General features: G+C 70.1%; 334 protein-coding genes, 4 tRNA genes, 6 pseudogenes and 3 riboswitches (1 of these 347 cut by a window edge). Of the genes and pseudogenes, 114 read left to right on the top strand and 230 right to left on the bottom strand.

Annotated features, from left to right (window positions below; genetic code table 11):
• Positions 1-131: 131 nt before the first annotated feature.
• Positions 132-2,456 carry a glycosyltransferase gene (locus tag ACFYXB_RS02320; protein WP_389576903.1) on the bottom strand — a complete coding sequence of 775 codons (2,325 nt, stop codon included), beginning with the start codon at positions 2,454-2,456 and terminating at the stop codon, positions 132-134.
• Positions 2,453-3,847 carry a glycosyltransferase family 29 protein gene (locus ACFYXB_RS02315; protein WP_389576902.1) on the bottom strand — a complete coding sequence of 465 codons (1,395 nt, stop codon included), beginning with the start codon at positions 3,845-3,847 and terminating at the stop codon, positions 2,453-2,455. Before ACFYXB_RS02315 ends, ACFYXB_RS02320 begins: the two co-directional genes overlap by 4 nt.
• 334 nt (positions 3,848-4,181) lie before the next feature.
• Between ACFYXB_RS02315 and ACFYXB_RS02310 the strand changes: the two genes are divergently transcribed.
• From ACFYXB_RS02310 to ACFYXB_RS02300, 3 genes are all read left to right on the top strand, one after another.
• Positions 4,182-5,348, top strand: a complete 1,167-nt coding sequence (locus ACFYXB_RS02310) for an acyltransferase family protein (protein ID WP_389576900.1) — start codon at positions 4,182-4,184, stop codon at positions 5,346-5,348.
• Positions 5,349-5,446: 98 nt separating this feature from the next.
• Entirely contained in the window at positions 5,447-6,409 is a 963-nt protein-coding gene (locus ACFYXB_RS02305; RefSeq protein ID WP_389576899.1) for a class I SAM-dependent methyltransferase, read from the top strand.
• A 162-nt stretch (positions 6,410-6,571) separates the two neighbouring features.
• Complete coding sequence (locus tag ACFYXB_RS02300) at positions 6,572-7,090, top strand: RNA polymerase sigma factor (RefSeq protein WP_389576897.1); 519 nt, start codon at positions 6,572-6,574, stop codon at positions 7,088-7,090.
• A gap of 96 nt (positions 7,091-7,186) precedes the next feature.
• On the opposite strand, the gene leuE is transcribed toward ACFYXB_RS02300, so the two are convergent.
• Positions 7,187-7,837, bottom strand: a complete 651-nt coding sequence (leuE, locus tag ACFYXB_RS02295) for a leucine efflux protein LeuE (RefSeq protein WP_389576895.1) — start codon at positions 7,835-7,837, stop codon at positions 7,187-7,189.
• Between the two features lie 78 nt (positions 7,838-7,915).
• Positions 7,916-9,496 carry a methylmalonyl-CoA mutase gene (locus ACFYXB_RS02290; protein ID WP_389576894.1) on the bottom strand — a complete coding sequence of 527 codons (1,581 nt, stop codon included), beginning with the start codon at positions 9,494-9,496 and terminating at the stop codon, positions 7,916-7,918.
• 82 nt (positions 9,497-9,578) lie between these two features.
• On the opposite strand from ACFYXB_RS02290, the gene ACFYXB_RS02285 reads away from it, so the two are divergent.
• Entirely contained in the window at positions 9,579-10,451 is an 873-nt protein-coding gene (locus ACFYXB_RS02285; RefSeq protein WP_389576892.1) for a L,D-transpeptidase family protein, read from the top strand.
• Between the two features lie 227 nt (positions 10,452-10,678).
• On the opposite strand, the gene ACFYXB_RS02280 is transcribed toward ACFYXB_RS02285, so the two are convergent.
• The 5 genes from ACFYXB_RS02280 to ACFYXB_RS02260 form a co-directional block, all read right to left on the bottom strand.
• Positions 10,679-11,755 carry a hypothetical protein gene (locus ACFYXB_RS02280; protein ID WP_389576890.1) on the bottom strand — a complete coding sequence of 359 codons (1,077 nt, stop codon included), beginning with the start codon at positions 11,753-11,755 and terminating at the stop codon, positions 10,679-10,681.
• Positions 11,755-12,417, bottom strand: a complete 663-nt coding sequence (locus ACFYXB_RS02275; protein ID WP_351346352.1) for an RNA polymerase sigma factor — start codon at positions 12,415-12,417, stop codon at positions 11,755-11,757. Before ACFYXB_RS02275 ends, ACFYXB_RS02280 begins: the two co-directional genes overlap by 1 nt.
• Before the next feature lie 307 nt (positions 12,418-12,724).
• Positions 12,725-13,498 carry a hypothetical protein gene (locus tag ACFYXB_RS02270; RefSeq protein WP_389576888.1) on the bottom strand — a complete coding sequence of 258 codons (774 nt, stop codon included), beginning with the start codon at positions 13,496-13,498 and terminating at the stop codon, positions 12,725-12,727.
• A 117-nt stretch (positions 13,499-13,615) separates the two neighbouring features.
• Positions 13,616-14,248, bottom strand: coding sequence for an RNA polymerase sigma factor (locus ACFYXB_RS02265; RefSeq protein ID WP_389576886.1), 633 nt, complete (start codon positions 14,246-14,248; stop codon positions 13,616-13,618).
• A 520-nt stretch (positions 14,249-14,768) separates the two neighbouring features.
• Positions 14,769-15,158, bottom strand: a complete 390-nt coding sequence (locus tag ACFYXB_RS02260) for a hypothetical protein (protein ID WP_351346346.1) — start codon at positions 15,156-15,158, stop codon at positions 14,769-14,771.
• A 186-nt stretch (positions 15,159-15,344) separates the two neighbouring features.
• Between ACFYXB_RS02260 and ACFYXB_RS02255 the strand changes: the two genes are divergently transcribed.
• Positions 15,345-15,839: a DUF1877 family protein gene (locus ACFYXB_RS02255; protein WP_389576884.1), complete on the top strand. Its 495-nt coding sequence runs from the start codon at positions 15,345-15,347 to the stop codon at positions 15,837-15,839.
• Positions 15,840-15,873: 34 nt separating this feature from the next.
• Here ACFYXB_RS02255 and ACFYXB_RS02250 read toward each other — a convergent pair whose 3' ends face one another.
• The 3 genes from ACFYXB_RS02250 to ACFYXB_RS02240 form a co-directional block, all read right to left on the bottom strand.
• On the bottom strand, positions 15,874-16,446 hold the full coding sequence (locus tag ACFYXB_RS02250) for a hypothetical protein (protein WP_389576883.1): 573 nt from the start codon (positions 16,444-16,446) through the stop codon (positions 15,874-15,876).
• A gap of 222 nt (positions 16,447-16,668) precedes the next feature.
• On the bottom strand, positions 16,669-17,451 hold the full coding sequence (locus ACFYXB_RS02245) for a DUF4328 domain-containing protein (protein WP_389576881.1): 783 nt from the start codon (positions 17,449-17,451) through the stop codon (positions 16,669-16,671).
• A 123-nt stretch (positions 17,452-17,574) separates the two neighbouring features.
• On the bottom strand, positions 17,575-19,134 hold the full coding sequence (locus ACFYXB_RS02240) for a glycoside hydrolase family 20 protein (RefSeq protein ID WP_389576879.1): 1,560 nt from the start codon (positions 19,132-19,134) through the stop codon (positions 17,575-17,577).
• A 208-nt stretch (positions 19,135-19,342) separates the two neighbouring features.
• On the opposite strand from ACFYXB_RS02240, the gene ACFYXB_RS02235 reads away from it, so the two are divergent.
• The 9 genes from ACFYXB_RS02235 (at position 19,343) to ACFYXB_RS02195 (ending at position 25,956) form a co-directional block, all read left to right on the top strand.
• Complete coding sequence (locus ACFYXB_RS02235) at positions 19,343-19,975, top strand: 2-oxo-4-hydroxy-4-carboxy-5-ureidoimidazoline decarboxylase (RefSeq protein WP_389576877.1); 633 nt, start codon at positions 19,343-19,345, stop codon at positions 19,973-19,975.
• A gap of 171 nt (positions 19,976-20,146) precedes the next feature.
• Entirely contained in the window at positions 20,147-20,527 is a 381-nt protein-coding gene (gene sdhC / locus ACFYXB_RS02230) for a succinate dehydrogenase, cytochrome b556 subunit (protein WP_043406142.1), read from the top strand.
• A 5-nt stretch (positions 20,528-20,532) separates the two neighbouring features.
• Positions 20,533-21,015 (top strand): succinate dehydrogenase hydrophobic membrane anchor subunit, encoded by a 483-nt coding sequence (locus tag ACFYXB_RS02225; protein ID WP_351346337.1) that lies wholly within the window; start codon positions 20,533-20,535, stop codon positions 21,013-21,015.
• Between the two features lie 24 nt (positions 21,016-21,039).
• Positions 21,040-22,794, top strand: a complete 1,755-nt coding sequence (gene sdhA / locus ACFYXB_RS02220; protein ID WP_389576875.1) for a succinate dehydrogenase flavoprotein subunit — start codon at positions 21,040-21,042, stop codon at positions 22,792-22,794.
• Positions 22,794-23,555, top strand: a complete 762-nt coding sequence (locus ACFYXB_RS02215) for a succinate dehydrogenase iron-sulfur subunit (RefSeq protein ID WP_351346334.1) — start codon at positions 22,794-22,796, stop codon at positions 23,553-23,555. Before sdhA ends, ACFYXB_RS02215 begins: the two co-directional genes overlap by 1 nt.
• A 68-nt stretch (positions 23,556-23,623) precedes the next feature.
• Positions 23,624-24,040 (top strand): hypothetical protein, encoded by a 417-nt coding sequence (locus tag ACFYXB_RS02210; protein ID WP_389576873.1) that lies wholly within the window; start codon positions 23,624-23,626, stop codon positions 24,038-24,040.
• 186 nt (positions 24,041-24,226) lie between these two features.
• The gene (locus ACFYXB_RS02205; RefSeq protein ID WP_389576871.1) at positions 24,227-24,805 is read left to right on the top strand and encodes a hypothetical protein; all 579 of its coding nucleotides are present in this window, start codon (positions 24,227-24,229) and stop codon (positions 24,803-24,805) included.
• Positions 24,806-24,826: 21 nt separating this feature from the next.
• Positions 24,827-25,186, top strand: a complete 360-nt coding sequence (locus ACFYXB_RS02200; protein WP_389576869.1) for a hypothetical protein — start codon at positions 24,827-24,829, stop codon at positions 25,184-25,186.
• Positions 25,187-25,272: 86 nt separating this feature from the next.
• Positions 25,273-25,956, top strand: a complete 684-nt coding sequence (locus ACFYXB_RS02195; RefSeq protein WP_389576868.1) for a hypothetical protein — start codon at positions 25,273-25,275, stop codon at positions 25,954-25,956.
• Here ACFYXB_RS02195 and ACFYXB_RS02190 read toward each other — a convergent pair.
• Positions 25,918-26,838 (bottom strand): hypothetical protein, encoded by a 921-nt coding sequence (locus tag ACFYXB_RS02190; protein WP_389576866.1) that lies wholly within the window; start codon positions 26,836-26,838, stop codon positions 25,918-25,920. The two genes, ACFYXB_RS02195 and ACFYXB_RS02190, sit on opposite strands and share 39 nt — an antisense overlap.
• Positions 26,839-27,029: 191 nt before the next feature.
• On the opposite strand from ACFYXB_RS02190, the gene ACFYXB_RS02185 reads away from it, so the two are divergent.
• The 4 genes from ACFYXB_RS02185 (at position 27,030) to ACFYXB_RS02170 (ending at position 29,202) form a co-directional block, all read left to right on the top strand.
• Positions 27,030-27,440 (top strand): VOC family protein, encoded by a 411-nt coding sequence (locus ACFYXB_RS02185; protein WP_389576864.1) that lies wholly within the window; start codon positions 27,030-27,032, stop codon positions 27,438-27,440.
• A gap of 95 nt (positions 27,441-27,535) precedes the next feature.
• Positions 27,536-27,943 (top strand): hypothetical protein, encoded by a 408-nt coding sequence (locus ACFYXB_RS02180; RefSeq protein ID WP_351346416.1) that lies wholly within the window; start codon positions 27,536-27,538, stop codon positions 27,941-27,943.
• Between the two features lie 5 nt (positions 27,944-27,948).
• Positions 27,949-28,434: a DCC1-like thiol-disulfide oxidoreductase family protein gene (locus tag ACFYXB_RS02175; protein WP_351346322.1), complete on the top strand. Its 486-nt coding sequence runs from the start codon at positions 27,949-27,951 to the stop codon at positions 28,432-28,434.
• A gap of 9 nt (positions 28,435-28,443) precedes the next feature.
• Positions 28,444-29,202 (top strand): TetR family transcriptional regulator, encoded by a 759-nt coding sequence (locus ACFYXB_RS02170; RefSeq protein WP_351346320.1) that lies wholly within the window; start codon positions 28,444-28,446, stop codon positions 29,200-29,202.
• Positions 29,203-29,277: 75 nt separating this feature from the next.
• On the opposite strand, the gene ACFYXB_RS02165 is transcribed toward ACFYXB_RS02170, so the two are convergent.
• Positions 29,278-31,680 (bottom strand): MMPL family transporter, encoded by a 2,403-nt coding sequence (locus tag ACFYXB_RS02165; protein ID WP_389577426.1) that lies wholly within the window; start codon positions 31,678-31,680, stop codon positions 29,278-29,280.
• Between the two features lie 168 nt (positions 31,681-31,848).
• Here ACFYXB_RS02165 and ACFYXB_RS02160 point away from each other — a divergent pair, with 168 nt between their 5' ends.
• Together ACFYXB_RS02160 and ACFYXB_RS02155 are read left to right on the top strand one after the other, a co-directional pair.
• The gene (locus ACFYXB_RS02160; protein WP_389576861.1) at positions 31,849-32,538 is read left to right on the top strand and encodes a response regulator transcription factor; all 690 of its coding nucleotides are present in this window, start codon (positions 31,849-31,851) and stop codon (positions 32,536-32,538) included.
• On the top strand, positions 32,535-33,980 hold the full coding sequence (locus tag ACFYXB_RS02155; RefSeq protein ID WP_389576859.1) for a sensor histidine kinase: 1,446 nt from the start codon (positions 32,535-32,537) through the stop codon (positions 33,978-33,980). Before ACFYXB_RS02160 ends, ACFYXB_RS02155 begins: the two co-directional genes overlap by 4 nt.
• Positions 33,981-34,281: 301 nt before the next feature.
• Here the strand turns inward: ACFYXB_RS02155 and ACFYXB_RS02150 are convergent, their stop codons facing one another.
• From ACFYXB_RS02150 to ACFYXB_RS02135, 4 genes are all read right to left on the bottom strand, one after another.
• The gene (locus ACFYXB_RS02150) at positions 34,282-34,686 is read right to left on the bottom strand and encodes an ATP-binding protein (protein WP_389576857.1); all 405 of its coding nucleotides are present in this window, start codon (positions 34,684-34,686) and stop codon (positions 34,282-34,284) included.
• A 113-nt stretch (positions 34,687-34,799) separates the two neighbouring features.
• Positions 34,800-36,359, bottom strand: coding sequence for an ABC transporter substrate-binding protein (locus ACFYXB_RS02145; protein WP_389576855.1), 1,560 nt, complete (start codon positions 36,357-36,359; stop codon positions 34,800-34,802).
• Between the two features lie 205 nt (positions 36,360-36,564).
• Positions 36,565-37,842 carry a metallophosphoesterase gene (locus ACFYXB_RS02140; protein ID WP_389576853.1) on the bottom strand — a complete coding sequence of 426 codons (1,278 nt, stop codon included), beginning with the start codon at positions 37,840-37,842 and terminating at the stop codon, positions 36,565-36,567.
• 18 nt (positions 37,843-37,860) lie between these two features.
• A complete protein-coding gene (locus ACFYXB_RS02135; protein ID WP_351346309.1) occupies positions 37,861-38,100 on the bottom strand; it encodes an SCO4848 family membrane protein in 240 nt (79 codons plus the stop codon).
• A 91-nt stretch (positions 38,101-38,191) separates the two neighbouring features.
• Between ACFYXB_RS02135 and ACFYXB_RS02130 the strand changes: the two genes are divergently transcribed.
• Complete coding sequence (locus tag ACFYXB_RS02130) at positions 38,192-39,484, top strand: D-alanyl-D-alanine carboxypeptidase family protein (protein ID WP_389576851.1); 1,293 nt, start codon at positions 38,192-38,194, stop codon at positions 39,482-39,484.
• Here ACFYXB_RS02130 and ACFYXB_RS02125 read toward each other — a convergent pair.
• The 4 genes from ACFYXB_RS02125 to ACFYXB_RS02110 all read right to left on the bottom strand — a co-directional run bounded on the left by ACFYXB_RS02125 (position 39,429) and on the right by ACFYXB_RS02110 (position 42,824).
• Positions 39,429-40,331: a YihY/virulence factor BrkB family protein gene (locus ACFYXB_RS02125; protein ID WP_389576849.1), complete on the bottom strand. Its 903-nt coding sequence runs from the start codon at positions 40,329-40,331 to the stop codon at positions 39,429-39,431. The genes ACFYXB_RS02130 and ACFYXB_RS02125 overlap by 56 nt on opposite strands.
• Entirely contained in the window at positions 40,319-40,738 is a 420-nt protein-coding gene (locus tag ACFYXB_RS02120; protein ID WP_389576848.1) for a GtrA family protein, read from the bottom strand. Before ACFYXB_RS02120 ends, ACFYXB_RS02125 begins: the two co-directional genes overlap by 13 nt.
• A gap of 542 nt (positions 40,739-41,280) precedes the next feature.
• The gene (locus ACFYXB_RS02115) at positions 41,281-42,273 is read right to left on the bottom strand and encodes a decaprenyl-phosphate phosphoribosyltransferase (protein WP_389576846.1); all 993 of its coding nucleotides are present in this window, start codon (positions 42,271-42,273) and stop codon (positions 41,281-41,283) included.
• On the bottom strand, positions 42,270-42,824 hold the full coding sequence (locus ACFYXB_RS02110; RefSeq protein WP_388498837.1) for a phosphatase PAP2 family protein: 555 nt from the start codon (positions 42,822-42,824) through the stop codon (positions 42,270-42,272). The genes ACFYXB_RS02115 and ACFYXB_RS02110 overlap by 4 nt, the downstream gene beginning before the upstream one ends.
• 133 nt (positions 42,825-42,957) lie before the next feature.
• On the opposite strand from ACFYXB_RS02110, the gene ACFYXB_RS02105 reads away from it, so the two are divergent.
• Both ACFYXB_RS02105 and ACFYXB_RS02100 read left to right on the top strand, forming a co-directional pair.
• On the top strand, positions 42,958-44,313 hold the full coding sequence (locus ACFYXB_RS02105; protein WP_389576844.1) for an FAD-binding protein: 1,356 nt from the start codon (positions 42,958-42,960) through the stop codon (positions 44,311-44,313).
• Between the two features lie 28 nt (positions 44,314-44,341).
• The gene (locus tag ACFYXB_RS02100; protein WP_389576842.1) at positions 44,342-45,097 is read left to right on the top strand and encodes a decaprenylphospho-beta-D-erythro-pentofuranosid-2-ulose 2-reductase; all 756 of its coding nucleotides are present in this window, start codon (positions 44,342-44,344) and stop codon (positions 45,095-45,097) included.
• Between the two features lie 24 nt (positions 45,098-45,121).
• On the opposite strand, the gene ACFYXB_RS02095 is transcribed toward ACFYXB_RS02100, so the two are convergent.
• Both ACFYXB_RS02095 and trpS read right to left on the bottom strand, forming a co-directional pair.
• Entirely contained in the window at positions 45,122-45,700 is a 579-nt protein-coding gene (locus tag ACFYXB_RS02095; RefSeq protein WP_389576840.1) for a 2'-5' RNA ligase family protein, read from the bottom strand.
• Positions 45,701-45,850: 150 nt separating this feature from the next.
• Complete coding sequence (trpS, locus tag ACFYXB_RS02090) at positions 45,851-46,864, bottom strand: tryptophan--tRNA ligase (RefSeq protein ID WP_389576838.1); 1,014 nt, start codon at positions 46,862-46,864, stop codon at positions 45,851-45,853.
• Between the two features lie 131 nt (positions 46,865-46,995).
• On the opposite strand from trpS, the gene ACFYXB_RS02085 reads away from it, so the two are divergent.
• The 4 genes from ACFYXB_RS02085 to ACFYXB_RS02070 all read left to right on the top strand — a co-directional run bounded on the left by ACFYXB_RS02085 (position 46,996) and on the right by ACFYXB_RS02070 (position 49,999).
• Positions 46,996-47,556, top strand: coding sequence for an RNA polymerase sigma factor (locus tag ACFYXB_RS02085; protein WP_389576836.1), 561 nt, complete (start codon positions 46,996-46,998; stop codon positions 47,554-47,556).
• Positions 47,543-48,529: a hypothetical protein gene (locus ACFYXB_RS02080; RefSeq protein ID WP_389576834.1), complete on the top strand. Its 987-nt coding sequence runs from the start codon at positions 47,543-47,545 to the stop codon at positions 48,527-48,529. The genes ACFYXB_RS02085 and ACFYXB_RS02080 overlap by 14 nt, the downstream gene beginning before the upstream one ends.
• A 133-nt stretch (positions 48,530-48,662) precedes the next feature.
• The gene (locus ACFYXB_RS02075) at positions 48,663-49,316 is read left to right on the top strand and encodes a hypothetical protein (RefSeq protein WP_389576832.1); all 654 of its coding nucleotides are present in this window, start codon (positions 48,663-48,665) and stop codon (positions 49,314-49,316) included.
• Entirely contained in the window at positions 49,313-49,999 is a 687-nt protein-coding gene (locus ACFYXB_RS02070) for a hypothetical protein (RefSeq protein ID WP_389576830.1), read from the top strand. The genes ACFYXB_RS02075 and ACFYXB_RS02070 overlap by 4 nt, the downstream gene beginning before the upstream one ends.
• Before the next feature lie 38 nt (positions 50,000-50,037).
• Here the strand turns inward: ACFYXB_RS02070 and ACFYXB_RS02065 are convergent, their stop codons facing one another.
• On the bottom strand, positions 50,038-51,492 hold the full coding sequence (locus ACFYXB_RS02065) for a glycine hydroxymethyltransferase (protein WP_351346285.1): 1,455 nt from the start codon (positions 51,490-51,492) through the stop codon (positions 50,038-50,040).
• Positions 51,493-51,525: 33 nt separating this feature from the next.
• A riboswitch (ZMP/ZTP riboswitch) is annotated at positions 51,526-51,615 on the bottom strand.
• 103 nt (positions 51,616-51,718) lie between these two features.
• Between ACFYXB_RS02065 and rocD the strand changes: the two genes are divergently transcribed.
• On the top strand, positions 51,719-52,924 hold the full coding sequence (gene rocD, locus ACFYXB_RS02060) for an ornithine--oxo-acid transaminase (RefSeq protein WP_389576828.1): 1,206 nt from the start codon (positions 51,719-51,721) through the stop codon (positions 52,922-52,924).
• On the opposite strand, the gene ACFYXB_RS02055 is transcribed toward rocD, so the two are convergent.
• Together ACFYXB_RS02055 and ACFYXB_RS02050 are read right to left on the bottom strand one after the other, a co-directional pair.
• On the bottom strand, positions 52,921-54,105 hold the full coding sequence (locus ACFYXB_RS02055) for a glutathionylspermidine synthase family protein (protein ID WP_389576826.1): 1,185 nt from the start codon (positions 54,103-54,105) through the stop codon (positions 52,921-52,923). The two genes, rocD and ACFYXB_RS02055, sit on opposite strands and share 4 nt — an antisense overlap.
• A gap of 14 nt (positions 54,106-54,119) precedes the next feature.
• On the bottom strand, positions 54,120-54,476 hold the full coding sequence (locus tag ACFYXB_RS02050; RefSeq protein ID WP_389576824.1) for a hypothetical protein: 357 nt from the start codon (positions 54,474-54,476) through the stop codon (positions 54,120-54,122).
• Between the two features lie 123 nt (positions 54,477-54,599).
• On the opposite strand from ACFYXB_RS02050, the gene ACFYXB_RS02045 reads away from it, so the two are divergent.
• Positions 54,600-55,436: a hypothetical protein gene (locus ACFYXB_RS02045; RefSeq protein ID WP_389577424.1), complete on the top strand. Its 837-nt coding sequence runs from the start codon at positions 54,600-54,602 to the stop codon at positions 55,434-55,436.
• Positions 55,437-55,878: 442 nt separating this feature from the next.
• Here ACFYXB_RS02045 and ACFYXB_RS02040 read toward each other — a convergent pair whose 3' ends face one another.
• Positions 55,879-57,285: a PLP-dependent aminotransferase family protein gene (locus ACFYXB_RS02040; RefSeq protein WP_389576822.1), complete on the bottom strand. Its 1,407-nt coding sequence runs from the start codon at positions 57,283-57,285 to the stop codon at positions 55,879-55,881.
• 47 nt (positions 57,286-57,332) lie between these two features.
• On the opposite strand from ACFYXB_RS02040, the gene ACFYXB_RS02035 reads away from it, so the two are divergent.
• The 3 genes and pseudogenes from ACFYXB_RS02035 to ACFYXB_RS02025 all read left to right on the top strand — a co-directional run.
• A complete protein-coding gene (locus ACFYXB_RS02035) occupies positions 57,333-57,830 on the top strand; it encodes a carboxymuconolactone decarboxylase family protein (RefSeq protein ID WP_389576820.1) in 498 nt (165 codons plus the stop codon).
• Complete coding sequence (locus ACFYXB_RS02030; protein WP_389577464.1) at positions 57,827-57,961, top strand: hypothetical protein; 135 nt, start codon at positions 57,827-57,829, stop codon at positions 57,959-57,961. Before ACFYXB_RS02035 ends, ACFYXB_RS02030 begins: the two co-directional genes overlap by 4 nt.
• Positions 57,945-58,051: pseudogene (locus ACFYXB_RS02025) on the top strand (isocitrate lyase/phosphoenolpyruvate mutase family protein); the annotation flags it as partial. The gene ACFYXB_RS02030 and the pseudogene ACFYXB_RS02025, both read left to right, overlap by 17 nt.
• Before the next feature lie 6 nt (positions 58,052-58,057).
• Here the strand turns inward: ACFYXB_RS02025 and ACFYXB_RS02020 are convergent.
• From ACFYXB_RS02020 to ACFYXB_RS01965, 12 genes are all read right to left on the bottom strand, one after another.
• Positions 58,058-59,014, bottom strand: a complete 957-nt coding sequence (locus tag ACFYXB_RS02020; RefSeq protein ID WP_389576818.1) for an ABC transporter substrate-binding protein — start codon at positions 59,012-59,014, stop codon at positions 58,058-58,060.
• Between the two features lies 1 nt (position 59,015).
• Positions 59,016-60,953, bottom strand: coding sequence for an ABC transporter permease (locus ACFYXB_RS02015; RefSeq protein WP_389576816.1), 1,938 nt, complete (start codon positions 60,951-60,953; stop codon positions 59,016-59,018).
• Positions 60,953-62,095 (bottom strand): glycine betaine/L-proline ABC transporter ATP-binding protein, encoded by a 1,143-nt coding sequence (locus ACFYXB_RS02010; protein WP_389576814.1) that lies wholly within the window; start codon positions 62,093-62,095, stop codon positions 60,953-60,955. Before ACFYXB_RS02010 ends, ACFYXB_RS02015 begins: the two co-directional genes overlap by 1 nt.
• On the bottom strand, positions 62,092-63,624 hold the full coding sequence (locus ACFYXB_RS02005; RefSeq protein ID WP_389576812.1) for a GMC family oxidoreductase: 1,533 nt from the start codon (positions 63,622-63,624) through the stop codon (positions 62,092-62,094). Before ACFYXB_RS02005 ends, ACFYXB_RS02010 begins: the two co-directional genes overlap by 4 nt.
• Positions 63,625-63,666: 42 nt before the next feature.
• The gene (locus tag ACFYXB_RS02000) at positions 63,667-65,199 is read right to left on the bottom strand and encodes an aldehyde dehydrogenase family protein (RefSeq protein WP_389576810.1); all 1,533 of its coding nucleotides are present in this window, start codon (positions 65,197-65,199) and stop codon (positions 63,667-63,669) included.
• Positions 65,200-65,439: 240 nt separating this feature from the next.
• Positions 65,440-66,432: a hypothetical protein gene (locus ACFYXB_RS01995; RefSeq protein ID WP_389576808.1), complete on the bottom strand. Its 993-nt coding sequence runs from the start codon at positions 66,430-66,432 to the stop codon at positions 65,440-65,442.
• A gap of 10 nt (positions 66,433-66,442) precedes the next feature.
• Entirely contained in the window at positions 66,443-66,805 is a 363-nt protein-coding gene (locus ACFYXB_RS01990) for a hypothetical protein (RefSeq protein WP_389576806.1), read from the bottom strand.
• A complete protein-coding gene (locus ACFYXB_RS01985; protein WP_389576804.1) occupies positions 66,795-68,537 on the bottom strand; it encodes a hypothetical protein in 1,743 nt (580 codons plus the stop codon). Before ACFYXB_RS01985 ends, ACFYXB_RS01990 begins: the two co-directional genes overlap by 11 nt.
• Positions 68,538-68,760: 223 nt before the next feature.
• Positions 68,761-69,750 (bottom strand): malate dehydrogenase, encoded by a 990-nt coding sequence (locus ACFYXB_RS01980; RefSeq protein ID WP_351346258.1) that lies wholly within the window; start codon positions 69,748-69,750, stop codon positions 68,761-68,763.
• 377 nt (positions 69,751-70,127) lie between these two features.
• Entirely contained in the window at positions 70,128-71,333 is a 1,206-nt protein-coding gene (locus ACFYXB_RS01975) for a DUF2690 domain-containing protein (protein WP_389576802.1), read from the bottom strand.
• 565 nt (positions 71,334-71,898) lie between these two features.
• Entirely contained in the window at positions 71,899-72,321 is a 423-nt protein-coding gene (locus ACFYXB_RS01970; protein ID WP_389577422.1) for a DUF3017 domain-containing protein, read from the bottom strand.
• Between the two features lie 43 nt (positions 72,322-72,364).
• Entirely contained in the window at positions 72,365-73,219 is an 855-nt protein-coding gene (locus tag ACFYXB_RS01965) for a bifunctional methylenetetrahydrofolate dehydrogenase/methenyltetrahydrofolate cyclohydrolase (protein WP_389576800.1), read from the bottom strand.
• 249 nt (positions 73,220-73,468) lie between these two features.
• Here ACFYXB_RS01965 and ACFYXB_RS01960 point away from each other — a divergent pair, with 249 nt between their 5' ends.
• Positions 73,469-74,062, top strand: a complete 594-nt coding sequence (locus tag ACFYXB_RS01960) for an RDD family protein (RefSeq protein ID WP_389576798.1) — start codon at positions 73,469-73,471, stop codon at positions 74,060-74,062.
• Between the two features lie 95 nt (positions 74,063-74,157).
• Here the strand turns inward: ACFYXB_RS01960 and purH are convergent, their stop codons facing one another.
• Together purH and purN are read right to left on the bottom strand one after the other, a co-directional pair.
• Positions 74,158-75,723 carry a bifunctional phosphoribosylaminoimidazolecarboxamide formyltransferase/IMP cyclohydrolase gene (purH, locus tag ACFYXB_RS01955; protein WP_389576796.1) on the bottom strand — a complete coding sequence of 522 codons (1,566 nt, stop codon included), beginning with the start codon at positions 75,721-75,723 and terminating at the stop codon, positions 74,158-74,160.
• The gene (gene purN, locus ACFYXB_RS01950; RefSeq protein WP_351346249.1) at positions 75,720-76,349 is read right to left on the bottom strand and encodes a phosphoribosylglycinamide formyltransferase; all 630 of its coding nucleotides are present in this window, start codon (positions 76,347-76,349) and stop codon (positions 75,720-75,722) included. Before purN ends, purH begins: the two co-directional genes overlap by 4 nt.
• Before the next feature lie 293 nt (positions 76,350-76,642).
• Between purN and ACFYXB_RS01945 the strand changes: the two genes are divergently transcribed.
• Positions 76,643-77,440 (top strand): hypothetical protein, encoded by a 798-nt coding sequence (locus ACFYXB_RS01945; protein WP_351346247.1) that lies wholly within the window; start codon positions 76,643-76,645, stop codon positions 77,438-77,440.
• A 17-nt stretch (positions 77,441-77,457) separates the two neighbouring features.
• On the opposite strand, the gene ACFYXB_RS01940 is transcribed toward ACFYXB_RS01945, so the two are convergent.
• Complete coding sequence (locus tag ACFYXB_RS01940; RefSeq protein ID WP_389576793.1) at positions 77,458-79,005, bottom strand: DUF6350 family protein; 1,548 nt, start codon at positions 79,003-79,005, stop codon at positions 77,458-77,460.
• A 98-nt stretch (positions 79,006-79,103) separates the two neighbouring features.
• On the opposite strand from ACFYXB_RS01940, the gene ACFYXB_RS01935 reads away from it, so the two are divergent.
• Positions 79,104-80,213, top strand: coding sequence for a helix-turn-helix domain-containing protein (locus tag ACFYXB_RS01935; protein ID WP_389576791.1), 1,110 nt, complete (start codon positions 79,104-79,106; stop codon positions 80,211-80,213).
• 84 nt (positions 80,214-80,297) lie between these two features.
• Here the strand turns inward: ACFYXB_RS01935 and sucD are convergent, their stop codons facing one another.
• The 7 genes from sucD to ACFYXB_RS01900 all read right to left on the bottom strand — a co-directional run bounded on the left by sucD (position 80,298) and on the right by ACFYXB_RS01900 (position 91,093).
• Positions 80,298-81,182: a succinate--CoA ligase subunit alpha gene (gene sucD / locus ACFYXB_RS01930; RefSeq protein WP_351346241.1), complete on the bottom strand. Its 885-nt coding sequence runs from the start codon at positions 81,180-81,182 to the stop codon at positions 80,298-80,300.
• A gap of 28 nt (positions 81,183-81,210) precedes the next feature.
• Entirely contained in the window at positions 81,211-82,389 is a 1,179-nt protein-coding gene (gene sucC / locus ACFYXB_RS01925; protein WP_351346239.1) for an ADP-forming succinate--CoA ligase subunit beta, read from the bottom strand.
• A gap of 438 nt (positions 82,390-82,827) precedes the next feature.
• Entirely contained in the window at positions 82,828-84,735 is a 1,908-nt protein-coding gene (locus ACFYXB_RS01920; RefSeq protein ID WP_389576789.1) for a hypothetical protein, read from the bottom strand.
• A gap of 178 nt (positions 84,736-84,913) precedes the next feature.
• Entirely contained in the window at positions 84,914-86,029 is a 1,116-nt protein-coding gene (locus ACFYXB_RS01915; protein WP_389576788.1) for a hypothetical protein, read from the bottom strand.
• A gap of 179 nt (positions 86,030-86,208) precedes the next feature.
• Positions 86,209-87,396 (bottom strand): VWA domain-containing protein, encoded by a 1,188-nt coding sequence (locus ACFYXB_RS01910; protein WP_351346234.1) that lies wholly within the window; start codon positions 87,394-87,396, stop codon positions 86,209-86,211.
• Positions 87,393-89,966 (bottom strand): DUF5682 family protein, encoded by a 2,574-nt coding sequence (locus ACFYXB_RS01905; protein ID WP_389576786.1) that lies wholly within the window; start codon positions 89,964-89,966, stop codon positions 87,393-87,395. The genes ACFYXB_RS01910 and ACFYXB_RS01905 overlap by 4 nt, the downstream gene beginning before the upstream one ends.
• Positions 89,963-91,093: an AAA family ATPase gene (locus tag ACFYXB_RS01900; RefSeq protein ID WP_351346230.1), complete on the bottom strand. Its 1,131-nt coding sequence runs from the start codon at positions 91,091-91,093 to the stop codon at positions 89,963-89,965. The genes ACFYXB_RS01905 and ACFYXB_RS01900 overlap by 4 nt, the downstream gene beginning before the upstream one ends.
• Before the next feature lie 133 nt (positions 91,094-91,226).
• Between ACFYXB_RS01900 and ACFYXB_RS01895 the strand changes: the two genes are divergently transcribed.
• Together ACFYXB_RS01895 and ACFYXB_RS01890 are read left to right on the top strand one after the other, a co-directional pair.
• The gene (locus tag ACFYXB_RS01895; RefSeq protein ID WP_389576784.1) at positions 91,227-92,582 is read left to right on the top strand and encodes an SWIM zinc finger family protein; all 1,356 of its coding nucleotides are present in this window, start codon (positions 91,227-91,229) and stop codon (positions 92,580-92,582) included.
• A gap of 41 nt (positions 92,583-92,623) precedes the next feature.
• Positions 92,624-94,258 carry a DUF5691 domain-containing protein gene (locus ACFYXB_RS01890; RefSeq protein ID WP_389576782.1) on the top strand — a complete coding sequence of 545 codons (1,635 nt, stop codon included), beginning with the start codon at positions 92,624-92,626 and terminating at the stop codon, positions 94,256-94,258.
• Positions 94,259-94,269: 11 nt separating this feature from the next.
• On the opposite strand, the gene ACFYXB_RS01885 is transcribed toward ACFYXB_RS01890, so the two are convergent.
• A complete protein-coding gene (locus ACFYXB_RS01885) occupies positions 94,270-94,686 on the bottom strand; it encodes a cobalamin B12-binding domain-containing protein (RefSeq protein ID WP_351346224.1) in 417 nt (138 codons plus the stop codon).
• A gap of 338 nt (positions 94,687-95,024) precedes the next feature.
• On the opposite strand from ACFYXB_RS01885, the gene ACFYXB_RS01880 reads away from it, so the two are divergent.
• Positions 95,025-95,891: an esterase/lipase family protein gene (locus ACFYXB_RS01880; RefSeq protein WP_389576780.1), complete on the top strand. Its 867-nt coding sequence runs from the start codon at positions 95,025-95,027 to the stop codon at positions 95,889-95,891.
• 267 nt (positions 95,892-96,158) lie between these two features.
• On the top strand, positions 96,159-97,733 hold the full coding sequence (locus ACFYXB_RS01875) for a peptidoglycan DD-metalloendopeptidase family protein (RefSeq protein ID WP_389576778.1): 1,575 nt from the start codon (positions 96,159-96,161) through the stop codon (positions 97,731-97,733).
• 49 nt (positions 97,734-97,782) lie between these two features.
• Here the strand turns inward: ACFYXB_RS01875 and pcrA are convergent, their stop codons facing one another.
• Positions 97,783-100,293, bottom strand: a complete 2,511-nt coding sequence (gene pcrA, locus ACFYXB_RS01870; RefSeq protein ID WP_389576776.1) for a DNA helicase PcrA — start codon at positions 100,291-100,293, stop codon at positions 97,783-97,785.
• Between the two features lie 345 nt (positions 100,294-100,638).
• A riboswitch (cyclic di-AMP (ydaO/yuaA leader) is annotated at positions 100,639-100,811 on the top strand.
• An 8-nt stretch (positions 100,812-100,819) separates the two neighbouring features.
• Between pcrA and ACFYXB_RS01865 the strand changes: the two genes are divergently transcribed.
• Together ACFYXB_RS01865 and ACFYXB_RS01860 are read left to right on the top strand one after the other, a co-directional pair.
• Positions 100,820-102,019, top strand: coding sequence for an NlpC/P60 family protein (locus tag ACFYXB_RS01865; protein ID WP_389576774.1), 1,200 nt, complete (start codon positions 100,820-100,822; stop codon positions 102,017-102,019).
• A 455-nt stretch (positions 102,020-102,474) separates the two neighbouring features.
• The gene (locus tag ACFYXB_RS01860) at positions 102,475-103,443 is read left to right on the top strand and encodes a tellurite resistance/C4-dicarboxylate transporter family protein (protein WP_389576772.1); all 969 of its coding nucleotides are present in this window, start codon (positions 102,475-102,477) and stop codon (positions 103,441-103,443) included.
• A gap of 64 nt (positions 103,444-103,507) precedes the next feature.
• On the opposite strand, the gene ACFYXB_RS01855 is transcribed toward ACFYXB_RS01860, so the two are convergent.
• Positions 103,508-103,861 (bottom strand): hypothetical protein, encoded by a 354-nt coding sequence (locus tag ACFYXB_RS01855; RefSeq protein ID WP_389576770.1) that lies wholly within the window; start codon positions 103,859-103,861, stop codon positions 103,508-103,510.
• 460 nt (positions 103,862-104,321) lie between these two features.
• On the opposite strand from ACFYXB_RS01855, the gene ACFYXB_RS01850 reads away from it, so the two are divergent.
• Entirely contained in the window at positions 104,322-105,383 is a 1,062-nt protein-coding gene (locus tag ACFYXB_RS01850; RefSeq protein WP_351346406.1) for an NlpC/P60 family protein, read from the top strand.
• 10 nt (positions 105,384-105,393) lie between these two features.
• Here the strand turns inward: ACFYXB_RS01850 and ACFYXB_RS01845 are convergent, their stop codons facing one another.
• Both ACFYXB_RS01845 and ACFYXB_RS01840 read right to left on the bottom strand, forming a co-directional pair.
• Positions 105,394-106,119: a response regulator transcription factor gene (locus ACFYXB_RS01845; RefSeq protein ID WP_351346210.1), complete on the bottom strand. Its 726-nt coding sequence runs from the start codon at positions 106,117-106,119 to the stop codon at positions 105,394-105,396.
• Positions 106,116-107,408: a PspC domain-containing protein gene (locus ACFYXB_RS01840; RefSeq protein WP_389576768.1), complete on the bottom strand. Its 1,293-nt coding sequence runs from the start codon at positions 107,406-107,408 to the stop codon at positions 106,116-106,118. The genes ACFYXB_RS01845 and ACFYXB_RS01840 overlap by 4 nt, the downstream gene beginning before the upstream one ends.
• Positions 107,409-107,587: 179 nt before the next feature.
• Between ACFYXB_RS01840 and ACFYXB_RS01835 the strand changes: the two genes are divergently transcribed.
• Positions 107,588-109,003: a PspC domain-containing protein gene (locus ACFYXB_RS01835; protein WP_389576766.1), complete on the top strand. Its 1,416-nt coding sequence runs from the start codon at positions 107,588-107,590 to the stop codon at positions 109,001-109,003.
• On the top strand, positions 108,990-109,235 hold the full coding sequence (locus ACFYXB_RS01830; RefSeq protein ID WP_389576764.1) for a hypothetical protein: 246 nt from the start codon (positions 108,990-108,992) through the stop codon (positions 109,233-109,235). The genes ACFYXB_RS01835 and ACFYXB_RS01830 overlap by 14 nt, the downstream gene beginning before the upstream one ends.
• A 33-nt stretch (positions 109,236-109,268) precedes the next feature.
• On the opposite strand, the gene ACFYXB_RS01825 is transcribed toward ACFYXB_RS01830, so the two are convergent.
• From ACFYXB_RS01825 to ACFYXB_RS01810, 4 genes are all read right to left on the bottom strand, one after another.
• Complete coding sequence (locus tag ACFYXB_RS01825; RefSeq protein ID WP_389576762.1) at positions 109,269-109,802, bottom strand: DoxX family protein; 534 nt, start codon at positions 109,800-109,802, stop codon at positions 109,269-109,271.
• A gap of 109 nt (positions 109,803-109,911) precedes the next feature.
• Positions 109,912-110,376 (bottom strand): hypothetical protein, encoded by a 465-nt coding sequence (locus tag ACFYXB_RS01820; protein WP_389576760.1) that lies wholly within the window; start codon positions 110,374-110,376, stop codon positions 109,912-109,914.
• A gap of 7 nt (positions 110,377-110,383) precedes the next feature.
• Positions 110,384-111,661, bottom strand: coding sequence for a hypothetical protein (locus ACFYXB_RS01815; RefSeq protein WP_389576758.1), 1,278 nt, complete (start codon positions 111,659-111,661; stop codon positions 110,384-110,386).
• Positions 111,662-111,941: 280 nt separating this feature from the next.
• Positions 111,942-112,736 carry a class II aldolase/adducin family protein gene (locus ACFYXB_RS01810; protein WP_351352708.1) on the bottom strand — a complete coding sequence of 265 codons (795 nt, stop codon included), beginning with the start codon at positions 112,734-112,736 and terminating at the stop codon, positions 111,942-111,944.
• 139 nt (positions 112,737-112,875) lie between these two features.
• On the opposite strand from ACFYXB_RS01810, the gene ACFYXB_RS01805 reads away from it, so the two are divergent.
• Positions 112,876-113,355 carry a pyridoxamine 5'-phosphate oxidase family protein gene (locus tag ACFYXB_RS01805; protein WP_389576756.1) on the top strand — a complete coding sequence of 160 codons (480 nt, stop codon included), beginning with the start codon at positions 112,876-112,878 and terminating at the stop codon, positions 113,353-113,355.
• A 7-nt stretch (positions 113,356-113,362) separates the two neighbouring features.
• On the opposite strand, the gene guaA is transcribed toward ACFYXB_RS01805, so the two are convergent.
• Positions 113,363-114,943, bottom strand: a complete 1,581-nt coding sequence (gene guaA / locus ACFYXB_RS01800) for a glutamine-hydrolyzing GMP synthase (RefSeq protein ID WP_351352699.1) — start codon at positions 114,941-114,943, stop codon at positions 113,363-113,365.
• 278 nt (positions 114,944-115,221) lie between these two features.
• On the opposite strand from guaA, the gene ACFYXB_RS01795 reads away from it, so the two are divergent.
• Positions 115,222-115,509, top strand: a complete 288-nt coding sequence (locus tag ACFYXB_RS01795; protein WP_351352696.1) for a chorismate mutase — start codon at positions 115,222-115,224, stop codon at positions 115,507-115,509.
• 746 nt (positions 115,510-116,255) lie between these two features.
• Positions 116,256-117,251 (top strand): LPXTG cell wall anchor domain-containing protein, encoded by a 996-nt coding sequence (locus ACFYXB_RS01790; protein ID WP_389576754.1) that lies wholly within the window; start codon positions 116,256-116,258, stop codon positions 117,249-117,251.
• Between the two features lie 86 nt (positions 117,252-117,337).
• Here the strand turns inward: ACFYXB_RS01790 and ACFYXB_RS01785 are convergent, their stop codons facing one another.
• Together ACFYXB_RS01785 and ACFYXB_RS01780 are read right to left on the bottom strand one after the other, a co-directional pair.
• Positions 117,338-119,143: a GMC family oxidoreductase N-terminal domain-containing protein gene (locus ACFYXB_RS01785; RefSeq protein ID WP_389576752.1), complete on the bottom strand. Its 1,806-nt coding sequence runs from the start codon at positions 119,141-119,143 to the stop codon at positions 117,338-117,340.
• Positions 119,144-119,214: 71 nt separating this feature from the next.
• On the bottom strand, positions 119,215-120,843 hold the full coding sequence (locus tag ACFYXB_RS01780; protein ID WP_389576750.1) for a succinic semialdehyde dehydrogenase: 1,629 nt from the start codon (positions 120,841-120,843) through the stop codon (positions 119,215-119,217).
• 123 nt (positions 120,844-120,966) lie between these two features.
• Here ACFYXB_RS01780 and ACFYXB_RS01775 point away from each other — a divergent pair.
• A pseudogene (locus ACFYXB_RS01775) lies at positions 120,967-121,662 on the top strand (AraC family transcriptional regulator); the annotation flags it as partial.
• A 12-nt stretch (positions 121,663-121,674) separates the two neighbouring features.
• Here the strand turns inward: ACFYXB_RS01775 and ACFYXB_RS01770 are convergent.
• The 5 genes from ACFYXB_RS01770 to ACFYXB_RS01750 all read right to left on the bottom strand — a co-directional run bounded on the left by ACFYXB_RS01770 (position 121,675) and on the right by ACFYXB_RS01750 (position 131,582).
• On the bottom strand, positions 121,675-123,279 hold the full coding sequence (locus tag ACFYXB_RS01770; protein WP_389576748.1) for a serine/threonine-protein kinase: 1,605 nt from the start codon (positions 123,277-123,279) through the stop codon (positions 121,675-121,677).
• Between the two features lie 92 nt (positions 123,280-123,371).
• Positions 123,372-125,015, bottom strand: coding sequence for a protein kinase (locus ACFYXB_RS01765; RefSeq protein WP_389576746.1), 1,644 nt, complete (start codon positions 125,013-125,015; stop codon positions 123,372-123,374).
• 107 nt (positions 125,016-125,122) lie between these two features.
• The gene (locus ACFYXB_RS01760) at positions 125,123-126,787 is read right to left on the bottom strand and encodes a serine/threonine-protein kinase (protein WP_389576744.1); all 1,665 of its coding nucleotides are present in this window, start codon (positions 126,785-126,787) and stop codon (positions 125,123-125,125) included.
• Between the two features lie 178 nt (positions 126,788-126,965).
• Complete coding sequence (locus ACFYXB_RS01755) at positions 126,966-129,458, bottom strand: protein kinase (RefSeq protein ID WP_389576742.1); 2,493 nt, start codon at positions 129,456-129,458, stop codon at positions 126,966-126,968.
• 165 nt (positions 129,459-129,623) lie between these two features.
• The gene (locus ACFYXB_RS01750) at positions 129,624-131,582 is read right to left on the bottom strand and encodes a serine/threonine-protein kinase (RefSeq protein ID WP_389576740.1); all 1,959 of its coding nucleotides are present in this window, start codon (positions 131,580-131,582) and stop codon (positions 129,624-129,626) included.
• A gap of 137 nt (positions 131,583-131,719) precedes the next feature.
• Between ACFYXB_RS01750 and ACFYXB_RS01745 the strand changes: the two genes are divergently transcribed.
• Positions 131,720-131,980: a hypothetical protein gene (locus tag ACFYXB_RS01745; protein WP_389576738.1), complete on the top strand. Its 261-nt coding sequence runs from the start codon at positions 131,720-131,722 to the stop codon at positions 131,978-131,980.
• 183 nt (positions 131,981-132,163) lie between these two features.
• On the opposite strand, the gene ACFYXB_RS01740 is transcribed toward ACFYXB_RS01745, so the two are convergent.
• Complete coding sequence (locus ACFYXB_RS01740; RefSeq protein ID WP_388504504.1) at positions 132,164-133,870, bottom strand: glycerol-3-phosphate dehydrogenase/oxidase; 1,707 nt, start codon at positions 133,868-133,870, stop codon at positions 132,164-132,166.
• A 293-nt stretch (positions 133,871-134,163) separates the two neighbouring features.
• On the opposite strand from ACFYXB_RS01740, the gene ACFYXB_RS01735 reads away from it, so the two are divergent.
• A complete protein-coding gene (locus tag ACFYXB_RS01735; protein WP_389576736.1) occupies positions 134,164-135,372 on the top strand; it encodes a nucleotide sugar dehydrogenase in 1,209 nt (402 codons plus the stop codon).
• Between the two features lie 119 nt (positions 135,373-135,491).
• Here the strand turns inward: ACFYXB_RS01735 and ACFYXB_RS01730 are convergent, their stop codons facing one another.
• From ACFYXB_RS01730 to ACFYXB_RS01715, 4 genes are all read right to left on the bottom strand, one after another.
• Positions 135,492-136,616 carry a GuaB3 family IMP dehydrogenase-related protein gene (locus ACFYXB_RS01730; protein ID WP_351352661.1) on the bottom strand — a complete coding sequence of 375 codons (1,125 nt, stop codon included), beginning with the start codon at positions 136,614-136,616 and terminating at the stop codon, positions 135,492-135,494.
• 105 nt (positions 136,617-136,721) lie between these two features.
• Positions 136,722-138,230 carry an IMP dehydrogenase gene (gene guaB, locus ACFYXB_RS01725; RefSeq protein WP_389576734.1) on the bottom strand — a complete coding sequence of 503 codons (1,509 nt, stop codon included), beginning with the start codon at positions 138,228-138,230 and terminating at the stop codon, positions 136,722-136,724.
• 166 nt (positions 138,231-138,396) lie between these two features.
• On the bottom strand, positions 138,397-138,984 hold the full coding sequence (locus ACFYXB_RS01720; RefSeq protein ID WP_351352655.1) for a sigma-70 family RNA polymerase sigma factor: 588 nt from the start codon (positions 138,982-138,984) through the stop codon (positions 138,397-138,399).
• A gap of 269 nt (positions 138,985-139,253) precedes the next feature.
• Positions 139,254-139,865: a response regulator transcription factor gene (locus ACFYXB_RS01715; protein WP_003948568.1), complete on the bottom strand. Its 612-nt coding sequence runs from the start codon at positions 139,863-139,865 to the stop codon at positions 139,254-139,256.
• Positions 139,866-140,246: 381 nt separating this feature from the next.
• On the opposite strand from ACFYXB_RS01715, the gene ACFYXB_RS01710 reads away from it, so the two are divergent.
• On the top strand, positions 140,247-140,573 hold the full coding sequence (locus ACFYXB_RS01710) for a WhiB family transcriptional regulator (protein WP_351352652.1): 327 nt from the start codon (positions 140,247-140,249) through the stop codon (positions 140,571-140,573).
• 85 nt (positions 140,574-140,658) lie between these two features.
• Here ACFYXB_RS01710 and ACFYXB_RS01705 read toward each other — a convergent pair whose 3' ends face one another.
• Positions 140,659-141,564: a LysR family transcriptional regulator gene (locus tag ACFYXB_RS01705; protein ID WP_389576732.1), complete on the bottom strand. Its 906-nt coding sequence runs from the start codon at positions 141,562-141,564 to the stop codon at positions 140,659-140,661.
• A gap of 80 nt (positions 141,565-141,644) precedes the next feature.
• Here ACFYXB_RS01705 and ACFYXB_RS01700 point away from each other — a divergent pair, with 80 nt between their 5' ends.
• The 3 genes from ACFYXB_RS01700 (at position 141,645) to ACFYXB_RS01690 (ending at position 143,976) form a co-directional block, all read left to right on the top strand.
• Positions 141,645-142,337, top strand: coding sequence for an MOSC domain-containing protein (locus ACFYXB_RS01700; RefSeq protein WP_389576730.1), 693 nt, complete (start codon positions 141,645-141,647; stop codon positions 142,335-142,337).
• A 97-nt stretch (positions 142,338-142,434) separates the two neighbouring features.
• Entirely contained in the window at positions 142,435-143,208 is a 774-nt protein-coding gene (locus tag ACFYXB_RS01695) for an SDR family NAD(P)-dependent oxidoreductase (protein WP_389576728.1), read from the top strand.
• A gap of 60 nt (positions 143,209-143,268) precedes the next feature.
• Positions 143,269-143,976: an ester cyclase gene (locus ACFYXB_RS01690; protein ID WP_389576726.1), complete on the top strand. Its 708-nt coding sequence runs from the start codon at positions 143,269-143,271 to the stop codon at positions 143,974-143,976.
• 87 nt (positions 143,977-144,063) lie between these two features.
• Here ACFYXB_RS01690 and groL read toward each other — a convergent pair whose 3' ends face one another.
• From groL to ACFYXB_RS01670, 4 genes are all read right to left on the bottom strand, one after another.
• A complete protein-coding gene (groL, locus tag ACFYXB_RS01685; protein ID WP_351352637.1) occupies positions 144,064-145,683 on the bottom strand; it encodes a chaperonin GroEL in 1,620 nt (539 codons plus the stop codon).
• Positions 145,684-145,802: 119 nt separating this feature from the next.
• Positions 145,803-146,111, bottom strand: coding sequence for a co-chaperone GroES (gene groES / locus ACFYXB_RS01680; RefSeq protein WP_003998759.1), 309 nt, complete (start codon positions 146,109-146,111; stop codon positions 145,803-145,805).
• A 226-nt stretch (positions 146,112-146,337) separates the two neighbouring features.
• On the bottom strand, positions 146,338-147,168 hold the full coding sequence (locus tag ACFYXB_RS01675; RefSeq protein WP_389576724.1) for a polysaccharide deacetylase family protein: 831 nt from the start codon (positions 147,166-147,168) through the stop codon (positions 146,338-146,340).
• Positions 147,165-148,097 carry a polysaccharide deacetylase family protein gene (locus ACFYXB_RS01670; protein ID WP_389576722.1) on the bottom strand — a complete coding sequence of 311 codons (933 nt, stop codon included), beginning with the start codon at positions 148,095-148,097 and terminating at the stop codon, positions 147,165-147,167. Before ACFYXB_RS01670 ends, ACFYXB_RS01675 begins: the two co-directional genes overlap by 4 nt.
• On the opposite strand from ACFYXB_RS01670, the gene ACFYXB_RS01665 reads away from it, so the two are divergent.
• The gene (locus ACFYXB_RS01665) at positions 148,080-149,393 is read left to right on the top strand and encodes a methyltransferase domain-containing protein (RefSeq protein WP_389576721.1); all 1,314 of its coding nucleotides are present in this window, start codon (positions 148,080-148,082) and stop codon (positions 149,391-149,393) included. The genes ACFYXB_RS01670 and ACFYXB_RS01665 overlap by 18 nt on opposite strands.
• Here the strand turns inward: ACFYXB_RS01665 and ACFYXB_RS01660 are convergent.
• From ACFYXB_RS01660 to ACFYXB_RS01640, 5 genes are all read right to left on the bottom strand, one after another.
• The gene (locus ACFYXB_RS01660) at positions 149,371-151,416 is read right to left on the bottom strand and encodes a cell wall-binding repeat-containing protein (RefSeq protein ID WP_389576719.1); all 2,046 of its coding nucleotides are present in this window, start codon (positions 151,414-151,416) and stop codon (positions 149,371-149,373) included. The genes ACFYXB_RS01665 and ACFYXB_RS01660 overlap by 23 nt on opposite strands.
• Positions 151,417-151,585: 169 nt before the next feature.
• Positions 151,586-152,842, bottom strand: coding sequence for an RNA polymerase sigma factor (locus ACFYXB_RS01655; protein WP_389576717.1), 1,257 nt, complete (start codon positions 152,840-152,842; stop codon positions 151,586-151,588).
• Between the two features lie 43 nt (positions 152,843-152,885).
• Positions 152,886-153,242 (bottom strand): YciI family protein, encoded by a 357-nt coding sequence (locus ACFYXB_RS01650; RefSeq protein ID WP_351352622.1) that lies wholly within the window; start codon positions 153,240-153,242, stop codon positions 152,886-152,888.
• A 129-nt stretch (positions 153,243-153,371) separates the two neighbouring features.
• On the bottom strand, positions 153,372-154,427 hold the full coding sequence (locus ACFYXB_RS01645; protein WP_389576715.1) for an LCP family protein: 1,056 nt from the start codon (positions 154,425-154,427) through the stop codon (positions 153,372-153,374).
• A gap of 296 nt (positions 154,428-154,723) precedes the next feature.
• Positions 154,724-155,752 carry a LacI family DNA-binding transcriptional regulator gene (locus ACFYXB_RS01640; protein WP_351352616.1) on the bottom strand — a complete coding sequence of 343 codons (1,029 nt, stop codon included), beginning with the start codon at positions 155,750-155,752 and terminating at the stop codon, positions 154,724-154,726.
• 106 nt (positions 155,753-155,858) lie between these two features.
• Here ACFYXB_RS01640 and ACFYXB_RS01635 point away from each other — a divergent pair, with 106 nt between their 5' ends.
• The 4 genes from ACFYXB_RS01635 to ACFYXB_RS01620 are packed head-to-tail and all read left to right on the top strand — an operon-like array spanning position 155,859 to position 161,347.
• The gene (locus tag ACFYXB_RS01635; protein ID WP_389576713.1) at positions 155,859-157,187 is read left to right on the top strand and encodes an ABC transporter substrate-binding protein; all 1,329 of its coding nucleotides are present in this window, start codon (positions 155,859-155,861) and stop codon (positions 157,185-157,187) included.
• Between the two features lie 11 nt (positions 157,188-157,198).
• The gene (locus ACFYXB_RS01630) at positions 157,199-158,098 is read left to right on the top strand and encodes a carbohydrate ABC transporter permease (protein WP_389577419.1); all 900 of its coding nucleotides are present in this window, start codon (positions 157,199-157,201) and stop codon (positions 158,096-158,098) included.
• A 4-nt stretch (positions 158,099-158,102) separates the two neighbouring features.
• Positions 158,103-158,999, top strand: a complete 897-nt coding sequence (locus tag ACFYXB_RS01625; protein ID WP_389576711.1) for a carbohydrate ABC transporter permease — start codon at positions 158,103-158,105, stop codon at positions 158,997-158,999.
• A 50-nt stretch (positions 159,000-159,049) separates the two neighbouring features.
• A complete protein-coding gene (locus ACFYXB_RS01620; protein ID WP_389576709.1) occupies positions 159,050-161,347 on the top strand; it encodes a glycoside hydrolase family 3 N-terminal domain-containing protein in 2,298 nt (765 codons plus the stop codon).
• Positions 161,348-161,510: 163 nt separating this feature from the next.
• On the opposite strand, the gene ACFYXB_RS01615 is transcribed toward ACFYXB_RS01620, so the two are convergent.
• Genes ACFYXB_RS01615 through tsaB form a run of 4 tightly spaced genes read right to left on the bottom strand, consistent with a single transcriptional unit; the run spans position 161,511 to position 164,023 of the window.
• Complete coding sequence (locus ACFYXB_RS01615; RefSeq protein ID WP_389576708.1) at positions 161,511-161,768, bottom strand: hypothetical protein; 258 nt, start codon at positions 161,766-161,768, stop codon at positions 161,511-161,513.
• A complete protein-coding gene (tsaD, locus tag ACFYXB_RS01610; protein ID WP_389576706.1) occupies positions 161,765-162,862 on the bottom strand; it encodes a tRNA (adenosine(37)-N6)-threonylcarbamoyltransferase complex transferase subunit TsaD in 1,098 nt (365 codons plus the stop codon). Before tsaD ends, ACFYXB_RS01615 begins: the two co-directional genes overlap by 4 nt.
• On the bottom strand, positions 162,855-163,370 hold the full coding sequence (rimI, locus tag ACFYXB_RS01605; RefSeq protein ID WP_389576704.1) for a ribosomal protein S18-alanine N-acetyltransferase: 516 nt from the start codon (positions 163,368-163,370) through the stop codon (positions 162,855-162,857). Before rimI ends, tsaD begins: the two co-directional genes overlap by 8 nt.
• Entirely contained in the window at positions 163,367-164,023 is a 657-nt protein-coding gene (gene tsaB, locus ACFYXB_RS01600; RefSeq protein WP_351354241.1) for a tRNA (adenosine(37)-N6)-threonylcarbamoyltransferase complex dimerization subunit type 1 TsaB, read from the bottom strand. Before tsaB ends, rimI begins: the two co-directional genes overlap by 4 nt.
• 143 nt (positions 164,024-164,166) lie before the next feature.
• On the opposite strand from tsaB, the gene ACFYXB_RS01595 reads away from it, so the two are divergent.
• Entirely contained in the window at positions 164,167-164,730 is a 564-nt protein-coding gene (locus ACFYXB_RS01595; RefSeq protein ID WP_389576702.1) for a hypothetical protein, read from the top strand.
• 15 nt (positions 164,731-164,745) lie between these two features.
• Here ACFYXB_RS01595 and ACFYXB_RS01590 read toward each other — a convergent pair whose 3' ends face one another.
• The 7 genes from ACFYXB_RS01590 to ACFYXB_RS01560 all read right to left on the bottom strand — a co-directional run bounded on the left by ACFYXB_RS01590 (position 164,746) and on the right by ACFYXB_RS01560 (position 170,464).
• Positions 164,746-164,925 (bottom strand): hypothetical protein, encoded by a 180-nt coding sequence (locus tag ACFYXB_RS01590; RefSeq protein WP_351354235.1) that lies wholly within the window; start codon positions 164,923-164,925, stop codon positions 164,746-164,748.
• Between the two features lie 151 nt (positions 164,926-165,076).
• A complete protein-coding gene (tsaE, locus tag ACFYXB_RS01585; protein WP_389576700.1) occupies positions 165,077-165,622 on the bottom strand; it encodes a tRNA (adenosine(37)-N6)-threonylcarbamoyltransferase complex ATPase subunit type 1 TsaE in 546 nt (181 codons plus the stop codon).
• The gene (locus ACFYXB_RS01580) at positions 165,588-166,838 is read right to left on the bottom strand and encodes an alpha/beta fold hydrolase (RefSeq protein WP_389576698.1); all 1,251 of its coding nucleotides are present in this window, start codon (positions 166,836-166,838) and stop codon (positions 165,588-165,590) included. The genes tsaE and ACFYXB_RS01580 overlap by 35 nt, the downstream gene beginning before the upstream one ends.
• A 167-nt stretch (positions 166,839-167,005) precedes the next feature.
• Positions 167,006-168,175, bottom strand: a complete 1,170-nt coding sequence (gene alr, locus ACFYXB_RS01575) for an alanine racemase (protein ID WP_389576697.1) — start codon at positions 168,173-168,175, stop codon at positions 167,006-167,008.
• A gap of 32 nt (positions 168,176-168,207) precedes the next feature.
• Positions 168,208-169,653, bottom strand: a complete 1,446-nt coding sequence (locus ACFYXB_RS01570; protein WP_389576695.1) for an NAD(P)H-hydrate dehydratase — start codon at positions 169,651-169,653, stop codon at positions 168,208-168,210.
• Positions 169,654-169,668: 15 nt separating this feature from the next.
• On the bottom strand, positions 169,669-170,040 hold the full coding sequence (locus ACFYXB_RS01565) for a holo-ACP synthase (protein WP_351354220.1): 372 nt from the start codon (positions 170,038-170,040) through the stop codon (positions 169,669-169,671).
• 10 nt (positions 170,041-170,050) lie between these two features.
• On the bottom strand, positions 170,051-170,464 hold the full coding sequence (locus ACFYXB_RS01560) for an ATP-binding protein (RefSeq protein ID WP_389576693.1): 414 nt from the start codon (positions 170,462-170,464) through the stop codon (positions 170,051-170,053).
• A gap of 133 nt (positions 170,465-170,597) precedes the next feature.
• Between ACFYXB_RS01560 and ACFYXB_RS01555 the strand changes: the two genes are divergently transcribed.
• The 3 genes from ACFYXB_RS01555 to ACFYXB_RS01545 are packed head-to-tail and all read left to right on the top strand — an operon-like array spanning position 170,598 to position 171,852.
• Positions 170,598-171,443 (top strand): helix-turn-helix transcriptional regulator, encoded by an 846-nt coding sequence (locus tag ACFYXB_RS01555; protein WP_389576691.1) that lies wholly within the window; start codon positions 170,598-170,600, stop codon positions 171,441-171,443.
• 8 nt (positions 171,444-171,451) lie between these two features.
• A complete protein-coding gene (locus ACFYXB_RS01550) occupies positions 171,452-171,634 on the top strand; it encodes a DUF397 domain-containing protein (RefSeq protein ID WP_389576689.1) in 183 nt (60 codons plus the stop codon).
• Entirely contained in the window at positions 171,631-171,852 is a 222-nt protein-coding gene (locus ACFYXB_RS01545) for a DUF397 domain-containing protein (protein WP_389576688.1), read from the top strand. Before ACFYXB_RS01550 ends, ACFYXB_RS01545 begins: the two co-directional genes overlap by 4 nt.
• On the opposite strand, the gene glmS is transcribed toward ACFYXB_RS01545, so the two are convergent.
• A complete protein-coding gene (gene glmS / locus ACFYXB_RS01540) occupies positions 171,813-173,660 on the bottom strand; it encodes a glutamine--fructose-6-phosphate transaminase (isomerizing) (protein WP_389576686.1) in 1,848 nt (615 codons plus the stop codon). The two genes, ACFYXB_RS01545 and glmS, sit on opposite strands and share 40 nt — an antisense overlap.
• 211 nt (positions 173,661-173,871) lie before the next feature.
• On the opposite strand from glmS, the gene coaA reads away from it, so the two are divergent.
• Entirely contained in the window at positions 173,872-174,840 is a 969-nt protein-coding gene (coaA, locus tag ACFYXB_RS01535) for a type I pantothenate kinase (protein WP_389576684.1), read from the top strand.
• A gap of 56 nt (positions 174,841-174,896) precedes the next feature.
• On the opposite strand, the gene glmM is transcribed toward coaA, so the two are convergent.
• From glmM to rplM, 3 genes are all read right to left on the bottom strand, one after another.
• A complete protein-coding gene (gene glmM, locus ACFYXB_RS01530) occupies positions 174,897-176,255 on the bottom strand; it encodes a phosphoglucosamine mutase (protein WP_389576682.1) in 1,359 nt (452 codons plus the stop codon).
• Positions 176,256-176,437: 182 nt separating this feature from the next.
• Positions 176,438-176,959, bottom strand: coding sequence for a 30S ribosomal protein S9 (rpsI, locus tag ACFYXB_RS01525; protein ID WP_351354196.1), 522 nt, complete (start codon positions 176,957-176,959; stop codon positions 176,438-176,440).
• Positions 176,960-177,001: 42 nt separating this feature from the next.
• Complete coding sequence (gene rplM, locus ACFYXB_RS01520) at positions 177,002-177,445, bottom strand: 50S ribosomal protein L13 (RefSeq protein ID WP_351354194.1); 444 nt, start codon at positions 177,443-177,445, stop codon at positions 177,002-177,004.
• Between the two features lie 353 nt (positions 177,446-177,798).
• Here rplM and ACFYXB_RS01515 point away from each other — a divergent pair, with 353 nt between their 5' ends.
• From ACFYXB_RS01515 to ACFYXB_RS01490, 6 genes are all read left to right on the top strand, one after another.
• Positions 177,799-178,680, top strand: coding sequence for a hypothetical protein (locus ACFYXB_RS01515; RefSeq protein WP_388504180.1), 882 nt, complete (start codon positions 177,799-177,801; stop codon positions 178,678-178,680).
• An 84-nt stretch (positions 178,681-178,764) separates the two neighbouring features.
• A complete protein-coding gene (locus ACFYXB_RS01510) occupies positions 178,765-180,135 on the top strand; it encodes a glycoside hydrolase family 26 protein (protein WP_389576679.1) in 1,371 nt (456 codons plus the stop codon).
• A gap of 241 nt (positions 180,136-180,376) precedes the next feature.
• Positions 180,377-181,828, top strand: a complete 1,452-nt coding sequence (locus tag ACFYXB_RS01505) for a glycosyltransferase family 2 protein (RefSeq protein ID WP_389576677.1) — start codon at positions 180,377-180,379, stop codon at positions 181,826-181,828.
• A 19-nt stretch (positions 181,829-181,847) separates the two neighbouring features.
• The gene (locus tag ACFYXB_RS01500) at positions 181,848-183,080 is read left to right on the top strand and encodes a glycoside hydrolase family 113 (RefSeq protein ID WP_389576675.1); all 1,233 of its coding nucleotides are present in this window, start codon (positions 181,848-181,850) and stop codon (positions 183,078-183,080) included.
• A gap of 16 nt (positions 183,081-183,096) precedes the next feature.
• Entirely contained in the window at positions 183,097-184,197 is a 1,101-nt protein-coding gene (locus ACFYXB_RS01495) for a sugar phosphate nucleotidyltransferase (protein ID WP_389576673.1), read from the top strand.
• A 35-nt stretch (positions 184,198-184,232) separates the two neighbouring features.
• On the top strand, positions 184,233-186,317 hold the full coding sequence (locus ACFYXB_RS01490; RefSeq protein WP_389576671.1) for an acyltransferase family protein: 2,085 nt from the start codon (positions 184,233-184,235) through the stop codon (positions 186,315-186,317).
• A gap of 87 nt (positions 186,318-186,404) precedes the next feature.
• On the opposite strand, the gene truA is transcribed toward ACFYXB_RS01490, so the two are convergent.
• From truA to ACFYXB_RS01320, 34 genes are all read right to left on the bottom strand, one after another.
• Complete coding sequence (truA, locus tag ACFYXB_RS01485) at positions 186,405-187,268, bottom strand: tRNA pseudouridine(38-40) synthase TruA (protein ID WP_389576669.1); 864 nt, start codon at positions 187,266-187,268, stop codon at positions 186,405-186,407.
• An 89-nt stretch (positions 187,269-187,357) separates the two neighbouring features.
• Positions 187,358-187,867, bottom strand: a complete 510-nt coding sequence (gene rplQ, locus ACFYXB_RS01480; RefSeq protein WP_388504163.1) for a 50S ribosomal protein L17 — start codon at positions 187,865-187,867, stop codon at positions 187,358-187,360.
• 116 nt (positions 187,868-187,983) lie between these two features.
• Positions 187,984-189,006 carry a DNA-directed RNA polymerase subunit alpha gene (locus ACFYXB_RS01475; protein WP_062640332.1) on the bottom strand — a complete coding sequence of 341 codons (1,023 nt, stop codon included), beginning with the start codon at positions 189,004-189,006 and terminating at the stop codon, positions 187,984-187,986.
• A gap of 153 nt (positions 189,007-189,159) precedes the next feature.
• A complete protein-coding gene (gene rpsK / locus ACFYXB_RS01470; RefSeq protein ID WP_003956432.1) occupies positions 189,160-189,564 on the bottom strand; it encodes a 30S ribosomal protein S11 in 405 nt (134 codons plus the stop codon).
• Between the two features lie 65 nt (positions 189,565-189,629).
• Positions 189,630-190,010, bottom strand: a complete 381-nt coding sequence (gene rpsM / locus ACFYXB_RS01465) for a 30S ribosomal protein S13 (RefSeq protein WP_351354165.1) — start codon at positions 190,008-190,010, stop codon at positions 189,630-189,632.
• A 190-nt stretch (positions 190,011-190,200) separates the two neighbouring features.
• Positions 190,201-190,314: a 50S ribosomal protein L36 gene (rpmJ, locus tag ACFYXB_RS01460; RefSeq protein WP_003998809.1), complete on the bottom strand. Its 114-nt coding sequence runs from the start codon at positions 190,312-190,314 to the stop codon at positions 190,201-190,203.
• A 62-nt stretch (positions 190,315-190,376) separates the two neighbouring features.
• Positions 190,377-190,598 (bottom strand): translation initiation factor IF-1, encoded by a 222-nt coding sequence (infA, locus tag ACFYXB_RS01455; RefSeq protein WP_003948620.1) that lies wholly within the window; start codon positions 190,596-190,598, stop codon positions 190,377-190,379.
• A 326-nt stretch (positions 190,599-190,924) separates the two neighbouring features.
• Entirely contained in the window at positions 190,925-191,761 is an 837-nt protein-coding gene (map, locus tag ACFYXB_RS01450) for a type I methionyl aminopeptidase (protein ID WP_389576666.1), read from the bottom strand.
• Between the two features lie 99 nt (positions 191,762-191,860).
• Entirely contained in the window at positions 191,861-192,526 is a 666-nt protein-coding gene (locus ACFYXB_RS01445) for an adenylate kinase (protein WP_389576664.1), read from the bottom strand.
• Complete coding sequence (gene secY, locus ACFYXB_RS01440; RefSeq protein WP_389576662.1) at positions 192,526-193,839, bottom strand: preprotein translocase subunit SecY; 1,314 nt, start codon at positions 193,837-193,839, stop codon at positions 192,526-192,528. Before secY ends, ACFYXB_RS01445 begins: the two co-directional genes overlap by 1 nt.
• 189 nt (positions 193,840-194,028) lie before the next feature.
• Complete coding sequence (gene rplO, locus ACFYXB_RS01435; protein ID WP_389576660.1) at positions 194,029-194,484, bottom strand: 50S ribosomal protein L15; 456 nt, start codon at positions 194,482-194,484, stop codon at positions 194,029-194,031.
• 2 nt (positions 194,485-194,486) lie between these two features.
• Positions 194,487-194,669, bottom strand: coding sequence for a 50S ribosomal protein L30 (gene rpmD, locus ACFYXB_RS01430; RefSeq protein WP_388504156.1), 183 nt, complete (start codon positions 194,667-194,669; stop codon positions 194,487-194,489).
• The gene (gene rpsE, locus ACFYXB_RS01425; RefSeq protein WP_007494753.1) at positions 194,669-195,274 is read right to left on the bottom strand and encodes a 30S ribosomal protein S5; all 606 of its coding nucleotides are present in this window, start codon (positions 195,272-195,274) and stop codon (positions 194,669-194,671) included. The genes rpmD and rpsE overlap by 1 nt, the downstream gene beginning before the upstream one ends.
• Positions 195,275-195,310: 36 nt before the next feature.
• Positions 195,311-195,694: a 50S ribosomal protein L18 gene (gene rplR / locus ACFYXB_RS01420; protein WP_051813144.1), complete on the bottom strand. Its 384-nt coding sequence runs from the start codon at positions 195,692-195,694 to the stop codon at positions 195,311-195,313.
• A gap of 3 nt (positions 195,695-195,697) precedes the next feature.
• Complete coding sequence (gene rplF / locus ACFYXB_RS01415) at positions 195,698-196,237, bottom strand: 50S ribosomal protein L6 (RefSeq protein ID WP_351354149.1); 540 nt, start codon at positions 196,235-196,237, stop codon at positions 195,698-195,700.
• Between the two features lie 24 nt (positions 196,238-196,261).
• The gene (rpsH, locus tag ACFYXB_RS01410; protein ID WP_351354146.1) at positions 196,262-196,660 is read right to left on the bottom strand and encodes a 30S ribosomal protein S8; all 399 of its coding nucleotides are present in this window, start codon (positions 196,658-196,660) and stop codon (positions 196,262-196,264) included.
• A 216-nt stretch (positions 196,661-196,876) separates the two neighbouring features.
• Entirely contained in the window at positions 196,877-197,062 is a 186-nt protein-coding gene (locus ACFYXB_RS01405; protein ID WP_003956452.1) for a type Z 30S ribosomal protein S14, read from the bottom strand.
• A 5-nt stretch (positions 197,063-197,067) separates the two neighbouring features.
• A complete protein-coding gene (rplE, locus tag ACFYXB_RS01400) occupies positions 197,068-197,625 on the bottom strand; it encodes a 50S ribosomal protein L5 (protein WP_016434630.1) in 558 nt (185 codons plus the stop codon).
• Complete coding sequence (gene rplX, locus ACFYXB_RS01395; RefSeq protein ID WP_351354142.1) at positions 197,625-197,948, bottom strand: 50S ribosomal protein L24; 324 nt, start codon at positions 197,946-197,948, stop codon at positions 197,625-197,627. Before rplX ends, rplE begins: the two co-directional genes overlap by 1 nt.
• Before the next feature lie 2 nt (positions 197,949-197,950).
• Complete coding sequence (gene rplN, locus ACFYXB_RS01390; protein WP_003998823.1) at positions 197,951-198,319, bottom strand: 50S ribosomal protein L14; 369 nt, start codon at positions 198,317-198,319, stop codon at positions 197,951-197,953.
• A gap of 112 nt (positions 198,320-198,431) precedes the next feature.
• Entirely contained in the window at positions 198,432-198,740 is a 309-nt protein-coding gene (gene rpsQ / locus ACFYXB_RS01385) for a 30S ribosomal protein S17 (protein WP_351354139.1), read from the bottom strand.
• Positions 198,740-198,964, bottom strand: coding sequence for a 50S ribosomal protein L29 (gene rpmC / locus ACFYXB_RS01380; protein ID WP_108708260.1), 225 nt, complete (start codon positions 198,962-198,964; stop codon positions 198,740-198,742). The genes rpsQ and rpmC overlap by 1 nt, the downstream gene beginning before the upstream one ends.
• Entirely contained in the window at positions 198,964-199,383 is a 420-nt protein-coding gene (gene rplP / locus ACFYXB_RS01375; RefSeq protein ID WP_351354136.1) for a 50S ribosomal protein L16, read from the bottom strand. Before rplP ends, rpmC begins: the two co-directional genes overlap by 1 nt.
• Positions 199,384-199,388: 5 nt before the next feature.
• The gene (gene rpsC / locus ACFYXB_RS01370) at positions 199,389-200,219 is read right to left on the bottom strand and encodes a 30S ribosomal protein S3 (protein WP_351354133.1); all 831 of its coding nucleotides are present in this window, start codon (positions 200,217-200,219) and stop codon (positions 199,389-199,391) included.
• The gene (gene rplV / locus ACFYXB_RS01365) at positions 200,219-200,566 is read right to left on the bottom strand and encodes a 50S ribosomal protein L22 (protein ID WP_004571827.1); all 348 of its coding nucleotides are present in this window, start codon (positions 200,564-200,566) and stop codon (positions 200,219-200,221) included. The genes rpsC and rplV overlap by 1 nt, the downstream gene beginning before the upstream one ends.
• Positions 200,567-200,610: 44 nt before the next feature.
• Positions 200,611-200,892 carry a 30S ribosomal protein S19 gene (gene rpsS, locus ACFYXB_RS01360; protein ID WP_005481224.1) on the bottom strand — a complete coding sequence of 94 codons (282 nt, stop codon included), beginning with the start codon at positions 200,890-200,892 and terminating at the stop codon, positions 200,611-200,613.
• 12 nt (positions 200,893-200,904) lie between these two features.
• Positions 200,905-201,741, bottom strand: coding sequence for a 50S ribosomal protein L2 (gene rplB / locus ACFYXB_RS01355; protein ID WP_030811669.1), 837 nt, complete (start codon positions 201,739-201,741; stop codon positions 200,905-200,907).
• A gap of 38 nt (positions 201,742-201,779) precedes the next feature.
• Positions 201,780-202,199 (bottom strand): 50S ribosomal protein L23, encoded by a 420-nt coding sequence (gene rplW / locus ACFYXB_RS01350; RefSeq protein ID WP_389576655.1) that lies wholly within the window; start codon positions 202,197-202,199, stop codon positions 201,780-201,782.
• Positions 202,199-202,855 carry a 50S ribosomal protein L4 gene (rplD, locus tag ACFYXB_RS01345; RefSeq protein WP_351354127.1) on the bottom strand — a complete coding sequence of 219 codons (657 nt, stop codon included), beginning with the start codon at positions 202,853-202,855 and terminating at the stop codon, positions 202,199-202,201. The genes rplW and rplD overlap by 1 nt, the downstream gene beginning before the upstream one ends.
• Before the next feature lie 8 nt (positions 202,856-202,863).
• A complete protein-coding gene (gene rplC, locus ACFYXB_RS01340) occupies positions 202,864-203,508 on the bottom strand; it encodes a 50S ribosomal protein L3 (protein WP_351354124.1) in 645 nt (214 codons plus the stop codon).
• A gap of 17 nt (positions 203,509-203,525) precedes the next feature.
• A complete protein-coding gene (gene rpsJ / locus ACFYXB_RS01335; RefSeq protein ID WP_003948644.1) occupies positions 203,526-203,834 on the bottom strand; it encodes a 30S ribosomal protein S10 in 309 nt (102 codons plus the stop codon).
• Between the two features lie 438 nt (positions 203,835-204,272).
• Positions 204,273-205,415, bottom strand: coding sequence for a hypothetical protein (locus tag ACFYXB_RS01330; protein WP_389576652.1), 1,143 nt, complete (start codon positions 205,413-205,415; stop codon positions 204,273-204,275).
• Positions 205,416-205,585: 170 nt separating this feature from the next.
• Positions 205,586-206,053, bottom strand: coding sequence for a hypothetical protein (locus tag ACFYXB_RS01325; protein ID WP_389576650.1), 468 nt, complete (start codon positions 206,051-206,053; stop codon positions 205,586-205,588).
• A gap of 192 nt (positions 206,054-206,245) precedes the next feature.
• On the bottom strand, positions 206,246-206,893 hold the full coding sequence (locus ACFYXB_RS01320) for a hypothetical protein (RefSeq protein ID WP_389577417.1): 648 nt from the start codon (positions 206,891-206,893) through the stop codon (positions 206,246-206,248).
• 107 nt (positions 206,894-207,000) lie between these two features.
• Between ACFYXB_RS01320 and ACFYXB_RS01315 the strand changes: the two genes are divergently transcribed.
• Positions 207,001-207,339, top strand: coding sequence for a hypothetical protein (locus tag ACFYXB_RS01315; RefSeq protein ID WP_351354115.1), 339 nt, complete (start codon positions 207,001-207,003; stop codon positions 207,337-207,339).
• A gap of 61 nt (positions 207,340-207,400) precedes the next feature.
• Here ACFYXB_RS01315 and ACFYXB_RS01310 read toward each other — a convergent pair.
• The 17 genes and pseudogenes from ACFYXB_RS01310 to ACFYXB_RS01230 all read right to left on the bottom strand — a co-directional run.
• A pseudogene (locus ACFYXB_RS01310) lies at positions 207,401-209,023 on the bottom strand (glycosyl hydrolase 115 family protein); the annotation flags it as partial.
• A gap of 439 nt (positions 209,024-209,462) precedes the next feature.
• Complete coding sequence (gene tuf, locus ACFYXB_RS01305; protein ID WP_351360646.1) at positions 209,463-210,656, bottom strand: elongation factor Tu; 1,194 nt, start codon at positions 210,654-210,656, stop codon at positions 209,463-209,465.
• Positions 210,657-210,811: 155 nt separating this feature from the next.
• Positions 210,812-212,938: an elongation factor G gene (fusA, locus tag ACFYXB_RS01300; RefSeq protein ID WP_389576648.1), complete on the bottom strand. Its 2,127-nt coding sequence runs from the start codon at positions 212,936-212,938 to the stop codon at positions 210,812-210,814.
• A gap of 39 nt (positions 212,939-212,977) precedes the next feature.
• Positions 212,978-213,448 (bottom strand): 30S ribosomal protein S7, encoded by a 471-nt coding sequence (rpsG, locus tag ACFYXB_RS01295; RefSeq protein WP_014674364.1) that lies wholly within the window; start codon positions 213,446-213,448, stop codon positions 212,978-212,980.
• A gap of 2 nt (positions 213,449-213,450) precedes the next feature.
• Complete coding sequence (gene rpsL / locus ACFYXB_RS01290) at positions 213,451-213,822, bottom strand: 30S ribosomal protein S12 (protein WP_003948652.1); 372 nt, start codon at positions 213,820-213,822, stop codon at positions 213,451-213,453.
• 331 nt (positions 213,823-214,153) lie between these two features.
• Positions 214,154-214,702: a DUF1707 and DUF4190 domain-containing protein gene (locus ACFYXB_RS01285; protein ID WP_389576646.1), complete on the bottom strand. Its 549-nt coding sequence runs from the start codon at positions 214,700-214,702 to the stop codon at positions 214,154-214,156.
• A 185-nt stretch (positions 214,703-214,887) separates the two neighbouring features.
• Positions 214,888-218,787, bottom strand: a complete 3,900-nt coding sequence (locus tag ACFYXB_RS01280) for a DNA-directed RNA polymerase subunit beta' (protein WP_351360655.1) — start codon at positions 218,785-218,787, stop codon at positions 214,888-214,890.
• 97 nt (positions 218,788-218,884) lie between these two features.
• Positions 218,885-222,370 carry a DNA-directed RNA polymerase subunit beta gene (gene rpoB / locus ACFYXB_RS01275; RefSeq protein WP_351360658.1) on the bottom strand — a complete coding sequence of 1,162 codons (3,486 nt, stop codon included), beginning with the start codon at positions 222,368-222,370 and terminating at the stop codon, positions 218,885-218,887.
• 609 nt (positions 222,371-222,979) lie between these two features.
• A complete protein-coding gene (gene rplL / locus ACFYXB_RS01270) occupies positions 222,980-223,363 on the bottom strand; it encodes a 50S ribosomal protein L7/L12 (RefSeq protein WP_389576644.1) in 384 nt (127 codons plus the stop codon).
• Positions 223,364-223,474: 111 nt separating this feature from the next.
• Entirely contained in the window at positions 223,475-224,005 is a 531-nt protein-coding gene (gene rplJ, locus ACFYXB_RS01265; protein ID WP_266521127.1) for a 50S ribosomal protein L10, read from the bottom strand.
• 286 nt (positions 224,006-224,291) lie between these two features.
• A complete protein-coding gene (locus ACFYXB_RS01260) occupies positions 224,292-225,152 on the bottom strand; it encodes an LppX_LprAFG lipoprotein (RefSeq protein WP_389576642.1) in 861 nt (286 codons plus the stop codon).
• A gap of 93 nt (positions 225,153-225,245) precedes the next feature.
• Positions 225,246-226,166 carry a hypothetical protein gene (locus ACFYXB_RS01255; RefSeq protein ID WP_389576640.1) on the bottom strand — a complete coding sequence of 307 codons (921 nt, stop codon included), beginning with the start codon at positions 226,164-226,166 and terminating at the stop codon, positions 225,246-225,248.
• A gap of 164 nt (positions 226,167-226,330) precedes the next feature.
• Positions 226,331-227,056, bottom strand: coding sequence for a 50S ribosomal protein L1 (gene rplA / locus ACFYXB_RS01250; protein ID WP_351360672.1), 726 nt, complete (start codon positions 227,054-227,056; stop codon positions 226,331-226,333).
• Between the two features lie 83 nt (positions 227,057-227,139).
• Positions 227,140-227,574 carry a 50S ribosomal protein L11 gene (gene rplK / locus ACFYXB_RS01245; RefSeq protein ID WP_003998857.1) on the bottom strand — a complete coding sequence of 145 codons (435 nt, stop codon included), beginning with the start codon at positions 227,572-227,574 and terminating at the stop codon, positions 227,140-227,142.
• A 186-nt stretch (positions 227,575-227,760) separates the two neighbouring features.
• Positions 227,761-228,591 (bottom strand): transcription termination/antitermination protein NusG, encoded by an 831-nt coding sequence (gene nusG / locus ACFYXB_RS01240; protein ID WP_389577415.1) that lies wholly within the window; start codon positions 228,589-228,591, stop codon positions 227,761-227,763.
• Between the two features lie 89 nt (positions 228,592-228,680).
• A complete protein-coding gene (secE, locus tag ACFYXB_RS01235) occupies positions 228,681-228,965 on the bottom strand; it encodes a preprotein translocase subunit SecE (RefSeq protein ID WP_389576638.1) in 285 nt (94 codons plus the stop codon).
• Positions 228,966-229,070: 105 nt separating this feature from the next.
• Positions 229,071-229,143, bottom strand: a tRNA-Trp gene (locus tag ACFYXB_RS01230).
• Positions 229,144-229,400: 257 nt separating this feature from the next.
• On the opposite strand from ACFYXB_RS01230, the gene ACFYXB_RS01225 reads away from it, so the two are divergent.
• Together ACFYXB_RS01225 and ACFYXB_RS01220 are read left to right on the top strand one after the other, a co-directional pair.
• On the top strand, positions 229,401-230,627 hold the full coding sequence (locus ACFYXB_RS01225) for a pyridoxal phosphate-dependent aminotransferase (protein WP_389576636.1): 1,227 nt from the start codon (positions 229,401-229,403) through the stop codon (positions 230,625-230,627).
• A 123-nt stretch (positions 230,628-230,750) separates the two neighbouring features.
• On the top strand, positions 230,751-231,791 hold the full coding sequence (locus tag ACFYXB_RS01220; RefSeq protein WP_351360681.1) for an adenosine deaminase: 1,041 nt from the start codon (positions 230,751-230,753) through the stop codon (positions 231,789-231,791).
• On the opposite strand, the gene ACFYXB_RS01215 is transcribed toward ACFYXB_RS01220, so the two are convergent.
• Positions 231,709-232,431: a hypothetical protein gene (locus tag ACFYXB_RS01215; RefSeq protein ID WP_389576634.1), complete on the bottom strand. Its 723-nt coding sequence runs from the start codon at positions 232,429-232,431 to the stop codon at positions 231,709-231,711. The genes ACFYXB_RS01220 and ACFYXB_RS01215 overlap by 83 nt on opposite strands.
• An 18-nt stretch (positions 232,432-232,449) precedes the next feature.
• Positions 232,450-233,073 (bottom strand): helix-turn-helix domain-containing protein, encoded by a 624-nt coding sequence (locus ACFYXB_RS01210; protein ID WP_351368620.1) that lies wholly within the window; start codon positions 233,071-233,073, stop codon positions 232,450-232,452.
• A 154-nt stretch (positions 233,074-233,227) separates the two neighbouring features.
• On the opposite strand from ACFYXB_RS01210, the gene ACFYXB_RS01205 reads away from it, so the two are divergent.
• On the top strand, positions 233,228-233,860 hold the full coding sequence (locus tag ACFYXB_RS01205; protein WP_389576632.1) for an NAD(P)-dependent oxidoreductase: 633 nt from the start codon (positions 233,228-233,230) through the stop codon (positions 233,858-233,860).
• A gap of 238 nt (positions 233,861-234,098) precedes the next feature.
• Here the strand turns inward: ACFYXB_RS01205 and ACFYXB_RS01200 are convergent, their stop codons facing one another.
• From ACFYXB_RS01200 to ACFYXB_RS01165, 8 genes are all read right to left on the bottom strand, one after another.
• Positions 234,099-235,154: a UDP-N-acetylmuramate dehydrogenase gene (locus ACFYXB_RS01200; protein WP_389576630.1), complete on the bottom strand. Its 1,056-nt coding sequence runs from the start codon at positions 235,152-235,154 to the stop codon at positions 234,099-234,101.
• Positions 235,155-235,326: 172 nt separating this feature from the next.
• Positions 235,327-236,775, bottom strand: coding sequence for a DHA2 family efflux MFS transporter permease subunit (locus ACFYXB_RS01195; RefSeq protein WP_389576628.1), 1,449 nt, complete (start codon positions 236,773-236,775; stop codon positions 235,327-235,329).
• A gap of 95 nt (positions 236,776-236,870) precedes the next feature.
• Positions 236,871-237,440 carry a TetR/AcrR family transcriptional regulator gene (locus tag ACFYXB_RS01190; RefSeq protein WP_389576626.1) on the bottom strand — a complete coding sequence of 190 codons (570 nt, stop codon included), beginning with the start codon at positions 237,438-237,440 and terminating at the stop codon, positions 236,871-236,873.
• A gap of 227 nt (positions 237,441-237,667) precedes the next feature.
• The gene (locus ACFYXB_RS01185) at positions 237,668-238,096 is read right to left on the bottom strand and encodes a MaoC family dehydratase (protein ID WP_351366055.1); all 429 of its coding nucleotides are present in this window, start codon (positions 238,094-238,096) and stop codon (positions 237,668-237,670) included.
• Positions 238,097-238,101: 5 nt separating this feature from the next.
• A complete protein-coding gene (locus ACFYXB_RS01180; RefSeq protein WP_389576624.1) occupies positions 238,102-238,566 on the bottom strand; it encodes a MaoC family dehydratase N-terminal domain-containing protein in 465 nt (154 codons plus the stop codon).
• A gap of 125 nt (positions 238,567-238,691) precedes the next feature.
• On the bottom strand, positions 238,692-238,856 hold the full coding sequence (gene rpmG, locus ACFYXB_RS01175; protein WP_003948671.1) for a 50S ribosomal protein L33: 165 nt from the start codon (positions 238,854-238,856) through the stop codon (positions 238,692-238,694).
• Positions 238,857-238,946: 90 nt separating this feature from the next.
• A tRNA-Met gene (locus tag ACFYXB_RS01170) sits at positions 238,947-239,019 on the bottom strand.
• A gap of 46 nt (positions 239,020-239,065) precedes the next feature.
• A tRNA-Thr gene (locus tag ACFYXB_RS01165) sits at positions 239,066-239,138 on the bottom strand.
• Positions 239,139-239,408: 270 nt separating this feature from the next.
• Between ACFYXB_RS01165 and ACFYXB_RS01160 the strand changes: the two genes are divergently transcribed.
• A complete protein-coding gene (locus ACFYXB_RS01160; protein ID WP_351366049.1) occupies positions 239,409-240,677 on the top strand; it encodes an amidohydrolase family protein in 1,269 nt (422 codons plus the stop codon).
• Positions 240,678-241,264: 587 nt separating this feature from the next.
• Positions 241,265-241,921, top strand: a complete 657-nt coding sequence (locus ACFYXB_RS01155) for an SDR family oxidoreductase (RefSeq protein WP_389576622.1) — start codon at positions 241,265-241,267, stop codon at positions 241,919-241,921.
• Between the two features lie 16 nt (positions 241,922-241,937).
• Here the strand turns inward: ACFYXB_RS01155 and ACFYXB_RS01150 are convergent, their stop codons facing one another.
• Together ACFYXB_RS01150 and ACFYXB_RS01145 are read right to left on the bottom strand one after the other, a co-directional pair.
• Complete coding sequence (locus ACFYXB_RS01150) at positions 241,938-242,150, bottom strand: hypothetical protein (protein WP_389576621.1); 213 nt, start codon at positions 242,148-242,150, stop codon at positions 241,938-241,940.
• 633 nt (positions 242,151-242,783) lie between these two features.
• On the bottom strand, positions 242,784-243,185 hold the full coding sequence (locus tag ACFYXB_RS01145; RefSeq protein ID WP_389576619.1) for a hypothetical protein: 402 nt from the start codon (positions 243,183-243,185) through the stop codon (positions 242,784-242,786).
• A gap of 179 nt (positions 243,186-243,364) precedes the next feature.
• On the opposite strand from ACFYXB_RS01145, the gene ACFYXB_RS01140 reads away from it, so the two are divergent.
• From ACFYXB_RS01140 to ACFYXB_RS01125, 4 genes are all read left to right on the top strand, one after another.
• The gene (locus tag ACFYXB_RS01140) at positions 243,365-244,039 is read left to right on the top strand and encodes a response regulator transcription factor (RefSeq protein WP_351365583.1); all 675 of its coding nucleotides are present in this window, start codon (positions 243,365-243,367) and stop codon (positions 244,037-244,039) included.
• Positions 244,036-245,925, top strand: coding sequence for a sensor histidine kinase (locus ACFYXB_RS01135; protein WP_389576617.1), 1,890 nt, complete (start codon positions 244,036-244,038; stop codon positions 245,923-245,925). The genes ACFYXB_RS01140 and ACFYXB_RS01135 overlap by 4 nt, the downstream gene beginning before the upstream one ends.
• A gap of 40 nt (positions 245,926-245,965) precedes the next feature.
• Positions 245,966-246,799: a hypothetical protein gene (locus ACFYXB_RS01130; RefSeq protein WP_389576615.1), complete on the top strand. Its 834-nt coding sequence runs from the start codon at positions 245,966-245,968 to the stop codon at positions 246,797-246,799.
• A 223-nt stretch (positions 246,800-247,022) separates the two neighbouring features.
• A complete protein-coding gene (locus tag ACFYXB_RS01125; protein ID WP_389576613.1) occupies positions 247,023-247,580 on the top strand; it encodes a GNAT family N-acetyltransferase in 558 nt (185 codons plus the stop codon).
• A 96-nt stretch (positions 247,581-247,676) separates the two neighbouring features.
• On the opposite strand, the gene ACFYXB_RS01120 is transcribed toward ACFYXB_RS01125, so the two are convergent.
• Together ACFYXB_RS01120 and ACFYXB_RS01115 are read right to left on the bottom strand one after the other, a co-directional pair.
• Positions 247,677-248,702 carry a cytochrome P450 gene (locus ACFYXB_RS01120; protein ID WP_388507243.1) on the bottom strand — a complete coding sequence of 342 codons (1,026 nt, stop codon included), beginning with the start codon at positions 248,700-248,702 and terminating at the stop codon, positions 247,677-247,679.
• A 1,252-nt stretch (positions 248,703-249,954) separates the two neighbouring features.
• Positions 249,955-250,236: a hypothetical protein gene (locus ACFYXB_RS01115; protein ID WP_389576611.1), complete on the bottom strand. Its 282-nt coding sequence runs from the start codon at positions 250,234-250,236 to the stop codon at positions 249,955-249,957.
• A 13-nt stretch (positions 250,237-250,249) separates the two neighbouring features.
• On the opposite strand from ACFYXB_RS01115, the gene ACFYXB_RS01110 reads away from it, so the two are divergent.
• Positions 250,250-250,864, top strand: a complete 615-nt coding sequence (locus tag ACFYXB_RS01110) for a DUF4573 domain-containing protein (RefSeq protein WP_389576609.1) — start codon at positions 250,250-250,252, stop codon at positions 250,862-250,864.
• 1,830 nt (positions 250,865-252,694) lie between these two features.
• Positions 252,695-253,120: a hypothetical protein gene (locus ACFYXB_RS01105; protein WP_389576607.1), complete on the top strand. Its 426-nt coding sequence runs from the start codon at positions 252,695-252,697 to the stop codon at positions 253,118-253,120.
• 623 nt (positions 253,121-253,743) lie between these two features.
• Here ACFYXB_RS01105 and ACFYXB_RS01100 read toward each other — a convergent pair.
• Both ACFYXB_RS01100 and ACFYXB_RS01095 read right to left on the bottom strand, forming a co-directional pair.
• Entirely contained in the window at positions 253,744-253,959 is a 216-nt protein-coding gene (locus ACFYXB_RS01100) for a hypothetical protein (RefSeq protein WP_389576605.1), read from the bottom strand.
• Positions 253,960-254,580: 621 nt separating this feature from the next.
• Positions 254,581-254,662, bottom strand: a tRNA-Tyr gene (locus tag ACFYXB_RS01095).
• Between the two features lie 225 nt (positions 254,663-254,887).
• Here ACFYXB_RS01095 and ACFYXB_RS01090 point away from each other — a divergent pair.
• Positions 254,888-255,376, top strand: a complete 489-nt coding sequence (locus ACFYXB_RS01090) for a YajQ family cyclic di-GMP-binding protein (RefSeq protein WP_189317835.1) — start codon at positions 254,888-254,890, stop codon at positions 255,374-255,376.
• A gap of 19 nt (positions 255,377-255,395) precedes the next feature.
• On the opposite strand, the gene ACFYXB_RS01085 is transcribed toward ACFYXB_RS01090, so the two are convergent.
• The gene (locus ACFYXB_RS01085; protein WP_389576603.1) at positions 255,396-256,754 is read right to left on the bottom strand and encodes a tyrosine-type recombinase/integrase; all 1,359 of its coding nucleotides are present in this window, start codon (positions 256,752-256,754) and stop codon (positions 255,396-255,398) included.
• Complete coding sequence (locus tag ACFYXB_RS01080; RefSeq protein ID WP_389576602.1) at positions 256,747-257,379, bottom strand: helix-turn-helix domain-containing protein; 633 nt, start codon at positions 257,377-257,379, stop codon at positions 256,747-256,749. Before ACFYXB_RS01080 ends, ACFYXB_RS01085 begins: the two co-directional genes overlap by 8 nt.
• 177 nt (positions 257,380-257,556) lie before the next feature.
• Here ACFYXB_RS01080 and ACFYXB_RS01075 point away from each other — a divergent pair, with 177 nt between their 5' ends.
• The 12 genes from ACFYXB_RS01075 to ACFYXB_RS01020 all read left to right on the top strand — a co-directional run bounded on the left by ACFYXB_RS01075 (position 257,557) and on the right by ACFYXB_RS01020 (position 264,222).
• Positions 257,557-257,772, top strand: a complete 216-nt coding sequence (locus tag ACFYXB_RS01075; RefSeq protein ID WP_389576600.1) for a helix-turn-helix transcriptional regulator — start codon at positions 257,557-257,559, stop codon at positions 257,770-257,772.
• 116 nt (positions 257,773-257,888) lie between these two features.
• Entirely contained in the window at positions 257,889-258,455 is a 567-nt protein-coding gene (locus ACFYXB_RS01070) for a hypothetical protein (protein ID WP_389576598.1), read from the top strand.
• Positions 258,452-259,375 (top strand): bifunctional DNA primase/polymerase, encoded by a 924-nt coding sequence (locus tag ACFYXB_RS01065; RefSeq protein WP_389576596.1) that lies wholly within the window; start codon positions 258,452-258,454, stop codon positions 259,373-259,375. The genes ACFYXB_RS01070 and ACFYXB_RS01065 overlap by 4 nt, the downstream gene beginning before the upstream one ends.
• The gene (locus ACFYXB_RS01060; protein ID WP_389576594.1) at positions 259,372-260,739 is read left to right on the top strand and encodes a hypothetical protein; all 1,368 of its coding nucleotides are present in this window, start codon (positions 259,372-259,374) and stop codon (positions 260,737-260,739) included. Before ACFYXB_RS01065 ends, ACFYXB_RS01060 begins: the two co-directional genes overlap by 4 nt.
• Before the next feature lie 189 nt (positions 260,740-260,928).
• A complete protein-coding gene (locus ACFYXB_RS01055) occupies positions 260,929-261,162 on the top strand; it encodes a hypothetical protein (protein ID WP_389576593.1) in 234 nt (77 codons plus the stop codon).
• 52 nt (positions 261,163-261,214) lie between these two features.
• Complete coding sequence (locus ACFYXB_RS01050; RefSeq protein ID WP_389576591.1) at positions 261,215-261,574, top strand: hypothetical protein; 360 nt, start codon at positions 261,215-261,217, stop codon at positions 261,572-261,574.
• The gene (locus ACFYXB_RS01045; RefSeq protein ID WP_389576590.1) at positions 261,574-261,867 is read left to right on the top strand and encodes a hypothetical protein; all 294 of its coding nucleotides are present in this window, start codon (positions 261,574-261,576) and stop codon (positions 261,865-261,867) included. Before ACFYXB_RS01050 ends, ACFYXB_RS01045 begins: the two co-directional genes overlap by 1 nt.
• A complete protein-coding gene (locus ACFYXB_RS01040) occupies positions 261,864-262,130 on the top strand; it encodes a hypothetical protein (protein WP_389576588.1) in 267 nt (88 codons plus the stop codon). The genes ACFYXB_RS01045 and ACFYXB_RS01040 overlap by 4 nt, the downstream gene beginning before the upstream one ends.
• Positions 262,127-262,537, top strand: coding sequence for a hypothetical protein (locus ACFYXB_RS01035; protein ID WP_389576586.1), 411 nt, complete (start codon positions 262,127-262,129; stop codon positions 262,535-262,537). The genes ACFYXB_RS01040 and ACFYXB_RS01035 overlap by 4 nt, the downstream gene beginning before the upstream one ends.
• Positions 262,537-263,004 carry a hypothetical protein gene (locus ACFYXB_RS01030; RefSeq protein WP_389576584.1) on the top strand — a complete coding sequence of 156 codons (468 nt, stop codon included), beginning with the start codon at positions 262,537-262,539 and terminating at the stop codon, positions 263,002-263,004. The genes ACFYXB_RS01035 and ACFYXB_RS01030 overlap by 1 nt, the downstream gene beginning before the upstream one ends.
• Positions 263,005-263,006: 2 nt before the next feature.
• Entirely contained in the window at positions 263,007-263,693 is a 687-nt protein-coding gene (locus ACFYXB_RS01025) for a hypothetical protein (protein WP_389576582.1), read from the top strand.
• A 58-nt stretch (positions 263,694-263,751) separates the two neighbouring features.
• Positions 263,752-264,222: a hypothetical protein gene (locus ACFYXB_RS01020; protein WP_389576581.1), complete on the top strand. Its 471-nt coding sequence runs from the start codon at positions 263,752-263,754 to the stop codon at positions 264,220-264,222.
• A gap of 6 nt (positions 264,223-264,228) precedes the next feature.
• Here the strand turns inward: ACFYXB_RS01020 and ACFYXB_RS01015 are convergent, their stop codons facing one another.
• Together ACFYXB_RS01015 and ACFYXB_RS01010 are read right to left on the bottom strand one after the other, a co-directional pair.
• Complete coding sequence (locus ACFYXB_RS01015; RefSeq protein WP_389576579.1) at positions 264,229-264,489, bottom strand: hypothetical protein; 261 nt, start codon at positions 264,487-264,489, stop codon at positions 264,229-264,231.
• 170 nt (positions 264,490-264,659) lie between these two features.
• Positions 264,660-264,920: a GntR family transcriptional regulator gene (locus ACFYXB_RS01010; protein WP_389576577.1), complete on the bottom strand. Its 261-nt coding sequence runs from the start codon at positions 264,918-264,920 to the stop codon at positions 264,660-264,662.
• Between the two features lie 160 nt (positions 264,921-265,080).
• Here ACFYXB_RS01010 and ACFYXB_RS01005 point away from each other — a divergent pair, with 160 nt between their 5' ends.
• Entirely contained in the window at positions 265,081-265,470 is a 390-nt protein-coding gene (locus ACFYXB_RS01005) for a DUF6415 family natural product biosynthesis protein (protein WP_389576575.1), read from the top strand.
• Between the two features lie 99 nt (positions 265,471-265,569).
• Here ACFYXB_RS01005 and ACFYXB_RS01000 read toward each other — a convergent pair whose 3' ends face one another.
• The 7 genes from ACFYXB_RS01000 to ACFYXB_RS00970 form a co-directional block, all read right to left on the bottom strand.
• Positions 265,570-266,310: a DUF4352 domain-containing protein gene (locus ACFYXB_RS01000; protein WP_389576573.1), complete on the bottom strand. Its 741-nt coding sequence runs from the start codon at positions 266,308-266,310 to the stop codon at positions 265,570-265,572.
• A gap of 350 nt (positions 266,311-266,660) precedes the next feature.
• On the bottom strand, positions 266,661-267,230 hold the full coding sequence (locus ACFYXB_RS00995; protein ID WP_389576572.1) for a hypothetical protein: 570 nt from the start codon (positions 267,228-267,230) through the stop codon (positions 266,661-266,663).
• Positions 267,230-267,634, bottom strand: coding sequence for a hypothetical protein (locus ACFYXB_RS00990; RefSeq protein WP_389576571.1), 405 nt, complete (start codon positions 267,632-267,634; stop codon positions 267,230-267,232). The genes ACFYXB_RS00995 and ACFYXB_RS00990 overlap by 1 nt, the downstream gene beginning before the upstream one ends.
• 14 nt (positions 267,635-267,648) lie before the next feature.
• The gene (locus tag ACFYXB_RS00985; protein ID WP_389576570.1) at positions 267,649-268,242 is read right to left on the bottom strand and encodes a hypothetical protein; all 594 of its coding nucleotides are present in this window, start codon (positions 268,240-268,242) and stop codon (positions 267,649-267,651) included.
• On the bottom strand, positions 268,242-268,583 hold the full coding sequence (locus ACFYXB_RS00980; protein WP_389576569.1) for a helix-turn-helix domain-containing protein: 342 nt from the start codon (positions 268,581-268,583) through the stop codon (positions 268,242-268,244). Before ACFYXB_RS00980 ends, ACFYXB_RS00985 begins: the two co-directional genes overlap by 1 nt.
• Before the next feature lie 5 nt (positions 268,584-268,588).
• Entirely contained in the window at positions 268,589-268,870 is a 282-nt protein-coding gene (locus tag ACFYXB_RS00975) for a hypothetical protein (RefSeq protein WP_389576567.1), read from the bottom strand.
• Positions 268,871-269,248: 378 nt separating this feature from the next.
• Positions 269,249-269,515, bottom strand: coding sequence for a GlsB/YeaQ/YmgE family stress response membrane protein (locus tag ACFYXB_RS00970; RefSeq protein ID WP_351348807.1), 267 nt, complete (start codon positions 269,513-269,515; stop codon positions 269,249-269,251).
• Between the two features lie 217 nt (positions 269,516-269,732).
• Between ACFYXB_RS00970 and ACFYXB_RS00965 the strand changes: the two genes are divergently transcribed.
• A complete protein-coding gene (locus tag ACFYXB_RS00965) occupies positions 269,733-270,980 on the top strand; it encodes an APC family permease (RefSeq protein ID WP_389576565.1) in 1,248 nt (415 codons plus the stop codon).
• Positions 270,981-271,017: 37 nt separating this feature from the next.
• Here the strand turns inward: ACFYXB_RS00965 and ACFYXB_RS00960 are convergent.
• The 13 genes and pseudogenes from ACFYXB_RS00960 to ACFYXB_RS00900 all read right to left on the bottom strand — a co-directional run bounded on the left by ACFYXB_RS00960 (position 271,018) and on the right by ACFYXB_RS00900 (position 283,412).
• Positions 271,018-271,582 (bottom strand): annotated as a pseudogene (locus ACFYXB_RS00960) (SMI1/KNR4 family protein).
• 121 nt (positions 271,583-271,703) lie between these two features.
• The gene (locus ACFYXB_RS00955) at positions 271,704-272,096 is read right to left on the bottom strand and encodes a YccF domain-containing protein (RefSeq protein WP_389576563.1); all 393 of its coding nucleotides are present in this window, start codon (positions 272,094-272,096) and stop codon (positions 271,704-271,706) included.
• Positions 272,093-272,956 carry a zinc metalloprotease HtpX gene (gene htpX, locus ACFYXB_RS00950; RefSeq protein ID WP_389576561.1) on the bottom strand — a complete coding sequence of 288 codons (864 nt, stop codon included), beginning with the start codon at positions 272,954-272,956 and terminating at the stop codon, positions 272,093-272,095. Before htpX ends, ACFYXB_RS00955 begins: the two co-directional genes overlap by 4 nt.
• Before the next feature lie 183 nt (positions 272,957-273,139).
• Positions 273,140-274,663 (bottom strand): NADH-quinone oxidoreductase subunit N, encoded by a 1,524-nt coding sequence (locus ACFYXB_RS00945; RefSeq protein WP_389576559.1) that lies wholly within the window; start codon positions 274,661-274,663, stop codon positions 273,140-273,142.
• Positions 274,660-276,234: an NADH-quinone oxidoreductase subunit M gene (locus ACFYXB_RS00940; protein WP_389576557.1), complete on the bottom strand. Its 1,575-nt coding sequence runs from the start codon at positions 276,232-276,234 to the stop codon at positions 274,660-274,662. Before ACFYXB_RS00940 ends, ACFYXB_RS00945 begins: the two co-directional genes overlap by 4 nt.
• Before the next feature lie 6 nt (positions 276,235-276,240).
• Positions 276,241-278,226, bottom strand: coding sequence for an NADH-quinone oxidoreductase subunit L (locus ACFYXB_RS00935; RefSeq protein ID WP_389576555.1), 1,986 nt, complete (start codon positions 278,224-278,226; stop codon positions 276,241-276,243).
• Complete coding sequence (nuoK, locus tag ACFYXB_RS00930; RefSeq protein ID WP_351348786.1) at positions 278,223-278,618, bottom strand: NADH-quinone oxidoreductase subunit NuoK; 396 nt, start codon at positions 278,616-278,618, stop codon at positions 278,223-278,225. The genes ACFYXB_RS00935 and nuoK (ACFYXB_RS00930) overlap by 4 nt, the downstream gene beginning before the upstream one ends.
• A complete protein-coding gene (locus ACFYXB_RS00925; protein WP_388500603.1) occupies positions 278,618-279,316 on the bottom strand; it encodes an NADH-quinone oxidoreductase subunit J in 699 nt (232 codons plus the stop codon). The genes nuoK (ACFYXB_RS00930) and ACFYXB_RS00925 overlap by 1 nt, the downstream gene beginning before the upstream one ends.
• Positions 279,313-279,882, bottom strand: a complete 570-nt coding sequence (locus tag ACFYXB_RS00920; RefSeq protein ID WP_351348780.1) for an NADH-quinone oxidoreductase subunit I — start codon at positions 279,880-279,882, stop codon at positions 279,313-279,315. Before ACFYXB_RS00920 ends, ACFYXB_RS00925 begins: the two co-directional genes overlap by 4 nt.
• A 2-nt stretch (positions 279,883-279,884) precedes the next feature.
• Entirely contained in the window at positions 279,885-280,853 is a 969-nt protein-coding gene (locus tag ACFYXB_RS00915; protein WP_351348777.1) for a complex I subunit 1 family protein, read from the bottom strand.
• Positions 280,850-282,418: an NADH-quinone oxidoreductase subunit C gene (locus tag ACFYXB_RS00910; protein ID WP_389576552.1), complete on the bottom strand. Its 1,569-nt coding sequence runs from the start codon at positions 282,416-282,418 to the stop codon at positions 280,850-280,852. The genes ACFYXB_RS00915 and ACFYXB_RS00910 overlap by 4 nt, the downstream gene beginning before the upstream one ends.
• Positions 282,415-283,014, bottom strand: a complete 600-nt coding sequence (locus tag ACFYXB_RS00905; protein ID WP_351348771.1) for an NADH-quinone oxidoreductase subunit B family protein — start codon at positions 283,012-283,014, stop codon at positions 282,415-282,417. Before ACFYXB_RS00905 ends, ACFYXB_RS00910 begins: the two co-directional genes overlap by 4 nt.
• Entirely contained in the window at positions 283,005-283,412 is a 408-nt protein-coding gene (locus ACFYXB_RS00900) for an NADH-quinone oxidoreductase subunit A (RefSeq protein ID WP_351348768.1), read from the bottom strand. Before ACFYXB_RS00900 ends, ACFYXB_RS00905 begins: the two co-directional genes overlap by 10 nt.
• 274 nt (positions 283,413-283,686) lie before the next feature.
• Here ACFYXB_RS00900 and ACFYXB_RS00895 point away from each other — a divergent pair, with 274 nt between their 5' ends.
• The 5 genes from ACFYXB_RS00895 (at position 283,687) to ACFYXB_RS00875 (ending at position 290,519) form a co-directional block, all read left to right on the top strand.
• A complete protein-coding gene (locus ACFYXB_RS00895; protein WP_351348765.1) occupies positions 283,687-284,889 on the top strand; it encodes a sensor domain-containing protein in 1,203 nt (400 codons plus the stop codon).
• 135 nt (positions 284,890-285,024) lie between these two features.
• On the top strand, positions 285,025-286,371 hold the full coding sequence (locus ACFYXB_RS00890; RefSeq protein WP_389576550.1) for a sensor histidine kinase: 1,347 nt from the start codon (positions 285,025-285,027) through the stop codon (positions 286,369-286,371).
• Between the two features lie 204 nt (positions 286,372-286,575).
• On the top strand, positions 286,576-287,235 hold the full coding sequence (locus tag ACFYXB_RS00885; RefSeq protein WP_351348826.1) for a response regulator transcription factor: 660 nt from the start codon (positions 286,576-286,578) through the stop codon (positions 287,233-287,235).
• A gap of 250 nt (positions 287,236-287,485) precedes the next feature.
• A complete protein-coding gene (locus ACFYXB_RS00880; RefSeq protein WP_389576548.1) occupies positions 287,486-289,414 on the top strand; it encodes a 2-oxoacid:acceptor oxidoreductase subunit alpha in 1,929 nt (642 codons plus the stop codon).
• Positions 289,407-290,519: a 2-oxoacid:ferredoxin oxidoreductase subunit beta gene (locus ACFYXB_RS00875; protein WP_389576546.1), complete on the top strand. Its 1,113-nt coding sequence runs from the start codon at positions 289,407-289,409 to the stop codon at positions 290,517-290,519. Before ACFYXB_RS00880 ends, ACFYXB_RS00875 begins: the two co-directional genes overlap by 8 nt.
• Positions 290,520-290,585: 66 nt before the next feature.
• Here the strand turns inward: ACFYXB_RS00875 and ACFYXB_RS00870 are convergent, their stop codons facing one another.
• Positions 290,586-291,011 carry a helix-turn-helix domain-containing protein gene (locus ACFYXB_RS00870; RefSeq protein ID WP_351348753.1) on the bottom strand — a complete coding sequence of 142 codons (426 nt, stop codon included), beginning with the start codon at positions 291,009-291,011 and terminating at the stop codon, positions 290,586-290,588.
• 90 nt (positions 291,012-291,101) lie between these two features.
• On the opposite strand from ACFYXB_RS00870, the gene ACFYXB_RS00865 reads away from it, so the two are divergent.
• The 3 genes from ACFYXB_RS00865 (at position 291,102) to ACFYXB_RS00855 (ending at position 293,571) form a co-directional block, all read left to right on the top strand.
• On the top strand, positions 291,102-291,956 hold the full coding sequence (locus tag ACFYXB_RS00865; RefSeq protein WP_389576544.1) for an SDR family oxidoreductase: 855 nt from the start codon (positions 291,102-291,104) through the stop codon (positions 291,954-291,956).
• A 111-nt stretch (positions 291,957-292,067) separates the two neighbouring features.
• A complete protein-coding gene (gene rarD, locus ACFYXB_RS00860) occupies positions 292,068-293,054 on the top strand; it encodes an EamA family transporter RarD (protein ID WP_389576542.1) in 987 nt (328 codons plus the stop codon).
• Positions 293,055-293,091: 37 nt separating this feature from the next.
• Positions 293,092-293,571, top strand: a complete 480-nt coding sequence (locus ACFYXB_RS00855; RefSeq protein WP_389576540.1) for a VOC family protein — start codon at positions 293,092-293,094, stop codon at positions 293,569-293,571.
• A 21-nt stretch (positions 293,572-293,592) separates the two neighbouring features.
• Here the strand turns inward: ACFYXB_RS00855 and ACFYXB_RS00850 are convergent, their stop codons facing one another.
• Positions 293,593-294,639 carry a tetratricopeptide repeat protein gene (locus ACFYXB_RS00850; RefSeq protein WP_389576538.1) on the bottom strand — a complete coding sequence of 349 codons (1,047 nt, stop codon included), beginning with the start codon at positions 294,637-294,639 and terminating at the stop codon, positions 293,593-293,595.
• Between the two features lie 201 nt (positions 294,640-294,840).
• Here ACFYXB_RS00850 and ACFYXB_RS00845 point away from each other — a divergent pair, with 201 nt between their 5' ends.
• Positions 294,841-295,437, top strand: a complete 597-nt coding sequence (locus ACFYXB_RS00845; protein WP_389576536.1) for a flavodoxin family protein — start codon at positions 294,841-294,843, stop codon at positions 295,435-295,437.
• A gap of 4 nt (positions 295,438-295,441) precedes the next feature.
• Here the strand turns inward: ACFYXB_RS00845 and ACFYXB_RS00840 are convergent.
• The 4 genes and pseudogenes from ACFYXB_RS00840 to ACFYXB_RS00825 all read right to left on the bottom strand — a co-directional run bounded on the left by ACFYXB_RS00840 (position 295,442) and on the right by ACFYXB_RS00825 (position 300,210).
• Positions 295,442-296,342 (bottom strand): annotated as a pseudogene (locus ACFYXB_RS00840) (ABC transporter permease).
• Positions 296,329-297,327, bottom strand: coding sequence for an ABC transporter ATP-binding protein (locus tag ACFYXB_RS00835; RefSeq protein WP_389576534.1), 999 nt, complete (start codon positions 297,325-297,327; stop codon positions 296,329-296,331). Before ACFYXB_RS00835 ends, ACFYXB_RS00840 begins: the two are co-directional and overlap by 14 nt.
• 32 nt (positions 297,328-297,359) lie before the next feature.
• Positions 297,360-298,601: an outer membrane lipoprotein carrier protein LolA gene (locus ACFYXB_RS00830; RefSeq protein ID WP_389576532.1), complete on the bottom strand. Its 1,242-nt coding sequence runs from the start codon at positions 298,599-298,601 to the stop codon at positions 297,360-297,362.
• A 598-nt stretch (positions 298,602-299,199) separates the two neighbouring features.
• Positions 299,200-300,210 carry a polyprenyl synthetase family protein gene (locus tag ACFYXB_RS00825; RefSeq protein WP_389576530.1) on the bottom strand — a complete coding sequence of 337 codons (1,011 nt, stop codon included), beginning with the start codon at positions 300,208-300,210 and terminating at the stop codon, positions 299,200-299,202.
• Positions 300,211-301,221: 1,011 nt separating this feature from the next.
• Positions 301,222-301,408, top strand: a riboswitch (cyclic di-AMP (ydaO/yuaA leader).
• 3 nt (positions 301,409-301,411) lie between these two features.
• Between ACFYXB_RS00825 and ACFYXB_RS00820 the strand changes: the two genes are divergently transcribed.
• Positions 301,412-301,900, top strand: a complete 489-nt coding sequence (locus ACFYXB_RS00820) for a transglycosylase SLT domain-containing protein (protein WP_351348724.1) — start codon at positions 301,412-301,414, stop codon at positions 301,898-301,900.
• 16 nt (positions 301,901-301,916) lie between these two features.
• Here the strand turns inward: ACFYXB_RS00820 and ACFYXB_RS00815 are convergent, their stop codons facing one another.
• From ACFYXB_RS00815 to ACFYXB_RS00805, 3 genes are all read right to left on the bottom strand, one after another.
• On the bottom strand, positions 301,917-302,723 hold the full coding sequence (locus tag ACFYXB_RS00815; protein ID WP_389576528.1) for an HAD family hydrolase: 807 nt from the start codon (positions 302,721-302,723) through the stop codon (positions 301,917-301,919).
• Between the two features lie 197 nt (positions 302,724-302,920).
• Positions 302,921-303,961, bottom strand: coding sequence for an FAD-dependent oxidoreductase (locus tag ACFYXB_RS00810; protein WP_389576526.1), 1,041 nt, complete (start codon positions 303,959-303,961; stop codon positions 302,921-302,923).
• 218 nt (positions 303,962-304,179) lie between these two features.
• Positions 304,180-304,365: a hypothetical protein gene (locus ACFYXB_RS00805; RefSeq protein WP_389576524.1), complete on the bottom strand. Its 186-nt coding sequence runs from the start codon at positions 304,363-304,365 to the stop codon at positions 304,180-304,182.
• 233 nt (positions 304,366-304,598) lie between these two features.
• Between ACFYXB_RS00805 and fahA the strand changes: the two genes are divergently transcribed.
• Entirely contained in the window at positions 304,599-305,816 is a 1,218-nt protein-coding gene (gene fahA / locus ACFYXB_RS00800; protein WP_389576522.1) for a fumarylacetoacetase, read from the top strand.
• A 211-nt stretch (positions 305,817-306,027) separates the two neighbouring features.
• The gene (locus tag ACFYXB_RS00795) at positions 306,028-306,966 is read left to right on the top strand and encodes a M56 family metallopeptidase (protein WP_389576520.1); all 939 of its coding nucleotides are present in this window, start codon (positions 306,028-306,030) and stop codon (positions 306,964-306,966) included.
• Between the two features lie 37 nt (positions 306,967-307,003).
• Here ACFYXB_RS00795 and recQ read toward each other — a convergent pair whose 3' ends face one another.
• The 15 genes from recQ to ACFYXB_RS00720 all read right to left on the bottom strand — a co-directional run bounded on the left by recQ (position 307,004) and on the right by ACFYXB_RS00720 (position 324,992).
• Positions 307,004-308,998 carry a DNA helicase RecQ gene (recQ, locus tag ACFYXB_RS00790; RefSeq protein ID WP_389577412.1) on the bottom strand — a complete coding sequence of 665 codons (1,995 nt, stop codon included), beginning with the start codon at positions 308,996-308,998 and terminating at the stop codon, positions 307,004-307,006.
• A 148-nt stretch (positions 308,999-309,146) separates the two neighbouring features.
• Positions 309,147-310,796, bottom strand: a complete 1,650-nt coding sequence (gene nuoN / locus ACFYXB_RS00785) for an NADH-quinone oxidoreductase subunit NuoN (protein WP_351348712.1) — start codon at positions 310,794-310,796, stop codon at positions 309,147-309,149.
• Complete coding sequence (locus ACFYXB_RS00780) at positions 310,793-312,364, bottom strand: NADH-quinone oxidoreductase subunit M (RefSeq protein WP_389576518.1); 1,572 nt, start codon at positions 312,362-312,364, stop codon at positions 310,793-310,795. Before ACFYXB_RS00780 ends, nuoN begins: the two co-directional genes overlap by 4 nt.
• Positions 312,365-312,369: 5 nt before the next feature.
• Positions 312,370-314,265 carry an NADH-quinone oxidoreductase subunit L gene (nuoL, locus tag ACFYXB_RS00775; protein ID WP_389576516.1) on the bottom strand — a complete coding sequence of 632 codons (1,896 nt, stop codon included), beginning with the start codon at positions 314,263-314,265 and terminating at the stop codon, positions 312,370-312,372.
• Positions 314,266-314,279: 14 nt separating this feature from the next.
• Positions 314,280-314,579, bottom strand: coding sequence for an NADH-quinone oxidoreductase subunit NuoK (gene nuoK / locus ACFYXB_RS00770; protein WP_073901863.1), 300 nt, complete (start codon positions 314,577-314,579; stop codon positions 314,280-314,282).
• Positions 314,576-315,418 carry an NADH-quinone oxidoreductase subunit J gene (locus ACFYXB_RS00765; protein WP_389576514.1) on the bottom strand — a complete coding sequence of 281 codons (843 nt, stop codon included), beginning with the start codon at positions 315,416-315,418 and terminating at the stop codon, positions 314,576-314,578. Before ACFYXB_RS00765 ends, nuoK (ACFYXB_RS00770) begins: the two co-directional genes overlap by 4 nt.
• A complete protein-coding gene (gene nuoI / locus ACFYXB_RS00760) occupies positions 315,415-316,017 on the bottom strand; it encodes an NADH-quinone oxidoreductase subunit NuoI (RefSeq protein WP_389576512.1) in 603 nt (200 codons plus the stop codon). The genes ACFYXB_RS00765 and nuoI overlap by 4 nt, the downstream gene beginning before the upstream one ends.
• Entirely contained in the window at positions 316,010-317,374 is a 1,365-nt protein-coding gene (nuoH, locus tag ACFYXB_RS00755) for an NADH-quinone oxidoreductase subunit NuoH (protein ID WP_389576510.1), read from the bottom strand. The genes nuoI and nuoH overlap by 8 nt, the downstream gene beginning before the upstream one ends.
• Positions 317,371-319,875 (bottom strand): NADH-quinone oxidoreductase subunit G, encoded by a 2,505-nt coding sequence (locus tag ACFYXB_RS00750; RefSeq protein WP_389576508.1) that lies wholly within the window; start codon positions 319,873-319,875, stop codon positions 317,371-317,373. Before ACFYXB_RS00750 ends, nuoH begins: the two co-directional genes overlap by 4 nt.
• Positions 319,872-321,218 (bottom strand): NADH-quinone oxidoreductase subunit NuoF, encoded by a 1,347-nt coding sequence (nuoF, locus tag ACFYXB_RS00745; protein ID WP_389576506.1) that lies wholly within the window; start codon positions 321,216-321,218, stop codon positions 319,872-319,874. The genes ACFYXB_RS00750 and nuoF overlap by 4 nt, the downstream gene beginning before the upstream one ends.
• Positions 321,218-322,000, bottom strand: a complete 783-nt coding sequence (nuoE, locus tag ACFYXB_RS00740; protein ID WP_351348687.1) for an NADH-quinone oxidoreductase subunit NuoE — start codon at positions 321,998-322,000, stop codon at positions 321,218-321,220. The genes nuoF and nuoE overlap by 1 nt, the downstream gene beginning before the upstream one ends.
• Positions 321,997-323,328, bottom strand: coding sequence for an NADH-quinone oxidoreductase subunit D (locus ACFYXB_RS00735; protein ID WP_389576504.1), 1,332 nt, complete (start codon positions 323,326-323,328; stop codon positions 321,997-321,999). The genes nuoE and ACFYXB_RS00735 overlap by 4 nt, the downstream gene beginning before the upstream one ends.
• Positions 323,325-324,068: an NADH-quinone oxidoreductase subunit C gene (locus tag ACFYXB_RS00730; RefSeq protein ID WP_351348681.1), complete on the bottom strand. Its 744-nt coding sequence runs from the start codon at positions 324,066-324,068 to the stop codon at positions 323,325-323,327. Before ACFYXB_RS00730 ends, ACFYXB_RS00735 begins: the two co-directional genes overlap by 4 nt.
• Entirely contained in the window at positions 324,065-324,619 is a 555-nt protein-coding gene (locus ACFYXB_RS00725; protein ID WP_007383964.1) for an NADH-quinone oxidoreductase subunit B family protein, read from the bottom strand. The genes ACFYXB_RS00730 and ACFYXB_RS00725 overlap by 4 nt, the downstream gene beginning before the upstream one ends.
• Positions 324,620-324,632: 13 nt before the next feature.
• Positions 324,633-324,992: an NADH-quinone oxidoreductase subunit A gene (locus ACFYXB_RS00720; RefSeq protein ID WP_009310323.1), complete on the bottom strand. Its 360-nt coding sequence runs from the start codon at positions 324,990-324,992 to the stop codon at positions 324,633-324,635.
• A gap of 715 nt (positions 324,993-325,707) precedes the next feature.
• On the opposite strand from ACFYXB_RS00720, the gene ACFYXB_RS00715 reads away from it, so the two are divergent.
• Positions 325,708-326,541 carry a C40 family peptidase gene (locus tag ACFYXB_RS00715; RefSeq protein ID WP_389576502.1) on the top strand — a complete coding sequence of 278 codons (834 nt, stop codon included), beginning with the start codon at positions 325,708-325,710 and terminating at the stop codon, positions 326,539-326,541.
• A 64-nt stretch (positions 326,542-326,605) separates the two neighbouring features.
• On the opposite strand, the gene ACFYXB_RS00710 is transcribed toward ACFYXB_RS00715, so the two are convergent.
• Positions 326,606-328,429, bottom strand: coding sequence for an FAD-dependent oxidoreductase (locus ACFYXB_RS00710; protein WP_389576500.1), 1,824 nt, complete (start codon positions 328,427-328,429; stop codon positions 326,606-326,608).
• An 88-nt stretch (positions 328,430-328,517) separates the two neighbouring features.
• On the opposite strand from ACFYXB_RS00710, the gene def reads away from it, so the two are divergent.
• Positions 328,518-329,147: a peptide deformylase gene (def, locus tag ACFYXB_RS00705; RefSeq protein WP_389576498.1), complete on the top strand. Its 630-nt coding sequence runs from the start codon at positions 328,518-328,520 to the stop codon at positions 329,145-329,147.
• Positions 329,148-329,166: 19 nt separating this feature from the next.
• Here the strand turns inward: def and ACFYXB_RS00700 are convergent, their stop codons facing one another.
• Both ACFYXB_RS00700 and ACFYXB_RS00695 read right to left on the bottom strand, forming a co-directional pair.
• A complete protein-coding gene (locus ACFYXB_RS00700; RefSeq protein ID WP_389576496.1) occupies positions 329,167-329,475 on the bottom strand; it encodes a hypothetical protein in 309 nt (102 codons plus the stop codon).
• A gap of 129 nt (positions 329,476-329,604) precedes the next feature.
• A complete protein-coding gene (locus tag ACFYXB_RS00695) occupies positions 329,605-330,939 on the bottom strand; it encodes a geranylgeranyl reductase family protein (protein WP_389576494.1) in 1,335 nt (444 codons plus the stop codon).
• Positions 330,940-330,987: 48 nt separating this feature from the next.
• On the opposite strand from ACFYXB_RS00695, the gene ACFYXB_RS00690 reads away from it, so the two are divergent.
• Positions 330,988-331,494, top strand: coding sequence for a GNAT family N-acetyltransferase (locus tag ACFYXB_RS00690; RefSeq protein WP_351348663.1), 507 nt, complete (start codon positions 330,988-330,990; stop codon positions 331,492-331,494).
• A 134-nt stretch (positions 331,495-331,628) separates the two neighbouring features.
• The gene (locus tag ACFYXB_RS00685) at positions 331,629-331,937 is read left to right on the top strand and encodes a PASTA domain-containing protein (RefSeq protein ID WP_351348660.1); all 309 of its coding nucleotides are present in this window, start codon (positions 331,629-331,631) and stop codon (positions 331,935-331,937) included.
• 21 nt (positions 331,938-331,958) lie between these two features.
• Here the strand turns inward: ACFYXB_RS00685 and ACFYXB_RS00680 are convergent, their stop codons facing one another.
• From ACFYXB_RS00680 to ACFYXB_RS00660, 5 genes are all read right to left on the bottom strand, one after another.
• Positions 331,959-332,654: a demethylmenaquinone methyltransferase gene (locus ACFYXB_RS00680; RefSeq protein WP_389576492.1), complete on the bottom strand. Its 696-nt coding sequence runs from the start codon at positions 332,652-332,654 to the stop codon at positions 331,959-331,961.
• Positions 332,655-332,825: 171 nt separating this feature from the next.
• Entirely contained in the window at positions 332,826-333,425 is a 600-nt protein-coding gene (locus ACFYXB_RS00675; RefSeq protein ID WP_389576491.1) for a hypothetical protein, read from the bottom strand.
• Positions 333,426-333,432: 7 nt separating this feature from the next.
• On the bottom strand, positions 333,433-334,632 hold the full coding sequence (gene mqnC / locus ACFYXB_RS00670; protein ID WP_389576489.1) for a cyclic dehypoxanthinyl futalosine synthase: 1,200 nt from the start codon (positions 334,630-334,632) through the stop codon (positions 333,433-333,435).
• A 71-nt stretch (positions 334,633-334,703) separates the two neighbouring features.
• A complete protein-coding gene (locus ACFYXB_RS00665; RefSeq protein ID WP_389576487.1) occupies positions 334,704-335,432 on the bottom strand; it encodes a prepilin peptidase in 729 nt (242 codons plus the stop codon).
• Between the two features lie 38 nt (positions 335,433-335,470).
• Positions 335,471-338,416, bottom strand: coding sequence for a BTAD domain-containing putative transcriptional regulator (locus ACFYXB_RS00660; RefSeq protein ID WP_389576485.1), 2,946 nt, complete (start codon positions 338,414-338,416; stop codon positions 335,471-335,473).
• 565 nt (positions 338,417-338,981) lie between these two features.
• Between ACFYXB_RS00660 and ACFYXB_RS00655 the strand changes: the two are divergent.
• A pseudogene (locus ACFYXB_RS00655) lies at positions 338,982-339,284 on the top strand (hypothetical protein); the annotation flags it as partial.
• Between the two features lie 5 nt (positions 339,285-339,289).
• Here the strand turns inward: ACFYXB_RS00655 and ACFYXB_RS00650 are convergent.
• The 10 genes from ACFYXB_RS00650 to ACFYXB_RS00605 form a co-directional block, all read right to left on the bottom strand.
• Positions 339,290-339,886 carry a hypothetical protein gene (locus ACFYXB_RS00650; RefSeq protein ID WP_389576483.1) on the bottom strand — a complete coding sequence of 199 codons (597 nt, stop codon included), beginning with the start codon at positions 339,884-339,886 and terminating at the stop codon, positions 339,290-339,292.
• Positions 339,887-339,927: 41 nt separating this feature from the next.
• A complete protein-coding gene (locus ACFYXB_RS00645; RefSeq protein WP_389576481.1) occupies positions 339,928-344,502 on the bottom strand; it encodes an RHS repeat-associated core domain-containing protein in 4,575 nt (1,524 codons plus the stop codon).
• 173 nt (positions 344,503-344,675) lie between these two features.
• Positions 344,676-345,137 carry a pilus assembly protein TadG-related protein gene (locus ACFYXB_RS00640; RefSeq protein ID WP_351348639.1) on the bottom strand — a complete coding sequence of 154 codons (462 nt, stop codon included), beginning with the start codon at positions 345,135-345,137 and terminating at the stop codon, positions 344,676-344,678.
• Positions 345,134-345,562 carry a TadE/TadG family type IV pilus assembly protein gene (locus ACFYXB_RS00635; protein WP_351348636.1) on the bottom strand — a complete coding sequence of 143 codons (429 nt, stop codon included), beginning with the start codon at positions 345,560-345,562 and terminating at the stop codon, positions 345,134-345,136. Before ACFYXB_RS00635 ends, ACFYXB_RS00640 begins: the two co-directional genes overlap by 4 nt.
• Positions 345,563-346,018, bottom strand: coding sequence for a TadE family protein (locus ACFYXB_RS00630; protein WP_389576479.1), 456 nt, complete (start codon positions 346,016-346,018; stop codon positions 345,563-345,565). It lies immediately after the preceding gene.
• Between the two features lie 41 nt (positions 346,019-346,059).
• Positions 346,060-346,311, bottom strand: a complete 252-nt coding sequence (locus tag ACFYXB_RS00625; RefSeq protein ID WP_389576477.1) for a hypothetical protein — start codon at positions 346,309-346,311, stop codon at positions 346,060-346,062.
• An 83-nt stretch (positions 346,312-346,394) separates the two neighbouring features.
• Positions 346,395-347,315, bottom strand: a complete 921-nt coding sequence (locus ACFYXB_RS00620; protein WP_389576475.1) for a type II secretion system F family protein — start codon at positions 347,313-347,315, stop codon at positions 346,395-346,397.
• On the bottom strand, positions 347,312-348,277 hold the full coding sequence (locus tag ACFYXB_RS00615; protein ID WP_389577410.1) for a type II secretion system F family protein: 966 nt from the start codon (positions 348,275-348,277) through the stop codon (positions 347,312-347,314). Before ACFYXB_RS00615 ends, ACFYXB_RS00620 begins: the two co-directional genes overlap by 4 nt.
• Before the next feature lie 26 nt (positions 348,278-348,303).
• Positions 348,304-349,611: a CpaF family protein gene (locus ACFYXB_RS00610; protein ID WP_389576473.1), complete on the bottom strand. Its 1,308-nt coding sequence runs from the start codon at positions 349,609-349,611 to the stop codon at positions 348,304-348,306.
• A protein-coding gene (locus ACFYXB_RS00605; protein ID WP_389576471.1) for a hypothetical protein crosses the window boundary here: on the bottom strand, positions 349,608-349,659 show its final stretch. The gene runs 878 nt beyond the window's last position; 52 of the gene's 930 nt are visible here — the last part of the coding sequence; its start codon lies beyond the right edge, outside the window; the stop codon is at positions 349,608-349,610. Before ACFYXB_RS00605 ends, ACFYXB_RS00610 begins: the two co-directional genes overlap by 4 nt.

Raw genomic sequence — 349,659 nt, 5'->3', positions numbered from 1 at the left:
GCCGCCTTTGGCCCCGCACGGCGCGAAATCGGCGCGGGGTCTTACGTCGCTCACCCCCCCCCCCTGCCCACCCCACACCGCGCCCCGGGGGGGGGGGGGGGCCCCCCCCCCCCCCCCCCGCGCCCGTTGTGTCACCGGGCCAGGATCTTCTGGATCCGGGCCTGGTTGTCCTGCGTGACCTTCCACAGCCGCTCCTGGCGGTCGTGGACGTCGGCCACCGTGCGGGCGTGGTGGTCGAGGATGTCCAGCGCCCGCTCGGTGAGCATCGGGCCGAGGTTGCGCTCGTGGACGGAGACACCCCACTCGGGACGCTCGATGTCGTTCAGGAAGTACGCCATCTTCGGGTGCGAGATCAGGCTGATGATGGGCGTGCCGACGCCGAACGGGATCATTCCGGCGTGCCCACGCATCCCGATGACCAGCTTGGTCTTGGCGTAGGTCTCACGGATCTCGTCGTTGTCGAAGTCGTACATCGGGATCACCGGCAGCGAGATCCCGTGCTCACGGCGCAGGTCGAAGGCGATGCGCTCGTCGTCCAGGGAGTGCGCCGCGCACTTGACCTCGGTGTGGGCGCCGATGGACCGGACCGCCTTCGCGATCTCGGCGAGGAAGTGCGCGTAGTCGTGCCCGAAGCGCAGTCCGGCCCGGTCGTAGGCGGCGTTGAGCATGACTGTGTCGTCGCGGTACAGCGGGTCGCTCCAGCCGGCGATCAGCTGGCGGCTGACCGTGGTCGGACAGGGCTGGAAGACGACCTTGTCGTGCAGCTCGGGCGGGAGCAGCGAGCGGACCTTGTCGATGGAGCCGTGGTTGCGCAGACCGAAGAAGGATGACTTCTCGACCAGCAGGCGCAGGCTCTCGTTGAAGCGCTGGGCGCGGTACGACTGTCCGTCGAAGGCGTTGAAGCCCACGGCGAAGACCATGATCGGCACGTCGATGGCGCGCAGGTGCTCGTCCGGGACGTTCCACTGCCAGGCGCTGTTGCCGTTCGGCATGGTGTCCGGGATGAACAGACCGCCGCCGCCGATGACCAGGCCGCGCCGGGCGTTGACCCGCTCCAGGGCGGCCTTGTCGAACAGCCGGTGGGCGTGTACGGAGTGCCAGCGGCGCGAGGTGTGGTCGGGGCCGAAGGACAGCCTCACCGTCTCCGGGAGGAGCTTGTCGCCGGCGTTGCCCTGGCGGTCCATGTAGAAGGCGACGTGCGCGAGCTGGTCCTCGGCGGCGCCCTGCTCCTGGGCGGGCATGGCGGCCGCACGCTGCGCCCACATGCGGTTGGGGCGGTGGGTGATGTCGACGGAGAGGCCGGCGGTGGCGTACCGCAGCGCCTCGGTGTTGTCGCCGTGCACCCAGGCCATCTGGGCGAGCCGGGAGTAGGCGGTGGCGGCTCGGTTGGGGGCGGCGGTGGCGATCAGCAGCTGCGTCTTCGCCTCCTCGTACCGGGAGACGCTCATCAGGGCGTGCCCGAACACCTCGTGCGGCCAGGCCTCGTCGAGCGGGATGCGGACGCCCTCGAGGAGCTCCACGGCCTCCTGGTAGTCACCTGCCGCGATGTGCGCGGCGGCGACGCGGCGGGCGCTCTCGACGTCGCCGGTGCGGCGGACGTGCGGGGTGCCGAAGTGCACGAGCAGGTCGTGGTGGAGGGCGCCACTGGTGGCCAGGAACGCGGCCTGGAACTCCGCGTCGCTCAGCTCGAACTCGCGCCAGCGGTCCTCCGCCTGCGCGTACCCGGTCTCGCCGCCCTGCCAGGGCTTGTGGCGGCCGGTGAAGTGCAGGATGGCGGTGTCGTCGGGGACGGGCAGGTCGCCGGACAGCCGCCGCTTGACGAAGTTGTAGCGGGCGTCGAGGCGCACGAAGTCACCGTCGAGGACGGCGTTGAGGATGCCCTGATCGTGCTTGTCGAGCTCGTAGTCGCCGCTGCGTCCGGTGGCGTCGATCTTCGCGCAGAACTCGTCGGACAGGTACTCGCGCTGGATGACCAGCAGCCCGGAGTTGAGCTTGTGCTGCCCGTAGAAGAACTGCGGGACGGCCGCGAGCCCCTCGCGCAGCTTCAGCAGCTCGCCCAGGTCACCGAGGACGACCATGTCGGTGTCCAGGGTGATGACCGTGTCGTAGTCGCGCAGCCGGAAGATGTCGAGGATGAAGTACGCCTTGCGCACCAGGTAGTTGTCCTGGTCGCCCTTGACGTACGAGTCGTAGTGCGTGTCGTTGACGCGGCGCAGCACGATGCGCGGGTGCAGGGCGCGGATGCGGGCGATCGACGCGGGGCGCAGGTCGTCGTACAGGACGACGAAGTCCTCGCAGACGCCCGGGTTGGACAGGGCGAGGCTGCGCAGCAGGTTCAGGAAGCCCGGCAGGTAGTTCTCGTCGACGTAGCTGGCGAAGGCGATGCGGCGCTTGCCGGTGAGGGTGCGCGCGTCGGTGGCCGGGGTGACGCTCGCCGTAGGGGTGGTCGTGGTCATCGCAGGGATATCCTCATGTCGGTCACGCTCTGGGCCCGCTGCATGACCCATGCCTTCTCGCTGGTGTATTCGTGCACGGACGTGATGGCGAGCTTCATCGCTTCCTGGACGCGGTAGGCGCCGCTCTCGTAGAAGTCGAAGCCGATCAGGTCGAGGGTGGGGCTGACGTCCAGGAAGTCCAGCAGCCACAGCATGTTGAAGCCGGTGGTCGGGATGCCGGACCAGACATCGTTGCCGAGCTGGCCGATGTTGCGCAGGGGCCAGCGCAGCGTCTCGTCGCCGAGGTACTGCTGGGCGCCGGGCACCAGGCGGTTGCGCAGCGAGTGCTTCCAGTCGCCGGAGACGCCGCCGAAGACGAGCCGGGTGGTCACCGGCTTGTCCCAGTTGAAGCCGTGCTTGTGGATGGTGGCGTGGATGTCGGTACGGCTGCCGGTGTGCTTCGGGTCGATCTTGTACGAGTTGAAGCGCACGACGAGGTCGTAGTCGTCGATCTCCTTGCCCATCGAACTGGCTCCGACGCGGCCGGAGTTGGCGATCAGGCAGATCGACTTGCCGGCGATCAGGTTGCGGAACTCACCGAGGGTGACCCACTTCACGCCGTCGACGGTGGGGTTGGCGACCGGGCCGCGCATGCGGATGCGGCGCTGCTCGGCGTAGAGGGCGACGGCCTCAGTGAGGGCGGTGGGGTCGCCGCCGGCCAGGCCGGTGCGCAGGTCGAGGTACTGGCTGAGCAGCTCCTGCCGGTCGGTCACCGGGGCCTCGTCCTCGGCCAGAGACAGGAGCGCTCCCACGAGGCGGGGCTCGGCGGCGTTCCAGTCGCCGAGGGCGTGCAGGGCGAGGCCCTCGGCCCACACGTCGGTGGCGGGGCCGCGGGCGAACTCGGCGGCGCCCGGAACCTGGCCGCGCAGCAGGGTGATCAGGTCGCGCTCACGGTCAGCGGCGCGGCGCAGTCCGGCGACGCGGGCGGCGACTCCGAAGCCGTCGTCGGTGGTGAGCTCGAGGTAGCGCTCGTACGCCTCGACGGCCTCGCGCTCCTCACCGATCGCCTCGAGGACGCGGGCGCGCAGCCGCCAGCCGGCGCGCGAGTTCTTGCGCTCGGCGAGGACGGTGTCGCTGATGATCAGGGCGAGGTTCAGCTCGTCGTTGTACCCGCACTCCAGGGCCTTGTTGGCGACGGCGAGCAGAGCGTCGAGGAGCTCGTTGCCGATGCCGCCGGAGGGGGCCGTCGCGCCCTTGACGGCGCGCTTGAGCATGGCGGTCGCGCCGCCGGCCGGGGCGGGCGCGGGGGCGGTGGTGCCGGCGGTGGCACACACCACGAGCAGCTTGCGCAGCTGCTCGCCGAGCTCCGCGCGGCGGCGGTCGAGGCTGCCGACGAGTTTGCCACTGTGCACGGCACAGGCGCGCAAGCAGTCGTCCAGCTCCCCTCCACCCGCAGGTGTCCGCCTGTTCTGGACCCTCGTCATAGCTCTCCTGATTTTGCCAAGCAAAGAGCGGGTTTGCCGCCGCATTCCCTGCGTTTACTAATACGTGGGGGTGGATGGAGAAACTAGGAAGGCAAAACGACATTCGGGTTAACAAACCGGTACCGCTGGAAGAATCGTTGGGCTGTCAACCAAGACGTTCCTGTGATTGACCCAGGTGACGGGGTCGGGGCTCCTTCGTCCTGGGGACATTGCCTCGATCGCCGTAGATGATCGCACCAAGCCCGGGTAGGCGACTTGGATCATGGCACCTTCATCCCCCACCCTCGCTCCTGTCGCCTCTCCCCCCACCGTCGCGCAGACCCCCTCCTCCCCCGCCCCGAGCACTCGCCGGGGCCGACTCCTCGCCCTCGACGGCATGCGGCTCGTGGCCGCGCTGATGGTCTGCCTCTACCACTACGCCGGACGCGGCGGGACCATCTCCGGGTCCTGGGGCCAGAGCCCCGCCCGGCTGTTCCCGGTCCTGCCCGAGATCACCGTGTACGGATGTCTGGGCGTGCAGTTCTTCTTCGTCATCAGCGGTTTCGTGATCTGCATGAGCAGTTGGGGCCGCACCCTCGGTGACTTCTTCCGCTCCCGTGTCGCCCGCCTCTACCCCGCCTACTGGGTCGCGCTGGTCCTCGTCACCGCCGCGTCCTTCGTCCTGCCCGTCGTCCTCAAGCCGCTGCGCCTCGACGAGTTCCTGGTCAACGTCACGATGCTCCAGATGCCGATGGGCGTGCCCCGCGTCCTGGGCGTGTGCTGGACGCTCTGGGTCGAGGTGCGCTTCTACGCCCTGTTCGCGCTGCTCGTGGTCGCGCGCGGCGTCACCTATCGCCGCGTGGTGCTGTTCTGCTGCGTGTGGACGCTGGCCGCGGTGATCGCCAAGAGCGCCCACAACGAACTGACCGAGCAGCTGATCATGCCCGACTACGCGCCCTTCTTCATCGGCGGACTCGCCCTCTACCTGATCCACCGCTTCGGCAGCGACCTGCTGCTGTGGGGCATCGTGGCCGCCTCCTGGCTGCTCGGGCAGAGCAGCGCCACGCGCGGGCTGTGGCAGCCGGGGATGCACGGCGACTTCCAGCGGGACCCGCGCATCATCGTGCTCGTCGTCACCCTGTGCTTCCTCGCCGTGGCGGCCGTCGCCCTCGGCTGGACGCGCCGGGCGGCCTGGCCCTGGCTGAGCACGGCCGGGGCGCTGACGTACCCCTTCTACCTGATCCACGAACACCTGGGCTGGTTCGTCATCCGGGTGCTGCACCGGGGCGCCGGCCTGCCGGCGTGGACGACGCTCGTGGTGACGGTGCTCGGCATGCTGGTCCTGGCCTGGCTGATCCACCGCTTGGTGGAGAAACCGTTGGGTCCGCGTCTCAAGAAGGGCTTGCAGCGGACGAAGTTGGGTTTCCGTTCACCTCGTATTGGGTTTTGAATCCGCCCCCAGGGAAGGCACCGTGGTGCCCTTGCCTGTACCACAGGTTTTCTGCAGGGTTCCCACAGACTGCCGTATCGAGGGAGAGCCTCCTCCGCATGGCCACCACCCAGGAAACGACCCGACTGCCCCGCCGTCTCGACGACGTGCCCGGCTGGTTCCCCGTGCTCGACCAGCTGCTCTTCGACTGGTTCCTGAGTAGGCAGGAAACCGCCGGACTACGGGGTGATCTGCTCGAAGTCGGCGTCTACATGGGCAAGAGCGCGATCTTCACCGGCAGCCATCTGCAACCGGGGGAGCGGTACACCGTGTGCGACCTCTTCGAGGGCGACGCCCCGGACGACGCCAACCAGGCGGAGTCGACGAAGTCGTACAGCAAGCTGACCCGGAGCGTCTTCGAGGAGAACTACCTCTCCTTCCACGACGAGCTTCCCCGCGTCCTGCAGGGCCCCAGCTCGATCGTGCCGGACGAGGTCGAGCCCGGCTCCTGCCGGTTCGTGCACGTCGACGGGTCGCACCTGTACGAGCACGTGTACGGCGACATAGGCGCCGCGCAGGACCTGCTGGTGCCGGACGGGATCGTGGTCCTCGACGACTTCCGCTCCGAGCACACGCCCGGCGTGTCGATAGCCGCGTGGGAGGCCGTGCTCAACCGCGGCCTCCGCCCCATCTGCCTGAGCACGCAGAAGCTGTACGGCACGTGGGGCGACCCCGAGCCGATCCAGAAGGAGCTGGTCGCGATGGTCCGGGAGCGCACGGACTGTCACCTGAGCGACCAGCAGGCGGCCGGCCACCGCATCATCCGCCTGAAGTCCAAGGGCATGCAGGCCCCGCCGTTCCCGCTCTCCCGCCACGCGGCCGACCCCGAAGAGCCGCCGATCACCCTGACCGCACCCACCACGGCGTCGCCGCACGCACCCGCGCCCACCACGGCGTCGCCGTCCCCGGCCCCCCGCTCCCGGCACACTCCACGCCGAAGCCGGGCCCGCCGGGTCGCGGTCGACCTGCTCCCGCCGGTCGTCACCCGCGCCCTCCGCAGTGCCCGAGCGGCCAAGCGCTGACCCGTCCCACGCGCCACGGTCACCCGTCCCATGGACGCTTCGGTGACCGGGGCGCCGTCATGCCCCGAGGCCGCCGGCCCTTCTTGCCTCGCGAACGCTCCGGCGTCCGCGCGACAAGTACAGGGTGAGATCGCCGACCGGCGGTCCTGAGACGGAGGCCCCGTGACCAAACACCCGGACGATCAGAAGCGGCCGACCCGCGGTGTTCGGGATCCGGTCGCCTTCACGTCGCTCGTGGAACGTCACTCGGCCGACCTGCACGGCTACTTCGCGCGCCGTGCGCCCCAGGCGGCCGACGATCTCCTCGCCGAGCTGTGGCTGCGGGCGTACGCCGCGCGTCGTGGCTTCGACCCCGCTCGCGGTTCCGTACGAGCCTGGCTGTTCGGCGTGGCCGGGAACGTCCTGTCCGCGCACTGGCGTCGCGTCATGGCACCCCGGGCCGATCTGCCGGGGCCCACCCGCGATGACCCGTGGGAGGCCGTGGACGACCGGCTCGTGGCAACCGCGATCGCCCCCAGGCTGCGATCGCTTCTCGCGGAGCTTCCACCCGAGGAACGGGAGTTGCTGCTGCTCGTCGCCTGGGAGGAGCTGACACCCAGTGAGGCCGCGGCGGTGGTCGGCATCCCCGCCACCACGGCCCGTACCTATCTCGAGCTCGGCTGGACCAGCCATATCGACTGAGAGGTGGCCGTCCGTTGGTGGCCCTACGGCGGACCGTGGAGGGTGCCGCCGATACAGAACGCGACAGGCTCCGACGGACACCCGCTGGGCCAGGCGCTACGCGCTCGCCAGCGTCAGCTTCACCGCGAAGCCGAGGAACAGGGCCCCCGCCGCCGAAGTCGCCGTCGCCGAGAGGCGTTTGCGGCGGCGGAAGGCTGTGGCCAGCTTCGTGCCGCTGAATATCAGGGCGCTGAGGTAGAGGAAGCTGGCCAGCTGGGCGAAGGTGCCGAGGACGACGAAGGAGAGGGCCGGGTAGGCATAGCCCGGGTCCACGAATTGCACGAAGAAGGCGACGAAGAACAGGATCGCCTTGGGGTTGAACAGGCTGATGACCAGGGCGCGGCGGTACGGCCGCTCGTCCCCGGCCGGAGCCGGAGCCGCGTCCTCGGTCGCCTGGTCGCGCCGCGTCCGCCACATCCCCCAGGCGGCCCGCAGCATGCCGAACGCCAGCCAGGTCAGATATCCGGCGCCCGCGTACTTCACGATCCCGAACAGCACGGCGTTCGCCTTGAGCAGCGAGGCGACGCCGGCCGCGGACAGCGTCATCAGCACGGTGTCGCCGCACCACACGCCCGCGGCGGCGGTGTAGCCCACGCGGACGCCCCGCCGGGCGGCCACGGACAGCACGTACAGGGAGTTGGGGCCGGGCAGCAGGACGATCAGGACGAGGCCCGCGAGATAGGTGGGGAGATCGATGACGCCGAACATGGAAAGGAGTGTCGCACGCGGGTACGACATTTCGGGTTTCTGGTTTCGGGCCAGAGGTCAGAGGGCGGATGCCATGTGTCAGAACGCGTCCGACGGGACGTACGTCCCCCACACCTCCCGCAGCGCGTCGCACACCTCGCCCACCGTCGCCCGCGCCCGTAGCGCCTCCTTCATCGGGTACAAGACGTTGTCCTCCCCCTCGGCCGCCTTCCGCAGCGCGGACAGGGCCGCCTCCACCGCGCCCCGGTCCCGTCCGGCGCGGAGTTTCGCCAGACGTTCCTTCTGCCGGGTCTCGATCGCCGGGTCGACGCGGAGCGGTTCGTAGGGCTCCTCCTCGTCCAGCCGGAAGCGGTTGACGCCTACCACGACCCGCTCGCCCGCATCCGTCTCCTGGGCGATCCGGTAGGCGTTGCGCTCGATCTCCTCCTTCTGGAAGCCCCGTTCGATCGCAGCCTCCGCGCCGCCCAGGTCCTCGACCCGGCCCATCAGGTCCAGCGCGGCGGCCTCCACGTCCTCCGTCAGTTTCTCGACGGCGTACGAGCCCGCGAAGGGGTCCACCGTCGCCGTGACGTCGGTCTCGTGGGCGAGGACCTGCTGGGTGCGCAGGGCGAGGCGGGCGCTCTTGTCGGTCGGCAGGGCGATCGCCTCGTCGAAGGAGTTGGTGTGCAGGGACTGGGTGCCGCCCAGCACCGCGGCCAGCGCCTGGACCGTGACCCGGACCAGGTTCACCTCCGGCTGCTGGGCCGTCAGCTGGACGCCCGCGGTCTGCGTGTGGAAGCGCAGCATCCACGACTTCGGGTCCTTCGCGCCGAACTCCTCCCGCATCACGCGCGCCCAGATGCGGCGTGCGGCGCGGAACTTGGCGACCTCCTCCAGGATCGTCGTACGGGCCACGAAGAAGAAGGAGAGGCGGGGCGCGAAGTCGTCGACATCCATGCCGGCGGCCACCGCCGTACGGACGTACTCGATGCCGTCGGCGAGCGTGAACGCGATCTCCTGCGCGGGAGACGCGCCCGCCTCGGCCATGTGGTAGCCGGAGATGGAGATGGTGTTCCACTTCGGGATCTCGGCGCGGCAGTACTTGAAGATGTCCGCGGTCAGGCGCAGGGAGGGCTTCGGCGGGAAGATGTACGTGCCGCGGGCGATGTACTCCTTCAGCACGTCGTTCTGGATCGTCCCGGTGAGCTGGTCGGCCCGCACGCCCTGTTCCTCCGCCACCAGCTGGTACAGGAGCAGCAGGAGAGCGGCCGGGGCGTTGATCGTCATCGACGTCGACACCTGGTCCAGCGGAATCCCGTCGAACAGCACCCGCATGTCGTCGATCGAGTCGACGGCCACGCCGACCTTGCCGACCTCGCCGTGCGCGAGGTGCGCGTCCGAGTCGTGGCCCATCTGGGTGGGCAGGTCGAAGGCGACGGACAGGCCCGTGGTGCCGTGCGCGATGAGCTGCCGGTAGCGCGCGTTGGATTCGGCGGCCGTGCCGAAGCCGGCGTACTGGCGCATGGTCCAGGGCCGACCGGTGTACATCGTGGGGTACACGCCCCGGGTGAAGGGGTACGCGCCCGGCTCGCCCAGCCGCTTCACAGGGTCCCAGCCGGCCAGGTCCCGCGGCCCGTAGACCGGCTCGATCGGCAGTCCGGACTCCGACTCACGCGTCATGGTGTCTGCCTCCGCTGGGACGTCTGTTACTCCCACCATGCCCCGGAGTTCGCCGGCGGTCACGCGGGGAAACATCCCTGGCATGAGAATCAGGGGGATCACCCGAAGCGCCGGCCGGCCCACCGCCGCGTTCACCTCGGCCGCCGCGCTCGCCGTACTCTGCGGCTGCACCGTGCAGGCCCCGGGCACCGACGGCGGCAAGCACCGCTCCCCGGTGCACATCCAGGTCCCGGCCACGAGGCAGCCGACAAGTCCCGGCACCACCCGCGAGGCCGACCCCGCGCCGGCCACCACCACACCCACCCCGACCCCGTCCCCGCCGGCCCGCGTCCTGTGGTCCCGCGGTGACACCGGCACCGACGTGCGCGAGCTCCAGGCCCGGCTGCGCCAGGTCGCCTGGCTCTTCGACGGACCGACGGGGACGTACGACGACCTGACGGAGAAGGCGGTCGAGGGGTTCCAGGGCAAGCGCGGGCTGCCCCGGACGGGGAAGACGGACACCGTCACCTGGCAGCGGCTGCTCGGGATGACGCACGAACCGGGCAAGTGGGACCTGTATCTGATGGGCGGTCAGCCCGCCGCCGCGCCCGACCCACGGTGCCTGACCGGCCGGGTGCTGTGCATCAGCAAGACCAGCCGCACCCTGCGCTGGATGATCGACGGGCGCACGGTGTCGACGGTGGCGGTCCGCTTCGGCGCGCAGTACACACCGACCCGCGAGGGTGTGTTCAACGTCTACTGGAAGTCACGGCACCATGTGTCGACGCTCTACGACTCCCCGATGCCGTACGCCATGTTCTTCAGCGGCGGCCAGGCGGTGCACTACTCGTACGACTTCGCGGCGCGGGGTTACGCGGGCGGCTCGCACGGCTGCGTCAACGTACGGGACGAGGCGGCGATCGCGGATCTGTTCGCACAGGTGCGCACGGGTGACAAGGTCGTCGTCTACTGGTGAGGCGGTGGAGCCCCGGGAGGTTTGCTGGGCGCGGGCGGGACCGGGGGAACGTGTCCCGCCCGCGCCAGGTGCACGAGCCATGGGTACGGGGGGAACCCCGGCTCAGTGCGACGGCCGATGACCAGTCGGCTCACTGAGTACTGCGTCCCACCGGCGGAAAACGTCACACCCTGTGCGGAAGAACTTTGGCGACTCACGAAACTGCAGGTCAGGGGCGCTCGTAATGGTCAGAGCGCACTGTATGTCGGGCTCGGCGACAGCGACGGCGCCGGTGACGGCGAAGTCGGTTTCGGGCTCGGCGCGGGGGACTGGCTCCCGGCGGACGGCCGGGGCAGCAGCGGGGCGAACGCGGACGGCACGGGCGAGGCCACGCCGCCGTCCTCGTGGTGGTCGTTGCCGCCGCCGCGCCCGCCCGAGTGGCCGTCCTCGTCGTGGTCGCCCTGGCCGTTCCCGCCGCCCTTGCCGTCCTGGTCCTGATCGCCGGAGGTGTCGGACGTGGACGCGAGGACGTTCTTGCAGTATGTCCATACGCGTGCCGAGCCACCCGCCGCCCCTTCCAGGGTGCGCCTGCGGTCGAGGCCCAGGGCCCTGCCGTCCCGGACGTCGCGGCAGGCCGAGGGCGCGCCGCTCCACGAAGTGCCGGTGCGGCCGGTTCTGCTGTCGGCCCCACCCAGGGCCGGGTCCTGGCCGGCCCGGTCGGGCGAGGAGCCGCCGGGGGTTCCGCTCGGGGTGCCGCCGGGCGTGCGCGTACCGGTCGCGCCCGCCCGGGTGCCGTCCGGGGACGGTGAGACGAGCGGGAGTTCGGGGGTCGCCGCGGACGAGACCGAAGCGGCGGGCCCCGGCCGGTCGTCGTTGAACGGCGTCGGCAGGACTCCGGTTCCGGCGGCCACGGCCACTCCGCCGACCATGCACGTGGCCAGCGCCGCGGTGAGCGCCAGCCGTACGGGGCGGGCTCCGCGGGAGCGGTGGGCGGTGCGGCGCGGGCGGCCGAGGCGCACCAGGCCGGCGTCGGAGGGCCGGGCGGGCGCGGCGGGGGGCGCCGCGGCTGCACCGCCGCTGTGGCCCACGGCGGCTGCCCGCTCGCCCGCCGCTGCCTCGCGGGCCTTGCGGAAGGCGACCAACGCCCCTTCCTCACCGCGGAGTTCGGTGCGGGCCGGAGCGCCGTCGGCGGACAGGGCGCCGAGGGTTTTGGCGAGGCGTTCGGCCCGCGCGAGGGCGGCGGCGTCGACGGCTTCGAGCGACTCGCCGCGCAGCAGACGTTCCGCCGTCTCACGGGTGAGCCACTTGTACTGCTCGTCGGCCATCACATGTCCTTCTGCGTCCGCGCACGCGTATGCGTCACAGTGGCGGACGTCACCGCGCGACGACGCGGTTCTCGCTGGGGCGGCAGCGCGTCGAGACCGCCGACCGATTCCGGATCCTCGCCGAGCAGTTCCGCGAGCCGCTTCAGGCCACGGTGGGCGGCGGTGCGTACGGCGCCCGCGCGTTTGCCGAGCGTCTCCGCGGCGGTCTTGGCGTCGAGGCCCACGACCACGCGCAGGACGACCGCCTCGGCCTGGTCCTGCGGGAGTTGTGCGATGAGGGAGAGGGTGCTGCTGGTGGCGAGGGCCTCGATGGCCTCGCCGGCGGTGTCGGACTCGGCGGCCCGGCCGGTGAGTTCCGTTTCGTCGCCGCCTATCGCGGGGCGGCGGCCGCGCATCCGTATGTGGTCCAGTGCGCGGTTGCGGGCGATACGGGCGGTCCAGCCGCGGAACCGGTCCGCGTCCCCGCTGAACCTGTCCAGATCGCGGGCTATCTGCAACCAGGCCTCGGACGCCACGTCCTCGGCGTCGGGATCCCCGACAAGCGTGCGTACGTAACCGAGCAGCCGCGGATGCACCGCGCGGTACACAGTCCGGAAAGCGGTCTCGTCCCCGTCCTGCGCCGCACGCACCGCGGCGGTCAGCTCCGCGTCGTCCCCCAGCACAAGTGGTTCCTCAGTAGATGGTCGCGGCTTCGAGCCCGCCGGTCGTTGCAGTGATCATGCATCTGCGCTCGACGCGAATGGCACGTTACGGCCTGAAACAGCTCCTCGTCCATGACCGTACAAGATGCAACCAACCGTGACGCGGTGAGGTGTGACAGAAAACGCACTCATGGCGCTGTAGGAAGTACGGGCCGCCGCGCGGCCCGTGCCGCGCGACGGCCGGGGCCTCTCCTGTGGGGGGTGGCGGCCCCGGCCGTTGCCTCGGCGGTGGCTGTTGCCCCGCCGGTCCGGTCCGGGGTGACCGGGATCACTGATTCCCGTTGGTCTTCTGGGTATTGTCGGCACTGTTGCCGGATTTGGTGCCCTTGCCGCTGTTCTGCGTGCTGCTCCGACCATTGTTCTGGCCACTGTTCCCGGCGCTGCCCTGCCCGTTGCTCTGCCCGCTGCTCCGGCCGTTGTTCTGCCCGTCCGCGCTTGCCAACTGGGCGGCGCAGTAGACCGCGACGTTCTTCTCGCCGCCGGCCGCCGTCACGAGCCGCTGCCAGGCCGTCGAGTCCAGCGCCTTGCCCCGGTCCCTGACCTGCTCGTACGCACGGCACTTCGCCAGGGTGTCCTTGGCGGTGTCGGGGCGGTCCGGGTGGACGGACGATTCGGCGGACGCCTCGGCGGACGAACGCTGTGGCGCGCTCGTCGACGGGTGCGCTCGGCGCTGGTCGTCGTGCGAGCCGCCGGAGGAGGAACCGCCGATCGCCGCGACGGCGACACCGCCCAGTGTGACGCTCGCGAGGAGCACGGAGAGCGCGGTCTTCACGGAGAGCCTCGCACGCCAAGGCTCCCGGGGCCGCCAGTCGTCCCGCCGCCGGGTCCGCGCCCGGTGCGCCCCCGCGTCCCTGGCGTCCCGGAACGCGGCCAGGGCCCGCTGCTCGGCCTCGGGCGCGACAGGCGCCGTACGCAGGGCAGCGGCGAACCGCGCCTCCAGGCCGGTGGCGTCATCGTGGGGCCGCGGCGGTCCGGAGAGAGTCCCGCCAGGGTGCACGTGCGGACGGTCGGGCAGCCCGCCGTCGCTCTGCCGTTCACCCATGTCAGTTCCCGTCCTTGTCCGTTCTGTGCATCACCCGGGATCCACCCGGCGCGCCGCCACCCCGGGTACCGGATCCGCCGTCTTCCGCAGATCCATACGGCCCGCAGCCGTCAGCGTTCATGTCGACTCCCCCAGCGTCCTGGGACCGTCATCCGTCACACCTTGGTCCGCCGCGTCCGGGACGCCCAGCTGACGGGCCAGCCGTTTCAGCCCCCGGTACGCGGCCGTGCGCACCGCGCCTGGCCGCTTGCCGAGGACACGCGCGGCGGCCGGGCCGTCGAGGCCGACGACGACACGCAGCAGCACCGCCTCCGCCTGGTCGCGCGGCAGTCCGCGGACCAGTTCGAGGGCGTGTGTGGTGGACATGGTCTCCAGCGCCTGGTCGTACGTGTTCTGCTGCCCGGGCAGCTCCAGTACGTCCTGTTCGAGCGCCGCCGCCTGGGGCCGTACCCGCTGTCTGCGCAGATGGTCCAGGGCGCGGTGCCGGGCGATCGTGGCGGTCCAGCCGCGGAATCCCGCGCCGTCGCCCTTGAACCGCCCCAGGTCCCGGGCGATCTCCAGCCAGGCGTCGGACGCGACGTCCTCCGCGTCCTGGCCGACGAGTCCCCGCAGATAGCCGAGCAGCCCCGGCTGCACGATGCGGTAGGCCACCGCGAAGGCGGCCTCGTCGCCCTCCTGCGCCTGCGCGACGGCCGCGCCCAGTTCCCCGTCGTAGGCCTGCACGCGGCGGGGTTCCACTCCCTGGCCCAAGAACCGTCCCTGTCCGTACCGAGCCCGCGCCACCGATCGGGCCGGTGTTCGTGCTCGTCTTCGTGCTCGTGGCTGATCCGCACCGCGCGACACGCAGTTTCGTGTCCCGCGCCCCCACAGAGATCAGCGTCCGAACTCACAGAAGTGTCACAGTCCCCGGTGTCCTCGCGGGTCCCGTCCCGGTCGAGCCGATCGCTCCGCCGCCGACTCGCCCGCCCGGGCAGGAACTCCCCCGATTCCCTGCCCCCGACGGCGCACGGTGCGTACGCGAACCCTGACCTCCCGTCCCCCAGGGCCTGTTGACGCGCGTAGCGGAGTGGCAGCCCCCTGCGACATTCAGGGATCGACGGTCGGTAGGCCGAAATACTCAGACGCGCGGCGCGACTGCTTCTCAGACCACAACGACCACGTCCACGTGGCCCTCGCCCCGTCGCCGTACTGGTCGGCGCCGAACTGCGGGATCTGACCGACCGGCATCCGACCGACAGCGGGCGGGGCGCCGGCACCCGGTGCCCCGCCGCTAACCGGCCGCCGCCGTCGCGTCCCGGCACAGCAGCCGCAGCGAGCCGTGACCGCCGAAGCAGCGGCGCGCCTCCTCGATGGGGTCCCACAGACGGCCGTCGGGCGTACGGATCCGGTGGTCGCCGCCGCTCGCCCACCACTCGGCGCCGGCCTGCCGGACGATGACCTCACCGGCGTACGCCCCGAAGCCGCGCAGCACCTGGTCCACGGCGGCGGGCGGTGCCCCGTCGCTCCGTATCTCCTCGATCATCCGGTCGACCCGCCACAGGCTCTGGGCCGAGTAGTCGAGCCGTACGCGCGCGCCCTCACGCATCGTCGCGACCGTGTCCGCCGCCCACCGCACCGGCTTGGCCGAGGCTTGCGGCCTGGTCTCCTGCTGTGTCGTCACATTCCGTAGAGCGAGGTCGGCGGCGTTTTCATCACCCGGATTCCGGGTGCTTCCCGCAACCGGTGCAGGACCGTCGCAGCGCACCCCCACAACGGACACAGGACTCTCCCAGAATTCCGGGTTTGTACGCCGGTCCGCACAGGAGTGACGCCCGGAGCGGCCCGTGCGCTCCACTCAGTGATGAGCATGTACTTCCATCTCCGCGCGGTGCCTCCCCCGGCGCTGCGCAACAGCGCCAACTGGCTGCGCAGGCTGTTCGAGGACGACTGGGAGACGGTGCGGCTGCGGCTCGACCGGCACCGCGAGGAGATGCTGGACCGGCACTACCTCGACCACGACCTCCTCTACACCGGCGCTCCCCCGTACGACACGGTGGACGGCCCGGGGACCGACGTGGTCCTCGGCGGCCGTGCCGTCTACCACGCCGACCCCACCCAGCCGCCGTTCCTGCTGCTCACGGCGCAGGAGGCGGACCAAGTCGCCGAATATCTCGCGTCGGCCGACTTCACCTACCTGTGGGACGTCTCCCGGCACGTCCTGCTGCCGGAGAAGGCCGAGGCGGACACGGAGACGGAGGCACAGACCCGGGCCGCCTTCGAGTCGGCGCACCAGGATCTGACGGCGTTCTACGCACAGACGGCGCGCGACGGCGACGCGGTGGTGAAGTGGCTGGTGCTGTGAGGGCAGTGAAGCCGGAACGGTCCGGGACCCCGCGTCAGACCCGGCCGCGCGCCCGCCGCGACACCACAGCGCGCAGCACTCGGCGGCCCTCGGTCGACACGTCAAGGGCCAGCCGCAGTCCGCCCGCACCGTGCTCGGCGAGGAGTTCGAGGACGGTGACCTGGCGGCGCAGTTCGGCGGCGACCAGGTGCGACACGCCGTCCGTACGGCCCTCCCGGTGGGACTCGACCCAGTCGTCGTCGGCGTCCATGGCGTCCTCGGCGGGTTCCAGGAGCCGGTGGATCCGGAGCGAGGCGGCCGAGCAGGCGTCGGCCCACTCGCGTACCCCAGCACCCGAGAGCTCGGCCGGGACGGTGTCGAGCATCCGGCGGGCCAGGAGCGCGGCATCGTCCTCGGCGGACTCGGGCTCGTCCGCGGCGTCGAGCGCGCCGCGCGCCTTGTCCAGGTTCCCGGCCCAGTCGCCGCCGCCGGCCGAGAGGCTCGCCCACAACGGCCGCAGGACCTCGTCGTCACCGCCGAGGAGCGGCACGCACCGATCCAAACAAGCCAACCCGCTGGCGGCCAGTCCGCGTTCGTCGGCCTGAGCGATCAGTTCCACCAGGCTCATTCACGCCTCCCTCGCCAGGGCGCCGACCTGTACGGAGCCCGTACTTCCCCTTACTGCGTGCGACGGCCCGGGAGTGTCACAGGGCACGACAGCGAGCATGTCGAGGGGGCGGAAGAAGGGCTTTCGGCCAGGTGATCGGGCGCGTCGGCCGACGCCTCGACTCCGTACGAACACACCGCAGCCGTACGGGAGTTCGCAACCGCAGGTGGCCGGTCCCGGGGCTCAGACCGTCGCGGGGACCGGGCCCGCGAGTGCCTTCTGGTGCTGCATCCGGGTCAGCCGGAGCACGACGAGGATCGCGAGTGCGGCGGCCACGATGTCGAGGGCGTCCGCGAACAGCATCGTGCCGGCCGCGTCGTACGCCTCCTGGGCGGTCTCGGCGCCCTTGTCCCGGGAGGACGCGAGCCGGTCGGCGAACAGCGAGACGAGCCACAGCGTCCACCAGGCGTTGATCAGACCGTGCGAACGCGGCACGCTCCAGGGGCTGCTGGCGTCCCAGATGTCGAGGGCGATCCGGCGCGGGAACCAGAGGTTCACGACCGGGGTGAACCAGCCCCCGATCGCCCAGCCGCGCTTCATGCGGTGCCCGAACGGATTGAAGACCTCGGCATTGACCCGCACCCGGTGGAACCAGCAAAGGAACACGACCACGCTGGTCAGCAGCACGGCAGCCTGGACGACGCCCGCCGCGGCGTACAGCGAGTCGGCGTCCTCGGACCGCCGGCCGATGTCCGCCCCGTACGACCGGAACCCCCCGTCCGCGATGTCTGCGATGTCGCCCGAGACGTCGAGCATGACGACATCCGCCCAGACCGCGAAGAGGTCGGCGGCGATGACGAGCCCGAGCACCGCGGCCGCGGCCCGCCCCAGCCCGATCGGCGACCGCAGCCAGGCACCGGGCGCCCCGGCGAACGCGGGGGCGGGCGGCGCCTCTGCGACGGCGCACAGGGCGCACAGGGTGCCGCCCTGCGCGGCGGCGAAATGCTGACAACGGGCACAGAGCAAGGCGAGTCCCCCCGGAACGAAACGATGGAGCCGGGCGCGGCTCTCCCCGAGGCGCACACGCGGCATGCGGAACATACGGTCCGCGGAACTCGTACGTCCAACCGATTCCGGTCGGCCGGGCGTTCAGCCCAGCCGGTCCGCCAGCTTCTTGAACTCCGCCCAGCTCATGGCCGGTTTGCCCGGGTCCCAGAGCTTCTGGACGGTGGCCCGCAGCGGCATCCGGATGCCCGCGGCGACCTGGTCCTGCGTCTGCGCGTTCGCGATGTCCGACCACACCGCGAAGGACCCGCCGAGGATCTGCGCGTCGTACTGCGCCGGCACGGCGGTGGTGCCGCGCAGCACGCGCGGGGTCCACCGCTCGTAGATCCGCTGCCCCGTCGGATAGACGAAGGTCTGCGGCTGGCCGAGGACGTAATAGAGGAACTCGTCGTTGTAGTTGAGGACCTTGCGCCCCGCGCTCAGGTACTCCACCGGCTGCCGGGCGCCGATCTCCTTGCCCGTCCAGTAGGCGACCTCGAGGTCCTTGGCCGACTCCACGGACGTACCCCGGAAGAAGCCGTCGTTCCACACGCGCATGGTCCGGTCGTGGGCGCGGACGGTGTCGGCGCGGTCGTTCAGCCAACCGGTGGTCAGGTCGGCGACGCTCCCGCCGGAGCCGTACTTCTGCCGGGCGGCGTCGGCCAGTTGCGGGTAGGAGGCCTCCGGGTCGTCGACCACGAGCGCCTGGTACTCGTCGCCGCCGAGGTTCCAGTAGCCGCCGGAGAACAGGTCGGCGTACTCGTCGAGGAGTTCGTCGAGGACTGCGGCGGAGGCGTCCTCGGAGATGTCGATGGCACCGCGGGTCGCAATGCCCTGCGCGTTGCGCAACTGCAGATCCGGGTGGGCGGCGAGGACGGCCCCGAGGTGCCCCGGTGAGTCGATCTCGGGCACGACCTCGATGTGCCGGCTCGCGGCGAGGTCGACGATCTGCTTGACCTGGGCTTTGGTGAGGTGGTCCTCGGACACGACCTCCGGATGGCTCGTGGACGCGATCCGGAAGCCCTGATCGTCGGAGAAGTGCAGCCCCAGCTCGTTGAACTTCAGATCGCCCAGCTCACGCACCCGGTCCTCGATCCAGGCCGCGCTGTACGGCTTGCGCGCGATGTCCAGCATGAACCCGCGCCGCGGCTTGGCGGGCTGGTCGCGTACGACGCCCTCCGGGGCCGTACCGCCGCCGTGGACCTCCTGTTTGAGGGTGCGGGTGCCGTAGAAGACGCCCGCGTCGGCGGGCCCGCTGATGTTCACCTGCCCGCCGCGCACGGTCATCGTGTACGACTCCGGGTTCGCGCCCTCGTCGCCGCTCAGCGCGAGGCGTACGTCCCCGGCGCGCACATCGTCCTTCTCGCCCGCGTAGGACAGGCCCAGCTCACGGGCGATCAACTGGCCCTCGTCCGCCAGCTCCCGGTCGCTCACCACGACGCGCTGCCCGTGCGCGGGACGCCAACCCGGGCCGCGCGCCGACGTGTGGGAGCTCACGGCGGGGATCGTGCGCGGCGCCTGCGACAGGGGGTAGCTACGGGTCGGCGACGGGCTCGTCGACGCGGCGGACACGCTGTCGGTGGACCGCCCGTCGCTCCCGTCCGCGGAGACCCAGAAACCGATCCCCACGCCGACCGCTACCGTGCCGACGGCCGCGGCCGTCACCGCCCGCCTCCGCCTCACGTTCTTCACCGGAACCCGGCGCCTGTGCTGGCTCACCCCGCCAACCTAAGGCCAACGCCGACTGCGTGCGTCCACCACCTGTTCCCAAACTCTCCCTACCGAGTGAAATTCGGGCATCCGTCGGACAGGCCATGACCACTGTGGATAACGTGACGACACATCCCTCACGACATCCCCTGCCATCCCACACGTGACGCGAGGACCCACGCTGCCTGCGCACCGTCTCCCGCACGCCCCCGGACGAGCGGCCATACCGACGCTCCCCGGACAAACCCGCGCTTCCCTCCAGGAGTTCAACACCGCCCCCGCCGACGAGGTGCGCGCCACCCTCCTGACCTGCCTGCACAGCCTCCGCTGGGCCCACCGCGTCGCCGCCCACCGCCCTTACCCCGACCTGGAGTCCCTCCTGGCGGCAGCGGACGAGGCGGCGTACGACCTGACGGCGGGTGACCTGACGGAAGCCCTGACCGGAGAGTCACTCCCGGACCTTCCGGACGGAACATACTCGGCGGCCCATACGGCCCTCAGCGCCGCACACGCCGCGTACGAGGCCCGTTTCGGGCACGTCTTCATCATCCATCTGGGTGACACACCAAGGGCGGAGACCCTTGACAGAGTCCTGGAAGGCATCCGCTCCCGCCTGACGAACGATCCGGAGGAGGAACGGGTCGTGGCGTCGGATCAACTCCGCCGCCTGGCAAGAAGCAGACTGGTCAGGCACCTGAGGGGCGCGGGGCAGTATCAATCAGCGGCTCCGCCGCGGGGCACAACCAGCCCGAACGGCGCCACACGCCGCATTTCACAGCAACCCCCTCCCCCATAGCCGCTCCGAACTAGCCCGTCCGGTGCCAGTTTGATCACACCGGTAGGCCCCCCGCCAAGTGCCGCAGGCACTCGTGGATACGATGCTGAGGGCCGGTGGACCGTACCCGGCCGGGCCCGACCGACACCCAAGCCGGCGCGGCCCTAGTCCCCGCTCCCGGAGGGTTCTTCCGTGCCGGCTGGAACGCTGTACCGCGGCCGGGAAGGAATGTGGTCCTGGGTGGCTCATCGAGTCACCGGCGTCCTCATCTTCTTCTTCCTGTTCGTCCACGTACTGGACACCGCTCTCGTGCGTGTCTCCCCCGAGGACTACGACAAGGTCGTAGCCACGTACAAGACGCCGATCGTCGCACTCCTCGAGTACGGCCTCGTCGCCGCCATCCTCTTCCACGCACTCAACGGCCTGCGCGTCATCGCCGTCGACTTCTGGTCGAAGGGCCCGCGCTACCAGAAGCAGATGCTGTGGACCGTCGTCGGTGTCTGGGTCGTCCTGATGGCCGGCGCGATCTACCCGGTCCTCGGCCACGCCGCTCGTGTCCTGTTCGGGAGCTGAGGCAGATGTCCACGACTGAAACCACCGCCTCCGGGATCGGCCCCGTCGAGGGCGCGGAGTTCTACAACGTCGACAACCCGGCGCCCCTCATCGAGGCCCCGCGTCAGCGCACCAAGAAGACCCCGAAGTCCACGCGGGGCAACTTCGAGATGGCGGCCTGGCTGTTCATGCGCCTGTCCGGCGTCGTGCTGGTCGTCCTGGTCATCGGCCACCTGCTCATCCAGCTCGTCCTGGACGGCGGCGTCTCCAAGATCGGCTTCGCCTTCGTGGCCGGCCGTTGGGCCAACCCGTTCTGGCAGGTCTGGGACCTCGCGATGCTCTGGCTCGCGATGCTGCACGGTGCCAACGGCCTGCGCACGGTCGTCAACGACTACGCGGAGCGCGCGAACACCCGGCTGTGGCTCAAGGGCCTGCTCTACACCGCCACGGCGTTCTCCATCCTGCTGGGCACGCTGGTGATCTTCACCTTCGACCCGAACATCCGCTAGGCACGGGGCTGAGGTAATCCACTCATGAAGATCTACAAGTACGACACCGTCATTGTCGGCGCCGGCGGCGCGGGCATGCGCGCGGCCATCGAGTCGACGAAGCGCAGCCGCACCGCGGTCCTGACCAAGCTCTACCCCACCCGCTCCCACACGGGCGCCGCGCAGGGCGGCATGGCCGCCGCGCTGGCCAACGTGGAGGAGGACAACTGGGAGTGGCACACCTTCGACACGATCAAGGGCGGTGACTACCTGGTCGACCAGGACGCCGCCGAGATCCTGGCGAAGGAGGCCATCGACTCCGTCCTCGACCTGGAGAAGATGGGCCTGCCGTTCAACCGCACCCCGAACGGCACCATCGACCAGCGCCGCTTCGGCGGGCACAGCCGCAACCACGGCGAGGCCCCGGTCCGCCGGTCCTGCTACGCCGCGGACCGCACCGGCCACATGATCCTCCAGACGCTGTACCAGAACTGCGTGAAGGAGGGCGTGGAGTTCTTCAACGAGTTCTACGTCCTGGACCAGCTGATGGTCGAAGAGGACGGCGTCAAGAAGTCGGCGGGTGTCGTCGCCTACGAACTGGCGACCGGCGAGATCCACGTCTTCCAGGCGAAGTCCGTGATCTACGCGTCCGGCGGCACCGGCAAGTTCTTCAAGGTGACGTCGAACGCCCACACGCTGACCGGTGACGGCCAGGCCGCCGTCTACCGCCGCGGTCTGCCGCTGGAGGACATGGAGTTCTTCCAGTTCCACCCGACCGGCATCTGGCGCATGGGCATCCTGCTGACGGAGGGCGCCCGCGGTGAGGGCGGCATCCTCCGCAACAAGGACGGCGAGCGCTTCATGGAGAAGTACGCGCCGGTGATGAAGGACCTGGCGTCGCGTGACGTCGTATCCCGCTCCATCTACACGGAGATCCGCGAGGGCCGAGGCTGCGGTCCCGAGGGCGACCACGTCTACCTCGACCTCACGCACCTCCCGCCGGAGCAGCTGGACGCCAAGCTCCCGGACATCACCGAGTTCGCGCGCACCTACCTCGGCATCGAGCCGTACACGGACCCGATCCCGATCCAGCCCACCGCGCACTACGCGATGGGCGGCATCCCGACGAACGTCGAGGGCGAGGTCCTGGCGGACAACTCCACCGTCGTCCCGGGCCTGTACGCGGCCGGCGAGGTCGCCTGCGTCTCGGTGCACGGCGCCAACCGCCTGGGCACCAACTCGCTGCTGGACATCAACGTGTTCGGCCGCCGGGCGGGCATCGCGGCGGCGGAGTACAGCCACAAGGCCGACTTCGTCGAACTGCCGGACGAGCCAGCGTCCTTCGTGCTGGAGCGGATCGAGCAGCTGCGCACCTCGACGGGCACGGAGCGGGTTGCCGAGCTCCGCCGTGAGCTGCAGGAGACCATGGACGCGAACGTCATGGTGTTCCGCACCGAGCAGACGATCAAGACGGCGGTCGAGAAGATCGCCGAGCTGCGCGAGCGCTACAAGAACGTGTCGATCCAGGACAAGGGCAAGCGGTTCAACACGGACCTGCTCGAAGCGATCGAGCTGGGCAACCTTCTGGACCTCGCCGAGGTCATGGCGGTGTCGGCGCTGGCCCGCAAGGAGTCCCGCGGCGGTCACTACCGCGAGGACTACCCGAACCGCGACGACGTCAACTTCATGCGCCACACCATGGCGTACCGCGAGGTCGGCGACGACGGCACGGAGTCCATTCGTCTCGACTACAAGCCGGTCGTCCAGACCCGCTACCAGCCGATGGAGCGTAAGTACTGATGGCAACCCCCGTTCTGGACAAGGTGGAGGCGGAGGCCGCGGCGTCCCCCTACATCACGGTCACTTTCCGAGTCCGCCGTTTCAACCCGGAGGTCTCGGCGGAGGCGACCTGGGAGGACTTCCAGCTGGAGATCGACCCCAAGGAGCGCGTCCTCGACGGCCTCCACAAGATCAAGTGGGACGTCGACGGCACCCTCACCTTCCGCCGCTCCTGCGCCCACGGCATCTGCGGCTCGGACGCGATGCGGATCAACGGCAAGAACCGCCTTGCCTGCAAGACGCTGATCAAGGACGTCAACCCCGAGAAGCCGATCACGGTCGAGCCCATCAAGGGCCTGACGGTCCTGAAGGACCTGGTCGTCGACATGGAGCCGTTCTTCCAGGCGTACCGCGACGTGATGCCCTTCCTCATCACGAAGGAGACGAACGAGCCGACGCGCGAGCGCCTCCAGTCGGCGGAGGAGCGCGAGCGCTTCGACGACACGACGAAGTGCATCCTGTGCGCGGCGTGCACGTCGTCCTGCCCGGTCTTCTGGAACGACGGCCAGTACTTCGGCCCGGCGGCCATCGTCAACGCCCACCGCTTCATCTTCGATTCGCGTGACGAGGCGGGCGAGCAGCGCCTGGAGATCCTGAACGACCGCGACGGCGTCTGGCGCTGCCGCACGACGTTCAACTGCACGGACGCGTGCCCGCGCGGCATCGAGGTGACGAAGGCGATCCAGGAAGTGAAGCGAGCGCTGATCACGCGCCGCTTCTGAGATCGTTCTGTACGACGATTCGGGCCCTGCTCCCTGGTTGGGGGCAGGGCCCGATCCTGGCCCACTCGATGGCAGCCCGGGCCGGGTCCACCCGGGCCACGGTCGAGCTGTTGCACCGCCTGCTCGTCACCGATTCGATCGTCACCACGCTGCACCGCGAGACCAACAGCCGCCATATGCGCAGCCGGAGCCGGACAGCCATGGACGACGCCGAAGGCATGTGGGAGGGACTCGCCGCCCACATGGAGTCCGTCCCGGAGTCCGAGTACGAACGCCGGCGCCGCGTCGGCGCTCTACGGGGACACAGCGTCGACGCGACCCGTCTCCCGACCGATTTGCGCCGCCGGCTCCTGCTCAGCGGCCCGCCCATACCCGCCTCGGTGACGATCGACGCCACGCGATCCGGCCGCATCGCCGACGCGCTGGCGAACGCCCGGAAGGCGCTGGTACGCAGGCTCATGAGAGACGGCTTCAGCGAAGCATGACGCGACATCACACGGCGCTTTTCGCCGCCTCGTTCTGACAACAGGGCCCTGTTGCCGTCCCTTCGGAAACAGGAGCCTCAGACGTTTTTGTCGGATTCTCGCTCCTGCCGCGGGGGACATTCCGCCGTCACACTCCTATCGGACGTCCAAGGCTGTCCGAGATGCTCGAGAGGGCGGGGGAACCGAGTGTCGACACCCAGGCAAGTCCCCACACCTCGCTGGGAACGGCCGAATCCGCTGGGGTACGCACACGGGGCCAAGGAAGCCCAGTTCGTCGCAGCCCCTCTGCTGGCGGCAGCTTCCCTCGGCCTGGCCGGCGTCGTGGCCGGAGCGAACAACGACGTCTTCCTCCTTCCCGGGCCCACCCTCCTCGTGCTGGTCGTCTCAGCAATGACCCTGATCTTCAGCATCCAACTCGGCTATCACGCCAGGAAGTTCCTCTATTCCCGCCAGGACGTCCTCGACTGGTTTCCCGAAGGGACAGCCGACCAGGCGGAGAGGTTCGCCGCTCTGCGCGAGCAGCAGGGCAACGACTTCGTGACGTGGAGACGGTTCAACAACGGGGCCAACCGCTGCTTCAACGGGGGAACCGTGCTGCTCGGATTCGGCATAGCCGCGGCCCTCGCGCCTCCCGACGGCAGCAAACAGGGGATCTGGCGGTGGTGGGCAGCCGGACTGGTACTGGTCGCCACCCTCGGCGAAATCGTCTGGCTGGTGATCCTCGAACGCAGGGTCAACGAACGTGCGGCACACGGCATCAACTGATTCGACCAAGGAGACGGTTGCATGACCATGCACGCGGTGGTTCTCCCCGGCTACCAACCTCATCCGACGAGTTGTCGGCAGGACGGCTGCGAGGCGAACCTGGGCATCGTGACCAACTATCTGTTGCCTCTGCAGAGGTGGGAGGCCGCGCTGGCGTCCGGGCCGGAAGCCATCGACACCTATCTGGCCGAGCACAATGCGAAGTTCAGGTCCAGGCACTCACCTGGCTGCCCGTTCCAGGATCTGCCGCCTGCGGTGCACGCCAAGTGCCAGGGAATCAGGAACGACAGGACGGCCTGGCAGCAGTTGGTGAACGAATTGCAGAGGCTGGACAACGCCCGCAGGCGACAACAACCCGAAGGCGGGCAAGGCTCCGACTAGGCAACGAATCGTCGCCGACGTCCCCCACTAGCATGGCCCGGCGCCCGCCGTCAGTGGCCGGCGGGGTACGAATGGGGGCTGCGGCGATGACGGACGGTGAGGGCGGCGGAGGTGTCTCCCGGGCCAAGACATGGCTGGGAATCGCCGCACTCGCAGCAGGCTGTTACACCGTGGGCGACGCCTCGGACCGGGCACGTGCCGCGTTCGACGTCCTCATCGCCTGGTGGCCATGGGCGTTGCTCGGACTTGCCGCGATGAACATCGTGCGCTCGGCCGTGCCGGCAGAGACCCTTCTCGGACCGCTCTCCCTCGCGGTCCTCGGAGTGGTCGGGCTCACCCTGTCGCACGACATCTCCACATCCACCGTACGGAACGTGGTGGGACCGTCCGTTCTCGTTCTGGCCGGGATCGCACTCATCCTGGCCGGAGCAGGGACCGGCCCCACGACCCGATGGTCAGGAGTGCTGTCGAGCGGGCAGGTGGTCGTGCGCGCGAGCGCCGGAAGGCCCCTGACCGTACGCGCCGTACTGGGCAACCTGCGCGCCGACCTCACCCAGATCGTCCACGAGGACCACATCACCGTGCACATCACGGCGTTTGCCGGGCACGTACGGCTGACCGTCCCCACGGACGCCACCGTGGCAGTGCATACAACGGGAGCGGCATTCACGCGGGTGACCGGGATCCTCCCCCAAGACACCGGCGGCCGACGCCGGTTCACACTGCATGTACTAGGCCTGTGCGGGGCGCTCACCATCGTCCGCGCCTGAGCTCACATCACGGTGCGCGTACATCAGATCGAGAACCTGCTCCCCCGCCAGATACGCCGAGACCTGCTCGAAGAGATCCTTCTCCCGATGCCTGTCGGGGAGAGGCAGGTGAAGCGCCTCCAACAGGTCGAACCGGTGCAGGTCGAACACGATGTGCATGAGCCCCGAGTACGCCTGAGCCGCGGTCACCGCACCCTTGTAGGCCACGGCGGCCAGGAGCAGGGCCGCCGGAGGCAGCCAGCGTAGGCCGGGCTCGTCGTACAAGGCGATGGTGAGAAGCACTGCGGTGGCGAGAAAGCTCCAACAGAGGTTGACGGCCATGTCCAAGGTGTCCCGGGTGGAGTCGAGCGCTCGGGACAGGCGGCGGGAAACCTGCATGTATATCCGTGGCCACGCGGAGAGCGTGCCCAGGCCGTAGCGCTCGCCTGCGCTGAGTTCACCGGTGCGCAGGGCGTTGCCGAGGGCCGTGGGCAGGAGGACGTCGACGGGCGGGACCGCCGCGAGGCGACGCAGGGCATCCGCCCGAACCCCGGGGGCACCGGCGGTGTCGGCCACCGACTCGTGTCCACGCTCGTACAGTGCCTGCCACCGGCGGCGTTGCACCTCGGTGAGCACCCCGGCGAGCCGGGCGGTGACCGGCCACCGGTCCCAGTACCCCTCCAGCACCCTCACCGCCCGCACCTGAAACGGATGCAGCAGCATTCCGAGTACGGCGGAGCCGGAACCGATGAGGACGAGGGAACCGACGACGCCGCTCCAGCCCGAGGGGACGACGCCACTCCAGTTCCCGCGGCCCGAGAGGCTGCCGCTGCGGACGAGGGCGTAAAGACAGGTCACGAAGAGCGCGCACGGCACGAAATACACCGACAGCAGCCGTCGCACGAAGCCGCCTCCCCTGCGCCCCGTCAGCCTCATACGCCCTAGAACTCACTTAAGTATGACTGTCACGTCGATGCGACTTCAGCAGACCGAGAGTTCCTGGCGCGGGATGCCTCGCCTCAACGAGTGATCAGGGAGCCCGGCGAAGACCCAACTGCCGGGGTCGGCTCGCCCCGCCGCTCTAATCTGACGACATGTCAGAAAAAGAGTCGTACGAGCTGCTCGGTTTCGACAACGTGATCTTCCCCGTCGGGGATCTCGGCGAGGCCGTCAGGTTCTACGAGTGGGCCGGGTTCGCCGTCGCCTTTCGGTTCGACGACGGCGGGATCGCGATGTTGAAGGTCGGGGGCGAGACGCCGGGGATTCTGTTGCGCGTCGAGGAGGGGTTCGGGTATCGGCCGCCGGTCTGGCCCTCGCCCCGCGTCTGGCTGGAGGTACCCGACGCGCGCGTGGCGGCGCGGCAACTCGCCGACGCGGGAATCGGGCCGCTCGACGAGCCGTTCGACACGGCCACCGGGTGGGTCGTCGAGGTCGCCGACCCCTGGGGGAACGTCCTCGGATTCACCGACTACTCGAAGCGGCCGGAGTTGGGGCGGCGGACGTGAACAGGGCCACTCCGGCTTCCAGTTGAACGTGTTCAAAAACAGCGCTACAGTCATCGACTGTCAGCGTTTTGAACGCGTTCAAGAAGGGGTGGGGCATGGACCGCACGGTCGTCGCCTACGTCATCTACCTGGTCGTCAGCATCGGGCTGACCGTCTGGGTGGCCCGCACGCTCAGCCACAACGGGCGGGTCTTCCTCTCCGACGTCCTGCACGGCAACGAGAAGCTCGCCGACGCCGTCAACCACCTCCTGGTGGTCGGCTTCTACCTCGTCAACCTCGGCTTCGTCGCCCTCTACCTGAGCGGCGACGACAACATCGAGAACACCCGCGGCATCTTCGAGGCCCTGTCGACCAAGTTGGGCGTGGTGCTGCTCGTCCTCGGGGTGATGCACCTGGGCAACGTCTATGTGCTGAACCGGATCCGGCGCCGGGGCGTGATGGAGCGGGAGCAGCTGCCGCCCGTCGCGCCGCAGGGGTGGGTCCCGCCCACCGCCAAGGCGTGAGGGACGTGGCGGTCATCCAGGACCGGGGCGCCGCGCGCGTCCCGGTCCGCTCGCTCACCGTCCTCTACGACGCCGACTGCTCCCTGTGTGCTCACGTGCGCGACTGGCTCGTACGGCAGCCTCAGCTGGTGCCGGTCGAGCTGGTTCCGGCGGCATCGGAAGAGGCCCGGCGGCGGTATCCGGGGCTCGACCACGCCGCCACCCTCGATGACGTCACCGTCGTCGGCGACGCCGGGCAGGTCTACCGGGGCGCCGCCGCCTGGATCGTCGTCCTGTGGGCGCTGCGCGAGCACCGCCCGCTCGCCCACCGGCTCAGCACCCCGGCCGGCGCGTTGTTCGCCAAGGGCGCGGTGCTGGCGGCCGCCAAGTGGCGGGGTGCGCAGTGGGGCGGGAAGGCGTATCGCGCTGCGGACGGGTGGTCGTACGTCCCGAGCCAGGGCTGGACGTACGCCCCGCCGGGCTGCGACGGCGGTGCCTGCGCCACTCGTTAGGCTCTTTCCGTGTCCGCGAACAACGAGTCCGTGAAGGACGACCAGCCCGCTGAGGCCGGTTCCCCCAGCAAGTCCGAGCAGACCCGCGCGCTGATCCTGGAGACCGCGATGCGGCTGTTCCAGGAGCGCGGGTACGACCGGACGACCATGCGGGCCATCGCCAAGGAGGCCGGGGTCTCCGTCGGCAACGCCTACTACTACTTCGCCGGCAAGGAACACCTGGTCCAGGGCTTCTACGACCGGCTCGCCGCCGAGCACCAGGTGGCGGTCCGGGAGGTCCTGGACCGGGAGACCGACCTGGAGGCGCGGCTCGCGGGGGTGCTGCGGGCGTGGCTGGACGTGGCGCGGCCGTACCACGAGTTCGCGGTGCAGTTCTTCAAGAACGCCGCCGACCCGGACAGCCCGCTCAGCCCGTTCTCCCCGGAGAGCGAGCACGCGCGCGTGCAGGCCATCAGCGTCCACCGGGAGGTGCTGGCGGGGTCGAAGGCCAAGGTTCCGGAGGAACTGCGGGACGTCCTGCCCGAGTTGATGTGGCTCTCCCAGATGGGCCTGGTCCTGTACTGGATCTTCGACCGGACCGAGGGCCGGGAGCGGACGTACCGGCTGGCCGAGCGGGGTGCCCGGCTGACGGCTCGCGGTGTGTCCCTGGCCCGGTTCCGGGTGCTACGGCCCCTGGTCCACGAGGTGCACGAACTGTTCACGGACTTCCTGCCGGGCATGACGAAGGCACTGCCGGATCCGGCGGGCAAGGGGCGCAAGGGCGAGTGATCGTGTCCTTACCGACCCCCGCCGGGGGCGTGTACGCGGACGTCCGCGTACACGCCCCCGGCGAAGTCGTGAAGGCTAATTGACGGCGTCCACCCCGTCCTCCGCCAGCTCGACGTCGTACACCAGTGGCCCGTCCTCCACCACCACGTGCTGGGCGCGCGCGCCGTACAGGGATGCCGTCACCGCCAAGAGGTACGCCCCCGGCCTCGGTACCGACACGATGTATGAGCCGTCCGCCAGCGTCGTCACGCGGTCCAGTTGGCGGCCGCCCTTCGACAGCAGGGTCACCGAGGCTCGCTCCACCGGCCCGCCGTCCAACGTGCGGACGAAGCCGTGGACCACCGATGCGGGGCCCTCCGAAGCCAGGACTGCTTCGGGTTCCTCCGCCGCCTCCACCGCCAGATGCGGGAGGCGCTTGTCCAGCCAGGTCGGCAGCCACCAGTTGGCCGTGCCCAGCAGATGCATCGCCGCCGGGACCAGCGCCGTACGCAGGATGAACGCGTCCAGTGCGACCGCCGCCGCCAGGCCCACGCCCGCCACCGCCGCGCCCGAGTCGCCGCTGAGCACGAAGGCCATGAAGACGCAGACCATGATCAAGGCCGCCGAGTTGATCACCCGGCTGGTCTCGGCGAGGCCGACCCGCACCGCCCGCGCGTTGTCCTTCGTGTGCACCCATTCCTCGTGCATCCGGCTGACCAAAAACACCTGGTAGTCCATGGAGAGGCCGAAGAGCAGGGACAGCATGATGACCGGCAGGAATGCGTTGATCGGGCCCTCCTTGCCGAGGCCGAGCAGTTCCAGGCCCCAGCCCCACTGGAAGATCGCGGTGAGGACGCCGAACGAGGCCGCCGCCGCGATCAGGTTCATCAGGGCGGCCGTCAGCGGTACGACCAGGGAGCGGAACGCGATCAGGAGCAGCAGGAAGCCGAGGCCGATGATCGTCGCGATGAACAGCGGCAGGCGGTCGCCCGTGACCGACGCGAAGTCCTTCGACACCGCCGTCACCCCGCCCACGTGCGCCTGTGCGCCCGCCTCGGGGATCACCTTGTCCCGCAGGGTGTCGATGAGGTCGTCCGTCTCCTTCGACTGCGGTGACGTGGTCGGCACCACCTGGATGACCGTGACGCCCTTCGCGGGCGGCAGCGCCGCCGCCTGGGCCACGCCCGGCGTCGCCTCGATGCCCTGGACCAGCCTGGCCGTGTCACCCCCGTCAGTCACCACCTGAAGGGGTCCGTTGAAACCGGGGCCGAAGCCGTCCGCGAGGAGGTCGTACGCCTTCCTCGTGGTCGTCGTGGCGTCGTCGTTGCCCTGGTCGGTGGCTCCCAGGCGCAGCGACAGCACAGGCAGGGCGAGTACGGCCATGACGACCAGGGCGAGCGCGGCGATCGTACGGGGGCGCTTCTGGACGTTCGACGACCAGCGGGCCGCGAGGCCGCTCGCCCGGTCCTGCTCGGGCCCGTTCGCCGCGAGCTTGCGCCGCTGGCGGCGGCTGAGCACGCGGGGGCCGAGGAAGCCGAGGAAGGCCGGGAGGAGTGTGATGGCCGCGAGCACGCTCAGCACGACCGTGAGCGAGGTGCCGATCACCACGCCGTCCAGGAAGCGCAGGTTCGTCACCAGCATTCCGGCGAGCGCGATGCACACCGTGCCGCCCGCGAACAGCACGGCCCGGCCCGAGGTGTTGAGGGCGGTGACCGCGGCCTCCTCCGGGTCGGCGCCCCGCAGGATGCCGCGCCGGTGACGGGTGACGATGAACAGCGCGTAGTCGATGCCGACGCCGAGGCCGATGAGCGAGGACAGCAGCGGGGCCAGGTCGGGGATGTCGGTGGTGTGGCTGAGCAGCTGAACGGTGAACAGGCCCGTGCCGACGCCGAAGACGGCGATGCCGATGGGCAGCAGCATCGCGAACAGCGACCCGAAGGCCAGGAAGAGAACGATCGCCGCGGCGCCAAGGCCGACCATCTCCGCCAGACCGGTGGGCGGCTCCTGCACCCGCTGGATGGCCTGACCGCCCAACTCGACCTGCAGACCGGATCGTTCGGCGTCCTGCGCCGCGTCGACGACGTCCTGGACGACCTCCTTGGGGATCTCGTTCGCCCGCTGGGCGAAGGTGATCTGGGCGTACGCGATCGTCCCGTCCCGGCTGATCTGCCCCGCGGCCCGGTCGCCGTAGGGACTGGTGACGTCGCCGACGCCCTTGATCCCCGCGATCTTCTCCAGCGCGGGCTCGATCCGGGACCGTACGTCCTGGTCCCTGACCGTGCCCGAGTCGACCTTCCACACCACCGTGTCGGTGTCGCCCGAGCTGTCGGGGAAGGCCTTCGCCATCAGGTCGTACGCGCGCTTGGAGTCCGTGTTCGGAAGGGAGAAGACGTTCGCGTAGTCCGTGCCCACCGTCGAGGCCGAAAAGCCCAGGCCGAACAGCGCCCCCACCCACAGCAACAGGACCACCAGCCGGTGCCGATAGCACCACCGTGCCAATGCCGCCACGTTCAACGCTCCTTAATGGATCGGTTCGGTCGGTCCCCCAGGTCCAGGCACCAGCATTCGCGGCGGCACGCGTGCGTGGACACGACCCGCCCATGACTCTCAACGAACTCCAAAGGGGGACGGGACACGGTTGTCAGTGGCCCCGCCGATACTGGGGGCATGACGACGGCTCCAGGCACCGTGCTGATCGTGGAGGACGAACCGAGCATCGCGGACGTCCTCGCCATCGCCCTGCGCTACCACCGCTTCGAGGTCATGACCGCGGGCACCGTCCGCGAGGCCCTCGCCCTCGCCGAGCGCACCCGCCCCGACGCGGCGCTGCTCGACGTCATGCTGCCCGACGGCGACGGCCGCGCCCTGGGGCGTGAGCTGCGCACCCGGCAGCCCGAACTGGCGCTCGTCTTCCTGACCGCGCGCGACTCCCCCGCCGAGATCGTCGGCGCCCTCGGCTTCGGCGACGACTACATCACCAAGCCGTTCAACATCGACGAGGTCGTGGCCAGGATCGGCGCGGTGCTGCGCCGCACGCGCGCGGCCGACGTCATCCCCGAGCGCCCGCCGCTCAGATACGGCGACCTGGAGCTGGACGAGACGACGTACTCGGTGCACCGCGCGGGGCGTACGGTCGAGCTGACCCCCACCGAGTACGCGCTGCTGCGGTTCCTGGTGCGCAACGGCGGCCGGATCGTGCCCAAGGAGCAACTGCTGCGCCATGTGTGGCAGTACGAGCACACCCCGCCCGAGTCGACCGTCGTCGAGACCTACATCAGTTATCTGCGGCGCAAACTCGACACCCTGGGGCCGCCGGTGATCACCACGCGGCGCGGTGTCGGATACGGGCTGGCATGACGCGGCCCCGCCGGCACGGCATCCACTCCCTGCGCGGCGGGCTGACACTGGCCAACGTCGGGCTGCTCGCCGTCGGCATCCTGGTGGCCACCGCGGTGAGTCTGATGGGGATGCGGCTCTACCTGCTCGGCCAGGTGGACGCGGAGCTGACCAAGACCCGCCAGACCCTGGCCGCCTCCCACCTCACCGTGCAGCAGATCGACTCCCTGGCCGCGCTGGCGATCGTCCGGGACCGGTTCGTCCAGCCGCCCACGGGTGAACAGCCGCACCCGGACTCCGTGTTCGCGGTCGTCGACGCCCACGGCAGGGCCCGTACGATCGCCGGCTTCCCGCCGAGCGACAGCCAGCGCGCGCTGAGCCGCTCGGTCGGCGACCCGGGCGCGCTGGCGCACTCAGCCGAGCCGCGCGAGATCTCGGTCCACGGCGCCGCCTACCGGGCGATCGCTGTCGCCCTGGCCGATGGCAACTACATCCTGATCGCCAACCAGACTGACGCCCTGCACAAGGGCATAGACAAGGCCCTCAAGCTCGACATCGCCATCGGCACGTTGCTGCTGGCGCTCCTCGCGTGCGTGACGATGTTCAGCGTCCGGCGCCGGATGCGGCCGCTGGAGGACATGGTGGAGACGTCGTCCGCCATCGCGGAGGGGGACCTCACCCGGCGTGTGCCCTCCAGCCACCATCCGACACAGGAGGTCGAGCAGCTGCGGCTCGCCCTCAACTCCATGCTCCACCAGGTGGAGTCGGCGTACCGGACGCGCGAGCGCAGCGCGGCCCAGCTGCGCCGGTTCGTCGCCGACGCCTCGCACGAGCTGCGCACGCCGTTGTCGGCGATACGCGGCTACCTCCAGCTGTACGACAAGGGGATGCTGCGCGAGCCGGTCGAGCGCAAGCGGGCCTGGGACCGGATGAACGGCGAGGTGGACCGCATGGGCCGGCTCGTCGACGAGCTGCTCCTGCTCGCCCGGCTCGACCAGCAGCCGGAACTCCGGTTCCGGAACGTCGACGTGAGCCGTCTGGTCCGGGACGCCGCCGACGACCTGCGCGTCCAGCAGCCGGACCGCCCGGTCACCGTCACCGCCGACGGCTCCCTGCTGGTGCGCGCGGACGAGTCGGGGCTCAGACAGGTGCTCGGCAACCTGCTGGCCAACGTGCGCACGCACACACCCGCCGACGTGCCGGTGCGGCTGGGTGTGGAGCGCGCGGACGGGGTGGTACGGCTGTGCGTCGCGGACGAGGGCCCGGGCCTGGCCGAGGACGACGCGGCCCGCATCTTCGACCGCTTCTTCCGTGCGGGCGGCGGCGCGGGCAGCGGCCTGGGCATGGCGATCGTGCAGGGCGTCGTGCACTCCCACGGCGGCGAGGTGGCGGTGCGCACGGCGCCGGGCGAGGGGCTGGCGGTGACGGTGACCCTGCCGGAGCGGGAGCCGGTAGGGCCGTAGGAGGGGCGGAATCGTACGGCTTCGCGTCTTGGCCGGACCGGGAGCCGACACGGCCGGTTGAGGTGCGCAGGCATACGGCCTCACGTCCCGCCCGCCCGGGAGCCGACGCGGCCGTACGAGCAGCGGAGTCGCACGGCCCCACATCCCCACCCGCCCGGGAGCCGACGCGGCCGTACGAACAGCGGAGTCGCACGGCCCCACATCCCCACCCGCCCGGGAGCCGACACGGCCGTACGAGCGGCGGAGTCGCACGGCCGCCCGAGAGCCGACACGGCCGTACGAAGTGCGCAGACGTACGGCCTCACGTCCTCCCCGTCGTCACCAGCGCCCACACCGTCATGCCGTGGCTGCCGCGGCTCCACACGCCCCAGGCCGTGGCGATGTGTTCCACGATGTGCAGGCCGCGGCCCGACTCGTCCAGGTCGCCGACCGCCCGCGGCCGGGGTTCGTGACGGCCCTCGTCGGAGACCTCTATGAGGCAGGAGCCGTCCGCGAGGGCGGTCACCGCGACCTCGAACTCCCGCTCCAGCAGGGGCCCGTGCCGTACGACGTTGGTGGCCAGCTCGGACACCAGCAGCATCGCGTCCGCCAGCGCCGGGTCATCGGGACCGTGGCCCCAGTCGGCCAGATGGTCCCGGACCCGGCGCCGTGCGAGACCGACGGACGCCGGGTGCCGGGGCAGCCGGAACGAGTTGCGTCTCAGCACGTCGGCTCCTCACCCCACACACCTCCGTCACATGGTGCTGCCTCGGGTGCCCGTCCGGCGCCACTCGGACGTATCCGATGCGTAGGGATCGGCGCATTCGCGTATGGATCGCGTCAGATCCAGTCCAGACGCCACAGCCGGAACACGCCGGTGCCGTCGGACAGGTACTGTCCGCCGCCGACGTCCTCGGTGCTGACGACGTACTCCTTGCGCTGCCACAGCGGCAGCAGCGGCACGTCCGCGGCCACGTCCGCCTGCAGGGTGCGGAAGTCCTGGGCGACCTTGCTGCGGTCGGCGAACTGCTGGCTGTGGACGATGAGCTGGTCCACGATCTTGTTGCTGTAGCCGGTGCCCATGGTCGAGCCGGTGCCGACGAGCGGGGAGCCGAAGGTGTCCGGGTCGGGATAGTCGGCGACCCACCCGACCGCGTACGAGTCGAGCTTGCCGGTGGCCCACCGCTTCTGGAAGTCGGTCCACTCGTAACCCTTGACGTCCACCTTGAACAGGCCGCCCGCCTCCAGCTGCTTCTTCAGCTCCGCGGCCTCCTCGGCGCCGGCACCGCGGCCCTTGCCGTAGCCGTAGGTGAAGTGCACCGGGAGCGTGACCCCGGCCTGCTCCAGGAGCGCCTTCGCCTTGTCGCTGCTCGGCCTCGGGTAGTCGTCGAAGAACGACGTGGAGTGGCCGGTGAGGCCGGTCGGGATCAGCGAGTACAGCGGGTCGACCGTGCCGTCGTACACCGTGGCGGCGAGCTGCTCGCGGTTGATCAGCCAGGCCATGGCCCGCCGGACGCGCACGTCGTGCAGCGGCGAGCTCTCGCGGGTGTTGAGGTACAGGTTGCGGGTCTCGGCGCTGTCGGACTCGGTGACGCGCTGGTTCGGGTCGCTCGCGGAGAGGCCGGACAGGACGCCGGGCGGCAGCGTGCGCGTGGCCACGTCGATCTGCTTGGCTTTCCAGGCGCTGTTGAGCTGGTTCGAGTCGCCGTAGTAGCGCAGCTCGATCGGGCGGCCCGTGCTGCTGAGGGCGCCCTTGTAGCTGGTGTTCGGTTCGAGGGTTGCCTGCCTGTCCTTCGCGTACGACGTCAGCGTGTACGGCCCGCTGCCGTCGGCCCCGGCGCCGGTGCGCAGCGCGTCCGCCGGGTACTTGTTCCGGTCGACGATGGCGCCGGCGCCGGTCGCCACCTTGAACGGGAACGTGGCGTCCGGCGTCGACAGGTTGAAGGTGACCTTGTCGTTGCCGTCGACGGCCACCGAGTCGAGTGTGGACAGCAGGGACGCCGGACCCACATCGGAGTTGATCTTCTTGACCCGGTCGAACGAGTACTTCACGTCCTCCGCGGTCATGGCGCGCCCGCTCGGGAACGTGAGTCCGTCCCGCAGCACGCACTGATAGGTCTTCAGTCCGCTGTCCGTGAACTTGCAGCTCTTCGCCGCGTCCGGGATCGGCGTGACCCCGTCCGGATCGAAGGTCAGCAGCGACTGGAAGACGTTGCTGAACAAGGCCCAGGAACCGGCGTCATAGGCGCCGGCCGGATCGAGCGACGTGACAGCGTCCGTCGTACCGACCGTAATGGTCTTGTTCTTGTTCTCCTGCGACGGCAGCAGTTTCCAGCCGCCCACTCCCACGGCCGCGAGCACAAGTAGCGTCGCGAGTATCCGCATGCGAACAGATCGCATGGTGGTGCCCTCCCCAGGCCCTTCCGAGCCCTACCCCTGGCCAGCACAAAGTTGTCACTCCCCTAAGTGACGCGGCTCACCTAATCACACATGTTTAAACTGAGGGAAGAGCAATCTGGTGAGATGAGAAAGAACTTACCGACGGACTGTTTCCGGCGAGTTTCACGGCCTGTTCACAGGACGGCCACGGGGGCGGCACCGCAGCTCAGGCGCGGGTCGACCGGAGTTCGATCACCGTGATGTCCGAGGGGGCTCCCACGCGCGTGGGCGGGCCCCAGGCGCCCGCTCCGCGGCTCACGTACAGCTGGGTATCGCCGTACCGCTCCAGTCCCGCGACCGTGGGATTCGCGGCGGCCGCGAGGAAGTTGCCGGGCCAGAGCTGGCCGCCGTGGGTGTGGCCGGAGAGCTGGAGGTCGACGCCGTGCCGTACGGCGTCGTGGATCTGGACCGGCTGGTGGGCGAGCAGCACACACGCGCGTGCCGTGTCCCGGTCGCCGAGGGCGCGCTCGAAGTCCGGGCCGTGGCCCTCGCTCTCGCCCTGTACGTCGTTGACCCCGGCGAGATCGAACCCGGGCAGTTCGGTGCGGGCGTTCTCCAGCGGGTGCAGCCCGAGTCGCCGTACCTCCTCGACCCACTGCTCGGCGCCGGAGAAGTACTCGTGGTTGCCGGTGACGAAGTACGCCCCGTGCCGCGCCGACAGCCGGGCCAGCGGTGCGGCCGCCGGGCCCAGGTCCTTGACGCTGCCGTCGACCAGGTCGCCCACGACGGCGATCAGATCGGGCTGCGTCGCGTTGATCGTGTCGACGACCTGCTGCGCGAAACCCCGGCCGAGCACCGGGCCCAGGTGGATGTCGCTGACGACGGCGATCCGGTAACCGTCCGCCGAGGGCGGGAGCTTGGCCAGCGGCACGGTCACGCGCTTGACGCGCGGGCCGCGCAGCACGCCGTACGTGCCGTAGCCGACCGTCGCCACGGCGGCCGTCGCGGCGGCACCGCCCACGACCCGGGACACGAACAGGCGCCGGGAGGGCGGGGCCGGCTCCGGCCGCGGTTCTGTCGCGGGGGCTTGCTGGGGCTGCGGCGTCTTCGCCGGTACGCCCGTCGGTGCTCCCGTGGGCGCGCCCGCCAGCGCGGCCACCGGCACCGCCGGCTCCGGCCGCGTCCGGCGCTCCAACAGCTTTCGCAGCAGGGGGCGTACGACCTCCCCGGCCAGCACCGCAAGGAGCAGGTAGAGGGACAGCGCCATCCACAGGAAGCCGGGCCAGCCGAGCGTGCGCTGGAGCCAGAAGGGGGCGCCGGCACGCTCGGCGACGAGGGCCGCGACCATCAGGACCGGACCGGCGGCGAACACCGCCGTGCCCACGCGGCGCGGTGTGCCCGGTGCGGCGGTGGTGTCCCGGACCAGCCGGCGCCAGATGTACCAGTGCAGGCCCGCGACGGCGGCCAGTACGGCCAGGGCGACGAGCACGAAGACGATGACCACCCTGATCCGTGTCCCCCGCTATGACGTCCGGCGCAGTGCGCGAATTCCGCGCAACCCGATGACCCCGATGACCGTCCCCAATACGAAGGAAACGACCGCCAGCAGCAGGTGCACCCAGAAGTACGCGGTCGGGTGACCGTCGTCGAAGGCGAGCCCGCTGCTGTCCTTGACGAGATTCTTGACGAAAGTGACCCAGATGACCCAGCTCCACACCCCGAAGGCGAGCAGGAACCAGGAGACCGGGCGGCTGAGCTTCATATCTCCAGTATCGCCGCCGACCGGTCCGCTCCGTGTCCGGGGTGCCAGGGGAAGCGGGACTTCACGGCCCGCGGCATGTACGTTCTCGACCGTGCCCGCACCCAAGAAGACCGCGAAGCGATCCTTGCTGGTCATTTCAGCCACATTTCTGTCCCTTTCGTACACGTCGTTGATGACGTTCGCCGCGCCCGCCGCCCTCGCGGCCCCGAAGCCCTCGACGAGCCCGTCGGCCACTCCCCCGGCGAACATGTCGACGGTCGGCGGCGCCCGCCTCGGCCAGGCCGGTACGCAGGTCAACCTCAGCGGCGGGGTCCCCGTGCTGCCGAAGGACCTCACCGCACGCTCCTGGATCGTCTCCGACGCCGAGTCCGGCGAGGTGCTCGCCGCCCACAACGCCCACTGGCGGCTGCCCCCGGCGAGCACGCTGAAGATGCTGTTCGCCGACACCGTGCTGCCCAGGTTCCCCAAGTCCACGAAGCACAAGGTGGTTCCGGCCGACCTGGCGGGCATCGGCTCCGGCTCCAGCATGGTCGGGATAAAGGAGGGCGAGACCTACACGGTCCGGGACCTCTGGCTCGGCGTGTTCCTGCGCTCCGGCAACGACGCCGTGCACGTGCTGTCCTCGATGAACGGCGGCGTCGAGCAGACCGTCAAGGACATGCAGGCCCACGCGGAGGATCTGCAGGCCCTGGACACCCATGTGGTCAGTCCCGACGGGTACGACGCGAGCGGCCAGGTCTCGTCGGCGTACGACCTGACGCTCTTCGCCCGCTCCGGGCTGCAGAAGAAGGACTTCCGCGAGTACTGCTCGACGGTGCGGGCCACGTTCCCGGGCGAGACGACGAAGAAGAAGGGCAAGTCCGTCCGCGGGTCCTTCGAGATCCAGAACACCAACCGGTTGCTCAGCGGCGACTCCGACCTCTCGGTCTACCAGGGCATCGCGGGCGTCAAGAACGGCAACACCACCAACGCGGGCGCCACCTTCACCGGTGTCGCCGAGCGCGGCGGCAAGGTTCTGCTCGTGACCGTCATGAAGCCGGAGAAGAGCGAGCACAACGAGGTCTACAAGGAGACCGCGAAGCTCTTCGACTGGGGCTTCAAGGCGGACGGCAAGGTGCAGCCGGTCGGCACGCTGGTGCCGCCGAAGAGCGCCGCGCAGCCCAGCGCCACCGCCACCACGTCCGCTCCCACGAAGGGCACGGGCACCGGCGGCGCCTCCACGAAGCCGGTGGCGAGCGCCACCGCCGACGACGGCTCCAGCGGCATGGGGATCGCGGCGGCGATCACCGGCGGAGTGCTGCTGCTGCTCGCGGGCGGCGCGTTCCTGGTCAACCGCCGGTGGCCGCTGCCGGATCTGGTACGTCGTCGGTCGTCCCGTCCGTGACGTCGGCCTCGGAGCCGTCCGTCGCCGTCCAGGCCGCGCAGAACAGCACCAGTTTCGCGCAGAAGTTGATCCACAACAGCAGGGCCACGGGCGTGCCGAACGCGCCGTACGTGCTCCTCCCGGCGACGCCCTGGATGTAGCCGCTGAGCAGCAGCTTGAGGAGTTCGAAGCCGACCGCGCCGAACAGCGCCGCGACGAGCAGGCGGCGGCGCGGCGGCTCGACTCCGGGCAGCAGGGTCAGGACGTAGAGCAGGACGAAGAAGTCGGCGAGCACGGCCACGGCGAACGCGGCGACGCGCAGCAGGATGAGGCCCCAGCCGTGTTCGGCGAGGCCGAGCTGCCGGGCGACCCGGCCGACGGCGGCGGAGGCGACGACAGAGGCAGCGAGAGTCACCATCAGCGCGCCGCCGAGACCGAGCAGGACACCCGCGTCCACGCCCTTGCGTACGACGGCGTTCTCGTCGGGGTCGGGCAGCTCCCACACCGCGCGCAGACAGTCGCGCATCTGCCCGACCCAGCCGATGCCAGTGAACAGCAGGACGGCGCCCGCGATGAGGCCGACGGTACCGGCGTTGTGCACCAGGGAGTCGAGGTCGGAGAGGCCGGGGAACTGATCGGCGATCTTGTCCTCGACGCTCTTCTGGCGGGCGGGGCTGAGCGTGGCCGCGGCGATCGCGGCGGCCACCGTCAGCAGCGGGAACAGCGCGGTGAAGCTGATGAACGTCATCGCGGCGGCCAGCCGCGTCCACTTCACCCGGTCCAGACGCTCGTACGCCCGCCACACTCGCGTGGCCGTCAGCCATGTGACGAGCGGCCCTATTCCGGGGAGCTTCTTCAGCCAGTCCATGATCCGACTCTGCCCCCGTTGCGGAAAACCAATGTCCGGGTACCCCAGAATCGCAGAACGGTGGCGAGCGCCATGCCGATCCCGGCGCCGGAGAGGGTGTCGGCGCGCTGCGAGGTGAGGCCGAGGCCGTAGTGGCTGACGGCGAGACAGAGGAGCTGGACGAGCGCGCCGGCGAGATTCACGGCCACGAACACGGCGTACGGGCGCAGTCCCTGGGGCCGCGCGTGCCGGTAGGTGCCGAGCGCATTGCCGACGTACGCGACCGTGCACCCCGCGGCGAACGACAGAAGCTTGGCGGTGAGCGGACCGAGGGCGGCGGCGCCACGCAGACAGGTGAAGAGAGCGAGGTCGACGGCGTAGGCGAGAAGGCCGACGGCGGCGAAGCCGATCAACTCACGCCGGGGCACGCGCCAGGGCTGGCGCGGGGGCGCGTGCTGGGGGGCGCCCCGGGTGAGACGACGGGGGGCGTGCTGTGCTAGGCGCCGGGGCACGCGCCAGGCCGGGCGCCGGAGAGCGTGCCGTGGGGCGCGCAGGATGAGACGGAGGGAGGCGTGCCGGACTAGGCGCCAGGGCACATGCCAGGCCAGCCGCCGGGGCACGCGCGGGGTGGGACGCCGAGCGAGACACGGGGTGAGACTGCGGGACGCACGCCAGGCCCGGCGCCGGGGCGAGTGCCGGGGCACGCGCCAGGCCAGGCGCGGGGGCGCGTGCTGGGGGGCGCGCAGGGTGAGACGGCGGGGCGCGTATCGGGTTAGGCGCCCGGGCACATGCCAGGCCAGCCGCCGGGGAGCGCGCTGGGTGGGACGCCGAGCGAGACGCGCGGGAAGGCGCAGGGTGAGACGCCGGGGGAGGCGTGGGGTGAGGCTGCGGGGCGCATGCCAGGCCCGGCGCCGGGGCGTGTGCCGGGCAGGGCGCGGGGCGACACGCCGAGGAAGGCGCGGGGCGAGGCTCACCAGTTCGCCACCGCCAGGCCGTACATCGTCAGCCAGGCGAGTCCGATCAGGGCGAGGGCGCGGTCGCCCAGGACGACGTCCTCGGGCTCGCCGGCGGTGCCACGGTCGGCGAAGACGGCGTACCTGAGGATCGCAAGGATGAAGGCGACCAACGACAGCTGCCGCCAGGGCAGCACGCTCGCGTGCGGCACACCGCCCTCTTCCAGGGCCCACATGCAGTAGCCGAGGACGGCGACACCGGCGGCCAGCTGCCAGACGAAGCGGAGGTAGCCGGTGGTGTACTCGGTGAGCAACGCGCGCGTGGCGCCCGCTTTCTCGGCCATCTGGACGGCTTCGGAGTAGCGCTTGGCCGACACCATGAACAGCGCCCCGAATCCCGTGGTGATCAGGAACCAGCGCGACAGCGGGATGCCGAGCGCGACCCCGCCGATCATCGCCCGCATCAGGAACCCCGTGGTGACGACGACGAGGTCGACGACCAGGACGTGCTTGAGGCTGACGCAGTACGCCAGTTGCATGCCGACGTACGCCGTCAGGAGCGCCGGAACGAGCGGCGGGGTCAGCCAGACCGCGGCGGCGGGCGCCAGGATGGCCAGCGCGCCGCCGACGCCGTACGCGACGGGTACGGGGACGACCCCGGCGGCGACCGGGCGGCGGCACTTGGTGGGGTGGGCGCGGTCGGCCTCGGCGTCGCGGGCGTCGTTGATCAGGTAGACGGCGGCGGCGCAGGCGGTGAACAGGACGAAGACAAGGGCGACCTGGGTGAGCGCGTGCCGGGAGAAGAGCTGTCCGGCGGCGGCGGGTGCGGCGACGACGAGGCCGTTCTTGACCCACTGCTTGGGCCGGGTGGTCTTCAGCAGACCGGCCAGGAGCGCGAGCGGAGTGCGCGCGCGCCGGGGCGCGGGACTCTGCCCGGGGGGCGTGCGCCGCTCGGGAAGGGTCGCCTCTCCAGGGCGCGCGGAGTTGGGGAGGGGCGCTGTCTCCGTCACGGGCGCCGCCCTTGGCCCTTCGCGCCGTGCCCTTCGCGCCGCGCGCCGTGCCGCATCCAGCGCGCCCCGAGCCGCGCCGTGAGCGCCCCCAGGGCGGCTCCGGCAGCCACGTCGGAGGGGTAGTGCACTCCGGCGACCAGGCGCGAGAGGCACATGGCGGCGGCCAGCGGCCGGATGGCGTACGTGCCGTACGTCCCGAGCGCGCCCAGCGCCACGGCGGCGGCCGTCGCGGAGGCGGCATGGGAGCTCGGGAACGAGTGCGGGCCGACGGTGCGCACCAGGGGCTCGACGTGCTCGGGGCGTGCACGGCGCACAACGCGCTTCACGGCCATGCTGGCGACGTGCGCGCCCGCGACGAGCGCCGTACCGCGCAACCAGGAGCCGCGCCGCGTGCCGTCCACGGCGGCTCCGACGAGGCCCGTCGCCAACCACAGCGCACCGTGCTCGCCGGCCAGGGACAGAGCGCGTGCGGCGGACGCGACGCGCGGATCGGCACCGTGGGCGCGGAGTGCAGAAAGGATCCGTTGGTCCATGACGTCCATGTCGTCCATGTGGACTCACTGTTCACGCCCGCACCGCCAGAACTACGGCAATATAGAGCGACATCCCATTAATCACCCATTTCGGGGAGAGAAGTGCTGTTTCTGAATCAATCGCTGATATAGGGGCGATACGGTCACGGGCATGTCTGGAGACACGGTTTCCGTCACCGGTTGGGGCCGCACCGCCCCCACCTCCGCCCGCATGATCCGCCCGCGGACGTACGAGGAGGCGGTGGCCGCCGTACGGGACTGCGGAACCCGCGGCGGCATCGCACGGGGCCTCGGACGCGCGTACGGGGACGCGGCGCAGAACGCCGGCGGGTCCGTGCTCGACATGACCGGTCTCGACCGCGTCCACGCGATCGACGCCGACAGCGGCACCGTGCTGTGCGACGCGGGCGTCTCCCTGCACCGGCTGATGGAAGTACTGCTGCCGCTCGGCTGGTTCGTGCCGGTGACGCCAGGCACCAGGCAGGTGACCGTCGGCGGGGCGATCGGCGCCGACATCCACGGCAAGAACCACCACGTCTCCGGCTCCTTCTCGCGCCACGTGCTCTCGCTCGAACTCCTGACCGCCGACGGCGAGATCCACGCGGTCGGCCGAGGCACACCCCTGTTCGACGCGACCACCGGCGGCATGGGCCTGACCGGGGTGATTCTCACGGCCACCCTGCGACTGCTCCCGGTCGAGACGTCGTTCATGTCGGTCGACACCGAACGCGCCGCCGACCTCGACGACCTGATGGCCCGGCTCACCGCGACCGACCACCGCTACCGCTACTCCGTCGCCTGGATCGACCTGCTGGCCCGGGGCGCCGCGACCGGACGCGCGGTGCTGACCCGCGGCGACCACGCGCCCCTGGAGGCGCTCCGCGAGGGCACGCGCGCGTGGCACCACCCGCTGGACTTCCGGCCCCGCCGGCTCCCGTCCGCCCCCGCCTTCGTCCCGGAGGGCCTGCTGGGCCGTACCACCGTTGGATTGTTCAACGAACTCTGGTACCGGAAGGCGCCACGCGCGCGTACCGGCGAACTCCAGCGGATCTCCGCCTTCTTCCACCCCCTCGATGGGGTGCCCCACTGGAACCGGGTCTACGGCCGCGGCGGCTTCGTGCAGTACCAGTTCGTCGTCGGCCACGGCCAGGAGGACGCCCTGCGCCGGATCGTGCGCCGCATCTCCGAGCGCCGGTGCCCCTCCTTCCTGGCCGTCCTCAAGCGCTTCGGCGAGGCCGATCCCGGCTGGCTCTCCTTCCCGGTGCCCGGCTGGACCCTCGCCCTGGACATCCCCGCACGCCTGACCGGCCTCAGCGCCTTCCTCGACGCACTGGACACGGAGGTCGCCGCGGCCGGCGGGCGCGTCTACCTCGCCAAGGACTCCCGGCTGCGGCCGGAGCTGCTCGCCCCGATGTACCCCCGGCTCGCCGACTTCCGGGCCCTGCGCGCGGAGTTGGACCCGCGCGGGGTGTTCGCCTCGGACCTCGCCCGCCGCCTCGGCCTCTGAGACCTCCCCCCACCCCCTAGGAGCTGTCGTGAAGGACGCCTTCGGCCTCCCCCAGTCCCTGCTCGTCCTCGGCGGTACGTCCGAGATCGCGCTGGCCACCGCCCGCCGCCTCATCGCCCGCCGCACCCGCACGGTGTGGCTGGCGGGCCGCCCCTCGCCCGCGCTGGAGAAGGCGGCCGAGAGCCTGCGCGCCCTGGGGGCGGGCGTCCGCACCGTCGCCTTCGACGCGCTCGACCCCGAGTCCCACGAAGAGGTGCTCGGCAAGGTCTTCGCCGACGGCGACATCGACATGGTGCTGCTGGCCTTCGGCGTCCTCGGCGACCAGGCACGCGACGAGCGGGAGCCGGTGAGCGCGGTGCGGGTCGCGCAGACCAACTACACGGGAGCGGTGTCGGCGGGTCTGATCAGTGCGAGCGCGCTGCAGGCACAGGGCCACGGCTCCCTCGTGGTGCTGTCCTCCGTCGCCGGCGAGCGGGCCCGCCGCTCGAACTTCATCTACGGCTCCAGCAAGGCCGGCCTCGACACCTTCGCCCAGGGCCTCGGCGACGCGCTGCACGGCACGGGCGTCCACGTCATGGTCGTACGCCCCGGCTTCGTCCGCTCGAACATGACGGCAGGCCTCGAAGAGGCACCCATGGCCACCACCCCCGAGGCAGTCGCCACGGCCATCGAACTGGGCCTGCGCCGCCGCTCGGAGACGGTGTGGGTACCCGGAACCCTGCGCCTGGTGATGGCGGCCCTGCGCCACATGCCGCGCGCGGTGTTCCGGCGCCTGCCGATCTGAGCCTCCAGGACCGGCCGCCGTGAGCTACCGGCTCGCGATCGTGCCGCGCTCCACATGGCCCACCTGCGGCGGCACCACCGACCCGCCGAAGGTGAACTCGCGCAGCTTGCGCCACACGTCGTCCCCGCCCTGCTCGTAGAGCGCGAAGCCCGTGCAGGGCCACTCGGCCACGAAATCGGCCAGCTCGCGGAACGCGCGGTCCATCGCGGCCTCGTCGATGCCGTGCGCCACCGTGACGTGCGGGTGGTACGGGAACTGCAGGTCGCGCGCCACCGGACCGGAGACGTCGCGCACCTGCTTCTGGAGCCGGTTGCAGGCCTCGGCGCCCTGGACCACCTGGACGAAGATCACCGGCGACAGGGGCCGGAAGGAACCCGTGCCGCGCAGCCCCATCGGGAAGGGCCGGCCGACCGCGGCGACCTCGGAGAGATGCGCCTCGATGGCCGGGAGCTCGGCCGCGTCGACCTCGGTCGGCGGCAGCAGGGTGACGTGTGTGGGGATGCCGTGAGCCGCGGCGTCGCCGAAGCCCGCGCGCCGCTCCTGGAGCAGGCTGCCGTGAGGCTCCGGGACCGCGATCGACACGCCGATCGTTACGGTCCCCACGTCGTCTCCTGTCGTCGTGTCGGCTGGGTTGCCGGATTCGTACTCAGCCGTCCGGCTATCGACTGTACGGCCACGGCTGTCCGGTGGGCAGGCGCCGCTGAGGTGATGTGCAGCGCTCTGCCCAACAGGTCGTGGGTGCGGTCGTACGCCTCAGTGCTTGGCGGGCAGGAAACCCACCCGGTCGTACGCCTGCGAAAGGGTCTCCGCGGCGACGGCACGCGCCTTCTCCGCGCCCTTGGCCAGGATCGAGTCGAGCGTCTCGGGGTCGTCCAGATACTGCTGGGTGCGCTCCCGGAACGGCGTCACGAACTCGACCATGACCTCGGCGAGGTCGGACTTGAGCGCACCGTAGCCCTTGCCTTCGTACTTCTCTTCCAGATCGGTGATACCCGCGCCGGTGAGCGTCGAATAGATCGTGAGGAGATTGCTCACGCCGGGCTTGTTCTCGGCGTCGTAGCGGATCACGGTGTCTGTGTCGGTGACGGCGCTCTTCACCTTCTTGGCGGTGGTCTTGGGGTCGTCGAGGAGGTTGACGAGGCCCTTCGGCGTGGACGCCGACTTGCTCATCTTGACCGCCGGGTCCTGGAGGTCGTAGATCTTCGCCGTCTCCTTGAGGATGTACGGCTTCGGGACGGTGAAGGTCTGGCCGAACCGCCCGTTGAATCGCTCCGCGAGGTCGCGGGTCAGCTCGACATGCTGGCGCTGGTCCTCGCCGACCGGGACCTCATTGGCCTGGTAGAGCAGGATGTCGGCGACCTGGAGGATCGGGTACGTGAACAGGCCGACCGACGCACGGTCCGAGCCCTGCCTGGCGGACTTGTCCTTGAACTGGGTCATGCGGGACGCCTCACCGAAGCCGGTGAGGCAGTTCATGACCCACGCGAGCTGCGCGTGCTCGGGGACATGGCTCTGGACGAAGAGCGTGCAGCGCTCGGGGTCGAGTCCGGCCGCGAGGAGCTGAGCGGTGGCGAGCCGGGTGTTGGCGCGCAGCTCGGCGGGGTCTTGCGGAACCGTGATCGCGTGCAGGTCGACGACCATGTAGAACGCGTCGTGGGACTCCTGCAACGCCACCCACTGACGGACGGCGCCGAGGTAGTTGCCGAGGTGGAACGAGCCTGCGGTGGGCTGGATCCCGGAGAGCACGCGAGGACTGTCAGAGGCCATGTTCACCATTCTCTCAGGTGATGGGGGCGGATCCGGAACTGGCCGGAAACCGGTGGGAACCGATTCGTCTCGAGCGGTGTAACAAGAGTGTGAGGACGCGGGAGGGGGGCCGCATCGTCGATGAGGCCGCGGTGATCGCTCGCGTACGCGCCGGAGAGCCGGAGGCGTACGCGGAGCTGGTGCGGGCCCACACGGGCATCGCCCTGCGGGCGGCCGCGGCGCTCGGGGCGGGTGCGGACGCGGAGGACGTGGTGCAGCAGGCCTTCGTCAAGGCGTACTGCGCGCTGGGCCGGTTCAGGGACGGGTCGGCGTTCAGACCGTGGCTGCTGTCGATCGTCGCCAATGAGACGAGGAACACAGTGCGTACGGCGGCGCGCCAGCGCACGCTCGCCGGCCGGGAGGCGGCGTTCGTGGAGGCCGAGCCGCTGATACCGGAATCGGCGGACCCGGCGGTCGCGGCGCTCGAGCTGGAGCGCCGCACGGCCCTTCAGTCCGCCCTCGAGAAGCTCAGCGAGGAGCACCGCCTGGTCGTCACGTACCGCTATCTCCTGGAGATGGACGAGCCCGAGACCGCCCAGGCCCTGGGCTGGCCCCGCGGCACCGTGAAGTCACGGCTCAACCGCGCCCTGCGAAAACTGAGCCGCCTGCTGCCGGATTTCCAGCCTCGGGAAGGGGGTGATGAGCGTGAGTGAGTCGTACGACGGTGAGGGCGCCCGTGGTGGCGGTGGTGACGGTGGCCCGGGGTCGCGCGGTAGGAGCGGTGGGTCGGGGCCGGGTCGGGGTGGTCGCGGGCGTGCGCCGGCTGGTGCTGCCTCACGGCTGCCGGAGGAGCTGAGGGCGCTGGGCCGGTCACTGGATCCGCCAGGGGTGGATGGCACAGGCGGCGCGTTCGGCTCCGAGACGATGGTCGAGCGGGTACTGGGGCAGATACTGGCCGAGCAGCTGCCGGTGCCGGCGGCCGAGCCGCCCGGTGAACGTCGGCGGCTGCGCGTGGTCCGGCGCTGGACGCGGCTGCGGTGGCGGTCGCTGACGGCGACGCTGTGCGGCCTGCTCACCGTGCTCGTGCTCACTCCCCCGGTGCGGGCCGCGGTCTTCGACTGGTTCGGCTTCGGCGGGGTCGAGGTGCGGTACGACCCGTCGGCGGTCCCCTCTCCCGGCGCCGAGGTGCCCGGCTGTGGGCGGTCGGTGTCGCTGGCGCAGGCGAGGCAGCGTGCCGGGTTCGAGCCGCTGGTGCCGGACGCGCTGGGGGTGCCGGACGCTGTGACGGTGACCGATGAGCCGCACGGGCGCTTTCTGGTGAGCCTGTGCTGGCGCGAGCACGGTCGCACGATCCGTCTCGACGAGTTCCCGGCGCGGCTGGACGTCGGCTTCACCAAGACGGTGCGTGAGGCGCCGGAGTGGATACGGCTGGGCGGGGCGGCGTACGACGACTCCGTGTCGGACTTCGCGCTGTGGTTCCCGCAGCCGCATCTGCTGCACTTCTGGCTGGTGGACGCGGACGGGGACCGCTATACGCGCGAGGTGCGGACGGCAGGGCCGACGCTGCTGTGGACCCCTGGACCCGCCGGGGAGGCGACGCTGCGGCTGGAGGGGGTGGCGTCCAGGGCCCGGGCGGTGGAGATCGCGAAGTCGCTCGAGAAGGCGCCGGAGGAATCCTCGAATTAGTGCGCGAGGGGTGGGAACCCCGGCGGGCCGGGCGGTGTACCAGAAGTGACAGGCGGCTCGCGGGCGGGCCGCACGGGTCTCGTCCCGTTGGGGGTTGGGAATGTTCGGAAGCAGGCTTCGTGAACTGACGGCTGTGACCGGGGTGTTGATCGTCCTGCTCGGTTTCCTGCTAGGGGCCGCGTCGTCGGCGGTGGCCGGTGGCCCGACGAGCGTGCTGGTGACCTCGCCGCAGAGCGGGGAGGCGACGGCGCTGTACTACTCGGACGAGGAGTACGGGCAGTTGCAGGGGCTCTTGGGCCCAGAGGGCACGGGCAGCCGCGACAAGCCGCCGGAGATGGAGCAGGCCGACGCCCGGCAGATCAACGTGACCTGGCTGGCGCACGACATATCGCCCTGGCGGCTGGACCGAGTCTTCGCCGCCGACGCCAGTGCCCGCACCGTCTGGATCCACACCGCGGCCAACGTGCCCGAGACACCCAACGGTTACTGGCACCGCGCCGAACACCCCGCCCAACTGCGTGCTCTCCTCAAGAAGTTGGGCGTACTGGGCAAGGGCAACGGTGACGCAGACGGCTACACCGGGATCTTCCCGGCGCCCTGGCAGTCGGACAGCCCGGGAGACACCGCGACCGGGGAGCCGACGACCACCTACGCCTCGGTCAGCACCGGGACCGAGGGCGACGGCACCGACTGGTGGTGGGCGATACCGGGCGCGGCGGCGGGAGCGGCGCTGGCGCTGGTTCTGCGGCCCGTCGTGGCGAGGAAGGTGGACGGAAGGTGCCGATGAACAGACACGCGGCGCGCACAGCGTCATGGCTCGCCCGTCTCGTGCCGGTGTCGGCGGCGCTGGCCCTGGCCGGCGTCCCGGTCTCTGCCTCGGCCGTACCCGGGCCGGCCGGTGATGTGCCCGACCTGGCGGTGGTCGTCTCGGGCGACACCGGGCGGACGCGGACGCTCCGCTCCGGTGAGACCGAGTTCGCTCGCCTCTGGCAGCTGCTGCAGCCGACGTACGCGGGCACGGAGCGGGTGCCGCAGGCCTGGACGGACGAGCGGTATCCGGCGGTGCGGGTCACGGTGCTCTGGGGGCTGACGGGAGTCGGGGGCTGGCCGCAGACACACCGGGCGCCTGGCGGAGACGTCGCCATGGAGCGCCAGGACCAGCTGTTCGTCGCGGCCGACGGCACTCCGTGGGTGCGGTCGGATCCCTCACCGGATGTGGTGGACGACGACATCCGCTGGCATCGGGCACCGAGGGCGGTGTTCCAGCAACTGGATCGGACGGGGCTGCTCGGACGGAGCGCGGCTGAGGGCTCGGACTCCCGGTCGGGCCGGGTGACGGACGGTGTGTGGTGGGCGGTGCCCGGACTGGTCGTGGGGGCCGGCGGCGGTTTTCTGATACGCCGCGCGGCGGTCCGGCATCATGCCGGACCGCCGCGGGAGGAACCTCGGCAGGAGCTGATCGATCTGTGAGAGTCGCCGCTCCTTGACAACTCCATAGAGTGTGCTGCTCAGCCCAGGTCGATCTCCGGGTAGAGCGGGAAGCCGGCGACCAGGTCGGTGGCCCGGTGGGAGATCTCGTCCGCGATCTTCGAGTCCAGGACGTGCTGGGCCTTGGAGGGCGTGCCCTTGCTGGTGGTGCCGGGCTCGGCGCTGGTGAGGACGCGGTCGATGAGGCCGGCGACCTCGTCCATCTCGGCGGTGCCCAGACCGCGGGTGGTGAGGGCGGGCGTGCCGATGCGGATGCCGGAGGTGTACCAGGCGCCGTTGGGGTCGGCCGGGATGGCGTTGCGGTTGGTGACGATGCCGGACTCGAGGAGAGCGGCCTCGGCCTGACGGCCGGTGAGGCCGTAGGAGGTGGTGACGTCGATCAGGTTGAGGTGGTTGTCGGTGCCGCCGGTGACCAAGGTGGCGCCGCGGCGCATCAGACCCTCGGCCAGGGCGCGGGAATTGTCGACGATGCGCTGGGCGTAGTCATGGAAGGAGGGCCGGCGAGCCTCGGCGAGGGCGACGGCCTTGGCTGCCATGACGTGCGGGAGCGGGCCGCCGAGGACCATGGGGCAGCCGCGGTCGACCTGGTCCTTGAGGGAGTCGTCGCACAGGACCATGCCGCCGCGCGGGCCACGCAGCGACTTGTGGGTGGTGGTCGTCACGATCTGGGCGTGCGGGACCGGGTCGAAGTCGCCGGTGAGGACCTTGCCGGCGACGAGACCGGCGAAGTGGGCCATGTCGACCATGAGCGTGGCGCCGACCTCGTCGGCGATCTCGCGCATGATGCGGAAGTTCACGAGGCGGGGGTAGGCGGAGTAGCCGGCGACGATGATGAGCGGCTTGAACTCGCGGGCGGAGGCGCGCAGGGCCTCGTAGTCGATGAGGCCGGTGGCCGGGTCGGTGCCGTAGGAGCGCTGGTCGAACATCTTGCCGGAGATGTTCGGGCGGAAGCCGTGCGTGAGGTGGCCGCCGGCGTCCAGGGACATGCCGAGCATGCGCTGGTTGCCGAAGGCCTGACGGAGTTCGGCCCAGTCGGCCTCGGAGAGGTCGTTGACCTGGCGGACGCCGGCCTTCTCCAGGGCGGGGGCCTCGACGCGCTGGGCGAGGACGGCCCAGAAGGCGACGAGGTTGGCGTCGATGCCGGAGTGCGGCTGGACGTAGGCGTGGCGGGCGCCGAAGAGTTCCTTGGCGTGCTCGGCGGCGATCGACTCGACGGTGTCGACGTTGCGACAGCCGGCGTAGAAGCGGCGGCCGATGGTGCCCTCGGCGTACTTGTCGCTGAACCAGTTGCCCATCGCGAGAAGGGTGGCCGGGGAGGCGTAGTTCTCGGAGGCGATCAGCTTGAGCATCTCGCGCTGGTCGCTGACCTCCTGGCCGATGGCGTCGGCGACGCGCGGCTCGACGGCGCGGATCACGTCGAGGGCGGCCCGGAAGGCCGTGGACTCGTCGGAGAGGGGTGCGGAATTCTCGGGCATCGGGGACCTCCGGACGTGGCGTTTCGGCATGTTCGGTTCGGCCCAGGCGCACGGCACTGTTTCCCGCTCGGGCCGCTCCCCGATGGTCGGTCCCATCCCAGCACGCCAGTTACGGCCCGTTCGTCAGCCTACCGGGCGCGTCGCACCGCGCAGGTCCCGCGTCCACCATGCGAGCGAAGATAAGAAGGGAGGTGACCTCGACACTCCCAGGCCCTCTGGAGATCCCGTGAATGCTACGGAGACGCTCATCGCCGCCGCCGACGCCCACAGTGCGCACAACTACCACCCGCTGCCGGTGGTCGTGGCCACTGCCGACGGGGCCTGGATGACGGATGTCGAGGGGCGGCGCTACCTCGATCTGCTGGCCGGGTACTCGGCGCTGAACTTCGGGCACGGCCATCGGCGGCTGGTGGCGGCGGCAAAGGCGCAGCTGGACCGGGTGACGCTGGCCTCGAGGGCGTTCCACCACGACCGGTTCGCCGCGTTCTGCGAGCAGCTGGCCGAGCTGTGCGGCATGGAGATGGTGCTGCCGATGAACACGGGCGTCGAGGCGGTGGAGACCGCGGTGAAGACGGCGCGGAAGTGGGGGTACCGGGTGAAGCGGGTACCTGGGGAGATGGCGAAGATCGTGGTCGCCGGGGGCAACTTCCACGGCCGTACGACGACGGTGATCAGCTTCTCCACGGACCCGGAGGCGCGGGCGGACTTCGGGCCGTACACGCCGGGCTTCGAGATCGTGCCGTACGGGGATCTGACCGCGATGCGGGCCGCGCTGACCGAGAACACGGTCGCGGTGCTGCTCGAGCCGATCCAGGGCGAGGCGGGAGTGGTCGTGCCGCCGGCGGGTTATCTGCCGGCGGTGCGGGAGCTGACCCGGGAGCGGGACGTGCTGTTCATGGCGGACGAGATCCAGTCGGGGCTGGGGCGGACCGGGCGGACCTTCGCGTGCGAGCACGAGGGGGTCGTACCGGATGTGTATGTGCTGGGTAAGGCGCTGGGCGGCGGGATCGTGCCGGTGTCGGCGGTGGTGTCGAGCACGGAGGTGCTCGGGGTGTTCCGGCCGGGTGAGCACGGGTCGACGTTCGGCGGGAACCCACTGGCCTGTGCGGTGGCGCTTGAGGTGATCGCGATGCTGCGCTCGGGTGAGTACCAGGCGCGGTCGGCGGAGCTGGGCGAGCATCTGCACCGAGACCTGAGGGCGCTGCTCGGCACCGGGAAGGTGACGGCGGTGCGCGGGCGGGGGCTGTGGGCGGGGGTGGACGTCGCCCCGGCGGTCGGTACGGGGCGGCAGGTGTCGGAGCGGCTGATGGACCGGGGTGTCCTGGTGAAGGACACGCACAGGTCCACGATCCGGATCGCGCCGCCCCTCGTCATCAGCAAGGAGGATCTGGACTGGGGGCTCGACCAGCTGCGAGGGGTGCTGGGCGTCTAAAGGATCACGTGGGGCAGGAAGCGGGCGTACTCGTCCGTGATCAGGCCCGACGACTCGCGGATGCCGAGGCCCGCGGACTCGTCCTCGACGACCCAGGCGCCGAGGACGACGTGGTTGCCGTCGAAGGCGGGGAGGGGGGCCAACTGCTGGTAGCAGCAGGGTTCGTCACGGATGACGGGTGGCGGGCCGGGGTTGTGGACGGTGACACCGGCGCCCTCCCGGCCCAGGAGGGGTTTGGCGACGTAGCCGGTGGTCGTCGCCAGGTCGTGGGGGCCGTCCAGGTAGGAGGGCAGGAGGTTGGGGTGGCCGGGGTACAGCTCCCAGAGGATCGCCAGGAGGGCCTTGTTGCTGAGGAGCATCTTCCATGCGGGTTCGATCCACAGGGTGCTGCCGGTGCCGCCGCCGTTGTCGAGGGTGTCGAGGACGTGGCCGGCGAAGCGGTCTGTGGTGAGCCACTCCCAGGGATAGAGCTTGAAGCAACTGCGGATGAAACGGAGGTGGTTGTCGACGAAGCGGCCGGAGAGGGGGTCCCAGCCGATCTCCTCCATGGAGATCCAGTCGGTGTCCAGGCCGGCCTGTTCGGCGGTCTCCTTGAGATAGGCGACCGTCATGAGGTCCTCGCCGAGTTCGTCGTCGGCGGAGTGCGCGAAGTACAGGGGGCTGCCGGGCGGGAGGAGCGTGGACTGCTTCTTCCAGGCGGCGACGAGGCGGTCGTGGAGGGAGTTCCACTGGTCGGCGCCCGGGAAGCGGTCCTCCATCCAGAACCACTGAGGTGAGGCAGCCTCGACGAGGGAGGTGGGGGTGTCGGCGTTGTACTCGAGGAGTTTCGCCGGGCCCGTGCCGTCGTAGCGGAGATCGAAGCGGCCGTAGACGGAGGGGAGTTCGGTGCGGCGGTGCCAGGCCTCGGCGACGGCCTGTGCGACGCGCGGGTCGGTGATGCCGAGGTCGGCGAAGCGGCCCTCGGTGACGATGTGTTCGGCGGCTGCCAGGCACATGCGGTGCAGTTCCTCGACGACCTCCTCCAGGGCCTCGACCTCGTCGAGGGTGAAGGCGTAGTACGCGCTCTCGTCCCAGTAGGGGCGCAACGAGTTGTCGGGGTGGCGGGTGAGCGGGTAGATCAGGCCGTGTTCCTCGACGGTCTGCTGCCAGCCGGGGCGGGGTTCGATCGTGCGGCGTTCCATGGTGCGTCTGCCGGTCAGCCGCCGGAGCTGCCCTTGCCGCTGCCGAAGCCGCCGCGATGGACTCCGCTGTGGTGGCTGTCGTCGTCGCTCGAGGAACCGCGCGAACCCTTGCCGGGCTTGGTGAAGGAGCCGCCGCCGACCCAGCCGCCCTTCTTCTTGCCGCCGTAGTACCAGGCGCCGTTGGCCGATGTCTTGGTGGACTTGCAGTTCGTGTCGGAGACGACCTTGTAGCCCTTGGTGAGGTTGTAGCTGTCCCGGTCGACGCAGCGCTTGTCGGGGTCGGAGGAGCAGGCGGTGAGCGCGGCCGCGAGGAGGCCCATGCCGCCGAGGACGACGGTTCCGGAGCGTAGTTGTCGGCGTGCGTTCGCCATTTCGCGTTCCCCCGTGATCGACTTCTCATGAACGACTTCCGGACAGCCTAGAGATCGGTGAGAGCGCAGGGGGAGGCGGCCCCGGTTTTTCCGCTCCCCTAGAGTCACTTTGTGCTCTTTGGAATGGTGTGCGCCCTGGGCGCCGCGCTCTGCTTCGGTACGGCGACGGTGTTGCAGGCGATGGCCGCGCGGGCGGCGGGCTCGGGTGGGGGCGGAGACACGGCGCTGTTGCTGCGCGCGCTCAGGCAGTGGCGGTATCTGGCCGGGCTGGCGCTGGACGGGGTCGGGTTCCTGTTGCAGATCGCGGCGCTGCGGTCGATTCCCATCTACACGGTCGGCGCGGCCCTCGCGTCCAGCCTCGCGGTGACCGCCGTGGTCGCCTCACGGCTGCTGCGGGTGCGACTCAGCCGGATGGAGTGGGGCGCCGTGGGGGTGGTGTGCCTGGGGCTGGCGATGCTGGGGCTGGCGTCCGGGACGGAGGGCGACAAGGGCGGGTCGGCGGCGCTGAAGTACGCGATGCTGGGCGCGGCTTTCGGGGTGCTGCTCATCGGCGCGGCCGGTGGGCGGTTGGCGGGGCGCGGGCGGGCGTTGCTGCTGGGGCTGGGGGCCGGGTTCGGGTTCGGGGTGGTGGAGGTGGCGGTGCGGTTGATCGATGACGTGTCGCCGAAGTCGTTGCTCACGAATCCGGCGACGTACGCGCTGCTCATCGGCGGTGGTGCCGCGTTCCTGCTGCTGACGTCAGCGCTGCAGCGCGGCTCGGTGACGACGGCCACGGCCGGGATGGTGCTCGGCGAGACGATCGGCCCGGCGGCGGTGGGCGTGGTGTGGCTAGGCGACCGCACCCGGGAGGGCCTGACCTGGCTGGCAATCCTGGGCTTCGCGGTGGCGGTGGCAGGAGCACTGGCACTCGCGCGCTTCGGAGAGGCACCGGTCACGGATCCGACGGCGCCGCAGCGTTGACCGCGGTGCGCCGTTCTGTGTCACTGCCACACCGCGCGACGGCGCCGGCGTCGGCGCCGCCACAGCCTCCGCCGCAGCGTTGAACACAGGCCGCCGTCCCACGTCACTGCCACACCGCACCCTCGAACCCACCACCTTCCCTCGCACCCGAACCCGCCGTCCCCTCCGAACCGCCGCTCCCCCAATCCCGCCGACCCGTCCAAACCAACGCTCCCCGATCACGCCCCGCCCTCCATCCCAACGCGCTCCCGAAACCACCACCCCGTCAAGCCATCCGCCCTCTCGGACACATCCGCACCTCGCCCCCTCCGCCTTCTCAAAACCGCCGCCACGGCGAGCAACCACCGCCGCGATGGCCGGCGGTGCCGAACCCGCCGTCACCCACAGCCCCGTCCCTCACCGCTGCCCCTCGCCCGTCCCCCAGTGCTGCCCCCCGCCCCTGTCACGGCAGCACCCGGCACAACGCCTCCAGTGCCGCCGCCCATGCGTGGTCCGGTGGGGTGCCGTAGCCGACGACCAGGGCGTCCACCGGTTCCGTCACAGCGTGCTCGTGGCGGAGCGCGGAGAGGCCGTGCAGGGCCAGGCCCTGCCACGCCGCCGCCTGGACCACCGACTGTTCGCTGCCTGGGGGAAGCCGCAGCACGGCGTGCAGCCCTGCCGCGATACCAGTGACCTGGACGTCGGGGGCGCGGGCGGCGAGGGCCGTGACCAGGGCGTCCCGGCGGCGCCGGTAGCGCAGCCGGGCGGAGCGCACATGGCGGTCGTACGCGCCGGAGGTCAGGAACTCCGTCAGGGTCAACTGGTCCAGCACCCCGCAGGTGTCGACGCGCCCCTTGGCCGCCACGCACTCCTCCATCAGCGCCGGTGGCAGCACCATCCAGCCCAGCCGCAGGCCGGGCGCCAGCGACTTGCTCGCCGTGCCCAGGTAGACCACGTGGTCCGGGTCGAGTCCCTGGAGCGCGCCGACCGGCTGGCGGTCGTAGCGGAACTCGCCGTCGTAGTCGTCCTCCAGGACGAGCCCGCCGGTGCGCCGTGCCCAGTCCACGGCGGCGGATCGCCGGTCGGGGTGCAGGGGCATGCCCATCGGGAACTGGTGGGCCGGGGTGAGCAGCACCGCGCCGGCGTCGAACAACGTGCGGGTGTCGGTCGCCAGTTCGTCGTACGGCAGCGGGTGCGTGACCAGTCCGGCGTCGGTCAGCAGCTTCCAGTGGGCGTCGAGGCCGTACGACTCGACTGCGACGGTGTGGGCGCCCCGGGACCGTAGCACCTGGCCGAGGATCTGCAGGCCCTGCGAGAAGCCTGCGCAGATCAGGACGGAGTCGGGGGCGGCGCGTACGCCGCGGGCGCGGGAGAGGTAGTCGGCGAGGGCGGTGCGCAGTTCGGGGCGGCCGCGGGGGTCGCCGTAGCCGAGGGCGTGGGAGGGGGCGGCGGTGAGGGCCCGGCGGGCGGCCTTGAGCCACTCGGCGCGCGGGAAGGCGGCGAGGTCGGGGGTGCCGGGGATGAGGTTGTGGATGGGCCGGTCGGGTTCGCGGCGGCGGGGTGCGGTGGCAATGCTCGCCGACGGGACGACCGTACGCTCAGCCGCACGTTCGGCCACCCGCGTACCCGAGCCCTGGCGGGCCGTGAGCCAGCCCTCTGCGACCAGGTCGGCGTAGGCGTCCGCGACGGTGTTGCGGGCGATGCCGAGGTCGGTGGCGAGGGTGCGGGAGGAGGGAAGGGGGGTGCCGGGGGCGAGGCGGCCGGTGCGGACGGCGTCTCGCAGCGCGTCGGTCAGCCCCCGGCGCAGGCCGCCCGAACCGGCCGGCTCCAGGAGCAGGTCGACACCCAAAGTGGCCCAGGATTTCCCCATGGAAATGGACCATACTCCTGGGCTGCCTGACTCCTAGGGTCGAAGACATGACCGCACAGGAAAACGTTCAGTACGCCCCCGAAACCGCCCCCCGTCTGCAGTGGGCCGAGCACGCCCCAGAGGTCTACAAGGCGATGATCCGCCTGGAGACCGCGGCCAAGAAGGGCCTGGACCCCAAGCTGTACGAGCTGGTGAAGATCCGCGCCTCGCAGATCAACCACTGCGCCTTCTGCCTCGACATGCACACCAAGGACGCCCTCGCGGCCGGCGAGAGCGTGGAGCGGGTCGTGCAGCTGAGCGCGTGGGAGGAATCGCGGCACTTCTACACGGAGAAGGAGCTCGCGGCGATCGAGCTGACCGAAGCCGTGACCGTCTTGACCGACGGCTTCGTGCCGGACGAGGTGTACGAGAAGGCCGCGAAGTTCTTCGAGGAGGCCGAGCTGGCACAGCTGATCGCCGCGATCACGGCGATCAACGCGTGGAACCGGTTCGGGGTGACAACCCGTATGACGCCGGGCCACTACCAGCCGGGGCAGTACGCGTGACCGTGAGCAAGGTGGGCGTCTTACGCTCCCCGCACCGGCGGCGCGCTCAGGGCGATGCCCTCGTCCTGCTCGACCCCTGGGACGCGGCCGGTGCCCGGGTGTTCGTGGAGGCCGCCCGCCGTGCTCGGTGAACTCGGGGCCATCGCGTCACGTTCGGCCCGGGGCTCCAACGGCGGGCCGCCACGCCCCCCCGGGAGATCGCCGACGGGCTGCTGCCGTAACGGGGTTCAGGACAGCCACGGCTTCCAGGTGGACTCGTGGCTGTCCACCCACTTCTTCGCCGCCTCGGCCGGGGTCAGCTTCTGGTCGGCGATCATCAGGGACACCTCGTTCTGGTCCTCGGTGGTCCACCGGAACTTCTTCAGGAAGGCGGCCGCCTTGCCACCGCTCTTCGAGAAGTCCGCGTTGAGGTACTTCTGCAGCGGGGTGTGCGGATAGGCGCAGGCGACCTTCGCCGCGTCGGCGTCGCAGCCCTCCTTGTAAGAGGGCAGCTTCACCTCCGTCATGGGGACCTTGTTGAACAGCCACTGGGGGGAGTACCAGTACGTCAGGAAGGGCTTCTTCTCCTTGGCGAACTGTTTGATCTGGGTGATCTGGGCGGCCTCCGAACCGGCGAAGACGACCTGGTAGTCCAGCTTCAGGTTGTTCACCAGCGCCTTGTCGTTGGTGACGTAGGACGGGGAGCCGTCCATCAGCTGGCCCTTGCCGCCGCTCTCCGCGGTGCGGAAGAGCGAGGCGTACTTGTTGAGGTTCTTCCAGTCGGTGATGTCCGGGTGCTGCTCGACCAGGTACGTCGGGACGTACCAGCCGATGTGCCCGGTCACCCCGAGGTCGCCGGCGCGGGCGATGGTGCCCTTGTCGTCGACGTACCTCTTCTCCTGGTCCGGGTGGCCCCAGTCCTCCAGGATGGCGTCGACGCGGCCCTGGCTCAGCGCGTCCCACGCGGGGATCTCGTCGACCTGGACGGAGTCGACGCGGTAGCCGAGCTTGTGTTCCAGGAGGTACTGGGCTACGGCCACGTTGGACTGCGCGCCCACCCAGGACTGCACGGAGAGGGTGACGGTCTTCGCGCCCCGGGCGTTGGCGAAGGGCGAGGCCTGCTTGGTCATGTCGGCGGCGCCGCAGCCGGTGAGCAACACGAGTCCGGACACGCCGGCCACCACAGATGTCGTACGAAGCCGCATGTCACGCTCCCTTCTTCGCGCGGCGTTGCGTCGGCTGGGTCACCCGGTCGAGGACGAGGCCGAGGCAGACAATCGCGGCACCGGCCACCAGACCGGTCGCGAGGTCGCCCTGGGCGAGGCCGAAAGTCACGTTGTAGCCGAGGGCACCGCCGCCGACCAGGCCGCCGATGATGACGACGGCGAGGACCAGGACCACACCTTGGTTGACGGCGAGCAGCAACGACCTGCGGGCGAGCGGCAGTTGGACCTGCCACAGCTGCTGGCGTCCGGTCGCGCCGAGCGAGCGGGCCGACTCCAGGGCGGCCGGGTCGACCTGGCGCAGACCCTGGGCGGTGATGCGTACGACAGCGGGGAGCGCGTAGACGACGGCGGCGGCTACGGCGGGGGCGCGGCCGACGCCGAACAGGGCGACGACCGGGATCAGGTACACGAACTGCGGCATCGTCTGGAAGACATCCAGGAAGGGGCGCAGCGCCCGTTCGAAGCGGTCGCTGCGGGCGGCCGCGATACCGGTCGCGAAGCCGAGGACGAGGGTCACGGCGACGGCGGCGAGGACCTGGGACAGCGTGTCGAGGGAGGGTTCCCAGACGCCGAGCACGCCGATCGCGGCCATCGCGAGGACGGCGGTCAGGGCGGTGCGCCAGGTGCCGATCAGCCAGGCGAGGGTGGCCACGATCAGCAGGACCGACCACCAGGGCAGCCACTGCAGACCGTCGCGGACGGGGTCCAGGATCCAGGTGGTGAAGTGGCCCGCCCAGTCCGCGGTGCCGCCGACGTAGGGCACGCCGGAGTAGAGGTGGGCGGTCATCCAGTCGACGGCGCGGTTGACCGGCTCGGCGATGTTCAGGGTCCAGGAGGCGGGCCAGTCGAGGTGGCCGAGGAGTCGGGCCGCCAGGGCCGCGGCCACGGTGGCGACGGCCGCGTAGGCCCACTGGACCGGAGCGCTTCGGCCGTGCCCCTCTCCCGCCGCTGCGGTCACCCGGTCCAGTACGACGGCAAGGAGCACGATCGGGATGCCGGCGGCGAGGGCCGCGCCCACGTCGACGGAGGCGAGCGCCTGGTAGACCCGGTCGCCGAGGCCGCCGGCGCCTATGACCGACGCGATGACGGCCATCGACAGCGCCATCATGATCGCCTGGTTGAGGCCGAGGAGGAGTTCCTTGCGGGCCAGCGGGATGCGGGCGGTCAGCAGGCGCTGGCGGGCGGTCGCGCCCAGCGACTCCACGGCCTCCAGGACCTCGGGGTCGGCACCGCGCAGACCGAGGGCGGTGAGACGGGCCATGGGCGGGGCGGCGTACACGACGGTGGCGAGAACGGCGGCGGGGACGCCGATGCCGAAGACCAGGACGACGGGGAGGAGGTACGCGAACGCCGGGAGCACCTGCATGGTGTCCAGGACCGGGCGCAGGGCGCGGTCGAGGCGGTCGGAGAGTCCGGCGGCGAGACCGAGTACGACGCCTACGACGACGGATGCCAGTACGGCGACCACCATCAGCGCGAGGGTCTGCATCGTCGGCACCCACATGCCGAGCAGGCCGCAGGCCAGGAACGCGGCGGCCGTGCCCAGGGCGAGGCGGACACCGGCCACGCGCCAGGCCACGAGGGCGGTGAGGGCGGTGACGCCGGGCCAGCCTGCGGCGAGGAGGGCGAGGTAGACGAGGCGTACGGAGAGGACGACGGCGTTGCTGATGTAGCCGAAGAAGTAGAGGAACAGGGGGTGGGTGTCGCGGTTGTCCATGACCCAGTCGCTGGCGCTGGTCAGCGGTTTGGTGAGGTCGACGGTGAGGGCGTGGGGCCATGTGCCGCTTGCCCAGTGGGCGTTGGCGAGGGGGACGAGGATCGCGGCGGCGAGGGCCAGGAGCAGGAGCTTGTGGGTGGCTCGGTGCTTGAGGAGCGCGGGGAGTGCGAGGCGGGGGGTGGGGGCGGTGACTGTTGCCATCAGGCCTGCCCCTCGCTGGTGCCCAGGGGTCGGGGCGCTTGCCCACGCTTGCGGGGTGCCGCTGTCTGTGGGACGGGCGCCGCCCCAGCGGCACGACTGCCCGCAGCTGATGCCGTACCAGCGACGACGCCGAGCAGGGCCTCCGAGTCGACCACGCCGACGCACTTGCCCTGGGTCATCACCCGGGCCGGGGCGCCGGCTCTCGCCACCGCTTCTATCGCCTCCGACACCGTCGCGTCCGGGGCGATCGCCGGGCCGCTGGCCGTCTCCTCCGGGGATGCGGGGCGCATCGCCGTGCGGACCGTCAGGACCTGTTCGCGGGGGACGTCGCGGACGAACTCGCGGGCGTAGTCGTCGGCCGGGCTGCCGACGATCTCCTCCGGGGTGCCGAGCTGGACCACGCGGCCGTCGCGCATGAGGGCGATGCGGTCGCCGAGTTTCAGCGCCTCGCTCAGGTCGTGGGTGATGAAGACCATCGTGCGGCCCTCCTCGCGGTGCAGGCGGACCACCTCGTCCTGCATGTCGCGCCGGATCAGCGGGTCGAGCGCGCTGAACGGCTCGTCGAAGAGCAGGACTTCGGGGTCGGCGGCCAGGGCGCGGGCCAGGCCGACGCGCTGGCGCTGGCCGCCGGACAGCTGGCTGGGCCGGCGCTTCTCCATGCCCTCCAGGCCGACCTTGGCGACGATGGCGGCGGCCCGGTCACGGCGTTCGGCCTTGCCGACGCCCTGGATCTCCAGGCCGTACGCCACGTTGTCGAGGACCGTGCGGTGCGGGAGCAGACCGAAGTGCTGGAAGACCATCGCGGCGCGGTGGCGGCGCAGTTGGCGCAGCCGGGCGCGGTCCATCGCGCGCACGTCCTCGCCGTCGATGGCGATGCTGCCCGCGGTCGGTTCGATCAGCCGGGTGAGACAGCGGACCAGGGTCGATTTGCCGGAGCCCGACAGGCCCATCACGACGAAGACCTCGCCCTTGCGGACGTCGAAGGAGACGTCCCGGACGGCGGCCGTGCAGCCGGTGCGGGTACGGAGTTCGGCGGGCTCGAGGCCGGCCAGCTCGGGGTCCGTGGGGATGCGGTCGGCCTTCGTGCCGAAGACCTTCCACAGGCCCTGGACCGAAAAAACGGGGGTAGCGGTGGTACTCATCGCGCACCACCTCCGATCAGGTCCACGGCCCTCTCACCGACCATCAGCACCCCGATCATCGGGTTCACGGCGGGCATGGTCGGGAAGACGGACGCGTCGGCGATCCGGATGCCGTCGAGGCCCCGGATCCTCAACTCGGGATCCACGACCGCCTGTTCGTCGTCGTCGGCGCCCATGCGGCAGGTGCCGGCCGGGTGGTAGACGGTGTGGGCGACCTTGCGCGCGTACTCGCTCAGCTCGGCGTCGCCGAGGATCTCCGGGCCGGGGCACACCTCGCGCTTGAGCCAGCCCGCCAGCGGCTGGGTCTTCGCGATCTCGCGGGCGATGCGGATGCCGTCGACGAGGGTGCGGCCGTCGTAGTCGTCCTCGTCGGTGAAGTACCGGAAGTCGAGGGCGGGCTTCACGGACGGGTCGGCGCTGGTCAGGTAGAGGCGGCCGCGGGACTTCGGCTTGGGGATGTTCGGGGTCATCGAGACTCCGAACTCCGGGCGCTCGTAGCCGAGGCGCTCCGGATTGTCCGTGAAGGGGATCTGGTAGAAGTGGAACATCAGGTCCGGGCCCGCGTGTTCGGGGTCGCGGCGGACGAACAGACCCGCGTCGGAGTCCATCGCGGAATTCTCCGGGATGGGGCCGTGGGTCTCCCAGACGATCACCGACTCGGGGTGGTCGAGCAGGTTCTCGCCGACGCCGGGCAGGTCGTGCGCGACCGGGATGCCGAGCGCCTCGAGGTCCTTGCGGGGGCCGACGCCCGAGTGGAGGAGCAGGCGCGGGGAGTCGACGGCGCCCGCGCACAGGACGACCTCGCCCCGGGCCCGTATCAGCAACTCCTCGCCGTCCTTCGTGCGGACGTGCGCGCCCTCGGCCCGCGTGCCGTTCAGCTCCAGCTTGTACGCCCAAGTCTCCAGGAGGATCGTGAGGTTGGGGCGCTCGTCCATCACCGGGTGCAGGTACGCCACCGAGGCCGAGGACCGCTTGTTGTTCTCGGGGTGGTAGGCGAGGTCGAAGAAGCCGACGCCGTCGGTGATGGGCTTGCGGTTGAAGCCCTCGACGCGGGGCACGCCCAGGGCTTCCTGCGCGGCGTCGACGAAGTCGCGGGCGATGGCGTTCCGGTCCTTCTCGTCGACCGGGACGATGTTGTTGAGGAGCCGGGCGTAGTACGCCTCCATCGGCACCGTACCCCAGCCCGCGGCCCCTGCCGCCTCCCACTCGTCCCAGTCGGACGGCAGCGGCTTGAAGGCGATCAGGGTGTTGTGCGAGGAGCAGCCGCCGAGGACACGGGCGCGGCTGTGCCGGATGTGCGAGTTGCCGCGCGGCTGTTCGGTGGTCGGGTAGTCGTAGTCCAGTTCGCCGCCGAGCAGGCCCATCCAGCGGCGCAGCGTGAGAACGTCGTCGCGGCCGACGTCGCTGGGGCCGCCCTCGATGACGGCGACGGTGACGTCGGGGTTCTCGGTGAGGCGGGAGGCGATGACGGAGCCGGCGGTGCCGCCGCCGATGACGACGTAGTCGTAGGTGTGGGGGGTGTAGGGCATAGGGGTGTTGCTCCAGGAAGTCGGTGAGGAAGCGGAGTGGGGTCAGCCCGCGAACCAGCGGACCGGCTTGGGCGCCAGGTTCTGGTAGACGTGCTTGGTCTCGCGGTACTCGGCGAGCCCGGCAGGCCCGAGTTCACGGCCCACGCCGCTCTTGCCGAAGCCGCCCCACTCCGCCTGCGGCAGGTAGGGGTGGAAGTCGTTGATCCAGACGGTGCCGTGGCGCAGCCGGGCCGCGACGCGCCGGGCACGGCCCGGGTCGGCGGTCCAGACGGCGCCGGCGAGGCCGTACTCGGTGTCGTTGGCGAGGAACACCGCCTCGTCCTCGGTGCGGAAGGTCTCGACGGTGAGGACCGGTCCGAAGACCTCCTCCCGGACGACCTTCATCTCGCGGTGGCACTGGTCGAGGACGGTCGGCTCGTAGAAGTAGCCGGACGCGGGCCGCTCCGGGGACGGCTCCGGCCGCTTGCCGCCGGAGCGCAGCACCGCGCCCTCGGCGAGGGCCGAGGCGACGTACGACTCGACCTTGGCGCGCTGCTGTTCGGAGACGAGGGGACCGCACTCGACGCCCTGCTCGGTGCCGCGGCCGAGGCGGATCCGGCTTGCCCGGCGGGCGAGTTCGGCGACGAAGCGCTCGCGGAGCGGCTCCTCGACGATGAGGCGGGCGCCGGCCGAGCAGACCTGGCCGCTGTGGATGAAGGCCGCGTTGAGGGCCTGGTCGACGGCGGTGTCGAAGCCCTCGTCGGTGGCGCAGGCGTCGGCGAAGACGATGTTGGGGTTCTTGCCGCCGAGTTCGAGGGCGACCTTCTTGACGGTCGGGGCGGCGGCCCGGGCGACCTTGGTGCCGCTGATCAGACCGCCGGTGAAGGAGACCAGGTCGACGTCGGGGTGCTCGGCGAGCCGGGCGCCGACGGTGTGACCCGGGCCGGTGACGATGCCCGCGACACCGGCGGGGAGCCCAGCCTCGGCGAGGAGGTCTATCAGCGCGATCGTCGTCAGCGGGGTGATCTCGCTGGGCTTGATCACGAAGGTGTTGCCGGCGGCGAGCGCGGGGGCAATCTTCCAACTGGCCTGGAGCAGGGGGTAGTTCCAGGGGGTGATGAGCGCGCAGACGCCGACGGGCTCGTGGACGACGACGCTGTGGACGTCGGGCGTGCCCGCGTCGACGACCCGGCCGGGAGCCTCCGCGGCGACGAGGTCGGCGAAGTAGCGGAAGGCGTCGGCGACGCAGTCGATGTCGACGCGGCCCTCTGCGACGGTCTTGCCCGCGTCCCGGCTCTCCAGGAGGCCGAGCGTCTCGCGGTCGCGGACGAGCAGGTCGGCAACCCGGCGCAGCAGGGCGGCACGCTCCGTGACGGGGGTGCGGGGCCAGTCCCCGGCGTCGAAGGCGCGCCGGGCGGCGGCCACCGCAAGCTCCGCGTCCTTCTCGTCACCCTCCGCGACCACGGCGAACGGCCGGGCGTCCGCGGGGTCGAGAATGTCGCGCGTCGCGCCGGAGACGGCTTCGCGCCACTCCCCTCCCGCGTGAATCGTCGCGTGATCCGTCGCCCGCGACTGTCGTTCCGTGGTGTCCGCCATGATCGGTATTGCCTTCCGTTCCTGTTCAGCGCCCCTGTGTCACACACCTGTCACTCTCGGGGACCGTGACCGCCTGCCCCGGGCTCCGGATTGCATGCGCGATCGGTGACCGAAAGTGCGCCGCGCCACTACGGATACGGACATACGACACGAAACGATGCACCTGAGTGCGGTGCACCTCACAAGGACCACCGGTCACGGAAAGGAAGACTGCCGTTCATGGACGAGCGGCACGCGCGGTCAGTCCAGTGACGGATCCGCGTCGCAGGTCGTGTAGGGCGGGCAGAACCAGTCCAGCGCCGTGGTGAGGACCTCGAGTTCGTCGTCGCGGCCGTCGGATTCGGGGCCGTACGCGGCGAGGGCGTAGATCCTGCCGTCGGCCGCGACGAAGCGCTCGTCGTAGACGTGCCAGGTGCCCACGTCGGGCTCGCCCTTGAGGGAGTCGGCCAGGTACTCCAGTCGCGAGCCGGTGAACTCCGCGTCGTCGAGGTTCTGCAGGGCGAGCTTCTGGAAGCCGCGCGGCTTGCCGGTCCGATCGGACAGGTACAGCTCGAAGGACGCGTCCGGGGACTCCTCGGACACCGGGTAGACCTGGAGCCGGTGTTCCTTGTCCGGGCTTCGGTAGTTGACGACGGCGACGCCGTACGAGGACTCGAACGCGCTGCGTTTCCATCCCTCGGGCAGCGCGATCCGGAAGCCTTCCTCGTCGTCGTACGCCTCGTAACCGACAGGGGGTTCGGTGGCCGACGGGGACGGCGGGGCCGTGTCGGTGGGTGACGGGGTCGGCTGCTCCGAGCGCGACGGAGACGCCGAGGCGCTCTCCGCGGCGGTCCGGTCGTCCGGGGTGCCGTCCCCCTTGCCGACGACCAGGGTCAGCACCAGGCTCACGGCCACTCCGACGACGGCGGCACCGACGACGACCGACCACACGCGCCGTCGGTCCAGCCCGGACGAGGACCGGCCTCCAGGACCGGCGACGACAGGCTCGGACGGCGGCCAGACGCCGGCCACGCTCCCGTCCGCCACGGTGCTGCCGACGGCGACCGGAGCGTGCCAGGCGACATCGCCATCGGTGCCCGGACCGTCAACCGCCGTTACCGGCCCGTCAACCACCCTGGGCGCGAAGTCCGGCCGAGCCGGTGGCGGCGACATCGGCGTGGCCGCGGGACGCGGCTCGGCGCCGTCCTCCCAGCGTTGGGCGTCCTCGTTCCAGTACCGCTGTCCCCCGGTCATCGAGGCCCTCTCACATTCCGAGCAGGCCCGCCACGGCGCCCGCCGAGGCGAGGACGTTCAGCAGGGCCTGGGAGTCGGTGAGCAGCTCACGCAGGCGCTCCCGGCGAGTCGGGCCGGCCTGCCCGGTGCGGGTGATCTCGTCCTCGGTCCGGGCGAGCGCCTCGTCCAACGCGCCCGTCTGCTCGGTGGGCCGTACCCGCTGCCGCAGGTCGGCACGCAGCTCGCGAACCGCTCTGAGCAGTTCCTCCGTGGCCTCGTCGCGCTGTGTGCCCCCGGCGTTCTGGTGGTGGCTCTCGGCGTGCGCGTGGCTGCCGACGGCAAAGGTGCTGTTCGACACGTCACCGAAGCTGATGTTGGGCTCGTCACTGGCCACGGCTGTCGGTTCCCTTCTTCGGCGCGGTGCCGTCCGAGACGGTGGTGGCGGAGGCGTGGCTGCCGACGGCGAAGGTGCTGCCCTCGACGCGGCCGATGTTCACGTCTCCGCTGCTGATGTTCACGATCTTCTGTACGAACTCGCCGGTCTCGTAGCCCGAGTCGGCCAGCGCCGACCGCACCCCGTTCGCCACGCGGTCCTGCACGCTCTTGAGGTAACGGGCCGCATCCATCTCCTGGAAGAGCGATCCGGCGGGCACCGCACCCAGTTCGCGCACCGACACGGCGGGGCCGTCGGGCAGCGCACCCGCGTAGCCGCCGGTCAGCAGCCGCCACACGTACACCAGGCCCCGGCCGAGCTGGGCCAGCGAGCGGCCCAGGGAGCCCGGCACCAGGACCGCGGCACCGGCGGCCTTGCCGAGGACGTTGTTGTTGCGGAACCGGTGAGCGTTGCGGTCGGTGTCCTTGAAGTCCTCGCGCACGGGCGTCAGCACGTGCGGCGCGACCTCCAGCATCAGCATCCGGCCCTGGGTGTGGACGCGCACGAAGACCGTCACGACCAGCTCCTCCTCCCAGCCGCCGACTCGGATGCGCAGGAAGTGCCGCCGCTTCTCGGCGCCCTCCTCGACCGCCCGTGCCCGGTGCTCCTCGAACGCCTGCGAGGTGTACGGCGCCTGGTCCCGCCCGAGCAGTCCCTCGGCCGGCAGGAACACACACTCGTCGATCTCCAGCCAGCGCAGCCGGTCGCGTACGGCGGGACCCGCGAACTCGGCGGGAATCCGCAGCTGTTCGAGCAGTGGCCGGATCTTCTCGAGAATCGTGCGGTTGCTGAGCGGCTGCAGTTCCTCCCGCTCGTCCGGCCGCAGTTCGACGGCGAGCACCCAGGTGTCGTACGCCGCTCCGGCCCCGCAGAACGGACGAGCCTCGTTGTAGAGGATCAGCGGAGCGTGCTGTTCGAGCCGGATTCGCTGCTTCAGCCGCTGGAACCGCTGGTTCTCCGCCTGCTCCGCGGGGTCGCCCGCGGCGTCCGGGAAGCGCTGCGGGGAGAGTTCGGCGCCGAGCGCCCGGCTGAACTGGCTGCGCTGGGCGTGCACGCACAGCCCGATGAGCACGAGCACGACGATCGTGGCCCAGGCCTGCCACGCCTTGGAGCCCGGCAACAGGAAGTCGGCGAGGCTGTCCGAGGCGGAGGAGCCGCCGTAATCGGAGTAGGGGTCGTACGAACCGGACGAGGAGTCGCTGTCGAAGCCCCCGCTGAACGCGGCGACGACGGTGAAGATCAGCAGCCCCGCGAAGGTCACGCGACCCCACCAACGTGCGAGGAAGGCGAGGATCACGCGGTACAGGGGCGGCTGTTCGGCACGGCCTCGGATCCAGGGCGCGATCGCGAGCGCCACGCTCGGCCACAGCAACAGGACCAGCAGGCCTCCGCTGAGCGGCAGCCCGACCAGCCACAGGCAGAAGACCGCCCCGGCCCACAGCAGTTCCTGCCGTCGGGCGCGCAGAGCATGGGCGAGGACCCGGGCGGCGTCGAAGCCGAGCGAGGGCGCCACGATCCGCTGCTCGTTGAGGTGGAGTTCCTCGATGATCCGGTCGCGGTAAGCGGGATCCAGATAGGCGCCCGCGCACAGCAGCCGGGTCGCCTCGCTGGCGTAGGGCGGAGTCGGTGGTGCCGGTGGTGCCCCCGCGGGCGGCGTCGGACTCGGTTGCTGCGGCACGTACGCGGTGCTCACGCCGATCCCCCGATGCGTGTAAGAGCCCTTGCCAAGCCAAGACTTGACGGGCCATCACCATACTGTGACGAGGGGGACCGCCGAAACCGCAATACCGAAATGGCTCGGGCGCTGGAGGCGCAGGGCATGGTCCGGGTCGGCGTCCCGCAAACGGGCTCGGGCCCCGTTCCGGAGGAGAACCGGAACGGGGCCCGAGTGGATCAGAGAGGGTGACCCGAGTGGATCAGATGAGGCCGAGGCCGCGGACCGCGTCGCGCTCCTCCGCCAACTCCTGCACCGAGGCGTCGATGCGGGCGCGGGAGAACTCGTTGATGTCGAGGCCCTGGACGATCTCGTACCGGCCGTCCTTGGTGGTGACCGGGAAGGAGGAGATCAGGCCCTCCGGAACGCCGTAGGAACCGTCCGACGGGATGCCCATGGAGGTCCAGTCGCCGTCGGCGGTGCCGTTGACCCAGGTGTGGACGTGGTCGATGGCGGCGTTGGCGGCGGAGGCGGCCGAGGACGCGCCCCGGGCCTCGATGATCGCGGCGCCGCGCTTGGCGACGGTCGGAATGAAGTCCTCGGCCAGCCACTTCTCGTCGTTCACGACCTCGGCGGCGTTCTTGCCGCCGACCGTGGCGTGGAAGATGTCCGGGTACTGGGTCGCGGAGTGGTTGCCCCAGATGGTCAGACGCTTGATGTCGGCGACCGTCGAGCCCGTCTTCTTCGCGAGCTGGGTCAGCGCGCGGTTGTGGTCGAGGCGGGTCATCGCGGTGAAGCGCTCGGCCGGTACGTCCGGCGCGGCGGCCTGGGCGATCAGGGCGTTGGTGTTGGCCGGGTTGCCGACGACGAGGACCTTGATGTCGTCCGCGGCGTGGTCGTTGATGGCCTTGCCCTGCGGCTTGAAGATGCCGCCGTTGGCCTCGAGGAGGTCACCGCGCTCCATGCCCTTGGTGCGCGGGCGGGCGCCCACGAGGAGGGCGACGTTGGTGCCGTCGAAGGCGACGTTCGGGTCGTCCGTGATGTCGATGCCCTGCAGGAGCGGGAACGCGCAGTCGTCCAGCTCCATGGCCGTGCCCTCGGCGGCCTTGAGCGCCGGGGTGATCTCCAGGAGGCGCAGCTTGACCGGCACGTCCGCGCCGAGGAGCTGGCCGGAGGCGATGCGGAAGAGCAGGGCGTAACCGATCTGGCCGGCAGCGCCGGTGACGGTGACGTTCACGGGAGTGCGGGTCATGGCGTTCTCCGTATGACAGCTGGCGGTGGGGCGTCGCTGCCCCGGGGGTACGGGATCCCCGCTCCGGCCTGTGACCGGCGCCCGCCGCGATGATCGATCACGGGTACGGATGATCGATCTCTTGGCGTCAAGAGAGATCCAGCGGTCAGGCTATCGCGCATCCGGGAATCCGGGACGTCCGGGTCCGTGTGGCCCCGTCCCACAGAGCCCCGAAAGGGGGGCGGCCGCCCGTCCGGGAGAGGAAAAACAGGGCGGCCGCCGCTCGGGGGCACCGAAACCGGACTCCCGTGGGGGTACGGTTCGCGTGCCCGCGATCGCGGCGGCCATGCCTGCGGAGCCGTGTGATTCTTTACGGCCCCCTTCAACATCTCCGATTCTTAGTTCGTGCACCCCGTCCGGCCCGACGCCAGCACCGCGCACGCCTTCGCCTCGGTCGCGTCCTTCACCGCCACCATCGGGGTGTACGCGATGGTGTCCCCGGCGGTCGTGATGTCACCGGTGTGGCTCGTGCCGCCCGCGCTGACCCGGACCTCGTCGCCCTGCGCGGCCCCTGTGATGCGGCCCCACGCCGCGCCGCAGGTCTTGCTGTAGCGGACCTGGACGGTGGTCGTGCCGACGGTGGCGGTCTTGGCGGTGGTCACCAGGTTGCCGCTGCATCCCATGGCCTCGGCGTCCTTGCCGGTGCAGCCCGCGCCGGCGCACTTGACGCCGACGGGAAGGTCGGGGTTGGTGGTCGCGGACGGGGACGGCGACTTGGCCTTGCCCTCGTTCTTCTTGTCGCCGCCGTTGCCGGTGAAGAAAAAGACGGCACCGATGACGACGAGCACACCGACGACGCCCGCGAGGAACATCGTGAGCCGCCGCCGGCCCGCCCCCCTGCCAGCGGAGCCACCGGGCCGCGCACCCGGCCCCTGCGGCGGTTCGCCGTACGGGTTCGGAGTCCCTGGAGTCCAGCCGGGGCCACCGGCCGCCGACGGCGAGGACGGCGACGACGGTGCTGCCGGCGACGCCTGTGAGGGCGTTCCGGCCGGTGACGGGCCCTGGCGTCCGGCCGCCCCCCAGGAGTTGGTGCCGGAGCCCGAGCCGCGCCCCCCGTTGTCCCGTGCGTCCGCGTCGGCCCCCGTCGGCTGCGGCGGGATCGTCGGCGACACGCCCGACGGACCCGCGATCCCCGGTGTCGCGGTGGCGCTGCCGCCGCCCTTGCGGGTCGTCGTACTGCCGCCCGTGCCCGCCGGAGGTCCGCCGAACTCCCCGAGCGCGGCGCGCGCCTGGGAGATCCGGATCGCCTCCATGGTCATGTCGTGGCGCATCTCCGAACGGCTCCAGGCCCGTTCGGCGAGCTCCCACATCGTGGTCAGATGGATCGGATTGGTGCCGGTGACCTCGGCGAGCGCGACGATCGCGCCCTTGGGCGCGAGGAGCCGGCCGCCCAGGTATCGCTCCCAGGACGTCTTGCTGTAGCCCGTGCGGTCGGCCAGCGCCGCAATGTTCAGCCCGCTGCGGTCCACGAGCCGCCGCAGTTGACTGGTGAACTCCCTGACCTGCGGATCGAGTTCATCCGGCAAGTCCTTCCAACGAGGCATCGGTCCCCCCTCTTTCCCCCCGGTCGGTGCTTTTTCGTTCTCCGCGCCTTCCCCGTGTGCTCCCCGCGCGGCGTCCCCTGAGCCAGTCCCCGTTCTGGCTACCCACGGGGATGCGCCCGCTAAGGGGCACAGTTCCCCGGGTGGGGGCGCACGGGAGCAAAGGGCCCGTGGGCATGCACCGTTGCACGCCGACCGCTCCGCGGTCCACCGGGCCGTACCGATTGGACACGTTAGCCCGTTTGTACGGGTCCCTCCTGGCCTGTCCGTGAAGCTGTCGAGACATCGACACAGTGGATGCGAAGCCGTGACCTCGCACGTCACAGGGGGTTTCAGGGCACCCGACGGCCACAGCGGGGCCGGCGGGAGAGGGGTGGACGCCCGTGGACGCCCCGTTCTGTGGCAGGGACCGGACACCGTAGCGGAACGGTCACTTCCGTGCCACAGCGCACAGACAGGCGTTGAACAGGCCGTTCACGGCAGGCGAGGGTGGAGGTGCGGCGGCGGCCCGTCCTTGCTCGGGGGAGGGGATGGGCCGCCGTCGCGCCGGGCGCCACGGCCCGGCGCGCTACTGGTTCATCGTGAAGTGCAGCGTGTCCTGGATGAACGGGATCTCCAGCCACGGCCTGGGCTGGGCCATCATCGCGAGCAGCACGATAGCCAGGCCGAGGACGCCGTACGTGGCGATGTCCGTGAACCGGGAGCGCACGGCGAGCATGCCGACGCCGGGCAGTATCCAGCGCATGACGGCACCGGCCAGCAGGGCGGCGCCGATCAGCAGCATCCCGAAGCGGAACACGTCGAGCGCCGTCAGCAGCAGGCCGAGGGCGACCGCCGACAGGACGACGAGCATCGGCCACTGCCGGGCGGGCGCCGGGGCGTCACCGGGCGCGGCCCGGCCGCCGCCCTCGGGCCGTGCGGTGTCCTTGGTGAACAGGGGGAAGCGGCGCGTGTCCCGCTTCGGGTGTCCGGCGTCACCGGTCGCGGCCATGGTGTCGGACTCGGTCCGCTCCTCGTTCGTCTGGGTGGTGTCCTCAGTCGACACTGCGCTCCGCCGCCTCGACCACGTTGACGAGCAGAAGCGCGCGGGTCATCGGACCCACGCCGCCCGGGTTCGGGGAGATCCAGCCGGCCACCTCGGCGACGTCGGGGTGGACATCGCCGACGATCTTGCCCTCGGCGTTGCGGGAGACGCCCACGTCGAGAACGGCGGCGCCCGGCTTGACGTCCTCGGCCCGGATCAGATGGGCGGAACCGGCGGCCGCGATGATGATGTCCGCGCGCTTCAGGTGGGCCGACAGGTCGCGAGTGCCGGTGTGGCACTGGGTCACGGTGGCGTTCTCGCTGCGCCGGGTGAGCAGCAGCGGCATCGGCCGGCCGATGGTCACGCCACGGCCGACGACCACGACCTCGGCGCCCTTGATCTCCACGCCGTAGCGGCGCAGCAGGGTCAGGATGCCGTTGGGGGTGCAGGGCAGCGGGGCGGGCTCGCCCAGGACCAGGCGGCCGAGGTTCATCGGGTGCAGGCCGTCGACATCCTTGGCGGGGTCCATCAGCTCGAGGACGCGGTTCTCGTCGATGCCCCTGGGCAGCGGCAGCTGGACGATGTAGCCGGTGCAGGCGGGGTCCTCGTTCAGCTCGCGGACGACCGCCTCGATCTCCTCCTGCGTCGCCGTTGCCGGCAGCTCGCGCTGGATGGAGACGATGCCGACCTGCTCGCTGTCGCGATGCTTGCCCGCGACGTACTTACGACTGCCGGGGTCGTCCCCGACCAGGATCGTGCCGAGGCCGGGCGTGATGCCCTTGTCCTTCAGCGCCGCCACGCGGGCGGTCAGATCGGACTTGATCGCGGCTGCGGTGGCCTTGCCATCGAGAATCTGGGCGGTCATACCCCCATCCTCGCGGATGACCGCCCCCCGGTTCCAATCCGGGGCCGCCCATCCCTTTTGTCCGGCGTTCGCGCAAGATCGATGATGTTGCACTTGCACAACACCTGTGGAATGCGGCTGGACAAGGACTTGCCCGACCTACGACGATGAACGGCGCAGTATCGCGGTCCGTGTTGGGGGGCAAACCGCTTGTTCTGACGTTCCTCCGAGCATCCCGCGTCGTCCCCGCAGTGCAACGGAGGAACCGCCATGAGTTTCGGCTCGCCCCAGAACCCGTACGGCCAGCCGCAGAACCCCCAGCAGGGTTACGGCTACCCGCAGCAGCCCGGCCAGCCCGGACAGCCCGGCTACGGCTACCCGCAGGCCCCCGGAGTCCCGCCGCAGGGTGGCGTCCCGCCGCAGGGCTACGGCTACCCGCCCCAGGGCTACCAGCAGGGTTACGGCGCCCAGCCGCCGTACGCGAACTGGGGCCAGCGCTTCCTGGGCACGCTGGTGGACGGGCTCGTTTTCCTCGTCCCCTACGTCCTGGTCCTGATCGGCAGCAGCCAGAAGCTGGCCGCGCTCTCCATCCTCGGCGGCCTCGCCCTGCTCGGCCTGGCGATCTGGCAGCTGATCCAGGAGGGCCGCACCGGCCAGACCATCGGCAAGAAGGCGGTCGGCATCCGTCTGGTGAAGGAGGCCACCGGTCAGCCGCTCGGCGTGGGCATGGCCTTCGTCCGCCGTATCGCGCACTTCCTGGACAGCCTGCCCTGCTACCTGGGCTGGCTGTGGCCCGCGTGGGACGCCAAGAAGCAGACATTCGCGGACAAGGTCTGCTCGTCGATCGTGATCCGCTCCAACTGAGCCGACCGCAAGGCGTCTTCACGCCAGTCACAGCCGAGGGCCGTGTCCCGCCCGTTCGAGGGGGACACGGCCCTGGTGTGTTCCGGGGTCCGTGCTCAGTGGAAGAAGTGCCGCGTCCCCGTGAAGTACATCGTCACGCCTGCCTTCTTCGCGGCCTCCACGACCAGTTCGTCGCGGACCGAACCGCCGGGCTGGACCACGGCCCTGACGCCCGCGCCGGTGAGGATCTCCAGGCCGTCGGGGAACGGGAAGAACGCGTCCGAGGCGGCATACGAACCCTGCGCGCGCTCGGCGCCGGCTCGCTCGACGGCCAGCTTCGCGGAGTCGACGCGGTTGACCTGGCCCATGCCGACGCCGACCGAGGCGCCGTCCTTGGCGAGAAGGATCGCGTTGGACTTCACGGCCCGGCACGCCTTCCAGGCGAACGCCAGCTCGGCCAGCTCGGCCTCGGACAGCGCCTCGCCGGTCGCCAGCGTCCAGTTGGCCGGGTCGTCGCCGTCGGCCTGGAGCCGGTCGGTGACCTGGAGCAGCACACCGCCGTCGACGGCCTTGACCTCGACGGAGTTGGCGGGGGCGCCGGGCGCCTTCAGGACGCGGATGTTCTTCTTCCTGGCGAGGGCCTCGAGCGCGCCGTCCTCGTAGTCGGGCGCGACGATGACCTCGGTGAAGATCTCGGCGACCTGCTCGGCCATCTCCTTGCTGACCGGCCGGTTCACGGCGATGACGCCGCCGAACGCGGACAGCGGGTCGCAGGCGTGCGCCTTGCGGTGGGCCTCGGCGACGTCCGCGCCGATGGCGATGCCGCACGGGTTGGCGTGCTTGATGATCGCGACACAGGGCTCGTCGTGGTCGTACGCGGCACGGCGGGCGGCGTCCGTGTCCGTGTAGTTGTTGTACGACATCTCCTTGCCGTGCAGCTGCTCGGCCTGCGCGAGACCGGCGCCACTGCCGTCGACGTAGAGGGCCGCGGGCTGGTGCGGGTTCTCGCCGTAGCGCAGGGTGTTCTCGCGCTTCCAGGTGGCGCCCAGGAAGTCGGGGAACCGCGACTCGTCGACGGGGGCGTACTCGGACGCGAACCAGCTCGCCACCGCCACGTCGTACGCCGCCGTGTGCTGGAAGGCCTCCGCGGCCAGCCGCTTGCGGGTGGCCAGGTCGAAGCCGCCGTCCTTGACCGCGGCCAGGACGTCGGCGTACCGCTCGGGGCTGGTGACGACCGCCACGGACGGGTGATTCTTGGCGGCGGCGCGCACCATGGACGGCCCGCCGATGTCGATCTGCTCGACGCACTCGTCCGGCGAGGCACCGGAGGCGACGGTCTCACGGAACGGGTAGAGGTTGACGACGACGAGGTCGAACGGCTCGACACCCAGCTCGGCCAGCTGCTTGCGGTGGCTGTCCAGGCGCAGGTCGGCGAGGATGCCCGCGTGAACCTTGGGATGCAGGGTCTTGACCCGGCCGTCCAGGCACTCGGGGAAGCCGGTCAGCTCCTCGACCTTGGTGACGGGGACGCCGGCGGCGGCGATGCGGGAGGCGGTGGAGCCGGTGGAGACGAGCTGGACGCCCGCCTTGTGCAGGCCGCGGGCGAGGTCTTCGAGCCCGGTCTTGTCGTAGACGCTGACGAGCGCCCGGCGAATCGGCCGCTTGTTGCTCTCGGCGGTCACTGGATTACTACCTTTCGTCCCTCAATGCGATAGCCGTTGCGGGCGATCCGCCCCACGACCTCGACGAGCAGCCTTCGCTCGACTTCCTTGATGCGCTCGTGCAGAGCGCTCTCGTCGTCCTCGTCCCGGACCTCGACCACGCCCTGAGCGATGATCGGCCCGGTGTCGACGCCGTCGTCGACGAAGTGGACGGTGCAGCCGGTGACCTTCGCGCCGTACGCGAGCGCGTCCCGCACTCCGTGGGCCCCCGGGAAACTGGGCAGCAGGGCGGGATGCGTGTTCACGAACCGCCCGCCGAAGCGGGCCAGAAACTCCTTGCCCACGATCTTCATGAACCCGGCGGACACGACGAGGTCCGGCTCGTACCCGGACACGGCCTCGGCGAGGGCGGCGTCCCACTCGTCACGGGTCTCGTAGTCCTTGACCCTGCGGACGAAGGTGGGCAGCCCGGCGCGCTCGGCACGGACGAGTCCCTCGATGCCCTCGCGGTCCGCGCCAACGGCCACGATCTCGGCTCCGTAGGCCTCGGCGCCCGTGGCGGTGATGGCGTCGAGGAGCGCCTGCAGATTCGTACCGGATCCGGAGACCAGGACGACCAGGCGCTTGGCCACGGGCTTGGCGGCCACGATGGGGCCCTTTCTCGGGGGAGCGTGTGCACGGCTGCCGGTCCCGTACGTGGTTTGTACATTCGTACGAGTGCTTCACGCCCCGGGATACGGGGAAGTCTACGAAGCGGCCGACCGTCAGCAACGATACCGGCACATCGGACGGCCCCCACGGGACGGGGGCGTGGCCGGAAGGTAGCGTCTGGGTGGGAGCGGGCTCGGGAACGCGGTGGTCATGCGGTGCGTTCACAGAGAGACCGCTCAGGCCAGAAAGCCCGTAAAGCCTTGTTCACCTAGGGGAAGACGCTCACTTGATGCCGGACCGCAGCCTGCGACTCCTCACGTTCCCCCCGCAGTCGGCGCAGGGAGGGGAGCGTGGTGCCCTGCTGCTGCGGGAGCGGCCGTCGTCCCCGCCGGACGCGCCCTCGGACGGGCGGAGCGGCGACGAGCCGGGCGGCGCACAGCAGGACGACAACCCGTTCGCCCCGCCCCCGGAGGGCACCCCGGACAGCCCGTGGCAGCCCCGGCGGCCGACGGGCGACCAGGACCCGGACTCCTCCGGGCGCTCCCCGTGGGGCAGCCAGTGGAGCGACCGCCAGCCCGGCCGCTCCCCCGGCGGCTTCGGCGAGCGCCCCGGCGGCGGACCCGAGGGACCCGGCAATGGCGGCCCCGGCCCCGGTCCCGGCATGCGCTGGGACCCCACGGACCCGGCGCAGCGCCACGCCCGCTACGCGCTGCTGTGCGGGATGTGGGCGGTCTTCTTCGCCCTCTTCACCTGGACGTACGTGGCGCTGCTGCTGGGCGCGCTGGCCCTGTACTGGGGCATCAGCGCCCTGCGCGCGAAGCCGCGCACGCCCGACCCCGACGCGCCGGCCCCGCCCGCCGCCCCGGATCAGGGCGGCCGCCGTCCGCAGACGACCGCGGCCATCAGCGGCCTGGTCACGGCGACCCTGGCCCTGGCCGTGGTGGCCGTGACCTTCACGGCCCAGCTGGTCTACCGCGACTACTACACGTGTCTGAACGACGCCCTCACCAGCCAGGCCAAGCAGTCCTGCGACCACCTGCCGAACCCGGGGGACCTGCTGGGCACCAGCAACAGCACCAACGGCTGACGGCGACGCGGCGGGGTTCAGTCGGCGGCGCCGGGTGAGGGGGGCGGCGCGTCCGCCGTCGCCTGGCGCAGCGCGGCCCAGCGGGCTTCGCGGGCTGCGTTGTCGTACCAGGCCAGTGGCACGGGGTCGTCGTCGACGGGGAGGAAGTCGTACGGCTCGGAGCTCGGCGTGACGGACGGCTGCGGTTTCGATACCGGGGCCGCCTTCGCTGCGGGTGCAGGTGCCGGGGGTGAGCCCGGCTGCCGCTCGGTGTCCGCCGCCCGTCGCATCCCATACAGCCGCCAGGCCCGTACGCCCAGTGCCACCGGCACCCCCACCGCCGCGATCCACACCGCCGCCGCTCCCCCGGTCTCCCACCACACCGGCCCGAACCGCGCCAGTGCCGCGCCCCCGAGCGGGCCGCCCGACAGTTCCGTGAGCATCGCGAACACGACACCGCACGATCCGGCCGCGAGCCCCACCACCCCGGCGGTCCGCCGGGCCGACCACCGCTCCACGTCCCGCCGTCCCACGGTGAACCAGGCCACGGTCACCCCTGCCGCCACCGGCACCACCCCGGTCGCCCAGTTCAGCGGCCCCCCGCTCCCCGCGTCCGGCACCGCCGCCAGCAGTGGGAACGGCGGGAGCAGCGGCGCGGGGTCGGAGGCGAGCGGGTGCACCAGGTGACCGGCGCCGAGGGTGAAGCCGGGGCCGAGCCCGTACGCCGCCGCCCACACGGCCGCGTTGGGTACGAGGGCGACGCACAGCAGCAGCACGGCGAACTGCCCCGACACCCCCTCCGTCAACCGGACGAAGGCCCCCCGCGCGGCCCCGCCGTGCCCGATCAGCGACAGCGCGAGCAGCGCCGCCCCGCCCCCGAACAGCACCGCGACCCCCGCCCCGGCGCCCCGCACGGCCGTGTCGAGCGCCGTCCGCGCGTCCGGCACCTCGGCCAGTCGGCGCAGTCGGCGGGGCAGCAGCGCCGACAGATCCGGCAGGGGCTCGCGCGGGCGGCCGTACGCCGTCCACACCCCGATCCCCGCCGTGCCCGCGGCCACGAGCGGCAGACATCCCGTCACCCATCCCCATGAGGGCCGCAGTTCGCCGCCGGAGGCGTACAGCGCGGCGCAGCAGCCGACGGCGAGGTAGCCGAGGACGACGCCCGTCCAGGCCGTCCGCGCGGCCACCGGCGGCGGCCCGTCCGCGCCCTCGGGGCCCTCGGGCGCGTCCACCGCGTCCCGCGCGGCCCGGTACAGCAGCCAGACAGGCAGCGCAAGCAGCATCAGCGGTGTGACCCCGACGGGCGCGGAAGCACCGGACAGCGTGTCGGTGCGGACCAGTTCGACGCCGTGGGCCAGCAGCCACAGCGCGGCGGCGACGTGCAGCGCACCGCCCGGGCCGCTGTCGGGATACGGCGAGCTGATCCACAGCACCATCACCAGCACGGCGAACGAGCCGAGCCCCAGCCCGGCCGCGACGGCGCCGCCCATGAGGCTCGCGGCCAGTCCGGGGGAGCGGTCCCACAGCGGGGCTGACAGCGGTGACAACGACGGTCGGCGAGCGGTCATCCGGATCACGACGGCCATGCTCCCAACGACACGCGCTTTCCCCTCGTAACAGGCGAACCTCCGCTGTGTCGCCCAATATACGTTTATGTTCTTTTTCGTACGAAAGGGTGGGTGCTGTGACGCAGAGCCCTGAGAGCCCGCTTCCGCCGCCCAAGGAGCGCCGACGCCTGCGCGAGTCCCGGTCGCTGACGCAGGCTCAGCTGGCCGAGCGGCTCGGCGTGAGCCCCAAGACCGTACGCGGGTGGGAGTCCGGCCGTACCTTTCCGAGCGGCCCGAACCGGGAGGCGTACACCCGACTGCTGATCTCGCTGGCGAAAGGTATGAACGGGACAAACGGGACGAGCACTGCGCCGGAAGAGACGGCCCTGGAGTCGACGGCACCCCAGCCGCTCCTCGCACCGCCCTGCGACGAGGAAGCCGTTCCCTCCTCCCTGACGCCCGCTCAGGCCTTCGACGCGCTGTACGCGTTCTGCGTACCCGCCCTCGTACGGCAGACGTATCTGCTCACCGGGCGGCGCGAGCTGGCCCGCGAGTCCGTGGAGCGGGCCTTCCAACTGGCCTGGCAGCACTGGCCCGAGGTGGCCCTGGACCGGGACCCGGCGGGCTGGGTGCGGTCGGCGGCGTACGACTGCGCCCTCTCCCCCTGGCACCGCTTCCGCCCCCGCTACCGACACCCAGAGCCCCCTCCCACCGACGCCGCCGACCGCGCGCTGCTGCACGCACTCCTCGGGCTCCCGCCGTCGTACCGCCGCACGCTCGTGCTGTACGACGGCGTGGGGCTCGGTCTGCCGGAGACGGCGGCGGAGACGGAGGCCAGCACACCAGCCGCGGCAAGCCGGCTGACGCACGCGCGGGCCGTGGTCGCCGCGTCCCTGCCCGAGCTGTCGGACCCCGCCGCGCTGCACCGGCGGCTGGTCGAACTGGCCTCCATGAAGCGGCTGCGGGCGGCCAGGCCGGAGCCGGTGCGCACGAAGGGTGAACGCAGGATCCGCTTCTGGACCCAGGCGGCCATCGCGTTCACGGTCGCGATCATCGGCGTGACGACGCTCACGCTGCGAACCGCGCCCACGCGCTACGAAGCACCGATCGGCCCGGCGCAGGCGATTCTCGGGGTTCCGCCGGAGGCGGCCCTGGGCCCGCTGTCGAGCGCGGAACAGAAGCTGCACGCGAAGCTGAGCAAGGAGACGGCGAACGGGCCGGAGAGGGTGCAGCCGCTCAGCAGATGAGCGGACTTGTTGCGGAAAACAGGCGGAAGGGTCCGCACCCCGGCAGCCGGGGTGCGGACCCTTCCGTCACGTACTGCTATTGCGTCAGCCGGCCAGGATCTCGCGCGCCAGCTTCGCCGTCTCGGTCGGCGTCTTGCCGACCTTGACGCCGGCGGCCTCGAGGGCCTCCTTCTTCGCCTGGGCGGTACCGGACGAGCCGGAGACGATGGCGCCTGCGTGGCCCATGGTCTTGCCCTCGGGGGCGGTGAAGCCCGCGACGTAGCCGACGACCGGCTTGGTCACGTTCTCCTTGATGAAGGCCGCGGCCCGCTCCTCGGCGTCGCCGCCGATCTCGCCGATCATGACGATCAGGTCGGTGTCGGGGTCGTCCTGGAAGGCGGCCAGGGCGTCGATGTGCGTGGTGCCGATGATCGGGTCGCCACCGATGCCGACGGCGGTCGAGAAGCCGAGGTCACGCAGCTCGTACATCATCTGATACGTCAGCGTGCCGGACTTCGAGACCAGGCCGATACGGCCCGGCTTCGTGATGTCGCCCGGGATGATGCCGACGTTGGACTGGCCCGGGGTGATGATGCCGGGGCAGTTCGGGCCGATGATGCGGGTCTTGTTGCCCTTCTTGCCGGCGTACGCCCAGAAGGACGCCGTGTCGTGCACGGCGATGCCCTCGGTGATCACGACGGCCAGCGGGATCTCGGCGTCGATCGCCTCGACGACCGCGTCCTTGGTGAACTTCTCCGGCACGAAGATGACGGAGACGTTGGCGCCGGTCTTCTCGATGGCCTCGGCGACCGTGCCGAACACGGGTACCTCAGTGCCGTCGAAGTCCACGCTCTGACCCGCCTTGCGCGGGTTCACGCCACCGACGACGTGGGTGCCGTCGCCCAGCATGAGCTTGGTGTGCTTCATGCCCGTGGAGCCGGTCATGCCCTGGACGATGACCTTGCTGTCCTTGTTGAGCCAGATAGCCATGGTGTCTAGATGTCCTCGTCCTCGGTGCTTACTTGGCGGCGGCCAGCTCGGCGGCCTTCGCGGCCGCGCCGTCCATGGTGTCGACGCGCTGCACCAGCGGGTGGGCGGCGTCGGAGAGGATCTTGCGGCCCAGCTCGGCGTTGTTGCCGTCGAGACGGACGACGAGCGGCTTGGTGACCGCCTCGCCCTTGTCCTCGAGGAGCTTCAGGGCCTGCACGATGCCGTTGGCGACCTCGTCGCAGGCGGTGATGCCGCCGAAGACGTTGACGAAGACGGACTTGACGTCGGGGTCGCCCAGGATGATCTCCAGGCCGTTCGCCATGACCTGGGCGGAGGCGCCACCGCCGATGTCCAGGAAGTTGGCGGGCTTGACGCCACCGTGGTTCTCACCGGCGTACGCGACGACGTCCAGGGTGCTCATGACGAGACCCGCGCCGTTGCCGATGATGCCGACCTCGCCGTCGAGCTTGACGTAGTTGAGGTTCTTCTCCTTGGCGGCGGCCTCGAGCGGGTTGGCCGCGGCCTTGTCGTGGAGTTCCTCGAAGTCGGGGTGGCGGAACTCGGCGTTGTCGTCGAGCGACACCTTGCCGTCGAGGGCGATGACCTCACCGGAGGCGACCTTGGCCAGCGGGTTCACCTCGACCAGGAGGGCGTCCTCCTTGATGAAGGTGTCCCACAGCTTGACGAGGACGTTCGCGATCTTGTCGGCGACCTCGGCCGGGAACTTGGCGGCCGCGACGATCTCGCGGGCCTTGGCCTCGTCCACACCGTCGATGGGGTTGATCGGGGTCTGGGCGACGGCCTCCGGACGGGTGGCCGCCACCTCCTCGATCTCCATGCCGCCCTCGACGGAAGCGATGGAGAGGAAGGTGCGGTTGGCACGGTCGAGAAGGAAGGAGACGTAGTACTCCTCGACGATCTCCGGCGCGGTCTCGGCGATCATGACCTTGTGGACCGTGTGGCCCTTGATGTCCATGCCGAGGATGTCCGTCGCGCGGGCGACGGCCTCGTCCGGAGTGGCGGCGAGCTTGACGCCACCGGCCTTGCCGCGACCACCGACCTTCACCTGTGCCTTGACGACGGACTTGCCGCCCAGACGCTCGGTGATCTCGCGCGCCGCCTCAGGCGTGTCGATGACTTCACCGGCCAGCACCGGTACTTCGTGCTTGGCGAAGAGGTCCCTCGCCTGGTACTCGAACAGGTCCACGCGCTTCCGTCCCTATCAGTGATCTCGCGGTTCGTTGGATGCGTGGGCGTGCCGCGAAGGGCAACGTGACGTCCGCTGTCACTAGGGAGGCGCACACGGTGTCCGAGCGCGCGGCATGTCCGTCTCGCAGGTTATCGCTGGTTGCGAAACGCCTCTAATTCGGGAGTCACACCTGAGCGGTGATACCTGTCACATGATGCCAAGATCGGTGGCACCGCGTGCCGCGATATGCGAGGCCTCACCGGGCTGGGGTTGACCCGGTGAGGCCTCTGGGGTGGCCCGTGAGGGGCCCGGGGCGGCTGATCCCCACCCCAATGGGGATCAACCGGCCCCGCCCGCGGGGCGTAGGCCGGACGAACCGACGGTATTCGGCCGTCCGGGCCCTTCGGCCCCGCGGAGTCGTTCGGACCGATCGCGGTCGCGACCGGTCCTGTCTGCTCAGGCGCTGTAGCTGCTGCCGTACTGCACGCCCTGCGCGTAACCCGGTGTGATCGAGTCGGCGACGCCCTCGACGCCGGTGACGGCGTGCCCAGAAAGCGGGCCGGCGGTGCCCTGGACGGTGCCGGTCAGGTCCTGCGCGAAGGGCATGGCCTGCCCGGCGACGCCCTGGGCGAACGGAACGGCCTCGCCGGTGACACCGCCCGCGAACGGGGCGACGTCGCCGCTCACGCCGTACGCCAGCGCCGTGGTGCTGTAGCCGACTCCATCGGCGACCGGGCGGACCGTCTCGGTGACGGTGTGAACGACCGGCCGGACGGCGCCGGCGACCCCGTCGGCGAACGGCGGCACCTCGCCCGCGACGCCCTGCGCGAAGGGGACGGCCTGGCCGGTCACGCCGTACGCGAGCGGCGGTACGGCGCCGACGACACCGCCCGCGAAGGGCTGGACGTCACCGGCGACGCCGTACGCGAGCGCGCCCGCGTCCGCCACCGCCTGCCCGGCGACCGGCACGACCCCGTGCACGGCGGCACCGGCGACCGGCGGCAGCACGGCGTCGGCCGTGTCGTGCGCAACCTGTCCGACCAGCCCGGTGGCGTACGGCGGTACGTCCGCGACGACCCCGCCGACGACCGGCCGGCCGTCGGCGACCGCACCGCCCGCCACACCCCACACACCGGTGACCGCGCCCCCGGCGACGGGCTGGACGCCCTCGACTACACCGCCCGCGACGGGCCGGACATCGGCGACGATCCCGTACGCCAGCCCGGCCGCCGCCTCCACGGCGTGCCCAGCGGCGGGCGTCACCCCGGCCACGGCGCCACCGGCCACCGGCGTCACCCCGCCCACCGCACCGGTGACGGTGGGCACGGCCCCGGCCACCGCGTACTGGGCGAGGGGCACGACGCCCGTCACCGCCTGCTCGGCGACCGGCTCCACACCGTTTACGGCGGCACCCGCCACCGGCGGAACGGTCTCGTCCACAACCGGCCCGACGGCGCCGGGCACGGCATACACGTCACCGACGAGGCGCTGCTCAGCACCGCCGACTATGCCGGTGACCTGGCCGTGCACACCGTTCACCGTGCCGACGACGTGCTGCTGGACGGTGCCGGCCGTGCCCGTGACGTGGCCCGGTACGGCCGCGACCGTGGCCTCGGCCGCCGTCGTCGCCTCGGTGGCCTTGCCCTGGGCCGTGCCGGTGGCGCCCGTCGCGGTGCGGCCCGCTCCGGCGACCGTGTGCCGGACGTTCGTGCGGACGGCGCCGTCGACGCCCTGCGCCTGGATGCGGGCGGCGGCCTGAGTGGCCTGGAGCTGGGTCTGGGCTGCGGCGAGAGCCTGCTCCACCTCGGGGGCGAAGGAGGCGAGCGGGCCGAAGAGGTAGTCGATCTCGTCCTGCGGGGAGGTCGCGTCGGCGACCTTGGTGGCGGCCCCGGTGGTGACCTGGTGAGCCGCCCGAGCCGTCTCGGCCTTGGCGGTGCGGGCTGCCTTCGTGCCCTGGATGGCCTGGGCGCCCCGGACCTTCGAAGCCGTCGGCACCTTGGCGTCGACGTAGCGGCGGGCCTGGTCGGCGGCACCGGAAGGCGCGGGCTGCCGGGCCTGCGCGGTGACCTTGTTCGCGGTGCCCACGGGGTCGGTGGCGGTGTCCGTGGCGGTGGAGGTCGCCTTGGCCGCCGTGCCCGACACCGTCGAGCTCACGGCGCCGGTGACGCCCGAGACGGTGTCCTGGACGTCGGAGACGACCCCGTCGACCGTGTCGGTCAGGGTGCCGGTGACATCGGTGGTCCCGTCCGGTACCGAGACGGAGGAGGCGGGCAGTTCGTCGGCGCTGGCCACGGCCGAGCCGAGCGCCCACGCACCGGTGACACCGGCGGCTATCACGATGGAGCGGCGGATGTTCTTGTTCATGCGTACGTCAGATCCTTAGGGGTTCCACGACGCCGGAGCCGCGAGGGCTTCCCTGGCGTCGGAAGCGCGATCGGGGGATATGGCCGTCCGGAGAAATCGGTGGGGGATCCGGACGGGTGGGCAGACCTGTTCCGCCCCCGGACGACAGGTCTGTGGCGGGGAGGAGGCCGGCCGTGTCCTAACCGGGGAAGACGGGGATGTCCCGGTGCCTGTCCCGAATCCCGGCCGCGTCGTCGCGCGCGGCGGTGCCGGGCACAAGCCGCAGCGACGCCCGGTCGTTCAGGGTGACGGCGTGGGCGTCGATGTGCCGGGAACCGCCGTTGTCGAGCGCCGACTGACCGCCCAGCGAGCCGTCCGGGTCTCCGGTGGGCGCGGGGTGGGTCGGGGCGTTTCCGGGGTGTGCGGCGCGGTGGCCGCTGGTGTGCGCCACCGCGTCCGGTGCGGGAGCGGCGGGCGTGCGGTCCGGTTCGTGCGCGGCGGTCGTCGCGCCGAGAGCCGTACGGCTCCTCGTGCCGGAGGTGCCGTCGGCGGCAGGCCGTTCACCGCCGGGCCGCCCTGGCGCGGGCGTCGCGGTGACCGGCGCGGGCAGCATCGTCCCCGGCAGCTCGGACAGACCGGGCAGCGGCACCGTGCTCCCGGTGACGGGCAGCAACGGCACATCGGACAGCGCGGGCGTCACCGCCAACGCCTCGTCGAGGCTCTGGGTCACGGACCTGACCAGGTCCCCCACCGGCTTCACGAGGCTACCGGTGCCGGAGCGGACGGCGTCCTGTGTGGCCTGAGCCAGGGAGCCCCGGGCGTCGGGGTCCTGGGGCACGGAATCCCGGGACGCCGGGGCGTGGGGTGCCTGGCCGTGAGTTGCCGGTTCGTGGAACACCGGGGCGTGAGTGGCCGGCGCGGGCGTGGCGGGGGGCGTCGGGGCGGGCGGAGGCGTGGAGGCGGCCGGGCGCGCGGGGCTGGACGAGGTCGCACCATTCGTCCCGGTCGCACTCCTCAGCCCGATGCCCAGGGCGGAGTCGATGCCGGTCCCGGCCGCGGGATGACGCTCCGCCCGCTCGGCCGGCGCATGCAGCAGGCCTTGTACGGCCGTCTTCGCCACGCCCTTCGCCAACACCCGTGACCCGTCGGCCGAGACGGACGGGACAGAAGGGGAGGCCGCCGCCGATGTCACGGACGGTGTCCCGTCGGCCGCGTGCGCCTGCTCACCGCTGAGGAGCCCGAGTGCGAACAACCCACCCGCCAGCACCGCCAGTTGCAGCGCACGCCGTCCGGCCGCCGTGCGCAACACGCGCACAGCGGCACCGGGCAGAGCTGCTGGCCAGGCCAAGAGAGTTGGGGTCCTCACGTGCGGCGGAACGAATGACGTCTTCGAGGCGCGGGGACAACGCGCGCGTCGATACTTGCACGGCACGCCCGCGACAGCGCAAGCCCCCTGTTACCGATGGGTACCGTTGTTCCCTTTCTGACCTTACGTCACGCGGTGTCCGGTATCGGAAGCGGCCGCTTCTCGATCGCCGCCGCCATCACCTCGGGAAACAGGTCGGGCGTGCACGCGAACGCCGGTGCCCCCAACGCGGCCAGCGCGGCGGCGTGTTCCCGGTCGTACGCCGGCGCACCCTCGTCCGACAGCGCGAGCAGCGCCACGAACTGCACCCCCGACGCCTTCATCGCCGCGACCCGCTTCAGCATCTCGTTCCGTATGCCTCCCTCGTACAGATCGCTGATCAACACGACCACGGTCTCCGCGGGCCGGGTGATCTGCGACTGGCAGTACGCGAGCGCCCGGTTGATGTCCGTGCCGCCGCCGAGCTGAGTGCCGAAGAGGACGTCGACGGGGTCGTCGAGCTGGTCGGTGAGGTCGACGACGGCCGTGTCGAAGACGACGAGCCGGGTGTCGATGGACCGCATCGACGCGAGCACCGCCCCGAACACGGACGCGTAGACGACGGACGCCGCCATCGAGCCCGACTGGTCGATGCAGAGGACGACCTCCTTCTTCACCGACTGGGCCGCGCGGCCGTAGCCGATGAGCCGCTCGGGCACGATCGTGCGGTACTCGGGCAGGTAGTGCTTGAGGTTGGCCGCGATCGTGCGGTTCCAGTCGATGTCGTGGTGCCGCGGCCGGGTGATACGGGCGCTGCGGTCGAGCGCGCCGGTGAGGGTGGCCCGGGTCCGGGTCGCGAGCCGCTTCTCCAGGTCCTCGACGACCTTGCGCACCACCGCCCGTGCCGTCTCCTTCGTCGTCTCCGGCATCGCCTTGTTGAGCGAGAGCAGCGTGCCGACGAGATGCACGTCGGCCTCCACCGCCTCCAGCATCTCCGGCTCGAGGAGCAGGGCGGACAGCCCGAGCCGGTCGATGGCGTCGCGCTGCATGACCTGGACGACGGAGGAGGGGAAGTAGGTCCGTATGTCCCCGAGCCAGCGCGCCACGGACGGCGCCGACGCACCGAGCCCCGCCGAACGGTCCCGCCCCGACTGCGGTTTGTCCCCCTTGCCGTAGAGCGCGGTCAGCGCCCCGTCCATCGCGGCGTCCTGTCCGGACAACGCACAGCCGGTACCGTCGGCCGCCTCGCCCCCGAGCACCAGCCGCCAGCGCCGCAGCCGTTCATGGGCCGGGTCGCCGGTCTCCGCCGGCGTCGGCATCGTCGGCTCGGTCGTCATGCGCCCACCCCCATCGGATCGTTGACGTCGGCCTGCTCTTTCTCCTTCTTCTTCTGCGCGTCCAGGCCGAGGAGGAGTCGCAGCACCGGCAGTACGGCGTCCGCCCGCTCGGTGTCCGGTTCCGGGTGGAAGCCGGGCAGGCCGTCCGCCCGCCCCGTTGTGCTCCCCCGCTCCCCCGGCCCGCGTCGCACCAGCTCGCCGAGCGTTCTGCGCACCCCCGGCTCGTACGCCGAGAACGTCCGCCGCAGCAGCGGCAGTACGTCCGTGAACGCCTCCGCCGGGACTCCGGTCAGCCATGCGTCGACCAGCCCGAGCAGCCGCTCGTCGTGCACGAGCAGCATCCCGCCCCCGCCGCCGACGAACCCCTCGATCCACGCGGCCGCGTCCGCCGGCGGCGTCCCCACCGACAGCACCAGCCCCATGAGCCGCGCCGCCTCCCCCTGCGCCAACTCCCCGTCGTCCAGCAGCAGCCGCACGGCCCGCCCCCGGATGACACCGGGCACGGTGTCGCGCAGGGACAGGGCCCGCAGCACCGAGCGCCAGCGGGCCCGGAGGTCGGTGTGACGGAGGTCGGTGTGTACAGCGCCGGAGGCCGACGCCGTCCCCTCCCGTGGGCCACTCCCCGCCGCGACCCCCTCCTCCGCGCCACCTGCCGCCACGGCCGCCGACGCCTCCGCCAGCAACCCCACCGCCCCGTGCACCGCGTCGACATGGCCGCGCATCTCCTCGGCCGCGTCTGCGTCGAGGGAGGTGCAGGACGGGGGCAGGCCCACGAAGACCCGTTCCGCGAGACCCGCCGCGACGTCGGCGAGGGCGTGGGTGTCGGTACCGCGTACGTCGCCGTAGCGCAGCGAGCGGACCAGGGCCGGGAGGGCCTGGGCGAGATGGCCGACGTCGGTGTCGAGGGCCGCCCGGTCGGCGAGGGCCCGCATCACCACGGGGAGCGCGTCGCGCAGCTCGGCGAGCAGGCAGCGCTCGGCGAGCGCGGTGACGTCGGCGAGGGACTGCGCGGCTACGGCGTCCGACTCGGCCCTGGCCGTCGCCGCGCCGATCACGGTCGTACCCCACACCCCTGCCTCGGCGACCCGCACCGACAGCTCCGGCTCCCAGCGCAGCCGCCAGGTCTCCCGGAAGGTGCCCGTGCTCCCCCGCGACTGCGCGGGTTCGCCCCATCCGATGCCGAGCAGCCGCAGCCGGTGCAGCAGTCTGCTGCGCCCGGCGTCGGTGTCCTTGCGCAGGTCGAGCTCCAACTCCCGCTCCAGCGCCTCCGGTTTGAGCCGCAGCCGGCGTTGCAACCGGGCCAGGTCCCGCTGCAACGGCACCGCGGGCGCCGCCTCGGGCACCTCCCCCAGGACGTCGCCGACGACCAGCCGGTCGTACACCAGGGCCAGCGGCACGTCCGAGCCGTCGCACATCACCGCGCGCACCGCGTCGGTCGTCTCGCTCAGGCCGGGCAGTGGGCGCCCCCGCATCGCCGCGAGGGTCTCGGCGAGCCGTACCGCCTCGATGACGTGCGCGGACGACACGATGCGGTCCTCCTCGCGCAGCAGCCCCGCCACCTTGGTCAGCCATCGCTCGACCGGCCGGTCCGGCGCCGCGAACAGATGCCCGTACCAGCCCGGCGACTCGATGCCCGCCCCGTATCCGCTGACCCGGGACAGCCTGCGGTGCGTCCACGGCACCCACGTCAGGTCCACCTTGACCTTGGGCAGCCCCTTCAGCAGCGCACGGTCGGCGGCGACCGCGGCCTTCCGCCGCAGTGCCGGCACGTGCCACGCCCCGCACACCACGGCGGCGGTGTCACCGAACTCGCGCTGCGCGGCCCGCAGTTGAAGCCGCATGTACGCCTCGCGCATCAGGTCCCGGTCGTGCCCGCCGGTCCCGTACGTCGCCCGCAGCGCCGCCATCGCCTCCTCGAGCGCGACGAACGGCGCGAACGCGTCCCCCGCCCCTGCACCCCGGTGCTCTACGACGTCCTCCCACCAGCGCTCGGGATCGTCATATCCGGCGGTCTCGGCGAGCACGGCGATCGGATCGACGCGGAGGTCCCGCTCGACGCCGTCCCCGTCGTCCCCTTCGCCAGCGCCCCCGTCCCCCTCGCCGACGCCCCCCTCGCCCTCCTCTTCGCCATCCTCGGCGGCCTCCGGAAGCTTCCCCTCCTCAGCCTCCGGAGGCCGCCCCTCACCGGCCCCGGACGGCTCCCCGTCCGGTGCCTCCCCCTCCCGCCACGCGAGCGTGTGCGTGGCGGGCAGGTCGATGAAACGGGCCGGGACCCCGTGCTCCAGGGCCCAGCGGATCGCCACCCACTCGGGTGAGAACTCGGCCATCGGCCAGAACACCGAGCGGCCGGGCTCGTCCACGGCGTGGGCGAGGAGTGCGACCGGCGGCCGCATCTCCGCGTCGGCGGCGAGCTCCACGAGGCCGTCGGCCTCCGGCGGCCCCTCGATCAGCACCACGCCCGGCCGGGCGGCGTCCAGCGCGGCCCGCACCGCCCGCGCCGACCCCGGCCCGTGGTGCCGCACGCCGAGCAGCAGCGGTCCGGCGGCGAACGCCCGCCCGGTCTCGATCACGCGCTCACCTCCCGGCAGGCCCGGTAGAAGTCCTTCCAGCCGTCGCGCTCGCGCACGACGGTCTCCAGGTACTCCTGCCAGATGACCCGGTCGGCCGCCGGGTCGCGCACGACGGCGCCGAGGATGCCCGCGGCGATGTCGCCCGCGCGCAGCACGCCGTCGCCGAAGTGGGCGGCAAGGGCGAGGCCATTGGTGACGACGGAGATCGCCTCGGCGGTGGACAGCGTGCCGCTGGGTGACTTGAGCTTCGTACGCCCGTCGGCCGTGACGCCGTCGCGCAGCTCGCGGAAGACGGTCACGACGCGGCGGATCTCGTCGATGCCGTCGGGCACGGCCGGCAGATCGAGGGAGCGACCGATCTGGTCGACGCGCCGCGAGACGATGTCGACCTCGGCGTCGGCGCTCTCGGGCAGCGGCAGCACCACGGTGTTGAACCGGCGGCGCAGGGCGCTTGACAGGTCGTTGACGCCGCGGTCGCGGTCGTTGGCGGTGGCGATCAGGTTGAAGCCGCGGACGGCCTGCACCTCCTGGCCCAACTCCGGTATGGGCAGCGTCTTCTCGGACAGGATCGTGATCAGCGTGTCCTGCACGTCGGCCGGGATACGGGTCAGCTCCTCCACCCGGGCGGTCATGCCCTCGGCCATGGCCCGCATGACCGGGCTGGGCACGAGGGCGTCCCGGCTGGGCCCGTGGGCGAGCAACTGCGCGTAGTTCCAGCCGTACCGGATCGCCTCCTCCGGTGTGCCGGCCGTGCCCTGCACCAGCAGCGTGGAGTCGCCGCTCACCGCCGCCGCCAGATGCTCGGACACCCAGGTCTTGGCGGTGCCGGGCACACCGAGCAGGAGCAGGGCGCGGTCGGTGGCGAGGGTGGTGACCGCGACCTCGACGAGGCGGCGCGGGCCCACGTACTTCGGCGTGATCACCGTGCCGTCCGGCAGGGTGCCACCGAGGAGATAGGTCGCCACCGCCCACGGCGACAGTTTCCAGCGGGCCGGGCGCGGGCGGTCGTCCTGCGCTGCCAGCGCGGCGAGTTCGGCGGCGAAGGCGTCCTCGGCGTGCGGCCGCAACGCCTCGGCCGGCTCCTTCGCACGCGTCTGCTCCAACGTCGGTTCCACGGACACAGTCATGGCTGAGGCCCCCTCCAGCTCGGCCGGTTCGGATCTGGTGTCCACCGTGCACCACGCCACTGACAATGCGCTCTGACCTGCACAAACGCGCTGGCCGGGCCCATTGTCAGTGGTGGGATCTACCTTCGATGGCATGACTCAGCAGGGGGTGCGCTGGACCGCGGACCAGGTGCTGGCACTGGCGCCTGACGCCGCGTCACGCAAGGCGGGAAGCAAGCTCGGAGCGGCCGGTCCGTGGTCCGAGGCGGGGAGTTCCGACGAGGGGACGGTGTGGGGGCTGTGCAAGGGCAGCGGCAGCAAGCCGTATCAGACGGTCGTCGACATCGCGGACGCGGCGGGGCCCGCGTACAAGTGCAGTTGCCCGAGCCGCAAGTTCCCGTGCAAACACGCGCTCGGGCTGCTGTTGCTGTGGGCGGGCGGGGACGGCGCGGTGCCGACGGCGCAGGCGCCGGACTGGGCCGAGCAGTGGATCGAGGGCAGGAAGAAGCGTGCGCAGGAGAAACGGGAGGCGGGCGGCGGGGGTTCCGCGTCCGGGTCCGGTGATCCCGAGGCGGCGCGGCGCAGGGCGGAGCGCCGTGCCGAGCGGGTCACGGCGGGGGCGACGGAGCTGGAGCAGCGCCTGGCGGACCTGCTGCGCGGCGGCCTGGCCTCGGCGGAGCGTGCGGGGTACGGGCTGTGGGAGGAGACGGCGGCCCGCATGGTCGACGCCCAGGCGCCCGGACTGGCCGCTCGGGTGCGGGAGTTGGGGGCCATACCGGGGTCGGGGCCGGGCTGGCCGGTGCGTCTCCTCGAGGAGTGCGCGCTGCTGCACCTCCTCGACCAGGGCTGGCTGCGCCGCGAGAGCCTCCCGGACGGACTCGCGGCGACGGTCCGCTCCCGCCTCGGCCTGCCCGCGTCGGCGGACGGCCCGCCGGTGCGCGACCGCTGGCTGGTCCTCGCCCAGTACGACACGGCGGACGCGAAACTGACGACGCGCCGGATTTGGCTGTACGGCGCCCAGTCGGCCCGCACCTGCCTGCTCCTGTCCTACGGCGCCGCCGGCCGGGCCCCCGAGCTGGCGCTGCCGGTCGGCCTTGCCCTGGAGGCGGAGCTGTCCGCGTATCCGGGTGCCGGGCAGGTGCGCGCGGCCCTGGGTGACCAGTTCGCCGCGCCCGCGCCGGCCCTGATACGCCCCCCGGGAATGACGACGGCCCAGGCAGCCGCCCGGTACGGCGAGGCGCTGCGGGACGACCCGTGGCTGGACGCGGTAGCGGTGACGCTGGACCACGTCGTACCGGTCCCGGACGGTGACTCCTGGCAGCTGGCGGACGCGGAAACGGACACGGCGCTGCCGCTCACCCCGGCCGCCCGTTCCCGCCCCGGTCTGTGGCGGCTCGTCGCCCTGTCCGGCGGCGCCCCCGTCACGGTCTTCGGCGAGTGCGGCCACCGGGGCTTCACTCCCCTCACGGCCTGGCCAAAGGGGACGGGACAGGCGGTGACGCTGTGCTGAGCGCACAGGAATCGGCGGAACACGTGAAGGAAAGGAGCCGTATGGACGAGGCCTCGGTACCCGCCAACCCCGCAGGCGCGTGGGAGGACTTGGTCACCACGGCGCTCCTCGGCACCGAGCGGCGGACCCCCGCGGTCGGTGCGCCGGGCCGGGAGGCACCCGTGGCACTGCTGGACGCCGCGGCCGTGGCGACCGTGCGTCGGCGGGCGGGCCTGCGTCCCGCGAGCGCGGCACGGCGCCCGGAGCCGGCCGCCGAGGACCCACGCCCCGCCCTTCCACCGGCGGCGGAACGCAGACTCGCCCTGCTGCTGGCCGACCGTCCCGGCACGGGCGGCGGCCGCCGGGGCACCTCGCCGGACCTGATGGAGCTGCTGCCCCAGTGGCTGGCGACGGCGAACGCGCACGGGTACGCCGCGCCCCCGCAGGCCCTGCCCGCGCTGCTGGACGCGGCCCGGGGACGCACCGACCTGCGGCCCGCGGCGCTGGCGTTCGCAGGGCCCCGGGCGCTGTGGCTGGCCCGGTTGAACCCGGACTGGCGGTTCGCCCTGCGCGCGGCACCGGGCGGCGGGGCGACGCTGCCGGACATCGACGACGCCGACGAGGTGCAACGGCTGTGGCAGGAAGGCCTGTTCGCCGAACGCGTCGCTCTGCTCGCGGCGCTACGGGCACGCAGACCGGCCATGGCCCGTGAGCTCCTCGCGGCGACCTGGGCGACGGAGCGTGCGGAGGACCGGCTGATGTTCCTCGACTCGCTGCGCACGGGGCTGGCCGCGGACGACGAGCCGTTCCTGGAGCAGGCGCTGGCCGACCGCAGCCGCAACGTACGGGCGACGGCGGCGGAGTTGCTGTCCGCGCTGCCGGGTTCGGCGCTTGCCGCGCGGATGGCGGTCCGGGCAGCGGCCTGTGTCGCGGTCGACCACATGGGGGACACGGCCGCGATCGCGGTGGAAGCGCCGCTTGAGTGCGACCCGAGGATGGAGAGAGACGGTGTCCTGACCAAACCTCCTGCGGGCAGAGGGGAACGGTCGTGGTGGCTGGGCCAGTTGATGGAAGCGGCGCCGCTCGGGACGTGGCCGGGACGGCTGGGCGGGCGTACGCCGGGCGAGATAGTGGCGCTGCCGGTGGCGGATGGCTGGCAGGGCGAACTGCACGCGGCGTGGTGCCGGGCGGCGGTGCGGCAGCGGGACGCCGAGTGGTCCCGGGCCCTGCTGGGAGCGCCCTCGGCACCCGAGGCCGGCGGACCGGGGGCGGTGTCGCTCGCCGATCGGGCCAAGTTGCTGAGTGTGCTCGATGCCGACGAGCGGGCCGGCTGGGTGGCCGGGTTCATCGCAACGCATGGCCTGTCCGAGGCGTTCCAGCTGCTCGGGGTGTGCGCCGTGCCGTGGGCCGGGCCGCTGGGGCGTGCGGTGGTGGACGCCCTCAATATCGCTCGGGACGCCGGGAGTTATCCGTGGAGCTTCAGCGGGGTGATGGGACTGGCCGAGCGCTGCCTGGATCCGGGGGAGGCCTCACGCCTGGAGGGCCTGCTGGCGGTACCGGACGAAGGGGCGGACGCGTCGCCGGGGGCCGGGGGCTACTGGGCGGAGGCGTTCCAGCGACTCATGACGACGTTGCGCCTGCGCGCGGCGATGGCCGAGGAGTTGGAGGGGGTGGTACAGGAACGCCGATCGGTCTGAGGGACGCCGGCCTAGGCCCCGGCGGGCTGACGCACGTTCTGCCGTACCCACTCCACGATCGAAGCCGTCGTCGCGCCGGGCGTGAAGATCTCCGCGACGCCCTTCTCCTTGAGCGGCGGGATGTCCGCCTCGGGGATGATGCCGCCGCCGAAGACCAGGATGTCCGCGGCGTCGCGTTCCCCGAGGAGGTCGATGACGGCCGCGAAGAGCGTGTTGTGCGCGCCGGAGAGGATGGACAGGCCGATCGCGTCGGCGTCCTCCTGGATCGCCGTGTCGACGATCTGCTCCGGCGTCTGGTGGAGCCCGGTGTAGATGACCTCCATACCGGCGTCGCGCAGGGCCCGCGCGATGACCTTGGCTCCGCGGTCGTGGCCGTCGAGCCCCGGCTTGGCGACCACCACGCGGATCGGACCGGCTGCCACACCCATCACTGCCTCCATGAAGCGACTGCGTCCATCCGTACCGACATCTGTACCGGCATCAGTGCCGGTGTCCGTATCGACAAGTACCGCACATTCCGTGCGTCCCGCCACCGGTCGCGAAATGAACGAACGTTGTCCCCAGCTTCGCGCAACCGGCAGTTTCGCGAAGGCGACCAACGGGGAAATCACACCATGGGACACGTTCGGGAGCCGCAGCGTGGTCCACGGGGACCGGAAGGGTGCGCAGGGCCGTATCGCGCATCCTCTACGGCCCTCTGCTCGGCTTCCCACGAGCGCACACGGGGGACGGAGCTGTCCTTCCGTGTGCCGACAGGAGGTCGGCCATGAAGGTCACCCGGGCCCTGGAGCCCCTTCGTCCGCTCTGTCAGTTCCTGCTCCCCATCAGACTCGCCGGACTCTCCTTGACCCTCCTGAAGGCGACCGCCCTGGAGGTCACGATCCTCGCGGGGCACCTCCTGCTCTATCCGACCGGCATCATCCAGGAGCGCCGCTCCCCGGCTCACGCCCTGCCCGCCCCGGACGGCACCGCCCAGCTGCCGTTCCAGACCGGCACCCCGGTCGTCCTGCTGCACGGCTTCATCGACAACCGCTCCGTCTTCGTCCTGCTGCGCCGCAACCTCGCCCAGCACGGCGGACAGCGGGTCGAGTCCCTCAACTACTCGCCGCTGACCTGCGACATTCGCACCGCTGCCGAGCTGCTCGGCCGGCACATAGAGGAGATCTGCGCGCGCACCGGCAGCCCGCAGATCGATGTCGTGGGGCACAGCCTCGGCGGCCTGATCGCGCGCTACTACGTCCAGCGTCTGGGCGGTGACCTGCGGGTCCGCACGCTCGTGACCCTGGGCACCCCGCACTCCGGCACCCGGGTCGCGCCGCTGGCCGACGCCCACCCGATCGTGCGCCAGATGCGCCCCGGCTCGGAGGTGGTCGAGGAGCTGGCCCGGCCCGCGCCCGGCTGCCGGACGCGCTTCGTCAGCTTCTGGAGCGACCTCGACGAGCTGATGGACCCGCTGGAGAACGCCCGCCTCGACCATCCCGACCTGCTGGCACAGAACGTCCAGGTGTCCGGGATCGGACATCTTGCCCTGCCCGTGCATCCGGCGGTCGCCGCGGGGATACGGCAGGCCCTGGACTCCGAGCTGCCGGACACGCCCGCCGAGGCGCACATCGGCGGTCTGACGGTGGCCTGAGACGGGCAGCTCGACCGGGGCGGGTCGGCCGTCCGAGCGGCGCGAGATTCGCCCGGCACAGCCCGCTTAGCGGGGTCGGACAGCCGCCTCACATCGAACAATCTTCGAACACAAAGCCAAACCCCCGTCCATCGTCCCCCGAAACACGGCCGAATGCCCGTTTCCTGCGTGCACGAAACCAGTCGAAGATTGTCGCGCCCGCGTACTGCCGGGTACAGTCGCCGCACTGCTCTGGCAGCCCCTGTTGTCGAGGCGAAAGAGAAGTTGGTGAACGACCGTCACCCGTCGGGGTTCATGACCACCCCGGCTCCGGCTTCCGATGCCGCCTCGGCGCACTACGCGTCGTACGGTGCACAGGAAGCCCAGTACGGCGACTTCACCACGTACGGCGGCTACGACGCGAACGGTTTTCACACCGGCGCCCAGGCCACCACGGCCTTCGACACCGACCCACTCTTCGGCAACCTCCCGGGCGAGGCCCACACCACCGGCGCGTACGACACCACGCACTGGTCGACCAGCGGCCACCAGACCCCGAACCACGACCCGTACGCGGCCCAGCAGCACGCGGTCTACGACAGCGGCGCCTACGACAGCACCGCTTGGACCGTCCCCGCGCAGGCCACGCCGGTCGACACCAGCGGCCAGTGGGACGCGGGCGCCTGGCTCCAGCCCGGGCAGCAGCCCGCCGACCCCGCCCAGCAGTGGGACTGGGGCACGCAGACCTACGAGACCGGCACGTACGACGCCACGCAGTGGAACTCCGACGGCGCGCACATCGCGGTCCCCGCGGCCGACCCGTACGAGCCGCAGGCCGAGTCCTTCGAGCATCCGACGTACGACGACGCGACGCCTTACGAGGACGCGACCGCGTACGGCGACCCGGCAACATACGAGGCCCCGTCGGCGTACGAGGACCAAGCGTCCTACGCGGACCCGGCCTACGCCGAAGACGGCTACGAAGACTACGAAGAGACTGGCTACGAGGAACCCTCCCCGGACGATGGCGAGTTGACCTCCACCGGCGAGATGCCCGCCGTACCGGATCTGCTGGACGACGAGGAAGAGGTCACCCCGGTCAGTCGTGCCGGCTCGCGCGCCGGGGGCCGCTCCCGGCGCCGTACGCCTGCCAAGCGCTCCGCGCTGCTGACCGTCGCCGTGCCCTCGGCGTGTGTGATGGGGGTGGCCGGGATCGCCGCCGCCTCCGTGGGCAACATGAGCGGCGAGAGCCAGGGCACCTCCACCACCGCCTCGGACGTGCACGCGGTGAAGCCGTCCGCCGCCAACAACAAGCTGGACACCCAGCTCGAGAGCCTCTCCGCCGGCGCCGACGACTTCGCCGACCGGGCCAGCCGTACGCAGGAGCGCATCGACCTCAAGGCCGAGCAGGCCGCCGAGAAGAAGCGCGCGGCGGAGGAGGCGGCCCGCAAGGAGCGGCTGCGCCCGAAGTTCGCGCTTCCGGTGATGCAGCGAGGCCTCAGTGCCTACTTCGGGCAGGCGGGCGTGAACTGGATGTCCGTGCACACGGGCATCGACTTCCCCGTCTCGTACGGCACGACGGTGATGTCCGCGACCGACGGCACCGTCCGCACGCAGTGGAACAGCGCCTACGGCAACATGATGATCGTGACGGCGATGGACGGCACGGAGACCTGGTACTGCCACCTCTCCAGCTACCGCGTCGTCTCCGGGACGGTCGTCAAGGCCGGCGATCCGATCGCCTACTCCGGGAACTCCGGCAACTCGACCGGTCCGCACCTGCACTTCGAGGTTCGGCCCGCAGGCGGTTCGGCGATCGACCCGCTCCCGTGGCTGCGCAGCCACGGCCTCGACCCCACCTGAGCAACGGTTTCGTCAGAGCCGCGGCCCACTGGGGCCGCGGCTTTTCGCGCTACAGCTTCTCCACCGGCGCGTACCGCAGCACAAGCCGCTTCGGCTTGGCGTCCCCGAAGTCGATCGTCGCCTGGGCCTTGTCGCCCTCGCCCGTCACCGCGAGGACCGTGCCCAGCCCGAACTGGTCGTGCGTCACCCGGTCCCCGACGGCCAGGGACACCACCGGCTTCTGCGAAGCCCGGTTCGTGGCGAACCCGGACGCGCCCGACGCCGAGGAGCGCGAGCGGGTCGAGGACAGCGAGGCCGCGATGCCGGACGCCGGGCCCGAGGACACGGGCGCTGTGGCCCCTGTCCGCTTCCACTCCATGTGGGCGGCCGGGATCTCCTCCAGGAAGCGGGAGGGCGGGTTGTACGACGGCTGGCCCCAGGCGCTGCGCAGGGTCGAGCGCGTGAGGTAGAGCCGCTCCCGCGCACGGGTGATGCCGACGTACGCGAGGCGCCGCTCCTCCTCCAGTTCCTTGGTCTGGCCGAGGGCGCGCATGTGAGGGAAGACGCCGTCCTCCATGCCGGTCAGGAAGACCACCGGAAACTCCAGGCCCTTGGCCGTGTGGAGGGTCATCAGCGTGATGACGCCGGAGCCCTCCTCGTCCTCGTCCGGGATCTGGTCGGAGTCGGCTACCAGCGCGACCTGCTCCAGGAAGTCGGCCAGGGTGCCCTGCTCGCCCTCCGCTCGTTCCTGCTCGAACTCCAGGGCGACGGCGGCGAGTTCCTGGAGGTTCTCGATCCGGGTCTCGTCCTGGGGGTCGGTCGAGGACTGCAACTCGGCCAGATAGCCGGTGCGTTCGAGTATGGCTTCCAGGACGGTGGCCGGTCCCGCGCCCGACTCGACGATCGTACGGAGGTCCTCCATCAGCGTGTTGAACCGCTTGACGGCGTTCGTGGACCGCGCGGCCATGCCGTACGCCTCGTCGACGCGGCGCAGCGCCTGCGGGAAGCTGATCTTCTCGCGCTGGGCGAGGGCGTCGATCATCGCCTCCGCGCGTTCACCGATGCCGCGTTTGGGCACGTTGAGGATGCGGCGCAGCGGGACCGAGTCCTCAGGGTTCGCGAGCACGCGCAGGTAGGCCAGGACGTCCCGGACCTCCTTGCGCTCGTAGAAGCGGACACCGCCGACGACCTTGTAGGGCAGGCCGACGCGGATGAAGACCTCTTCGAAGACACGGGACTGGGCGTTGGTGCGGTAGAACACGGCGACGTCGCCGGACTTCGCCTCGCCCGCGTCCGTGAGCCGGTCGATCTCGTCGGCGACGAACTGCGCCTCGTCGTGCTCCGTGTCGGCCACATAGCCGGTGATCTGCGCGCCCGCGCCCGCGTTGGTCCACAGGTTCTTGGGGCGGCGGGACTCGTTGCGCTCGATGACCGCGTTGGCGGCGGACAGGATCGTCTGGGTGGAGCGGTAGTTCTGCTCCAGGAGGATCGTCGTCGCGTCCGGGTAGTCCTCCTCGAACTGGAGGATGTTGCGGATCGTCGCGCCGCGGAAGGCGTAGATCGACTGGTCGGCGTCGCCCACGACGCACAGCTCGGCGGGCGGTAGGTCGTGCCCGGCGGGCGGTACGTCCTCGTCGTGCCGGCCGGTGCCGACGAGTTCGCGCACGAGCGCGTACTGGGCGTGGTTGGTGTCCTGGTACTCGTCGACCAGGACGTGCCGGAAGCGGCGGCGGTAGTGCTCGGCGACGTCCGGGAAGGCGCGCAGCAGATTGACCGTCGTCATGATCAGGTCGTCGAAGTCGAGGGCGTTCGCCTCGCGCAGACGCGACTGGTAGAGGGCGTAGGCCTGGGCGAGGGTCTTCTCAAAGCCTCCCCCAGACTCCGTCTGGGATGTGCCCCCAGCGGCCTGCGCGGCGAAGTCCTCCTCGTCGATCAGCTCGTTCTTGAGGTTGCTGATCTTGGCGCTGAAGGACTTGGGCGGATAGCGCTTGGGATCGAGATCGAGATCACGGCAGACGAGTGCCATGAGCCGCTTGGAGTCGGCGGCGTCGTAGATCGAGAAGCTCGATGTGAAGCCCAGCTTCTTGCTCTCGCGCCGCAGGATGCGCACGCACGCGCTGTGGAAGGTCATCACCCACATCGCGTTCGCGCGCGGGCCGACGAGCTGCTCGACGCGCTCCTTCATCTCGCCCGCGGCCTTGTTGGTGAAGGTGATCGCGAGGATCTGGCCCGGGTGCACGCTCCGCTCGGCCAGGAGATACGCGATGCGGTGCGTGAGCACACGGGTCTTGCCGGAGCCGGCGCCGGCCACGATGAGCAGGGGGGTGCCGGCATGGACGACGGCCGCGCGCTGGTTCTCGTTCAGCCCCTCCAGGAGGGCGGCCGCGTCGATGGCCGGGCGCGGGGCGCCGTCGCGGTAGTACGAGTCCCGGTCCGGCGGCACGTCGAACTTCCCGCCGAACAGATCGTCCGGAAGTGACTCCGGAGCATGATCGTCCTCGGGCGGTGGCGGGGGTTCCTCCTCGCGCCCCTGGGGGGCCTGGAGGTTCGCCAGGAAGCTGTCGTCAAAGAGGCTGCTCATCGCTCTCCGAGTCTAGGGCGCCCCACCGACAACCCGCCGCCGCCCCGAGAACATCCCTCGTTCCCCGACAGCCCGGCACCGCCGTCACCAGCAACGATCGCTTGATCACGGTGCGCGACGAGCCGAATTCCGGTCGGGTGGCACGCGGGCACCGACGATCGACACGGCGAACAAACCGGACAAGTCACTGCTCGTCGTCATCTATCAACCACGCCTTGTCGCACCTTGACCAAAGGTCACGAAAATGTATCGGGCATATCGCCCATCAACCTTCACAGGCGCCACACCAGTTGGCTACCGTTCCGGGCGGGCCGTACGACCCCCACCGGCGAACGTCGCCGGGCCGCGCGGCCTCCGCCGAGTCCGGTGTGCCGCCCCGAGGCCGCCGGAGCCGGGGACCCACCGACCTTGGGGTGGATCGGCCCAACTCCCTTCCGGAGAACGGGCCGTAGGGCAAGCCTTCCGAACCACCCGCCCGAACCCGACAGCTAACTCGGTAGGCGGAACATGGAAGGAGTCGCCTCCTTTGGCGTCGCACCGCAAGCCGCGCGCCGCGAGCACGCGCATAGCCGGCATAGGCACCCCCGTCCTCGCCACCGCCGCCCTCACCTCTGTGGCCCTGCTCACCCAGACCGCCAACGCCGCCCCCTCCACCGACGGCAAGCCGAGCGTCGAGGAGGTGCAGAAGAAGGTCGACGACCTCTACCGCCAGGCGGAGTCGGCGACCGAGAAGTACAACTCGGCCAAGGAGAAGTCCGGCACGCAGCGCAAGCAGGTCGACGCGCTTCTGGACGACGTCGCCCGGCGCACGGACAAGCTCAACAAAGCCCGCGAGGAGCTGGGCACGTTCGCCGCGGCCCAGTACCGCACCGGTGCCGCCGCCCCCGACACCGCCACCTTCCTCCTGGCCGACAGTCCGCAGGACTACTTCGACCAGACCCAGCTGATGAGCCGGATGACCACGCGCCAGAAGGACGCGGTCGACGACTACGTCACGGAGCAGTCCGCGACGATGAAGAAGCGGCAGGAGGCCACCAAGAGCCTCGAGACGCTGAACGAGTCGCAGAGCGAGCTGAAGACCGCGAAGGCGACCGTCCAGACGAAGCTCTCCAGCGCGCGTGAGCTGCTGTCCAAGCTGACGGCGGAGGAGAAGGCGCGGCTCGCCGCCATCGAGAAGCAGAAGCAGGAGGAGGCGGCGCGGAAGGCCGCCGAGCTCGCCAAGCAGCAGGCGGCGCAGAAGGCGGCGGAGGAAGCGGCGGCGCAGAAGGAGAGCAGCTCCTCGGGCTCGACGGGCTCCTCGGGCTCGACAAGTTCGTCGGGTTCGTCGACCTCGCCCTCGTCCGGATCATCTTCGTCCGACTCGTACGCCACCAAGGCCGACAAGGCGATCGCCTTCGCCCGCGCCCAGATCGGCAAGCCGTACGTCTGGGGCGCCACCGGGCCCGACTCCTACGACTGCTCCGGCCTCACCCAGGCCGCTTGGAAGGCCGCCGGCGTCGACCTCCCGCGCACCACCTGGGACCAGGTCAACGCGGGCACCACCGTCTCCCTCGCCGACGCCCAGCCCGGTGACCTGATCTTCTTCTACGACGACATCAGCCACGTCGGCCTCTACATCGGCGACGGCATGATGATCCACGCCCCGAAGCCCGGCGCCTACGTCCGCGAGGAGTCGGTCTACTACGCCGGCGACTCGATCATCCACAGCGTGGTACGCCCGGCCTGACCAAGGCGGGGCGCGTGCCCGAGCAACGGGGCGCGCGAGGTACGTCACACGCGGGGCGTGCACTCCCGCACCGCACGCGGCGGCTCGTGCCGCCTGGGCGAGCGCGGGGGCGCGGACGCAGGGAGCGAGTCGCCGTACCGCCCGCCGGGCGTGCGCTCGCGTGCCGTGCGCCTAGCGCATCATGTGCGCGCCCGGCGCCTGTTCCACACGCCCGGCGCGCCTCGTGCACTCCGCGCCGGGCACAAGCACGACGCGCCCCTCCCTGAGGCGCACGCCCCTCCCACGGGGCGCCGCGCCCGCTCGGGTCGCCCCAGGCGCGGGCTCCTGGCAACGCGCGCCACGGCCCACCACACCGCGCGCACGCGCCTCGCCCCTGTCCCGCACGCGCGCGTTTTTGAAGGTCACGCGCGCGTGGCCCGCTCGTATCGGGTGTGTTGGTCCCTAGCATCGGGCCCATGCCCGGGACCTCTCCCCTTCGCCCCTGGTGGGCGCAGCGTCCGCCTGCGGCCGGGGCCGCCGTGATGGCGACCGGGATCGTGTCGGTCGGGCTGCAGCTGACCGGATACGAGGTCCTGTCCCGGCTGTTTCTGACGATGGCCTGTGTCTCCTGGCTGGCGCTCGCCGCGTCCTTCGGGGTGGGACTGGTGCGCGATCGGGAGCGGTGGGTGGCCCAGGCGAGGACGCCGGGCGCGCTGACGGCCGTGGCCGCGACCACCGTGCTCGGCACGCGTTTCTCCATGCTCGGCTGGCAGACGGTGGCGGAGGCGCTGCTCGCGCTGTCGGCCGTACTCTGGCCGGTCCTGATGCTCCTCGTCGTACCGCACTGGCAGCGCCACATGCCGGGCGCGGTGTTCCTGGGCTGTGTGGCCACGCAGGGACTCGCCGTCCTGGCGGCCACTCTGGCGGCCGTCGAGTCGACGGCCTGGCTCGCGCACACCGCGCTGGTGCTGTTCTGGCTGGGGCTCGTGCTGTACGGCTTCGCGCTGCCCCGCTTCGAACCGCGGCAGCTCACCGAGGGCGCCGGGGACCAGTGGATCGCGGGGGGCGCGCTGGCCAACTCGACGCTGGCCGGGGTGAAGCTGATCGCCGCCGACAGCCCGCGGCTGTACCTGTGGAACGACGACGACCGGGACGTCCTGCACTCGGTGACCGGCGCGCTGTTCTTCCTCGTCCTGGCCTGTTACGTCGTCCTGCTGATCGCCGAGCTGGCGAGACTCCGGCCGCGCTACGACGTACGCCGCTGGGCGACGGTCTTCCCGATGGGGATGACGGCGGCGGCGACGCTGTCGGTCGCCGCCGTCATCCGGGTCCCGTGGCTGAGGGGCCCCGGGAAGGTGCTGGTGTGGATCGCGGTGGCGGTGTGGATCGCGGTCGCCGCGGGCGCGGTGGCTGCGGCCCGCGCCCGGTTCAGCGCCGCGCGCTGAACGTCATGCCGGCGTACGCCACATCCACAGCACGGCGTACCTCACGTCCACGACACGGCGTACATCACGTCCACAGCACGGCGATGAAGACGTTCGCGATGGTGAGCAGCCCCACCAGGCCGAAGAGGCGCTTGTCCACGCGCTCGTCGTCCCGCTTCACATAAACGAGCCCGAGGATCACGATCAGCAGGGCCAGCTTCACGCCGATCTTGACGGTGTTGAGGTGATGGTCGTCGGCCTGGTTGAGGCCGACCAGGACCACACCGGTGACCAGCATGGTCAGCGCGCCGTGCAGCATCGCGGGGACGAAGCGGGCGTCGCCCTTGCCCATCGCCTTCATCTGGGTGAGGAACCCGCCGAGGAGCGACGCGATGCCGATGATGTGCAGGCCGACGAAGAGATGGATGAGTACGTCCATGGGGCCGGAGCCTAATCGGGGCACAAGTGCCTCCGGTCACCGCCCCCACCCCGAGCGACCCCGGCGGCACGGCCCGCATATATGCACCCCATAGCACTCCGGCGCCCCCACGTGTCACAGAACCGCCGCTTCGGTCATCGCGCCGCGCGAAGTCGGCGGCTCCGGACCGGGATCACGCTCTTATACGGTCACCGGCGGTCCCCTGCCGCCAGTTCCGTACATAGCGTTACCGAGCCGACACACTCAGGTTTAGCGTCCTCCACCAGGTGACCGGCTCCACACCGCCGCCCGGGCCAGGGGCGGCCGCCGGACACCTCCGCCGAGAAGTCCGGCGGCGGCCCGCTCCCCCTGTGCGGGCCGCCGCCGGACGCGAGAGCCGCTCCCGGCGGCCGTACGACCGCTCTCCCCTGGCGGCCGTACGGATGACCAGGCGGCCCTACGGAAGGACGTGACAGTCCAGGTGGCAGCGCACCGCAAGCCCCGGCAACGCTCGCTCGGCGGTCCGACGGCCCGGACGGCCGTGACCATGGCCCTGGCGGGCGCGGCGACCGCGACGGCCTTCGACGGGACCGGGCACGCCGAGCCGCAGCTGACGCCGGGCCAGGTCAAGGCCAAGGTGGACCGGCTGTACCAGGAGGCGGAGGCCGCCACCGAGAAGTACAACGGGGCCAAGGAGAAGGCGGACGCGGCGGAGCGGCGGCTGAAGGCACTGGGGGACGAGGCCGCCCGCAGGGAGCTGAGGCTCAACTCGGCGCGCGACGCGCTCGGGACCATCGCGGCGGCGCAGTACCGCAGCGGCGGCATCGATCCCGCGCTGCAACTGGCACTGTCCGACGACCCCGACCGGTATCTCGACGGGGCCGCGTTCGCCGAGCGGGCGGGCAACCGGCAGTCGCAGGCCGTGTCGCGCGTACGCAGGCAGCTCCGGGAGATCGAGCAGCTGCGCGGCGCCGCCCATGTCGAACTGACGTCGCTCAGGTCCAAGCAGGCCGAGCTGAAACGGCAGAAGAAGACGATCACCGGAAAGCTGTCCGAGGCACGGCAGTTGCTCGCCCGGCTGACGCCGCAGGAGCGGGCCCTGATCGCGGCGGGCGGCGGCGCGAGCGAGCACGCCTCACGGTCGGCCTCGGACGCGCGTGACGCCCTCGGCGGCGCTTCCCTGGCGGCCCCCAACTCCCGTGCCGCCGCGGCCGTTTCCTACGCCTACGCCAAGCTCGGCAGCCCCTACGTCTGGGGGGCGACCGGGCCGAATGCCTTCGACTGCTCGGGCCTCGTCCAGGCCGCCTACCGCACCGCCGGCGTCTCCCTCCCCCGCACCACATACGCCCAGATCAATGCGGGCCGACGCGTCTCCCGCTCCGAACTCCTCCCCGGGGACCTGGTGTTCTTCTACTCCGGCATCAGCCACGTCGGCCTCTACATCGGCAACGGGCAGATGATCCACGCCCCGAACCCGTCGGCGCCGGTGCGCGTGGCCCCGATCGACCAGATGCCGTTCGCCGGGGCGACCCGGGTGGCGTGAGCGGCCGGGCTCACACCAGCCGTCGCGCAGTCGCCCACCGCGTCAACTCGTGCCGGTTGGACAGCTGGAGCTTCCGCAGGACCGCGGAGACATGGGACTCGACCGTCTTCACGGAGATGAAGAGCTGCTTGGCGATCTCCTTGTACGCGTAGCCCCGGGCGATGAGGCGGAGCACCTCGCGTTCGCGCTGGGTGAGGCGGTCGAGGTCCTCGTCGACGGGCGGGGCGTCGGTGGAGGCGAAGGCGTCGAGGACGAAGCCCGCGAGCCGGGGCGAGAAGACGGCGTCGCCCTCCTGGACCCGGAAGATCGAGTCGACCAGGTCCGTGCCGGTGATCGTCTTGGTCACGTAGCCGCGGGCACCACCGCGGATCACGCCGATCACGTCCTCCGCCGCGTCCGAGACGGACAGCGCGAGAAAGCGGACGGGCTGTTCGGCGTCGGCCATCAACGGGGCACAGCGGCGCAGTACTTCGACGCCCCCGCCGCCCGGGAGGTGGACGTCGAGGAGAACCACCTCGGGGCGGGTCGCGGTGATGACCGTAACCGCCTGGTCGACGTCCGCGGCCTCGCCGACGACCTCGACACCGGTCTGCTCGGTCCGGCCGATCTCGGCCTGGACGCCCGTGCGGAACATACGGTGGTCGTCGACGAGGACGACGCGTACGTGACGCCCGGCCGCCTCGCCACCCCCCTCCGTCGCTCCCGCCGTGCCGTTCGCCCCGGTCGCGTCGCTCATGACGTCTCCTCCGCCCTCTCCATCTCCAGCTCGACCTCCGTGCCGCCGTCCGGCACCGCTCTCAGCCGCGCCGTGCCGCCGTTGCGCTCCATGCGGCCGATGATCGATTCTCTGACGCCCATGCGGTCGGCGGGTATCGAGTCGAGGTCGAAGCCCGGTCCCCGGTCACGGATCGACACGAAGACCGTCCTGCCCTCGACTTCGGCGTAGACCTGCACGGCGCCGCCCTCGCCACCGTACTTGGCGGCGTTCACCATTGCCTCACGCGCGGCCTGCATCTGGGCACCTGTCTTTTCGTCGAGCGGGCAGTCGCCGACCACGACGACCTCGATGGGGACACCGTGCTTGTCCTCCACCTCGGCCGCGTTGCGGCGGACCGCTTCGGCGAGGGTGGTCGGCTCGTCCGCCTCGTCCTTGCCCGTGCCCTCGGGGTTGTAGAGCCAGGTGCGCAGGTCGCGCTCCTGGGCGCGGGCGAGGCGGCGCACCTCGTTCGCGTTCTCCGCGTTGCGCTGGATCAGGGTCAGGGTGTGCAGTACGGAGTCGTGGACGTGCGCGGCGACCTCGGCGCGCTCCTGCGCGCGGATGCGCATCAGGCGCTCCTCGGACAGGTCCTGGGTCATCCGCACGAGGTAGGGACCGGCGAGGAGCGTTATGCCGACGAGGACCGCGAGGGCGGCCTGGAGGACCGAGCCGAGGTGGGCGGCCGAGCCCTGCAGGACGAAGATGCCGGAGACACCGGCGGTGACGAGCAGCACGCCGGCGCCCGAGCGCAGCAGCGTGAGCGTACGACGGTGGCGGCCGACCTCGACCCAGCGGGCTCTGCGCGCGTTGTCCGCCTGGCGCCACACGAGGGCGACACCGGCCGCGACCAGGACGGCGGGCAGGAGATACGCCTTGGCGCCGTTGCCCACATTCACGCTGCCCACGAACACGAGGGACACGACGACCATGAGGAGCAGCGCGACGATCTGGCCCTTGTCGGGCTTGCGGGCGACGAGTCTGCGGCGGCCGTCCGGTGAGGTCTCGGTGCTGACCAGGGACGGGGGCCGCTGTCCGCCGACGCCGCCGACGCCGAGGGGTACGAAGAACCAGAACGCCGCGTACAACAGCGCGCCGAGGCCGTCGGCCATGAACAGGCCGACGAAGACGAGCCGCACCCAGATCACGGGCAGCCCGAGATGCCCGGCGAGGCCCCGCGCCACTCCGCCGAGCCAGCGGCCGTCGCTGCTGCGGTAGAGCTTGCGCGGCGGCCGCGGGTCGTCGAGTGGCGCTGCTGCGGCTTCCGGCATGCCATCGATGGTCACACGGCGGCAGTTGCGGAGCATCAGGGTCGACCCCCGAGACTCCCCTGATCTTCGGGCCGGGGGCCCTTCGAACGCCTCCCCGTCCCTCCCTCAGGGCCGATATCAGGGTTCGGCCAGGGTCATCCCGACTGCCGCTGCGGCGGCCCGGCCGTCACCATGGACGCATGACAGATCACGACCACGCCGCGACGGGTCCGGGACCCGGCCCCGGCCCACGCCCCGCGCCGGGCGCCGGGCCGTCGGATGCCGCGCCCGCCGCGGCGCCTGCCGGTGAGGGCGTGGCAGCCGGCGAGGGCGGTGCCGTCGAGTCCCCGCGCAGGTTCCGCCGTGACCGCCGGCACAAGCTGGTCGCGGGCGTGTGCTCCGGGCTCGGGCGGCACACCGACATGGATCCCGTGATCTTCCGCATCACCCTCGCGGTGCTGGCCGCGACCGGCGGGATCGGCCTCATCTTCTACGGGTTCGCATGGCTCTTCGTGGCGTACGAGGACGACGAGGAGAACGAGGTCCGCAAGCTGCTGACCGGCCGGGTCGACGGGCAGGCGCTGGCCGCCGTGCTGTTCGCCCTGGTCGGCTGCGGGGTGTTCCTGACGATGCTGAGGAACGGCGGCGTGATGACGTTCGCCGTCATCCTCTCCCTGCTGCTCGCCGGCGCCGGTTACTGGTCGCGGCGGCGCGGCGCCCCCGACCCCGACCCGCTGGCGGCGCAGGCCGTCGCGGACGCCCCGCCGGAGGCGCAGGCGCCGCCGGCCCCCACGGCCTACCCGTCCTGGTGGCGCGACCCCATCGTGAAGGACGGCACGCACGTCGGCGGCACCGGTTATCTGTGGGGGCCCATGGACCCCCACGACCGGGACATCTCGGCGGCCGTCAACATCAGCCTCGGCCGCGCCCGGAGCGTACACGAGGACATACGCGTTCCGTATGCCGCGCCACCGAGACCGCGTGGCCCGCGCTGGATCGGCGGCTGGGTGTTCCTGCTCGCCCTGCTGGCCGGCGGCCTGGGCACCGGCCTCATGTGGGACGGACACCCACTGGGCACCAGCGTGCAGGCCGGCCTCGCCTGCGCCCTCGTGGTCTTCGGCCTCGGGGTGGCGGTCAGCGCCGGCCTGGGGCGTACGGGGGCCGGGTCGCTGTTCCTGGCGATCGTCACGGCGGTACTGCTCGCGGGCGCGGCGGCGCTGCCCAAGGACATCACCACGCACTGGAGACACACGTCGTGGGAGCCGGCGGCCGTCGCGGAGGTCCAGCCGAAGTACAGCCTCGGTACGGGCGTCGGCACGCTGGACCTGACCGGGGTGCGCCTGGCCAAGGGGCAGACGCTGGCGACGTCCGCGCAGGTGGGGGCGGGGCAGTTGAAGTTGCTGGTGCCGGCGGACGCGACGGTGCGGCTGAGCATCGACGTCGGGGTGGGCGACATCCAGTTGCCCGGGGACGACAAGAAGGACGTGGACGTGGAACCGGGCAAGCACAAGGACGTGACGCTGACTCCGGTGGCGGGCGGCAAGGGCGGCGGCACGTTCGACATCACCGTCGCGGTGGGAGTGGGACAGGCGGAGGTGAGCCGTGCTGCGTCATGAGTTCCAGCCCGGGCGGCTGGTCGCGGGCCTCTTCCTCACGGCCACGGGCGCGGTGTACGCCGGTGATGCGGCCGGTCTGTGGGAGACGCCCTGGTTCGCGGTCGTCCCGCTCGTCGTGGGCGGCCTGTGCCTCGCGGGCGCGGCGGCCGTCCTGATGCGGACCGTCCGCAGACGGCGCGGGCCCGGCCGTACGAACACGGCCGAGCCCTCGGGAACCGACGTGGGGAGCTGAACCGGCAGGGCGCCGGAGCCGCCTCGCCGAAAACTACCGGTACGTTCCCGCCCGTTGCCGTCGCCTCGTGCGCCAGGCGGAGTCCAGGGAGAGGTAGGGGGCGCCGGCAAGGACGAGGGGCAGCCAGGCCATCAGATAGGCGAGGTCGTTGCCGTAGTAGTAGGGGTCGGAGGCCCAGCTCACCGTCAGCCACAGGCTGAGGGAGATCAGCGCGCCGCCCAGTGCGGCGATGCGGGCGAGCAGACCGATCAGGGTGCCGATGCCGACGGCGAGTTCACCGAAGGCCATGGCGTACCCGAAACCGACGGGGTTCTTCAGGGCCATGTCGACGAGGGCCGGGATCGCCGCGGAGTCGCGGACCCCGCGCATGGTGTCCCCGATCGATCCTGCACCGCCCGACTTCAGGAACGCGCTGTCGGTCAGTTTGTCCAGGCCTGCATAGATGAAGGTGACGCCGAGGAAGATGCGTAGAGGAAGGAAGGCGTAGCGGGTGGCGGTCTCCCGCCAGTCACCGCGGCCACTGTCGAGATAGGGAGTGTGTGTATCCGTACGAATGCTGTGAGTCATCGCTCCTAGTCACCTCTCGCCGCCAAACCGATACCCCATCAACAGACCATACGTACGACAATCGGATCCCGCTCAACCATGCCGGGGTGTTTTTCCGAATCCACCGCGATCAGATGTGCGCCAGGATCTGCCGCACGGGGGAACCCAGGGCCTGGGCCACAGCGGCCAGTTCGTGGTCGGTGAGCGGGCCGCGTCCCGGGTTCCACACGGCGATCTCGAAGCGGGCGAATCCACACGGCCATTCGTAGTCCAGCGCGTCCAGTGAGGTCGCGGTGCCGCAGCAGGGGACGTGCACGGCGAGCGTCGGGAAACCGTCCGGATGGCCCTCGACCAGGTCGCGGTACCAGTCCCGGTCGATCGTCGCCCCGCAGTGCGGGCAGCCGATGCGCTCCAGGTTGGCGCCGCAGTCGATGGCGTCGGGGAGGTCGTACCAGTCGACGTCGGTCTCGGCGGGGATGCCGTCGGGCCACCCGGGGGCCAGTTCCCTGACGAGCGCGGCCGCACGTTCGGCAGCCGTCCGGTCGGGCTGCCAGTGCGGGTCGGCGGGGATCACCGACAGGATGTCGTCGCTCACCCTGCCGTCACTCCATGATGTCGACCTCGGCGCGGTTCGTGGGGACTCCCGCTGCCGTGATCACCTGTACCTCCACGCGGCCGGGTTCGACGTCGGCCGGGACGGGGACCTTGAGGACCGTGTCCGTGGGGTTGTCGAAGCCGCCCGTGACGGGGATCAGGGGGACGTGGACGTTGACCGGGCCGATGCGGACGACCAGGCGGGAGAGGCGGTCGGCGGTGCCGGCGCCGGGTGGGACGAAGCCGGTGCCGCGGATCTCGATGTCGTCGCCGGTGCGGATCGGGCCGTCCAGGTCGCCGGCCTCGCGGGCGCGGACCACGGAGAGGATGACGGGGCGGCCGCCCTCCGCGTACTTGCCGGCCAGATAGGTCGCGGCCGAGATCAGGACGAGGACCGCCAGGCCCCACGGCAGGTCGGGGAGTTGGTCGGGGCGGCGGGCCAGCCGTACGGCGGCGAAGACCAGGGCGACAGCACTGATCCCGACGTACTGGATGTCGGCGAAGGTGCCCCGGCCGGAGTCGTCGGTCAGCAGGTCGGCCGCACGCGGCCGGTGCGCCTGTACCTTCTGCAGCCGCTGCGCGAGGATGCGCAGGCCGACCGCCCGGCGGACCAGCACCGCGATCCCGCAGACCACGGCGAGGACGGTCACCACCCCCGCCCCGCGCGCGAGTTGGAGCCCGGAGATCAGCGCGTCGCGCTCGGCGGGGTCGGAAGCGGCGGCCAGACGGCCCGCCAGCACCAGGACCGCGTACGCCACGAACAGCACCCAGGCCGCTCCGACGGTCCGGGAGGTGGACATCCGGTTGTCCTCGCCGATGACCGGGGCCAGCACCCCGCCGCGCGCCCGGTGGAACCACGAGGCCGCGGTCAGCGCACCGGCCACCACCAGCGCGGCGAGCAGCCCGGCGGTGCGCGCGTTCGTCCAGCCCGCGCCGATCGCCGTCAGCGACTGCACCAGCAGCAGTGCGACGACGCCCGCCCACAGGACGTACAGCGTGCGCAGCCACAGCCGCGCCAGCCAGGCCTCGCCCTCCGCGCGGCCGCGTTCGGCAACGACCTCGGCGGACTGCGTCAACTCCTCGGAGACCCACTGCCGGGAGGCGGACGCCGAATGGGCCACCGCCGCCGGCAGCCCCTGCCCGGCGGCGAACTCATCCCGTTTGAGCAGGAATTCGGCCACCGCCCGCCGGTGTCCCTCGCGCGCCCCGTGCGGGCAGTCCCCGCAGGTGCAGCCTCCCCCGTGGGCAGCGCTCCGAGCGCCCTGCCTAGCCTCCTGCACCGCCACGCCGACGCCTGCCTTCCCACCGTGCTCGCGGCGCCGCCGCCGGCCCCTTGCGAGGCCCGCGAAGTCGGCGCACAACTCCCCTGTGATGACAGCGAATTGTGCCCTACGCCACGTCGCGTCCGTCCGGCAGGTGTGGTCACCGCGGGTGAAGCCCGGCCCGCCGTGTTGACCCGGCTGCGAGAACTGCCGTATGGCATCGACGTCGGCGACCTGGCGCAGGTCGAGTGGCTGCCCAAATCCGGCGGTTCGCGATGACGAAGGCGGCGGTGCTCGGAGGCTTCTAGCTCAGCAGATCGGGCTCGCTGCGGCTGATGTCCTGCCACAGGGGCTGGTAGTTGATCCAGGCCACGAGGTCGCCGCCGAGCTGTTCGCGGGTGGCCGTCGCCAGTTTGTGGTCGATGATGAGCGGTCGGCCCGCGGCCCTCGCCGCCAGCTGGACCTGGCAGGACTTCTCCATCGACAGGAACCACCAGGCCGCCGCGTCCACCGAGTCGCCGACGGTCAGCAGCCCGTGGTTGCGCAGGACGAGCGCCTTGCGGCTGCCGAGCGCGGTCGCGATCCGGCGGCCCTCCTCGGCGTCCACGGCGACGCCGGTGTACGCGTCGTACAGGGCGTGGTCCTCGTAGAAGGCGCAACTCTCCTGGCTGATCGGGTCGAGCAGGTCGCCGAGCGCGGACAGGGCGCGGCCGTACACGGAGTGGCAGTGGGCGACGGCGACGACGTCGGGGCGGGCGGCGTGGACCTGGGCGTGCACGGTGAACGCCGCCTGGTTGATGTGATAGCGGCCCTCGATCACCTGCCCGTCCTGGTTGGCCAGCACGAGATCTCCGACGGTGACGTGCTTGAACGGCATCCCGAAGGGGTTGACCCAGAAGCAGTCAGAGTATTCGGGGTCGCGCGCGGTGATGTGCCCCGACACCCCGTCCTCGAATCCCGACCGCCCGAAGATCCTGAGCGCGCCCGCGAGCCGTTCTTTGCGGTGCCGGCGTTCGTCCTCGAGCGAGTCATGCATCGGCGGCATCGCGAACTGCAGCTGGTCGGTCGGCAGCGGCAGGGGCGGGGTGGGCCCGTGCATACGTCCTCCTGCACTGGGTTTGCTTTACGGGCGGAAGTTACCGTCGGTCAGCGCAGGAGAACAGCGCTGGTTTGTAAAGATGACGCGATGAGTCGATTCCAGACAGGAGATGTCGGGTATCGCCGGGAGACTGGGCCGTATGACGCAGGCAGCCCGCTGGGCGGATTTCCGTTCCGCCGCACCCGAATTCGCGAAGACGGCCGAAACCCGGTTCGACGCGTTCCGCCATCACGTCCTGGCGACGATCCGCAGGGACGGCTCGCCCCGCACCTCCGGCCTGGAGGTCCGCTTCCTGGACGGCGAGCTGTGGCTCGGCATGATGCCGGGCTCGCTCAAGGTCCTGGACCTGCAGCGCGACCCGCGCTTCGCGCTGCAGGCGAACCCGGGCCCGGACACCGGGATGGGGGGCGGGGACGTACGGATCAGCGGGCGCGCGTTCGAGGTCGTCGATACGGCGGTGAAGGGGGCGTACAGGGAAGAGGTGGAACCGCCGGAGCCGTTCCACCTCTTCCGCACCGAGCTGACGGAGGTCGTAAGGACCTACGTCGAGGACGACACGTATCTCGTCGTCCAGGTCTGGAAGCCCGGAGAGCCGGTCCGCACTCTCAAGCGGACCTAGAGAGGGGTCACTCCCACTCGATGGTGCCCGGCGGCTTCGAGGTCACGTCGAGGACGACGCGGTTGACGTCCCGGACCTCGTTGGTGATGCGGGTCGAGATCTTCGCGAGGACGTCGTACGGCAGCCGGGACCAATCGGCGGTCATGGCGTCCTCGGAGGAGACGGGCCGCAGGACGATCGGGTGGCCGTAGGTCCGGCCGTCGCCCTGGACGCCGACGCTGCGGACGTCCGCGAGCAGGACCACCGGGCACTGCCAGATCTCACGGTCGAGGCCGGCCGCCGTCAGCTCCTCGCGGGCGATGGCGTCGGCGTCACGGAGAAGGTCGAGACGCTCCTTCGTCACCTCGCCGACGATCCGGATGCCCAGGCCGGGGCCGGGGAACGGCTGGCGCTGGACGATCTCGTCCGGGAGCCCGAGCTCCTGGCCGACCATCCGGACCTCGTCCTTGAACAGCTTGCGCAGCGGCTCGATCAGCTGGAACTCGAGGTCCTCGGGGAGGCCGCCGACGTTGTGGTGCGACTTGATGTTGGCGGTGCCGGTGCCGCCGCCGGACTCGACCACGTCCGGGTAGAGCGTGCCCTGGACCAGGAACTCCACCGCCGGGCCCTCATCCGCGATGATCTCGGCCTGGGCCTGCTCGAAGACGCGGATGAACTCGCGGCCGATGATCTTCCGCTTCTCCTCCGGGTCGGAGACCCCCTTGAGGGCGGTGAGGAAGCGCTCCTCGGCGTCGACGACCTTCAGCTGGACGCCGGTGGCGGCCACGAAGTCCTTCTCGACCTGCTCGGTCTCGCCCTTGCGCATCAGGCCGTGGTCGACGTACACGCAGGTCAGCTGCGAGCCGATGGCCTTCTGGACGAGAGCCGCGGCGACGGCGGAGTCCACGCCGCCGGACAGGCCGCAGATGGCGCGCTTGTCGCCGACCTGCTCGCGGATCGCGGCGACCTGCTCCTCGATGACGTTGCCGGTCGTCCAGGAGGGGGTGAGGCCGGCGCCGCGGTACAGGAAGTGCTCGAGCACCTGCTGGCCGTATGTGGAGTGCATCACCTCGGGGTGGTGCTGGACGCCGTACAGCCGCTTCTCGTCGTTCTCGAAGGCGGCGACCGGGACGACGTCCGTGGACGCCGTGACGGAGAAGCCCTCCGGGGCGGCGGAGCAGGCGTCGCCGTGCGACATCCACACGGCCTGCTCGGCGGGGGTGCCCTCGAAGAGGGTGGAGGAGGTCCGGGAGACGTGCAGATCCGTACGGCCGTACTCACGGGCGCCGGAGTTGTCGACCGTGCCGCCGAGGGTCTGCGCCATCAGCTGGAAGCCGTAGCACATGCCGAACACGGGGACGCCGGCCTCGAACAGTGCGCGGTCGAGGGTGGGGGCGCCCTCCTCGTACACGGACGAGGGGCCGCCGGAGAGGATGATCGCCGCGGGGTTCTTGGCGAGCATCTCGGCGACCGGCGTGGTGCTGGGCACGATCTCGCTGTAGACCCGCGCCTCGCGGACGCGACGGGCGATGAGCTGGGCGTACTGCGCGCCGAAGTCGACGACCAGGACGGTGTCGGGGGTGGCGGCAGCGGGAGTCGCTGATGACACGGGGTGCCTTCCGGCGGTGGGGCGGGGGTCTGTGGTTACCGATTCTAACGGGGTGGGCGGGGGACACCTTGCCGCGCAGGTGCCGTGGCATACTGGCCTCATGCTTTCGCACTCGACCTTCCTCTTTACCTATGGCAACCGGCCCACCGGCTGCCATGGTCGTGCTGCTTGAGCAACTGACAAGCGACTTCCCAGGCGCCCCGGGCCGACAAGGTCCGGGGCGCCTGGCGTTTCCGGGGACTGTCGGGCAGGGACGCAGCGATCAAGGAGCCCCCGTTATGACATCCACCGCCACGGAGAAGACCGGCGCCCGTACCGCCGAGGCCGCCGACACGATCACCGACGCCCGGGAGCGCGTCGACGCGCTCGACGACCGGATCATCGGGCTCGTGCAGGAGCGGATGGCCGTCTCCGCCGTGATCCAGGAGGCGCGGATCGCCTCCGGCGGGCGACGTGTGAACCTCTCCCGCGAGATGGAGATCCTCGGCCACTACAGGGAGGCGCTGGGCAAGCCGGGCACCGCCCTCGCGATGACGCTGCTCGAACTGTGCCGGGGTCGCATCTGAGTTCGGTCCCCCTCTCACTCGTACGGCGCGTGACCACTTCGCGGACCGCTTCGTTGGTCCCGGTGTCCGTGCCAGCCAGGGGCGGGCCCGAAAGAACCACGCGTGGCTCGCTCTGGAGCGATGAGACGTGCGGATCGTGCCGCACGTCGTGGGACCTCGCTCCAGGGAAGTGACCGGACGGCAGGGGACAGCAGCCCGGTCATCCAAGAGAACCGGTCGGCCCCGGGGACGCCCGGGGCCGACCGGCGGAAACTGCAAAAATGCACAAGGGCCGGGTCAAACGGTTGCGTAGGCCGCGTCCATCCAGCACGATGCGAGAAAAGCCCCTCAAGTCCCCGAGCGGACAACCGCATTGCGGTGTTCCGTACGGCACTGCGCCGCCCGACTGCCAGAGGTCGAGACCATCCGCGCGCCCCCTGTGTGCCGGAGCGGCGACCCCGCGCACGAAGGGCACAGGGCACACAGAGCAAGCGGCGCAACCCCCCGGCGCCGCTCCCGGGCACCGGCGCTGCCCTGACGCCGGTGCTGACGGAGAAGGGCCCCGCGGGCCCCGTCCCGCGGGGCCCTTCGCTTGCGCGGACGCCCAGGTGACGTGGCCGAATAAAAAATCTGTGAGTAACAGGGCAACCATTCGCGGGCCTCGCAGATCAAACCCCCTGAATCAACGGCCACATCCGCGCCCCACACGCGGCGGGCCTCCGCCACGTACCGCGCGCCAGCGGTACGCCGGACCATTCGAGGTCTCCATGAAGCTTCGCCGCGCCATCACCGCAGCGGCCGCCACGGCGGCGATAGCCCCGCTGGCCCTGCTGTCCGCTCCGGCCGCCTTTGCGACCGACGCCCCGCCGAGCAGCGCGGCCGCCGATACGCCGAGCGACCCGGCTTCGCCGTCGGACACCGTGTCCGCCTCGACGAGTGCGAGCACCGGCACGGACACGGGCGCCAACACGGGCTCGACCCCGACCAGCACCGCGAGCCAGTCCGCCAGCGGCTCGGCCACGCCCTCCGACGACACCTCGACGAGCGCGACGCCGACCACCCCGGCGCCCTCCGACTCCGAGACCCCCGAGCCCGAGCCGTCGGTGTGCGCGGACACCAAGGTCGACGTCTCCATCACCGGTCTGCCGGGCAAGATCGCGGCCGGCAGCGGGTGGCACAAGTTCTCCCTGAACGTGCTCAACAACTCCGACTCCACGCTCAACGCACTCGACTTCTTCGCCGGGGCCTCCTCCGACAAGGCCGGCGAGGATCTGTTCAAGAGCAAGCAGGTCCAGCTCCAGGCCTGGAACCCGGAGAAGAAGGTCTGGGTGGACCTGAACGAGGAGGGCTACGCGGTCGGTTACGTCGGCTCCACCGACGAACTCAAGCCCGACTACGAGGTCGACATCCCGCTCCGTATCAATGTGAAGTCGTCCGCCCCGGTCGGCGCCGGCTTCTCGCTCGGCGCGACGATCTACGGCGACAGCGACGACGAGTGCACCGGCTTCGGCGACGTGTCGTACAAGTTCCAGATCGTGGCCGCCGGCACGGACACCGACGGCACCAAGCCGCAGGAAGGCGGCAAGGCCCCGGTCACCGACACCAAGCCGTCCGGCAACACGCCCGAGGTCAACGGCAGCCTGGCGTCGACCGGTTCGAGCTCCGCGCTCCCGACGATCGGCCTCGTCGGCGGTGTCGCCGTCGTCGCCGGTGCGGGTGTCGTGTTCGCCGTGCGTCGGCGCAAGGCCGGCGCCGAGGCGTAAGCGGTACGACGTCTCACAGACGGAGGAGGACCCGCGCTCGGAGGGGAGCGCGGGTCCTTCTTTTCGTCTGCCGGACACGGGAGTTGCTACTGCTTCGGCGGCACCGCCGGCATCCCCAGAAACGGCAGACGCAGTGCCGCGAAGGCCTCCGCCGGGACCGCCGGGGTCTTCGGTTCGACCGGCTTCAGGCGTTCGTACGATGCCCCCTGTGCCGGACGTGGGTCCTGTTCGCCCTTGTTGGGCCAGTACGACATCGCCCGCTCCGCCTGCGCCGTGATCGTCAGGGACGGGTTGACGCCCAGGTTCGCCGAGACCGCCGCCCCGTCCACCACCGAGATGCCCGGGTGGCCGTACAGGCGGTGGTACGGGTCGATCACGCCTGTCTCGCGGGAGGAGCCGATGGGGCAGCCGCCCAGGAAGTGGGCCGTCAGCGGGGTGCCCATCAGTTCGCCCACGTTGCTGCCCGCGAAGCCGTTGATCTCGGTGGCGATCGCGGTCGCCGCCTCCGACGCCGCCTTGATCTGCTTGGGGTTGGGGGCTCCGTGGCCCTGGCGGGCGGTGAGCAGGCCCTTGCCGACGCCGTTCGGCTTCAGGTACGTCGTCAGGGAGTTGTCCAGCGACTGCATCACCAGGCCGATGATGGTCCGCTCCGACCAGCGGCGGTTGGAGACGGAGCGGGCGACCAGCCATGGGTGCCGGGCCGCGTTCGCCAGCCAGGCAAGGACGCGGGAGGAACCCTCCGCGTACGGCACCTGGAGGATGGACAGGCTGCCCATCGAGTTGGAGCCCTTGCCGTAGCGGACCGGCTCGATATGGGTGTTCTCGTCCGGGTGGACGGAGGACGTGATCGCCACGCCCTGGGTGAAGTCGGCCTTCGCCGTTCCGTGCACCTTGCGGTAACGGCGGTCGGTGGTCTGCGAACCGACCAGCGCCTCGGAGTTGGTGCGGGTCAGGTCGCCCAGGCGGGCAGAGAGGTACGGCAGTTGGCCGTTCGCCTTCATGCGGTGCAGGAGGGTCTGGGTTCCGTACGTGCCGGCGGCCAGGACCACCCGGCGGGCCGTGAACATGCGGCCCTCGCCCTTCTTCTTCTCGTCCGTCGGCAGGGTCGCGACCGCGTATCCGCCGCGCGAGTCGTCCGTCACGGACACGACCGTCGTCATGGGGTGGACCACCGCGCCCGCCTTCTCGGCGAGGTGGAGGTAGTTCTCGTTCAACGTGTTCTTCGCGCCGTGGCGGCAGCCCGTCATGCACTCGCCGCACTCGGTGCAGGCGTTGCGGGAGGGGCCGGCGCCGCCGAAGTACGGGTCCGCCACCTGCTCACCCGGCTTCGCCTTCGTCTTCCCGTCGGCGTCCTCGCCGTCGCCGAAGAACACGCCGACCGGCGCCAGATGGAAGCTGTCGCCGAAGCCCAACTGCTCGGCCGCCGCCTTCAGATGCACGTCGGACGGGGTCATGGTCGGGTTGAGCCGTACGCCGAGCATGCGCCGGGCCTGGTCGTAGTACGGCTTCAACTCCTCCTGCCAGTCGGTGATGTCCCGCCACTGCGAGTCGTCGAAGAACGGCTTCGGTGGTACGTAGAGGGTGTTGGCGTAGTTCAGCGAGCCGCCGCCCACGCCCGCGCCCGCCAGCACCATGACGTTGCCCAGCAGATGGATGCGCTGGATGCCGTACATGCCGAACTTGGGCGCCCAGAGGTAGTTCTTCAGGTCCCAGGAGTTCTTGGGGAGGGTGTCGCGGGAGAAGCGGCGGCCGGCTTCCAGGACGCCTACGCGATAGCCCTTCTCGGTCAGGCGGAGGGCGGTGACGGAGCCGCCGAAGCCGGAGCCGACGACGATGACGTCGTAGTCGTATCCCTCGTCACCCGGGGTCTGGGCGGAGTTCTCCTGTGACACGTGCTCTCCTCGTTGAGAACGGGCGGTGCTGAACTACCGGGAACGGCTGCCAGGAAGGGCTACAGGAGCGGCTAGCGGAAGCGGAACGCCTTCATCAGCCGCAGGGCGCGGCTCATGAACGCCGCGTACGTCTCGTCGTCCATGCCCAGCGACGGCGCCATCGGCAGCAGCCGCTGCTGGGCGACGGTCTGGGCCTCGGTGTACTTGAGGATGCCCTCGGATCCGTGCCGGCGGCCCAGGCCCGAGTCCTTCATGCCGCCCATCGGGGACTGGACACTGCCGTAGGCGGGCGCATAGCCCTCGTTGACATTGACCGTGCCGGTGCGCAGCCGGGCGGCGACAGCCCGTCCCCGGCTGCCGTCCTTCGTCCACACCGACGAATTCAGGCCGTACGGCGTGGAGTTGGCGTGCTCGATCGCCTCGTCCTCGGTCTTGAAGCGGTAGATCGACACGACCGGGCCGAAGGTCTCCTCCGCGCACACCGCCATGGGCTCGGTCACGCCGTCGAGGATGGTGGGCTCGAAGAAGTACGGGCCGATGTCGGGACGGGCGACGCCGCCCGCGACCACCGTCGCGCCCTTCTCCACTGCCTCCTCCACATGCCGCTTGACGGTCTCCAGCTGCCGCTCGCCCACCAGAGAGCCCATGTCGGCGCCATAGGCGAGGGATTTGCCGAGCCGCATGGCCTTCGTGCGGGCGGCGAAGCGCTCCAGGAAGGCGTCCGCGACCGACTCATGGACGTACAACCGCTCGATGGAGATGCAGAGTTGGCCGGCGGAGGAGAAGCAGGCCCGGACAGCACCCGCGGCCGCCTTCTCGATGTCGGCGTCCTGAAGGACCAGCATGGCGTTCTTGCCACCGAGTTCGAGGGAGACGCCGACCAGGCGGGCGGCGGCGCCCTGCGCGACCTCGCGGCCGGTGCGGGTGGAGCCGGTGAAGGAGACGTAGTCGGCGTGCTTGACGAGCTCGGGGCCGACGACGGGGCCGTCGCCGAGCACGACCTGGAAGACGTCGGCGGGCAGCCCCGCCTCGATGAGCAGGTCACGGGCCCACAGCGCGGTCAGACAGGTCTCGGTGTCCGGCTTCATCACGACGGCGTTGCCCGCGACGAAGGCGGGGAGCGCGTCGCCGACGGACAGCTCCAGGGGGTAGTTCCAGGGGGCGATCTGGCCGACGACCCCGCGCGCGTGGCGCAACTCGGTGACCTTGGTGAGGGTCGGTACCGCGCCGGTGTGCCGCTTCGCCCGGAGGTAGGCGGGGGCCTTGCGGCCGTAGTGCCGCGCGGCGACGGCTACGGCCTGGACCTCCTCGTGGGCGTGCAGGCGGGCCTTGCCGGTCTCCAGCTGGATGAGGTCGAGGACCTCGGCCTGCCGCGCCAGGACCAGGTCGTGGAAGCGCAGAAGGACGGCGGCGCGCTGCCGTACCGGCGTCCGCTCCCACACGGCCTGGGCGGCGCGCGCGGCCTCGAAGGCCTTGAGCACGTCCTGTGGGGTGGACTCGGGCAGCTCGGCCAGCTTCTCGCCGGTGAACGGCGTGTGGTTGGCCGTACGACCGGAGCCGACGACGCCCTTGGTGAGCTGCGCGACCAGCTCCGGCGTGACCACGTCGGCGGCGGTGCGGGCGCCCTCGGGGGCGGGCGCGAGGGGGTTCGTGCCGGTCGTGTGGGTACCGGTCTGCTCCAGGGCCTGCGAGTCCGTCATGAGGCGCAGGGTATGCCGGAGTGGAAACTTTGGGTACCCGTCGGTAACAGGGATTCACCGACCGCTCACATGCCGCCAGTGATCACTGGCAGCAAATGCGCTGATCAGCGCGTTGGGGGGCGGCCGCACGGAGCGGGGCATGTGCTGGCCGACGGGGCCGTGGGAGCGGCGGATGCGGCGCGCGCGGCGCCTTTCGAGAAGGTGCGCGACATCGACGTACGGCCGTCCGGGGACGGGCCTGATGTGGAGCTGCTGTGCGGCAAGTACCGGCTGGACAGGGCCCGGGTGCATCCGCTGATGGCGGAGCTGCCGGAGGTGGTGCACCTGCGCAACCGGGTCGGCGCGCATCCCGAACTCCGTTCTGCGGTCGACTTGTTGGCCAGGGAGCTGACCGGCGCCCACCCGGGCGCGGCCCTCGCCCTGCCCAGCCTGCTCTACATGGTCCGCGCGTGGATGACGGACGCGCGGACCGGCACCTGGCCGGCGGTGCTGACCGACCCGGTGACGACGGCGGCCCTGCGCGCCCTGCACTCCGACCCTTCGGCCACCTGGACCAACGACCGCCTGGCCACCGAGGCGGGCGTCTCCCGCGCGACGCTCGCCCGCCGCTTCACGGCACTGGTCGGCCGTCCGCCGATGGCGTAGCTGACCTGGTGGCGGCTGACCCTGGCCGCGACCCGCCTCCGCGACACGGACGTGCCGCTGACGACGGTGGCCCGAGAGTCGGGCCACGGCAGCCCGTTCGCCCTCTCGCACGCGTTCAGCCGGGAGTTCGGGGTGACTCCGGGGAGGTATCGCGAGCGGGTGCGGGGCGGCTGACGTACTGCCGGGTCAGAGCTTGTCGAGGTCCAGGTTCGCGATCGCCGTCTGCGCCACCTCCCGGCCGCGGGCGGTGAAGTCGCCCTTGCCCGGATAGCTGATCGTGAGCTTGTACATGTCGCCGGACCCGGTCCGGTAGTAGAAGATCTGCACCTCGCGCGGGCGCGGGTTCTGACTGTCGTCGGTGGTGTACGCGATCGTGTTCCGCGCGGCCTGTCTGCCCTGGTACTTGGCCTGGTCGTCCGGGGTCGTCCTCGTCTTCGGGCCGCCCGGCATGGACAGGGCGTACTCTCCGTCGCTCTTGAACTTCTCGTTGTCGGCGTACATCTGCGACGGCGCGGAGCCCTTGATCTCGTGCAGGGAGTCGTCGGACTTCTTGTCCAGGTTCAGGCCGATCCAGATGCTGCCGCTCCAGTCGGAGTACGTGACCCAGTTCTTGTCGGTGTCGTCCTTGCCGGGCCGGCCCACCTGGTACGACGCGGGCACGCCGAGCGTCGCGCCGAGCTGGGGGTTCGCCTGCTTCTTCCAGTCGTCGGGGAGGGGGCCGGCGAAGGGGTCGGCGAGGACCAGGTACCCGGCGAAGGCCGCCGCGACCACGAGCGCGCCTGCGCCGATCCAGACCTTGCGGCCCGGGCGCGGGGAGCGGCTCGCGGGTCCGGTGACCTGGACGGCCTGGGTGGGCGCCGGAGCGGGCGGGTTCGCCGCCGCCTCCAGCAGGCCGCGCACCCGGGCCGCGTCCGGGCGGTGCGCCGGGTCCTTCTGGAGGAGGCCGTTGATCGCCTCGGCGAGCGGGCCGCGCGCGGAGGCCGGCGGGGCGGGTGTCGCGTTGAGGACCGACTGGAGCGTGGCGGGGGTGTTGCTGCGGCGGAACGGGGAGACGCCCTCGGTCGCCGCGTACAGGACCACACCCAGGGACCACAGGTCCGAGGCGGGGCCGGGCCGCTGCCCCAACACCCGCTCAGGCGCGATGTATTCGGGCGATCCGACGAAGCCGCCGGTGTCCGTCAGGTTCGTCTCGCCCTCGATCTGTGCGATGCCGAAGTCCGTGAGGACCACGCGGTCGTGACGGCCCAACAGGACGTTGTCCGGCTTGACGTCACGGTGCAGGATGCCCGCCGCGTGCGCAGCCTCCAGCGCGCCGAGCACCTGGAGGCCGATCCGGGCCGCCGCACGCGCGTCGAGCGTGCCCTCCTGGAGGGCGTCGCCGAGGGAGCGCCCGCGCACCAGTTCCATCACGATCCACGGTCGGCCGTCGACCATCGCGACATCGTGCACGTCCACCACCGCCGGATGGTCGAGCCGGGCCGCCGCGCGCGCCTCGCGGCGCATCCGCTCAAATACGTTCGCTTGTTCGCGTTCGGGAAGATGGTCCGGTACGCGGGGCTCCTTCACCGCGACCTCGCGGTCCACCGTCTCGTCCTTGGCCCGCCACACCGTGCCCATGCCACCGTGGCCGAGCTTCGCCAGCAGCCGGTAACGACCGGCAATCAGACGCCCGGTGCCCGGGTCCTGGCCGGACGTCGGCTGCGCAGGCACCGCGGCGGCCGCGTTCGGCGGTTGCAGAACAAAACTGGTCGTATCGTCGGCCCCGTGGCCGGCACCCCCGTTGCTGCTCATACGTCCACCCATATCGCGACCGGTGTTCCCCCATCCACCTCCGGCGCATTCCAGTCACAGACCCGTGACCCAAGACGCCACTTATATCCCTTTTACGACGGTACGAACGTGTCCACCGCGACGTCGAAGTACTCCCGCGCCTCCCGCACCTTCCCGACCGGCGCCGACACCCACACGTCGTACATCCGCCCGTTCTCCTCCCAGCACAGGTCGTACGTGTGCCGGGGCCCCTCCGCCGCGCTGAAGCCGTCCCAGGTGAACTCCCAGAGCGCGGCGGGCTGTCCGGCGTGCGTGGTGCGGGTGACGCGGCCGTCGTGGTAGCCGGGGTTGTTGCCGGGCCCCTCGGCGGCCGAGCGGCGCATCACGGCGAGCGGGCCCCCCGGTTCCGGGTCGGCGACCTTGATGCCGAGTCGGAAGGTCCCCCCCGGCGACAGATAGAAGACGCGCTCGCCCTGCGGTGAGCGGGTGAAGTCCTCGGGTACGGCGAGGGAGAAGCCGGCCGGGTCCTGGGCCGTGCGGTAACCGGACGGCGCCGTACGGGTGTTGGCGGCGGTGCTCGGTGAAGCCGTGGGCGAGGCGCTCGGTGAACCGGTGGGGGTGGGCGTGGGCGACGCGCTCGCCGTGGTGTGCGGTGCCGAACTCGACGGTGTATCGCCGCCCCCGGCGCCACCGCCCCGGTTCAGCAGTAGCGCCGCCGCGGACACGCCCGCGCCTGCCATCGCCGCGACGAGCAGCGCGGCGACCAGCACGCCCCGCGCGGAGTGCCGGGCCTGCGGCTGCTCCACGGTGGCGGGCGCCGGTACGTCCCGCTGGGTCGGCGAGTACGGGACGGGCGGCTTCGGCGTACGGCCCGCCACCAGGCGCGGCGTCCGTCCCCCGGAGGCGGCGCCGGGCTGCGGAGTGCGGCCCGTCTCGCGGAACGCGCGCAGCATCCGCTCGGCCTCCCGCGCGTCCAGCCGCCGGTCCGGATCCCGCTCCAGCAGGCCCCGTACGACGGGCAGCAGCGGCTCGGCCTGCGCGGGCGGGCGGATCTCGGCGGCGACGACGGCGTGCAGGATGCCGCCGAGCGAGTCACGCCGGAACGGCGACTCGCCGCTCAGCACCGCGCACAGCAGCACGCCCAGCGACCACAGGTCGGACTCGGGCCCGGTCGCCGCCCCCGACATCCGCTCCGGCGCCGTGTACTCGGGCGAACCGACGAAGGAACCGGTCTCGGTGAGCGTCGTGGCGCCCGCGACCTGCGCGATGCCGAAGTCGGTGAGGACGACGCGGTCGGTGCCGGACTCGACCAGGACGTTGGCCGGTTTGATGTCACGGTGCAGAACGCCGGCGGCGTGCGCGGTGCGCAGCGCGCTCAGCAGGTCGATGCCGATGCGGGCGGCCTCGGCGGCGTCCACGGGGCCGTGCGCGGAGATCCGGTCGGCGAGCGAGCTGCCGTCGATCAACTCCATGACTATGTACGGCCGCTCGCCCTCCTCCACCACGTCGTGCACGACGATGATGTGCGGGTGGCTCAACTGGGCCACGGCACGGGCCTCACGCAGCGTACGGTCGCGGTGCAGCCTGGCCTCGTCGTCGGAGAGGGAGTCGTCCTGGGCGAGTTCCTTGACCGCCACCCGGCGGCCCAGCAACTGGTCGGTCGCCCGCCATACGACACCCATCCCGCCGCGCCCGAGCCGGGTCTCCAGCCGATAACGGCCCGCGATCACACGGAAGTCGTCCCCCTCGGTCCCCATGGGGCCATCATGCCCCACCGGACGGTCCCCCTCCGGGGCGCCGATCGGCCAAGCACGTCACCGCCGGCTCCCGCCCGGCCGCCAGTCGGCTCTCAGCCGACCGCGAATCAGCTCTCCCCCGGCTGCCAGCTCTGCAGCACCCACTTGAACTGCTTGCTCGTCGTCGCCCAGTCCTCGGCGGGCGTCGACATGTAGATCGCGTACTCGGTGCCGGAGCGGGCGAAGTAGGTCTCCTCGACGGCGTGGCGCGGCCCGGCGACGAACGGCGGGTCCTTCGCCAGCGCGTCCCAGGTCCACTCCCACAGCGAGCCCGGACGGTCGCGGTAGATGTTGTCCTTCAGCGTCACGCGCTGGTATCCGACCAGCCCCTTCAGCGTCACCTCCAGGTCCTTCTGGTGATCGCCGGGGCTCGCGAAGTCCGGTGAGCTGTCCATGGCGATGCGGACGAAGTGGATGCCGCCGTCGGGCGAGTAGTCGATCTGCTTGATGCCGCCCTTGGTGGGGAACACCTTGCGCGTCCAGCCCGGGGGCAGGGAGAGGCTGAAACCCAGCGGGTCGTGGTGCGGCTCCCAGTCGGCGGGGACGGTGCCGCCCGCGGTCGGTGTGCCCGTCGGGCTGCCGGTGGCTGACGCCGTGCCCGGGGTGTGCACACCGATACCGTTCTCGCCCTTGCGCCCCGAGTCGTACTGCTGCAACGCCACCGCGGCGGCGCCACCTACGACCGCCGCGCAGGCGACGACGAGGGCGAGCGTACGGAGCCGGCGGCGCGGGGGCGGGGCGGCGGCCGCGGGCGAGGCCACCGCCGTGTGCGAGGTGGCCGGAGGGGGCTCGTACGGGGACCCGGCGGCCAAAGGGGGTCCGTACTGTGGGCCGGTCGCCGACGGGTACTCGGCTCGCCCGCCCAGGTGGGAGCCGCCGTGCCGCGTCGGCACGTACGCCTGCGCCGTGTCGGGCCGTCGGCCCTCCGCCGCCTCGGCGAGCATGTGCTCGGCCTCCGTGGCGTCGGGGCGCTGCGCGGGGTCCTTGCGGAGCAGGGCGGTGATGACGGGCCCGAGCGCACCGGCGTACCGCGGCGCTTCGGCCTCCTCCTCGACGACCGCCTGCATGGTGCTCAGCGGCGAGGTGCGGCGGAACGGAGAGCGGCCCTCGACCGCCGTGTAGAGCGTGGCGCCCAGCGCCCACAGATCGGAGGACCGGCCCGGATCGTGGCCGCGTACCCGCTCGGGCGCGAGGTAGTCGACCGAGCCGACGACCTCTCCCGTACGGGTGATGGTGGAGTCGCCCTCTATCTGCGCGATGCCGAAGTCGGTGAGCAGGACACGGCCGTCGTCCCGGCCGAGGAGGACGTTGCCGGGCTTGACGTCGCGGTGCAGGACGCCGGCGGCGTGCGCGGCGCGCAGCGCCCGCAGCACCCACAGCCCGATCCGGGCGGCCTCGCGCGGCTCGACCCGGCCCTGCTCCTTGACCGCGTCGGCCAGCGAGTGGCCCTCGACCAGCTCCATCACGATCCACGGACGGCCGTCGTGTTCCAGTACGTCGTGGACGGTGACGACGGCCGAGTGGTTGATGCGCGCGGCGGCGCGGGCCTCGGCGCGGGTGCGGGCCAGCAGAACGGCCTGGTCACTCTCGGAGACATAGAGCGCGGCGGTCAGCTCCTTGACGGCGACCGTCCGGTGCAGCACTTCGTCGTGGGCGCGCCACACCCGGCCCATGCCGCCGCTGCCGATGGAGTCGGCAAGCCGGTAGCGGCCCGCGATGAGCAGGCCCTGCATCTGATTCACGTTGCCCCGCAATGGTCTTGACAGGGTCAGACTAAGGACCGGCCTGCATTCATGGAACACGCGGGGTGACAAGGAAACCGCACTGTGACGGTTGTCGCTTCTGCGGCCGACCGGGAACCGAACGACGGTACGGCCCAGCGGTACAGCTCAGCGGGTACAGCGCTACAGCTCAGCCGGTGTACCGGTAGGTCGCCGACGCCTGCTCGTACAGCCGCGTCACCTCGTCCCGCTCGGCCTCCGGGCCGCGCACCTGGAGCACGTGGTAGTGACCGTCCAGGAGGATCGCGATGTTACGCACGAACAGGTCGCGGCCCTGGTCGTCGGTCCAGGTGAACTGGCCCTCCGCCATGGTGCGTCCGCCCACCTCGATGGTCCTGAGGCCGGTGGCGGTGGCCCAGCTGGAGTCGCGGTAGGGCTGGAGTTCGCTCTCCTTGTTCCGCTGGTACGCCATCGGATCGCTGCCGTACGTCGCGGAGCCGTCCCGCCCCGGTACGACGAGGAGCTCGAAGTTCCCGTGCGAGTACACCACTTGCCCGCGCCCGTTCCTGGGTGTGCGCTCCCAGCCGTCGGCGACGGCGACCTGGAAGCCCTCGGGGTCCTTGCGCAGGGTGAAGCCGTCGGCGACCGAGGGGTCGGTGGTGGTCTGGGTCTCGGTGGAGGGCGCGGAAGAGGCTTTCCCCGAGTGGCCGGATTCGCCGCCAGGCTGTCGCGACGGCTCGGCCGGTGCCTGAGTCGCGCCCCGGTCACTGCCGGCGGCACCGCTGCTGCTGTCCGCCTTGGGCATGAACAGCATGGCGTACGCGATCGCGCCGGCCAGCAGGAGCAGGATCAGCAGGAGCAGGGTGCGGCCCAGGCTGCGCGGCGACTGCTCCTCCTGCCCGGCCCGCTTGTGCCGGCCGGGCGGGCTGTTCGCGGGCAGTCCGGTGCGCCGCCGGCGCACCAGCTCGCCGCGCCGCCGCACGATCGGCAGCCGGCGGGGGTCGGTGGGCGGGGCGGCGACGATGTGCGCGCCGGCCTCCGGCTCGGGGGCCGACCGCACGAGCGAGCGCAGCCAGCCGCGCAGCTCCTCGAACTCGGGGCGCTCGGTGGGGTCCTGACGCAGCAACGACTCGACCACCGGCCGCAGCGGCCCGCACTCCTCCGCGAACGCGGGCGGCTCCGCGCAGACCAGTTGCACCAGCTCGGCGGTGGACTCCTCCGGGTACGGCGCGTGGCCCTGCACGGCCCGGAAGAGCAGCGCGCCGAGCGCCCACAGATCGGTGGCGGGCCCGATGGGCGCCGCCAACTGCCAGTTCTCGTGCACGGATCCGGCCTGCTCCGGCGCCCACCGCTCGGTGACGGGCCCCACGACAGTCATCCGCACCTGCCGAGCCCGCTCGGCGGCGATCGCGGTCGCGGGGCCGCGGCGGGGGCCGGGGACGGGCGTGTCCCAACGGGAGGCGTCCGCGCCTGCCTCCACCGAACCGCCAGCACCGTTGCGAGAAGCGGGAGTCCGTCCTTGCTGCGTGGGCAGGGCAGGGGTGGGCAGTGGGCGGCCGGTCGCGTCGACGGCAGGGCGCGGAACATGGGCGGTCGGGGGGACCGGGGTAAGGCCTTGGGCGTCGGCGGGAGTTGTGCGGGGCGAGGATCCGTGCCAGGGGGTGGCGCCGTGGACGCCGTCGGTCTCCCCCTCGGCGGCCGGCCGGGCTCCGGGCAGCGCGGTACGCCCGTTCCGCTGGGCCTCCTGCACCCGGGCGGCGGCGCGTGCACCCGCCTGGTATGCGGCGATCGCCCCGGCCCGGGCGGCACGGATGTCCCCGGCGCTCTCCAGCGCGTAACGGTCGGACGCCCCCGCACCTCCGGCAGCCCGCGCCTGAATGGCGGCCCGCCGAGCGGCCTCGGCATCAACACCGGGACCACCGGCGCCGGCCTGCCCGACAACGGCACCGGGCAAGCGGGAAGCACCCGCAGCGCCAGCCGCCCCCGGCACCCCGCCATCACCCTGCCCGGAACCCCCGAGGCCACCGTCCCCGTCCCCGCCCCCGTCTTCCTGCTCGTCCTCCCGCGCAGGCACCGGGTCGTACCCGCACAGCGCCTCCTCCGCCGCCCCCACCGCGAGGCCCGTCAGCATCACGCGGCCGTCGTCGCAGACGAGGACCGTGCGGGCGGTGATGTTCCGGTGGACCCAGCCGTGCGCGTGCAGGACCCGCAGCGCCATCAGGACGTCGGAGGCGACCTCGGCCGCCCGGTACGGCGTCAGCGGCTGCTCGGCGAGCATCGTGGCCAGCGACCGCGCCGCCACCAGCTCGCTGACGATCCACAGCGACCCGCCCTCGGCGAACACGTCGAAGACCTGGTCGAGCCGGGGATGGTCGGGAATCCGCGCGGCGGCCTGCGCGGCCTCCACGGCCCGCCGCACCGCGGGATCCGCCGGCCGTCGCGACGCCGTCCGGTCCGCCGGGGCCCGCCGCGCCCCGCGGTCACGCGCCGTGAACCCCTCGGGCAGCCCGTCCGCGTCGAGCACCTCCGCCTCGACGACCTCCGGCAACGGTACCTGCCGTACCAGGACTTCCTGCCCGCTGTAGGTGTCGAAGGCCCGCGTCTCGGTGAGCTCGTACTCGTCGGAAGGAGGCAAAGGCAGGCGGTAGCGGTCGGCGAGCACCCGACCCGCATAGTCGTCCACGTTGCCTCCCCCGGCCGTCCGGTCGGTCAATTCCGTTCGCCTTGCGTCCCGTTCTGTATGCGTACCTGGATGCGTACGGTCCGCAACCACTCACGATACGTGCCGGAGGCAAGCCGCAATGAGGGCTTGCCCGATTCTCACGCCCCGAACGCGGGACCGGTCACATCACGCCTTCGGTTCGAAGGACTTCGTCAGCGTCCTCCAGGTGTCCCGGCGCAGCTCGTCGTCCCAGTGCGCGGCCTCCGCCGTGTACATCAGCGCGTACCCCACATGACTGTTGACGACGAACCCGCGGTCGATCGACCGGTACTTCGTCCCGCCGTCGACGTACGTGAACTCCCAGTCGGCGGTGTTCCAGCCGCGGTAGTCCACGGCCTCGATCCGGATCTTCCTGTACTGCGAACGCACCATGTAGCGCTCCTGGTTGCGCCAGTCCGCCACGGGGTCGTCCTTGGGCGTGGTGGTCCAGGCGACCAGCAGCTTCTGCCCCTGAGGCCCGGTGAAACGATCCCCCGCGCCGCCCGTCGACTGGTACTTCCACCCCTTCGGCAGCCCTATCGAATAGCCCTGGCCGCCCTTGTGCGTGGACACGACCGGCGCACCGCGACTGCCACTGGAGTTCGACGAACCGGCGCTCGCCGAACTCCCCGTCCCCGGCGTCGATTTCCCGGGCGTGGATCCCGTCGTGGCCGAACCCGAGCCGTCACTGTCCGTACGCGCGCTGCTGTCGTCGTCCTTCTTCGTGTCGACACCGGAACTCGCGCTCGCCACGCCCTTGGCAGCGCCGCCGCCCCGGGCCCCCTTGGTGCCCTTGTCGTCACCGCCGAGCGTGAGGGCCAGCACGGTGCCGAGCACCGCGAGCGCGACCACCACCGCGATGATCATCAAGGTCCGCTTCGGCACCACGTCGGTCAGTGGCGCCCTGGGCGCGGTCCGCGGCGGCAGGTCGGGCGGCGTCATCACGGGCCACCCCGAACTCGCCTTCCCGGCAGCGCTGTTGCCCGAGGCTCCGGCCGCGCCCGTGGTCCCCTCCGGGGAAGCCGTCGTAGCGCTCCCGCTTCGTTCGGCCGCCGCCCCACCGGAAGCAGCGGCAGCCGCAGCCGCCGTACCCGCCCCCGACGCCTTCCGCACGGACCGCAGCGCCCCGCGCAGCCTGTCCGATGCCTCCTCGCCCCGCTTGCCGCCGGCGCCCGCACCGCGCCCGCTCTCGGGGCCCTCGAGTTGCGCGGGCAGCGGAACGACCCGCGTCGCATCCATCGGCTGCTCGCGGTCGGGCGCGTGGAGCACCGCGTTGAGCATGGCGCGGGCACCCGCGTCGTCCAGCCGCCGCTCCGGGTCCTTGTCGAGCAGGCCGTAGATGACGTCCCTGAGCGGACCCGCGTTCTTCGGCTCCTCCAGCGGCTCGGTCATCACGGCGGTCAGCGTGGCGATCGCCGACCCCTTGTCGTACGGCGGCATGCCCTCGACCGACGCGTACAGCAGTCCGCCGAGCGACCACAGGTCGGCCGCCGGACCGGGCTTGTGGCCGCGGGCCCGCTCCGGGGAGATGTAGGAGGGCGCGCCGACGAGCATGCCGGTGGAGGTGATGGACGGGTCGCCCTCGACCTGCGCGATGCCGAAGTCGGTGAGCACGACCCGGCCGTCCTCGGCGATCAGCACGTTGGACGGCTTCACGTCCCGGTGCAGGATGCCCTCGCGGTGCGCCGAGCGCAGGACGTCGAGGACGGCGAGCCCGACCTCCGCCGCGCGCTTCGGTTCGAGCAGGCCGTCCTCACGGATGACCTCGGCCAGGGACTTGCCCTCGACGAGTTCCATCACGATCCACGGCCGGTCGTCCTCGTCGACGACGTCGTAGACCGTCACCGCGCTGTTGTTTCGGATCCGCGCGATCGCCTTGGCCTCGCGCAGGGTCCGCGTGATCAGGCGCCGCTTCTCGTCCTCGTCGATGCTCGACGGGAACCGCAGCTCCTTGACCGCGACGGTCCGGCCGAGGGTCTCGTCCTCGGCGCGCCACACCGTACCCATGCCGCCGCGGCCGAGCACTGCTCCCAGCCGGTACCGCCCGGCGAGGAGACGTCCGCTCCTGTCCTGACGGGATGCTCCCGCCCGCTCCGCCTCCGACATGCGTCCCCTCATGCAACCCGCCCTGACAGAGCCTCCATTGTCCCTCACCCGACAAGTGCCCAACGCACAGGGTGCCCCGTCGTCACGGCCCGGGCCCGAAGAATCCCCGGCTGCGCTCACGGCGGTCCCGTCGGGCCATGCCGGAGACCCGTCTGACGCCCACCTCGTACCTCGTCCTCGGAATCATCGGGCAGTTGGGAGAGGCGAGCCCGTACGACGTGAAGGTGGAGGCGGGGCGGACGGTGGCGCCGTTCTGGCAGGTGCCGCATGCGCAGTACGACCGGCTGCTCGCGGCCGGTCTGTTCTCCGAGATCCGGCAGCGGCAGGCGCTCGAGTTCGGCATCCGTTACGAACGGATGATGGTCGGCTTCTGGGAGTGGGGCGAGGACACTTCCTGATCCGTTGACGCGTGGGGCACGGGTCACGACCCTTCCCCATAGTCCGAAGTGGATGATCCAGAGTGGGCCATCGAATGCTGACAGCCGACGCCACCGGTCTGTGGCCCGGCCGCGACCGGCAGTCCACGACCGAGCCCCTTCCGGCCGAGGCCACACAACCTGGGGTGACGCGCGGGCCACGGGTCACAGAGGCACGATGTCCGGCCCACCCAGTCGTGCCGCGTCCGCCGTCAGGTCGTCGGGCTGGCGCTGCGACTCCCGCTCGGCCTCCACCCGCTTCTCGTAGTGCTCGACCTCCCGCTCGATCTGGTCCTTGTCCCAGCCGAGCACGGGCGCCATGAGCTCGGCGGCCTCGCGGGCGCTGCGGGTGCCGCGGTCGAAGGTCTCTATGGAGATCCTGGTACGGCGCGTCAGCACGTCGTCCAGGTGCCGCGCGCCCTCGTGCGAGGCGGCGTACACCACCTCGGCGCGCAGATAGTCGTCAGCCGCCTGGAGGGGCTCGCCCAGGGAGGGGTCGGCGGCGATCAGGTCGAGGAGTTCCTCCGCCATCGAGCCGTACCGGTTGAGCAGGTGCTCGACGCGCACCACGTGGATACCGGTCCGCGCGGCGATCCGCGCCCGCGCGTTCCACATCGCCCGGTACCCCTCCGCGCCCAGCAGCGGGATGTCCTCGGTGACGCACTCCGCGACACGCATGTCGAGCCCGTGCACGGCCTCGTCGACGGCGTCCTTGGCCATCACGCGATACGTCGTGTACTTGCCGCCCGCGACCACGACCAGCCCGGGCACCGGATGCGCCACGGTGTGCTCGCGCGACAGCTTGCTGGTGGCGTCGGACTCGCCGGCCAGCAGCGGACGCAGGCCCGCGTACACACCCTGGACGTCGTCGCGGGTGAGCGGCACCGCGAGCACCGAGTTCACATGCTCCAGCAGATAGTCGATGTCGGCGCTGGAGGCGGCGGGGTGGGCCTTGTCGAGGTCCCAGTCGGTGTCGGTCGTACCGACGATCCAGTGCCGGCCCCAGGGGATGACGAACAGGACGGACTTCTCGGTGCGCAGGATCAGCCCGGTGGTGGAGTGGATGCGGTCCTTGGGTACGACCAGGTGGATGCCCTTCGAGGCACGGACGTGGAACTGTCCCCGCTCGCCCACCATCGCCTGGGTGTCGTCGGTCCACACGCCCGTGGCGTTGACGACCTGCTTGGCCCGGATCTCGTACTCGCCGCCGCCCTCGACGTCCTGCACCCGCGCACCGACCACCCGCTCGCCCTCGCGCAGGAAGCCCGTCACGCGCGCGCGGTTGGCGACCTTCGCGCCGTACGACGCCGCCGTGCGCACCAGGGTGGCCGTGTAACGGGCGTCGTCCATCTGGGCGTCGTAGTACTGGAGCGCGCCGACCAGGGCGTCCTTGCGCAGGGCTGGCGCGACGCGCAGGGCGTGACGGCGGCTCAGGTGGCGGTGCACCGGCAGGCCGCGGCCGTGGCCGCGGGCCATCGACATGGCGTCGTAGAGCGCGACGCCCGAACCGGCGTACAACCGCTCCCAGCCCTTGTGCTGCAACGGATACAGGAAGGGCACCGGCTTGACCAGATGCGGGGCAAGCCGCTCAAGCAACAGCCCACGCTCCTTCAGAGCCTCCCTGACGAGGGCGAAGTCGAGCATCTCGAGATAGCGCAGGCCGCCGTGGATCAGTTTGCTGGATCTGCTCGACGTGCCCGAGGCCCAGTCGCGGGCTTCCACCAATCCCGTGGACAGTCCGCGGGTGACCGCGTCCAGCGCGGTACCCGCGCCGACCACGCCGCCGCCGACCACCAGTACGTCCAGCTCACGCTCGGCCATGCCCGCGAGTGACTCCGCGCGCTGCGCCGGCCCCAGTGTCGCTGTCCTCACCGCTGCCTCCCGCTGTCGGTCGAGTCGGCCGCACCCGATGGGCGAAGCCCCGTCCGTCCCCTCCCCATGCCCAAATTCTGACCGGCTTGCCCGGCTTCAGCCACCACGCGCCCTCAGCCTGTGGACAACAGGCACGTGACCAGCGGAAGGCCACGGAAAGACACAGGAACACAATCCCGTATTTCCCGCATAACGGTCATATTTACTCCTAGTGTGACAGTGCGCTCGCCCGCCCTGTCCACAGGGCTTGCGCACCTGTCCCGCTTCGGTTATTGGGAAGGACGGCCCACGCCATGCCCGCAGACCTCGCCGTCATCGGACTCGGTCCCTACGGCCTGCCCCTGGCCCAGGCCGCCGTAGCCGCCGGCATCCCCACCCTCGGATACGCCACCGGTCCCGAGGCCGGCTCACTCAGCCCCGCTCAACTGCGCCGGATGCTCTCGGGGGGCTTCCGGACGACCTCCGACCCGGCCGGGCTCGGCCGTGTACGCACCGCGGTGATCTGCGCGCCGACCCCGCGCGGCGCGGACGGCAAACTCGACCTCACCCAGGTCGAGACGGCGGCCCGCGCCCTCGCCGAGCAGCTGCGCCCGCACACCACGGTGATCCTGGAATCGCCGGTGCCGCCCGGCACGACGGAGGAAGTCCTCCTCCCCCTCCTGGAGAAGGGCTCGGGGCTGCGCGCGGGCCGTGACTTCCACCTCGCGTACTCACCCAGCCGCGTCGACCCCGGCAACCGGGACTTCACGCCGGCCAACACCCCCAAGGTGATCGGCGGTCTCACCCCCTCCTGCACCGAGTCGGCCGCTGCGTTCTACTCACGGCTGACGGACAAGGTGGTACGCGCGCGTGGCCCGCGGGAAGCCGAGACGGTGCAACTCCTGGAGACCAACTTCCGGCACGTCAACATCGCGCTCGTCAACGAAATGGCCGTCCTGTGCCATGAGTTGGGTGTCGATCTGTGGGACGTCATCCGGTGCGCGGAGACCAAGCCGTTCGGCTTCCACGCCTTCCGTCCCGGCCCCGGAGTCGGCGGCCACGGCGTCCCGCAGGATCTGACCGCCCACGCCGGCCGCACCCTGCGCATGGTCGAACTCGCCCAGCAGGTCAACAACCGCATGCCCCGGTACGTCGTCCAGCGCGCCGCGGCCCTCCTCAACGAATACGGCAAATCGGCGCGAGGCGCGCGCGTACTCCTTCTGGGTGTCACGTACAAGGCCGACCTCGCCGACCAACAGGGCACCCCCGCGCGGGAGATCGCGATCCGCCTGATGGAGTTGGGCGCCTCCGTCAGCTACCACGACCCGCACGTCCCGTCCTGGAACGTCCTCGACCGCCCGATCCCCCGAGCCGACTCCTTCTACGAGGCAGCGGCCGACGCCGACCTGACGATCCTCCTCCAGCAGCACAGGACGTACGACATGCAGAGCCTGTCGGTGAAGGCGCAACTGCTGCTGGACACAAGGGGCGCCACGCCCACAGGGGCGGCGCACAGGCTGTGAAGGGGACGCACGCCCCACCGCGAGCTCCGAAGGCTGGTGGCATGCGGCGCGCACCCTCACTTGGGCACACGAAAGGGCCCGGACCACACAGGTCCGAGCCCTTCGCCGTGCCGTACCGCCTACCGCCGGTGCTGCGAGTCCGCCACCGTGACTTCCACCCGCTGGAATTCCTTCAGCTCGCTGTACCCGGTCGTCGCCATCGCCCGGCGCAGCGCTCCGAAGAAGTTCATCGAGCCGTCCGGCGTGTGGGACGGGCCCGCGAGGATCTCCTCGATCGTGCCGACCGTGCCGAGGTCGACCTTCTTGCCGCGCGGCAACTCCTCGTTGACGGCCTCCATGCCCCAGTGGTGGCCCTTGCCCGGCGCGTCCGTCGCACGCGCGAGCGGGGAGCCCATCATCACCGAGTCGGCGCCGCAGGCGATCGCCTTGGGCAGGTCGCCGGACCAGCCGACGCCACCGTCCGCGATGACGTGCACGTACCGGCCGCCGGACTCGTCCATGTAGTCACGGCGGGCCGCCGCCACGTCGGCCACGGCGGTGGCCATGGGGACCTGGATGCCCAGCACGTTGCGCGTGGTGTGCGCCGCGCCGCCGCCGAAGCCGACCAGGACACCGGCCGCGCCTGTGCGCATCAGGTGCAGCGCCGCCGTGTACGTGGCACAGCCGCCGACGATCACCGGCACGTCGAGCTCGTAGATGAACTGCTTCAGGTTCAGCGGCTCGTGCGAGGACGACACGTGCTCCGCCGAGACCGTCGTACCGCGGATGACAAAAATGTCCACGCCCGCGTCCACGACCGCCTTGGAGAACTGCGCCGTGCGCTGCGGGGAGAGCGCGGCCGCCGTGACCACGCCGGAGTCGCGCACCTCCTTGATGCGCGCGCCGATCAGCTCCTCCTTGATGGGAGCCGCGTACACCTCCTGGAGGCGGCGCGTCGAGGCCTCGGCCGGCAGCGCGGCGATCTCGTCGAGCAGCGGCTGCGGGTCCTCGTACCGCGTCCACAGGCCCTCGAGGTTGAGCACGCCGAGGCCGCCCAGCTCGCCGATGCGGATCGCGGTGGCCGGGGAGACGACCGAGTCCATGGGGGCGGCCAGGAAGGGCAGCTCGAAGCGGTAGGCGTCGATCTGCCAGGCGATCGAGACCTCCTTCGGGTCCCGCGTACGGCGGCTGGGGACGACGGCGATGTCGTCGAAGGCGTACGCCCGGCGGCCGCGCTTGCCGCGCCCGATCTCGATCTCAGTCACGTCTGTGGCCTTTCCCTGATGCGTTTCAGCGTCTTCCAGTATCGCCGACGGGCACGGCAAGGGCGGCCCCGGAGCATCCGGGGCCGCCCTCAGGAAGCCTTGTGCCTACTTGCTGCGGCTGTAGTTCGGCGCCTCGACCGTCATCTGGATGTCGTGCGGGTGGCTCTCCTTGAGGCCCGCCGACGTGATCCGCACGAACCGGCCGTTCTCCTGCAGCGCCGGCACGTTCTTGCCGCCGACGTAGAACATCGACTGGCGCAGACCGCCGACCAGCTGGTGGACGACGGAGGACAGCGGGCCGCGGTAGGGCACCTGGCCCTCGATGCCCTCGGGGATCAGCTGCTCGTCGGAGGCGACGCCCTCCTGGAAGTAGCGGTCCTTGGAGAACGACTTGCGCTCACCGCGGGTCTGCATGGCGCCCAGCGAGCCCATGCCGCGGTACGACTTGAACTGCTTGCCGTTGATGAACAGCAGCTCGCCCGGCGACTCCTCGCAGCCCGCGAGCAGCGAGCCCAGCATCACCGTGTCGGCGCCCGCGACGAGGGCCTTGGCGATGTCGCCGGAGTACTGCAGACCGCCGTCGCCGATGACCGGGACGCCGGCCGCACGCGCGGCGAGCGCGGCCTCGTAGATCGCGGTGACCTGCGGGACGCCGACGCCGGCGACCACACGGGTCGTACAGATGGAGCCGGGGCCGACACCGACCTTGATGCCGTCGGCGCCCGCGTCGACGAGGGCCTTGGCGCCGTCGCGCGTGGCGATGTTGCCGCCGATGACGTCGACGCCGGAGGAGTTCGACTTGATCTTGGCGATCATGTCGCCGACCAGGCGGGAGTGGCCGTGCGCGGTGTCGACGACGATGAAGTCGGCGCCCGCCTCGATCAGCGCCTGGGCACGCTCGAACGCGTCACCGGCGACACCGACGGCGGCACCGACCAGGAGCCGGCCCCTGGAGTCCTTGGCGGCGTTCGGGTACTGCTCGGCCTTGACGAAGTCCTTGACCGTGATGAGGCCCTTGAGGACACCCTCGTCGTCGACCAGCGGCAGCTTCTCGATCTTGTGCTTGCGCAGCAGTTGCATCGCGTCGTTGCCCGAGATGCCGACCTTGCCGGTGACCAGCGGCATCGGGGTCATGACCTCGCGCACCCGGCGCGAGCGGTCGCTCTCGAAAGCCATGTCGCGGTTGGTGACGATGCCGAGCAGCTTGCCCGCGGGGTCGGTGACCGGGACGCCGCTGATGCGGAACTTGGCGCACAGCGCGTCGGCGTCGGCGAGCGTGGCGTCCGGGTGAATGGTGATCGGGTTGGCCACCATGCCGGACTCGGAGCGCTTCACCAGGTCGACCTGGTTGGCCTGGTCCTCGATGGAGAGGTTGCGGTGCAGTACGCCGACGCCGCCCTGGCGGGCCATCGCGATCGCCATGCGGGACTCGGTGACCTTGTCCATGGCGGCGGACAGGAGCGGGATGTTGACCCGCACGTTCTTGGAGACGTACGAGGCGGTGTCGATCTCGTCGGGAGCCATGTCCGACGCGCCCGGCAGCAGCAGCACGTCGTCGTAGGTCAGCCCCAGTGTCGCGAATTTACCGGGCACTCCGTCGACGTTGGCAGTCATGACACCTTCTCCAAATGGCCTTGAACGGTGCGGATGTCCATGCTAACGGGAAGGACAGCTCCCGGATTCCACGGTTCACACCCGCCCCGGGCTTCGTATATTCGTACGGAACTGACGAGCGGCCTGTTCAAGGAAGGCGCCCGCCGCAAGGGCGTCACGGCCCGCGTTACTGCTCGGCCAGGGCCCGCAGTCTGCTCAGCGCCCGGTGCTGGGCCACCCGGACGGCACCGGGTGACATTCCCAACATCTGGCCCGTCTCCTCGGCCGTCAAGCCCACCGCGATCCGCAGGAGGAGCAGTTCGCGCTGGTTCTCCGGGAGGTTGGCCAGCAGTTTCTTCGCCCACTCGGCGTCACTGCTGAGCAGTGCGCGCTCCTCGGGGCCCAGGGAGTCGTCCGGGCGCTCCGGCATCTCGTCCGAGGGGATGGCCGTGGAACCCGGGTGGCGCATCGCGGCGCGCTGGAGGTCGGCGACCTTGTGCGAGGCGATGGCGAAGACGAACGCCTCGAAGGGGCGTCCGGTGTCCCGGTAGCGGGGTAGGGCGAGGAGAACCGCGACACAGACCTCCTGGGCCAGGTCCTCGACGAAGTGCCGCGCGTCGCCCGGGAGCCGGGACAGCCGGGTGCGGCAGTAGCGCAGTGCGAGGGGGTGGACATGGGCGAGCAGGTCGTGCGTGGCCTGCTCGTCCCCGTCTACAGCGCGATGCACGAGCGCACCGATCGCCCCTTGGGCCGTGCCCGCCTCGTCGTCGCGCATCGGTCCATGGTGCCTTGCGGCCGTACGGTCCGTGGCACCGCGTCCATCGTTGTGCACCGAAGCGTTATGAGTAGGTGCGCCGGAACTCATCTCCTGCGCCCTCCCCTTCCGCTTGACCAACTCGTCCCCGAGGAACTCCACACCTCCAAGGATGCGGCATCCGCGGCGAAACGAGCAGCGGGCATCCGGCGGGTCGCGTTCCCGCCCCGCCCACCATGGGGTAGGCGGGGAGTTCGGGACGGTCCGCACCCCCGCTGTCGCTCACTGTCCTACCGGACCAGTCCCCACCGGAAGCCGAGCGCCACCGCGTGCGCGCGGTCCGAGGCGCCGAGCTTCTTGAACAGGCGCCGGGCGTGAGTCTTCACGGTGTCCTCGGACAGGAACAGCTCTCGGCCGATCTCGGCGTTGGAGCGGCCGTGGCTCATGCCCTCGAGCACCTGGATCTCACGCGCGGTGAGCGTGGGCGCGGCGCCCATCTCGGCCGAGCGCAGCCGACGCGGGGCGAGCCGCCAGGTCGGGTCGGCGAGGGCCTGCGTCACCGTGGCGCGCAGCTCGGCGCGCGAGGCGTCCTTGTGCAGATAGCCCCGGGCGCCGGCGGCGACCGCGAGGGCCACGCCGTCGAGGTCCTCGGCGACCGTGAGCATGATGATGCGTGCGCCGGGGTCGGCGGACAGCAGCCTGCGCACGGTCTCGACGCCGCCCAGTCCGGGCATGCGTACGTCCATCAGAATCAGGTCCGAGCGGTCGGCACCCCAGCGGCGGAGCACTTCCTCGCCGTTGGCCGCCGTCGTCACACGCTCGACGCCGGGCACGGTCGCGACCGCGCGGCGGAGCGCCTCTCGGGCAAGCGGGGAGTCGTCGCAGACGAGGACGGATGTCATGGCCGTCCTCCGCAGCTGATGCGCGTCACCTTGAGCCTCCAGGCTGGTACGGAATCGTCACCTGTGCGGTCGACCGTCTCGGACGCCTGCCCGAGCGCTCTTGTTTTCAACCGCCTCCGCACTCTCAACGACGGTCACTCGAAAGAGTTACGGGGCTACGGGCCGTCTTCGGCACTCTACGTGAGGGTGCGCACACGGTGCAGACATGGCCGTCGGACCCTCAACTTTTCACCACAAGCTATGCCCCATTTGAACCATTTTCTTCCCGTTTCACGGTGTCTGGGGCTAGATTCGCAATGAGTCATATTTTCATCTCCTTAGACCGGAGACGTACGGTCGCTGGCACCGTATCCGCCCAGAACGGCTACAAGGGGTCACGTAATGGCAGATTTCTCACGCCTTCCCGGACCGAACGCGGACCTGTGGGACTGGCAGCTCCTGGCCGCTTGCCGCGGGGTCGACAGTTCGCTCTTCTTCCACCCGGAGGGTGAGCGCGGGGCGGCACGGAGCGCTCGAGAGAACTCGGCCAAGGAGGTCTGCATGAGGTGCCCTGTCCGTGCGGAGTGCGCGGCGCACGCGCTGGCCGTGCGCGAGCCGTACGGCGTGTGGGGCGGCCTGACCGAGGACGAGCGCGAGGAACTCATGGGGCGGGCACGCAACCGACTGGTGTCGGCCTCCTCCGGCGCGGACGCCGCTTCGAACACCTGAAGGAACGTTTCTGCAAATCTGATGCCCCCGGCACGCGCGCGTGCCCCCGCATCCGAAGCGAGGTGCCCCGCCCGGCCGAACCCGGTTACCCGGCCAGTCGCGCCGCCGCCCGCGCGAGCTGTTCCAGCGTCGCCGCCACCGCCGGCACCTGGGCCAGGTCGGGCAGCGTGAGCGCCACGATCTCCCGCCGCACCGCCGGTTCCAGCGCCACCGCCCGTACGCCCCTGGGGCGTACGGACTCGACGGCGAGCTGGGGGAGGACGGCCACGCCGAGACCCGCGCCCACCAGACCGACCACCGCCGGATAGTCGTCGGTGGCGAAGTCGATGCGCGGGGTGAAGCCGGCGCTCTCACAGACCTCCACCAACTGGCCCCGGCAGCGCGGGCAGCCCGCGATCCAGGGCTCGCCGGCCAGGTCGCCGATGGCCACAGCCTCCGTACGCGAGAGCCGGTGCCGCTCGGGCACCAGGCCGACCAGCCGGTCCGACAGCAGGTGCCGTACGACCAGGTCGTCCCACTCCTCGGCGCCCGCCGCGCCCTCGTACCGGAACGCGAGCGTCACGTCGCAGTAGCCCTCGCGCAGCAGCTCCACGGACCGCGGCGGTTCGGCCTCCTCCAGGGACACGCGCGTGCCGGGGTGGGCGGCGCGCAGGGCGGCCAGGGCGGTGGGGACGAGGGTGGAGCTGCCGCTGGGGAAGGAGACGAGGCGCACCCGGCCCGCGCGCAGCCCGGCGATCGCGGCGACCTCCTCCTCGGCCGCGGTGAGCCCGGCGAGGATGCCGGAGGCATGCCGTACAAGGGCCTCGCCGGCCTGGGTCAGGCGCATCTCGCGGCCGCTGCGGACGAGCAGCGGGGTGCCGACCGAGGCCTCCAGCGCCTTCATCTGCTGGCTGACGGCGGGCTGAGTGCAGCCCAGTTCGCGCCCGGCCGCCGAGAAGGACCCGGTGGTGGCGACGGCGCGCAGGACGCGGAGATGGCGGCCCTCGATCATTCTTCGAGCATAAGTCGGCCTTGGGTATGGTGCCCAATATCGCGTCGACGCTTTGAGGCGAGGTGTCGTACCTTGCGGACATGATGCTTCTCTCGGTGAACGTGGGTCGCCCCAAGGCCGTGGACCACACCGACCAGCCGGAGGGTCTGACCGGCATCGACAAGCGCCCCGTGGACGGCCCGGTGCGGGTGTCGGCACCCGGTCCGAAGGGGGTCGCCGGAAGCGGGCTGGCCGGGGACGCGGTGTGCGACCTGCGCCATCACGGCGGCGACGACCAGGCGGTGTACGCGGTCGCGCGCGAGGATCTCGACGGCTGGGAGCGGGAGCTGGGCCGCAGCCTCGCCAACGGCGCCTTCGGCGAGAACCTCACGACCCGGGGCCTGGACGTGTCCGACGCCCTGATCGGAGAGCGCTGGCGCATCGGCCGCGAGGTGGTCCTGGAGGTCACCTGCGGACGCATCCCGTGCCGTACGTTCCAGGCCCATGTGGGCGAACCGGGCTGGGTCAAGAGGTTCACACGGAAGGCTCAGCCGGGTGCCTACCTCCGGGTGATCGAGCCGGGCGAGATCCGGGCGGGCGACACGGTGGAGATCGTGCACCGGCCGGACCACGGTGTGACGGTGGCCCTGCAGTTCCGCGCGGAGACGACCGAGCGCGAGCTGCTGCCGCGCGTCCTCGACGCGGCCGACGCCCTGCATCCCGAGGCGCTGAAGGAGGCACGGAAGTACGTGGCGAAATACGGCGACAAGTCCGGGGAGCGGCAGGGCGGCTGAGGCGCCATCACGGGGTGGACGCGCACGGGACCTTCACCGATCCGCAGAGCCTGTGCGCGCAGCGGACCCGTTCCCTCCGGGTAACTAGTCTTGGGTCATGACAACGGCTCTGATTACGGGATCGACCGCGGGGATCGGTGCCGCGTTCGCGCGGCGGCTGGCGGCGGACGGGCACGACCTCGTCCTGGTCGCCCGGGACACCAAGCGGCTGCGCGAGCAGGCGACCGAGCTGCACGACCGGCACGGCATCGAGGCGGAGGTGCTGACCGCCGACCTGGCCGAGGACGCCGGCATCGAGAAGGTCGCCGCCCGGCTCGGCGACCGCCGCAACCCGGTCGACCTGCTGGTCAACAACGCGGGCTTCGGCAACAAGGGCCGCTATCTCGAGGTACCGATGGCCGACGAGCTGAAGATGCTCAAGGTGCACATCGAGGCGGTGCTGCGGCTGACGTCGGCGGCGACCGAGGCGATGCGGGAGCGCGGGCGCGGCGGGGTCGTGAACGTGGCCTCGGTGGCGGCGTTCGTGCCGCGGGGTACGTACGGGGCGTCGAAGGCGTGGGTCGTGCAGTTCACGCAGGGCGCGGCGCGGGACCTGGCCGGTACGGGCGTCCGCCTGATGGCGCTGGCCCCGGGCTTCGTGCGCACGGAGTTCCACCAGCGGGCCGGGATGGGCACGGACAACATCCCCGGCTGGATGTGGCTCGACGCGGACAAGGTGGTCGCGGCGGCGCTCGCGGACCTCGCGCACGGCAGGACGCTGTCCATCCCGGACCCGCGCTACAAGGCGCTGATGGGCCTGGCGAAGGTGGCGCCGCGCGGGCTGCTGGGCGGAATCACGTCACGGACGGGGCGCAAGTACGGCCCGCAGTGAGCGTTCCGGTGGGAAAATGGGCTTGAGGGAACCGGACCCAGGGGGGCCGGAGGCGGCGTCATGACGTTCGTACAGCTCATCGAGTGCAGGACCAGCCGGTTCGACGAGTTGGACCGGCTCATGGACGACTGGGTCGAGCAGACCAAGGGGAAGCGGACCGCGACGCACGATCTGGTCGGCCGGGACCGGTCGGACACGTCGCACATCATCGAGATCGTGGAGTTCGCGTCGTACGAGGACGCGATGCGCAACTCCAACCTCCCGGAGACCGACAAGATCTTCCGCGAGATGGTCGCGCTGTGCGACGAGATGCCGACGTTCACGGACCTGGAGGTCGTACGGGACGAGCAGTTGTGCGCGGCGGGCGCGCGGCGGTTCTTCGAGACGGTGGCCACCGAGGGCGAACTGCCGCCGCTGGACGGCCTGCTCGCCGAGAGCTACCACGACCACGATCCCGCGAACGAGCAGGACACCCTCGGCATGGACGCGATGCGGCGGGAGATCGGCATGTGGCGGGCCGGCTTCGACTTCGCCTTCACCGTCGAGGACCAAATCACCCAGGGCGACCGGGTGTGCAACCGGTGGACGTGGAGCGGCACGCACAAGGGCGAGTTCCTGGGCCTGCCCCAGACCGGGAAGCAGGTCACGATGACCGGCACGACGGTCTTCCGCTTCGGCGAGGACCGAAAGATCGCCGAGGGCTGGTGGCAGTACGACCGTCTCGGCCTGCTGGCGCAGTTGGGGGCGCTGGAGGCGCTGGAGAACTGAACCCGCCCACCCCACATACGCCCGCGAGGGGCGAAGCCCCCGTTCCCATGGCGGGAACGGGGGCTTCTCCGTGAGCTGTCGCGTGCCTCAGTGGGCGTGGCCGTGGCCCGCGGCGGCCGGCTCTTCCTCTTCCTTCTTCTCGACGACCAGGGTCTCGGTCGTCAGGAGGAGGGCGGCGATGGACGCGGCGTTCTCCAGGGCGGAGCGGGTGACCTTCACCGGGTCGATGACGCCGGCCTTGACCAGGTCGCCGTACTCGCCGGTGGCGGCGTTGAAGCCCTGGCCCTTGTCGAGCTCGGCGACCTTGGAGGTGATGACGTAGCCCTCCAGGCCGGCGTTCTCGGCGATCCAGCGCAGCGGCTCGACGACCGCGCGGCGGACGACGGCGACACCGGTGGCCTCGTCGCCGGTCTTGTCGAGGTTGCCCTCGAGGACCTTGGCGGCGTGGACGAGCGCGGAGCCACCACCGGAGACGATGCCCTCCTCGACCGCGGCGCGGGTCGCGGAGATGGCGTCCTCCAGACGGTGCTTCTTCTCCTTCAGCTCCACCTCGGTGGCGGCGCCGACCTTGATCACGCACACGCCGCCGGCCAGCTTCGCGAGGCGCTCCTGGAGCTTCTCGCGGTCCCAGTCGGAGTCCGTGTTCTCGATCTCGGCCTTGATCTGGGCGACGCGGCCGTGGACGTCCTCGGTCTTGCCGGCGCCGTCCACGATCGTGGTGTCGTCCTTGGTGACCGTCACGCGGCGGGCGGAGCCCAGCACGTCGAGGCCGACCTGGTCGAGCTTGAGGCCGACCTCCTCGGAGATGACCGTGGCGCCGGTGAGGATCGCCATGTCCTGCAGCATCGCCTTACGGCGGTCGCCGAAGCCCGGGGCCTTGACCGCGACCGCGTTGAAGGTGCCGCGGATCTTGTTGACGACCAGGGTCGACAGGGCCTCGCCCTCGACGTCCTCGGCGATGATCAGCAGCGGCCTCGAGGCGTTGGTCTGGATGATCTTCTCGAGCAGCGGCAGCATGTCCGCGATGGAGGAGACCTTGCCCTGGTTGATGAGGATGTAGGGGTCCTCCAGGACGGCCTCCATGCGCTCCTGGTCCGTCACGAAGTACGGCGACAGGTAGCCCTTGTCGAAGGCCATACCCTCGGTGAAGTCCAGCTCCAGACCGAAGGTGTTGGACTCCTCGACGGTGATGACACCGTCCTTGCCGACCTTGTCCATCGCCTCGGCGATGAGCTCGCCGACCTGCTGGTCCTGGGCGGACAGCGCGGCGACGGCGGCGATGTCGGACTTCTCGTCGATCGGCCGGGCCGTGGCGAGCAGCTCGTCGGACACGGCCTTGACCGCGGCGTCGATGCCCTTCTTCAGGGCGGCCGGGGAGGCGCCGGCGGCGACGTTCTTCAGACCCTCGCGGACGAGAGCCTGGGCCAGCACGGTGGCGGTGGTGGTGCCGTCACCAGCAACGTCGTTGGTCTTGGTCGCCACCTCCTTCACCAGCTGGGCGCCCAGGTTCTCGTACGGGTCCTCGATCTCGACCTCGCGGGCGATGGTGACGCCGTCGTTGGTGATGGTCGGGGCGCCGAACTTCTTGTCGATGACGACGTTGCGGCCCTTGGGGCCGATCGTCACCTTGACCGTGTCGGCCAGCTTGTTGACGCCGCGCTCGAGGGCGCGACGGGCGTCCTCGTCGAACTTCAGGATCTTCGCCATGACAGCGGGAGCCCTCTCGGAAATCTGTGGGTGAAAAAGGCACTGCGCCCCGGGCGCCCGGCTTCACTAGTGGTCGCGGGGGCCAGGGGCGCAGCGTCAGGCAATGTGGTGGAGATGAATTACTTCTCGATGATCGCGAGCACGTCGCGAGCCGAGAGGACGAGGTACTCCTCGCCGTTGTACTTCACCTCGGTGCCGCCGTACTTGCTGTACAGCACGATGTCGCCGGTCTTGACGTCGAGCGGCAGGCGCTCGCCGTTCTCGAAGCGGCCCGGGCCCACGGCCAGGACGACGCCCTCCTGGGGCTTCTCCTTGGCGGTGTCCGGAATGACCAGGCCCGAGGCCGTGGTCTGCTCGGCGTCCAGCGGCTGGACCACGATGCGGTCCTCGAGCGGCTTGATGGCAACCTTGGAGCTGGTGGTCGTCACGATCCGACCTCCCCCTTCGGAGATCTCACGGGGTTAACTGTCTGAGGTGGCGACCAGGTGGATCCGTCGTCGCGGGTGCCGGACCTGCCCGTCGCGTTGTTGGCACTCTCGTCTACCGAGTGCCAGAGCCGAGACTATGACCGCGATTAGCACTCGGTCAAGCGGAGTGCCAATTGCCCGCGGCGCGTCAGCCGGAGTTCCCTCCCCGGCACCCCGATCGGCCCCCCTACAGGTAGTCCTCCAGCCGCCCCACCGTCAGCCCCTCCCTCTGGGCTCGGCGCAGCAGGCGGAGCGTGCGTTCTCTCAGGGTGGGGCCCCTGGACTCGTCGGGGCCCACCAGGACGATGTCGCCGGGGTGCAGGTGCTTCTCGCCCCGGGTGTAGGAGATGCCGTCGGGCGTCGTCGCGGCACGCCAGAGGACGACCGCTGACACACCGCAGTCCGCGGCCGCGCGCAGGGTCGTCGTGTCGTACGTGCCGTAGGGCGGGCGGAACAGGCGGGGGCGGATGCCGAAGCGGTACTTGAGTTTGTCCTGCTGGCCGCAGATCTCGGCGCGCTGTCCGGCGTACGGCAGTCCCCGCATCGCCGGATGGTCGAGGGTGTGGTTCTGGATGCTCGCGCCGACCGACTGGAGGCGGGCGAAGTGGCCGTACCCCGGGCCGACCACACTGTCCGTGAGGAACAGGCTGACCGGGAGCCGCAGTTCGCGGACCATGTCGACGAACCGCGGGTCCTTCTCGGCGCCGTCGTCGTAGGTGAGGAAGACGACCTTGTCGGGGGTGGTGACGTGGTCCACGACAGGGGGCAGCCCCGGGCCCGCGGAGTGGGGCGCCAGGGTGCGGGCGGCCGGCTTCGGCGCGCTGGCCAGCGGGGCCGCCAGGCCCCAGTGGCGGTACGGCGGTTCGGCGGCCGGGCTGTGGGACCGTACGCCCTGGGCCGCCTTCTTGCCCAGCCGTTCGATGGGGTCGACCGACTGGGCGCAGCCGGTGAGGAGGCAGGCGGCCGCAAGGACGGCGGCGGTCGGCCGCTGGTGACCCGCCGCCGTCCGCCGCCTCACAGGTAGTCCTCCAGGCGTGCCACCGCGTACCCCTCGCGGGTGACCCTGTTCAGGAACCGGCGCATGTCGTCGATCATCGTGCCGTTCCAGTCCTCACGGCCGCGGAAGTGGGTGAGCACGATGTCGCCGGGGTGCAGGTTCTGGTCCGGCTCCCGGTACTCCCAGTGGTCGACGAAGACTTCCTCGTCCCAGATCGGCGCGTACTTGATCCCGCAGGTCTTGGCCGCGCGCAGGGTGTCCCCGTTGTAGTTGCCGTACGGCGGCCGGAAGACGGTCGGGGCCTTGCCGAACTGCTTCTTCATGATGGCCTGCATGCCGCAGATCTCGTCCTTCTGTTCCTCGTAGGACAGACCCGGCAGATAGGGATGCGTGAGGGTGTGGTTGTTGAGGGAGACCCCCTGCGACTGCATCCTGCGGAAGTAGCCGTAGTCGTCCTTCACCAGGTAGTTGCTGAGGAAGGCGCTGTACGGGACCTTCAGTTCGCTCATCATGCGCAGGAACGCCGGGTCCTTCTCGGCGCCGTCGTCGATGGTGAGGAAGACGACCTTCTGCTTCGTGGGGATCGTGGTGAAGACGGGTGGGAGGTCGTCCTCCACCTGGCCGTCGACCTGGAAGCCGTCGCGGGCGGTGATCCTCGGCTTGTGCTTCGGGGGCGGCGGGGGTGTCAGCGGGATCCGGCCCAGGCCCCAGCGCCGTGCGGCGGCCGCCATGGCGTAGTGGTCGGCGTGCAGACGGGCGGCGTAGTTGTCCAGCGCGGCGGCGGGCGCCTTGAGTGGCTGCGGGCCCTGGGCCGACCGTACGACCCGCTCCTCGTCCAGCCCCGAGCAACCGGAGACGACCGCGGCGACGGCGAGCACGGCGAGGCCGCTCCGGACGGCCCCTCGCCCGCCCAGTGCCCTCTTTTTGTCATTTTGTACTACCAGTCGCATGGTGTCGGATCCTCGCAGGCACCCGCCCCGAACCCGGCCCGACACCGCCGCCGGAGGCGCAGTGTCCACCGACTGGCCCACAATGACCTGGTGAACGACCTGCTCTCCTTCCGCTCGCTGCTCACCCCCGAGGGCCGCGCTCTCCTCGACGAGGTGCGCGACACCGACCCGGCCGACGAACTCGCCGTCGCCACCCGCCTGCGCCGCGAGCACCCTGCCGATCTGGTGTCGGCGGCGCTCGGCCAGGCCCGGCTGCGGCAGCGGGCGGCGGCGAAGTTCGGCGCCGAGGACGCGGGGCGGATGTTCTTCACGCCGAACGGGGTCGAGCAGTCGACGCGGACCAGCGTGGCGACGTACCGCGCGGCACGGCTTGCGGAGCTGGGCGTCACCTCCGTCGCCGACCTGTGCTGCGGCATCGGCGGCGACGCGATCGCCCTCGCCCGCGCCGGGATCCGGGTGCTCGCGGTGGACCGGGACCCGCTGACGGCCGCGGTCGCACGGGCGAACGCCGAGGTGCTGGGGCTTGAGAAGCTGATCGAGGTACGGGAGGCGGACGTCACAGAGGTCGACACATCGGCGTACGACGCCGTGTTCGTCGACCCCGCACGAAGGGGAGGCAGAGGCCGGATCTTCGACCCGGAGGCCTACTCGCCGCCGCTGTCGTGGGCGGTCGGCGCGGCCCAGGACGCCCGGGTTGCCGCCCTCAAGATCGCGCCGGGCATTCCGCACGAGGCGGTGCCTGCGGACGCCGAGGCCGAGTGGATCTCGGACGGCGGCGACGTGAAGGAGGCGGTGCTGTGGTTCGGCACCGGGCGGGACGCCGGCGTGCGGGCCACACTGCTGCCCGGACCGCGCACGCTGCTCGGGCGGGGGCTGCCGGATCCCCAAGTGCGGTCCGTGGGGCGGTACTTGTACGAGCCCGACGGCGCCGTCATCCGGGCCCATCTGGTGGCCGAGGTCGCCGAGGAAGTGGGCGGCGGGCTGATCGACGCCACCATCGCCTATGTCACGGCCGATGAACTCGTCGCCACCGAGTACGCGGTCGCGTACGAGATCACCGACCGACTCCCCTTCAACGTGAAGAAGTTGAAGGCCCTGCTGCGGGAGCGGGGCGTCGGGACGCTCACCGTCAAGAAGCGCGGGTCGGCCGTCGAGCCGGAGGAGCTGAGGCGCAAGGTCAGGCCGCAGGGGCCGAACGCGGCGACCGTGTTCCTGACGCGCGTCGCGGGGGCGCCGACCATGCTGATCGGGGCCCCCGCGACAGCGACGACCGCTACTGGCGGTGGGCCGTCCTGAGCGAGTCCAGGTTCGGCTCGGCGGCCACCGGACCGGACTTGGGCGCGTTGGGCGCGGCGGCGGGCGCCTCGCCCGCCGTGCGCAGGGACAGGGCCTGCGTGCCCGTGGGCGGGACGCCGTTGTAGAACGGCTGGTACACGAACTCGTTGCCGTTCGCGCTGATCGACGAGCCTGCCGTGTTCAGCGCGCCCAGCGTGACCGAGCCGGTGTCACCGAAGGCGATCGCGGCCTGCGTGCCCGCGGCTTCGCGCAGCAGGTAGCTCTTGATCTCACTCGACAGACCGGGCCTGGAGGTCCACAGGATCGGCCCGTAGATGTTCATCGCCGAGCCCGCGGACACCCCGTCGCGCCAGGAGCCGGCGTAGGCGAGGGTGACCTGGCCCGGCGTGGTCCACCAGAACTTGGCGACGGCCACCGAGAGGCCCTCGTCGGTGCTCGCAGTGATCGGGTAGTAGTAGTACGTCGACGGCCAGCGGGAGAAGGACGAGTGCGTCAGCGCGTACTTCGCCGCGGACCCCACCGGGATGACCATGGTCTTGTCGGGGTTCAGGCTGTTCAGGTACGACTTCACCGACGAGCTCAGCTTGCTGCCGTCCGTGAGGACGAGGCTGCCCGTGCTGCCGGTGCCGTCGGCGCCTGCCGCGGCGGCCGCCGGAAGGGCCGCCTTGTAGTCGGTGCCACTGGCCAGGAACACGTACTTCGGGCTGGTGGTCACCACCTTGGCCACCGAGACGGACGTCGCGTAGCGGTCCGTGGCGGAGATCCGCTTCGGGACGTAGCCGAGGGTCTTCAACTGTGCGGCGATGTTGGTGGACAGGATCGACGTGCTGCCGACCATCCAGACGTTCGCGCCCGGCTTCAGCGTCCGCTTCAGCTCGTTCTTCACCGCCGTCGACAGCCCCGTCTTCGGCGTCGCCAGCACGGGGCCCTGCTTCTTGCCGGCCAGCGCGGGCGCGGTGAGCGAGTACGCCACGTCGTCCCGGTTGACCAGCACCGCGGCCTTGGCGTCCAGCAGACCCGGCTCGCTCTTGCCGACCGTGTTCCAACTCCAGCGCGAGGAGGCGATGTTGGTGGCGTAGGCGTCGGAGCCCCAGACCCGGGCGGTGGTGTTCTTGCGCAGCGGCTGCCAACTGGGGTTGTTGCCGGGCGCGTTCTCCGCGACCGTGGTCAGCTCGCCGGTGGCCAGGTCGACGTACTGGGTGGAGTGCACGCTGGCGCTGTCGCCCAAGGCGTACGCGTCGAGGACGATGCGCGTGCCGGTGGGCGACCAGGACGGGTTGGCGTAGTAGCCCGGTCCGGTGGTGACCTGCTTGACGTCCGTGCCGTCGGCGTTCGCCGTGAAGATCTGGGGCTTGCCGTCGGCGTCGGCGCGGACGAAGGCCAGCTTGGTGCCGTCGGGCGACCAGGCGGGCTGGCGGGCGTCGGTGAGGATCCGCTTGACCGTGTTCGCGGACCCGTCGTAGACGTACACCCCGGCGTTGTCGGAGCAGCCGGAGTTGATCCCGCGCTCGAAGGCGACCAGGCCCGAGTCGTTCACGGTCGGGTCGGTGTCACAGACGGTGGACGGTTCCTGGGCGGCCGACAGCAGCGGGCGCGGCGCCCACGAGCCGTCGGAGGGACCGTAGGCGAGCTGGCCGCCGGTGGAGAAGACGACGTAGCGTCCGTTCCAGCCGAAGGTCAGGTCCTCGTACGCGGCGCTGGAGCGGACACCCTCGGCCCAGGGCAGCGTGATCGGCGTCGAGCCGCTGGGCCGGTAGCTCTTGATCTGGCCCGAGCTGTTGATGAAGCGGCTGCCGTCCGGCGCCCAGGCCGAGTCCGTGCCATAGGCGTTCTGGAGGGTGGTGACGGTCCCGGTCGCCGGGTCGATCAGCCTCCCCCCGTCGACGAGGATCTTGCCCTCGGTGCCGGGCCAGGGACCGGCGTCGTCGGCCATGGCGCCCGGCGCGGTCACCAGTGTGCCCGTCGCCGCGAGCACGGCAGCGGTGGCGAGCGCCGCGGCATGGCGGCGCGTGAACAGTCTCAAGTTGTCGACCCCCCACGGATCGGATGACATCGAAGTTCCGAGTTGCCGCGCGCGGCCGGGTCGGCGTCTGTCCCCCAGGCGACCACACAGCCGTTCCACAGCGGCGAAGTCAGTGTAGAGGCCAACGAGACGTGAGAGGAACGTACTTACGAGTGAACAGCGAGCTGATTCATGGTGACAACTCGTCCTGTCTGGCCAGCAACAACGCCCGCTCCCGCTCGTTGCGCGCCAGCTCCGCGGCCCGTGCGAACTCCTCGCGGGCCTCGGCCGTACGCCCCAGCCGTGCCAACAGGTCCCCGCGCACGCTGGGCAGCAAGTGATAGTCGCGGAGGGTCGGTTCGGCGGCGAGGGCGTCCACGATCTCCAGGGCCTGTGCCGGGCCGTGCGCCATGGACACGGCCACCGCGCGGTTCAACTCGATCACCGGGGACGGGGTTCGGGCCGCGAGCAGGCCGTACAGGGTGGCGATCGTCGGCCAGTCCGTGTCCTCGTACGTGTCCGCGTGTGCGTGGCACGCGGCGATCGCCGCCTGGAGGGCGTACGGCCCCGGGGCGCCGGTGGCCGTGGCGTCGGCGCGGGCGAGGGCGGTGACGCCGCGGGCGATGAGCATGCGGTTCCAACGGCGGCGGTTCTGGTCCCCGAGGAGGACCGGCGAACCGTCGGGGCCGGTGCGGGCGGCGGCGCGGGACGCCTGGAACTCCAGGAGCGCGGCCAGGGCGTGGACCTCGGGCTCCTTCGGCATGAGCGAGGCGAGGACGCGGGCCAGACGCAGGGCGTCCTCGCACAGGCCGGGGCGCAGCCAGTCGTCGCCGGCCGTGGCCGCGTACCCCTCGTTGAAGATCAGGTAGATGACGTCCAGGACGGAGCCGAGGCGGGCCTCGCGGTCGGGGCCGTACGGCACCTCGAAGGCGACGTTCTTCACCGCCAGCGTCCGCTTGGCGCGCACGATGCGCTGGGCGATGGTCGACTCCGGGACCAGGAAGGCGCGGGCGATCTCCGCCGTGGTCAGGCCGCCCAGCAGGCGCAGGGTGAGCGCGGTGCGCGCCTCGGCGGACAGCACCGGGTGGCAGGCGGTGAAGACCAGGCGGAGCAGGTCGTCGTCGATGTCGTCCGGGTCGGCGGGCTCCTCCGGCGGGGCGGTGGTCTCCAGGTCCCGGCCGATCTCCGCGAGCTTGCGGGCGTAGCGCTCCCGGCGCCGGACCAGGTCGACGGCACGGTTGCGGGCGGTGGCCATGAGCCAGGCGCCCGGGTTGGCGGGCACGCCGTCCCTAGGCCACTGCTCCAGGGCCGCGACGAGGGCGTCCTGCGCGAGTTCCTCGGCGATGCCGACGTCCCGCACGATGCGGGCGACGCCGGCGATGACGCGCGGGGACTCCAGGCGGAAGACGGTCTCGATCGCGTGGGCGGTGGTGGGCTGCGGTTCCACAACCCACCATGCAACACCCCCGGCGGCCGTACGCCAAGGAATGTCAGCCCTCGGCGATCTCCCGGACCTCGCAGGTCACCGTCCAGTACTCCTCGTGGGTCTGCACGAACCGCTTGGTCCACTCGACGGCCTCGTCGAGGTCCTTGCACTGGGTGATGGCGTAACCGCCGACGACCTCCTTGGACTCGGTGAACGGCCCGTCCGTGACGGTGACCTTCCCGCCCTCCCAGTGGACCCGCTTGCCCTCGCTCTGCGGGAGCAGGCCGGCCGTGTCGAGCATGACGCCGGCCTTGGTGATCTCCTCGATCAGGGCGCCCATCCGTTCCATCAGCTCGGGGCTCGGGCCCTCCGGCGGGGTGGTGGTCTCGTCGATACGCACGATGGACAGGTAGCGCGGCATGGTGACTCCTCGGGTGGCGGCGGGGCTGTCCCCGCCTCTCACCCATTGCGTCGAACGGCGACGACGCGGATCGACACACACGCCGGACTTCTTCGAAGATTTTTTTTCCACAGCACCGGATGCTGAAAATCAGCGCAGCGACTCCCAGAGTGTGCTCGCCGCGGGCTCCCGGGCCACCACCCGGTTGTGGTCGGAGGGTGCGGGTACGACGGGCATCATCACCGTCCTGACGTTGTCCGCCGAGAGGTCCTTCAGGCTCTGGCCGAGGTTCATCAGTTCGCTCAGGGAGTCGAGGCCGGTGTCGGTGGTCAGGCCGGCGGTGGCCGCGTCCGCGGCCCGGTACAGCTTGGCCGGATCGGTGAGGAGGCTCGTCGCGGCCATCTGCTCCAGCAGCGCCTTGACCAGTTTCTGCTGGAGGCCTATGCGGCCGAGGTCGCTGCCGTCGCCTATGCCGTGCCGGGTGCGGGCGAGGGCCAGGGCCTGGGTGCCGTCGAGGTGGTGCGGGCCCTTCTTCAGGTGCAGATGGCTCAGGTCGTCGTCGATGTCCTGGTCCGTGGTGACGTCGACCCCGCCGAGGGCGTCGACCAGCTTTGCGAAGCCGGAGAAGTCGATCTCGATGTAGTGGTCCATGCGGACGCCGGTGATCGACTCGACCGTCTTCACCGCGCACACCGGCCCGCCCACCGAGTAGGCGCTGTTGAACATCGCGTTGTACGCCACCGCCGTGGACCCCCCGGACGGCAGCGGGCAGGACGGCCGGGTGACCAGCGTGTCGCGCGGGATGCTGACGACGGTGGCCGAGGTGCGGCCCGCGTCGATGTGCACGACCATCGCCGTGTCGGAGCGGGCGCCCGAACTGTCGCCGCCGCCAAGGGCCTTGTTCTCCTTGCCGCTGCGCGAGTCCGAGCCCAGGACCAGGATGTTCAGGGCCTCGGTCGGCAGCGGGCCGGCGCTCGCGGAGGCGGTGGCCGACGGGGTCACCAGAGGCCGCGCGGGGCGGTCGTCGCCGAGCGCGCTGTTGATGTCGACGCTCTTGATGTTGTCGTTGAGGTGCCAGTACGCCCAGCCCGCCGCGGCGCTCGCGAGCACCAGTGCGGCCGCAAGCGTGAGACCGGCGGCCTTGAGCACTGCCGACCGCCGGCTCCGCCGTCTGCTCTCGTCGCCGTTCTCCTTGTGTCCCGTCACGAGCAGGAACGTAAGTCCGAATTATTAGGAGACTGTTAGGAGAAGCAACGCGAGACGGTTTTCTTCGGAAAATCTCACCTTTCCAGCGTGCCGGTAGGCGCCGGATTGCTCCCGCTCCAGGGCGCGTTGAACCCGAACGTCACCGAACCACCGTCCGGGACCGAGCCCGTTGAATCAGAGGGACGTGCGGTAGGTGCCGTCCTCGTCGTGGATGAGCGAGTTGAACTGCGCGCTACGGACGCCGCCGAAAGTTGCGGTTTAACAACCGATTGGCTTCGGAGGTCCGGCCACCCGCGTCACTTCGCCGGCGCCGCCGTGCTGCTGCGCACCACCAGGCTGGTCGCCAGCTCCACCCGCCTCGCCGCCGGGGAGTCCTCCTCACGGCCCAGGTCGAGCACCAGCCGGGCCGCGGCCTCGGCCATCTCCGTCAGGGGCTGCCGTACGGTCGTCAGCGGCGGCCCCACCCAGCGCGCCACCGGCAGGTCGTCGAAGCCGACCACACTCAGGTCCTCCGGGATGCGCAGCCCCAGCTCGCGCGCCGCCTCGTACAGCCCGAGCGCCTGGAGGTCGTTGCCCGCGAAGATCGCGGTGGGCCGGTCCGGGCGGCGCAGCAGCTCCAGGCCCAGCCGGTAGCCGGCCTCGTGGTGGAAGTCGCCGGTGACGATCAGTGAGGGGTCGACCGGCAGCCCGGCCGTCTCCAGCGCCGCGCGGTAGCCGTCCACGCGGGCGCGGCTGCACATCATCCGGGAGGGCCCGCTCAGCGCGCCGATGCGGGTGTGGCCCAGCTCGACGAGGTGCCGGGTCGCGGCGAGTCCGCCCTGCCAGTTGGTGGCGCCGATCGAGGGCACGTCGTCGCCGGGGTCGCCCGCCGGGTCCATCACGACGAACGGGATCGAGCGGCTCGTCAGCAGCGCGCGCTGGGACTCGTCGAGCCCGGACAGCACGAGGATCACGCCGTGCGGGCGGCGGGCGGCGACCTGGTCGGCCCAGGTGCGTCCCGGCGTGAGCCGCCCGGCGGACTCGGACAGGACCACGCTCAGGCCCGCGTCCCGCGCCACGTTCTCCACGCCCCGGATGACCTCCATCGCCCAGGCACTCTCCAGCTCGTGGAAGACCAGGTCGATCAGGGGCGAGCGGGAAGCCTCGGCCCGCCGGCGACGGTAGCCGTAGGCGCGCAGCAGCTCCTCGACGCGGGTGCGGGTCGAGGGGGCGACGTCGGCGCGGCCGTTGAGGACCTTCGAAACAGTCGGAGCGGACACGCCGGCCTCACGGGCGATTTCGGCGAGCGTTGCTGTCTGTGTTTCCACGGACTTCCCAGGCTTCATGTCGGCGATCGTAATCCCTGCACAACCTCTTGACGAAGCCCCAGTCTCGCCATACGTTCCCGGAACATTCGTAGTTTGATTCGAAACATTCGCGAGAGGCTGGGTCATGGAGTCCACAACGTCCAACGGCGGGCGTACCTTCAGCAGGCGCTGGATACTCGGCGCCGGCGCCACCACTCTGCTCACCGCCGGACTCTCGGCCTGCGGCTCCTCCGGAGGTTCCGGCAGCGGCGGCACGCTCACCGCCTTCGTATACGGCGACGACGCGGCCGCGATACAGGCCAAGGCCGTCAGCCGGTTCAACGCCTCCGCGGCCGCCAAGAAGGCGAACGGCAAGATCAAGCTGGAGAAGGTGCCGGGCGCGGACTACCCGGCCAAGCTGCGCACGGCGATGGGCTCGCCCAACGCGCCCGACGTGTTCTTCAACTGGGGCGGCGGCTCCATCAAGGCGTACAAGGACGCGAACCAGCTGGTCGACCTGACCGACATCATCAAGTCCGACCCGGTCCTGGGGAGCGGCTTTCTGCCGTCGGTCCTGGCGGCGGGCGCACTGGGCGGCCGCAACTACGGCATCCCGATGCGCGGTATGCAGCCGGTGATCATGTTCTACAACAAGACGGTCTTCGCCGAGCAGAAGCTCACGCCGCCCACCACTTGGGGCCAACTGCTCGACATCAACGCCAAGTTGAAGAAGGCCAAGATCACCCCGTTCGCGCTCGGCGGCGCGGACATCTGGCCCGAGCTGATGTGGCTGGAGTACCTGGTCGACCGTATCGGCGGCCCCCAGGTCTTCGACCGCATCAAGAACGGCGACTCCGCGGGCTGGGGCGACCCGGCCGTCCTCAAGGCCGCCGAGACGGTCAAGCAGCTCATCGACGACGGCGCCTTCGGCAAGGGCTACAACTCGGTCGCCTACACCAACGGTGGCGCGCCGGCCGTCTTCGCCAAGGGCAAGGCCGCCATGCACCTCATGGGCTCGTGGGAGTACTCGACCCAGCTCGGCAAGTTCCCGGACTTCGCCAAGAACAACCTGGGCTGGTTCGCGTTCCCCTCGTTCGAGGGCGGCGCGGGCGACATCCGCAACGTCGTCGGCAACCCGACCAACTACTGGTCCGTGAACGCCCGTACGTCCAACAAGGACGCCGCGATCGCCTTCCTGCGCGACGCCGCCTCGGAGACGTACGCCAAGGCCCTGGTCGCCAACGGTGACATCCCGACCACCACGAACGCCGAGAAGCTGCTGGACGCCTCGCCGAACCCGGAGTTCGCCAAGTTCCAGTACGAGATGGTGCAGCAGGCCCCGGCGTTCACGCTGAGCTGGGACCAGGCCGTCGACCCGAACGTGTCGACGCCGATGCTCACCGAGATCAACAAGCTGTTCGTGGGCAAGTCCTCGCCGGCGCAGTTCGTGTCGGCTCTGAAGGGGCTGAAGTGAGCACAACGGCAGTGAAGGACGGCTCGCGCATCGAAGCGGGCCGTCCCGACGGCGGCTCGCGCGTCAGGGCGGGCCGCCCGCACGCCGCCTGGGCCCTGCCCGGCGTCCTGTTCTTCGCGTTCTTCGCCGTCGCCCCCATGGTGCTGGCGTTCTATCTGTCCTTCACCCAGTGGAACGGCCTCGGCGACCCCAAGCCGGTCGGCCTCGCCAACTGGCGCAAGCTCCTCGGCGACGACCGCCTGGCCCAGTCCCTCACGGTCACCGTGCTGCTCACGGTGGTGAGCTGGGGCTTCCAGACGGTCGTCTCCCTGCTGCTCGGCGTCTGGGCGGCGGGCCGGCAGCGCAACCGCGCGATCCTGTCGGCGATCTTCTTCGTGCCGTTCCTGCTGTCGTCGACGGCCATCTCGCTGCTGTTCTACGCGCTGCTCGACCCGAACTTCGGCATCATCCGCTCGGACACCCTCGGCTCGACCAACGGCGCGTTCCTGGCGATCGTGTTCGTCGGCGGCTGGCAGTTCATCCCGTTCCACACCCTGATCTACCAGGGCGGCGCGCGGCAGATCCCCGAGGTCCTGTACCAGGCGGCGGCCATCGACGGAGCCGGACGCTACCGCCAGTTCTTCTCGATCACGCTGCCCCAGCTGCGCAACACGGCCACCACATCCGGTGTGCTGATGATCGTCGGTTCGCTGACCTACTTCGAGACCGTCCTGATCCTCACCCAGGGCGGCCCCGGCACCGACACGGCAATCCTGCCGTACCTGATGTACGAGGCGGGCTTCAAGAGCTACGACTTCGGCTACGCGAGCGCCATCGCCTCCTTCCTGGTGGTGGCCGCGACCGCGCTGTCCCTGCTGATGGTGAGACTGTCCGGTTTCGGCGCGATGCGCAGCACCCGGGAAGGAATGTGACGAAGTGTCACACGATACGTTGCCGCGTCCCGTGAAGACCCCGAAGCCGACCGCCGCATCGAAGCCGCCCCGCCGCAGGCACTGGACCAAGCGCCCCAACCCGCTGTCCGGTCTGGGCTCGGTGATCTGGCTGGCGGTCGTGATCATCCCGATCTACGCGATGATCTCGGCCTCCCTCACCAATCAGGACCAGGCCCTGGGCAACAACGCCCTGAAGCCGCCCACCCATCCGACCCTGGACAACTACAACACCGTCCTGCACAACGGGTTCGGCCACTTCCTGTGGAACACGGTGGTCGTGGCGGCGGCGGTCGTGGCGATCGTCCTCGTCCTGTGCGTGCCCCTCGCCTACGTCGCCGTACGGACCCGGAACATCTGGTCGGGTTCCGCGTTCCGGCTGTTCCTGCTCGGCGTGGCGATCCCGGCGCAGGCCGTCGTGGTCCCCCTGTACCTGATGATCGCCAAGCTGAACCTGTACGACAGCCTCCTCGCGATCATCCTGCCGACGGCGGCCTTCGCGATGCCGGTGTCGGTGCTGATCCTCACCGGCACGCTGCGGGACATCTCCGAGGAGCTGTACGAGGCGATGGCCCTGGACGGCGCCTCGGCCACCCGCATGCTGTTCCAGCTGGTCATCCCGATGACCAAGGGCGGCATCAGCACCGTGGTCATCTACTCGGCGCTCCAGGCCTGGAACGGCTTCCTCTTCCCGCTGATCTTCACCCAGTCCGACGGCCCGCGCGTGCTGACCCTCGGCCTGTTCAACTACGTGAGCCAGTTCGGCGTGAACATCCCCGCCCTGCTCGCCTCGGTCGTCCTCTCCGGCATCCCCATCTTCGCCGTGTACCTGGTGGCCCGCCGCGCGCTGGTGGGCGGCCTGATGGGCGTGGGCGGCAAGTGAACCCGAACCACCCGGGGCAGCCCACCCCCCTCCCCCCTGACAGGAGTTCCATGACCATCGCCCCATGGCGCGATTCCTCCCTGCCCGCCGCCGCCCGCGTCGACGACCTGCTGTCCCGGATGACCCTGGAGGAGAAGACCGCACAGCTGTACGGCGTGTGGGTGGGCGCCGCCACCGACGGCGACGGAGTCGCGCCCCTCCAGCGCGAGATGACCTCCGACTACGACTGGGACGAGCTGATCACGCTGGGCCTCGGCCAGCTGACCCGCTCCTTCGGCACGGCCCCCGTGGACCCGGCGCTGGGCGCGCAGGCACTGGCCCGCGCCCAGCGCCGCATCGCCGACGCGGGCCGCTTCGGCATTCCGGCGGTCGCGCACGAGGAGTGCCTGGCGGGGTTCACGGCATGGCAGGCGACGGCGTACCCCGTCCCGCTGGCCTGGGGCGCGACCTTCGACCCGGAGCTGGTCGAGGTGCTGGGCGACCGGATAGGCCACGACCTGCGCTCGGTCGGCGTCCACCAGGGTCTGGCGCCCGTCCTCGACGTGGTCCGCGATCTGCGCTGGGGCCGGGTGGAGGAGACGATCGGCGAGGACCCGTACCTGGTCGGCACCATCGCCACGGCGTACGTACGGGGCCTGGAGGGTGCCGGGATCGTCGCCACGCTGAAGCACTTCGCCGGGTACGCCTCGTCGGCCGGCGCGCGGAACCTGGCGCCGGTGCGGGCCGGCGTCCGTGAATTCGCGGACATCACCCTCCCTCCCTTCGAGATGGCACTGCGCGAGGGCGGCGCCCGCTCGGTGATGGCGGCGTACACCGAGACGGACGGCATCCCGGCGTCGGCGGACCCGCGCCTTTTGACCGAACTCCTGCGCGGGGAATGGGGTTTCACCGGCACTGTGGTCGCCGACTACTTCGGCATCGGCTTCCTGGAGTCGCTGCACCGGGTGGCCGGCAGCCCGGCCGAGGCGGCCCATGTGGCGCTGGAGGCCGGCATCGATGTCGAGCTGCCGACGTTGAAGTGCTACGGCAAGCCGCTCGTGGCCGCCGTACGCGAGGGCACGATCCCTCAGTCCCTGGTGGACCGCGCCGCCCGCCGCGTCCTGCTGCAGAAGTGCGAGCTGGGCCTCCTCGACGAGGGCTGGCAGCCGGAGACGGGAAGCCCGGTCGACCTGGACTCGACGGCCAACCGCGCCCTGGCCCGCCGCCTCGCGGAGGAGTCGGTGGTCCTGCTGGACAACCCGAACACTCTCCTCCCCCTCTCCCCCGACACACGCGTGGCGGTCGTCGGCCCCCGCGCCTTTGACCCCCTGGCCATGCTCGGCTGCTACTCCTTCCCGTCCCACGTCCTCACGCACCACCCCGAGGTGCCGATGGGCGTGGACATCCCCACCGTCCTCGACTCGCTCCGAACCGAACTCCCGGACGCGAAGGTCACGTTCGCGGAGGGTTGCGGGGTGTCCGACCCGGACACGTCCGGCTTCGCCGAGGCGGTGGCGCGGGCGTCGGAGGCCGACGTGTGCGTGGCGGTCCTGGGCGACCGGGCCGGCCTGTTCGGCCGAGGCACGTCGGGCGAGGGCTGCGACGCGGAGGACCTCCAACTCCCGGGCGTACAGGCCGACTTCCTCGACGCACTGGTGGCCACCGGCGTCCCGGTGGTCCTGGTCCTCCTGACCGGCCGCCCCTACGCCCTGGGCCGCTGGCAGAACCGCCTCGGCGCCGTGGTCCAGGCCTTCTTCCCGGGCGAGGAGGGCGGCCCCGCGGTGGCGGGCGTCCTGTCCGGCCGGGTCAACCCCTCGGGCCGCCTCCCGGTGAGCGTGCCGAGCAGCCCCGGCGGCCAGCCCTGGACCTACCTCCAGCCCCCGCTGGGCCTCGCGGGCGAGGTCAGCAACCTGGACCCGACCCCGCTGTACCCCTTCGGCCACGGCCGCTCCTACACGACATTCGAGTGGGAGGACTTCACGGCCCCGGACGCGGAGATCCCGACGGACGGCACGTACGACGTGTCACTGACGGTCCGCAACCCGGGCGACCGCGAGGGCACGGAGGTGGTCCAGCTGTACCTGCACGACCCGGTGGCCTCGGTCACCCGCCCGGACGTCCGCCTGATCGGCTACCAGCGAGTGGAACTGACGCCGGGCGAGTCCCGCCGGGTGACGTTCCACTTCCACACGGACCTGTCGTCCTTCACGAACCGAGCGGGCCACCGGGTGGTGGAACCGGGCGCGCTGGAACTGAGGTTGGGCACGTCGAGCGCGGACGCACGGCACACGGCACGGCTCACGCTGACCGGACCGATACGGACGCCGGGCCCCGACCGGCGACTGCGCTGCGAGACCGAGCTGAGCTGAGACCCGCTCGCCCCGACAGCGGAAGACGGACCGCGCCTGGACCGGGGACGACACTGGACTGGCTCAGCGAGGCCGCGCTCGGCGCCATCCGGGAACGCCGACACGGCCGCCGGCTGTGGCGAGGCCACCAGCCGGACGCCCCGTACCGCCTGTCGTACTCAGCTCATCCAAGCCCAACCGACTCGAACCGCCACCGGTGAACCGCGCGGGTCACCAAATCCCCGGGCGGCTCCGGTAGTTCGGAAAGTTGCGTGTCGTACGGCGCGTCCCACCACGTGATGACCAGCACCCGATCCTGCGGGGCTCGGAAGGTTTCGCGGCGCAGCGGCTGCTCGGGGAGCCGTTGCTCACGTGCCCACACGAGCAGCTCCTCGCCCCTGCCCTCGGCCGCACGCGCCTCCCACATCAGCGCCACCGTCACGAGTACAGGTTCTCCTTGCCGACCTCGTGCACGTGGTCGTGGGTGTGGGACTCGCCCGGCACATGCGATTCCGTCACCGGGAGCGAGGAGTCCGCCGAGAGGTCCCAGTCGGAGGCGGCTCGGCCGCGGGTCACCATCTCCGCGCCCAGGGCCGCAACCATCGCCCCGTTGTCCGTGCACAGCTTGGGGCGTGGTACGCGTAGTCGGATGCCCGCCGCCTCGCAGCGCTCCTGGGCCAGGGACCGGAGCCGGGAGTTGGCCGCCACACCGCCGCCGATCATCAGGTGGTCGACGCCCTCGTCCTTGCAGGCCCGTACCGCCTTACGGGTCAGCACGTCCACCACGGCCTCCTGGAAGGACGCCGCCACGTCACGCACCGGCACCTCCTCGCCCGCCGCCCGCTTCGCCTCGATCCAGCGGGCCACAGCCGTCTTCAGACCGGAGAAGGAGAAGTCGTACGCCGGATCCCGCGGCCCCGTCAGACCGCGCGGGAAGGAGATCGCCGCCGGGTCGCCCTCGCGGGCGTAGCGGTCGATGACCGGTCCGCCGGGGAAGCCGAGGTTCAGCACGCGGGCGATCTTGTCGAAGGCCTCGCCCGCCGCGTCGTCGATCGTCGCGCCCAGGGGCCGTACGTCCGACGTGATGTCCGTGGACATCAGCAGCGAGGAGTGGCCGCCGCTCACCAGCAGGGCCATCGTGGGTTCCGGCAGCGCCCCGTGCTCCAGCTGGTCCACGCAGATGTGCGAGGCCAGGTGGTTCACGCCGTACAGGGGCTTGCCCAGCGCGTAGGCGTACGCCTTCGCCGCCGAGACGCCGACCAGCAGCGCGCCCGCGAGGCCGGGGCCCGCCGTGACCGCGATGCCGTCCAGGTCCCGCGCGCTCACGCCCGCTTCCTTCAGTGCGCGGTCGATGGTCGGGACCATCGCCTCCAGATGCGCCCGGGACGCCACCTCCGGCACGACCCCGCCGAAGCGGGCGTGCTCGTCAACGCTGGACGCGACGGCGTCCGCCAGCAGGGTGGTGCCCCGGACGACGCCGACGCCGGTCTCGTCGCAGGAGGTCTCGATCCCCAGGACCAGGGGTTCGTCAGCCATTGATCTCGGTTCCTTGTACGCCGTTCACGGAGGTTGCCGGGTCGGTCAGCCGCATCACCAGGGCATCCACGTTCCCCGGCTGGTAGTAGCCGCGTCTGAAGCCGATGGCTTCGAAGCCGAAGCGCTCGTACAGCTTCTGCGCGCGGACGTTGTCCACCCTGCACTCGAGCATCACCTCGGTGCACTCGAAGTCGGTCGCGGCCCGCAGCAGTTCGGTCAGCAGCAGCCCGCCGAGACCGGTGCTCCAGTGCGCGCGGGCCACAGCGATCGTCTGGATGTCGCCGAGCTCGCCCTGCGCGGCCAGGCCGCCGTAGCCGACAAGCCGGTCGCCGGCCAGCGCCACGACGTAGCGCCGGGTCGCCTCGGAGCCGCGGGCATGGGCCAGCTCGGACCAGAACATGCCCCGCGACCAGGCGTCCTCGGGGAAGAGGTCCTTCTCGAGCTCGAGGACCGCGTCGATGTCCCACCAGCGCATCTCGCGCAGCACGGGCTTCACGGGTTCGGTCACTTCGGGGTGACCACCTTGTAGTTCTTGGGCACCTGCGCGTCGGGCCTGCGCAGATACATCGGCCGGGGTGCCGGCAGCTCCTCGCCCGCGGCCAGCTTCTCGGCGGCCAGGGAGGCGAGGGCGGCGGCGGACACGTGCTCGGGCTCGTGGGCGCTGGGGAAGGTGTCCGGGTAGAGCAGCGCGCCCGCACCGACGGCGGGCAGCCCGGCCACCTTGTCGGCGATGTCGGCGGGCCGGTCCACGGCCGGATCGGTCACCCGTGTGCGTGAATCGGCGTACGTCGCCCAGTAGACCTCCTTGCGACGGGCGTCGGTCGCCACGACGAAGGGGCCCTTCTCGATGTCGGCCGCGTACGCGAGGCCGTCCAGCGTGCACAGGCCGTACACGGGGACGCCGAGCGCGAGGCCGAAGGTGTCGGCGGTCATCAGACCGACGCGCAACCCGGTGTAGGGGCCGGGCCCGATGCCGACGACGATCCCGGTGACGGCGTCGAGTTTCAGCCCTGTCTCGGCCAGCACTCGGTCGACGGCGGGCAGCAGCAGCTCACCGTGCCGACGCGCGTCGACCTGGCTGGACGAGGCGATGACGGCCGTACCGTCGTGCAGCGCGACGGTGACGGCGGGGGTGGCGGTATCCAGAGCGAGCAAGAGCACGCGAACAGCCTACGGCTCTCGCGCCCGGAGCACGGTCGCCCGGAACGGACAGTCACCGACTGCTACGGTCTGTACGAAGTACGACATTTCGCTCGGCGTATTCGACACAGCCGACATTTCACCGAACGCAGAGGTGGGCGCACGTGGCAGGCACCAGCGCGGGAATCGTGGCCGGGCTCGCCGCGGCGGCCATCGGGGCGGTCGGCATCCTCGCCTACCAGGCCTCGGCGAACGTCCCGCCCGCCCTCAACGGCAAGTCCCGCTCCGGCACCGCGCCCGCCGCCGCCCCCGCCAAGGCGCCCCGCGACCGGCAACGCCCCACCGCCCTGCCCCCGGGCTCCGGCACGGGCGAACGGGTCGTGTACTCGGTGGACGACGACCGGGTCTGGCTGGTCGGCGGGAACAACAAGGTCGGGCGCACGTTCAAGGTGGCCCCGGGCAACGTCGACCCGCCGCCGGGCTCGTACTTCGTGACGTCCCGCTCGAGCGCGGTCACCGGCACGGACGGCCTCCCCGTCGAGCACGTCGTCCGCTTCACCAGTGTGGACGACGTGGTCGTCGGCTTCAGCGCCCTCCGCGAGGACAAGGGCTCGGAACCGGCCCTCGGCCTGGCAGTGAAGTCGGGCGCCATCCGCGAGTCGCGCGCGGACGGGGACGCGATGTGGGAGTTCGCGACGATCGGGGTGCGGATCGTGGTGATCCGCTGACGCGCGGGGCCGCGCCTACGCGGCCTGCGGGTGCTCGTGCTCCCGTCCCGCAGAGGGTTGCGGCGCCATCGGGTCGGGGTCCCGCGGGGGCCTGGAGATCGCGTCCGCGGCCGCGCAGGAGGCCAGCAGGTCGCGCATGGAGACTCCGGCGGCCGGGTACGGCCGCGGCTGCGCCGGGGGCTGAGAAGCGGGCATGGACGCCTCCTGACGAGCGGGGGCGGGCATAGTTAGGCAGACCTAACTACGAACTGGATTCCATGTGACCACGCTTGCCACGTCCGGCGCAATATCTTGCCGACGGCATGTCGGAATCTTGTCGCTCAGGCCGATCGCACAACCCGCTCGCTCAGGCTGACAGCACCCCGAGGTCCACGTCCGCCCACCGCTCCCCCAGTCCGGTGAACGTCACATGTCGCACCTCGTCGGTGCCCGGGGGTTCGGGGGTCGCCCCCCGGGATGTCGCAGTGCCGACGGTGCGGTGGATCACGACCTGCAACCGGTCCTCGGTCAGCTCCTCGACCTTGCCCTCGCCCCACTCCACGACGATCACCGAGTCGGGAAGCGAGACGTCCAGGTCGAGGTCCTCCATCTCGTCGAGGCCGCCGCCCAGCCGGTACGCGTCCACGTGGACCAGCGGCGGACCGTCACCCAGCGACGGGTGCACCCGGGCGATCACGAAGGTCGGCGAGGTCACCGCCCCGCGCACCCCGAGCCCCTCACCGAGCCCGCGCGTCAGCGTCGTCTTGCCCGCGCCCAGCTCCCCGCTGAGCATCACCAGATCGCCCGCGCGCAGCAGCTTGGCGAGCTTGCGGCCCAACTCCCGCATCTGCTCGGGGGAGTTGACGATCAACTGGGTCTCAACCGGGTCGTGCGGCGCTGCTGGTGCTTCCATAACCACTCACGGTAGCGCCTGCCGGGACGGCACCCGCGCGCGTGAGCAGGTCGGCGAGCCGGTCGGTGACCACCTCCGGATGCTCCAGCATGACCAGGTGCCCGGCGTCCGGCACGAGCACCAGCTCGGCGTCGGGCAGCAGGTCGGCGATGGCCTCGCTGTGCTCGCTGGGCGTGACGAGATCCTGGACCCCGGCCAGCACCAGGACCGGCATGTCCTCGAAGAAAGTGAGGGCCTCGGTCTTGTCGTGGTCGGTGAACGCCGGATAGAACTCGGCGACCACGTCGATGGGCGTGGACTCGATCATCCGCTCGGCGAACCGCTCCACCGCCGGGTCGACGTCCCGGGACGCGAACGAGTACCGCTTGATGATCCCGGCGAACAGCTCCGCCGTCGCCCGCCGCCCCTTCTCCACCAGGGCCGCCTGTTGCCCCAGCGCCTTCAGCACCCCGGGCAGCACCCGGCGCACCGCGTTGACCCCGGCGAGCGGCAGCCCGAAGTTGACCTCGCCGAGCCGCCCGGACGACGTACCGACGAAGGCGGTGGCCACGACCCGGTCGCGGATCAGCTCGGGGTAATGGGCGGCCAGCGCCATCATCGTCATACCGCCCATCGAGTGACCGACCAGGACGATCGGCCCCTCCGGCACGGCGGCGTCGAGGACGGCCTTCAGGTCCCGGCCGAGCTGGTCGATGGTGAGCGGCACGTCGTCCTGGAGCTGGGCCACGCCCCGCCCGGACCGCCCGTGGCTGCGCTGGTCCCAGTACACCGTCCGTACGACACCGCGCAGCGCCGCGCGCTGGAAGTGCCAGGAGTCCTGGTTGAGGCAGTAGCCGTGGCTGAAGACCACGGTGACCGGGGCGGGCGCCTTGCGGCCGAAGAGCCGGCGCCTGCGGGGGGCCGGGCCGCCCTCGGGCTCGACGTCGTCGACCTCGTAGTACAGCTCGGTGCCGTCGTCGGCCTCGGCCTTGCCCGGGGTGCCGCGCAACGTGCCGTAGGGACCCGTCGAGTCCAGCGCCAGCCGGGCCTTCCTGCGTATGTCGCGGCCGACCGTCATCCGCTCTATGGCGACGCCGGCGGCCGCGCCCGCGGCGAGCACGCCTATGGCGGCACCGGCGATACCGGTCGCCCGGCGCCAGCTCCCGGCCGCCCCCGCTGCGGAGGCCACGGCCGCCGCGGCGACGTTCGTGACGGCCTCCGCACTGCTCTCGCTCACGTACCGCTCCTCTTCACCGTGTTGGCCGTGTGTGCCCTGTTCGCCGTACTGCAGTTCGTCGGACGGGTGATGCGGGTCCCCTCGCTCCTGTCGCCGACGTCACGAGTTGTTGGTGGTGGTGCCGGGGTTCGATCGGCGCCCAGCGCGCGTGTCGCCCCCCGTACGGCTTACCCGTCTTGTTCCTCGTTCACATAGACGCGGGGAACACGCGATCCGATCCGGGTGACAATTTCGTACCCGATCGTGCCCGCGGCCTGCGCCCAGTCCTCGGCGGTGGGCTCACCGCGGTCGCCGGGCCCGAACAGGACGGCCTCGGAGCCGATTTCGGGCTCGTCGCCGCCGAGGTCGACCACGAACTGGTCCATCGCGACCCGCCCCGCGACGGTCCGCCATTTGCCGCCGACCAGCACCGGGCCGGTCCCGGAGGCGTGCCGCGGGATGCCGTCCGCGTAGCCGACGGGCACCAGGCCGAGGGTGGTCTCGCCCGGAGTGACGTAGTGGTGCCCGTAGCTGACGCCGTGTCCGCCCGGTACGTGCTTCACCAGGGCCAGCGACGCGGACAGCGTCATCACCGGGCGCAGTCCGAAGTCGGCCGGGATGCCGATCTCGGGGCTCGGCGAGATGCCGTACACGGCACAGCCCGTCCGTACGAGGTCGAAGTGGCTGTCGGGCAGCGTGAGCGTGGCGGGCGAGTTGGCGATGTGCCGTACCTCGGGCCGCACACCCCGCCGCTCGGCCTCGGCCACCATCTCCCGGTAGCGGGTGAGCTGGGCGGCGATGGACGGATGCCCGGGTTCGTCGGCGCAGGCGAAGTGCGACCACAACCCGGTGACACGGAGCAGCCCCTCGGCCTCGGCGCGTACGGCCGCGTCGACCAGCTCGGCCCAGTCACCGCCCGGCTGGCAGCCGCTGCGCCCGAGCCCGGTGTCGGCCTTGAGCTGCACGCGCGCGGGCGCGCCCGCCTGCCGGGCGGCCTCCGTCACCTCGCGCAGCGCCCACATCCCGCTCACCGAGACGTCGAGGTCGGCCTCGACGGCCTCCCGCCACGGCCCACCTGGCGTCCACAGCCAGCACATGATGCGCCCCGGCAACCCGGCCGCGCGCAGCTCGAGGGCCTCCTCCGGGGTGGCCGTGCCGAGCCAGGTCGCCCCGGCCTGCACGGCCGCTCGGGCACACGGAACGGCCCCGTGGCCGTACGCGTCGGACTTCACCACGGCCATCAGGGCCGCGCCCGGCGCGAGGGCACGCAGGGCACGGACGTTGGCCCGCAGAGCGGCCAGATCGATCTCGGCGCGGGCACGCAGAGGCGTGCTCGCGGCATGTGCTGTCGTACTCATCGCGCCCCCAGTGTCTCAGAGGCCCCTCCGGGCTAGACCTCTGCGTCGCGAACGTCACGCCAGGCGGCCGGGATCGCGGCGGCGATGTCGTGTGCCCCGGCGGGCGCGCCGTCCGCCGCGTAGCGCCCGGCGAGGCCGTGCAGATAGGCGGCGACACTGCCCGCGTCCTTGGCCGAGAGCCCTGCCGCCAGCAACGACCCGGCCAGCCCCGACAGCACGTCCCCGCTGCCGGCGGTGGCGAGCCACGCGGTCCCGGTCGCGTTGACACGCACGGCACCGCCGCCCGGGTCGGCGACCAGCGTGGTCGAGCCCTTGAGGAGAACGGTCGCGTCATAGCGGGCAGCCAGCTCGCGTACGGCGGTGAGCCGCGCCCCCTCGACCTCCCCGCGCTGCACACCGAGCAGCGCGGCGGCCTCTCCGGCGTGCGGGGTCATCAGGGTCGGGGCGGTACGGGCCCTTACGGCGTCCCGGTCGGCCAGCCGCAGCCCGTCGGCGTCGAGCAGCACGGGCACGTCCTCAGCGAGCACCTCGGCGACGGTGGCCGCGTCGTCCCCGGCACCGGGTCCGGTGACCCAGGCCTGCACGCGGCCCGCCTTGTGGGGCCCCCGATCGGAGACGAGGGTCTCGGGGAAGCGGGCGATCACGGCGGCGCTGGCAGGCCCGACGTACCGCACGGCCCCCGCCCCACCGCGCAACGCGCCGGACACGGCGAGCACGGCGGCGCCGGGATACCGGGCCGACCCGGCGGCGATCCCGACAACCCCCCGCCGGTACTTGTCGCTCGCGGCACCGGGCGCGGGCAGCAGGCCGGCCACGTCGACGTGTTGGAGGGCTTCGAGTTCGGGTACGGCGGGCAGGTCGAGCCCGATCCGGACGAGCCGCACGGAACCGGCGTACTCACGGGCCGGGTCGACGAGCAGCCCGGGTTTGTGGGTCCCGAAGGTGACGGTGAGATCGGCACGGACGGCGTCCCCGAGCACCTCGCCGCTGTCGGCCTCGACGCCGCTGGGCAGATCCACGGCGACGACGGCGGCGCGGGAGCGGGAGGCGGCGGCATCAGCAAGTCGGGCCGCCTCGGGCCGAAGCCCCCCCTTCCCCCCGATCCCGACGATGCCGTCGACGACGAGATCGGCACGCTCGATGACGTCTTCGCCCTCTTCGGCCTCGACGGCGATTCCACCCGCCCGGCGGAGCGCGGCGAGTCCACCGGAGTGGGTGCGCTCGGGGGAGGCGAGCAGTACGGCGGTCACCCCGGCCCCGCGCCGAGCGAGCCGGGCCCCGGCGTAGAGGGCGTCCCCGCCGTTGTCCCCACTCCCGACGAGCAGCACGACCCGGCTGCCGTAGACCCGCCCGAGCAGGTCGGCACAGGCGGCGGCGAGCCCGGCGGCGGCACGTTGCATGAGGGCACCGTCGGGGAGGGTCGCCATCAACTCCCGCTCGGCCGTCCTGACTGTCTCAACGCTGTACGCGGTACGCATGCCCCGAGTCTGCCGTCACCCCTCGGCGACGACCACCGCCGACGCGACGCCGGCGTCGTGGCTGAGCGACACGTGCCAGGACCGCACGCCGAGCTGCGCCGCACAGGCCGCCACGGTTCCGGTGACCCTGAGTCTGGGCTGCCCGGAATCCTCGACGTACACCTCGGCATCCGTCCAGTGCAGCCCGGAAGGCGCACCGAGCGCCTTGGCGAGGGCCTCCTTGGCGGCGAACCGAGCGGCGAGCGAGGCGATACCGCGCCGCTCCCCACTGGGCAACAACAACTCCCGCTTCAGAAACAGCCGATCGGCCAGCCCGGGAGTACGGTCCAGGGACGCCCGGAACCGATCGATCTCAGCAACGTCGATGCCTACGCCGATGATGCTCATGGGGGGCACCTTAGGCGACCGCCAGCTCGCACCACACCACCTTCCCCCGGTTCCCGTTCCTGGTCAGCGGCTGCCAACCCCAGACGTCGGAACAGGCCCGGACCAGCGCGAGACCCCGGCCCTCCTCCAACTCCTCCACCTCCCCCCAGGCCCGCGGTGGCTCCGGCGGTTCCGGGTCCGCGTCCCACGCCCCGATCCGCAACACCCCCTCCCGCCACCGCAACCTCAACGCAGCAGGCCCCTTGGTGTGCCGTACGGCATTCGACACCAGCTCCGTTGCGAGCAACTCCGCGACGTCCACCAAGCCGATCAGACCGTGCAGGGTGAGGATCAGGCGGAGGGTGCGGCGGCTCACGGTCACGGCACGGACGTCGTTCGGGATGTACAGGCAGTACTCCCAGGGTTCGTTTTCGGTTTCGGGCATACGCCAACTCCGTTCCGCAGTGTGTGCGTTGCGTCACTGACGGTAGACCTGAAAGTTTCGGTTTCGCAAGCCAGTCGCGTAGGGTGACCCCCGAACGGGTCGCGTGTAGAGGCGCGTTGGAGCAAGGAGCACCATGTCGACGAGGCGCGAACCAACGGCACGTCAGTTGCGGCTGGCGGTCGAACTGCGCAGAATCCGGGATGCCGCAGGCCTGAGCGCTCGCGAGTCGGCTGCACTGCTCGGTGTGAGTAACGTTCAGATCAGCCAGATCGAGGCTGGCCTGACGGGCGTGAGCGAGAAGCGCCTGCGCCGCATCGCCTCCAACTACGCCTGCACGGACGCCGAACTGATCGACGCCTTGGTGGCCATGGCAACCGATCGGACACGCGGTTGGTGGGAGGAATACCGAGGCCTGCTGCCCACGCCGTTCCTCGACCTTGCCGAACTGGAGCACCACGCCACCTCCCTTCGGGAGGTTCAGTTCCTGTTCATCCCGGGCCCGCTCCAGACGGAGGACTACGCACGCGCCGTCTTCGCCTACCGCGTCCCCGAACTTCCCAGCGAGGAACTGACGTTGCGCGTCCGGCACCGCATGCAACGCAAGGTAATCCTCAAAGCCCCCACCCCGTACGAGGCGGTCATCCACGAGGCGGCACTGCGCATCATGGTCGGCGACCGCACGGCCTCACGGGCCCAGCTCACCATGCTTCTCGAACTCTCCGACGCAGACCACATCACGGTGCGCGTCATCCCCTTCGCACTGGAGGGCTTCGCGGGCGCCGCGAGCGCAATGACGTACGCAGGAGGTCCCGTGCCCAAGCTGGACACCGTCGTACGCGATGCGCCCCATGGCGCGGCCTTCGTCGACTCCGAAGCCCAACTGAGCGCCTTTCGAACGCTCTTCCGTAAAGTGGAGGCTGAGTCACTCGACCCCGAACGGTCGCGTGACTTCATCAACCGGCTGGCGAAAGAGCTGTGAGGCACTCCATGGACAACTGGCGCAAGTCGTCCTACTCAGGCCCCGACGACGGCAACAACTGCGTAGAGATCGCCAACTCGCACACCCATGTCGCGATACGCGACACGAAAGCCCCTACCGAGCGCACCCTCACCTTCCCGGTCGAGGCCTTCGCCGGTTTCGTCAACGCTCTGAAGGCCGACTCGGCGTGACCACCCCCGACAACTGGCGGAAGTCGTCCTACTCGGGCCCCGGCGACGGCGACTCCTGCGTGGAAATAGCGACCCACTCCACCCACACAGCCCTCCGCGACTCGAAGGCCCCGGCCAGAGCAACCCTCACCTTCCCGACCGAAGCCTTCACCACCTTCGTAGACGCCCTAAAGGCCACTCACTCCACCGTCACCGACTTCGCCAGGTTCCGAGGCTGATCCACCTCGTTCCCCCGGGCGGTGGCCAACTCGCACGCGAACACCTGCAGCGGCACCGTCGCCACCAGCGGCTGCAGCAGCGTCGGTGTGGCCGGGATGCGGATCAGGTGGTCGGCGTACGGGACCACCGCCTCGTCACCCTCCTCCGCGATCACGATCGTCCGCGCACCCCTCGCCCGGATCTCCTGGATGTTGGAGACGATCTTGTCGTGGAGGATGGAGCGGCCCCGGGGTGACGGGGCGACCACGACGACCGGCAGGTCCTCCTCGATCAGCGCGATCGGCCCGTGCTTCAGCTCGCCCGCCGCGAAGCCCTCGGCGTGCATGTAGGCCAGTTCCTTCAGCTTGAGCGCGCCTTCCAGGGCGACCGGATATCCCACGTGCCGGCCCAGGAACAGCACCGTCCTCTTGTCGGCCAGGGAGCGTGCCAGCGCCCGTACCGGCTCCATGGTCTCCAGGACCCGCTCGACCTCGCCGGAGATGTGCGACAGATCGCGGATCACCGCGCCGATCTCGTCGCCCCACTTGGTCCCCCGCACCTGGCCCAAGTACAAAGCCACCAGGTAGCACGCCACGAGCTGTGTCAGGAACGCCTTCGTCGAGGCGACCGCGACCTCCGGGCCGGCGCGCGTGTACAGCACCGCGTCCGACTCGCGCGGGATCGTCGAACCGTTGGTGTTGCAGATCGCCAGCACCCTGGAGCCCTGCTCGCGGGCATGGCGGAGGGCCATGAGGGTGTCCATCGTCTCGCCCGACTGGGAAATGGCGATGACGAGGGACTGGGCGTCCAGGATCGGATCGCGGTAGCGGAACTCGCTCGCCAGTTCCACCTCGCAGGGGATCCGCGTCCAGTGCTCGATGGCGTACTTGGCGATCAACCCGGCGTGGAAGGCCGTACCGCACGCGACGATGACGACCTTGTCGACCTCGCGGAGTTCGGAGGCGGAGATCCGGACCTCGTCCAGCGTCAGCGAGCCGCCCGCGTCGATACGGCCCAGCAGGGTGTCGGCGACCGCTTTGGGCTGTTCGGCGATCTCCTTGAGCATGAAGTAGTCGTAGCCGCCCTTTTCGGCGGCGGACGCGTCCCAGTCGACGTGGTAGGAGCGGACCTCCGCGGGGCGGCCGTCGAAGCCCGTCACCGTCACCCCGTCGCGGCGCAACTCCACCACCTGGTCCTGGCCCAGCTCGATCGCCGAGCGTGTGTGGTCGATGAACGCGGCGACGTCCGAGGCGAGAAAGGCCTCGCCCTCGCCGACACCGACCACGAGCGGGGAGTTGCGCCGGGCGCCGACGACCACGTCCGGCTCGTCCGCGTGCACGGCGACCAGGGTGAACGCGCCGTCCAGGCGCCGGCACACCAGCCGCATCGACTCGGCGAGATCGCCGGTCCCGGAGAACTCTTCGGCCAGCAGGTGCGCGACCACCTCCGTGTCGGTCTCCGAGACCAACTCGTGGCCGCGCTCCTCCAACTCGGCCCGCAGCAGGGCGAAGTTCTCGATGATCCCGTTGTGGACGACGGCGACCCGGCCCGCGTTGTCCAGGTGCGGGTGCGCGTTCGCGTCCGTCGGCCCGCCGTGCGTGGCCCAGCGCGTGTGGCCGATGCCGGTGGTGCCCGTCGGTAGCGGCCGGTCGACGAGCTCCTTCTCCAGGTTGACCAGCTTCCCGGCCCGCTTCGCGGCGGCCAGCCCGCCGTCCGCCGGCACGGCGACGCCGGCCGAGTCGTAACCCCGGTACTCCAGCCGCTTCAGCCCGGCCATGACGACATCGAGTGCCGACTGCGGCCCCACGTATCCCACGATTCCGCACATGTGCCGCAGCCTACGTGCCGAGGGCATCACGAACCGGGCTTCGGCTGCCCGAAATCGGAAATTCCCACTGTCGTACGATCCCGATTGGACACCGCTACGGCTCCGTGCGGACCTCGAACGGCGCTACAGAGACGGCCGTACGTGACCGACCCCACCCTCCGTCCCGTTCAAACTCCGTTAACAATGGACTGTGATCTCTCCGGTCTCCTTGATGCCCCGGAGCGCCCACCGGCACAGGCCGGAGGCGACTCCCTACGTCGATCTCACCCGTGCCGAGTGGAGCGCGCTGCGTGACAAGACGCCGTTGCCGCTCAGTGCCGAGGAGGTCGAGAAGCTGCGCGGTCTGGGCGATGTCATCGACCTCGACGAGGTACGGGACATCTACCTCCCGCTGTCCCGGCTGCTCAATCTCTACGTCGGCGCCACCGACGGCCTCCGCACCGCGCTGAACACCTTCCTCGGCGAGAAGGGCTCCCAGTCGGGGACCCCGTTCGTCATAGGCGTCGCCGGGTCCGTCGCCGTCGGCAAGTCCACCGTCGCCCGACTCCTCCAGGCCCTGCTCTCGCGCTGGCCCGAGCATCCGCGCGTGGAGCTGGTGACGACGGACGGCTTCCTGCTGCCCACCAAGGAGTTGGAGGCCTGCGGCCTGATGTCGCGGAAGGGCTTCCCCGAGTCGTACGACCGCCGGGCGCTCACTCGTTTCGTCGCCGACATCAAGGCCGGCAAGGACGAGGTCACCGCGCCCGTCTACTCCCACCTGATCTACGACATCGTCGCCGACCAGCGGCTCACCGTCCGGCGGCCCGACATCCTGATCGTGGAGGGGCTGAACGTCCTCCAGCCCGCCCTGCCCGGCAAGGACGGCCGCACCCGCGTCGGGCTCGCCGACTACTTCGACTTCAGCGTGTACGTCGACGCGAGCGGCGAGGACATCGAGCGCTGGTACCTGAGCCGGTTCAAGAAGCTGCGCCAGACCGCCTTCCAGAACCCGTCCTCGTACTTCCGCAAGTACACCCAGGTGTCCGAGGAGGAGGCCCTGGACTACGCCCGTACGCTCTGGCGGACCATCAACAAGCCCAACCTGGTGGAGAACATCGCCCCCACCCGCGGCCGGGCCACGCTGATCCTCCGCAAGGGCCCGGACCACAAGGTGCAGCGGCTGAGGCTGCGCAAGCTCTGACTGCCAGGGGGCGCGGGGCAGCCCGCGCCCGGCAGTCCCCGGCACCCCGAACCCGGCTACCCCAGCGCCGACTTCACGGCGTCGGCAAGCCGTCCCGCCACCGACCGCGCCTGGTCGATGTCCTGCGCCTCGACCATCACCCGCACCAGCGGCTCAGTGCCGGAGGGACGGAGCAGCACCCGCCCGGTCGTGCCGAGCTCCCGCTCCGCCTCGGCGACCGCGGCGGCGAGGTCCGCAGAGGTCTTCACCCGGGCCTTGTCCACGTCCGGCACATTGATGAGGACCTGCGGCAGCCGCTCCATGACCGACGCGAGGTCGCGCAGCGTACGGCCGGTCTGGGCGACCCGGGCGGCCAGCAGCAGGCCGGTGAGCGTGCCGTCGCCCGTGGTGGCGTGGTCCAGGACGATCACGTGGCCTGACTGCTCGCCGCCGAGGGCGTAGCCGTGCTGCTTCATCTCCTCCAGCACGTAGCGGTCGCCGACGGCGGTCTGTACGAGGTGGATGCCCTCGCGTTCCATGGCCAGTTTGAAGCCCAGGTTGGACATCACGGTCGCGACGACGGTGTCGGAGCGCAGTGCGGAACGCTCCCGCATCGCCAGCGCGAGCACGGCCAGGATCTGGTCGCCGTCCACCTCGGCGCCGGTGTGGTCGACGGCGAGGCAGCGGTCGGCGTCGCCGTCGTGCGCGATGCCGAGGTCGGCGCCGTGTTCGATGACGGCGGCCGTGAGCTTGTCGAGGTGGGTGGAGCCGCAGCCGTCGTTGATGTTGAGGCCGTCGGGGTCGGCGCCGATGGTGACGATCTCGGCACCGGCGCGGGTGAACGCCTCAGGCGAGACCCCCGCGGCCGCGCCGTGCGCCTCGTCGAGGACGATCTTCAGCCCGTCGAGCCGGTTCGGGAGGACGCCGAGAAGGTGGCTGACGTACTGCTCGAAGCCCTCGTCGTACGACCGCACACGCCCGACGCCCGCGCCCGTGGGCCGCTCCCAGGGCTCACCGTGGCGGTGGGAGTCGTACACGGCCTCGATGCGGTCCTCGAGCTCGTCGGCGAGCTTGTGGCCGCCGCGGGCGAAGAACTTGATGCCGTTGTCGGGCATGGCGTTGTGGCTGGCGGAGAGCATCACGCCGAGGTCCGCGCCGAGCGCGGCCGTGAGGAACGCCACAGCGGGCGTCGGGAGCACGCCGACCCGCAGGACGTCGACACCGGCGCTGGCCAGGCCCGCGACCATGGCCGCCTCCAGGAACTCCCCGGACGCACGCGGGTCCCGTCCGACCACCGCCGTCGGCTTGTGGCCCTCGAAGGTGCCCGCCTCGGCCAGTACGTGGGCCGCCGCGACGGAGAGGCCGAGCGCCAACTCGGCCGTCAGGTCCGCGTTGGCGACACCGCGCACGCCGTCCGTGCCGAAGAGTCGTCCCACTTGTCCTCCTGAGGAAGCGTCAGTTGCGGCAGACGCCCCAACCTGCGGTCACACTAGCCTTCGAGCATCTTGTGTCGTTATACGCCTTCGGCCTGTGATAGACGAACGCCCCGGCGGCACTGTGGCGTGCCGCCGGGGCGTTCGGAGTACGTGCAGTACGTACGAGCAGAGGCAGCCTGCGATTAACGCTTGCTGTACTGCGGGGCCTTGCGGGCCTTCTTCAGACCGGCCTTCTTGCGCTCGACCGCACGGTCGTCGCGCTTGAGGAAGCCGGCCTTCTTCAGCGGGCCGCGGTTGTTGTCGACGTCCGCCTCGTTCAGCGCACGGGCGACACCGAGACGGAGCGCACCGGCCTGACCGGAGACGCCGCCACCCGCGATGCGGGCGATGACGTCGTAGCGGCCCTCGAGCTCGAGCACCTTGAAGGGCTCGTTGACTTCCTGCTGGTGCACCTTGTTCGGGAAGTAGTCCTCGAGGGTGCGACCGTTGATCTTCCACTTGCCGGTGCCCGGGACGATCCGGACGCGGGCGATGGCGTTCTTGCGGCGGCCCAGGCCGGCGGCCGGCTGGGGCTCGCCGAAGCGGGAGGCCATGGACTCCGAGGTGTACTCGCCCTCGACGGGGACCTCGGACTCGGTGGTGTAGCTGTCGATGTCGACAAGCTCGGTCTCTTCGAGCGGCTGCTCGGCAGTGGTCTCGGCCACGATGCTCCTCAGATTCTCTTCAGTCTTAGGGGGTGGCCGGACTTACTGCGCGACCTGGGTGATCTCGAACGGCACCGGCTGCTGGGCAGCGTGCGGGTGCTGGTCGCCCGAGTAGACCTTCAGCTTCGTGAGCATCTGACGGCCCAGGGTGTTCTTGGGGAGCATGCCCTTGACGGCCTTCTCGATGGCCTTCTCGGGGTTCTTCGCGAGCAGCTCGTCGTAGCGGACCGAGCGGAGGCCGCCCGGGTAGCCGGAGTGGCGGTACGCCATCTTCTGGGTCCGCTTGTTGCCGGAGAGGTGCACCTTGTCGGCGTTGATGATGATGACGAAGTCACCGGTGTCGACGTGGGGGGCGTAGATCGGCTTGTGCTTGCCCCTCAGGAGGGTCGCTGCGGTGGTGGCGAGACGGCCCAGGACGACGTCCTGAGCGTCAATGACGTGCCACTGGCGCGTCACATCGCCGGGCTTGGGGCTGTACGTACGCACGGTTCGTAGCCTTCGCTTCTTCAGTGAATGGTCCTGACAAGGTCACCGAAGACGATCACGACAGCCCTGACCGCACTGCGGTGACGCAAACCGCGTGCAGGTCGCTGGTCATCGGCCCGGTGGACCGGTGTAAGGGCCGGGTCCGTGAGAAGAGCCAAGCCAATACACAACGAAGAAGCAGAATACCCGCGGCGACACGGGCAGGTCAAAACGAGGTCCCGAGCACCAGGATCTGCCGATTCGTACCTCGAAGTGTACCGGCCGGGATTGCGGCGGGCTGCACCGATAAGGTCCCCTATCGCCCCTAGTAGGAGCGCACCGGCACCGCGCGGCGCCCGTCTAAGATGCGCCCCATGAGCTATGGGCAGGGGGGACCCCAGTCCCAGTGGGATCCCTGGAAACCGAACTCGCAGCAGCCCTGGAACGGCGGTGGCGGGGGCCAGACCCCGGACTGGGCCGCGCTGGCCGAGGCCTCGGAGACGCGGAACAGGCGGCGCAGGCTGCTGTTCATCGGCGGCGGGGCACTCGCCACGGTGGCGATAGGCGCTGCCGTCGCCGTGGCCGTGGTCTCGGCGAACGGCGACAACAACGCCTCGGGCGATCCGAGCAACCTGCCGGCGACCGCCTCCATCCCGAGCGACTCGTCCGACCCGGTGCCGTCCTTCGAGCCGACCAGCGCCCCGCCGCCGCTGGACCCGAAGGACTTCATATCCAGCGCGAAGAAGGACACGGCACCGCTCAGTGCCGAGACCCTCTTCCCGGGCACCCAGCTGACCATGGGCGAGACGGTCTACAAGAAGGGGCCGACGGCCGACACCAAGAAGTGCGCCTCGGCCGTGCAGGGCACCCTGCCCAAGGTCCTCACCTCGGGCGGCTGCACCCGGCTGCTGCGCGTCACCTACGTCAAGGACGGGGTCGCGGTGACCGTCGGCGTCGCCGTCTTCGACACCGAGGCCAAGGCGACCGCGGCCAAGCTCAAGGCCGACAAGAAGAGCATCGTGAAGGCGCTCGCGGGCAAGGGGATCAAGGCCTTCTGCGACTCCGCGATCTGCCGCTCGACGACCAACTCCTACGGCCGTTACGCCTACTTCACCATCGCCGGCTTCACCAACGGCAAGGACGTGACGACCAAGGACACGAAGGTCTTCTCGACCGGCGACGACCTGGCCGAGTTCACGTTCCGGCAGATCCGCCGCCGGGGCGAGGCCCAGGCGTCTGCCGCCGCGAACGGCTAGCCGAACCGGCCCCCTCGAACGCCCCGGCACAGGCGTCACCGGGGCGGAATCACTGCACGGGGTGCGAGGGAGGGGGACCGACGTATGCGTATGCGAGGACGGCTTCGGCTCATCGGGGCGGGCGCGACGGCCGCACTGCTGGGCCCGGTCGCGCTGTGGGCGCTCTGGCCGGACGACCCCCCGCAGGCGCCGCGGCACGTCCCCACCGACCTGCGCGAGCGGGACCCGGAAGCGACGCCCGCCGCACGCGAGGTCTACGCGCTGCTGGCCGGACTGGAGAACGACGCACGCCGGGGCCGGCCGAACCGTACGGTGATCGGGCAGCACGTGGAGCTGCAGAACGAGCGGTACAACGCGGCGTACGGCGACTACCGCGGTACCAAGCCGCCGGGCTACTACTACCGCAAGGCCCGGGACATCACCGGCCGCCTGCCCGCCTTCGTCGAGCTCGATCTGGGGCCGGGCTACGGCCAGCCGGGCTGGGCGGTGGGCGAGGCACGGTCCTACTCCCGCGCCTGGCCGAGCTGCCGGCACATGTGGGGTTACGTCGAGGACGTCGTGGACCTCGCCGTGGGCGTGTGGGCGGGGCTGCCCCGGGCGGCCGACGGCTCCTACCGCCCGTCCGGCACGCACACGGACTGCGCGTCCGGCACCGAGGTCACCCTGCCGCACAACGGCGGCACCCCGGCCGGCTTCGTCGGATTCTCCTTCCACCAGCCGTATCCGGGCAGCGCCGTCAAGGGCTTCGCGCAGACCCTGTGCCGCAACTCGCCCGCCGCGCAGGACCCCGGCTGGTTCGGCCGGGTGATCACCGAGGGCACGGCAGAGCACCGGGCCCTGCTGCACGACCTGGACTTTCTCGCCGACCATCTGGGCTACCTGGCCGACCGGGGCGTACCGGTACTGCTGCGGCCGTACCACGAGATGAACACGACGCCCGGCCACGGGTTCTGGTGGGCGGGGCAGGACCCGGCCGCGTACCGGAAGCTGTGGCGGCTGACGTACGACTACCTCGTGCAGCGCCGGGGCCTGCACAACCTGATCTTCGTCTGGGCGCCGAACTCGTGGGAGGGCACCTACGGACGCGTGCCCTGGGCCTACTACCCGGGCGACGAGTGGGTGGACATCGTGGGTGTCGACGACTACAGCGGGGGCCCGGACCGGCCGTTCGGCGGCGGTAACTGGACCGAAGTCTGGTACCGCGGTCTGGAGCGGTACGCGAAGCCTCGGATCGTCGCCGAATCCTTCCACGTACCGCTCAACGCGCACCAGCCCCGGACGCTGACTCGGACGCCGTGGGTGCTGTGGACGGTGTGGGGGCAGGCGCTGACGTACGACAACGTCTCCGAGCCGCGGTACAGGAACACCGTGGACGACGTGAAGCGGACCTACGGATCCGACCGAGTGTTGACCGCCGATGACTGGAGACCACCGAACGAGAACTTGCTTGGTTAAATTTTGAACACATGTCACCTACATCACTTCCACACCTCGCATATACGTGTAAGGATCAGGATTCTGTTCGGCCAGTGGTTTGGGCGCCTGGGGGGCATCTGAACGGCGAGTGGCCGAGACGCCGATGAAGGCGTCGGGGGGCAGGAACCCGAAGTGAATGCCGCGGCGCGCGAAGCGTGTCGCGACAGAGATCGGTGCTGCCTCGACGCGCCGTCCGATCTCACGGGAGTTCCGCAGCCTCATGGCATCGACACTTGTCGACGGGGGGATGCCGCATTCGCGGCACAACGTCAAGCTGGCGAAACGTACCGCCGCGTGGCGGCCGGGCATCCTGCCGTTCCTGATCCCGCTGGTGTTCCTCACAGCCTTCAGCCTGTGGTCGTACTCACCCAGTGACTCGCCGCTGGCCTGGCTGATCACCATCTGCTGGGCCCTTCCGGTGCCCGGCGTACTTGTGTCGATCCAGGGCTTCATGCTCATCCGCCGCCGGACCCGCAAGGCCCATCTGATGACCCCGCCGGCCCCCGTGGAGCAGGACTTCCTGATCGTGCTCGTGCCCACCATCGGGCGCCACGACACCTACCCGGCCCTCGAGCGCTCCGTCCTCTCCTACGTGGAGCACCTGCCGGAGTGGTTCCCGTACATGCGCGTGGACGTCCTCACCGAGGAGGGCTGTGAGGCCGCCGAGCGGATCGATGAGCTGGCCGCGAACAGCCAGCTGATCCGAGTGGTCACGGTCCCGAAGGCCTACCAGACCAAGAACGGCACCCGTTTCAAGGCCCGCGCCAACAACTACGCGCACGAACTGCGCATCGAGGAGGGCGAGGCCCTCGACTACGTCTGGGTGCTGCACATGGACGACGACACGGGTGTCGGCCCTGACACCTCGGCATCCCTCGCCCAGTTCATCAACCGTCAGCGCCGTGCGACCCCGGAAGAGGTCAAGCACATGGCGCAGGGCATCCTGACCTACCCGCGCGAGAACGCGGTGAGCATGCTCACCTGGTTCGCCGACGCCATCCGCCCCGCCGACGACATCGCCCGGTTCCGCGCCTTCACCGGCCTGGGTACCCCGGCCGCCGGTGTGCACGGCGAACTCCTCGTCATCCGCGCGTCCATAGAGGCCGAGATCGGCTGGGACTTCGGCCCCAAGGAGATCGTCGAGGACGCCCGGCTGGCCCTGACCTTCTGCCGCCTGTACCCGGGCCGCAGCGACTGGTTCAACGGCCGCTGCTACGGCGCCTCGCCGTCCAACGTGAAGGACTTCATCAAGCAGCGCGAGCGCTGGGCCTGGGGCCTGGTCGCCCTCTGCTTCAACCGCAAGGTGCCGCTGCGCTACCGCTGGTTCCTGACCATCTGCGTGACAAGCTGGATCCTCGGCCCGCTGCAGCACGTCGGCACGATCGTGTTCGTGGCCTGGTTCATCGGCAACATGAACACCTCGCCTGTGACCCAGTCGGTCGTCCTGCTGTGGTCGATCAGCTTCGCCTACGTGATCTGGGCTTACTGGGAAGGGCTGCGACTCAACGCGATCGCCTCGGTGAACGGCAGACGCAAGTGGTGGGAGCCCATGGCCGTCCTCCTCATGCTGCCCTACTTCTCCCTCATCGAAGGGATCGGCGGCATCAAGGGCCTGTGGAAGTTCATCCGCCGTGAGGAGAACAAGTTCGTCGTCATCGCCAAGCCCGCCTGACCCGAGAGATCACACACCCATGAAGCGCGCACGCCTGCCCATGCTCGCCGTGATGCCCGTCGCCGTCATCTCCTTCGTGGTCGCGGTCCCCTTCGTGCTCGGCGACCACCCGCTGCAGTGGTCTTCGGGCTCGCTCGTGCCCCACCTGGTGCTGGACGGCAAGGAACACACCCAGCCCGCCGGCTCCAAGAACGGCGGCAGCGGGACTTCCGCGACATCCTCGCGGACCGCCGAGGTCGCCAGGGTGGACAAGGAATGGAAGAAGGGCATGCCCCAGTGGGGCGCCCAGCTCTACTGGGAGGACAACCCCAGGCACTCCCTCGAATACGTCGAGAAGCAGGCCCGGCTCCACGCGAACTACCTGGTCGGCCTGCACGCCAACTCGGTCAGCGTGTCCTTCCCGTTCTTCACCGGGGACCACTCCTCGACGAAGATCAGCCGTGGTGACAAGACACCGACGCCCGAGCATCTCGCCCGCGTGCTGCAGATCTTCCACGAGGCCGGGCTGCGCACCACCGTCCGGCCTCTCATGGACGAGCACTCCCTGCAGGCCGAGGACAAGGACAACTGGCGCGGCAACATCAAGCCCGCCGACCGCAGCGCATGGTTCGCGTCGTACGAGAAGTTCGTCACCCCGTATCTGAAGGCGGCGGAGAGCGAGAAGGCGGCCACCTTCGTCATCGGTACCGAGCTGAACTCCCTGGAGGGCGACCCCCGCTGGGACACGGTCGTGAACGACGCCGAGAAGCTGTTCAGCGGCGAGGTCGCCTACGACGCGAACTGGGACGCCTATGTCCAGGGCCCGGTGACCATGCCGGTCACTCACCTCGGCATCGACGCCTACTTCCCGGTCAAGGTCGCCGACGACGCCCCGGTGGACACCCTGGTCGACGGCTGGAACAAGTGGTTGGACAAGAAGGCCACCGGCCCTCTACCCAAGATCACCATCGCCGAGGCCGGCATCGGCGCCATGAACGGCGCCTACCACGCCCCCGGCGACTTCTACACCCAGCGGGCGGTCAACCCCCAAGTGCAGGCGAACTGGTACACCGCCGTCTGCAAGGTCGTCCAGGAACGGAAGATGAGCGGCGTCTACTGGTGGTCGATCTACTTCGACGACGACCCGAACACCAAGCCCGACGACAAGGTCGCCTCCCGGCTCGACTTCGCCGGCCGCTCCCTCTCCGAGAAGGCCATCAAGACCTGCTTCAGCTCTGACTACGCAGGCCCTGGCACCGACAGCGCAAGTTGACCGAGCGGAGGCAATCATGCAAGAAGCCATCATCCTGGTGGGCGGCAAGGGAACGCGCCTGCGCCCGCTGACGAACCACACTCCGAAGCCGCTGCTGAGCGTCGCGGGCTCCTCGTTCATCCGGCACCAGATAGCCAAGCTGATGGACGCGGGCGTCGAGCACGTGGTGTTCGCCACCTCGTATCTCGCCAGCCTCTTCGAGGAGGAGTTCAAGGACTTCTCCCAGGATCTGGCGATCTCCTACGCCGTCGAGGACGTCCCGCTCGGCACCGGCGGGGCGATCCGCAACGCCGCACGGCTGCTGCGCGGCGGTTCGGCGGACGCGCCGGTCCTCGTCCTCAACGGCGACATCCTGTCCGGCGTGGACCTGGGCGCCATCCTGGCGCGGCACGAGGACCGGGAAGCGGATGTGACCCTGCATCTCACCCGGGTTCCCGACCCGCGGGCCTTCGGTCTGGTCCCCACCGACGAATCCGACCGGGTGCTGGCCTTCCTCGAGAAGCCCAAGACGCCCGAGGAGTGCGTCACCGACCAGATCAACGCCGGCTGCTATGTCTTCAGCCGGTCCGTCCTGGACGCCATCCCGGCCGATCGTGAAGTCTCGATCGAGCAGGAGACCTTTCCGCAGCTCGTCGCCCAGGGTCGGCGCGTGTTCGGCCACACCACGGAGGACTACTGGCGCGACCTCGGTACGCCGCTGGCCTTCGTCCACGGCTCCGCCGACCTGGTGATCGGCAACGTGACCTCCCCCCTCGTGAAGCAGCCGGTCGAGGCCCTGATCCATCCCACGGCCGTCGTCGACACGACCGCCCGCGTCATCGGCGGCTCGACGATCGGCGCGCACGCCGTCATCGGCCCGCGCGTGGTCGTCGACCGCTCCATCGTCGGCGGGGGCGTCACCGTGGCCGAGGGCGCCCGGATCCACGAGTCCGTGGTGGATCACGACTCGTCCATCGGCGCCGACTGCCTTCTGCGCGAGGTCGTGGTCGGCTGCCACGCACACATCGGCGCGGAGAACGAGCTGCCCGCCCAGCTGCGGCTTGCGTGCGGCATCCACATCCCCTCCCTGGGGGTGCGGGTGAGCGGTACCGCCACCCCCTGCCTGACGGTCCACTGAGAGATCCGGCCCGACCGGACAGCCACGGGAGAGACGTGACAACCCATCAAGCCACCGCGATAGGCGACCCGACGCGGCCGCCCGAGCACCGGTCGGAGCAGCACCGCCGAAAAGCCCCGAAGGAAGACCGGCTGCGCAAGTACCGGCCCGACCTTCAGGGCCTGCGCGCCGTCGCGATCACGATGGTCGTCTTCGTGCACACGGGCATCCTCGGCATCCACGGCGGCGTCGACGTCAGCTTCACGCTCAGCGGCTTCCTCATCGGCAGCCAGCTCCTCGCGGAGATCGACAAGACCGGCAAGGTGTCGCTCGGCAAGTTCTGGGCCCGCCGGTTCCGGCGGCTGGCACCGGGGGCCGCCCTCACCATCGTCGTGACGGCCGTGGTGGCCTGGATCTACGCCAGCCCGTTCAAGTTCCGCGGCTACATGCAGGACGGCTTCGCCGCCTCGCTGAGCTTCATCAACTGGCGCCAGGCCGAGAACGGCACCGACTACTTCGCCGCCGACGGCAGCCAGTCGCCGTACCAGCACTTCTGGTCGCTGAGCATCGAGGAGCAGTTCTACGTCCTCGCGCCGATCGTGCTGGTCGTCGTCGCCTGGCTCAGCCGGGCCATCTTCCGCAACCGCTTCCTGGTCGGGCTGTTCCTGGCCGCCGTGATCAGCGGCTCGCTCTATCTGTCGGTCACGACGACCCAGACGAACCAGCCGCTCGCCTACTTCGGCACCCCGACCCGCGTTTGGGAACTGGCCGTCGGCGTCTTCGTCGCCCTCAACGCCCGGCTCCTGTCCCGCATGTACCGGGGCCTCGCGGCCGTCCTCACCTGGGTCGGACTCGGCACCGTACTGGTCACCGCGTCCCTCATCACCGAACAGACCCCCCTGCCCGGGTACGCCGTGGGCGGCCCCGTGCTGGGCGCCGCCCTGATCATGGCGGGCGGCTGTGCCAACCCCCGCCTCGGCGCCGAGCGGCTCCTCGACAACCCCGTCTTCAACTTCGTCGGCAACGCGAGCTATGGCTGGTACCTCTGGCACTGGCCGCTGCTGATCCTCTGGTCGGACATCGTCGGCCACGAGATCACCTACTCCGACCGCTTCCGCGTCGCGGCGGGCTCCTTCGTGCTGGCCGTCGCCGGGCACTATCTGATCGAACGGCGTCTGAAGGCCAACGTCAGGCTCGTGCAGATCCCGTGGCGCGGCATCCTGACCGGCCTGACCCTGACCGCCACCGCTGCCGTCGCCATGACCCTCGCCATTCGGGTGGTACCGCTCAACCTGTCGGTCACCACGGCCGCCGGCGCCGCGGCGAACGGCTTCGGGGGCATCGCAACCGTCGAGCAGGCCGTGAAGGAGCGGGACCACCCCCGGATCAGCGAGGATGCCCTGATCAAGGCCCCGCACGACCGCGGCGACCACGGATGTATCGACCAATTGCTCGTCACCGAGTTCGTCGTACAGGACAACTGCGTCATCGGCGACACCACGGCCAAGCGGACGATGGTGCTGCTGGGCGACTCGCACGCATACCAGTGGGGCAACGCGTTCGACAAGCTCGGCAAGAAGCTGCACGTCAAGGTCATCACCGTGATCAAGAGCGGCTGCACCCCCGAGGTGTACAAGATCACCCGCGAGGATCTCGGACGCGACTACACCGAGTGCACGAGCTGGCGGAAGACGGCCCTCGACAAAATCGACCAGCTCCACCCGGACGTGCTCGTCGTCGCCAACCGCGTCCAGGCGACCACCACCCGTCAGGGCGCGGACCAGACCTTCGAGCGGCTGAAGGCCACCGGCGCGAAACTGGTCTACCTCGCGGACACGCCGTACCCGAACCGCTCCATACCGGACTGCCTGGCCACCAAGGGCGCCGAGATCGGTACCTGTAGCCCCAAGTCCACGGAAGTGGTCGACCACCCCGAGTTCCGCCTCATGGAACGGGAGGCGGCCGAGAAGTACGGGTTCAAGGTCATCGACACGATCCCCGCCTTCTGCGCCGACGGCTACTGCCCGGCCGTGATCGGCGGACACGTCGTCTACTGGGACTACAGCCACATGACCGGCGGCTATTCCACGTCCCTGGAGCCGTACCTGGAGCCGTCCTTCAAGAAGGTCCTGGCCGGCTGATCCCGTCGGCCCGATCCCACCCGGGGGCTCTGCGGCGACCGCCGCGGAGCCCCCTTTCAGTGCTCCGCGCCCCGCATCCGGCGGTCCCTAGCCGCAGCACCCGCCCGGCGCCGGCAGCGACCGCTTGTTCCGCGACTCCTTGTTCCGCGCCGCCAGCAGCTCGTCCGCCGGGTACCCGACCTCCTCCAGCGTCAGCCCGTGCGGCCGTACGACGTGGACCGCCGAGTCCCGGACACCCGCGAGCAGCACCGTGCCCGGCCAGTCCGGCGGACGGTGGCCGTCGCCCACGAACAACAGCGCCCCGATCAGCGAGCGCACCATGTTGTGGCAGAAGGCGTCGGCCCGGACGGTCGCCGTGATGATCCCGTCGTCGCCGCGCACGAGACTCAGCTCCTGGAGCCAGCGGATCGTGGTCGCGCCCTCGCGCTTCTTGCAGTACGCGGCGAAGTCGTGCTCCCCCAGCAGCCGTTGTGCGGCCTCGTTCATGGCGTCGACGTCGAGCGGCCAGTCGTGCCACAGGACGTGACCCCGCAGGAGCGGGTCGACCCCGCCCGGGGCGTCGGTGACGCGATAGGCATAACGCCGCCAGATGGCCGAGAAACGGGCGTTGAAGCCTGCGGGTGCCTCGTCGAACCGCCAGATCCGCACGTCCTTGGGCAGCCGCCCGGCCAGCCGCTTCAGCAGCTTCTCCCGCTGCTCGGCCCACAGTTCCTCGGGCAGGTCGACGTGCGCCACCTGGCCGCGGGCGTGCACCCCGGCATCGGTCCGGCCGGCCACGGTCAGTTCGTACGTCGTCCCGTGCGACCGCGTCACCGTGCTCAACGCGTCCTCGATCTCCGCCTGTACGGTCCGCTGGCCGCCGGCCTGCTTGGCCCAGCCGTGGAAGTCGGAGCCGTCGTAGGACAGGTCGAGGCGGACACGTACAAAACCGGGCTGTACTTCGGCACTCACAAGGAGATCCTCTCAAGTACGAGATCCTCTCAGGAACGCGAAAGCGGGCCCGCCCCGAAGGGCGGACCCGCTCAGCGCGAGGGTTGACCTCAGGCGTCCTTCGACTCCTCGGCCGCCTCGACGGCAGCCGCGTCCTCGACGACCTCGTCGGCCTTGGTCTCCTCGACCTTGACCTCCTCGGCCTCCTTGACCGCACGCTTGGTGGCGGCCTCGGCCTCACCGGTCGCCTGCTGCGCCACCGTCAGCGCCTCGACCAGCTCGATGACAGCCATGGGCGCGTTGTCGCCACGGCGGTTACCGATCTTGGTGATGCGGGTGTAGCCACCCGGCCGGTTCTCGTAGCGCGGGCCGATCTCGGTGAAGAGCGTGTGGACGACGCTCTTGTCCGTGATCACCTGGAGCACCTGACGGCGGTTGTGAAGGTCGCCCTTCTTCGCCTTGGTGACCAGACGCTCGGCGTACGGCCGCAGACGGCGGGCCTTCGCCTCGGTGGTGGTGATACGACCGTGCTCGAACAGCGACTTCGCGAGGTTCGCGAGGAGCAGCTTCTCGTGCGCGGCACTGCCGCCCAGACGGGCACCCTTGGTGGGCTTCGGCATTGTTCTTCTCCTGTGTGTCTGCCCCGGCCGTGTCAGGTACCGGGGGCAGTATCCGAGCGGGCGGTTGCCCGTCGGAGATCCGGGGGTCTCGGCGAGACCCCCGGAGGTGGAACCGATCAGTACTGCTCGGTCTCGACGAACCCGGCGTCCGCGTCGTCGTCGGCGCCGAAGGCGTCGGCAGCTGCGGTCGGGTCGAATCCGGGCGGGCTGTCCTTGAGCGCCAGGCCCATGCCGGCCAGCTTCGCCTTGACCTCGTCGATGGACTTCGCACCGAAGTTGCGGATGTCCAGGAGGTCCGCCTCGGAACGCGCCACGAGCTCACCCACGGAGTGGATGCCCTCACGCTTGAGGCAGTTGTACGACCGAACGGTGAGCTCCAGCTCCTCGATCGGCAGGGCAAGATCGGCGGCAAGGGCGGCGTCCGTGGGGGACGGGCCCATGTCGATGCCCTCGGCGTCGATGTTCAGCTCGCGGGCGAGACCGAACAGCTCGACCAGGGTCTTACCGGCGGACGCCATGGCGTCACGCGGCCGCATGGCCTGCTTCGTCTCGACGTCGACGATCAGCTTGTCGAAGTCGGTCCGCTGCTCGACACGCGTGGCCTCGACCTTGTACGTGACCTTCAGCACCGGGCTGTAGATGGAGTCGACCGGGACACGGCCGATCTCCTGGCCCACCTGCTTGTTCTGCACGGCGGAGACATAGCCGCGACCGCGCTCGACGGTCAGCTCCATCTCCAGCTTGCCCTTGCCGTTGAGCGTGGCGAGGACCAGGTCGGGGTTGTGCACCTCGACACCGGCCGGGGGCGCGATGTCGGCGGCGGTGACCAGACCCGGACCCTGCTTGCGCAGGTACATCACGACCGGCTCGTCGTGCTCCGAGGAGACGACCAGCTGCTTGATGTTGAGGATCAGGTCGGTGACGTCCTCCTTGACGCCCGGCACGGTGGTGAACTCGTGCAGGACGCCGTCGATGCGGATGCTGGTGACAGCAGCGCCGGGGATCGACGACAGGAGGGTGCGACGGAGGGAGTTGCCGAGGGTGTAGCCGAAGCCCGGCTCCAGCGGCTCGATCACGAACCGGGAGCGGAACTCGTCGACGACCTCTTCGGTCAACGAGGGACGCTGAGCGATCAGCATGTGTGGATCAGATCCTTCTTTCGTGGACGCCCGCTATTTGACGTCCGACGGACCGCGCCGCTTGCACAGCACGGGTATTGCAAGGGTACGGGCGATACGGCCCTTACAGAGCCGTACCGCCCGAATCCACTGCTCGTACGAAGCAGCCGTGCGTCAGACGCGGCGGCGCTTCGGCGGGCGGCAGCCGTTGTGCGGGGTCGGGGTGACGTCCTGGATGGAGCCGACCTCGAGGCCCGTGGCCTGCAGGGAGCGGATCGCGGTCTCACGACCGGAACCCGGGCCCTTCACGAACACGTCGACCTTGCGCATGCCGTGCTCCTGGGCGCGGCGGGCGGCCGACTCGGCGGCCATCTGCGCGGCGAACGGCGTGGACTTCCGGGAGCCCTTGAAGCCGACGTGGCCGGCGGAGGCCCAGGAGATCACGTTGCCGGACGGGTCCGTGATGGAGACGATCGTGTTGTTGAACGTGCTCTTGATGTGCGCGTGGCCGTGAGCGACGTTCTTCTTTTCCTTGCGGCGCACCTTCTTGGCAGCGCCCTGACGACCCTTGGGGGGCATCTACTAACTCCTACGGGAGGTGGTCGGTCCTACAGCGAAGACCGTGGACAGAGGTCCGCTGCGGACTACTTCTTACCCGGCTTCTTCTTGCCGGCGATGGCGCGACGCGGGCCCTTGCGGGTACGAGCGTTGGTGCTGGTGCGCTGACCGCGGACGGGCAGACCGCGACGGTGACGCAGACCCTGGTAGCAGCCGATCTCGACCTTGCGGCGGATGTCGGCCTGGACCTCGCGACGGAGGTCACCCTCGGTCTTGATGTTGCTGTCGACGAACTCGCGGATCGCGACGAGCTGCTCTTCCGAGAGGTCGCGAACGCGGGTGTTCGGGTCGACGCCGGTCGCCGCCAGCGTCGCCTTCGAGAGGGTCCGGCCGATGCCGAACACGTAGGTGAGGGCGACCTCCACGCGCTTTTCGCGCGGGATGTCAACACCGGAAACGCGTGCCATTCAATGGCTCCTGGTGATCTTCGGAGGTCTTCCGCAGAACCGGCTCCCAGTCGCCGTACGAGGTACGAACTGGGTCCCCGGCCTCCGAACCGGGGGTGTCGAGCCATGATCGGCTCGGGCCCTGCGTATGAACATATTCAGCTTGCGTCGCGCGAATCTCTGCGGTCGGTGCAGAGGGATCGGTCCTGCGTCAGCCCTGGCGCTGCTTGTGGCGCGGGTTCTCGCAGATGACCATGACCCGGCCGTGACGGCGGATCACCCTGCACTTGTCGCAGATCTTCTTGACGCTCGGCTTGACCTTCATGGGGTGAGGTTCTCCGGGTCAGTTGCCGGCGACCCCGCGCGAACGCGGGGTGTGGGCAAGATCTACTTGTAGCGGTAGACGATCCGACCACGCGTCAGGTCGTACGGAGACAACTCCACCACGACCCGGTCGTCAGGGAGGATGCGGATATAGTGCATGCGCATCTTGCCGCTGATGTGTGCCAGGACCTGGTGGCCGTTCTGGAGCTCGACCTTGAACATGGCGTTCGGAAGAGACTCGACGACAGTGCCCTCGATCTCGATGGCACCTTGCTTCTTGGCCACGCTTCGCCCTTCGAATCGACTACCTTGATCGACTCCCTCGCGTCCCTTGCGGGCGCATGCGGACATGCGAGTGCACGAGAGCCGACGAGTCAGTCTACGTCAGGGCACTCGGAAAGACGAATCGGGGAATCCTGCCCCACCACGCAGATCCTTAAGCCGGCGGATCGGGAGCGACCGTGATGCCGTGCGGCTGTGCTCCGCCGGTTTGGCCTTCCCGCCGTCCGTGGTGATGACCGTCCAGTCGACCATTCCTTGACGCCGCTCTCACGGGTTCGGCGCCGGAGCGCCTCACGGGCTCCGACCGGCGGGGGTGGCCGGGGCAGCCGTCAGCCGAGCGGGTCCGGCGCGGCCGTCACACCGTGCTCCGCCAGTTTGGCCTTGCCGGCGTCCGGAGCCGTGAGGACCAGCGGGCCCTCCTCCGTCAGGGCGACGGAGTGCTCCCAGTGGGAGGACCAGGTGCCGTCCGTGGTGATGACCGTCCAGTCGTCCTGGAGGACCTCGGTCTTCGGGGTGCCCAGGGAGACCATCGGCTCGATCGCGAGGCAGAAGCCGGGCACCAGCTTGGGGCCCTTGCCGCGGCGGCGCTCGACGTAGTTCAGCAGGTGCGGGTCCATGTGCATCTCGGTGCCGATGCCGTGGCCGCCGTAGTCCTCGATGATCCCGTACCGGCCGCCGCCGATCTTGGGCTGGCGGCGGATGTACGTCTCGATGGCGCGGGAGACGTCCACGAGACGGTTGCCCAGCTTCATCGCGGCGATCCCGGCCCACATGGATTCCTCGGTCACCCGCGACAGCTCGATCAGCTCCGGAGCGTGACCGGAGCCCACGAACGCGGTGTACGCGGCGTCGCCGTGCCAGCCGTCGACGATCGCGCCGCAGTCGATGGAGATGATGTCGCCGTCCTTGAGGACGACCTCGTCCGACGGGATGCCGTGGACCACGACCTCGTTCACCGACGTGCAGATGGTGGCCGGGAAACCGCCGTACCCGAGGAAGTTCGGCTTGGCGTTGTGCTCCGCGAGGACCTTGCGGGCCACCTGGTCCAGATCGTTCGTCGTGGCTCCCGGCACCGCGGCCTCCCGGGTCGCCGCGTGGATGGCGGCGACGACCAGCCCCGCCTCACGCATCTTCGCGATCTGCTCGGCGGTCTTGATCTGCACCATGGGAAGCCTGCGCTCTCCGTCACTCACGTCAGTCGATTACTTACACAACAGTACGGCCGCGGCGCCCGAGGGGGCACCGCGGCCGGAACGGCCCGAGAACTACTTCTCGGTGTCCTCGTCGCGCTTCAGAGCTTCCATCGCCCGCCGCGTGATCTCCTCCACCGGGCCCAGGGCGGAGATCGTGACGACCAGTCCCTGTGCCTTGTAGTAGTCGATGATCGGCTCGGTCTGCGTGTGGTAGACCTCGAGCCGCTTGCGGACGGTGTCCTCGGAGTCGTCGTCGCGCTGGTACAGCTCGCCGCCGCAGACGTCGCAGACGCCCTCCTTCTTCGGCGGGCTGTACGTCACGTGGAAGACGTGGCTGGAGTCCTTGCGGCAGATGCGGCGGCCGGCGATGCGCTTGACCACCTCTTCCTCGGGAACCTCGAGGTCCAGCACGGCATCGAGCTTGATGCGCTCGGTCTTGAGCAGCTCGTCCAGCGCCTCGGCCTGCGACACGTTGCGCGGGAAACCGTCCAGCAGGAAGCCGTTCTCGGCGTCCGGCTGCTCCATGCGGTCCTTCGCCATCGCGATGGTGACCTCGTCGGGGACGAGGTTGCCGGCGTCCATGTAGGACTTCGCGAGCTTCCCGAGCTCCGTCTGCCTGCTGATGTTGGCGCGGAACAGGTCGCCCGTGGAGATGTGCGGGATGTGCAGCGTCTCGGCTAGGCGCACGGCCTGCGTTCCCTTACCGGCACCCGGCGGCCCGACGAGGACGATTCGCATCAGCGGAGGAACCCTTCGTAATTGCGCTGCTGGAGCTGGCTCTCGATCTGCTTCACCGTCTCGAGGCCCACACCCACGATGATCAGGATGCTGGTGCCACCGAACGGGAAGTTCTGGCTTGCCCCGAAGCCAACCAACGCCATCGTCGGTACAAGAGCGATCAGACCCAGATACAGCGAACCCGGCCAGGTGATCCGGTTGAGCACGTACGACAGGTACTCAGCGGTCGGTCGGCCAGCCCGGATGCCCGGGATGAAGCCACCATACTTCTTCATGTTGTCGGCGACTTCCTCGGGGTTGAAGGAGATCGCCACGTAGAAGAACGCGAAGAAAACGATGAGCAAGAAGTACGCGGTGATGTAGAGCGGGTGGTCACCCTTGGTGAGGTTCTGCTGGACCCAGGCCTTCCAGCCCGAGTTTCCTCCGGAGAACTGGGCGATCAGTGCCGGGATGTAGAGCAGCGACGACGCGAAGATGACGGGGATCACGCCCGCCTGGTTCACCTTCAGCGGGATGTACGTCGACGTACCGCCGTAGGAACGGCGGCCGATCATGCGCTTCGCGTACTGCACCGGGATGCGCCGCTGGGCCTGCTCGACGAAGACGACGAGCGCGACCATGATCAGGCCGACGGCGATGACGGTGCCGAACTCGATCCAGCCACCGGCGAGGGTGCCCTGCTTCTTGATGGCCCACAGCGCGGACGGGAAGGTCGCGGCGATCGAGATGAACATCAGGATCGACATGCCGTTGCCGATGCCACGGTCGGTGATGAGCTCACCGAGCCACATGACGACGGCCGTACCGGCGGTCATGGTGATGACCATCGTGATGGTGGTGAAGATCGCGCGGTCCGGGACGATGCTCGGCGCGACCGTGCAGCCGGAGAACAGGGCGCCACTGCGGGCGGTGGCGACGAGGCCGGTGCCCTGCAGGATGGCGAGCGCCACGGTCAGGTAACGGGTGTACTGCGTGATCTTCGCCGTACCCGCCGAGCCCTCCTTCTTGAGGGCTTCCAGACGCGGGATGACCACAGTCAGCAGCTGAAGAATGATGCTGGCCGTGATGTACGGCATGATGCCCAGCGCGAAGATCGTGATCTGCAGCAGCGCGCCACCGCTGAACATGTTGACGAGACCGAAGAGCCCCTGGTTGCCGGACGCCTCTTTCACGCACTGCTGGACGGCCTGGTAGTTGACGCCGGGAATCGGGATGTGGGTACCGACGCGGTAGACCACGATGATGCCCAGCGTGAAGAGCAGCTTATTGCGCAGGTCGGGCGTCCTGAACGCCCGGGCGAACGCGGTGAGCACGGTGCCTCCTGCGACCCCCGCGCAACTGCGTCAAGGGTGACGGTCTTGAGGTTCGACGGATACAGAAAAACAACAGTGTCTGCCACCTTACCGGCGACACTGCCTCCCTCGGAACGACCAACCGGGGATACCTCAGTGTGAGGTATCCCCGGTCGGGTGCTGCTTACGTCATCGAGGCGCCCGTAGGACTCAGAGGAGCTCGGTGACCGTGCCGCCGGCGGCGGCGATCTTTTCCTTGGCGGAGCCGGAGACGGCGTCGACCGTCACCTGCAGCGCCACGGAGATCTCGCCCTGGCCGAGGACCTTGACGAGGCTGTTCTTGCGAACGGCACCCTTGGCCACCAGACCCTCGACCGTGACCTCGCCACCCTCGGGGTAGAGCGCGGCCAGCTTGTCGAGGTTCACGACCTGGTACTCGGTCTTGAACGGGTTCTTGAAGCCCTTCAGCTTCGGGAGACGCATGTGGAGCGGCATCTGGCCACCCTCGAAGCGCTCCGGAACCTGGTAGCGGGCCTTGGTGCCCTTGGTACCACGACCGGCCGTCTTACCCTTCGACGCCTCACCACGACCGACACGGGTCTTGGCGGTCTTGGCGCCCGGGGCGGGACGGAGGTTGTGGATCTTGAGCGGGTTCTGCTCCGCCATGATCAGTCGACCTCCTCGACCGACACGAGGTGGCGGACGGTGTGCACCATGCCGCGGAACTCGGGGCGGTCCTCCTTGACGACCACGGTGTTGATCCCCTTGAGACCAAGCGACCGCAGGGTGTCACGGTGGTTCTGCTTGCTGCCGATGTACGACTTCGTCTGCGTGATCTTGAGCTGAGCCATTACGCACCAGCCCCGGCACGCGCACGCAGCAGAGCCGCGGGAGCGACGTCCTCGAGCGGCAGACCGCGGCGGGCCGCGACCTCCTCGGGACGCTGCAGCCCCTTCAGGGCCGCCACGGTCGCGTGCACGATGTTGATCGCGTTGTCGGAGCCGAGCGACTTCGACAGGATGTCGTGGATACCGGCGCACTCGAGCACGGCGCGCACCGGGCCACCGGCGATAACGCCGGTACCGGGGGACGCGGGCTTGAGCAGCACGACGCCGGCAGCCTTCTCACCCTGGATCGGGTGCGGGATGGTGCCCTGGATGCGGGGGACCTTGAAGAAGTGCTTCTTGGCCTCCTCAACGCCCTTGGCGATGGCGGCCGGCACCTCCTTGGCCTTGCCGTATCCGACACCCACGGTGCCGTCACCGTCGCCCACCACGACCAGCGCGGTGAAGCTGAAGCGACGACCACCCTTCACAACCTTGGCGACGCGGTTGATCGCGACAACGCGCTCAACGTACGCGGTCTTCTCGGCGGCAGCAGCGCCGCCGTCACGGCCCTTCCGGTCCCGCCGCTCGCCGCCACCGGCACCGCCTCCGCGGCGCTGGGGTCCAGCCATTGGATTACCTCTCTCTTTCCGCTAGCTACAAGCGGCTCAGAACTTGAGCCCGGCTTCGCGGGCGGCGTCCGCCAGGGCGGCGATGCGCCCGGCGTACTGGTTGCCACCACGGTCGAATACGACAGCCTCGACGCCCGCAGCCTTGGCGCGCTCGGCGACCAGGGCGCCGACCTGCTTGGCCTGCGCGGACTTGTCGCCCTCGGCACCGCGGATCGAGGTGTCCAGGGTGGACGCCGACGCAAGGGTGTGACCCTTGAGGTCGTCGATCACCTGGGCCACGATGTGACGGTTCGAGCGGGTCACAACCAGGCGGGGACGCTCGGCCGTACCCGCGATCCGCTTGCGGATCCGGATGTGGCGGCGCTTGATCGCGGCGCGCTTGTAGGCGTCGCCCTTGAGGATCTTCTGTCCGTATGCCATGGCTTACTTACCCGCCTTTCCGACCTTGCGGCGGATGACTTCGCCCTCGTACTTGACGCCCTTGGCCTTGTACGGGTCGGGCTTGCGCAGCTTGCGGATGTTGGCCGCAACCTCGCCGACCTTCTGCTTGTCGATGCCCTCGACCTGGAAGCGGGTCGGGTTCTCCACCTTGAAGGTGATTCCCTCGGGCGCCTCGACGGTGATCGGGTGGCTGTAGCCGAGCGCGAACTCGAGGTTCGAGCCCTTGGCGGTCACGCGGTAACCGACACCGCTGATCTCGAGCTTCTTCACGTAACCCTGGGTCACGCCGGTGATCATGTTCGCCACCAGCGTGCGGGACAGGCCGTGCAGGGCCTTGTTCTGACGCTCGTCGTTCGGGCGGGTCACCTGCAGGGTGCCGTCCTCGCCCTTGGCGACCTCGATCGGCGCCGCGACGGTGTGGGTCAGCGAACCCTTCGGGCCCTTGACCGCGACCGTACGGCCGTCGATGGTGACGTCCACGCCGGCGGGAACCGCGATGGGGAGCTTGCCGATGCGCGACATAGCTGTTTCCTCCGTTCCCTTCCGCTACCAGACGTAGGCGAGGACTTCCCCACCCACGCCCTTCTTGCCGGCCTGCTTGTCGGTGAGGAGCCCGTGGGACGTGGAGATGATCGCCACGCCGAGGCCGCCGAGCACCTTCGGCAGGTTGGTGGACTTCGCGTACACCCGGAGACCGGGCTTGGAGATCCGCTTGATGCCCGCGATGGAGCGCTCACGGTTGGGGCCGAACTTCAGCTCCAGGACGAGGGACTTGCCGACCTCGGCGTCCTCGACCTTCCAGCCCGTGATGAAGCCCTCCTGCTGGAGGATCTCCGCGATGTGAGACTTGATCTTCGAGTGCGGCATCGCCACTGAGTCGTGGTACGCCGAGTTCGCGTTCCGCAGACGCGTCAGCATGTCTGCGATCGGATCAGTCATGGTCATGAATTGGCCTGTGGCCTTTCTCGCCGGGGTTTCCTATATGCGCCATCCCTCTCCCCGTACTTCTGCAGACGGGACGGGTGCGGTGCGGGGACCTACGGCGTAGTAAGTCGATCCAGGGCGGCAGAGGCCCAACCCTCCTAGCCTAAGGCATAAGAGGAGGGGTCTCTGCCGACCCGGGTTGCTTACCGAGAGACCCAGCAATCCCTAATTGGGGGATTACCAGGAGCTCTTGGTCACGCCCGGCAGCTCGCCACGGTGAGCCATCTCACGAAGGCACACGCGGCACAGGCCGAACTTGCGGTACACGGAGTGCGGACGGCCGCAGCGCTGGCAGCGGGTGTACGCACGCACACCGAACTTGGGCTTACGAGCAGCCTTGGCAATCAGAGCCTTCTTCGCCATCTCGCTTACGCCTCCTTGAACGGGAAGCCGAGGTGACGGAGAAGGGCACGGCCCTCAGCGTCGTTGGTCGCCGTGGTGACCACGGTGATGTCCATACCCCGGACGCGGTCGATCTTGTCCTGGTCGATCTCGTGGAACATGACCTGCTCCGTGAGACCGAAGGTGTAGTTGCCACGGCCGTCGAACTGCTTGGGGGACAGGCCGCGGAAGTCGCGGATGCGCGGCAGCGCGAGCGACAGGGTGCGGTCCAGGAACTCCCACATGCGGTCGCCACGGAGCGTGACGTGGGCACCGATCGGCTGACCCTCACGCAGCTTGAACTGCGCGATGGACTTGCGGGCCTTGGTGACGGCCGGCTTCTGACCGGTGATCGTGGTGAGGTCGCGGATGGCGCCCTCGATCAGCTTGGAGTCGCGGGCGGCGTCGCCCACACCCATATTGACCACGATCTTGACGAGGCCGGGGATCTGCATGACGTTCTCGTACTTGAACTCGTCACGCAGCTTGCCCGCGATCTCCTCGCGGTACTTCTGCTTCAGACGCGGAGTCGTGGTGGTAGCCATCAGATGTCCTCACCCGTCCGCTTGGCAACGCGGATCTTGTTGCCCTCTTCGTCGAAGCGGTAACCGACACGCGTGACGACCTTGTTGCCGTCCTTCTCAACGACCAGCTGGACGTTGGAGACGTGGATCGGCGCCTCGGTCGTGACGATGCCGCCCGCCTGCGAACCGCTGGCGGTCGGGCCGGCCTTGGTGTGCTTCTTGACCCGGTTGACACCCTCGACCAGGACGCGCTCGTCGCGCGGGTAAGCGGCAATGACCTTGCCCTGCTTGCCCTTGTCCTTGCCGGTGATGACCTGGACCAGGTCGCCCTTCTTGATCTTCATGCTTACAGCACCTCCGGCGCGAGCGAGATGATCTTCATGAACTTCTTCTCGCGCAGCTCCCGGCCGACCGGGCCGAAGATGCGGGTGCCGCGAGGGTCGCCGTCGTTCTTCAGAATGACAGCGGCGTTCTCGTCGAAGCGGATGTACGAGCCGTCCGGACGGCGGCGCTCCTTGACGGTGCGAACGATGACCGCCTTGACGACGTCACCCTTCTTCACGTTGCCACCGGGGATCGCGTCCTTGACGGTGGCGACGATGACGTCACCGATGCCCGCGTAGCGGCGACCGGAGCCACCGAGCACACGGATGCAAAGGATCTCCTTCGCACCAGTGTTGTCGGCGACACGCAGTCGCGACTCCTGCTGGATCACGTCTATCTCCTGTTTGTCTGCCGGTTCCCGGCAGGGGCCGCCCCTTCAAGAGGATGAGCCCCTGCCGAGCCTGGCGGAACTGTCCTGCGAGGCAACTGCCCCGCAGGAATTGCTACTTGGCCTTCTCGAGGATCTCGACGACGCGCCAGTGCTTCGAGGCGGACAGCTTCCGGGTCTCCATGAGGAGGACACGGTCGCCGACGCCCGCAGCGTTCTGCTCGTCGTGCGCCTTGAGCTTGTTGGTACGGCGGATGACCTTGCCGTACAGCGCGTGCTTCACGCGGTCCTCGACGGCGACGACGACGGTCTTGTCCATCTTGTCGCTGACGACCAGACCCTCACGGGTCTTGCGGGCGTTGCGCTCGCCCGCGGCGGAGCCGCTGTCGGATGCAGTCTGTTCAGTCACATTGCTCTCGCTCATCAGGCGTTCTCCACCGTTTCGATGCCCAGCTCACGCTCGCGCATCAGGGTGTAGATCCGCGCGATGTCCTTGCGGACCGCCTTCAGACGGCCATGGTTCTCGAGCTGGCCCGTCGCCGCCTGGAAGCGGAGGTTGAACAGCTCTTCCTTGGCCTCGCTGAGCTTCGCCAGAAGCTCCTCGTTGCCCAGCTCGCGCAGCTCGGACGCCTTGGTACCGGCCGACATCACGCTTCACCTGCCTCGCGCTTGACGATCCGGCACTTCATCGGCAGCTTGTGGGCGGCGCGAGTCAGGGCCTCACGGGCGATCTTCTCGTTCGGGTAGGACAGCTCGAACATGACCCGGCCCGGGTGCACGTTCGCGATCCACCACTCCGGCGAACCCTTACCGGAACCCATGCGGGTCTCGGCAGGCTTCTTGGTCAGCGGGCGGTCCGGGTAGATGTTGATCCAGACCTTGCCGCCACGCTTGATGTGACGGGTCATGGCGATACGAGCCGCCTCGATCTGGCGGTTGGTCACGTACGCCGGCGTGAGGGCCTGAATGCCGTACTCGCCGAACGCAACCGTCGTACCGCCCTTGGCCTGACCACGGCGCCTCGGGTGGTGCTGCTTGCGGTGCTTGACCCTACGGGGGATCAGCATGTCGGTCAGGCCTCCGTTCCGGTGCTCTCAGCCGGAGCGGCGGCGGGAGCCTCGGCCTTGGGGGCCTCGGCACCGGCAGCCTGCTGCGGCTTGCGACCGCGCCCGCCACGCTCGCCACCACGGCCACCACGGGCCGGGCGGTCGGCGCCGCCACCACGAGCCGGGCGGTTACCCGCACGGGCGGCAGCGTTCTCGGCGCGGACCTCGGCGATGTTCTTGACGTCGCCCTTGTAGATCCAGACCTTCACACCGATACGGCCGAAGGTCGTCTTGGCCTCGAAGAAGCCGTAGTCCACGTTCGCGCGGAGCGTGTGCAGGGGCACGCGGCCCTCGCGGTAGAACTCCGAGCGGGACATCTCGGCGCCGCCGAGGCGGCCACCGCACTGGATCTTGATGCCCTTGGCGCCGGCCTTCATCGTGCCCTGCATGCTCTTACGCATGGCCCGACGGAAGGAGACGCGGGAGGACAGCTGCTCGGCAACGGCCTGAGCAACCAGCTGAGCGTCGGTCTCGGGGCTCTTGACCTCGAGGATGTTCAGCTGGACCTGCTTGCCCGTGAGCTTCTCGAGGTCGCCGCGGATGCGGTCGGCCTCGGCGCCACGGCGGCCGATGACGATGCCCGGACGAGCGGTGTGGATGTCCACACGCACGCGGTCACGGGTGCGCTCGATCTCCACCTTCGAGATACCGGCGCGCTCCATGCCGGACGTCATCATCCGACGGATGGCGACGTCTTCCTTGACGTAGTCCTTGTACAGCTTGTCGGCGTACCACCGGGACTTGAAGTCCGTGGTGATGCCGAGCCGGAACCCATGCGGGTTTACCTTCTGGCCCATTACCGGGTTCCTTCCTTGCTGCTGACGACCACGGTGATGTGGCTGGTCCGCTTGCGGATCCGGTAGGCACGGCCCTGGGCGCGCGGACGGAACCGCTTCAGGGTCGGGCCCTCGTCGACGTACGCCTCGCTGATGACCAGCGAGGAGGCGTCCGTGTGGTCGTAGTTGTGCGCGGCGTTGGCGATGGCGCTGTCCAGCACCTTGCCGACCGGCACGCTCGCGGCCTGCGGGGCGAAACGCAGGACCGCCTGAGCCTCCGTGGCGTCCATGCCACGGATGAGGTCCACCACACGGCGGGCCTTCATGGGCGTGACGCGGATGTACCGCGCCTGGGCCCTGGCTTCCATGGTTGTCCCTTCGATGTTTGTCATGGTCGTTTGCACCCCGCTGACTAGCGGCGCTTCGACTTCCGGTCGTCCTTGACGTGACCCCGGAAGGTGCGCGTCGGCGAGAACTCGCCGAGCTTGTGGCCGACCATGGACTCGGTGACAAACACCGGGATGTGGGTCTTGCCGTTGTGCACCGCGATCGTGTGGCCGAGCATGGCCGGGATGATCATCGAGCGGCGGGACCAGGTCTTGATGACGTTCTTGGTACCGGCTTCGTTCTGGACGTCCACCTTCTTGATCAGGTGGTCGTCGACGAAGGGTCCCTTCTTCAAGCTACGAGGCATCTCAACCCGTCCTTAGCGCTTCTTGTTCGTCTTGCGGCGGCGGACGATGTACTTGTTCGACGCCTTCTTGGGCGAACGAGTACGGCCTTCCTTCTTGCCCCACGGGGACACAGGGTGGCGACCACCGGAGGTCCGGCCCTCACCACCACCGTGCGGGTGGTCAACCGGGTTCATGACCACACCACGGACGGTCGGGCGAACGCCCAGCCACCGCTTACGGCCGGCCTTGCCCCAGTTGATGTTGCTCTGCTCGGCGTTGCCGACCTCGCCGACGGTGGCGCGGCAGCGGACGTCGACGAGACGGATCTCGCCGGACGGCATGCGCAGGTGGGCCATCGAGCCCTCCTTCGCGAGCAGCTGCACGGAGGCACCGGCGGAGCGAGCGAACTTGGCACCACCACCGGGACGGAGCTCGATCGCGTGGATCGTGGTACCGACCGGGATGTTGCGGAGGGCCAGGTTGTTGCCCGGCTTGATGTCGGCCCCGGGACCGTTCTCGACGCGGTCACCCTGCTGCAGGTTACGCGGGGCGAGGATGTAGCGCTTCTCGCCGTCGGCGTAGTGCAGCAGCGCGATGCGCGCGGTGCGGTTGGGGTCGTACTCGATGTGCGCGACCTTCGCCGGCACGCCGTCCTTGTCGTGACGACGGAAGTCGATCACTCGGTAGGCGCGCTTGTGTCCGCCACCCTGGTGGCGAACGGTCACACGACCGGCGTTGTTACGGCCGCCCTTGCTGTGCAGCGGGCGGACCAGCGACTTCTCCGGCGTGGACCGCGTGACCTCGACGAAGTCGGCGACGCTGGCGCCACGACGGCCCGGCGTAGTCGGCTTGTACTTGCGGATTCCCATTTCTCAGTCCTCGTCCGATATCGGACGATCCGACCCGCTTACGCGGCCGGACCGCCGAAGATGTCGATACGGTCGCCCTCGGCGAGGGTCACGATCGCGCGCTTGCTGCCGGCACGCTGACCGAAACCGGTCTTCGTGCGCTTGCGCTTGCCCTGGCGGTTGATCGTGTTGACCCCGGTGACCTTGACCGAGAAGACCGCCTGGACGGCCTGCTTGATCTGGGTCTTGTTGGCGCCCGGGGCGACGATGAACGTGTACTTGTTCTCGTCCAGGAGCGCGTAGCTCTTCTCCGAGACGACCGGCTTGAGCAGCACGTCACGGGGGTCCGTGTACGACTTGCTCAGCGGGGTCTCGACGGTGTTCTTGCCCTCGGTGGCGTGGCGCTTCGCCTTGGCGAGGCGCGCGGCCTTGGCGGCCTTGGCGGCCTTCGAGGCGATGCTCGGGTGGCGGATGGCCATCAGACCTCGCTCCCTTCGGTGTCGTTGGCCTTCGGGCCGGCGACGAAGGACTCGAAAGCGGCCTGGGTGAAGACCACGTCGTCCGAGACGAGAACGTCGTACGTGTTCAGCTGGCCCGGCTCCAGGATGTGGACCTGGGGCAGGTTGCGGGCGGACAGCCACGCGGCCTCGTCGGCGCGGTCGACGACCAGGAGCAGGTTCTTGCGCTCGCTGATCTTGCCGAACAGGCTCTTGGCGGCCTTGGTGCTGGGGGTCTCGCCCTCGACCACGCCGGAGACGACGTGGATGCGGTTGTGACGCGCCCGGTCGGTGAGGGCGTGGCGCAGGGCCGCGGCCTTCATCTTCTTCGGGGTGCGCTGCGAGTAGTCACGCGGCTGCGGGCCGTGGACGACGCCACCGCCGGCGAACTGCGGCGCGCGGGTCGAACCCTGACGGGCGCGACCGGTGCCCTTCTGGCGGTACGGCTTCTTGCCGCCACCACGGACCTCGCCACGGGTCTTCGTCTTGTGCGTGCCCTGGCGGGCAGCGGCCAGCTGTGCGACGACGACCTGGTGGATCAGCGGAATGCTGATCTTCTCGACGTCGAAGATCTCCGCGGGGAGCTCGACGGAACCGGCCTTGTCGCCCGCCGGCGAAAGGATGTCAACAGTGCTCATCGGTTACCTCAGGCCCCCTTGGCCGCGGTGCGGACCAGGACGAGGCCGCCGTTCGGACCGGGAACCGCGCCCTTGATGAGCAGCAGACCCTTCTCCGCGTCAACGGCGTGGACGGTCAGGTTCTGGGTGGTGACCCGCTCGTTGCCCATACGACCCGCCATGCGGAGGCCCTTGAACACACGGCCCGGGGTGGCGCAGCCACCGATGGAACCGGGAGAGCGGTGCTTGCGCTGGGTGCCGTGTCCGGCGCCGAGGCCCTTGAAGTTGTGACGCTTCATGACACCGGCGAAGCCCTTGCCCTTGCTCTTGCCGGTCACGTCGACCTTCACGCCGGCCTCGAACACCTCGGCGGTGATCTCCTGGCCCAGCGCGTACTCGGAGGCGTCCGCGGTGCGGATCTCGACGAGGTGACGACGGGGGGTGACGTCGGCCTTGGCGAAGTGGCCCTTGAGGGGCTTGTTCACCTTGCGCGGGTCGATCTCGCCGAAGGCGATCTGGACCGACTCGTAGCCGTCGGTGTCGTTGCTACGAACCTGGGTGACGACGTTGGGTCCGGCCTTGACGACGGTGACGGGAACAACACGGTTGTTCTCGTCCCACACCTGCGTCATGCCGAGCTTCTCGCCCAGGATGCCCTTGATCTGCTTAGCCATCTCTCAGATCACCGGCCTCAGAGCTTGATCTCGATGTCGACGCCGGCCGGGAGGTCGAGTCGCATCAGAGAGTCAACGGTCTTGGGCGTCGGGTCGAGGATGTCGATCAGGCGCTTGTGGGTGCGCATCTCGAAGTGCTCGCGCGAGTCCTTGTACTTGTGCGGCGACTTGATGACGCAGTACACGTTCTTCTCAGTGGGCAGCGGCACCGGGCCAGCGACCGACGCACCAGTGCGAGTCACCGTCTCGACGATCTTCTTCGCCGAGGAGTCGATGACCTCGTGGTCGTAGGCCTTGAGCCGAATGCGGATCTTCTGTCCCGCCATGGCTACTCAGTAGTCCTGTCTCTTCTTACGCTCTGGAACCCGGTGTTCCTGACTTACGCTCTCCGACCCACGCGGTCGGGCGTGTCGCACTCCCGCCGACACAGATGCCCCTTGTCCGAACATCCCTGCCGGGAAATACAACGGCCCTGGTGGAACCGCGGGCCGGGGGCGAAAGGCCCACCGGGCGCCTGGCCGGTGTCGCGCTGTCACTTCCCGGAAGATTCCCGTACGTCCGCCCCAGTGCTGCCGTGGTGGCAGTTAGGACGACGAGTACTGTGGGACTCGCTTCCAGTCCTCCCGGCGGGAGGCGCGCAGCATCAACACTCGACCGAGCAACTCGGACAGTCTGCCATATGGGGCGGGGGGCTGGCCAATCGGGGCCGAGAGGATACCCGCGGGGAGATGGGGGGCAAACACGGGGGCGGTTCGCTGCGGCGATCACCGCAGCGAGGGATGAGATTCCTGCCGAAGGGTCCACAACTCGGGGTCCATGAACCGGGTCACGTTGTCCGGGTAGACCAGCCGCAGCCCGGAGTACAGAGCGAGTCCGCCCGAAACGGCCCCGACCAGCCCGGCCAGGGCACCTGACACGAGGCCCAGCAGGAAGGGTGCGGCGACCAGGGCAGCGCCTGCCATGAACAGCAGGCTGCGGTCGTGCGCCCCGGGCGCGTACCGCGACGGCCGCGCCATGGATGCGGCGGACAGCGCGGTGTCGGTCTCCCTCACGGGTGCGCGCCCACCGCGCAGCCAAGGCTGCCAGTCCGCCTCGCGGGTCGTTCCCCACACGACGTGCCCGGTGTCGACGACGAACGCGGCCGGCATCTCCCGTTGGTCGTCGGTGGCCGCGATCTCCTTCCACCGGGTGGGCCAGCACAGCCAGCCGGCGTGACCGTCGAGTTGGGCCGCGGCGTCGCGGACGTGCTTGTCCCCTGTCCGTATCCGGAAGGCACTACCGTCCATGGTCCGGAACTGCACGGGCCTGGTGTCGCCGTCCGCCGTGAGCTCGATCCAGTACGAGTTGATCGTGTCCACCTGCCCGACGCTCGCCTTGGACGGCTGCCGGTAGTCCTGCCGGACCATGCCGCCGACGCGCACTCGCACGGCGTGGACCCGCCCGGCAGCGGCGTCCTGCCGAAGCAGCCACTGCGGCTTCTCCAGCTGGTCGGTCAGCAGGCCCATGGCGAACGCGGAGAGAGCCAGCCCGAACAGGAGAGTCACCAGGCACAGCGCACTGGCGAGCAGCGAGCCACCTTTGCCGTAGGCGGCGCGAGCGGCGGCGTACGGCGCCCAGACGGTCAGGTAGACCGCGCCGATCCACCCCCAGTCCCGCCGGACGCTCGCGAGTCGCCCGGGTATCGCCTCCTGCTGTGCCGCGGGCGCAAGCCGCGGCACCGCAGGAGCGGCCCGCACGGCAAGCACCCAGCCGACGGCGAGAAGACCGCTCAGAGCGAGGGCGCCCAGGATGTCGAACCTCGGCGTGTCGGCGTCGTACCGCACGAACACGGCCCCCATCGCGACGGCCGCGCCGAGGAGTGCGGCGCCACCGAGAGTGACAGACAACGGAGTGGAACGGTGTCGCATACAGGCCTCCCCCGACCGTGGCGACTTCGGTGGCGTGAGCATGCCGCGAAGCTGTGGGGAGAGATTATTGCGGAAAGATCGCGGTGCGGAAGGATCGGGGCAGGACGGAGCCGCCACCGCCGCCTCGCGGCAGGTCAGCATCGGCCCCAGCTGAGCAGCAGCCCGCTACCCTACGAGCGGCGCCCGCGCAGGGACCGCCAGGCATCCCCGATGGCGTCCTCGGAGCGCAGCCACCAGCCCTCCAGCTTGTTCCGCACCGTGGTCACAACCCACCGCCACTTGAACCACGGCGGCAGCTCCCGGAACGGCACGAATGTCAGGGTGTCATCGATGGCGTGTACGGCGAGGCCCTTGGGTCCCTCCGCGCGCAGCGCGGCGTACAGCTCCGGGGTCAGGCAGCCGTTGATCCGGGCCGCGGCACCCGCCGCGGTGAACGCGAACCCCCGCTGATTGCGGTCCGGCAGCCGCTTCGCCCTGACAATCCGAGGCGACGCCTCCTCCAGTGAACAGTTGAAGGCCAATCCGATCACCGCCGTACCGAGACGCGACTCGCCGCGCTCGAACGCGGCATCCCACTCCTCGGGGTCGTCGATACCCAGCAGGCCCTCGCCGCTTTCCCAGTCCCACTCGGACGCCATGGCAGACCTTCCCCCGCGGTCCGTCATCCGTCGCACGGCGGGAGCACCCGCTGCTTCTTGATGTTGTCGATCATGCCTGCCTTCTTCAGCTTGGTCAGATCGCCCTGCGTGACGCTCCTCGACGGGTACGAGGACTGAACGTGGCCGTGGTCGATCTCCTTGATGATTGAGCTGCCGCAACACCGACCGGGCTCAGTCCGCGAAGCGGAACGTCGAGGTGATCGCGTCGAACATGTCGAAGAAGCTGTCGGCCAGGTCCAGGACCTGACTGCTGCCCGCGACCAGGGCCACCTTGCCCTCCTGCCCCGGAACAGGGATGTACGTCTGCATCAGTACCGCCCGGATCGTGCGGCCCAGGCTGTCCCCGGGGACCGCGATGTCCTCGATGCCGTAGGTGCGCGCGGCGGGCCCGACGCCGGGGATGTCGACGGTCGTCACCTTCCGCCAGGAGTCGCCCTCCCTCCTCGCCTCCTTCACGGCGAGCTGTGCGGCGATGGCGGCGGGGTCGTTCGAGAGGGGATCGCCGGAACGCGTTCGGCCGCCGACGAGGGAGACGGTGACGGAGCCGGTGATCGGGGTGTCCCCGCCGAAGCTCTCGGCCATGCAACCGCAGTACATCGCACCGGACTTCCAGGCGTCGGCGGCGGCCTTCTGGAGAAACATGGTGTACGTGTCCCGGTACTGCGCCAGCTCGGGATGCGCCTCGACCCGTTCGTTCACCATCCGCCGGATCGAGTCGTCGCGCGACTCCGGCCGGACGTCGAACTCCCACCACGACTCCGGCACCTTGATCCGGAATCCACCGCGCTCGATGGTGAGCGCCTCCATGTAGCGGGCCATGGTGTCGTGTTCCCCCGTTTCGCCGGTCACTTGTTCAGGCAGCATGCTGATGTACGGTGCGATGCCGGCCCAGACTACGAGAACGTACGAGAACGGGGGACGGACACGTGGGCAAGGGCAAGAGCGACCTCTCACTCCCGCTGACCGAGCTGGAGGACTACGGCCGTCGGCTGCGGTCGATCAAGACCCGGCTCAACCACACCAAGAAGCTCTTCGAGTCCTTCAAGGACGACATCGCCGAGGGCAGGGTCAACGACGCCCTCGACGACTTCGAGTCCAACTGGGAGGACGGCCGCGAGGACATCACCCAGCAGCTCGACGCCCTCGCCGACATGTCCGACACGGTGGTCCGCGAATTCAAGAAGCTGGATGACGAGTTGGCGAAGAAGGTCAACGACGCCGTCAAGACACAGGACACCCGGAGCGCGGCACAGAAGAAGGAGTGAGGGCGGGCCGACCGAGCAACGGCAATCAGTCGGCCGCCCGCGCCTCCCCGACGGCTGCTCCTCAGACCCGCAGACTCTCCAACGGTCCCAGGTACGTCGCCGTCAGCCCGCCCGCGTCAATCACCAACCGCTGCAGCACCACCGTGGGATCCACCACCCAGAACTTCAGCCGGTGAACGCCCGCTCCCCCGACGGCGTGCCTCGTGGACGTGCGGTTCACGTTGTCCGACGTGTTGCGGGCCCAGCCCGTGTTCATCGTGCCGTCGTCCGAGCCCGTCGCCGTGATGATGTCGACGGACTGCGGCTCGGCGTCGTCGAAGGACAGCGCGTACCGCAGTCCCTGCCTCCCCAGCGCCGGGTTGCGCGGGGAGACGTACGCCCACACCGTCACCTCCTGCGCGGCGTCGGACAGCAGACTCACCTCGTACTCCGGGCGAGGAGACGACGAGCCCCCCGGCGTCAGCCTCGGCCCCGTCACCGGCCACGGTGTCAGGCCCGCCCCCGTGCGGCCGATGCCGTCCAGTCGACGCCATTCGCCCACCGCACGGTCGTAGTGCTCGGCGTCGATCGCGACGTACCCGCCCGCCTCGACGAAGCCGCGCAGGCCACGCCGGGACACGCCCGCCGCCACGCACGTCACCGTCACCGACTCACCCGCCCCGCTCACCGTCAGTTCCGCCTCGGACCGGCCGGCCGGCGCCTTCGACCAGTCCACGCTCACCTCCAGCCGTACCTGCTGCTCGACCCGGCCCCGGGTCCGGGACACCCGCAGCCACGGGGCCGACACCTCCACCCGGTAGTCGAAGGGCGTACGTCCCCTGTTGAAGACCTCGACGTACTGCTGCGGACGCGTCTGGTACGGGCTGAACTCCGGCAGCCGCGCCCCCGTCGACGCACCCCCGGGCCACCACTGACCCGCGTCGTCGGCGCCGTCCATCGCGACGCCCAGCCCCGCCGCCTCCGGCACCTCGATCCGCTTCACCGCCGGGAACAGCACGTCCGGAATCGCCGCGTTGTTGATCTCCGGCTGCTGCCAGGGCGCATTCGGGCCGTAGCGGTCCACGTCGCCGTAGTCGATGTGCGGCTGCGTCTGGAAGCCCGCCCACTTTCCGTCCGCCACCTGCGAGTTGAAGCGGTCGGCCAGTGCGAAGTCGGTCTGCAGGCCCGCTTCGGCCTCCGTCACCCGGTCGTTCGTCGCCGACCTGCCCTGAGCCGCGTACAGCAGGTTCGTGAACTCGGCCTTGCGCAGGGCGTACAGGTTCGCCGTCGCCTGCACTTCGTAGCCCACCAGCTCGTACCACGCGTCCTGCACCCGCGCCGGCAACCCGCGGCCGATCCGCGCTGCCCGCTTGCCGAGCTCGCGCCACCCCTCCGTGACCCGCTCCAGCTCTCGGTGCCCGAAGTAGTACGGGGTCTCCTGGTCGTCGTACACCACCTGGCCGTCGACCGGAGTGATACGGCGGTTGAGCAGCTACGGCTTGCGGCGGGCCTGCAACTGGCCGTACTCGGCGAGGAGTTCGGCAATCGGCCCCGCCGATGCCACGCCGAAGTTCTGCCGGGCGTACCGCCTCTCCCAGTCCTCCAGCGAATCGAATCCCCAACGGTCCGGATTCCACGCGTAGTTGAGGAAGAACTCCGTCGGCAGCTCGTTCCCCTTCAGATCGCCGACGTTCACCACCCACAGGTCGCCCGCCACCCGTACGACGCCGGGGTGGTCGTCGGCGCTCACCGCGACGGAGGCGCCGACCAGGGAGAAGGCCCCGCCGGCGAAGGAGATGTACGACCCCGGGTCCGTCACGCGCAGCGTCCCGTCGCCGGCGTGGCCCTCGTCCTCGGCCCAGGCAACTCCCGACGACAGCAAGGGCACTGCGGCGATCCCCGCCCCAGTACGGCTCTTCGGCTGACGTGTCCAGACGTGCCTCACCCCTCCACACGAATTTGATAAGTGGCATGACAAATGCTGGGGGGAGTGAAACGAGGGGACAACGGGTCGTACGCGCCGAATAGTTTCGAACGCGCCGGAAGACTCCGGGCAGGGTCCCGGAACGCCGAAAGGCCCGTACGACCGAAGTCGTACGGGCCTCTCGGAGACCTACTGGTTCAGTACCGGGGTCAGGGCAAGATCACTTGTTGATCTTGGTGACCTGGCCGGCGCCCACCGTGCGGCCACCCTCACGGATGGCGAACTTCAGGCCCTCTTCCATGGCGATGGGCTGGATGAGCTCCACCTTCATCTCGGTGTTGTCACCCGGCATGACCATCTCGGTGCCCTCGGGAAGGGTCACGACGCCGGTCACGTCCGTCGTACGGAAGTAGAACTGCGGACGGTAGTTGTTGAAGAACGGCGTGTGGCGGCCACCCTCGTCCTTGGACAGGATGTAGGCCTGCGCCTCGAACTCGGTGTGCGGGGTGACCGAGCCCGGCTTGATGATGACCTGGCCGCGCTCGACGTCCTCGCGCTTGATGCCGCGGAGCAGCAGACCGACGTTCTCACCGGCCTGGCCCTCGTCGAGCAGCTTGCGGAACATCTCGATGCCGGTGACCGTGGTGGTGGTCTTCTCGGTCTTGATGCCGATGATGTCCACGGTCTCGTTGACCTTGAGGACACCACGCTCGATACGGCCGGTGACGACCGTACCGCGACCGGTGATCGTGAAGACGTCCTCGATCGGCATCAGGAACGGCTTGTCGACGTCGCGCTCGGGCTCCGGGATCGCGGTGTCGACGGCGTTCATGAGGTCCAGGACCGACTGCGTCCACTGCGAGTCGCCCTCGAGGGCCTTCAGCGCGGAGACACGCACGACCGGCAGGTCGTCGCCCGGGAACTCGTACTCGGAGAGGAGCTCACGGACCTCGAGCTCGACGAGCTCCATGATCTCCTCGTCGTCCACCATGTCGGCCTTGTTCAGGGCGACGACGATGTACGGAACGCCGACCTGGCGGGCCAGGAGCACGTGCTCCTTGGTCTGCGGCATCGGGCCGTCGGTGGCGGCGACCACCAGGATCGCGCCGTCCATCTGCGCGGCACCGGTGATCATGTTCTTGATGTAGTCCGCGTGACCCGGGCAGTCGACGTGGGCGTAGTGACGCGCCTCGGTCTGGTACTCGACGTGCGCGATGGAGATGGTGATACCGCGCTGGCGCTCCTCGGGGGCCTTGTCGATGTTGTCGAACGGGGTGGCCTCGTTCAGGTCCGGGTACGCGTCGTGCAGCACCTTGGTAATGGCGGCCGTGAGGGTCGTCTTACCGTGGTCGATGTGACCGATGGTGCCGATGTTGACGTGCGGCTTAGTCCGCTCGAACTTCGCCTTCGCCACTGGGGTCCTCCTGTGGAGTGGTTCTGTACGCCTTACTTCATCGGCGCCAGGTGATCTTTGCTGTTAAGTCCCGGAACCCGGGGCAAACATCCGTGAATGCGGGTGTTTGCCCCTGGAGGCTCCGGAGTCAAGCCTAAAGCGTGGAACGCGGTGCGTTACTCGCCCTTGGCCTTCGCGATGATCTCCTCGGCGACGTTCCGCGGAACCTCGGCGTAGGAGTCGAACTGCATCGAGTAGCTTGCGCGACCCGACGTCTTGCTACGGAGGTCGCCGACGTAGCCGAACATCTCCGACAGGGGCACGAGGCCCTTCACGACGCGGGCACCAGCCCGCTCCTCCATGGCCTGGATCTGACCACGGCGGGAGTTGATGTCGCCGATGACCTCACCCATGTAGTCCTCGGGCGTGGTGACCTCGACGGCCATCATCGGCTCGAGCAGCACGGGGCTGGCCTTGCGCGCGGCCTCCTTGAAGGCCTGCGAACCGGCGATCTTGAAGGCGAGCTCGGAGGAGTCGACCTCGTGGTAGCCACCGTCGATGAGCGTGACGCGGACGCCCGTCATCTCGTAGCCGGCGAGGATGCCGAACTGCATGGCCTCCTGCGCACCGGCGTCCACCGAAGGGATGTACTCCTTCGGGATACGGCCACCGGTGACCTTGTTCACGAACTCGTACGAGGCGTCGCCGCTCTCGATGGGCTCGATCGCGATCTGCACCTTGGCGAACTGGCCGGTACCACCAGTCTGCTTCTTGTGCGTGTAGTCGACGCGCTCGACGGCCTTGCGGATCGTCTCACGGTACGCGACCTGCGGCTTGCCGACGTTGGCCTCGACCTTGAACTCACGGCGCATACGGTCGACCAGCACCTCGAGGTGCAGCTCGCCCATACCGCCGATGATGGTCTGGCCGGTCTCCTCGTCCGAGTGGACCTGGAAGGAGGGGTCCTCCTCCGCGAGACGCTGGATGGCGACACCCAGCTTCTCCTGGTCGCCCTTGGACTTGGGCTCGATCGCGACCTGGATGACCGGCGCCGGGAAGTCCATGGACTCCAGGATCACCGGGTTCTTCTCGTCGCTCAGCGTCTCACCGGTGGTGGTCTGCTTCAGGCCCATGACGGCGACGATGTCGCCGGCGCCCACCGACTCGATCTCCTCACGCTTGTTCGCGTGCATGCGGTAGATCTTGCCGATGCGCTCCTTGCGGCCCTTGACGGAGTTCAGCACGGCGGTGCCGGACTCCAGGCGGCCGGAGTACACGCGGACGAAGGTGAGCTTGCCGAGGTGCGGGTCGCTCATGATCTTGAAGGCCAGCGCGGACAGCGGCTCGTCCACGGACGGCTTGCGCTTGATGATCTCCTCCACGTCGCCCACGGCGTGGCCCTCGATGGCCTCGACGTCGAGCGGGGAGGGGAGGTAGCGCACGACCGCGTCGAGCAGGGGCTGAACGCCCTTGTTCTTGAACGCGGTACCACAGAACACCGGGGTGACCGTGGTTTCCTTGGACTTGCCGGACGCGATGGTGATGCGACGGATCGCGGCGTACAGCTGCTCCTCGGAGGGCTCCTCACCCTCCAGGTACAGCTCCATGATCTCTTCGTCGTTCTCGGCCACGGCCTCGAGCAGCTTGCCGCGGTACTCCTCGGCAGCCTCGGTGTGCGTGTCCGGGATGTCGACGACGTCGTACATCTCGCCCTTGGTGGCCTCGGCGGACCACACCAGGGCCTTCATCTTCACCAGGTCGACGACGCCCTTGAAGTCCGCCTCGGCACCGATCGGCAGCTGCATGACCAGCGGCTGGGCACCCAGACGGTCGGAGATCATGTCGACACAGCGGTGGAACTCGGCACCGGTGCGGTCGAGCTTGTTGACGAAGCAGATGCGCGGAACGCCGTAGCGGTCCGCCTGACGCCACACCGTCTCGGACTGGGGCTCAACGCCGGCGACGCCGTCGAACACCGTCACGGCACCGTCGAGCACACGCAGGGAACGCTCCACCTCGACCGTGAAGTCGACGTGGCCCGGGGTGTCGATGATGTTGATGGTGTGGTCGACGTCTTCCAGCGGCCAGTGGCAGGTGGTGGCAGCAGAGGTGATCGTGATGCCACGCTCCTGCTCCTGCTCCATCCAGTCCATGGTGGCAGCGCCGTCGTGGACCTCACCGATCTTGTAGGACACACCGGTGTAGAACAGGATCCGCTCGGTGGTGGTCGTCTTGCCCGCGTCGATGTGGGCCATGATGCCGATGTTGCGCACCTTGGCCAGGTCAAGCGAAGTGGTAGCCATAAGGCTTTCGTCTTCTCTCGGTTCTCGATGGGGTAGCGACTACCAGCGGTAGTGCGCGAAGGCCTTGTTGGACTCGGCCATCTTGTGCGTGTCCTCGCGCTTCTTCACCGCGGCACCGAGGCCGTTGGAGGCGTCGAGGAGCTCGTTGAGCAGACGCTCGGTCATGGTCTTCTCGCGACGGGCGCGGGAGTAGCCCACGAGCCAGCGCAGCGCCAGGGTGTTGGCACGGCCGGGCTTGACCTCGACCGGGACCTGGTAGGTGGCGCCACCGACACGGCGGGACTTGACCTCGAGGGTCGGCTTGATGTTCTCGAGAGCGCGCTTCAGCGTGATGACCGGGTCGTTGCCGGTCTTCTCGCGCAGGCCCTCCATGGCGCCGTAGACGATGCGCTCGGCGGTGGAGCGCTTGCCGTTCAGCAGCACCTTGTTGATCAGGGAGGTGACAAGAGGAGAGCTGTAGACCGGGTCGATGATGACCGGGCGCTTCGGGGCGGGGCCCTTACGAGGCATTCTTACTTCTCCTTCTTGGCGCCGTAGCGGCTGCGGGCCTGCTTGCGGTTCTTGACACCCTGGGTGTCGAGCGAACCACGGATGATCTTGTAGCGAACACCCGGCAGGTCCTTCACACGGCCGCCGCGCACGAGCACGATGGAGTGCTCCTGCAGGTTGTGTCCCTCACCCGGAATGTAAGCGGTGACCTCGATCCCGCTGGTCAGACGCACACGCGCGACCTTACGCAGGGCCGAGTTCGGCTTCTTCGGGGTTGTCGTGAACACACGCGTGCAGACGCCACGACGCTGAGGGGAACCCTCGAGTGCGGGCGTCTTGTTCTTCTCGACCTTGTCCTGCCGGCCCTTGCGGACCAGCTGCTGGATCGTAGGCACTACTTCTCCGGTTTCTGTGTGCCGATAGGTACAGCTAACCTGGAACGTCGCCGACCCACGCGGTCGGGTGTGTCGAATCCCGCAGACCTTCGCCGCGAGGCGAAAAGGGCGCAGATTACGGTGGCCGGTCACAGCTCGCGATGCGGTTGAAGGCACGCACGAGAGCCAGGGCACACCCCAGGCACAAGGTCTGAGCGTACCTACCTCATACGCTGCGGTCAAAACAAATGGGCGACCCCTGCCGACCTGGGCGAACCATGCCAAAGTCCTGAACCACCGACGATCTTCGAATCCACGGCCGTTGATCTTCGCCCGGAACGGTTCACGCAGCTCAGCTCGGCGAGACGAGGGCGGCCGCGATGATGATCGTGAATAACAGCGCCCACCCGGCGATCGACAACCAGCCCAGGATCAGTCCGGTCAGCGCCAGCGCGTCGCCGCCCTCTCCCGTGCGCCGGATCTCCGCGCGGGCGGTGTGGCCCAGGACGACCGCGGGAATGCCCGTGATGCCGGCCGTCATGACCGTCAGGACACCGCAGACCATGGCGCCCACCGCCTTGCCGTTCGCCGGCGGGCGCGGGGCGGGCAGGAAGGTCGCCGGGACGACCTGCGGCACGGCAGGAGGGACCGGAGCGACCAGCACGGGGCCCTGCGGCAGGTCGGCGACCAGCAGCGCCAGCTCCCCCATCGTCCGCGCCTGATACGCCCGTGCGACCCGCTTGTCGAACTCGTCCCGCATGAGCCGCCCCTCGCCGAACCCGGCCCTGAGCACGTCCACGGCGCGCTCCCGGTCGGCGTGCGAGGCAAGCATCGAGGACGACCCGCTCTGCCCCTGCCACGGCTGCCAGGGCTGCTGCTGCCACGGTGTCGGCTGGGACATGGGCACCTCCCCCAGGGCGGCTACCGAATACCGGCCTCTGTCACACTTCAACGCCCATTGTCCGGCATCGGTTCCTGCCTTCGCCTTTCCGCGCGCCGAAAATCACCACGCCGGAATCCGTGCGCCGCGCACGCCGAAGGGCGGTCACCCCGGAAGGTGACCGCCCCTCAACTCAAGCTGCCCGCTTACTGGTTGTACGGACCGTAGTCGTAGTCCTCCAGCGGAACGGCCTGGCCGGAGCCGGTGCCGAACGGCGAGTAGTCGATGTCGTCGTAACCGACGGCCGAGTACATCGCGGCCTTGGCCTCCTCGGTCGGCTCGACCCGGATGTTGCGGTAACGGGACAGACCCGTACCGGCCGGGATGAGCTTACCGATGATGACGTTCTCCTTGAGGCCGATCAGGGAGTCGGACTTGGCGTTGATCGCCGCGTCCGTGAGGACCCTGGTCGTCTCCTGGAAGGACGCCGCCGACAGCCACGACTCGGTCGCCAGCGAGGCCTTGGTGATACCCATGAGCTGCGGACGACCGGAGGCCGGGTGACCGCCCTCCTGGACCACACGACGGTTCTCGGTCTCGAACTTCGAGCGCTCGACCAGCTCGCCGGGCAGCAGCTCGGCGTCGCCGGACTCGATGATCGTCACCCGGCGCAGCATCTGCCGGATGATGATCTCGATGTGCTTGTCGTGGATCGACACACCCTGCGAGTTGTAGACCTTCTGGACCTCGCCGACCAGGTGGACCTGGACGGCACGCTGGCCCAGGATGCGCAGCACGTCGTGCGGGTTGGTGGCACCCACGGTGAGCTTCTGGCCCACCTCGACGTGCTCGCCCTCGCTGACCAGGAGTCGGGCGCGCTTGGAGATCGGGAACGCCGTCTCGTCGCTGCCGTCGTCCGGCGTGATGACCAGCTTCTTGGTCTTCTCGGTCTCCTCGATCCGGACGCGGCCCTGGGCCTCGGAGATCGGGGCGACACCCTTCGGGGTACGGGCCTCGAAGAGCTCGACGACACGCGGCAGACCCTGGGTGATGTCGTCACCGGCCACACCACCGGTGTGGAAGGTACGCATCGTCAGCTGGGTACCGGGCTCACCGATGGACTGGGCGGCGATGATGCCGACCGCCTCACCGATGTCGACCAGCTTGCCGGTGGCGAGCGAACGGCCGTAGCACATCGCGCAGGTGCCGACGGCGGACTCACAGGTCAGGACCGAGCGGGTCTTGACCTCCGAGACACCGCGGGCCACGAGCTCCTCGATGAGGACGTCACCCAGGTCCGTGCCGGCCGGGGCCAGCACCTGACCGTCGACGACGATGTCCTCGGCGAGGCAGCGCGCGTACACGGACGTCTCGACGTTCTCCGCCTTGCGCAGCACGCCGTCCGCGCCGACCTCCGCGATGTGGAGCTTGAGGCCGCGGTCGGTGCCGCAGTCCTCTTCGCGGATGATGACGTCCTGCGAGACGTCCACCAGACGACGGGTCAGGTAACCCGAGTCGGCGGTACGCAGAGCGGTGTCCGCCAGACCCTTACGGGCACCGTGCGTGGAGATGAAGTACTCCAGCACGGACAGACCCTCACGGAAGGACGCCTTGATCGGACGCGGGATCGTCTCGTTCTTGGCGTTCGACACCAGACCACGCATACCGGCGATCTGACGCATCTGCATCATGTTGCCTCGTGCACCCGAGTTCACCATCATGAAGATCGGGTTGGTCTTCGGGAAGTTCTCGTTCATCGCCTCGGCGACCTCGTTGGTCGCCTTGGTCCAGATCGCGATGAGCTCCTGCGTGCGCTCGTCCTTGGTGATCAGACCGCGCTCGTACTGCTTCTGGACCTTCTCGTCCTGCGCCTCGTAGCCCTTGACGATCTCCTTCTTCGCCTCGGGAACGACGACGTCGGAGATGGCGACGGTGACGCCGGAACGGGTGGCCCAGAAGAAGCCGGCCGCCTTCAGGTTGTCGAGCGTCGCCGCCACGATGACCTTCGGGTAGCGCTCGGCGAGGTCGTTGACGATCTCGGAGAGCTGCTTCTTGCCGACCTCGTAGTCGACGAACGGGTAGTCCTCGGGCAGCAGCTCGTTGAAGAGCGCACGGCCCAGGGTCGTCCGCAGGCGGAAGGTGTCACCCTGCTGCCACTCGGGCTCACCCTCCTCCTGCGCCGGCGGGGTCCAGCCGCGCGGCGGGATGGTGCCCACCGGGAAGCGGATGTCCACGCGCGACTGCAGCGAGAGCTCGCCGGCGTCGAACGCCATGATCGCCTCGGCCACGGACGCGAAGGAGCGGTCCTCGCCCTTCACGTTCCGCATCTCGCCGTCGGTGGTGAGGAAGAACAGACCGAGGACCATGTCCTGGGTCGGCATCGTCACCGGACGGCCGTCGGCCGGCTTGAGGATGTTGTTCGAGGACAGCATCAGGATGCGGGCCTCGGCCTGCGCCTCCGCGGACAGCGGCAGGTGCACGGCCATCTGGTCACCGTCGAAGTCCGCGTTGAACGCGGTGCACACGAGCGGGTGGATCTGGATGGCCTTGCCCTCGACCAGCTGCGGCTCGAAGGCCTGGATGCCGAGGCGGTGCAGGGTCGGCGCACGGTTCAGCAGCACCGGGTGCTCGGCGATGACCTCTTCGAGGACGTCGTACACGACGGTGCGGCCGCGCTCCACCATGCGCTTGGCGCTCTTGATGTTCTGCGCGTGGTTCAGGTCGACCAGACGCTTCATCACGAACGGCTTGAACAGCTCGAGGGCCATGGCCTTCGGCAGACCGCACTGGTGCAGCTTGAGCTGCGGGCCGACGACGATGACGGAACGCGCCGAGTAGTCGACTCGCTTGCCGAGCAGGTTCTGACGGAAGCGGCCCTGCTTGCCCTTGAGCATGTCGGACAGCGACTTCAGCGGACGGTTGCCGGGGCCCGTGACCGGGCGGCCACGACGGCCGTTGTCGAAGAGCGCGTCGACGGCCTCCTGGAGCATGCGCTTCTCGTTGTTCACGATGATCTCGGGCGCACCGAGGTCGAGAAGCCGCTTCAGGCGGTTGTTGCGGTTGATGACGCGGCGGTACAGGTCGTTCAGGTCGGAGGTCGCGAAGCGGCCACCGTCCAGCTGCACCATCGGACGCAGGTCCGGCGGGATGACCGGCACGCAGTCGAGGACCATGCCCTTGGGGCTGTTGGAGGTCTGCAGGAAGGCAGACACGACCTTCAGCCGCTTCAGGGCACGGGTCTTCTTCTGGCCCTTGCCGGTGCGGATGATCTCGCGGAGCTTCTCGGCCTCCTCGTCGAGGTCGAAGGACTCCAGGCGCTTCTGCAGCGCCGCGGCACCCATCGAGCCGTCGAAGTACGTGCCGAAGCGGTCACGCAGCTCGCGGTAGAGCAGCTCGTCGCCCTCGAGGTCCTGGACCTTGAGGTTCTTGAACCGCGTCCACACCTCGTCGAGACGGTCGATCTCGCGCTGCGCACGGTCGCGCAGCTGCTTCATCTCGCGCTCGGCACCCTCGCGCACCTTGCGGCGCACGTCGGCCTTGGCACCCTCGGCCTCGAGCTCGGCCAGGTCGGCTTCGAGCTTCTTGGCGCGGGCCTCCAGGTCGGCGTCGCGACGGTTCTCGACCTGCTGGCGCTCCACGGAGACGTGCGCCTCCAGGGAGGGCAGGTCGCGCGTACGGCGCTCCTCGTCGACGTACGTGATCATGTACGCCGCGAAGTAGATGACCTTCTCGAGGTCCTTCGGGGCCAGGTCGAGCAGGTAACCCAGACGCGACGGGACGCCCTTGAAGTACCAGATGTGCGTGACGGGCGCGGCCAGTTCGATGTGGCCCATCCGCTCACGACGCACCTTGGCGCGGGTGACCTCGACGCCACAGCGCTCGCAGATGATGCCCTTGAAACGGACACGCTTGTACTTGCCGCAGTAGCACTCCCAGTCCCGAGTGGGGCCGAAGATCTTCTCGCAGAAGAGGCCGTCCTTCTCGGGCTTGAGGGTGCGGTAGTTGATGGTCTCGGGCTTCTTGACCTCGCCGTGGCTCCACTGGCGGATGTCGTCAGCGGTGGCCAGGCCGATCCGGAGCTCGTCGAAGAAGTTGACGTCGAGCACTATGCGTCAATCCCTCTCAGGGTTGTGAGTCTTGGGGTCTGATTCGGGGGTCCTGGGGCCGGCGGGCCTTGATCGCTCAAGGCCCGCCGGACTCCCGTCAGACCTCTTCGACGCTGCTCGGCTCGCGCCGGGACAGGTCGATGCCGAGCTCCTCCGCTGCGCGGAAGACGTCCTCGTCGGTGTCACGCATCTCGATGGACATACCGTCGCTGGACAGCACCTCCACATTCAGGCAGAGCGACTGCATCTCCTTGATGAGGACCTTGAAGGACTCGGGGATGCCGGGCTCGGGGATGTTCTCGCCCTTGACGATGGCCTCGTAGACCTTCACGCGGCCGGTGACGTCGTCGGACTTGATGGTCAGCAGCTCCTGGAGCGCGTATGCGGCGCCGTAGGCCTCGAGGGCCCACACCTCCATCTCGCCGAAGCGCTGACCACCGAACTGCGCCTTACCACCCAGCGGCTGCTGGGTGATCATCGAGTACGGACCGGTCGAACGGGCGTGCAGCTTGTCGTCGACCAGGTGGTGCAGCTTCAGGATGTACATGTAGCCGACCGAGATCGGCTCCGGGAACGGCTCGCCGGAGCGGCCGTCGAACAGCGGCGCCTTACCGGTCGGGAGCACCATGCGCTCGCCGTCGCGGTTCGGGATCGTGTGCTGCAGCAGACCCGCGAGCTCGTCCTCACGCGCACCGTCGAAGACGGGGGTGGCGACGTTGGTGCCCGGGGCGACCTGGTCGGCCTCGATGGCCTGCAGGCGCTGGGCCCACTCTTCGCCGAGGCCGGAGACGTCCCAGCCGCGGCTGGCGAGCCAGCCGAGGTGGATCTCCAGGACCTGTCCCGGGTTCATTCGGGACGGGACACCCAGCGGGTTGAGGATGATGTCGACCGGGGTCCCGTCCTCGAGGAACGGCATGTCCTCGATGGGCAGGATCTTGGAGATGACACCCTTGTTGCCGTGACGGCCGGCGAGCTTGTCACCGTCGGTGATCTTGCGCTTCTGCGCGACGTAGACGCGCACCAGCTGGTTCACACCGGGGGGAAGCTCGTCGCCCTCCTCGCGGTCGAAGACGCGGACGCCGATGACCTTGCCGGTCTCGCCGTGCGGCACCTTCAGCGAGGTGTCACGGACCTCACGGGCCTTCTCACCGAAGATCGCGCGCAGCAGGCGCTCCTCGGGGGTCAGCTCGGTCTCACCCTTGGGGGTCACCTTGCCCACGAGGATGTCACCGGCGATGACCTCGGCACCGATGCGGATGATGCCGCGCTCGTCGAGGTCGGCGAGGACCTCCTCGGAGACGTTCGGGATGTCCCGGGTGATCTCCTCGGGGCCGAGCTTGGTGTCACGGGCGTCGACCTCGTGCTCCTCGATGTGGATCGAGGAGAGGACGTCGTCCTGCACGAGGCGCTGCGACAGGATGATCGCGTCCTCGTAGTTGTGACCCTCCCACGGCATGAACGCCACGAGCAGGTTCTTGCCCAGCGCCATCTCGCCGTTCTGGGTGGCCGGGCCGTCGGCCAGGACCTGGCCCACGATGATCCGGTCGCCCTCGTTGACGATGACCTTCTGGTTGACCGAGGTGCCCTGGTTGGACCGGGAGAACTTGGCCAGGCGGTACGTGATGTACGTGCCGTCGTCGTTGGCAGTGGTGATGTAGTCCGCGGAGACCTCCTGGACCACACCGTCCTTCTCGGCCTTGACCACGTCGCCGGCGTCGACCGCGGAGCGGTACTCCATGCCGGTGCCGACGAGCGGGGACTCGGACTTGATGAGCGGAACGGCCTGACGCATCATGTTCGCGCCCATGAGGGCACGGTTGGCGTCGTCGTGCTCGAGGAACGGGATCATGGCGGTCGCGACCGACACCATCTGGCGCGGCGAGACGTCCATGTAGTCCACGTCTTCGGGGCTGACGTAGTCGACCTCGCCGCCACGGCGGCGGACGAGGACACGGGCCTCGGCGAAGCTCATGTCGTCGTTGAGCGTGGCGTTGGCCTGCGCGATGACGAACCGGTCCTCCTCGTCGGCCGTCAGGTAGTCCACCTCGTCGGTGACCTGGCCCGAGACGACCTTGCGGTACGGCGTCTCGACGAAACCGAACGCGTTGACGCGGCCGTAGGAGGCGAGCGAGCCGATCAGACCGATGTTCGGGCCTTCGGGCGTCTCGATCGGGCACATGCGGCCGTAGTGCGAGGGGTGCACGTCACGGACCTCGAAGCCGGCCCGCTCACGGGAGAGACCACCCGGGCCGAGCGCGGACAGACGACGCTTGTGCGTCAGCCCGGACAGCGGGTTGTTCTGGTCCATGAACTGGGACAGCTGGCTGGTGCCGAAGAACTCCTTGATGGAGGCGACGACCGGCCGGATGTTGATCAGGGTCTGCGGCGTGATCGCCTCGACGTCCTGCGTGGTCATGCGCTCGCGCACGACGCGCTCCATACGCGCCAGACCCGTACGGACCTGGTTCTGGATGAGCTCGCCGACGCTGCGCAGGCGGCGGTTGCCGAAGTGGTCGATGTCGTCGGTCTCGACGACGATCGTCTGGCCGGAGTCACCGACCGTCTCGGTCTCGCCCGCGTGCAGCTTGACCAGGTACTTGATCGTCGAGATGACGTCCTCGACGGTCAGGATGCCCGCGTCGAGCGGGGCGTCCGCACCCAGCTTCTTGTTGACCTTGTAGCGACCGACCTTGGCGAGGTCGTAACGCTTCGGGTTGAAATACAGGTTCTCGAGCAGCGTCTGCGCGGCCTCACGCGTGGGGGGCTCGCCCGGGCGCAGCTTGCGGTAGATGTCGAGCAGCGCGTCGTCCTGGCCCTGGGTGTGGTCCTTCTCCAGGGTGGCGCGCATCGACTCGTACTCGCCGAACTCCTCGAGGATCTGCTCGGTCGTCCAGCCGAGCGCCTTCAGGAGGACGGTGACGGACTGCTTGCGCTTGCGGTCGATGCGGACACCGACCATGTCGCGCTTGTCGATCTCCATCTCCAGCCAGGCACCCCGGGACGGGATGATCTTGGCGGAGAAGATGTCCTTGTCGGACGTCTTGTCGATGCTGGAGTCGAAGTAGACACCGGGCGAGCGGACCAGCTGCGAGACAACGACACGCTCGGTGCCGTTGATGACGAAGGTGCCCTTGTTCGTCATGAGCGGGAAGTCGCCCATGAAGACGGTCTGGGACTTGATCTCGCCGGTCTCGTTGTTGGTGAACTCGGCCGTGACGAAGAGCGGGGCGGCGTACGTGAAGTCGCGCTCCTTGCACTCGTCGATGGAGTTCTTCGGCGGCTCGAAGCGGTGGTCACGGAAAGTCAGCGACATCGACCCGGAGAAGTCCTCGATCGGGGAGATCTCCTCGAAGATCTCCTCGAGACCGGACTTGGTGGGGACATCCTGACCGGACTCCAGAGCCTCCTCGACGCGAGCCTTCCACACGTCGTTGCCGAGCAGCCAGTCGAAGCTCTCGGTTTGCAGCGCGAGAAGGTTCGGAACCTCGAGGGGCTCCTTGATCTTTGCAAAGGAAATGCGCAGCGGGGCAGTGCTGGCGCCGTTGTTCGTATTCGCGGTCGAGGCGTTGCGCGAGGCGGCCAAGAGGGGGTCCTTCCGAGGGCTCGGACTCACTACGCGCGTGCCGGCCCCTCTCCCATGCACGGAGACAGGCCGTTCCCGAATTGGCTAAAGAGCCAGGTCAGGGACGATCCGGTCATCGGTGCTCAAGCGAGGGCATGCCCCTGGTGACGGGCAGGGGACAGCTAACAGGCAGCGCAAAGGGTCAGTGTAGCCACTTGGCACACTGATGTCCAGTGCGGGTTTTTCAAGACCCTCGTTCTTGTCAATACCCTCGGCATGCCTGCCCTCAACGCACGGTGATACTGCCCTCTTCGTCGTCGATCCATGCCTCGGATTCGGATCGTTGTGACGACGCCCTGAGAATTGCGCGCTGCGTGCGGTTCGTCAAGGCCCCCCTTGCCCAAAACCGGGTGCTGCGCTCGTCACTTGCAGCCTGCCACCAGGGGCGCTCGAGGGTACGACGAAGATCACCATACCCCTCGCGACCAAGGGTGCAAGGCAGCCGCCACGAGGCCCCCGGAAACGCCGAAGAGCGACCACCCGGATGGATGATCGCTCTTCGGTGCGTTCGCGTTACAGCCCTACCGGGGCATGTTCAGCGCGCGGGAGTCACGTGGACTCCGAAGGGTCTTACTTGACCTCGACGGAGGCGCCGGCGCCCTTGAGGGACTCGGCGGCCTTCTCGGCGGCGTCCTTGGCGACCTTCTCGAGGACCGGCTTCGGAGCGCCGTCCACGAGGTCCTTGGCCTCCTTCAGGCCCAGGGAGGTCAGCTCACGCACGACCTTGATGACCTGGATCTTCTTCTCGCCGGCACCCGTGAGGATGACGTCGAACTCGTCCTGCTCCTCAGCGGCCTCGGCAACGGCGGCCGGACCGGCCGGGCCGGCGACGGCCACCGCGGCGGCGGCGGTGACGTCGAACTTGTCCTCGAACGCCTTCACGAACTCGGAGAGCTCGATGAGGGTCATCTCCTCGAACTGCGCGAGCAGGTCTTCCTGGCTGAGCTTCGCCATGACGGGCGATCCTTCCACTAATTCGGCTGGTGCCGGATGTACATGTCTGGCGGGCGTACGGTCGGCCCGCTGCGACCGTCGCCTCAGGCGGCGGTCAATGCGCGAGCCGAGTTACTCGGCACCGCCCTGCTCGTCCTGCTTGGCGCGAAGAGCGTCCACGGTGCGGACGAGCTTCGACGGGAGCGCCTGGAAGACCTGAGCAGCCTGAGTCTGCTTGCCCTTGAAGGCACCCGCCAGCTTGGCGAGCAGAACCTCGCGGGACTCGAGGTCCGCAAGCTTCTTGATCTCGTCGGCGGACAGCGCCTTGCCGTCAAGGACACCGCCCTTGATGACGAGGTTCGGGTTGTCCTTGGCGAAGTCACGAAGACCCTTCGCCGACTCCACCGGGTCACCGGTGACGAAGGCGACCGCCGTCGGACCGTTGAACAGGTCGTCGAGCGTCGTGATCCCGGCCTCGTTGGCCGCAATCTTGGTCAGCGTGTTCTTCACCACGGCGTACTGGGCGTTCTCACCGAGCGAACGGCGCAGCGTCTTGAGCTGGGCCACGGTGAGACCCCGGTACTCGGTCAGCACAGCGGCGTTCGAGCTGCGGAACTGCTCCGTCAGCTCGGCTACCGCGGCAGCCTTGTCGGGCCTTGCCATAGAGCGTCGGCCTCCTTCCGGGTGATGGGACCGCTCGGAAGGGGCTGGGGTAAACGAAACGCCCCGGCGCAGGCGCACGGGGCGTAGCTCGACCGGGCACTCGCACGCCGTACGGCGGCGAACTCCGGGAGCACTTCCACAGTCACCTGCGCGGGTCGTCCGCGTATCAGCGGATCCTTCGGCCACCGCGCCCTCTTGCGAGTGCACGGCAACGACCAGCGGTCTTTGGCTTCTGTAGGAGAGTACGGGAACGGGGCGCGGTCGAGCAAATCCGTCCCTACGGGGCTCAGCCCTGGCTCTGGGCGTCCTTCATCATCTGGGCCAGGTCGACGGTCTGGGCGGCCGGCGGGGCCTTGACGGTGACAGGCTTGTTGTAGTCGAGGAAGGTGATGGTCATGTCGAGAGGGCCGTTGCCGGTGTCGGAGTTCATCCGGAACCGCTTGGTGTGGTCGCTGCCATCGATCCACATGTCCATCGTGAGCTTGTCGGCGCCCATCTTCTCGTACTGCTGAAGGCTCTTCTCGCGGCGCTCGCGGGTTTCCTTGTCGCCGCTCTTCATGGCCTTGCGCAGCTCGGCGAGGGTGACCGTGCCCTTGTAGTGGGTGGTCTTCACGCCGTCGACGGTCTCGGTGCCGACCTTCTTCACGTCCTTGGAGCCGGTGAGGAAGGTGGACTCGGTAGCCGGGTTCTGGTCGGCCTGGGCGGCGCCCATCGAGTCGGCGTTGAGGTCCTTCGCCGCGTCACCGAGGGCGGCGGAGCCGAGCTTCATCCAGCTCTTGCCGTCCATCTCCTTGGCTGCCTCGGCGCCGCCGTTGATGTAGAGCGCCTGGCCGACCAGGCGGATCTCCACCGGGTCGGGCGACTGGGAGGATGTCATCTTCATGCTCATCGCGAGCGGCTTCATGCTCATCGCCGCCTCGCCATTCACGCTGCCCGCGCCGGGCATCTTCCCGTCCATCCGGTACCGGAGCGACGTGATGTCCTCCGAGTTCTTCGCCGCCTTGGCGACGGCCGCCGCCGGTGTCATGGCCGGCGACTGTTCGTCGGAGCCCTTGGAACAGCCGACCGCTCCGGCGGCGAGCAGCAGGGCCGCCAGCCCGGCGCCCGTGACCTTGAGCCCGCCCGAAACTCGTACAGAAGACCTCATTGATTCCCCCCAAGGAACACATGAGCGATTCACAGTAGGACGGCGCGAGCGTATCCCACGGGTACGACAGAGGCTTCGCGATTTCCGTGGGGCTCAGGAGGTGCCGGTGCCGCCCGGCGTGGTCCCCTGCTTCTTCAGCAGCGCCTTGAAGTCCTCGGTGTCGGAGGCCGGGGGCTCCTCGACCGGGACCTTCGTGCCGTAGTCGCTGAAGTACGCGGTCTGGGTCATCGCGCCCGCCGCCATGTCCGCCTTCTCGACCTTCTTGACCAGCAGGTCCTTGTCGTTGACCCAGATGTCGACGGTCTCCGTGCTGACGCCGGCCTGACTGAGCTGCTTCTTCAGGTCGGCCAACTGGCTCGCGTCGAGGTTGCTGTTCTCGCCGGCGAGGTCGGCCACGTTCACGGTGCCGGAATAGTGCGTGGTGTGCTCGCCGGAGATCGTCTCCTCGCCGGCCTTCTTCACGTCGCCGGAGGCGAGCAGCAGCTTCACGGACTGGTTCGGTGTGGTGTTCTGCATCTGGTCCTTGAGATACGCGCCGGAGTTGCCGCCGAGGTCGGCCAGGTCGTCGTACGCGTACTTGATCCAGTGCTTGCCGCCCGCCTGCCGGGCGAACGCGTCGCCCATCCTGGCGTAGTAGGCGTCGGGCAGATAGCGCGCCTCCATGGACGTCGAGCCCGTCCGGCGCATCGTGTCGGCCATCGTGCCGCCCGTGTAGGTGATGGTGAGCGTGCCGGTGACGCCGTCGCCCCAGGTGAGGGCGCCGTCGGCCGTCATGGACATCAGTGAGCCCATGGTGGTCGTGGAGCGGACCCTGGCCGACTCGGCCTTGTCCGTGGACCTCTCGGCGGAGCGCAGGGCCGCTATGGGGCTCATGTGCGGCGTGCTCTTCCCGGCGGCCTTGTCGCCCTTGCCGGAGCCCGAGGAGGAGTCCGGGGAGCCGCAGGCGGCCACTGCGGTCAGCGCGGCGGCCACCGCGATCGAGAGGGCCATGCGGCGCACGGTCGTGCTCTTCATGTCGTCCCACCCCCATGCGAGTCCTGTGTCTGCACGCTAACGCAGAGCACCGACAGCCGTACGAAGGGTCGTACGAAGAAAGGACGGGCCCCGCACCTCGGAAGGTTGCGGGGCCCGTCCTCTTTGTCGCGTCCCTGACGCGGCTACCGGGGTGAGCGCTCGGCTCAGACGGCGGCCGGGTCCTCCTCGACGAGGAGGTTGCGGGTGCGGTTCGGGTCGAGCGGAACGCCGGGGCCGATCGTGGTGGTGATGGCGGCCTTCTTGATGTAGCGGCCCTTGGCGGCGGACGGCTTCAGACGGAGGATCTCCTCCAGCGCGGCGCCGTAGTTCTCCACCAGCTTGGTGTCGTCGAAGGACACCTTGCCGATGATGAAGTGCAGGTTCGAGTGCTTGTCGACGCGAAACTCGATCTTGCCGCCCTTGATCTCGGTGACGGCCTTGGCCACGTCGGGGGTGACGGTGCCGGTCTTCGGGTTCGGCATCAGACCACGCGGGCCGAGGACGCGGCCGAGGCGGCCGACCTTGCCCATGAGGTCCGGGGTGGCGACGACGGCGTCGAAGTCCAGACGCCCCTTCGACACCTCGTCGATCAGCTCGTCGGCGCCGACGATGTCGGCGCCCGCGGCACGCGCGGCCTCGGCACGGTCACCGGTCGCGAAGACCAGGACCCGGGCGGTCTTACCGGTGCCGTGCGGAAGGTTCACGGTGCCACGGACCATCTGGTCGGCCTTGCGCGGGTCGACACCCAGACGGAAGGCGACCTCGACGGTGCCGTCGAACTTGGACGTGGAGGTCTCCTTGGCGAGACGGACGGCCTCGAGCGGGGCGTACAGCTTCTCCCGGTCGACCTTGGCGTCCGCAGCGCGGAGAGCCTTGCTGCGCTTGCTCACAACTGCTCCTGTGTGTTCTGAAAGGAGTCGTGGTTACGGGCCGAGCAGGCCCTACCACGGTTCTTCTGCTTACGAGGTTGAGGTCAGCCCTCGACCGTGACGCCCATGGAACGCGCGGTGCCGGCGATGATCTTCGCGGCGGCGTCCAGGTCGTTGGCGTTGAGGTCGGGCAGCTTGGTCTGGGCGATCTCGCGGACCTGCGCCTCGGTGATCTTGGCGACCTTGGTCTTGTGCGGCTCGCCGGAGCCCTTCTCGATGCCCGCGGCCTTGAGGATCATCTTGGCGGCCGGCGGCGTCTTGGTGATGAAGGTGAAGGAGCGGTCCTCGTAGACCGTGATCTCCACCGGGATGACCCAACCGCGCTGCGACTCGGTCGCGGCGTTGTAGGCCTTGCAGAACTCCATGATGTTGACGCCGTGCTGACCCAGCGCGGGGCCGACCGGCGGAGCCGGGTTGGCGGCACCGGCCTGGATCTGGAGCTTGATGAGCCCCGTGACCTTCTTCTTCTTGGGAGGCATTACTCTCCGGGTCCTTTCGATTGAGGCGTGCCTGCGCCCGGGTCGCGTCCCGGATGAAGGCATACCGCACAACGATAACGGGTATGGGTGTGCGGCTAAAAACCGAGCAGGTCAGACCGGCTACGAGAGCCCGTCTGACCTGCTCGGAAGCGATGGTTCCAGAGGGAGCTGGTTCTCCGGAGGGAACTAGTTCTTCTGGATCTGGTCGAAGGACAGCTCGACCGGCGTCTCGCGGCCGAAGATCTCCACGAGGCCCTTCACCTTCTTCGAGTCTGGGTTGATCTCGTTGATGGTGGCCTGGAGCGTGGCGAACGGACCGTCGGTGACGGTGACCGAGTCGCCGACCTCGAAGTCCAGCACCTGGACCTCGACCCTGCGCTGCGGGGCGGGCTTGCCCTCGGCCTCGGCGGCCTCGCGGGCGGCCTTCTCCTCGGCCTCCGGGGCGAGCATCTTGACGATCTCGTCCAGGGTCAGCGGGTACGGGTCATAGGCGTTGCCGACGAAGCCGGTGACGCCGGGGGTGTTGCGGACGACGCCCCAGGACTCGTTCGTCAGGTCCATGCGGACCAGGACGTAACCCGGCAGCTTGTTCTGCTTGATCGTCTTGCGGTCGCCGTTCTTGATCTGGACGACCTCTTCCTGCGGCACCTCGGCCTGGAAGATGTAGTCCTCGACGTTCAGCGAGACGGCGCGCTGCTCCAGGTTGGTCTTCACACGGTTCTCGTAACCGGCGTACGTGTGGATGACGTACCACTCGCCGGGCAGCGAGCGCAGCTCCTCGCGCAGGGCCTGGACGGGGTCGACGGGCTCGGCCGGCTCTTCCTCGGCCGTCTCCTCGAGTTCCTCGTCGGTCACGACCTGAAGGGCGGCCTCCTCGGCCGGCTCCCCCGCCTCGGACTCTTCAGCATCGAGCTCGTCCTGCTCGTCCGCGCCCGCGACGATGTCGAGCTCGTCACGTACGGACTCAGCTGCGTCCTCACGAGACTCAACGGCGTCGTTCAGGTTCGGGTCAGACACGTCAGACACGATGGCTGCTTCTTCCTGGATACATAGAGGTGGAACATGCGAAAACGGGCGCCGGTACCACGGCGCCCTTCGCTCTTGGCTCAGCCGAAGACGTACTTGGCCGCGTGGTTGAGCCCATAGTCAATCACGGTCACCAGCGCGATCATGATGGCGACGAAGAAGATCACCACGGTGGTGTACGACGTCAGCTGGTTGCGGGTCGGCCAGACGACCTTGCGGAGTTCCGCGACGATCTGGCGGTAGAAGATCGCGAGGCGCTTCAGCGGGCCCTTCTTGGCGCGCTTGCCACCCTTGCGGGTCTTCTTCTTGGACTCCGGCACCTCGTCCGCGTCAGGCGTGTCGATGGAGCCCACGGCGTCCGTCATTCGTCCTCACCTGATCCCGGGTCGTGGCCGTGCCGCGCCCGGTCTGAGCCGCACGGCGGTGCAATGCTGTACGTATATGCGCACACATCCTGGCGGTGTGTGTAGCAGGGCCGGAGGGACTTGAACCCCCAACCGCTGGTTTTGGAGACCAGTGCTCTACCAATTGAGCTACGACCCTTTGTGTGTTCCCCAACGTACCGCATCCGACCGGGTGCTCGGTGTGCACCGGCTGAGACGGCGGCTGGAGGCCAACGAGGTGAGAGTGTACGTGGTCCGGGCCCCGGCGTCGAACAGAAAGAGCCCGCACAGGCTCCCCGGAGGGAAGATCGTCCTGGCCGGGGGCCGGATCCGGACGCTTGTTCACTGGCCGCCCGATGCCGTTCAGTCTGTGAAACCCGCGTGCCGGGGGCGTTTCCGGTCTGAAACGATGGCCCCATGAGCGCTGCAACCCCTCCCACCGAGCGCCGGGTCTCCGCCCGAGTCGGCGCGATCTCCGAGTCCGCCACCCTCGCCGTGGACGCCAAGGCCAAGGCCCTCAAGGCCGCCGGGCGTCCGGTGATCGGCTTCGGCGCCGGTGAGCCCGACTTCCCGACCCCGGACTACATCGTCGACGCCGCGATCGAGGCCTGCAAGAACCCGAAGTACCACCGCTACACGCCCGCCGGCGGTCTGCCGGAGCTGAAGGCCGCGATCGCTGCGAAGACGCTGCGCGACTCGGGCTACGAGGTCGACGCGTCGCAGATCCTCGTCACCAACGGCGGCAAGCAGGCCATCTACGAGGCCTTCGCCGCGATCCTCGACCCGGGCGACGAGGTCATCGTCCCGGCGCCGTACTGGACGACGTACCCGGAGTCGATCCGCCTGGCCGGCGGTGTCCCGGTGGCGGTCGTCGCCGACGAGACCACCGGCTACCGGGTGAGCGTGGAGCAGTTGGAGGCCGCGCGCACGGAGAAGACCAAGGTCGTCCTGTTCGTCTCCCCCTCCAACCCGACCGGCGCCGTCTACAGCGAGCAGGAGGCCGAGGCGATCGGCCGCTGGGCCGTCGAGCACGGGCTGTGGGTCCTGACGGACGAGATCTACGAGCACCTCGTCTACGGCGACGCGAAGTTCACCTCGCTGCCGGCGCTCCTGCCCGAGCTGCGGGACAAGTGCATCGTGGTCAACGGTGTGGCGAAGACGTACGCCATGACGGGCTGGCGCGTGGGCTGGCTCATCGCCCCGAAGGACGTGGTGAAGGCCGCGACGAACCTCCAGTCGCACGCCACGTCGAACGTGTCGAACGTCGCCCAGATCGCCGCCCTGGCCGCCGTCTCCGGCGACCTGGAGGCGGTCGCGAAGATGCGCGAGGCCTTCGACCGCCGCCGCAGGACGATCGTGCGGATGCTCAACGAGATCGACGGCGTGGTCTGCCCGGAGCCCGAGGGCGCGTTCTACGCGTACCCGTCGGTGAAGGCGCTGATCGGCAAGGAGATCCGCGGCAGGCGCCCGCAGAACTCGGTCGAGCTGGCCGCGCTGATCCTGGAGGAGGCCGAGGTCGCGGTCGTCCCGGGCGAGGCCTTCGGCACGCCCGGCTATCTGCGGCTGTCGTACGCGCTGGGTGACGAGGATCTCGTCGAGGGTGTGAGCCGGATCCAGAAGTTGCTGGCGGAGGCGCGGGACTGACGTCCGCCCTGTACAGGGGCCACCCGCGGAAATCCGTGGGTGGCCCCTGTTTCTTTGTGCGAGCAAGACCACGTACGGGGAATCCGCTTCCGGGACGGCGGCGACGTACGGCAGGATCTTCAGATGGAGCGTGTACGTGATGTCTCTGAGCTGCCGAAAGCCCATCTGCATCTGCACTTCACCGGATCGATGCGGCCCACCACCCTGCTGGAGCTGGCCGACAAATACGGTGTGCGGTTGCCCGAGGCGCTCACGGAGGCGCTGACCAGTGGGGAGCCGCCGAGACTGCGGGCCACGGACGAGCGGGGCTGGTTCCGTTTCCAGCGACTGTACGACGCGGCACGGTCCTGCATCAGAGAGCCCGAGGACATCCGGCGGCTGGTCCGGGAGGCCGCCGAGGAGGATCTGAAGGACGGCTCGGGCTGGCTGGAGATCCAGGTGGACCCGACGTCGTACGCCCCACGGCTGGGTGGGCTGATCCCGGCCCTCGAGATCATCCTGGACGCCGTCGAGACGGCCTCGCGGGACACCGGGCTCGGCATGCGGGTCCTCGTGGCCGCCAACCGTATGAAGCACCCGCTGGACGCCCGCACGCTGGCCCGGCTGGCGGTGCGGTACGCCGACCGGGGTGTGGTCGGTTTCGGGCTGTCCAACGACGAGCGCCGGGGCATGGCGCGGGACTTCGACCGGGCGTTCTCGATCGCCCGGGACGGCGGTCTGCTCGCGGCCCCGCACGGCGGCGAGCTGACGGGTCCGGCGTCGGTGCGTGACTGCCTGGACGACCTGCACGCCTCGCGGATCGGGCACGGAGTGCGCGCCGCCGAGGACCCGCGGCTGCTGAAGCGGCTGGCGGACCGCGGGGTGACGTGCGAGGTGTGCCCGGCGTCGAACGTGGCGCTGGGCGTGTACGAGAAGCCCGAGGACGTGCCGCTGCGGACCCTGTTCGACGCGGGTGTCCCGATGGCCCTGGGCGCCGACGACCCGCTGCTGTTCGGCTCCCGGCTGGCCGCGCAGTACGAACTCGCGCGCCGCCACCACGAGTTCAAGGACGCGGAGCTGGCCGAGCTGGCCCGGCAGTCGGTCAGGGGCTCCGCGGCGCCGGAGGACGTGCGGGCGAAGCTGCTGGCGGGCATCGACGACTGGCTGACTCGCCCGGTCGCCTGAAGTGCCCGTAGGGCGGATACGGCTTGAAGCAGACGTCGACCTCGGCGGGGTGCCCGCCGCCGGGCTCGTCGGTCAGCGGAAGGTTCGTCATGTACGCCAGGTGTCCCTCGGCGACGCGCTTCTGGCGCGGCCCCCAGCCCGCCGCGTGAGCGAAGGACATCGCGCTCTCGGCGAAGACGTCCCGGCTGCCGAAGAGGAAGAGGGTGCGGGCGTGCGTCATGTGCCGAAGCTCGTCGCAGGGGCCTGGGCGCTGCCGCCAGGCTCCCGCGTCCCGCGCGGTGCGGGCCTCGTCGGTGCGGACGGTGAGCGGGGTGCCGGGGCCGAGCGTGCGGCGCAGGGCGGGCCATCTGCTGGGGCGCAGGCCGTGGGAGTGATGGGCCAGGACGAGGTCCACCAGCTCGCCGGTGCCCTCGTCCGGTGGGACGCCGTCGCGCAGGGGCACGTGGACGATCGTGTGCCGCGAGTAGGCGGCGAAGGAGAACAGGCCCGCGAGCCGGCTGAGCCCGTCGTGGTCGCCGAGGAGCAGGCCGACGGGGTCCGGGGCGCGCAGTGAGGTGTGGCGCAGCGGCTGCCACGGTTGGACGACGCGGTGCCGGTGGGGGCCCGTGTTCGGCCTGAACTCGCGCAGTCTCAGCCGCATGCGGGATGCCTCATGTGCTCAGGGTCGCGATGCGGTGGGGTCCTCTGCAACGGAGATTCCGCCCAGCAGGGTCCGGGCGAGGCGGCGGGCGAAGTCGTCCACCGGGGGGCGGCGGCCGGTGTCGGAGGCGTCGTAGGCGAACGCCCGCTGAGCGCAGGCGCCGAGCAGGAGGGACGCGGCGGCGAAGGTGTCGGCGTCAGGGCGGACGCGCCCGGCTTTCTGCTCGGCGCGGAGGTAGGCGTCGAGACCCTTGATCGGCATGTGCGGGCCCGAGCCCATCTGCCTCAGCGCGTCGTCGTGCCGCCGCTTCAGCTGTGTCTCGGCGTACAGGGAGGCCGCGATCGGGAAGCTCTGCTCGTAGAACAGGGCCGCCTGGCGGGCGATCTCGGTGAGGTTGTCCTCCAGGGTGCCCTGTCCGGGTTCGGCCGCGAGGCTGGTGAGCAGGGGCGTCAGGCGGGGCAGCCGCTCGGCGAGCACCCGGACGAACAACTCCTCCTTGCTCGGGAAGTACTTGTAGAGCGCTGCTTCGGAGCAGTCGGCCGCCTTGGCGATCTCCTTGGTCGTTGCGCGGGCGAGGCCGACGGTGAGCATCAGCTCGTGGGCGGCGTCGAGGATGCGGACGCGAGCCGGTTTCTGCTCCATGGCGCCCAAGGATTTCATGGCGTCTCCGACGGGGCTTGACGGGTGGGTGAGTACTTACCCACCCTAGGAGAGGAAGCGGTGAGTGAACACTCACCCACCACCGCACTCTTGTCTCGGGGAGCGCGGGGGTACGGGAGTACGGGAGGAGTACGCCATGAATCTCACCGTTTTCGGCGCGACCGGCGGTATCGGTCAGGAGATCGTCCGGCAGGGACTGGCCGGGGGCCACAAGGTCACGGCCGTCGTCCGCGATCCGGCACGGCTGACCGTGACCGGCGCGGGTCTGGAGGTCTTCCGGGCCGACCTCACCGACCCGGCGGCGATCCGCCCCGCAGTCGCGGGCCGGGACGCGGTCCTGTCCGGGCTGGGCGCGCGCAGCCGCAAGGACGCCGGGGTCGCGGCCCGGCTGACGCGTGCGGTCCTGGAGGCCATGCGGGCGGAGGGGGTACTGCGGCTCCTGGTGGTCAGCGCCGGTCCGGTCGGCCCCGAGCGGACGGACGACGGTTTCCTCGACCGCACCGCGCGGGCCGTCGTCTCCGCGATGCTCAAGGACGTCTACGCGGACCTGCGGGAGATGGAGGCCGAGCTGGCGCGCAGCGGCACGGACTGGACGTCCGTACGGCCTCCGCGGTTGCAGGACAAGCCCGTCACCGGCGCGTACCGCATGGTCGTCGGGGGTTTCCCGCCCAAGGGCCGCTTCATCGCGCGCGCGGATGTGGCGCACGCGATGCTGGCGATGGTCGACGATCCGGAGACGGTCGGGCAGGGCGTGGGGGTCGCGTACTAGTCCGCGCGGGCGTTCGGGGTTCCCCTTGGCTCGGCGCTGCTAGGGCCTGTTGCGAAAGTCCCGCCTGCCCGGCGACGCCATGCACGCTCCCCCACTGCCTGAAGGGCGTGGGAGGTGCCCCCACTCGCCGCACCGGGCGCAGACCCAAGTACGTCCAGTACGAGGGCCTGCACCCGGCACGCCGCACCTGACGCCGCCCGGCCCGCCCTTCGGACGGACGACGGGATCGCAACAGGCCCTAGAGGCTGACGCCGACCGTCACGGGCTCGTTGACCAGTGTGATGCCGAAGGCCGCGCGGACCCCGGCGACGACCTCACGGGCCAGCGCGAGCAGGTCCTCGGTGGTGGCCCGGCCCCGGTTGGTGAGGGCAAGGGTGTGCTTGGTGGAGATGCGGGCGGGACCGGTGCCGTACCCCTTGGTGAAGCCCGCCTTGTCGATCAGCCAGGCCGCGGAGGTCTTGGTGTGGCCGTCGCCGGCGGGGTAGGCGGGCGGTTCCACGTCGTCGCCCAGGCGCTCCTTCACGCGCGCGTGGAAGGCGGCGAACTCGTCGTGCGTGAGGATCGGGTTGGTGAAGAAGGACCCGGCCGACCAGGTGTCGTGGTCCTCGGCGTCCAGCACCATGCCCTTCCCGGCACGCAGCTTGAGGACGGTCTCGCGCGCGGCGGCGAGCGGCACCCGGTCACCGGGCTCGACCCCGAGCGCGCGGGCGGCCTCGGCGTACTTGACCGGCGCCGACAGGCCGTCCGCGTCCTCCAGCTCGAAGCGGATGCGCAGCACGACATAGCGCTGGGGATCGGCCTTGAAACGGCTGTGCCGGTACGAGAACGCGCACTCGGCGTTCGTGAGCGTGACGGTGTCGCGCGCGGTGCGGTCGTAGGCGACGACCTCGGTGATGGTGGCGGAGACCTCCTGGCCGTAGGCCCCGACGTTCTGGATCGGCGTCGCGCCCGCGGATCCCGGGATTCCGGCGAGGCACTCGATGCCTGCGAGCCCGGCCTCCACGGCACGGGCGACGGCGTCGGTCCACACCTCGCCGGCGGCCAGCTCGAGCCGCGTGCCGTCGAGCTCGAACTCGCGGGTGGCGATGCGCAGGGCGGTGCCGTCGAAGCCCTTGTCGCCGATGACCAGGTTCGATCCGCCGCCGATGAGCAACAGCGGCGTACCGCTGTCGTCGGCCTCACGGACGGCGTCGATCACCTCGGCGTCGGTGACGGCCGTGACCAGCCGGGTCGCGGGACCGCCCAGCCGGAAAGTGGTCAGCGGGGCGAGGGGGGCATCGTGGAGTTCCTGCACGGGCCCAAGACTACGAGACGCCGCTGACAGCGCGGCCGGGACGGCACGCGTCTGGGTCCGTACGGCCGCGGCGGAGGCAGCGGCTTGCGGGGCCACGCGCGCGTACGGCCCCGCCTTCCGGACGGGGCCGTACGCGCGCGTGCCACAGCGAATCGGCGATGTCCGGTCCTGCTCAATGGGCGGCGGTCTCCAGGACCGGCTCCTGTTCGGCCGACGTCACCAGCCGGGCGGCACGGCGCCGGTTCGGGATCGCCAGGGCCGCGAGCGCGCCGAGGGCGACCACCGAGGCGCCGGTCACCAAGGCGGGCCGCAGGCCGTCGACGAAGGACTGGGCGGACTCGTAACCGCCCTGCGCCGAGAAGATCGACGACATGATCGCGATGCCGAGCGCACCACCCACCTCGCGCAGCGCGTTGTTCGCGCCGGAGGCGATGCCCTGCTCCCGCGGCCGGACGCTGGACATGACCAGGTTGGCGGCCGGAGCGAAGTACAGCGCCATCCCGACACCGCTGATGATCAGGCCGGGCAGCTGCGCGGCGTAGGAGACGTCGGCGGTGACCACGGAGGCGAGGTAGCCGAGTCCGGCGGCCTGGAGGAACAGCCCGGCAGCGACGACCGGGCGGCCGCCGATGCGGTCGGAGAGGATGCCGGCGATCGGCGCGACGAGCATCGGCATGCCGGTCCACGGCAGCATCCTGAGGCCGGCCTCTGTGGGCGAGTAGCCGAGCACGCCCTGCATGTACTGGCTGAGCAGGAAGATCGAGCCGAACATGCCGAGGAACATCAGCAGGCTGGCCACGTTGATCCCGGAGAAGGCGGGGGAGCGGAAGAGCCGCATGGGGAGCATGGGGTTCTTCGCGCGGGTGCTGTAGAGGACGAACCCGACGAGCAGGGACCCGCCCGCGAACAGCCCGGTCAGGACGAGGGAGCCGGTCCAGCCGTCGGCGGGCCCGCGCACCAGGCCGTACACGATCCCGAAGAGGCCACCGCTGGCGAGCAGGGTTCCGGGTACGTCGAGCGGGGCGCCGGTGCCGTACGACTCGGCGAGCCGGAGGCGGGCCAGCGGCAGCACGGCCAGGCCGAGCGGAACGTTCAGCCAGAAGATCCAGTGCCAGGAGACGTGCTCGGTGAGGCTGCCGCCGATGAGCGGCCCGGAGGCGACCGCGAGTCCGTTGACCGCGCCCCAGATGCCGTACGCCATCCCGCGCTTGGCGGCGGGCACGGCCGCCGTCAGCAGGGTGAGCGTCAGCGGCATCATTACCGCCGCGCCGACGCCCTGGACCGCGCGGGCGGCGATCAGGGAGCCGATGCCGGGTGCCATGGCCGCGGCGGCGGAGGCTCCGGTGAAGACGGTGAGACCGGCGAGGAAGAGCCGGCGGCGGCCGAAGCGATCACCGAGCGCGGCGCCGAACATCAGCAGGACGGCGAAGGTGAGCGTGTAGGCGCTCACGGTCCATTCCAGGTCGTCCAGCGCTCCGCCGAGGTCCTTGCGGATGGACGGCAGGGCGGTGGTGACGACGAGGTTGTCGAGGGCCGCCATGAATCCGGCGACGCTGGTGATGACGAGGGCCCAGACGGCTCCCCCGCGGCGTTCGGTGGTCTGTGCGGTTTCCTGTGCCATCGCTCCCCCAGAGCGTGATTCGCGATCAACGATTAGTTATTGATTACTAACTTTCGCGCTCATGAAAAGGCGGCGGACCGCCTCCCCCTCTTCCCCTACTTCTCCAGCCGCCCCGTGATCCGGGCGGTCGGATACATCCCCTGCCAGACCTGGTGCTCCGGCGGAAACCCCATGGCCGCGAGGGTGTTGACGAGCATTCCGTAGGCCAGGAAGGTCGTGGTCTCGTTCACGTCCGCACCCAGCGGCACATGGACGGTCTCCCACAGCTTCATCCAGCCGGCTCGCACCGCCTCACCGAACTCGTGGTCACCCTCCGCCTCGGCGGCCGCGACCGCGATGTACGTCTGCATCTGCATCTGGAGCCGCTCTGGATGCACCTCGATCAGACGCACGTACGCCTGCGCCATGGCATGCAGTGCCTCCTCACCCTCCAGCCCGTCGGCCGCCTCCTCGAAGACGCGACAGGTGTCTTCGATGCAGCGCAGCGAGGCCGCGGCGAAGATCGCCTTCTTGCCGGGGAAGAGCCGGAAGAGGTACGGCTGCGAGACACCGACCCGCCTGGCGATCGCCTCGGTCGAGGTGCCGAAGTAGCCCCTCTGCGCGAACTCGGCGATCGCCGCCGCGACGACGCTCTCGCGCCGCTCCTCTGCGCTCATCCTGACCATGCGAGGAAGTTAGTACTCAATCACTAACTTCGTCAAGGGTGGCGGGTGGCACCCATCAAGGGTGCGCGGCACTTCCCGCGCCGGCAGGACGTTGTGACCGGTAGGGGGCCACATACAAGTAAGGGGCGCCCCGCAATGGAGAACGCCCCTTACCCGACAACCCAGCACAGCACCGCTCAGGACAGCCGCACCACCGCAGGGTCACACCAGCCGTACGACCGCAGGGCTCAGGCCAGTCGAACAACCGCCCGGGACATGCCCAGCACCTTCTTGCCGTCGCTCATGGCCGTGAGGTCCACGCGGACGGTGTTGTCGTCGAGCTTGGCCGCGACCTTGGCGCCGACCTCGATCACGGCACCCTGGTCGTCGTTCGGGACGACGACGGGCTTGGTGAAGCGGACGCCGTACTCGACCACCGCGCCGGGGTCGCCGATCCAGTCGGTGACCACGCGGATCGCCTCGGCCATGGTGAACATGCCGTGCGCGATGACGTCCGGCAGGCCCACCTCCTTGGCGAACTTCTCGTTCCAGTGGATCGGGTTGAAGTCCCCGGAGGCACCCGCGTAGCGCACCAGCGTGGCGCGGGTCACGGGGAAGGTCTGCGCCGGCAGTTCGGTGCCGACCTCGACGTCGTCGTAAGCGATCTTCGCCGTCATCGGTGTCAGGCCTCCCCTTCCGCGGGGTCCGCCGCACGGGCCACCAGCTTCGTCCAGGCGGTCACCACGTGCTCGCCCCCTTCGTCGTGGACCTCGCCGCGGACGTCCAGCAAGTCGTTGCCCGCGAGGGACTTGATCGCCTCGATGGTCGAGGTGACCGAGAGCCGGTCGCCCGCGCGGACCGGGCGGGAGTAGACGAACCGCTGGTCGCCGTGGACCACGCGGCTGTAGTCCAGGCCGAGTTGCGGGTCAGCGATAACCTGTCCCGCGGCCCTGAACGTGATGGAGAACACGAACGTCGGCGGGGCGATCACATCGGGGTGACCGAGCGCCTTGGCCGCGTCCGCGTCGGTGTACGCCGGGTTGGTGTCCCCCACCGCGTCGGCGAACTCGCGGATCTTCTCCCGGCCCACCTCATAGGGCTCGGTGGGCGGGTAGGTCCGCCCCACGAAGGACTGATCGAGCGCCATGGCCCGGCACCTCCTGATGTTCGCTGTGAATGCCCACAAGTCAGCTGGAACGCTGGAACCAGCTGGTGGAAACGCCGCGAGGCCGCCCCCGGACTGCAGGGGCGGCCTCGCGTACGAGCCTGTTGTTATCGCGTTTCGCGGTGCGCGGTGTGCGCGTTGCAACGCGGGCAGTGCTTCTTCATCTCAAGACGGTCCGGGTTGTTACGCCGGTTCTTCTTGGTGATGTAGTTCCGCTCCTTGCACTCCACGCAGGCCAGCGTGATCTTCGGGCGGACGTCGGTGGCAGCCACGTGAGTGCTCCTAAGACGAACGGGTGGACTAGTTCAACGCAAAAAAGAGTAGCCGATCGAAGGACCGACCCCGCAATCGGCTACTGTCAGTAGCGGTGACCGGACTTGAACCGGTGACACAGCGATTATGAGCCGCTTGCTCTACCGACTGAGCTACACCGCTTTGATGAGATCGGCCCCGCCTCGCGACGGGGAACCTCTCACACCAGAGCCCCAAAACGGAATCGAACCGTTGACCTTCTCCTTACCATGGAGACGCTCTGCCGACTGAGCTATTGGGGCGAGCGATGAAGACATTACACGCTCGGCCGCCGTTCACCCAAATCCGTTTCGCACCCCCCGTCCGGGGTCGTTCCACCACCCTCCGCGGTCGCCTCAGGAGCCCTCCCGTCCGGCGAGCGGACCACGCCGGTACGACTATTGCGCTCCTCCGCGCCGAGCGCGACCGACCACCCTAGGCTCGACTCACTCTGCGTGATCTTGCGTCCCCGTGCACGGTCCCCGAGCCCTGAACCCCCATGGCCCGCCGGACCCCCGAGCCCCTGGAGCGCGATGCCCGACAGCCAGCCGCAGCCGCCACCTCCGTCGTCGAACTCGCCGGGTTCCTCGGGGCCGTCGGACGAGGCCGCCCTCCTGCTGTGCGGGGCCCGGCTCACCGACGGCCGGACCGTGGACGTACGGCTCTCGGGCGCGCGCATCGAGGCGGTCGGCACGGCGGGCAGCCTGGCACCGGGCCCGTCGCGCTGCGCGGGCACGCGCGTGGACCTCACCGGCTATCTGCTCCTCCCGGCCCCGGCCGAACCGCACGCCCACGCCGACACCGCCCTGTCCGCCGAGTGCGACGGACCCGTCTCGTACGAACCCGAGGACGTACAGCGCCGCGCGACGGAAGCCGCACTGCTGCAACTCGGGCACGGGGCCACCGCATTGCGCGCGCACGTGCGCGTGGGTGACGTCCAAGGGCTGAGCGCACTGGCCGCCGTAATGCGGGCACGGCGGCCGCTGCGCGGACTCGCCGAACTGACGACGGTGGCGATGCCACAAGTGCTGACCGGCCTCGCCGGGGCCGACGGGCTCGCGATGCTGCGGGACGCGGTGAAGATGGGCGCCTCCGTGGTGGGCGGCTGTCCGGATCTGGACCCGGATCCCACAGGCTATGCGGAGGCGATCCTGGAGGTGGCCTCCGAGCACGGCTGCCCCGTCGACCTGCACACGGACGCCACCGACCCGGCCTGCCTGTCCCGGCTTGCGGCGATGGCGGGCGGCCTGCGCCCCGGCGTGACCCTCGGCCCGTGCGCCGGCCTCGCACGCCTCCGCACCGACGCGGCCTCCCGCGTCGCCGACCAGCTCGCGGCGGCCGGGGTGACGGTCGTGTGCCTGCCGCAGGGCGGCTGCGGGTGCGCCGACCGGCGGGGCACGGCTCCGGTACGACTGCTGCGCGCGGCCGGTGTCCGCGTCGCGGCCGGAAGCGGCGCCCTGCGCGACATCTCCAACCCTGTCGGCCGCGGCGACCCCCTCGAGGCCGCCTACCTGCTCGCCTCGCGCCACGGCCTGCGCCCCGAGGACGCGTACGGCGCCGTGAGCGCCTCGGCCCGCGTGGCACTCGGCCTCCCCGAGGTACGCGTGGAGGCCGGCTTCCCCGCCGAACTCCTCGCCGTACGCGGCGACCACCTGCCCGGCGCACTGTCCCTGGCGTACAGCCGGATCGTGGTCCACCGGGGCCGTGTGGTGGCCCGGACGAGCGCCGTACGGGAGTACTGCAACTCGGCGGCGACCACGGAGTTGGGTCTGCCTCGGCAGGGGCGTAAGGAGTTGTCGTAGGGGGCTTGGGATGTGGGGCTTACGGGTGCGGTTTGGGGCTTGCGCGTGCGGTGGGGGGCGATGGGGGCTTGCAGGTGCGGTGCGTTGTGAGGGTGTGCGAGCGGGGCGCGGGGCGGGGCCCGCGAGCCGGGCGCGAGGTTGAGGCGCGTACGCAGGGCGCACTCGGAGGCGGCGGGCGCTGGACAGCGCGTGAGCGGGGCGCGCGCCGTGGAGTATGCGCCTGGCGTGCACGCCATGTGGTGTGCGAAAGGCGCGTGCGCCCCAGGGTGCGCGCTGGGCGTGCACGCTGAGAGATCGCAAGCTGGGCAGGTGAGCGTGGTGTGCGCGCGGGGCGCAGTGCGCATTCAAGCGGAGTGCACGCCAGGTGGAGGGCACACTGGGCGGAGCGCACGCTGGGCATGCGCGCGTGTGCCCTGGGTGCGCGCCGCGTAGGCCGCCGCGTGTGCCGCGAACATCGCTTCCGGAGCGTGCACCTGGGGGCGCTCAACGCCCGTCGCGCGCCCCCGAAACACCACTCTCGGTCGAACCTCCGCGGCTGCTCCCAAGCCGTGCGGCGGTCGCGGACCTTCGGGCGTACGGTCGGAGACATGCGCATTGTCATCGCTGGTGGTCATGGTCAGATCGCGCTGCGGTTGGAGCGGCTGCTCGCCGCGCGCGGGGACGAGGTCGCGGGGATCATCCGCAAGGCCGAGCAGGGCGACGATCTGCGGGAGGCCGGTGCCGAACCGGTCCTGCTCGACCTGGAGTCGGCCACGCAGGAGGAGGTAGCGACGCATCTGCAGGGCACGGACGCGGCGGTGTTCGCGGCGGGCGCCGGCCCCGGCAGTGGCGCGGCCCGCAAGGACACCGTGGACAAGGGCGCGGCGGTGCTGTTCGCGGATGCCGCCGTGCGTGCGGGCGTACGCCGTTTCGTGGTCGTCTCCTCGATGGGCGCGGATCCAACGCACCAGGGCGACGACGTCTTCGACGTGTACCTGCGCGCCAAGGGTGAGGCCGACGCGTACGTGAGCGGTCTGGACTCCCTGGACTGGACGATCCTGCGCCCAGGCTCCCTGACGAACGACCACGGCACCGGCCTCGTACGTCTGGAGGCGCACACGGGCCGCGGCTCGGTCGCGCGCGACGACGTGGCCGCCGTACTCGCGGAACTGGTGGACAGTTCGGCGACGGCCGGTCTGACCCTGGAGCTGATCAGCGGGTCGACACCGGTGTCCGTGGCGGTGAAGTCGGTGGCGGGGAACTGAGGTTGGTCGCGGTCCGTCAGAAGAGCGGCAGTTGCCCGGGCAAGTCCGGCACGGTGTATCCGTCCAACGACGTCTGAACCGCCCCCAGTTGCGCCTGCCGCCGTGACCCGGAGCAGGAGACGAGCTCCCCGCTCTCCCGCGCGCCGGGCGGATCGTGCCGCGCGAAACGCCCTGCGACGACGGCGATCTCGCGACGGCACACAGGGCAGGTTCTGCGACGGGACGACATGGCGTCAGTGTGCCCCGGAGCGAGACAGCCGTACCGAGCTCGGCAGGGCGCCGACGTGGACTCAGCGCCACCCTGGGCTGGTCGCGGGCCAGGCCCGGGAACACGAAAAGACCCCCTCCGCTGCGTTTCCGTAGTAGAGGGGGTCTTCCCCGAAGTGGCGGCGCCAGGATTCGAACCCGGGAAGGTTGAGCCGGCGTATTTACAGCGGGCTCCGTTCGCCCATTGTCACCTGCGGTTTCCCAAGAGCCGGGCACTGTCGGGGGACGTCTGGGGGAATCAACCTCTACTCCACGCACTAGGAGACACGCGAAAGGCCCGCCGGAGCGGCAGGCCTTCGCTGGTGCTGATGTCGGCTCAGTAGGCCGGGGCGCCTCGGGTTGGGGCCGTACTCGTTGGCCTCATCCATCCAGTGGCGGCCGGTCCGAGGACGGCGAGGAGTACCGCGAGCACGAGCGCAGCACGTCCGATCCCCGTTTCCCCCTTGGTTCCTCCTTCGCTCGAGCTGCTGAAGGCTTGGAATGGTGCGTACGAGTCCACGGCCGCACCGCGTCCGGCACTCTCCTCGTGGTGCCGGACGCGGCCGGTGACGGGCCCGGGTCGCCGGGGCCGCCGATCGCGGCTCGGCCGGCCGGGTCAGGTGGCGGCGGGTTCCGGGGCGGGGCGGGACAGGACCAGGCCGATCACGACGACGGTGACGACGACGAAGACCGCGGCGAGGGCCACGATCCAGGCCGGTATACCGGGGACGAACAGCGCGGGAAGCGCGGTGATCGCCGACAGGATCCGGGACCCGGCGACGACGCGGGAGCCGGTGCGGTTGGCGGTGCGCCAGGTGTAGATCACCGCGGCGATCGTGATCAGTCCGAGGAGGCCGCCGGCGACGAGGACGGCCGTCGGCGGTTCCGGTGTGTCGGAGTCGCCGCCAGGGGGGCTGGCGAAGTTGGTCAGGTCGATCAGGCCGAGCAGCCCGGCGAGTACGAGGCCCACCTTGTTCTTGCGGGTGAGGGGGTAGCTCACCGCTTCGGTCCGGCTCATGTCGGTCCCCCGATCCAGGTGTTGGGGGCCGCCGCTGCGGCGGCCCGGTGAACCGAGCATCGACGGCGAGCCCTTCGGCGCGCATCGCCCGATTGTCCCAGTCGGCCGGGAGGTATTCCTGGCCGGGCAGGACATCCGAACCCTCGCTCCCGGGAGCCTCGTTCGGCCATCATCGGGACATGACCTCCTCTGTCGGCCCGATCCGGGTGCTCATCGCCGACGACCATCCCGTCGTACGGCGCGGGATGAGCGCCTTGCTGGCCTCGCTGGACGGCGTGAGGGTGGTGGCGGAGGCCGCCACTGGTGAAGAGGCGATCAGGGAGGCCCAGTTGAGCCGTCCCGATGTCATCGTGATGGACATCCAGATGCCCGCGATGGACGGCGTTGAGGCGACACGGCGGCTGACCGCGCTGCTGCCGGACGCGGCGGTACTCGTGGTCACGATGTTCGAGGACGATGAGACGGTGGTGTCCGCGATGCGCGCCGGTGCCCGCGGCTATCTCCTCAAGGGCGCCCAGCAGGAGGAGATCCTCACCACCATCCGTGCGGTCGCGGCCAGGCAGTACGTCATGGCGCCCGGTGTCGCCGCCCGCCTCCTCGGCCGCCTCTCCCCTGCGCCCGCGCCGGCCGTTCCGTTCCCCGAACTGACGGTCCGCGAGCGGGAGGTCCTCGACCGCGTGGCCCGCGGATCCAGCAATGCCCAGGTCGCGTCGGAACTGTCCCTGGCCGCGAAGACCGTGGCGAATCATCTGTCCGCGATCTTCCTCAAGCTGGGCGTGAGCGGACGTACCGAGGCGGTGATCCTGGCCCGGGAACAGGGGCTGGGCGCGGATCTTCCGGAGCCTGCTCCGTGACCGCGCTCCGCCCCTCGGCACTGGTCGTCTCCCTGTGGGCCGCGTTCGCGCTCCTCGCCGCGGCGGCCCTCGCCTCCCTCCGCATCGCCCCGCCCTCCTCCTCCGAGCAGTGGGTGATCTGGGCGGTGATCGTCGGCACGTACCTGGCGGGGACCTGGGGCGCGGTTGCTGCGTGCCGCCCGGGCTCGACGGCGGGCCCGTACCTCGCCGCGTCCGCGATCGGTCTGCTGGCCGCGCCACTCGCGCTCGCCGTGGGCGTCCGTGCCCTCGCCGTGGTCCTGGCCGTCCTCGGCTCGACGGTTACTGTGCCGCTGGCCGCCCTGCGCGTGGTGGAGCGGCGGCCGCCGTCCCGGCTGCTGCGTTGGGCGGACGGTGCCGTTGTCGTCACCGGCACCGGATGCGCGGCTGCGGCAGTGACCGGTGTTCAGGCCGCGCAGGTGGCCGCGAGTATCGCCGCCGGAACCGCCATATGCACCGGGACCTGGGTCCTCTTCGAGGCCACCACCGGTGACGACCGGCGCCGCGTGCTGTGGCTGGTCCTGGGCGCCGCCGCGACGATGCTCGGCGGCATGCTGCTCTTCGCCGCCGGAAACTCCCTGCCCATGGGGCCACTGGCGACAATCCTCGCCCTGGGCGCGTTGTCGCTGCTGCTCCCCCTCGCCGTCACCGTCGCGCTCCTCGCCCCGCGCCTCGCCGACGTACGGGCCGTGATCCGCGGCGCCTCCGTACTGATCGTCATGCTTGCGCTGAGCGCCTCGGTCTACGAGGGGATCGCCGCGCTGTGGGAGCTGGCCGTCGGCAGCCGGCCCGGCAAGGGGGTGCCGGCCCTTCTGGCGGCGGGGATCGCGGCCGGATACGCGCCCGTACGGCAGCGGGTCGAGGCGAGCATGGACGAGATGCTGTTCGGCAGGTCCGCCGACCCGGTCGAGACGCTGACCCGGCTCGGCACCGACCTCACCGCCGGCGCCCCACCGCCGCTGTGGCTGCACACCCTGCGCTCCACACTCGGTGTGCCCGGCATCGCCCTGCGCCAGGACGGGGTCGACATCGCTACCGCGGGCGCTGTCGATGACGGCCACACGACGCTCACCACGCTGCGGGCGGGCGGAGAACACGTCGGTGACCTCGTGGTGTGCCTGCCGCCCGGACATCTGCGGCTGCCCAGGGCCGCGGCAGCGGTGGTCGACCTCGTGGCGGCGCCGCTCGCCCAGACGCTGCACGCGGCGCGGCTGAGCGAGCAACTGCGTGTGTCCCGGGGCCGGGTGGTGACCGCGCTGGAGGAGGAGCGCCGCCGTACGCGCCGCGATCTGCACGACGGGCTGGGCCCGACGCTGACCGGCATCGGCTACACCGCAGATGCGGCCGTCAACCTCATCTCCACCGATCCGGACCGGGCCGTCGCGACACTGCGCGGGCTGCGCGCCGACATCGGTGACGCGATCACCGAGATCCGCCGGATCGTCTACGGCCTCAGGCCCCGGGCCCTCGACGAGCTCGGGTTGGTCGACGCCGTGCGCCAGCGGATCGCCCCGCTGCGCACCGCCGACGGCCGGCCCCTGGCCGTCACGATCGACGCCCCCGACCGGCTGCCCCCGCTGCCCGCGGCCATCGAGGTAGCCGCCTACCGGGTGGCCGTGGAGGCCGTGACCAACGTCGCCCGGCACTCCGACGGCAACACCGCCACGCTGACGCTGGAACTGCCCGACCCCGTGTCCCTGCGCGTCACCGTCGCCGACACCGGCCACTGCACCGAGCCGTGGACCCACGGCGTGGGCATCCGCTCCATGTACGAGCGCGTCGAGCAGATCGGTGGCACGCTGACCCTCACCACAACATCCGAAGGAGCCACGGTCACGGCACAGTTGCCGCTGGCGATACCTGGGTGACCTCTGTCGACCGCGGCACGGTCGGCAGAGGTGCTTCCCCATGACCGCGCGGCCCGCGCCGGGGGAAACGCTTCAGCGCCGGCCGTCGGCGCTGCCGACCGGTGCGGCGTCGGCTGTCAGGCGCGACCAGCCGACAGAAGCGGAACAGGTCGTGCTCGATCGGCGGGATCTCCGCGCCGGCGAAGCCGGCTTCGGTGGCAGCGGCGCAGGGGGTCCTGACGCTGTTCCGGTCATGAGACCTGGCCCATCACTTCCAGAAGAATTGATCGGGTTTCCCGTCCCCCGGCCTCTGAGCCCCCGCCGATCGCTGATGGCCTACCTGGGCGGGTTCCGAGCCACAAGGGCAGCCGCCATAGGATCTCGTATGCCTATTCCTTGGCGATCTAGCACCGAAGCGTTCGCGCAGATACTGCGACAGCGTGGGGTCGAGCCCGACGCCGTACGCAATGTCGAGACAGCGTGGGATGCCTTCGTCGAGTTTCTCCAGATCGAGATCGAAGGGATCGAGGGGGCTGAGAACGACGGCGATGGCTTCATCGCCGAATGGGGTAGGTGGGGCTGGAACGGCGACCAGCCCGCGCTGTCCTTCGCGCGACTGCTTGCGGTCACCGATGCCGGAGAGTGTGAGGATTCGCATGGGCAGCCGGAGTACTGGAAGGTAGAGCTGCAACTGATCTTCGCCGAGAATCCGGCATGGAACGATCTCGACGGCATCGGTTTTCACGACACCGGGTTCGACTACGACGAGATCGGCGAGCCCAGGATTGCCGCTCTACTAGAGATGCGCCGTTTCATTGAGTCCTACCCACAGTTGGCAGCCATGTGGCGAGCCGGATCTATTCGTAGCAACTTGACCTTCGAACAGGCCGGATAGCCCTCGGTTACAGTCGTCCCACTTCCAGTGGGCACAATCAGATGCCACTGATCAGCGGTTTCCCCAGACACAGCACACTCCGGGGGACGTCTGGGGGAATCTGCCCCTGACTACGTCCGGCCTCAGCGAAACGACGATCAGCGGTGAGACAGAGCACGGCGGGCAGCACCTGCTTCGGCGTGCCTCTCAGCCTCGCGCGCACTGCAATGGGATCAAATAGGGCATGGCATCGTCCTGGACTGGTAATCGGGTACGCCTACGCGCTATCGAGCCCGACGACTGGACAGCGTTCACGCGCTTTGCCGACGATGACGGGCGGCGAGGGGGCCGGCTGGATCTACCGCGGTCCGCCGAGAGCTACCGTGCCTGGGCGAAGGAGCAAGCCGTCGCCAAGTGCGATGACGACCGCTTCCGGTTGGCAGTCGAAACGACGGCCACGGGAGAGCTGGTTGGGACAGTCGGCTCACATCGCACCGGCCCTACTTCAGGCTGGTTCGAGTTTGATGTCGCGATCGGCGCTGACCACCGGCGCAAGGGCTACGCGACAGAAGCCGTAGTGCTGCTGCTGCGCTTCATGTTCGCCGAGCGGCGCTATCACAAATGCCTAGCAGCGATCTTCGCCCACAACGAGGCATCGCTGGCACTTACTCGTCGGCTCGGCTTCACCGAGGAGGGGCGCTTGCGGGAACACGTCTTCTTCGCCGGCCGGCACCACGACCTCGTCATGAAGGGCATGCTCGCCGACGAGTTCGACCAGCGACACACGATGAGCAAACCATGAGCTGGTCATCCAAGCGCGTGCGGAACGGCACTCGAACTTGATCAACGTTCGCTGTTCACGGGTGGAGGCGGCCTGTCACTCAAAGCAGGACTGCCCTCAGCTGCGCAAGGTGGCACGCAGGCGCAAGCCGACAGTTGCGAGACCTTCGAAGGTGGTCACCTGGTAGCTGGGTTCCGGTCCGGGCGGCTCGCTCAGGTGGTAGCGGCGGGCGGTCTGCGCGGTCAGGAGCGTCAGCATCGCCATGGCCAGAGCGGCTCCCTCGCAGCCATGCGGCCCGGTACCGAAGGAGAGGAAGACCCCGGGTTTCGCCGACGAGCCCGAATCGTCGAGCCAGCGCTCGGGCTGGAACTGGTCCGGCTCGGAGTGCTCCCGTGCGTCGCGCTGGGCGGTGTAGGGGCAGACGAGAACGGTGGACCCGGCGTCGATGGTGTAGTCGGCGAGCTGAGTCTGTCGCGCGGCGCGCCGGGTCAGTAGCCAGCTCGGAGGGTGCAGTCGGAGCACCTCGCGTACCAGTGCCTGGGTGTATTGCAGGCTGTCGAGGTGGGCGCTGGTCGTCGCGGCCGGGTCCGCCGGCAGCAAGGCGGCTTCCGCCGCGACGCGGCCCGCTGCCTGGGGGTGCCGGGCCAGGTAAAGCAGGATCCATCCGGCTGCCCGGGAAGGTGTCTCGAAGGTGGCGACGGTGATTCCGGGGAGAGTGTCGAGAATGGCCTCTTCCGGCAGTAGGCCGTAGCGGGAGGAGGGCCGGAGCATCTGTCCCAGCATGTCGTCACCGAGCCGGCCCGATGAACGGCGCCGCCGGACGATGGGCCGCAAAGCGTTGGTGAAGGCGACTTGCTGCCGTGTGCGGAACCGCCGTGCCGGTGTGGGGATCCAGCGCGGCCATGCCCAGCGCGACGGGCGTACGAGCACCTCCCGCGCCAGGAAGAGCTGTGAGGCAAAGGGCAGCAGGGTGGGAGCGTCTTCGGAGAAGAGGTAGCGCACGCCGATCTCTGCCAGGGCGTGCCGGACCGGGGGCAGAATCTCGACGTCCTGGCCCGTGGGGCACTGGTCAGCAAATCGAGCGGCCCTGGGCGCAATCTCACCGATCCGGGCTGCAACCGCCTGCGGGCGTAGTCCGCGCATGCGGGCGGCGTGAGCGTACGCACGTTCCTCAGGCGTCGGTGCTCCGCTCGACCGCTTCAACGGCGGAAAGAGAGGCGAGGGTGCCTTGGGGAAGTCCTGCGCGCGGCGCAGGACTGCTTCACACGGCCCGGCCGTAGCGGCTACGTAGACACCCGGCTCCAGCTGCCAGACGTCCCCGCACTCGTCAGCGCCACGGCGCGCTACTGCGAGCCGGTCGCGGCTCCAGGCCGCGAAGCTTCCTTCAGGCAACCGCGGCGGCTCATTCATTCGGCCCATGAGATCGTCCCTGACTCTCGTACCCGTCCAGGCCGATGTCGTCGGCAGCGTGGCTGGGAGTCGGCGGGCGCCCGGGGGCGCCCGCCGGCAGGGCGGTCAGACCCAGTCCTCGCCGGCGTACGCATCCCATTCGTGGGCCCCGTACGCACCGTAGTGGCGGGTGAAGGACAGCTTGCCCAGCAGCTTGGCGATCATGATGCACTCCTCTCGCACCAAATGCCACATCTGTCCATATTGCCACACATGCCATATATGTCATCTTCAGGGCATCAGCCGCACGCATGGGCATGAGGCACGTGCTTGCGGCTGGGTCCGCAGCCAGCCGACGTCGCCCCGGTGCTGGAGGTCAGTGCCGCCCCGGCCGCGAGAGGCGGCGGCGCTGGTCACCTCAAGACCAGGGGTGCGGGCGCGCCTTCACCTGCTGACGCGCCTTCACCTGCTGGCACAGTGCATCGAGTGCCTGCGCCCGTGCCGCAGGGCGGCACCGCCCGCTGTGGGCCGCCACCGGGCACCGGGAACGTCACTGCGGCAGATCTACAGCAGGCTCCGTTCACCCCCTGCGGCCTGCGGTTTCCCCTGAAGCCGACGCTGTCGGGGGACGCCTGGGGAAGCAGTTTCTGCTCCTCGGACTCCTGTAGGCCGGGATACTGTTGGGCTCGGTGAGGCCGAGCGTGGCCGTACATGTGCGTTACAGCAGCGCCAGGACACTCGCCGCCGACGGCCCCAGCCAGTGCGCGATCGAATTGAGGGCGCCCACCACAGAAGCCCCCGCAGAGGCGAGCACTCCCGCGTCCCGCAACCTGGTGGTGAAGGCCTCGAGGTGTCGCGCGGCGCCTTCACGAGGGGCAGAGTCGACCATCTGCCTGTCGCCGCTGACGTACGAGGGCTCCTGTACGCCGGGGAGCGGCCGTACAGGAGCCCTCGTGTTCTATCCGGGCGCCGGCCTTTCACCACCTTGCCGGAACCACTCCAAGGGCTACGCGAAGTCCGACTTGCGGGTGGCGACGGAGACGAACGGACTGCACTTGCGGTGCAGGAACTCCTCTGAGAGCCGGCCGCGGTCGGTCGGGCAGCTAGCCTCGTACACCTTGTCGTTGGTCGTCAGCAGTGAGATGTGGAGACGGCCGTCAGCGATGGTCAGAGAGACACTGGCAACGGGACCGGAGGGGTACTTCCGGATGTTCGACAAAGCAATCCATCGGTTGCCCGCGCGGTCGAGCCGCTCTTCCTGGATCCAAGCGTTGCCCTTCGAGTCCACCCTGGCCCGGTAGATGCTGTGCTTGGTGCCTACCGTGGAGACGTCCAGAGACGATCCCTGCGGGCCAGTAGGGCCGGTGGCTCCGTACGGGCCGGTAGGGCCGGTGGCTCCCTGCGGACCGGTCAGACCGGTGACCCCCTGCGGGCCGGTAGGACCGGTATCTCCCTGCGGACCGGTCAGGCCCGTGACCCCCTGCGGGCCAGTAGGACCGGTATCTCCCTGCGGACCGGTCAGGCCCGTGACTCCCTGCGGGCCAGTAGGACCGGTGCCTCCCTGCGGACCGGTCAGACCGGTGACTCCCTGCGGGCCAGTAGGACCGGTATCTCCCTGCGGACCGGTCAGGCCCGTGACTCCCTGCGGACCGGTAGGACCGGTATCTCCCTGCGGACCGGTCAGGCCCGTGACTCCCTGCGGGCCAGTAGGACCGGTATCTCCCTGCGGACCGGTCAGGCCCGTGACTCCCTGCGGGCCAGTAGGGCCAGTTGGCCCTGTCGGACCGGTGGGACCCGCTGGTGTCTCGAAGCTGATGACGACCGTGGGCGTGCCAGTGGTGTCGGGTACAGCTTGCGGACCAACCGCATCGGTCGTCACAAACGACGCCCCAGCGCCTCCCCCACCACCACCGTAGGAGTCAAATGGATCAAAGCCCCCGCCACCACCACCGAACCACCCGCCGCCGCCGCCCCCACCGCTGAGAAGAGTGGTGATGTAACTGCTGCTGCTAGCACCGGGGCCACCGCTACCCGCGGAGCCGGCGTCGCCGGGGGCGCCAAAGACGTCAGAGCTGCCGCCGCCCCCACCGCTGGTGCCGCCCCCGCCTCCGCCGGCGAAGAAGCCGCCGCCGCTGCTGCCGCCGCCACCACCACCGGCGACTTGCGGACTGGTACCGCCGGCGTTGCCGCCTCCGCCTCCGCCGGTACCACCGCCGTTGCCGGCGAGCGTACCGAAGCCACCGCCCGCGCCCCCGCCCGGCGAGCCGCCGGGGCCGGCTCCGTTGCCACCATTGCCGCCGATGCCGTTACCTCCGGAGACGCCGCGGCTGCTGCCGCCGCCCCCACCACCACCAGCCGCGACGAGCAGCCGCGGGTCACTCGAGTCGCCGGTGAGGACGCAACCGGGGGCTCCGAGAGAACACGTCTGGATGGCACTGGCGCCGCCGCCACCCCCGCCACCGCCGGCACCACTGCCCACGGCGCCGGCGGCAGCACCTCCGTTGAAACCGCCACTGCCGGCAGACGCATCACCGTCACCACCGGCTCCGCCGACCTCGACATAGAGTGTGGCGCCGGGGGTGACCGGAAGGGCGGCTTCGACGGAGGCCCCGTTCCCGCCGCTGGAAACGCCGGAGCTGCCGATGCCGTGGCCGCCCGGGGCGCCGACTGTCGTGACGGTGATGTTGCTGACGCCGGCCGGGACGTCGAAGGTTTGCTCGCTGCCGGTGTACGAGTAGGTGCAGACGGTGTTCACGGGGGTCGCGACACAGGAGGGGGCCAGGCGACGTGCGGCCTCGGCAACGGGCGACCGGGCGGGGAACCGAAGAACTTCCGGACTCTGCCCGTGGGCGTACGCCGTTCCGCACAGGGTGGTGCTTCCAGCGGCCAGGGCGAGCGCGATTGCCGAGGCAAGACGATGGTTGCGCGCTCTGTGAACTGCCCGCGCGGGAGGAGACGACATCCCGGGTGGGGACTGTTGCGTCGTCATACGCACCATGACAAGGCCCTTTCTTCGTCTTCTGGGCGTGTATCGCCGGTCGCGCACACGCAACCACCGCCGTCGCCGTCAACCGACTCGACCCCTCCGGAACATCTGGCGAGAAACTGGATTTTTCAGCCCATCGGAGCAGCTGGCCGGTTGCGGATTAGGTTCGGATGCGATAGAGACTGACAGTCCGGGGTTTGGGGAACTTGACCTCCAGCGCATCGAGCGCCCCACCCCTGGAGCGCGGTCGCGTCGAACCATGCCTACGCAGCGTCCGACGCAAGGTATGCTCCGCTCCCGCAACCCCTGCGGACTGCCATCACGGCCCGTACGCGGCCAGAGCGGATGTCGTGCACCCGGCCTCACGCGAAGTACCGCTGGGAAGAGGAGCTCCCCGCCGACGTCGCCAAGGTGCTGGACTGGTTCAAGCGCAAATCGCTACCCACCTCAGCGCTCTCGGACCTCGTTCTCGTACGGACCAGCCTCCGCTCGATCTCCAAGAAACTGGACGGCAAGACTGCAGCTCCGGGAACGATCAGCCGAAAGCGCGCGATTTTCTACAACGCCCTTGAGCACGCGGTGGAGGCCGAACTTCTCACCGACAACCCCCTGACCCGGATCAAGTGGAAAGCACCGGAGCAGGTAGTGGAGGAGGTGGACCCGGCCTGCGTGCCGAACCCTGAGCAGGCGGCAAAGCTGCTGGACGCGGTAGGTGACCAAAAGCCCCCGTGGCCGACGTCTCGCGGCATTCTTCGGCTGCATGTACTACGCCGCAGCGCGGCCGGCGGAGGTCATCGGGCTGATGCTCAAGGACTGCGACCTACCTCGCCGCGGCTGGGGAACCATCCGACTCCGGGAGACGCGCCCCCGGTCGGGCACGGCGTGGACGGACAGCGGAGAGGCGCACGACAGACGAGGGCTGAAGCACCGCCCGCGGAAGGCGGTCCGGCGCGTTCCCATCCCGCCTGAGCTGGTCGCCTTACTGCGGTGGCACGTCACCGCGTACGGCACCGCCCCCGACGGCCGGCTCTTCCAGACCATGCGCGGTGGCCTGGTGCAAGACACCGGGTACGGCGAAGGCGAAGTCTGGGCAGAGGCCCGCGCACGTGCTCTGACCCCGTCAGAGCACGAGTCGACGTTGGCCAAGCGCCCATATGATCTTCGCCACGCGGCGGTGTCCACGTAGCTCAGCTCGGGTGTGGAACCTCAGCTCGTGGCGGAGCGCGCCGGCCACAGCGTGGCGGTGCTCTTCCGGGTGTACGCCAAGTTCCTGAAGGACGGCGACGACGCAGCCAACGCCAAGATCTCCACCCGGCTGGGCCAGCGCGGCTGACGTACTGGAAACCCCGTCCACACACTTCGAGATTGGGCGTTCGAACACGAGACAGCGTGAGACAGTGCGCTGATCTCAAAGGGGTACGACGAAGGGCCCGTGACCTGCCGTTTTAGCAGGTCACGGGCCCATCGTTCCCGTGTGGCGGCGCCAGGATTCGAACCTGGGAAGGCGAAGCCGGCAGATGTACAGACCGCGCGATCACTCCGCGCTGAGCTGACCGTTCCCGCAGTGCGCCGCTCCGTGCCCCACACGTGCCCCACGATGCGCCCGGAAGCGTCGCCCTCGCGTTCGGGCGGAACCTTGTTGCTGCGTGGACTCCCTCGACCTGCCACGCGTCAACCGGCCTCAGACTGAGGCCGGGATCGGGTGGCGTCTAGGTGTGTCCGACGGGTCGGCACAGTCCCTGCGACTCTCCCGGCTACGCTCGCGCGGGAGCGCCCCGCGGCGCGTGGCTGCGGGGCGCCTTGTGGGGTTTAGTCGACCTGCTCCCCGTCGTGCGTACCGCCCTTGCAGAGGTTGCCCGGCTCATTGATCGCGGGCGTTCCGCCGCCCTGCTTGCACTCAGAAGGGGTGACGTAGGTTGGGGCACCCTGTGTGGTGGCGGCGGTGGCGGTGGCGGCGCCTGTGAGGCCGAGTCCGGCGAGGGCTGCCGTGGCGATGACGGCGGCGAGGATTCGTCGAATGCGCATTTGGTTCCCCTTTCACGGATTGCCTCGGTTGGGGCACTAGCCAGCTTGATCTTCGTCCACGTGGGTGGCACATCATGTTGCGCCATTCAGGTGACATGGCTGTCGAGAGCGGGGCCGCTGACCCGGCCCGCCCAGGCCTTCGCGGCCGACTGGGAAGGCGGGACGGACGGCGGAGCGATGGCAGCTCTGGGGGTGGGGACGGTCTGCATGACGCGACCCGTCAATACATCTAGTGCCGCGATCACGGCCGCAGGATCGCCGCCATACACCACGTGAGGTTCGTCGGACTCGGGAGGCACGAAGCGAGTTCGGTCCACTCGGCTCAGCTCCAGAGTCGAACCTCAGTTGGTGGCTGAGCGCGCCGGCCACAGCGTGGCGGTGCTCATTCGGGTATACGCCGAGTTCCTCAAGGACGGAGACGAGGCCGCGAACGCCAAGATCTCAGCCCGCCTGGGACAGCACGGCTGAGCAGCCCAAAATCCCGTCCACACGCCGTCCACGCACCCCGAGACGAGACGTTCGAACGCGAGACAGAGTAAGACAGTCCCTCGATCACAGGGGTACATGACGAAGGACCCGTGACCTGCTGAAACAGCAGGTCACGGGTCCTTCGTTTCCGTGTGGCGGCGCCAGGATTCGAACCTGGGAAGGCGAAGCCGGCAGATTTACAGTCTGCTCCCTTTGGCCGCTCGGGCACACCGCCGGGGTTTGCTGCCGTACGAACCCGCTTTCGGCGACGCTCCCTGGCAACGACGTAAACAATACCCGATACCGAGGGGTGCTTCGCCACCCGATTGATCGGCGCCCGGAGGTCGTGGGTGACTAGGCTGGTGCGAATGCGGACCGGCCCTGAGCCGGACTCGGCGGTCGCCCAGTACGCGCGCCGACACGCACCCGATACACCCCCGGATACAAGGAGCCACAGGACATGGCCGACTCCAGTTTCGACATCGTCTCGAAGGTCGAGCGGCAGGAGGTCGACAACGCCCTCAACCAGGCCGCCAAGGAGATCTCGCAGCGCTACGACTTCAAGGGCGTCGGCGCCTCGATCTCCTGGTCCGGCGAGAAGATCCTGATGGAGGCGAACTCCGAGGAGCGCGTCAAGGCTGTCCTCGACGTCTTCCAGTCCAAGCTGATCAAGCGCGGTATCTCGCTCAAGGCGCTGGACGCGGGCGAGCCCCAGCTCTCGGGCAAGGAGTACAAGATCTTCGCCTCGATCCAGGAGGGCATCTCCCAGGAGAACGCGAAGAAGGTGGCGAAGATCATCCGTGACGAGGGCCCGAAGGGCGTGAAAGCCCAGGTGCAGGGCGACGAACTGCGCGTCACCTCCAAGAGCCGTGACGACCTGCAGGCCGTGATCGCACTTCTGAAGGGCCAGGACTTCGACTTCGCGCTGCAGTTCGTGAACTACCGCTGACTCAGTCGTCTGACCTGCACTATCCCGAAACGGATCTTGCTGGAGGGCACAACGCGGGCACATCGCCGAGGACCGCCTCCACGGCCGCCCGCGTTGTGTCCTCGTCGTCGGGCCACAAGTGGGTGTAGATGTCGAGCGTGATGGACGGCTTCGAGTGGCCCAATCGCCGCTGCACCGTCTTCACCGACTCGCGGTTCCTGATCAGCGCCGAAGCGTAGAAGTGGCGCAGGTCGTGCATGCTCGTGCCCTCCGGCACCCGGACCGGTGCGGGCTCCTGGCCCGGCGGGCGGCCGTTCTGCACCCAGGCCGCGTACGCCTCCGCGTAGGCCTTGTTCAGCGCCTCGTTCGCCCGCTCCTCCATCCGCGCCCACACGTGCGACCAACTCGCCCGCTTGAGAACGTCGTTGCGGTCGTTGCTGAACAGCAGCTGCGCCTTCCGCCGGCGCGGCTTCCGCGGGTCCGTGCAGTCCTCGATGTCGACCACGGCGGCCGGGAACTGCTGCAGGTGCGCCGCGAGCGCATTGACCGCGACGTCCACCAGGGGCACCCGGCGGTAGCTCTCGTGCGTCTTCGGCTCACCCAGGTACGGCTCCGGCATCTGCTCCGGGTCGGCGTCGGCGTCCCTGTCCGGCGTGACCAGCTGCTGGCGCACGATCACCTCGCGGCGCAGGAAGTCGACGCAGTCGACCTCAAGGCCGAACACCTCGCCCTGGCGCAGGCCGGACGCGACAGCGAGCAGGATCATCGCCCGGTGCCGCGGCGGTGCCGCCTCGATCAGGGCCCGCACCGCGTCCTGGTGAAGCGGCACGATCTCCGGACGGCGCACCTCGGGCAGCTTGATCCCGGAGCACGGATTGATCGCGATCGTCCGGTCCCGGACGGCCGTGTGCATGATCGTGACCAGGTAGGCGAACGTCGTGCGCAGCGTCGACGGCGCGAGGACCTGCGACCGGTCCTTCACCCACGCCTGCACCTCCGAGGGCCGGATGGTGACGATCGGCCGGTCGCCGAACGTCGGCAGGATGTGGATGCGTAGCGCGCGCTCGACCCGGGAGGCGGTGCCGTCGCGGTGCACGGCCGTGGTCCGCCAGCGTTCGGCGACCGTACGGAAGCTCTCCTTGCCGGCCGCCGGGTCGACGTAGAGGCCACGGGCCAAGTCGGCCTCGATCGTGGCCGCGCGGGTATCCGCCTGGCTGCGCTTGGCGAAGTTCTCCTTCTGCTGCTCCCCCGCCGCGTCCCGCCAACGCACCTGCCAGCGCTTCCCCTTGCCGTGGTCGGTGGACGGCACGAGGGTGCGTGTCTTGCTGGAGTGCTCGGCACACGGGTCGGCGCCTTTGGCCGGGCGCGAGAGGTGCCACCGGTCGTAGACGCTAGCCATCACCACGCTCCCCCTCAGCAATCCAGGCCGAAAGATCAGAACTCAGTTCACGTGTGATGTGCCCTTGGCGGGCCTGGCGCTCTTCGATCGGCAGGTCACCGAGTTGCAGGACACGCTCGTCGCGCTCCTGGGTGAGACTGCGTCCCCACAGCCTGCGAGCAGCAGCGACGACGTCTCCAGTGGGGATGCCCAGGCGCTTCGCGAGCGCATCATCCGCTTGCGCCGGCGTCCCGTGCAACACGGCTCGCACCCCCTCGCTGCCGTCGATACGGACCCACGTTTTCTCGCCGAGTAGCCACGCTCGGAGCTGCTCGCGCGTCACCGTGATGGCGTGCTGAGGGAAGTCGGCCCGCGGCGTAAGCAGGACGTCGCCGTCTCCCGCGAACAGATCGCTCAACTGCACTTCCAGCACCGCTCCGAGCACGATCAGCGCGCCGAGATCGAGTGTCTCGCGACGCCCGCTCTCCAGGTCCGCAATGTGCGCTCGCTTCCAGGCGAACCCTCGGGAGGAGAGCTGTGCTGCTGCTGCGTCCTGGGTCCAACGGCGCGCCTTTCGCAGGCTCTTGAGGTTCTCCCCCACGACCGCGCCCACCGTCAGCGGCGGCTCATCGCTCTCTTTCTGCATGGCAGTCAGGCTCGCACAGTTGCCGTGGGTTCACAACACACACGACTTTCTTCGGTTCCCTCGTGTGGGTTGACACCACGATCGACATCCCCCACTCTGGAAGCCGCGGTTCGTGGGATAAACCCACGAACGAATGATCACCTGCTGTGCCACAGCTCGGAATGAGGATGATCACGAATGTCCCGCGTCAAGCTGCCCCAGGTCAGTGAGGCCGAGAGGCGCAGGCTGGCACCACCGCAGGAGCTCGCGGACTACTGCGGCGTGCCCATCGGAACGATTTATCAATGGAGCTCCCGAGGGGGCGGCCCCAAGTTCATACGCGTTGGCCGGCACCTCCGGGCCCGCTGGTCCGACATCGAGGCCTGGCTCGACGCCCAGACCATCGCCGCATGAAAGCGGCCCCCAGCAGGACGGCAATCCAGCTGAGGGCCTATCCGAACCCAGAAACGCCAGAGCCCCGGCTCATTCGCTCGCCAGCGACCGGGGCTCCAACCAGAACGGATGCACCGATGATGGCACACACCACCGACAGAACGCGCGCCAACCAGCCCGCCCCGCACGTCCCGCCGGTCGACCGGCGCACGAACGGGCACGCCGCGTTCGCCGTCCAGGCCGCCGAGCAGACCCGGGAGCGCGCCGAGCAGCTGGCCGACGCCGGCGCCCGCCGCCACCCCGACGGCGCCTGCCGGACGTACGCCTGGTGCGACGAGAGCGGCCCGCACTACGACCACTCCCGCCACTACGACGGGCTCGTCTCCTACGGGGTCACGCACCTCTCCGGTAGCCAGCGGACCTTGTACGTCGAGGAGAACGACTTCACCCCCGACGAGGCCGCGGTCAAGGCTGCCGAGCTGCGGGTGATCGCCGACCTCATCGAAGCCATGCAGCACAAGGTCACGCCCGCCGCCCCGGCCCCCGTGACGTGGCAGCAGCTCTCCAACCGGCTGATCGAGGCCGGTATTGACCTGTTCAAGCTCGCCCAGCAGGACGGCGACCCGCAGCTCAGGGCCGGATACGAGGCCCTGCAGTACGTGATCGGCCTGGTCGACGAGCGCGCGATGGAAGAGTGCGCGTGAGCGTCCGCGCCATCTCGGGTAGCCCGGCCGCCGCAGCGGCCGGGCCCGCCCGCGTGCTCAACGAGGCCCTCCGCCTCGCCCAACTCGGCTGGTACGTCTTCCCGCTGATCCCCGGCGACAACACGCCCGCGATCAAGGAGTGGGAGCAGCGGGCAACCGCCGACCCCGACCGGATCACGTGGGCGTGGAACGGCCCGTACCGCGGCTACAACCTCGGAGTGGCCTGCCTGCCCTCCCGGATCGTCGTCCTCGACCTCGACCTGAACAAGAAGGACGTCATCCCGCCCGACGAGTGGGACGCCCCCGGCATCACCGACGGCCGCGACGTCCTCGCCGAGCTGTACGCCCGCAACGGCGACCACTTCCCCTTCGGCACCACCCCGACCGTGCTGTCCCGCTCCGGAGCCCTGCACCTCTACTACGCAGCCCCGGACGGCATCGAGGTCCGCAACACCGTGTCCAAGGTCGGCTGGCTCATCGACGTACGCGCCGGAGGCGGGTACATCACCGCCCCGCCCACCATCACCCGCAAGGGCAACTACCGGTGGATCACCCCGCCGTGGGAGGCCACGCCGCAGCACATGCCGCTGTGGCTGATCCGACGGGCCGCCCCGCCGAAGCCGCCCCCGCCGGTCCTCCCGGCCGTCGTGATGGACAGCACCGGCTACGCGGCCTCCGCGCTCCGCGGCGAGCTGCAGAACGTCCTCGACGCCGCCGAGGGCACCCGCAACGACACCCTCAACCAATCCGCGTTCAACCTCGGAACCCTCATCGGCGCCGGCCGACTCGACGCGCGCACCGCCGTCGAGGCGCTCGTGGCCGCCGGGGAGTCGATCGGGCTCCCGCCGCGCGAGGTGCAGAAGACCGTCACGTCCGGTGTGAGTGCCGGTCTCAGGAACCCCCGGAGAACTTCTCAGTGACCACCGTTGACGACATCCTCGCCAGCCTCCCGGACGCCCCCGCGGCCCCGGAGGGCGGAGGGGAGCGGTCTGGGCACCTGTCCGCGGAGTTCTACGCGGCCCGCCCGGTCTTCCAGCACATCAAGCAGGCCGCGCACTCTCAGGGGCGGCCTGCGGACGTGCTCTTCTACAGCACGCTCGCCCGGCTCTCCGGGATGATCTCGCCTCACATCAAGGCCGTGACCGGCATCTCCGGTCGGGCCTCCCTGAACGTGTTCGCGGCCGCGGTCGGCCCGTCCGGCTCCGGGAAGTCGACCGGGCAGTCCGGCGCCCGCGAACTGATCCTCCCCGAGGACCCCGACTTTCTTGACGGCCTCCCGATCGGCACCGGCGAAAGAATCGCCGAGATGTTCATGGGCACCGTAGACAAGCCGACCGGCGAGATTCACCAGCGTGGGCCGCTGAAGGGCGACCCCGTCACGGTGAAGGTCCGCGAGCAGACCCGCCACAACGGCTACGTCTACGTCGATGAGGGGCAGACGATGGCCACGCTGGCGATGCGGCCGGGGTCGACGCTCGCCGAGACGCTCCGTCGCGCGGCCGTCGGCGAGGCCCTCGGGCAGATGAACGCCTCCGAGGAGCGAAGGCGGTACATCGCCCCCGGCTCCTACAGCCTCGGCCTGTTCGTCGGCTTCCAGCCGTCGACCGCGGTCCCGCTGCTCAACGATGCCAGCACTGGCACCCCGCAACGGTTCTTCTGGTGCTGGTCGTTGGACCCGAGCATCCCCAACGTGCCGCCGATGTGGCCGGGTCCGATCAAGGAACACCCTGGGCGGATCCAGGCCGCGGACCCGATCGACGTCATGTTCCCCGAGCGCATCCGCCGGATGCTGTGGGAGGAGAGGACCGCCCGGAACCGCGGCGACCTGGAGGTCGCCGAACTCGACGGCCACGCCGGCCTGATGAAGGTGAAGGCGGCCGCGCTCTTCGCCCTCATGGACGGCGGCCGGTACGAGGTCACCGAAGACGACTGGACCCTCGCCGAAACGCTGTGGGCAACCTCGTGCGCCGTCAGGGACGCCCTGGTGGAACGCGCCCGCCGGGAAGCCGAGGCGGAGCGCAAGGCCGCCGAGGACGCCAAGGTCAACACCGAGGTCCGTGCCCACATGGCGAAGAACGAGGCCGACCGACGCGTGGAGCGCCTCGTACGACTGGTGGTCAAGCACTCCTCGAAGCCCGGCGGGATCAGCTTCGGCTACATGCGGCGCGCTCTTCGGACGGAGGACCGCCCGCATCTTCCGGCAGCGGTCGACCTCGCCGAGGAACGCGAGCTGGTGATCGTCGAGGGCGACAACATCAGCCCGAACGCCACCGCGAGGACGTGAGGACATGGGGCCGGTTGAGGACATGAGGACATGAGGACACGCGTCCTCAACCCCCCGTCTCGTCACGGAACCTCGCCTATAGATAACTACATACACGCAGAAAAGGGACAAGAAATCTCTTTCGCGTAACGCGCGAAGGGGGTTGAGGACATCCGTCCTCATGTCCTCATCCTCATCCCAGGAGTCCTCATGGAACCGAAACGCACCGACTACCTCATCGGCGACCTCAACCCCACCGCCATCGCCGCCAACTACCAATGCGGCCACTGCAACAGCACCACCGAACTCCGCACCATCAACGGCCTCGTACGCGTCGCCATCCACCACGACGACGGATGCCCCGTCCTCAACGGCGTCCTGTCCTCAGCCCCCGACGCCCTCCGCGCACTCGTGGGCAGCATCCCCGACACCTTCCGCCGCTGAACGTCCGCGCGCGCCCGGTCCTGGCCTCACGCGCGCGTAGGAGACACCCCTCATGACCCAGAACAAACCCGCCGCACTCCTCGCCCTCGCCCGCGGCGCCACCTCCGAAGAAGCCGCACGAGAGGCCGCCGGCGTCTCCGGGCGCACCGTCCGACGGTGGATGGAAGACCCCGACTTCCAAACCGACGTACGCGACACCCGTACCGAGCTGCTCCAGCACGCCGTGGGCCAGCTCGCCGCGGGCGCTGTCGAGGCCGTCACCACGCTGCGGGAAGCCCTGAAGGACGCGGACGGCCGCAACCGTGTCCAGGCCGCCCGCACCCTCCTCGACGCCGTCCTGTCGCTGCGCGAATCCCTCGACCTGGAGGAGCGTCTCGCCGCCCTGGAGGCAGCCCAGAAGGAGATGCACTGATGGTCCGCCGCATCCAACTCACCGGCCGCCTCGCCCGCGTAGAAGCCGCGCTCAAAGTCCCGCTGTGGCTCTTCCGCCTCGTCACCGGCCGCCCGACCAGCATGCCCGTCAAGAGTGTCCTCGCGGTCCTGGCGGAAGCGATGGCCATCGTCTACGACCCGGACGGCGAGCACCCGCCACTGTCGAAGAACCTGCTCCTGCTCGCGCAGGCCGACGACACCGCTGAACCGTCCGTGGTCGGCCGGTCGGCCATCCAACTGGCCCGCCAGGCACGCGAGGTGAAGGGCCCGTGACCACCGAGGAAGACCTGAACCCGGACCAGATGGAAGACCGCGTCTGGGCGATCCTCGCCGCCGCAGCCGAGAACCGCACCGACGACATCAGCGAACTCCTCGTCACCCTGCCGTGGCCGGACATGGTGGAGGTCGTGTTCTACGTGGCGCAGCTCGGCGTCGCACTGCTCGCCGGGGGCGCAGGGCCCCGGGACCAGGAGGCGCGAGCACGGGTGGCTGCCCGACTGCGCGCACTGCTCCTCGATCGGCAGGCCGGCCGATGACGGCGCCTGACCCGCTCACCGGACCGCCAGGCGCCGCAGGAGACGACGACGGCGTACGGGTACCCGCCGCCCTCGCCTACCCCCTCTGGCCGGCTCTGCGGGCCGAGGTGCAGCGCGCCCGCCGCAACGGCCACGACATCCGCCCCGAGGTCGTGAGGGCGCTCGAGGCCCTGCGCGCAGCCGCACACGATCACATGTCCGCTTCCCGACCTAGCAACCGGACATTGCCCGACGATCAGGCCAGTGACCGCCTGGTCACCACCGGGGAGCTCGCCGGCCGCCTCGGGGTGACCGGGCGCCACGTCCTCCGGCTCGCCGCAGCCGAGGGCGTCACGCGCGTCGCGTGGGGCCTGTGGGCAGCCGAGGACGCCGACCGCCTCGTCCGCACGCACAGAAGGGCCGCCTGATGGCCACCGCCTTCCAACTCGCCGCGGCGCAAGACATCCGCGACAACGCACCCACCGACCTCGGCTCCGCCCGCACCACAGACCTGGTCGCCAAGCGCGACGCCCTCGAGACCGCGCTGCGCAACTTCTGCGACGCCGTCGCCGCCCACAACACCCGGTGCGCCACCTGGCGCCGGCAGATGGGCACCGCGGTCGCGTACGAAGCGGCCGACACGGTCAACTACGGCACCCGCACCTGGCGCGTGACCAGCGAGGGCGTGTTCCTGCGCGACGGGTCCGGCAACCCCAAGACATACCGGCCCTTGGAAGGCGGGAAGCTCATCGGCGCCACCCTTGCCCGCGTCCTCGCCAGCTACGACGACAGCATGCGCCGCTTCGCCGGCGGAACCCAGCTGGCCCCCGCCGACGAACACGTCGACTCCAACGGCCAGATCAACCTGACCGCCCTCATCCAGAAGGACGCGTGACCATGGCCATCCCGCAGCCCCTGCCGCATGCGAACGAGGACGCCTACCACCTCGCCGCGCGCGCCTCCAAGGCGACGTTCACCGACGCCGCCCAGGCGGTCCGCGAGAACCCCAACATCTCAGGCCGCGCCAAGGCCGAGCAGATCGCCGCCCTGTACGACGCACACATCCGGGAGACCGCGCAGGCCTACCAGCGGCTCACCGACCGCTGCCGCGCCCGCCTGGAGTACTTGGAGGGCCTCGTACCGGTCGGCCCGGGCATCCCGGCCGACACCAGCCCCGCAGACCGGGCCGTGCTGATGACCGCGTTCCGTGCCGCGTGGGACACGGTGAAGGACACCGACCGTGACGGCCGCGCCCGCCTGCTCGCCGAGGCCGAGCGGTTCGACGACGACGCGATGCGGCGCGCCGTGCTCACGTTCGCCCTCGACAACGCCGAGACGCCGACCATCCGCGGCTGGACCGCCCTGCACCTCGATCAGAAGGGCTACCTGGACGAGGTTGGCGGGCTGCGGGAGGCCCTCGCCGGCCGCGGCATCGACCGCGCGTGGGATATGCAGGACTTCAAGCCGCTGCCCAAGCCCCAGGAGGCGTACGACTGGCGGCTCATCGCCGACAATCCGAACGCGCAGCCCGGCGACACCGGCCGCATGGTGAGCCCCGGCGTCATCCAGTACGGCGGGCGCTGACCCATGGCCCTGCGTATCGGCGAGTTGGTCGGCCTGATCCGCGCCGACGGACAGCGGCATGCGCCGCGGCCTGTCCGACGCCGAGCTGCGCATGGCGGGCTTCCAGCGCGACGCCGTACAGCGGGCCCTCGCGGCCGCCGAGGAGCCAGCCGGCCGAACGACAGCAGCCACCGCGCCGGCAGCAGTCCTCGCCGCTCCCCGCGTTCGCAACGAGCGGCCGGTCGACGGGCTTTGTCATCCAGCAGCCTCGACTGCGCCCCCGCACGGGCGTGCGCTGGGGCTCTTCGCGAATGAGTCCGTGAGCCTTATGATCACGTCCCGAGATCACTGGGGAGTGATCACAGCGGGGGTGGGGATCGTGGACTTCTTGATCGGCCTATTTTTGATCGTTTTCGGAGCGCCGTTGGTCGGGCTCATAGGCGGGTGGATTGAAGGTGCTGGCCGAGAAGGCCTTGGCAAGACGATCTCCATCGGCGGGTACTTGGCGGTGCTCGGCGTAGCGATGTGGTTTGTCATCCGCAGTTTCTGAGCGCTATCACGCCTGCGGCCCGAACGGGGCGGGGCCCAGGCCGGAAACGCCCACGTGGTCTGGCGGCCCGCTTGTTGCCATGAACTCGCCTTCCCTGCCGTCCGGCGTGCGCAGGATCCCAGGGGCGGCGTCGAACAGGTCGACGTCGCTGTCGGTGCGTATTGAACCGGCCCAGGTCTTCATCCGGTCGTAGGAGAAGTTCTCCACTGTGGATGGGTCCAGGGTGATTACAAGGCTCGCCGTCACGGGGACCTCGATGCCGTTCATGAGCACAACAGCGGGTCCGTCATATCTGATGGGCATGCGCCTAGTCTGGCGGTCGACGGGGCGTCAGCGCGCTGTTTGCGGATCCCAGGGCGCGGTCGTACAGCCCCGCTCCACCTCGCCTCAGGGCCTCACTCACTGGGCGCGGGGGTGGCACCCTCGCCGACCGGCCGTTACCCCTCGGGCGGCGCGGGCAGGGCGATCACGAACACGCCCTTCCCCTGCACGCCCTGCACCAGGCCCTCCTCGGCGAGCACTTCGATCGCGCTCTTGATGGTCCGCCGCGACACCGTGCCGCCGGTCTCCGCCTCCAGCTCGGACTGTGACGGGAGGCGCCGGCCGATCGGGATTTCGCCGCGCCGGATGCGGTCGCGCAGCACGTTGGCGAGCTGCACGTACATCGGCGTCATGGCGTCCCGGTCGAGGCTGATCATGCTGAGACCGTAAGAGCACCACCCATGCGGGCATAGATCTAGCTAGCCCGTCCGGGGACGTACCAAGACGTACCAAGTAGGCGTATGGTCGCGAGAAAGCCCCCACAGCCGCGGGAACGGCTTGGGGGCATGGACGACGCTTCGAAGGAGCGACGACACCATGCACGCTACCGCCCCAACGCCCACCGCCGAAGAGCAGAGCACCGTCCCGCCGGACCTCGCCACGATGCGCACGGCCGTGGACCGCCTGCTCGATCCGGACTCCGTCCCCGAGGCGCTGCCGCCGGCCGCCGACGAGCTCGCCACGCTCACGCTCCAGATCCGCGGGCACCTGGCCGTGTTGATGCCCGAGGTCGAGCAGCTCGCGGCGCGCATGCGGAAGAACAGCATCCCGAGGTACTGCGCGCTCGCCTGCCTGGGCGAGGCCCGCGGGAAGCTGCGGGCCGAGCCGAGTCCCGCGCCGGGCGGAGACGTCGCGTACGCCCGGCGCCTGGCCCGCGCCCTGAACGCGCTCTGCGACCACTACGACGCCTTGCAGCCGGACTGCTGAGCCAGAACGCCAGACGGCCCCCGAGACGGAACCTGTGCCCGTCCGGGGGCCGTGCTGTGGGTGGCGCGAGGAGCGTACTACGAGCGTAGTGCCCGGCGGTTACGACACCTTCACGCGGACCGAGTCTCCGAACCAGCTGTCCGTGTAGGTCACGTAGTTGGCGGTGAAGTTGCCCTTGCCGGTGATCGTGCCTGTGACGTTCTCGCCCTGGGCGAGGTCGACGGTGTCGATCTGCTTCTCGTCTACGGCCAGTTCCGCGGTGTGCTTCGTCCCCTTGGTGTCGGTGATCTCGAAGTACAGCGGGTTCACGTCGATCTTTTCGTCGCTGTTGTTGACGACGGTGACCAGGACGCTCGTGTAGCCGTCGCCGTCCGCGAGGATGGTCTTCGTGAAAGCGGTCCGCTTAGCGGTGACCTTCACCGGGGCCGGGGCGGGCTTGTCCTCGCTCGTCGGCTTGTCTTCGGCGGCGGGCTTGTCGTCGGTGGTAGCGGGCGCGGTGGCGTTGACGTCGCCGGAGCCGCTGGACGTGTCGTCGCTGCCGCCGCCGCTGACGAGGGCGCCGATGATGCCGAACAGGACGAACAGGCCGACGAGTCCGGCACATCCGATACCGATGATCTTCCCGGTGTTGGACTTCTTCGGCGGCTGCGGGGGCAGGCCCCAAGGCTGCTGCGGTCCGCCGGGTCCGGCCCATCCGGGCTGCTGCTGGCCGGGCTGCTGCGGGTAGCCGTATCCGGGCTGCTGCGGGTTCTGCGGGTAGCCGTATCCGGGCTGCTGGCCGGGCTGCTGCGGGTAGCCGTATCCGGGCTGCTGCGGGTTCTGCGGGTTCTGCTCGCTCATGGTCCCCCCTGGGGCACTTGTGACTTGCGGGTGTGTGACATGTGATGAGGCTGCGTGGTTGCGTCGAATCGGTGATCGTCACGCGTTCGTGACGAAACCGGTCAACGCCAGCAGTTCGACAGGAGCGCGGCAAGCAGGACGAGGAAGAACAGCAGGCTGCCGGACGGCATGCAGCCGTCGCCACGCGACTCCGTGTGCACGGACCGGATCCGGTCGCCCGCGGCCGGCACCAACCCGCCATGCGCTACCGCACGATGCTGGTCCTGCTCACTCTCGGCGTCCGATCGGCGGTCGTGACGGCGTGGGGATCTCCCCTCGCACTGGCGGCACTCGTACTCCCAAGGCATGCTCTACACCCCCTCTCCAGCCTCGGAGAGCGCCGGAGAATCGGCGCCCTGACCTGCGTCTCCATGCCGCTCTACAGGCGAGTCTCCAAGGGAGGGGAGGAGCGCCTCGACGTCCCCTCGGCGGACCCCTGAGCGGCCCGCGATACGGCCGATACGGAGGCTGCGATGGACGGGCACACCGAGGGTGCGCAGCGCGGCCCGCAGCTCCCCATCCGACCGCCCCTCCTGCCCCGGCAGTTCACGCATTGCGGGGTACAGGTCGCGGAGGTGGATGCCGGGCCGGTCGCCGATGGTGTCGAGGAGCCAGCGGGCGAGGTCGACTTGGGGGCCACCGGCGGCTGTCTTCGGCTCGTGGTCGGCCGGTTCGGGGGCGTGCATCCACGAGAGGACGGCGACCGCGATGAGGATCCACACCAGCCAAGTTCGGTACCGGGCGCACGCGTACACGAGGAGGGCGGCGCCGGCCAGGACCGGTTTCCAGCCGAAGCGGTTGAGGAGGCGGAGCAGCAGGGCGCGCGCGCCGGGCCCGAGCGGGGTCAGGAGCGCGAGCAGGGCGGTGGTGGCGCGTCGCATCAGGACACCTGCTGCCCGATGGAGGCGATGGCCTGGGAGACGGTGGACCGGACGCCTCCTGCTCCGCTGGCTGCGTACCAGAAGATGATGCCGAGCACGGCAACCTGCTGCGTCGACAGCTTTTTGAACAGGATGATGATCGCCAGGACCATGGCGACCGCGGGCATGGTGACGCCGGGGATGATGCCCTGCGCCGCGCCGAGCAGGCTGTGCACCAGGTCAGGGATGATTTCGAAGAGGCCGCCCGCGGCTGCGTAGGCGCTCCCGGCGAGCATGCCGCCGATCAGGCACGGCCACCAGCCCAGCGGTTTGACCTTGCCGCCGCCCTTGATGCCGACGAGGAGCAGCACGGTCATCACGACGGCCAGGCCGACGATGCCGAGATTGCCAACGACGCTGGTCACAGCGGGATTCCTTATCAGGCTGTGGTGCCGTACAGCAGGACGCCGACGACGATCGATGAGGCGGGGATGGCGGCCGTCCAGGCGATGGGCAGCAGCCAGGCGCGGGTGCGCCGGTAGAGGGCGACGACACCGACGGCGAGCCCGTACAGCACCCACGCGGTGGGGCTGGTCCAGTGGCCGTGGGCGTACCAGGCGGCGGTGTCGGTGGCCCAGTTGACGAGGCCGATCCGCCAGCCTGCGGCGGCGGCGGTGCTGTGGTAGATCAGCCATCGCAGGCGGGGTGGAATGTTGTCGTAGCGTCGAGGAGGGATTGTCGGGGGGCTGCGCGGCTGGCGCTTGCCGCGGGCCGGTTCCTCCTCGTCGTCCTCGTCCTCCTCCTCGTCTTCGTCTTCGGGTTCTTCGTCGGGCTCCGGCTTGGACTTGGCCTGCCACCAGTGGCGCGCCTGCTCCTGTGGGGGCTGCTCGTCGGCGTACAGGCGATCCCACCAGTCGTCCGGGGCCGGCGTGGGCTCGGCGGCCGACGTCGGTGCGACGGTCGGGCTTTCGCCGAGCAGGGTGCGCAGGCGACCGCGCACCCGCAGCTCGTCGGCTCCCGGCTTCGCGGCCATCACGCGCCCTGTCCTGTGGCGGCGAGGCGGGCGTGCACGCGTGCTCGGATTGTCTCGGCGTGCGCGTGCAGCAGCTCGGCCGCGACGTCCTCGGCCGGACGCTTGTATGAGGCGGTGATGAGGCGGAGATCCTGGCCGAGTTGGGGGCTCGCGGGGAGGCGCAGCTCGTCCTCGGCGGGCGGCACGTCGGCCGCCGGTTCCGGCGCCTGGGTCGGGGGCGGGTTGTGGAGGTCCCTGCGCACGGTCTCGCGGGATACGTCCAGCTCGTCGGCGATCTCCTGCGGGTTCATGCCGCGGTCGGTGAGGTGCGCGACGAGGATGCGGCGGGTGCCAACGGACATGCCGCTCATCGGCCGGCCTCCGCGCGCTTGGCCCCGTAGTGCTGGTAGCCCGTGGGCGGGTGCTCGGCGAGCCGCTCGCGCAAGTACCGAGTCGTCCACTCGACTTCCATCACGGGCTTGTCTTCGAGGACGCTGCGGAGCGCGATCGCCGCGTGCATGGCGCGGTCGTTCAGCAGGCGGTCGTGCGCCTCCGTGTCGCCCACGGTCGCGGGGTGAGGGATGTCGAGTGCTTCGAGGACGGCCGCGAGCAACTCGCGCACGGCGCCGTCCGGGGTACGGTCCTGCATGGGTCTGGACTCCTTGATCGAGAAGGATTCGGATCAAGGCGCCGTTCGGTGTTGCTGCACCGGGCGGCGCCGCTCTGTCTGCGCGGGGCAGACGGAGCGGAGTCGGGGGCCCGCGGTCGCGGCAGGGCACACTCAGGGCACAAGGCTCTGGATAACGCTGCGCAACAGTGGCAAATACCGACAGTAGTTTTCGCACGTCAACCGCCCTTTCAGCGGTCACGTGCAGGTCAGAGGATCAAGCGGGCGGTACGTGAACTACCGCTAGCCCACCGCCCGGGCCTCGTACAGGCCGGAGACCAGGGCGAGGCGAGACGAGGAAGGGTGGGCACCCTGGCGGAGCCCACCCTTCTCGCCTGTCGGCTGCGGTCGTCGGCGTGCTCAGTCGCGCGAGTTGCCGAACAGGATGCGGTAGACGATCAGGAGGACGAGCGAGCCGCCGACGGCGGCGGCCCAGGTGGCGCCGTCGTAGAAGTTCTTGCTGATGGGGTGGTCCAGCCAGCGGGCCGAGATCCAGCCGCCGATGAACGCGCCCGCGACGCCGATCAGAGTCGTGCCGATGAAGCCGCCCGGGTCGCGCCCGGGCAGCAGGATCTTGGCGATGGCGCCGGCCAACAGCCCCAGGATGATCCAACCGATGATGCTCATACCGTGAACCTGCCCTCCCGCGCTGTGCCCGCACTGTCCCGGCCCTGTGAATTTCGTCCGGACCGGCTGTGCTTCGCGGACCCTGCGTCTCCTGTCCGTTCCGTGCGTGCTGTGCGTTGATCTCGGTGCGGACCGTGGCATGCGTATTCGTGCCACGTTGATGAGGAGGACGTCGCTGGTGCACCCGGCGGTTGCGGCGATCAGTAGGGTGCGGCGCATGGCACGTTCCGATTCGGGTCTGCGACGCACTCTGGGGGTGCGGGACGCCGTGGTCGTCGGGCTCGGCTCGATGATCGGCGCCGGCGTCTTCTCCGCCCTGGGGCCCGCGGCGCGCGCAGCCGGCTCGGGGCTGCTGCTCGGCCTGGCTGTCGCGGCCGTGGTGGCCTACTGCAACGCAATGTCGTCGGCGCGGCTCGCCGCCCTGTATCCGGCGTCCGGGGGCACATACGTGTACGGGCGGGAGCGGCTCGGGGCCTTCTGGGGGTACCTCGCGGGCTGGTCGTTCGTCGTCGGGAAGACGGCCTCCTGCGCGGCGATGGCGCTCACCGTGGGCGCGTACGTCTGGCCGGATCAGGCGCACGCGGTAGCCGTCGCGGCCGTGGTGGCGCTGACCGCGGTGAATTACGGCGGCATTCAGAAGTCCGCCTGGCTGACGCGGGTGATCGTGGCCGTGGTGCTGGCGGTCCTCGCTTCCGTGGTGGTCGTGTGCCTCGCCTCCGGGCGCTCCGACGCCGGCCGGCTGGACATCGGCGTGTCGTCGGGAGTGGGCGGGATCCTTCAGGCAGCCGGTCTGCTGTTCTTCGCGTTCGCCGGCTACGCGCGGATCGCGACGCTCGGCGAGGAGATACGGGAACCGGCGCGCACCATTCCGCGCGCGATTCCGCTCTCTCTCGGTATCACACTGGCGGTGTACGCGTGCGTGGCCGTCGCCGTCCTCTCCGTGCTCGGCGCGGACGGTCTGGGGCGCGCCGCCGCGCCGCTGGCCGATGCCGTGCGGGCTGCCGGGGCGGCCGGGCTGGTGCCGGTGGTGCGGGTGGGGGCCGCGGTGGCGGCGCTGGGATCGCTGCTCGCGCTGATCCTGGGTGTGTCCCGGACGACGCTCGCCATGGCCCGCGACCGCCATCTCCCCGAGGCCCTGGCCGCGGTGCATCCGCGCTTCCAGGTCCCGCACCGCGCCGAGCTGGCCGTGGGCGTGGTCGTGGCCGTGCTGGCCGCAACCGTGGACGTGCGGGGTGCCATCGGCTTCTCCTCCTTCGGTGTGCTTGCGTACTACGCGGTCGCCAACGCGTCGGCCTGGACGCTGAGTCCGGTTCCGGCGTCTCGCGTGATGCCCGCGCTGGGGCTGCTGGGATGCGTGACGTTGGCGTTCGCGCTGCCTGCGGTCTCGGTGACGGTCGGGGCGGGCGTGCTGGCGGTGGGCGCGGCGGCCTACGGCGTACGGCGGTGGATGGCGCCGGCGCGGTGACGGCGGCCCCGCGGGAAGCGGGCGGCGTCTGTGCTCACTAGGCCCGTTTCGGGGCCGTACGTATCCGGAATTCGGTCCAACGAGCCAGTTCCATGCCGTCGTTGGGCTCCTCGTACCAGCCTGTGCCGTCGAGCCAGGCTGTCAGCCAGTCGGTGAGGGTGGGGGCATCCACGAACCAGGCATCGTCGGCGGCATCGGCGTTTGGCTCGAAGAGCAGGACGGGGCCGGTCCGGTCGCGGCAGTCCACGCAGGCGTACATCCCGCAGCCCCAGTGGGATATCGGCAGCATGTGCTCGGGCCAGGGCCAGCCGGGATCCTTGCGGCTCTCCTCGCGGTTGGCGAGGTACTGGGCGACGGCGGCCGGTTCGCCGGAGGGCGGGCTGTCGAGGAGGGGCAGCAGGCCGTAGGACGGGCCGAATCCGCCGTCCCCTATGCGGCCGGTAGAGTGTGGCGAGGAGGGGCGGCAGGGCGAAGCCCAGGGCGGCCTCGGCGCGGTCGAGCGTGTCGGCGTCGACGGGCTCGGGGAGCGAAGGCCAGCCCCACGGACGGGAGTTGCGGGCCTGGGAGGCCACCCGTGTCAGCAGTTGCTCGATCTCGGTCATGGCTTCATGATGCAAGCCGCCACTGACATTCGGGCGAGCCTGTGGACAACCTTCGGCTTGTGGACAACGCTCGGGCGACGCCGCACGCCCTCACCGCGAACTCGGGCCGCTCCCCGCGTGGTCAGCGCGTCGCGAACGGCTGGTCCGTGGGCACGATCTCCCGGCCCAGTGGGAGCAAGGAGACGGGAATCAGCTTGAAGTTGGCGATGCCGAAGGGGATGCCGATGATCGTGATGCACAGGGCGATGCCGGTGACGATGTGGGCGAGGGCCAGCCACCAGCCCGCGAGGACCAGCCACAGGACGTTGCCGATGCAGGAGGGGGCTCCGGCGTCGCGGCGCTCGACCGTCGTGTACCCGAAGGGCCACAGGGCGTAGACGCCGATACGGAACGCCGCAATGCCAAATGGGATGCCGATGATCGTGATGCACAAAAGCACGCCCGCGAGCAGGTAGGCGAGGAACAGCCAGAAGCCGCTCAGGATGAGCCAAATGACGTTCAGGATGGTCTTCACCGGTGGCGACCTGCCATCTTCTCGAGCCGGGCGATGCGCTCCGCCATCGGCGGGTGCGTGGAGAACATCTTGGAGAGCCCCTGGCCCGGGCGAAAGGGGTTCGCGATCATCATGTGGCTCGCGGTCTCGATCCGGGGCTCGGGGGGCAGCGGAAGCTGCTTGGTACCGGCGTCGAGCTTGCGCAGGGCACCGGCGAGGGCGAGCGGGTCGCCGGTGAGCTGGGCGCCCGAGGCGTCCGCCTCGTACTCCCTGGACCGGCTGATGGCCAGCTGGATGAGGCTGGCGGCGATCGGGCCCAGGATCATGATCAGCAGCAGGCCGAGCAGGCCGGGGCCGTCGTCGTCGTCCGAGCGGCCGATCGGGATCAGCCAGGCGAAGTTGACCAGGAACATGATCACCGAGGCGAGGGCGCCGGCGACCGACGAGATGAGGATGTCGCGGTTGTAGACGTGGCTGAGCTCGTGGCCGATGACGCCACGCAACTCGCGCTCGTCCAGGATGCGCAGGATGCCTTCCGTGCAGCAGACGGCGGCGTTGCGCGGGTTGCGGCCCGTCGCGAAGGCGTTGGGTGCCTCCGTCGGGGAGATGTACAGGCGCGGCATGGGCTGGCGGGCCTGGGTGGAGAGATCGCGGACCATGCGGTAGAGGGCCGGGGCCTCGAACTCGCTGACCGGGCGGGCACGCATCGCGCGTAGAGCCAGCTTGTCGCTGTTCCAGTACGCGTACGCGTTGGTGCCGAGCGCGACGAGGACGGCGACGATCAGGCCCGTGCGGCCGAAGAAGCTGCCGATGACGATGATGAGTGCGGACAGTCCCCCGAGGAGTACTGCGGTCCTGAGCCCGTTGTGCCGGCGGTGCACGGTACGCCCTCCAAGTCGTGCAGCAGGGGAACCCTTTGCTTGCTGAACTGCTGGTTGATCGCCAAGCCACTGGTGCCGTGGTGTCACTTCCAGTGGACCCTCCCGCACTGGTCAACGCCAGGCGGCAGCCACTAGTTCCCTTGTGCGTGCGCCCGCGCGGGTCGGCCGTCCGGGTGAGGGTGCTCAGAACAGGCCGGTGGAGGCGAAACGCAGGACCAGCTGGGGCGCGCCGGACAAAGCGATGCCGAGGACGCCGGTGAGGGTGATCGCGGCCGTGAGGGGGGCCGGAACGCGGTGCTTGGCAGGCTCGCCCTCCGGGGCGCGGAACAGCAGGGCCGTCCATTGGAGGTAGTAGAAGAGCGCGATCACCACGTTGACGGCCATGACGACGGCCAGCCAGCCCAGTCCCGCGTCGACGGCCGCCGAGAAGACGGTGACCTTCGCGAAGAGACCGATGATGCCCGGCGGCAGCCCGGCGAGGCACAGCAAAAAGAAGGCCAGGAGCAGGGCGGTCAGCGGGTTCGAGGCGTACAGGCCGCGGTAGTCGGCGATGCGGTTGAGGGACTTCGTACGGCCCACCAAGGCGGCCACCGCGAAGGCGCCGAGGTTCACGGCGGCGTACATGAGGGCGTAGGCGACGGTGGAGCCGATGGCCTTCTGGGGGTCCTTGGCGTAGCCGGCGGCGGCGATCGGCACGAGGAGGTAGCCGGCCTGTCCGACGGAGGACCAGGCGAGCAGTCGTACGGCGCTGTACGCGCGCGTGGCCTGCTGGCGCAGGGCGCCGACGTTGCCGACGGTCATGGTGAGGGCGGCCAGCGCGGCGAGCGCCGGGCCCCAGACGTCGGCGTACGACGGGAAGGCGACGACCGTGACGAGGATGAGGCCGGAGAAGCCGACCGCCTTGCCGACGACGGACAGGTAGGCGGCGACGGGCAGGGGTGCTCCCACGTAGGTGTCGGGCACCCAGAAGTGGAAGGGGACGGCGGCCGTCTTGAAGGCGAAGCCGACGAGGGTGAGGACGACGCCGGTCTGGGCGAGGGTGTGGAGCTGTCCGTCGACGTGCTGGATGCGGTCGGCGACCTGGGTGAGGTAGAGGGTGCCCGTGGAGGCGTACACGAAGCTGATGCCCATGAGGCTCACCGCGGTGGCGGTGACCGACGACAGGAAGAATTTCAGGGCGGCTTCGGAGGACCTGCGGTCGCCGTTCCGAATGCCGACGAGGGCGAACGCGGGCAGGGAGGCGACCTCCAGGGCGACGACGAGGGTGGCGAGGTCGCGGGAGGCGGGCAACAGGGCGGCGCCCGCGGCGGAGGAGAGCAGCAGGAACCAGAACTCCCCTTCGGGGAGTCTGCGGCGGCCGTCCTTCAGGGCGGTGACCGACAGAAGGGCGGCGAGGAGCGCGCCGCCGAGGACGAGGAACTGGATGACGAGGGTGAACCGGTCGGCGGTGTAGCTGCACACGCGCGTGTCGCCGGTCAGGCAGAAGGTGCTGCGGTCGCCGTCCAGGAGGGGCAGCAGCAGGAGCGCCGATACGGCGAGCCCGGCGACGGAGACCCAGCCGAGAAGGGGTTTCTTCGCGTCGGGCACGAACAGGTCGGCGACGAGGACGACCAGTCCGACGACCGCGGCGGCGGTGGGCGGGGCGATCGCGAGCCAGTCGACGGACTGGACCACAGACTCCGCCAGGGGCTGGGCCAGGGAGCTCATCGGGTGCCTCCTGCGAGCAGCTGCTGCACGGCCGGGTCGGTCAGGCCGAGGAGGGCCCTGGGCCACAGTCCGGCGGCGACGGTGAGGGCGACGAGCGGGGTCCAGGCCGCGAACTCGTACGTGTAGACGTCGGCGAGCTTCGGGGTCTGCTGCGGTACGGCGCCCATGCACACGCGGCGGACCACGATCAGCATGTACGCGGCCGTCAGCAGCGTGCCGAACGCGGCGATGGACATGAAGGTGAGGAAAGCAGGCCGGCTGAGGCCGGCCGCGGGGTTGAACGCGCCGAAGAGCGCCAGCATCTCGCCCCAGAACCCGGCGAGACCAGGTAGGCCCAGTGAGGCGACCGCGGCGAAGGCGAGCAGGCCGCCCAGGCGCGGTGCCTTGCCGTACAGAGCGGCGCCGGTCTCCTTGGCCAGGGTGTCGAGGTCGGTGGTGCCCGTGCGGTCCTTGAGCGCGCCGACCAGGAAGAAGAGGAGGCCGGTGATGAGGCCGTGGGCGATGTTGGCGAACAGGGCGCCGTTCACACCGGTCGGGGTCATCGTGGCGATGCCGAGGAGGACGAAGCCCATGTGGCCGACGGAGGAGTAGGCGATGAGGCGCTTGAGGTCGCCCTTCGCGCCCTGTTTGGCCAGGGCGAGGCAGGCCAGGGATCCGTAGATGATCCCGACGACGGCGAAGGCGGCGAGGTAGGGCGCGAAGGTACGGAAGCCGTCCGGCGCGATCGGCAGCAGGATTCGGACGAACCCGTACGTACCCATTTTCAGCAGGACGCCGGCCAGCAGGACCGAGCCGACGGTCGGCGCGGCGGTGTGCGCGTCGGGCAGCCAGCTGTGCAGCGGCCACATCGGGGTCTTGATCGCGAGCCCGATTCCGATCGTCAAAACCGCGATGACCTGGACGGATGTGCTCAGCGACCGGCCGTTGTCAGTGGCGAGTGCCATCATGTCGAACGTGCCCGCCTTGATTCCGATCAGGAGCAGGCCGAGCAGCATGACGACGGATCCGAGCAGCGTGAAGAGGATGAACTTCCAGGCCGCCTGGGCCCGTCCCTCGCCGCCCCAGCGGGCGATGAGGAAGTACATCGGAATGAGCACCGTCTCGAACGCGAGGAAGAACAGCAGCAGGTCGAGGACGGCGAAGGTCGCGAGGGTGCCGGACTCGAGGACGAGCAGCAGCGCGACGAAGGCCTTCGGGGTCGGACCCGAGGGCATTTTGAAGTACGAGTAGAGCGCGCAGAGGAAGGTCAGCAGCGCGGTCAGGACCAGAAGGGGGAGGGAGATGCCGTCGATGCCGAGGTGGATCCGCACGTCGAGTGCGGGGATCCAGCTGATGTCGGTCGTGGCCTGCATCTTTGACGGATGGCCGTGGTCGAAGCCGAGCGCCAGGACGATCGCGGCGACGAGGATCACGCCGGTCACGGTCACGCCGTGGCGCAGCACGGCCTGCTCGGGCGACTTCCCCTTCAGTCCGGGTGGGGCCGGCAGGAGGGCGGCGGCCGCGCCGAGGAGCGGGCCGACGACGACGAATGCCAGAAGGAACTGCATCACGGACTCGTTGATATCGATCACGCCTGCTCACGCTCCCGTGGCGACGAGGAGGACGGCGACCGCCAGGACGACGGTGCCGGCGAGCAGCGCGCTCACATAGGTCTGCACATTTCCGGTCTGTGCGCGCCGTACGGCGGCCCCGAGCAGCCGGGGTACCGCGGCCGCGCCGCGTACGTAGGTCTCGACGACCTCACGGTCGAGGAACCGGACGAGACTCGCTCCGGCCTGGACCGGGCGGACGAAGAGGGTCGTGTATACGGCGTCCAGGTGGAAGCCGGCGGCCGCGTGCCGGTGCAGCGGGCCGAGCAGCAGCCGTCCGGGGTCGGGTGCGTAGGCCACGTCTCCGTAGGCGGGCTGGTGGCTCGCGATGGCCTCCGCCTCGACGAGTCCGGCGTCGGCCTCGGGGTGGGCGGCGACCGCGCCCAGGGGGATGCCGGCGGCGAGCGCGGTGGTGTGCCGCCAGGCCGCGTAGGTGACGATGCCGCCGACCAGGGCCACGCCGGTGCCGAGCACGGAGGTGGTGAGGGTCGGGGCGAGGTCGCGGCCGTCGAACCAGTCGGGCAGTGCGCGGTACGCGAGTCCGCCGAAACCCAGCGAGGGGATGGCGAGGACCCACAGCACCACGGTCATGGTCAGGGGCTGTTTGCCGTGGTCGGGGGCTTCGGCGCCGCGGCCGCGGAAGGCGAGCAGCCACAGGCGGGTGGCATAGGCGGCGGTGAGGAGTGCCGTGAGCAGTCCGGAGACGAGGACGATCCAGCCGGCGCTGCCGGGAACGTGTTCGGCGTGACCGGTGGCGGCGTGCTCGGCGGCGCCGAGCACGGACTCCTTGGAGAAGAAGCCGCTGAACGGCGGGATCGCGGCGAGCGCGAGGAGCGCCACGGTCATCGTCCAGTAGGCGTCGGGGACGCGGTCGCGCAGGCCGTTCATGCGGGACATGGCGGCCAGTGAGTTGGTGCCGGCGGCGTGGATGATCACGCCGGCCGCGAGGAACAGCAGCGCCTTGAAGGCGCCGTGGGACAGGAGGTGGAAGACGGCGGCACCGCGGTCGCCGACGGCGAGGGCGCCGGTCATGTAGCCGAGTTGGCCGATCGTCGAGTAGGCGAGGACGCGTTTGATGTCGTCCTGGGCGAGGGCGGCGAGGCCCGAGCCGGTCATCGTGATCGCGGCCGTCACGGCCAGGACGAGCAGCGCGGCCGAGGATGCCTGGAAGACGGGGAGGAGACGGGCGATGAAGTAGACACCGGCGGCGACCATCGTCGCGGCGTGGATCAGCGCGGAGACGGGCGTGGGGCCCGCCATCGCGTCGGGGAGCCAGGTGTGCAGCGGGAACTGCGCCGACTTGCCGGCCACGCCCGCGAGCAGCAGCAGGGCGATCAGTGTCGGGTGGCCGAGTCCGCCGCTCGCGACGGTGCCGAGGACGCGCGTGATCTGGAAGGACCCGGCGTCGGTGGCGAGCGCGAACAGGCCGATGAGGAAGGGGACGTCGCCGAGCTTGGTGACCAGGAAGGCCTTGAAGGAGGCGGCGCGGGCCTCGGGGGTCTCCCAGTAGTGGCCGACGAGGAAGTAGGAGCAGATGCCCATGACTTCCCAGCCGACGAGCAGCACGATGAGGTCGCCCGAGTAGACGACCAGGAACATGGCGGAGGTGAACAGGGAGACGAGGGCGGCGTACGAGGGGTAGCGCGGGTCGTCGCGCAGATAGCCGGTCGAGTAGATCTGCACGCAGGTGGCGACGACGCCGACCAGGACGGCGACGAGCGCGGCGAAGCCGTCGATGTGCAGGGAGAGTTCGATCGGGATCGAGCCGGTCGGCGTGAGTTCGGTGGCGGAGTCGATCGGCGAGCCGCCGCCCTGGTCCACGGCGACGGTCGCTGCCAGTGCCAGTGCGGCGAGGGTCGGCAGGACGGCGAGCGGACGGATGAAGCCGGGGGCCGTGCGGCCGAGCAGCAGTCCGGCGACGGCGGCCAGGAACGGCAGGAGGGGGACGAGGACGGCGAGGGTGGTCGTGGTCACGCGGTGGCCTCAGCCTTCTCGGCCGCGGGGGCGTCGCTGTCGGGGCCGTCGGTGTCGAGGCTGTCGGTCTCGTGGCCCTCGGCGGTGTCGCGGAGTCTGTCGATGTCGGAGGTGCCGCGGTTGCGGTACACGGCGAGGACGATCGCCAGGCCGATGCCGATCTCGGCGGCGGCGATGGCGATGGTGAACAGGGTCAGGGCCTGGCCGGAGTGCAGGGTCTCCTGGGCGGCCTTGCTGAGCCAGACGTCGAAGGCGACCAGGTTGAGGTTGACGGCGTTGAGCATCAGCTCGACCGACATGAGGACGAGGATCGCGTTGCGGCGGGCAAGGACGCCGTACAGGCCGGTGCAGAAGAGGAGAGCGGAGAGTACGGCGGGATAGGCGAGGTGCATCAGCGGGCGCCTTCCTGCTCGACCGGCTCGTTTCCCTCGATCGGGTGATTCCGGGAATCCGGGACGGATGGGGAACTACCGGTCGCTGCCCGGGAGTTCACAGGGGGAGGGCTCGTCTCCGCCTTCGCCTTGCGGGACAGGACGATCGCGCCGACCAGAGCGGCGAGGAGGAGGACGGAGAGTGCCTCGAAGGGGAGGACCCAGTTCTGGAAGAGGCTCTCACCGGTGACCTTGGTCGAGCCGGCGGCGGCACCGTCCAGGTCGATCCAGGTCGTACGGAAGGCGTCGACGACCACCCAGACCAGGGCGGCAGCGGCGGCGACGGCCACGGTGAGGGCGGCCCAGCGGTTGCCGGAGTCGGCGTCCGGGGAGCGGCCGATGGGGGCCTTGGTGAGCATCAGACCGAACAGAAGGAGGACGACGACGGAACCGACGTAGATGAGGACCTGCACCCAGGCGATGAACTCGGCGGTGAGCAGCAGGTATTCGACGGCCAGGCCGCCGAGGGTGACCACGAGCCAGAGGGCGGCGTGCACGAGCTGCCGGGTGGTGACGGTGACGAGTGCGGCGCCGAAGGTGACCAGGCCGACGAGAAGGAAGGCGATCTCGACGCCGGTCGGGGAGAGAAAGCCGTGGGTCGCGCCAGCGGCAGCGGTGGTCGTGGCGTGAGCCGCGGGGGCGGCTGCGGCGAGGGTCATGACGCTCCCTCCTGTGGTTCGGCCTGCGCTTGTGGTTCGGCTTGCGCTGCCGCGAGCTTCTCCGCGGTCTTGCGTGCGGCGGCGATCTCCTTGGGTTCCTCCGCGCCGGGGTCGAGGGCGGGTGGGGCCGGGACGGTCCACATCCACTCGCGGAGCTTGTCGCGTTCGTGGGTGAGTTCGCGGATGTCGGTCTCGGCGTACTCGAACTCCGGGGACCAGAACAGGGCGTCGAAAGGACAGACTTCGATGCAGATACCGCAGTACATGCACAGGGAGAAGTCGATGGCGAAGCGGTCGAGGACGTTGCGGCTGCGTTCACGGCCGCCGGGGGTGGCGGCGGGGACCGTCTCTTTGTGGGAGTCGATGTAGATGCACCAGTCGGGGCACTCACGGGCGCAGAGCATGCAGACCGTGCAGTTCTCCTCGAACAGGCCGATCACGCCGCGGGTGCGGGGCGGGAGGTCGGGCTGAACGTCCGGGTACTGCTCGGTGACGGTCTTCCTCGTCATCGTGCGGAGGGTGACGGCCAGGCCCTTGGCGAGGCCACTGCCAGGGATGGGGGCCATGGTTACTGGATCACCACCTTGACGATGCCGGTGAGGGCGATCTGGGCGAGGGAGAGGGGGACGAGGAGGGTCCAGGAGAGCTTCTGGAGCTGGTCCTCGCGAAGACGGGGATAGGTGACGCGCAGCCAGATGACGACGAACGCGAGGATCGCGGTCTTCAGAAGGGTCCAGACCCAGCCGAGACCTTCGGCACCCCAGGGGCCGTGCCAGCCGCCGAGGAAGAGGACGGTGGTCAGGCCGCACAGGACGATGATCCCGGCGTACTCGGCGAGCAGGAACAGGGCGAAGCGCAGGCCGGTGTACTCGGTGTACGCGCCGAAGATGATCTCCGAGTCGGCCACGGGCATGTCGAAGGGAGGACGCTGCAGTTCGGCGAGGCCGGAGACGAAGAAGACGAGCGCGCCGATGATCTGCCAGGGCAGCCACCACCAGTGGAAGGCGTCGACGATGCCGGGCAGGGAGACCGTTCCGGCCGCCATCGCCACGGAGGCGGCGGCGAGGAGCATCGGAAGTTCGTAGGCGAGGAGTTGGGCGGCTGTGCGCAGACCGCCGAGAAGGGAGAACTTGTTGGCGCTGGCCCAGCCGGCCATGAGCGAGCCGAGGACGCCGACACCCATCACCGCGAGCACGAAGAAGACGCCCGCGTCGAGGACCTGGCCGACCGCGCCCTCGCCCGGGCCGATCGGGATGGCGAGGAGGACGAGCAGATACGGGAGGAGGGCGACGGCGGGGGCGAGTTGGAAGATACGGCGGTCCGCGCCCGCCGGGACGACGTCCTCCTTCTGCGCGAACTTCACGCCGTCCGCGATGAGCTGGGCCCAGCCGTGGAAGCCGCCGGCGTACATCGGGCCGAGGCGGCCCTGCATGTGGGCCATCACCTTGTGCTCCGTCTGGCCGACGATGAGCGGGAAGGTCAGGAAGACGACGAAGACGACGAGGAGTCGCAGGGCGACGTCGAGCACGTCGTTCACTGCGGGCCTCCTGGGGGGTTGTCGCGGGTGGGTTCTTCGGGGGTGGGTGGCTCTTCGGAAGCGGGCCGTTCCTCGGGAGTGAGCGGCTCTTCGGAAGCGGACCGTTCTCCGGGAGTGGGCGGCTCTTCGGAAGCGGGCCGTTCCTCGGGAGTGGGTGTGTCCGGGGTCGGCTCTTCGGGCGCAGGCTCGGGTGCGGGCGCGGCGGAGGCCGGGGCCTCGGGCGGGGTCGTGCTGGGGGCGGGGTCGGTCGACGGTCGTGGGGGCGTGGGTTGGTTCCCGGGCGCCGGTTCCGTGGTTGTCTTCCGCTCCGATTCGTCGAAGGCCGGGCGGGCGTGGTGCCACGGGGCGTCCGAGCTGCGTGGTGCGGTGGGTCGTGGGGATGGCTGGGCAGCGGGCGCCGGTGTCGTCGGTTCCGCCGATGGCGACGAGCTCACGGACTCGTCAACTCCCGCCTCCTGAGCGCCCTCCGTCGGCGCCGCCTCAGCGCGCTGCGAAGCGGACCCCTCGCTCGCGCTGCGGGCGCGGCGTGAAGCGGCAGCCGCGTCGGACTCGGCCCGCTGACTCGCCGACCCCTCGGAAGCGCTGCGTCCGCGACGAGGCGCGCCCGTCCCAGCCCCAGCACCAGCACCAGCACCAGCACCAGCACCAGCACCAGCAGAGGCACCGTCGGCACCCCCGCCCTGGCTCACGGACCCTTCCGCAGCAGTACGGGCCCGCCGCGGCCCAACACCCGACTCACCCACGCCCCCCGCCTCCGCAGAAGCCCCCTCATCAACCGCACCCTGACTCACCGACCCCTCCGCAGCCGAACGAGTCCGCCGCACCGGGCGCTCCCCCGCAGCCCGCCCCGGGCGCTCGCCGGCTCCACCAGCCGTAGGCTCCCCGACGGCCCCAGCCCCCACGGGCCCAGCCCCGGCAGCCGCACCCGGCGTGCGCCCCGACCGCTCTCCCGCCGCGCGGCCCGCGCCCCGTGCGGGGCGGGCCGGGGCTGGGGGGAGTTGGCCCTTCAGGGGGCCCCATTCGTTCGGGTCGGGGACGCCCGGGGGGAGCATCTGGCGGCGCTTCGGGCCGCCGTGTTCCGATTCGCCCGGTTCCTTGGCGCCGGGCCAGGCCTTGGCGACGCGGGCCGCCAGGACGAAGTCCTTGCGCAGGGGGTGGCCCTCGAAGGTCTCCGGGAGGAGGAGGTGGTCCAGGGCGGGGTGGCCCGTGAAGTCGACGCCGAACATTTCGTGCGTCTCGCGTTCGTGCCAGGCCGCGCCCGCGTAGACGCCGGTGGCGGAGGGCAGCGAGGGCGCCTCGTGGGGGACCGTCGTGCGCAGCAGGAGGCGGCGGACCGGGGAGAGGGCGACGACGTGCGCCGAGACGCGGAATCCCGTGCCCGGTTCGTCGACCGCGCTCAGCCAGTCGAAATAGGTGCAGGACAGGGTCGTACGCGCCGTCTCCAGCGCAGCGATCCAGGCATGCGGCGGTACGTCCACCGTCAGGACCTCGTACGACTCCTCGGCCCTGGCCTCCGTACCGAAGAGGTCCTCGACCGGGGCCGGGAGCCAGCCGACCGTGGTCATCGGGCGTCCCCCTCGGTGGCGGGGGGCCGTACCAGGCCGCTCTGCAGGGCGGCGGTCGAGGGCCGGGCGGTGCTGTACCGCTCCTCCAGGGACTCTCGGGCGATCTTCTCCTGGAGCTTGAGGATGCCTTGGAGGAGCGCCTCGGGGCGGGGCGGGCAGCCGGGGACGTACACGTCCACCGGGATGATCTGGTCGACGCCCTTGGTGACGGAGTACGAGTCCCAGTAGGGGCCGCCGCAGTTGGAGCAGGCGCCGAAGGAGATGACGTACTTGGGCTCGGGCATCTGCTCGTACAGCCGCTTGACCGCGGGCGCCATCTTGTCCGTGACTGTGCCGGAGACGACCATCAGGTCGGCCTGGCGGGGGCCCGGCGCGAAGGGGATGACGCCGAGGCGGATGAAGTCGTGGCGGGCCATCGACGCGGCGATGAACTCGATCGCGCAGCAGGCCAGGCCGAAGTTGAAGACCCAGAGCGAATAGCGGCGGCCCCAGTTCAGGACCACCTTCATGGGCTCGGGGGCGAGGCGTGCCAGCGCCCCCAGCCGCTTCGGCTCCGGAAGCAGCACCGGCTCGGCGGGAGTGGGGGTCACGTCCATGCGAGGACGCCCTTCTTGTATGCGTACAGCAGGCCCACGGCCAGGAAGCCGAGGAAGATGAACATCTCCACGAGCGTGGTTCCGCCGTATCCGTGGTCGGCGAAGACCGTGGCCCAGGGGAAGAGGAAGATCGAGTCGACCGCGAAGATCACGTAAAGGAACGCGTAGACGTAGTAGCGGACCTGGGTGTGTGCCCAGCCCTCGCCGACGGGGTCGACTCCGCACTCGTACGTCAGCAGTTTCTCGGGGGTGGGGACGACGGGCCGCAACAGCCGGCCGGCGCCGAAGGCGACCCCGACGAACAGCACACCCACGAGCGCGAGCAGTCCCACGACCGAATAGGACCGGAAGTAGTCCGCCGCGACGACCGCGGTCGAGCCCCCCAACGTCTCCCGCAACGTCCGTCCCTCGCTCCCTGACCCGGTGACCTCGGTGGCTTAGTGAACCCTGTGATGCGACATGAATCGACGATCTGTACGCATGGGAGTCTAGGCCCTGATAAAGAGACGGTAAGCAGCCCGTCACACCCTGAGCAATGCCGGCTTCCCGCCATGGACACGCCACACCCGTTCGGCGCACCGCTCCGCGGGACGGGAAGGTGGGGTTTTCCCCCGTACACCGGGGCGGCGGACCTCATGGCGCCGGGGCGCCGCACACGGCACGCTAGCCCATATGACCGCACGCATCCCCTCCCCCGGCGCTGCCCGGACCGACGGCGACGACCGCCTGCCGCCGCCCCGTTTCGCCTACGACGCGCACACCTGGAAGGAGATCGCGCACCTCCTGGTGAACCTGCCGGTGGCGCTGCTCGGCTTCACGTACGTGGTCTCGGTGCTGTTCGTCAGCGGCATGCTGACCGCGACGGTGATCGGGTTCCCGCTCCTGGCCGGCTGCCTGATCGGGGCGCGGCAGCTCGGGAAGATGGAGCGGGCCCGCGCCCGCTCGCTGCTCGGGGTGCGGGTGGACGAGCCGAGCCCGCTGCCGCTCGCCAAGGGCGGCGGGGTGATGCAGCGGCTGTGGCTGGCGCTGAAGGACCCGGTGGGCTGGCGGACGCTGCTCTACGACTTCATCAGGTTGCCGTGGGGCATCCTCACGTTCGTCATCGTGCTGACGGGGCTGTTCGTGCTGTGGCCGGTGCTGCCGTTCATCGTGCGGGGCCTGGCGAACGTGGACCGGGTGATGGTGCGCGGGCTGCTGTCGCCCTCCGACGAGCTGGAGCGCCGCATCGCCGAACTGGAGTCCGACCGCGGAGTCGTCGTCGACACGGCGGCGGCCGACCTGCGGCGCATCGAGCGCGACCTGCACGACGGGGCGCAGGCCCGGCTGGTCAACCTGGCGATGGGGCTGGGGCTGGCCAAGGAGAAGCTTCTGGAGGACCCCGACGGGGCGGCGGCGATGGTCGAGGAGGCGCACGGCGAGGTGAAGCTCGCGCTGCAGGAGCTGCGCGATCTGGCCCGCGGCATCCATCCCGCCGTACTGACCGACCGGGGCCTGGACGCGGCCCTGTCCGCGGTCGCCTCCCGTTGCACGGTGCCGGTGAAGGTGACCGCCGACCTGGTGTCCCGACCGGCCGCCGCCATCGAGGGCATCGCCTACTTCACGGTGTCCGAGCTGCTGCAGAACATCAGCAAGCACAGCGGGGCGAGGAGCGCGTCGGTGGAGGTGTGGCGGGCCGAGGACCGGCTGCTGATCCAGGTCCGGGACGACGGGCGCGGCGGCGCACGGCTGGACGGCGGCACCGGCATGAGCGGGCTCGCCGAGCGGCTGGGCGCCGTCGACGGCCTGTTCGTGGTCGACTCCCCGGTCGGCGGCCCGACCGTCGTCACCGCCGAACTGCCCTGGCGGGACCGGGCGGAGACTCCCCGCAAGGGCTGACGAAGACTCGCCGCGAGGGGTGGGGAAAACCCCCGGGTCAAGACGCCGACGGCCTCCATGGTCCGCGGACCTGCGGCGCAGCAGGGTGGAGGCACGGCAACACAGCCGCCTGACGAGGAGAACGGGACGACGCCAATGGCCACGGAGTACGGACAGGGATACGGGCAGGAGTACGGACCCGGCTACGGACACGACGAGCGGCGCCACCGGGTGCCGGCGGCACTGCGGGCACCGTTCGAGGCGCGCAGCTGGCGCGAGTTCGCCTATGTCCTGCTGAGCCTGCCGATCAGCATCCTGCTGTTCACGTACGCGGTCACGATGGTGTCGCTCGGCGCGGGCCTGCTGGTGACCTTCCTCGGCATCCCGGTCCTGGCCGCCGGGCTGGCCGGCTGCCGGGGTCTGGGCTCGTTGGAGCGGGCGCGGGCGCGCGGGCTGCTCGGCCTGGAGGTGGCCGAGCCGGAGCCGCTGCGGATGCGCAAGCCGGGTGTGATGGCGTGGATGGGCGCGGTCCTCAAGAGCGGCACGTCGTGGCGGCATCTGTTGTACGCGGTGCTGCACTTCCCGTGGGCGGTGTTCTCGTTCGTCGTCGCGGTGAACTTCTGGGCGTACGGCTGGGCGCTGCTGACGTACCCGCTGTGGTTCTGGGTCTTCCCGATGTACGGCGGTCAGGACGGCCTTCAGCTGTACGGCGACGAGCACCACCGGATCTATCTCGACAACCCCTTCGAGATCACCGTCACGGCGTTGATCGGGCTGCTGTTCACGCTGGCCACGCCTTGGATCGTACGGGCGCTGACGCTGGTGGACCGGCTGTTGGTGCACGGGCTGCTCGGGCCTTCGCGGCTGGCGACGCGCGTGGTGGAGCTGGAGTCGGACCGCGGGGTCGTGGTCGACACGGCGGCGGCCGACCTGCGGCGCATCGAGCGCGACCTGCACGACGGGGCGCAGGCCCGGTTGGTGGCGCTGGCCATGGATCTGGGGCTGGCGAAGGAGAAGCTGACCGAGGACCCGCGGGCGGCGGCGCGGATGGTGGAGGAGGCGCACGGCGAGGTGAAGACCGCGCTCCAGGAGCTGCGCGACCTGGCCCGCGGCATCCATCCGGCCGTACTGACCGACCGCGGCCTGGACGCGGCCCTGTCCTCCGTCGCCTCCCGCTGCACCGTGCCCGTGCGGGTCGAGGTGGACCTGGCGGAGCGCCCCGCGGCGGCCATCGAGGGGATCGCCTACTTCACGGTCTCCGAGTTGCTGCAGAACATCAGCAAGCACAGCGGGGCGAAGAGTGCGTCGGTGGACGTGTGGCGCGTCGAGGACCGGCTGATGCTCCAGGTCGTGGACGACGGGGTGGGCGGAGCCGATGTGGCCGCCGGTTCGGGCCTCGAGGGACTGGCCGGCCGGCTCGACGCGGTGGACGGGATCCTCGTGGTGGACTCACCCGCGGGCGGGCCCACCCGGGTCACGGCGGAGTTGCCCTGGCGGCGGTGAAGCCGCCGACGACGGGTCGGGCTGACGTGGTGGCCCCCTATTGATCGACAACTCGCCCTCGGCGCCGCCGGACCCGATCTGACGTACGGCCATTCCCGCCGCCCGGGCGCGGTCCGCCGCGATTGCTGGAATGCTGGGCTTCCGTACGGACGGGCACCGTCGGAAGGTCGGGCTGTGGGGGGCCGGGAGATCGTGGAGGACAGGGTGCGGGTGGTCATCGCCGAGGATTCGGTGCTGCTCAGGGAGGGCCTGACCCGGTTGCTGACCGACCGAGGGCACGACGTGGTGGCGGGGGTGGGCGACGCCGAGGCGCTGATCAAGACCATCGGGGACCTGGACGCGCAGAGCGCACTGCCCGACGTGGTCGTCGCGGACGTACGGATGCCGCCGACGCACACCGACGAAGGGGTGCGGGCCGCCGTACGGCTGCGCAAGGCGCATCCGGATCTCGGTGTGCTCGTGCTGTCGCAGTACGTGGAGGAGCGCTACGCCACCGAACTGCTGGCCGGTTCCTCTCGCGGCGTCGGGTATCTGCTCAAGGACCGGGTCGCCGAGGTGCGGGAGTTCGTCGACGCGGTGGTGCGGGTGGCCCGGGGCGGTACGGCCCTGGACCCGGAGGTGGTCGCACAGCTGCTGGGGCGCAGCCGCAAGCAGGACGTGCTGGCCGGGCTCACCCCGCGCGAGCGGGAGGTGCTGGGGCTGATGGCCGAGGGACGGACGAACTCGGCGATCGCGAAGCAGCTGGTGGTGAGCGACGGCGCCGTGGAGAAGCACGTCAGCAACATCTTCCTGAAGCTCGGGCTGGCGCAGAGCGAGGGGGATCATCGGCGTGTTCTTGCCGTCCTCACCTATCTGAACTCGTGACGGCCCGACACTGTGTCAGCCACCGTGCCGACGCCGCACCCGACCGAGAACCGGGCAAGGCGCGGGGAGCGTCTTAGAAAGAGCCCCGAAAGCCAGAAATCATGACAAGTCAGGGCAACGGGCCGTCTCGGAATGCCGTCCATCATGCGAATGGCCGAGGGAAGGTGACCCTAACCGACGTAGGGTTGATCCTGGGAACGTCCGTGGGACGACCAGGCACGGGCAGCCGCCTCGAAGGAGGTCCAGTTCAGTGACCAGCCAGGTCAGCAGCGCAGCGGAGCAGGCCGACGGAACCGTCGTGGGAGAGCAGCGCAAACCGGGTGGCGTGAAGGACGTCCGCCGCCTGGACCGGGTGATCATCCGGTTCGCGGGGGACTCGGGTGACGGGATGCAGCTCACCGGTGACCGATTCACGTCAGAGACGGCGTCCTTCGGCAACGATCTGTCGACCCTGCCGAATTTCCCGGCGGAGATCCGCGCCCCCGCCGGAACGCTTCCGGGGGTGTCGTCGTTCCAGCTGCATTTCGCGGATCACGACATCCTCACGCCCGGGGACGCGCCGAATGTGCTGGTGGCGATGAACCCGGCGGCGTTGAAGGCGAACGTCGGGGATCTGCCGCGAGGTGCGGAGATCATCGTGAACACGGACGAGTTCACGAAGCGGGCGTTGCAGAAGGTGGGGTATGCCGCCAGTCCCCTCGATGACGGGTCGCTGGACGGGTACGGGCTGCATCCGGTGCCGTTGACGACGTTGACGGTGGAGGCGCTCAAGGAGTTCGACCTCAGTCGTAAGGAGGCCGAGCGCAGCAAGAACATGTTCGCGCTGGGTCTGCTGTCGTGGATGTACCACCGGCCGACGGAGGGCACGGAGAAGTTCCTGCGGACGAAGTTCGCGGGGAAGCCGGCGATCGCGGAGGCGAACCTGGCGGCGTTCCGGGCGGGCTGGAACTTCGGCGAGACGACGGAGGAATTCGCGGTCTCCTACGAGGTGGCGCCGGCGGCGAAGGCGTTCCCGATGGGGACGTACCGGAACATCTCGGGGAACCTGGCGCTGGCCTACGGGCTGGTGACGGCGTCGCGGCAGGCGGATCTGCCGCTGTTTTTGGGCTCGTATCCGATCACCCCGGCATCCGACATCCTGCACGAGCTGAGCAAGCACAAGAACTTCGGGGTGCGGACCTTCCAGGCCGAGGACGAGATCGCCGGGATCGGGGCGTCCCTCGGTGCGGCCTTCGGCGGTTCGCTGGCGGTGACGACGACGTCGGGGCCGGGTGTGGCGCTGAAGTCGGAGACGGTCGCGCTGGCGGTGTCGCTGGAGTTGCCGCTGCTGATCATCGACATCCAGCGCGGCGGCCCCTCCACCGGTCTGCCGACCAAGACCGAGCAGGCGGACCTGCTGCAGGCCATGTTCGGCCGCAATGGCGAGGCCCCGGTGCCGGTGATCGCGCCGCGCACCCCCGCCGACTGCTTCGACGCGGCGCTGGAGGCGGCGCGGATCGCGCTCGCCTACCGCACGCCCGTGATGCTGCTGTCGGACGGCTACCTGGCCAACGGCTCCGAGCCGTGGCGGATCCCGGATCTGGAGGAACTGCCGGACCTGCGGGTGCAGTTCGCGCAGGGCCCGAACCACACCCTCGACGACGGCACCGAGGTCTTCTGGCCGTACAAGCGCGACCCGCAGACCCTGGCCCGCCCCTGGGCCATCCCGGGCACCCCGGGCCTGGAGCACCGGATCGGCGGGATCGAGAAGGAGGACGGCACGGGGAACATCTCCTACGACCCGGCCAACCACGACTTCATGGTCCGCACCCGGCAGGCCAAGATCGACGGCATCGAGGTCCCGGACGTGGAGGTCGACGACCCGGACGAGGCGGGCACGCTGGTGCTGGGCTGGGGTTCCACCTACGGCCCCATCACCGCCGCCGTACGCCGTCTGCGCACCGCGGGAGAGTCCATCGCGCAGGCCCATCTGCGCCACCTCAACCCGTTCCCGAGGAATCTCGGCACCGTTCTGCAGCGTTATCAGAAGGTGGTGATTCCCGAAATGAACCTCGGTCAGCTCGCCACCCTGATCCGGGCGAAGTACCTGGTCGACGCCAACTCCTACAACCAGGTGAACGGAATGCCGTTCAAGGCGGAGCAGCTTGCCAAGGCGCTCAAGGAGGCCATCGATGGCTGACACGTCCACGGAAGGCACGGGCACGATCGAGGCGCTCTCCCTCGTCCCCAAGGCCGAGGCCAGGCAGTCCATGAGGGACTTCAAGTCCGATCAGGAGGTGCGCTGGTGCCCGGGATGTGGTGACTACGCGATCCTGGCGGCCGTGCAGGGCTTCATGCCGGAGCTGGGCTTGGCGAGGGAGAACATCGTCTTCGTCTCGGGCATCGGCTGCTCGTCCCGTTTCCCGTACTACATGAACACGTACGGCATGCACTCCATCCACGGGCGCGCGCCGGCGATCGCGACGGGCCTGGCGACCACCCGACGTGACCTGTCGGTGTGGGTCGTGACGGGTGACGGCGACGCGCTGTCGATCGGCGGCAACCACCTCATCCACGCGCTGCGCCGCAACGTGAACCTGAAGATCCTGCTGTTCAACAACCGGATCTACGGCCTGACGAAGGGGCAGTACTCGCCGACGTCGGAGGTCGGCAAGATCACCAAGTCGACGCCGATGGGCTCGCTGGACGCCCCGTTCAACCCGGTGTCCCTCGCCATCGGCGCGGAGGCGTCGTTCGTGGCCCGCACGATCGACTCCGACCGCAAACACCTCACCGAGGTACTGCGCGCGGCCGCCGCCCACCCGGGCACGGCGCTGATCGAGATCTACCAGAACTGCAACATCTTCAACGACGGCGCGTTCGACGCACTGAAGGAAAAGACCTCCGACGAGGCCCTCATCCGCCTCGAACACGGCCGCCCCATCCGCTTCGGCGGTGCGGGCACCTCCCGCTCGAGCGAAGCCGAGAGCGGGGGAGGCTCGCGGGGTGTGGTGCGCAACCCGCACACCGGTGATCTGCAGGTCGTCACGGTGACGCCGGAGAACGAGGCGCAGATCCTGGTCCATGACGCCCACGCGACGTCACCGACCACGGCCTTCGCCCTCTCCCGCCTGGCCGACCCCGACACCCTCCACCACACCCCCATCGGCGTCTTCCGCTCCGTGGACCGCCCGGTGTACGACACGCAGATGGCCGACCAGCTGGACACGGCGGTCGAACAGAACGGCAAGGGAGACCTTGCGACCCTGCTCGCGGGCGGGGACACGTGGACGGTGGTGGGCTGACCCACAGCACTGCACGGCAGAAGGGCCCGGACGCCGCTCGGCCTCCGGGCCCTTCTGCCGTGCCTGTCAGGCGTCCGCGCCCGCCTTCGCCGCGTCGTACCTCTCGCGTGCCTCCTGTACGGCGGCCATCCGCTGCTCGGTCCACAGCGCCAGGCCCCTCACCTGTTCCGCCGCCTCGCGGCCGAGGTCGGTGAGGGAGTAGTCGACGCGGGGCGGGATCACGGGCTTGGCGTCGCGGTGGACCAGGCCGTCGCGTTCCAGGGTCTGGAGGGTCTGGGTGAGCATCTTCTCGCTGACGCTCCGGCCGACGCGGGCTATCGCGCGGCGCAGCTCGCTGAAGCGGTACGGGCGGTCGAGCAGCTCGATCAGGACCAGGACGCCCCAGCGGCTGGTGACGTGTTCGAGGACGAGACGGTAGGGGCACATCGCCTCGCCGGTCTCACGGGCGGCCTTCAACGACTTCGGTCGCTCTTTCGATGCACTTACTCCCATGCCCGTCCTTACTTCAAAGTGGGTACTTTCCCAGAGTTAGCGCAGATCTTAGGGTTAGCGGCAGACGCACCCCACAAGGAGTTCCGCATCATGAGCATCGTCGTCACCGGATCCACCGGCCACCTCGGCCGTCACGTCGTGGAGCAGTTGCTGGAGAAGGTTCCGGCCGAGCAGATCACCGCCGTCGTGCGCGACGAGGCCAAGGCCGCCGACTTCGCGGCTCGCGGCGTGAAGATCGTCGTCGCGAACTACAACACGCCCGAGACCTTCGACGGCCTCTTCGCCGCCGGCGACAAGGTGCTGCTGATCTCCGGCAACGAGTTCGACAAGGGCCGGGTCCAGCAGCACGAGGTCGTCATCGACGCGGCCAAGGCGGCCGGCGTCGCCCTGCTCGCCTACACCAGCGCCCCCAGCAGCCTGACGGCCGCACTCGCCGACGACCACCGCGCCACCGAGAAGGCGCTGCTCGCCTCCGGCCTGCCGTACACGCTGCTGCGCAACGGTTGGTACCACGAGAACTACACCGAGAACCTGGCCCCGGTCCTGGAGCACAACGCGGTCGTCGCGGCCGCCGGTGAGGGACGGGTCTCCTCCGCCTCGCGCGCCGACTACGCGGCCGCCGCCGTCGCCGTACTGACCGGCGAGGGGCACGAGAACAGGACGTACGAGCTGGGCGGCGACGAGGCGTGGAGCTTCGCCGAGTACGCGGCCGAGCTGAGCAAGCAGACCGGCAAGGAGATCGCCTACAACGCCGTCAGCGGTGACGTCATGAAGGGCATCCTCACCGGCGCCGGGCTGCCCGAGCCGCTGGCCGAGATCTTCGTCGGCGTGGACGCGTCAATCGCCGAGGGCGAGCTGGTCGTCTCCACCGGCGACCTGTCCCGCCTGGCCGGCCGCCCGACGACCCCGCTGGCCGAGGCCGTCACCGCCGCACTGAAGGACTGACTCCGGCATCCCGCCCCGTCTGTCATGACCGTATGGCGATACGGACATGACAGACGGGGGTTCTCGGCGCTACCTTCGTCCGGGCGAACAGAACGCGAGACGGAGGTGCCCGTGGCCGGGGAGTCGAGGGGTGAGCGGCGGACAGGTCTGCTGAACGGCTTCGCGGCGTACGGGATGTGGGGGCTCGTACCGCTGTTCTGGCCCCTGCTGAAACCTGCCGGGGCGGTGGAGATCCTCGCCCACCGGATGGTGTGGTCGCTCGCCTTCGTCGTCGTCGCGCTCCTCGTCGTACGGCGCTGGGCCTGGGCCGGTGAGCTGCTGCGGCAGCCGCGCAGGCTGGCGCTGATCGCGCTCGCGGCCGCCCTGATCACCGTCAACTGGGGCGTCTACATCTGGGCCGTGAACTCCGAGCACGTGGTGGAGGCCTCGCTCGGGTATTTCATCAACCCCCTGGTCACCATTGCGATGGGCGTGCTGATCCTGAAGGAGCGGCTGCGGCCCGCACAGTGGGCGGCGGTCGGTGTCGGCTTCGCCTCCGTGATCGTGCTGGCCGTCGGGTACGGGCAGCCGCCGTGGATCTCCCTCGTCCTCGCCTTCTCCTTCGCCACGTACGGACTGGTGAAGAAGAAGGTCAACCTCGGCGGCATCGAGTCGCTGGCCGCCGAGACCGCGATCCAGTTCCTGCCCGCGCTCGGCTATCTGCTGTGGCTGACCACCCACGGCGACTCCACCTTCAGTACCGGCGGCGCCGGGCACTCCGCCCTGCTCGCCTCGACGGGCATCGTCACTGCGCTGCCGCTGGTCTGCTTCGGGGCGGCCGCGATACGCGTTCCGCTGTCGACGCTGGGACTGCTCCAGTATCTGGCGCCCGTCTTCCAGTTCCTGCTGGGCATCCTGTACTTCCACGAGGCCATGCCGCCCGCGCGGTGGGCCGGGTTCGCGCTGGTCTGGCTGGCCCTGTCGCTGCTCACGTGGGACGCCCTGCGCACGGCCCACCGGGGCGCCCGCGCACTCGCCGACCGCACACTCGCCGCCAAGGCCGGGATTCCGGTTCAGGACGCCGCCCTGGCACCGGGCAAAGAGGTCGGCGCGAGCTAGCTCCCAGCGGGCGGCGGCTCGGCTATAAGTGGTCGGCATGACGCAGACGCCCGCATCCGAACCACCCGTCCCGCTGCACTGGAAGCTCGTCATCGACGCCGCGGACCCACACGCGCAGGCCGACTTCTGGGCCGCCGCGCTGCACTACGAGGCCGAGGACAACAGCGCGCTCGTCGAGCGGTTGCTGGAACTCGGCGCGCTGCCCGGCGCGGCCACCGTCGAGTACCACGGCCGACCCGCCTTCCGGGACCTCATCGCGGTACGGCACCCCGACGACCCGTACGACAAGGACACCGGCACCGGTCTGGGCCGGCGACTGCTGTTCCAGCGCGTGCCCGAGGCGAAGACCGTCAAGAACCGGCTCCACCTCGACGTGCACGCCGACGAAGGACGCCGCGAGGCCGAGGTCGAGCGGCTGGAGAGCCTGGGGGCGCAGGTGCTGCGGCGGGTGAAGGAAGCGGGCGGTGAGTGGACGGTGATGACGGACCCGGAGGGGAACGAGTTCTGCGTGCAGTAGTGCGGTGGGCGCGCACCGGGGCTACCGGGGCTGCCTGCCCGCACGTGCCGTGAGGCGGTGCATACGGGCGCGGGCCGACTCCAGTTCTTCGACGTCGTCCGCCGCGGGGCCCTCCTCGGCGGTGAGTTCCGTCCACAGGGCTATCAGGACCTCGCCGAGGCGGAGGCCCTGCTCGGGGTCGCGGACGGCACGCCAGGCGGTTGCGGCGCTCTGGACGTTGCCGTACGCCGCCTCCCCGTCCCGGGCGCGGCGCCTGAGCCGGGCGAGTTCCAGGGAGACCTCGAAGGAGCGGAGCGGGTCTCCGGCCAAGTAGGCGATGTAGGCGGTCAGTTCGCGCAACCGCAGCACTTCCGGGTGTTCGGGCCCGAGCGCCGCCGAGGCCTCCCCGACGGTACGTTCCGCGAGCCCGGCCGCGTCTTCGATCCGCCCCGCCCGAACGGCCGCGTTGATCCGCCCCATCGGCTCCCCGAGCACCCCGTCCTCAGCCGCGCCCTCCGCCCCGTCCCCGAGCACGGCTTCGGCCACGGCGTCGAAGCCGCGGGCCGGGGTGGGCTTGGGGTCGGGTTCGCGGGCGGTGAGGAGGTCGGGCGTGGGGTGGGGGCGAGGCGTGGGGGTGGGGGTGGCTGTCTGCGTGTGCGTGGGGGTCGGTACGGCCGTCGGCTCCGGTTTGGGGGGCATCACCGGTGGCGGTCCGAACACCCCGGTGGGTGCCTGGACCGTCCCCGGGGTCGGGAGCGTCGGCACGTCGTCCCGCGCCGGCTCCCCCACAGCCGCCATCCCCACCGGGTCGCTCGCGAACTGGCTGGAGCCGTCGGGGTTCACCTGGAGCGGGACGACGTAGCCGATGCGGTCGTCGTGGATCGTGGCCAGGACGGGGTGGCCGTTCGTGAGGGCGAGGTGGTGGAGGTGGTCGAGGACGGCCTGCTGGATCTCCTCACCCGGCGCCGCCACCAGCCGTACCCCGTCGGCCGTCGCCCCTGCCGCGCCGGTCACCCGGACGTCGACCGGCGTCACCGAGTGCCCGGCGCCCCACTGTTCCCGCTTCCCCTCGCGGCTGAGTCGAGACATCGGTCCCCTCACTCCCCCGGCGTCACGATCCGGTCGTACACGTGCGTATGTCGAGTCTCTCCCGCTCGCCACGGCTCCCGCGTCACCACGACGTCACAGACTCGCACCAGGAACTCGTTCGTCACCGGACGGACAGGGTTATGTGTGTGTACATATAATGCACACACACTGATGCTGGTACGCCGATCACCTGGGGGACCCATGACCCGCCGCTTCCTGTTCGTGCTCGGCAGCGCCCGGCACGACGGCAACACCGAGCTGCTCGCCCGCAAGGCCGCCGAGCAGTTGCCCGCCGATGTCGAGCAGCAGTGGATCAGCCTCGCCGAGCACCCCTTGCCCGACTTCGAAGATCTGCGGCACGACAACGACCACGTCCGGCCGCCGGCGGACAGCGCCACCGGTCTCCTCCTCGACGCCACGCTCGCCGCGACGGACCTCGTGATCGCCTCGCCCCTGTACTGGTACTCCGTGTCCAGCCACACCAAGCGCTACCTGGACCACTGGTCCGGCTGGCTGCGCACGCCCGGCGTCGACTTCAAGGCGACCCTGACCGGACGCGCGCTCTGGGGTGTCACCGCGCTCGCACACGAGGAGGGGGAGGTCGCCGACCCGCTGATCGGCACGCTCAACCACACGGCCGCGTACATGGGGATGCGGTTCGGTGGAGTGCTGCTGGGCAACGGCAGCGCGCCCGGCCAGGTCGTGCGGGACGAGGCGGCGCTGGCACGCGCGAAGACGTTCTTCGCCCAGCAGGCACCGCTCGCCCGCTTCCCCTACGAGGCGGCAGCCGCCGTGTAGGCCGCTACGCGGTGATGTCCTTCGTCGTGAACCGTGCCCACGCCGCCGTACCGAACACCACGGCGTACAGGGCCTGGAGGCCGAGGTTCTTGACCAGGTCGTCCCAGTACACGGGGTCGCGCATCAGGTCGGCGAAGGACAGCCAGTAGTGCGAGAAGAAGTACGGCTGGAGCGCGTGCAGCTGGGGGATCTGGTCGAGGATCTGCACGGTGATCAGCAGGCCGACCGTCGTCGCCATCGCCGCGATGCCACTGTTGGTGAGGGTCGAGACGAACAGGCCGAGGGCCGCGATGCCAGTCAGTGACGCGGCTACGACCAGGGCGATCAGCAGCGCCCGGCCGAGCCCCTCGGCGAAGGTGATCTGGGTGCCGGAGATGGTCGTCAGGTCACCGAGCGGGAAGAGCAGCGCGCCGACGATCAGTGCGGAGACGGCGACCACGAGGGTGCCCACCAGGCAGAAAGCCATCGTGGTCGCGTACTTGGTGAGCAGCAGGCGGGTGCGGCCGGCGGGGGCGACCAGGAGGTAGCGCAGGGTTCCCGCGTTGGCCTCGCCCGCGATCGCGTCGCCCGCCACGACACCGATCGCCATCGGCAGGAAGAAGGGGGAGCGTCGCGGCGAGCGCCGTGAACACCAGGAAGAGGCCGTTGTTGGTGATCTGCGCGATGAACGCCGGGCCACCCTCGCCGCCGCCCCGGCCGGCCGGTGAACCACCCCCCGTCTCGATCCTGACCGCGATCCCGACCAGAATCGGTACGGCGGCCAGCACGCCGAGCAGCGCGAGCGTGCGCCAGCGCCGGAAGGTGGTGACCAGCTCGCTGCGCAGGAGCCCGAAGGTCCACAGCGGGCTCGGAGCGCGTACGGCCGTCGACCCGCCCTCGGCCACCCCGACTTCAGCCTGCGACATCGAAGCCCTCTCCGGTCAGTGCCACGAACGCGTCCTCCAATGAGGCCCGTTCGACCCCGAAGCCGCGGACGCGGACGCCGGCCGACACCAACGCGGCGTTGAAGTCGGCGAGTTCGCCCTCCGGCGGTTCTCCGGTCACCCGGTCCTCGGTGACGACGACGTCGGCGACCCCGTGTTCCTTAAGCACCCGGGCCGCGTTCACCGGATCGGGCGTGGTCACGACCAGCCGGCCGCGCGCCCCGGCCGCCAGGTCCGCCACCGCGCCCTGGGTGATCAGCCGCCCCTGTGCCATCACGGCGGCGTGCGTGCACACCTGCTCGATCTCGTCGAGGAGGTGCGAGGAGAGGAAGACGGTCGTCCCGTCGGAGGCCAACTCCCGCACCAGGGAGCGGATTTCCCGCATGCCCTGCGGATCGAGGCCGTTGGTCGGCTCGTCGAGCACGAGGAGTCTGCGCGGCTGGAGCAGCGCGGCCGCGAGACCGAGGCGCTGCTTCATACCCAGGGAGTAGGCCCGGGCCTTCTTGCCCGCGGCGGCCGTCAGACCCACCCGGTCCAGCGCGGCGGCGACGCGGGTGCGCCGGGTGCGCGGGTCGGCGGTCGGGTCGGCCGCGTCGTACCTGATCAGGTTGTCCCGGCCGGAGAGAAAGCCGTACAGAGCGGGGCCCTCGATGAGCGCGCCGACCTGCGGCAGTACGGCGCGTGCGGAGCGCGGCATGGGGCGACCGAGCACCTGTGCCGTGCCGGAGGTGGGCTCTATGAGGCCCATCAGCATGCGGATGGTGGTGGTCTTGCCGGAGCCGTTCGGACCGAGGAAGCCGAAGACGCTGCCCGCCGGGACGGTCAGGTCGAGACCGTCGACGGCGAGCTGTCCGCCGCGGTAGCGCTTGGAGAGGCCGCGGGTGTCGATCACGCTCGCCTCGCTCGCGCGGGCGTCACCCTCTCGCGTGTCTCCCGTCTCCTGCTCCGTGACGGACGGTTCGTCCACGGCTCCCTCGATTCGTCGTGCCGGCAGGGTACCTACTTGCCCGTGTTCGCCGCCTGGACCAGGGCGTCCTTGGTCACGGCACCGACGTACACCTTGCCGTCGTCCGTGATCAGGGCGTTGATCAGACAGGTGGAGAAGACCGTGCCCTTGCCGAACTTGCCGCTCACCTGGTCACCGAGCGAGCCGAGGAATCCACCCATGTCGCCGCCGGCCGCGCCGGACGGCACGCCGCCCTTGGTGCCGGTGTCGAAGGTGGCGATGGCGTTCCAGCCCTCACCGATGACGCCAGAGCCCTCCGGGCCCCCGGAGCCGTTCCCGAAGCCCTTCTCGAAGCCCTTGGCGAAGTCGTCCCCGGGCTTGGCGGACGGTGCCGGGGCGGTCTTGTCGGCGTGGTCGGCCCGGTCGTCCTCAGTGACCTTGGCGCCCTTGGGCGGGGTGAAGTCGAACGTCGATGCGGCCGGCTTGGCAAAGCTGACCTGGGTGAAGCCCGCGTCGAGCACGGCGGCACCGCCGCTCGACGGGGTCAGCGTGAACTTCAACGGCATACCGGTCTTCGCGTCGACGGCGATACTGATCGCGCCGACCGTGGTGCCGGACTGCTTGGGCTTGATCAGCAGCTTGTAGGCGTCGCGGCCGGCCACCTGCACGGTGCCGTCGACGGTCACGGACGTCGTGTCGTCGACCGACTTCAGAGCCTCGTCGGCGAAGTCGCCGGGCGTGCCCGGAGTCTCGTGCTTCGGCTGCTTGCCGGCCTCGTCCGTGGTCTCGTGGTAGACCTGGTTCGACTTGCTGTCGTAGCCCCACACGTCCTTGCCGTTGTGGATGAGGCTGTACTCGGCGGCGCTCTCGATCAGCGAGAGCTTCTGCCGGTCCGGGCCGTCGGCGGCGACGCGCAGGGTGTGCGTGCCGGTGGCGAGTTCGGTGAGCTTGGTGGTCGGGTCGGCGGACGATCCGTCGCCCGATGGGGTCGCGCCGGAGACCAGGCTGTTCTCCAGACCGCCCAGGTCGGGCAGGCCCAGGTCCGTGCTGACCTTCACCGTGCCGGACAACTGCTGGACGTCCGACTTGGCGATCTTCTCGATGAGCTGCTGCGCGGTGATCTTCGGGAGATTGGGGTCACCGGAGTCGGCGAGCGCCGGGACCAGCCCGATGGTCGCCGCCGCTACCCCCACCACCGCGACCGGGACGACGTACCGAGCGGCCTTGCGGCGCCCGGAGCGCAGGTCCTCGACCTCCTCGGCGCCCGTGGTGTCGTCGGATTCGTACGGTGCCATGTGTGCCTTACCTCCGTCGTCGGCGGCGGCTGCCCTCGCACTTTCCCACCCTGAGCCGCCATTCTCACCCGAATCGGTGAGGAGTGGTGATTTCCGTGGTATCCATCTCACCAAATCCCCCACGGAAAGACGTCAGTCCTCGGGCTCAACTCCGCGTACACCTCCGGTATGACACGGGGTGGGCAGGGCCGGCCTTGACCCGTAGGGGTCGGGGCGGCGGGGGGACCGCGATGAGCGGACCGGGGTGCAGGGGGCGGAGCCCCGCTGGGGTGCAGGGGGCGGAGTCTCGCTGGGGTGCAGGGGCGAAGCCCCGCCAGGGGTGCAAGGGACGGAGTCCCCGCCGGGGTCCGGGGCGGAGCCCCGTGGCGGCCACCTCTCGGCCCACCGAGCCGGGCGGGCGGGCAAGGTCCGGGGCCCGGGGCGGAGCCCCGTGGCGGGCACCTCTCGGCCCACCGAGCCGGGCGAGCGGGCAAGGTCCGGGGCCCGGGGCGGAGCCCCGTGGCGGGCACCTCTCGGCCCACCGAGCCGGGCGAGCGGGCGAGCGGGCGAGCGGGCGAGCGGGCGAGCGGGCGAGCGGGCGAGCGGGCGAGCGGGCAAACTACCCAGCCCGGTGCACCACCGCATCGCACAGCTCCAGCAGCGCGTCCTTCGCATCGCAGGACCGCAACGGAGCCAGCGCCGCCCGCGCGTCCTCCGCGTACCGCACGGTGTCCCGCCGAGCCTGCTCCAGCGCCGGATGCGCCCGCAGCGCGGCCAGTGCGGCAGCGTGCCGCGCGTCGTCCGTGAGGTCGGAGTCGAGCAGCTCGCACAGCGCGATGTCCTCGGCCAGCCCCAGCCGCGCCGCCCGCTCCCGCAGCCGTAGCACAGGAAGGGTCGGCACGCCCTCCCGCAGATCCGTACCGGGCGTCTTCCCGGACTCCCGCGTGTCGGACGCGATGTCGATCACGTCGTCCGCCAGCTGGAAGGCGACCCCGAGCCGCTCGCCGTACTGCGTGAGCACGTCCACGACCGTCTCGTCGGCCCCCGACATCATCGCCCCGAAGCGGCACGACACCGCGATCAGCGACCCCGTCTTGCCACCCAGCACGTCCAGGTAGTGCTCGACCGGATCCCGGCCGTCCGAGGGCCCCGCCGTCTCCAGGATCTGCCCGGTCACGAGCCGTTCGAACGCGAGGGCCTGGACCCGGACGGCCTCCGGCCCGAGGTCGGCGAGGATCTGTGAGGCCCGGGCGAACAGGAAGTCACCGGTGAGGACCGCGACCGAGTTCCCCCAGCGGGTGTTCGCGCTGTCGACCCCGCGGCGCACCGCCGCCTCGTCCATCACGTCGTCGTGGTACAGCGTCGCGAGGTGGGTCAGCTCGACCACGACGGCCGAGGGTACGATCCCCGGCGCGTACGGGTCGCCGAACTGCGCCGCGAGCATCACGAGCAGCGGCCGGAACCGCTTCCCGCCCGCCCGCACCAGGTGCTGCGCGGCCTCCGTGATGAACGGGACCTCGCTCTTGGTGGCTTCGAGCAAGCCTTCTTCGACAGCCGTCAATCCGGCCTGGACATCGGCTTCCAGAGCCTGGTCCCGCACGCTCAGCCCGAACGGCCCGACGACGGTCACGAGGGGTCTCCTGTCTGCTGGTGTCTGCTGGCGATTACACGGTTTGTCGATAGGTCGGTGCCATCACTCGAGTCAGCGTATCCGGTTGGGTTTGGATCACCGATAGCGCCCACCCGGCCAGCCCGGGCGGTATCGCATCACGGCCGATATGTCGTTGATCAGCTGATACGGCTGATACAACCGATATTTCTCGACTCCATGGGACCTGACACCTTTTAGTCCGCATAGCCTCACCCGCACAGCGGCGACGGCGACGGGGCACCACCTCCGCGTATCCGCAGGTCCTCCTTGTACGACCCGGCCCCGCCCGCCGTCCCACAAGGACCTCCGCATCCCCCTCCCGGACGGCACCCGACTGCACGCGCGCGTGGCATCCCGCGCCGACAACACCTGGCACGCACGGACAACGGGTCCGCCGGACGGCATCGCGCCCGCCGAGCGGCCCGGCGCGCAGGACCGCGCAGCCCCGGCGCGACGGCAACGTCGGATATTCGGCACCTCCCACGGACAACGACTGCGGCGACTGCGGCGACAGCCGCCACCACGACAACGACCGGCAGTACGCGGGAGGTTCCACCCACGCCGCCTCAGCTCGCATGCCTACCCACCCCCACCGAACGTGAGCAGCATCACGCACGATCTCCGAGGCCGCCCCCGCCGGAAAACATTGACCGCTCGGACGTGAGAAAAGCGAATTCCGCAACCCTAAGTGCGATGTGTCCGTTTTGCCGCTATAAGCATCCCAATTCCCCTTAGTGGGAAATGCGTTAAGGCCGGAGCAAAGGTGAGTTAGGTCACTTCCGACCTCCAGGCGGAATACCTGGCGCAACCCCCTCCCGCCCTTGCCCAGAGCGCGAGTTGACCCTTGGCAGCCGCAAAGGATCAAGTGCCTCATACGCACCAGACCAAGGTCAATTGGTACGAGCTGCGAATCCGGCACTTGTTCCGGACATGTGCTCTCGCATAGCTTCCCGATCTATCGGGCGAACGCCGAATCCTGCCGGCGCCCGACATGACCCATCGACAAACTCATTCACGTACGGCAGGAGCGGGGGACCCAGGTAAGTCGCCGGACCGGAACGACACCCGTCGTACCGAAACGGCTCGGGGTTAAGTCGTGTCGCCTTGCGGCGGCCCGGCCGGGCACCTCCCAGCCCGAACCCGACAGCTCACCTCGCAGGCGCCGGAGAGGAAGTTCGCAATGCCCGCTGCCGCTCAGCACCGCCGTACCCGCACCACGCGCCTCATGCGCACCCTCGCCGTCGCAGGCACCGGCGCCGCCGTGCTCGCCCTCCCGCTCATCGGCGCGGCCAGCGCCTCCGCGGCCACCCCCACGGCCACGACGCCGTCCACCACCCTGGCCGGATACCCGAACAACCTCGACGGCTGGATCCGCGAGTCGCTCGCCATCATGGCGGAGAAGCACATCCCCGGCTCGTACAACGGCATATACCGCAACATCATCCGCGAGTCCGCCGGCAACCCGAAGGCCATCAACCTCTGGGACTCCAACGCGGCCAAGGGCATCCCGTCCAAGGGCCTGCTCCAGGTGATCGACCCGACGTTCAACACGTACCACGTGGCCGGCACGTCGTTCGACATCTACGACCCGGTCGCCAACATCACCGCCGCCTGCAACTACGCCGCCGCGCGGTACGGCTCGATCGACAACGTCTTCGGCGCCTACTGAGCCACGGTCTCACCGCTCACGCGAACAGTCTCTCGAGGACGACGGCGATGCCGTCGTCCTCGTTCGACAAGGTGACCTCGTCGGCCAACGCCTTGAGTTCGGGGTGGGCGTTGGCCATCGCCACTCCGTGGGCGGCCCAGTCGAACATGGGGATGTCGTTGGGCATGTCCCCGAAGGCGATGGCCTGGTGCGGACCCAGCCCGAGATACTCGGCGGCCAGCGCCAGGCCCGTCGCCTTGGTGATGCCGCAGGGCTGGAGTTCGACGGTCCCGGGCCCCGACATGGTGACCGTCGCGAGGGAGCCCACGACCGAGCGCGCCGTGCACGCCAACTCGTCGTCGGACAGGGTGTGGTGGCGCAGTAGAACCTTGCTGATGGGTGCGCACCAGAGGTCGTCGCGCCGGTCCACCCGCACGGCGGGCAGGGTCGGGTGGGGCATCAGATAGCCGGGCTCGATGAGCGTGAGCCCGTCCACCCCGTCCTGGTCGACCGCCGCGTACACCTGTCCCACCTCGGCCTCGATCTTGCCGAGCGCGGTCTCGGCCAACTCCCGGTCCAGGGTGACCGACCACAACAGGCGGTCCCTGCCGGCGTCGTAGACCTGCGCGCCCTGTCCGCACACCGCGAGGCCCGAACAGCCGAGGACGTCGAGCAGCGGCCGTACCCTCGGTGCCGGCCGGCCCGTCACCACGAGGTGCCGGGCACCGGCCCCAGTCACCCGCGCGAGCGCAGCGAGGGACCGGTCGGAGAGGGTGTCGTCACCACGCAGGAGCGTTCCGTCCAGGTCGGTGGCGACGAGAGAATATCCGGGGGGTACGGCCATGATCAGAGAATACGGACAACGCGCCCGTCACACTCACCCCGATGTCCTCGGCTGTTCAACTCCCGGTGCCACACGGTAGGTTGCCCCTCCGCACTTTCTGCACGGTGCGGCTCGGCAACGTGGCCGAGGACCCGTGCGGTGGACTACTGCACGCGGGTTCCTCGAGTGGAAGCGGGGCGCCGAGGCCGACGTGTGGCTCAGCCGTGGGCCGCCGCAAGGTGCTTCGTCAGGCGCGGGGAGGCGAATTCCGTGCCGCAGACGAAGCGCATCACCGGGCCGTAGGACGCGGCCGCCGGGAGGCCGGTGACGTACAGGCCCGGTACCGAGGAGACGTAGCCGGCACCGAGCTTCGGGGCGCCGCGGCTCACCGCCAGCTCCGTCCGCAGCTCGTGGCCGAGGAAGTCCATCGCGGCTATGTCCACGCGGTAGCCGGTGGCCGAGATGACGTGGTCGGCGGCGAGCCGACGGGTCTCGCCGGTGTGGGTGTGCACGGTGAGGACCGGGCTGCCGTCGGGGGCTTCCGCGTCCACCACCCGGTCGACCTCCTCGACCCGCACCTTGCCCTCGAAGCGGTCGCGCAGCCACCAGGCGCCGAGCGGGCCGAGGACCCGGCGGACCAGGTAGTGGCGGGTCCGGGCCGGGAGGTAGCGGTAGGGGTGGGGGTAGTAGCTGAGCGCCCGCAGGGACCAGGCGCGGCCGAAGGGGGACTCGGGGCGCAGCTTGGGCTGTTCCCAGGGCGGGGCACCGAAGGCAACCTTGCCACGGCCGCGCGAGACCACCCGCACCTGTGCGCCCGCCTCCGCCGCCAGCGCCGCCGTCTCCAGCGCGGACTGCCCGGCGCCGACGACGATCAGTTCCTTGCCGGAGAACCGGCCGAGGTCGTGGTGCTGGGAGCTGTGCGACACGGGGCCGGTGGGCGTGGGCCCGTCCGCCGCCGCGCCCGCCAGCTCCGCCGGAAGGTGGGCCAGCCCCGACAGACCCGTGGCGACGACGACCGCGCGGGCGGTGAACAACTCCCCTGAGTCCAGCTTGAGTTCGAAACCGCCCCCCTTCCGCCGGGCCAACAGGCCCTGACGGGTGGTGATCCTCGTGGTGCCGTTGACCGCGGGCCGTTTGCGCCTCACGAACGCCTCGCGGTTCTTGGCGACCACCGGGAAGCGGGCCTTGTCGGCGAACTCCACGATGTCGTCGTACGACCGCGGGAAGGCCGCCTCCGGACTGGGGATGCCGTGTTCCACGCACAGTTCGTGCAACCCCTGCTTGCTGGCCAGGCGGCGCGGGAGGCCGGGCTCGACATGCGGGACGAGGAACCGGTCGCCGAGCGCTTCCGGTGCTCGGCGATCAGGACCGCCGCCTCCTCGTCCGTCGGAATCAGGACAGCGGGGCGGCCGATGCGGCGGCCGATCCGCACGAGTCCCTCCACCAGATGCCCCGGTTCCTCCGCGCCGCTCGTCGGTCAGACGAACGCGCGCTTCAGATATCGGGAGGAGGCCGCCGGCGTGTAACGGTCCTCCGTTATCGCATACATGGGGACTCCCAGGCGGCCCAGGCTGCGGATCGCGCCGACACCGCCGTGGTGCAGCGGGCAGTCGCCGAACTTGACGATCAGGGCCGGCACGTCACGGTCCGCCTCGAAAGGCACGCTGCCGGCGTTCCTGGCCACGGGTCCCCCCACGTGTCCCCCTACGGACCGGACCCACCCCGTCCGTGTCCCCCAAAGGGCGCTAAGCCGGAATTAGACCCTCCGACAAAACTTATTCGGACATTGCGAACTCTTTACACACTGCCCACGAGCGACACCGCCACGTAACGTGTGGCGCGACCACATGGAACGTTTGGCCATGCATGGCACGGATGAGAGTGAGGCAGCACCCCATGCCCCCCTTCGACGTCCCCGAGGGCGACCCCTTCGGCCCGAACAACCTTCCGTATGGCGTGTTCTCGCCCTCCGGCACCGAGGAGCGGAGGGTCGGCGTCCGGCTCGGCGACCACGTCCTCGACGCGGGCGCGGCGGCCGCCGTCCTCGGCTCGCCGTACGTCTCCCTGCTCGCGCGCCCGACCCTGGATCCGCTGCTGGCGGCCGGCCGCACGGCCTGGTCCGACGTACGGCGCGCGCTGACGGCTTGGGTCACGGTGCCCTCGCACCGCGAGGCCATCGAACCGCTCTTCCACCCCCTCTCGTCGGTGACCCTGCACCTCCCCTTCGAGGTCGCCGACTACGTCGACTTCTACGCGTCCGAGAACCACGCCCGCAACGTCGGCCGGATCTTCCGCCCGGACGCGGCGGACTCCCTCACCCCCAACTGGAAGCACCTGCCGATCGGTTACCACGGCCGCTCCGGCACGGTCGTGGTGTCGGGCACCGAGGTCGTACGGCCGTCGGGCCAGCGCAAGGCGCCCGCCGACCCGGCACCGGTCTTCGGGCCGTCGGTCCGGCTCGACATCGAGGCCGAGGTCGGCTTCGTGGTCGGCGCGCCGTCACCGATGGGCCGGACGGTCGCACTGGGCGACTTCCGGGAGCACGTCTTCGGGCTGTGCCTGCTCAACGACTGGTCGGCGCGGGACATCCAGGCCTGGGAGTACGTCCCCCTCGGCCCGTTCCTCGGCAAGTCCTTCGCCACGTCGGTGTCGGCGTGGATCACCCCGCTGGAGGCGCTGGAGGAGGCGCGCGTGGCTCCGCCGGAGCGCACGCACCCGCTGCTGCCGTATCTCGACGACTCCGGCCCGGACGCGGAGCCCGGCGGATACGACCTGCGGATCTCCGTCGCGATCAACGGTCACGTCGTGTCCGAACCTCCCTTCTCCACCATGTACTGGACCGCCGCCCAGCAACTCGCCCACATGACGGTCAACGGCGCCTCCCTGCGCACCGGCGACCTGTACGGCTCCGGCACGGTGAGCGGCCCGACGGAACAGCAACGCGGCTCCCTTCTCGAACTCACCTGGAACGGCCGCGACCCCTTCGAACTCCCCGACGGCAAGCGGACGTTCCTGGAGGACGGCGACGTGGTGACGCTGTCGGCGTGGGCACCGGGAGCCGACGGCGCCCGGATCGGGCTGGGAGAGGTCACGGGACGCGTCGTGGCCGGGTGAGCGACGGCTCAGGCGGCCCAGGCGGCTCCGGTCGGCTGCCCGTCCGGGGCCGCTCGAGCCGCGCCCGGTTCACGCGCGACTCCTGACTGCTGTGGCCCGCGGCCGTCATACTGGCGGCGGGACACAGCACCACCCGACGCAGCACTGAAACATCACTGACGCACCTCCCGTCACCTGCCCCCGTATCCGACCCGGAACCGGAGCCCCTGGCATGACCGTCTGCCTGCTCCTGCTGAGCCTCGTCGCCCTGACGGCCTCCGTACCGGCGCCCCGCGCGCTGACCCGGGCGGCCTGGCCCGAGCGGGAACCCGTGGTCGGGCTGTGGGTGTGGCAGTGCCTGGTCGCCACCGTGCTGCTGTGCTGCCTGGCCGCGCTGACGCTCGGCGCGGCGGCGGTCTTCCACACAGTGCGGGACCGCGTCTTCGCGTCCGCCCCGCCCGCCGTCGCCGCCGCGTACGATTTGTCCGCCGCACCGCTGTGGGCTGTCACCCTCACGGTGCTGCTCGCCTGCGGGGCCGCGTGGACGACGGCGATGCTGGCCCGCGAACTAACCGAGGTCCGCCGGCGCCGCGGCCAGACCCGCGCGCATCTGCGCGAACGGGCACCGGAACTGCCTGCCGGGCTACCAGCCGCGCGCGGCCCGATGCTGGTTCTGGAGGACGAGTACCCGGACGCCTGGTGGATGCCCGGCCACCCGCCCCAGCTGGTGGTCACCACGGGCGCCCTGCACCGCCTCACGGACCATCAGCTGGACGCGGTCCTCACCCACGAGCGCGGTCACGCCCGCGCCCACCACGACTGGCTGCTCCACCTCTCCACGGCACTGGCCACAGGCTTCCCGCGGGTGCCGCTGTTCGCCCACTTCTGCGACCAGACCCACCGCCTCGTCGAACTGGCCGCCGACGACACGGCGTCCCGCCGCTGCGGTCACCTCACCACGGCGCTCGCGCTGATCGAACTGAACCAGCACCGGGGCGTCCTCTCCTGCGCCTCCAGCCGCCGTCTGCTCGGTGAGCGCGTCGAGCGGCTCCTCGAACCCCCGCCCCGGCTGCTGCGCAGGCACCGGGCCCTGACGACGACGGTGGCCACGCTCGTGCCGCTGCTGCCCCTGCTGATCACGTTCGCCCCGGGGCTGACGGCACTGTCCTGACGGCACTCGCCCGACGCCTGGCGAGCCCGGTGGACGCCTATATCCAGTCGTCCGGCTCCGGCTCCTCGTCCGGCTCCGGCCAGTCGTCCTGCGGTGCCGCGCCGCCCGCCGGTGCCGCCCCAGCAGCCGCCCCCGGCCCGGAGGAACCGGGCCCCGACAGCGACGACAGCACCCCGAGCACCCCCTCCCCGTACGTCGCCAGCTTCTTCTCGCCGACGCCGCCCACCGTGCCCAGTTCCGTCACCGACCCCGGCCGACGACTCACGATCTCCCGGAGCGTGGCGTCGTGGAAGATGACGTACGCCGGGACGCCCTGCTCGCGGGCCTGTTCGGCGCGCCAGGCACGCAGCGCCTCGAACGCGGGGAGCAGGTCGTCGGACAGCTCGACCGCGGCGGCCTTGGCCTTGCGCTCGCCCTTGCCGGAGGACGATGAAGCACGCGCTGCCACAGGCTTCTTCGGCTCCTTGCGCAGCGGCACCTCCCGCTCCCGCCGCAGCACCGAGCCGCTCGCCTCGGTGAGCACCAGCGTGCCGTACTCCCCCTCGACCGCCAGCAGCCCCTGGGCCAGCAACTGCCGGACGACGCCCCGCCATTCGCCCTCGGCCAGCTCCTCGCCGATGCCGAAGACGGACAGCTGGTCGTGGTCGAACTGGATCACCTTGCCGGTGCGCTTGCCGAGCAGGATGTCGATGATCTGCACCGCGCCGAACTTCTGCCGCCGCTCGCGCTGCAGCCGTACGACCGTGGACAGCACCTTCTGGGCGGCGATCGTGCCGTCCCAGGTCTCCGGCGGTGTGACGCACGTGTCGCAGTTGCCGCAGCCCGCCGGATCGGGGTCCTGGCCGAAGTAGGCGAGCAGCTGGCCTCGGCGGCACTGGGCCGTCTCGCACAGCGCGAGCATCGAGTCCAGGTGGGCGGCGGCCCGGCGGCGGAACGCCTCGTCGCCCTCGCCGGACTGGATGAGCTTGCGCTGCTGTATGACGTCGTTGAGGCCGTATGCCATCCAGGCCGTCGAGGGCAGTCCGTCACGGCCGGCCCGGCCCGTCTCCTGGTAGTAGCCCTCGATCGACTTGGGCAGGTCGAGGTGGGCGACGAACCGTACGTCCGGCTTGTCGATGCCCATCCCGAAGGCGATCGTGGCGACCACGACCAGGCCGTCCTCGCGCAGGAACCGGGACTGGTGCGCCGCGCGCGTGCCTGCGTCCAGGCCGGCGTGGTAGGGCACCGCCTCGATGCCGTTGCTGCTGAGGAACTCGGCGGTCTTCTCCACCGAGTTGCGCGACAGGCAGTACACGATTCCCGCGTCGCCCGCGTGCTCCTCCCGCAGGAAGGCGAGCAGCTGCTTCCTCGGGTCGGCCTTGGGCACGATCCGGTACTGGATGTTGGGGCGGTCGAAGCTCGCCACGAAGTGACGGGCCGTCGGCATGTTCAGCCGCTGCGTGATCTCCTGGTGCGTTGCGTCCGTGGCCGTCGCGGTGAGGGCGATCCGCGGGACGTCCGGCCAGCGCTCACCCAGCAGTGAGAGGGTCAGGTAGTCGGGGCGGAAGTCGTGGCCCCACTGGGACACGCAGTGCGCCTCGTCGATGGCGAAGACGGAGATCTTGCCCCGGGCGAGCAGGTCCAGGGAGGCGTCCAGGCGCAGCCGCTCCGGAGCCAGGTAGAGCAGGTCCAGCTCGCCCGCCAGGAACTCCGCTTCGACCACGCGCCGCTCGTCGAAGTCCTGCGTGGAGTTGATGAACCCGGCGCGCACGCCGAGCGCCCGCAGCGCGTCGACCTGGTCCTGCATGAGCGCGATGAGCGGCGAGACCACGACGCCCGTACCCGGTCTGACCAGGGCCGGGATCTGGTAGCACAGCGACTTCCCGCCGCCGGTGGGCATGAGAACGACGGCGTCGCCGCCGGCCACCACATGCTCGATGACCGCTTCCTGCTCACCTCGGAAGGCCTCGTACCCGAAGACCCGGTGCAGCGTGGCCAGCGCCTCGTTCTCCGTCACCCCTGGCATCTCCCTGATCCCGCCCGTCGCACCCATCGTCGTGTCCCCCGTACGTCGTCCCTCGACCACTGCGTCCACGATAGGGCTCCGGACTGACAGCGCCGGAGTTATCCACAGGCTTCACCACAGCGGCCCGGCACCCACGAAGGGGTACCGGGCCGCTGCCTGCACTTCAAGCGTCGCGTCAGCGCACGAACACGCCCGCCTGGTTCGCCAGGTCCAGGAAGTACTGCGGGGCCACGCCGAGGACCAGGGTCACCGCCACGCCCATGCCGATGGCCGCCATCGTCAGCGGGGAGGGCACGGCCACCGTCGGGCCGTCGGGCCTGGGGTCGCTGAAGAACATCAGCACGATCACGCGGATGTAGAAGAAGGCCGCGATCGCCGAGGAGATCACACCGATCACGACCAGCGGGGCCGCGCCGCCTTCCGCCGCCGCCTTGAACACGGCGAACTTCCCGGCGAAGCCGGACGTCAGCGGAATGCCCGCGAAGGCCAGCAGGAACACCGCGAACACGGCCGCCACCAGCGGCGAACGGCGGCCGAGCCCGGCCCACTTGGACAGGTGCGTCGCCTCGCCGCCCGCGTCGCGCACCAGCGTGACCACCGCGAACGCGCCGATCGTCACGAAGGAGTATCCGGCCAGGTAGAAGAGGACGGACGAGACGCCATCCTTCGAGGTCGCGATGACACCCGCGAGGATGAAGCCCGCGTGCGCGATCGACGAGTACGCGAGCAGCCGCTTGATGTCGGTCTGGGTGATCGCGACGATCGCACCGCCCAGCATGGTGATGATCGCGACGGCCCACATGACCGGCCGCCAGTCCCAGCGCATGCCGGGCAGGACGACGTACAGCAGCCTGAGCAGCGCGCCGAACGCCGCCACCTTGGTCGCCGCCGCCATGAAGCCGGTCACCGGGGTCGGCGCGCCCTGGTAGACGTCGGGCGTCCACATGTGGAACGGGATGGCGCCCACCTTGAACAGCAGGCCCATCACGACCAGCGCGGTGCCGATGAGCAGCAGCGCGTCGTTGCCCATGGTGCCGACGAGAGCCGGATCGACGTTGGGGATCGTGCCGTCGACGACCTGCGCGATCGTCCCATACGACACCGAGCCCGCGTAGCCGTACAGCAGCGCGATGCCGAACAGCGTGAACGCGGAGGCGAACGCGCCGAGCAGGAAGTACTTGACCGCGGCCTCCTGCGACAGAAGGCGCTTGCGGCGGGCCAGCGCGCACATCAGGTACAGCGGGAGGGAGAAGACCTCCAGGGCCACGAAGAGCGTCAGCAGGTCGTTGGCCGAGGGGAAGATCAGCATGCCCGCGATCGCGAAGAGCAGCAGCGGGAAGACCTCGGTGGTGGTGAACCCCGCCTTCACTGCGGCCTTCTCGCTGTCGCTGCCCGGTACGGACGCGGCCTGCGCGGCGAAGGAGTCGACCCGGTTGCCGTGCGCCGCCGGGTCCAGGCGCCGCTCGGCGAAGGTGAACAGGGCGACCAGGCCGGCCAGCAGGATGGTGCCCTGCAGGAAGAGCGCGGGCCCGTCGACCGCGATCGCGCCCATGGCCGCGATGCGTGCCTTCGTCGTGCCGTACCCGTCGGCCGCCAGTGCGACGACCGCCGCGAAGGCGGCGCAGAGGGCGACGACGGAGACGAACACCTGCGCGTAGTAGCGGGACCTGCGCGGGATGAACGCCTCGATCAGCACCCCGACGACCGCCGCACCGACGACGATCAGGGTGGGGGACAATTGTCCGTATTCGATCTTCGGCGCTTCGATCTTCGCGATCGGTTCGGCCGCGGTTGTCCACAGGCTGTGGACGACTGCTGTGCTCACTTGGCGGCCTCCACCTCAGGCTTGGGGTCTGTCTGGTGTACGTCGGACATGGTCTGCTTGACCGCCGGGTTGACGATGTCCGCGACGGGCTTCGGGTAGACGCCCAGGAAGATCAGCAGCACGATCAGCGGCGCCACGACCACCAGCTCCCGAGCCCTGAGGTCGGGCATCGCGGAGACCTCCGGCTTCACTGGGCCAGTCATCGTCCGCTGGTAGAGGACGAGGGTGTAGAGCGCGGCGAGGACGATGCCGAAGGTGGCGATGATGCCGATCGCCGGATAGCGCGTGAACGTGCCGACCAGGACCAGGAACTCACTGACGAACGGCGCGAGTCCCGGCAGCGAGAGCGTCGCCAGGCCGCCGATCAGGAAGGTGCCGGCGAGCACCGGGGCGACCTTCTGCACTCCGCCGTAGTCGGCGATGAGCCGCGAGCCGCGCCGGGAGATCAGGAAGCCGGCCACCAGCATCAGCGCGGCCGTGGAGATGCCGTGGTTGACCATGTACAGCGTCGCCCCGGACTGGCCCTGGCTGGTCATCGCGAAGATGCCCAGGATGATGAAGCCGAAGTGCGAGATCGACGCGTACGCCACCAGCCGCTTGATGTCGCGCTGGCCGACCGCGAGCAGCGCGCCGTAGACGATGCTGATGAGTGCCAGGACGAGGATGACCGGCGTCGCCCACCTGCTCGCCTCCGGGAACAGCTGGAGGCAGAAGCGGAGCATCGCGAAGGTGCCGACCTTGTCGACGACCGCGGTGATGAGGACGGCGACCGGAGCGGTGGCCTCCCCCATCGCGTTGGGCAGCCAGGTGTGCAGCGGCCACAGAGGCGCCTTCACGGCGAACGCGAAGAAGAAGCCGAGGAACAGCCAGCGTTCGGTGTTGGTCGCCATGTGCAGCGAACCGTTGGCCCGCGCCTGCACGATCTCCTGGAGGCTGAAGTTCCCGGCGACCACATAGAGGCCGATCACCGCGGCCAGCATGATCAGACCGCCGGCCAGGTTGTAGAGCAGGAACTTCACGGCCGCGTACGACCGCTGCGTCGACGCCGCTTCCTCGCCGTGCTCGTGGGCACGGTCCCCGAAGCCGCCGATGAGGAAGTACATCGGGATCAGCATGGCTTCGAAGAAGATGTAGAAGAGGAAGACGTCCGTGGCCTCGAAGGAGATGATCACCATCGCCTCGACAGCCAGGATCAGCGCGAAGAAGCCCTGTGTGGGCCGCCACCGCTTGCTTCCGGTCTCCAGCGGGTCGGCGTCGTGCCAGCCCGCGAGGATGATGAACGGGATCAGCAGGGCGGTCAGTGCGACGAGGGCGACCGCGATGCCGTCGACGCCCAGTTCGTATCTGACCCCGAAGTCCGAGATCCAGGCGTGGGACTCGGTGAGTTGGTAGCGGGCGCCGTCCGGGTCGAAGCGGACCAGGACGACGATCGCCAAGACCAGCGTGGCGAGTGCGACCAGCAGCGCCAGCCACTTGGCGGCGGTGCGCCGGGCGGCCGGTACGGCGGCCGTGGCGACCGCCCCGACGGCCGGGAGTACCGCCGTCGCTGTCAGCAGAGGAAAGGACATCGGTATCAGACCGCCCTCATCAGCAGGGTCGCGGCGACCAATAGGGCCGCACCGCCGAACATCGAGACCGCATAGCTGCGCGCGAAGCCGTTCTGGAGCCGGCGCAGCCGTCCGGACAGGCCGCCGAACGAGGCCGCCGTACCGTTGACGACCCCGTCGACCAAGGTGTGGTCGACGTACACCAGGGAGCGTGTGAGGTGCTCTCCGCCACGGACCAGGACGACGTGGTTGAAGTCGTCCTGGAGCAGGTCGCGCCGGGCTGCCCGGGTGAGCAGCGACCCGCGCGGGGCGACGACGGGGACCGGGCGGCGGCCGTACTGGGCGTACGCGATGCCGACGCCGACGACCAGGCAGACCAGGGTCGCGCCGGTGACCGTCATGGCGCTGACCGGCGAGTCGCCCTCGCTGTGGCCGGTGACCGGCTCCAGCCAGCTCACGAAGCGGTCGCCGAGGTTGAAGAAGAAGCCGGCGAAGACCGAGCCGACCGCGAGCACGATCATGGGGATGGTCATGACGTTCGGCGACTCGTGCGGGTGCGGCTCGTTGCCGTTCGCGTCGGGCTGCCAGCGCTTCTCGCCGAAGAACGTCATCAGCATCACGCGGGTCATGTAGAACGCGGTGATGGCCGCGCCCAGCAGGGCCACTCCGCCGAGGATCCAGCCCTGGGTGCCGCCCTTGGCGAAGGCCGCCTCGATGATGGCGTCCTTGGAGTAGAACCCGGACAGGAACGGGAAGCCGATGATCGCGAGGTAGCCGAGGCCGAACGTGACGAAGGTGACTGGCATGTACTTCCTGAGGCCGCCGAACTTCCTCATGTCGACCTCGTCGTTCATGCCGTGCATGACCGAACCGGCGCCGAGGAACAGCCCGGCCTTGAAGAAGCCGTGTGTGACCAGGTGCATGATCGCGAAGACGTAGCCGATCGGGCCGAGGCCCGCCGCCAGCACCATGTAGCCGATCTGCGACATGGTCGAGCCGGCCAGTGCCTTCTTGATGTCGTCCTTCGCGCAACCGACGATCGCACCGAACAGGAGCGTGACCGCGCCAACGACCGTGACGACGAGCTGTGCGTCGGGCGCCGCGTTGAAGATCACGCCGGAGCGGACGATCAGGTAGACGCCTGCGGTCACCATCGTCGCGGCGTGGATGAGGGCCGAGACCGGGGTCGGGCCCTCCATCGCGTCCCCGAGCCAGGACTGCAGCGGCACCTGGGCGGACTTGCCGCACGCGGCGAGCAGCAGCAGCAGGCCGATGGCGGTGAGTCTTCCCTCGGACGCGTCGCCGACGCTGCCGAGGACCGGCCCGAAGGCGAAGGTGCCGAACGTCGTGAACATCAGCATGATCGCGATCGACAGGCCCATGTCGCCGACGCGGTTGACCAGGAAGGCCTTCTTCGCCGCCGTGGCCGCGCTGGGCTTGTGCTGCCAGAAGCCGATCAGCAGGTACGAGGCGAGACCGACGCCCTCCCAGCCGACGTACAGCAGCAGGTAGTTGTCGGCGAGGACGAGCAGCAGCATCGCCGCGAGGAACAGGTTCAGATAGCCGAAGAAGCGGCGGCGGCGCTCGTCGTGCTCCATGTACCCGATCGAATACATGTGGATCAGCGAGCCGACGCCGGTGATCAGCAGGACGAACGTCATGGACAGTTGGTCGAGGCGGAAGGTGACGTCCGCCTGGAAGCTCTCGACCGGGATCCACGTGTACAGGTGCTGGGTCAGGGTGCGGTGTTCGGCGTCCTTGCCCAGCAGGTCGGCGAAGAGGATCACGCCGAACACGAAGGAGGTCGCCGACAGGAGCGTGCCGATCCAGTGGCCGAGGGCGTCGAGGCGCCGGCCGCCGGTCAGCAGGACGGCCGCTCCGAGCAGGGGCGCCGCGATCAGCAGCGCAATCAGGTTCTCCACGATTCAGCGACCCCTTACAGCTTCATCAGGCTGGCGTCGTCGACCGAGGCCGAGTGGCGGGTACGGAACAGCGACACGATGATCGCGAGCCCGACCACGACCTCCGCGGCGGCGACGACCATCGTGAAGAAGGCGATGATCTGGCCGTCGAGATTGCCGTGCATCCGGGAGAAGACGACGAACGCGAGGTTGCAGGCGTTGAGCATCAGCTCGATGCACATGAACACGACGATCGCGTTGCGCCTGATCAGCACGCCGGTCGCGCCGATCGTGAACAACAGGGCGGCGAGATAGAGGTAGTTGACCGGGTTCACTTCGACGCCTCCTCGGCCCGCTTGAGGTTCGCCGGATCGATCGCCGTACGCTCCAGCCGCTCCTCGGCGCGCTGTTCCAAGGCCTTGAGGTCGTTGAGGGCCTCGGCCGACACGTCGCGGATCTGACCGCGCTGGCGCAGCGTCTTGTTGACGGTGAGCTCGGACGGGGTGCCGTCGGGCAGCAGGCCCGCGATGTCCACGGCGTTGTGCCGGGCGTAGACACCGGGTGCGGGCAGCGGCGGCAGGTGCTTGCCCTCGCGCACCCGCTGTTCGGCCAGCTCGCGCTGGGTCTTGGCGCGCTCGGTGCGCTCGCGGTGGGTGAGCACCATGGCACCGACGGCGGCCGTGATGAGCAGGGCGCCGGTGATTTCGAAGGCGAAGACGTACTTCGTGAAGATGAGGGCGGCGAGGCCCTCCACGTTGCCGTTCGCGTTCGCCTGGCCGGTGCCGTTGAACTCCGTCAGGGACGCGTGCCCGATGCCGCCGAGCAGCAGGACCCCGAAGCCGACCCCGCACAGAAGGGCCAGCCAGCGCTGGCCCTGGATGGTCTCCTTCAGGGAGTCGGCCGCCGTCACGCCGACGAGCATCACCACGAAGAGGAACAGCATCATGATCGCGCCGGTGTAGACGACGATCTGCACGATGCCCAGGAAGTAGGCGCCGTTGGCGAGGTAGAACACCGCCAGGACGATCATGGTTCCGGCGAGGCTGAGCGCGCTGTGCACGGACTTCTTCATGAAGACGGTGCTAAGGGCGCCGATCACCGCGACGGTGCCGAGGACCCAGAACTGGAAGGCCTCACCGGTGGAGGTGGTGTAGGCGGCGAGCTGCGCGCTCATACGTCCACCTCCTCGTCCTGCGGCTTCTCGCCCTGGGAGACGGCTACTTGCTGTACGGTGCCGGGCGCCGCCTCGGTGACCAGCCCCCGGTAGTAGTCCTGTTCGTCCGTCCCCGGGAAGATCGCGTGCGGGGTGTCGACCATGCCCTCTTCCAGACCGGCGAGCAGCTGCTCCTTGGTGTAGATGAGGTTGGCGCGGCTGGAGTCGGCCAGCTCGAACTCGTTGGTCATCGTGAGCGCGCGCGTGGGGCACGCCTCGATGCACAGGCCGCACAGGATGCAGCGGGCGTAGTTGATCTGGTAGACGCGGCCGTACCGCTCGCCCGGGGAGTAGCGCTCCTCGTCCGTGTTGTCGGCGCCCTCCACGTAGATGGCGTCGGCGGGGCAGGCCCAGGCGCACAGTTCACAGCCCACGCACTTCTCCAGGCCGTCCGGATGGCGGTTGAGCTGGTGCCGTCCGTGGAACCGCGGAGCCGTGGTCTTCTTCTGTTCCGGGTACTGCTCGGTCAGCCGCTTCTTGAACATGGCCTTGAAGGTCACGCCGAAGCCGGCGACGGGGTTCATGAAACCGGGCTTGGTGTCTTTGGGTTCCTCAGCCATCGGACGCCTCCTTTCCATCCGTAGATCCGTCACTGACAGTGTCCGACCCACCACTGACAATCAGCTCCCGCTCGCGGTGCGGGCGGCGTCTGGGCACCGGCGGCAGCTCCTGACCGGGCATCGGCGGGACGGGGAATCCGCCCGCCATCGGGTCGAATCCGCCCGCCTCGGCGGTGGGCGGCTCGGCCGGCTTCGCCCTGTCGCGGAACGTGTCGACGACGAAGGACAGGAGCAGCAGGGCGAGGACACCGCCGCCGACGTAGAGGGCGATGTCGGCGAAGTCGTAGTTCTCGTTCCTGAGCGTCCGCACGGTCGCGACGAGCATCAGCCAGACCACGGAGACCGGGATGAGCACCTTCCAGCCGAGCTTCATCAGCTGGTCGTAGCGCACGCGCGGGAGCGTGCCGCGCAGCCAGATGAAGAAGAACAGCAGCAGCTGGACCTTGATCGTGAACCAGAGGATCGGCCACCAGCCGTGGTTCGCGCCCGCCCAGAAGGTGCTGATCGGCCACGGGGCCCGCCAGCCGCCGAGGAAGAGGGTGGTCGACACGGCCGACACCGTCACCATGTTCACGTACTCGGCGAGCATGAACATCGCGAACTTGATCGACGAGTACTCGGTGTTGAAGCCGCCGACCAGGTCGCCCTCGGACTCCGGCATGTCGAAGGGGGCGCGGTTGGTTTCGCCGACCATCGTGACGATGTAGAGGATGAAGGAGACCGGCAGCAGCAGGATGTACCAGCGGCCCTGCTGCTGCTCGACGATCGTCGACGTCGACATCGACCCCGAGTAGAGGAACACGGAGGCGAACGCGGCGCCCATGGCGATCTCGTACGAGATCATCTGCGCGCAAGAACGCAGTCCGCCGAGCAGCGGATAGGTCGATCCGGAACTCCAGCCCGCCAGCACGATGCCGTAGATGCCGACCGAGGCGACCGCGAGGATGAACAGCATCGCGATCGGAAGGTCGGTGAGCTGCATCGCCGTGCGATGGCCGAAGATCGAGATCTCGTTGCCGGCCGGTCCGAAGGGGATCACCGCGATCGCCATGAAGGCCGGGATGGCCGCGACGATCGGCGCGAGGACGTAGACCACCTTGTCCGCGCGCTTGACGATGACGTCTTCCTTGAGCATCAGCTTGATGCCGTCGGCGAGCGACTGGAGCATGCCCCAGGGGCCGTGCCGGTTGGGGCCGATGCGCAGCTGCATCCAGGCGACGACCTTGCGCTCCCACACGATGGAGAACAGCACGGTCACCATCAGGAAGGCGAAGCAGAACACCGCCTTGATGACGACCAGCCACCACGGGTCGGTGCCGAACATCGAGAGGTCTTCAGCGGCGAGGTACGGGCTCATGCCTCCACCTCCTTGGGGGCCTCACCGGCGAGCGGCGCCGGACCGATACGGACGAGGGAGCCGGGTCGCGCCCCCGTGTCGGAGGCCACGCCCCCGCCGGCGGAGTTGAGCGGGAGCCAGACCACCCGGTCGGGCATCTCGGTGACCTGGAGCGGGAGTTCGACCGCGCCGGCCGGCCCGCTCACGGCGAGGAGGTCGCCGTTCTTGACACCCGCCTCGGCGGCGGTCGCGGCCGACACACGCGCGCGTGCCGCGTGCCGGGTTCCGGCGAGCGCCTCGTCGCCCTCCTGGAGGAGGCCCTGGTCGAGCAGCAGCCGGTGTCCGGCGAGCACGGCCTCACCGGCGGCCGGTCGCGGCAGCGCGACCGCCGTCTCCAGCGGCCCGGAGGCCCGCGGTCCGTCCCATGCACCGAGCCGGTCCAGCTCCGCGCGCGTGGTGCGCAGATCCGGCAGACCCAGGTGTACGTCCATGGAGTCGGCCAGCATCTGCAGCACGCGCGCGTCGGTCGGCGACAGGCGCCGGGTCATCTGCTCGGGCTTGAGCGCGGCCTCGAAGAAGCGGACCCGGCCCTCCCAGTTGAGGAAGGTGCCCGCTTTCTCGGCGACCGCGGCGACCGGCAGGACGACGTCGGCGTGCTCGGTGACCTCGCTGGGCCTCTGTTCCAGCGACACCAGGAAGCCGACCGCGGCGAGCGCTTCACGCGCGCGTGCCGGGTCGGGCAGGTCGGCGACCTCGACGCCCGCGACCAGCAGGGCCGACAGCTCTCCGGTGGCGGCGGCCTCGACGATCTGGCCGGTGTCGCGGCCGTGGCGCAGCGGGAGTTCGGCCAGGCCCCAGGCCGCGGCGACCTCCTCACGCGCGCGTGGGTCGGTCGCCGGACGTCCGCCCGGCAGCAGCGACGGCAGCGCGCCGGCCTCGATCGCGCCGCGCTCCCCGACCCGGCGCGGGATCCACACCAGGTGGGCACCGGTCGCGGACGCGGCCCGTACGGCGGCGGTGAGGCCACCGGCGACGGCGGCCAGCCGCTCACCGACGACGATCACCGCGCCCTCGGCGCGCAGCGCCTCGGCGGCCGCGGTGCCGGAGTCCTCCAGGCCGACGCCGCTGGCGAGCGCGTCCAGCCATTCGGTCTCGGTGCCGGGAGCGGCCGGCAGTAGCCTGCCGCCCGCCTTCTCCAGGCCCCGGGTGGCGTGCGTGGCCAGCGAGAACACCCGCTGCTTGCGCTTGCGCCAGGCCTTGCGCAGCCGCAGGAAGACGCCGGGCGCCTCCTCCTCCGACTCGAACCCGACCAGCAGGACGGCGGGCGCCTTCTCCAGCGACGTGTAGGTGACGCCCGTACCGTCGAGGTCGCGTCCGCGCCCGGCGACGCGGGCGGCCAGGAAGTCGGCCTCCTCGCTGCTGTGCACGCGCGCGCGGAAGTCGATGTCGTTGGTGTCGAGCGCCACGCGCGCGAACTTGCTGTAGGCGTAGGCGTCCTCGACGGTGAGGCGGCCGCCGGTGAGGACACCGGCCCTGGACCGCGCCGCGGTCAGGCCCCGGGCCGCGGCGTCGAGCGCCTCGGGCCAGGACGCGGGCTCCAGCACACCGTCCGCGTTGCGGACCAGAGGTGTGTCGAGGCGGTCCTTCGACTGGGCGTAGCGGAACGCGAACCGCCCCTTGTCGCAGATCCACTCCTCGTTGACCTCGGGGTCGTTGGCGGCGAGCCGCCGCATGACCTTGCCGCGCCGGTGGTCTGTGCGTGTCGCGCAGCCGCCGGCGCAGTGCTCGCACACCGACGGCGAGGAGACCAGGTCGAACGGGCGGGAGCGGAATCGGTACGCCGCCGAGGTCAGCGCGCCCACCGGGCAGATCTGGATGGTGTTCCCGGAGAAGTACGACTCGAAGGGGTCGCCCTCACCGGTGCCCACCTGCTGGAGCGCGCCCCGCTCCAGCAGCTCGATCATCGGGTCGCCCGCAATCTGCTGGGAGAACCGGGTGCAGCGGGCGCACAGCACACAGCGCTCCCGGTCGAGCAGTACCTGTGTCGAGATCGGGACCGGCTTCTCGTACGTGCGCTTGCGGCCCTCGAAGCGGGACTCGGCGTTGCCGTGCGACATTGCCTGGTTCTGCAGCGGGCACTCGCCGCCCTTGTCGCAGACCGGGCAGTCCAGCGGGTGGTTGATGAGCAGCAGCTCCATCACACCGTGCTGGGCCTTCTCGGCGACCGGCGAGCTGAGCTGCGTCTTCACCACCATTCCGTCCGTGCACGTGATCGTGCAGGACGCCATGGGCTTGCGCTGGCCCTCAACCTCGACGATGCACTGGCGGCAGGCGCCGACCGGGTCGAGAAGCGGATGGTCACAGAAGCGCGGGACCTCGATGCCGAGCTGCTCGGCGGCCCGGATGACCAGAGTGCCCTTGGGCACGCTGATCTCGGCGCCGTCGATCGTCAGCGAGACGAGGTCTTCCGGCGGGACCGCCGCCTCTCCCCCTCCGGAGGGAGCACTGGTGGTCACGGTCATGCGTTCACCTCCGGGCGGTCCGCCCAGGCCGTCGACTTGGCCGGGTCGAAGGGGCAGCCCCGGCCCGTGATGTGCTGCTCGTACTCCTCGCGGAAGTACTTGAGCGAGGAGAAGATCGGTGCGGCCGCACCGTCGCCGAGGGCGCAGAAGGACTTGCCGTTGATGTTGTCGGCGATGTCGGCCAGCTTGTCGAGGTCGGACATGGCGCCCTTGCCGGCCTCGATGTCGCGCATCAACTGGACGAGCCAGTACGTGCCTTCACGGCAGGGCGTGCACTTGCCGCAGGACTCGTGGGCGTAGAACTCGGTCCAGCGAGTGACGGCGCGCACGACGCAGGTCGTCTCGTCGAAGCATTGGAGTGCTTTCGTGCCGAGCATGGAACCCGCGGCACCCACTCCTTCGTAATCAAGAGGGACGTCGAGGTGCTCGTCGGTGAACATCGGCGTCGAGGAGCCGCCCGGCGTCCAGAACTTCAGGCGGTGCCCGGATCGCATTCCGCCGCTCATGTCGAGGAGTTGGCGGAGCGTGATGCCGAGCGGCGCCTCGTACTGTCCGGGGCTCGCGACGTGGCCGCTGAGCGAGTACAGCGTGAAGCCGGGAGACTTCTCGCTGCCCATCGACCTGAACCATTCCTTGCCGTTTTTCAGGATGGCGGGAACCGACGCGATCGACTCGACGTTATTCACCACAGTCGGACAGGCGTAGAGGCCTTCCACCGCAGGGAAAGGGGGACGCAGCCGCGGTTGACCACGGCGGCCTTCGAGCGAGTCGAGCAGCGCGGTCTCCTCGCCGCAGATGTACGCGCCGGCGCCGGCGTGCACGGTGAGTTCGAGGTCGAGCCCACTGCCCAGGATGTCCTCGCCGAGGTAGCCCGCCGCGTAGGCCTCGCGCACGGCCTCGTGCAACCGCCGCAGAACGGGGACGGCTTCACCACGCAGATAGATGAAGGCATGCGACGACCTGATGGCATAACACGCGATCACAATGCCCTCGATGAGGCTGTGCGGGTTCGCGAAGAGGAGCGGGATGTCCTTGCAGGTTCCCGGCTCCGATTCGTCGGCGTTGACAACTAGATAGTGCGGTTTTCCATCACCCTGGGGAATGAACTGCCATTTCATTCCCGTCGGGAATCCCGCGCCGCCGCGCCCGCGCAGACCGGAGTCCTTGACGTACGCGATCAGGTCGTCCGGCGACATCGCGAGCGCCTTGCGGAGCCCCTCGTACCCCTCGTGCCTCCGGTAGACGTCCAGCGACCAGGACCTGTCCTCGTCCCAGAAGGCCGTCAGCACGGGTGCGAGCAGCTTCTCGGGACTGGTGTCCTTGAGCTCGGGTGTCATGGTCATCACTCCCCCTCCTCGGATGCCTGGCCGGTGGACGGCGCGTCCTGAGGTTCCTGGGCACGCGGATGGACCACGCGCGCGGGCGCGGCCTCTCCCCTTGCCAGGCGAAGGCCCGTCAGCGAAGCGGGTCCCGCGCTGCCGCTCTCCTCGACGGCCCCTGGCCGCTCGTCGGGGAAGCCCGCCAGGATCCGTGCGGTCTCCTTGAAGGTGCACAAGCGCGCCCCGCGCGTGGGCTCGACGGGGCGTCCCTCGCGGAGGTCGTCGACCAGGCGCGTGGCGCTCGCCGGGGTCTGGTTGTCGAAGAACTCCCAGTTGACCATCACGACCGGCGCGTAGTCGCAGGCCGCGTTGCACTCGATGTGCTCCAGGGTGACCTTGCCGTCGTCGGTGGTCTCGCCGTTGCCGACGCCCAGGTGCTCCTGGAGCGTCTCGTAGATCGCGTCGCCGCCCATGACCGCGCACAGGGTGTTGGTGCAGACGCCCACCTGGTAGTCACCGCTCGGCCTGCGCCGGTACATGGTGTAGAAGGTGGCGACCGCGGTGACCTCGGCCGTGGTCAGGTCCAGCACGTCCGCGCAGAACTGCATCCCGGTGCGCGTGACATGGCCCTCCTCCGCCTGCACGAGGTGCAGCAACGGCAGCAGGGCGGACCGGGAGTCGGGGTAGCGCGCGATGACCTCGCGCGCGTCCGCCTCCAGCCGGGCCCGGACGTCGTCCGGATACGCGGGCGCGGGCAGTTCGGGCATACCCAGGCTGACGCCCCGCTCCGAAGAACTGGTGGTCACCGGTCGACGCCTCCCATCACGGGGTCGATGGACGCGACAGCGACGATGACGTCGGCGACCTGGCCGCCCTCGCACATCGCCGCCATGGCCTGCAGGTTGGTGAAGGACGGGTCGCGGAAGTGGACCCGGTAGGGGCGGGTGCCGCCGTCGGACACGGCGTGCACCCCGAGTTCGCCCTTGGGTGACTCGACGGCCGCGTACGCCTGTCCCGGCGGGACGCGGAAGCCTTCGGTCACCAGCTTGAAGTGGTGGATCAGGGCCTCCATGGAGGTGCCCATGATCTTCTTGATGTGGTCGAGGGAGTTGCCCAGTCCGTCCGGTCCCAGGGCGAGCTGGGCGGGCCAGGCGATCTTCTTGTCGGCGACCATGACCGGTCCGGGCTGGAGCCGGTCCAGGCACTGCTCGACGATCCTGAGCGACTGATGCATCTCCTCCAGCCGGATCAGGAAGCGGCCGTAGGCGTCGCAGGTGTCGGCGGTCGGGATGTCGAAGTCGTAGGTCTCGTAGTCGCAGTACGGCTGCGACTTGCGCAGGTCGTGCGGCAGGCCGGTGGAGCGCAGGATCGGGCCGGTGGCGCCGAGGGCCATGCAGCCGGCCAGGTCGAGGTAGCCGATGTCCTGCATACGGGCCTTGAAGATGGGGTTCCCGGTGGCGAGCTTGTCGTACTCCGGGAGGTTCTTCTTCATCTTCTTCACGAACTCGCGGATCTGGTCCACCGCGCCGGGCGGCAGGTCCTGGGCGAGTCCGCCGGGCCGGATGTACGCGTGGTTCATGCGTAGGCCCGTGACCAGCTCGTAGATGTCGAGGATCATTTCACGATCACGGAATCCGTAGATCATGATCGTGGTGGCGCCGAGCTCCATGCCACCGGTGGCGATGCAGACCAGGTGCGAGGACAACCGGTTCAGCTCCATCAGGAGCACCCGGATGATCTTGGCCCGCTCGGTGATCTGGTCCTCGATGCCGAGGAGCTTCTCGACGGCGAGACAGTAGGCGGTCTCGTTGAAGAAGGACGTCAGGTAGTCCATGCGCGTCACGAACGTGGTGCCCTGTGTCCACGTGCGGTACTCGAGGTTCTTCTCGATGCCGGTGTGGAGGTAGCCGATGCCGCAGCGGGCCTCGGTGACCGTCTCGCCCTCGATCTCCAGGATCAGGCGGAGCACTCCGTGGGTGGACGGGTGCTGGGGGCCCATGTTGACGACGATGCGCTCGTCGTCGGCGCGGGCCGCGGTCTGGACGACCTCGTCCCAGTCGCCACCGGTGACCGTGTATACGGTGCCCTCGGTGGTCTCACGCGCCGAAGCGGCGGCTGCTGACTGCGTGCTCACGAGTACGACCTCCGCTGGTCCGGAGCCGGGATCTGGGCGCCCTTGTACTCGACGGGGATGCCGCCGAGGGGGTAGTCCTTGCGCTGCGGATGGCCCTGCCAGTCGTCCGGCATCATGATCCGCGTCAGGGCCGGGTGACCGTCGAAGACGATCCCGAAGAAGTCGTAGGTCTCGCGCTCGTGCCAGTCGTTGGTCGGATAGACGGAGACCAGCGACGGGATGTGCGGGTCGCTGTCCGGGGCGCTGACCTCGAGGCGGATCAGCCGGTTGTGGGTGATCGAGCGCAGGTGGTAGACGGCGTGCAGCTCGCGGCCCTTGTCGTGGAGATAGTGGACGCCGCTGACGCCGGTGCACAGTTCGAAGCGCAGGGCCGGGTCGTCGCGCAGGGTGCGGGCGACGCGCAACAGGTGCTCGCGCTCGATGTGGAAGGTGAGTTCACCGCGGTCGACGACCGTCTTCTCGATGGCGTTCTCGGGGACGAGTCCCTGTTCCTCCAGGGCGCCCTCGAGTTCGTCGGCGACCTCGTCGAACCAGCCGCCGTAGGGGCGGGTCGCCGGTCCCGGGAGCCGGACCGAGCGGACCAGGCCGCCGTAGCCGGAGGTGTCGCCGCCGTTGTCGGCGCCGAACATGCCGCGCTGGACGCGGATCTCCTCGCCGCCCTCGCCGCGCTGGCCGGGCAGGTTGGAGGCGCCGAGGTCCTTTTCGGGGTTGACCCCGTTGGTGCCGTTCACGTCGCTCACCGCAGCAGCCCCTTCATCTCGATCGTGGGCAGTGCCTTGAGCGCCGCCTCCTCCGCCTCGCGGGCGGCTTCCTCGGCGTTGACGCCGAGCTTGGAGGACTGGATCTTCTGGTGGAGCTTGAGGATCGCGTCCATCAGCATCTCGGGCCGGGGCGGGCAGCCGGGGAGATAGATGTCGACCGGGACGATGTGGTCGACGCCCTGGACGATCGCGTAGTTGTTGAACATGCCGCCCGAGGAAGCGCAGACGCCCATGGAGATCACCCACTTCGGGTTGGGCATCTGGTCGTAGACCTGCCGCAGCACCGGCGCCATCTTCTGGCTGACCCGGCCCGCGACGATCATGAGGTCCGCCTGCCGCGGCGAGCCACGGAAGACCTCCATGCCGAAGCGCGCCAGGTCGTAGCGGCCGGCGCCGGTGGTCATCATCTCGATGGCACAGCAGGCGAGCCCGAACGTCGCGGGAAAGACGGACGCCTTGCGCACCCAGCCGGCGGCCTGCTCGACGGTGGTCAGCAGGAAACCGCTCGGCAGTTTTTCTTCGAGTCCCATGTCCTAAGGCCCCTCAGTCCCATTCCAGGCCGCCGCGCCGCCATACGTACGCGTAGGCGACGAAGACGGTGAGCACGAAGAGCAACATCTCCACGAGCCCGAAAACACCCAGGGCGTCGAAGGTGACGGCCCAGGGGTAGAGGAAGACGATCTCGATGTCGAAGACGATGAAGAGCATCGCCGTCAGGTAGTACTTGATCGGGAAGCGCCCGCCGCCGGCCGGCGTGGGGGTCGGCTCGATGCCGCACTCATAGGCCTCGAGCTTCGCGCGGTTGTAGCGCTTGGGCCCGATCAGCGTGGCCATGATCACGGAGAAGATCGCAAAGCCTGCCCCGAGGGCTCCCAGTACGAGGATGGGCGCATACGCGTTCACCGCTCCTCGCTCCTCTCAGTCGGCACTGACTGCTGGCGGTTGGCGTCGGACTCGCATCCGCCCCACGCGTCCCACGAGCCACGCTCGTCCCGGGCGAAGATCGAGAACATGTGAAGCAGGTCACAAGCCCAACTGCCTCGCATCTTATGCCCGCCACTCTGTGATCTGCGACACGGGGTATTACACAAGCTTTGTGATCTCCACCACCTGACGAAGGATCATGAAGTCGGATGAGCGGTGATCTTCATACTCGAAGCGTCCGAGCGATCACCAGAGGTGACATTTTCGCAAGTCATCGCAGGCGGGAGGGGGCGTCTCCATATCAAGATGCTTCCCTTGCATGCAAATTGGTGCTGGACCGAACGCATTGGTAGAGGACCGCGTTCACACATCAGAGGGAGGTGCGGGGCGGGATGTGGACGCGTGCACGCGTTCACGAAGTCGAGCGGCACGATCCGCGCACGAGACGCGACCCCAGCGGTAACCGTTCCGTGACCTCCGCCACATCCATGAGAACCGTCTGAGAACGGGGCTTGGCCACTCACCCCAACCGATGGTAGGGGCTGGGCAATTCGGACGTAATCACGAAAGCCTATGATCACGGGCGTGATCAGGGTCGTCCGCAATGTCCGTTACGGCGTCAATAAGGAGTGACACGCGCAGTATTCACGGTCTCGATTGAGCAACTGTGGCGCAGCACACGTTTCTTGTAGATATGAAGGAGCCCCTGATACCGGTTGTTCTCATGTCCCACACCGCCCACATACGCAGCCACCGGAAGCCCCGTAACCGCAGCGCGTCGACGATCGCGATGCGGGCCGGAGTTGCCGGTGGCGTCCTCAGCCTGACCGCTGCCGGTGCGTCGGCGACGGCGAACGCCGCCGAGCCGGTAACCCAGACGCTCGAACTCCCCGCCCTGACGGCCGACATGACCACCCAGGTCGCCCAGTCCGCGGCCGCCACGCAACTGGCCGCCGCGAACTACGAACTGCAGGCCGAGCGTGACGCGGCCGCCGCAAAGGCCGCGAAGCAGGCCAAGGCGGACCTCGCCGAAGCGAAGCAGAAGGCGGAGGCCAAGAAGAAGGCCGCCGCCGAGGCCGCCCGCCGCGCCGCCGCCGAGGCTGCCGCCTCGCGTTCGTCGGAGCGGACCACGCTCTCCGCGAGCACGAGCACCACCGCGTCCGCCCCCGCCAGCGGCAGCGTCGGCGCGGTCATCTCATTCCTCAAGGCCCAGGTGGGCGACGCCTACGTCATGGGCGGCACCGGCCCCAGCGCGTGGGACTGTTCGGGTCTCGTCCAGGCCGCGTTCAAGCAGGTCGGCGTGGACCTCCCGCGCATCGCCCAGGACCAGTCGACCGTCGGCACCGACGTCTCGCTGTCCAACCTCCAGGTCGGCGACATCCTCTACTGGGGTGCGAAGGGGTCCGCGTACCACGTGGGCGTCTACATCGGGAACGGTCAGTACCTGGACGCGGCCAACCCCTCCAAGGGCGTCGTCATCCAGGACCTCTCCGGCTACCCGGCGACAGGCGCGGTGCGGGTGCTCTGAGCACACCGCCGTACGGAAGGGCCGCAGCCGCTCGGGGGCAGCGGCCCTTCCGGCACAGCCCGGGCTACCCCAGGTCGAAGGTGTTGGGCAGGCCCAGCCGGTAACGCAGCTCGTCGACGCGCTTGAAGGGTTCCATCTCCGGCGGCCGGAACAGTTCCCAGATGCGGCAGCGCTCGGCGTCCGAATTGTCCGCATCCAGCAGGGCGTTGACGGCCCGTCGCGCGGACTCGTTGGCACCCTCCATCGTCGCCAGGTCCACGTCCGTGCGGATGTAGTCGCCGGCGAGGAAGAAGTTCGGCACCGCCGTCCCCGCCGACGGGCGGTTGTAGAGCGTGCCCGTGGGATGAATCAGGAGCTGTTCGCGGTTTCGCGGGTCGGGTCCGCCGAGCCCGGTCACCGCCGGGTCCATGAACCAGCCGAGCCGGTCCTCGTCCCTGAGCGTCGTCTTGCCGGAGTCGTTCAGCCCGTCCTTCAGCTGGGCCCACATTTCGGCGACGATCTCGTCCTTGGTGCACTCGCGGGCCGTCTTGCCGTACAGGATGCCGGGCCTGTCCCATTCGGAGATGATCGCCGACAGGCAGTCGTGGGCCCGACCGTCCCCGTAGTCGCGCGAAAAGTCCCGTACGTCCCAGAACTGGGCCTGTCCGATGCCCGTCACCGCCCAGGGCGAGTCGAGGCAGTTGATGTGCCCGTGGACGACGGGCGTGGGTGAGCGCAGATAGAACATCACGCCGGTCATCCAGTCCGTCCGGAGCGCGTCGCATCGGCCGAGCTGCGGGTCGGCCGCACGTAGGGCGGCGCCCCAGGTCACGCGCGCGTGCTCGACGGGCAGCGCGGAGACGTAGTGGTCGGCGGTGACCGTGCGTTCCTGGCCGCCATCGCGGGCCGCGACGCGGACGCCGGTCACGCGTCCGCTCTCGTACACCACCTCGCGGACCTCCGTGCCGAGGACGAACTCGACGCCGAGGGAGCGCAGACGGGTCTCCCAGGGGTCGATCCAGGCCTCGCTCGTCGGGGCGTTGAGGACGCGGTCGATCTCGGCGTCGCCGTCCATGCCCCGGCCGAGCAGGCCCCACAGCAGCAGGGCCTCGATGATGACGCGGCCGACCGTGCGGGTGGAGGCGATCTCGGCGCGGGTGGCGACGAGGTTGCGAGTCTGGCCGATGCCGAGGAGCACCTGGTACTCGCGGCTCATGTCGCCGGCCCGGATGAAGTCCCACCACGCCTTCTTCTCCCACTGGTCCTCGCGACGGGCGTCGCAGCTGGTGAGGTGGACCAGGAGACGGTCGGCGAAGTAGGCGGCCTCGTGGGCGGGCAGGCTGGTGCCCTCGTCGAGGACGGCCAGGACCTGGTCGCGGATCCAGGTCGGGGTGAGGTCGGTGGGCGCCGGCGGGGTGGTGGCCCGGCGCAGCGGGAAGTGCAGGTCCGGGCGGCCGGCGTCGCGCGCGAACAGAGCCTCGGTCCCGCTGCGGAGGTTGTCGTGGACGCCGTTCGCGTTGCCGGCGAAGGGGATGCGGCGCATCGTGTCCGGCAGGTTCCGGTAGAAGCCGGGGAAGAAGCGGAAGCCGTGCTCGCCCGGGAGCGGCTTGCGACCGCCCGCCGCCGTACCGGGGACGTCCATGGAGCGGGCCTTGCCGCCGAGGGCGTCGTAGTACTCGTAGACGGTCACGGCGTAGCCGCGCTCGGCGAGTTCATGGGCGGCGCTGAGGCCGGAGACGCCGCCGCCGAGGACGGCGACGCGCTTGCCGGAGGAAGCCGCGGCGGCGCTGCCGGCGGGCCATAAGGCGGTGGCTCCGACCGCTCCCCCGGCGGCCGCCAGGAAGCGTCTGCGGGTGGGTCCGGCGGGTCCGGGGTTCTCCTGCCGCTGCTGTGCGGGTTCTGTTGTCATGTGAACCGGAGGGTAGGCAGGGGCTCCGCGGGCCGGAACCCCGGAAGCCTGTCACCCACAGCATCCTCACAAACACATGGAGACAGACATGCCAAGCGTGTTCGTACAGGGCAGGCCCGTCGACTCGTATCCGCGTCTCGCGCCCGAGGCCCTGCGCGGTTCGGTCCGGCGTATCACCGAGGTCGGCGAGGAGGTCCTGCACAAGCCGTGCCGGGACGTCACCGAGTTCGGGCCCGACCTCGCCGCGCTCATCGACGACATGTTCCTGACGATGTACATCGCCGACGGAGCGGGGCTCGCGGCGAACCAAGTCGGCGTCGGCCTGCGGCTGTTCGTGTACGACTGCCCCGACGACGACGGTGTCCGACATGTCGGACACATCGTCAACCCCGTCCTGGACCAGGCGGACCCGGGCGAGCGGCGGCTGCTCGACGAGGGCGAGGGATGTCTGTCGGTGCCGGGGGCGACGATGGACGTGCCGCGCCCCGACCGAGCCGTCGTACGTGGGCGGAACAAGGACGGCAACCCGCTCGTCATCGAGGGCACGGGGTACTTCGCGCGCTGCCTCGCCCACGAGACCGATCACGTCAACGGGCACGTGTACATCGACCGGCTCTCCAAGCGGGACCGCAGGGAGGCGCTGCGGCAGGTGGCCGACCGCCGGGAGGAGGTCTTCGCCCGCCGGGCCGCCAACGAGGCCGCGCTGAACCGTCCCTGAGCATGTGAGCGCCTGGCCGTCACGGCACGCGCAGGTCGTGGTGCTCCTCGGCGCGCTGCCGGTCCTCGGGCGTCAGGTCGGCGTCCCGTACCGGTACGACCCATGCCCAGTGGCGGCCGACCGGGCAGTACTGCCGGCGGTACGGGCCGAGGCGTACGGACTTGAGGGACGCGCCCGGGATCCAGATCGTCGTGAAGAGGTGGCCGTCCCGGCACCGGACGACGGTGTTGGTGCCCAGGCGGTAGCCGCGGCGCCGCGCGACGACGGTGGCACCGACGAGAACCACCGCCACGACGGCGACGGGGAGGAGGGCTGCCGGGTTCTTCATGGGAACGCACCTGCGATCCGGGCCGGAGGATTCTGCAGGATCAGTGTGCGGCGCCCACAGAGTGCGGACCAGGGGCTGTTCGGCCCCTGGCCCGCATCTTGACGCACCTCGATGCGCCCGGCGTCCCGGTCAGGCCTTCGGGGCCACCTTGCTCAGCCCGTTGATGATCCGGTCCATCGCGTCGCCGCCCGTCGGGTCGGTGAGGTTGGCCAGGAGCTTCAGGGTGAACTTCATCAGGAGCGGGTGGGTCAGGCCGCGCTGGGCCGCGATCTGCATGACCTTCGGGTTGCCGATGAGCTTCACGAAGGCGCGGCCCAGCGTGTAGTAGCCGCCGTAGGTGTCCTTGAGGACGCGCGGGTAGCGCTGGAGGGCCAGTTCGCGGCTCGCGGGCGTCGGGCGTGCGTGCGCCTGGACGATGACGTCGGCGGCGAGCTGGCCGGATTCCATGGCGTAGGCGATGCCCTCGCCGTTGAACGGGTTCACCAGACCGCCGGCGTCGCCGACGAGCAGCAGGCCCTTGGTGTAGTGCGGCTGGCGGTTGAAGGCCATCGGCAGGGCGGCGCCGCGGATCGGGCCGGTCATGTTCTCCGGGGTGTAGCCCCAGTCCTCCGGCATGGACGCGCACCAGGCCTTGAGGACCTCGCGCCAGTCCAGTTCCTTGAAGGAGTCGGAGGTGTTGAGGACACCCAGGCCGACGTTCGACGTGCCGTCGCCCATGCCGAAGATCCAGCCGTAGCCGGGCAGCAGCCGGTCCTGGGGGCCGCGGCGGTCCCAGAGTTCCAGCCAGGACTCGAGGTAGTCGTCCTCGTGGCGCGGGGAGGTGAAGTACGTGCGCACGGCGACGCCCATCGGGCGGTCCTCGCGGCGGTGCAGGCCCATCGCGAGGGACAGCCGCGTGGAGTTGCCGTCGGCGGCGACGACGAGCGGCGCGTGGAAGGTGACCTCGCGCTTCTCCTCGCCGAGCTTGGCCGTCACACCGGTGATGCGGCCGGTGCGGTCGTCGACGATCGGCCCGGAGACGTTGCAGCGCTCGTACAGCCGCGCCCCGGCCTTCTGGGCGTTGCGGGCCAGCTGCTCGTCGAAGTCGTCGCGCTTGCGGACCAGTCCGTAGTCCGGGAAGGAGGCGAGATCGGGCCAGTCGAGCTGGAGCCGGGAGCCGCCGCCGATGATCCTGAGGCCCTTGTTGCGCAGCCAGCCGGCCTCCTCGGAGATGTCGATGCCCATCGACACCAACTGCTTGACGGCGCGCGGGGTGAGGCCGTCGCCGCACACCTTCTCCCGCGGGAACTCGGTCTTCTCCAGCAGGAGAACGTCGAGGCCGGCCCGGGCCAGGTGGTACGCGGTCGTGGAGCCGGCTGGCCCCGCGCCCACGACGATCACATCGGCGGTGCTGTCGGAGAGGGGCTCGGTCACGGCGGGATCTCCCCAGGGTTCGAAATCTGCGTGCCGACCGGCACAGGACATGGGCAGTCTATTCAGCGGAACCGATCACCCGGCTGAAGGGTTGCCCCAGTGAACCGAGCTCTCCCCGATGTACGGCTGCGTGTGCCCACCCACGAGGACGCCGTCACCTGGCACCGGATCTTCGCCGACCCGGACGTCATGGAGTTCCACGGCGGTAAAGCGGCGGAGCTGTCCGTCTACGAGGAGCTCACCGCCCGGCAGCGCCGGCACGACGCCGAGCACGGATTCTGCTTCTGGTCCATGGTCGACGGCGACGGTGAGGTCATCGGTTTCACCGGTGCCCAGCCGTGGGGCCGGGACTGGGGACCGGTGGGCGAGATCGAGATCGGCTGGCGCCTCGGTCGGGCGCACTGGGGCAAGGGGTTCGTCACGGCCGCCGCGCACGAGACCCTGGAGCGGCTGCGGGCGGCGGGGTTGACGAGCGTGGTGGCGATGGTCGACGCCCGCAACGAACGCTCCATCGCGGTGACGCGGCGGCTGGGGATGCGGCTCGCCGAGACGTTCACGACACCGGGGGCGAAGCGGCAGGGACACTGTTACCGCCTCGATCTGTGACCGACGACATATAACCGACAGTAATCAACTGTCACAGTAAGCCACTTGGCGCTTCCGGACGGCGTGCGCACCGGGTTACCCTTCCAGTACCGCTGGGGGTGACATCTGTGCGCATAACACCCAAAACACCCGAAGTGCACGTACCGCGACTGGTCGGACTCATGGCCGTGGACGCGCGCGAGACGGCCCGGGCGCAGGGCCTGTTCCTCGCCGCGCCGGACCGCCCGGACTTCCACCTCGCCGTCGTCGACTACGTCGTACGCCAGTACCCGCAGCCCGGCGCCGAGGTGCCGCGGGAATCCATGGTGTACGTGTGGTTCGACTTCGGCGAGGGCGAAGGCGGAGGTGGGGTGCGCGAGCCACGCATCCCACGGCCGCCGAGAGGCGGGCTGCAGCGGGAGCTGGACGAGCCCGGGGACGCGATCGAGATGATCAACCGGTGAGCCCGCCGGTCGGCCGGGGCCTCAGCTCTCCTTGAAGCCCCGGTGCAGGGCCACGACCCCGCCGGTGAGGTTGCGCCATGCCACCTTCGACCAGCCCGCCTTGCGCAGCCGCTCGGCCAGCGCGGGCTGGTCGGGCCAGGCGCGGATGGACTCGGCGAGGTAGACGTAGGCGTCGGGGTTGGAGGAGACCGCGCGGGCGACCGGGGGCAGGGCGCGCATCAGGTACTCGGTGTAGACGGTCCGGAAGGGCGTCCACGTGGGGTGCGAGAACTCGCAGATCACGACCCGTCCGCCGGGCCGGGTCACCCGGTGCATCTCACGCAGGGCCGTGTCCGTGTCCTGCACGTTGCGCAGCCCGAAGGAGATCGTCACCGCGTCGAAGGTGTCGTCCTTGAACGGCAGCCGGGTCGCGTCGCCGGCGGTGAAGGGCAGCCAGGCGTTGCGCCTCTTGCCGACCTGGAGCATGCCGATCGAGAAGTCGCAGGGGACGACGTAGGCGCCGGTCCGCGCGAAGGGCAGCGACGAGGTGGCCGTACCGGCCGCGAGGTCGAGGATCTTCTGCGCGGGGCGTGCGTCGACCGCGTTCGCGACCTCCTTGCGCCATCGCCGGTCCTGCCCGAGGGACAGCACGTCGTTGGTGAGGTCGTACCGTTCCGCCACGTTGTCGAACATCGAGGCGACTTCGTGCGGCTGCTTGTCCAGAGATGCGCGGGTCACCCGCCCATTGTGGCAGCAAGGGGTACAGCGCCACGGAAGCGCCCTCGGCGGCGTCACGGAAGCAGTCGCGGCTTCTGCCACGCGGCCACGTCCTCCACCCAGCCGCACAGCAGGACGAAAACGGCGATCAGCAGCCGGCCGACGCCGAACAGGAACCCGGAGGGGTGAGTCCTACCGGCGGCGGTACAGGAGCCGCCCGCCGATCACGGTCGCCACGCAGGTCCCGGCGCCGCGTCGGACCAGTTCGGCGCGGTCGGCGACATCGAAGACGGCGAACCGGGCGGGTCCGCCCGGCACGAGCGCCGGCAGCAGGATCAGCGGGGTCGGGGACAGCGCCGCCGGGCCCGGGAGGCGGTCGGGCCGCTGACCCACCGCGAGTCCGGCCCCGCGCACGGCGTCGACCACGGCCCGCGACCGCAGTTCACCAGCCACCGCCACCGTGCCGTGGGCGAGCATCCGCTGCACCCCGCGCCGCGCGCTCGCGCCGAGGCGTGCGGGGTCGCTGCGGAAGATCTCCCGCGCCCGCGCCCCGCCGATCGGGTCGGCGCCGAGGACGTCGGCCTCCCGCGGGTCCGGGTGGTAGGTGCCCTCCAGCAGCTCCGGACCGTACGGATTCAATAGTCCCGGGGTGAGGATTCCGGGCCAGCGCCGCACCTTCGCCCGGGGGTGGGCGGCGGCCAGCTCCTCGTACGGGCCGACGGCGGCGACGGTCGCCCCGTCGACCAGGACCGCCGCCTCGGGAGACTGCTCGGCGAGGTGAAGTGTCAGCACAGCAGGGTCAGTTGGACGCGAGGAGCTTCAGCTCGGGGTGTGCCGTGCCGCCCTCGATCGCCGTGGAGGAGATGTGCGAGACCACCCGCTCGTCGACGGGGTCGTTCGCCGGGTCGTCGTGCACGACCAGGTGCTCGTACGTCGTCGCCCGCTGGGCCGGGACGCGGCCCGCCTTGCGGATCAGGTCGATGATCTCCAGCCGGTTGGAGCGGTGCTTGGCGCCGGCGGACGAGACGACGTTCTCCTCCAGCATGATCGAGCCCAGGTCGTCGGCGCCGTAGTGGAGCGACAACTGGCCGACCTCCTTGCCCGTGGTGAGCCAGGAGCCCTGGATGTGCTGGACGTTGTCGAGGAACAGGCGGGCGATCGCGATCATCCGCAGGTACTCGAAGAGCGTGGCCTGGGTGTGGCCCTTCAGGTGGTTGTTCTCGGGCTGGTAGGTGTACGGGATGAAGGCCCGGAAGCCGCCCGTACGGTCCTGGACGTCCCGGATCATCCGCAGATGCTCGATACGCTCGGCGTTGGTCTCGCCCGTGCCCATGAGCATGGTGGACGTCGACTCGACACCGAGGTTGTGCGCGGCCTCCATGATCTCCAGCCAGCGCTCGCCGCTCTCCTTCAGCGGGGCGATGGCCTTGCGGGGCCGCTCCGGCAGCAGCTCGGCGCCGGCGCCGGCGAAGGAGTCCAGCCCGGCGGTGTGGATGCGGGTGATGGCCTCCTCGACGGAGACACCGCTGATCCGGGCCATATGCTCGACCTCGGACGCGCCCAGGCTGTGGATCACCAGCTGGGGGAAGGCGTCCTTGATGGCCTTGAAGTGCTTCTCGTAGTACTCGACGCCGTAGTCCGGGTGGTGGCCGCCCTGGAACATGATCTGCGTGCCGCCGAGTTCGACGGTCTCGGCGCACCGGCGCAGGATGTCGTCGAGGTCGCGCGTCCAGCCCTTGGCGGTGTCCTTGGGGGCGGCGTAGAAGGCGCAGAACTTGCACGCCGTGACGCACACGTTCGTGTAGTTGATGTTCCGCTCGATGATGTACGTCGCGATGTGCTCGATGCCCACGTACTTACGGCGGCGTACGGCGTCGGCGGCGGCGCCGAGCGCGTGCAACGGGGCGTCGCGGTACAGAACGAGCGCCTCTTCGGGGGTGATCCGCCCACCGGCGGCGGCACGGTCGAGGACGGGCTGAAGGTCGGCCTTCTCGGGCACCGGGCTTCCCTTTCGTCAAGGGGTGTGGACGGACGGAGTCAGCCTACGCCAGCGACTTCGCCGAGTTCGCTTCAGGCCGCGTACGCCCCGACCAGTAGCCCGGCGTACGCCCCCGCGATCAGGAACGGCCCGAACGGTATCGCCGTCTTCCGCCCCGCCCGCCGCGCGACGACGAGCGCACCGCCGTACAACGCCCCGAACAGGAACCCGGCGAAGGTGCCGAGCATGAGAGTCGCCCAGCCGTACCAGCCCAGTACGGCGCCCATGCCGAGCGCGAGCTTCACGTCGCCGAAGCCCATGCCGCCGGGGTTGATGAGGAACAGCACGAAGTAGCCGCCGCCGAGGGCGAGGGCGCCGTACAACGCTGTGAGCCAGTCGCCGGCGTGCTCGGGGACGAGAGCGACCAGGGCGAGGAGCGCGAGGGCGGCGGCAGCGAGGGGCAGGGTCAGCGGGTCGGGCAACCGCTGCACTCGGAAGTCCACGACCGCGAGCAGCACCCCGAGGGGCGCGAGCAGCAGCCAGATGCCGAGTTCGGGGCGGGTGCCGGTGGCAGCGGCGAGAGAGGCGCAGACGAGGGCGGTGACGGTGGCGAGGAGAGGGGTGTGGGGGCCGTACGACAGCTGGGCGCAGTCCGCGCAGCGCGCTCGCCCGAGCCATCCGCGCACCGGATGCCCGCCCGGGCACCGCCCCCGCCACGGCTCACCCGCCGGGGCGGAGAAGCGGTAGGCGGCGCGGGGCAACAGGGCACCGGCCGCCGCTCCCCACAGCGCGGCGGCGACCACGAGCGCCAGGTCACTCATCCCGCGTCAGCCATCCCTCGTGCCGCGTCTCGCGTCGCTCAACCGGCCGCGGCGACGCCGTCGCGCCACGTCGGAAGCAGCTCGTCGAGGAGTGCTTCCGTGCGCGGCGGCAGACCGCGGGCTCCGCTGCGGGTGAGCAGATCGGCGGCGAGGGAACGGACGCGGTCCGGGTCGCCGGTGGCGTGCGTGGCGCGCAGCAGCTCGTTCCACAGGCGCTCGTCGGCCGGGGCCGTGCGCAGCGCCGCGTCGAGCGCCTCGATCGCCTTCTCCGCGCGGTCCTTCTCCAGGTGGAACGCGGACAGCGCGAGCCCGATGTCGGCGACCAGCAGCGGGAGTTGGGCGTCGATGATCTCGTGCGTGAGCCAGCGGTAGCGGCTCTCGGGCCGGTCGGCGAGGAGCGGTCCGCGGACCAGGACGAGCGCGTCGGTGAGCAGCCGCCCGCGTACGGCGCGGCTGTCGACGCCCTTGCCCTGCGTGGCCTCGTGGTAGAGGGAGCGCAGTACGTCCAGGTCGGACACGACGGACTTGGCGAGCGTGAGCCGCCCTGTCGCGTCGGCGCCGAGGCGGGGCGTGCCGTCCGGGTCGGCGCCGAGCCAGCCGCGCAGCCGCTCGATCAGCGCGTCCCGTACGTCCTCCGTGACCCCCCGCGGCCACAGCGCGGAGGCCAGCACGCGCGGGTGCACGCCCTCGCGGTGCAGGAGCAGCAGGGCGAGCGCCTCGTGGAGCAGGGCGCTCCGCTCGCCGTCCGGGGTGTCGAGGCCGATGATCTCGTACGGCCCGACGAGCCGGGCGTACACCGCGGGCCGCCCCTGCTCGCTGATGTCGACGAGGAACGGCGGGGTGTTGACCGGTCCGTCCGGGTCGCGCTCGGGGTCGGCCCCGATGAACAGCTCGACGACCGCGCGCTGTTGGACGGCCGGAAGCAGCTGCGCGTCCAACTCCAGTCCGAGCAGCGGCGCGAGCAGCTTGCCCTCGGCCGTGATCTCCATCTCCCAGGCGGCGCCGGGCAGATCGCCGGTCTCGGTGCCGACGAGGTAGCCGATGCCGAGCCGGCCGGCGTCGGCGGCGAGTTCGGCGAGCTTGACGGCGTCCTCGGCAGAGGGCTGGGCGGCGAGCAGGACGAGGTGCGGCGCCCAACGGGTGTGCTGGGCGGGCCCCGTACGGCCGGTGAGCACGGAGTCGTGCCCTGCGGCGCCGAGCGCGCCCCGCCGCTGCCGCGTCTCGGCCTCCATCGTCTCGACGAGCGCCTCGATGCCGTCGAGGTGGCGCAGCCGGTTGGGGGCGAGCGCGGTGAGGTCCTCGCCGAAGCCGACCAGGGTGATGGTCATGCGGTCCGACCAGCCGTTGGTGGCGAGTTCGGCGGCGACCGACGCGAACACGGCGGCCCGGTCGGCCTCGCGGCCGCTCAGCGAGACGATGCCGGGCACGGCCTCCAGATTGAGCAGCAGGCGCGAGTCGTCCATGGTGCCGAGGCTGACGAGGCCGGGGTAGGGGGCGGCGGCGTCGAGGTCCTCGTACCGCTCGGCGTCGGCGCGGCCCAGCATCCAGAACGTCTGGTCCTGCCCGAGCTGCCAGGGCGCGGGCGGCTTTCCCGCGGGCTGGGCGAGCTGGAGGTGCAGGTCGCCGTTGCTCAGCCAGGCCGCGTAGACGACGGGCAGCGCGCGGGACTCGGCGGTGAGGGAGGCGGCGAGGCCGCGCAGCGACCGGTCGAACAGCCGTACACCCTCCGGGTCGGCGCCGACGAGCAGCGCGTCCTGCACGTCCTGGGCGTCCCCGGTCGGCGTGGGCGGCTCCATGCCGCGCCGCCCGCCGACGGCACCGAGCGCCGACTGCCACAGGGCCTGACGGCGCCGGCGCCCGAGGGCACCGAGGAGACCGGCGGCGAGGAGGGGGGCGCCGATGAGGGCTTCGGGGAGGCCGAAGGAGTGGCTGCCGGCGTGGGAGGCGGCGGGGGTGGCGTGCTCCTGACCCTGCTGGTGTGCGGCCCCGCCGTCGGAGGCGGGCCGCTGCCGGGGCAGTGAGACCTGGGAGGCACCTTGGGAGGCACCGCCGCCCTGCTCGGCGTGGTCCCCGCTCTGGGAGTAGTCGTGGATCTGCTGCCGTACGTCGTGCGAGACATGGGCGTCGGGCATCTCGACGAGTTCGCCGCCGTGCGCGTCGGCGGGCATCTCCATGATCCAGCCGGGCCGGATGAGGCTGGCCTCGGACAGCTTGGAACCGTCGGGCTGGGTGCGGTCCTTGTTGAGCTCGTAGATCTCCTTGTACCGGCGCCCGTCGCCGAGGTGCCGCTGCGCTATCTCCCACAGGGAGTCGTGGTGGCGGCCCTCGGGGGGCTGGATCCGGTAGTACTTCGTCCCGCCGTCCTTGGCCGTACTGCCGCCGAGGTCCGCTTGGACGGCGGCGTGCGAGGCCTGCTCGGCGAGGGCGGCCGCGGAGTGAGCGGCCTGCTCCTGCTGCTGCGCGAAGAGCCCCGGCGTCTGCTGCGCGGCGGCGACAGCCGGCCTCTGATTCCCCTCCAGGCTGTGCCCGAGCTGCGAGAGCCCCGGGGTGAGGCTGGCCGCGGTGGCCCCCACGAGCAGGAACGCGGCGACGAGTTGCCGGGCGAGCAGCTGGCTGGGCCCGGCACCGGGCACGCGCCCGGCCAGCCCGGCCCCGGACACCGCGGCCTTGACCTCGACGAGCACGCACGCGGTGAACTGGGCCCAGGCGAGCCACACGATCACCGTCAGTACGTTCAGGAAGGTTGTCACGGTGATCGGCCGCTGCAGCCAGTCGAGGCTCGGCGCCCCGTGCGGCAGGGGCCAGCCGACGAGGACGGCCAGCGCGCCGGGCACGCCGACGACGAGCACGAGCAGGGCGACGAACGCGAAGAACGCCCTGACGAAGTCCCCGAACGTACGCCGCCGGATACGCACCGGCTGCGGTGTCCGATTCCGCGGGCCTGTCGGGCTTCCCGTCGAGCTTGATGTGCTGCGTCGCGCCATGGCGGGTGTCCTGGGTCGTGTGTGGGAGGAGTGGGTCGCGGGGGTTGTTCGCTGCGTGGGCCGAACCTGTTTGAGCCTACAGAGATCCTATTGACTCGGACTGACAGCGTCGAAGGGCAACGACCGGAACGAGTACGGCACCAGTGCCCGATTGAGCATGGAATGCCGGACAGAGGGGAGTTGGACCACTCCCCCACCGCCCCCCAGGCGCATCACGCGCCCCGCCGGCAACCGCCAGACCCCACGGAGGAGATGTTGCCACGCTTGCCCTTGGTGGGACCGCTGACCTGACGGACCTTGATCCGGGAGTAGGTGGCGGAGGCGTAGATGTCCTTGTCGTGGGTGCCCCCGTGCGTTCCCGCGTCTTCTTGTCACCGAGGAGAGTGGGCTTGGGGTCGTACGCCGGCAGCTTGCCGAAGACGGTGAGGTCCTTGCTCGTACAGGTCTTGATCCACTGCCGGTCCTGCGACAGCCCCGAGTCGGCGTCGTAGAAGGCGACACGAAGGAACAACTCCGGGCTGGATACGCGGCGATCATCGCCAACGAGCCCAACGGCGGCGACGCCCTCGCCCTCCACCTCGGCCCCGGCACTGACGACGCCGAGACCTACCCCACCTCCGGCAACTGCACGATGAACGACGACGACTCGATCGGCACGCCGTACACGAAGGGCGACGCGGAAAGGACCCCGCCCTGCGGCATCAGGTACCTCCGCGCCACCAATGGCACCCCGTACCACCTGAAGGCCAGCGTCACCCGGCAGATCACCTGGGTAGGCACCGGCGGTGCCAAGGGCGATCTCCCCGACGGCACCTTCGAGACCACCCAGGACATGAACGTCCAGGAGTTCCAGTCCGTCAACCGCTGAAGCGTTCAGATGCCCCAGGGGTCCGGATGCGGCACGGCCTCCGGGTCCTCGGACCACAGCAGCCGGGCCTCGATCTCGTCGCCGGTCAGCTCGATGAGACGGTCCGCCGCCCAGCCGTTCCACTGGACGGCACTGGGGAACTGCGGCAGGCGGAACGCCGGGAGGTGCACGGGGAATGCTTCGGGCCGGAAGACCGCTTTCTTGACCTCACCGCCCGCCTTCTTCGGCTTGGACGACCTGCGCAGGTCCAGACAGTCGACCACCTGTTCCACCACGTACAGGACGTAGTCGTCGTCTTTCGCACCGTCGATCTCGACGGGCACGAAACTGCCGGCTGTGAGCAACTCGTCGCCGAAGCGTTCGGCGAGACGACGGCTGAGCACGGGAGCGCCGTGGTAGCCGGTGGGAAACTCGCTCTTGGCCCAGCGTGTCTCACCCAGCCATTCGGCACGCAGCCGAGTGGGCCGACCCGCGTCCCCTCCCACGCGCTGCCAGCGCATGAGCTCACGTGCATCGAAATTGTTGAGATGCAGCGTCTGGTATTCACTGAGGCCCGGCAGGAGCCGGTACACCGACAGACCCTTCTCACGTACATCGGCCATGGCATCACCATCCGTGTTCGTTGTCGCGTCTGCGTAGTCCATCACGGTGCGGTCCATATCGCGTTCACCGCTGGCTGCCCGCCCGCCAACTCAGCCTCGACCTGCTGCCCGATGGAACGTAGTTCCCGACGCAGTGCACCGCGGATGGCACGCGCTCCGTAGCCGGCATCCGTCATCCTGTCCACCGTGATGTTCAGATGAGCGTTCAGGCGTGTCAGGAACATCTTGCGATGCGTGAAGTTATGGGGCCGCGGATGCCCGAGCGGGATCCCGTTCGCCGCGTCGTTGATATCGACACCGTACTTCTCCAACAGGGCTCGTGATTGTGCCGCCCCGTTGCGCTTCATCCCCGACGGCACGATGTGGGCCGCGGCCTCGCCCGCGCTCTTCGCCCGCCCCTCCCGCGCCAGGTTCTTCGCCAGCAGGTCGGCGTTCTCGGCGCAGGTGAGGAGGCCGAGGTAGTCGAGCCACGACAGCGGGTTCGGCACATAGGCGCGCGGGTTCGGGCCCGCGTCCAGTCCGAGCGGATCGGCGCTGATGTAGGCCGCGGTGACCGGGTCGTAGTACCGGAAGAAGTTGTAGTGGAGCTGCGTCTCGGGGTCGAAGTACTGGCCCGGGAAGCGCAGCGGGGTGGACGTGCCGACTGACCCCTGTGGCCCGGTGAGACCCCACAGCGTGGCGTCGGCGCGCCACACGACGTCGCCGCCCTCCGAGACGAGTTCGGTCGGCGTGCCGACCAGGTCGGTGACGATGGCGTAGAAACGGTCGTCGACGACCTCCTGGGGAGCGTCGGCCAGGGTGGTGCGCTCCGTCTGGGTCAGGGGCCGTACGCCGTCCCGGTCCCAGGTCAGCGTGGACGTCCGCGAGGAGTCCGCCCGGACCGTGGACTGCTCCACCAGGTGCGGGCCGTCCCACGTGAAACGGGTCTCCTCGGCGATCCCTTGCCCGTCGGTGGTCAGCCGCCGCTTGGCGACCCGGCGCCCCAGAGGGTCGTAGAGGTAGCGCCAGACCGTGCCGTCAGGTGTGACGGCCGAGGTGAGCCGGTCGTCGGCGTCCCACGTGTAGCGCCAGATGTCGGGCTTGCGCGAAAGCCGGGTCCGGCGGCGCAGCACGACCCGCCCGGCGGCGTCGTACTCGTAGTGGATCCCTCCGGCGCGCAGGACGCGGTTGCCCTGGTGAACGCGCTCGCCGCGGCCCTCCTGGGCGGGGTAGCCGTCCGGCCAGGAGGCCCGGGTCTGGTTGCCCTGCTCGTCGTAGGCGTACGACTCCGTCCACTGCTCCGCGCGCACCGCGAGGACGTGTCCGTCCGGGTCGAGGTCGAACGTGCGGCGGCCCGCAGTGCGGTCGTCGAACGCGGTTACGTGGCCGTCCGGACGGTACGTGTAGGTACGGCCCGTCAGTGGGCGCGGGCCGGTCGGCGCCGTCAGCTGCTGAGCCGTCAGCCGGTCCCCGGCGTCCCAGGCGAGCGTGAGCGTGAGGCCGGTGCCGATTCGCCTGGTCGTCTCCCGGCCGAGGCTGTCGTGGGCGAACTCCAGGGTGCGGTCGGCGGCCGTGAGTGATGCGCGGTGTCCCGCCGCGTCGTAGGCGTACGTGCTGACGGCGCCGCTCGGCATGGTCCGGTGGACCGGGCGGCCCAGGACGTCGTAGGCCGTGGTGAGGGTCCGGCCGTCGACGGTCTCGGCGGTGACGCGGCCGCCGGCGTCGTAGGCGTAGGTGAGCGTGGCGTCCGGTCCCACGGCCCGCACGAGGCGGCCGGCGCGGTCGTGCTGGTACGTCGTCGTCCTGCCGTCCAGCGTCGACCGGATCTGGTTGCCGACCTCGTCGTACGAGAACTCGGCCGACTGCCCAACGGCGTTGGTGCGACTGAGCAGTTGGCGCGCGGGGTCGTGGGTGTAGGCGAGCGTGCGGCCGTCGAAGTCCGTCTCCGAGATCAGGTTGCCCACCGCGTCGTATCGGTAGTCCCAGGTCAGCCCGCGTGGACCGGCCACCCGGAGCAGCCGCAGCTCCGTGTCGTGCGTGAAGGTGTGGCGGACGCCGTCCGGTGTGGTGCGCGAGGTGAGCAGGTCGAAGGGGCCGTAGGTGAAAGCGGTGGTGCGGCCCAGGACGTCGGTGTGGGTGAGCTGGTTGCCCTCCCCGTCGTACGTCCACCGCTCCACACCGCCGTCCGGCGAGGTCAGCGAGGTGAGGTGGCCCTCCGCGGAGTAGGTCCGCCGGGTCGCCCCACCCAGCGCGTCGACGACGGTGGTACACCGGCCGAAGGCGTCGTACGTGTACGTGGAGACCGCCCCGAGCGGATCGGTGGCCGAAGTCGATTGTCCGGCCGGGTTGTTGGTGAAGCGGTGGACCGCGCCCGTCGCGTCCGTCAGCGTGGCCAGCGCTCCCGTCGGTTCGCGGCCGAACCGGGTGGTGGCTCCGTCGCCGGTCGTCAGCGACGTGCAGTTGCCGCGCTCGTCCCACTCCTGCCGCAGGACGGTGCCGTCGTACTCGGTGATCACCACCGGCAGGCCCAGGTCGTTGTAGCGGGTCGTCGAGACGGAGCCGTCGGGCAGCCGGACCGCGGTCGGGCGCCCCGCCTCGTCCCAATCCATGCGAAGCGAGCGCCCGAGCTGGTCGGTACGACTGAGGAGCCGGTCACGGTGATCCCACTCCTGGGTGACCGCGTGGCCGAACGCATCGGTCTCCTCGACCAGTTGGAAGGCGTCGTTGAACCGGTAGTGCGTGGGGTGGCCCAGCGAGTTGACGGCGACCGTGCTGTGGGCCTCGTCGTCGTACGTGAACGTGTAGGAGAGGAAGCCGTCCATGCCGTGGCCGGCCACGCAGCGGCCGGCCTCGTCGTAGTCGAATCGGTACCAGACCCCGTTGCGGTCCTCCCAGCGCGTGATGCGGCGGCTGTCGTCGTAGGAGAACCGCAGGGGCGGACCGAAGAAGTTGTGTACGGCCGTGAGGTTGCCTCGGTCGTCGTAGCCGTACCGCACGAGTAGCGGCTGCTCGGGGTGGCTGCGCAGGGCCAGTTCGGTGATCCTACCGTTCTCACAGGTCACGCCTATTCGGTAGCCGCCGTGGTGGACGATCTCCTCGGGCGTGCCGTCCGCCCGGTACGTCACATCGATCGTGTTGCCGTTGCGGTCGACGACGGCCGCCAGCGGAAGTTCGGGCGACGGCCGGCCCGGCAGTGGCCGGAAGATCAGCCGGTTGCCGGTCTCGGGCCGGTGCACGACGAACTCGCCCTCGGCGGACCCGTCCCAGCTCAGCGGCCACGCCGGGCCTTCCACCGGCAGTACGGAAACCTCGGCGTCCGGGACCGGGTAGGTCAGGACCATGCCGTCGTCGACGGCGAGTCGGACGCCGGTGGCGTCGAGCGCCAGGCGCTGGTCGAGCATGCACACCCAACTCGGGCCGAGAAGGCGCCCGCTGCGGACGCGGGTGCGATGGTGCCGCTCCAGGACCAGGGGAAGCACACCGTCCAGCGAGACGTCCACGGCGGACATGACCAGTTCGCCGGTAGCGAGATCGACGGGGTCGCCACGGGTGATGAGCTTCTTCATCTGTCGCCCGAGCACCCGGGTGGACTTGCCGAACCCCTTCGCGCCGAGCGCCATCCCCTTGAGGCCGGTCTTGCCCAGACCCCGCAGCCCCTTGGCGAGTTTGCCGAAGCTGGTGATGCCCTTGCCGCCGGGTATGCAGTCCAGCGCGGCGAAGGCCACATCCCATAGCGAGGCTTGGCCTTGGGAGTATTTGTAGAGCGTGTCGGCGAGCACGACCAGGGCGGCGATCAGGACGATCGCGCCCAGGATCGGCCCGCCGATGATCATCGCGACGATGCCTACCACCGCGACAACCACCTTGCAGACCGCGACGATCGTGTCCCAGTTGTCCTCGAACCAGTCCCCGATGTCCTCCCACCACGACCGGTTCTGAATACCGGCGTCGGACGCCTCGTCGATCTTCCGCTTCGCCTCGCCCGCCGCCTCCTCACGCATCTTCCGCGCGTCCTCGGCCATCTTCTTCGCCGCATCCAGCGCACTCTGCGCAGCCGTCACGTCCGACTGGGCCTTGGAATGCGCCGACTTGGCGCTCTGCACATCCCGCGTCGCGGCACGGACCTTCGCCTCGTCCGGCTTGTCGGCGTCACTCTTACGGCCGGTGGGGTCGTCCTTGTACTTGTCCGCCTCCTTGTTGGCGCGAGTGACCCACGAATCGGCGCTCGACAGACGGGACTTGGCGGAGGTGAGGTCGTCCTGGGCCTCCTTCGCCTTGGCGAGCGCCCTGTCCGCGAGGGCCTGCGCCCGCTCCAGCTTCGGCCAGAAGTCCGCCAGCGCATCGCCACACATCTCGTACGACGTCTTCAGCTTCTTCAGGTTCTTCGGAACATCCCCGAACTGCTCCTTGAACACCTCCGCCGACTTGCCCGCCCACTCCAGCAGCGTGTCCTCACCCGCCATGCCCTTGACCAGGCGGACAGCCTCGGACACGTCGTGCGCGAAATCGTGCAGCTGCTTGGCCAAGGAACGGACCCGGTCCGGGTCCCCCGGTGTCGGGTCCTTGTCCAACTCCAGCGGATGCCAGTCCGTAGGCCGATGCCCCACCATGCCGTCACGCCCCCGTCGCGCGTACACCCTCAACAAGCCTGTGCACACGTGAACTTACAAGGAACGGTCGTTCGATGCGAGAGCGTCAATGGCCCGTGCCAACACAGGTCACATGCAGGGCACTTGCCGTGAACCAGCCCTGCCCGTCCCCCGGCTGCGGCGGAACCTCCGGCTCGGCCCTCCTCCGGCCGAACACCGCGTCAACCGACCTCGTTCTCCGCCACCGCCTGGCCGTGCACGACCACGTCCCCGCCGTAGAACATCCCGGTGAAGACCGGCTGGTACGTCAACTGCACCTCGACCTCGACCTGTTGCGCGTCGGCCGTCACACAATGGGTCGCGGCGATGTCGGCGCCGCTCATGTCCATCTCGCGCGCGAAGGTCTTCACCCGCGCGTCGCAGTCCTGGTAGTTGATGGGCGCCGGACCGCCCTGGTTGTCGTACAGGGCTTCCTTGTCGATGTCCTGCGCGGCGTAACGCGCGGCCTGTTCCGCTATGTCGGCGGCTCGTTCGCGCTTGGAGATGGACAGGCCGCCGTCGATCACGAAGGCGGAGAGGGAGAGAAAGACCAGGGCGAAGATGATCACCGCGCCCGCTCCCGAGCCGCGGTCGTCCAGGCGGTGCCGACGCTCGGCCCACCAGTCCCGTACGACACTCCTCACGCCGACCTCCGGAACGGATCCAGCGGCGAACTGAAGCTCGCCGTCAGCCGCGTCGGGACGTCCAGACCCAGCATCGCCAGGCCCCGCACCTGGCAGCTGACCTCGACCGTGAAAATGGTGTCGGGTTCGAAGCCCTGGCTGGTCTGGACGACGGACACCGGGCCGGAGCAGACGTCCGCCAGGTCGGCCTCGGCGGCCTTGCGGGCCTCAGCCATGGCCGTTCCGTGGTCCTTCTGGATCGAGCCGGCGCGGGCCGCGTCACGCGCGGCGCCGTCCAGGGCGCCCCGGCCGTCGACCAACTGCCCGAAGGCCACAAGCACCAGGATGAACATGATCATCACCGGGGCGAGGATCACCACCTCCACGGTGGACAGGCCCCGGTCGGCCGCCTCACCACCGAAGCGTTCGCGCAGGAAGGTAACCATCTAGTTCTCCCCCTCCTTCACGAACCGCTCCACCGGCCCCGACGACTGCGCGTGCACCGTCAGGTCCAGGCCCGGGAACACCGTCGGCACCCGTGCCGAGATCTCCACGCCCACCATGTGCTGCTCCGGCTGGAGCATCGTGACGTTCGGCGACAGCACGAGCTGCGGGCCCAGTTGCTGGATGTAGGAGTCGACGACGTCCCGCGCCTCGCCCCGCCAGGCGCCGGGCTGGGCGTCGGCCGTGGCGCGAGCCTTGCGGGCGCCCGCCTGGGCCGCCGCCTGGGCCACGTGGTCGGCGAAGAAGTACAGGGCGAACTGCACCGTCGCGAAGATCATGAAGAAGAGGACGGGTGTGAGCAGCACGAACTCGATCGCGGTCATGCCGGAGTCGGACTCGGAGGGACCGCGCGCCGCTTCCGCGCGTCGGCGAACCCATCTGCCCACCTGTGCCCGCATCCCCGTTGCCGTCCCCGCTCTCGTCCCCGTCGTCCGCGCGATCAGCAGGTCTTGCTCGCGCTGGCGCCCTTGATGCAGTCGCCGACCTTGTTGGCGCCGTCGCTCAGCGCGGTGTTGATGATGGCGGCCACCACGCCGACGATCGCCACGACGACCGCGGAGATGATGACCCACTCCACGGCGGAGGCGCCACGATCGAGTTCGCCGGAGCGGGCGCGCGTCACGCGGCCCTGCAGGAAGGTGACCAGGAAGTCCACCGCCGGGATCCCGGTGCTGAAGTTCCGTCCGTTCATGATGAGTTGTCCTCTCGAAGCGATTCGCGTCGCGATAATTCGAAGCTAGTCGGGGCAGTTCTGGATACGGTCTCGGATCCGCGTCACACCTGGAACACCCTCATCGCAGCCGGGAAGATCAGGAACACCAGGAAGCCGGCGCACAGCAGCAGTTGGGCCACGAGCATCGACTGGGACTTCTCGCCCGCGCTGCCCTCGATCTCGGCGAGTTCGCGGTGCCGCATGGTCTCGGCGCGGGAGGCGAGCGATTCGCGGACCTTGGCTCCGTCGTCCGCGACCAGGGCGAGCGAGGCGGAGAGGTCCTTGAGTTCCTCCACGCCCAGTTCCTCGCCGAGCGCGCCCAGCGCCTGCCACTGGCTGATGCCGGTGATGCGGGCGTCGGCGAGGGCGTTGCGGATGCGGTGCGTGGCCCAGCCGTCCGATACCTCGGCCGCGGCCATCAGCGCCTCGGGCAGACCGCGCCCGCCGGCCAGACTCATCGACACCAGGTCCAGATACGCCCCGATGACGCGCCGCAGATCGCGTCGCTTGTCGGCCGCGTCGCGCCGTACCTCCAGGTCGGGCAGGAAGAAGAACAGCGCGGCGCAGAGCAGGGCGAGCCAGACCGGGATGACCGGGCTGGAGCCGAAGCCCATCGTCCACACCACCGCGAACAGGAACGGGCCGAAGAACAGGCCTGCCGTGGCGAGCAGCACCTTGGTCGCGAGGAACTTCTCCCAGCTGCGGTCGAGGACGGCGAGGTCCGCGCGCAGCGAGCGCTGCTCCCAGCCCTGCTGGAGGTAGAACTCGGCTACGCGTGCGCCGACTTGGGCCCGCAGCGAGCCGACGCGGCCCGTGTCCCTGGTCTGGCGGGCGGTTTCGTACGCCGTTCCGCGCGCCCGCATCGCGTCGATCCGCGCGACCTGTGCGACCGCGCTGCGCCTGGTCGGGATGAGGGCGCGGATGAGAGCGTAGACACCCAGTCCGAGCACCACGCCGACCACGATCGGCATCGTCAGGTTCACCGGTGTACACCTTCTTCCGGCTGGAACGGCGAGGCCTGCCCGGCCTGCCCGGCCGGTCCGGCGGGCGTGCGGGGCCGTACGAACTGCACCGACGACTCGTCGCGCACCAGGAAGCGCTCGGGCGTCTCGATCGTGGACAGCTTGCGCAGCCACCAGAAGCCGAGCGCGAACAGGGCGCAGACGATGGCCAGGACGAGCTGGCCGACCGCGGTGCCGTACGGCGAGACGAAGTCGCGGTTGAAGACGGCGAGTCCGAGGACGAAGGCGACCGAGACGGCGACCACGATCTGCACCGAGCGGCGTGTGGAGGCGCGTTGGGCCATCACACGCTGCCGCATGTCGACCTCTTCGCGCGCCGACTTGGCGAGGGCGCCGAGCACCTGGCGCAGACCGGGGCCGCGCAGACGGGCGTTGAGGATGAGGGCCGCGACGATGATGTCGGCGGACGCGTCGTCGATCTCGTCGGCGAGCACCTGGAGCGCTTCGGGCAGCGGGGTGCGGGAGCGCAACCGGTCGACGAGGGCGTCGAGGTGGGGGCGCAGGACCGGGGCCGAGGCGCGCGCCGAGGCCGGGATGGCCTGTTCCAGACCGACCGCGCCCGCGATCGTGTCGCGCAGGGACTCCGTCCAGGAGGCGAGGGCCTCCACGCGGCGCATGGCGGCCCGTTCCTCCGCGGCGCCGCCGAAGAGGCGGTCCCAGAAGAAGACGAGGACACCGGCCGCGATACCGGCCACGGCCCAGCGGGTCAGCAGCAGCACGGCGAGCCCGATGATCGCGGCGAGCGAACCGCGCTGACCGGCGAACCGGATGAGTTCGGCGGCCCGTTCGTTGGCCTTCTGCTTCTCGTGGTCGGGCTTGACGGGCAGTCCGCGTACGGCGACGAGGAACAGCGCGAGTCCGCCGCCTGCGGCGACACCGCTGCCGATCGAGTACAGGACGGTGGTGGAGAAGAGCCCGCCCATGGAGCCGAGTGCTTCGAGGTTCATGCTCACCCCCACGCCCCGTGGGGCTGGTAGCCGTACGCCATCAGGTCCTCCAGGCAGGCTATGGGCGCGTGCGGTACGACCCGTCCGTCGGGGGTCTCGGCGAACACCTCGCTGGACAGCACGCGGCCATCGACGCCGTTGACCTCACGGACGGAGGTGACCATGCGCTGGAGGCGGCCGCCGGTATGGTAGTCGTTGCGCCGCTGGATGAAGACGACGAAGTTCACCGCGCCCGCGATCAGCATCTGGCTGGCCTCGATGGGCAGCCGCTCGGAGGCCTGCAACGCGTACGTGGAGATACGGTTGAAGACCTCGCTGGAGCTGTTGGCGTGGATCGTGGACAGCGAACCGTCGTTGCCCTGAGACATCGCGTTGAGCATGGTCACGATCTCGTCGCCGAGAACCTCACCGACGATGACGCGGGAGGGGTTCATACGCAGCGAACGGCGGACCAGTTCGGCCATGCTGATGGCACCCTGGCCCTCGGAGTTGGGCAGCCGTTCCTCGAACGCGACGACGTTGGGATGCAGTTCGGGGAACGTGTCGAGGCCTAGCTCGAGAGCGCGCTCGACGGTGACGAGGCGCTCGTGCGGCGGGATCTCGTTGGCGAGCGCGCGCAGCAGCGTCGTCTTACCGGCGTTGGTGGCCCCGGCGATCATGATGTTCTTGCGGGCGCGGACCGCGCAGGCCATGAAGTGCGCGACCTCGGGGGTGAGTGTCCCGTTGCCGACCAGGTCGGAGATGAACACCTTGCCCATGCGGGCACGGCGGATGGACAGCGCGGGGCGCCGGGCGACATCCATCACGGCCGACAGACGCGAGCCGTCCGGCAGCCGCAGGTCGAGCTGCGGGTTGGCCGAGTCGAAGGGCCTCGAGGACAGGCCGGAGTAAGCACCGAGCACCTGGATCAGCTCGATGAGCTCCTCGTCGGTCTCGGCGACGGGGTCGCCCTTGACCTCACGGCCGTCGCTGTAGCCGACGAAGACCTGGTCGCAGCCGTTGATGTCGATGTTCTCGACGTCGGCGTCGTCCAGCAGCGGCTGGAGCCGGCCCACGCCGAAGAGCGCGGCGTGCACGGCGGCCGCATACTGCTCCTCGGTCTCGGCGTCGAGCGGCGTACGGCCCGCGTTGATCTCGGTGCGGGCGTAGCTCTCCAGGATCTGGGCGATGACCGCGCGGGCGTACTGCCGTTCGTCCTCCGTGGACATCGGCGTGACGTTGTTGACCTGGTCCTGCCGGCGCTGCTCGGCGATACGGTCACCGGCGTCCTGCCGGAACCGCTTGACCAACTGGTGGTCGACAGCGGTCATCGTCCGGCTCCCGCGTGGCCCTGGTGGGGCTGCTGGGGGTGCTGGAAG

This window comes from Streptomyces sp. NPDC002619 (genome assembly GCF_042889305.1).
Lineage (GTDB): Bacteria > Actinomycetota > Actinomycetes > Streptomycetales > Streptomycetaceae > Streptomyces.
This window is presented reverse-complemented; position numbering and strand designations above follow the sequence as displayed.

Coding starts and splice junctions, on each gene's coding strand:
- ACFYXB_RS02320 (WP_389576903.1), bottom strand. CDS start 2,456: ATGACCACGACCACCCCTACGGCGAGCGTCACCCCGGCCACCGACGCG.
- ACFYXB_RS02310 (WP_389576900.1), top strand. CDS start 4,182: ATGGCACCTTCATCCCCCACCCTCGCTCCTGTCGCCTCTCCCCCCACC.
- ACFYXB_RS02305 (WP_389576899.1), top strand. CDS start 5,447: ATGGCCACCACCCAGGAAACGACCCGACTGCCCCGCCGTCTCGACGAC.
- leuE (WP_389576895.1), bottom strand. CDS start 7,837: ATGTTCGGCGTCATCGATCTCCCCACCTATCTCGCGGGCCTCGTCCTG.
- ACFYXB_RS02290 (WP_389576894.1), bottom strand. CDS start 9,496: ATGACGCGTGAGTCGGAGTCCGGACTGCCGATCGAGCCGGTCTACGGG.
- ACFYXB_RS02285 (WP_389576892.1), top strand. CDS start 9,579: ATGAGAATCAGGGGGATCACCCGAAGCGCCGGCCGGCCCACCGCCGCG.
- ACFYXB_RS02280 (WP_389576890.1), bottom strand. CDS start 11,755: ATGGCCGACGAGCAGTACAAGTGGCTCACCCGTGAGACGGCGGAACGT.
- ACFYXB_RS02270 (WP_389576888.1), bottom strand. CDS start 13,498: ATGGGTGAACGGCAGAGCGACGGCGGGCTGCCCGACCGTCCGCACGTG.
- ACFYXB_RS02255 (WP_389576884.1), top strand. CDS start 15,345: ATGTACTTCCATCTCCGCGCGGTGCCTCCCCCGGCGCTGCGCAACAGC.
- ACFYXB_RS02250 (WP_389576883.1), bottom strand. CDS start 16,446: ATGAGCCTGGTGGAACTGATCGCTCAGGCCGACGAACGCGGACTGGCC.
- ACFYXB_RS02225 (WP_351346337.1), top strand. CDS start 20,533: ATGTCCACGACTGAAACCACCGCCTCCGGGATCGGCCCCGTCGAGGGC.
- sdhA (WP_389576875.1), top strand. CDS start 21,040: ATGAAGATCTACAAGTACGACACCGTCATTGTCGGCGCCGGCGGCGCG.
- ACFYXB_RS02215 (WP_351346334.1), top strand. CDS start 22,794: ATGGCAACCCCCGTTCTGGACAAGGTGGAGGCGGAGGCCGCGGCGTCC.
- ACFYXB_RS02210 (WP_389576873.1), top strand. CDS start 23,624: ATGGCAGCCCGGGCCGGGTCCACCCGGGCCACGGTCGAGCTGTTGCAC.
- ACFYXB_RS02200 (WP_389576869.1), top strand. CDS start 24,827: ATGACCATGCACGCGGTGGTTCTCCCCGGCTACCAACCTCATCCGACG.
- ACFYXB_RS02195 (WP_389576868.1), top strand. CDS start 25,273: ATGACGGACGGTGAGGGCGGCGGAGGTGTCTCCCGGGCCAAGACATGG.
- ACFYXB_RS02185 (WP_389576864.1), top strand. CDS start 27,030: ATGTCAGAAAAAGAGTCGTACGAGCTGCTCGGTTTCGACAACGTGATC.
- ACFYXB_RS02180 (WP_351346416.1), top strand. CDS start 27,536: ATGGACCGCACGGTCGTCGCCTACGTCATCTACCTGGTCGTCAGCATC.
- ACFYXB_RS02160 (WP_389576861.1), top strand. CDS start 31,849: ATGACGACGGCTCCAGGCACCGTGCTGATCGTGGAGGACGAACCGAGC.
- ACFYXB_RS02155 (WP_389576859.1), top strand. CDS start 32,535: ATGACGCGGCCCCGCCGGCACGGCATCCACTCCCTGCGCGGCGGGCTG.
- ACFYXB_RS02145 (WP_389576855.1), bottom strand. CDS start 36,359: ATGCGATCTGTTCGCATGCGGATACTCGCGACGCTACTTGTGCTCGCG.
- ACFYXB_RS02135 (WP_351346309.1), bottom strand. CDS start 38,100: ATGAAGCTCAGCCGCCCGGTCTCCTGGTTCCTGCTCGCCTTCGGGGTG.
- ACFYXB_RS02125 (WP_389576849.1), bottom strand. CDS start 40,331: ATGGACTGGCTGAAGAAGCTCCCCGGAATAGGGCCGCTCGTCACATGG.
- ACFYXB_RS02110 (WP_388498837.1), bottom strand. CDS start 42,824: ATGGACGACATGGACGTCATGGACCAACGGATCCTTTCTGCACTCCGC.
- ACFYXB_RS02105 (WP_389576844.1), top strand. CDS start 42,958: ATGTCTGGAGACACGGTTTCCGTCACCGGTTGGGGCCGCACCGCCCCC.
- trpS (WP_389576838.1), bottom strand. CDS start 46,864: ATGGCCTCTGACAGTCCTCGCGTGCTCTCCGGGATCCAGCCCACCGCA.
- ACFYXB_RS02080 (WP_389576834.1), top strand. CDS start 47,543: ATGAGCGTGAGTGAGTCGTACGACGGTGAGGGCGCCCGTGGTGGCGGT.
- ACFYXB_RS02070 (WP_389576830.1), top strand. CDS start 49,313: ATGAACAGACACGCGGCGCGCACAGCGTCATGGCTCGCCCGTCTCGTG.
- ACFYXB_RS02065 (WP_351346285.1), bottom strand. CDS start 51,492: ATGCCCGAGAATTCCGCACCCCTCTCCGACGAGTCCACGGCCTTCCGG.
- ACFYXB_RS02055 (WP_389576826.1), bottom strand. CDS start 54,105: ATGGAACGCCGCACGATCGAACCCCGCCCCGGCTGGCAGCAGACCGTC.
- ACFYXB_RS02050 (WP_389576824.1), bottom strand. CDS start 54,476: ATGGCGAACGCACGCCGACAACTACGCTCCGGAACCGTCGTCCTCGGC.
- ACFYXB_RS02045 (WP_389577424.1), top strand. CDS start 54,600: ATGGTGTGCGCCCTGGGCGCCGCGCTCTGCTTCGGTACGGCGACGGTG.
- ACFYXB_RS02040 (WP_389576822.1), bottom strand. CDS start 57,285: ATGGGGAAATCCTGGGCCACTTTGGGTGTCGACCTGCTCCTGGAGCCG.
- ACFYXB_RS02035 (WP_389576820.1), top strand. CDS start 57,333: ATGACCGCACAGGAAAACGTTCAGTACGCCCCCGAAACCGCCCCCCGT.
- ACFYXB_RS02020 (WP_389576818.1), bottom strand. CDS start 59,014: ATGCGGCTTCGTACGACATCTGTGGTGGCCGGCGTGTCCGGACTCGTG.
- ACFYXB_RS02015 (WP_389576816.1), bottom strand. CDS start 60,953: ATGGCAACAGTCACCGCCCCCACCCCCCGCCTCGCACTCCCCGCGCTC.
- ACFYXB_RS02010 (WP_389576814.1), bottom strand. CDS start 62,095: ATGAGTACCACCGCTACCCCCGTTTTTTCGGTCCAGGGCCTGTGGAAG.
- ACFYXB_RS02005 (WP_389576812.1), bottom strand. CDS start 63,624: ATGCCCTACACCCCCCACACCTACGACTACGTCGTCATCGGCGGCGGC.
- ACFYXB_RS02000 (WP_389576810.1), bottom strand. CDS start 65,199: ATGGCGGACACCACGGAACGACAGTCGCGGGCGACGGATCACGCGACG.
- ACFYXB_RS01995 (WP_389576808.1), bottom strand. CDS start 66,432: ATGACCGGGGGACAGCGGTACTGGAACGAGGACGCCCAACGCTGGGAG.
- ACFYXB_RS01980 (WP_351346258.1), bottom strand. CDS start 69,750: ATGACCCGCACTCCCGTGAACGTCACCGTCACCGGCGCTGCCGGCCAG.
- ACFYXB_RS01975 (WP_389576802.1), bottom strand. CDS start 71,333: ATGCCTCGTTGGAAGGACTTGCCGGATGAACTCGATCCGCAGGTCAGG.
- ACFYXB_RS01970 (WP_389577422.1), bottom strand. CDS start 72,321: ATGGCCGCGACCGGTGACGCCGGACACCCGAAGCGGGACACGCGCCGC.
- ACFYXB_RS01965 (WP_389576800.1), bottom strand. CDS start 73,219: ATGACCGCCCAGATTCTCGATGGCAAGGCCACCGCAGCCGCGATCAAG.
- ACFYXB_RS01960 (WP_389576798.1), top strand. CDS start 73,469: ATGAGTTTCGGCTCGCCCCAGAACCCGTACGGCCAGCCGCAGAACCCC.
- ACFYXB_RS01945 (WP_351346247.1), top strand. CDS start 76,643: ATGCCGGACCGCAGCCTGCGACTCCTCACGTTCCCCCCGCAGTCGGCG.
- ACFYXB_RS01940 (WP_389576793.1), bottom strand. CDS start 79,005: ATGGCCGTCGTGATCCGGATGACCGCTCGCCGACCGTCGTTGTCACCG.
- sucD (WP_351346241.1), bottom strand. CDS start 81,182: ATGGCTATCTGGCTCAACAAGGACAGCAAGGTCATCGTCCAGGGCATG.
- ACFYXB_RS01920 (WP_389576789.1), bottom strand. CDS start 84,735: ATGAACAAGAACATCCGCCGCTCCATCGTGATAGCCGCCGGTGTCACC.
- ACFYXB_RS01910 (WP_351346234.1), bottom strand. CDS start 87,396: ATGACGACCGAGCCGACGATGCCGACGCCGGCGGAGACCGGCGACCCG.
- ACFYXB_RS01900 (WP_351346230.1), bottom strand. CDS start 91,093: ATGACTGTGTCCGTGGAACCGACGTTGGAGCAGACGCGTGCGAAGGAG.
- ACFYXB_RS01895 (WP_389576784.1), top strand. CDS start 91,227: ATGACTCAGCAGGGGGTGCGCTGGACCGCGGACCAGGTGCTGGCACTG.
- ACFYXB_RS01890 (WP_389576782.1), top strand. CDS start 92,624: ATGGACGAGGCCTCGGTACCCGCCAACCCCGCAGGCGCGTGGGAGGAC.
- ACFYXB_RS01885 (WP_351346224.1), bottom strand. CDS start 94,686: ATGGGTGTGGCAGCCGGTCCGATCCGCGTGGTGGTCGCCAAGCCGGGG.
- ACFYXB_RS01880 (WP_389576780.1), top strand. CDS start 95,025: ATGAAGGTCACCCGGGCCCTGGAGCCCCTTCGTCCGCTCTGTCAGTTC.
- pcrA (WP_389576776.1), bottom strand. CDS start 100,293: ATGAGCAGCCTCTTTGACGACAGCTTCCTGGCGAACCTCCAGGCCCCC.
- ACFYXB_RS01860 (WP_389576772.1), top strand. CDS start 102,475: ATGCCCGGGACCTCTCCCCTTCGCCCCTGGTGGGCGCAGCGTCCGCCT.
- ACFYXB_RS01855 (WP_389576770.1), bottom strand. CDS start 103,861: ATGGACGTACTCATCCATCTCTTCGTCGGCCTGCACATCATCGGCATC.
- ACFYXB_RS01845 (WP_351346210.1), bottom strand. CDS start 106,119: ATGAGCGACGCGACCGGGGCGAACGGCACGGCGGGAGCGACGGAGGGG.
- ACFYXB_RS01840 (WP_389576768.1), bottom strand. CDS start 107,408: ATGCCGGAAGCCGCAGCAGCGCCACTCGACGACCCGCGGCCGCCGCGC.
- ACFYXB_RS01835 (WP_389576766.1), top strand. CDS start 107,588: ATGACAGATCACGACCACGCCGCGACGGGTCCGGGACCCGGCCCCGGC.
- ACFYXB_RS01825 (WP_389576762.1), bottom strand. CDS start 109,802: ATGACTCACAGCATTCGTACGGATACACACACTCCCTATCTCGACAGT.
- ACFYXB_RS01810 (WP_351352708.1), bottom strand. CDS start 112,736: ATGCACGGGCCCACCCCGCCCCTGCCGCTGCCGACCGACCAGCTGCAG.
- ACFYXB_RS01805 (WP_389576756.1), top strand. CDS start 112,876: ATGACGCAGGCAGCCCGCTGGGCGGATTTCCGTTCCGCCGCACCCGAA.
- ACFYXB_RS01795 (WP_351352696.1), top strand. CDS start 115,222: ATGACATCCACCGCCACGGAGAAGACCGGCGCCCGTACCGCCGAGGCC.
- ACFYXB_RS01790 (WP_389576754.1), top strand. CDS start 116,256: ATGAAGCTTCGCCGCGCCATCACCGCAGCGGCCGCCACGGCGGCGATA.
- ACFYXB_RS01780 (WP_389576750.1), bottom strand. CDS start 120,843: ATGACGGACTCGCAGGCCCTGGAGCAGACCGGTACCCACACGACCGGC.
- ACFYXB_RS01770 (WP_389576748.1), bottom strand. CDS start 123,279: ATGAGCAGCAACGGGGGTGCCGGCCACGGGGCCGACGATACGACCAGT.
- ACFYXB_RS01765 (WP_389576746.1), bottom strand. CDS start 125,015: ATGGGGACCGAGGGGGACGACTTCCGTGTGATCGCGGGCCGTTATCGG.
- ACFYXB_RS01760 (WP_389576744.1), bottom strand. CDS start 126,787: ATGCAGGGCCTGCTCATCGCGGGCCGCTACCGGCTTGCCGACTCCATC.
- ACFYXB_RS01750 (WP_389576740.1), bottom strand. CDS start 131,582: ATGTCGGAGGCGGAGCGGGCGGGAGCATCCCGTCAGGACAGGAGCGGA.
- ACFYXB_RS01745 (WP_389576738.1), top strand. CDS start 131,720: ATGCCGGAGACCCGTCTGACGCCCACCTCGTACCTCGTCCTCGGAATC.
- ACFYXB_RS01735 (WP_389576736.1), top strand. CDS start 134,164: ATGCCCGCAGACCTCGCCGTCATCGGACTCGGTCCCTACGGCCTGCCC.
- guaB (WP_389576734.1), bottom strand. CDS start 138,230: ATGACTGCCAACGTCGACGGAGTGCCCGGTAAATTCGCGACACTGGGG.
- ACFYXB_RS01720 (WP_351352655.1), bottom strand. CDS start 138,984: ATGCGCGACGACGAGGCGGGCACGGCCCAAGGGGCGATCGGTGCGCTC.
- ACFYXB_RS01715 (WP_003948568.1), bottom strand. CDS start 139,865: ATGACATCCGTCCTCGTCTGCGACGACTCCCCGCTTGCCCGAGAGGCG.
- ACFYXB_RS01710 (WP_351352652.1), top strand. CDS start 140,247: ATGGCAGATTTCTCACGCCTTCCCGGACCGAACGCGGACCTGTGGGAC.
- ACFYXB_RS01705 (WP_389576732.1), bottom strand. CDS start 141,564: ATGATCGAGGGCCGCCATCTCCGCGTCCTGCGCGCCGTCGCCACCACC.
- ACFYXB_RS01700 (WP_389576730.1), top strand. CDS start 141,645: ATGATGCTTCTCTCGGTGAACGTGGGTCGCCCCAAGGCCGTGGACCAC.
- ACFYXB_RS01695 (WP_389576728.1), top strand. CDS start 142,435: ATGACAACGGCTCTGATTACGGGATCGACCGCGGGGATCGGTGCCGCG.
- ACFYXB_RS01690 (WP_389576726.1), top strand. CDS start 143,269: ATGACGTTCGTACAGCTCATCGAGTGCAGGACCAGCCGGTTCGACGAG.
- groL (WP_351352637.1), bottom strand. CDS start 145,683: ATGGCGAAGATCCTGAAGTTCGACGAGGACGCCCGTCGCGCCCTCGAG.
- ACFYXB_RS01670 (WP_389576722.1), bottom strand. CDS start 148,097: ATGCGACTGGTAGTACAAAATGACAAAAAGAGGGCACTGGGCGGGCGA.
- ACFYXB_RS01650 (WP_351352622.1), bottom strand. CDS start 153,242: ATGCCGCGCTACCTGTCCATCGTGCGTATCGACGAGACCACCACCCCG.
- ACFYXB_RS01640 (WP_351352616.1), bottom strand. CDS start 155,752: ATGAAGCCTGGGAAGTCCGTGGAAACACAGACAGCAACGCTCGCCGAA.
- ACFYXB_RS01635 (WP_389576713.1), top strand. CDS start 155,859: ATGGAGTCCACAACGTCCAACGGCGGGCGTACCTTCAGCAGGCGCTGG.
- ACFYXB_RS01620 (WP_389576709.1), top strand. CDS start 159,050: ATGACCATCGCCCCATGGCGCGATTCCTCCCTGCCCGCCGCCGCCCGC.
- tsaD (WP_389576706.1), bottom strand. CDS start 162,862: ATGGCTGACGAACCCCTGGTCCTGGGGATCGAGACCTCCTGCGACGAG.
- ACFYXB_RS01590 (WP_351354235.1), bottom strand. CDS start 164,925: ATGCCCGCTTCTCAGCCCCCGGCGCAGCCGCGGCCGTACCCGGCCGCC.
- tsaE (WP_389576700.1), bottom strand. CDS start 165,622: ATGGAAGCACCAGCAGCGCCGCACGACCCGGTTGAGACCCAGTTGATC.
- alr (WP_389576697.1), bottom strand. CDS start 168,175: ATGAGTACGACAGCACATGCCGCGAGCACGCCTCTGCGTGCCCGCGCC.
- ACFYXB_RS01570 (WP_389576695.1), bottom strand. CDS start 169,653: ATGCGTACCGCGTACAGCGTTGAGACAGTCAGGACGGCCGAGCGGGAG.
- ACFYXB_RS01565 (WP_351354220.1), bottom strand. CDS start 170,040: ATGAGCATCATCGGCGTAGGCATCGACGTTGCTGAGATCGATCGGTTC.
- ACFYXB_RS01560 (WP_389576693.1), bottom strand. CDS start 170,464: ATGCCCGAAACCGAAAACGAACCCTGGGAGTACTGCCTGTACATCCCG.
- ACFYXB_RS01555 (WP_389576691.1), top strand. CDS start 170,598: ATGTCGACGAGGCGCGAACCAACGGCACGTCAGTTGCGGCTGGCGGTC.
- ACFYXB_RS01550 (WP_389576689.1), top strand. CDS start 171,452: ATGGACAACTGGCGCAAGTCGTCCTACTCAGGCCCCGACGACGGCAAC.
- glmS (WP_389576686.1), bottom strand. CDS start 173,660: ATGTGCGGAATCGTGGGATACGTGGGGCCGCAGTCGGCACTCGATGTC.
- coaA (WP_389576684.1), top strand. CDS start 173,872: ATGCCCCGGAGCGCCCACCGGCACAGGCCGGAGGCGACTCCCTACGTC.
- ACFYXB_RS01515 (WP_388504180.1), top strand. CDS start 177,799: ATGAGCTATGGGCAGGGGGGACCCCAGTCCCAGTGGGATCCCTGGAAA.
- ACFYXB_RS01510 (WP_389576679.1), top strand. CDS start 178,765: ATGCGTATGCGAGGACGGCTTCGGCTCATCGGGGCGGGCGCGACGGCC.
- ACFYXB_RS01505 (WP_389576677.1), top strand. CDS start 180,377: ATGGCATCGACACTTGTCGACGGGGGGATGCCGCATTCGCGGCACAAC.
- ACFYXB_RS01500 (WP_389576675.1), top strand. CDS start 181,848: ATGAAGCGCGCACGCCTGCCCATGCTCGCCGTGATGCCCGTCGCCGTC.
- ACFYXB_RS01495 (WP_389576673.1), top strand. CDS start 183,097: ATGCAAGAAGCCATCATCCTGGTGGGCGGCAAGGGAACGCGCCTGCGC.
- rplQ (WP_388504163.1), bottom strand. CDS start 187,867: ATGCCGAAGCCCACCAAGGGTGCCCGTCTGGGCGGCAGTGCCGCGCAC.
- ACFYXB_RS01475 (WP_062640332.1), bottom strand. CDS start 189,006: ATGCTGATCGCTCAGCGTCCCTCGTTGACCGAAGAGGTCGTCGACGAG.
- rpsK (WP_003956432.1), bottom strand. CDS start 189,564: ATGCCCCCCAAGGGTCGTCAGGGCGCTGCCAAGAAGGTGCGCCGCAAG.
- rpsM (WP_351354165.1), bottom strand. CDS start 190,010: ATGGCACGCGTTTCCGGTGTTGACATCCCGCGCGAAAAGCGCGTGGAG.
- rpmJ (WP_003998809.1), bottom strand. CDS start 190,314: ATGAAGGTCAAGCCGAGCGTCAAGAAGATCTGCGACAAGTGCAGGGTG.
- map (WP_389576666.1), bottom strand. CDS start 191,761: ATGGTGCAGATCAAGACCGCCGAGCAGATCGCGAAGATGCGTGAGGCG.
- ACFYXB_RS01445 (WP_389576664.1), bottom strand. CDS start 192,526: ATGCGAATCGTCCTCGTCGGGCCGCCGGGTGCCGGTAAGGGAACGCAG.
- rplO (WP_389576660.1), bottom strand. CDS start 194,484: ATGGCGGAGCAGAACCCGCTCAAGATCCACAACCTCCGTCCCGCCCCG.
- rpmD (WP_388504156.1), bottom strand. CDS start 194,669: ATGGCTCAGCTCAAGATCACGCAGACGAAGTCGTACATCGGCAGCAAG.
- rpsE (WP_007494753.1), bottom strand. CDS start 195,274: ATGGCTGGACCCCAGCGCCGCGGAGGCGGTGCCGGTGGCGGCGAGCGG.
- rplR (WP_051813144.1), bottom strand. CDS start 195,694: ATGGCATACGGACAGAAGATCCTCAAGGGCGACGCCTACAAGCGCGCC.
- rplF (WP_351354149.1), bottom strand. CDS start 196,237: ATGTCGCGCATCGGCAAGCTCCCCATCGCGGTTCCCGCCGGCGTGGAC.
- rpsH (WP_351354146.1), bottom strand. CDS start 196,660: ATGACCATGACTGATCCGATCGCAGACATGCTGACGCGTCTGCGGAAC.
- ACFYXB_RS01405 (WP_003956452.1), bottom strand. CDS start 197,062: ATGGCGAAGAAGGCTCTGATTGCCAAGGCTGCTCGTAAGCCCAAGTTC.
- rplE (WP_016434630.1), bottom strand. CDS start 197,625: ATGGCTACCACCACGACTCCGCGTCTGAAGCAGAAGTACCGCGAGGAG.
- rplX (WP_351354142.1), bottom strand. CDS start 197,948: ATGAAGATCAAGAAGGGCGACCTGGTCCAGGTCATCACCGGCAAGGAC.
- rpsQ (WP_351354139.1), bottom strand. CDS start 198,740: ATGAGCGAGAGCAATGTGACTGAACAGACTGCATCCGACAGCGGCTCC.
- rpmC (WP_108708260.1), bottom strand. CDS start 198,964: ATGTCGGCCGGTACCAAGGCGTCCGAGCTGCGCGAGCTGGGCAACGAG.
- rplP (WP_351354136.1), bottom strand. CDS start 199,383: ATGCTGATCCCCCGTAGGGTCAAGCACCGCAAGCAGCACCACCCGAGG.
- rpsC (WP_351354133.1), bottom strand. CDS start 200,219: ATGGGCCAGAAGGTAAACCCGCATGGGTTCCGGCTCGGCATCACCACG.
- rplV (WP_004571827.1), bottom strand. CDS start 200,566: ATGGAAGCCAGGGCCCAGGCGCGGTACATCCGCGTCACGCCCATGAAG.
- rpsS (WP_005481224.1), bottom strand. CDS start 200,892: ATGCCTCGTAGCTTGAAGAAGGGACCCTTCGTCGACGACCACCTGATC.
- rplB (WP_030811669.1), bottom strand. CDS start 201,741: ATGGGAATCCGCAAGTACAAGCCGACTACGCCGGGCCGTCGTGGCGCC.
- rplW (WP_389576655.1), bottom strand. CDS start 202,199: ATGGCCATCCGCCACCCGAGCATCGCCTCGAAGGCCGCCAAGGCCGCC.
- rplD (WP_351354127.1), bottom strand. CDS start 202,855: ATGAGCACTGTTGACATCCTTTCGCCGGCGGGCGACAAGGCCGGTTCC.
- rplC (WP_351354124.1), bottom strand. CDS start 203,508: ATGGCTAAGCAGATCAAGGGCATCCTGGGCGAGAAGCTCGGCATGACG.
- rpsJ (WP_003948644.1), bottom strand. CDS start 203,834: ATGGCGGGACAGAAGATCCGCATTCGGCTCAAGGCCTACGACCACGAG.
- ACFYXB_RS01330 (WP_389576652.1), bottom strand. CDS start 205,415: ATGCGACACCGTTCCACTCCGTTGTCTGTCACTCTCGGTGGCGCCGCA.
- ACFYXB_RS01325 (WP_389576650.1), bottom strand. CDS start 206,053: ATGGCGTCCGAGTGGGACTGGGAAAGCGGCGAGGGCCTGCTGGGTATC.
- ACFYXB_RS01320 (WP_389577417.1), bottom strand. CDS start 206,893: ATGGCCCGCTACATGGAGGCGCTCACCATCGAGCGCGGTGGATTCCGG.
- fusA (WP_389576648.1), bottom strand. CDS start 212,938: ATGGCTACCACTTCGCTTGACCTGGCCAAGGTGCGCAACATCGGCATC.
- rpsG (WP_014674364.1), bottom strand. CDS start 213,448: ATGCCTCGTAAGGGCCCCGCCCCGAAGCGCCCGGTCATCATCGACCCG.
- ACFYXB_RS01285 (WP_389576646.1), bottom strand. CDS start 214,702: ATGTCCCAGCCGACACCGTGGCAGCAGCAGCCCTGGCAGCCGTGGCAG.
- rplL (WP_389576644.1), bottom strand. CDS start 223,363: ATGGCGAAGCTCAGCCAGGAAGACCTGCTCGCGCAGTTCGAGGAGATG.
- rplJ (WP_266521127.1), bottom strand. CDS start 224,005: ATGGCAAGGCCCGACAAGGCTGCCGCGGTAGCCGAGCTGACGGAGCAG.
- ACFYXB_RS01260 (WP_389576642.1), bottom strand. CDS start 225,152: ATGAGGTCTTCTGTACGAGTTTCGGGCGGGCTCAAGGTCACGGGCGCC.
- ACFYXB_RS01255 (WP_389576640.1), bottom strand. CDS start 226,166: ATGAAGAGCACGACCGTGCGCCGCATGGCCCTCTCGATCGCGGTGGCC.
- rplK (WP_003998857.1), bottom strand. CDS start 227,574: ATGCCTCCCAAGAAGAAGAAGGTCACGGGGCTCATCAAGCTCCAGATC.
- secE (WP_389576638.1), bottom strand. CDS start 228,965: ATGACGGACGCCGTGGGCTCCATCGACACGCCTGACGCGGACGAGGTG.
- ACFYXB_RS01225 (WP_389576636.1), top strand. CDS start 229,401: ATGAGCGCTGCAACCCCTCCCACCGAGCGCCGGGTCTCCGCCCGAGTC.
- ACFYXB_RS01220 (WP_351360681.1), top strand. CDS start 230,751: ATGGAGCGTGTACGTGATGTCTCTGAGCTGCCGAAAGCCCATCTGCAT.
- ACFYXB_RS01215 (WP_389576634.1), bottom strand. CDS start 232,431: ATGCGGCTGAGACTGCGCGAGTTCAGGCCGAACACGGGCCCCCACCGG.
- ACFYXB_RS01210 (WP_351368620.1), bottom strand. CDS start 233,073: ATGGAGCAGAAACCGGCTCGCGTCCGCATCCTCGACGCCGCCCACGAG.
- ACFYXB_RS01205 (WP_389576632.1), top strand. CDS start 233,228: ATGAATCTCACCGTTTTCGGCGCGACCGGCGGTATCGGTCAGGAGATC.
- ACFYXB_RS01195 (WP_389576628.1), bottom strand. CDS start 236,775: ATGGCACAGGAAACCGCACAGACCACCGAACGCCGCGGGGGAGCCGTC.
- ACFYXB_RS01190 (WP_389576626.1), bottom strand. CDS start 237,440: ATGGTCAGGATGAGCGCAGAGGAGCGGCGCGAGAGCGTCGTCGCGGCG.
- ACFYXB_RS01185 (WP_351366055.1), bottom strand. CDS start 238,096: ATGACGGCGAAGATCGCTTACGACGACGTCGAGGTCGGCACCGAACTG.
- ACFYXB_RS01180 (WP_389576624.1), bottom strand. CDS start 238,566: ATGGCGCTCGATCAGTCCTTCGTGGGGCGGACCTACCCGCCCACCGAG.
- ACFYXB_RS01160 (WP_351366049.1), top strand. CDS start 239,409: ATGCCCGACAGCCAGCCGCAGCCGCCACCTCCGTCGTCGAACTCGCCG.
- ACFYXB_RS01155 (WP_389576622.1), top strand. CDS start 241,265: ATGCGCATTGTCATCGCTGGTGGTCATGGTCAGATCGCGCTGCGGTTG.
- ACFYXB_RS01150 (WP_389576621.1), bottom strand. CDS start 242,150: ATGTCGTCCCGTCGCAGAACCTGCCCTGTGTGCCGTCGCGAGATCGCC.
- ACFYXB_RS01145 (WP_389576619.1), bottom strand. CDS start 243,185: ATGAGCCGGACCGAAGCGGTGAGCTACCCCCTCACCCGCAAGAACAAG.
- ACFYXB_RS01140 (WP_351365583.1), top strand. CDS start 243,365: ATGACCTCCTCTGTCGGCCCGATCCGGGTGCTCATCGCCGACGACCAT.
- ACFYXB_RS01130 (WP_389576615.1), top strand. CDS start 245,966: ATGACCGCGCGGCCCGCGCCGGGGGAAACGCTTCAGCGCCGGCCGTCG.
- ACFYXB_RS01125 (WP_389576613.1), top strand. CDS start 247,023: ATGGCATCGTCCTGGACTGGTAATCGGGTACGCCTACGCGCTATCGAG.
- ACFYXB_RS01120 (WP_388507243.1), bottom strand. CDS start 248,702: ATGCGCGGACTACGCCCGCAGGCGGTTGCAGCCCGGATCGGTGAGATT.
- ACFYXB_RS01110 (WP_389576609.1), top strand. CDS start 250,250: ATGCTGTGCTTGGTGCCTACCGTGGAGACGTCCAGAGACGATCCCTGC.
- ACFYXB_RS01105 (WP_389576607.1), top strand. CDS start 252,695: ATGTACTACGCCGCAGCGCGGCCGGCGGAGGTCATCGGGCTGATGCTC.
- ACFYXB_RS01100 (WP_389576605.1), bottom strand. CDS start 253,959: ATGCGCATTCGACGAATCCTCGCCGCCGTCATCGCCACGGCAGCCCTC.
- ACFYXB_RS01090 (WP_189317835.1), top strand. CDS start 254,888: ATGGCCGACTCCAGTTTCGACATCGTCTCGAAGGTCGAGCGGCAGGAG.
- ACFYXB_RS01085 (WP_389576603.1), bottom strand. CDS start 256,754: ATGGCTAGCGTCTACGACCGGTGGCACCTCTCGCGCCCGGCCAAAGGC.
- ACFYXB_RS01080 (WP_389576602.1), bottom strand. CDS start 257,379: ATGCAGAAAGAGAGCGATGAGCCGCCGCTGACGGTGGGCGCGGTCGTG.
- ACFYXB_RS01075 (WP_389576600.1), top strand. CDS start 257,557: ATGTCCCGCGTCAAGCTGCCCCAGGTCAGTGAGGCCGAGAGGCGCAGG.
- ACFYXB_RS01070 (WP_389576598.1), top strand. CDS start 257,889: ATGATGGCACACACCACCGACAGAACGCGCGCCAACCAGCCCGCCCCG.
- ACFYXB_RS01055 (WP_389576593.1), top strand. CDS start 260,929: ATGGAACCGAAACGCACCGACTACCTCATCGGCGACCTCAACCCCACC.
- ACFYXB_RS01050 (WP_389576591.1), top strand. CDS start 261,215: ATGACCCAGAACAAACCCGCCGCACTCCTCGCCCTCGCCCGCGGCGCC.
- ACFYXB_RS01045 (WP_389576590.1), top strand. CDS start 261,574: ATGGTCCGCCGCATCCAACTCACCGGCCGCCTCGCCCGCGTAGAAGCC.
- ACFYXB_RS01035 (WP_389576586.1), top strand. CDS start 262,127: ATGACGGCGCCTGACCCGCTCACCGGACCGCCAGGCGCCGCAGGAGAC.
- ACFYXB_RS01030 (WP_389576584.1), top strand. CDS start 262,537: ATGGCCACCGCCTTCCAACTCGCCGCGGCGCAAGACATCCGCGACAAC.
- ACFYXB_RS01025 (WP_389576582.1), top strand. CDS start 263,007: ATGGCCATCCCGCAGCCCCTGCCGCATGCGAACGAGGACGCCTACCAC.
- ACFYXB_RS01020 (WP_389576581.1), top strand. CDS start 263,752: ATGCGCCGCGGCCTGTCCGACGCCGAGCTGCGCATGGCGGGCTTCCAG.
- ACFYXB_RS01015 (WP_389576579.1), bottom strand. CDS start 264,489: ATGAACGGCATCGAGGTCCCCGTGACGGCGAGCCTTGTAATCACCCTG.
- ACFYXB_RS01010 (WP_389576577.1), bottom strand. CDS start 264,920: ATGATCAGCCTCGACCGGGACGCCATGACGCCGATGTACGTGCAGCTC.
- ACFYXB_RS01005 (WP_389576575.1), top strand. CDS start 265,081: ATGCACGCTACCGCCCCAACGCCCACCGCCGAAGAGCAGAGCACCGTC.
- ACFYXB_RS01000 (WP_389576573.1), bottom strand. CDS start 266,310: ATGAGCGAGCAGAACCCGCAGAACCCGCAGCAGCCCGGATACGGCTAC.
- ACFYXB_RS00995 (WP_389576572.1), bottom strand. CDS start 267,230: ATGCGACGCGCCACCACCGCCCTGCTCGCGCTCCTGACCCCGCTCGGG.
- ACFYXB_RS00985 (WP_389576570.1), bottom strand. CDS start 268,242: ATGGCCGCGAAGCCGGGAGCCGACGAGCTGCGGGTGCGCGGTCGCCTG.
- ACFYXB_RS00980 (WP_389576569.1), bottom strand. CDS start 268,583: ATGTCCGTTGGCACCCGCCGCATCCTCGTCGCGCACCTCACCGACCGC.
- ACFYXB_RS00975 (WP_389576567.1), bottom strand. CDS start 268,870: ATGCAGGACCGTACCCCGGACGGCGCCGTGCGCGAGTTGCTCGCGGCC.
- ACFYXB_RS00970 (WP_351348807.1), bottom strand. CDS start 269,515: ATGAGCATCATCGGTTGGATCATCCTGGGGCTGTTGGCCGGCGCCATC.
- ACFYXB_RS00965 (WP_389576565.1), top strand. CDS start 269,733: ATGGCACGTTCCGATTCGGGTCTGCGACGCACTCTGGGGGTGCGGGAC.
- ACFYXB_RS00945 (WP_389576559.1), bottom strand. CDS start 274,663: ATGAGCTCCCTGGCCCAGCCCCTGGCGGAGTCTGTGGTCCAGTCCGTC.
- nuoK (WP_351348786.1), bottom strand. CDS start 278,618: ATGCACCTCGCCTATCCCGCCGTACTCTCCGCTCTCCTCTTCTGCACC.
- ACFYXB_RS00925 (WP_388500603.1), bottom strand. CDS start 279,316: ATGACCCTCGCCGCAGCCGCCCCCGCGGCTCACGCCACGACCACCGCT.
- ACFYXB_RS00920 (WP_351348780.1), bottom strand. CDS start 279,882: ATGGCCCCCATCCCTGGCAGTGGCCTCGCCAAGGGCCTGGCCGTCACC.
- ACFYXB_RS00910 (WP_389576552.1), bottom strand. CDS start 282,418: ATGACCACGGTCGGCTGGCTCCCGGCCCCGGTCGAGGACCTCTTCGGT.
- ACFYXB_RS00905 (WP_351348771.1), bottom strand. CDS start 283,014: ATGGACGTGACCCCCACTCCCGCCGAGCCGGTGCTGCTTCCGGAGCCG.
- ACFYXB_RS00895 (WP_351348765.1), top strand. CDS start 283,687: ATGACCGCACGCATCCCCTCCCCCGGCGCTGCCCGGACCGACGGCGAC.
- ACFYXB_RS00890 (WP_389576550.1), top strand. CDS start 285,025: ATGGCCACGGAGTACGGACAGGGATACGGGCAGGAGTACGGACCCGGC.
- ACFYXB_RS00875 (WP_389576546.1), top strand. CDS start 289,407: ATGGCTGACACGTCCACGGAAGGCACGGGCACGATCGAGGCGCTCTCC.
- ACFYXB_RS00870 (WP_351348753.1), bottom strand. CDS start 291,011: ATGGGAGTAAGTGCATCGAAAGAGCGACCGAAGTCGTTGAAGGCCGCC.
- ACFYXB_RS00865 (WP_389576544.1), top strand. CDS start 291,102: ATGAGCATCGTCGTCACCGGATCCACCGGCCACCTCGGCCGTCACGTC.
- ACFYXB_RS00855 (WP_389576540.1), top strand. CDS start 293,092: ATGACGCAGACGCCCGCATCCGAACCACCCGTCCCGCTGCACTGGAAG.
- ACFYXB_RS00850 (WP_389576538.1), bottom strand. CDS start 294,639: ATGTCTCGACTCAGCCGCGAGGGGAAGCGGGAACAGTGGGGCGCCGGG.
- ACFYXB_RS00845 (WP_389576536.1), top strand. CDS start 294,841: ATGACCCGCCGCTTCCTGTTCGTGCTCGGCAGCGCCCGGCACGACGGC.
- ACFYXB_RS00830 (WP_389576532.1), bottom strand. CDS start 298,601: ATGGCACCGTACGAATCCGACGACACCACGGGCGCCGAGGAGGTCGAG.
- ACFYXB_RS00820 (WP_351348724.1), top strand. CDS start 301,412: ATGCCCGCTGCCGCTCAGCACCGCCGTACCCGCACCACGCGCCTCATG.
- ACFYXB_RS00815 (WP_389576528.1), bottom strand. CDS start 302,723: ATGGCCGTACCCCCCGGATATTCTCTCGTCGCCACCGACCTGGACGGA.
- fahA (WP_389576522.1), top strand. CDS start 304,599: ATGCCCCCCTTCGACGTCCCCGAGGGCGACCCCTTCGGCCCGAACAAC.
- ACFYXB_RS00795 (WP_389576520.1), top strand. CDS start 306,028: ATGACCGTCTGCCTGCTCCTGCTGAGCCTCGTCGCCCTGACGGCCTCC.
- recQ (WP_389577412.1), bottom strand. CDS start 308,998: ATGGGTGCGACGGGCGGGATCAGGGAGATGCCAGGGGTGACGGAGAAC.
- ACFYXB_RS00780 (WP_389576518.1), bottom strand. CDS start 312,364: ATGTCCTTTCCTCTGCTGACAGCGACGGCGGTACTCCCGGCCGTCGGG.
- ACFYXB_RS00765 (WP_389576514.1), bottom strand. CDS start 315,418: ATGAGCGCGCAGCTCGCCGCCTACACCACCTCCACCGGTGAGGCCTTC.
- nuoI (WP_389576512.1), bottom strand. CDS start 316,017: ATGGCTGAGGAACCCAAAGACACCAAGCCCGGTTTCATGAACCCCGTC.
- nuoH (WP_389576510.1), bottom strand. CDS start 317,374: ATGAGCCCGTACCTCGCCGCTGAAGACCTCTCGATGTTCGGCACCGAC.
- ACFYXB_RS00750 (WP_389576508.1), bottom strand. CDS start 319,875: ATGACCGTGACCACCAGTGCTCCCTCCGGAGGGGGAGAGGCGGCGGTC.
- nuoF (WP_389576506.1), bottom strand. CDS start 321,218: ATGACCATGACACCCGAGCTCAAGGACACCAGTCCCGAGAAGCTGCTC.
- ACFYXB_RS00725 (WP_007383964.1), bottom strand. CDS start 324,619: ATGGGACTCGAAGAAAAACTGCCGAGCGGTTTCCTGCTGACCACCGTC.
- ACFYXB_RS00715 (WP_389576502.1), top strand. CDS start 325,708: ATGAAGGAGCCCCTGATACCGGTTGTTCTCATGTCCCACACCGCCCAC.
- ACFYXB_RS00710 (WP_389576500.1), bottom strand. CDS start 328,429: ATGACAACAGAACCCGCACAGCAGCGGCAGGAGAACCCCGGACCCGCC.
- def (WP_389576498.1), top strand. CDS start 328,518: ATGCCAAGCGTGTTCGTACAGGGCAGGCCCGTCGACTCGTATCCGCGT.
- ACFYXB_RS00700 (WP_389576496.1), bottom strand. CDS start 329,475: ATGAAGAACCCGGCAGCCCTCCTCCCCGTCGCCGTCGTGGCGGTGGTT.
- ACFYXB_RS00695 (WP_389576494.1), bottom strand. CDS start 330,939: ATGTCCTGTGCCGGTCGGCACGCAGATTTCGAACCCTGGGGAGATCCC.
- ACFYXB_RS00665 (WP_389576487.1), bottom strand. CDS start 335,432: ATGAGTGACCTGGCGCTCGTGGTCGCCGCCGCGCTGTGGGGAGCGGCG.
- ACFYXB_RS00660 (WP_389576485.1), bottom strand. CDS start 338,416: ATGGCGCGACGCAGCACATCAAGCTCGACGGGAAGCCCGACAGGCCCG.
- ACFYXB_RS00650 (WP_389576483.1), bottom strand. CDS start 339,886: ATGGCCGATGTACGTGAGAAGGGTCTGTCGGTGTACCGGCTCCTGCCG.
- ACFYXB_RS00635 (WP_351348636.1), bottom strand. CDS start 345,562: ATGGTTACCTTCCTGCGCGAACGCTTCGGTGGTGAGGCGGCCGACCGG.
- ACFYXB_RS00630 (WP_389576479.1), bottom strand. CDS start 346,018: ATGCGGGCACAGGTGGGCAGATGGGTTCGCCGACGCGCGGAAGCGGCG.
- ACFYXB_RS00625 (WP_389576477.1), bottom strand. CDS start 346,311: ATGAACGGACGGAACTTCAGCACCGGGATCCCGGCGGTGGACTTCCTG.
- ACFYXB_RS00615 (WP_389577410.1), bottom strand. CDS start 348,277: ATGGGCGGGCTCTTCTCCACCACCGTCCTGTACTCGATCGGCAGCGGT.
- ACFYXB_RS00610 (WP_389576473.1), bottom strand. CDS start 349,611: ATGACCGCTGTCGACCACCAGTTGGTCAAGCGGTTCCGGCAGGACGCC.